The 461,373-nt window shown below is 66.7% G+C and carries 413 protein-coding genes, 2 tRNA genes, 3 rRNA genes and 6 pseudogenes (2 of these 424 only partly in view); 232 read left to right on the forward strand and 192 right to left on the reverse strand.

Annotated elements, in window-relative coordinates; genetic code table 11:
• Together Y900_RS18165 and Y900_RS18170 are read right to left on the reverse strand one after the other, a co-directional pair.
• Positions 1–725: the 5' portion of an acetyl-CoA C-acetyltransferase gene (locus Y900_RS18165; protein ID WP_036343636.1), read on the reverse strand. It extends 493 nt beyond the left edge of the window; 725 of the gene's 1,218 nt are visible here — the first part of the coding sequence; it begins with the start codon at positions 723–725; the stop codon falls past the left edge of the window.
• Positions 726–778: 53 nt separating this feature from the next.
• Positions 779–1,744: an SGNH/GDSL hydrolase family protein gene (locus tag Y900_RS18170; protein WP_036343637.1), complete on the reverse strand. Its 966-nt coding sequence runs from the start codon at positions 1,742–1,744 to the stop codon at positions 779–781.
• Positions 1,745–1,936: 192 nt separating this feature from the next.
• Here Y900_RS18170 and Y900_RS18175 point away from each other — a divergent pair, with 192 nt between their 5' ends.
• The 5 genes from Y900_RS18175 to Y900_RS18195 all read left to right on the forward strand — a co-directional run bounded on the left by Y900_RS18175 (position 1,937) and on the right by Y900_RS18195 (position 7,051).
• Complete coding sequence (locus Y900_RS18175; RefSeq protein ID WP_036343638.1) at positions 1,937–2,986, forward strand: alpha/beta hydrolase; 1,050 nt, start codon at positions 1,937–1,939, stop codon at positions 2,984–2,986.
• A 33-nt stretch (positions 2,987–3,019) separates the two neighbouring features.
• On the forward strand, positions 3,020–4,414 hold the full coding sequence (locus Y900_RS18180; RefSeq protein WP_036343640.1) for a cystathionine beta-synthase: 1,395 nt from the start codon (positions 3,020–3,022) through the stop codon (positions 4,412–4,414).
• Positions 4,415–4,551: 137 nt separating this feature from the next.
• Entirely contained in the window at positions 4,552–5,223 is a 672-nt protein-coding gene (locus Y900_RS18185) for an Rv1078 family RDD domain-containing protein (RefSeq protein ID WP_036347178.1), read from the forward strand.
• A 13-nt stretch (positions 5,224–5,236) separates the two neighbouring features.
• A complete protein-coding gene (locus tag Y900_RS18190) occupies positions 5,237–5,851 on the forward strand; it encodes an Rv1078 family RDD domain-containing protein (RefSeq protein ID WP_036343641.1) in 615 nt (204 codons plus the stop codon).
• A gap of 27 nt (positions 5,852–5,878) precedes the next feature.
• Entirely contained in the window at positions 5,879–7,051 is a 1,173-nt protein-coding gene (locus Y900_RS18195) for a cystathionine gamma-synthase (protein ID WP_036343643.1), read from the forward strand.
• On the opposite strand, the gene Y900_RS18200 is transcribed toward Y900_RS18195, so the two are convergent.
• The 3 genes from Y900_RS18200 to Y900_RS18210 all read right to left on the reverse strand — a co-directional run bounded on the left by Y900_RS18200 (position 7,043) and on the right by Y900_RS18210 (position 8,875).
• Positions 7,043–7,702 (reverse strand): GOLPH3/VPS74 family protein, encoded by a 660-nt coding sequence (locus tag Y900_RS18200; RefSeq protein WP_036343645.1) that lies wholly within the window; start codon positions 7,700–7,702, stop codon positions 7,043–7,045. The genes Y900_RS18195 and Y900_RS18200 overlap by 9 nt on opposite strands.
• A 12-nt stretch (positions 7,703–7,714) precedes the next feature.
• Positions 7,715–8,209: a transcription elongation factor GreA gene (gene greA, locus Y900_RS18205; RefSeq protein WP_036347180.1), complete on the reverse strand. Its 495-nt coding sequence runs from the start codon at positions 8,207–8,209 to the stop codon at positions 7,715–7,717.
• Positions 8,210–8,440: 231 nt separating this feature from the next.
• Positions 8,441–8,875, reverse strand: coding sequence for a DUF4307 domain-containing protein (locus tag Y900_RS18210; protein WP_036343646.1), 435 nt, complete (start codon positions 8,873–8,875; stop codon positions 8,441–8,443).
• A 151-nt stretch (positions 8,876–9,026) separates the two neighbouring features.
• On the opposite strand from Y900_RS18210, the gene mca reads away from it, so the two are divergent.
• Genes mca through Y900_RS18230 form a run of 4 tightly spaced genes read left to right on the forward strand, consistent with a single transcriptional unit; the run spans position 9,027 to position 12,538 of the window.
• Positions 9,027–9,899, forward strand: a complete 873-nt coding sequence (gene mca, locus Y900_RS18215) for a mycothiol conjugate amidase Mca (RefSeq protein WP_036343647.1) — start codon at positions 9,027–9,029, stop codon at positions 9,897–9,899.
• Positions 9,896–10,177 (forward strand): hypothetical protein, encoded by a 282-nt coding sequence (locus Y900_RS18220; protein WP_051660141.1) that lies wholly within the window; start codon positions 9,896–9,898, stop codon positions 10,175–10,177. The genes mca and Y900_RS18220 overlap by 4 nt, the downstream gene beginning before the upstream one ends.
• Entirely contained in the window at positions 10,161–12,161 is a 2,001-nt protein-coding gene (locus Y900_RS18225; RefSeq protein ID WP_036343649.1) for a thioredoxin domain-containing protein, read from the forward strand. Before Y900_RS18220 ends, Y900_RS18225 begins: the two co-directional genes overlap by 17 nt.
• A gap of 11 nt (positions 12,162–12,172) precedes the next feature.
• Entirely contained in the window at positions 12,173–12,538 is a 366-nt protein-coding gene (locus tag Y900_RS18230) for a nuclear transport factor 2 family protein (protein WP_036343651.1), read from the forward strand.
• 8 nt (positions 12,539–12,546) lie between these two features.
• On the opposite strand, the gene trhA (Y900_RS18235) is transcribed toward Y900_RS18230, so the two are convergent.
• Positions 12,547–13,281 (reverse strand): PAQR family membrane homeostasis protein TrhA, encoded by a 735-nt coding sequence (trhA, locus tag Y900_RS18235; protein ID WP_036343652.1) that lies wholly within the window; start codon positions 13,279–13,281, stop codon positions 12,547–12,549.
• A 52-nt stretch (positions 13,282–13,333) separates the two neighbouring features.
• Between trhA (Y900_RS18235) and Y900_RS18240 the strand changes: the two genes are divergently transcribed.
• From Y900_RS18240 to Y900_RS18260, 5 genes are all read left to right on the forward strand, one after another.
• The gene (locus Y900_RS18240; RefSeq protein WP_036343654.1) at positions 13,334–14,131 is read left to right on the forward strand and encodes a (2Z,6E)-farnesyl diphosphate synthase; all 798 of its coding nucleotides are present in this window, start codon (positions 13,334–13,336) and stop codon (positions 14,129–14,131) included.
• Positions 14,131–15,501: a hypothetical protein gene (locus Y900_RS18245; RefSeq protein WP_036343656.1), complete on the forward strand. Its 1,371-nt coding sequence runs from the start codon at positions 14,131–14,133 to the stop codon at positions 15,499–15,501. Before Y900_RS18240 ends, Y900_RS18245 begins: the two co-directional genes overlap by 1 nt.
• Positions 15,502–15,570: 69 nt before the next feature.
• Positions 15,571–15,993, forward strand: a complete 423-nt coding sequence (locus tag Y900_RS18250; RefSeq protein ID WP_036343657.1) for a hypothetical protein — start codon at positions 15,571–15,573, stop codon at positions 15,991–15,993.
• Positions 15,990–16,382, forward strand: a complete 393-nt coding sequence (locus tag Y900_RS18255) for a hypothetical protein (RefSeq protein WP_036343659.1) — start codon at positions 15,990–15,992, stop codon at positions 16,380–16,382. Before Y900_RS18250 ends, Y900_RS18255 begins: the two co-directional genes overlap by 4 nt.
• 10 nt (positions 16,383–16,392) lie before the next feature.
• A complete protein-coding gene (locus Y900_RS18260; RefSeq protein WP_036343661.1) occupies positions 16,393–16,815 on the forward strand; it encodes a hypothetical protein in 423 nt (140 codons plus the stop codon).
• Here the strand turns inward: Y900_RS18260 and coaA are convergent.
• Positions 16,812–17,750, reverse strand: a complete 939-nt coding sequence (gene coaA, locus Y900_RS18265; RefSeq protein ID WP_036343663.1) for a type I pantothenate kinase — start codon at positions 17,748–17,750, stop codon at positions 16,812–16,814. The two genes, Y900_RS18260 and coaA, sit on opposite strands and share 4 nt — an antisense overlap.
• 30 nt (positions 17,751–17,780) lie before the next feature.
• On the opposite strand from coaA, the gene Y900_RS18270 reads away from it, so the two are divergent.
• The 6 genes from Y900_RS18270 (at position 17,781) to Y900_RS18295 (ending at position 25,036) form a co-directional block, all read left to right on the forward strand.
• A complete protein-coding gene (locus Y900_RS18270; RefSeq protein ID WP_036343664.1) occupies positions 17,781–18,998 on the forward strand; it encodes a hypothetical protein in 1,218 nt (405 codons plus the stop codon).
• A gap of 23 nt (positions 18,999–19,021) precedes the next feature.
• Positions 19,022–20,488: a glycine hydroxymethyltransferase gene (locus Y900_RS18275; protein ID WP_036343666.1), complete on the forward strand. Its 1,467-nt coding sequence runs from the start codon at positions 19,022–19,024 to the stop codon at positions 20,486–20,488.
• A gap of 70 nt (positions 20,489–20,558) precedes the next feature.
• Positions 20,559–21,386: an acyl-ACP desaturase gene (locus Y900_RS18280; RefSeq protein ID WP_036343669.1), complete on the forward strand. Its 828-nt coding sequence runs from the start codon at positions 20,559–20,561 to the stop codon at positions 21,384–21,386.
• Between the two features lie 218 nt (positions 21,387–21,604).
• Positions 21,605–22,891: an RNA 5'-3' helicase PhoH2 gene (locus Y900_RS18285; protein ID WP_420329827.1), complete on the forward strand. Its 1,287-nt coding sequence runs from the start codon at positions 21,605–21,607 to the stop codon at positions 22,889–22,891.
• Positions 22,892–22,938: 47 nt separating this feature from the next.
• Positions 22,939–23,820, forward strand: a complete 882-nt coding sequence (locus Y900_RS18290) for a polysaccharide deacetylase family protein (protein ID WP_036347186.1) — start codon at positions 22,939–22,941, stop codon at positions 23,818–23,820.
• A gap of 13 nt (positions 23,821–23,833) precedes the next feature.
• A complete protein-coding gene (locus Y900_RS18295) occupies positions 23,834–25,036 on the forward strand; it encodes a cation:proton antiporter (RefSeq protein ID WP_036343673.1) in 1,203 nt (400 codons plus the stop codon).
• Here the strand turns inward: Y900_RS18295 and Y900_RS18300 are convergent.
• On the reverse strand, positions 25,033–26,445 hold the full coding sequence (locus tag Y900_RS18300) for a class II fumarate hydratase (protein WP_036343675.1): 1,413 nt from the start codon (positions 26,443–26,445) through the stop codon (positions 25,033–25,035). The two genes, Y900_RS18295 and Y900_RS18300, sit on opposite strands and share 4 nt — an antisense overlap.
• A 12-nt stretch (positions 26,446–26,457) precedes the next feature.
• Positions 26,458–27,489: a class II fructose-bisphosphatase gene (glpX, locus tag Y900_RS18305; protein ID WP_036343676.1), complete on the reverse strand. Its 1,032-nt coding sequence runs from the start codon at positions 27,487–27,489 to the stop codon at positions 26,458–26,460.
• On the opposite strand from glpX, the gene Y900_RS18310 reads away from it, so the two are divergent.
• Positions 27,488–28,183 carry a DUF4245 domain-containing protein gene (locus Y900_RS18310; protein ID WP_081845160.1) on the forward strand — a complete coding sequence of 232 codons (696 nt, stop codon included), beginning with the start codon at positions 27,488–27,490 and terminating at the stop codon, positions 28,181–28,183. The two genes, glpX and Y900_RS18310, sit on opposite strands and share 2 nt — an antisense overlap.
• A 13-nt stretch (positions 28,184–28,196) precedes the next feature.
• Entirely contained in the window at positions 28,197–28,994 is a 798-nt protein-coding gene (locus Y900_RS18315) for a dienelactone hydrolase family protein (RefSeq protein WP_036343679.1), read from the forward strand.
• Here Y900_RS18315 and Y900_RS18320 read toward each other — a convergent pair whose 3' ends face one another.
• Positions 28,995–29,450, reverse strand: a complete 456-nt coding sequence (locus tag Y900_RS18320) for a pyridoxamine 5'-phosphate oxidase family protein (protein ID WP_036347188.1) — start codon at positions 29,448–29,450, stop codon at positions 28,995–28,997.
• A 62-nt stretch (positions 29,451–29,512) separates the two neighbouring features.
• On the opposite strand from Y900_RS18320, the gene Y900_RS18325 reads away from it, so the two are divergent.
• Both Y900_RS18325 and Y900_RS18330 read left to right on the forward strand, forming a co-directional pair.
• Positions 29,513–30,973 (forward strand): HNH endonuclease signature motif containing protein, encoded by a 1,461-nt coding sequence (locus tag Y900_RS18325; protein ID WP_036343680.1) that lies wholly within the window; start codon positions 29,513–29,515, stop codon positions 30,971–30,973.
• 46 nt (positions 30,974–31,019) lie between these two features.
• Positions 31,020–31,925, forward strand: a complete 906-nt coding sequence (locus tag Y900_RS18330) for a DUF4436 domain-containing protein (RefSeq protein ID WP_036343681.1) — start codon at positions 31,020–31,022, stop codon at positions 31,923–31,925.
• Here the strand turns inward: Y900_RS18330 and Y900_RS18335 are convergent.
• From Y900_RS18335 to Y900_RS18365, 7 genes are all read right to left on the reverse strand, one after another.
• Complete coding sequence (locus Y900_RS18335) at positions 31,909–33,036, reverse strand: AI-2E family transporter (protein ID WP_036343682.1); 1,128 nt, start codon at positions 33,034–33,036, stop codon at positions 31,909–31,911. The genes Y900_RS18330 and Y900_RS18335 overlap by 17 nt on opposite strands.
• Before the next feature lie 4 nt (positions 33,037–33,040).
• A complete protein-coding gene (locus Y900_RS18340; protein WP_036343683.1) occupies positions 33,041–33,814 on the reverse strand; it encodes an SDR family NAD(P)-dependent oxidoreductase in 774 nt (257 codons plus the stop codon).
• The gene (locus tag Y900_RS18345) at positions 33,811–34,878 is read right to left on the reverse strand and encodes an NAD-dependent epimerase/dehydratase family protein (RefSeq protein WP_036343684.1); all 1,068 of its coding nucleotides are present in this window, start codon (positions 34,876–34,878) and stop codon (positions 33,811–33,813) included. Before Y900_RS18345 ends, Y900_RS18340 begins: the two co-directional genes overlap by 4 nt.
• A 55-nt stretch (positions 34,879–34,933) precedes the next feature.
• The gene (locus Y900_RS18350; protein ID WP_036343685.1) at positions 34,934–35,794 is read right to left on the reverse strand and encodes a formylglycine-generating enzyme family protein; all 861 of its coding nucleotides are present in this window, start codon (positions 35,792–35,794) and stop codon (positions 34,934–34,936) included.
• Complete coding sequence (locus tag Y900_RS18355) at positions 35,787–36,683, reverse strand: HAD family hydrolase (RefSeq protein ID WP_036343687.1); 897 nt, start codon at positions 36,681–36,683, stop codon at positions 35,787–35,789. Before Y900_RS18355 ends, Y900_RS18350 begins: the two co-directional genes overlap by 8 nt.
• Complete coding sequence (locus tag Y900_RS18360; RefSeq protein ID WP_036343689.1) at positions 36,684–38,225, reverse strand: arylsulfatase; 1,542 nt, start codon at positions 38,223–38,225, stop codon at positions 36,684–36,686.
• A 65-nt stretch (positions 38,226–38,290) separates the two neighbouring features.
• Positions 38,291–39,319 carry a hypothetical protein gene (locus Y900_RS18365; protein ID WP_131536211.1) on the reverse strand — a complete coding sequence of 343 codons (1,029 nt, stop codon included), beginning with the start codon at positions 39,317–39,319 and terminating at the stop codon, positions 38,291–38,293.
• Between the two features lie 121 nt (positions 39,320–39,440).
• On the opposite strand from Y900_RS18365, the gene Y900_RS18370 reads away from it, so the two are divergent.
• From Y900_RS18370 to Y900_RS18380, 3 genes are read left to right on the forward strand one after another with little or no spacing between them, the layout of a single operon-like run.
• Entirely contained in the window at positions 39,441–41,837 is a 2,397-nt protein-coding gene (locus tag Y900_RS18370) for a plasma-membrane proton-efflux P-type ATPase (protein ID WP_420329775.1), read from the forward strand.
• Positions 41,838–41,859: 22 nt separating this feature from the next.
• Positions 41,860–42,240, forward strand: coding sequence for a hypothetical protein (locus Y900_RS18375; RefSeq protein WP_131536213.1), 381 nt, complete (start codon positions 41,860–41,862; stop codon positions 42,238–42,240).
• On the forward strand, positions 42,237–42,653 hold the full coding sequence (locus tag Y900_RS18380) for a hypothetical protein (RefSeq protein ID WP_131536215.1): 417 nt from the start codon (positions 42,237–42,239) through the stop codon (positions 42,651–42,653). The genes Y900_RS18375 and Y900_RS18380 overlap by 4 nt, the downstream gene beginning before the upstream one ends.
• Here Y900_RS18380 and Y900_RS18385 read toward each other — a convergent pair.
• The 4 genes from Y900_RS18385 to Y900_RS18400 are packed head-to-tail and all read right to left on the reverse strand — an operon-like array spanning position 42,650 to position 45,825.
• Entirely contained in the window at positions 42,650–43,723 is a 1,074-nt protein-coding gene (locus tag Y900_RS18385) for a 3-beta-hydroxysteroid dehydrogenase (RefSeq protein WP_109751234.1), read from the reverse strand. The two genes, Y900_RS18380 and Y900_RS18385, sit on opposite strands and share 4 nt — an antisense overlap.
• 52 nt (positions 43,724–43,775) lie before the next feature.
• Entirely contained in the window at positions 43,776–44,006 is a 231-nt protein-coding gene (locus tag Y900_RS18390; protein WP_036343701.1) for an exodeoxyribonuclease VII small subunit, read from the reverse strand.
• Positions 44,003–45,241 (reverse strand): exodeoxyribonuclease VII large subunit, encoded by a 1,239-nt coding sequence (gene xseA / locus Y900_RS18395; protein ID WP_036343702.1) that lies wholly within the window; start codon positions 45,239–45,241, stop codon positions 44,003–44,005. The genes Y900_RS18390 and xseA overlap by 4 nt, the downstream gene beginning before the upstream one ends.
• On the reverse strand, positions 45,238–45,825 hold the full coding sequence (locus Y900_RS18400; protein WP_036343704.1) for a lipid droplet-associated protein: 588 nt from the start codon (positions 45,823–45,825) through the stop codon (positions 45,238–45,240). The genes xseA and Y900_RS18400 overlap by 4 nt, the downstream gene beginning before the upstream one ends.
• A gap of 53 nt (positions 45,826–45,878) precedes the next feature.
• Between Y900_RS18400 and Y900_RS18405 the strand changes: the two genes are divergently transcribed.
• Entirely contained in the window at positions 45,879–46,880 is a 1,002-nt protein-coding gene (locus Y900_RS18405) for a 4-hydroxy-3-methylbut-2-enyl diphosphate reductase (RefSeq protein ID WP_036343705.1), read from the forward strand.
• A 9-nt stretch (positions 46,881–46,889) separates the two neighbouring features.
• Here Y900_RS18405 and Y900_RS18410 read toward each other — a convergent pair whose 3' ends face one another.
• Entirely contained in the window at positions 46,890–48,032 is a 1,143-nt protein-coding gene (locus Y900_RS18410; RefSeq protein WP_036343706.1) for a DUF6542 domain-containing protein, read from the reverse strand.
• A 94-nt stretch (positions 48,033–48,126) separates the two neighbouring features.
• Between Y900_RS18410 and ychF the strand changes: the two genes are divergently transcribed.
• Both ychF and Y900_RS18420 read left to right on the forward strand, forming a co-directional pair.
• Positions 48,127–49,200, forward strand: coding sequence for a redox-regulated ATPase YchF (gene ychF, locus Y900_RS18415; RefSeq protein ID WP_036343707.1), 1,074 nt, complete (start codon positions 48,127–48,129; stop codon positions 49,198–49,200).
• Positions 49,201–49,328: 128 nt separating this feature from the next.
• A complete protein-coding gene (locus tag Y900_RS18420) occupies positions 49,329–49,727 on the forward strand; it encodes a VOC family protein (protein ID WP_036343708.1) in 399 nt (132 codons plus the stop codon).
• Here Y900_RS18420 and Y900_RS32440 read toward each other — a convergent pair.
• Positions 49,724–49,933, reverse strand: coding sequence for a hypothetical protein (locus Y900_RS32440; protein ID WP_036343709.1), 210 nt, complete (start codon positions 49,931–49,933; stop codon positions 49,724–49,726). The genes Y900_RS18420 and Y900_RS32440 overlap by 4 nt on opposite strands.
• A 26-nt stretch (positions 49,934–49,959) precedes the next feature.
• Positions 49,960–50,319 carry an Rv2640c family ArsR-like transcriptional regulator gene (locus tag Y900_RS18430; protein ID WP_036343710.1) on the reverse strand — a complete coding sequence of 120 codons (360 nt, stop codon included), beginning with the start codon at positions 50,317–50,319 and terminating at the stop codon, positions 49,960–49,962.
• A 95-nt stretch (positions 50,320–50,414) separates the two neighbouring features.
• On the opposite strand from Y900_RS18430, the gene Y900_RS18435 reads away from it, so the two are divergent.
• From Y900_RS18435 to Y900_RS30380, 6 genes and pseudogenes are all read left to right on the forward strand, one after another.
• Complete coding sequence (locus Y900_RS18435) at positions 50,415–50,894, forward strand: ArsI/CadI family heavy metal resistance metalloenzyme (protein WP_036343711.1); 480 nt, start codon at positions 50,415–50,417, stop codon at positions 50,892–50,894.
• A 2-nt stretch (positions 50,895–50,896) separates the two neighbouring features.
• Positions 50,897–52,003: an ACR3 family arsenite efflux transporter gene (gene arsB, locus Y900_RS18440; RefSeq protein ID WP_036343713.1), complete on the forward strand. Its 1,107-nt coding sequence runs from the start codon at positions 50,897–50,899 to the stop codon at positions 52,001–52,003.
• 5 nt (positions 52,004–52,008) lie between these two features.
• Positions 52,009–52,425: pseudogene (locus Y900_RS18445) on the forward strand (arsenate reductase ArsC); the annotation flags it as partial.
• A 59-nt stretch (positions 52,426–52,484) separates the two neighbouring features.
• Positions 52,485–53,060, forward strand: coding sequence for a dihydrofolate reductase family protein (locus Y900_RS18450; RefSeq protein WP_036347190.1), 576 nt, complete (start codon positions 52,485–52,487; stop codon positions 53,058–53,060).
• A gap of 115 nt (positions 53,061–53,175) precedes the next feature.
• Positions 53,176–53,409 carry a PAS domain S-box protein gene (locus Y900_RS18455; RefSeq protein ID WP_036343716.1) on the forward strand — a complete coding sequence of 78 codons (234 nt, stop codon included), beginning with the start codon at positions 53,176–53,178 and terminating at the stop codon, positions 53,407–53,409.
• Positions 53,410–53,418: 9 nt separating this feature from the next.
• Positions 53,419–54,861 (forward strand): diguanylate cyclase domain-containing protein, encoded by a 1,443-nt coding sequence (locus Y900_RS30380; RefSeq protein ID WP_081845161.1) that lies wholly within the window; start codon positions 53,419–53,421, stop codon positions 54,859–54,861.
• Here the strand turns inward: Y900_RS30380 and Y900_RS18465 are convergent.
• Positions 54,852–55,535, reverse strand: coding sequence for a class I SAM-dependent methyltransferase (locus tag Y900_RS18465; RefSeq protein WP_036343718.1), 684 nt, complete (start codon positions 55,533–55,535; stop codon positions 54,852–54,854). The genes Y900_RS30380 and Y900_RS18465 overlap by 10 nt on opposite strands.
• Before the next feature lie 112 nt (positions 55,536–55,647).
• Between Y900_RS18465 and Y900_RS18470 the strand changes: the two genes are divergently transcribed.
• The gene (locus Y900_RS18470; RefSeq protein ID WP_081845162.1) at positions 55,648–56,172 is read left to right on the forward strand and encodes a DUF1942 domain-containing protein; all 525 of its coding nucleotides are present in this window, start codon (positions 55,648–55,650) and stop codon (positions 56,170–56,172) included.
• Positions 56,173–56,227: 55 nt separating this feature from the next.
• On the opposite strand, the gene Y900_RS18475 is transcribed toward Y900_RS18470, so the two are convergent.
• A complete protein-coding gene (locus Y900_RS18475) occupies positions 56,228–56,908 on the reverse strand; it encodes a guanylate cyclase (protein WP_081845336.1) in 681 nt (226 codons plus the stop codon).
• A gap of 37 nt (positions 56,909–56,945) precedes the next feature.
• Between Y900_RS18475 and Y900_RS31750 the strand changes: the two genes are divergently transcribed.
• Entirely contained in the window at positions 56,946–57,104 is a 159-nt protein-coding gene (locus tag Y900_RS31750; RefSeq protein ID WP_109751093.1) for a hypothetical protein, read from the forward strand.
• 12 nt (positions 57,105–57,116) lie between these two features.
• On the opposite strand, the gene Y900_RS18480 is transcribed toward Y900_RS31750, so the two are convergent.
• Positions 57,117–57,896: an adenylate/guanylate cyclase domain-containing protein gene (locus Y900_RS18480; protein WP_192827528.1), complete on the reverse strand. Its 780-nt coding sequence runs from the start codon at positions 57,894–57,896 to the stop codon at positions 57,117–57,119.
• Between the two features lie 43 nt (positions 57,897–57,939).
• Between Y900_RS18480 and Y900_RS18485 the strand changes: the two genes are divergently transcribed.
• Together Y900_RS18485 and Y900_RS18490 are read left to right on the forward strand one after the other, a co-directional pair.
• Positions 57,940–58,869: a hypothetical protein gene (locus tag Y900_RS18485; protein WP_036343724.1), complete on the forward strand. Its 930-nt coding sequence runs from the start codon at positions 57,940–57,942 to the stop codon at positions 58,867–58,869.
• A gap of 19 nt (positions 58,870–58,888) precedes the next feature.
• Positions 58,889–59,800: a 2-hydroxyacid dehydrogenase gene (locus Y900_RS18490; protein WP_036343725.1), complete on the forward strand. Its 912-nt coding sequence runs from the start codon at positions 58,889–58,891 to the stop codon at positions 59,798–59,800.
• On the opposite strand, the gene Y900_RS18495 is transcribed toward Y900_RS18490, so the two are convergent.
• Complete coding sequence (locus Y900_RS18495; protein ID WP_237752592.1) at positions 59,797–60,654, reverse strand: alpha/beta fold hydrolase; 858 nt, start codon at positions 60,652–60,654, stop codon at positions 59,797–59,799. The genes Y900_RS18490 and Y900_RS18495 overlap by 4 nt on opposite strands.
• Before the next feature lie 110 nt (positions 60,655–60,764).
• Between Y900_RS18495 and Y900_RS18500 the strand changes: the two genes are divergently transcribed.
• The 4 genes from Y900_RS18500 to Y900_RS18515 all read left to right on the forward strand — a co-directional run bounded on the left by Y900_RS18500 (position 60,765) and on the right by Y900_RS18515 (position 63,441).
• Positions 60,765–61,238 carry a VOC family protein gene (locus Y900_RS18500; RefSeq protein ID WP_036343728.1) on the forward strand — a complete coding sequence of 158 codons (474 nt, stop codon included), beginning with the start codon at positions 60,765–60,767 and terminating at the stop codon, positions 61,236–61,238.
• 80 nt (positions 61,239–61,318) lie between these two features.
• Complete coding sequence (locus tag Y900_RS18505) at positions 61,319–61,897, forward strand: Rv1363c family protein (protein ID WP_036343729.1); 579 nt, start codon at positions 61,319–61,321, stop codon at positions 61,895–61,897.
• Complete coding sequence (locus tag Y900_RS18510) at positions 61,894–62,511, forward strand: hypothetical protein (RefSeq protein ID WP_036343730.1); 618 nt, start codon at positions 61,894–61,896, stop codon at positions 62,509–62,511. Before Y900_RS18505 ends, Y900_RS18510 begins: the two co-directional genes overlap by 4 nt.
• A 15-nt stretch (positions 62,512–62,526) precedes the next feature.
• Positions 62,527–63,441 carry an alpha/beta fold hydrolase gene (locus Y900_RS18515; RefSeq protein ID WP_036343731.1) on the forward strand — a complete coding sequence of 305 codons (915 nt, stop codon included), beginning with the start codon at positions 62,527–62,529 and terminating at the stop codon, positions 63,439–63,441.
• On the opposite strand, the gene Y900_RS18520 is transcribed toward Y900_RS18515, so the two are convergent.
• Positions 63,428–64,231 carry an SDR family NAD(P)-dependent oxidoreductase gene (locus tag Y900_RS18520; RefSeq protein WP_036343733.1) on the reverse strand — a complete coding sequence of 268 codons (804 nt, stop codon included), beginning with the start codon at positions 64,229–64,231 and terminating at the stop codon, positions 63,428–63,430. The genes Y900_RS18515 and Y900_RS18520 overlap by 14 nt on opposite strands.
• A gap of 26 nt (positions 64,232–64,257) precedes the next feature.
• On the opposite strand from Y900_RS18520, the gene Y900_RS18525 reads away from it, so the two are divergent.
• From Y900_RS18525 to Y900_RS18545, 5 genes are all read left to right on the forward strand, one after another.
• Positions 64,258–65,514 (forward strand): WS/DGAT domain-containing protein, encoded by a 1,257-nt coding sequence (locus Y900_RS18525; RefSeq protein ID WP_237752593.1) that lies wholly within the window; start codon positions 64,258–64,260, stop codon positions 65,512–65,514.
• Between the two features lie 41 nt (positions 65,515–65,555).
• Positions 65,556–66,071 (forward strand): DoxX family protein, encoded by a 516-nt coding sequence (locus Y900_RS18530; RefSeq protein ID WP_036343734.1) that lies wholly within the window; start codon positions 65,556–65,558, stop codon positions 66,069–66,071.
• A 67-nt stretch (positions 66,072–66,138) separates the two neighbouring features.
• Complete coding sequence (locus tag Y900_RS18535) at positions 66,139–67,878, forward strand: DUF3556 domain-containing protein (RefSeq protein WP_036343736.1); 1,740 nt, start codon at positions 66,139–66,141, stop codon at positions 67,876–67,878.
• Between the two features lie 69 nt (positions 67,879–67,947).
• Positions 67,948–69,093, forward strand: a complete 1,146-nt coding sequence (locus Y900_RS18540; protein WP_036343737.1) for a thiolase family protein — start codon at positions 67,948–67,950, stop codon at positions 69,091–69,093.
• Positions 69,093–69,890: a crotonase/enoyl-CoA hydratase family protein gene (locus Y900_RS18545; RefSeq protein WP_036343739.1), complete on the forward strand. Its 798-nt coding sequence runs from the start codon at positions 69,093–69,095 to the stop codon at positions 69,888–69,890. Before Y900_RS18540 ends, Y900_RS18545 begins: the two co-directional genes overlap by 1 nt.
• Before the next feature lies 1 nt (position 69,891).
• Here Y900_RS18545 and Y900_RS18550 read toward each other — a convergent pair whose 3' ends face one another.
• Both Y900_RS18550 and Y900_RS18555 read right to left on the reverse strand, forming a co-directional pair.
• Complete coding sequence (locus Y900_RS18550; RefSeq protein ID WP_036343740.1) at positions 69,892–70,665, reverse strand: fasciclin domain-containing protein; 774 nt, start codon at positions 70,663–70,665, stop codon at positions 69,892–69,894.
• A 120-nt stretch (positions 70,666–70,785) separates the two neighbouring features.
• Positions 70,786–72,045 carry an MFS transporter gene (locus Y900_RS18555; RefSeq protein ID WP_036343742.1) on the reverse strand — a complete coding sequence of 420 codons (1,260 nt, stop codon included), beginning with the start codon at positions 72,043–72,045 and terminating at the stop codon, positions 70,786–70,788.
• 81 nt (positions 72,046–72,126) lie between these two features.
• Here Y900_RS18555 and Y900_RS18560 point away from each other — a divergent pair, with 81 nt between their 5' ends.
• The 4 genes from Y900_RS18560 (at position 72,127) to Y900_RS18575 (ending at position 75,546) form a co-directional block, all read left to right on the forward strand.
• Positions 72,127–73,089: a GlxA family transcriptional regulator gene (locus Y900_RS18560; RefSeq protein WP_036343744.1), complete on the forward strand. Its 963-nt coding sequence runs from the start codon at positions 72,127–72,129 to the stop codon at positions 73,087–73,089.
• 25 nt (positions 73,090–73,114) lie between these two features.
• Positions 73,115–73,636 carry a gamma carbonic anhydrase family protein gene (locus tag Y900_RS18565; protein ID WP_036343745.1) on the forward strand — a complete coding sequence of 174 codons (522 nt, stop codon included), beginning with the start codon at positions 73,115–73,117 and terminating at the stop codon, positions 73,634–73,636.
• 69 nt (positions 73,637–73,705) lie between these two features.
• Positions 73,706–74,848, forward strand: coding sequence for an NAD(P)H-binding protein (locus Y900_RS18570; RefSeq protein ID WP_036343746.1), 1,143 nt, complete (start codon positions 73,706–73,708; stop codon positions 74,846–74,848).
• The gene (locus tag Y900_RS18575) at positions 74,845–75,546 is read left to right on the forward strand and encodes a CPBP family intramembrane glutamic endopeptidase (RefSeq protein ID WP_036343747.1); all 702 of its coding nucleotides are present in this window, start codon (positions 74,845–74,847) and stop codon (positions 75,544–75,546) included. Before Y900_RS18570 ends, Y900_RS18575 begins: the two co-directional genes overlap by 4 nt.
• Positions 75,547–75,599: 53 nt before the next feature.
• On the opposite strand, the gene tet(V) is transcribed toward Y900_RS18575, so the two are convergent.
• The 3 genes from tet(V) to Y900_RS18590 form a co-directional block, all read right to left on the reverse strand.
• A complete protein-coding gene (tet(V), locus tag Y900_RS18580; protein ID WP_036343748.1) occupies positions 75,600–76,886 on the reverse strand; it encodes a tetracycline efflux MFS transporter Tet(V) in 1,287 nt (428 codons plus the stop codon).
• A gap of 49 nt (positions 76,887–76,935) precedes the next feature.
• Complete coding sequence (locus Y900_RS33105; protein ID WP_237752594.1) at positions 76,936–77,157, reverse strand: type II toxin-antitoxin system HicB family antitoxin; 222 nt, start codon at positions 77,155–77,157, stop codon at positions 76,936–76,938.
• A gap of 280 nt (positions 77,158–77,437) precedes the next feature.
• The gene (locus Y900_RS18590; protein ID WP_036343749.1) at positions 77,438–78,244 is read right to left on the reverse strand and encodes an enoyl-CoA hydratase; all 807 of its coding nucleotides are present in this window, start codon (positions 78,242–78,244) and stop codon (positions 77,438–77,440) included.
• Between the two features lie 98 nt (positions 78,245–78,342).
• On the opposite strand from Y900_RS18590, the gene Y900_RS18595 reads away from it, so the two are divergent.
• The 3 genes from Y900_RS18595 to Y900_RS18605 are packed head-to-tail and all read left to right on the forward strand — an operon-like array spanning position 78,343 to position 81,243.
• A complete protein-coding gene (locus Y900_RS18595) occupies positions 78,343–79,428 on the forward strand; it encodes a CaiB/BaiF CoA transferase family protein (RefSeq protein ID WP_036343751.1) in 1,086 nt (361 codons plus the stop codon).
• A gap of 53 nt (positions 79,429–79,481) precedes the next feature.
• The gene (locus Y900_RS18600) at positions 79,482–80,237 is read left to right on the forward strand and encodes a 3-hydroxyacyl-CoA dehydrogenase (RefSeq protein ID WP_036343753.1); all 756 of its coding nucleotides are present in this window, start codon (positions 79,482–79,484) and stop codon (positions 80,235–80,237) included.
• Between the two features lie 7 nt (positions 80,238–80,244).
• Positions 80,245–81,243: an NAD(P)H-dependent flavin oxidoreductase gene (locus Y900_RS18605; protein WP_036343754.1), complete on the forward strand. Its 999-nt coding sequence runs from the start codon at positions 80,245–80,247 to the stop codon at positions 81,241–81,243.
• 81 nt (positions 81,244–81,324) lie between these two features.
• Here the strand turns inward: Y900_RS18605 and Y900_RS33475 are convergent, their stop codons facing one another.
• Positions 81,325–81,456 carry a hypothetical protein gene (locus Y900_RS33475; RefSeq protein WP_096312721.1) on the reverse strand — a complete coding sequence of 44 codons (132 nt, stop codon included), beginning with the start codon at positions 81,454–81,456 and terminating at the stop codon, positions 81,325–81,327.
• A gap of 173 nt (positions 81,457–81,629) precedes the next feature.
• Here Y900_RS33475 and Y900_RS18610 point away from each other — a divergent pair, with 173 nt between their 5' ends.
• Positions 81,630–82,262, forward strand: coding sequence for a class I SAM-dependent methyltransferase (locus Y900_RS18610; RefSeq protein WP_036343755.1), 633 nt, complete (start codon positions 81,630–81,632; stop codon positions 82,260–82,262).
• On the opposite strand, the gene Y900_RS18615 is transcribed toward Y900_RS18610, so the two are convergent.
• The gene (locus tag Y900_RS18615; RefSeq protein WP_036343757.1) at positions 82,259–82,975 is read right to left on the reverse strand and encodes an NAD-dependent deacylase; all 717 of its coding nucleotides are present in this window, start codon (positions 82,973–82,975) and stop codon (positions 82,259–82,261) included. The genes Y900_RS18610 and Y900_RS18615 overlap by 4 nt on opposite strands.
• 37 nt (positions 82,976–83,012) lie before the next feature.
• On the opposite strand from Y900_RS18615, the gene Y900_RS18620 reads away from it, so the two are divergent.
• Positions 83,013–83,378 carry an Rv1152 family transcriptional regulator gene (locus Y900_RS18620; protein ID WP_036343758.1) on the forward strand — a complete coding sequence of 122 codons (366 nt, stop codon included), beginning with the start codon at positions 83,013–83,015 and terminating at the stop codon, positions 83,376–83,378.
• Between the two features lie 6 nt (positions 83,379–83,384).
• Here Y900_RS18620 and Y900_RS18625 read toward each other — a convergent pair whose 3' ends face one another.
• Both Y900_RS18625 and Y900_RS18630 read right to left on the reverse strand, forming a co-directional pair.
• Positions 83,385–84,212 carry a class I SAM-dependent methyltransferase gene (locus Y900_RS18625; RefSeq protein WP_036343761.1) on the reverse strand — a complete coding sequence of 276 codons (828 nt, stop codon included), beginning with the start codon at positions 84,210–84,212 and terminating at the stop codon, positions 83,385–83,387.
• Positions 84,209–84,730 (reverse strand): DUF1697 domain-containing protein, encoded by a 522-nt coding sequence (locus Y900_RS18630; RefSeq protein WP_036343763.1) that lies wholly within the window; start codon positions 84,728–84,730, stop codon positions 84,209–84,211. The genes Y900_RS18625 and Y900_RS18630 overlap by 4 nt, the downstream gene beginning before the upstream one ends.
• Before the next feature lie 31 nt (positions 84,731–84,761).
• On the opposite strand from Y900_RS18630, the gene Y900_RS18635 reads away from it, so the two are divergent.
• The gene (locus Y900_RS18635) at positions 84,762–85,205 is read left to right on the forward strand and encodes a PPOX class F420-dependent oxidoreductase (protein WP_036343765.1); all 444 of its coding nucleotides are present in this window, start codon (positions 84,762–84,764) and stop codon (positions 85,203–85,205) included.
• Positions 85,206–85,226: 21 nt separating this feature from the next.
• Complete coding sequence (locus Y900_RS31760; RefSeq protein WP_102809812.1) at positions 85,227–85,403, forward strand: DUF5302 domain-containing protein; 177 nt, start codon at positions 85,227–85,229, stop codon at positions 85,401–85,403.
• On the opposite strand, the gene Y900_RS18640 is transcribed toward Y900_RS31760, so the two are convergent.
• From Y900_RS18640 to Y900_RS18670, 7 genes are all read right to left on the reverse strand, one after another.
• Positions 85,400–86,608, reverse strand: coding sequence for an MFS transporter (locus Y900_RS18640; RefSeq protein WP_036343767.1), 1,209 nt, complete (start codon positions 86,606–86,608; stop codon positions 85,400–85,402). The two genes, Y900_RS31760 and Y900_RS18640, sit on opposite strands and share 4 nt — an antisense overlap.
• A gap of 111 nt (positions 86,609–86,719) precedes the next feature.
• A complete protein-coding gene (locus tag Y900_RS18645; protein ID WP_036343768.1) occupies positions 86,720–88,366 on the reverse strand; it encodes a monocarboxylic acid transporter in 1,647 nt (548 codons plus the stop codon).
• The gene (locus Y900_RS18650; RefSeq protein ID WP_036347201.1) at positions 88,363–88,713 is read right to left on the reverse strand and encodes a DUF485 domain-containing protein; all 351 of its coding nucleotides are present in this window, start codon (positions 88,711–88,713) and stop codon (positions 88,363–88,365) included. Before Y900_RS18650 ends, Y900_RS18645 begins: the two co-directional genes overlap by 4 nt.
• A 132-nt stretch (positions 88,714–88,845) precedes the next feature.
• Positions 88,846–90,576: a sodium/solute symporter gene (locus Y900_RS18655; protein ID WP_036343769.1), complete on the reverse strand. Its 1,731-nt coding sequence runs from the start codon at positions 90,574–90,576 to the stop codon at positions 88,846–88,848.
• Positions 90,573–90,953 (reverse strand): hypothetical protein, encoded by a 381-nt coding sequence (locus tag Y900_RS18660; RefSeq protein WP_036343770.1) that lies wholly within the window; start codon positions 90,951–90,953, stop codon positions 90,573–90,575. The genes Y900_RS18655 and Y900_RS18660 overlap by 4 nt, the downstream gene beginning before the upstream one ends.
• Positions 90,946–91,725: a LytR/AlgR family response regulator transcription factor gene (locus Y900_RS18665; RefSeq protein ID WP_036343771.1), complete on the reverse strand. Its 780-nt coding sequence runs from the start codon at positions 91,723–91,725 to the stop codon at positions 90,946–90,948. Before Y900_RS18665 ends, Y900_RS18660 begins: the two co-directional genes overlap by 8 nt.
• Before the next feature lie 8 nt (positions 91,726–91,733).
• The gene (locus tag Y900_RS18670) at positions 91,734–92,915 is read right to left on the reverse strand and encodes a sensor histidine kinase (protein WP_036343773.1); all 1,182 of its coding nucleotides are present in this window, start codon (positions 92,913–92,915) and stop codon (positions 91,734–91,736) included.
• A gap of 217 nt (positions 92,916–93,132) precedes the next feature.
• Between Y900_RS18670 and Y900_RS18675 the strand changes: the two genes are divergently transcribed.
• From Y900_RS18675 to Y900_RS31015, 3 genes are all read left to right on the forward strand, one after another.
• Positions 93,133–93,741 (forward strand): Ltp family lipoprotein, encoded by a 609-nt coding sequence (locus Y900_RS18675; protein WP_081845165.1) that lies wholly within the window; start codon positions 93,133–93,135, stop codon positions 93,739–93,741.
• A gap of 93 nt (positions 93,742–93,834) precedes the next feature.
• Positions 93,835–94,413, forward strand: a complete 579-nt coding sequence (locus tag Y900_RS18680) for an HhH-GPD-type base excision DNA repair protein (protein WP_036343774.1) — start codon at positions 93,835–93,837, stop codon at positions 94,411–94,413.
• A gap of 10 nt (positions 94,414–94,423) precedes the next feature.
• Positions 94,424–94,570, forward strand: coding sequence for a hypothetical protein (locus Y900_RS31015; protein ID WP_005147085.1), 147 nt, complete (start codon positions 94,424–94,426; stop codon positions 94,568–94,570).
• 72 nt (positions 94,571–94,642) lie between these two features.
• Here the strand turns inward: Y900_RS31015 and Y900_RS18685 are convergent, their stop codons facing one another.
• The 3 genes from Y900_RS18685 to Y900_RS18695 form a co-directional block, all read right to left on the reverse strand.
• Positions 94,643–96,043, reverse strand: coding sequence for a wax ester/triacylglycerol synthase family O-acyltransferase (locus Y900_RS18685; protein WP_036343776.1), 1,401 nt, complete (start codon positions 96,041–96,043; stop codon positions 94,643–94,645).
• A gap of 62 nt (positions 96,044–96,105) precedes the next feature.
• Complete coding sequence (locus Y900_RS18690) at positions 96,106–97,200, reverse strand: Rv1157c family protein (RefSeq protein WP_051660144.1); 1,095 nt, start codon at positions 97,198–97,200, stop codon at positions 96,106–96,108.
• Between the two features lie 14 nt (positions 97,201–97,214).
• Entirely contained in the window at positions 97,215–97,826 is a 612-nt protein-coding gene (locus tag Y900_RS18695) for a hypothetical protein (protein WP_036347207.1), read from the reverse strand.
• A 102-nt stretch (positions 97,827–97,928) separates the two neighbouring features.
• Here Y900_RS18695 and Y900_RS18700 point away from each other — a divergent pair, with 102 nt between their 5' ends.
• Positions 97,929–99,218 carry a mannosyltransferase gene (locus tag Y900_RS18700; protein WP_081845166.1) on the forward strand — a complete coding sequence of 430 codons (1,290 nt, stop codon included), beginning with the start codon at positions 97,929–97,931 and terminating at the stop codon, positions 99,216–99,218.
• Here Y900_RS18700 and Y900_RS18705 read toward each other — a convergent pair.
• Positions 99,193–99,480, reverse strand: coding sequence for a 4a-hydroxytetrahydrobiopterin dehydratase (locus tag Y900_RS18705; RefSeq protein WP_036343777.1), 288 nt, complete (start codon positions 99,478–99,480; stop codon positions 99,193–99,195). The genes Y900_RS18700 and Y900_RS18705 overlap by 26 nt on opposite strands.
• 206 nt (positions 99,481–99,686) lie before the next feature.
• Between Y900_RS18705 and Y900_RS18710 the strand changes: the two genes are divergently transcribed.
• Positions 99,687–100,076: a (deoxy)nucleoside triphosphate pyrophosphohydrolase gene (locus Y900_RS18710; RefSeq protein WP_036343779.1), complete on the forward strand. Its 390-nt coding sequence runs from the start codon at positions 99,687–99,689 to the stop codon at positions 100,074–100,076.
• Between the two features lie 30 nt (positions 100,077–100,106).
• Positions 100,107–101,303 (forward strand): cytochrome P450, encoded by a 1,197-nt coding sequence (locus tag Y900_RS18715; RefSeq protein WP_420329828.1) that lies wholly within the window; start codon positions 100,107–100,109, stop codon positions 101,301–101,303.
• 54 nt (positions 101,304–101,357) lie between these two features.
• Here the strand turns inward: Y900_RS18715 and Y900_RS18720 are convergent, their stop codons facing one another.
• Positions 101,358–101,630: a hypothetical protein gene (locus Y900_RS18720; protein ID WP_036343782.1), complete on the reverse strand. Its 273-nt coding sequence runs from the start codon at positions 101,628–101,630 to the stop codon at positions 101,358–101,360.
• A 75-nt stretch (positions 101,631–101,705) separates the two neighbouring features.
• Here Y900_RS18720 and Y900_RS18725 point away from each other — a divergent pair, with 75 nt between their 5' ends.
• The 3 genes from Y900_RS18725 to Y900_RS18735 are packed head-to-tail and all read left to right on the forward strand — an operon-like array spanning position 101,706 to position 106,193.
• On the forward strand, positions 101,706–102,332 hold the full coding sequence (locus Y900_RS18725; protein WP_036343784.1) for a hypothetical protein: 627 nt from the start codon (positions 101,706–101,708) through the stop codon (positions 102,330–102,332).
• Positions 102,329–104,227 (forward strand): translational GTPase TypA, encoded by a 1,899-nt coding sequence (gene typA / locus Y900_RS18730; protein WP_036343786.1) that lies wholly within the window; start codon positions 102,329–102,331, stop codon positions 104,225–104,227. The genes Y900_RS18725 and typA overlap by 4 nt, the downstream gene beginning before the upstream one ends.
• 28 nt (positions 104,228–104,255) lie before the next feature.
• Positions 104,256–106,193, forward strand: coding sequence for an ABC transporter family substrate-binding protein (locus Y900_RS18735; RefSeq protein WP_420329776.1), 1,938 nt, complete (start codon positions 104,256–104,258; stop codon positions 106,191–106,193).
• A 17-nt stretch (positions 106,194–106,210) separates the two neighbouring features.
• Here Y900_RS18735 and Y900_RS18740 read toward each other — a convergent pair whose 3' ends face one another.
• From Y900_RS18740 to Y900_RS18755, 4 genes are all read right to left on the reverse strand, one after another.
• Entirely contained in the window at positions 106,211–107,167 is a 957-nt protein-coding gene (locus tag Y900_RS18740; protein WP_036343788.1) for a hypothetical protein, read from the reverse strand.
• 128 nt (positions 107,168–107,295) lie between these two features.
• Positions 107,296–108,315, reverse strand: coding sequence for a hypothetical protein (locus Y900_RS30385; protein ID WP_131536217.1), 1,020 nt, complete (start codon positions 108,313–108,315; stop codon positions 107,296–107,298).
• 267 nt (positions 108,316–108,582) lie between these two features.
• The gene (locus Y900_RS18750) at positions 108,583–109,638 is read right to left on the reverse strand and encodes a class I SAM-dependent methyltransferase (RefSeq protein WP_036343789.1); all 1,056 of its coding nucleotides are present in this window, start codon (positions 109,636–109,638) and stop codon (positions 108,583–108,585) included.
• Between the two features lie 32 nt (positions 109,639–109,670).
• Complete coding sequence (locus tag Y900_RS18755; protein ID WP_036343790.1) at positions 109,671–110,921, reverse strand: chloride channel protein; 1,251 nt, start codon at positions 110,919–110,921, stop codon at positions 109,671–109,673.
• 40 nt (positions 110,922–110,961) lie between these two features.
• Here Y900_RS18755 and mshB point away from each other — a divergent pair, with 40 nt between their 5' ends.
• Together mshB and Y900_RS18765 are read left to right on the forward strand one after the other, a co-directional pair.
• Complete coding sequence (gene mshB, locus Y900_RS18760; RefSeq protein WP_036347216.1) at positions 110,962–111,828, forward strand: N-acetyl-1-D-myo-inositol-2-amino-2-deoxy-alpha-D-glucopyranoside deacetylase; 867 nt, start codon at positions 110,962–110,964, stop codon at positions 111,826–111,828.
• A 4-nt stretch (positions 111,829–111,832) separates the two neighbouring features.
• Positions 111,833–112,222, forward strand: coding sequence for a hypothetical protein (locus tag Y900_RS18765; RefSeq protein ID WP_237752597.1), 390 nt, complete (start codon positions 111,833–111,835; stop codon positions 112,220–112,222).
• Here Y900_RS18765 and Y900_RS18770 read toward each other — a convergent pair.
• Entirely contained in the window at positions 112,219–113,163 is a 945-nt protein-coding gene (locus Y900_RS18770) for a hypothetical protein (protein WP_051660147.1), read from the reverse strand. The genes Y900_RS18765 and Y900_RS18770 overlap by 4 nt on opposite strands.
• Before the next feature lie 218 nt (positions 113,164–113,381).
• Between Y900_RS18770 and Y900_RS18775 the strand changes: the two genes are divergently transcribed.
• The 3 genes from Y900_RS18775 (at position 113,382) to dapC (ending at position 117,706) form a co-directional block, all read left to right on the forward strand.
• Complete coding sequence (locus tag Y900_RS18775; RefSeq protein ID WP_036343791.1) at positions 113,382–115,961, forward strand: bifunctional FO biosynthesis protein CofGH; 2,580 nt, start codon at positions 113,382–113,384, stop codon at positions 115,959–115,961.
• Between the two features lie 250 nt (positions 115,962–116,211).
• Positions 116,212–116,535, forward strand: coding sequence for a ferredoxin (fdxA, locus tag Y900_RS18780; RefSeq protein ID WP_036343792.1), 324 nt, complete (start codon positions 116,212–116,214; stop codon positions 116,533–116,535).
• A 43-nt stretch (positions 116,536–116,578) separates the two neighbouring features.
• Positions 116,579–117,706 (forward strand): succinyldiaminopimelate transaminase, encoded by a 1,128-nt coding sequence (gene dapC, locus Y900_RS18785; protein ID WP_051660148.1) that lies wholly within the window; start codon positions 116,579–116,581, stop codon positions 117,704–117,706.
• 40 nt (positions 117,707–117,746) lie between these two features.
• Here the strand turns inward: dapC and Y900_RS18790 are convergent, their stop codons facing one another.
• On the reverse strand, positions 117,747–118,385 hold the full coding sequence (locus Y900_RS18790; protein WP_036343794.1) for a porin MspA: 639 nt from the start codon (positions 118,383–118,385) through the stop codon (positions 117,747–117,749).
• Positions 118,386–118,566: 181 nt separating this feature from the next.
• A complete protein-coding gene (locus Y900_RS18795) occupies positions 118,567–120,129 on the reverse strand; it encodes a PucR family transcriptional regulator (RefSeq protein WP_036343795.1) in 1,563 nt (520 codons plus the stop codon).
• 83 nt (positions 120,130–120,212) lie between these two features.
• Between Y900_RS18795 and pruA the strand changes: the two genes are divergently transcribed.
• The 3 genes from pruA to Y900_RS18810 all read left to right on the forward strand — a co-directional run bounded on the left by pruA (position 120,213) and on the right by Y900_RS18810 (position 123,595).
• Positions 120,213–121,844: an L-glutamate gamma-semialdehyde dehydrogenase gene (gene pruA, locus Y900_RS18800; RefSeq protein ID WP_036343796.1), complete on the forward strand. Its 1,632-nt coding sequence runs from the start codon at positions 120,213–120,215 to the stop codon at positions 121,842–121,844.
• A complete protein-coding gene (locus Y900_RS18805) occupies positions 121,844–122,800 on the forward strand; it encodes a proline dehydrogenase family protein (protein WP_036343798.1) in 957 nt (318 codons plus the stop codon). Before pruA ends, Y900_RS18805 begins: the two co-directional genes overlap by 1 nt.
• A 72-nt stretch (positions 122,801–122,872) precedes the next feature.
• On the forward strand, positions 122,873–123,595 hold the full coding sequence (locus tag Y900_RS18810) for a sulfite exporter TauE/SafE family protein (RefSeq protein WP_237752598.1): 723 nt from the start codon (positions 122,873–122,875) through the stop codon (positions 123,593–123,595).
• Here the strand turns inward: Y900_RS18810 and Y900_RS18815 are convergent.
• The 3 genes from Y900_RS18815 to Y900_RS18825 all read right to left on the reverse strand — a co-directional run bounded on the left by Y900_RS18815 (position 123,570) and on the right by Y900_RS18825 (position 125,991).
• Positions 123,570–124,874 carry an acyltransferase family protein gene (locus tag Y900_RS18815; protein ID WP_036347224.1) on the reverse strand — a complete coding sequence of 435 codons (1,305 nt, stop codon included), beginning with the start codon at positions 124,872–124,874 and terminating at the stop codon, positions 123,570–123,572. The two genes, Y900_RS18810 and Y900_RS18815, sit on opposite strands and share 26 nt — an antisense overlap.
• Before the next feature lie 32 nt (positions 124,875–124,906).
• Positions 124,907–125,410, reverse strand: a complete 504-nt coding sequence (locus Y900_RS18820; RefSeq protein WP_109751094.1) for an Rv2253 family sensor-like surface protein — start codon at positions 125,408–125,410, stop codon at positions 124,907–124,909.
• 86 nt (positions 125,411–125,496) lie between these two features.
• Entirely contained in the window at positions 125,497–125,991 is a 495-nt protein-coding gene (locus tag Y900_RS18825) for an NUDIX domain-containing protein (protein ID WP_420329829.1), read from the reverse strand.
• A gap of 81 nt (positions 125,992–126,072) precedes the next feature.
• Between Y900_RS18825 and Y900_RS18830 the strand changes: the two genes are divergently transcribed.
• Positions 126,073–127,473, forward strand: a complete 1,401-nt coding sequence (locus Y900_RS18830) for an acyl-CoA synthetase (RefSeq protein WP_036347230.1) — start codon at positions 126,073–126,075, stop codon at positions 127,471–127,473.
• The gene (locus Y900_RS18835; protein ID WP_036343801.1) at positions 127,470–127,817 is read left to right on the forward strand and encodes a VOC family protein; all 348 of its coding nucleotides are present in this window, start codon (positions 127,470–127,472) and stop codon (positions 127,815–127,817) included. The genes Y900_RS18830 and Y900_RS18835 overlap by 4 nt, the downstream gene beginning before the upstream one ends.
• An 18-nt stretch (positions 127,818–127,835) precedes the next feature.
• Here Y900_RS18835 and malQ read toward each other — a convergent pair whose 3' ends face one another.
• On the reverse strand, positions 127,836–129,800 hold the full coding sequence (gene malQ, locus Y900_RS18840) for a 4-alpha-glucanotransferase (protein WP_036343803.1): 1,965 nt from the start codon (positions 129,798–129,800) through the stop codon (positions 127,836–127,838).
• Positions 129,801–129,921: 121 nt separating this feature from the next.
• Positions 129,922–130,866, reverse strand: a complete 945-nt coding sequence (gene dapD / locus Y900_RS18845; protein ID WP_036347232.1) for a 2,3,4,5-tetrahydropyridine-2,6-dicarboxylate N-succinyltransferase — start codon at positions 130,864–130,866, stop codon at positions 129,922–129,924.
• 46 nt (positions 130,867–130,912) lie between these two features.
• On the opposite strand from dapD, the gene dapE reads away from it, so the two are divergent.
• Entirely contained in the window at positions 130,913–131,977 is a 1,065-nt protein-coding gene (gene dapE, locus Y900_RS18850; protein WP_036343805.1) for a succinyl-diaminopimelate desuccinylase, read from the forward strand.
• Here the strand turns inward: dapE and Y900_RS18855 are convergent.
• On the reverse strand, positions 131,967–134,036 hold the full coding sequence (locus Y900_RS18855; RefSeq protein WP_036343806.1) for an ATP-binding protein: 2,070 nt from the start codon (positions 134,034–134,036) through the stop codon (positions 131,967–131,969). The genes dapE and Y900_RS18855 overlap by 11 nt on opposite strands.
• A 72-nt stretch (positions 134,037–134,108) precedes the next feature.
• Here Y900_RS18855 and Y900_RS18860 point away from each other — a divergent pair, with 72 nt between their 5' ends.
• The 7 genes from Y900_RS18860 to Y900_RS31020 all read left to right on the forward strand — a co-directional run bounded on the left by Y900_RS18860 (position 134,109) and on the right by Y900_RS31020 (position 139,739).
• On the forward strand, positions 134,109–134,672 hold the full coding sequence (locus Y900_RS18860) for a cytokinin riboside 5'-monophosphate phosphoribohydrolase (RefSeq protein ID WP_036343808.1): 564 nt from the start codon (positions 134,109–134,111) through the stop codon (positions 134,670–134,672).
• Between the two features lie 50 nt (positions 134,673–134,722).
• Positions 134,723–136,537 carry a long-chain-acyl-CoA synthetase FadD6 gene (gene fadD6 / locus Y900_RS18865; RefSeq protein ID WP_036347234.1) on the forward strand — a complete coding sequence of 605 codons (1,815 nt, stop codon included), beginning with the start codon at positions 134,723–134,725 and terminating at the stop codon, positions 136,535–136,537.
• A 47-nt stretch (positions 136,538–136,584) separates the two neighbouring features.
• Positions 136,585–137,460, forward strand: coding sequence for a dihydropteroate synthase (gene folP / locus Y900_RS18870; protein ID WP_036343810.1), 876 nt, complete (start codon positions 136,585–136,587; stop codon positions 137,458–137,460).
• Positions 137,457–138,392 carry a glucosyl-3-phosphoglycerate synthase gene (locus Y900_RS18875; protein ID WP_036343812.1) on the forward strand — a complete coding sequence of 312 codons (936 nt, stop codon included), beginning with the start codon at positions 137,457–137,459 and terminating at the stop codon, positions 138,390–138,392. Before folP ends, Y900_RS18875 begins: the two co-directional genes overlap by 4 nt.
• An 89-nt stretch (positions 138,393–138,481) precedes the next feature.
• A complete protein-coding gene (locus Y900_RS18880; protein WP_036343814.1) occupies positions 138,482–138,832 on the forward strand; it encodes a DivIVA domain-containing protein in 351 nt (116 codons plus the stop codon).
• Entirely contained in the window at positions 138,829–139,407 is a 579-nt protein-coding gene (locus tag Y900_RS18885) for a DNA-3-methyladenine glycosylase I (protein ID WP_036343817.1), read from the forward strand. Before Y900_RS18880 ends, Y900_RS18885 begins: the two co-directional genes overlap by 4 nt.
• Positions 139,408–139,571: 164 nt before the next feature.
• Complete coding sequence (locus Y900_RS31020; protein ID WP_005059648.1) at positions 139,572–139,739, forward strand: DUF3117 domain-containing protein; 168 nt, start codon at positions 139,572–139,574, stop codon at positions 139,737–139,739.
• Positions 139,740–139,806: 67 nt separating this feature from the next.
• Here the strand turns inward: Y900_RS31020 and glgA are convergent, their stop codons facing one another.
• Positions 139,807–140,970 (reverse strand): glycogen synthase, encoded by a 1,164-nt coding sequence (gene glgA, locus Y900_RS18890; protein WP_036343819.1) that lies wholly within the window; start codon positions 140,968–140,970, stop codon positions 139,807–139,809.
• A 180-nt stretch (positions 140,971–141,150) separates the two neighbouring features.
• Between glgA and glgC the strand changes: the two genes are divergently transcribed.
• Positions 141,151–142,365: a glucose-1-phosphate adenylyltransferase gene (gene glgC / locus Y900_RS18895; RefSeq protein WP_036343821.1), complete on the forward strand. Its 1,215-nt coding sequence runs from the start codon at positions 141,151–141,153 to the stop codon at positions 142,363–142,365.
• Here the strand turns inward: glgC and Y900_RS18900 are convergent.
• The 8 genes and pseudogenes from Y900_RS18900 to Y900_RS18930 all read right to left on the reverse strand — a co-directional run bounded on the left by Y900_RS18900 (position 142,362) and on the right by Y900_RS18930 (position 149,145).
• A complete protein-coding gene (locus Y900_RS18900; RefSeq protein WP_237752599.1) occupies positions 142,362–143,492 on the reverse strand; it encodes an NHL repeat-containing protein in 1,131 nt (376 codons plus the stop codon). The two genes, glgC and Y900_RS18900, sit on opposite strands and share 4 nt — an antisense overlap.
• Positions 143,453–143,609: pseudogene (locus Y900_RS31770) on the reverse strand (DUF4126 family protein); the annotation flags it as partial. The pseudogene Y900_RS31770 and the gene Y900_RS18900, both read right to left, overlap by 40 nt.
• 85 nt (positions 143,610–143,694) lie before the next feature.
• On the reverse strand, positions 143,695–144,369 hold the full coding sequence (locus Y900_RS18905) for a methyltransferase family protein (protein ID WP_036343823.1): 675 nt from the start codon (positions 144,367–144,369) through the stop codon (positions 143,695–143,697).
• Between the two features lie 7 nt (positions 144,370–144,376).
• The gene (locus Y900_RS18910; protein ID WP_036343826.1) at positions 144,377–145,966 is read right to left on the reverse strand and encodes an ABC transporter permease; all 1,590 of its coding nucleotides are present in this window, start codon (positions 145,964–145,966) and stop codon (positions 144,377–144,379) included.
• Positions 145,963–146,886, reverse strand: coding sequence for an ABC transporter ATP-binding protein (locus Y900_RS18915; RefSeq protein ID WP_051660150.1), 924 nt, complete (start codon positions 146,884–146,886; stop codon positions 145,963–145,965). Before Y900_RS18915 ends, Y900_RS18910 begins: the two co-directional genes overlap by 4 nt.
• Entirely contained in the window at positions 146,852–147,529 is a 678-nt protein-coding gene (locus Y900_RS18920) for a TetR/AcrR family transcriptional regulator (protein ID WP_036343827.1), read from the reverse strand. The genes Y900_RS18915 and Y900_RS18920 overlap by 35 nt, the downstream gene beginning before the upstream one ends.
• Positions 147,530–147,626: 97 nt before the next feature.
• Entirely contained in the window at positions 147,627–147,908 is a 282-nt protein-coding gene (locus Y900_RS18925) for a hypothetical protein (protein WP_131536219.1), read from the reverse strand.
• A 571-nt stretch (positions 147,909–148,479) separates the two neighbouring features.
• Entirely contained in the window at positions 148,480–149,145 is a 666-nt protein-coding gene (locus Y900_RS18930; protein WP_036343829.1) for an O-methyltransferase, read from the reverse strand.
• Between the two features lie 220 nt (positions 149,146–149,365).
• Between Y900_RS18930 and sigE the strand changes: the two genes are divergently transcribed.
• From sigE to tatB, 4 genes are all read left to right on the forward strand, one after another.
• On the forward strand, positions 149,366–150,139 hold the full coding sequence (gene sigE, locus Y900_RS18935) for an RNA polymerase sigma factor SigE (RefSeq protein ID WP_036343830.1): 774 nt from the start codon (positions 149,366–149,368) through the stop codon (positions 150,137–150,139).
• A gap of 134 nt (positions 150,140–150,273) precedes the next feature.
• The gene (gene rseA, locus Y900_RS18940; protein ID WP_036343831.1) at positions 150,274–150,708 is read left to right on the forward strand and encodes an anti-sigma E factor RseA; all 435 of its coding nucleotides are present in this window, start codon (positions 150,274–150,276) and stop codon (positions 150,706–150,708) included.
• A gap of 79 nt (positions 150,709–150,787) precedes the next feature.
• A complete protein-coding gene (gene htrA, locus Y900_RS18945; protein WP_036343832.1) occupies positions 150,788–152,287 on the forward strand; it encodes a serine protease HtrA in 1,500 nt (499 codons plus the stop codon).
• Between the two features lie 4 nt (positions 152,288–152,291).
• The gene (tatB, locus tag Y900_RS18950) at positions 152,292–152,720 is read left to right on the forward strand and encodes a Sec-independent protein translocase protein TatB (RefSeq protein WP_036343833.1); all 429 of its coding nucleotides are present in this window, start codon (positions 152,292–152,294) and stop codon (positions 152,718–152,720) included.
• Positions 152,721–152,780: 60 nt separating this feature from the next.
• Here tatB and Y900_RS18955 read toward each other — a convergent pair whose 3' ends face one another.
• The 5 genes from Y900_RS18955 to Y900_RS18975 form a co-directional block, all read right to left on the reverse strand.
• The gene (locus Y900_RS18955; protein WP_036343834.1) at positions 152,781–153,923 is read right to left on the reverse strand and encodes an Mrp/NBP35 family ATP-binding protein; all 1,143 of its coding nucleotides are present in this window, start codon (positions 153,921–153,923) and stop codon (positions 152,781–152,783) included.
• 11 nt (positions 153,924–153,934) lie between these two features.
• On the reverse strand, positions 153,935–154,543 hold the full coding sequence (locus Y900_RS18960) for a VC0807 family protein (protein WP_036343835.1): 609 nt from the start codon (positions 154,541–154,543) through the stop codon (positions 153,935–153,937).
• A gap of 92 nt (positions 154,544–154,635) precedes the next feature.
• Positions 154,636–155,811 carry a lytic transglycosylase domain-containing protein gene (locus Y900_RS18965; protein WP_051660152.1) on the reverse strand — a complete coding sequence of 392 codons (1,176 nt, stop codon included), beginning with the start codon at positions 155,809–155,811 and terminating at the stop codon, positions 154,636–154,638.
• 117 nt (positions 155,812–155,928) lie between these two features.
• Complete coding sequence (locus tag Y900_RS18970) at positions 155,929–156,483, reverse strand: DUF1003 domain-containing protein (RefSeq protein WP_036343837.1); 555 nt, start codon at positions 156,481–156,483, stop codon at positions 155,929–155,931.
• Positions 156,480–157,787, reverse strand: a complete 1,308-nt coding sequence (locus tag Y900_RS18975; RefSeq protein WP_036343839.1) for a magnesium transporter MgtE N-terminal domain-containing protein — start codon at positions 157,785–157,787, stop codon at positions 156,480–156,482. The genes Y900_RS18970 and Y900_RS18975 overlap by 4 nt, the downstream gene beginning before the upstream one ends.
• A gap of 24 nt (positions 157,788–157,811) precedes the next feature.
• Here Y900_RS18975 and Y900_RS18980 point away from each other — a divergent pair, with 24 nt between their 5' ends.
• A complete protein-coding gene (locus Y900_RS18980; RefSeq protein ID WP_036343840.1) occupies positions 157,812–158,780 on the forward strand; it encodes an HpcH/HpaI aldolase/citrate lyase family protein in 969 nt (322 codons plus the stop codon).
• On the opposite strand, the gene Y900_RS18985 is transcribed toward Y900_RS18980, so the two are convergent.
• Positions 158,777–159,241 carry a DUF4190 domain-containing protein gene (locus tag Y900_RS18985; protein WP_036343842.1) on the reverse strand — a complete coding sequence of 155 codons (465 nt, stop codon included), beginning with the start codon at positions 159,239–159,241 and terminating at the stop codon, positions 158,777–158,779. The genes Y900_RS18980 and Y900_RS18985 overlap by 4 nt on opposite strands.
• Before the next feature lie 4 nt (positions 159,242–159,245).
• Complete coding sequence (locus tag Y900_RS18990) at positions 159,246–159,845, reverse strand: DUF4190 domain-containing protein (RefSeq protein WP_051660153.1); 600 nt, start codon at positions 159,843–159,845, stop codon at positions 159,246–159,248.
• Positions 159,846–159,997: 152 nt separating this feature from the next.
• Here Y900_RS18990 and Y900_RS18995 point away from each other — a divergent pair, with 152 nt between their 5' ends.
• The 6 genes from Y900_RS18995 to Y900_RS19020 all read left to right on the forward strand — a co-directional run bounded on the left by Y900_RS18995 (position 159,998) and on the right by Y900_RS19020 (position 165,623).
• Positions 159,998–160,516 carry a general stress protein gene (locus tag Y900_RS18995; RefSeq protein ID WP_036343845.1) on the forward strand — a complete coding sequence of 173 codons (519 nt, stop codon included), beginning with the start codon at positions 159,998–160,000 and terminating at the stop codon, positions 160,514–160,516.
• A 184-nt stretch (positions 160,517–160,700) separates the two neighbouring features.
• Positions 160,701–162,113: an ABC transporter substrate-binding protein gene (locus Y900_RS19000; RefSeq protein WP_036343846.1), complete on the forward strand. Its 1,413-nt coding sequence runs from the start codon at positions 160,701–160,703 to the stop codon at positions 162,111–162,113.
• Entirely contained in the window at positions 162,110–163,006 is an 897-nt protein-coding gene (locus tag Y900_RS19005; RefSeq protein ID WP_036343848.1) for a carbohydrate ABC transporter permease, read from the forward strand. Before Y900_RS19000 ends, Y900_RS19005 begins: the two co-directional genes overlap by 4 nt.
• An 11-nt stretch (positions 163,007–163,017) precedes the next feature.
• Positions 163,018–163,842 (forward strand): carbohydrate ABC transporter permease, encoded by an 825-nt coding sequence (locus Y900_RS19010; protein ID WP_192827596.1) that lies wholly within the window; start codon positions 163,018–163,020, stop codon positions 163,840–163,842.
• Positions 163,843–163,853: 11 nt separating this feature from the next.
• The gene (locus Y900_RS19015) at positions 163,854–165,026 is read left to right on the forward strand and encodes an ABC transporter ATP-binding protein (protein ID WP_036343850.1); all 1,173 of its coding nucleotides are present in this window, start codon (positions 163,854–163,856) and stop codon (positions 165,024–165,026) included.
• A complete protein-coding gene (locus Y900_RS19020) occupies positions 165,027–165,623 on the forward strand; it encodes a suppressor of fused domain protein (protein ID WP_036343851.1) in 597 nt (198 codons plus the stop codon).
• Between the two features lie 4 nt (positions 165,624–165,627).
• Here Y900_RS19020 and corA read toward each other — a convergent pair whose 3' ends face one another.
• A complete protein-coding gene (gene corA / locus Y900_RS19025) occupies positions 165,628–166,731 on the reverse strand; it encodes a magnesium/cobalt transporter CorA (RefSeq protein ID WP_036343852.1) in 1,104 nt (367 codons plus the stop codon).
• A gap of 137 nt (positions 166,732–166,868) precedes the next feature.
• Here corA and Y900_RS19030 point away from each other — a divergent pair, with 137 nt between their 5' ends.
• Positions 166,869–168,038: an NAD(P)-dependent malic enzyme gene (locus tag Y900_RS19030; protein WP_036343853.1), complete on the forward strand. Its 1,170-nt coding sequence runs from the start codon at positions 166,869–166,871 to the stop codon at positions 168,036–168,038.
• A 7-nt stretch (positions 168,039–168,045) separates the two neighbouring features.
• A complete protein-coding gene (locus Y900_RS19035; protein WP_192827529.1) occupies positions 168,046–168,900 on the forward strand; it encodes a glycine betaine ABC transporter substrate-binding protein in 855 nt (284 codons plus the stop codon).
• A gap of 6 nt (positions 168,901–168,906) precedes the next feature.
• Here Y900_RS19035 and Y900_RS19040 read toward each other — a convergent pair whose 3' ends face one another.
• Entirely contained in the window at positions 168,907–169,737 is an 831-nt protein-coding gene (locus tag Y900_RS19040; protein ID WP_036343856.1) for an SDR family NAD(P)-dependent oxidoreductase, read from the reverse strand.
• Positions 169,738–169,838: 101 nt separating this feature from the next.
• Here Y900_RS19040 and Y900_RS19045 point away from each other — a divergent pair, with 101 nt between their 5' ends.
• On the forward strand, positions 169,839–170,213 hold the full coding sequence (locus Y900_RS19045) for a DUF732 domain-containing protein (RefSeq protein ID WP_036343858.1): 375 nt from the start codon (positions 169,839–169,841) through the stop codon (positions 170,211–170,213).
• A gap of 83 nt (positions 170,214–170,296) precedes the next feature.
• On the opposite strand, the gene Y900_RS19050 is transcribed toward Y900_RS19045, so the two are convergent.
• Entirely contained in the window at positions 170,297–174,040 is a 3,744-nt protein-coding gene (locus tag Y900_RS19050; protein ID WP_036343859.1) for a multifunctional oxoglutarate decarboxylase/oxoglutarate dehydrogenase thiamine pyrophosphate-binding subunit/dihydrolipoyllysine-residue succinyltransferase subunit, read from the reverse strand.
• A gap of 176 nt (positions 174,041–174,216) precedes the next feature.
• Positions 174,217–174,996: a hypothetical protein gene (locus tag Y900_RS19055; RefSeq protein ID WP_051660154.1), complete on the reverse strand. Its 780-nt coding sequence runs from the start codon at positions 174,994–174,996 to the stop codon at positions 174,217–174,219.
• 137 nt (positions 174,997–175,133) lie between these two features.
• Between Y900_RS19055 and Y900_RS19060 the strand changes: the two genes are divergently transcribed.
• The 4 genes from Y900_RS19060 (at position 175,134) to Y900_RS19075 (ending at position 180,410) form a co-directional block, all read left to right on the forward strand.
• Positions 175,134–176,399 (forward strand): multidrug effflux MFS transporter, encoded by a 1,266-nt coding sequence (locus Y900_RS19060; RefSeq protein ID WP_036347244.1) that lies wholly within the window; start codon positions 175,134–175,136, stop codon positions 176,397–176,399.
• A 259-nt stretch (positions 176,400–176,658) separates the two neighbouring features.
• A complete protein-coding gene (locus Y900_RS19065; protein ID WP_237752708.1) occupies positions 176,659–178,413 on the forward strand; it encodes an MFS transporter in 1,755 nt (584 codons plus the stop codon).
• A gap of 85 nt (positions 178,414–178,498) precedes the next feature.
• Positions 178,499–179,329 (forward strand): SDR family oxidoreductase, encoded by an 831-nt coding sequence (locus Y900_RS19070; protein ID WP_109751238.1) that lies wholly within the window; start codon positions 178,499–178,501, stop codon positions 179,327–179,329.
• A gap of 103 nt (positions 179,330–179,432) precedes the next feature.
• The gene (locus tag Y900_RS19075) at positions 179,433–180,410 is read left to right on the forward strand and encodes an IS481 family transposase (protein WP_036338172.1); all 978 of its coding nucleotides are present in this window, start codon (positions 179,433–179,435) and stop codon (positions 180,408–180,410) included.
• 18 nt (positions 180,411–180,428) lie between these two features.
• Here Y900_RS19075 and Y900_RS19080 read toward each other — a convergent pair whose 3' ends face one another.
• Genes Y900_RS19080 through Y900_RS19105 form a run of 6 tightly spaced genes read right to left on the reverse strand, consistent with a single transcriptional unit; the run spans position 180,429 to position 185,868 of the window.
• Positions 180,429–180,992, reverse strand: coding sequence for a hypothetical protein (locus Y900_RS19080; RefSeq protein WP_051660155.1), 564 nt, complete (start codon positions 180,990–180,992; stop codon positions 180,429–180,431).
• A gap of 38 nt (positions 180,993–181,030) precedes the next feature.
• On the reverse strand, positions 181,031–181,957 hold the full coding sequence (locus Y900_RS19085; protein WP_036343865.1) for an alpha/beta hydrolase: 927 nt from the start codon (positions 181,955–181,957) through the stop codon (positions 181,031–181,033).
• Positions 181,958–181,959: 2 nt separating this feature from the next.
• Complete coding sequence (locus Y900_RS19090) at positions 181,960–183,438, reverse strand: flavin-containing monooxygenase (protein ID WP_036343866.1); 1,479 nt, start codon at positions 183,436–183,438, stop codon at positions 181,960–181,962.
• Positions 183,420–184,148, reverse strand: coding sequence for an SDR family NAD(P)-dependent oxidoreductase (locus Y900_RS19095; RefSeq protein WP_036343868.1), 729 nt, complete (start codon positions 184,146–184,148; stop codon positions 183,420–183,422). Before Y900_RS19095 ends, Y900_RS19090 begins: the two co-directional genes overlap by 19 nt.
• Positions 184,145–184,900: an HpcH/HpaI aldolase family protein gene (locus tag Y900_RS19100; protein WP_036343870.1), complete on the reverse strand. Its 756-nt coding sequence runs from the start codon at positions 184,898–184,900 to the stop codon at positions 184,145–184,147. The genes Y900_RS19095 and Y900_RS19100 overlap by 4 nt, the downstream gene beginning before the upstream one ends.
• On the reverse strand, positions 184,897–185,868 hold the full coding sequence (locus Y900_RS19105; protein ID WP_036343871.1) for a zinc-binding dehydrogenase: 972 nt from the start codon (positions 185,866–185,868) through the stop codon (positions 184,897–184,899). The genes Y900_RS19100 and Y900_RS19105 overlap by 4 nt, the downstream gene beginning before the upstream one ends.
• Before the next feature lie 86 nt (positions 185,869–185,954).
• Here Y900_RS19105 and Y900_RS19110 point away from each other — a divergent pair, with 86 nt between their 5' ends.
• Positions 185,955–186,803 carry an SMP-30/gluconolactonase/LRE family protein gene (locus Y900_RS19110; RefSeq protein ID WP_036343873.1) on the forward strand — a complete coding sequence of 283 codons (849 nt, stop codon included), beginning with the start codon at positions 185,955–185,957 and terminating at the stop codon, positions 186,801–186,803.
• A gap of 2 nt (positions 186,804–186,805) precedes the next feature.
• On the forward strand, positions 186,806–187,612 hold the full coding sequence (locus Y900_RS19115) for a thioesterase family protein (protein ID WP_036347250.1): 807 nt from the start codon (positions 186,806–186,808) through the stop codon (positions 187,610–187,612).
• Between the two features lie 20 nt (positions 187,613–187,632).
• Here Y900_RS19115 and Y900_RS19120 read toward each other — a convergent pair whose 3' ends face one another.
• Positions 187,633–188,985 carry an FAD-binding oxidoreductase gene (locus Y900_RS19120; RefSeq protein WP_036343876.1) on the reverse strand — a complete coding sequence of 451 codons (1,353 nt, stop codon included), beginning with the start codon at positions 188,983–188,985 and terminating at the stop codon, positions 187,633–187,635.
• Entirely contained in the window at positions 188,982–192,371 is a 3,390-nt protein-coding gene (locus Y900_RS19125) for a TM0106 family RecB-like putative nuclease (protein WP_036343877.1), read from the reverse strand. The genes Y900_RS19120 and Y900_RS19125 overlap by 4 nt, the downstream gene beginning before the upstream one ends.
• 254 nt (positions 192,372–192,625) lie before the next feature.
• On the opposite strand from Y900_RS19125, the gene Y900_RS19130 reads away from it, so the two are divergent.
• Positions 192,626–192,898, forward strand: coding sequence for a cupredoxin domain-containing protein (locus tag Y900_RS19130; protein WP_237752600.1), 273 nt, complete (start codon positions 192,626–192,628; stop codon positions 192,896–192,898).
• Between the two features lie 18 nt (positions 192,899–192,916).
• Here Y900_RS19130 and Y900_RS19135 read toward each other — a convergent pair whose 3' ends face one another.
• The gene (locus Y900_RS19135) at positions 192,917–193,465 is read right to left on the reverse strand and encodes an LppP/LprE family lipoprotein (RefSeq protein WP_036343878.1); all 549 of its coding nucleotides are present in this window, start codon (positions 193,463–193,465) and stop codon (positions 192,917–192,919) included.
• Positions 193,466–193,537: 72 nt separating this feature from the next.
• On the opposite strand from Y900_RS19135, the gene Y900_RS19140 reads away from it, so the two are divergent.
• Together Y900_RS19140 and Y900_RS19145 are read left to right on the forward strand one after the other, a co-directional pair.
• Entirely contained in the window at positions 193,538–195,232 is a 1,695-nt protein-coding gene (locus tag Y900_RS19140; protein WP_036343879.1) for a DEAD/DEAH box helicase, read from the forward strand.
• A complete protein-coding gene (locus tag Y900_RS19145; protein ID WP_036343880.1) occupies positions 195,229–196,368 on the forward strand; it encodes an acyltransferase family protein in 1,140 nt (379 codons plus the stop codon). Before Y900_RS19140 ends, Y900_RS19145 begins: the two co-directional genes overlap by 4 nt.
• 51 nt (positions 196,369–196,419) lie before the next feature.
• Here Y900_RS19145 and Y900_RS19150 read toward each other — a convergent pair whose 3' ends face one another.
• The 5 genes from Y900_RS19150 to Y900_RS19170 all read right to left on the reverse strand — a co-directional run bounded on the left by Y900_RS19150 (position 196,420) and on the right by Y900_RS19170 (position 200,697).
• Entirely contained in the window at positions 196,420–197,013 is a 594-nt protein-coding gene (locus Y900_RS19150) for a TetR/AcrR family transcriptional regulator (protein WP_036347255.1), read from the reverse strand.
• Positions 197,013–198,242, reverse strand: a complete 1,230-nt coding sequence (locus Y900_RS19155; RefSeq protein WP_051660156.1) for a cytochrome P450 — start codon at positions 198,240–198,242, stop codon at positions 197,013–197,015. The genes Y900_RS19150 and Y900_RS19155 overlap by 1 nt, the downstream gene beginning before the upstream one ends.
• A 193-nt stretch (positions 198,243–198,435) precedes the next feature.
• A complete protein-coding gene (locus Y900_RS19160; RefSeq protein ID WP_081845168.1) occupies positions 198,436–198,963 on the reverse strand; it encodes a DUF8737 domain-containing protein in 528 nt (175 codons plus the stop codon).
• On the reverse strand, positions 198,948–200,129 hold the full coding sequence (locus Y900_RS19165; RefSeq protein WP_051660428.1) for an oxidoreductase: 1,182 nt from the start codon (positions 200,127–200,129) through the stop codon (positions 198,948–198,950). Before Y900_RS19165 ends, Y900_RS19160 begins: the two co-directional genes overlap by 16 nt.
• 139 nt (positions 200,130–200,268) lie before the next feature.
• Positions 200,269–200,697, reverse strand: a complete 429-nt coding sequence (locus tag Y900_RS19170) for a hypothetical protein (protein WP_036347265.1) — start codon at positions 200,695–200,697, stop codon at positions 200,269–200,271.
• A 413-nt stretch (positions 200,698–201,110) separates the two neighbouring features.
• Between Y900_RS19170 and Y900_RS19175 the strand changes: the two genes are divergently transcribed.
• Positions 201,111–201,752, forward strand: coding sequence for a TetR/AcrR family transcriptional regulator (locus Y900_RS19175; RefSeq protein WP_109751097.1), 642 nt, complete (start codon positions 201,111–201,113; stop codon positions 201,750–201,752).
• Between the two features lie 199 nt (positions 201,753–201,951).
• Here the strand turns inward: Y900_RS19175 and Y900_RS19180 are convergent, their stop codons facing one another.
• The gene (locus Y900_RS19180; RefSeq protein ID WP_237752602.1) at positions 201,952–202,581 is read right to left on the reverse strand and encodes a TetR/AcrR family transcriptional regulator; all 630 of its coding nucleotides are present in this window, start codon (positions 202,579–202,581) and stop codon (positions 201,952–201,954) included.
• Positions 202,565–203,887 (reverse strand): aromatic ring-hydroxylating oxygenase subunit alpha, encoded by a 1,323-nt coding sequence (locus Y900_RS19185; RefSeq protein WP_036343883.1) that lies wholly within the window; start codon positions 203,885–203,887, stop codon positions 202,565–202,567. The genes Y900_RS19180 and Y900_RS19185 overlap by 17 nt, the downstream gene beginning before the upstream one ends.
• Positions 203,888–203,990: 103 nt before the next feature.
• Here Y900_RS19185 and Y900_RS19190 point away from each other — a divergent pair, with 103 nt between their 5' ends.
• Complete coding sequence (locus tag Y900_RS19190; RefSeq protein WP_036343885.1) at positions 203,991–205,751, forward strand: N-acyl-D-amino-acid deacylase family protein; 1,761 nt, start codon at positions 203,991–203,993, stop codon at positions 205,749–205,751.
• A 4-nt stretch (positions 205,752–205,755) separates the two neighbouring features.
• On the opposite strand, the gene Y900_RS19195 is transcribed toward Y900_RS19190, so the two are convergent.
• The 3 genes and pseudogenes from Y900_RS19195 to tap form a co-directional block, all read right to left on the reverse strand.
• Entirely contained in the window at positions 205,756–206,895 is a 1,140-nt protein-coding gene (locus Y900_RS19195; RefSeq protein WP_036343886.1) for an epoxide hydrolase family protein, read from the reverse strand.
• A 46-nt stretch (positions 206,896–206,941) separates the two neighbouring features.
• A pseudogene (locus Y900_RS19200) lies at positions 206,942–208,308 on the reverse strand (FAD-binding oxidoreductase).
• Positions 208,308–209,540, reverse strand: a complete 1,233-nt coding sequence (tap, locus tag Y900_RS19205) for a multidrug efflux MFS transporter Tap (RefSeq protein ID WP_109751098.1) — start codon at positions 209,538–209,540, stop codon at positions 208,308–208,310. The pseudogene Y900_RS19200 and the gene tap overlap by 1 nt, the downstream one beginning before the upstream one ends.
• Before the next feature lie 51 nt (positions 209,541–209,591).
• On the opposite strand from tap, the gene Y900_RS19210 reads away from it, so the two are divergent.
• Together Y900_RS19210 and Y900_RS19215 are read left to right on the forward strand one after the other, a co-directional pair.
• Positions 209,592–210,419 (forward strand): uracil-DNA glycosylase, encoded by an 828-nt coding sequence (locus tag Y900_RS19210; RefSeq protein WP_036343890.1) that lies wholly within the window; start codon positions 209,592–209,594, stop codon positions 210,417–210,419.
• Positions 210,420–210,602: 183 nt separating this feature from the next.
• Positions 210,603–211,634: an LLM class flavin-dependent oxidoreductase gene (locus Y900_RS19215; RefSeq protein WP_036343891.1), complete on the forward strand. Its 1,032-nt coding sequence runs from the start codon at positions 210,603–210,605 to the stop codon at positions 211,632–211,634.
• A 113-nt stretch (positions 211,635–211,747) separates the two neighbouring features.
• Here Y900_RS19215 and Y900_RS19220 read toward each other — a convergent pair whose 3' ends face one another.
• Together Y900_RS19220 and Y900_RS19225 are read right to left on the reverse strand one after the other, a co-directional pair.
• On the reverse strand, positions 211,748–212,176 hold the full coding sequence (locus tag Y900_RS19220) for a nitroreductase family deazaflavin-dependent oxidoreductase (RefSeq protein ID WP_036343892.1): 429 nt from the start codon (positions 212,174–212,176) through the stop codon (positions 211,748–211,750).
• 7 nt (positions 212,177–212,183) lie between these two features.
• Positions 212,184–212,615, reverse strand: a complete 432-nt coding sequence (locus Y900_RS19225) for an HIT family protein (protein ID WP_036343894.1) — start codon at positions 212,613–212,615, stop codon at positions 212,184–212,186.
• Positions 212,616–212,651: 36 nt separating this feature from the next.
• Between Y900_RS19225 and Y900_RS19230 the strand changes: the two genes are divergently transcribed.
• Complete coding sequence (locus tag Y900_RS19230) at positions 212,652–214,043, forward strand: amidase (RefSeq protein WP_036343896.1); 1,392 nt, start codon at positions 212,652–212,654, stop codon at positions 214,041–214,043.
• Here Y900_RS19230 and Y900_RS19235 read toward each other — a convergent pair.
• The gene (locus tag Y900_RS19235; protein WP_036343898.1) at positions 214,040–214,537 is read right to left on the reverse strand and encodes a DNA-deoxyinosine glycosylase; all 498 of its coding nucleotides are present in this window, start codon (positions 214,535–214,537) and stop codon (positions 214,040–214,042) included. The two genes, Y900_RS19230 and Y900_RS19235, sit on opposite strands and share 4 nt — an antisense overlap.
• Positions 214,538–214,563: 26 nt before the next feature.
• Between Y900_RS19235 and Y900_RS19240 the strand changes: the two genes are divergently transcribed.
• A complete protein-coding gene (locus tag Y900_RS19240; RefSeq protein WP_036343900.1) occupies positions 214,564–215,688 on the forward strand; it encodes an adenylate/guanylate cyclase domain-containing protein in 1,125 nt (374 codons plus the stop codon).
• A gap of 75 nt (positions 215,689–215,763) precedes the next feature.
• Positions 215,764–216,336: an ATP-binding transcription factor AbmR gene (locus Y900_RS19245; protein WP_036343902.1), complete on the forward strand. Its 573-nt coding sequence runs from the start codon at positions 215,764–215,766 to the stop codon at positions 216,334–216,336.
• On the opposite strand, the gene Y900_RS19250 is transcribed toward Y900_RS19245, so the two are convergent.
• The gene (locus Y900_RS19250; RefSeq protein ID WP_036347270.1) at positions 216,333–217,781 is read right to left on the reverse strand and encodes a PucR family transcriptional regulator; all 1,449 of its coding nucleotides are present in this window, start codon (positions 217,779–217,781) and stop codon (positions 216,333–216,335) included. The two genes, Y900_RS19245 and Y900_RS19250, sit on opposite strands and share 4 nt — an antisense overlap.
• Before the next feature lie 122 nt (positions 217,782–217,903).
• Between Y900_RS19250 and Y900_RS19255 the strand changes: the two genes are divergently transcribed.
• Together Y900_RS19255 and Y900_RS19260 are read left to right on the forward strand one after the other, a co-directional pair.
• Positions 217,904–219,001, forward strand: a complete 1,098-nt coding sequence (locus Y900_RS19255; RefSeq protein WP_036343903.1) for an alcohol dehydrogenase catalytic domain-containing protein — start codon at positions 217,904–217,906, stop codon at positions 218,999–219,001.
• Positions 219,002–219,036: 35 nt separating this feature from the next.
• Complete coding sequence (locus Y900_RS19260; RefSeq protein WP_036343905.1) at positions 219,037–220,461, forward strand: APC family permease; 1,425 nt, start codon at positions 219,037–219,039, stop codon at positions 220,459–220,461.
• On the opposite strand, the gene Y900_RS19265 is transcribed toward Y900_RS19260, so the two are convergent.
• Both Y900_RS19265 and Y900_RS19270 read right to left on the reverse strand, forming a co-directional pair.
• Positions 220,458–222,362, reverse strand: coding sequence for an ABC transporter ATP-binding protein (locus tag Y900_RS19265; protein ID WP_036343906.1), 1,905 nt, complete (start codon positions 222,360–222,362; stop codon positions 220,458–220,460). The two genes, Y900_RS19260 and Y900_RS19265, sit on opposite strands and share 4 nt — an antisense overlap.
• Entirely contained in the window at positions 222,359–224,113 is a 1,755-nt protein-coding gene (locus Y900_RS19270; protein WP_036343907.1) for an ABC transporter ATP-binding protein, read from the reverse strand. Before Y900_RS19270 ends, Y900_RS19265 begins: the two co-directional genes overlap by 4 nt.
• 163 nt (positions 224,114–224,276) lie before the next feature.
• On the opposite strand from Y900_RS19270, the gene Y900_RS19275 reads away from it, so the two are divergent.
• On the forward strand, positions 224,277–224,834 hold the full coding sequence (locus Y900_RS19275; protein WP_109751099.1) for a DUF3558 domain-containing protein: 558 nt from the start codon (positions 224,277–224,279) through the stop codon (positions 224,832–224,834).
• Between the two features lie 50 nt (positions 224,835–224,884).
• Positions 224,885–225,379 (forward strand): DUF3558 domain-containing protein, encoded by a 495-nt coding sequence (locus Y900_RS19280; protein ID WP_149383406.1) that lies wholly within the window; start codon positions 224,885–224,887, stop codon positions 225,377–225,379.
• On the opposite strand, the gene Y900_RS19285 is transcribed toward Y900_RS19280, so the two are convergent.
• Entirely contained in the window at positions 225,376–225,852 is a 477-nt protein-coding gene (locus Y900_RS19285; RefSeq protein ID WP_192827598.1) for a SixA phosphatase family protein, read from the reverse strand. The two genes, Y900_RS19280 and Y900_RS19285, sit on opposite strands and share 4 nt — an antisense overlap.
• Positions 225,853–225,993: 141 nt before the next feature.
• Between Y900_RS19285 and Y900_RS19290 the strand changes: the two genes are divergently transcribed.
• The 3 genes from Y900_RS19290 (at position 225,994) to Y900_RS19300 (ending at position 231,742) form a co-directional block, all read left to right on the forward strand.
• The gene (locus Y900_RS19290) at positions 225,994–227,145 is read left to right on the forward strand and encodes a metallophosphoesterase family protein (RefSeq protein ID WP_036343910.1); all 1,152 of its coding nucleotides are present in this window, start codon (positions 225,994–225,996) and stop codon (positions 227,143–227,145) included.
• Positions 227,142–229,763 (forward strand): AAA family ATPase, encoded by a 2,622-nt coding sequence (locus tag Y900_RS19295; protein ID WP_036343911.1) that lies wholly within the window; start codon positions 227,142–227,144, stop codon positions 229,761–229,763. The genes Y900_RS19290 and Y900_RS19295 overlap by 4 nt, the downstream gene beginning before the upstream one ends.
• A gap of 131 nt (positions 229,764–229,894) precedes the next feature.
• Positions 229,895–231,742: an AMP-binding protein gene (locus tag Y900_RS19300; protein WP_036343912.1), complete on the forward strand. Its 1,848-nt coding sequence runs from the start codon at positions 229,895–229,897 to the stop codon at positions 231,740–231,742.
• A 3-nt stretch (positions 231,743–231,745) separates the two neighbouring features.
• Here Y900_RS19300 and Y900_RS19305 read toward each other — a convergent pair whose 3' ends face one another.
• The gene (locus tag Y900_RS19305) at positions 231,746–233,110 is read right to left on the reverse strand and encodes a wax ester/triacylglycerol synthase domain-containing protein (RefSeq protein ID WP_036343913.1); all 1,365 of its coding nucleotides are present in this window, start codon (positions 233,108–233,110) and stop codon (positions 231,746–231,748) included.
• Positions 233,111–233,315: 205 nt separating this feature from the next.
• Here Y900_RS19305 and Y900_RS19310 point away from each other — a divergent pair, with 205 nt between their 5' ends.
• Entirely contained in the window at positions 233,316–234,587 is a 1,272-nt protein-coding gene (locus tag Y900_RS19310) for an alpha/beta fold hydrolase (RefSeq protein ID WP_036343914.1), read from the forward strand.
• On the opposite strand, the gene Y900_RS19315 is transcribed toward Y900_RS19310, so the two are convergent.
• The 4 genes from Y900_RS19315 to Y900_RS19330 are packed head-to-tail and all read right to left on the reverse strand — an operon-like array spanning position 234,577 to position 240,035.
• Positions 234,577–236,223 carry an oligopeptide ABC transporter substrate-binding protein OppA gene (locus Y900_RS19315; protein WP_420329830.1) on the reverse strand — a complete coding sequence of 549 codons (1,647 nt, stop codon included), beginning with the start codon at positions 236,221–236,223 and terminating at the stop codon, positions 234,577–234,579. The two genes, Y900_RS19310 and Y900_RS19315, sit on opposite strands and share 11 nt — an antisense overlap.
• 49 nt (positions 236,224–236,272) lie before the next feature.
• Entirely contained in the window at positions 236,273–238,123 is a 1,851-nt protein-coding gene (locus Y900_RS19320) for an oligopeptide ABC transporter ATP-binding protein OppD (protein WP_036343916.1), read from the reverse strand.
• On the reverse strand, positions 238,120–239,061 hold the full coding sequence (locus Y900_RS19325; protein ID WP_036343917.1) for an oligopeptide ABC transporter permease OppC: 942 nt from the start codon (positions 239,059–239,061) through the stop codon (positions 238,120–238,122). Before Y900_RS19325 ends, Y900_RS19320 begins: the two co-directional genes overlap by 4 nt.
• Complete coding sequence (locus Y900_RS19330) at positions 239,058–240,035, reverse strand: oligopeptide ABC transporter permease OppB (protein ID WP_036347278.1); 978 nt, start codon at positions 240,033–240,035, stop codon at positions 239,058–239,060. The genes Y900_RS19325 and Y900_RS19330 overlap by 4 nt, the downstream gene beginning before the upstream one ends.
• Before the next feature lie 119 nt (positions 240,036–240,154).
• On the opposite strand from Y900_RS19330, the gene Y900_RS32155 reads away from it, so the two are divergent.
• The 8 genes from Y900_RS32155 to Y900_RS19365 all read left to right on the forward strand — a co-directional run bounded on the left by Y900_RS32155 (position 240,155) and on the right by Y900_RS19365 (position 248,170).
• Entirely contained in the window at positions 240,155–240,364 is a 210-nt protein-coding gene (locus tag Y900_RS32155) for a hypothetical protein (RefSeq protein ID WP_131536221.1), read from the forward strand.
• Positions 240,365–240,712: 348 nt separating this feature from the next.
• Positions 240,713–241,642 carry a sulfate adenylyltransferase subunit CysD gene (cysD, locus tag Y900_RS19335; protein WP_036343919.1) on the forward strand — a complete coding sequence of 310 codons (930 nt, stop codon included), beginning with the start codon at positions 240,713–240,715 and terminating at the stop codon, positions 241,640–241,642.
• On the forward strand, positions 241,642–243,492 hold the full coding sequence (cysC, locus tag Y900_RS19340; RefSeq protein ID WP_036343920.1) for a sulfate adenylyltransferase subunit CysN: 1,851 nt from the start codon (positions 241,642–241,644) through the stop codon (positions 243,490–243,492). Before cysD ends, cysC begins: the two co-directional genes overlap by 1 nt.
• Positions 243,489–244,217: a 3'(2'),5'-bisphosphate nucleotidase CysQ gene (locus Y900_RS19345; protein WP_036343923.1), complete on the forward strand. Its 729-nt coding sequence runs from the start codon at positions 243,489–243,491 to the stop codon at positions 244,215–244,217. The genes cysC and Y900_RS19345 overlap by 4 nt, the downstream gene beginning before the upstream one ends.
• Before the next feature lie 9 nt (positions 244,218–244,226).
• On the forward strand, positions 244,227–244,826 hold the full coding sequence (locus Y900_RS19350) for a cysteine hydrolase family protein (protein WP_036343925.1): 600 nt from the start codon (positions 244,227–244,229) through the stop codon (positions 244,824–244,826).
• A gap of 389 nt (positions 244,827–245,215) precedes the next feature.
• Entirely contained in the window at positions 245,216–246,322 is a 1,107-nt protein-coding gene (locus tag Y900_RS19355) for a hypothetical protein (protein ID WP_036343927.1), read from the forward strand.
• Between the two features lie 225 nt (positions 246,323–246,547).
• The gene (locus Y900_RS19360) at positions 246,548–247,660 is read left to right on the forward strand and encodes a hypothetical protein (protein ID WP_036343928.1); all 1,113 of its coding nucleotides are present in this window, start codon (positions 246,548–246,550) and stop codon (positions 247,658–247,660) included.
• A 36-nt stretch (positions 247,661–247,696) separates the two neighbouring features.
• Complete coding sequence (locus Y900_RS19365; protein ID WP_036343929.1) at positions 247,697–248,170, forward strand: Rrf2 family transcriptional regulator; 474 nt, start codon at positions 247,697–247,699, stop codon at positions 248,168–248,170.
• Here Y900_RS19365 and Y900_RS19370 read toward each other — a convergent pair.
• Positions 248,167–248,559: a VOC family protein gene (locus Y900_RS19370; protein WP_036343930.1), complete on the reverse strand. Its 393-nt coding sequence runs from the start codon at positions 248,557–248,559 to the stop codon at positions 248,167–248,169. The genes Y900_RS19365 and Y900_RS19370 overlap by 4 nt on opposite strands.
• A 91-nt stretch (positions 248,560–248,650) precedes the next feature.
• Here Y900_RS19370 and Y900_RS19375 point away from each other — a divergent pair, with 91 nt between their 5' ends.
• Positions 248,651–249,775, forward strand: coding sequence for a TDT family transporter (locus tag Y900_RS19375; protein WP_237752604.1), 1,125 nt, complete (start codon positions 248,651–248,653; stop codon positions 249,773–249,775).
• Between the two features lie 84 nt (positions 249,776–249,859).
• Here the strand turns inward: Y900_RS19375 and Y900_RS19380 are convergent, their stop codons facing one another.
• Positions 249,860–250,909, reverse strand: coding sequence for a cupin domain-containing protein (locus Y900_RS19380; protein WP_036343933.1), 1,050 nt, complete (start codon positions 250,907–250,909; stop codon positions 249,860–249,862).
• Between the two features lie 73 nt (positions 250,910–250,982).
• Complete coding sequence (locus tag Y900_RS19385) at positions 250,983–251,396, reverse strand: VOC family protein (RefSeq protein WP_036347279.1); 414 nt, start codon at positions 251,394–251,396, stop codon at positions 250,983–250,985.
• 97 nt (positions 251,397–251,493) lie between these two features.
• Here Y900_RS19385 and Y900_RS19390 point away from each other — a divergent pair, with 97 nt between their 5' ends.
• Genes Y900_RS19390 through Y900_RS19400 form a run of 3 tightly spaced genes read left to right on the forward strand, consistent with a single transcriptional unit; the run spans position 251,494 to position 254,297 of the window.
• Positions 251,494–252,396, forward strand: coding sequence for an LLM class flavin-dependent oxidoreductase (locus tag Y900_RS19390; protein WP_036343934.1), 903 nt, complete (start codon positions 251,494–251,496; stop codon positions 252,394–252,396).
• 52 nt (positions 252,397–252,448) lie between these two features.
• Positions 252,449–253,618, forward strand: coding sequence for an alpha-hydroxy-acid oxidizing protein (locus tag Y900_RS19395; RefSeq protein WP_036343935.1), 1,170 nt, complete (start codon positions 252,449–252,451; stop codon positions 253,616–253,618).
• Between the two features lie 4 nt (positions 253,619–253,622).
• The gene (locus Y900_RS19400; RefSeq protein WP_036343937.1) at positions 253,623–254,297 is read left to right on the forward strand and encodes a pyridoxamine 5'-phosphate oxidase family protein; all 675 of its coding nucleotides are present in this window, start codon (positions 253,623–253,625) and stop codon (positions 254,295–254,297) included.
• Here Y900_RS19400 and Y900_RS19405 read toward each other — a convergent pair.
• The 4 genes from Y900_RS19405 to Y900_RS19415 form a co-directional block, all read right to left on the reverse strand.
• Positions 254,245–255,675, reverse strand: a complete 1,431-nt coding sequence (locus tag Y900_RS19405; RefSeq protein ID WP_036343938.1) for an MFS transporter — start codon at positions 255,673–255,675, stop codon at positions 254,245–254,247. The two genes, Y900_RS19400 and Y900_RS19405, sit on opposite strands and share 53 nt — an antisense overlap.
• 39 nt (positions 255,676–255,714) lie before the next feature.
• Positions 255,715–255,861 carry a hypothetical protein gene (locus Y900_RS32445; RefSeq protein WP_157838262.1) on the reverse strand — a complete coding sequence of 49 codons (147 nt, stop codon included), beginning with the start codon at positions 255,859–255,861 and terminating at the stop codon, positions 255,715–255,717.
• A 27-nt stretch (positions 255,862–255,888) separates the two neighbouring features.
• Complete coding sequence (locus tag Y900_RS19410; RefSeq protein ID WP_036343939.1) at positions 255,889–256,116, reverse strand: hypothetical protein; 228 nt, start codon at positions 256,114–256,116, stop codon at positions 255,889–255,891.
• A gap of 122 nt (positions 256,117–256,238) precedes the next feature.
• Positions 256,239–257,561: a flavin monoamine oxidase family protein gene (locus Y900_RS19415; RefSeq protein ID WP_036343940.1), complete on the reverse strand. Its 1,323-nt coding sequence runs from the start codon at positions 257,559–257,561 to the stop codon at positions 256,239–256,241.
• A gap of 101 nt (positions 257,562–257,662) precedes the next feature.
• Between Y900_RS19415 and Y900_RS19420 the strand changes: the two genes are divergently transcribed.
• The 8 genes from Y900_RS19420 to Y900_RS19455 all read left to right on the forward strand — a co-directional run bounded on the left by Y900_RS19420 (position 257,663) and on the right by Y900_RS19455 (position 277,261).
• Complete coding sequence (locus Y900_RS19420; RefSeq protein ID WP_036343941.1) at positions 257,663–258,526, forward strand: ion transporter; 864 nt, start codon at positions 257,663–257,665, stop codon at positions 258,524–258,526.
• 147 nt (positions 258,527–258,673) lie between these two features.
• A complete protein-coding gene (locus Y900_RS19425; RefSeq protein WP_036343943.1) occupies positions 258,674–258,997 on the forward strand; it encodes a hemophore-related protein in 324 nt (107 codons plus the stop codon).
• A gap of 339 nt (positions 258,998–259,336) precedes the next feature.
• Positions 259,337–260,947, forward strand: coding sequence for a PfaD family polyunsaturated fatty acid/polyketide biosynthesis protein (locus Y900_RS19430; protein ID WP_036343945.1), 1,611 nt, complete (start codon positions 259,337–259,339; stop codon positions 260,945–260,947).
• 50 nt (positions 260,948–260,997) lie between these two features.
• Entirely contained in the window at positions 260,998–267,453 is a 6,456-nt protein-coding gene (locus tag Y900_RS30390; protein ID WP_051660158.1) for a type I polyketide synthase, read from the forward strand.
• A complete protein-coding gene (locus tag Y900_RS19440) occupies positions 267,450–273,944 on the forward strand; it encodes a beta-ketoacyl synthase N-terminal-like domain-containing protein (RefSeq protein ID WP_036343946.1) in 6,495 nt (2,164 codons plus the stop codon). The genes Y900_RS30390 and Y900_RS19440 overlap by 4 nt, the downstream gene beginning before the upstream one ends.
• Positions 273,941–274,810 carry a glucose-1-phosphate thymidylyltransferase RfbA gene (gene rfbA / locus Y900_RS19445; protein WP_036343947.1) on the forward strand — a complete coding sequence of 290 codons (870 nt, stop codon included), beginning with the start codon at positions 273,941–273,943 and terminating at the stop codon, positions 274,808–274,810. Before Y900_RS19440 ends, rfbA begins: the two co-directional genes overlap by 4 nt.
• A complete protein-coding gene (gene rfbB / locus Y900_RS19450) occupies positions 274,810–275,808 on the forward strand; it encodes a dTDP-glucose 4,6-dehydratase (protein WP_036343948.1) in 999 nt (332 codons plus the stop codon). Before rfbA ends, rfbB begins: the two co-directional genes overlap by 1 nt.
• Before the next feature lie 16 nt (positions 275,809–275,824).
• A complete protein-coding gene (locus Y900_RS19455; RefSeq protein WP_036343950.1) occupies positions 275,825–277,261 on the forward strand; it encodes a sugar nucleotide-binding protein in 1,437 nt (478 codons plus the stop codon).
• Between the two features lie 8 nt (positions 277,262–277,269).
• On the opposite strand, the gene Y900_RS19460 is transcribed toward Y900_RS19455, so the two are convergent.
• The gene (locus Y900_RS19460; protein WP_051660159.1) at positions 277,270–278,781 is read right to left on the reverse strand and encodes an MMPL family transporter; all 1,512 of its coding nucleotides are present in this window, start codon (positions 278,779–278,781) and stop codon (positions 277,270–277,272) included.
• A 5-nt stretch (positions 278,782–278,786) separates the two neighbouring features.
• Here Y900_RS19460 and Y900_RS19465 point away from each other — a divergent pair.
• Positions 278,787–294,764 (forward strand): annotated as a pseudogene (locus Y900_RS19465) (amino acid adenylation domain-containing protein); the annotation flags it as partial.
• Between the two features lie 49 nt (positions 294,765–294,813).
• On the opposite strand, the gene Y900_RS19470 reads toward Y900_RS19465, so the two are convergent.
• Entirely contained in the window at positions 294,814–296,049 is a 1,236-nt protein-coding gene (locus tag Y900_RS19470) for an IS256 family transposase (protein WP_036341372.1), read from the reverse strand.
• Between the two features lie 138 nt (positions 296,050–296,187).
• Between Y900_RS19470 and Y900_RS19475 the strand changes: the two genes are divergently transcribed.
• The gene (locus tag Y900_RS19475) at positions 296,188–298,017 is read left to right on the forward strand and encodes a condensation domain-containing protein (protein WP_051660160.1); all 1,830 of its coding nucleotides are present in this window, start codon (positions 296,188–296,190) and stop codon (positions 298,015–298,017) included.
• 9 nt (positions 298,018–298,026) lie between these two features.
• On the opposite strand, the gene Y900_RS19480 is transcribed toward Y900_RS19475, so the two are convergent.
• The 3 genes from Y900_RS19480 to pks2 are packed head-to-tail and all read right to left on the reverse strand — an operon-like array spanning position 298,027 to position 306,102.
• Complete coding sequence (locus tag Y900_RS19480) at positions 298,027–298,983, reverse strand: metal-dependent hydrolase (protein WP_036343954.1); 957 nt, start codon at positions 298,981–298,983, stop codon at positions 298,027–298,029.
• A gap of 58 nt (positions 298,984–299,041) precedes the next feature.
• Positions 299,042–299,716 (reverse strand): methyltransferase family protein, encoded by a 675-nt coding sequence (locus Y900_RS19485; RefSeq protein WP_036343957.1) that lies wholly within the window; start codon positions 299,714–299,716, stop codon positions 299,042–299,044.
• 35 nt (positions 299,717–299,751) lie between these two features.
• Positions 299,752–306,102: a sulfolipid-1 biosynthesis phthioceranic/hydroxyphthioceranic acid synthase gene (pks2, locus tag Y900_RS19490; RefSeq protein WP_036343959.1), complete on the reverse strand. Its 6,351-nt coding sequence runs from the start codon at positions 306,100–306,102 to the stop codon at positions 299,752–299,754.
• A gap of 275 nt (positions 306,103–306,377) precedes the next feature.
• Here pks2 and Y900_RS19495 point away from each other — a divergent pair, with 275 nt between their 5' ends.
• A complete protein-coding gene (locus tag Y900_RS19495) occupies positions 306,378–308,141 on the forward strand; it encodes an AMP-binding protein (protein ID WP_081845170.1) in 1,764 nt (587 codons plus the stop codon).
• 353 nt (positions 308,142–308,494) lie between these two features.
• Here Y900_RS19495 and Y900_RS33905 read toward each other — a convergent pair.
• The 4 genes and pseudogenes from Y900_RS33905 to Y900_RS19520 all read right to left on the reverse strand — a co-directional run.
• Positions 308,495–308,980 (reverse strand): annotated as a pseudogene (locus Y900_RS33905) (PGRS repeat-containing protein); the annotation flags it as partial.
• Positions 308,981–309,837: 857 nt separating this feature from the next.
• Positions 309,838–310,956, reverse strand: coding sequence for a hypothetical protein (locus Y900_RS19505; protein ID WP_131536227.1), 1,119 nt, complete (start codon positions 310,954–310,956; stop codon positions 309,838–309,840).
• A 464-nt stretch (positions 310,957–311,420) separates the two neighbouring features.
• Positions 311,421–312,905 (reverse strand): hypothetical protein, encoded by a 1,485-nt coding sequence (locus tag Y900_RS19510; RefSeq protein ID WP_036343963.1) that lies wholly within the window; start codon positions 312,903–312,905, stop codon positions 311,421–311,423.
• A gap of 402 nt (positions 312,906–313,307) precedes the next feature.
• Positions 313,308–313,380 (reverse strand) — tRNA-Arg (locus Y900_RS19520).
• Positions 313,381–313,513: 133 nt separating this feature from the next.
• Here Y900_RS19520 and argS point away from each other — a divergent pair.
• From argS to rho, 6 genes are all read left to right on the forward strand, one after another.
• Positions 313,514–315,166: an arginine--tRNA ligase gene (gene argS, locus Y900_RS19525; protein ID WP_036343965.1), complete on the forward strand. Its 1,653-nt coding sequence runs from the start codon at positions 313,514–313,516 to the stop codon at positions 315,164–315,166.
• Positions 315,163–316,581: a diaminopimelate decarboxylase gene (gene lysA / locus Y900_RS19530; RefSeq protein ID WP_036343966.1), complete on the forward strand. Its 1,419-nt coding sequence runs from the start codon at positions 315,163–315,165 to the stop codon at positions 316,579–316,581. The genes argS and lysA overlap by 4 nt, the downstream gene beginning before the upstream one ends.
• Before the next feature lie 6 nt (positions 316,582–316,587).
• Positions 316,588–317,892 (forward strand): homoserine dehydrogenase, encoded by a 1,305-nt coding sequence (locus Y900_RS19535; RefSeq protein WP_036343967.1) that lies wholly within the window; start codon positions 316,588–316,590, stop codon positions 317,890–317,892.
• 5 nt (positions 317,893–317,897) lie between these two features.
• The gene (thrC, locus tag Y900_RS19540; protein WP_192827600.1) at positions 317,898–318,974 is read left to right on the forward strand and encodes a threonine synthase; all 1,077 of its coding nucleotides are present in this window, start codon (positions 317,898–317,900) and stop codon (positions 318,972–318,974) included.
• A 13-nt stretch (positions 318,975–318,987) separates the two neighbouring features.
• A complete protein-coding gene (gene thrB / locus Y900_RS19545; protein ID WP_036343969.1) occupies positions 318,988–319,932 on the forward strand; it encodes a homoserine kinase in 945 nt (314 codons plus the stop codon).
• Between the two features lie 284 nt (positions 319,933–320,216).
• A complete protein-coding gene (rho, locus tag Y900_RS19550) occupies positions 320,217–322,172 on the forward strand; it encodes a transcription termination factor Rho (RefSeq protein ID WP_036343971.1) in 1,956 nt (651 codons plus the stop codon).
• Positions 322,173–322,224: 52 nt separating this feature from the next.
• Here rho and Y900_RS33110 read toward each other — a convergent pair whose 3' ends face one another.
• Both Y900_RS33110 and Y900_RS19560 read right to left on the reverse strand, forming a co-directional pair.
• Positions 322,225–323,031 carry an RsiV family protein gene (locus Y900_RS33110; RefSeq protein WP_237752606.1) on the reverse strand — a complete coding sequence of 269 codons (807 nt, stop codon included), beginning with the start codon at positions 323,029–323,031 and terminating at the stop codon, positions 322,225–322,227.
• A gap of 81 nt (positions 323,032–323,112) precedes the next feature.
• Positions 323,113–323,733: a TetR/AcrR family transcriptional regulator gene (locus Y900_RS19560; RefSeq protein WP_036343972.1), complete on the reverse strand. Its 621-nt coding sequence runs from the start codon at positions 323,731–323,733 to the stop codon at positions 323,113–323,115.
• A gap of 183 nt (positions 323,734–323,916) precedes the next feature.
• Here Y900_RS19560 and fadD1 point away from each other — a divergent pair, with 183 nt between their 5' ends.
• From fadD1 to Y900_RS19640, 16 genes are all read left to right on the forward strand, one after another.
• Positions 323,917–325,491 carry a fatty-acid--CoA ligase FadD1 gene (fadD1, locus tag Y900_RS19565; RefSeq protein ID WP_036347296.1) on the forward strand — a complete coding sequence of 525 codons (1,575 nt, stop codon included), beginning with the start codon at positions 323,917–323,919 and terminating at the stop codon, positions 325,489–325,491.
• A gap of 145 nt (positions 325,492–325,636) precedes the next feature.
• Positions 325,637–325,867, forward strand: coding sequence for a 50S ribosomal protein L31 (gene rpmE / locus Y900_RS19570; protein WP_036343974.1), 231 nt, complete (start codon positions 325,637–325,639; stop codon positions 325,865–325,867).
• 97 nt (positions 325,868–325,964) lie between these two features.
• Positions 325,965–327,035 (forward strand): peptide chain release factor 1, encoded by a 1,071-nt coding sequence (gene prfA, locus Y900_RS19575; RefSeq protein WP_109751240.1) that lies wholly within the window; start codon positions 325,965–325,967, stop codon positions 327,033–327,035.
• Positions 327,032–327,883 (forward strand): peptide chain release factor N(5)-glutamine methyltransferase, encoded by an 852-nt coding sequence (gene prmC / locus Y900_RS19580; RefSeq protein WP_036343977.1) that lies wholly within the window; start codon positions 327,032–327,034, stop codon positions 327,881–327,883. Before prfA ends, prmC begins: the two co-directional genes overlap by 4 nt.
• Entirely contained in the window at positions 327,880–328,533 is a 654-nt protein-coding gene (locus Y900_RS19585) for an L-threonylcarbamoyladenylate synthase (RefSeq protein ID WP_036343978.1), read from the forward strand. Before prmC ends, Y900_RS19585 begins: the two co-directional genes overlap by 4 nt.
• Positions 328,534–328,566: 33 nt before the next feature.
• Positions 328,567–329,769, forward strand: a complete 1,203-nt coding sequence (locus tag Y900_RS19590) for a glycosyltransferase family 4 protein (RefSeq protein ID WP_036343979.1) — start codon at positions 328,567–328,569, stop codon at positions 329,767–329,769.
• Positions 329,770–330,017: 248 nt separating this feature from the next.
• Entirely contained in the window at positions 330,018–330,494 is a 477-nt protein-coding gene (locus Y900_RS19595; RefSeq protein ID WP_036343980.1) for an ATP synthase subunit I, read from the forward strand.
• Positions 330,495–330,501: 7 nt separating this feature from the next.
• The gene (atpB, locus tag Y900_RS19600; RefSeq protein ID WP_036343981.1) at positions 330,502–331,257 is read left to right on the forward strand and encodes a F0F1 ATP synthase subunit A; all 756 of its coding nucleotides are present in this window, start codon (positions 330,502–330,504) and stop codon (positions 331,255–331,257) included.
• A gap of 71 nt (positions 331,258–331,328) precedes the next feature.
• Positions 331,329–331,580 carry a F0F1 ATP synthase subunit C gene (locus Y900_RS19605; RefSeq protein WP_036343982.1) on the forward strand — a complete coding sequence of 84 codons (252 nt, stop codon included), beginning with the start codon at positions 331,329–331,331 and terminating at the stop codon, positions 331,578–331,580.
• A 5-nt stretch (positions 331,581–331,585) separates the two neighbouring features.
• Positions 331,586–332,098 (forward strand): F0F1 ATP synthase subunit B, encoded by a 513-nt coding sequence (locus Y900_RS19610; RefSeq protein ID WP_036343984.1) that lies wholly within the window; start codon positions 331,586–331,588, stop codon positions 332,096–332,098.
• A gap of 3 nt (positions 332,099–332,101) precedes the next feature.
• Positions 332,102–333,433: a F0F1 ATP synthase subunit B/delta gene (locus tag Y900_RS19615; RefSeq protein ID WP_036343985.1), complete on the forward strand. Its 1,332-nt coding sequence runs from the start codon at positions 332,102–332,104 to the stop codon at positions 333,431–333,433.
• Positions 333,434–333,503: 70 nt separating this feature from the next.
• On the forward strand, positions 333,504–335,153 hold the full coding sequence (atpA, locus tag Y900_RS19620; RefSeq protein WP_036343987.1) for a F0F1 ATP synthase subunit alpha: 1,650 nt from the start codon (positions 333,504–333,506) through the stop codon (positions 335,151–335,153).
• A gap of 7 nt (positions 335,154–335,160) precedes the next feature.
• Positions 335,161–336,084 carry a F0F1 ATP synthase subunit gamma gene (locus Y900_RS19625; protein ID WP_036343989.1) on the forward strand — a complete coding sequence of 308 codons (924 nt, stop codon included), beginning with the start codon at positions 335,161–335,163 and terminating at the stop codon, positions 336,082–336,084.
• Between the two features lie 36 nt (positions 336,085–336,120).
• Positions 336,121–337,551 carry a F0F1 ATP synthase subunit beta gene (atpD, locus tag Y900_RS19630; RefSeq protein ID WP_036343990.1) on the forward strand — a complete coding sequence of 477 codons (1,431 nt, stop codon included), beginning with the start codon at positions 336,121–336,123 and terminating at the stop codon, positions 337,549–337,551.
• A 27-nt stretch (positions 337,552–337,578) separates the two neighbouring features.
• Entirely contained in the window at positions 337,579–337,944 is a 366-nt protein-coding gene (locus Y900_RS19635) for a F0F1 ATP synthase subunit epsilon (protein WP_036343992.1), read from the forward strand.
• Positions 337,945–337,962: 18 nt separating this feature from the next.
• Entirely contained in the window at positions 337,963–338,406 is a 444-nt protein-coding gene (locus Y900_RS19640; protein ID WP_036343993.1) for a DUF2550 domain-containing protein, read from the forward strand.
• 1 nt (position 338,407) lies between these two features.
• Here Y900_RS19640 and Y900_RS19645 read toward each other — a convergent pair whose 3' ends face one another.
• Entirely contained in the window at positions 338,408–339,001 is a 594-nt protein-coding gene (locus Y900_RS19645) for a cob(I)yrinic acid a,c-diamide adenosyltransferase (protein WP_036343994.1), read from the reverse strand.
• 62 nt (positions 339,002–339,063) lie between these two features.
• Here Y900_RS19645 and murA point away from each other — a divergent pair, with 62 nt between their 5' ends.
• The 4 genes from murA (at position 339,064) to rrf (ending at position 345,916) form a co-directional block, all read left to right on the forward strand.
• Positions 339,064–340,314, forward strand: coding sequence for a UDP-N-acetylglucosamine 1-carboxyvinyltransferase (gene murA, locus Y900_RS19650; RefSeq protein ID WP_036343995.1), 1,251 nt, complete (start codon positions 339,064–339,066; stop codon positions 340,312–340,314).
• A 289-nt stretch (positions 340,315–340,603) separates the two neighbouring features.
• Positions 340,604–342,123, forward strand: a 16S ribosomal RNA gene (locus tag Y900_RS19655).
• A gap of 412 nt (positions 342,124–342,535) precedes the next feature.
• A 23S ribosomal RNA gene (locus Y900_RS19660) occupies positions 342,536–345,656 on the forward strand.
• A gap of 147 nt (positions 345,657–345,803) precedes the next feature.
• Positions 345,804–345,916, forward strand: a 5S ribosomal RNA gene (gene rrf, locus Y900_RS19665).
• Together the 16S, 23S and 5S rRNA genes form the textbook arrangement of a ribosomal RNA operon.
• Before the next feature lie 63 nt (positions 345,917–345,979).
• On the opposite strand, the gene Y900_RS19670 is transcribed toward rrf, so the two are convergent.
• From Y900_RS19670 to Y900_RS19690, 5 genes are all read right to left on the reverse strand, one after another.
• Positions 345,980–346,477 carry a methylated-DNA--[protein]-cysteine S-methyltransferase gene (locus Y900_RS19670; RefSeq protein WP_036347298.1) on the reverse strand — a complete coding sequence of 166 codons (498 nt, stop codon included), beginning with the start codon at positions 346,475–346,477 and terminating at the stop codon, positions 345,980–345,982.
• Positions 346,478–346,485: 8 nt separating this feature from the next.
• A complete protein-coding gene (locus tag Y900_RS19675; protein ID WP_036343996.1) occupies positions 346,486–347,976 on the reverse strand; it encodes a DNA-3-methyladenine glycosylase 2 family protein in 1,491 nt (496 codons plus the stop codon).
• 63 nt (positions 347,977–348,039) lie between these two features.
• On the reverse strand, positions 348,040–348,717 hold the full coding sequence (locus tag Y900_RS19680; RefSeq protein ID WP_036343998.1) for an HD domain-containing protein: 678 nt from the start codon (positions 348,715–348,717) through the stop codon (positions 348,040–348,042).
• Positions 348,718–348,780: 63 nt separating this feature from the next.
• Positions 348,781–349,506 carry a PAQR family membrane homeostasis protein TrhA gene (gene trhA / locus Y900_RS19685; RefSeq protein WP_036344000.1) on the reverse strand — a complete coding sequence of 242 codons (726 nt, stop codon included), beginning with the start codon at positions 349,504–349,506 and terminating at the stop codon, positions 348,781–348,783.
• Positions 349,503–351,107, reverse strand: coding sequence for an adenylate/guanylate cyclase domain-containing protein (locus Y900_RS19690; RefSeq protein ID WP_036344001.1), 1,605 nt, complete (start codon positions 351,105–351,107; stop codon positions 349,503–349,505). Before Y900_RS19690 ends, trhA (Y900_RS19685) begins: the two co-directional genes overlap by 4 nt.
• A 49-nt stretch (positions 351,108–351,156) precedes the next feature.
• On the opposite strand from Y900_RS19690, the gene nucS reads away from it, so the two are divergent.
• A complete protein-coding gene (nucS, locus tag Y900_RS19695; protein ID WP_036344002.1) occupies positions 351,157–351,831 on the forward strand; it encodes an endonuclease NucS in 675 nt (224 codons plus the stop codon).
• A complete protein-coding gene (locus Y900_RS33115) occupies positions 351,831–352,127 on the forward strand; it encodes an Rv1322 family protein (protein ID WP_036344004.1) in 297 nt (98 codons plus the stop codon). Before nucS ends, Y900_RS33115 begins: the two co-directional genes overlap by 1 nt.
• Positions 352,128–352,141: 14 nt before the next feature.
• Here the strand turns inward: Y900_RS33115 and mce are convergent, their stop codons facing one another.
• Positions 352,142–352,612, reverse strand: coding sequence for a methylmalonyl-CoA epimerase (gene mce, locus Y900_RS19705; protein WP_036344006.1), 471 nt, complete (start codon positions 352,610–352,612; stop codon positions 352,142–352,144).
• Between the two features lie 92 nt (positions 352,613–352,704).
• Here mce and Y900_RS19710 point away from each other — a divergent pair, with 92 nt between their 5' ends.
• From Y900_RS19710 to Y900_RS19720, 3 genes are read left to right on the forward strand one after another with little or no spacing between them, the layout of a single operon-like run.
• The gene (locus tag Y900_RS19710) at positions 352,705–353,886 is read left to right on the forward strand and encodes an acetyl-CoA C-acetyltransferase (protein ID WP_036344007.1); all 1,182 of its coding nucleotides are present in this window, start codon (positions 352,705–352,707) and stop codon (positions 353,884–353,886) included.
• Between the two features lie 59 nt (positions 353,887–353,945).
• Positions 353,946–354,320: a DUF3817 domain-containing protein gene (locus tag Y900_RS19715; protein ID WP_036344008.1), complete on the forward strand. Its 375-nt coding sequence runs from the start codon at positions 353,946–353,948 to the stop codon at positions 354,318–354,320.
• A gap of 13 nt (positions 354,321–354,333) precedes the next feature.
• Positions 354,334–355,227 (forward strand): tetratricopeptide repeat protein, encoded by an 894-nt coding sequence (locus tag Y900_RS19720; protein WP_036344010.1) that lies wholly within the window; start codon positions 354,334–354,336, stop codon positions 355,225–355,227.
• Here the strand turns inward: Y900_RS19720 and glgB are convergent.
• Both glgB and Y900_RS19730 read right to left on the reverse strand, forming a co-directional pair.
• On the reverse strand, positions 355,224–357,431 hold the full coding sequence (gene glgB, locus Y900_RS19725; protein WP_036344011.1) for a 1,4-alpha-glucan branching protein GlgB: 2,208 nt from the start codon (positions 357,429–357,431) through the stop codon (positions 355,224–355,226). The genes Y900_RS19720 and glgB overlap by 4 nt on opposite strands.
• 25 nt (positions 357,432–357,456) lie before the next feature.
• Positions 357,457–359,544, reverse strand: coding sequence for an alpha-1,4-glucan--maltose-1-phosphate maltosyltransferase (locus Y900_RS19730; protein WP_036344013.1), 2,088 nt, complete (start codon positions 359,542–359,544; stop codon positions 357,457–357,459).
• A gap of 231 nt (positions 359,545–359,775) precedes the next feature.
• Between Y900_RS19730 and Y900_RS19735 the strand changes: the two genes are divergently transcribed.
• On the forward strand, positions 359,776–362,358 hold the full coding sequence (locus tag Y900_RS19735) for a glycosyltransferase family 1 protein (protein ID WP_036344015.1): 2,583 nt from the start codon (positions 359,776–359,778) through the stop codon (positions 362,356–362,358).
• 118 nt (positions 362,359–362,476) lie between these two features.
• A complete protein-coding gene (locus Y900_RS19740; RefSeq protein ID WP_036347300.1) occupies positions 362,477–363,199 on the forward strand; it encodes an MspA family porin in 723 nt (240 codons plus the stop codon).
• Between the two features lies 1 nt (position 363,200).
• Here the strand turns inward: Y900_RS19740 and Y900_RS19745 are convergent, their stop codons facing one another.
• The 4 genes from Y900_RS19745 to Y900_RS19760 all read right to left on the reverse strand — a co-directional run bounded on the left by Y900_RS19745 (position 363,201) and on the right by Y900_RS19760 (position 368,548).
• Positions 363,201–363,701: a DUF3887 domain-containing protein gene (locus Y900_RS19745; RefSeq protein WP_051660163.1), complete on the reverse strand. Its 501-nt coding sequence runs from the start codon at positions 363,699–363,701 to the stop codon at positions 363,201–363,203.
• 49 nt (positions 363,702–363,750) lie between these two features.
• A complete protein-coding gene (locus Y900_RS19750; RefSeq protein ID WP_036344017.1) occupies positions 363,751–365,193 on the reverse strand; it encodes a neutral zinc metallopeptidase in 1,443 nt (480 codons plus the stop codon).
• A 74-nt stretch (positions 365,194–365,267) separates the two neighbouring features.
• On the reverse strand, positions 365,268–367,256 hold the full coding sequence (locus Y900_RS19755) for an ATP-dependent DNA helicase (protein WP_036344018.1): 1,989 nt from the start codon (positions 367,254–367,256) through the stop codon (positions 365,268–365,270).
• On the reverse strand, positions 367,253–368,548 hold the full coding sequence (locus Y900_RS19760) for a nicotinate phosphoribosyltransferase (RefSeq protein ID WP_036344020.1): 1,296 nt from the start codon (positions 368,546–368,548) through the stop codon (positions 367,253–367,255). Before Y900_RS19760 ends, Y900_RS19755 begins: the two co-directional genes overlap by 4 nt.
• Before the next feature lie 99 nt (positions 368,549–368,647).
• Here Y900_RS19760 and clpS point away from each other — a divergent pair, with 99 nt between their 5' ends.
• The 9 genes from clpS to Y900_RS19805 all read left to right on the forward strand — a co-directional run bounded on the left by clpS (position 368,648) and on the right by Y900_RS19805 (position 375,937).
• Positions 368,648–368,953 carry an ATP-dependent Clp protease adapter ClpS gene (gene clpS / locus Y900_RS19765; RefSeq protein ID WP_036344021.1) on the forward strand — a complete coding sequence of 102 codons (306 nt, stop codon included), beginning with the start codon at positions 368,648–368,650 and terminating at the stop codon, positions 368,951–368,953.
• Between the two features lie 4 nt (positions 368,954–368,957).
• On the forward strand, positions 368,958–369,545 hold the full coding sequence (gene aosR, locus Y900_RS19770; protein WP_036344023.1) for an oxidative stress transcriptional regulator AosR: 588 nt from the start codon (positions 368,958–368,960) through the stop codon (positions 369,543–369,545).
• A 19-nt stretch (positions 369,546–369,564) separates the two neighbouring features.
• Entirely contained in the window at positions 369,565–370,599 is a 1,035-nt protein-coding gene (locus tag Y900_RS19775; protein ID WP_036344024.1) for a P1 family peptidase, read from the forward strand.
• Positions 370,600–370,701: 102 nt separating this feature from the next.
• Entirely contained in the window at positions 370,702–371,370 is a 669-nt protein-coding gene (locus tag Y900_RS19780) for a rhomboid family intramembrane serine protease (RefSeq protein ID WP_036344025.1), read from the forward strand.
• A complete protein-coding gene (gene murI, locus Y900_RS19785; RefSeq protein ID WP_036344026.1) occupies positions 371,367–372,188 on the forward strand; it encodes a glutamate racemase in 822 nt (273 codons plus the stop codon). The genes Y900_RS19780 and murI overlap by 4 nt, the downstream gene beginning before the upstream one ends.
• A gap of 57 nt (positions 372,189–372,245) precedes the next feature.
• Positions 372,246–373,019, forward strand: a complete 774-nt coding sequence (locus tag Y900_RS19790) for a cyclic nucleotide-degrading phosphodiesterase (RefSeq protein ID WP_036347304.1) — start codon at positions 372,246–372,248, stop codon at positions 373,017–373,019.
• Between the two features lie 19 nt (positions 373,020–373,038).
• Positions 373,039–373,818 carry a ribonuclease PH gene (gene rph / locus Y900_RS19795; protein ID WP_036344027.1) on the forward strand — a complete coding sequence of 260 codons (780 nt, stop codon included), beginning with the start codon at positions 373,039–373,041 and terminating at the stop codon, positions 373,816–373,818.
• Position 373,819: 1 nt separating this feature from the next.
• Positions 373,820–374,431 carry an RdgB/HAM1 family non-canonical purine NTP pyrophosphatase gene (gene rdgB, locus Y900_RS19800; RefSeq protein ID WP_036347307.1) on the forward strand — a complete coding sequence of 204 codons (612 nt, stop codon included), beginning with the start codon at positions 373,820–373,822 and terminating at the stop codon, positions 374,429–374,431.
• Positions 374,432–374,479: 48 nt separating this feature from the next.
• The gene (locus Y900_RS19805) at positions 374,480–375,937 is read left to right on the forward strand and encodes an MFS transporter (protein WP_036344029.1); all 1,458 of its coding nucleotides are present in this window, start codon (positions 374,480–374,482) and stop codon (positions 375,935–375,937) included.
• Here Y900_RS19805 and Y900_RS19810 read toward each other — a convergent pair.
• Together Y900_RS19810 and Y900_RS19815 are read right to left on the reverse strand one after the other, a co-directional pair.
• Positions 375,927–376,286 (reverse strand): DUF3817 domain-containing protein, encoded by a 360-nt coding sequence (locus Y900_RS19810; RefSeq protein ID WP_036344031.1) that lies wholly within the window; start codon positions 376,284–376,286, stop codon positions 375,927–375,929. The two genes, Y900_RS19805 and Y900_RS19810, sit on opposite strands and share 11 nt — an antisense overlap.
• Positions 376,283–376,678 carry a hypothetical protein gene (locus Y900_RS19815; RefSeq protein ID WP_036344032.1) on the reverse strand — a complete coding sequence of 132 codons (396 nt, stop codon included), beginning with the start codon at positions 376,676–376,678 and terminating at the stop codon, positions 376,283–376,285. The genes Y900_RS19810 and Y900_RS19815 overlap by 4 nt, the downstream gene beginning before the upstream one ends.
• A gap of 95 nt (positions 376,679–376,773) precedes the next feature.
• Here Y900_RS19815 and Y900_RS19820 point away from each other — a divergent pair.
• Together Y900_RS19820 and Y900_RS32795 are read left to right on the forward strand one after the other, a co-directional pair.
• Positions 376,774–376,857: transfer RNA gene (locus Y900_RS19820), tRNA-Leu, on the forward strand.
• Between the two features lie 243 nt (positions 376,858–377,100).
• Entirely contained in the window at positions 377,101–377,265 is a 165-nt protein-coding gene (locus Y900_RS32795) for a hypothetical protein (protein ID WP_168214817.1), read from the forward strand.
• 95 nt (positions 377,266–377,360) lie between these two features.
• On the opposite strand, the gene Y900_RS19825 is transcribed toward Y900_RS32795, so the two are convergent.
• The 9 genes from Y900_RS19825 to Y900_RS19865 form a co-directional block, all read right to left on the reverse strand.
• Complete coding sequence (locus Y900_RS19825; RefSeq protein WP_036344033.1) at positions 377,361–379,229, reverse strand: CocE/NonD family hydrolase; 1,869 nt, start codon at positions 379,227–379,229, stop codon at positions 377,361–377,363.
• A gap of 50 nt (positions 379,230–379,279) precedes the next feature.
• Positions 379,280–381,652, reverse strand: a complete 2,373-nt coding sequence (locus Y900_RS19830) for a lysylphosphatidylglycerol synthase transmembrane domain-containing protein (RefSeq protein WP_036344034.1) — start codon at positions 381,650–381,652, stop codon at positions 379,280–379,282.
• Positions 381,653–381,758: 106 nt separating this feature from the next.
• Complete coding sequence (locus tag Y900_RS19835; RefSeq protein WP_036344035.1) at positions 381,759–382,304, reverse strand: chromate transporter; 546 nt, start codon at positions 382,302–382,304, stop codon at positions 381,759–381,761.
• On the reverse strand, positions 382,301–382,876 hold the full coding sequence (locus tag Y900_RS19840; RefSeq protein WP_036344037.1) for a chromate transporter: 576 nt from the start codon (positions 382,874–382,876) through the stop codon (positions 382,301–382,303). The genes Y900_RS19835 and Y900_RS19840 overlap by 4 nt, the downstream gene beginning before the upstream one ends.
• Complete coding sequence (locus Y900_RS19845) at positions 382,869–383,858, reverse strand: phospholipase D-like domain-containing protein (RefSeq protein WP_036344039.1); 990 nt, start codon at positions 383,856–383,858, stop codon at positions 382,869–382,871. The genes Y900_RS19840 and Y900_RS19845 overlap by 8 nt, the downstream gene beginning before the upstream one ends.
• Before the next feature lie 91 nt (positions 383,859–383,949).
• Positions 383,950–384,534, reverse strand: a complete 585-nt coding sequence (locus Y900_RS19850) for a hypothetical protein (protein WP_051660164.1) — start codon at positions 384,532–384,534, stop codon at positions 383,950–383,952.
• A gap of 85 nt (positions 384,535–384,619) precedes the next feature.
• Positions 384,620–385,258 (reverse strand): hypothetical protein, encoded by a 639-nt coding sequence (locus Y900_RS19855; protein ID WP_051660165.1) that lies wholly within the window; start codon positions 385,256–385,258, stop codon positions 384,620–384,622.
• Positions 385,259–385,272: 14 nt separating this feature from the next.
• Positions 385,273–385,959: an MspA family porin gene (locus Y900_RS19860; protein WP_036344041.1), complete on the reverse strand. Its 687-nt coding sequence runs from the start codon at positions 385,957–385,959 to the stop codon at positions 385,273–385,275.
• A gap of 210 nt (positions 385,960–386,169) precedes the next feature.
• The gene (locus Y900_RS19865) at positions 386,170–386,868 is read right to left on the reverse strand and encodes an MspA family porin (RefSeq protein ID WP_036347316.1); all 699 of its coding nucleotides are present in this window, start codon (positions 386,866–386,868) and stop codon (positions 386,170–386,172) included.
• Positions 386,869–387,254: 386 nt separating this feature from the next.
• On the opposite strand from Y900_RS19865, the gene Y900_RS19870 reads away from it, so the two are divergent.
• On the forward strand, positions 387,255–387,821 hold the full coding sequence (locus tag Y900_RS19870; protein WP_051660166.1) for an Rv2240c family protein: 567 nt from the start codon (positions 387,255–387,257) through the stop codon (positions 387,819–387,821).
• Positions 387,822–387,893: 72 nt separating this feature from the next.
• On the opposite strand, the gene Y900_RS32455 is transcribed toward Y900_RS19870, so the two are convergent.
• Complete coding sequence (locus Y900_RS32455; protein WP_051660167.1) at positions 387,894–389,354, reverse strand: hypothetical protein; 1,461 nt, start codon at positions 389,352–389,354, stop codon at positions 387,894–387,896.
• A gap of 198 nt (positions 389,355–389,552) precedes the next feature.
• The gene (locus Y900_RS19880) at positions 389,553–390,071 is read right to left on the reverse strand and encodes a hypothetical protein (protein ID WP_036344042.1); all 519 of its coding nucleotides are present in this window, start codon (positions 390,069–390,071) and stop codon (positions 389,553–389,555) included.
• Positions 390,072–390,149: 78 nt separating this feature from the next.
• Here Y900_RS19880 and Y900_RS19885 point away from each other — a divergent pair, with 78 nt between their 5' ends.
• Complete coding sequence (locus tag Y900_RS19885; RefSeq protein ID WP_131536231.1) at positions 390,150–390,413, forward strand: hypothetical protein; 264 nt, start codon at positions 390,150–390,152, stop codon at positions 390,411–390,413.
• Here Y900_RS19885 and Y900_RS19890 read toward each other — a convergent pair.
• The 3 genes from Y900_RS19890 to Y900_RS19900 form a co-directional block, all read right to left on the reverse strand.
• Entirely contained in the window at positions 390,410–391,192 is a 783-nt protein-coding gene (locus Y900_RS19890) for an SDR family oxidoreductase (RefSeq protein WP_036344046.1), read from the reverse strand. The two genes, Y900_RS19885 and Y900_RS19890, sit on opposite strands and share 4 nt — an antisense overlap.
• A 1-nt stretch (position 391,193) precedes the next feature.
• Complete coding sequence (locus tag Y900_RS19895; RefSeq protein ID WP_036344048.1) at positions 391,194–391,454, reverse strand: hypothetical protein; 261 nt, start codon at positions 391,452–391,454, stop codon at positions 391,194–391,196.
• A gap of 64 nt (positions 391,455–391,518) precedes the next feature.
• On the reverse strand, positions 391,519–393,003 hold the full coding sequence (locus Y900_RS19900; RefSeq protein WP_036344049.1) for an aldehyde dehydrogenase family protein: 1,485 nt from the start codon (positions 393,001–393,003) through the stop codon (positions 391,519–391,521).
• A gap of 74 nt (positions 393,004–393,077) precedes the next feature.
• On the opposite strand from Y900_RS19900, the gene Y900_RS19905 reads away from it, so the two are divergent.
• Complete coding sequence (locus tag Y900_RS19905; protein WP_036344050.1) at positions 393,078–393,371, forward strand: DUF1330 domain-containing protein; 294 nt, start codon at positions 393,078–393,080, stop codon at positions 393,369–393,371.
• Between the two features lies 1 nt (position 393,372).
• Here Y900_RS19905 and Y900_RS19910 read toward each other — a convergent pair whose 3' ends face one another.
• Together Y900_RS19910 and Y900_RS19915 are read right to left on the reverse strand one after the other, a co-directional pair.
• Complete coding sequence (locus tag Y900_RS19910) at positions 393,373–394,038, reverse strand: 3-oxoacid CoA-transferase subunit B (RefSeq protein WP_036344051.1); 666 nt, start codon at positions 394,036–394,038, stop codon at positions 393,373–393,375.
• Positions 394,038–394,799, reverse strand: coding sequence for a CoA transferase subunit A (locus Y900_RS19915; protein WP_036344052.1), 762 nt, complete (start codon positions 394,797–394,799; stop codon positions 394,038–394,040). Before Y900_RS19915 ends, Y900_RS19910 begins: the two co-directional genes overlap by 1 nt.
• 177 nt (positions 394,800–394,976) lie before the next feature.
• On the opposite strand from Y900_RS19915, the gene Y900_RS19920 reads away from it, so the two are divergent.
• The 5 genes from Y900_RS19920 (at position 394,977) to Y900_RS19940 (ending at position 399,804) form a co-directional block, all read left to right on the forward strand.
• Entirely contained in the window at positions 394,977–395,735 is a 759-nt protein-coding gene (locus Y900_RS19920; RefSeq protein ID WP_036344053.1) for an IclR family transcriptional regulator, read from the forward strand.
• Positions 395,736–395,831: 96 nt separating this feature from the next.
• Positions 395,832–397,409, forward strand: coding sequence for a methylmalonyl-CoA mutase family protein (locus Y900_RS19925; protein WP_036344054.1), 1,578 nt, complete (start codon positions 395,832–395,834; stop codon positions 397,407–397,409).
• On the forward strand, positions 397,409–397,807 hold the full coding sequence (locus Y900_RS19930) for a cobalamin B12-binding domain-containing protein (RefSeq protein ID WP_036344056.1): 399 nt from the start codon (positions 397,409–397,411) through the stop codon (positions 397,805–397,807). The genes Y900_RS19925 and Y900_RS19930 overlap by 1 nt, the downstream gene beginning before the upstream one ends.
• A gap of 3 nt (positions 397,808–397,810) precedes the next feature.
• Positions 397,811–398,767 carry an LLM class F420-dependent oxidoreductase gene (locus Y900_RS19935; protein WP_036344057.1) on the forward strand — a complete coding sequence of 319 codons (957 nt, stop codon included), beginning with the start codon at positions 397,811–397,813 and terminating at the stop codon, positions 398,765–398,767.
• Positions 398,764–399,804 carry a CaiB/BaiF CoA transferase family protein gene (locus tag Y900_RS19940; RefSeq protein ID WP_036344058.1) on the forward strand — a complete coding sequence of 347 codons (1,041 nt, stop codon included), beginning with the start codon at positions 398,764–398,766 and terminating at the stop codon, positions 399,802–399,804. The genes Y900_RS19935 and Y900_RS19940 overlap by 4 nt, the downstream gene beginning before the upstream one ends.
• Here Y900_RS19940 and Y900_RS19945 read toward each other — a convergent pair.
• On the reverse strand, positions 399,792–400,064 hold the full coding sequence (locus tag Y900_RS19945) for a 2Fe-2S iron-sulfur cluster-binding protein (protein ID WP_081845173.1): 273 nt from the start codon (positions 400,062–400,064) through the stop codon (positions 399,792–399,794). The genes Y900_RS19940 and Y900_RS19945 overlap by 13 nt on opposite strands.
• Positions 400,065–400,194: 130 nt before the next feature.
• Between Y900_RS19945 and Y900_RS19950 the strand changes: the two genes are divergently transcribed.
• From Y900_RS19950 to Y900_RS19965, 4 genes are read left to right on the forward strand one after another with little or no spacing between them, the layout of a single operon-like run.
• The gene (locus Y900_RS19950) at positions 400,195–401,589 is read left to right on the forward strand and encodes a class I adenylate-forming enzyme family protein (protein ID WP_036347325.1); all 1,395 of its coding nucleotides are present in this window, start codon (positions 400,195–400,197) and stop codon (positions 401,587–401,589) included.
• Positions 401,567–402,472: an acyl-CoA dehydrogenase family protein gene (locus tag Y900_RS19955; RefSeq protein ID WP_036344061.1), complete on the forward strand. Its 906-nt coding sequence runs from the start codon at positions 401,567–401,569 to the stop codon at positions 402,470–402,472. Before Y900_RS19950 ends, Y900_RS19955 begins: the two co-directional genes overlap by 23 nt.
• Entirely contained in the window at positions 402,459–403,556 is a 1,098-nt protein-coding gene (locus tag Y900_RS19960) for an acyl-CoA dehydrogenase family protein (RefSeq protein WP_036344062.1), read from the forward strand. The genes Y900_RS19955 and Y900_RS19960 overlap by 14 nt, the downstream gene beginning before the upstream one ends.
• Before the next feature lie 4 nt (positions 403,557–403,560).
• The gene (locus Y900_RS19965) at positions 403,561–404,325 is read left to right on the forward strand and encodes an enoyl-CoA hydratase/isomerase family protein (RefSeq protein WP_036344063.1); all 765 of its coding nucleotides are present in this window, start codon (positions 403,561–403,563) and stop codon (positions 404,323–404,325) included.
• A gap of 31 nt (positions 404,326–404,356) precedes the next feature.
• On the opposite strand, the gene Y900_RS19970 is transcribed toward Y900_RS19965, so the two are convergent.
• On the reverse strand, positions 404,357–405,121 hold the full coding sequence (locus Y900_RS19970) for an SDR family NAD(P)-dependent oxidoreductase (protein WP_036344065.1): 765 nt from the start codon (positions 405,119–405,121) through the stop codon (positions 404,357–404,359).
• Between the two features lie 100 nt (positions 405,122–405,221).
• On the opposite strand from Y900_RS19970, the gene meaB reads away from it, so the two are divergent.
• Positions 405,222–406,106 carry a methylmalonyl Co-A mutase-associated GTPase MeaB gene (gene meaB / locus Y900_RS19975; RefSeq protein WP_036344067.1) on the forward strand — a complete coding sequence of 295 codons (885 nt, stop codon included), beginning with the start codon at positions 405,222–405,224 and terminating at the stop codon, positions 406,104–406,106.
• A 6-nt stretch (positions 406,107–406,112) separates the two neighbouring features.
• Here the strand turns inward: meaB and Y900_RS19980 are convergent, their stop codons facing one another.
• The 8 genes from Y900_RS19980 to Y900_RS20015 all read right to left on the reverse strand — a co-directional run bounded on the left by Y900_RS19980 (position 406,113) and on the right by Y900_RS20015 (position 412,730).
• Entirely contained in the window at positions 406,113–406,769 is a 657-nt protein-coding gene (locus Y900_RS19980) for a TetR/AcrR family transcriptional regulator (protein ID WP_036344069.1), read from the reverse strand.
• A 159-nt stretch (positions 406,770–406,928) separates the two neighbouring features.
• On the reverse strand, positions 406,929–407,708 hold the full coding sequence (locus Y900_RS19985) for an acyl-CoA dehydrogenase family protein (RefSeq protein ID WP_051660432.1): 780 nt from the start codon (positions 407,706–407,708) through the stop codon (positions 406,929–406,931).
• A 24-nt stretch (positions 407,709–407,732) separates the two neighbouring features.
• Positions 407,733–408,857: an acyl-CoA dehydrogenase family protein gene (locus Y900_RS19990; protein WP_036344072.1), complete on the reverse strand. Its 1,125-nt coding sequence runs from the start codon at positions 408,855–408,857 to the stop codon at positions 407,733–407,735.
• On the reverse strand, positions 408,854–409,288 hold the full coding sequence (locus Y900_RS19995; RefSeq protein ID WP_036344074.1) for a nuclear transport factor 2 family protein: 435 nt from the start codon (positions 409,286–409,288) through the stop codon (positions 408,854–408,856). Before Y900_RS19995 ends, Y900_RS19990 begins: the two co-directional genes overlap by 4 nt.
• On the reverse strand, positions 409,269–410,528 hold the full coding sequence (locus tag Y900_RS20000) for a metal-dependent hydrolase family protein (protein WP_051660168.1): 1,260 nt from the start codon (positions 410,526–410,528) through the stop codon (positions 409,269–409,271). Before Y900_RS20000 ends, Y900_RS19995 begins: the two co-directional genes overlap by 20 nt.
• A 1-nt stretch (position 410,529) precedes the next feature.
• Positions 410,530–410,859: a hypothetical protein gene (locus Y900_RS20005; protein ID WP_036344076.1), complete on the reverse strand. Its 330-nt coding sequence runs from the start codon at positions 410,857–410,859 to the stop codon at positions 410,530–410,532.
• Positions 410,852–412,195, reverse strand: a complete 1,344-nt coding sequence (locus tag Y900_RS20010; protein WP_036344077.1) for an aromatic ring-hydroxylating oxygenase subunit alpha — start codon at positions 412,193–412,195, stop codon at positions 410,852–410,854. The genes Y900_RS20005 and Y900_RS20010 overlap by 8 nt, the downstream gene beginning before the upstream one ends.
• Before the next feature lie 4 nt (positions 412,196–412,199).
• Positions 412,200–412,730 (reverse strand): carboxymuconolactone decarboxylase family protein, encoded by a 531-nt coding sequence (locus tag Y900_RS20015; RefSeq protein ID WP_036344078.1) that lies wholly within the window; start codon positions 412,728–412,730, stop codon positions 412,200–412,202.
• 237 nt (positions 412,731–412,967) lie between these two features.
• Here Y900_RS20015 and Y900_RS20020 point away from each other — a divergent pair, with 237 nt between their 5' ends.
• The 7 genes and pseudogenes from Y900_RS20020 to Y900_RS20050 all read left to right on the forward strand — a co-directional run bounded on the left by Y900_RS20020 (position 412,968) and on the right by Y900_RS20050 (position 420,425).
• Complete coding sequence (locus tag Y900_RS20020) at positions 412,968–414,263, forward strand: amidohydrolase family protein (protein ID WP_036344079.1); 1,296 nt, start codon at positions 412,968–412,970, stop codon at positions 414,261–414,263.
• A 108-nt stretch (positions 414,264–414,371) separates the two neighbouring features.
• Positions 414,372–415,550: an acyl-CoA dehydrogenase family protein gene (locus Y900_RS20025; RefSeq protein WP_036344080.1), complete on the forward strand. Its 1,179-nt coding sequence runs from the start codon at positions 414,372–414,374 to the stop codon at positions 415,548–415,550.
• Positions 415,551–415,584: 34 nt separating this feature from the next.
• Positions 415,585–416,799, forward strand: a complete 1,215-nt coding sequence (locus tag Y900_RS20030; RefSeq protein ID WP_036344082.1) for a CaiB/BaiF CoA transferase family protein — start codon at positions 415,585–415,587, stop codon at positions 416,797–416,799.
• Positions 416,800–416,825: 26 nt separating this feature from the next.
• A pseudogene (locus Y900_RS20035) lies at positions 416,826–417,960 on the forward strand (thiolase family protein).
• Between the two features lie 8 nt (positions 417,961–417,968).
• On the forward strand, positions 417,969–419,117 hold the full coding sequence (locus Y900_RS20040; RefSeq protein ID WP_036344083.1) for an acyl-CoA dehydrogenase family protein: 1,149 nt from the start codon (positions 417,969–417,971) through the stop codon (positions 419,115–419,117).
• 193 nt (positions 419,118–419,310) lie between these two features.
• Entirely contained in the window at positions 419,311–419,922 is a 612-nt protein-coding gene (locus Y900_RS20045; RefSeq protein WP_036344085.1) for a TetR/AcrR family transcriptional regulator, read from the forward strand.
• Positions 419,919–420,425, forward strand: coding sequence for a hypothetical protein (locus Y900_RS20050; protein WP_036344086.1), 507 nt, complete (start codon positions 419,919–419,921; stop codon positions 420,423–420,425). The genes Y900_RS20045 and Y900_RS20050 overlap by 4 nt, the downstream gene beginning before the upstream one ends.
• Before the next feature lie 14 nt (positions 420,426–420,439).
• Here Y900_RS20050 and Y900_RS20055 read toward each other — a convergent pair whose 3' ends face one another.
• From Y900_RS20055 to Y900_RS20090, 8 genes are all read right to left on the reverse strand, one after another.
• On the reverse strand, positions 420,440–420,631 hold the full coding sequence (locus Y900_RS20055; protein WP_036344088.1) for a ferredoxin: 192 nt from the start codon (positions 420,629–420,631) through the stop codon (positions 420,440–420,442).
• Complete coding sequence (locus tag Y900_RS20060) at positions 420,628–421,830, reverse strand: cytochrome P450 (RefSeq protein WP_036344089.1); 1,203 nt, start codon at positions 421,828–421,830, stop codon at positions 420,628–420,630. The genes Y900_RS20055 and Y900_RS20060 overlap by 4 nt, the downstream gene beginning before the upstream one ends.
• A gap of 97 nt (positions 421,831–421,927) precedes the next feature.
• A complete protein-coding gene (locus Y900_RS20065) occupies positions 421,928–422,743 on the reverse strand; it encodes an NAD(P)-dependent oxidoreductase (protein ID WP_036344091.1) in 816 nt (271 codons plus the stop codon).
• Positions 422,740–423,558, reverse strand: coding sequence for an NAD(P)-dependent oxidoreductase (locus tag Y900_RS20070; RefSeq protein WP_036344093.1), 819 nt, complete (start codon positions 423,556–423,558; stop codon positions 422,740–422,742). Before Y900_RS20070 ends, Y900_RS20065 begins: the two co-directional genes overlap by 4 nt.
• The gene (locus Y900_RS20075; RefSeq protein WP_036344094.1) at positions 423,558–424,427 is read right to left on the reverse strand and encodes an alpha/beta fold hydrolase; all 870 of its coding nucleotides are present in this window, start codon (positions 424,425–424,427) and stop codon (positions 423,558–423,560) included. The genes Y900_RS20070 and Y900_RS20075 overlap by 1 nt, the downstream gene beginning before the upstream one ends.
• Before the next feature lie 25 nt (positions 424,428–424,452).
• On the reverse strand, positions 424,453–426,099 hold the full coding sequence (locus Y900_RS20080) for a thiolase C-terminal domain-containing protein (protein ID WP_036344095.1): 1,647 nt from the start codon (positions 426,097–426,099) through the stop codon (positions 424,453–424,455).
• Positions 426,096–426,377 carry a ferredoxin gene (locus Y900_RS20085; protein ID WP_420329831.1) on the reverse strand — a complete coding sequence of 94 codons (282 nt, stop codon included), beginning with the start codon at positions 426,375–426,377 and terminating at the stop codon, positions 426,096–426,098. The genes Y900_RS20080 and Y900_RS20085 overlap by 4 nt, the downstream gene beginning before the upstream one ends.
• Before the next feature lie 8 nt (positions 426,378–426,385).
• Positions 426,386–427,693, reverse strand: a complete 1,308-nt coding sequence (locus Y900_RS20090; protein ID WP_036344098.1) for an NADH-ubiquinone oxidoreductase-F iron-sulfur binding region domain-containing protein — start codon at positions 427,691–427,693, stop codon at positions 426,386–426,388.
• A 53-nt stretch (positions 427,694–427,746) separates the two neighbouring features.
• Here Y900_RS20090 and Y900_RS20095 point away from each other — a divergent pair, with 53 nt between their 5' ends.
• The gene (locus tag Y900_RS20095) at positions 427,747–428,220 is read left to right on the forward strand and encodes a hypothetical protein (RefSeq protein ID WP_036344100.1); all 474 of its coding nucleotides are present in this window, start codon (positions 427,747–427,749) and stop codon (positions 428,218–428,220) included.
• A gap of 14 nt (positions 428,221–428,234) precedes the next feature.
• On the opposite strand, the gene Y900_RS20100 is transcribed toward Y900_RS20095, so the two are convergent.
• The 4 genes from Y900_RS20100 to Y900_RS20115 are packed head-to-tail and all read right to left on the reverse strand — an operon-like array spanning position 428,235 to position 431,801.
• The gene (locus tag Y900_RS20100) at positions 428,235–429,143 is read right to left on the reverse strand and encodes an alpha/beta fold hydrolase (protein ID WP_036344102.1); all 909 of its coding nucleotides are present in this window, start codon (positions 429,141–429,143) and stop codon (positions 428,235–428,237) included.
• A complete protein-coding gene (locus tag Y900_RS20105) occupies positions 429,140–429,532 on the reverse strand; it encodes a Rieske (2Fe-2S) protein (RefSeq protein ID WP_036344104.1) in 393 nt (130 codons plus the stop codon). Before Y900_RS20105 ends, Y900_RS20100 begins: the two co-directional genes overlap by 4 nt.
• 4 nt (positions 429,533–429,536) lie before the next feature.
• On the reverse strand, positions 429,537–430,682 hold the full coding sequence (locus tag Y900_RS20110; RefSeq protein WP_036344106.1) for an amidohydrolase family protein: 1,146 nt from the start codon (positions 430,680–430,682) through the stop codon (positions 429,537–429,539).
• A gap of 27 nt (positions 430,683–430,709) precedes the next feature.
• The gene (locus Y900_RS20115) at positions 430,710–431,801 is read right to left on the reverse strand and encodes an amidohydrolase family protein (RefSeq protein WP_036344108.1); all 1,092 of its coding nucleotides are present in this window, start codon (positions 431,799–431,801) and stop codon (positions 430,710–430,712) included.
• Between the two features lie 228 nt (positions 431,802–432,029).
• On the opposite strand from Y900_RS20115, the gene Y900_RS20120 reads away from it, so the two are divergent.
• The 3 genes from Y900_RS20120 to Y900_RS31790 all read left to right on the forward strand — a co-directional run bounded on the left by Y900_RS20120 (position 432,030) and on the right by Y900_RS31790 (position 439,070).
• Positions 432,030–433,022: an acyl-CoA dehydrogenase family protein gene (locus tag Y900_RS20120; RefSeq protein WP_036344109.1), complete on the forward strand. Its 993-nt coding sequence runs from the start codon at positions 432,030–432,032 to the stop codon at positions 433,020–433,022.
• Positions 433,023–434,201 (forward strand): acyl-CoA dehydrogenase family protein, encoded by a 1,179-nt coding sequence (locus Y900_RS20125; RefSeq protein ID WP_036344111.1) that lies wholly within the window; start codon positions 433,023–433,025, stop codon positions 434,199–434,201. It abuts the gene before it with no gap.
• Between the two features lie 1,020 nt (positions 434,202–435,221).
• Positions 435,222–439,070, forward strand: coding sequence for a beta strand repeat-containing protein (locus Y900_RS31790; protein ID WP_051660169.1), 3,849 nt, complete (start codon positions 435,222–435,224; stop codon positions 439,068–439,070).
• 63 nt (positions 439,071–439,133) lie between these two features.
• On the opposite strand, the gene Y900_RS20135 is transcribed toward Y900_RS31790, so the two are convergent.
• Genes Y900_RS20135 through Y900_RS20145 form a run of 3 tightly spaced genes read right to left on the reverse strand, consistent with a single transcriptional unit; the run spans position 439,134 to position 441,632 of the window.
• Entirely contained in the window at positions 439,134–440,498 is a 1,365-nt protein-coding gene (locus Y900_RS20135) for a cytochrome P450 (protein WP_036344113.1), read from the reverse strand.
• Between the two features lie 40 nt (positions 440,499–440,538).
• Entirely contained in the window at positions 440,539–440,736 is a 198-nt protein-coding gene (locus Y900_RS20140; protein ID WP_036344115.1) for a ferredoxin, read from the reverse strand.
• 35 nt (positions 440,737–440,771) lie between these two features.
• The gene (locus tag Y900_RS20145; RefSeq protein ID WP_036344117.1) at positions 440,772–441,632 is read right to left on the reverse strand and encodes a mycofactocin-coupled SDR family oxidoreductase; all 861 of its coding nucleotides are present in this window, start codon (positions 441,630–441,632) and stop codon (positions 440,772–440,774) included.
• A 507-nt stretch (positions 441,633–442,139) separates the two neighbouring features.
• Here Y900_RS20145 and Y900_RS20150 point away from each other — a divergent pair.
• The 13 genes from Y900_RS20150 to Y900_RS20210 are packed head-to-tail and all read left to right on the forward strand — an operon-like array spanning position 442,140 to position 457,284.
• Complete coding sequence (locus tag Y900_RS20150; RefSeq protein ID WP_036344119.1) at positions 442,140–443,642, forward strand: aldehyde dehydrogenase family protein; 1,503 nt, start codon at positions 442,140–442,142, stop codon at positions 443,640–443,642.
• A complete protein-coding gene (locus tag Y900_RS20155) occupies positions 443,639–444,844 on the forward strand; it encodes a CaiB/BaiF CoA transferase family protein (protein ID WP_036344121.1) in 1,206 nt (401 codons plus the stop codon). The genes Y900_RS20150 and Y900_RS20155 overlap by 4 nt, the downstream gene beginning before the upstream one ends.
• A gap of 17 nt (positions 444,845–444,861) precedes the next feature.
• Entirely contained in the window at positions 444,862–446,073 is a 1,212-nt protein-coding gene (locus Y900_RS20160; protein ID WP_036344123.1) for an OB-fold domain-containing protein, read from the forward strand.
• A complete protein-coding gene (locus tag Y900_RS20165; RefSeq protein ID WP_036344125.1) occupies positions 446,070–447,239 on the forward strand; it encodes a thiolase C-terminal domain-containing protein in 1,170 nt (389 codons plus the stop codon). The genes Y900_RS20160 and Y900_RS20165 overlap by 4 nt, the downstream gene beginning before the upstream one ends.
• Positions 447,229–448,035, forward strand: coding sequence for an MlaE family ABC transporter permease (locus tag Y900_RS20170; RefSeq protein WP_036347332.1), 807 nt, complete (start codon positions 447,229–447,231; stop codon positions 448,033–448,035). The genes Y900_RS20165 and Y900_RS20170 overlap by 11 nt, the downstream gene beginning before the upstream one ends.
• Before the next feature lie 2 nt (positions 448,036–448,037).
• Entirely contained in the window at positions 448,038–448,886 is an 849-nt protein-coding gene (locus tag Y900_RS20175; RefSeq protein ID WP_036344127.1) for an MlaE family ABC transporter permease, read from the forward strand.
• Between the two features lie 9 nt (positions 448,887–448,895).
• On the forward strand, positions 448,896–450,173 hold the full coding sequence (locus Y900_RS20180; protein WP_036344129.1) for an MCE family protein: 1,278 nt from the start codon (positions 448,896–448,898) through the stop codon (positions 450,171–450,173).
• Positions 450,170–451,195: an MCE family protein gene (locus tag Y900_RS20185; RefSeq protein ID WP_036344131.1), complete on the forward strand. Its 1,026-nt coding sequence runs from the start codon at positions 450,170–450,172 to the stop codon at positions 451,193–451,195. Before Y900_RS20180 ends, Y900_RS20185 begins: the two co-directional genes overlap by 4 nt.
• Positions 451,195–452,277 carry an MCE family protein gene (locus Y900_RS20190; RefSeq protein WP_036344133.1) on the forward strand — a complete coding sequence of 361 codons (1,083 nt, stop codon included), beginning with the start codon at positions 451,195–451,197 and terminating at the stop codon, positions 452,275–452,277. The genes Y900_RS20185 and Y900_RS20190 overlap by 1 nt, the downstream gene beginning before the upstream one ends.
• Positions 452,277–453,707, forward strand: a complete 1,431-nt coding sequence (locus tag Y900_RS20195) for an MCE family protein (RefSeq protein ID WP_036344134.1) — start codon at positions 452,277–452,279, stop codon at positions 453,705–453,707. Before Y900_RS20190 ends, Y900_RS20195 begins: the two co-directional genes overlap by 1 nt.
• Complete coding sequence (locus Y900_RS20200; protein WP_036344135.1) at positions 453,704–455,059, forward strand: MCE family protein; 1,356 nt, start codon at positions 453,704–453,706, stop codon at positions 455,057–455,059. The genes Y900_RS20195 and Y900_RS20200 overlap by 4 nt, the downstream gene beginning before the upstream one ends.
• Positions 455,060–456,769, forward strand: a complete 1,710-nt coding sequence (locus tag Y900_RS20205) for an MCE family protein (RefSeq protein ID WP_036344136.1) — start codon at positions 455,060–455,062, stop codon at positions 456,767–456,769. It begins immediately after the preceding gene.
• 14 nt (positions 456,770–456,783) lie between these two features.
• Positions 456,784–457,284: an Rv2253/PknI dimerization domain-containing protein gene (locus tag Y900_RS20210; RefSeq protein WP_420329777.1), complete on the forward strand. Its 501-nt coding sequence runs from the start codon at positions 456,784–456,786 to the stop codon at positions 457,282–457,284.
• 3 nt (positions 457,285–457,287) lie between these two features.
• Here the strand turns inward: Y900_RS20210 and Y900_RS20215 are convergent, their stop codons facing one another.
• From Y900_RS20215 to Y900_RS20225, 3 genes are all read right to left on the reverse strand, one after another.
• The gene (locus tag Y900_RS20215) at positions 457,288–457,743 is read right to left on the reverse strand and encodes an Rv2576c family protein (RefSeq protein WP_036344137.1); all 456 of its coding nucleotides are present in this window, start codon (positions 457,741–457,743) and stop codon (positions 457,288–457,290) included.
• 2 nt (positions 457,744–457,745) lie between these two features.
• Entirely contained in the window at positions 457,746–458,204 is a 459-nt protein-coding gene (locus Y900_RS20220; protein ID WP_036347336.1) for a hypothetical protein, read from the reverse strand.
• Between the two features lie 134 nt (positions 458,205–458,338).
• Positions 458,339–459,115 carry an Rv1363c family protein gene (locus tag Y900_RS20225; RefSeq protein ID WP_109751241.1) on the reverse strand — a complete coding sequence of 259 codons (777 nt, stop codon included), beginning with the start codon at positions 459,113–459,115 and terminating at the stop codon, positions 458,339–458,341.
• A gap of 162 nt (positions 459,116–459,277) precedes the next feature.
• On the opposite strand from Y900_RS20225, the gene Y900_RS20230 reads away from it, so the two are divergent.
• Positions 459,278–459,685, forward strand: coding sequence for a hypothetical protein (locus tag Y900_RS20230; protein WP_109751105.1), 408 nt, complete (start codon positions 459,278–459,280; stop codon positions 459,683–459,685).
• 42 nt (positions 459,686–459,727) lie between these two features.
• Here the strand turns inward: Y900_RS20230 and Y900_RS20235 are convergent, their stop codons facing one another.
• Complete coding sequence (locus Y900_RS20235) at positions 459,728–461,005, reverse strand: cytochrome P450 (RefSeq protein ID WP_036344141.1); 1,278 nt, start codon at positions 461,003–461,005, stop codon at positions 459,728–459,730.
• Positions 461,006–461,145: 140 nt separating this feature from the next.
• On the opposite strand from Y900_RS20235, the gene Y900_RS20240 reads away from it, so the two are divergent.
• Positions 461,146–461,373, forward strand: the beginning of a protein-coding gene (locus tag Y900_RS20240; RefSeq protein WP_036344143.1) for a TetR/AcrR family transcriptional regulator. It continues 459 nt past the right edge of the window; 228 of the gene's 687 nt are visible here — the first part of the coding sequence; it begins with the start codon at positions 461,146–461,148; its stop codon lies off the right edge, out of view.

Here is a 461,373-nt window from a genome sequence, read left to right on the forward strand (position 1 = left end):
TGGCTGATCTTCTCGTAGGTGGTGCCTGCGCGCGGTCCGTCGTCCTTGGACACGACGGTGCCGTCGGGCAGCGTGACCGGCACGATCTCGCGCTCGAAGAAGCCGCTGTTGATGGCCTCCTCGGCCTTGTTCTGCGAACGGACGCCCCAGTGGTCCTGGTCTTCGCGGCTGACCCCGGTGAACAGCGCGACGTTCTCGGCGGTCTGACCCATCGCGATGTACACGTCGGGCAGCAGGCCGTCCTCGCGCGGGTCGTGCCACTCGTCAGCGCCGGCGGTGGCTGCCTCCGAGCGGGCCATCGCATCCGTGAACAGCGCGTTCTTGGTGTCCGGCCAGCCGTCGGCGTTGCCCTTGCCGAAGCGCGACACCGTCTCGACGCCGGCTGAGATGAACGCGTGGCCCTCGCCGGCCTTGATCGCGTGGAACGCCATCCGGGTGGTCTGCAACGACGACGAGCAGTACCGGTTGACCGTGGTGCCCGGCATGAAGTCGTAACCCAGCTCGACGGCGACGGCCCGGCCGATGTTGAAGCCCGACTCACCGCCGGGCTGACCGCAGCCCATGATCAGGTCGTCGATGTCGTGCGGATCCAGCGAGGGCACCTTGTCGAGCGCGGCGCGCACCATCTGCGCGGCCAGATCGTCGGGACGGATGTCGACCAGCGACCCCTTCATCGCGCGCCCGATCGGCGAGCGGGCGGTGGAAACGATGACAGCTTCGGGCATGTGAGGCTCCTCAGGAGGTGTGCAGCTTGAGTGCAGCGAGACTGCACACGAACCTAGCTCGCGGTCACCACGATCGGTGCGGGGACCCCGGTTGTTCTGCGGCGCAGCAGCTGCGCCAGCGGCCCCAACCGGTCGGTCAGCGCCCGAACCTCGGACTTGGTGGCCCACGGCAGGTCGGGCACGGTGACACCGGTCCACTCGCCGAGGGCGTGGCACAACGCGGGCATCAATTGGTTGGCGGCCAACGCATATCCCGCCGCCGACGGGTGGTAGCGGTCCTCGGAGAACATCACTTCGGGGGCCTGCCGGAAGTTCGGCGCCAGCAGATCGGCCAGCGGCACCGGGACTCCGCCCGCGGCCCGCACCGCAGCGGCCTGCACGCGGGCCAGCCGCAGGCCGCGGTTACGGGCCGTCCACCGCAGCGGTTGGGGGATGTCTTTGATGACACCGAAATCCGGGCACGTCCCGACAACGACCACCGCACCGGAGGCGCGCAGGCGCTGCACGGCCGCGCCGAGCCGGCGCGCCGACGGGCTGATGCCGTTGAGGGCGGTGATGTCGTTGGCGCCGATCATGATCACCGCCGCATCGGGTGGCGGGCCGGCCACGAACATCGCGTCGACCTGACCGGACAACCCCTTGGACGTCGCACCCACGATCGCCTTGGTCGACAGCCGGATGAGCTTGCCGGACTCCTCGGCGAGGCCACGGGCGAGCAGCACCCCGGGCACTTCGTCGGCGCTGCGACAGCCGTAGCCCGTGGCCGTCGAGTCGCCGAACACCATCAAATGGAGGTCGAACTCCATCCCGCGTTCCCAGCGCTGGACGGGGCCGCCGCCAGGGGCGTAGATCCCGTCCGCCCGCGGTGGGACGTCCCAGGACTTCGGAATCACATTGCGGACCTGGTCGGCCTGACCGGTGAGCAAACTGCGCGCACCCAGGACGGCGGTACCGGTCGACGCCAGAACCCCCGCCGCTGCCAGCGCGGCCGTTGACTTCCGCGGAGCGCGTATCCCCACGAGCCCAGTTTAGGTGCTGCTCGGGCGTCAATTCGGGGCGCAACAGTGGCCCCGCGATTACAGACAGGTATCAGATCCGGTAAGAAATCAGATCGTTAGTTGTTATAGGTAAGGCAGATGGCAAAGCTAAGTTACCGGGCTTCGCTCGAGTGTCCGGGACACGTATCTACATTGGCGTAGGGAGTGTTGACGATGACCGCACCCAGCAAGGTCCGGGCTTCTGCCCCCCATCATGTTCACGCTGGTAGCGGTCGTCCGCGCCGGTACCCGGTCAGCGATGGCGCGCCGGTCGAGGTCGTCGAGAGCGGCCCGAGTGTCGCCGCGCGGCTGGTCTCGATGGGCACCCGCGCCACCATGTGGCCCACATTGGCGGTGCTCAGCCACGTGCCGCACTGGCCATGGCCCTTCGGTCTGGTCGACTTCGTCGCCCGCGCGCTGCTGCCCACCCCGGGCACGGTTCGGGCCACTGTCGGTTTGCCGAACGCGTCGGCGCAACTGGTCCGGGCGCCCGGCGTCCTGCCTGCCGACGGCAACCGACGCATCGTGCTGTACATGCACGGCGGTGCCTTCCTCACCTGCGGGGTGAATTCGCACAGCCGCATCTCGGTCGCGCTGTCGAAGTTCGCGGACTCGCCGGTGCTGGTGGTCGACTACCGGCTCATCCCCAAGCACACCATCGGCAACGCCGTCGACGACTGCTTCGACGCCTACCAGTGGCTGCGGACCCGCGGCTACGAGCCGGACCAGATCGTGCTGGCCGGCGACTCCGCCGGCGGCTATCTGGCCCTGACTCTGGCGCAGCGGCTGCAGGCTCTCGGTGAGGAGCCTGCCGCCCTGGTGGCCATCTCGCCGCTGCTGCAGCTCGACCACGAGCAGAAGGTGGCCCACCCGAACATGCGCACCGACGCGATGTTCCCGCCCAAGGCGTTCGACGCCCTGGTCGCCCTGGTTGCCCGGGCCGCGGCCAAGAACATTGTCGACGGCGAGCCCGAGGGCGTCTACGAGCCGCTCGACCATATCGAGCCCGGCCTTCCGCGCACGCTGATTCACGTGTCCGGGTCGGAGGTCCTGTTGCACGACGCCCGTCTGGCGGCCCGGCGGCTCGCCGCCGCCGGCGTGCCCACTGAGGTGCGGGTGTGGCCCGGCCAAATCCACGACTTCCAGCTTGCCGCGCCACTCATCCCCGAAGCCAAACGCTCACTGCGTCAGATCGGTGAGTACATCCGCGAAGCAACCGGCTAGCCGCGCGGATTCGCCGCCTGACACGATGTAGGCATGCGAATCGCGTCGCACATCAGCGAGCTGATCGGGCACACTCCACTAGTCCAACTGAACTCCGTCGTGCCGGAAGGCGCGGGCGTGGTCGCGGCCAAGATCGAGTACCTCAATCCTGGCGGCAGCGCCAAGGACCGCATTGCCGTGAAGATGATCGATGCCGCCGAGGCCAGCGGTGAGTTGAAGCCCGGCGGGACGATCGTCGAACCCACCTCCGGCAACACCGGCGTCGGCCTGGCACTGGTCGCGCAGCGACGCGGCTACAAGTGCATCTTCGTCTGTCCCGACAAGGTCAGCGAGGACAAGCGCAATGTGTTGCGCGCCTACGGCGCCGAGGTCGTCGTCTGCCCGACGGCCGTCGCGCCCGACGACCCGGACAGCTACTACAGCGTGTCCAACCGGCTGGTCACCGAGATCGAGGGCGCCTGGAAGCCCGACCAGTACTCAAACCCGATGGGCCCGGCCAGCCACTACGAAACCACCGGCCCGGAGATCTGGGCGGACACCGAGGGCAAGGTCACGCACTTCGTCGCCGGCGTCGGCACCGGCGGAACGATCACCGGCGCCGGGCGCTATCTCAAGGAGGTGTCCGGCGGCAAGGTGAAGGTGATCGGTGCCGACCCGGAGGGCTCGGTGTACTCCGGTGGCACCGGACGGCCCTACCTGGTCGAGGGTGTCGGCGAAGACTTCTGGCCGGCCGCTTACGACCCGGCCGTGCCCGACGAGATCATCGCGGTCTCGGACGCTGATTCGTTCGACATGACCCGACGGCTGGCCCGCGAAGAGGCGCTGCTGGTCGGCGGCTCCTGCGGGATGGCGGTCGTCGCCGCGATCAAGGTGGCACAGGAGGCCGGCCCGGACTCGGTGGTCGTCGTGCTGTTGCCCGACGGCGGCCGCGGGTATCTGTCGAAGATCTTCAACGACGGCTGGATGTCGTCGTACGGATTCCTGCGGACCCGCCTGGACGGGTCGGTGGTCGAGCCGACGGTCGGCGATGTGCTGCGCGGCAAGTCCGGGGCGCTGCCCGACCTGGTGCACACCCATCCGGCGGAGACCGTCCGGGACGCCATCGGCATCCTGCGTGAGTACGGCGTCTCTCAGATGCCGGTCGTCGGCGCCGAACCCCCGGTGATGGCGGGCGAAGTGGCGGGCAGCGTCTCCGAGCGAGAATTGCTGTCCGCGGTGTTCGAGGGCCGCGCCAAGCTCGCCGACGCGGTGGCGGTGCACATGAGCCCCCCGCTGCCTCTCATCGGTGCGGGAGAACTGGTCAGCGCGGCGGCGAAGTCGTTGGGGGAGCGGGACGCATTGATGGTCGTCGAGGAGGGCAAGCCGGTCGGCGTCATCACTCGCCACGATCTGCTCGGCTTCCTGTCCGACGGGCCCCGGCGGCGCTGAAGTAGTTTCTCGGGCAAATTGTTTGGGCGGCGCATTGCGCCCAGATGAAGATTGCGCTTTGTCGCGATACGCAGGTACTTCTCAGGTACATTTAGGCCGCTTTATCCCAGGTGATTACCGTCGAAGTGGAAGGCGCCATGACCGAACAACCGCCAGGCCCCCCGCCGGGGAGCTACCCGTCGCCGCCTCCGGGGAACTATCCGCCGCCACCCGCCGGTAACTATCCGCCGCCGCCACCGCCTCAGGGCGGTTACGCGCCGCCCCCGCCCGGGGCCGCCTTCGGCGGGCCGCCCACGCCCGGTCAGCCGGTTCCCCAACTGCCGCAGAGCGCCTACACGTCGTGGTTCACCCGCGTCGTCGCGTGGCTGATCGACTACATCCCGGCCTACATCATCTTGGGTATCGGCTACGGCGTCGTGATCGCCACCACGGACACCCAATGCGTTACCGACACATCGCAGTACGAGACTGCGGACTACTGCGCGACCGGCACCTCCACCATCGGCACGCTTGCTCTGATCGTCGCAGGCCTGATCGCGATCGCGTTCGTGGTCTGGAACCTCGGCTATCGGCAGGGCACTACCGGGTCGAGCATCGGCAAATCCGTGATGAAGTTCAAGGTGGTCAGCGAAAAGACCGGGCTGCCAATCGGTTTCGGCCTGTCTTTCGTCCGCGAGATCCTGTACCTGGTGGCTTCCTACATCTGCCTCGGCATCGTGTGGTTGATCGCCGTGCTGTTCCCGCTGTGGGACAGCAAGCGTCAGACCTTGGCCGACAAAATCATGACGACCGTCTGCCTCCCCCTGTAGACAAGGACTTTCGATGACGCAACCGCCCCCTCCTCCCGGTAACTACCCGCCCCCTCCTCCCGGTAACTACCCGCCCCCTCCGCCAGGGAACTACCCGCCGCCCCCTCCGCCGGGCAACTATCCGCCTCCGCCGCCGCCCGGCGCCGGCGTGCTGTCGAAGGAGGCGTACACCCCGTGGATCAAACGGGTCGGCGCCTTCATCATCGACGTCCTGCCGATCGCGATCCTGTCCGGAGTCGGGCAGGGCCTGATGGTCGCCACCGGCGAGAACAACTGCACCTCGAGCAGCGTCGACAACAGCTACGGCGTGTACTGCACCTCGCAGCCTTCCACGCTGGGCCTGATCCTGTCGTTCGTGTTCGGGCTGGCCAGCCTGGCGTTCTGGGTGTGGAACTACGGCTACCGCCAGGGCACCACCGGGTCGAGCATCGGCAAGTCGGTGCTGAAGTTCAAGGTGATCAGCGAAAAGACCGGGCAGCCGATCGGTTTCGGATTGTCGATCGTGCGTCAGATCGCCCACTTCGTCGACGCGATCATCTGCTACATCGGCTATCTGTTCCCGTTGTGGGACGCCAAGCGGCAGACGCTCGCCGATAAAATCATGACGACGGTGTGCGTGCCGCTCTGAGCGTTTGAGCCGATAGGCTCGCTCGTGATGAGTGAGCAACGAAGTGCCGCCGACCGGCACCGGGCCCAGGGGTTCGCGACCAGGGCCATCCATGCCGGATACCGTCCCGATCCCGCGACCGGTGCGGTCAACGCGCCGATCTATGCCAGCAGCACCTTCGCGCAGGACGGCGTCGGCGGCCTGCGTGGTGGCTTCGAGTACGCCCGCACGGGCAACCCGACCCGGGCCGCGCTGGAGTCAGTGCTCGCAGCGGTGGAAGACGGCACCTTCGGGCGCGCGTTCAGTTCGGGCATGGCCGCCACCGATTGCGCGCTGCGGGCGGTGTTACGCCCGGGCGATCACGTAGTCATCCCCGACGACGCCTACGGCGGCACCTTCCGGCTGATCGACAAGGTGTTCACCCAGTGGGGGGTTCAACACACGCCCGTGGCGTTGTCCGACCTCGACGCGGTGCGCGCGGCGATCACCGCCACCACCAAACTGATCTGGGTGGAGACACCCACCAATCCGCTGCTGTCGATCGCCGACGTTGCCGCGATCGCCCAGATCGCTGCGTTCGGCGGCCAGAAGGTGTTGGTCGACAACACCTTCGCCTCGCCGGCGCTGCAGCAGCCGCTGAACCTCGGCGCCGACATCGTGCTGCATTCGACGACGAAATACATCGGCGGGCACTCCGATGTGGTCGGGGGCGCGCTGGTCACCAATGACGAGGAACTGGACACCAAGTTCGCGTTTCTGCAGAACGGTGCGGGCGCGGTACCCGGCCCGTTCGACGCGTATCTGACGATGCGCGGTCTGAAGACCCTGGAGCTGCGGATGCAGCGGCACAGCGCGAACGCCGCGAAGGTGGCCGAATTCCTGACTGAGCATGACGCGGTGAGCCAGGTGCTGTATCCGGGCCTGCCCTCGCATCCCGGGCATGAGGTTGCAGCGCGGCAGATGAGGGGATTCGGCGGCATGGTGTCGGTTCGGATGCGCGACGGCATCGAAGCCGCACGCCGGTTGTGTTCGCGCACCGAAGTTTTCATCCTCGCCGAGTCGCTGGGCGGGGTTGAGTCGCTGATCGAACACCCCGGCGCAATGACGCACGCGTCGACCGCCGGATCGCAGCTCGAGGTGCCCGACGACCTGGTTCGCCTTTCGGTCGGAATTGAAGACCCGGCGGATCTGCTCGCCGACCTCGAGCAAGCCCTAAACTAGCGCCGACCGCACCGCGGCGGTGGTCACCGCCAGATTGACTTCCGCCATGTTCGCGTCGTCAACCCATGTGCCGCTGGCGATTTCGCTGGCTCGATCGAAGACCCAGTGCCAGCCGCGGTCGTTCAGGCTCAGTACTGCGCCCAGTGCGCCGACGGTATGGAGCAGCGAGATGATCGTCGCCGTGGCCGGGTCGGGGCGGTTGCCGTCGAACAGGGTGGCCAGTAGAGCGGACCGGGCCCGATCCACCCGCGCCCGGCCGGCCAGCGGCCAGGCATAGGTGTTTCTGCGAAACCTGTTCTGCGACAGGGAAATCTGATGAATCTGGCCGGTGCGTAGCAGCTGGTCGATGACGAGGTCCTCGATCTGCTTGCGCAGCTTTGCGATCGCCGCGCCGGCGGTGATCGGTGCTTGCTGGAGCAGGGCCAGCGCCGGCCGCGCAACAGGATCCAGCGGTGGCGGCCCCATCAACAACACGAGATGGTCGGGCGGGACAGGTTCGCCTGGTATCGCAGGCCGGACGCGGCAGTCGTAGGCGAGGTCCAGCAGCACTGCGGCGGCCAGCAGCCGTTGCAGCCGGGCCTGCTCCACGGCCGGCTGTGCCGCGGCATTGTCGAGCAGCAGCAGAAGAAGGTCTTCGGCGATGCGCGCCACGCGCGAGAAGAGTTACGAGTGGTAGGGCTCGGCGCTGATCAGCGTGACCTTCACGGTCTTGCCGCTCGGCACAGCGTATTCGCGGGTGTCGCCGACCTTGGCGTTGAGCAGCGCGCCGCCCAACGGAGAGTTCGGCGAGTAGACCTCGAGCTTGTCGTGGTCGATGCCTTCCTGGCGGGTGGCGATGAGGAAGGTCTCGGTGTCGGACTCGTCGCCGTCGTAGTAGACCTTGACCACCGAGCCGGGCAGCGCGACGCCGGACTGCTTGGGCGCCTCGCCCACCTTGGCGGTGTTCAGCAGCTCCTGCAGCTGGCGAATGCGGGCCTCCTGCTGGCCCTGCTCTTCGCGCGCGGCGTGGTAGCCGCCGTTCTCGCGCAGGTCGCCCTCTTCGCGACGGTCGTTGATCTCGGCAGCGATGACCGGACGGTTGGCGATCAACTGATCCAGCTCGGTCTTGAGGCGGTCGTACGACTCCTGGGTCAGCCAGGTCACCTGGGTATCGGTCATCTCGCTGCGCTCCTCATTCGTTGGTGACGCGATGTTCGCGTTGCAGTCTGTCGTCGCTGCCGGGAACATGCGGATGGTTCCGCGTGTATTGCCATCGAAGAGCTGCGATCAAACGCGCTAATGAAGCAATACACGGCTCCCAGCAGGAACCGTGTATCGGATTAGTCTACCACCGCGAGGACAGGCAACCTTCATGCTTTCGCAGTTCGCTGTTGGTCGTTCCGTCGCCGGTCAGGGCGCGACGAGGTAGCCGGGAACGTCAGTTCCGCAGCCGTAAATATCGCCGACGAATGGCCGTTTGTATGACTTCACAAATGTGGTGACCTGCACGGTTGCCGCTTGCGACGGAGGCACCAGAATTTCGCGCCTGCCGGTCTCGTCGCCGTCATGAGAACGAACTCGGACAATGCAATGCACGGGCCGGGAAGGGTCCTTTCGGGTCACGCTGATCGTGACCGAGACGGTGTGGTCGTCGGTGACTTGATAGGCCGCGATCGAGCCCTCGACGTCGTTGCCTTCGAACCGCTGGTAAGCGATCAGGGCAAGCACCAGACCGGCGGCCAACACCAGCACACCCAGCGCGAACGCCACCCGGCGCCGGGTGGTCGCCGGCAGGCGGGTACGTCCGTAGCGCTCCTGCAGGAGCGGCGGGGGACTGTCGGTCATGGGTGTCCGTCGGGTCTCTCGTCAGCGGGCTTCGATTACGGGTATCCAGGCCCCGAATGGAACTATTGGACTATAGGGCGTGCTGTCGCTGTTACATCAGCACGTAAGGCCCAGGGAAAGCCCATGACGAGACAGTGAGTACAGGGGAGAAGTGACCGAACTGCGGCTGATGGCTGTGCACGCCCATCCGGACGACGAGTCCAGTAAGGGCGCGGCGACTGTCGCCCGGTACGCCGCCGAAGGGCACCGGGTCATGGTGGTGACTCTGACCGGCGGCGAACGTGGCGACATTCTGAACCCGGCGATGGACCTGCCCGAGGTGCGTGGCCGCATCGCCGACATCCGGCGTGACGAGATGGCCCGCGCCGCCGAGATCCTCGGGGTCGAACACCACTGGCTGGGATTCGAGGACTCCGGGCTGCCGGAGGGCGATCCGCCGCCGCCGCTGCCCGACGGCTGCTTTGCGTTGGTGCCGCTGGAGCAGCCGGTCGGTGAATTGGTGAAGCTGATCCGCGAATTCCGTCCGCACGTGATGACCACCTACGACGAGAACGGTGGCTATCCGCATCCGGATCACATTCGCTGCCACGAGGTTTCAGTGGCCGCTTACGAAGCCGCCGCCGACTACCGGCTGTATCCCGATGCCGGGGAACCCTGGGCAGTCAGCAAGCTCTACTACAACCACGGCTTTCTGCGGGCGCGCCTGCAGCTGCTGCAGGACGAGTTCGCCAAGCACGGCCAGGAAGGCCCGTTCGCCAGCTGGCTGGCCAAGTGGGACCCCGAGATCGACATCTTCGCCGGGCGGGTGACCACCCGGGTGCTGTGCTCGGAGTACTTCAACCAGCGGGACGAGGCCCTCAAGGCGCACGCGACCCAGATCGACCCCGACGGATTCTTCTTCGCGACGCCCATAGAGTGGCAGCAGCGGTTGTGGCCCACCGAGGAGTTCGAACTGGCTCGTTCGCGGGTGCCCGCCAAATTGCCTGAAGACGACCTGTTCACCGGAATCGAGGTCTTCGAGTGAGAGACCTGTTCACCACGGCTGTGTCGGTGCTGGCTGATCCGCCCAAGAACACCGGGCCGGATTTCGGCAAGGCCAGCCCATTCGGCCTGCTGATCGTCGTCATCCTGTTGATCTGCGTCTTCGTCCTGGTGTGGTCGATGAACCGGCATCTCAAGAAGCTGCCCCAGAGTTTCGATGAGCAGCCGGTCGATGGCGAAGCCGTCGGCGCGACGACCACCGACGACACCGCCGGCACCGAGCGCGAGACCACGACACCCCCGCATGAGCCCAGCGGCTAACACCCTCGGCAGCGCGACCAGCCCCTATCTGCGTCAGCATGCCGACAACCCGGTCCACTGGCAGCAGTGGACCCCCGAGGCACTGGCCGAGGCCGCCCGCCGGGATGTGCCGATCTTGCTGTCGGTCGGGTATGCGGCCTGCCACTGGTGCCATGTGATGGCCCACGAATCCTTCGAGTCCGAGGACGTCGCGGCGGTGGCGAATGCACAGTTCGTCTGTATCAAGGTCGACCGCGAGGAGCGGCCGGACCTCGACGCGGTGTACATGAACGCGACGGTGGCGATGACCGGCCAGGGCGGCTGGCCGATGACCTGCTTCCTGACCCCCGACGGCCGGCCGTTCTTCTGCGGCACCTACTACCCGAAGCAGCAGTTCCTGCAGCTGTTGGACGCGGTGTCCGACACCTGGCAGACGCGCCGCGACGAGGTCGAGGAGGCGTCCGATCAGGTGGCGGGGGAGCTGCGGCGAATGACCACCGGCCTGCCCGACGGCGGGCCGGAGATCGAGCCTGCATTGTGCGACCACGCCGTCCTGGTGGTCCTGCGCGACGAGGACGTCGAACGTGGCGGCTTCGGCCGGGCCCCCAAGTTCCCGCCGTCGGCGTTGTTGGAGGCGCTGCTGCGGGCCCATGAGCGCACCGGCTCGCCGCTGCCCCTGGACGCTGTGGTCCGGGCCGGCACCGCGATGGCCCGCGGCGGCATCTACGACCAGCTGGCCGGCGGCTTCGCGCGCTACAGCGTCGACGCCGACTGGGTGGTGCCGCACTTCGAGAAGATGCTCTACGACAACGCCTTACTGCTGCGGGCGTACGCGCACTGGGGCAGGCGCACGGATGACCCGCTGGCCTTCCGGATCGCGGCCGAGACCGCCGGGTTCCTGCTGAACGATCTCGCCGCCGGCGGCATGTTCATCTCTGCGCTGGACGCCGACGCCGCGGGTGTCGAAGGCTCGACGTATGTGTGGACGCTCGCGCAGTTGCGCGAGGTGCTCGGTGACGACGACGGCCCCTGGGCGGCAAGCCTTTTCGCGGTCACCGACGTGGGCACCTTCGAGCACGGGTCGTCGGTGCTGCAGCTGCCCGCCGATCCCGACGACGCCGTACGTTTCGAGCGGGTCCGCGCGTTGCTCCTGGCCTCCCGTTCGACGCGGGTGCAGCCCGCGCGCGACGACAAGATCGTCACCGCATGGAACGGCTTGGCCATCACCGCACTTGCCGAAGCCAGTGTGGCCCTTGATGTTCCACCGTTGCTGACAGCAGCGTCGCGGTGTGCGCGGGCGCTGCTGGACCTGCACATCGTCGACGGCAGGCTGCGGCGGGCGAGCCTCGGCGGAGTGGTGGGCGACAGTGCGGGCATCCTCGAGGATCACGCCGCGCTGGCCACCGGGTTGCTGACGCTCTACCAGCTCACCGGTGAAGCGGCGTGGCTGGCGAGCGCCACCGATGTGCTCGACATCGCGCTGCGACACTTCGCCGATCCGGATCGTCCGGGCCGCTGGTTCGACACCGCGGATGACGCCGAGCGACTGATGGTCCGTCCCGCCGACGCGTTGGACAACGCGACGCCCTCGGGTGCCTCGCTGATCGCCGAGGCGCTGCTGATCGCCGCGCATCTGGCCGACGCCGACGGCGCGGCGCGCTACGGACAGGCCGCCGAGACAACCTTGTCGGCGCATTCGGCGCTCTTGGCCCGTGCGCCGAGGTCGGCCGGTCACTGGCTGGCCGTCGCCGAGGCGGCCGTGCGCGGTCCACTGCAGGTTGCTGTCGCCAGCGACGCACCCGACTCTGAATTGCTTTCCGCAGCAAGGCGATTGGCGCCCGGCGGCACCATCGTCGTCGGCGGTCCAGTCGACTCATCGCCGCTGCTGGCAGGCCGCGACCGGATCGGTGGAAACGACGCTGCCTATGTGTGCCGCGGCCGGACGTGTGACTTGCCGGTGACAGGAGCCAGGGAACTCGCCGACGCGCTGGGTGTGTCCGTGTAGCGTTTGCGGCCATGAGCGATGCCCTCGATCTCGAAGCCCTGGTCAACCGTTACCTGAGCACCGTCGCCGCGGGCAAAGCGGCCGACGTCGCGGCGCTGTACGCGGAGGACGCCACGCTGGAGGATCCGGTCGGCTGCGGCGAAGTCCACATCGGCCGGCAGGCGATCGAGGGCTTTTACAAGAACGTCGAAGGCGCCGAGGTGAAATCGGAGCTGCTGTCGTTCCGCGCCGGTGGTACCGAGGCGGCGTTCATGTTCGCCCTCACGGTCGCGGGCGCCATGCGGATCGAGGTCATCGAGGTGATGGCGTTCAACAGCGACGGCGAGATCACGTCGATGAAGGCCTACTGGGGCCCGGAGAACGTCACTCAGCTCTAACGAGCTAGCTAGAAGACCGCGAACCACATCGCGATGTAGTGGCAAATCGCCGCGACCGCGGTGCAGGCGTGGAAGAACTCGTGGTGCCCGAACATCGTCGGCCACGGGTTGGGCCACTTCAGCGCGTAGAGCACCCCGCCCACGCTGTACAACAACCCGCCGACGACCAGCAGCACCATCGCGGCGATCCCGGCGCCGTTCATGATCGGGACGATGAACCACACCGCCACCCAGCCCAGCAGCAAATAGAGCGGGACGCCTACCCACCGCGGTGCCGACGGCCAGAAGCACTTCAGGAGCACACCGGCCAGCGCGCCGCTCCACACGATCGTCAGCAGGATCGCGCCGCTCTTCTCGGGCAGCGCCAACATGGCGAACGGCGTGTAGCTGCCTGCGATGAAGATGAAGATCATCGAGTGGTCGAGCCGCTTCATCCACTTGCGTGCGCTCGGCGACGTCCAGTTCACCCGGTGATAGGTGCCGCTGACGGTGAACATCGCCACGATCGTCAGCGTGTAGATCAGCGTCGAGATGCCTGCCCTGGTCGATTCCGCCGACCACGACACCGACACCAGGGCAGCACCGGCGATCGCCGCGATGACGGCGGCATAGACGTGAATCCAGCCTCGCAGCCGTGGTTTTCCGAAGAACTCGACAGCGGCGTCGACGACGGCCTCGGGGAAGTCCTCCGCGTCGGACGACGTGGATCGGCGGGGATCGGTGGTGTCGACGCCTGCGGTCATCTCACCTCCATTGCGCCAGGGGCTACTGCCGCTCACAGTAGTCTGGATTGTCGTGGAGATCATTCCCCCGCGCCTCAAGGACCCGGCCTACCGGCTCTATGAGATGCGGCTGCGCCAGGAGCTGGCGCGCTCCAAGTCCCAGCTACCCCGCCATATCGCCGTGCTGTGCGACGGCAACCGACGCTGGGCCCGTGATGCTGGTCACGACGATGTCGCCTACGGCTATCGGATGGGCGCGGCCAAGATCGCCGAAATGCTGCGCTGGTGCGCGGAATCCGGCATCGAGATGGCCACGGTCTACCTGTTGTCCACCGAGAATTTGCAGCGCGATCCGCAGGAATTGTCGGAGCTGATCGAGATCATCACCGACGTCGTGGAGCAGATCTGTGCACCGGCCAACCGCTGGAGTGTGCGGACCGTCGGCGATCTGGAACTGCTCGGCGAGGAGCCGGCGCGACGGCTGCGCGACGCCGTGGACAGCACCGCGCCGCTGGCGTCGACGGCGGCATTCCACGTCAACGTCGCGGTCGGGTACGGCGGTCGGCAGGAGATCGTCGACGCTGTGCGTGCGCTGCTGAGCAAGCAGCTGGCCAACGGCGCGAGCCCGGAACAGCTGATCGAGTCCGTCACAATCGACGGCATCTCGGAGAACCTGTACACCTCGGGGCAGCCCGACCCCGATCTGGTGATCAGGACGTCGGGGGAACAGCGGCTGTCCGGTTTCCTGCTGTGGCAGAGCGCCTATTCGGAGATGTGGTTCACCGAAGCGCACTGGCCGGCGTTCCGTCGGGTGGACTTCCTGCGCGCATTGCGCGCCTACAGCCGCAGACATCGTCGATTCGGTATGTGATGGCCGCGCTGTCAGCAGTGGTGTTCACGCTGAGCTGGTGGCTCGGCCTGTATCTGCTGGCACGTGATCCCCGTAAGCCGGTGCTCGCGCTGGCCGCTGTGGGGCTGTGCGGATTCGCCGCCGTGGTGGCACTGGATGCGGTGCGGGTGGTCAGCGTCGCGCACGCCCAACTGCTCGGTCAGATCGAGATCTACCTTGTCGGGGTGCCCGGGGTGGCCTGGTTCGCCGTCGTCCTGGAGCTGGCCCGGCCGACCGACATGTGGCGCGGCCGCGCCACCGAGTTGAGCCTGGTCGGCGTGGTCGCCGCTCTCACAGTGGTGGGCGCGGTGCTGGCGGGCTCAGTCGAGGGTCCGCTGCGCACCGGCCACTGGGTGATGTTCGCGGTGATCTCGGCCTCGACGCTGGGCGCCACGGTGGCCGCCGTACGCCGGGCCGCGCAGCCCGGCCGGGTCGCCGGTGTGGTGGTGATCGCCACGCTGTTCTTCGCCCTCGGCAACGCGATCCTGGTGATCCCGTTGGGCTTGGTGCCGAGCTGGCTGGCGTTGGCGTCCACCGGTTTTGACGTGTTGCTGCTGGGGTTGGCGGTCGCGTTGTGGGATGCGTTCGACGAAGGGCAGGCCCTGCGGGCCGACATGCTGCGGTCGTTCATCGCCTCGGCGGTGGTGGCGGTGCTGTTCGGTGGGCAGGCGCTGATCGGGATGGCGGTCACCGGCGCCGACGGGCCTGGCCGTACCGCGCTGACCGCGCTGCTGTTCACCAGCCTCGCGGTCGCCATCGCCATCAACGTGCTGGCCGACCCGCTGGCCGGGCTGCTGGACCGGTTGGCCTTCTCGCGGTCGCCGCGCCTACGCGCCGACCGCGCCGCCCTGCGCGGGGCGGAAGCCGCGCTGCCGCTGGTCGCCGAGAACCCGTTGGACGCCCTCGATGACGAGGCCTTCGCGCGGCTGACCCGTCGCGCCCTGGGCCACTACGGCGATCTGTCCAAACTCGTCGCCAGCCCGCTGACGCAGCTGCCCGTCATCGACCAGCGACTGGCTGCCCGCGGAGCGGCCGACCAGCCGGTGGAGCGTGCCAACGAACTCAAGGCGCTGTTGGCCGATCACATCGCCCGGCTCAAGCCCCGCGGCGGCGGCGAGTTCGGCACGACAGAGCACTGGCGCTACTACAACTCGCTGTACTTCCCGTACGTCGTCGGGGTGCGCGCATACGCCCAGAACGCCACCGCCGCCGGCCTGGACCCGGTGGCCCGGCAGGCGTGGCAGTGGTTCGTCACCGAGGTGCCGCAGCGTTCGCTGCACAACTGGCAGAACGCCGCGGCGCGGTTGATCGCCACAGACCTGCGCGCCCGGATGGCCGTCTCGCAGCCCTGAGCTGCAGCTGGCAGTAGATGGCAGCGTCCGGCGTCGACCTGGCAGTGCCTTCTGAGCAGCGTTGCAGGCATGACCGCCATAACCACCCGGAACCATCCGTTCTCTGATTCGACAGATTCACTACTACGTTTTGCGATGCGCGTCGACGCCACCCTCACCGGCGTGCTCGGCCTGGCCTTCGCGGCGATGGCTGACCCGTTGGGTCGGCTGACGGGACTGACCTCGGCGCAGGGCTACATCGCCGGCGCCGCGTTCGTCCTCTGCGGGCTCGTTGTCCACGCGCTGGCTGCCGCACCCGACCTTCGTCGTGTGGGCGCCGGACTGGTCGCGTTCAACGTCGCGAGCACCGTCGGCTTCATCGCTCTAGCCGAGACCGCGGTGCTGCCGCTGACCATGTTCGGATCGATCACCGCGCTGACCGGCGGGCTCTACACCGCCACTTTCGCAGTACTGCAATATCTCGGGGTTCGTCGTCTGGAGGCACACGCATGACCACCACTCTGTCCACCACATCGTCGGATTCGCTGTTGCGCACGGCCATGCGGGTCGACGCCGTCCTGTCCGGGCTGTGCGGCATCGCGCTGATGGCCGCCGCCGGACCGATCTCCGGCTTCACCGGCTTCTCGAAGGCCGCCGAGTTCACCACCGGGGCGGTGTTTCTCGGCTACGCCGTGGTGGTGTTTCTCGCCGCGCGACTGCGGCATGTGCGCACCGCAGGCATCGCCACCGCGATCGCGAATCTGGTTTTCACCGTCGCCGCCGTTGTCGTGGTGATGGCGCTCGATCTGACAACGGCGGGCGTGGTCGCGTCGCTGGCAAGCGGCGTGTACACCCTGGTGTTCGCCGACCTGCAGTACCTCGGGGTGCGCCGCATCAAATAGGGTTGCGCCCATGCATGTCGTAGCGTTCGCCGCCGCGCGCAAGGCGGTCCTGGAAGAAGCCGGCGGGGTCACCGCGGAAGGCTTCCCGATGACGAGCTGCTACGTGGAGAGCCTGCCTTCGCAGATCACGGTGCCGCTGGTGCTGGCCGTGCACGCCCAGGGCGGCAGCGACTATGAGCCCCGCCGCTTCATCGTCGCGAAATCGCCCGAGGGCGAGCGGGTCGGGTTGTTGGAGTTCGCCTGGCAGTGGCCGGACAACCCCGGCCTGCCGGTGAAATTCCGGGTCTTCGCTCACCACCTGCCGATCACCGTGTACTCCGCGGGGGTCTACAGCGTCGGGCTCTACTCCGACCCCGACGGCGCCCAGGCGGAGTTCGAATTCCCGCTGCCGGTGTTGCGGCTCAACCCGCTCACCGGGGTCCTACAGAACTAGAGCTTGCGCAGGCGCAACCGGTTGATCGCATGATCGGCGTCCTTGCGCAGCACCAGCGTTGCGCGTGGGCGGGTCGGCAGGATGTTCTCGATCAGGTTGGGTCGGTTGATCGAACTCCAGATTTCGCGGGCCGCGGCGACGGCCTGGGCGTCGGTCAGCCCCGCGTAGTGGTGGAAGTGCGAGGCCGGGTTCGCGAACGCGCCCGCCCGCATCGCCAAGAACCGGTCGACGTACCACTTCTCAATGTCCTCGATACGGGCGTCGACGTACACCGAGAAGTCGAACAGATCAGACACCATCAGGGTCGGACCCGTCTGCAGGACGTTGAGTCCTTCGAGGATCAGAATGTCCGGGTGGGTGACGACGTGCTTCTCGCCCGGGACGATGTCGTAGATCAGGTGTGAGTACACCGGGGCGCACACCTGATCGGCGCCGGACTTCACCGTCGTCACGAACCGCATCAATGCGCGACGGTTATAACTCTCCGGAAATCCCTTGCGATGCATCAGGTTTCGCCGGTTCAGCTCGGCGTTCGGATACAGGAAGCCGTCGGTGGTGACCAGGTCGACTCGGGGGTGGTGCTCCCAGCGGGCCAGCAGCGCCTGCAGCACGCGGGCGGTGGTCGACTTGCCGACGGCCACGCTGCCCGCCACACCGATGATGAACGGCACCGGCCGGTCCGGGTTCTGCTGCGGCTCACCGAGGAACTCGGAGGTGGCGGCGAACAGTCGCTGACGAGCGGCCACCTGCAGGTGGATGAGACGGGCCAGCGGAAGGTAGACCTCTTCGACCTCGAGAAGGTCGATCTGCTCGCCCAGGCCGCGCAGCCCAACCAGTTCGTCCTCCGTGAGCTTCAACGGGGTCGACATGCGCAGGGAACGCCATTGACTCCGGTCGAACTCGACGTAAGGGCTGGGTTCGCTCAGCCGCGCCATGGTGCCAGTCTTGCAGTTAGCTTGGTTGACATGCAGCCCGGCACCCTTATCCGCGATTACTTAACCCTCGGTTTGCGGTTCGACCGTATCGAGGAAGGCTACGTCGACTCGTTCACCGGCGATCCCGAGTTGCGCCGCGCCGTGGCCGGCGAGCCTGCTCCCGAGCCGGCCGAACTGGCCCGGCAGGCCGATCGGTTGCTGACCGAACTGCCCGGCGTCGCCCGGGTGGATGGCTTCACCGACCAGCGCGCCGACTTCATCGGTGCGCACCTGCGGGCCCTGCAGTTCTCTGCGCGCAAGTTCGCAGGCGAGGAGGTGGGCTTCGTCGATGAGGTTCGCAACTACTTCGATGTCGAGATCAGTCGCGGCGACCCCGAGCGCTACCGCGCCGCCCACGCCCGCATCGACGAGGTGCTCGGCGGCAGCGGTCCGCTGGCCGACCGGATGGAAGCGCACCGCCGCTCCGACGAGATCCCGCCCGAACGGCTCGAGGAGTGCATTCACGCATTCTCCGGCGCGCTGCGCGACACGGTGCGGGCCACGTATCCGCTGCCCGATGCCGAGACCATCGTCTACGAGGTGGTCACCGACAAGCCGTGGTCGGGCTTCAACTATTACAACGGCAACTACACCTCGACCGTCGCGGTGAATGCCGACCTCAAGCAGCAGATGGCCAACCTGCCGCGGCTGGTCGCCCACGAGTCCTATCCCGGCCATCACACCGAGCACTGCCGCAAGGAGGCCGGCCTCGTCGCCGGCCAGGACCAGCAGGAGCAGACCATCTTCCTGGTCAACACCCCGCAGTGCCTGATGGCCGAGGGGCTGGCCGATCTCGCGCTGCACGCCGCCGTTGGTCCGGGATGGGGACGCTGGGCTTCAGAGATCTATGCCGATCTGGGGCTTCGATTCGACGGCGAGCGTGCCGAGGCGCTGTCGGAAGCGACGGCGGCGCTGGCTGACGTCCGCCAGGACGCGGCGCTGATGCTGCACGACGAGCGTCGCGACGTCGACGAGGTGCTCGCGTTCCTGCAGCGCTGGCTGCTGGTGGACGACACCCGGGCACGGCAGATGCTGCGGTTCCTGTCCTCGCCGCTGTGGCGGGCGTACACGAGCACCTACGTCGAGGGATACCGCCTGCTGCGGGGCTGGCTCGACCACCGGCCGGCCGGGGTGAGCCTGACCGAACGGTTCGGCAGGCTGCTCGACGAGCCGCTGATCCCGTCTGCGTTGCGGGTGGACGCGGCCTGAACAGGGCCGGATAGGCTTGAGTCATGACCGCAGACTCGACGATTTCGACGCACGTCCCCGCCCCGGGCGCCGACTACGCCGCCACCGCCAGTGAGGCCTACCGGGCGGCTCTGGCGGTCATCGAGTCCGTCGAGCCGCGGATTGCCGATGCGACCCGCAAAGAGCTTGCCGATCAACGGGATTCGCTCAAACTGATCGCCAGCGAGAACTACGCCTCACCCGCGGTGCTGCTGACCATGGGCACCTGGTTCTCGGACAAGTACGCCGAGGGCACCGTCGGGCACCGGTTCTACGCCGCCTGCCAGAACGTCGACACCGTCGAGTCGCTGGCCGCCGAGCATGCGCGCGAACTCTTCGGCGCCCCCTATGCCTACGTTCAGCCGCACTCGGGCATCGACGCCAACCTGGTCGCGTTCTGGGCCATCCTGGCCACCCGGATCGAGGCGCCCGCGCTGACTGATTCGGGGGTCAAGCACATCAACGACCTCTCCGAGGCCGAGTGGGAGCGGCTGCGCGCGCGGCTGGGCAGCCAGCGGCTGCTGGGCATGTCGCTCGACGCGGGCGGTCACCTCACCCACGGCTTCCGGCCCAACATCTCCGGCAAGATGTTCCACCAGCGCAGCTACGGCACCGATCACGAGACCGGCCTGATCGACTACGACGCCGTCCGTGCCGCCGCCAAGGAGTTCAAGCCGCTGATCCTGGTCGCGGGCTATTCGGCATACCCGCGCCGGGTCAACTTCGCCACGATGCGCGAGATCGCCGACGAGGTCGGCGCCACCCTGATGGTCGACATGGCGCACTTCGCCGGGCTGGTCGCAGGCAAGGTCTTCACCGGTGACGAGGACCCGGTGCCGCACGCACACGTCACCACAACGACCACGCACAAGTCGCTGCGCGGCCCGCGCGGCGGGCTGGTCTTGGCCACCGAGGAGTTCGCGCCCGCCGTCGACAAGGGTTGCCCGATGGTGCTGGGTGGACCGCTGTCGCACGTCATGGCGGCCAAGGCGGTGGCGCTTGCCGAGGCGCGCCAGCCGTCGTTCCAGGCCTATGCCCAGCGGATCGCCGACAACGCCAAAGCCTTCGCCGAGGGTCTGCTCAAGCGCGGCGCCACCCTGGTCACCGGTGGCACCGACAATCATCTGGTATTGCTCGACGTCCAGTCCTACGGGCTGACCGGCCGCCAGGCCGAGTCCGCGCTGCTGGATTCCGGTGTGGTCACCAACCGCAACGCGATCCCGTCGGACCCGAACGGCGCCTGGTACACCAGCGGCATCCGGTTCGGTACGCCGGCGCTGACCACCCGCGGGTTCGGTCCCCAGGAGTTCGACCGGGTCGCCGAGCTGGTGGTCGAGGTGTTGTCCAACACAACAGCCGAGGGCACCTCGAAAGCCAAGTACAAGCTGGCCGACGGGACCGCCGATCGGGTGCATGCTGCCGCCGCCGAAATGCTGGCGGCCAATCCGCTGTACCCGGGTCTGACTCTCTAGGGACCGTTGGACGGCGAAACGCCGGTGGCCGGGTTTTCAAACACCCGTGTCTTTGAGTTACAGTTACTTCATGGCACAGAAACCTGTCGCGAATGCGCTGACGCTCGAACTCGAGCCGGTTGTCGCTGACAATCTGGTTCGCTATCTGGCCACCGCCGACGAGTGGTACGGCCATGACTACGTCCCGTTCGACCAGGGCGAGAACTTCGCCTTCCTGGGCGGCAAGGACTGGGAGCCCTCCCAGGTGACCTTGCCCTCGGACGTCGTCGACGCCTTGGAGATCCTGCTGATCACCAAGGACAACCTCGCGGGATATCACCGCGAGCTCGTCGAGCACTTCATCCTCGAGGACAAGTGGGGCCGCTGGCTGGGCCGGTGGACCGCCGAGGAGAACCTGCACGCCATCGCGCTGCGGAACTACCTCGTGGTCACCCGCAACTTCGACCCGACCGCCAACGAGGACGTCCGCGTCGCGCACGTCATGCGCGGCTACCGGGCCACCCAGTTCACCCAGATCGAGACCCTGGTCTTCATGGCGCTCTACGAGCGCGCACACGCCGTCTTCACCCGCAACCTCGAGGCCAAGATCGACGAGCCGGTACTCAAGGGACTCGTCGGGCGGATCGCGGCCGACGAAGAGCGCCACGAAGAGTTCTTCGCCAACCTGGTTGCGCATTGCCTGCAAACCCATCGCGACTCGACCATCAACTCGGTCGCCCGCCGTGCGGTCGGCTTCGGTCTGGTCGGCGGCGACATCTGGGAGTACCAGGACAAGCTGAACAACGTTGCCCGGGCCGGGATTTTCGACTTCGAAGCATCGCGCACGGTGGTCGCCGACCGCATCGCGGCCTGGGGCCTGAACGACGAGTCGGTGCTGAAGAAATTCGTTCGCTCATAACACGCCCGCGCGCCTGATCGGCGAGCGCGCTGGGACCGGAGTAGCGTCACTTTCGATGGCTAGCGACATGCTCTGCTGTCCGGGCGGTACCTATCGTTTCGACTACGACAGGACCGGTCCCGGTCCTGGTGCCGCAGTGTCCGCCGAGGGGTTCGCGGGGACCGCGTGAACCTGAGGAGCGCCCAGTGACCGATTCGCAGTCGCCCGTTCGGACGTATGTGCTCGACACCTCAGTTCTGTTGTCCGACCCGTGGGCGTGCACCCGGTTCGCCGAACACGAAGTGGTGGTACCGCTCGTGGTCATCAGTGAACTGGAAGCCAAACGCCACCACCACGAGTTGGGTTGGTTCGCCCGGCAGGCGCTGCGGTTGTTCGACGATCTCCGTCTGGAACACGGTCGCTTGGATCAGCCGATACCCATTGGCACACAAGGCGGAACGCTCAACGTCGAACTCAACCACAGCGACCAATCGGTCCTGCCGTCCGGCTTCCGCACCGAGAACAACGACACGCGGATCCTGACGGTCGCTGCCAACCTGGCTGCCGAGGGCAAGCGAGTCACGTTGGTCAGCAAGGACATTCCGCTGCGGGTCAAGGCAGGCGCGGTCGGTCTGCTGGCCGACGAATACCACGCCCAGGACGTGATCACCTCGGGCTGGACCGGGATGACCGAACTCGATGTGGCCCCCGAGGATGTCGACACGATCTTCGCCGAGGGTGAGATCGATCTGGAGGAGGCACGTAATCTGCCGTGCCACACCGGTGTTCGTCTGCTCGGCGCCAACTCCAGTGCGCTGGGCCGGGTGAATGCTGACAAGAAGGTTCAGCTGGTGCGGGGTGATCGCGAAGTGTTCGGCCTCCGGGGAAGGTCCGCCGAACAACGCGTCGCCCTCGATCTGCTGCTCGACGAATCGGTGGGCATCGTCTCGCTGGGCGGCAAGGCAGGCACCGGCAAGTCGGCCCTGGCGCTGTGCGCGGGTCTGGAGGCCGTGCTGGAGCGCCGCACCCAGCGCAAGGTGGTCGTGTTCCGCCCGCTGTACGCCGTCGGCGGCCAGGACCTGGGCTACCTGCCGGGCAGCGAGAGCGACAAGATGGGCCCGTGGGCGCAGGCCGTCTTCGACACGCTCGAGGGCCTGGCGTCACCGGCGGTGCTGGAAGAGGTCCTCTCCCGCGGGATGCTCGAGGTGCTGCCCCTGACGCACATCCGCGGCCGTTCGCTGCACGACTCGTTCGTGATCGTCGACGAAGCGCAGTCGCTGGAGCGCAACGTGCTGCTGACCGTGCTGTCGCGGCTCGGCAGCGGGTCGCGGGTGGTGCTGACGCACGACGTCGCGCAGCGCGACAACCTTCGGGTCGGGCGTCACGACGGCGTGGCCGCGGTCATCGAGAAGCTCAAGGGCCACCCGCTGTTCGCCCACATCACGCTGATGCGCAGCGAACGTTCCCCGATCGCCGCGCTGGTCACCGAGATGCTCGAGGAGATCAGCCCTGGTGCCCTGCCCTGACGGGCGGTGTCAGGGACCAGGCAGCTTGGCCCGGTAAAATGAGCCGCGTGTCACGCCGCCCCGACAGCCTGTCCTGGTCCTATCTGCGAACCGTCGTAGGTGTGGTGGCGGGCGTGGCCGTGGTCGTGATCGGGGGCTTCACCGGGCACGTCAAGGTGGCCAAGGCTGATTCCGTCGACTGTTCGGTGGTCAAGTGTGTGGCATTGACCTTCGACGACGGGCCGTCACCGTACACCGACCGGCTGCTGGGCATCCTCAACGACAACGATGCCAAGGCCACCTTCTTCGAGATCGGCAACAAGGTGGCGGCCAACCCCGCCGGCGCGAAGCGCGTGGTGGACGCCGGTATGGAGTTGGGCAGCCACACCTGGGAACACCCGAACATGACGGCGATCCCTCCAGAGGATGTGCCTGCCCAGTTCAGCAAGGCCAACGATGCGATCAAGGCGGCCACCGGGCAGACCCCGGTGCTGTGGCGCCCGGCAGGCGGACTCACCAACGATGCGGTCAACAAGGTTGCTGCCCAGTACGGGCTCGCCGCGATCCTGTGGGACGTGATCCCGTTCGACTGGATGAACGACTCCAACACCGCCGCCACCCGATACATGCTGATGACCCAGATCAAGCCCAACTCGGTGGTGCTGATGCACGACGTCTACTCGTCCACAGTGGACCTCGTGGAGCAGTTCATCCCGGTGCTGAAGGCCAACGGCTATCACCTGGTGACCGTGACCCAGATGCTGGGCCCGCGTGCGCCGGGCAGCGTCTACGGCAGCCGTGACAACGGCCCGCCGGCCAACGACCTCCAGGACATTCCCGCCAGCGACATCCCGACCCTGCCCGCCACGCCGTCCCCCAAACCGATGCCGAACATTCCGATCACCGACATCCCGGGGGCCAATTCCGGCGGCCCCAACAACGGCGCATAGCCGGCCCGCGTAGGTGCACACCGCCACCTCGTTCGTCCTTACCCTGCTGGTCCTGGGTTATGCCGTGGTGTCGGGCTTGGTCGGCCGGTGGTACGTCGCCCCGGCGTTGATTTTCGTGGGGCTGGGAATGTTGTTCGGCCCCTTCGGTTTCAACCTTCTGCAAGCCGGCCCGGGTACCGAAGGCTTCACGATCCTGGCGCAACTCGCGCTTACCGTGATCCTGTTCAACCAGGCCGCCAAGCTGGATCCGGGCAAGGTGCTCCGGCGTGGCCACGTCACATTCCGGCTGCTGGTGATCGGGATACCGCTGACTCTGGTGCTGGGCACGCTGACCGCGGCGGCGTTGCTTCCGGTGTTGCCGTGGTGGGAGGCGGTGTGCCTGGCGGCGATCGTGGCGCCCACAGAAGTGGCGCTTATCGAAGCGCTGACCGAGGACGGCCGGATTCCGGAGCGGGTGCGCAACGCGCTGTCGGTGGAAAGCGGGTTCTACGACGGCTTTGCGCTGGCGGTGTTGTTGGCCGCGCTCGCACTGGCTTCGGCCCAAACCGACGAACGCCCGCGGGACTGGACTTGGTTCGTCCTGCGCACCGAGGTGGTGTCGCTGGCGATCGGGGCGACCGTCGGACTGCTGGGCGCGGTGCTGATCGCGTGGTCGCGGCGGCGGGAGTGGATGAACGACACCTGGGCACAACTTGCCACCCTGGCCGTGGCACTGATCTGTTTCGAGTTCGGGGAGCGCGTGCACGCCAGCGGATTCGTCGCCGCCTTCACCGGCGGTCTGGCGTTCTCCGTCGTAGCGCGGCGCAGTAAAACCCAAGTTTCGAACCAGGTTTCCGATGCGACAGCACAACTGCTGGAGCTGTTGGTGTTCGCGATGTTCGGCGCGTTCGCGGTGATCGACGCCTGGCAGCACACCAGCTGGCGAGTGGTGCTGTTCTGCATCGTGGCGCTGTTCGGGGTGCGCCTGACCGCGGTGCTGGTCGCTTTGATCCACACCGACTTACCCGCCTACAGCCGGGTGTTCATCGGCTGGTTCGGGCCTAGGGGGATCGGAACTGTGGTGCTGGGGCTGCTGGTGATCGAGCGCGGTGAGATCCAACATCCCGATGTGCTCACCCAAGCCGGTGTGATCGCGGTGACGCTGAGCCTGCTGATGCACAGCGTCACCGCGCCACTGGGGATTCGTCGCTTCGGCGCGGCGAAGGCCGAAAGCTAGTCGCCGTCGCGGACCTTCGCCATCGCGAGCACGTCGAGGCGCTTGTCCAGTTCTTCCTCGGAGAGCTTGTCGCCGATCAGGCCGCGGTCGATGACCGTCTGCCGGATCGTCTTCTTCTCCTTCAGCGCCTGCTTGGCGACCTTCGCCGCCTCCTCGTAACCGATCGCCGAATTCAGCGGGGTCACGATCGACGGCGACGACTCGGCGAGCTCGCGCAGGTGTTCCTCGTTGGCGATCAGGCCGTCAATGCACTTGGTGGCGAACAACTTCGACACGTTGGACAGCAGCGTGAACGACTCCAGCAGGTTGCGCGCCATCATCGGGATGTACACGTTCAGCTCGAACGCACCCGAGAGGCCGCCGACCGTGATGGCGGCGTCGTTGCCGATGACCTGCGCGGCCACCTGGGTGACCGCCTCGGGGATCACCGGGTTGACCTTCCCCGGCATGATCGAGCTGCCCGGCTGCAGGTCGGGGAGCTGGAGCTCGCCCAATCCGGTCAGCGGGCCCGAACCCATCCAGCGGATGTCGTTGGCGATCTTGGTGAACGACGCGGCGATGGTCTTCAGTGCGCCGGACGCCTCCACGAGTCCATCGCGGGCGGCCTGGGCCTCGAATGAGTCCTTCGCCGTGCGCAATTCGGCCAGACCGGTCTGTTCGACGAGCACGTCGACAACCTTGGCGCCGAAGCCGTCAGGGGCGTTGAGGCCGGTGCCGACCGCGGTGCCGCCGATGGCCAGCTCACCAAGTCGGGGAAGGGTGGCCTTCACGCGTTCGATGCCGGCCTCGACCTGGCGGGCATAGCCACCGAACTCCTGGCCGAGGGTCACCGGGACGGCGTCCATCAGGTGGGTGCGCCCGGACTTCACCACGGTGCGCCACTGGCGGGCCTTTCCGGCCAGCGACTCATGAAGCACCTCGAGCGCCGGAATCAGATGGCGCACAGCGGCTTCCGTTGCCGCGATATGGGTTGCGGTGGGGAAGGTGTCGTTGGAGCTCTGCGACATGTTCACGTCGTCGTTTGGGTGCACCGTCACGCCGTTGCGCTCACAGATCGAGGCGATCACCTCGTTGGCGTTCATGTTGGAGCTGGTGCCCGAACCGGTCTGGAACACGTCGATGGGGAACTGGTCGTCGTGCAGCCCGTCGGCGATCTCACCGGCGGCGGCGATGATCGCGTCGGCCTTTTCCGCGGACAGCTTGCCCAGGTCCTTGTTCACCTGTGCGCAAGCGGCTTTGAGCAAGCCCAGCGCGCGGATCTGGGTGCGCTCCAGGCCGCGGAAGGAGATCGGGAAGTTCTCGACGGCTCGCTGGGTCTGGGCGCGCCACAGGGCGTCTTTCGGTACCCGGACCTCGCCCATCGTGTCGTGCTCGATGCGGTATTCGCCCTCGACAGCACTGTCGGTCATCAAACGCCTTTCTTAGGGGAGTGGATATGCGGCGGTCTTGTCCCCGGTGAAATCCACCGCGGAGTATTCGTTGAGTTTGGAGAGCCGGTGGTAGGCGTCGATCATCCGGACGGTCCCGGACTTCGACCGCATGACGATCGACTGGGTGGTGCAGCCGCCGCCGAAGTAGCGGACACCCTTGAGTAGGTCGCCGTCGGTGACGCCGGTGGCGCAGAAGAAGACGTTCTCCCCGGCGACCAGGTCGCGGGTCGTCAGTACCCGATCCAGATCGTGGCCACGGTCGAGGGCCTTCTGACGTTCCTCGTCGTCGGTGGGCGCCAGCTGGGCCTGGATCTCGCCGCCCATGCAGCGGATCGCGGCGGCGGTGATGATGCCCTCAGGCGTGCCGCCGATGCCGGCGAGCAGGTCCGTGCCGGACTCCGGCCGGCAGGCCGAGATGGCGCCGGCGACGTCGCCGTCGGAGATCAGCCGGATACGGGCGCCGGCGTCGCGGACCTCGGCCATCAACTTGGCGTGCCGCGGCCGGTCGAGGATGCAGACGGTGATGTCGGAGACCGAGGCCTTACGTACCTTGGCGATGCGCTGGATGTTGGCGGCGATCGGCGACGTGATGTCGATGAAGTCGGCGACGTCAGGACCGCCGGCGATCTTGTTCATATAGAACACCGCAGACGGGTCGAACATAGCGCCGCGCTCAGCGACCGCGAGCACCGAGATCGCGTTCGGCATGCCCTTGCTCATCAGGGTGGTGCCGTCCACCGGATCGACGGCGAAGTCGCAGTCCGGGCCGTCGCCGTTGCCGACCTCTTCGCCGTTGTAGAGCATCGGGGCGTTGTCCTTCTCGCCCTCACCGATGACCACGACGCCGCGCATCGACACCGAGTTGACCAGCTCACGCATGGCATCGACGGCCGCGCCGTCACCACCTTCTTTGTCGCCTCGGCCGACCCACCGGCCGGCGGCCATGGCGCCTGCTTCGGTTACCCGAACCAATTCGAGGGCGAGGTTGCGATCGGGCGCTTCACGGCGGCGCGTGTCTGGCATGGCTGAGATTGTCCCAGAAGCCGGCCAGCCGTCCAGACCTGGGATACTGGCAGGCGTGAGTACCCCGTCCGAGACCGGCATACCGCCCCGGGAGCCCAAGCCCAGGCTGCTCCAGGACGGTCGCGACATGTTCTGGTCGCTGGCGCCCTTGATCGTGGCGTGCATCGCGCTGGCCGGGCTGGTGGGGATGTGTTCGGTGCGGCCCAGCAGCCCTCGCGATGGGACGCCACCGCCGTATGACGCTGCCGCCGCGCTGAAGGCCGACGCTGAAACGCTCGCCATCCCGATCCGGATGCCCCAGGTCCCGGCCGGCTGGCGGGCCAACTCCGGCGGCCGAGGTGGAATCGACGCCGGCCGCACCGACGCCACCGGGCAGCACCAGCGCGCCGTCACCGCGACTGTCGGCTACCTCGCCGCGTCCAAGATGTATGTGAGCCTCACCCAGAGCAACGCCGACGAGCAGGCGCTGGTGGGCTCGATCCACCGGTCGATGTATCCCACCGGCGCCCAAGACGTCGACGGCGTGAAGTGGATCGTCTACGAAGGCGGCGAGGGCACCGAACCGGTGTGGACCACCCGCCTCGACAGCCAGGCCGGCCCCGCCCAAGTCGCCATAACCGGGGCCGGGAGCAGCGACGACTTCCGTACGCTGGCCGTTGCCACGCAGACGCAGAAGCCCCTGCCGCCTGGCTGAAGAGGAGACGTCAATGCCTGGACCTGAAGCCGACCTGACCGGATGGGTCGCAGAGCCGTTCTCCGCGGCCGGTTTCACCCACGACGTCTATCGCAAGGGCTCGGGTCCGGGTGTGGTGCTGATCCCGGAGATGCCGGGTGTGCATCCCGGTGTGCTGGGGTTGGGAAATTACTTGGTGGACAACGGGTTCACCGTGGCGATTCCGTCGTTGTATGGCACGCCAGGCGCGGCGGCGCAGCGTCCGGGGATGGTCGTGGATCTGGCACGCGGGTGCGTGGCCAAGGAGTTCGCGGCTTTCGCGACCAACAAGGAGCGACCGGTGTCGCACTACTTGCGGGCGCTGGCGCGGGACTTGAAGGAGAAGACGGGCAGTAAGGGCGTCGGGGTGATCGGGCAGTGTTTCTCCGGAGGTTTCGCGCTGGCGGCCGCGGTCGACGACAGCGTGCTGGCTCCGGTGCTCAGCCAGCCGTCGGTGCCGATCGCTTTGACCCCGAAGCAGAAGCGCGACCCCGGACTGTCCGAGGGGGAGCTGAAGGTCATCGAGAAGCGGGTCGCCGAAGACGGGTTGTGCGCATTGGCGCTGCGGTTCAGCGGCGATCCGATGTCGCCGGCCGAGCGGTTCGCGACGCTCAAGGACCGGCTCGGAGATGCCTTTGAGGTCATCGAGCTGGATTCGTCGCCGGGCAACGCCCATGGGTTCGGCCGGCTGGCTCATTCGGTGCTGACCCTTGAGGTGCGCGAGGTCGAGAACCAGCCTGCCTACGAGGCGCGTAAGCGGGTTGTCCAATTCCTCAGGGACCGGCTGACGTAGCTACTCGCGCTCGACGGCTCTCAGTCCGTTGGTGGGCGTCCACCACTCGATGACGAGCAGTGTGGCGGAGTCGTCGAGGTGGGTGAGTACGACCTCGGTGATGTCGGCGCGGAAGAGGTCGCCGTCGGGCCCGTCGGGGATCGAGCCGGAGTGGACGGCCCGCCCCGCGATCTTCGCCTCGCCGGGCCACTCTGCTTCGTTGCCTTCGACCGGATCGACCGTCGCGGTGTGCAACGCGAATCGGGGATCGCGGTGTAGGTCAGAACCCTTGCGTGCATTGGGCATCGAGCCGAACGTGAGCTCGCCGTCGGTAAAGGCGGTTTCGATGCCGGAGATTCGCGGTGACCCGTCGGCGCGCAGCGTCGCAATGGTTTTGTGCTTGTGCGCGTCGAACAGTGACTGCACTCGCCGGGCGAACTCGGGAGCGGCCGCTTGGACATCCCGCCACGTCGTCATGAGGTCAATGCTGTCACTGGGTTCGTCGGAACGTGTCACACCCCGATGGCAATATCGAACGCATGTTCGGTACCAGCCAATTGCACGACTACTTCGAGCCGTCGGACACGGCGGAGTCGCGCGCCCTGCTGGCCAGCATCGTCGCGTCCGCGAGGGCGGAGAATCAGACGGCTGCGCGGCGACTGGCGGCCATTTCCGAACTCTTCGAACTACGACGCCGCGAGCGTGGGGAACGAGAAGACTGGGCTGTCGACACCTGGGCGGCAGTCGGCGCCGAAGTCTCTGCCGCGCTCCGGGTCAGCTCGGCCAAGGCGGGCAGCTACATGAACTACGGCTTGGCGATGAAGCAGCTGCCCGCGGTCGCGGCCATCTTCATCGCGGGCGATATCGATGTGCAGATGTTCCAGACGGTCGTTTATCGGACCGCCTTGATCACAGATGATGCCGTCCTCACCGAGGTGGACCGGCGGTTGGCGGTGCGGGCGGCCCGGTGGCCGTCGATGACGCGCGGCCGGTTGGCATCCGAGATCGACCGCGTTGTGGCCAAGTACGACCCGGACGCCGTGCGCAGGGTCCGTGGCAAGGTCCGCGACCGCGAGGTCGTGTTCGGCGACGAGGATCGCGGTTGCGTCGAGGTCATCGCACGGGTGGCGGCGACCGACGCCGAACTGTTCAAGCGGCGACTCGACGCGCTGGCCAACTCTGTGTGCGAGGCCGACCCGCGCACCGCGGGCCAACGGCATGCCGATGCCTACGGCGCCATGGCGATCAGCGCTGACCGGCTGGCCTGCCGGTGCGGCGACCCGAATTGTTCGGCCGCATGCCGGCCCGTGTCGGGGCCGGTGGTGATTCACGTCGTCGCCGAGCAGGCCACCGTCGAAGGGCGCTCCGATGAGCCCGGCTACCTGATCGACGCCGATTGGGTGATCCCGGCTGAGGTGGTGGCCGAGGTGGCCAAGGGCGCCAAGCTCAGTCCGCTGACTCACCCCGCCGACCTCGCGCCAGAGCGGGGATACCGCCCGTCCCGCGCACTCGCCGACTTCGTGCGCGCCCGCGATCTCACCTGCCGCGCACCGGGTTGCGACCGGCCGGCCACGCACTGCGATCTAGACCATACGGTCCCGTACCCGTACGGCCCCACCCACGCCGGCAACGTCAAATGCTTATGCCGTCGCTGTCATATCTTGAAAACGTTCTGGGGTTGGCGCGACACGCAATTGGCTGATGGCACGGTCATCTGGGAGCTGCCCGGGGATCAGACGTATGTCACCACACCGGGCAGTGCGCTGTTGTTCCCCAGCTTGATGACGCCGACGCTGCCGCCGCTGCATCGACTCGCCGACATCGACGCACCGGGTGATCGCACCCTGTTCATGCCGCGTCGCAAGACCACGCGGACGCAGAACCGCGCGAAGTACATCGCCGGCGAACGCCGGCACAACCACCGTCAACGCAAAGGGCGCCACAGCGCACTACTCGGACCGGCACCACCGTCGAACGACGCTGATCCGCCGCCTTTTTAGGCAGGAAAGACCAGCGCATTCGAATGCGTCAATATACGATTCCCGCGTGACCACCGCCCCCGCCGAGCCGCAGACTCCGGCCCCCGCCGCGAAACCCGGGTCGCGCGGCAAGACCGTCGCCATCCTCACCGTGCTGGTCGTCGTGCTGGCCTACATCGTCACGTTGTTCGGCTACTGGTGGCTGTCCGGCTCCGCCAAAGAGCTGGAGGCGTCGGGTGAAGGCAATGGATCAGAGACAACCGTGCTGATCACGTTGCAGTCGCTACGCACAGTCGACTACAAGGTGGACGCCAAAGTGCTTGTCATCCCGGCTGATTCGCTGGTGGATGAGAAGCTCGACACCCTCAAGGAAGACATCGCGGTGCGGTTGCATCCGTGGAATTCGTTGGGCGACTTGAAGTTCCCGGCCGGTGCCGCGCCGGCAGAGGTGGCGACGACCATCGACGTCGACGGTGATGTGAACACCTGGCCGTTCGATCGCTACGAGACCCAAGGCATGAGCGCCGACCTACTGGTGGGTGAGGGCGAGGATCGCAAGATCATCCCGGCCAAGGTTCAGGTCGCCGGGGCACTGCAGGGCTGGGACCTGTCCAGCGAGCAGGTCGCCCCGTCGCCCGCAGCCAAGGGTGACGGCGATGCCACGCAGGTGACGTTCAGCCGAGCCCTCGGTCCGCTGGCATTCGACCTCGGCATTGTTATCGTGCTGCTCACCCTGCCGACCATCGCGATCTTCACCTCGGTGCTCGTGATCACCCGGCGCAAGCAATTCCAGATGCCGTTCGCAACGTGGTACGCCGCAATGCTGTTCGCGATTGTGCCGCTGCGCAACATTCTGCCTGGCGCTCCGCCGCCGGGTGCGTGGATCGACATGGCATTGGTGTTGTGGGTGATCGTCGCCCTGGTCGCCGCCATGGTGATGGTCGTCATCTCCTGGTTCAAACAGGTCGACTAGCTTTCCGCCGGAACAACCGGCGGCGTTTCTCGGGCGGCTCGTGTGAGGTCATCTCTACGCCCTTGTACACGGCCAGGTACACCGAGATCGTCGTGACGATGATGATCATCAGGACCGGGCCCAGCACGATGCCCCAGAAGCCGAACATCGCGATCCCGGAAAACACCGCCAATAACATCAGCGCGGGGTCCAGCCGCGCCTCGCGCGGTACCAGGATGGGGCGCAGGAAATTATCGACGTTCGTGACGCCGATGATGTGGAACAGCACCACGAACAAGCCGCCGCCGATGTTGCCGAAGAACATCATCCCGATGCCGAACGGGATGGTGATGATGCCGCTGCCCAGCGGGATGACCGACAGTGCGGTCAGGAAGATCGCGAAGATGAAGAACCCGTTGTGGAATCCGCCGATGTAGATCGACGCCGCCCCCAGTAAGCCCTGAACCAGCGCAATAATGAACTGGCCCTTGACCGTTCCCTTCACCATCGCGCCCATCTTCGCCAGATAGAGGTCGGTGACCTCTTCGCCGAGCGGGTTGAGCCGACGGATCAGCGTCAGCAGCTGCTCCTGATTGGTCAGCAGCGAGACCAGCACGTACAAGAAGATGATCGCCGACGTGATCACGCCGATCGCACCGCCCGCCGCGCCCTGCAACGCATGCAGCAGCCAGCGGCCGAGGTTCTGCGAGACGTTCACCAGCGATCCGCGCACCGAGTCGGCGCTGACCGAGAAGTGGCCGAACGGCAGTTTGGCCAGCGCGTGATTGGCGTAGTCCAGTGCCTGATTGCCGACCGTTGACATGTCGGCGTTCTGTACCCACTCCGCCACATGCACGACCATGTGCGAAACCTGAAGCACCGCAAGGGTCACCAGCGCGCCGACCGGTATGATGACGGTGGCCAGCGCGGCCAGCACTGTGATCGTCGCCGACAACCCGGTCCCGAACCGGCCCCGGCACCGGTTGTACAGCGGGGTGAACAGATAGGCGACTATCGCCGCGATCACCACCAGGATGAAGTAGTGCCGCAGGAAGTAGGCACCCAGCAGCACGGCGATCAGCGTGACGATCGCCAGCGCGCGCTTCTGGGTGACGGTGAACTCGGTGTTCACCGAACTATGGATTCATCAGCCGGGTCAGGTGCTCCGCAATGTTGGGGTAGCGCTTGAGGTGTGCGCCGCCGTTGAGGTCAAGGATCTCCCCGGTGAGCCAGGACGACTGCGGTGAACACAGAAACGCCACCGCGTCGGCGATGTCCTGTGGCGTTCCCGCCCGGCCGAGCGCGGTGTTCTCGACGTACTCGTCGACAACACCGGGGACCATGGCCGCGCCTTCGGTCAGCGGGGTGTGCACGAAGCCGGGCGCAACGGCATTGACCCGGATACCGCGCGGACCCAACTCCAGCGCCGCCACCTGAGTCAGCATCGACAAGCCGGCCTTCGCCGCGCAGTACGCGCTCATCCCGACCGCCGGCTGCCTGGCGTTGAGCGACGTAAGCGACACCAGCGCACCGCCCTCGCCGAGATGACGGCCGGCATGCTTCATCACCAGGAACGCACCGTTGAGGCAGACGTCGACGACCGAGCGGAACTGCTCCGCGTCGAGTTCGGTGATGACACCGAAGCCGCTGAACCCCGCGCAGTTCACCACCACGTGCAAGCCGCCTTCACGCTCCACGACGCCGTCGAAAAGCGTTGCCACCGAGGCTTCGTCGGTGACTTCCACCTCCGCCCACGCATGCGGATCACCCAGGGTCGCCGCGCGTTCGCGAGCCAGATCGGTGTTGCGGTCGGCGATCGTCACGCGGATGCTCTGGGCCGCCAGCGTCTGAGCCGTCGCCCAGCCGATCCCGGATGCGCCTCCGACGATTACGGCTACCTGCTCGGTCATGACACCTTCCCGTCGTTCTCCGGAGCTCCCCACTTGCGCCGCACGGCCTCCCATGGGTTGCCGTATCCCGGTGGCTGACCGTGGTACGGCGACTGACGTTTCAGGTACTCGCGAGCCAGTGGCGCGATAACCCGGAAGATGTAGCGTTTCCAGCCGACCTTGTCGGCGGTTTCGGCCAGCATGTCGGGCCAGGAGTAGTGCTGATGTTTGAGCACCTGTTGTGCGGTCGCCGAGTCCATCCAGTCGGTGGCGAACCAGCCGCCGTCGTCGTTCGGGTCACCCTTGCGGCCGGCGGGCAGCGCACCGACGAGACCCATCGCGGCGGCGGTGGACTGCCCGATGTCGCTCTGCCGCAGCCGGTGGGTGTCGTCGCCACCGATCAGCAGGGTCTGGCCTGAGACGTCGGCCGTGGTGGCCGCCGCGAACGCGAACGCCACATCGCGGACGTCGACGGTCTGCAACCGTCCGTCGGCGGGCAGTACGCCTTCGAAGAAGATCAGGTTGGGGTCCATCCCGAGGTCGGGTTCGGTGGTCAGCACCCCGCCGAGTCGCAGGATCACCCAGTCCAGGCTCGACGCCCGCACCAGAGCCTCGGCTTCGACCTTGTGCTTGCCGTAGTTGTCGTACGGGTTGACCGGCGTCTGAGCGGTCACTACGTCGGTGATGTGGTGCGGGTTGCGCGGTCCGTACACCGCGATGCTGGAGGCCTGTACCAGGCGCGCCGGATTATGTTGAGCTTCAAGGGCTTTCACCAGATTGGCGGTTGCCCCGACGTTGACCTTGTAGGCCAGTTGCGGTTTGGCGTAGCACAGTGGCGGGATCACGGCGGCCAAGTGGATCACGGCGGCGGGGGAGACCTCCGCCAGGAGCTTCTCGGTCGCGGCCGGGTCGGTGAGGTCCGCCCAGCGCACCTGGACGCCGGTGGGGAGAGCCGCGGCGGCCTTCACGGTCGCCGGTGTTTCGAGGTCGGTGGCGACGACCCGGCGGCCGCTGGCCGCCAGCTGCTTGACCGTGGCACTTCCCACCAACCCGAACGCGCCGGTTACCAGCACAGCGTCGGACATCGAGCCCCTTCCGTATGAGAACGCGTTCTAGTGAAGCACGGGCGCGGTACTGGTCCTAGCGCTTCACGCAGCGGAATCCGATGTGGCTCATGCCGGTGTCGACCATCTGCGGGCGCCGCGCGGCCGGACGGTAGCGCATGCAGTAGCTGTCGGCGCACAGGAACGATCCGCCTTTGACGATCTTGCGTGGGATGGTGAACTGCGGTTGCGCGGGGTCATAGCTGGCCGCCTCGCTGCCCGCCCACCAATCGGTGGTCCACTCCCAGACATTTCCGGCCATGTCGAACAGTCCGTATCCGTTGGGCGGGAAGGAGCCGACGTCGGTGGTGCGTCCGTAGCCGGGTTCCGGGCGCCAGGGAAAATCGCCGTGCCAGTAGTTCGCCAGGCGCTCGGTGGGCCCTTCGGGTTGATCGCCCCACGTGTAGTCGGTGTGCTCGCGCCCGCCGCGGGCGGCAGTCTCCCATTCGGCCTCGGTCGGCAATGCCCATCCGGCCCAGGCCGCGTAGGCTTCGGCATCCTCGTACGCGACGTGCACGACGGGGTGCTCGGCCCGTTTGGCGATCGACGAACCGGGTCCCACCGGGTGCCGCCAGGAGGCGCCCGGGGTCCAGGTCCACCACTGGCTGAGATGACGCAGGTCGACGGGTCCGCTGGTCCGGCGGAATACCATCGAGCCCGGTTGCAGGTTGGCCGGGCGCGCGCCCGGATAGTCGGCCGAGTTCAGCGGCCGCTCGGCGACGGTGAGATAACCGGTGGCCGAGACGAATTCGGCAAACTCTGCATTGGTGACCTGCCGAGGCTGGATGCAAAAACCGGCGATGGTCACCCGTCGAGCGGCAGCTTCTTCGGGGTAGTGCCGGTCGGAGCCCAGCATGGCGGTCTGTGCTGGGATCTGGATCAGTTCGGGCTCAGTCACCGAAGACGGTTTTCCAGTCGTCGCGCATACTGGCCCGTGTCCAGCCGGACTGCTCGGCATGCGCCACGGCCTTCTCCGCGCCTGCGGTGTAAGCGAATTCGCGCATCTTGTCATCGTGGCAGACCAACATCGCCAGCGACGGCCCGGGTCCGGCGACCGCGTACTGCAGCATCTCGATGTCCCCGTTGGAGTTGCCCACGGCCAGGATCGGCCGCCGGCCGACCCTTTCCCAGATGCCGACCGGCTTGACCGGACCGTCATTGAGGATTTCGGGCTGTGCAGTGGTCAGCAGTTCGCCGTTATGGTAGATCAATCCGACCGAACTGCCGATCACCCGTTCCGGCGGGACGCCGTACATCGCCGTCGTGACGGGCCGCATGAAGTCCCGGCCGCCGCCGGAGACGATGTAGTTGGTGAACCCCAACGACTCCAGGTAGCGCAGCAATTCGACCATCGGTGCATACCCGCAGGCGGTGTACGCACGGCCGAGTGTCGGATGCTTGGCGTCGGCGAAGAACGCGTTGACCCGCGCCGCGTGCTCCTCGGTGGTGATGGTTGCATTGGCTGAAAGAACGGCTCCGGCAAGGAGTTTCAGGTCGGAGTCGTCACCGTTGTAGTGCTTGGTGACAGCCTCGCCGAACCAGCCCAGGTCGCCGGATGCTGCGGCGGTGTAGGGCTGTTCGGCGGCCAGCGCGGGCTCGACCGCGACCTGTTCGGCGATCCGGCGCACCAGGAAGTCGAGCTGGATGTATGCCGGCTTCTCGCACCACAGCGTGCCGTCGTTGTCGAACACTGCGACCAGCTCCTCCGGTGCCACCGAATCGACGGCACGCGCCGCGAACTCGATCAGCGCCGACTTCGCGGCCTCGTCGGTCCACGACTCCAGCATCTAGTCGGCCGCCAGGAACTCGTCGAGCTTCTTGACGATCTGGTCGATGCTGAAGCTGGCCGGTGGGTGCCGCGGCGGAAATTCCTTGAAGGTGTCGAGGAACATCGACGCCATCGCCGTCGCGTAGAACGCGAAGAAGTCCCGCCGCAGGAACCATTCGTAGTACGTGTTCGATGTCATGTCGGCGTATTCGAACGGGTCGGTGCGCAGGTTGAACAGTTTGGGCACCCGCAGCTCGGTGAACGGCTCGGCCCAGATCCGCAGTGTGCCCTGGCAGCGCTGCTCGGCGAACACGATCTTCCAATTCTCGAAACGCATCGCGACGAGTTGGGCGTCGTCATTGAAATAGAAGAAGCCGCGTCTGGGACTGTGCTCGACCTCGCCCATCAGATACGGCAGCAGGTTGAACCCGTCGATATGCACCTTGTATTCCATATCGCCGATCCGATAGCCCTTCTTCAGCTTCTCGCTGACGTCGGGGTCTCCCGCGGCGGCCAGCAACGTCGGGAGCCAGTCGTGGTGCTGGATGATGTCGTTGGAAACGGTGCCGGCCTTGATCTTTCCGGGCCAGCGGATCATCTCCGGCACCCGGTAGGCGCCCTCCCAGTTGGTGTTCTTCTCGCTGCGGAACGGCGTGGTACCGGCGTCCGGCCACGAGTTTCGGTGCGGGCCGTTGTCCGTCGAATAAATGACGATGGTGTCCTCGGCGATGCCGAGTTCGTCGAGGACGTCGAGCACCGTGCCGACGTTCTTGTCGTGGTCGATCATCGCGTCGTGGTATTCCGACTGCCACAGGCCGGCCTGCCCTTTGCTGCCCGGTTTGAGGTGTGTGTACAGGTGCATGTGGGTGAAGTTGCACCAGACGAAGAAAGGGTTCCCCGCGTCGTGCTGGCGGCGAATGTACTCGACCGTGCGATCGGCGATGTCGTCGTCGATGGTCTCCATCCGCTTGGCGGTCAGCGGCCCGGTATCGGTGATGGTCTGCTTGCCGATGGGCCCGAACTTCTCGTCGTCGGGTTCGGTTGAGTCTTCGGCCAGTGCCTTGCAGTCCATCACGCCGCGCGGCAGGGCCTGTTCGTAGAGTCGCGGGAATTGATCCTTGTGTGGATAGTCGTACTGCTCGGGTTCTTCCTCGGCATTGAGGTGATACAGGTTGCCGTAGAACTCGTCGAACCCGTGCACGGTCGGCAGGTACTTGTTGAGGTCGCCGAAATGGTTCTTGCCGAACTGGCCGGTGGCGTATCCCAGCGGTTTGAGCAGCTCGGCGATCGTCGGATCCTCGGCGGCCCAGCCGATGTCGACACCGGGGATGCCGACCTTGCTCATGCCCGTGCGGTAGACGCTTTGGCCGCTGATGAAAGCGGCTCGGCCGGCCGTGCAGCTCTGTTCACCGTAGGAGTCGGTGAAGCGCAGGCCCTCGGCGGCGATCCGGTCGATGTTGGGCGTGCGGTAGCCCATGATTCCGTCGCTGTAGCAGGACAGGTTCGTGATCCCGATGTCATCGCCCCAGATGACCAAGATGTTGGGTTTTTCTCCAGGCATATTCCGACGTTAGGCCAGCCGGTCGGGCGATGGTGGGCTCTCACCAACTATTCATGAACCCTGGCTCAGGACGAACAGATCTCGTATCGGGCGATCAGTTGTCGTTCCGCCGGAGTGGGTAGGTACACCAACGGGTCGTACCTGGTGCATCCGCCGACGGTGACCACCACTGGGCCGCGGGCGAATCCGCGACCGCCGATGTGGCCGGACAGCTGATCGCCGGCACTGTAGAGAACCGGTGCAGGCAATGTCGCCACGACCGGCAGATGTGTGCGCGCCAAACTCAACGCGACCGCGATATCGTGTGATCCGATTGTCTTCTCGGAGAACCAAACTGGTGCGGCGCGGGGAGCATTGATCCGTAGCCGATCGATATGGGCGATCGCCTGGTCACTGTTGAGCCGGTTGAACACATCCAGCTCGGCCGCCGTGGCCAGTCGCCGTGATGTCTTGATCTCGGCGGGGTGCTCCTTGCCGGCCTCGACAGACCAGTCCAGCCCCGCAAGGTGCGGGAATTCAACGGACAACGTGCGCATCGCCGCGCTGACGTTGCTGTAGTCGCTCGGATCGGCGAGGTCGAGGCGTGCGAGATTCGACTGGCCTGCTTCCTGAGCGGTCAGCTGTCCGCCTGGATGCGTGATAGTGGATCGCATAGTGACTGTGGCGCCGGGGAATTCGTGCCGGAGCCTAGCCCAGTCCCGCGCCTGCTCGACGATTTGATCCGCGTTGGTGATCGCCAGCGTCCCGCTGTCGATGGCGAACAGATTCCAGCCGCGTCGCAGGTCCATCTCGAGCCGGTATCCGGTGTACTTGCCCCCGGCAAGGTCGTGCAGGTAATGCGAGGTTATCTCGGCGGCCTGATCGCTGGTCAGGTGGTCGGAAACATCGACGTACAGCCGGGAGTAGACCATGCCCTGTGCTTGGCTGCGGGCGAAGTCGCTCGTGGCCGCGACCACGCCGGGCAGATTTCGCACCTGGGCAGCGAGCGCGTCGGCGTCCGCGCGCCGGTCCGGCACGCCGCTGGGAGCGCAACCCACCAGCGCGGCGAGTGCGATCAACGCCCCCAGGAGGGCGGATAAACGGCGGATCGGCACGGCAACCGAGTGTACGGGTGTGGAGTCTGGCAACGCGCTGTGAGTGCCGAGTACTGAAGTCGCTCTCGCACCGGCCTTTTGGCCCTCGCGATCGGCACGGCTTCCGAGCACTGTGGAGGACGTGAGCGCAGACGACACCCTGGCCACGGTCCCCTTGAGCGAGGCGTTGTCGACTTTGGAGACCTCGGCCCATGGACTGACATCTGAGCAGGCGCTGACCCGTCGTGACCGGTATGGGCTCAACCAGATCGACGAAAAGCGCCTCAACCCGGTGCTGGCTTTCCTCGGCTATTTCTGGGCTCCGATCCCGTGGATGATCGAGGTGGCACTGCTGCTGTCGCTGGCCGCGCGACATTGGGCGGATGCGCTGATCATCGGCATCCTCCTGGTCCTCAATGGCCTGGTCGCATTCATGGAAGAACACCAGGCGGCCGGCGCGATTGCCGCGCTCAAAGAGGGGTTTGCAACCTCGGCGCGCGTCCGGCGGGACGGGTCGTGGGTCACCGTCGCGGTCAGCGAACTCGTGCCCGGCGACGTGGTCCGGGTACGTCTCGGCGATGTGATACCTGCTGATCTGCGGGTGCTCGACGACGTTTCGTTGCAAGTCGACCAATCCGCCCTTACCGGAGAGTCACTGGCAGTGACCAGGGGCCGGGGTCAACCGCTGTACTCCGGCTCGGTGCTGGTGCGGGGCGAGGCGGACGCGGTCGTGTACGCCACCGGTGCATCGTCGTATTTCGGGCGCACCGCTGCGCTGGTACAGACGGCCGGCACGATCAGCCACTTCCAGCGTGCTGTTCTGCGCATCGGCCACTACCTGATCGTGCTCGCCGTGGCGTTGGTGGTACTGACGACGGTGGTGTCGCTGATCCGCGGCAACGCCGTCCTGGAGACGCTCGAGTTCGCGTTGGTGGTGACGATCGCGTCCATTCCGGTCGCCCTGCCTGCGGTGCTGTCGGTCACGATGGCGGTCGGGGCGCGCAAACTCGCCCGGCAGCAAGCGGTGGTGAGCCACTTGCCGGCCATCGAGGAATTGGGCGGCATGGACCTGCTGTGCTCCGACAAGACCGGCACGCTCACCCAGAACCGGCTGGCAGTCGCCGCGGTTTGGACCGCCGACGGAGTTTCCGAGCAGACACTGCTCGCCACCGCCGCCCTGGCCTCCCGCGCCGAGGACAACGACCCCATCGATCTCGCGGTACTGGCCGGTGCGGTTCAGGTTCCGGCGGCCGAAGTATCGCTGTTCGTCCCGTTCGACCCGGTCAGCAAGCGAACCGAAGCGCAGGTGCGCGACGTTTCCGGCAAGCAGTTCCGCGTGAGCAAGGGCGCACCGCAGGTCATCGCCGCCCTGTGCGAACACGACCCCGCCGCCACCGCGGTCGCCGGTGTCGTCGACCGATTCGCCACCCATGGCTATCGTTCACTGGCAGTGGCGCAGACCGACTCGGCCGGTGTCTGGCGGGTGGGGGGCGTGCTTGGCCTGGCCGACCCGCCGAGGTTCGACTCGGCTGAAACTATCGCCGCAGCAAGGGAACTCGGAGTCCACGTGAAGATGGTCACCGGGGATCAGGTTGCGATCGGGCAGGAAATCGCCCGCCAGGTCGGCCTCGGTGACCGGATCCTCGATGCCGCCGCGCTCGACACATCCGCGGACCAAGACCTGGCTGGTGTGGTCGCGGGCGCTGACGGGTTCGCTCAGGTCTATCCCGAGCACAAGTACCGGATCGTTGAGCTCCTGCAGTCCCGAGGACACATCGTGGGAATGACCGGGGACGGCGTCAACGATGCTCCGGCACTCAAGCAGGCTGACGCCGGGATCGCCGTCGCGGGCGCGACCGATGCCGCTCGGGCAGCGGCGGATGTGGTGCTGCTCGCACCGGGACTGTCGGTGATCGTGGCCGCAATCCGGGAGGCGCGGGAGATCTTCGAGAGGATGACCAGCTACGCCATCTACCGCATCGCTGAGACGATCCGGGTGCTGTTGCTCATCACGCTCTCGATCGTCGTGATGAACTTCTTTCCGGTAACCGCGGTGATGATCGTGTTCCTCGCGTTGCTCAACGACGGTGCCATCTTGGCGATCGCCTACGACCGGGTTCGCGGCTCATCAAAACCTGCGTCCTGGGACATGCGGGGGATCCTGGTCATCGCCACCGCGCTCGGCGTGATGGGGGTGGCCGAGACGTTTCTGCTATTCCTGTTCGCCGACAAGTATTTCGGCCTGGACCACGACCTGATTCGGACCCTCATCTACCTCAAGCTGTCGGTGTCCGGCCATCTGACCATTTTCGTCACTCGCACACGGCGCCCGTTCTGGTCATCACCTGCACCTGCTCGTGTCCTGCTCGTGGCAGTGATCGGGACGCAGGCAGTGGCGACGGTGATCGCAGTCTGCGGGTTCGCCATGACGCCGCTGGGATGGCGATGGGCGGCTGTGGTCTGGGTGTATGCGATTGCCTGGTTCCTTGTCGAGGACCGGGTGAAGTTACTCGCGTATCGCCGGCTCGATCGGCGGTAACCGCGCTCGTTATCCTCGAAGGATGCCGACGAGACTCCGATTGCTCATGGCTGGCGCGTTCGTTGTCGGGCTGACTGCTCTGCAACAGCCGTCGGCCAACGCCGGAACCGGCCACGAACCGCTGACCGCCGGGGGCCTGGTGGCGGCACTCACCGCCGACGGTGTCGCGGTGCCCAACCCCATTGACACCACCGCCCAGGAGTGTCCCGCTGCCGGCTGCGAGCAAGCGATCGTCACCGACACCCTGAGGGTCAAGTCGTTCGCCACGGTCCGGCAGGCCAAGTGGTATTCGGTCACGGCGGGGCTGCCTCGATTCGCCAACATCGTCGTCGAATTCGCGCCGCCGCTGACTGCCGCCGAACGAGACGGTTATCTCGAGGCGATCGGACGGCTACTGCCATGAGGTGTCATCGGCGGCCGCTGAGCCTGGCGGTGGCGGGCCTCGCCGTGGTGTTGGCCGGCTGCGCCGGCCAGGAAGCCGGTGCGCCGCCGCGGCCGAGCGCGCCGGCTGGACCGGTGATACTCAACGACGCGTCGGTCGGCTCGGTACTGAGCGCCATCACGAAGTCCGGGCTGCCCGCCGCGAACGCACATGATTCGACGGCGTCCAGGTGCCCGCAGGCAGGCTGTGTCCAAGCGACCGACACTGACACCGTCTCGATCCTGAAGTTCCCCAGCACCGGGCGAGCGGAGATCTATGCCGCCGCGGTGCCCGACATGCTCCAGGTCGAGGACGTCGTCATGGTCTTCGCGGCTACGGTGACGAGCGAGCAGAAAGCCGCCTACGGTCGCGCCGTCAAGGACGCGATGCGTTAGCCCTTCATCTCGGCGTAGAGGTCGGTGTAGTACGGCAGGCAGTGCTCGAGCGCCTCACGTGTGGTGTACAGCGGCTGGTAGCCCAGGTCGCGGCGGGCCTTGGCGATGGAGAAGTAGTTGTCGATCGACACCCGTTCCACCGCAAGCGGTTCCAGCGGCGGCGCAGGGAACTTGAACTTGAAGTGCAGCCACTGCCAGCCGGTCAGGATGGCATGGACAACGCCGCCGGGGATCCATACCGTCGGCCACTTCTCGCCACAGGCCTCGACCACCGGCCGGGAGAAGTCGAACATGTTGATCGGCTCGCCGTCGTTGATGAAGTAGGCCTGCCCGGGTGCGGTGCCGCCGGGGACCAAATGCTCTGCGGCCAGGATGAATCCGTGCACGAGGTTGTGCACATAGGAGTTGTCGAGCTTGGCGTCCTTGTTGCCGACGAGCACCTTGACGTGCCCGGCGATCACTCGCTCGAACAGCTTGCGGAACATGGTCTGATCGCCCCGTCCCCAGATGCCGCTGGGCCGGATCGAACAGGTCAGCAGACCGTCCACACCGTTCTGGCTGAGCACGAACTTCTCGGCCACCACCTTGGTCTCGGTGTAGAGGTCGTTGAAACGTGCTGTGTACGGCATTGTTTCGTCGCCGTTGACGATCCGCTGGCCGCCCATGACCACGCTGTTGGAGGCGGTGTAGACGAATCGCTTGACGCCGGCTGATTGCGCGGCGTGCACCAGGTTCTTGGTCCCTTCGACATTCACGTCGAAGCTGCGCTTGCGGTACTCCGCGGTGACCGACGCCCCGCCCATGAGGTCGATGATCGCCGCGGTATGAAAAATCGTGTCGATCCCGTCTACGGCTGCGGCGACGGTGGCGGTGTCGCAGATGTCGCCCTGGACCACCTCGAGGCGCTCGTGGGCGGGCAACGCAGACGGTGCCCGATCGAAAGCGCGAACGAAATGTCCACGGTCCAGCAGCTCGGTCACGAGGTTTGCGCCGACGAATCCGGCGCCGCCAGTTACCAGGACGCGGCCCAGCTCGGTTGTCAGGGTGGCATCACTCATGGCGGGGAGAATAACTGAAACACGTTCCAGTTTTCCAATGTTGCAGGTTAGCGTGCTGGCCGGATCAGTCCTCGTCGGTGTCGCGGACAGCCAGCGCATCTTCGATGCGTTTGCGCGCTCCGGCTAAGTGCTCCTCGCAGCGTCGTGCCAGTTCCTCGCCTCGTTCCCACAGTTTCAGCGACGAATCAAGATCGAGCCCGCCTTGTTCGAGCACCCGGACAACCTCGATCAGTTGATCCCGGCAATCTTCGTAGCCAAGCTGACTAATGGGTGTCGTCTCGTCGGGTTTGCTCATGCGGATCCGTCCGTCGGGCCTGTGCTAGTTGCGCCGATCGCACCGTCGCCGACCCGGATGCGCAGCGCGGTTCCGGCCGGTGCGTCGGCGATTGAGCGAAGGATCTCAGCCTCTCCTTGCCCGCTGAGCACCTGGACCACGGCGTAACCCCGCGCCAGGGTCGCCGCCGGGCCCAGGGTGGCCAGCCGCGCCGCGAGGTGACCGATCCGGTCGGACTCGGCCAGGACCAGCCGCTTGACGTCGCGGCGAACGCAGGCCCGGGCCCGCTCGATCTCCTCGGTGCGATGTGTCAGCGCGCCCAGCGGGTCGGCCAGCACCGGTCGGCTACGCAGATGGGTGACGGTCCGCTGCTCGCGGCCGACCCAGTTGCGCAGCGCCTGCGCACTGCGGTGCCGAAGCTCGGACACCAGCGCCAGCTCGGCCGCCGTGTCAGGCACCACCCTCTTGGCGGCGTCGGTCGGGGTGGCCGCCCGCACATCAGCGACCAGGTCGCACAGCGGGTTGTCCGGCTCGTGACCGACCGCGCTGACCACCGGTGTGGTGCACGCGGCGATCTCTCTGCACAGCGTCTCGTCGGAGAACGGCAGCAGGTCTTCCACGCTTCCGCCGCCGCGGGCGATCACGATCACGTCGACCTCGGGGTCTGCGTCGAGTTCGCGCAACGCCTCGACGATCTGCGCCACCGCGTTGACGCCCTGCACCGCGGTGTTGCGGATGGCGAAGCGCACCCCGGGCCAGCGGGCAGCGGCAACCGTCGTCACATCGTGCTCGGCTGCACTGGCCCGCCCGGTGATCAGGCCGACGGTCGACGGCAGGAACGGCAGCGGGCGCTTGAGCCGAGGGTCGAACAGCCCCTCGGCCTCCAGCAGCCGGCGCAAACGTTCGATACGGGCCAGCAACTCGCCCACGCCGACCGCGCGAATCTCGCTGACACGCAACGAAAATGAGCCACGTACGGTGTAGAAGCTCGGTTTGCCGCACACCACCACCTGGGTGCCCTCGGTGAGCTTCACCGGCGCCGCGAGCAGCAGGCCACGCGAGCAGCTGACATCGAGCGACATATTGGCGGCCGGATCGCGCAGCACCATGTACGCCGTGGAGTTGCGAACGTTGATTTGGGTCAGCTGACCTTCGACCCACACCGTGCCGAGCTTGTCGATCCAGCCGGCGATGCGGATGGCCACCGCGCGGACCGGATACGGGTTCTCCGCAGAGTTGCTCTGAGCGTTGGTCACTTGGCGGACGCGCGGGTGATCCTGTTGGCCAGCAGCGTCTGGAAAGGCGCCCGCGACTTGGAGGCCTCCTCGTAGGCCAGCAGCGCTTCGAGGTCGGCCACGCTCAGCGACTGCAGCCGAGCGCGCAGTTGTGCCAGGGTCAGCGATTCGTAGTCGAGCTCCTCGGCGATCGGCGGCGCACTCTTGGTGGCCGTTGCCGGCGATGAGGTCTGGGCCGAGGTCTTGGTGGAGGCCTGGGCCGGGTTCTGCGACTTCACCTCGACGCCGTCGCTGTACAGGGCGAACCGGCCCTCGGTGAGACGCTCCCCGTCCTGCACCGGTGCGTCGTCGTCCTCGGCGGCATCCTCGTCGAAGGTCGCCCACTCGGGCTGCTCGTCCTTCGGGGGGAAGATGTTCTCCAGCGCGGAGTCGCCCTTGATCACCAGATCAGCCAGGTCCTGCTGCACCTTCATCACGATGTGCGCGACGGTGCTCGCCACCGTCATCGGGTACATCAGGATGGTTTGCGGCAGCTTGCGAGTTTCTTCGACAGCGGTGACGGCGGCGCCGACCAGCAGACGAACCCCGTACGGTGCAGTTGCCATGGGCCCCAGCCTACGGCTGGCCCGCCGAGGTTGCGGGAACGTACCCTGAAAGCATGCCGCCTACCGTCAACATGGGGATTCCCGGTGCCGCCAGCACGGCTGCCGGGCCAGTTACCGGCAAGCGGGTGCTGCTGGCAGAACCGCGCGGTTACTGCGCGGGCGTGGACCGAGCCGTCGAGACCGTCGAACGCGCCCTGGAGAAGCACGGCGCACCCGTTTATGTGCGCCACGAGATCGTGCACAACCGCTACGTGGTGGACACCCTGGCCAAGGCCGGTGCGGTGTTCGTCGAGCAGACCGACGAGGTGCCTGAAGGGGCCATCGTGGTCTTCTCGGCTCACGGGGTGGCGCCGACCGTGCACGAGGAGGCGGCGGCCCGCAATCTGCAGACCATCGATGCCACCTGCCCGCTGGTCACCAAGGTGCACAACGAGGCCAAACGATTCGCTCGCGACGACTACGACATCCTGCTCGTCGGTCACGAGGGCCATGAAGAGGTCGTCGGCACCGCCGGTGAGGCGCCCGATCACGTTCAGGTGGTCGACAACCCGGATGCCGTGGACAAGGTGACGGTGCGCGACCCGAACAAGGTGATCTGGCTGTCCCAGACCACACTCAGCGTCGACGAGACCATGGAGACGGTCCGACGGCTGCGGGAGAAGTTCCCGACGCTGCAGGACCCGCCCAGCGACGACATCTGCTACGCCACCCAGAACCGGCAGGGCGCGGTCAAAGCCATGGCGCCGGAGTGCGATCTGGTGATCGTCGTCGGCTCGCGGAATTCGTCGAACTCGGTGCGGCTGGTGGAAGTGGCGCTGGGCGCCGGCTCGACGGCCGCCAAGCTGGTGGACTACGCCGACGACATTGACGCGGCCTGGCTGTCGGGCGTCACGACCGTCGGCGTGACTTCGGGTGCCTCGGTTCCCGAAGTCCTGGTGCGCGGGGTTCTCGACCGGCTGGCCGAATACGGTTACGGCACCGTGCAGACGGTCACGACGGCCAACGAGACGCTGGTGTTCGCGCTGCCGCGCGAGATCCGGCCTGCCCGGAGCTAGTTCCGCAACTCAGCGGTCGCTACGCCACGATTCGGCGTCCCAGTCATTCGCACTGGGGCGTCGCGTCCTGGGCTGACGGCCCGGTTCCGGGTCGACCTCACCGCGATAACGCACCCTCGACACCGGGTGATGGGTGTCGCTGTCGCCGTTCGTCCGCCCGGGTGGACGTTGCCGGGTCGGCGGTTCGTAGGGCGGGTAGGGCTCGTAGGACGGGTAGGCCTCGCGCGGCTCGAATCGACTGCTTCGCAGCGGGGGCGAGCCGTAGGGATCCCTGCGCTCGCGCGGCTCACGAGGCTCGCGGGTTTCGCGCGGCTCACGGCGTGACGACGTGCGGCTGTTCGGGTCACGCGGCTGACGGCGACGTCGCGGTGGCTCGGGATAGTCGAGTGCGTCGGGCTCGGCGTCAACGGGACGACGCCGCGCCGATTGGCGGCGGGGCCGCTCGGGCGCCTCGGTGATGTCCTCGAGCGGGGGACGGGCATGCCGCGAGCGGGTCGGTGCCGGACGCTTGGCGGGCCGTTCCGTGCGCGGACGCCGTTCGGCGGTCGCGGGTCGGTCGATGCTGTGCTTGCGCTTGGGGGTCTCGTCGGCGTCGTCATCATCCTCGACGTCACCGTGCTGCAGCATTGACGAGAACCTGGCCGCCAGTCCGGCGAAAAGGCCGGGGCCTGCGGTGGTTTCGTCGTCGCCGTCGGGGTGGGCCGTCGCCGACGATTTGGCCGACATCCCGAAATACCAGCGCACCAACCCGATCAGCAGCACGCCGGCCGAGGTGAACAGCATCAGCGGGAAGCGCTCGATCAGCGGGTAGCCGAAGTTGATCAGGGTGTCCTTGATGCCGGTGAACGCTGCACCGTGGAACAGGAAGTAAGACCCGGGCACCATGACGAACAGGATCAGTGGCGGCTGGATGACGGCGGTGAAAATACTGGAGTGGCGCACCGCGAGAACGGCCGCCACACAACCGAGCGCATACATGGCGGCGAAGACGTTGCCGAGTTCCTTGTTTCCTGAGCCCGCATCGAAGGCGAAGCCAATTGTGGTGGCGATCACAGCAATCAGGACGGCGGCCCACCATGGCACGCCGGACAGGTTCGGGTGCGCCGAGCGGTTCGCGGGCGCCACGGAGGACTTCGCTCGCTGTGCTGACACACGTAGACCGTACCGGCTCCGGCTGAATGTGGACCGTCAGCCAGGGCCGCAAGCGGAGGGGTCGTCCGGGGCTTTCTCCTAGACTGTCTTCTCTGTGAGCCTGAGCCTCGGAATCGTCGGTCTGCCCAACGTGGGAAAATCGACCCTATTCAATGCGCTGACCCGCAACAATGTGCTGGCAGCCAACTATCCGTTCGCCACGATCGAGCCGAATGAGGGCGTCGTCCCGCTGCCCGACCCGCGGCTGACCAAACTGGCCGAGATCTTCGGCTCCGAGCGGATCCTGCCGGCGCCGGTCACGTTCGTCGACATCGCCGGCATCGTCAAAGGCGCCTCGGAAGGGGCGGGCCTGGGCAACAAGTTCCTGGCCAACATCCGCGAATGTGACGCGATCTGTCAGGTGGTCCGGGTGTTCGCCGACGACGACGTCGTGCACGTCGACGGCAAGGTGGACCCGAAGTCCGACATCGAGGTCATCGAGACCGAGCTGATCCTGGCCGACCTGCAGACCCTCGAGAAGGCGGTGCCCAGGCTGGAGAAGGAAGCCCGCAACAACAAGGACCGCAAACCTGTTTTCGAGGCCGCCACCGCTGCACAGGAGTTGCTGAACAACGGCACCACGCTGTTCGCCAGTGGCAAGGACTGGTCGCTGCTGCGCGAGCTGAACCTGATGACGATCAAGCCGTTCCTGTACGTGTTCAATGCCGACGAGTCGGTGCTCACCGATGACGGACGCATCGCCGAGCTGCGTGCGCTGGTGGCCCCGGCCGATGCGGTGTTCCTGGACGCGAAGATCGAGGCCGAGCTCCAAGAACTCGACGACGAGTCGGCGGCCGAGCTGCTGGAGTCGATCGGGCAGAGTGAGCGCGGGCTGGATGCGTTGGCGCGGGCCGGTTTTCACACGCTGAACCTGCAGACCTATCTGACCGCGGGGCCAAAAGAGGCGCGCGCCTGGACGATTCACCGCGGCGACACCGCACCGAAGGCGGCCGGAGTGATTCACACCGACTTCGAGAAAGGCTTCATCAAGGCCGAGGTCGTGTCCTACGACGACTTGGTGGAGGCGGGCACGATGGCCGCGGCCAAGGCTGCTGGCAAGGTGCGGATGGAAGGCAAGGATTACGTCATGGCCGACGGCGACGTCGTCGAGTTCCGGTTCAACGTGTAGGTTGCGCGCCGACTGTGGGGGTTGTGCACGAATTCAGCCCGTTTTTCGTGCACGAGACCCACAGTCGGGAGGATTTCCGCTTTGGCGTCTCGGGAGACCTGTCGGTGGGCGGGGCTAGCTTTGGCGGCATGAAGCTAGTGTCGATCCGCCTCATCACCGCCGACGTGAAGCGCCTCGTCTCGTTCTACGAGATGGTCACCGGAGCTGACGCGATCTGGGCCAACGAACTCTTCGCCGAGATCCCTACGCCGGTCGGTGTCCTGGCCATCGGAAGCGACAAGACCGTGCCATTGTTCGGCGCGGGATCTGCCGAGCCGGCCGCCAATCGAAGCGCCATCATCGAGTTCATCGTGACCGACGTCGACGCCGAATATGCCCGCCTGGACGGGCGATTGGACGAGGTTGTCACCGAGCCGACCACCATGCCGTGGGGAAATCGCGCACTGTTGTTCCGCGACCCGGACGGTAACCTGGTGAACTTGTTCACTCCGGTCACCGACGATGCTCGGGCCAAGTTCGGCGTCTAGTGATGGGCATGCTGCTCGCCGAGCGCGCGCTTGCCGGGCTCGCGATTGGTGCTCGGGGCCGGTGATCCGGAGCAGATGACCACGATGCCCGACCCGGCCATGGATTCCGGTTGCGGCCCATCGACGAACTCATATCGGCTGTCCGTGACGCGGGATTCGATCAGATCGAGGACAAGCGCGTGGGCAATGGCCCACGTGCTTTCCATCTTCTGGTGGGCGACCTACCGGTGATCTAGCGGCAGCAGTTCGGGTCCAGCACTGTGCAGAGTGCCACCAGCGCTTCGCGGCAAGGCCGATGGTAGACGTTCATTCCGCGACGTTCGGATTCGACCAGACCTGCCCGACGCAACTGAGACAGATGATGGCTGACGGTTGATTCGCTGAGTTCGACCGACGCTGCCAGGTCGCAGCTACACACCTCACCCGCGTCCGAACCGAACAGCAATGAGACCAGCTTGACCCGAACCGGGTCCGCTAAAGCCTTGAGCCGCAACGCGATCTCGAGTGCGGCCTGATCGCTGACGGGGCCGGCGGCCACCGGCGCGCAGCGGACCGGCGCGGACATGTCCACCGTGGGCAGCGTCTTGGGCATGCCCACATCCTGCCACGGATATTGACATACGTCGAAGAGGTGGCATCATCAACGTAGAACATAGTTCGACATAAGCCACATAGGTAGGAGCCGTCATGTCCCGCGCTCAACTTGCCCTCAACGTCGATGACCTCGACGAGGCCATCACCTTCTATTCGAAGCTGTTCAACACCCAACCGGCCAAAGTGAAGCCGGGTTACGCGAACTTCGCCGTCGTCAATCCGCCGTTGAAGCTTGTCCTGCTTGAAAATCCAGGCAAGGGCGGCACCATCAACCACCTCGGTGTCGAGGTCGAATCCAGCGCGACCGTCCACGCTGAGATCGCCCGCCTCACCGACGAAGGTCTGTTCACCGACGAGGAGATCGGCACCACCTGCTGCTTCGCCACCCAGGACAAGGTGTGGGTAACGGGCCCCGCCGGGGAGAGATGGGAGGTCTACACCGTCCTCGCCGACTCGGACACCTTCGGCAACAGCCCCGAACACTCTGCGGGAGGCACCGCCGAGGACGGCGTCTGCTGTGGCGGCACCGCTGCCGATGTCGAGAAGTCGACCGCTACCAACGCCTGCTGCTGATCGTGAACGCGCCCTCCGCCGTCGGCGTCGACACCGCAGTCGTCGGGAAGCTCTCGCTCCTGGACCGATTGCTGCCGATATGGATCGGCCTTGCCATGGCGGCCGGGCTACTCCTGGGTCGCCTGGTACCCGGTCTGAACACCGCACTGGACAAGGTACAAGTCGACGGCATCTCGCTGCCCATTGCGCTGGGCCTGCTGATCATGATGTATCCGGTGCTGGCCAAGGTCCGCTACGACCGTTTGGACACCGTCACCGGGGACCGCAAACTACTCATCAGTTCGCTGCTGTTGAACTGGGTCCTCGGACCCGCGCTGATGTTCACTCTGGCGTGGCTGCTGCTGCCCGATCTACCCGAGTACCGCACCGGTCTCATCATCGTCGGCCTTGCCCGTTGCATCGCGATGGTCATCATTTGGAATGACCTCGCCTGTGGCGACCGCGAAGCCGCCGCCGTTCTCGTCGCTCTCAACTCGGTGTTCCAGGTCGTCATGTTCGCAGTGCTCGGCTGGTTCTACTTGTCCGTGCTGCCCGGCTGGCTGGGGCTGGAACAGACCACCATCAGCACCTCGCCATGGCAGATCGCCAAGTCGGTGCTGATCTTCCTGGGCATCCCACTACTCGCCGGCTACCTGTCCCGGCGGCTGGGGGAGAAAGCCAAGGGCCGCGAGTGGTACGAATCCACATTCCTGCCGAGGGTCGGACCGTGGGCGCTCTACGGTTTGCTGTTCACCATCGTGATTCTTTTTGCGCTGCAGGGTGATCAGATCACGAGCCGCCCGCTGGACGTCGTCCGCATCGCGCTCCCGCTGCTGGCCTACTTCGCGATCATGTGGGGCGGTGGATACCTGCTGGGCGCGCTGCTCGGGCTGGGCTATCAGCGCACGACCACCCTGGCGTTCACCGCAGCGGGCAACAACTTCGAGCTCGCCATCGCAGTCGCGATCGCCACCTACGGTGCAACTTCCGGGCAGGCTCTCGCCGGAGTGGTCGGCCCACTCATCGAAGTGCCCGTTCTCGTTGCCTTGGTCTATGTCTCGCTCGCCCTCCGACGCCGTTTCACCGACGCCGCTCGACCGTCGACTGCCCCTGACAGGAGCACACCATGAATGACGTCACCGACGCGAAGCCCACCGTGCTGTTCCTGTGCACCCACAATGCGGGGCGATCGCAGATGGCGCTCGGCTACTTCAACCACCTCGCCGGGGATCACGCAGTGGCGTGGTCGGGAGGCTCGGAACCCGCCGATGAAATCAACCCCGCCGCGGTCGCCGCGATGGCCGAGGTCGGTATCGACATCTCGCGGGAGTTCCCCAAGCCATGGACCGACGAGATCGTCCGAGCAGCCGACGTCGTGGTCAAGATGGGGTGCGGTGATACATGCCCCTTCTTTCCCGGAAAGCGTTACGAGAACTGGGAATTGCCGGATCCGGCAGGCCAGGGGATCGACGCCGTCCGCCCGATTCGCGATGAGGTCGAGGCGCGCGTGCGCCGACTTCTGGACGAACTCGGTATCGAACCCACCGTTTGACGTCTGGACCACAGCGCGGCGGCACGATGATTTCCACCGACTGCGCGAGTCTCTATGGCATGGGAAAGCTGATGTTCACCGCGACCATGTCCATCGACGGCTACGTCGCCGACTCCGCCGGCGATTTTCAATGGTCGGCCCCCGAGGGGGCGGTGTTCGCCATCCACGTCGAGCGGATGGGCGAAGTATCCACCGAGGTGTTGGGCCGCCGGACCTTCGAGTTGATGCAGTACTGGGAGACCGATCCCGACGACCGAGTCTGGACGCCGGCAGAGCAGGAGTTCGCCCGCCGCTGGCGGCGCATCGACAAGGTGGTGGCGTCCTCGACGCTGACCCGGGAGGACATCGGATCGGACCGTGTCCGTCTGATGCCGGACCTGAGTCTGGCGCAACTGCGGCAGATCGTCGACGACGCGCCCGGAGTGGTCGAGATCTTCGGGCCGACCGTCGCCGCCGCCGCGATCCGGGCCGGACTGGTCGAGGAATTCCAATTCTTTGTGGTTCCGAAGGTCGTGGGCGGCGGCCTGCGCGCACTGCCCGACGATGTGCAGCTCGACCTCAGCCTCGAAGGGCACGAGACGTTCGGCAACGGCATCGTTCATCTGCGCTACGTACCTCGCGACGCGGGACCCTAACCAAGGCAACCCTTATGTCGGGCAGCGGGATTCGATGTTGAGCAATGATGCCGGAAGCGGGCGGTGAAAACCTAGACTCACGCATGACGAGGTCAGAAGCGACCGAGGGGGTCTGGTGGAGCGCGGTGCACAGGTCTCCGTCGAGGCGCTGGCGGCAGAGGCTGGCTTCGCCGCGCTGCCGCGAGAAACCGGCATCGTCGTGCAGAACGCCGACGGCGAGATCATCGCCGCCTCCCCAGTGGCGCAGGAGATTCTCGGCTTGTCGTCCGACCAGATGCTCGGACGCACGTCACAGGACCCGCGCTGGGCCGCGGTGGACGAAGGCGGCCGCTTCCTCGAAGGTGCATAGGCCCCCGCCATGGTCGCTCAGCGCACCCGAGTTGCGGTGCGCGACAGGATAATGGGCGTTCACCGCCCCGGCAGTGATGCGGCGGGGCGCCATGTGTGGCTGCACGTCGACGCCGCACCGCTCTTCCGCGCCGGCGACCCCGATCCGTGGGCGGTGGTTGCAGCCTTCCGGCCCGTCTGTGGCGAAGCCCTTAGTGCTCTGCAGCTACGCGAATCCGAGCGACTCTTCCGGATGATCGCCGAACACAGCTCCGACATGGTCGCCTGGCAGCTTGTCGAGGACACCACATTCCTGTGGGTGTCGCCCGCGGCGCGGACCGTACTGGGCTTCGAGCCGGACGACTTGATCGGGACGTACGGGATCGATCTCGTCCACCCCGACGAACGCGCCGCGCTGGCGGGGACGTGGGAAGCCTCGCGCGGTGCGGTGACGCGATTCCTGACGCGGATGCGGCACGCGGACGGGGAGTACCGCTGGATCGAGACGACCGCGCACGTCCTGCCTCTCGACGGGGACATGCCACGGCAGATGATCACCGCTCACCGCGACGTAAGCGATCGCGTTCGAGCCGAGCGAGCCCGCGATGCCGCCGTGCGGATGTTCGAGGTGACCATGAGTCGCGCCACGATCGGTGTCGGCTGGCGCAGGTTGGACGGAACGCTGGCGCGGGTCAATCCCGCGTTGTGCAGCATCCTCGGCAGGAGTGCCGAGCAGTTGGTCGGGCACCCATTGCAGGAGTTCGCCACGGACGACGGGTCGGCGTTCGCGGACGCCGTCGCCGCCGTGCACGCGGGAGCGCGCACTCACCACGAAAGTGAACGTCAGTTCCTCCGGCCGGACGGCACGGTGGTCTGGTGCCTGCTCACGGTTGTCGGCCTGCCCGATGAGCTCGGTGTCGTCTCCTCGTCGTTGGTCCAGCTCCAAGACATCACCCAACAGAAGAAGGCGGTCGCGCAGCTCGAGGAAGCCGCGCTGACCGACCCACTCACCGGACTGCCCAACCGCACCGTTCTCGAAGATCGCCTCACCCGAGCGCTCGGAAGAGCGAGACTCACCAACACTCTGGTGGGCGTGCTGTTCATCGACCTGGACAATTTCAAGAGCGTCAACGACCACCACGGCCATGATATGGGCGATAAACTTTTGTGCGAGATCGGAATTCGCTTGTCAAGCGCAGTGCGTGATGACGACACCGTCGTCCGTCTGGGTGGCGACGAGTTCGTCGTCGTCCGCGAACGCCTACCGGGCCTCACCCAGCTGGATGACCTTGCTGAGCACATCGGTCACAGTCTGTCGACGCCCTTCGACGTCGACTCCCATGCGCTGACCGTCGGCGCCAGCATCGGCCGCGCTGCCGGCTCTGATCTTACTGCTGCGCAACTACTTTCCCGAGCCGACGAGGCGATGTATCGCACTAAGCGCGACCGGCGCGGCGAGGGAGCTCAGGCGTAGCCGACCCAGCCGCGGAACGTGAACGCCGCGAAGAACTCGGTGACATCGGTGAAGCCTGCTTCTCGCAGAATGGCGCGGTCCTGTTCTGGCGGCAGAACGGGAACCTCGTTGGCGATGGCGTTGCGCGCCTTGTCGGTGTCTGCCGGATCGATGCCCGCCGCAACGAGATTCGCGACATGCCGGCTGATCCACACGTCCCGTTCGCCGTCGTGTTGCCCAAAGCTCATGTGCGCAACGACGAACGGCGCACCGGGTGCCAGCCGGCGCCGGACCTGAGCGGCCGTCTCGCGGCGGACCTCCTCGGGCAGGAAGTGCAGTGTCAGCAGACTTGTCGCGGCGGCGAACGGACCGTCCGGAGCGTCCTCGATGTAGCCACAGTGCATGCGCACTCGCTCTGCATAAGGTCCGAGGTTGCGCGCCGCGAGTTCCAGCATCGCCGCCGACGGGTCCACGGCGTCGAACGTCCACCCTGGGTGGGCCTGGGCGAATGCCTTGGTTTCCAGTCCGCCGCCGGCTCCGAGCACCAGCACCCTGGCATCGGACGGCGCGCGTTCGTCGATGAGAACCGAGGCCAGCCGGTGGATGTCGCGGTAGGCGGGCACCATCTGCGCCGCGCGGGCGGCGTACATCTCGACGTGGCGCGGATCATCGAACGGGTTCGCGGTTGAGGTCACCTACCGATGGTGCTGACGGACGAGCGACATCGGCAAGAGGATTTGCCAATCAGGCAATGACGACGAGGCGCGACGCTGACTGAGGCTGTCGCCCGCGCGCTAATATCCGCCAATGCGCAGAACACGGTTGGTCAGAGTCCCTCTCGGCCTGTTGGCCATCGCACTCATGAGTGCGGCGTGCGGGAATACCAACCAGACCGCCCAACAGTCGCCTCCGAGCACACCTGCCAGTACGTCGATGGCGCCCGCGCTGGAGGCGGTCGCGTTCGGCACCAAGGTCGATATCGCGTCGTCCGGTGGCACCGCGGCCTACATCGTCGACAACCTGCAGCCGGTGCCGCGGGACGCTCAGATCGTCCCGGCCAAGGGCGCGATGTACGCCGTCGACGTGACGATCGCCGCCAAGAGCGGCACCCCGAGCTACAACGGCTTCTACCTCGTCGCGCGCGCCGCCGATGGGTCGAACATCGCGCCCGCCGTCGGCGCTGTCCGCCCCGGGATCACCTCAGGCCAGCTCGCGCAGGACCAGCAAGTCGCCGGCCACGTCGCTTACGACGTGCCGCCGGGCCAAACCATCACCGCGATTCAATTCCGCGACCCCAAAGGCACCGTGCTGGCGGTCTGGAGCGCGGGGTAGGTTCAGCTCGGGTACGCCATTATCGGTATCGGCGCCGGAAAGGGCTTCTGACGAATCAGTCTGCCAGAACCTGTATTTCGTCGCCGAGTCGATAACCGTCGACCAGCGGTAGCGTGTCACCGCTCCAAAACCGGCCGGGATCGAACCAGTTCTCGTTCTTCTCGGTGTCGAGCAAGCCCATCTCCTCATAGGTGATGGCCACCGTCTCCGCGCAATAGGCCGTCTGCAGCCCGACTTCACGCTCGGCCAGCTTGCGCCGCTCCGCGGATTGTCGAACCTTCTTGTGTACGACCGGGATTCCCCGCGTCCAGTCGCTCACGGTGGGTAGCCGCCCGCGCAGCCAGCGGCCGGTCAACCGCGCGGTCGAGGGGAACGGGGTGCCGTCCATCCGGGCGACCACCTTCAGCAGCTGATCTTCATGTTCGCGACTGACATCCGGGGTGAGCTGCCGCAGCCAACACCGTTGACCGTACTGGTGCAGCCATTGCTCGACGGCCTCCCGGGCATCGTTGAGCTGCACCCCCCGGTGATTGGTTCCGGTCCACAGATCCAGCAGCTTGTGGCCGAGCTCGGCGTGCCAGATCAGCGGCGGCAGATCGTCGATCGCCACCGTCATGCCGACGTGGTTGACCGGCGCGTTGGTCAACGTCTGAATGGCCCGGTCCGGGCCTGATCCCCCGCGGAACAACCAGACGTCACCGGTGCGGGTTTCGTTCAGCGCCTGTGTCAACGACACGGTGTGCTCACTCACCAGCGCAGCATAATGTGATCGCATGCGCGGTATCTGGAAGTGGATCGGTCTGGCCGGTGCAGCCGGCGTCGTCGCGGGCGGGGTACTCGTCGCGCGGGACCAACGGCGCCGCAAGGCATACACTCCCGACGAGATCCGCGCCCGGCTGCACCAGCGTCACGCCGAAGCCGCTAAAAGCTAGGTGGCGTCGGCATCACGCCACCGCGTATAGCCGGTGACTGCCGCTGAACCCCTTCAGTTCGGCATCCCGACCCTCGTCGAAGCTCTGCTGATCGCCGACGGCCGTCCGCACCGACTCGCTCACCAGGATCTCGCCGCCGTCGGCCTGACTGGCGACCCGGGCCGCCATCGCGACGTTGCGGCCGAACAGATCGTCGCCGCGGCGCACCGACTTGCCCATGTGGATACCGATCCGCACCCGAATGCTGTTGTTCCGCAACCTTTTCGCGTCGCGCGCCAATTCCCGCTGCATTGCCACGGCACAATTCACCGCGGCGGAGGGATCGGCGAAGGCCACCATGAACCCGTCGCCCTGACTCTTGACGACGTGGCCGTCGTGCTTGTTCACCAACCGCCGGACCATCCGGTCGTGGCTGCCGATCAGCTTGACCCACGCCCGGTCTCCGATGCGTTCATTCAGCGCGGTGGACTCCTCGATGTCGGAGAACATCACCACCACCTTGCCGTCGGGCGCCAGCCGAGCGAGGTCCGGCCGCTCGACATCGGCCCAGTCGGCGAGTTCCTCGATCGAGGACCGCACCGCTCCGCCGAGGCCCTGGGTGCGGACCAGGTTGGCGGTCTGCCACACCTGCTTCACCGCCTCCCGGCCGCCCGTCCACAGCATGTTGCGGGTGTCCAGCCGCCCGCGAAGCTCCTCGGCTTCCCGCTGGCCGGCGGCCAGACGTGAGCGCATCACCAGCAGCGCGATCGCCTCGGCCACGACCAGCACCGCCAACACCGCAGCCGCGATCATCCAACCCACTGTGCGCCGCCCTTCTGTCCGCGATCCTGAACAGATGATGCCTCCTTACTACGAGAGCAGATTCATCCGCGCGAACCACCCTCGGCGCGCGCAGGCGATCTGGCTGCGCTGGACACGACTGCTGCCCAAGCCCGGTGACCCGGTGGCCGACGTCTGGGTGATGCTGTTCGACCCCGACGGTGCCGGAAACCGTGCACTCAAAGTGCCGCACCCGCTGGCCGCCGACTACCTGTCCGCTCCCTGGTCGGCCAGGATCGCCGACACCGTGATCGACGACGTGCACGCCAGCGCGACGCTGGACGGGGCGTCGTGCGACCTGGCGATCACGGCCGGTGACGAACCGCCGGTCAAGCTCCTCACCGACCGCTCCTATACGGCGAAGTTCCCCACTGCCAAGACCCAGGTGCGCCACCCGCTGGCCCGCTTCGACGGCACGGTGAGCCTCGGCGACACCCGAGTCACCGTCGAATCGTGGACGGGCAGTGTCAACCACAACTGGGGCAGCAAGCACACCCCTGCGTACGCCTTCGGTCAGGTGTGCGGATTCGACGAGCATCCGCACTCCAGCCTGGAGGTGGTCACCGCGCACGCCGGTCTCGGACCGCTGCGGTTGCCTGCCACGACCCTGTTCGTCCTGCGCCACGCCGGGTGGCAGGTGGCCGTGCGGTCAATCCTGAGCGCCCGGCACACCCGCGGTTCATACGCACCGTTCGAATGGTCGTTCGGCGGCCGTACCGACGGATTCGAACTGCACGGCGAGATTCGGACCGAGCCCGGCGACGTCATCGGACTGACCTACACCGACACCGACAGTGCAACCAAGTACTGCTACAACTCCGCTATGGCGGACTGCCGAATCACTCTGTCCGGCAACGGTGTTGACACCGAACTGGCCGCCTCCCGACGCGCGATGTTCGAAATCTTGACCGACCAGCGGCTCGAGGCCGTACCTCTGCTCGTATAGCGCCTGGTTGACTGGCGGTATGGCCATCCTCGTCGTCGGCAGGCTCGAACCGTCTCTGGAGAACCAACTGACGGCCAAGCACACACCTCTGCGACAACCTGTCGATGCCCAGCAGGCCGACGAGGTGACGGTGATCGTGTGCGGTGGCCGGCCTGGTGTCGATGCCGCGCTGATGGATTCGTTGCCCGCGCTGGGAGCCATCGTGAACTTCGGCGCCGGGTACGACGCCATCGACGTCGACGCGGCCCGCGAGCGGGGCATCGGGGTGAGCAACACCCCCGACGTCCTCAACGACACCGTCGCCGACACCGCGCTGGGGCTGATCCTCGACAGCATGCGCCGGTTCAGCGCCGCCGACCGATACGTGCGGGCCGGCCGCTGGGCAACCGAGGGGCCGTTCCCGTACACCCGCGACCTCAGTGGCAGCCGCGTCGGCATCCTCGGCCTGGGCCGGATCGGTTCGGCGATCGCCGCCCGGTTACGCGGATTCGACTGTGCCATCGCCTATCACAATCGCCACGAGCTACCCGACAGCCCGTACCGCTACGCTGCCTCACCGGTGAAGCTGGCGGCGACCGTCGACGTCCTGGTCGTCGCCACCGCCGGGGGATCCGACACCGCGCAGCTGGTGGATCGCGAGGTGCTGGAGGCGCTCGGCCCGGACGGTTTCCTGATCAACGTCGCCCGCGGCAGCGTCGTCGACCAGGACGCGCTCATCGAGTTCCTGGAAGCGGGCCGTCTGGCGGGCGCCGGTCTGGATGTCTACGCGGCGGAACCTGACGTGCCCGTCCGGCTCTGCGAACTCGACAACGTCGTGCTGTTGCCGCACATGGGCAGCGCTACGCTTCAAACCCGAACGGCGATGGCCACGTTGGCGATGCGCAACCTGGAAGAGTTCCTCGCCAGCGGCCAGCTGGTCACGCCGGTCTAGCGGGTGACGAACGAGACGACGGCCTCGCTGAAGGCGTCGTTGTCGTCACCGGCAGCGGTGTGGCCGGCGTCGGAGAGTTCGACGAACTCCGCAGGCACCTTCGCCAGGAAGTCCTGCACCCCTTCGGCGCTGACCACGTCGGACAGCTTGCCGCGGATCAGCAGGATCGGGATGGTCAGGTCGATGGCAGCCTGTTCGAGGCGCTCCACCCGGCCGAACGGATCGTCTTTCGGGGCGGTCAGGAACGCGGGATCCCAATGCCAGAACCACCGGCCGTCCCGGAAGCGCAGGTTTTTCTTGAGACCGTCGAGGTTCTTCGGCCGCTTGCGGTGCGGCAGGTATCCGGCGATGGCGTCGGCCGCCTGTTCGAGGTTGTCGAAGCCGTCCACATTGCTGAACATGAAGTCCCGGATCCGGGCGCTGCCGTCCTTCTCGAAGCGGGGCACCACGTCGACCAGCACCAGCTTGGTCACCACGGCAGGCCCGGCCTCCTTGGCCACCAGGATGCTGGTCAACCCGCCCATGCTGGCACCGATCAATACCACCGGGCGGCCGATCTGCTCGAGCACCCGCAGTACGTCGGCGGACAGTGAGTCGACGCTGTAGTCGGCATCCGGGGCGCGGTCGCTGTCACCGTGCCCGCGAGCGTCCAGCGCGATCACGTGAAAACCGTGGTCGGCCAGCACCTGGCCGGTGTTCTTCCAGGAGAACCGGTTCTGCCCGCCGCCGTGCAACATGAGGATCGTCGGGCGCTCAGCCGCCGACTCGGCGCCCCGGTTCCACTCGTCGGCCACGAGGGCGAGCTCGTTGGTGCCGCGGAACTCCACTGTCTGACCGCTGTTCGTGCTGCTCACCGGCATCCTCTCGACCGAACCTGAACAGCACGTTACATAGCGGTGCTATCGATGAGTTTCGGTACCCCGGCCGGTCAATCCCTTCGCCCGTCCTGGAGAGGAGACCACCCGTGCCCACCATCACCCCGTCGCTGTGGTTCGACGACGACCTCGAGGAGGCGATGCGGTTCTACACCGGCATCTTCCCGAATTCGTCCATCGAATACGTCAACCGCTACACCGACGCGGGGCCCGGCACCGCCGGCCGGGTCGTGTCGGCCGGTTTCACCCTCGACGGCACCCGGTTCGTCGGCATCAACGGCGGCCCGGTGTTCTCGTTCACCGAAGCGGTGTCGTTCCTGATCGAGTGTGCTGACCAGGCCGAAGTGGACTATTACTGGGATGCGCTGGTCGCCGGCGGTCAGGAATCACAGTGCGGCTGGCTCAAGGACCGATTCGGGCTGAGCTGGCAGGTGGTGCCCACCCGGCTCTACGAGCTGCTGTCGGACCCCGACCAGACCCGAGCGGCCGCCGCGACCAAGGCCATGCTCGGGATGCGCAGAATCGTCATCGCCGATCTGGAGGCCGCTGTCTCGAACCCGTGACGGCCCTCACAGCGCCTACCGGTAGCCTTTCGCCCCAAGTGCGGGTGATCGGAGCCCGGTAACGCCGCAGAGGGAGAAACATGGCCGACGAGCCTGCCGAGCCCGGAGACGAGCCCACCACGGCCGTCGAGCTCGGGGTTGACGGGGACACGCCCGCACCCGCGAAACCAGCGCGCTCGCATGTCCAGCTGGCGCTGATCGTGGGGACGGTGGTCGTGGTCGCCTTGGCCGCGTTGACGGGATGGCTCGGCTACCGGGCCTACGAATCCAGGCAGGCCGCGCAGCTGCAGGACCTGTTGGTCGGAGTCGGCCGCCAGGGTGCACTCAACCTGACCACCATCGACGCTGCCGAGGCCGACAAGGATGTCCAGCGCATCCTCGACTCGGCCACCGATGCGTTCTACGACGACTTCGCGAAGCGGTCCCAGCCGTTCATCGAAGTGGTCAAGCAGGCCCAGTCCAAATCGGTGGGTGAGGTGACCGAGGCGGGGCTGGAGTCGGTGTCGGGCAACGAAGGCCAGGTGCTGGTGGCCGTCACCGTCACCACATCCAACCGGGGCGCACCCAACCAGCCGAAGCGCGCCTGGCGGATGCGCCTGACGGTCAAGAAGACCGGGAACGACGAAGCCAAGGTCTCGAAAGTGGAGTTCGTGCCGTGACGACTGACGACGCCAAACCAGACGAAGCCAAGCCGGACCCCGAGGTCATCGACGACGAGGCCACCGCGGCCGAACTCACCGGCACCGGCACCGAGGCGCCGGCTGTTGCCGAGGCCGCACCCGCGAAGCGGTTCAGTCTCGCCGGTGCGGTGGCCTTCGGCGTGCTGCCGATCGTGGCGCTGCTGCTCGCAGCGGCGGCGGGCTATCTACGCTATGAGGATTCGTCGCGCCGGGACGCCGACACTGCCCGCACCGAATCGGTGCAGGCGGCCAAGGACTCCACCGTGGCCCTCTTGAGCTACAAGCCCGAGTCGGTCGAAAAGGATCTCGGCGCGGCCCGCGATCGCCTGACCGGGAGCTTCCTGGACGCCTACACGCAGCTGATCAACACCGTCGTCATCCCGGGCGCCAAGGAGAAGAAGATCTCCGCCCTGGCGGCCGTGCCCGCGGCGGCATCGGTCTCGGCCAAGCCTGATCACGCGGTGGTGCTGCTGTTCGTCGATCAGACCGTCGTGGTCGGCACCGACGCGCCGACCAATACCGCTTCCAGCGTGCGGGTGACCCTGGAGAAGGTCAAAGACCGCTGGCTCATCTCGGGATTCGACCCGATCTAGCGAAGAGGGGGTTCGATGACCGAGCCGCGCTGGATTGACGTCTCCGCACCGGCCGTGCAGCTGCGTGCGCTGAGCTGGGGCCCGGACGACGGCCCAATCGCGTTGTGCCTGCACGGTTTTCCCGATACCGCCTATGGTTTCCGGAAACTGGCACCGCGTCTGGTGGAGGCCGGCTACCGGGTTGTCGCGCCGTTCATGCGCGGGTACGTGCCCTCGTCGCTTCCCGCCGACGGCAGCCAGCACATCGGGGCCGTGATGGACGACGCGCTGCGAGTGCTCGCCGCGTGCAATCCCACCGGAGCCGACGTGGTCATCGGGCACGACTGGGGCGCGATCGCCGCGACCGGCTTGGCCGCGATGCCGGACAGCCCGTTCACCAAGGCCGTCGTGATGTCGGTGCCGCCGTCTGCGGCGCTGCGACCCGGGCCAGGCAGGAAGCTGGCCAATCGGGGACGGCTGCTGCGCCTGCTTCCGGTACAACTCCTGCGCAGCTGGTACATCACCTATTTCCAGCTGCCGTTCGCCCCGGAGCGCTCGTCGTCGTGGATCGTCCCGCTGCTGTGGCGCCGATGGTCGCCCGGATACAACGCCGCCGAGGATCTGCGCCACGTCGACGCCGCGATCGGCACCCCGGATCGCTGGCGCGCCGCGCTGGGCACCTACCGGGCCACCATCCGCAACACCCGCCCGCCGAGCCGCTACGCCGAGCTGAACCGGCTGTGGCTGGAGGTGCCGCGGCTGCCCACGCTCTACCTGCACGGAGCCGACGACGGTTGCATGACAGCGGAATTCACCCCCTGGGTGGCGGGTGTGCTACCGCCGGGCAGCGAAGTGGCGATCGTCGAGCACGCCGGGCATTTCCTTCAGCTCGAACAGCCCGACGTGGTGGGCGGGCGGATCGTCGACTTCCTGCGCACTACTTCTTCTTGAGGCTCGGGTGGCTGCGGGCCAGCAGTGGCAGCAGTAGCCGCTTCGGTGTGAGCTGATAGACCGCGGTCGCCGCGTAGTTGAGTCGGCCCGGCACGACGACTGCCTTGCCGGCGGCCAAACCGTCCACCGCGGCCTTGGCGACATCTTCGGCCGATACCCACAGCGGCTTGGGCAGCGCCGCCTCGGCGTCCTCGTCGGAGATGCCGGCGGCCGCGCCGAATCCGGTTTTCACCGGACCCGGGCACAGGGTGGTTGCCGTGACGCCGCTGGGTTTGAGTTCCTCGCGCAGCGCATAGGTGTAGGACAGCACGAAGGCCTTGGCCGCCCCGTAGACGGCTTGCCCCGGCAGCGGTCCGAAGGCGCCCAATGAGGCGACGTTGAGCACCGCCCCGCGCCGGCGGGCCGCCATTGCGCCGACGAAGCGGGTGCACAGATCGACCACCGCCGCGACGTCGACCTCCACGACGTTCAGTTCCGCGACGGGATCAGCCGCGGCCACCGGGCCGGTGGTGGACAGCCCGGCGTTGTTGACCAGGATGTCGACGTCGAGCCCGAGTTCGGCGACCCGACCGGGAAGTGCGGCCCGCTCCTGCGGCTGCGAAAGATCAGCACCGACAACGGAACTCGGTCCAGGCAGTGATTCGGCGAGTGCGGTGAGCTGTTCGGTGCGGCGGGCCACCAGTACGACGTGATGGCCGCGCGAGGACAGCACGCGGGCGATTTCGGCGCCGATGCCGGAGGAGGCTCCGGTGATCAGCGCGGCGCGGTGGGGACCGGGAGTCGGCAGCACCTGGCCAGCCTAGGACAATGGCCGCCATGGCTGCCAGCAGAGCGATGACCGCGGTTGACGCGCAGATGTTCTGGATGTCGGCCGTCGTTCCCAGTGATCAGCTGGTGCTGTACGCCTTCGACGGATCGCCCGAGTCGCCGCAGACCGCCGTCGACGAACTACGCCGACGCGCCCAGGCGTGCGACGAGCTGCGGATGCGGGTGGTGGACAGCGGCCGGTGGCGATACCCGCGATGGTGCCGCGGAGACGTCGGCGCCGATCAGTTCGTGCTGCACGACACCGGGGGAGTGGACTGGCAAGAGTGCCTGGACACTGCCGCCCGGTTCCGTGGTGACCCGCTGGACCTTCACCGAATGACTTGGCGCGCAAACATTTTCCCGCAAGTTATGGGTGTGCCGGGATGCCGAGGAGTGGGATCGGTTGTCGTCATGCAGACCGGCCACGCCTTCGCCGACGGCACCCGGGGGACCCTGCTCGGCGGGGCGTTGCTCGGCAGGCGACGGCCGGTGCCCGCGCCCGCGCCCGCGCGGCGTGGTTTCCTGCCGGCCCGCGGTGTGGCCGCCGCGCGGGCGTATCGCCAGCTCGTGCGCGACACCGAGGCCGGGCGGGTGCCGCCGGCCGCGCCGGGCGCTCCGCTGCTCAGCATCAATCAGCGCCCCCGCACGACACCGGTGCTGCGGGCGCTGGTGCTCGAGCGTGACCAGCTGACGAAACCCACCGTCACCGTCGGGGCGCTGGTGATGATCGCCGAGGCGCTCGGTGGCTACCTCGCTGCACGTGGTGAGGACATCTCGGCGCTGACGGCCGAAGTGACGATGGCCGGGCAACAGGGTTCGGGCGGCCACAACAACTTTCGCAATGTCGGGATCCGATTGCACCCTGAGGTCGACCGCGCCCGGCGGGCGGAGCTGATCGCCGCCGAACTGGCCGCCCAGCGCCTGCGCGGCGAGCATCCGGCGCTGCGGGCCTCGGCCGCCGCGTCGGCCGCCGTCCCCGCGGCGCTGTTGCGCTGGGGTGTGCGGCAATTCGACCCGGAGGCGCGGTCGGCGACGGTCACCGGGAACACCGTGGTGTCCAGCGTGAATCGCGGGCCTGCCGATCTGTCCTTCGGCGGATGTCCGGTCCTGCTGGCCGCCGGGTGGTCGGGGCTCTCGCCGATGATGAGCCTGACTCACGGAGTGCACGGCCTCGGCGACACCATCGCGCTCAGCGTGCACGCCGACCCGGACAACGTGGACGTCGACGACTACCTTGACCGGTTGCGCGTTTCGTTTGGCCGCTGAGGTGTAACGCCGACCGGCGCCGATGCTCTAGGTTTACCAGCGTGACTGCCTACAGTGTCGGACTGCTCATCCTTCGTGTGGTGCTCGGCGTGACGATGGCCGCCCACGGTTACAACAAGTTCTTCGGCGGCGGCCGGATCAAAGGGACCGCCGGCTGGTTCGACAGCATCGGCATGAAGCCCGGCACCTTTCACGCCCGGGTGGCGGCCAGCACCGAGATGGCCGCGGGCATCGGCCTGGCGCTGGGCTTGTTGACGCCGATCCCGGCCGCGGGATTCGTGGCGCTGATGCTCGTTGCGGCCTGGACGGTGCACCGCCACAACGGCTTCTTCATCGTCAAGGAGGGCTGGGAGTACAACCTGGTGCTGGCGGCCGCGGCCGTCGCGATCGCCGCGACCGGCGCGGGCAGGTACAGCCTGGATTATCTGCTGTTCAAGGGCACCAGCGTCTACCCGTGGTTGCACGGGTGGTGCGGATTGCTGATCGCGCTGGTGCTCGGCCTTGCCGGCGGCATCGGCCAGCTGGCGATCTTCTACCGCCCGCCCACCAAGGCCTGACTCTGCGCAGTCCCGCCGCGCGGGAATTCGCACCCGTCCGACTAGAACACGTTCTAGTCTTTTCGCCATGGGATTTCTGAAGCAGGAAGTGCCCGTCATCGACTTCGAGACGTGGAGCAAGGGCACGCGCGCGGAGAAGATCAAACCGATGGCTCGGCACTGGGCCGAGGTCGGCTTCGGCACGCCGGTCGCCCTGCATCTGTTCTACGTCGTCAAGATCCTGCTGTACGTCTTCGTCGGGGCGCTGTTCGGTCTGGCCACCGCGGGCATCGGCGGACTGACCGACATCGGGTCGTGGTGGTCGGAGCCGATCGTCTACGAGAAGGCTGTGCTGTACACCATGCTCTTCGAGGTAGTCGGCCTCGGCTGCGGCTTCGGCCCGTTGAACAACCGGTTCTGGCCGCCGATGGGTTCGATCATTTATTGGTTGCGCCCCAACACGATCCGGCTGCCGCCGTGGCCCAAGCTGGTGCCGCTGACCAAGGGCGACAACCGTGGCCCCGTCGACATAGTGCTCTACGGGGCGCTGATCGTGATGATCCTGGTGGCGCTGTTCTCCGACGGCACCGGGCCGGTCCCGGAGCTCGGCACTGAGGTGGGTCTGCTGCCAACCTGGCAGATCGCGACGGTGGTGGCGCTGCTGGCGCTGGCCGGTCTGCGCGACAAAGTGATCTTCCTGGCCGCCCGCGGCGAGGTGTACGGCGCGTTCGCGGTGGCGTTCCTGTTCAGCGGTGTCGACATCATCATCGCCGCCAAGCTGGTGTGCATGGCGATCTGGATCGGCGCCGCGACCTCCAAACTGACCCGGCACTTCCCGTTCGTCATCTCCACGATGATGTCCAACAGCCCGGTGGTGCGGCCACGGTTCCTCAAGCGGATGTTCTTCAGGAAGTTCCCCGAAGACCTTCGGCCCGGCCCGATGTCGCACACGCTGGCCCACATCAGCACCGCCATCGAGATGGGTATTCCGTTGGCGTTGTTCTTCTCCCACGGCGGATGGCCGACCACGATCGCGGCCATCGTGATGGTGTGCTTCCACCTCGGCATCCTGTCGGCCATTCCGATGGGTGTGCCGCTGGAGTGGAACGTCTTCATGATCTTCTCGGTGCTCTCGCTGTTCGTCGCGCACGCCCAGATCGGGATCACCGACATCAGCAGCCCGTGGCCGATCCTGCTGTTCCTGGCATTGGCCACCACCGTGTTCCTCGGAAACACGGTGCCGCGCAAGGTGTCCTTCCTGCCCGGCATGCGCTACTACGCAGGCAACTGGGACACCACGCTGTGGTGTGTGAAGCCGTCAGCCGAGGCGAAGATCGAGCAGAACCTGGTGACGATCGCCAACATGCCTGCCGCGCAGCTCGAAAAGTTCTACGGCAGTAAAGAAGCCGCACAGATCCCGCTGTTCATGGGCTACGCGTTCCGCGCGTTCAACACTCATGGCAAGGCGTTGTTCACGCTGGCTCACCGCGCGATGGCCGGTGCGAACGAAGAGGACTATTCGATCACCGACGGCGAGCGCATTTGCAGCATGGCGATCGGCTGGAACTTCGGCGACGGGCACATGCACAATGAGCAGTTGATCGCGGCCATGCAGAGACGCTGCCACTTCGAACCCGGCGAGGTGCGCGTGGTGCTGCTCGACGGCCAGCCGCTGCATCGGCAACGGCAGGAGTACCGGCTGGTGGACGCCGCGACCGGTGAATTCGAGACCGGCTACGTCAACGTCGCCGACATGGTGGATCGGCAGCCGTGGGACGACACGTTGCCGGTGCATGTCGTTTCCGGGACTGACCGAACGGTTGGTTGACCCGCTTGACGGTCGTCAAACGGCGTGTGTTTTGATCCAAAGATCACCCCGTCGTAAAGGAGTAGGCCGATGGCTGAAGCGGTAATTGTCGAAGCGGTACGTTCACCAGTCGGGAAGCGCAACGGCGGTCTGTCCGGTGTGCACCCCGCCGAGCTGTCGGCCCAGGTGCTCAACGGTCTGGCCCAGCGCGCCGGCATCGACCCCGAGATCGTCGACGACGTCATCTGGGGCTGTGTCATGCAGGCCGGTGAGCAGGCCCTCGACATCGCGCGGACCGCGGTGTTGACCGCAGGCTGGCCCGAGTCTGTTCCCGGTGTCACCGTCGACCGCCAGTGCGGCTCCAGCCAGCAGTCGGTGCACTTCGCCGCTGCCGGTGTGGTGGCCGGCCACTACGACGTCGTCGTCGCCGGTGGTGTCGAGTCGATGTCGCGCACCCCGATGGGCGCCTCGCTGGCCAACGGCGGCAACCCCTACTCGGCCGGATTCAAGGGCCGCTACGACCGCACCCCGAACCAGGGCATCGGCGCGGAGATGATGGCCACCAAGTGGGGCCTGAGCCGCACCGATCTCGACCAGTTCTCCTTGGACTCGCACGAAAAGGCCGCTGCCGCACAGGACTCCGGTGCCTTCGAGGATCAGATCGTCGGCATCAAGGATGCCGAAGGCAACGTTGTCCTCAAGGACGAGGGCATCCGCCGCGGCACCACCCTGGAGAAGATGGGCCAGCTCAAGCCCGCGTTCTCCGAGGACGGCGTGATCCACGCCGGCAACTCCTCGCAGATCTCCGACGGCTCGGCCGCGCTGCTGTTCATGTCGGCAGAGAAGGCAAAGTCGTTGGGCCTCAAGCCGATCGCCCGCGTGCACACGGCGACGCTGGCCGGCTCTGACCCGGTGATGATGCTGAGTGGCCCGATCCCGGCCACGCAGAAGGCGCTCGCCAAGTCCGGCCTGAGCGTGGACGACATCGGCGCCTTCGAGGTCAACGAGGCGTTCGCGCCGGTTCCGATGGCCTGGCTCAAGGAGATCGGCGCCGACGAGAAGAAGCTCAACCCCAACGGCGGCGCGATCGCCCTGGGCCACCCGCTCGGCGGCTCCGGTGCCCGTCTGATGACCACGCTGCTCTACCACATGCGCGACAACGGAATTCGCTACGGTCTGCAGACCATGTGCGAAGGCGGCGGCCAGGCCAACGCCACCATCCTCGAGCTGCTGTAGTGACCGACGTGCAAGCCCCCGCCGCTCTCGGAGAGCGGCGGGGCAACGTCCTGCTCATCACCATCAACCGGCCGGAGGCGCGCAACGCGGTCAACGGCGCGGTCAGCACCGCCGTCGGCGATCTGCTCCAGCAGGCCCAGGACGACGCCGACATCTGGGCGGTGGTGATCACCGGTTCCGGCGACAAGTCGTTCTGCGCCGGGGCCGACCTGAAGGCGATCTACAAGCGGGAGAACCTCTTTCACCCGCAACACCCGGAGTGGGGTTTCGCCGGGTACGTCCGCCACTTCATCGACAAGCCGACGATCGCCGCGGTCAACGGCACCGCGCTGGGCGGCGGGACCGAACTGGCCTTGGCCAGCGACCTGGTGATTGCCGAGGAGAGCGCCAAGTTCGGGCTGCCGGAAGTCAAGCGCGGCTTGGTCGCCGCGGCCGGGGGCGTGTTCCGCATCGTCGAGCAGTTGCCCCGCAAGGTGGCCATGCAGTTGCTGTTCACCGGTGAACCGATCACCTCCGCCGAGGCGCTCAAGTGGGGCCTGATCAACGACGTGGTGCCTGACGGCACCGTCGTCGATGCGGCTTTGGCTCTGGCGCAACGCATCACCGTCAACGCGCCGCTGGCCGTGCAGGCCAGTAAGCGCGTCGCGGTCGGTGTCGACGACGGGACCATCAGCGCGGACGAAGCCGGCTGGACTCGCACCATGCGGGAGATCGGCCCGCTGATGAAGTCCGAGGATGCCAAAGAAGGCCCGTTGGCCTTCGCCGAGAAGCGCCAACCGGTTTGGAAGGCGCGCTGACCTAGGCCGTCGCGGGCTTGGTCGTCGTCGGCGTGGCCGACGTCGTTTCAGCCGGCGACGATGTCGTCGTGGTGGTCGGCGTCGTGCTCGTGGTGCTGGTCTCCGTGTTCGGCGCGGGCGCATCGGCCGGGCTCAGCACGGTATCGATCATGTAGATGTACGCGCCGCGAGCTGTGTAGCCGCACACCAGCTTCGCGGTGTCGTTGACCTTGATGTCGCCGCCCTTGCCGGTCACGTTCACCGGGCTGCCCTGCTGGGTCGGCATCTTGCCGTGCAGGTCATCGGGGCCCAGGTAGCCGAGCACCAGGTGGTAGTACAGCGTGGACGTCAGTGCGGCCGGGTCACTCTTCAGCTGTGCCAGCGTCGCCTCGTCGAGCTTGGCGAAAGCGTCGTTGGTCGGCGCGAACACCACGTAGGGGCCGCCGTCGATGACGCTGTCGATGTTGACGGCAGGGTTGAGGCCACCGGAGATCGCCGCGCTGAACGTGCTCAGGTCCGGGTTCGCGGCGATGGCCGCGGTCGCGGACTGGTTGCCCATGCTGGTGAACGAGCCGGAGCCGCTCGGGATGCGGTTCTTGTACGCGTCGCAGCCGGAACCCTGCGGGTCGGGTATCTGGGTCGGTCCGACCGCCGGGAAGGCCGAGGTCGTCGTCGGCGCGCCCGGAGTCGTGGTGGTCGGCGTCGGATCTGCGTAGGCCTGGACGGCCGTCGGGATCGCGACTGCGATGGCGGCCAGCGCTGCGGCGACGCCAAGGGACTTGGTACGAGTGCTCACTTCGGCTCCTTTTGAGTCTCTAGTGGAGTCGGCGAAATGCGGGTCCCCGTTACCGCTGCGCCCCGACGAATCGTACTGGCAGCAAAGCTTCAGTCTCAAAACGGCTGGTGAAGCCACAGTTCAGGGCGCTGCCCGGCGTACCCGCCAGCACAGCAGCGCGGCGAGGACGCACAGGCCCGCTGCGAGGTAGAAGGCCAGGTCGTAGGTGCCCTGCACGTCGCGCAGCCGACCCGCCCCGGCGGCGGCCACAGCCGCGCCGACCTGATGGGCGGCGAAGACCCAGCCGAAGACCACCGGTGAGCGGGCGCCGAAGTACTCGCGGCACAGCACGATCGTCGGCGGCACAGTGGCCACCCAGTCCAAGCCGTAGAAGATGATGAACACCCAGGTGCCCGGCTCGGCATGCGGGGAAAGCAGCGCGGGCAGCGCCAGCAGCGACAACCCGCGGCCCAAGTAGTAGACGACCAGCAGCAGCCGAGGGTCGACCCGGTCGGTGAGCCAGCCGGACAGCACGGTGCCCACGACGTCGAGCACGCCAACGGTCGCGAGCAGACCGGCCGCGACGGTGGTGGGCATGCCATGGTCATTGGCCGCCGGGATGAAGTGCGTGCCGATCAGTCCGTTGGTGGTCATGCCGCAGATCGCGAAGCTACCCGCCAGCAGCCAGAACGCCGGTACCCGCGCACCGATCAGCAGCCCGTCGAAGGCTGCCCGAAAGCTCGACGCCGGAACCACCTGCGGCGCTTCGGCTTCCGTCGCGCCATAGGGGAGCAAGCTCTTGTCGGCAGGGTAGTTGCGCATCAGCAGCAGAACTGGCGGCACCACGGCCAGGGCCGCGGCGGCGACGATCAGCGAGGCCCAGCGCCAGCCGTGGCGGGTGGTGACCTCGGCGACCACCGGCAAGAAGATCAGCTGCCCGGTGGCGCTCGCGGCGGTGAGCACGCCGGTGACGAGCCCGCGCCGCTGCACGAACCAGCGCACCGCGATGGTCGCTACGAAGCCCATCGATATCGCGCCGGTGCCGCCGCCGACCAGAACACCCCACATCAGCACCAGCTGCCAGCTGGCGGTCATCAGCACGCTGGCCGCCGACCCCGTCGCGATCAGCATCAGCGCGGCTGCCAGCACCGGGCGCACCCCGAACCGATCCATCAGCGCGGCCGCGAACGGCGCGGTCAGCCCGAACAGCATCATGTTCACCGACATCGCCAGCCCGACGACACCGTGCGACCAGCCGAACTCGTGGTGCAGCGGGTTCATCATCACGCCGGGCACCGACCGGAAGCCCGCGGCGCCGAGAAGCGCCACGAAGCTGACGCCGGCCACCACCCAGGCCCAATGCAGGCCGGTGCGGGTTTTCGGGGTGGAAGTCGTGGTCACCGGACCACTCTGACGGACCGCACGACCGGCGGCTAGTGGCAAGAAAGACACCATTCGTCAAGAACATGCCAGACTGGCGGGGTGCATCGGATCGCCGTCCTATGGGTCGAACCCGTGGTCGGCTTCGACGCGGCTATCGCGCCGACGCTCTTCGGTGCGGCCACCGGCGCCGACGGGAATCCGCTCTACGAAGTGGTGACCTGCGGCCTGGCCCGGGGTCCCGTCGCCACCACGAACGGCTACGCGATGGTGCCCGCCGCCGGGCCGGAGGCGCTGGCGACCGCGGACACCGTCGTCATCCCCGGCACCCGGTACGCACCCGCCCGCGTACACGGCGAGCTCGACGCCGACCTGGCCGCCGCGCTGGCCACCATCCGGCCCGGGACCCGCATCGTGTCGATCTGCACCGGCGCGTTCGTGCTCGCCGCCGCAGGATTGCTCGACGGCCGGCCGGCCACCACGCACTGGCGCTTCGCCGACGACCTTCGCGCGCTGCGCCCCGACGTCGTGCTGGACGAGAACGTGCTGTTCGTCGACGACGGCGACCTGCTCACCTCTGCGGGTCTTGCCGCGGGAATCGACTTGTGCCTGCACATCATTCGCCGTGACCACGGTGCTGCGGTGGTCAACGAAGTGGCCCGCCAATGCGTGGTCCCGCCGTGGCGCGAGGGCGGCCAGGCACAGTTCATCGAGCGGCAGGTGCTCGCGGATCCGCACGGTCACATGTCCACCGCGGCCACCCGGCAGTGGGCGCTGGACCACCTCGACGAGCCGCTGTCGATCGAGCAGCTGGCCCGCCACGCCCAGATGAGCGCACGCACCTTCTGCCGCCGGTTCCGCGACGAGACCGGGCAGTCGCCCGGCGGCTGGGTGCGCGCCCGGCGGGTGGAGCGGGCCCGCGAACTGCTGGAGACCCACGACCTTCCCGTCGACGAGGTGGCGCGCCGCGCGGGGCTCGGGTCCGGTGCGAATCTGCGGCACCATCTGCGGCGAGGTCTCGGCATGTCGCCGTCGAGCTACCGCAAGGTCTTTCAGGGCTCCTGATGAGCGTCTGCCTACGATGTCGGCCATGGCCGAACCACTGATCATGTCCGTTGGCGGGCACAGCCCCGAACTGCACGCCGAATCCTGGGTCGCACCAAACGCGGCGGTGATCGGCCAGGTGCGCCTCGCCGCGCGGGCCAGCGTCTGGTACTCGGCGACGCTGCGGGCCGAGGCCGAGTGGATCGACGTCGGCGAGGGCAGCAATATCCAGGACGGCTCCACCGTGCACGTCGACCCGGGGTTCCCGGTCAAGATCGGTGCGGGCGTGACGGTCGGGCACAACGCCGTGCTGCACGGCTGCACGGTCGAGGACGGCTCACTGGTCGGGATGGGGTCGATCGTGCTCAACGGCGCCGTGATCGGCGCGGGGTCGATCGTGGCCGCCGGCGCGGTGGTTCCGCAGGGCATGATGGTGCCGCCGCGATCGCTGGTGGCCGGGGTTCCCGCCAAAGTGCGCCGCGACCTGTCCGACGCCGAGCTGGACGGCAATCGGATGAACGCCGGGGTCTACGAGCACCTCATCGACCTGCACCACGACTCGGCGTAGCGGCCGGCGGGATCGATCTCACACCGTGGTCAGGTTTGCGCCGAGGCAAGACTGCCGATAAGTCCTACCGTGAAGTCGAAGCGGATCCTGGTCACCGGTGCCACCGGATACGTCGGTTCCCGGCTGGTGGCGCGGCTGCTCGACGAGGGTCACGAGGTCGTCGCCGCGACGCGTAACCCGGAGAAACTGGGCCGGTTCGGCTGGTGTGACCAGGTCACAGCCGTCGTCTTCGATGCCGACGATCCGACCTCGGTCGAGGCGGCGCTTGCCGTGTCCGGGCATGTCGACGTCATCTACTACCTGGTGCACGCGATCGGCCAGCCCGGCTTCCGCGAACGTGACAATGCCGCCGCGGCGAACGTCGGCAAGGCAGCGGCCGCAGCCGGGGTTGGGCGCATCGTGTACCTCGGCGGATTCGTGCCCGACGACGACACGTTGTCCGAGCATCTGGCCGGCCGGGCCGAGGTCGCCGCGGCGCTGGACATCGAAGGCGGCGCCGAACTGGTCTGGCTCGGCGCGGCAGTGATCATCGGCGCGGGCTCGACGTCGTTCGAGATGGTCCGCTACGTCGGCGACCGGTTCTGGGTGATTCCGCTGCCGCCGTGGGCCGACCACGACATCGAGCCGATCTCGATCAGCGACGTGCTGTACTACCTGCTGGCCGCGGCCGACCCAGCGATTGTGCCTGCGGGGTCGTACGACATCGTCGGGCCCGACGTCGTGACCTACGGCGAGCTGCTGCAGACCTACATCGACGCGGCGGGCGAACTGCGGGCCGGGCTGCCGGTACGCGACATCGTGCCGCAGGCGGTCGTCGGCCGGGTGGCCGGCGCAGCGGTACCGGTGCCCAGCGGATTGGCCGCCGATCTCATCGAATCGCTGGACCATCCGATGACAGCCTCGGACACTGTCTTACGTGATCATGTCCCGGACCCGCCCGGTGGGCTCACCACCGTCGAGGACGCCGTGGCCGCCGCGGTGGCCAGCCCGCCGCCGTGCCCGGTCGACCGACTGGCCGACCCGCATCATCTGGCCGACAGTGATCCGATCTGGGCGGGCGGGGATGCGCTGCGACTGCGGCGGATGGCTGCCGCGGTGACGCCCGGGGTGGCGCGCCCTGCGCTGAGGCTGCTGGACTCGGTGCCCGGCCCGCTGGCCGGGGCGCTGCGGACCGGCCTGGACCTGTTGCTGGCGAAAGTCCGCATGTTATGACGATGCTGGCTGAGCTTCGGTCGGTGGCGTCCAATGTTGCTGTACCGCACCAGGAGTGGCCGTCGGCGATCCGCCGGCGGCGTATCGCGGTGTGTGTGGTGCTGGTTCTCGGCGCGCTGCTGCTCGGCTTGTCGCTGACCCGCAGGCCCGGCGACGCGGCGTTCTACTGGCTGACGATGGCGCTGGCGGCGACGTGGGCATTCGGTGCGCGGGCGTCCGGCCCGGTGCACCTGGGGTGCATCCGCTGGCGCGGGCGAAACCAGCGCCCGGTCGTCACCGGGCTCGTGATCGGATTGCTGCTCGGCGGCATCTTTGTGCTCGGCGGTCTGGTGACCCGTGAGATACCGCCGGTGGCTGAGGCCATCACCCGCGTGCTGGAGTACGCCAACCACGGCAGCCTGCTGCTGATCGTGGTGATCACCCTGGTGAACGGTTTGGCCGAGGAGATGTTCTTCCGCGGCGCGCTGTACACCGCACTGGGCGCCTTCCACCCTGTGGTGATCTCGACGGTGCTCTACACGATCGCGACGTGTGCCAGCGGCAACTGGATGCTCGGCTTCGCCGCGATCATCCTCGGTACGGTGTGCGCTCTGGAGCGCCGCGCCACCGGCGGAGTGCTGGCACCCGTGCTGACCCACGTGGTCTGGGGCCTGATCATGGTGCTGGCACTGCCGCCGATGTTCGGCATCTGGCACTAAGCCCGATTGGCCGGCTCCTCAGCGGGTCGTCCCTCCCCGCATCGTCGACCGACCTAACGCAGCGGGTGGGCGATCTCGTCGCGCGGCATGCGCGCCGCGACGAGCGCGACCGCGGCCAGTAGCACCGGCGCGATACCGGTCACCGCGAAGATGAGTTCCACCGGAACCACTTTCGACAGCGGGCCCGCGACCGCCATCGACACCGGCATGAACGCCAGCGAGACGAAGAAGTCCAGACTCGACACCCGGCCCAGCATCTCCGGTGGTACCCGCCGCTGCAGCAGCGTGCCCCAGATGACCATGCCCGCGCCGTCGGTGAGGCCGACGACGAACAGCGCGATCACCATCACCGGCAGCGACGACGTCGCGCCGACGAGCGCCAGCGGCAGTGAGCCCGCGCCCCACATCGTCATCATCACCGTGAGGTAGCGCCGCGGCAGCCGCCGCGAGGACACCGCCAGCGCGCCCAGCGCACTGCCCAACCCGAACGAGGCGAGCATCAGGCCGTACACCTGCTCGCCATGGGCGAACCGGTCGTGGGCGATGAACGGCAGCAGCACCTCGATCGGTCCCATCGCCAAAAACACCCAGGTGCACGCGAACAGCAACGTCCAGCGCAACCATCGGGTGTGCAGGACGAACCGCAGGCCATCCCTGAGATCGGTGAAGGCATGCGGCTTTTCGCGCTCGACGGTCATCACGATGTGTGAACCCTCGCCTGGCCGCATGGACACCAGCAGGGTCAGCGCGACCGCGAACAGCACAGCCACCATGACCGAGCCCAGGGCGGGGAAGGTGATCCCGATCAGCACGCCGGCCACTGCCGGGCCGATGGCCTGCTGCAGGGTGGGCCGGATCGCGCCTTCGACACCGTTGGCGGCAAGCAGCTGCTCGGCAGGCAGGATGCGCGGCAGGTAGGCGCTGTAGGCTGGGAAGAAGAACGCGGCACCGATACCGAGAACCGCTGCCGCAGTTGCCATGTGCCACAGTTGCAACTCGCCGAGCATGCCGAGGACGGCGACGGCGCCGGTGGCGGCGAGGTTGGTGACCTCGACCGCGATGATGATGCCGCGCTGCGATACCCGGTCGGCGACGATGCCGCCGACGAGGATGAAGGCCAGCATGCCGACGGCAAGGCAAGCCGCGACGAGGGACAGGGCGGCGGGGTCGTCTGCCAGTGCGATGACTTGCAGCGCCATTACGACGGTCCACATACCCTCGGCGAACAGGGAGATCGACATCGCCGCGATGAGCAGCCGGAATTCGCGGTACCGGAAGGGTGCGAGCACACGCCAGCGGCCGGTGGGTTTCACCGGCTCGATGTCGTAATGCGTACTCATGCCGTCGATGGTCGCTGACCGGCGCGGGCCACGTCCAACGATTTTCGGATCAGCCGAACAGGTCTTCGATGGAGGGTGCGGAGCGGCCGGCGAGTTTGTAACTCACCCACTGGTTCAACGAGATTCCCTGCTCGGCGGCCTCGACCACCAGTCGTTCGTGCAGCACGGGCGATGTGCGCACCGCGAACTTGCCGCTGTAGCGGTGGTCGGTCAAGGACTCCGGCGGGTCCATGCCGATCTCGGCCAGTTCGTCGAGTTCTTGGGCGATCAACTACTCGACACGCTCGATCGCTTCATGGGGCGGGAGTGCCGTCGCGCACCTGCCTTTGAACTCGAGGCAGAGTCAGAGGTACTGACGGTAGTCGTCAGACCATTCGGCGCGGTAGGTGTAGTTGTAGTTCGGCATCGCCCCATGATGGCCAGGAGGTCCGACATTTCCGGTGGGCGTTGGTGGTTGAGCGCCGCGGTGTGGGTGGCTCTTCCAGAACGTGATATCACCGGCGATATCGCGTTCTGGAAAAGAGTGGTACAGCCCCGCCGGCTCGTCTCGGCTAGTCGTCCGTGAACGTCGGCGAGCGGTGCTCCTGGAATGCCCGGGTTCCCTCGCGGAAGTCCTTGGAACCCAATAGAACCAGCTGGCCGTCGCTTTCGCGGCCGATCGCGGGTTCGAGTTCGGTGAGCGTCGCGGCGTTGATCGCCTGCTTGGTCTTGCGCAGCGCGATCGCGGGACCGGACACCAGCTTGTCGAGCACCGCCGCCACGCCGGCCTCCAGCTCGTCGGCCGGATACACCTCGCTGACCAGACCGAAGTCCAACGCGTCGGCAGCCGAGATACGTTCGGCCAGAAGCGCCATCTTCATAGCGCGGGCCCGACCGATCGAGGCGGCCACCAACGCCGACGCGCCACCGTCCGGCATCAAGCCGATCTTGGTGAACGCCAGCAGGAAAAACGCCTTCTCCGAAGCCAATACGATGTCGCAGGCCAATGCCAGCGACACCCCCACCCCGGCCGCCGGCCCGTGCACCACCGACACCACCGGCTTGGGCAGGTGCACGATCGCACGCACCGCCCGGTTCGCCTCCTGCAGAACCTCGTCCGGGGTGTCCGGGCGGCGCTCCGACTGATCCTCGGCGCTGATGCCCGCACCGGAGCTGAACCCGCGCCCGGCCCCGCCGAGCCGCACGGCCCGGACCGCCGCGTCGTCGGCCGCGTGCTCGAGGACGTCGGCCAGCGTGCGCAGCATGATCGCGTTCAGCGAGTTCAGGCTGTCCGGCCGGTTGAGCGTCACCGACAACACTCCGTTGTCGAGCGACACGGTCAGTTCCGGCACACCGGTGTAGGCGTCGATGGTCGTCATGGCTGCACCTTAGCCCCGGCGGGGGCGCAGCCCACGACGGGTCGGGCCAGGTGTAAATAGTTAAGGCGGCGATCAATCAACTGGAGGGTAGACAACCTATGGCCGGACCACTGCACGGCTTGCGAGTCATCGAATTGGCGGGCATCGGACCCGGTCCGCATGCCGCGATGATCCTCGGTGACCTGGGCGCCGACGTCGTCCGCATCGACCGGCTCGGCAAAGGCACCGGCACCCCCAGCAACGATTACCTGCTGCGCAACCGTCGCTCGGTCGGCGCCAACCTCAAGGACCCGAACGACCGCGACATGGTCCTGGGTCTGATCGCGAAGGCCGACGTCCTCATCGAGGGATTCCGTCCCGGTGTCACCGAACGACTCGGGCTCGGACCGGAGGACTGCGCCAAGGTCAACGAGCGCCTGATCTACGGCCGCATGACCGGGTGGGGCCAGGAAGGGCCGCGCAGTCAACAGGCCGGCCACGACATCAACTACATCTCGCTCAACGGCTTGCTGCACGCCGTTGGCCGGGTCAACGAACGTCCCGTCCCGCCGCTGAACCTGGCCGGCGACTTCGGTGGCGGCTCGATGTTCCTGCTGGTCGGCATCTTGTCCGCGCTGTGGGAGCGGGAGCGCTCCGGCAAGGGCCAGGTGATCGACGCGGCGATGGTCGACGGGTCCAGCGTGCTGGCCCAGATGATGTGGGCATTCCGCCACATGGGCATGTGGAGCGACGAGCGCGGAACCAACATGCTCGACACCGGTGCGCCCTACTACGACACCTACGAGTGTTCCGACGGGCGGTACGTCGCGGTCGGCGCGATCGAGCCGCAGTTCTACGCCGAACTGATCGAGAAGCTCGGTCTCAACGACGCCGACCTGCCCGATCAGAACGACATCACCCGCTGGCCGGAACTGCGCGCGGTGCTCACGGACACCTTCGGCAAGCACGAGCGCGACCACTGGGCCACGGTGTTCGCCGGAAGCGACGCCTGCTGCACGCCGGTGCTGTCGTTCGCCGAGGTCGACACCGAACCGCACAACACCGAGCGCAACACCTTCTACACCGAGGCGGGCTCGACGTTCCCGGCCCCCGCCCCCCGGTTCTCCCGGACCGGGCTCGACACCCCGGCCGCACCCGGCGTACCGGGAGCCGACAACGAGGCCGTCCTGCGCGACTGGGTATAGTCCCCAACCAACCAGTAGGTCGAGCTATCTGAGTATCTGAAAGGAAACCATTCGTGGAGATCAAGGACGCCGTAGCCGTCGTCACCGGCGGTGCCTCAGGTCTGGGCCTGGCCACCACCAAGCGACTGCTCGACGCGGGCGCTTCGGTGGTCGTCATCGACCTCAAGGGTGAAGAAGTCGTCGCCGAACTGGGGGAGCGCGCCAAGTTCGTGGCGGCCAACGTCACCGACGAAGAGGCCGTCACCAAGGCGCTCGACGTCGCCGAGTCGCTCGGCCCGGTGCGCATCAACGTCAACTGCGCCGGTATCGGCAACGCCATCAAGACCCTGGGCAAGGACGGTCCCTTCCCGCTCGACGGCTTCAAGAAGGTCGTCGAGGTCAACCTGATCGGCACGTTCAACGTGCTGCGCCTGGCCGCCGAGCGGATCGCCAAGACCGAACCGCTGAACGGTGAAGAGCGCGGCGTCATCATCAACACCGCCTCGGTCGCGGCCTTCGACGGCCAGATCGGGCAGGCCGCCTACTCGGCGTCCAAGGGCGGCGTGGTCGGTATGACCCTGCCGATCGCACGCGACCTGTCCCGCAGCCTGATCCGCGTCTGCACCATCGCCCCGGGCCTGTTCAAGACCCCGCTGCTGGGTTCGCTGCCCGAAGAGGCGCAGCGCTCGCTCGGCCAGCAGGTGCCGCACCCGGCCCGCCTCGGCGATCCCGACGAGTACGGCGCGCTGGCCGTGCACATCGTCGAGAACCCGATGCTCAACGGTGAGGTGATCCGTCTGGACGGCGCGATCCGCATGGCCCCGAGGTGATGAAGCGATGACGATCACGACTAAGTTCACCGAGACCTTCGGAGTCGAGCACCCGATCGCCCAGGGCGGTATGCAATGGGTCGGTCGCGCGGAACTCGTTGCCGCCGTTGCCAATGCGGGCGGACTCGGATTCATCACCGCGCTCACGCAGCCGACTCCGGCTGATCTGGCCAACGAGATCGCCCGCACCCGGGATATGACCGACAAGCCGTTCGGGGTGAACCTGACGATCCTGCCGGCCATCAACCCACCGCCTTACGACGAGTACCGCCAGGTGATCGTCGACGCGGGCATCAAGATCGTCGAGACCGCCGGATCCAACCCGGCGCCGCACCTGCCGATGTTCCACGACAACGGCATCAAGGTGCTGCACAAGTGCACGTCGGTCCGGCACGCGGTCAAGGCCCAGAGCCTGGGGGTCGACGGCATCAGCATCGACGGGTTCGAGTGCGCCGGACATCCCGGTGAAGACGACGTCCCGGGCCTGGTGCTGATCCCGGCCGCCGCCGAGAAGATCGAGATCCCGATGATCGCGTCGGGCGGTTTCGCCGATTCCCGCGGCCTGGTGGCCGCGCTGGCGCTGGGTGCCGACGGCATCAACATGGGTTCGCGGTTCATGTGCACGGTCGAGTCCTGCATTCACCAGAACGTCAAGGAAGCGATCGTGGCCGGCGACGAGCGCGGCACCGAGCTGATCTTCCGGAGCCTGCACAACACCGCGCGGGTGGCCTCCAACGTGGTCTCCCGCGAGGTCGTGGAGATCCTCAAGGGCGGCGGTCAGTTCGAGGACGTCAAGGATCTGGTGGCCGGCGTGCGCGGCCGCAAGGTGTTCGACGACGGTGACATCGATGCCGGCATCTGGACCGTCGGGACCGCGATGGGCTTGATCAACGACATCCCGACCTGTGATGAGCTGATCTCCCGGATCGTCTCCGAAGCCGAACAGATCATCGGCGGACGGCTGGCCGGAATGATCGACAGCCAGGGCGCAAAAGTGCCCGCCTGATCCCAGGCGGGCACAGCCCACATCAAAGCTCCGGACGGCGCGTCACCGCATCAGCGGTGGGGCGCCGTTTGGCGCTGCGCGCTAGCTCGCGTTGGCGAGCGGGGGCTTGTCCTCGAACTGCTCGGAGGTGTCACCCTCCACGAGGAAGTCGCCGTGATACAGCGCATCGAAATCGATTTTGATGACATCGGCACTGGTGTCGTCGATCCACATACCCAGGACTCTATGAGCCGCCATTAAGGAATCTTTGAGCCCCGATTCGGAGTTTCCTGGCAATTGTTACTCACGAGTCAGGTCGTGCCTTACTCAAAAGTCAGGTTGGTCACACGTGGAGCCAAAAACCGCCTACGACTAGGGTGGCTCTGAGCAGGGAGGACATCACAGATATGTCACAGCAGACCGTCGACAACCCGTTTTTCGCCCGCTTCTGGACAGTGCTGTCCGCCCATGAGTCACAGGCCATGCGCAGGCTCCGCCGAGACAATCTCTCAGGGCTGCACGGGCGTGTCCTGGAGGTCGGGGCGGGCACCGGAACCAACTTCGAGTTCTACCCCGACACCGTGGCCGAGGTGGTCGCGCTCGAGCCCGAAACCCGCCTCGCGCCACTGGCCAGACAAGCCGCCGCGGCGGCACGGGTTCCCGTCACCGTCATCGAATCGACCGTCGAGACCATGCCGGCGGCCGAACCCTTCGACGCGGTGGTGTGCTCACTGGTGCTGTGCTCGGTCGCCGACCCCGACGGTGTGCTGCGGCAGCTGCGCTCCGTCCTGAAGCCGGGCGGCGAGCTGCGCTACTTCGAGCACATCGCCGCCGGCGGGTGGCGTGGTCAACTGCAGCGGCTGGCCGACGCCACGATCTGGCCGCGGTTCGCCGGCAACTGCCATACCCACCGCGACACCGAGCGCGCGATCTCCGGGGCCGGATTCGTCATCGAGACCGCCCGCCGTGAAGCGCAGTTCCCGGCATGGGTGCCCCTGCCCGTGCACGAGGTCGCAATGGGACGGGCGACGAAGAACTAGTTCTTCAACAGTTCGGGCAACTGCTGCAGCAGGGTCGGCAGCGCGGTGCTGGCCGACTCCCGGATGGTGAGCGTCGCATTCGCCGACAGCGGAGTCGGCTCGGGATTGACCTCCACGACGACGGCTCCGCGGGCCAACGCCACATCGGGCAGGCCCGCCGCCGGATAGACGATCCCGGACGTGCCGACCACCACCAGGACGTCGGAGGTGGCCACCGCTTCGACGGCGGCCTGCCACGGCTCGTCGGGCAGCTGTTCGCCGAACCAGACGATCCCGGGACGGACGAGTCCGCCGCATTCGCAGTGCGGCGGCATCTTCTCCAGCTCGGGCTCCGGCATGTCCGGCAACGGACCGTGATAGCGCGAACCGCAAGTGTCGCACCAGAACTCGAACAGACTGCCGTGCAGGTGGTGCACGGGGTTGCTGCCCGCCCGCTCGTGAAGATTGTCGACATTCTGGGTGATCACCGAAACGTCGGCGTAGTCCTGCCAGGCCGCCACCGCGCGATGCCCGTCGTTCGGCTCGACCTGCTGAACGAGGTGATGCCGCCACAGATACCAGGCCCACACCCGTTCAGGGTGGTTCTGCCAACCGTCTGTGCTCGACAGTTCGTAGGGGTCGTATTTGGCCCACAAACCGGTCTTGTCGTCGCGGAACGTCGGCACGCCGCTCTCGGCGGAGATCCCCGCCCCGCTCAGTACCGCGATACGCACATCCCCCAAAATAGCCGGTCTAGGCGATACTTAGCATGTGTCGGATTTGGGGGTCTGGTTACGCGTCGACGGACAGGCCTCGCGGCCGCTGTTCGATCAGCTCAGAACACAGATCATCGAGGGGATCCGGGACGGGCGCCTATCGCCCGGCACCAGGCTGCCCACGGTGCGCGAGCTGGCCGTTCAGCTGAATCTGGCTGTCAACACCGTCGCGCGGGCCTACCGGGAACTGGAAAGCGCAGGCATCGTCGAAACCCGCGGCCGTTTCGGCACGTTCGTGGCCCGCGCCGATCCGGCCGACGCCGCGATGGCGGCGGCGGCCCGCGCCTACGTCGAAGCCGCCCGTGCGCTGGGACTGGGCAAGCAGGAGGCGCTGCGATATCTGGACAACGCGTTCGGCTGAGAGGCGTCAGCCGAATTCCAGCAGGGTGTAGGAGCCGCGGAATCGCTTCGTCGGGCCGAAGTTCCAGATCGCCGGCCACACCGTGTCGAAGAAGAAACCGCGGCCTTTGGGCATCGGGATGTCGTGGACCGCGGTGATCCCCGGCACCGTGTTGACCAGGTCAGCCAGCTGGACCGTGGTGAGGCTGAACGGCATCGGTGGGACGCGGTAGTGCTTCGAGGACTTCATGCCCTTCGGGGCAAGCTTCTTGACGAACACCGGCGGCATGTCGAAGAACATCTGGCCACCCGGAAAACGCTTGGCGCACTGGACAATAAGATCCATCGCCTCTTTCGGCTGCAGATACATCAGCAGGCCTTCGGCGGTGACGAACACCCCGTTGGCGGTATCGACCTGGTCCATCCAGCTGTAGTCCAGCGCGGACTGCGCCAACGCGGTGATTCGGGGAGACGACGGCAGCAGACGCTGGCGCAGCTCGATCACCGGCGGCAGGTCCACCGACACCCACTGGAACTGAGGGTCCGCTATGGCGTCGCTCAACCGCCAGAAGCTGGTCTGGAAACCTTCGGCCAGCGCGACGACGGTGGCCTGCGGGTGCGTGCGCAGGTAGTTGACCGCGCAGGAGTCGACGGCCAGTGAGCGCAGCGCCATCTCCTGGCCCTTGCGACCGAACTTGTCGAAGTCGAAGTCGATGGAGTCGACGACCTTGATCGCCATCGGGTCGCGAAGGATGGCGCCGGGCAGACTTGCCTGGTAGGCGCGGCCGTTGAGGGTCAGCAGCGCGGTTTCGGAGACGCCGCCGAGCTGACTGGCGTCGATTTTTTCCGTTGTCATGTCAATACCTTCGCCAGAGTGCGCACGTTGCGCGTGGTGGTCGACGACTTGTAGCGCTTCTTACCCATGGTCTTACCGACGGCCGAGTCCAGAGTGGAGGACTTGGGGACCTGCCAGTAGAGGACGCCTACACCGCGGTCGATCTTCTCGTCGGGCCCGGCGTCGCCGGCCAGATCGGCCAACTCGTCGAGAATCTCCTCGTCGCTGACGAACGTCACGTACGAGTGATAGCCCTCGACCTCGCGGTCGAACGGATAGCCGTCGAAGATGGCGCGCAGAGTCTCGAGGTCGTAGACCAGCACCCATGCTTCATACCCGAACGCATTCCGAAGTGCTGCTTCGGCTTTCGTACGTACCGCCGTGGCGGCTGCCTTGCTGTCGAGCAACACGTTGCCGCTGGCGAGGATGGTGCGCACGTCGGTGAAGCCGGCGCCGGTGAGCGCCTCGGCGACGTCGGCCATCTTCATCGTCGTTCCGCTCACGTTCACACCGCGCAGGAAAGCCGCGTAGCGGGTCATGTTCTCGATGCTAGCGACGTAGGCTCGGGGGATGTCCCGTCAGGTGCTCGACGACAAACTGCTGGCGGTGATCGCGGGCAACTCCCTGGGCGTGCTCGCGACCATCAAACGTGACGGCCGCCCGCAGCTGTCCAACGTGACGTATTACTTCGACCGGCGCAATCTCGTCGTCGAAGTCTCCATCACCGAGCCGCGCGCCAAGACCCGCAATCTGCGCCGCGATCCGCGTGCCTCGCTCCTGGTGTCCTCCGACGACGGCTGGTCCTACGCCGTCGCCGACGGCAACGCCATCCTCACCCCGCCCGCGGCCGAACCGCACGACGACACCGTCGAAGCGCTCGTCGCGCTGTATCGCAACGTCGCCGGCGAGCATCCGGACTGGGACGACTACCGACGCGCCATGGTCACCGACCGCCGGGTGCTGCTGAAGCTGCCGATCTCGCATCTCTACGGAATGCCGCCCGGCATCCGCTGACCCACGGGTTAGTCTGACCGCATGGCCGAATCAGAGTCCGAACCGCAGGACGACAACAAGCGCAAGTTCCGCGAGGCGCTCGAGCGCAAGAAGGCGAAGTCTGCGGGCGGCTCGGCGCACACGGACAGCGGCCCCAAGCAGCCCCGCTCGCACGGGCCGGTGGAGAACCGGCGGGAATTCCGCCGTAAGAGCGGCTAGCCGGCCGCCTGCTCGGAAAGCTCTGCCGCAGGGCGTGATTCCTGCCAGAGGATGGCTGCCAGGCAGACCAGTGCCAGCACCCCGACCGCGATCGCGAACACGGTGCCGCCGGTGCGCAGCCCCCACGCCTGCGCGGCGAAGCCCTCCCCGATCACCGGGATCGAAATCGCGACGTAAGCCACCACGAAATAGGTGGAGCTGACCTCGGCTCTACGTTCCGCCGGAGTGCGTTCGGCGACCGCCGCCAAGCCCCGGCTGAAGCTGATGCCCTGACCGGCGCCGGCCACCACGGCCGCGGCGATCAGGCCGGCCAGTGACGAATAATGCAGGGCGACAACCAGAATGCCCATGCCGACCGCGAGTATGCCGCAGCCCAGGGCGACCGCGCGCTGCGGTTCGATGCGGGTGCCTGCGATCTGAGCGATCGCCGAGGCACCGAAGATCGAGCCGGCCATCAAGCCGGCCAGCGCGTGATTGCCGATACCGATGACGTTGGTCAGCAGGGACGGCGCCACCGAGGTGAACAGCCCCGTGACGGCAAAGCCGGCGAAGGCGGCCAGTGCGGCGGTGATGAACACCGACCGCACCTCGGGCGGCACCGAAAGCCGTTGCAGGCCGAGCTTTCCGGTGCGGCTCGACGTCTCGGGCACCGAGAGGATCGCGACTGCGGCCAGCACCATCAACCCGATGTGGATGAGGTAGGTGAGCTTCAGCGGGCTCGGCGCGTACTGCGCCAGGATGCCGGCCAGGATGGGCCCGATGCCGAGGCCGCCGATGTTGGCGATGGTTGCGACCGCCGCCGCACGGCTCCGCCAGCTCGGCGGCGCGGCTTCGATGACCGCCGCGGTGGCGGTGCCGGTGAAGACGCCCGCCGACAACCCGGACAGCACCCGGCCCACCAAGAGCTCGGGCACCGAGTCCGCGAACAGGAATATCACCGCACTGGCCAGCGCGGCGCCGACACCGGCCAGCAGCACCGGCCGTCGGCCGATGGCGTCGGACCAGCCACCGAACACCAGCAGCGCGAACAACACTCCGCCGGCATAGGTGGCGTAGATGACGGTCGTCGTCAGCACTGCGAAGTGCATCTGCTCGGAGTACAGCGCGTACAGCGGGGTGGGCAGCGTGGTGCCGACCATGATCGCGGCGAACGCGTAGGCCAACAGGGCGAAGGCGAAACCTCGCCGGGGCGGGGTCGGTGTCATGGTTCGGCGGGCAGGAGCGTAGCGACCTGGGGTCATAGGAGGGTAAACGTCGTCGGCACACCCACACCATTCCCGCCCCCGGCGAGATTCTCACCTCAATATTGCTCGGGCCTAGTGGTGCGTGGCCTTCTCCGCGCCCACCCCGGTCAGCGACCGGACCTCCATCTCCGCGTTGATCTCCGGATCGCCGGCGTCCTTCGACGTCAGCGTTCCCACAATGCCGAGGACGAAGGCCAGCGGAATCGACACGATGCCGGGGTTGGCCAGTGGGAACCAGTCGAAGCTCGCGCCGGGGATCATCGCGGCCTTGTTGCCCGAGACGGCCGGCGAGAAGACGATCAGCACCAGGCAGCTGATCAGACCGCCGTACATGCTCCACAGGGCGCCGCAGGTGTTGAACCGCTTCCAATACAGCGAGTACACAATCGTCGGCAGGTTGGCCGAGGCCGCCACCGCGAACGCCAGCGCCACCAGGAACGCGACGTTCTGGCCGTTGGCCAGGATGCCCAAGCCGATCGCGGCGACACCGAGCACCACCGCGGTGATCCGGGAGACCCTGACCTGCTCCTCCTCGGTCGCTGGAGCCTTTCCGTGGGCTCTTCGCAATACACTGGCGTAGACGTCGTGGGCGAACGATGCCGACGCGGTGATCGTCAGACCCGCCACCACGGCCAGGATGGTGGCGAAGGCCACCGCCGAGATGATGCCGAGCAGGACCACCCCGCCGAGCTGGAATGCGAGCAGCGGTGCGGCCGAGTTCTGTCCGCCCGGGGCCGCCAGGATCTTGTCGGGGCCGACCATGGCCGCCGCGCCGTAGCCAAGCGCCAGGGTGAACAGGTAGAAGGCGCCGATCAGGCCGATCGCCCAAACCACCGACCGCCGAGCCTCTTTCGCGGTCGGCACCGTATAGAAGCGCATCAGCACGTGCGGCAGGCCCGCGGTGCCCAGCACCAGCGCCAGCCCCAGTGACAGCAGGTTGATCTTCGAGGTGGTGTTCGCGCCGTACTGGGCGCCGGGGGCCAGCACATCGCGGCTGGCGACACCCTTGGTGGTGGCCTCGTGCACCATCTGCTGCGCCGAACCCAGGATGTCGGAGAAGTTCAGGCCGAACTTGACCAGCACCATGGCCGTCATGATGGCCGCGCCTGCGATCAGCAGCACGGCTTTGATGATCTGCACCCAGGTGGTGCCTTTCATGCCGCCGACCAGCACGTAGACGATCATCAGCACACCGACCACCGCGATCACGAAGGATTGGGCCGTGCGGCCGTGGACGTCGAGCAGCAGCGCGACCAGGCCACCGGCACCGGCCATCTGCGCCAGCAGGTAGAACAACGACACCGTCAGCGTCGAGGTGGCCGCGGCCACTCGGACCGGCCGCTGCTTGAGCCGGAAGCTCAGCACGTCGGCCATCGTGAATTTGCCGGTGTTGCGCAGCAATTCGGCGACCAGCAGCAGGGCGACCAGCCAGGCCACCAGGAAGCCGATCGAATAGAGGAAGCCGTCATAGCCGTACACCGCGATCGCGCCGGCGATGCCGAGAAAGCTTGCCGCAGAGAGATAGTCACCGGCGATGGCGATACCGTTCTGCGGTCCGGAGAACGCCCGGCCGCCGGTGAAGAACTCGGTGGCGTTGGTGTTGGTGCGGCCGGCGCGGATCACGATGAACAACGTGATGAGCACGAAAGCCACGAAGATGCTGATGTTGACGACCGGATTGCCGATCCGGGCTGCCTCGGCCAGGACGGTGGTGCTCACTTGGCCGCGCCTTCCATCTCGGTGCGGATAGCCTCGGCGCGCGGGTCGAGTTCCCGATTGGCGAACCGCACGTACAGACCCGTGATGAGGAACGTCGTCACGAACTGGCCAAGACCGATGAGCAGCCCGACGTTGATGTTGCCCCACACCGTGATGGCCATGAAGTCGTGGGCGAAGGCGCCCAGCAACACATAGGTGGCGTACCAGATCAGGAAGAACGCGGTGGTGGGGAACACGAAGCGACGCAACGTGCGGCGCAGCTCCTGAAACTCGGGACTGGCCTGCATGGACAGGTAGTGGGCCCCGCTGGGATGGGTCTCCCGTGGCGGCAGGTCGGTTGTGGACACCGCGTGCTCCTCAGCTCGAAAGGTGTGAACTCCGGTCGTGTTCACAGGCTATTGAGAGGTGCATCACAGTCCTAGAGCGCGCGCGGACCATGCGTTGAACGGTTGGCGGGCGGCGCTGAACGGTTTCTGGGGTCAGCCGCGCGGGAGTCGCTCCAGGCCCATGCCCAGACGCTCCGGCACATGCATGCGGGCGAAGATGCGCGCCACATCGGGTGGCACGTCGGTCCGGGTGACACGGCTGACGAGCACCATCGTGGCGAACGCCAGCGGAACGGTGATGGCGGCGGGGTAGCCGATCAGCGTGGTCAGCCAGCCGCCGAGCACGTCGTCGCCGACCCAGCCGGTGATCGCGACGAGGATGGCCAGACCGGAGGCCAGTGCGCCGACCGCCAACCCGGCGATCGCCCCGGCCGCGGTCAGCCCGCGCCACCAGATGCCGAGGATCAGCAGCGGGCACAGCGTGGACGCCGCGACGGCGAAGGCCAGACCGACTCCGCGCGACAGCTCCAGGACGGGCGCGACGACCGAGAGCGGAATCGGGATGAGGCCGGCGATCAGCGCCACCGTCCGGAAGTCGCGGACCCGCCCGCGCAGCACGTCGGTGGACAACGCACCGGCGATGCTGACCAGCAGTCCGGACGAGGTCGCCAGGAATGCCGCGATGGCGCCGGCCGCGACCAGCGCGCCAAGCAGTTCGCCGGGCAGCCCGGCGACGGCGGCCGACGGAAGCAGCAGCACCGCGGCGTCGGCCTTGCCGGTGATGAGCAGCTGAGGCACATACAACCGGGCGAACACCCCGAGCAGCACGGGGAACAGATAGAACAGCGACATCAGGACGATCACGCTCAGCGCGGTTCGGCGCGCGGCGCGCCCGTCGGTGTTGGTGTAGAAGCGGACCAGCACATGGGGGAGGCCCATGGCGCCGAGGAATGTCGCCACCATGATGGAAAACACTTGGTAGAGAGGATGTTTCCCGCCCAAGCCACCGCCGCTGACGATCCACTCCGAGCCGGTGGCAGGTGCCCCGACGACGACGGGGGTCTGAGCTCCGGCGGCCAATGTCAGTGTGCTGCCCTTCTGCAGGCTGTACCGGCCGGGACTGTGCAGGGAGCCGCTGTGCGTTGGGCCGGTCACCGTCACACCGGCTGGGTCGGCGACCGTGACCACCACGTCGGTGTCGATGCTGACGACGGTCGGCTGGTCCACCGTGGGTGGGAGCGGGCCGCCGAGTGCGGGATGCTCGTGCCCGAAGTGCATGAGCAGTGCCAACGCGGGCACTGCGACCGCGGTCAGCTTCAGCCAGTACTGAAACGCCTGGACGAACGTGATCGAGCGCATGCCGCCACCGACGACGTTGGCGATCACGATCCCGCCGACCGCCAGCGGACCGATCCAAACCGGCACGCCGAGAAGGGCTTTGAGGGCAAGTCCGGCGCCCTGATACTGGGGCACGAGATAGAAGATGCAGACGGTGGCGACCACGAGCATCGCGACCCGGCGCACACGCGGCGAGCCGAGCCGGAACTCCGCGAAATCCGGCACGGTGTAGGCGCCGGAACGGCGCAGGGGAGCGGAGACGAACAGCAATAGACCCAGGTAGCCCGCCGTGAAGCCGACCGGGTACCACAGCGCGTCGGCGCCGTACTTCGCGATCAGACCGGCCACCCCGAGAAACGAGGCAGCCGATAGGTATTCACCCGAGATCGCGGCGGCATTCCAGCGTGGGCCGACAGTGCGGGACGCCACCAGGAAGTCGGATGTGGTGCGCGACAACCGAACCCCGTAGGCGCCGACGGCCACCGTCGCCACCGCGGCGGCGATCAGGCCGCCGGCGGTCAGGGCCGTCGCCGTCGATCCGCTCATGGTGGGCTCTCCTCGTCGACCACACCCATGAAGTCACGCTCGCCCTGTTCGGCCAGCTTGATGAACAGCCGACCGACCGCGTAGAGCGCCGGATACACCAGCACCGCCAGGGTCAGCCAGTTCAGCCGAACCCCGAATATGGTGGCGGCGGACAACTCTGGGAACACCGCGTTGAGCAACGGCAGCGCCGCCATCCCGCCGGCCACCACCGCGGCCAGTCGCAGCGCCAGTCCGAGCTGGGCGCGCACCAGTCCGCGCACCAGCGCGTCGCCGACCTCGGTCTGCTCCTGCACCTCCACCCGGGTGTGCACCAGGCGGCTGCCGCGCCGGTGGGCCAGCACCACACGCTCACGTTGCGGGCGACCCGGCCTAGTCATCGGTTGCCCCCGGCCGGAAGGTCCGCATCGGATCGCGGATCAGCCGGTCGCGTAATTCGCGGGCCTGGCGGCGGCTGACCGGAAGCTCGACCGGCGCCGACGCGCCGTTGGCGCGTAACCGCACCATCGTGGAGGCGCCGGAGGTGCGCAGCCCGGTCACCATGTTCAGCGCGACGAGATAGGACCGATGCACCCGCTGGAATCCGCGGCTGCGCCAGCGATCCTCCAAGGTGCTCAACGGAATTCGAACCAGATGCGAGCCGGAGGCGGCGTGCAGGCGGGCGTAGTCGCCTTCGGCCTCGACCCAGCCGATGGTGTCGCAGCGCACCAACTGGGTGACCCCGCCGAGCTCCACCGGGATGGTGTCGGCCTGCGGCTCGTCGGCGGGCGGGGCCGACTCTGCGGCGCGTGCCGACACCACCCGCCGGACCGCCGCGTCGAGGCGCTCCTTGCGAATCGGCTTGAGCAGATAGTCCAGGGCGCCGACCTCGAAGGCGGCCACCGCCTTGTCGTCGTGCGCTGTCACGAACACGACGGCGGGCGGGTGAGTGAAATTGCTCAGCACACTGGCCAATTCGAGACCAGAGAGCCCGGGCATGTTGATGTCCAGGAAGATCGCGTCCACGGTGCGTTCGTTGATGATCCGCAACGCCGACGTGGCATCGCCGGCGCCGGTCACCTCGGCGATGTCGGGATGCTCGCCGAGCAGGTAGGTGAGCTCGTCGAGCGCCGGGGCTTCATCGTCGACCGCCAGCACCCACAGCCCTGCCATGGTTCTCCTTAAACCCGTACGCCCGCGCGGAACTTGGGCACCCGCATGATCACCTTCGTGCCCGCACCCGGGGCGGTCTCGACCACCAGACCGTAGTCGTTGCCGAACGCGGCGCGCAGGCGATGGTCGACATTGCTCAGCCCGACGTGGGCGGCCTGCTCCCCGTCGCCCAGGATGTCGCCGTGCCCGGAGCGCAGGGCGTGAGGATCCATGCCGATGCCGTCGTCCTCCACGCTGATGACGCAGTCGGAACCCTCATTGCGAGCGATGATTTCGATCGATCCGCCCTGCCGCCCGGCCAGGCCGTGGCGCACCGCGTTCTCGACCAGTGGCTGCAACGCCAGGAACGGCACCACTACGGTCAGCACCTCGGGTGCGATCTGCAGGGTCACCGACAGATTCGGCCCGAACCGGGCCCGTTCAAGGGTGAGGTAGCGGTCGATGTTGCGCAGCTCGTCGGCCAGCGCCGTGTAGGGGCCTGCCGAACGGAACGAGTAGCGGGTGAAGTCGGCGAACTCCAGAATCAGGTCGCGGGCCCGGTCGGGGTCGGTGCGGACAAACGAGGCAATCGTGTTGAGCGCGTTGTAGATGAAGTGTGGGCTGATCTGGGCGCGCAGCGCCAGCACCTCGGCCCGGTCGAGGCGGGCGCGCGACGCGTCGAGCTCGGCCAGCTCGAGTTGGCTGGCGGCGTAGCGCGCGACCTCTGCGACGGCACCCAGCATGCCCGGCGACGGTTCGGCGGTGTTGACGACGACGAGCACGCCGATCGCCATGCCGTCGTCGTCGAGCAGCGGTTGGGCCACCACCGCGGGCGTCTGGTCGCGGGCGAGCACCCGGCGCTGCCCGGAGATCGCGTCGCGGGCGGTGTGGTGGCAGACCTCGAGAATGGCCGGCGTCCACAACGCGGCGCCGGGCGGATCGAGCGCGAGCAGGGCCGTATCGCCGTCGTAGAGCGCGACACCGTCCGAGCCGGTGAGACCGCGCAGGTGCGGGGCGGCACCGCCTGCCGAGTCGGCGTCCAGGCCCTTGCGCAGCGAGCGGGCCGCCAGCGAGGCGGTGTGCAGCGCGGCGTGCACGGTCCGCTCGGCTGGCGTGGTGACCACGCTGCGGGTCAGCACGGCGACCGCGCCGACGATCAACGCGACGGCGGCGAGCGCGACGGCCAGCGCGAGCGCTACCGCACCCGACATCTCGCTCTCCCGTCCTGGTGTCTCTCAGGCTGCGCCACAACAGGACCGCCGATCACACAGGATCCCGCGGCCGACCGCCGACCATTCCGAGATTGTGGCAATCAGACCCACGCTGCCCATTTTTGCCCATAAGGTCCCTCGGCATGTCGGATGCTGTGGCTATGCTGACGCCTGCCTGTGAGCGTGCGGGAAATAGCAGCCGAGATCGGGGGATTTCATGACGCAGCCAGCACCTGGTTGGTATCCAGATCCAAGCGGCACGCCTGGGCAGCGCTACTGGGACGGCATTGCATGGGGACCGGTGGCCCCCGGTACGCAGGTTGAGCCCGTTCCTCCGAAGAAGCCCAAGGTGTGGCCGTGGGTGGTTATTGGGTTGGTCATCCTCTTATTTGGTGGCTGCGTCTCGATGTGTTCCTCCATCGGCAGCAGTATCGACAAGGACAAGAAGGGCTCGTCGTCCAGCACGGGCAGCTTTGGTAGGACCGCGGACGTCCTGCCGCCGACTACGTCCAAGAGTATGTTCACGCCAGCGCAGGACAACGCAATTGCGAAGGCCGAGAGCTATTTGGGTTACACCGCATTCTCGAAACAGGGGCTGATCAAGCAGCTGGAGTACGACAAGTTCAGCGCGGCTGACGCGACATTCGCGGTCGAGCACATCGAGGCCACCGGCGGTGTGGACTGGAATGAGCAGGCGGTCAAGAAGGCCAAGAGCTACCTGAACTACACGTCATTTTCCGAGGAGGGCTTGGTCAACCAGTTGGAGTACGACGGGTTCACTTCGAGCCAGGCTCAATATGGTGCCGGCAAGGCGTATGGGGGTTGACGGCCCCGACTGGCGCCGAGGCGCCATCGTTGCGATCTCGAATTCGTGATGACGCGGGCTGCTTCGTCCGATCGTCGTCCTAGACTGTCGGCCATGGCGAGATTGCAGCTCACCGGAGATCCCGCGTCCGACGACCTGTTGAGTGAGGATCCGTTCGCGCTGTTGACCGGCATGCTGCTGGATCAGCAGATCCCGATGGAGACGGCGTTCGCCGGGCCGCGCAAGATCGCCGAGCGGATCGGCGGGATCGACCCCCGGCTGATCGCCGACTGCGACCCCGAACAGTTCACCCAAGAATTCTCGAAAACTCCTGCTGTGCACCGGTTTCCGGGATCGATGGCCAAACGTGTTCAGGACCTGGCCCGCGAGATCGTCGACCGCTACGACGGCGACGCCGCCCAACTGTGGCTCGACGGCGATCCGGACGGCGCCGAGGTGCTGCGCCGGCTGAAGGCGCTGCCCGGCTTCGGTGAGCAGAAAGCCAAGATCTTCCTGGCCCTGCTGGGCAAGCAGTACGGCGTCACCCCCAAGGGTTGGCGTGAGGCGGCGGGTGACTACGGCAAGCCCGGCACCCACATGTCGATCGCCGATGTGGTCGACAAGGGGTCGCTGGAGGAAGTCAGGGCGTACAAGAAGAAGATGAAGGCCGCAGCCAAGGTGAAAACCGGATAACGGAGGAACCATGAAGACTCACATCAACTGCCCGTGTGGCGAAGCGATCAGCGCCAAAGACGAGGACGAACTCGTCGACCTCACCAAGCAGCACCTCGCCGCGGCGCACCCCGGCATGGACTACGGCCGGGACGAAATCCTGTTCATGGCCTACTAGGCGCCATCATCGAATCAGAACTGAGAGCGACGATTCGCCGAAATCTTCGCCTTCAGTACTATCTCGATGCGGTCAGGACACCCCGACGGCGGCCTCGAGTTCCGCGAGCGCGGTTTCGGTCAGCGGAATGAGGTCGGCGACGTCGGCCATCACCTCACGGTCGGCGATGTACCCGACGCCGATCTGGTCGGCGTAGGAGCACAACGTCACGTTGAGTGCCATCCCGTCGTACACGACTGACACGGGGTAGATCTCGTCGACGCTGGCCCCGTTGAGGTAACCCTGCCTGGGCGGACCCGGCACATTCGAAATCGGCAGGTTGTAACTGGGCCGCACCCACGAACTGAACGGCAGCAGCGGTGTCAGCGCCGTCGGCACGACAGCCGGCATCACCACCATCAGCATCGCGCCCGGGCCCCGAGTAGCAACCTGGTACTTGACCCCCGCCATCGCCTCGTGCACCAACCGCAGCCGCTGCGCGGGGTCGTCGCGATTGGTCGCCAGCGGACACAGCCCGAGGCCGAATTGGTTGCCGTGCCCCTTGTCGTTCGAGGCCGAGTCACGGTCGCGCACCGTTACCGGGCACAGCGCCACCAGCGACTGCTCGGGGAGTTCGTCCTGTGCGGTCAGCCACTCCCGCAGCACACCGGCCACCAACGCCGTCACGACGTCGTTGCCGGTGACACCGGCTGCGTGCTGGATAGCTCGAATTCTGTTGTGGTCCAAGCTGGTTGCCGCAAATGCCCGCCGGTGGCTCAGCTTGGTGTTGAACCGGGTGTGCGGTGCGCCGAACGGCGCCGCGATCGTCGGTGTGATCAGTCCGCCGACCAGGTTGGTCACTTCCGCCGACGCGACGTTGCGGGCCAGGCTCAATCCGGACGCCGCGACACCCGCGACGTCTCGCATCACCGACAGCGGATTGAGGCCGCGGTGGCGCGGCCGTTCGGGCGGTGTCGCGTCGGCGTAGAACGGCGGCATGTCGCGCCGGTCCGGGTCCTCCGACAGCGAGTCGGCGATCATCTTCAGGCCCGCGACGCCGTCGATCACGATGTGATGGATCTTGATGTAGAGGGCGAGCCGGCCGCCCTCGAGCCCGTCGATCAGGTAGGCCGTCCACATCGGCGCAGACCGGTCGAGTGGCTCGGCGTGCAACTCCGACACCAGCTCCCAGAGTTCCGTGGCGCCTGCCTCGGGTGGCAGGGTCAGCCGGTGCACGTGGCGGCGCATGTCGAGCTCGTCCACCTCGCGCCACACCCACAAGCCGCCGGTCTCGATGCCGCGGTGCGGATGCCGGCGCAGCCGAGGGTCCACCGGATCGGAGGCGCTCAGAGCCTGCGCGTAGAGCTCGTCGACGAACGTCGTGCTCGACGTCCCGCTCGGCGGGGTCATGATCAGAGCGACGGCGACGTGCATCGGGCTGGAGATCAGCTCAGCCGTCAGCATCATCGCGTCAAGCGGGTCGAGCGTCTCCATGTGGTACCGACCCCCGTCGGGTTGGAATGCCGATCCCCAACCCTAGCGCGGCTTTTCGCGCCTCAGGGCACGACCGTCGAACCGATTGTCGGCATGAAGGTGCACTGCTTGTCGACAGTGGTGACCTGGCCGAAGATCGTGGACATGATGCTGCCGGAGCCGGTGTCGGCGATGGCGGTCAGAGTGGTCGGGCCCGCGGAGTTGATGTCCGGATTCGGCTTCAGCGTGACGCTGCCCGACTTGCCGGTGGTCAGGTTCACCCAGGTGACGTTCAGCGGGAGCTTCTGCTCGGCGGCCGGGGCGGGAGTGCCCACCGCGGTAAAGACGTAGGCGGTCTGCCCGGCGGCCGGACCCGGGGTCGGGATCTTGGCCGGGCCCGCGACGGAGATCGCGGTCGCGATAACGTTGCCGCCGTCCTTGAGGCACCCGTTGCTGATCGACGGGTACATGAAGTCCTGGGTGGGCGGGCTGGCCGGGTCGTAGTTCGGGGGCGTCGCCGCTGCGGGCGCCGGGGCCGGTGTCGCGACATTGACCGAGTTGCCGGCCGGCGTCGCCGACGGGGTAGGCGGCGCGGCCGGGTTCACCACGGTCACCGGGGTGGGCACCTCGGGAAGTGCCTCGGGCGCCGGGCCGACGGCGTGCGCCGGGTCGATGCCGATGGGCAGGTGCGCCTCGGTGCCGAAGATCGAGCTGGGTGCGGCGCCATCGGGCAGATGTTCGGGCAGGGGGGCGGGGCCGTTACCGGTGCCAGGAGTCAGCAACGGCGTGGTGCCGTGCGGGACGCCGGTCGCCTGGGCGGCGGGGGGAGCCGCCGCAGGCAACGCGGCCGTGGGGCCGGCGGCCCCGCCGTCCTGCACGAACTTGGTCACTTGCTGAGCCAGTGCCGCCGAGCCGCCTGGCGTAGTGGCACCACCAGCGAGTTGCGAAGCGGCCGCCAGGAGCAACGACTGCGCCGATGAGGGGTTCCCCGCGGCCTGCTGGACGACCGGACCGAGCATCTGCATGGCGTCGAGGCCGGGCAGCTGACCGGGATCCAGCGGGATGGCCGGGTCCGCGGCCGCGACCGGGCTGAACGCCAGATTGGTCGCGGCCACGAACGTGGCGGTGGTCAGCAGAAGAGCCAGCTTGGCGATCTGCGGCACGGTGAACTCCCTCATCGGGTGGTGGTTGGTCAGGGCAGAGCAGACAGCGGCAACAGCTGGCCGAGGCCGGCGCCACCAGGAGTGGTCGGCGCGACCGGGCTGCTGGCCGGCGGTACACCGGCCGGTCCGGCGACCCCGGTCGCCACCGGGGCGATGGGGGCAACCGGCGCCGGGCTGCCGACGGACAGGTTGTCGCCGACCTTGACCGGGAACGGCACGTCCGACGGCGTCAGGCTGGCCAGGTCACCGGGCACGCCGAGCTGGTTCAGCAGCGGTGCGACCGCTCCGGTGATCCCGCCGGGGGCGGGAGCCGCCGGTGCGGCTGCGGGGGCGGCCGGGGCCGGCATGCCCGGCAGCGTGGCCGTGGCCGGCGCGCCGCCGATCGGCGAGACCGGCAGGGTCGACGGTGCGCCGGTGAGAGCCGACGCGCCGCCGAGAGCGGTCGCAGCGGACTGCAGGAGCGCCGCGGCACTGGCCGGGTTCGTGACGAACTGCTGCAACATGTTCAGTGCGGGCACGCCGGGAACGGCCGGTGAGACACCGGGATCGGCGGCGGCCGACGGACTCAGTGCGAGTGCGGCCGAGCACAGCCCGGCAGCCGCAATCGCGTTGGCGGCGAACAACTTTGAAATACGTGACATGGTCATCCCAATCCCTCGAGTGCAGGTCTGAACCCGAAGGTAGTCCGTTACTAGAGTTACTCAAGTGACACGTGTGGTGTTTATGCAACCGTTACGGCAGTGATGGTCTTGTGTGATGCGCGGGCCCGTGCCGGCCGGAATCTGGTTCGGCGCGCTCACGTGCGCGTAGCGCCGGTCAGCGCGCCGGATCCGCTGCGTCGCTACAGTCGCCACGTGGACACGAAGGCGCCGGCGCGGCCAGCCTGGCTGGCCCCGGTACTGCTGATCGCCAGCGTGGCCGCGCGGCTGGGGTGGACGTACCTGGCGCCCAACGGCGCCAACTTCGTCGACCTCCACGTCTATCTCGGCGGCGCGGGAGCGCTCGAGCATCCCGGCACGCTGTACTCCTACGTCTACGCCGACCAGACCCCGGATTTCCCGCTGCCCTTCACCTACCCGCCGTTCGCCGCGCTGGTGTTCTACCCCCTGCACCTGCTGCCGTTCGGGGTGGTCGCGTTCTGCTGGCAGCTCGGCACCATCGCCGCGCTTTACGGCGTGGTCCGAATCAGTCAGCGGCTTCTGGGCACGGCCGCGACGGATGGGCGCGCCATCGCGATGATCTGGACCGCCGTCGCGATCTGGCTCGAACCGCTGCGCAGCAACTTCGACTACGGCCAGATCAACGTGATCCTGGTTCTGGCGGTTCTCTGGGCGGCCTACAGCAGCCGCTGGTGGCTGTCAGGTCTACTGGTCGGCCTCGCGGCAGGCATCAAGCTGACGCCGGCCGTGACCGGGCTCTACTTCCTTGGCATGCGCCGTTGGGGCGCGGCGGTCTTCTCCGCGGTGGTGTTCTTCGGGACGGTCGGGCTTTCGGTCGCGGTGATCGGCCAGCAGGCCCGCTTCTACTTCACCGATCTGCTCGGCGACGCCCGGCGCGTCGGTCCGATCGGAACCTCGTTCAACCAGTCGTGGCGGGGAGCGATCTCCCGCATCCTCGGCCACGATGCCGGCTACGGACCGGTGGTGCTGGCCGCGATCGCGGTGGCCGCGGTGATGGCGGTCGTGGCGTGGCGTGCGCTGGACTCGGACCGGCTGGGGTGCCTGCTGGTGGTGCAACTCTTCGGGCTACTGATCTCGCCGATCTCGTGGACGCATCACTGGGTGTGGTTGGTGCCGTTGATGATCTGGCTGCTGCACGGACCGTGGCGAAATCGATTGGGCGCCAAGGTTTTCGGGTACGGGTGGCTGGCGCTGACAGTGGTCGGGGTGCCGTGGCTGCTCAGCTTCGCCCAACCCACGATCTGGCAGATCAGTCGACCCTGGTACCTGGCGTGGGCGGCCTTGATCTACGCCGTGGCGACCATGGCCACACTGGCCTGGATCGCGGCTACACCTCGCCGAGAATCTCGTTGATTTCGGCCGCCATCTGCACATCCTTGTCGGTGATCCCGCCTTCGGAATGCGTGACTAGAGCGAAAGTGACTGTGCGCCAGCGGATATCGATGTCGGGATGATGGTCTCGGTGCTCGGCGTGTTCGGCGACTCGGCGAACTGCGTCGATCCCGCCCAGGAATGACGGGAACTTCACCGAGCGGCGCAGCGCGCCGCCGGCATGCTCCCAGTCGTCGAGTTTCGTGACAGCGGAGTTCACTTCTTCATCGGTCAGCACAGCCATACCGTCGAGTCTTCTCCGGTCTGAACGCTGGCGGAAGACCGAAAGAAGATCAGGGACATCTGTCTCACGTTCGGGACTCGAACTTTCACTTGGATCTTAGGTTGCCTAAGTTGATCGTCCTGTCGTTCTCGCCGCGTAGGCCCCGGGGGTGCTGATGATCTCCACTGCCACCGCCCACAGCAGTACAACCGATAACGTTGCACGCCATGACCGCCCAGATCGTCGTCGCCGGAGCGCTGATCTCCGGCGCGACGCTTCTGGTCGCCCAGCGGCAACGTCCGCCGGAACTGGCGGGCTTATGGGAGCTGCCGGGTGGGAAGGTCGCGCCGGGAGAGTCCGAAGTCGATGCGCTGGTGCGGGAGCTCAGTGAAGAACTCGGGATCGACGTCGTCGTCGGGGAACGTCTCGGCGCCGACGTACCGGTCGGCGAGTCGATGATCTTGCGGGCCTACCTCGTCACCCACACCGGCAGGACGCTGCACCCGCACGACCACCGTGCTCTGCGGTGGGTGAGCGCCGCCGAGCTGGAATCCGTGGACTGGGTGCCCGCGGACCGGGCGTGGCTGGCCGGGCTCGCGAAACACCTTGGCGGGTGAGCCCGCCGCCCTATGATCTGGGGCGTGCTCATAGACGTCACCGCCGACGTTGATCTCACCGACGGCCGGTTCTACGCCGGCGGCGCGGTCCGCGAGGCGTATCGCTGGATGCGCACCCACCAGCCGGTCTTCCGCGACCGTAACGGCCTGGCCGCCGCCGCGACCTATCGCGCGGTGATCGACGCCGAGCGGCAGCCGGAACTGTTCTCCAACGCGGGCGGGATCCGCCCGACGACTCCGCCGCTGCCGCACATGATCGACATGGACGACCCGCAGCATCTGTTACGGCGCAAGCTGGTCAATGCCGGCTTCACCCGCAAGCGGGTGCGGGACAGAACGAAATCCATTGACGCGCTGTGCGATGCGTTGATCGACGCGGTGTGCGAACGCGGCTCGTGCGACTTCGTCCGCGACTTGGCCGCGCCGCTGCCGATGGCCGTCATCGGCGACATGCTCGGCGTGGCCCCCGAAGACCGCGACACCCTGCTGGCATGGTCCGACGACATGGTGGTGGCGCTGAGCTCGGTGGCCACCGAGGAGTCGCTGCTGGCCGCGGCCACCGCACTGACCGCCTACAACGAGTTCATGGCCGGCTTCGTCGCGCAGCGCAGGCGCGAACCCGCGGACGATCTCGTCAGCGTCCTGATCGCCGCCGACGTCGACGGTCAGCGGCTCACCGACGAGCAGATCTACGCCGAGACGCTGCTGATCCTGATCGGCGGCGACGAGACCACGCGGCACACGCTGTCCGGCGGAACCGCCGAACTGAGCCGCCACCCCGAGCAGTGGCATGCGGTGCGCGACGACCCCGACCTGTTGCCCGGGGCGGTCGAGGAGATGCTGCGCTGGACCTCGCCGATCAAGAACATGTGCCGAACACTGACCGCCGACACCGACTTTCACGGCACGGCGCTGCACCAGGGCGAGAAGATCCTGCTGCTGTTCGAATCGGCCAACTTCGACGAGACGGTCTTCGGTGATCCGGACGTCTTCCGCATCGACCGCAATCCCAACAACCACGTCAGCTTCGGCTTCGGCACCCACTTCTGCCTGGGCAACCAGCTGGCCCGCCTGGAGCTGACGGCGATGACCCGCCGGGTACTGGCTCGGCTACCGGATCTGCGACTGGCCGACGGCGCGGAGTTGCCGCTGCGGCCGGCCAACTTCGTCAGCGGGCTGGAGGCCATGCCCGTCGAATTCACGCCGACCGCACCGGTTTCGCGCTGAGGACTGCGGCGCAGCACCGCCGTGCGGGCGCGTCATGCTGCTCCTGTCCGGCTCCTAGTACTTGAGGGCGTCACCCGCGACCCGCACATCGGCGAACTGTCGCGGGTGATGCGCGGCGTGCACCGGGTGCATGAGCACGGGGTGGCGGCAGTGCGGGCACGTCTCCGGCTGGCGGCGATCCGACGAGACCGTCAGGTGACGGCAACCCGCACACCGGACGACGTACGCCGCGCCGATCCAGTTGAGCAGCCCGAGATAGATGGCGGCGGTGGCCGCGGTGCCGAGCACCACGATGAGGGCAACGGTGAGAACTTCGTAGACCGTCATGTCCGAACCTCCTTTGACGGTATGCATTCACGGTAACTCCGACGAGTTTGCGAATGATGTGGAAAGCCTGTTGGAATGCCGTGCGTGGGGACGCTGGCGACACTTTCGCGGCAATGCTGGCTGTTCGCGGTGGGCTCGGCCTTCTTCGCCGCGGCGACCGTCCCCGGTTTCCCCTCGATCGCCGGTGCGGGTGCCGCCAACTGGCTCTGCTTCATCGGCTCCTGGTTCTTCACCGCTGCGGCCTGGATGCAACTGGTGCTCGCAACGCCGCCCTGGAAGATCGAATGGCTCTCGGCGGCAATCCAATTCGCGGGCACTGTGCTGTTCAACATCAGTACCGGTGCCGCGGTATGGGCGCACGCGACCGGAGTGCGCCGCCACTACGTATGGACGCCGGACGCGTTGGGGTCGGTCGCCTTCCTGGTGAGCGCGGCGCTCGGGGTGGCCGCCGCCACTATCGCGGTGGGGCTGATCGCGCTCGGGTCGCGCGACTGGCAGGCGGAGTGGATCAACATGGTCGGCTCGATCGCGTTCGGGGTCTCCGCGGTGGGTGCATTCGTGCGGCGAACCGGAATCACCGAGGACGCGCTGGTAGCGAACCTGGGAACCTTCTTCGGAGCGCTGTGCTTCCTCGGCGCGGCGCTGCTGGTGCTTCCTCGTTTTCGCAAAAGGGCACCTGCGCTGCGAGAATCAGGGCCGTGAACAACCGAGACTTCCGCAATGTCGCCATCGTGGCGCACGTCGACCACGGCAAGACCACCCTGGTGGACGCCATGTTGCGGCAGTCCGGCGCCCTTACCCACCGTGGTGACGACACCATCGAACGGCTGATGGATTCCGGTGACCTGGAGAAGGAAAAGGGCATCACGATCCTGGCGAAAAACACCGCCGTGCATCGTCATAACCCCGACGGTTCGATGACAGTGATCAACGTCATAGACACCCCCGGTCACGCCGACTTCGGCGGTGAGGTGGAACGCGGCCTGTCCATGGTCGACGGTGTGCTGTTGCTGGTGGACGCCTCCGAGGGTCCGCTGCCGCAGACCCGGTTCGTGCTGCGCAAGGCGCTGGCGGCACACCTGCCGGTGATCCTTGTGGTCAACAAGACCGACCGCCCCGACGCCCGGATCGCCGAGGTCGTCGAGGAAAGCCACGATCTGCTGCTCGACGTCGCGTCCGATCTCGACGAGGAAGCCCAGGCGGCCGCCGAGAAGGCACTGGACCTGCCGACGCTGTACGCCTCGGGACGGGCAGGCATCGCCAGCACCACCCAGCCCGCCAACGGGGAGAACCCTGACGGCGAGAACCTCGATCCGCTGTTCGACGTCCTGCTCGAGCACATTCCGCCGCCGCAGGGCGATCCCGAAGCGCCGCTGCAGGCGCTGGTGACCAACCTGGACGCCTCGGCGTTCCTGGGCCGGCTCGCGCTGATCCGCATCTACAAAGGCCGCCTCAAGAAGGGCCAGCAGGTGGCCTGGATGCGGGAGGTCGACGGCCACCCGGTGATCACGAACGCCAAGATCACCGAGCTGCTCGTCACCGAGGGCGTCGAACGCACCCCGACCGAGGAAGCCGTCGCCGGCGATATCGTCGCGGTGGCCGGCATCCCGGAGATCATGATCGGCGACACCCTGGCCGACCCCGACCACGCGCACGCGCTGCCGCGGATCACCGTCGACGAGCCGGCGATCTCGGTGACCATCGGCACCAACACCTCGCCGCTGGCGGGCAAGGTGTCCGGCCACAAACTCACAGCGCGAATGGTCAAGAGCCGCTTGGACTCCGAACTGGTCGGCAACGTCTCGATCAAGGTCGTCGACGTCGGCCGCCCGGATGCCTGGGAAGTGCAGGGCCGCGGTGAGCTGGCGCTGGCCGTCCTCGTGGAGCAGATGCGCCGCGAAGGATTCGAGTTGACCGTCGGCAAGCCGCAGGTGGTCACCCGCACCATCGACGGCAAGCTGCACGAGCCGTTCGAGGCGATGACCATCGACTGCCCCGAGGAGTTCGTCGGCGCGATCACCCAGCTGATGGCCGGCCGCAAGGGTCGGATGGAAGAGATGGCCAACCACGCGGCGGGATGGGTGCGGATGGACTTCATCGTTCCCAGCCGCGGCCTGATCGGATTCCGCACCGACTTCCTGACGCTGACCCGCGGCACCGGAATCGCCAACGCGGTGTTCGACGGATACCGGCCGTGGGCCGGGGAGATCCGGGCCCGGCACACCGGTTCGCTGGTGAGTGACCGCTCCGGCCAGATCACCCCGTTCGCGATGATCCAACTCGCCGACCGTGGGCAGTTCTTCGTCGAGCCCGGGCAGGAGACCTACGAGGGCCAGGTCGTCGGAATCAACCCGCGCGCCGAGGACCTCGACATCAACATCACCCGCGAGAAGAAGCTCACCAATATGCGGTCCTCCACCGCTGACGTGATGGAGACGCTGGCCCGGCCGCTGGAACTCGGTCTCGAGCAAGCCATGGAGTTCTGCGCCGAGGACGAGTGCGTCGAGGTGACGCCGGAGATCGTGCGGGTGCGCAAGGTCGAGCTGGATGCCACCAGCCGGGCGCGGGCGAAGTCCCGGGCCAAGGCCAGGGGCTGACCTGCGACCTATCGCTACTCTGAGGGGCGTGCCGACCGGACCGCGCAGCCTTCAAGTCCTGGCTGTGCTGCTGTCCGTGCTGGTCACGGCCGCCTGCACGGTGAGCCCGCCACCGGCTCCGCAGAGCACCGAAACGACGAACGTGCCCCCGCCGCCACCGGCCCGGCCCACCCAGATCATCATGGGCATCGACTCGATCGGCGCCGGGTTCAACCCGCACCTGCTCTCTGACCAGTCGCCGGTGAACGCCGCGATCAGTGCGCTGGTTCTGCCCAGTTCGTTTCGCCCGGTCCCGGATCCGGCGACGCCGACCGGCTCCCGCTGGGAGATGGACCCGACGCTGCTGGTCTCGGCCCAGGTGACCAACCAGAACCCGTTCACCGTCACCTACAAGATCCGTCCCGAAGCGTCGTGGACCGACAACGCCCCGATCGCCGCCGACGACTTCTGGTACTTGTGGCGCCAGATGGTCAGCCAGCCCGGCGTTGTCGACCCCGCGGGCTACGACCTGATCACCGGCGTCCAGTCGATCGAGGGTGGGAAGACCGCGGTGGTGACGTTCGCGCAGCCGTACCCGGCATGGCGGGAGCTGTTCAACGACCTGCTGCCCGCGCACATCGTCAAGGATGTGCCGGGCGGGTTCCCGGCCGGCCTGGCCCGTGCGATGCCGGTGACCGCCGGCCAGTTCCGGGTGGACAACATCGACCCCCAGCGCGACGAGATCCTGCTGGCCCGCAACGACCGATTCTGGGGACCACCGGCGCACCCCGACCAGATCCTGTTCCGCCGCGCCGGCGCGCCTGCCGCGCTGGCGGATTCGATCCGCAACGGGGACACCCAGGTGGCGCAGGTGCACGGTGGCGCCGCCGCGTTCGCCCAGCTGTCGGCCATCCCGGATGTGCGTACCGCGCGGATCGTCACTCCGCGGGTCATGCAGCTGACGTTGCGGGCGGGCGAGCCCAAACTGTCGGATCCGGCTGTGCGCAAAGCGATTCTGGGACTGCTGGACGTGGATCTGCTGGCCGCCGTCGGCGCCGGCAGCGACAACACCGTCACCCTGGCGCAGGCGCAGGTACGTTCGCCGAGTGATCCGGGCTACGTGCCCACCGCGCCGCCGGCACTGGGCAAGCAACGGTCGCTGGAACTGCTCGAGCAGGTCGGCTTCCAGATCGACCGGACCCCGACCGAGTCGCCGGTGCCGTCGCCGCCGTCGGCCGGATCACGCACCGAGACCCCGCAGCCGGGCCCGCCGGAGATCACCCGCGGGAGGGTCAGCAAGGACGGCGAGATCCTGTCGCTCGTGATCGGCGTGGCCGCCAACGACCCGACGGCGGTTGCGGTCGCCAATACCGCCGCCGACCAGTTGCGCAGTGTCGGCATCGCCGCGACGGTGCTGGCGCTCGATCCGCCGGTGCTCTATGGGGACGCGCTGGTGAACAACCGCGTCGACGCCATCGTCGGCTGGCACGCCGCGGGCGGTGACCTGGCCACATCGCTGGCCTCGCGCTACGGCTGCCCGGCCTTGGAGGCCACATCCGTTCTGACGGCGGCTCCGACCACCACGGCGGCTCCGACCACCACGGCGGCTCCGACCAGCACGACCGCAAGCCCGTCGTCGACGCCCTCGGCCGGCCCGCCGTCCGCCGCTACCACCACCACCGCGCCGACGAGCCCGCCGCCGGCCCCCGAGTCGGGTGCGCTGGTGCAGGCACCGTCGAACCTGACCGGGATCTGTGATCGCAGCATTCAGCCCAATATCGAAGCGGCTCTTGATGGTTCGGCCAAGATCGACGACGTCATCAACCTGGTCGAGCCGCGGCTGTGGAACATGTCGACTGTCTTGCCGATCCTGCAGGACACCACGATCGTCGCGGTGGGCCCGAGCGTGCAGAACGTCAGCCTCAGCGGAGCGGTGCCGGTCGGCATCGTCGGTGACGCCGGCCGATGGGCGAAAGCAACGCAGTAGGCCGCTGTGCAGTACTCCTACGGGGCCGAGGCGGCCTTGTGCGCGCGCTGGGAACCGGCGACTCCGCCCTTCTTGGCGGTGGAGGGGCCGGTATCGGCGGCCTTGGCGAGGCTGGTCTTCGACGAACTGGCTGCCGTGGCCGGACGCAGTGCCGCGCCGGCCTGCGGCGGCACGGTCGGAATCGGGCGGGTGGTCGCGCCGGGCCCGCCGATGAGGTCGGCGTAGATCGTCGTGCGGCCCTCGTTGATCTGGCTGACGAGGTCGGTGGAGGCGGTGGTGACCGCGTTCTGGATCGGGACTCGACCGGCGGCGAACGCGGCCGCGACGTCACCGGTCTGGGCCAGCGTTCCGGCGAAAACCGTCGTCCCTTTGACCGCGCCGGCCAGCACCGTCAGCGGGCCGGTCACGAACGCCTGGGCGGCGATGTTGACTCCTGACTCGACAGCGTGGTTGTAGGCGGCGAACGCCCGGTCCAGGGTTGCCTGCAGCGCGAATCCGCCGGACGGAGTGCGCGGCGCGAGCAGCAGGCTGAAGGTGTTGGCGATCGGCACCTGAACCGCGAGCAGCGCGGCGCCGAGCGCTTGGGCGACATCGCGACCGGCCTGCAGTGCGCCGATGAACGCGACCGGGCTGCTGATCAGCCCGTTGCCGAGGCCGACCAGCCCCCACCCGGTGAACGGCGCGTACGTCGGGTCGGGCGCCGGGGTGTTCGGTCCCAGGCAGTACGTGGCGCACTGCTGGGTGCTGCCGACCAGGATCGGCGTCGCGGCGAGGATGTCACCGAGCAGGTTGATGCCAATCTGGTACGGGATTGCGCCGAGAGCCGGGACGGACACGTCGGTGAGCTGGATTCGGGGCAGCTGCACAGAGGCGACGGGCGCGCTGTGGCTGAGGATCAGCGGACTGACGGCGATGACGCCGGCCCCCACGACCGCGATGCTGGTCCGATAGAGCGAGTTGACAGCAGCAGGCATTTCTGGCTCCTAGGCCGAGGTGTACCGACCAGGCGAAACTTACCTGACAGCAAACTGAGAAGCGGCGAGTTGGCAGAAGTCGCGGACAGTGCTTGAGCGGTCAATCAGTTCGGCCGGCGTGCACGGCGTCAGCCGTTCGACGAGCCGGCGCCGGAGGAACTGGACGAAGAGTTCTTCGAGCTCCGGGCCGACCCAGCCGTCGAGTGCGTTGTCGTCCCCGTCGTCGTCCCTGTTGTCGTCCCCGTCGTCGCCTTGCTGTCACTGCCGACCTTCGTCGGAGTTGTCGCGTCGGTGCCCGAGTTGCTGGAGTTGGTCGACTTGGTGGTGGTGGGCCGCAGGCTGGCTGCCGTCGGCGTGGTTTCCGGTTTGCGAGCGGAGCCGGCCTTGTTGTTCTGGCTGGACGGCGCCGTTGTCGCGGTATCGGTGGCCGGCTCGCTGGGGGCCGGATTGGCCTCCGTCCCGGCGCCGGCGGTGGCCGCTGCGACCAGATTCTTGAGCGCGGTGGGCGGCGGGATGGCCGGAGGGCGACGTCCGTACAGAACGTCCCTGATGCCGTCGAGAATGATCAGCCCCGGGCCCCAGAATGCGCGGATGGCCGCCTTGACGGTGTCCAGGGCGCCGGCGATGTCGCCGTTGAGCAGATCGAGGGCAGCGGTCACGACGAATTGCGGGACGCGGATGATCACCGCCACCACGGCGTAGGCCGCCTCGACGACTTTTCCGCCAAGATATGAGGTGTCCAAGACCAGGCCGTTGAGCGCCTGCACCACGTCGGAACTGACGACTGACGTGACAAATCCCGTGGTGAATGGGGCAGGAGTGGCGTTTGGCGACTCGACGAAGCCGGAACCTATCGGGTCGGGCCGATAAGCAGTTTGCTCGGGGAGCGCCGCGGCCGTCGACGGCTCGGGGTTGATCGCCGAACTGACCTCGCGGCTGATGCGATCGGCGTCCGCGGCCAATGCGGCCAGGATCTGCGCGAGCGCAGGGCCGATGTCGGAACTCGGCAACTTCGGCGTCAGTGCGCTGAGCAGGGATTTATCGGAAGGGCTGAGCAGATCGGGACTGGTGGACAGCTGCGTGGTGGAGATCTGCATGTCCCTGGATGGAGGCGCGAGGGGGTTGGCCACGACCACAGTCGCCGCCACGAGTGCCACCCCTGTAGTAAGGAATGGCCCCAACGCCCGTCGCATGCCGTCTCCCTAATCCGTGTTTGCGGCACCGGCAAGGAGAACGATACCTGAGAATAGGCTGATAAGGGTAAAGACGCCGCCTGAGAATTTTTTTAAGCGAAAATTCCTGATTGCCGAGGTAGAGGCAGAAATTCCTTGTGAGCCAACCCAATTAGCACACCCCCTTACCTTAAGGGCGGCTGAGGAAATTTGCGTACGCACAGACTGGCTAATTCTGGTGCGTCAGTCCGACGGTGTGCTCGATTTTTCGTAGACCAACCACCGCATCTCGATCGGGCGTTGATCGCGGGGAACGTCGAACACGTCCTGCCCGCTGACCCATTCGCCGTACCAGCTGGTCGGCGGCCACGTCCCGGCCGGCAGATGGTTTTTCTCGTAGTCGTAGACCGACACGTCCGACACCAGTGCCAGAGCAGACCCGGCCAGGGCCGCTGCCATCTGAGGTTGGGTGAAGATCGTCGTATAACACTGCTGGCCCAGCTGGAGTGCCCCGTCATCCGGGGTGTAGTCGCGGTGTGCGACGAAAGCGTTGAACACCAGGCGACCGCCCGGGGCCAGGCAATGGGAGGCCAACTCGAAGACCCCGCGCAGCTGGTCCGTCGACCGGAAATCCGACACCACCTCCGACAGCAAAATCAGGCGGTAGTCGCGGCGCAGATCCTCCAGCGTTGCGAAGATGTCGCGCTCCAACACGCGGACCGGCAGCGACTCGCCCTGCGCGGCCGCCCGGATGCTCTCGGCGAACGACGCCGTCATCTCGACGGCGTCGACCTCATGGCCGCGCCGCGCCAGCGCCAGCGCGTTGCGTCCGGTGCCGGCACCCAGATCCAGGATCGGACACAAACGGGGATCGGCGGCTTCGCCGGCCAGCGCCAACACCCGCGCGTCGGGTTCTGATCCGAACAACGGGGGTTCGCGGGTGGCGATCCAGTTCTCGTATGCACCTTCGACCGTCCACCAGCGGCTCTTGACGTGGTAGTTCAGCACCGTTCCGACCGGGGCCGCATACGAGATGACGATCTCCGAGCGCGGTGACGCGCCGAACGCCTCGGTCAGCTGTTCGTGCAGGATGGCGCGCAGTTCGTCGATCTGCTCGGCGCTGAACTCGCTGCCCAACGCTGCGAACAGGGTGGCGCACATGGTCACGTACGCCTCGAGCAGGCCGGGCACGGCCGGCAGGCTGATCTCACCGGTGGCGACCGAACGCCGGAGCAGCCGACGTGTCATGGCGCTCTGGAGCGAGGGATCGGCGGTCGACGACAGCGGCACGTTCTCCACCTGAGTTCTTCTACCCGATCCGGCGGCGGTTGTCAGTGATCGGTTTGCTCGTTCACCTGAATTTCGCGGCGCCGCTCGAGCAGACCGTTGAGCGCATTGGCGGCATACGCGGCGGCCGCGAAGACGATCAGCAGCCACCAGGGGGGATGGGCCAGCTCCCAGACGAACAGCGCGGCCCAGGTGGGAGCACCCTGAGTGACGGCCAGTACGCCCGCCGCGCAGGCCAGTGACACCGCCGGGACGCTGACAGTCAGCGGTGTCCAGGTGTTGATCGCCACGGCCACCAGCGACCCCATCGCCGCGCCGGTGGCCAGTGCGGGAGTCAGCATGCCGCCGACTGCGCCCGCCCGCAGGAACAGTGCGGTCACCAGCGGCTTGAGCAACAGCAGCGCCCCGGCCGACGCCAGCGTCAGCCCGGAGCCGACGCTCACGGTCAGCACGCTCTTGCCGTTGCCGGGCAGTTCGGGCCACCAGTGCGACAGCACACCCACCAGCAGCCCGGCGGCCGTGATGGCGGGGATCAGCAGCCAGGAGTCGCCGACCCGGTGAGCTTTGGCGTACTGCATCAGCCGGTTGAAGCCCCGGCCCACCGCGAGCGCCAGCGGCGAGAGCAGGACAGCGAATCCGGTCAGCAGATACGACAGCTCGGGATTGGGCCAGTGCAGCGGCACCTCCAGGTGGGTGACCGGCGCGGCCACCGCCACCGCGATGCTGGAGGTGATCATCGCCGTCCCGACAGTGCGCAGGCTCCAGGTGCGCAGCACGATCTGGATGGCGAACAGGGCGCCGCCCATCGGCACGCTGTACACCGCCGCCAAGCCGGCGCCGGCGGCGCAGCCGAGCAGGATCCTGCGATCGCTCTCGGTGAGCGCCCACCTCGAGGTGCCGAGATCGCCGAGCACCGCGGCGAATTGGCGGGGCGCGCCCTCCCGGCCGAGCGACGCGCCGGCGCCCACCAACACCACCTGCAGCAAGGCGTCGAGCGTCAACGCGAGCCGCGGCAACGGTCCGGGAGAATCGATGGCGTCCGACAGCGACGGCACCCGGGTCCGTCGCCGCAGCAGCCACCAGCCGAGGCCGGCCAGCGCGCCGCCGATCGTGGGGCCGACCGCGCGGCGCACCGGACTCGACCCCGTCACCCCGTCCAGCAGGGTCCCGAAGCTGTAGTTGAACGTGAGGTGCTCGACCGCGTGCAGCAGCACAGTGGTCGCGGCGCCGGCGAGCCCCGCCAGCAGCCCGATCGCGGCGACCGCGCAGCCGAACTCCAGGTGGCGCCGGTTCACGCGCCGAATCTATGTCACCCGCGGCGGTAGGGTGGCCGACGTGGCTGAGCAGGAGACCCCGCGGTTGTTGTTCGTGCACGCCCACCCGGACGACGAGACGATGAACAACGCGGTCAGCATTGCGCGCTACGTGCAACGCGGGGCGGAGGTGACCGTCGTCACCTGCACCCTCGGTGAAGAGGGCGAGATCATCGACGACCGCTGGCGACGGCTCGCCGTCGACGAAGCGGATCAGTTGGGCGGCTACCGAATCGGGGAACTGACGACGGCCCTTCAGGCGCTGGGTCTGTCCGGCCCGCGGTTCCTCGGCGGGGCGGGCAGGTGGCGCGACTCGGGCATGCCCGGTACCCCGGCGCGCAAGCACACCAAGTTCGTGGACGCCGACGTCGACGAAGCCGTCGGTCTGCTGGCCGACGTCATCGACGAACTGCGCCCGCACGTCGTCGCCACCTACGACCCCGGCGGCGGCTACGGCCACCCCGACCACGTACAGACCCACAAGATCACCACCGCCGCGGTCGCGGCCGCGACGTGGACGGTGCCGAAGTTCTACTGGGGTGTCATCTGCGCCAGCGCTTTTCGCGACGGCGTCAACGCGCTCGGGCCCGACGACGTGCTGGCCGACTGGATCATGCCGCCCCCCGATGTGGAGTTCGGTTTCCCCGACGACAGGATCACCGCGATCGTCGAGGCGCCCGAGCATGTCGACGCCAAGGTCGGCGCGATCGCCGCACACGCCACCCAGATGCTGGTCGGTCCGACCAGGCGGGCGTTCACGCTGTCCAACAAGCTCGTGCTGCCGGTACTGGCCGCCGAACACTATGTGCTCGTCGAGGGCACGGCGGGTCCGACCAATGAGCGTGGTTGGGAGACCGACCTTCTCGGCGGGCTCGGCTTCGGGCAATAGATCGGTGAAGCCACCCCGAACCCGTGGAACGGCCGACTCGGCCATCCGCACAGCGGTGCTGGCCCTGCTGGCCGTCGACGGCGTCCTCTCGGCTGTCGCCGGCGCGCTGTTCCTGCCGCTCTATCTGGGCACCGTGCCGCTGCCGATCAGCGCGCTGGTCAGCGGTCTGGTGAACCTCGCCCTGGTCTGGGCGGCCGCCTACTGGACGGATTCCGACCGGCTTGCCGCCCTACCGCTGATGACGTGGCTGGTCACGGTCGCCGCGCTGACCCTGGGCGGGCCGGGCGGCGACATTGTCTTCGGCGGCCCGGGCGTGATGGCTTACTCGGTGCTGATCTTCCTGGCGCTGGGCGCTGCGCCGCCCGCGGTGTTCCTCTGGCGGCGCACCCGCTAACTGGCGCTCTTCGCGGCCTTGCTTCGCGCCGAACCGGCCGTCGACTTCTTGGCGCCGGACGTGGTGCCCGACGTGGCGGCGCCGCCCTGCCCTGAGCCCGCGCCGCTGTTCGCCTTGGCGGACCTGTTGGTGCTGACGGCCTTCGGGGGCGGGGCGTTCGTCGATCCGGTGGTGTCGGTGACCGCCTGGGCGGTGACCGTGGTGCCGTCGGATGTGTCGGCCGTCGTGGTGACCGCCTGGGGACGGCCGGAATGGCCGAGGCCGGACTTGGCGGTGGCCGTTTCGGTCTTCTGCTGGACGGCGCCCGCGCTCGCTGCCGCGGCGGGGGTCTTCAGTGCCGCGAAGGGCAGCGGTGGGAGCGGCGGCAGCGGGATGGGGAACCACTGCAGGCTCCAGAAGTACGCGACCTCTTGGGTGCCGACCACGCCCAGGCTGCTGAGGGTGGTCTGGGCGATTGCGGTCAGCCCGTCCCGCCAGACCGTCGGGTTCCAGAAATCATTGACCACCGGATCCAGGAAGTCGTAGACGACGGTGTTGGCCACCGGGACTGTGAAGTTCGGGTACCAGATGTTGATCTGGTCGCTGATGAGATAGCCGAACGGGACCCATCCGAGTAAATACGGACCGAGCTGCAGGGCGAAATAGTTGCCCCAGTAGAGGGCCCACTGATATGCCGCGTCGATCGCGTCCGAGGCGTTGTTGTTGGCCTGCGCCGTCTTGTGAGCTCCGGGCTGGGCAGGGGCGGCAACGACGTCGGGCGCACCGATCGCTGCTGCCGCGGTGTCGACCTGGTTGACCAGCGGCTGGACCGCGGCGGACAGGCGGACAAAGTCCAGCGACATCGCGGTCGGCGCCGACGGCTGGACGGGGGTCAGGGCCACGGCACCGACCACCGCCGCCGCTATTCCAGCGGTCAGATATGAACGGACGGACACGGTCATGGCGAACCCCCTGCTCCAGGCACAGCTAATACTGACAATCTACGTTGCGCGCGCGTAAGTGTTACAGATTTTCCGGCCGTGTCCCGGTCACTGAGCGGGGCCGACGGGCAAGGCCGCGCGGCCGCGTGCGAGGACTACTGTGTGCAGCATGTCAGTCGCCGAAGTTTCAGATTGTGGGACGTGCGGATGATTTCTCTGCTGCCGACGGTTACCGGGGAGTGGCCCTGAACTCGCAGCCAAGTAGCCCGTTGCCCACACCGGTGGTTCCGCAGCGGACTGATGCTCCGTCGCCCGCTGCGCTCAGACGCGTCCTGCGTCGCGCGCGGGACGGTGTCGCCCTCAACGTCGACGAGGCGGCGATCGCCATGACCGCCCGCGGTGACGACCTCGCCGACTTGTGCGCAAGCGCGGCCCGGGTTCGTGACGCCGGCCTGGATTCCGCAGGCCGCCGGGGCCCGGGTGGGCGCCTACCGGTCACCTATTCGCGCAAGGTGTTCATCCCGGTGACCCATCTGTGCCGCGACACCTGCCATTACTGCACCTTCGTGACGGTGCCGGGCAAGCTGCGTGCCGAGGGCAAGGGCATGTTCATGGAGCCCGACGAGATTCTCGACGTGGCCCGTCGAGGCGCGGAATTGGGTTGCAAGGAAGCTCTTTTCACTCTCGGTGACCGTCCTGAGGCCCGTTGGGACGAGGCTAAGCAGTGGTTGGACGAGCGCGGCTACGACTCCACCCTCGATTACGTGCGCGCTATGGCGATCCGGGTGCTCGAAGAGACCGGCCTGCTGCCGCACCTGAACCCCGGGGTGATGAGCTGGACCGAGCTGTCGCGGCTCAAGCCGGTCGCGCCCTCGATGGGCATGATGCTCGAGACCACGTCGCGGCGGTTGTTCGAGACCAAGGGGTTGGCGCATTACGGCAGCCCGGACAAAGATCCCGCAGTGCGGCTGCGCACGCTGGACGACGCCGGCCGGCTGTCGATCCCGTTCACCACCGGGCTTCTCGTCGGTATCGGTGAGACGCTGACCGAGCGCGCCGAGACCATGCACGCGATCCGGCGTTCGCACAAGGAGTTCGGGCACGTTCAGGAAGTGATCGTGCAGAACTTCCGGGCCAAGGACCACACCGCGATGGCGGCGGTACCCGATGCGGGCATCGAGGACTTCCTGGCCACCATCGCCGTCAGTCGCCTGGTGCTCGGCCCGAAGATGCGCATTCAGGCGCCGCCGAATCTGGTGTCGCGGGAGGAATGCCTGGCGCTGGTCGGGGCCGGTGTCGACGACTGGGGTGGGGTGTCGCCGCTGACGCCCGATCACGTCAACCCGGAGCGGCCGTGGCCCGCTCTGGACGAGCTGGCGGACGTGACTGCCGCGGCGGGTTATGAACTGGTGGAACGCCTTACGGCGCAGCCGTCGTACGTGCAGGCGGGTGCGGCGTGGATCGATCCGCGGGTGCGCGGACATGTGGATGCGCTTGCCGATCCGGACACCGGATGGGCGCTGGACACCAACCCGGTGGGCCGGCCCTGGCAAGAGCCCGACGAGGCGTCGGAGTCCTTGGGTCGCACCGATCTTCACTCGGCCATCGACACCGAGGGGCGGCTGACCGAGACCCGCAGCGATCTCGGTAGCGCGTTCGGGGACTGGGAGTCCATCCGGGAGAAGGTCTCCGAGTTGGCGGCCCGCGCGCCCGAGCGCATCGACACCGATGTGCTGGCGGCGCTGCGTTCGGCCGAGCGCGACCCGGGCGGCTGCAGCGACGACGAATACCTGGCTTTGGCCACCGCCGACGGTCCGGCGATGGATGCGGTTGCCGCCCTTGCTGATTCGCTTCGCCGCGACGCGGTGGGTGATGACGTGACGTTCGTGGTGAACCGGAACATCAACTTCACCAACATCTGCTACACCGGCTGCCGGTTCTGCGCGTTCGCTCAGCGCAAGGGCGACGCCGACGCGTACTCGCTGTCCACCTCTGAGGTCGCCGACCGGGCCTGGGAAGCGCACGTCGCCGGAGCCACCGAGGTCTGCATGCAGGGCGGGATCGACCCCGAACTGCCGGTCACCGGCTACGCCGATCTGGTCCGGGCGGTCAAGGCGCGGGTGCCGTCGATGCACGTCCATGCGTTCTCGCCGATGGAGATCGCCAACGGGGTGACCCGCAGCGGCCTCTCGGTGCGCGAATGGCTGACCTCGCTGCGTGAGGCCGGGCTCGGGTCCATTCCCGGCACCGCCGCGGAGATCCTCGACGACGAGGTGCGCTGGGTGCTGACCAAAGGCAAGCTGCCCACCTCGGAGTGGATCGACGTGGTGACCACCGCGCACGAGGTGGGGCTGCGCTCGAGCTCGACGATGATGTACGGCCACGTCGACACCCCCAAGCACTGGGTGGGACACCTCAACGTGCTGCGGGGCATCCAGGACCGCACCGGTGGGTTCACCGAGTTCGTTCCGCTGCCGTTCGTGCACCAGTCATCGCCGCTGTACCTGGCGGGCGGTGCTCGCCCGGGGCCGACGCACCGGGACAACCGCGCGGTGCATGCCCTGGCGCGGATCATGCTGCACGGCCGGATCTCTCACATCCAGACGTCGTGGGTCAAGCTCGGGGTCGAGCGCACGCAGGTGATGCTGCAGGGTGGCGCCAACGACCTGGGCGGCACGCTGATGGAGGAGACCATCTCGCGGATGGCGGGCTCGGAGAACGGCTCGGCGAAGTCGGCGGAAGAGTTGATGGCCATCGCCGCCGGTATCGGTCGTCCGGCGCGTCAGCGCACGACGACCTACACCGACCTTGCGGCCTGAGGACTGAGGTACTCCGGCTGCCGAATCACCGACGGTGTCGGCACGGTCTCTGCGGGTATAGGTCGCTAATATACGAAACGTCTAGTATCAGTAACCACTCGCAACACCTGTGCCGACCGGCACTCCGATGGGCGACAAGTTAGGGCACACTGAGTCGGCTATCCGGTGACCGGCATCGGATACTAGGCGTTCCCAGCGGCCCCGCAGACATACAGCCACCCCGAATAGAGCAGACCGAGGAGAACCTCAAGTGACGTACACGATCGCCGAGCCCTGCGTCGACATCAAGGACAAGGCATGTATCGAAGAGTGCCCGGTCGACTGCATTTATGAGGGTGCGCGCATGCTGTACATCCACCCCGACGAGTGCGTCGACTGCGGCGCGTGCGAGCCGGTCTGCCCCGTCGAGGCGATCTACTACGAGGACGACGTCCCGGATCAGTGGGCCTCCTACACCCAGATCAACGCCGACTTCTTCGCCGAGCTGGGTTCGCCGGGCGGTGCCTCCAAGGTCGGCCAGACCGACAACGACCCGCAGGTGGTCAAGGACCTGCCTCCGAAGGAAGAGGCCTGACGGCTGCCGTCCCGTTGCGCGCGGCGTCGTCCGGTATGGGCTGATGTCTGATTCGCCTGCTCCTCCTCGCTACGCTCGGCATCCTCGCTCGGCGGTGCTGCCGGTTTTCCCGTGGGACACCCTTGCTGAGGTGACGGCCACCGCGCGGGCTCACCCGGGTGGCATCGTCGACCTTTCGGTGGGCACACCCGTCGATCCGGTGGCGCCGGTGATCCGGGAGGCATTGGCTGCGGCGAGTTCGGCGCCGGGATATCCGACGACGGCGGGAACGCCCGCGCTGCGGGCCTCCGCGGTGGCCGCGCTGCACCGGCGCTACGGCATCACCGGCCTGCCGGAGCACGCCGTCCTCCCGGTGATCGGCACCAAGGAACTGATCGCGTGGCTGCCGACTCTGCTGGGTCTGGGCGCCGACGATCTGGTGGTCGTTCCGGAGCTGGCCTATCCGACGTATGACGTGGCGGCGCGGCTGGCGTACGCCCGGGTGATCCCGGCGGACTCGGTGACCCAGCTCGGACCCGAGTCGCCCGCGGTGCTGTTCATCAACTCGCCGAGCAACCCGACCGGCAAGGTCCTGGGCCGCGACCACCTGCGCAAGGTCGTCGAATGGGCCCGCGAACGCGGCACGCTCGTGGTGTCCGACGAGTGCTATCTGGGCCTGGCATGGGAGGAGGAGCCGACGTCAGTTCTGCACCCGTCGGTCAGCGACGGCGACCACACCGGGCTGCTGGCGGTGCACTCGCTGTCGAAGAGCTCGTCGCTGGCGGGGTATCGCGCCGGGTTCGTCGCCGGCGACCCCTATGTGGTCGCCGAGCTGCTCGCGGTGCGCAAGCATGCCGGGATGATGGTTCCGGGGCCGGTTCAGGCGGCCATGGTGGTCGCGCTCGACGACGATGCCCATGAAATAGAGCAGCGGCAACGCTATGCGCGCCGCCGCGATGTCATGCTGGCCGCGATGCGGTCGGCGGGTTTCACCGTCGACCACTCCGAGGCCGGTCTGTATCTCTGGGCCACCCGCGGTGAGCCGTGCCGGACGACGCTGGCGTGGCTGGCCGAGCGTGGCATCCTCGTCGCCCCCGGGGAGTTCTACGGGGCTCGTGGTTCACAGCACGTTCGGGTGGCTCTGACCGCGACGGACGAACGGATCGCCGCCGCGGCGGAGCGGCTGGCCTGAGCCAGCCGCCCCAGCCCAAGCGGGGGTCAGAAACGCATTGTCAGTTCATGTTCCAGGGTTCGCCGTAGGTGGTGACGCTGTCGCCGGCCTTGGAGATCAGGCGGGCGAAGGGGCGCAGAAGCACGCCGCCGGCAGCACCGGTGACGGTGCCGTGGGCGTTGGCCACCGCGACCGAGCCGTTGGGGCCTGTGACGTCGACGGAGAACGTGGCGACTTCCTGGATACCGGGGCCGTTGCCCAGGTCGGCGGAGATCGACACACCCGGGAACAGGTTCGGGGTGATCACCGAACCCAGCGGGTTGAAGTTCGTCGGCGAGATGCTCGCGTCGTCGATCAGGATGTTGGGTGTGGTGTAGCTGAAGTTGATGCCCACACCCAGCGACCACGGGAAGCCCACCTGATAGCCCAGCTCCAAGGTGCCCGCGAACTGGTCGGCACCCGGGCCGACCACGCTGTAGACAGCCTTGCCGGAGTGGAACCACTCCCGGGTCAGCCGGTTGCGGTCCAACGGGAACACACCGTTGAGGAAGGTGTCCCACTGCTGCACCGTCATCGTCCGGCCACCGCCGTCGACCAGACTCAGCTCATTATCCAAACCTGCGTGCGAGGTGCCCGTCCCGACGAACAACGCCGCGACGGCAGCGATCATCGCCACCAGCACTCGACCCATGTATTTCATCCTGACCCCTTGTGCTCAGTGGTTCGACGGTGATCGGGGGGCCCGGTTCACCGAGGTTCTGGCGCCGTGACGAGCTTCACAGCCAGTCATGACAAAAGCCTCATCGGCAACAGATGCAACAGTGTTACCGGGATGGTCAAAAAATTTCCGCTAACGCGGCGCGGCTGTTTGACTGCTCTGATCACGCGGTCGCCCGCAGGCTCAACGAAAGTAATAGCCGGACGTCGGGATCGCTCAGCGAAGTGGAAAGTGCCTGCTCGAGGCGGCGCGCCCGGTAGCGCACCGTGTTCGGATGAACATGAAGCGCCGCTGCAGCCGCCCCCACATCGCCGAAACAGTCCAGGTAGACCCGCAGGGTCTCGGCCGACGTCGGGTCGGCCTCTCGCAGGGCGCGCACCCGCGGATCGATCAGCCGCTCGTCGGCGGCCACGAGCGTGACGATCTCGTCGAGCAGCACCGTGGTGCGTGCCTCGGCCAGCGTGGTCACCTTGCCGAACACCGGATGACGCTGGGCGCTGTCGAAGACGCGGTCGATCTCGCGGCGGGCACCGGCGACAGCGGCCAGCCCGGCGATCGGGGCGGCGATCACCGCGTGCAGGTCCAGTCCGAGCTCGGCGTGCAGCGTGCCGATGGTGCCGCGGACCCAGGACACCACCGCGGCGGTGCGCCCGGAGTCCGGCAGCACGACGTAGACCCGCGAACCGCCGGTGGCCACCTGCGCGTCGGGGCGGAAAGCGCTGGCGCTCAACGCCAGAACGTCGGGCAGCCGAGGGTCGGCGCCGGTGGTGACGAAGCCGATCACCGCAGCGCGGCCGTCGAGGGGGACGCACAGTTCGCGGGCTACCCCGGCCAGGTCGACCCCGTCGGGGTCGGCCAGCCCGAGCAGTTGCTGTACGGCCAGCAGGTGCGCCGACGGCCGTGCGGCCAGTCGCGCCATGATCCGCGCGGCCAGCACCGCTGCGCCGCGCAACACCTCGTCGGCGTCGTCGGCCAGCGGTCGGGTGCCCTGCTGTACCCAGATGGTGCCGTCGAATACCGGCGGCCCGTCCTGGTGATGGATGCCGATCGCCAGCCGCGGCCGCAAGCCCAGCTCGGGCCGCTCCTCGATCGCCACCACCTCGGGGCCTGCGCGCAACCGATCGAAGATGCCCCACTGGGCGATCCATCGCAGATGTTCCGGCGGTCCGGCCCGGCCCAGAATGGACAGTCGACGCAGCTCGTCGGCCTCGTCGTTGGACGCCGAATAGGCCAGCACGTGCGACTGCGCGTCCTCGATGCTGACCATGCCGTGTGTGCGGTCGGCGATCGACTGCGCCAGCGCGAAAAGATCCGTACCTGAATCGGTGAGCGAGTCGGTGCGACGGTGCTCGAAGACGTGGTTGACCAGGCGGTACAGCCGTTCCCAGCGAGCTTTCGGTTCGACGGCGACGACAGCGGTACCGGCGGCGACGGCCCGGGCGAGGACCGCGTCGGACGGCTCCTTGGCGAAGATCGCCGCGGGGGAGCCGTGCGCGGCGACCTGCCGGTCCAGCCATCGCACCGCGTCAGTGTCGGAGATGCCGAGAAGGAAGAACACGTCTGCAGAGCCGGTGCTGACCGCGAGGCCCAGCCGCACGTCGTCCGCGTCGATCAGTGCCGCCGAGCGGACCGGCCGGTCCAGGCCCCGGGGTGCCTCGACGAGCCGCACCAACGTCGCATCCAGGGCCAACACCAGCTGACCCAGGCTGACACCGGCCGCCCGCATATTGGCCGATGCTACTAGTAGATCGCCGAAGTCTTGGCGGATCAGCCAACAGTTTGGCGTGCGTCGAGAGTCATTCTGGGGTCATGGACGCCCGCACCGATGTTCCCGCGCCGGCCAACGAGCCGGTCCACGACTATGCGCCAGGATCTTCCGAACGAGACCGCCTCACCGTGGCCCTGCACGAGCTCTCCGCCAACCCCGTCGACCTGCCGCACGTGATCGGCGGCGCTCACCGCCTCGGCGAGGGCGATCGCATCGACGTGGTCCAACCCCACCGGCACAGCTCCCGGCTGGGCACGCTGACCAACGGCACGGCCGCCGACGCCACCGGCGCGGTCGAGGCTGCGATGACCGCCAAACACGACTGGGCTGCCGCCGGGTTCGACGAACGGGCCGCGGTGTTCCTGCGTGCCGCCGACCTGCTGGCAGGCCCGTGGCGGGAGAAGATCGCCGCTGCCACCATGCTGGGCCAGTCCAAGACCGCCTACCAGGCCGAGATCGACGCCCCCTGCGAGCTGGTCGACTTCTGGCGCTTCAATGTGGCCTTCGCCCGACAGATCCTGGCCCAGCAGCCGATCAGCGGTCCAGGGGTATGGAACCGCACCGACTACCGCCCCCTGGACGGCTTCGTGTACGCCGTCACCCCGTTCAACTTCACCGCTATTGCCGCCAACCTGCCGACGGCGCCTGCGCTGATGGGCAACACCGTGGTGTGGAAGCCGTCGATCACCCAGACCTTCGCGGCGTATCTGACAATGCAGTTGCTCGAAGCCGCCGGCCTGCCGCCGGGCGTGATCAATCTCGTCACCGGGGACGGGTTCGCGGTCTCCGACGTGGTGCTGGCCGACCGGCGGCTGTCCGGTATCCACTTCACCGGATCGACCGCCACCTTCCAGCACCTGTGGCGTGAGGTCGGCACCCGCATCGCCGACTACGACAGCTATCCGCGGCTGGTGGGCGAGACCGGCGGTAAGGACTTCATCGTCGCGCACCGCTCGGCCGATCCGGATGCGTTGCGCACCGCGCTGATTCGCGGGGCATTCGACTATCAGGGCCAGAAGTGTTCGGCCGCTTCGCGGGCATTCATCCCGCGCTCGGTGTGGCAGACCATGGGCGACGACTTCCTCGGCGCCACCGAGGCGCTGACCTACGGCGACGTCACCGACCTGTCGAACTACGGCGGGGCCGTGATCGACGCCCGCGCGTTCGCCAAGATATCGCGGGCTTTGGAACGAGCGAAGTGCGGGCCTCATATCACCGTCGCCGTCGGTGGTGAATGTGACGACAGCGAAGGCTATTTCGTGCGTCCGTCCGTTCTGTTGTCCGACGATCCGACCGACGAGGCCTTCTCTACCGAGTACTTTGGCCCGATCTTGGCGATCCATGTCTATCCCGACGACGAATTCGATTCGGTTCTCGACGTCGTCGACGGCGGCTCCCGCTATGCGCTCACCGGCGCGGTGATCGCCGACGACCGGGCCGCTGTGCAGACCGCCGCCGAGCGACTGCGATTCGCCGCGGGCAACTTCTATGTCAACGACAAGCCGACCGGTGCGGTCGTCGGCCAGCAGCCGTTCGGCGGATCGCGGGCCTCAGGCACCAACGACAAGGCGGGTTCACCGCTCAACCTGCTGCGCTGGACCTCGGCACGGTCAATCAAGGAGACCTTCGTTCCGCCCACCGATCACACCTATCCGCACATGGGAGTGGACTGATGAGTACGTTCACCCGGGTCGCCCGGCCGGCCATCCTGGCCGCCGGCCGCTCGAATCGGTTGCGGCACAGCGCCGAGCGCCTGCCGATCGCGCGTGACGTGGTCGGCCGGTTCGTACCAGGGGAGACGACGGACGACGCACTGGCCGCGGCCGGCGCGCTGCGTGACTCGAGACGGCTGGTCAGTATCGACTACCTCGGTGAGGACGTCACCGACACCGACGCGGCCGAGGCCACCGTCAAGGCCTACCTCGACCTACTCGACGCGCTCGGCGCCCGATCCGAAAATGCGGCCATCGTCCGCCCGCTGGAGGTCTCGCTCAAACTGTCCGCGCTCGGCCAGGCACTTCCCAAGGACGGCGACAAGATCGCATTCGAGAACGCGCATACGATCTGCCAACGGGCGCAGCAGGTCGGCGTCTGGGTCACCGTCGACGCCGAGGATCACACCACCACCGACTCGACGTTGTCGATCGTGCGCGAGCTGCGCATCGAATTCGATTGGCTGGGAACTGTTTTGCAGGCTTACCTCAAGCGAAGCGAGACCGACTGCGCAGAATTCGCGGCAGTCGGCGCGCGGATCCGGCTGTGCAAGGGCGCCTACGACGAACCGGCGTCGGTGGCCTATCGGGACGCCGCCGGGGTCACCGGGTCCTACCTGCGCTGTTTGCGTACGCTGATGGCCGGTAACGGATATCCGATGGTCGCATCGCATGATCCCGCGGTCATCGTGGCCGCCACGGAGATGGCGAACGAATTCGGCCGGGGTACAGACCGTTTCGAGTACCAGATGCTCTATGGCATCCGGGACGGCGAGCAGCGTCGGCTCGCAGCGGAGGGCAACCAGGTTCGGGTGTACCTGCCGTTCGGCACGCAGTGGTACGGGTACTTCGTGCGCCGACTTGCCGAGCGCCCGGCCAACCTGATGTTCTTTCTACGAGCCCTGACCCACCGCTGATCCCCGGGTCCTGCGCTCGAGCCCGCCGGACGATAGAGAGACACCAACCTGAGCGCACTCGACGCCATCACCTTGCTGATCGCCGGTGTGCTCGGTGGATTGACGGGCAGCATCGCCGGGCTGGCTTCGGTGGCCACCTACCCGGCCCTGCTGGCGATAGGGTTGCCGCCGGTGACGGCGAATGTGACCAACACGGTGGCCCTGGTGTTCAACGGCATCGGCTCGGCGTGGGGATCCCGGCCCGAACTGGTCGGACAAGGACGCTTCATCACCCGAATGGCGCCGGTGACCCTCACGGGCGGGGCGGCCGGCGCGGTACTGCTGCTGACCACCCCGGCCGACGCTTTCGAGAAGGTGGTTCCGATCCTGCTCGCGCTGGGCTCGGTGGCGATCGTCGCTCCGCGCGGCACACCCCATCCCGGGCGCCGGCGCCGACTCGTTGTGCTCGCCGAGGGCGTCGCGATCTTCGGAATCGCCCTGTACGGCGGCTATTTCGGTGCCGCGGCCGGCGTGCTGCTCCTGGCGTTGCTGCTCAACGCCGGGGCCGACAGCCTCGCCCACGCCAATGCCGCCAAGAACATCCTGCTCGGGCTGGCCAACACCGTTGCCGCGGTGCTGTTCGCGTTCCTCGCGCCGGTGCACTGGCTCGCGGTCATCCCGCTGGGCGCCGGCTGCCTGATCGGATCCCGGCTGGGACCCGTCGTGGTCCGGCACGCACCGGGCACCCCGCTGCGCATCCTCATCGGCGTCGCGGGCCTGGTGCTCGCGGTCAAACTCGGTTTCGACGCCTACTGACCGGCGACACCGACACCAGCAGGACGCCCACGGCGAAGGCGATGGTGACGGCAAGGGGGAACCGGCCGCCGGGGGCGAAGCCGAGTGAGGCGAACACGGAGATGGTCAGCGCAATCGTCACGGTGCCCGCGAACAACAGCACCTCGCCGAGCCGGTACGGGATGGGCAGCCCAACCGTCGGCAGCGGCGCCGAGAACAACCGGCGGCCCCACCACAGCAACAGCAGCTCGACCGCCGTCACCACGGCCAGGATCGCCACCCACTCCAGCCGGAACCACCACCAGGCCGCCGTGCCGAGGGTCGGTTGCGGCAGCAGCCCGGTGGGATAGCCGGCCACCGCCACGATCACCACCGGGACCATATGCCACAGGTAAAGGGCCATCACGTTGTCGTTGGCGACGGTCAGAACACGCTGCGTACGAACGGACTTCACCATCCGGTTCACCGTGGGCGCCATGGCCAGCGCCACACCGGCCTGGACCCCGCCGAGCGCCAGAAGCGCCAGGTTGGGCGGTCCGGTGTTGTTCACGGCCGCACCGGGGACCCCGATCATGCTGACCGGATAGGGCCCGACGGTGACCGCCAGCGCCAGCACGATCGCCGACAGAACAGCCACCGCGATCGCCGCACGACGGCACAGTGTGCCGTCGTGCCAAGCGATGCCGAGCTGGTAGAGCACCCCCCAGACCAGCAGATGGTTCAACCAGCCGACGTAGGGCAGGTGAGTGCCGATGGCCGCCACATCGACCGCCGCGACGGCGAGCGTCATCACGAACGGCACCCACTTGCCCCAGCGCCGGTGCGCGGCCACCGCGACCGGGGTCAGCGCGACCACCACCACATAGATGCCCAGGAACCACAGATGCATGGCGACCGCCCAGGCGCCGAAGTCGAGCTCTGAGCCCGGCACCCCGAGCCGGCCGAGAACAGCCACGACCAGTAGGGCGAACACGACGTAGACCACGGTCGGCCCCAGCGGGCGGACCAGTCGCCGCCGCAGCCACGCCTGTCTGGACTCGTCGGAGGAGCGCTGGGTCCACGACACCGCGCTCGCGTAGCCGGCCACCACGAAGAACACCGGGACGACCTGGAAGATCCACGTCAACCACTGCGTCCACGGCATGTCGACCAATGGGTTCTCTCGCCAGAACCCGCCGTCGGAGAAGGTCAGCGCCGCCGCGATCCAGTGCCCGATGACGACGAACACCAGGGCGACCACCCGGTAGAGGTCCAAAGCATGGTTACGCGCCGCCGTCGTCGTGGTCGCCGTGTCGGTCACGTTATCCATTGTGCGGGCGACGGGGTCCAGGGTCAGGCGGGCACTGCCGAAACGGGCATGACGACGCTGCCGCGGCAGGGTCCCGACGCGATGTCGGTGTGCCACGTGCCGCGCAGGGATCCGTCGGGCTGCGGGGTGTAGAACGCCCACGAGGTGGCCGGGCTCCATTGCTTCTGGTAGCCGTCACCGAGGAAGCAGTCCCACACCCAGTCGTAGGTGGTGGCCCACTCGGCACCGTTCCAGGTGTAGCGCGTCGGCTGGGGGATCGTCGGGTTACTCGGCGCAGGACCGTCGACGACGGTGGCCACGCAGGCGCCACCCGAGCAGGCTGTCGTCAGGGTGAACACCGCGCCGAAGTCGTTCTCCTTCTGACGAGTGGCCGGGCTGGTGCCCGCCTTCTGCGAGGCGTAGGTCGTCATCTGATAGCGCCCGTTCCAGGCCAGCGGCTGTCCGTGCGCCGAGGCGGGGGACACCAGTCCTGCGGCGCATATCGTCGCGGCGGCCACCAGCGTGGTACCCCAACTTTGGCGGCTCATGACTCCTCGGAACGTCGTTGCGAGTTATCAGCGTAGCCGTCAGAAAATCTCACCTGCCACATCTGCCCCACGCGTGCCGGTCACGATTAGGCCTCGAAACGCTCCTTGAGCAGCAGTTGCGCATACGCCGCGAGCGACTGGGCATCGGTGATCTCGCCCGTCCGGACCATCTCCTCGAACCGACGGCGCTCGAACCATTCGAAATGCATGTCCTGCTCTTCGTGCTCGCGGTCGGGCTCGCCCTCGGTGACATCGGCGGCCAGGAACACCCAGCCCCGCTGGCTCATGATCCCGGGTGCGACGTCGAGACGGCCGAGCAATATCAGCGAGCCAGCCGTCAGCCCTGTCTCCTCGCGTAGTTCGCGGGCCGCCAGATCGGCCGGTTCGATGTCGGGCTCCCCGGGGACGGTGCCCATGGGGAACTCCCAGCGACGGGCTCCCATCGGATAGCGATACTGCTCGACCATCGCGAGTCGGTCGCCGTCGACTGCGATGATCACCGCATAGTCGGGCCGGTCGACGACGCCGTGAATGCCGGTGGAGCCGTCCGGCCGTTCAACGGTGTCCTCACGCACCGACATCCAGCGGTTGCGGTACACCTCGCGCGATGAGAGCTGGGTGATGGGCTTCACCCGCCCAGTATGTTCGGTAGCGTCGGCGGCGTGCTGCTGGCCTCCCTGAATCCCGCCACCGTCGCCGCCGGAGCCGACATCGGCGACGCCGTGCGGATCGACGGCGCCGTGTTGTCCCGCAGTGACCTCGTCGGGGCAGCCACGTCGGTCGCCGAGCGCATCGGCGGTGCCCGTCAGGTCGCCGTGCTGGCCACCCCCACCGCCGCCACCGTGCTTGCTGTCACCGGCTGCCTGATCGCCGGCGTCCCTTTCGTGCCGGTGCCCGCCGACGTCGGGGTCGCCGAACGCGCGCACATTCTCACCGACTCCGGCGCCCAGGCCTGGCTGGGGGAGTCACCCGCCGATCTCGGTGGCCTGCCGCATGTTCCGGTTCGGCTGCACGCACGGTCATGGCACCGCTACGCCGAGCCTGCGCCGTCAAGCACTGCGATGGTCATGTATACCTCCGGCACGACCGGGCTGCCCAAAGGCGTGCCGATCAGCAGGCGTGCCATCGCGGCCCAGATCGACGCGCTGGTCCAGGCCTGGCAGTGGACCCCCGACGACACTCTCGTGCACGGGTTGCCGCTGTTCCACGTACACGGCCTGATCCTGGGGCTGCTCGGATCGCTACGAGTGGGAAATCGCTTCGTGCACACCGGAAAACCGACCCCGGCCGGTTATGCGGCCGCCGGTGGCAGCCTGTACTTCGGCGTGCCGACGGTGTGGTCGCGGGTGGTGGCCGACGCCGGCGCCGCCACCGCGCTGGCCTCGGCACGGTTGCTGGTGTCCGGAAGCGCTCCGCTCCCGGTGCCGGTGTTCACCCAGTTGACCGAACTGACCGGCCGGCCACCTGTCGAGCGGTACGGCAGCACCGAATCGCTGATCACGCTGAGCACCCGTGCCGACGGTGAACGACGGCCCGGCTGGGTTGGCTTGCCGCTCAACGGAGTCCAGACCCGGTTGGTGCACGAGGACGGTTCGATCGCGCCGCACGACGGCGAGACCATCGGCAGCCTCCACCTCAAGGCTCCGACGGTGTTCGAGGGCTACCTCAACCGGCCCGATGCCACCGCAGAGGCGTTCGACGCCGACGGGTGGTATCGCACCGGCGATGCCGCCGTGATCGGCGGCGATGATATGCACCGCATCGTCGGGCGGGAATCGGTGGACCTGATCAAGTCCGGTGGCTTCCGGGTCGGCGCGGGTGAGGTCGAGACGGTGCTGCTCGGCCACCCGGGCGTCGAGGAGGTCGCGGTGGTGGGCCTGCCCGACACCGATCTCGGCCAGCGGATCGTTGCGTTCGTGGTCGGCGATGCCAACCCTGAGGACCTGATCACCTTTGTCGCCGAGCAACTTTCGGTGCACAAGCGGCCACGGGAAGTGCGGTTGGTCGAATCGCTGCCGCGCAACGCGATGGGCAAGGTCGTCAAGAAGGAGCTGATGAAATGACGCTCCGGTTCAGCGAAGTCTGCATCGACGCCCACGACATCCACGCGCTGTCCGCGTGGTGGTCGGCGGTGCTGGGCTGGGCCGCCGAGCCGACCGAGGACGGCGATGTGGCTCTGCGCGCCCCCGCCGGCGCCGGGCCCGACTGGCTGTTCCTGGCGGTGCCTGACGACAAGGTGGTCAAGAACCGCATCCACTTCGACTTCACACCCGACGACCAGCAGGCCGAGGTCGACCGAGTGCTCGGCCTCGGCGCGCGCCACGTGGACATCGGCCAGGGCGAGCAGAGCTGGGTGGTGCTGGCCGACCCCGAGGGCAACGAGTTCTGCATTCTCTCGGCGAATTAGCCCTCGCTGCGTAGGGTTTCAGCGCCGGAAGGCCGCGGCTATCTCGGCGACACGCGGATCCGCGCGGAGCTCCTCGATGGTCTCGGCCAATGGCAGTCGCCAGTTCGGGTACTCGTCGATCGTGCCGGGCAGGTTCGGCTGCCGGAGCTCACCGATGACGTCGTAGGGCGAGATCAGTTTCAGCCGGCTCGGCGTCTTCGTCAGGAAGCGGTGCATCGCAACGATGATCGCCTTCTCGTCTGGCTCCGGCTCATCAAGCAGTCCTTCGGAGCGGAGCAGGGTCAGCCATTCGGCACGCTCCTTGTGCGCATCAGCCTCTTCGGCCGGGACGTCGTCGAGCAGCCCCAGCTCGGCGCGGGCGCGGACGTGTTCGCCGTGGAGAAACCCTGCGGCGGTGGGCAGGTCATGGGTGGACAGACTGGCCGCCGCCCGTTCCGGCCACGCCGTCGATGCCAGCAGCGGCTGGTCCGGGTCAGCCTCGTCGCGGGTGAACCACGAGACCGCCGAGCCGAGCATCCCGTTGGCTGCCAACGCCTCGGTGACCTCCGGTTCGACGGTGCCCAGGTCTTCCCCGACGACGACCGCACCGGCCCGATGTGCCTCCAGGGCGAGAACCGCGAGCATGACGTCGGCGTCGTAGTGGACGTAGGTACCGCGGTCCGGCGTGTCGCCGGGCGGAATCCACCACAGCCGCCACAGCCCGGCGACATGGTCGATGCGCAGACCGTCCGCGTGAGTCAGGATGGCGCGCAACATGTCCCGCAGTGCCGCGTACCCGGTGGCGGCCAGTCGGTCGGGACGCCACGGCGGCAGACCCCAGTCCTGGCCGCGCGGGGTGAAGTTGTCCGGCGGCGCGCCGACGCTCACGCCACCGGCCAGCACATCGGCCAGCGCCCATGCGTCCGCGCCGTCGGCGTCCACACCGACGGGCAGGTCGTGCAGCACACCGAGGGCCATTCCGGTGGTTCGTCCGGCCGCACGTATCGCGGCCAACTGCTCGGCGCACTGTTGCTGCACCCAGGCGTGAAAGTCGATGCGCGACGCCAACTCCCGGCGGGCAGCCACGACAGCCGATCCCTTGGCAACGCGCAGTTCGGCGGGCCAGCGGCTCCACCGCCCGCCATGGCGCTCGGCGAGCGCGCAGTACGTCGCCCAATCGGTCAACCCTTCGGTGCCAGGGGATCCGTCGGGTGGGCTGGGCCGGCCTGCCGCGCGCCAGAGCATTTCCAGCGCAGAGCGTTTGGCAGCCCACACCAGATCGTGATCGATCCGCTCGGTGGTCGCCGAGACACGCAGCGTGTCCACCTCGGCGCGAGTGTCCGGATCGGCCCGGCGGTACACCTCGAGGTCCTCGATGCGCAGCGCCAGTGGATTGGAGAATCGCCGGCTCGACGGCGTGTAGGGCGACGGTTGCACCGGATGCGTCGGGCCGGGCGCGTGCAGCGGGTTGAGCAGCACCGCACCGGCGCCGTGCTCGGCGACCGTCCACTCCAGGAACTCCCGCAGGTCGCCGAAATCGCCGATGCCCCATGACCGCTGTGAGCGCAACGCATACAGCTGCAGCATCCAGCCCCACGTGTCGGGCGTCTGCGGCACCTGCGCAGGCGCCGCGACCAGCGTCACCTGCTGGCCGTCGCGGGTGTGCAGCCGGTACCAGCCCGGCACCAGATCGCCGGACAGCTCGTCGCTGACCTCGATGCGGCTGCCGTCCTCACCGACGAGCAGTTCGGCTCCGGGCACCCGGTGTGGTGTGCCATCCAGTCGGACAGCGATGGTCGGGGCCAGGCGTCCTGCACGTCGGAGGTCACTGAGCTTGGCCAATTCGGCGCGCCGGCTGTCCTCGGTACTGGCGTCGACGTCGAGCAGTCCGAGGACGCGGATCACCACGTCGGCGTCGACCTCGACCGGCTCCCGTCGCTCGTTGCGATAGGACGTGGCCACGCCATGCGCCGCGGCCAACTGCCGCAAGTCATCTCCGAACACGGTGCTGCTATACCCGAGCGCTCATCTTTCACACGCGCGGCGACACGAGCTGGTTGGCGTGCAGCGCCTCCGCCTAGTTCGCGTGCAGCGCCTCCGCCTAATTCGCGTGCAGCGCCTCCGCCTAATTCGCGTGCAACGCGGTGTTGAGCGCGATGCCCTTACCATCGCGCCCGACCACCTCGACGGCGCCGGTCACCGAATTACGGCGGAACAGAAGGTTGTTCGCTCCGGACAGGTTGCGGGCCTTGACCGTCGTGCCGTCCGGCGTGGTGACCTTGGTGCCCGCCGTCACGTACAGGCCGGCTTCGATGATGCAGTCGTCGCCCAGCGAGATACCCAGGCCCGCGTTGGCGCCCAGCAGGCAGCGCTTGCCGACTGAGATGACCTGGGTGCCACCGCCGGACAGCGTGCCCATGATCGATGCGCCGCCCCCGATGTCGGAGCCGTCGTCGACGACCACACCCGCCGAGATGCGGCCCTCCACCATCGACGCCCCGAGTGTGCCGGCGTTGAAGTTCACAAAGCCTTCGTGCATGACGGTGGTGCCCGGCGCCAGATGCGCACCGAGGCGCACCCGGTCGGCGTCGGCGATCCGCACCCCGGTCGGCAACACGTAGTCGACCATCCGCGGGAACTTGTCCACGCCGTAGACCGCCACATGACCGCGGCTGCGCAGCCGCAGCCGGACGTCTTCGAACCCCTCGATCTGACACGGGCCGAAGTTCGTCCACACCACGTTGGTGAGTACTCCGAAGATGCCGTCGAGGTTGCAACCATGCGGCTCGATCAGCCGGTGCGAGAGCAGGTGCAGCCGCAGGTAGGCGTCATAGGTGTCGAGCGGCTTGTCGTTCAGGTCCGCGATCACCGTGCGCACGACGATGGTCTCCACCCCGCGCGCCGCATCGGGGCCGGTCGCCGCGGCCAGATCGTCGGGCACCTCGGCGACCGAGAGCCGGGTGCTGCCCGACGGGCTGTAGGCGCCCAGTTCCGGGTCCGGGAACCAGGTGTCGAGGACGGTCCCGTCCTCGGTGATGGTGGCCAATCCGACGCCAGCAGCAGAAGTCACGGTGCTCAACCGTAATGCATCGCGCTGCCCGCTAGCCTGGTCAGTTGTGTTGGATCTACACGCTGACCCGATCGCGCTGACCGCCGCGCTCGTCGACATCCCGAGTGTGTCGCGCGACGAGGCCCGCATCGCAGGTGAGGTCGAGTCGGCGCTGCGCGCGCAGACGTCCGGCTACGAGATCATCCGAAACGGCGACGCCGTGCTGGCGCGCACGAACTTCGGCCTGCCCTCGCGGGTGGTGCTGGCCGGACACCTCGACACCGTCCCGATCGCCGAGAACGTGCCGTCGCGGTTCGACGCCGACCACCTGTACGGGTGCGGCACCTCGGACATGAAATCCGGTGACGCGGTGTTCCTGCATCTGGCCGCCACAATCGCCGAGCCTGCTCACGACATCACCCTGATCTTCTACGACTGCGAAGAGATCGAAGCCTCCGCCAACGGACTGAACCGCATCCAGCGCGAGCTTCCGGACTGGCTGACCGCAGACGTCGCGATCTTGGGCGAACCCTCCGGCGGCTACATCGAGGCCGGCTGTCAGGGCACCCTGCGGGTGGTGATCTCGGCTACCGGAACGCGGGCGCACTCGGCGCGATCCTGGTTGGGCGACAACGCTATTCACAAGCTCGGCCCGGTGCTCGACCGGCTGTCCGGTTACCAGGCCCGCATGGTCGACATCGACGGTTGTACATACCGCGAAGGACTGTCGGCGGTGAAGATCGACGGGGGTGTGGCAGGCAACGTCATCCCCGACGCCGCGCAGCTGACCGTGAACTTCCGGTTCGCCCCGGACCGCTCACCCGACCAGGCACTGGCCCACGTGCGCGAGGTGTTCGACGGTCTCGACGTACACCTGGAACAGACCGATGCGGCCGCCGGAGCGCTGCCCGGACTCAGTCATCCCGCCGCGGCGGCGCTGGTGGCGGCGGCCGACGGGATGGTGCGTGCCAAGTTCGGCTGGACCGACGTCGCCCGGTTCGCCGCGCTGGGCATCCCCGCCGTGAATTACGGACCGGGTGACCCGAATCTGGCGCACAAACGCGACGAACGGGTGGCGCTGGCCCAGATCACCGCCGTCACCGAGACGTTGCGGCGCTATCTCACCGGGTGAACGCGCAGTCCACCGTCTCCGCCAGCTTCGAGATCGCCCCGGCGGCCTGCGCATCGCCGAGTCGCGCCGCCTCGTTCCACGCCCACACCGCGACCCCCAGCTGACCACTGCGCTCCGCGCCGCGGGCCGCCTCGCGTGCCGCGTCGATAGCGGCGTGGGTGCCGTCGCCGACCGTCGCCAGCCGCCACGCCCGCGCCACTCCCAACTCGGGGGCGAACAACGCGGACTTGGTGCCATGCCGGGCGTCGGCCCGGCTCAGCGCCTTCGCCGAATCGGCGATCTCGCCCAGCTGGGCCAGCGCGGTGGTCAGATACATCAGCGACAGCGGTCCCCACGAGTAGCCGGTGCGCTCCAGCGTGGCCGCAGCCGGGTCGAGCAGTCGCGCCGCGCCGGCGGGATCGCCCTGCGCGATCAAGACCTGCGCCAGCAACACCTCACCGATCGAGCGGCCCGGCTGGGCCAGCTCGGCGAAGTCGGTGAACTCGCCGGCAGCCGCGAGCGCGGCGTCGGGCTGCCCGGTCATCAGCAGTGTGGTGGTCTGCGCCAGGCCGACGGTGAAGCGCAGCAGGCCGGGATGTTCGGCGTTCAGTGCCCGCTTCGCCAGTGCTTCCACCTGATCGAAGCGGCCCATCCGTGCCGAGCACAGCGCCGAGGCGCTGGCCGCCCAGGCTACCGCCATGTCCTCGGCTTCCGGCGCGGCCAGCACGCCGGCCGCGATCTCGAGTGCGCGGGCCACATTGCCGGCGTTCATCGCGAACGTCGCCGACAGTGCGTCCAGGGTCAGCCTGGCCGACGGCGTGCTGATCCGCTTGCGGGTGTTCTGCAGGAACGCGGTGGCGCGCTCGGGTTCGGACAGCATCCAGAACTGGTTGGCCGCCCGCGGCAATGCCCACGCCATCACCTCGTCCTCGGTGAGCGTGGCGGCGTCGACGTCGGCGAGCACCGAATCCGCTTCCCGCCCGCGGCCCTGCCAGGCGAGTGCGTAGCTGAGCGCGAGCCGCGCGTCGAACCGTGCGGAGCGCGTCAGGGCCGCCCCGGCGAGACGTTCGCTCAGGGGCAGATCGCCGAGTCGCAGCGCCTGCTGTGCCGCGGCGACCACGTCGTCGACCGGCTCGGGGGAGTCGCTGTCCAGTGCGAGCGCCGCGCGGCCGAGGCGATCGCAGAGGTGGCGATGCGGCTGGGCGGCGAGCCGGGCCAGGATCTCGGTCCGTAACCGCCTGATATCGGCCGGGTCGGCGTCCTGGTTCGTCCGCTCGGCGAACAGCGGGTGACCGGCATACACCGTCTGGTCGAAAAGATCTGCGGCACCGGCGTTTTCAGACTCGGCGACAGCATCGTCACCGGCGAGTGCGGCCAGGTCGTCGCGTGACAGCGGCTCATGCACGGCAAGGTAGCTCAGCACGGTGCGGACCCCGCCCGGCAGCTCGGCGAGATACGCATCGACCAGGCCGGCCAGTGACGTTGCCGCCGAACGGGTCTGCAGGTGCAGCCGCAGTTCCAACGGATTGCCGCCGGTGCGGTGGTACTCGTCGCCCAGGGGCTGGCCCAACGCGGTCAGCACGTCTGCGGTCTCATCCTGATCGAGAGGGCCGACGTCCAGCGTGGCCAGCAGCTCGTCGTCGGTCAGCGCGGCCACCGCCGACGGCAGGGCCGCGCCCGCTCGTACCGTGACGATCAGTCGGGCCGACCCGTGCCGCGCCAACTGATAGACCAGGCTGGCGGACAGCGGGTCGAGCAGCTGAGCGTCGTCGACGATGATCAGCGTGCTCTTCGCTTGGGCGAGTAGTGATTCCAGCGCCGAGTGAATCAGCGCGGCCGGCTTGCCCACCTCGTGGACTTCGACCAGTGGGCCGAACGCGCCGAACGGCACCGCGGCTTGGGTAGCGGTGGCTTTCACCCGCACCGGCGTCGTCTCGCCGAGCCGCTCGGCGATCTGGCCGGCCAGCGTCGTCTTGCCCACTCCGTCCGCGCCCACCAAAACCAGGCCGCGATGAGTGTCGAGCAGCTCGATCGCGCGGTCGCAGGACTGGCGCGGGACGAGCGGCCACCGATTCGGCATAGCCGGACCTTATTTGCCTCCGCCGCACCGGCACGGCAATAGCCGCAAATCGGCTGCGTTAGGTTTGCCGGTGTGGAACCCGAGAACCGCGACGGCGAGTGGGCGGTGTGCGTCTACTGCGCTTCCGGCCCGCGTCACCCCGACCTGCTCGACCTCGCCCGACGGGTGGGGGAGGCGATTGCCGACCGCGGCTGGACGTTGGTGTCCGGCGGCGGCAACGTCTCGGCGATGGGCGCGGTGGCCGAGGGTGCCCGATCCCACGGCGGGCGCACCGTCGGCGTCATCCCCAAGGCGCTGGTGCACCGGGAGCTGGCCGACGTCGAGGCCGACGAGTTGATCGTCACCGACACCATGCGCCAGCGCAAACAAGTCATGGAAGACCGCAGCGACGCCTTCCTGGCACTCCCCGGCGGGATCGGCACGCTGGAGGAACTTTTCGAAACGTGGACCGCGGGGTACCTGGGTATGCATGAAAAGCCGGTGGTGCTCCTCGATCCCACCGGCCACTACGACGGTCTGCGCACCTGGTTGGGGTCACTGGTCGAGCCCGGTTTCGTCGCGCAGGCAGCATTGGACCGGCTGGCGGTCGTCGACGTCGTCGAGGCGGCTCTCGACGTCTGCGCACCCCGGACGTGACCAGGGTTACTCTGACTCGCGGGACGGGCGACACACGGGAGGTGGCATCGATGGCCAGCAATAGTTCTGCCGAATCCGGCGCGGGAAAGTCGGATGCGAAGCATTCGGTAGGGCTGCTCGACCTGGCTACCCGGTTGCCGGCGGTGGTGATGGATGCCCCGGTGATCGTGCGCGGCGCACTGACCGGTCTGCTGGCGCTGCCGACCACGAAGACCTCCATCGGCAAGGTGTTCCAAGATCGCGCCGCGCGCTACGCAGACCACGTGTTCATCCGGATGGGCGACGAGAAGATCACCTACCGCGAAGCCAACGAGACGGCCAACCGATTGGCGGCGGTGTTGGCCGACAAGGGAGTTGGCCGCGGCGACGTGGTCGGCATCATGCTGCGCAACTCGCCCCACGCCGTGCTGATGATGCTCGCCGCGGTCAAGTGCGGCGCGGTGGCCGGCATGTTGAACTACCACCAGCGCGGAGATGTGTTGTCGCACAGCATCGGTCTGCTGGACGCGAAGGTCGTGATCGCCGAATCCGACCTGATCGATCCGATCAAGGAAAGCGGCGCGGAGGTCGCCGACCTGGAGACCATCGAGGACTTCGACGAGCAGGCGAAGGGCAAGCCGACCGACAACCCGGCGTCGGCGTCACAGGTCCAGGCCAAGGACACCGCCTTCTACATCTTCACCTCGGGCACCACCGGGCACCCGAAGGCCAGTGTGATGACCCATCACCGGTGGCTGCGCGCGCTGGCGGCGTTCGGCGGATTGGGGTTGCGGCTCAACAGCAATGACACCCTGTACTGCCCGCTGCCGCTCTACCACAACAACGCGCTCACGGTCGCGGTGTCGTCGGTGATCAACGCGGGCGGCACTCTGGCGCTGGGTAAGTCGTTCTCGGCGTCGCGGTTCTGGGACGACGTGATTCAGATGGAAGCCACCGCGTTCATCTACATCGGTGAGGTGTGCCGCTATCTGCTGAACCAGCCGCCCAAGGACACCGACCGCGCCCACAAGATCCGCGTCATCGCGGGCAACGGGTTGCGCCCGGAGATCTGGGACGAGTTCACCCGCCGGTTCAACATCGGCCGGGTCGCCGAGTTCTACGCCGCCAGCGAGGGCAACACCGCCTTCATCAACATCTTCAACATTCCCAAGACCACCGGCATCAGCCCGATGCCACTGGCTTATGTCGAGTACGACGCGGAGACCGGCGAGCCGGCCCGCGACGAGAACGGCCGGGTCCGCAAGGTGGCGCCCGGCGAGCCCGGCCTGCTGATCAGCCCGGTCAACAAGCTCTCGCCGTTCGACGGCTACACCGACAAGGAAGCCAGCGAGAAGAAGTTGGTGCGCAACGCGTTCAAAGAGGGCGACGTCTGGTTCAACACCGGCGACGTGATGAACCCGCAGGGCATGCGCCACGCCGCCTTCGCCGACCGCCTCGGCGACACCTTCCGGTGGAAGGGCGAGAACGTCGCCACCACCCAGGTCGAGGCCGCGCTGGGCCAGGACAAGAACGTCGAGGAGTCGACGGTGTTCGGCGTCGAGGTGCCCGACACCGGCGGCCGCGCCGGGATGGCGGCGGTCAAGCTGCGTGACGGGGTGGATTTCGACGGCAAGGTGCTGGCCGAGACCGTCTACGGCAACCTGCCCGGCTACGCCGTGCCGTTGTTCGTTCGGATCGTCGAGTCGCTGGAGACCACGTCGACGTTCAAGAGCCGCAAGGTCGACCTGCGCAAACAGGGATACGGCGCCGACGGCGAGGAGATCAAGGACCCGCTGTACGTACTGAAGGGTCGCGACGAGGGCTACGTACCGTTCTACGACGAGTATCCCGAGGAAGTGGCGGCCGGCTCCCGGCCCAAAGGCTAGGCAACGGCCATTTCGTCGAACTCGCCGCCACCAGGCACCATGGTGGGGTGAAGTCGACGTTCTGCGGACGGCCGGTGGCCGGTGATCGCGCGCTGATCATGGCGATCGTCAACCGCACACCCGACTCGTTCTACGACCGGGGCGCGACCTTCACCGACGAGGCCGCAAAGGACGCCGCCCACCGGGTAGTCGCCGAGGGGGCCGATGTGGTCGACGTCGGGGGAGTCAAGGCCGGCCCGGGAACCGTGGTCGACGCCGACGAGGAAATCGCGCGGGTGGTGCCGTTCATCGAATGGCTGCGCGGCGAGTACCCCGACCAGCTGATCAGCGTCGACACCTGGCGTTCCGCGGTCGCAAAGCAGGCCTGCGCGGCCGGAGCGGACCTGATCAACGACACCTGGGCCGGCGCCGACCCGGCCCTTCCCGAGGTCGCCGCCGAGTTCGGGGCCGGGCTGGTGTGCTCCCACACCGGCGGCGCGACGCCGCGCACCCGGCCGTTCCGGGTGAGCTACGGCACGACCGTGACCGGCGTGGTCGACGACGTCATCGCCGAGGTCACCTCCGCCGCCGAACGAGCGGTGGCCCTGGGGGTGCCCCGGGACGCGATTTTGATCGACCCGACCCACGATTTCGGCAAAAACACTCACCACGGTCTTACTTTGTTGCGCCACGTAAAAGATCTTGTTAAGACCGGATGGCCCGTCCTGATGGCACTGAGCAACAAAGATTTCGTCGGGGAGACTTTGGGTGTGGAGCTCACCCAACGCCTCGAGGGCACGCTGGCAGCGACCGCTTTGGCCGCCGCCGACGGAGCCCGGATGTTCCGGGTGCATGAAGTGGGACCCACTCGGCGCGTACTGGAAATGGTCGCGTCGATCCGTGGGGAGCGTCCGCCGGCGCGGACGGTGAGGGGCTTGGCATGACCGAACTCGCCAACGACACACTTCCCGGCGACACCTGGCTGTCTGACCACAGCTGGAGCCGGCCGACCTGGACCATCGCTGAACTGGTGGCCGCCAAACGCGGCCGCACCATCTCCGTCGTCCTGCCTGCGCTCAACGAGGAGGAGACCGTCGGATCGGTGGTGGACACCATCCGCCCACTGCTGGGCGGCCTGGTCGACGAGCTGATCGTGCTGGACTCCGGCTCCACCGACGACACCGAGATCGAAGCCATCGCCGCCGGCGCCCGGGTGGTCACCCGTGAACAGGCGGTGCCCGAGGTGGAGCCGCAGCCCGGCAAGGGTGAAGTGTTGTGGCGCTCGCTGGCGGCCACCACCGGCGACATCATCGTGTTCGTCGACTCCGATTTGATCGACCCCGATCCGATGTTCGTGCCGCGACTGGTCGGTCCGCTGCTCACCGGCGACGGCATTCACCTGGTCAAAGGCTTCTACCGGCGACCGCTGAAGGTCGGCAAGGGCGAGGACGCCAACGGCGGCGGCAGGGTCACCGAGCTGGTCGCGCGCCCGCTGCTGGCCGCGCTGCGCCCCGAACTGGGCTGCGTGCTGCAGCCGCTGGGCGGCGAGTACGCCGGCACCCGCGAGCTGCTGACGTCGGTGCCGTTCGCGCCGGGTTACGGCGTGGAGATCGGCCTGCTGGTCGACACCTACGACCGGCTCGGCCTGCAGGCGATCGCGCAGGTCAACCTCGGCGTGCGCAGTCACCGCAACCGCCCTTTGATCGAGCTGGGCGCGATGAGCCGTCAGGTGATCGCCACGCTGCTGTCCCGGTGCGGCATCGCCGACTCCGGCATCGGGCTGACGCAGTTCCTGCCCGACGGACACGACGGCTACCTGCCGCAGACCACCAAGGTGTCGCTGGCCGACCGGCCACCGATGAACACCCTGCGCTGAGCCCATCTCTCGCCCACACCGACATTTCGCAGCAGAAATGCGAGTGCAAGCGTGCAGAACGTGGATGTCGACGCAAGTAATCTCGTGACGTGACGTTGATCCTGCTCTACCTGGTGGTGCTGATCCTGATCGGCATCGTCCTGTTCGGGGTGGCCAGCCTGGTGTTCGGACGCGGCGAGCAGCTGCCGCCCCTGCCGCGGGCCACCACGGCTACCGTCCTGCCCGCCTCCGGTGTCACCGGCGCGGACGTCGAGGCGGTGAAGTTCACCCAGGTGCTACGCGGCTACAAGACCAGCGAAGTGGACTGGGTGCTGGACCGTCTGGGCGCCGAACTGGACCAGCTGCGCGGCGAGCTCTCCGCTGTGCGTGCTGCCGCCGGGCTCGACGAGCCGGTACACACCCACCACGCCGCGCCTGCCGCCGACGAGGAATCGGTGTGAGCCAACCCGCCGAGGACGACGGCCGCACCCGTTGCGGCTGGGTGCAGGGCCAGTCGGCGTTGTACCGCGACTACCACGACGACGAGTGGGGCCGGGTGCTGCGCGGCCAGGTGGCGCTGTTCGAGCGGATGAGCCTCGAAGCGTTCCAGAGCGGCCTGTCGTGGCTCATCATCCTGCGTAAGCGCGACAACTTCCGGCGGGCGTTCGACAATTTCGACATCGAGACGGTGGCCGGCTACACCGACCGTGACGTCACCCGGTTGATGGCCGACGAGGGCATCGTGCGTAACCGCGCCAAGATCGAGGCCACCATCGCCAACGCCAGGGCTGTCGCCGAACTGGACGTCGACCTGTCCGATCTGCTGTGGTCCTACGCCCCGCCGCGGCGCCCGCGGCCCAAGACGATGGCCGACGTGCCGGCGATCACGCCGGAGTCCCAGGCGATGGCCAAGGACCTCAAGAAGCGCGGTTTCCGCTTCGTCGGCCCCACCACCGCCTACGCGCTGATGCAGGCCACCGGGATGGTCGACGATCACCTGGCGTCGTGCTGGGTTCCCCGCCCGACCGCAGCGTGACGGCGCAAATCGGACCCTCTTAATCGGCCCTTTCACACCAATGCCCGCCGATAAGGAACAATAGAATCGAAAACAAGCAGTTCAGTGCCGACGCACTAGCCACGTGCCCGGCGCTGGACCGGGTCCGTGAGCACGGGCCGGCTCGAACCTGGAGGGAGCACTCGATGGCGGCGATGAAGCCCCGGACCGGTGACGGTCCGCTGGAAGCAACCAAGGAGGGGCGCGGCATCGTGATGCGGGTACCGCTGGAAGGCGGCGGACGACTGGTCGTTGAGCTGACACCCGACGAGGCCGCCGCCCTGGGTGACGAACTCAAGAACGTCACCAGCTAACTGATCCACCTTCGAAACCCCGCGTGACCCGCGGGGTTTCTTCTCTGCCGGTCGCCCTTCGGTCGGCTTACGCCGACACCTTGCGGTAAATCTCGAGGGTCTGCTCGGCGATGTGCGCCCACGAGAACTCGTCGATGCAGCGCTGCCGCCCGGCTGCCCCGAAGCGGCGCGCCTTCTCCAGATCGCCCACCAGCGCATTGACCGCCTCGGCGAGCCCGGCCTCGAAGCCCACCGGGTCCGTCGACTCGTAGTGCACCAGAGTTCCGGTCACCCCGTCGTCGACCACCTCGGGAATTCCCCCGACGTCGGACGCCACCACCGCGGTCCCGCAGGCCATCGCCTCCAGATTGACGATGCCGAGTGGCTCGTACACCGAGGGGCACACGAAAGCTGTTGCCGCCGAGAGTATTTCGCGGATCTTTCCGATCGGCAGGAACTCCTGCACCCAGAAAACTCCGCTGCGCCGCCCGGCCAGTTCCTGCACGGCCGAGCTCACCTCGGCGGCGATCTCCGGGGTGTCCGGCGCGCCTGCGCACAGCACCACCTGGATCTCCGGGTCAAACCGGTGCGCCGCGGCGATCAGATGCGGGACGCCCTTCTGCCGGGTGATCCGGCCGACGAACGCCACCATGGGCCGCGACGGGTCGACGCCGAGTTCGGCGAGCACCGACTCACCCCGCTCGGGCGGCGCCGGATACCAGACGTCGGTGTCGATTCCGTTCTTCACCACATGAACCCGGTTGGGGTCCAACGCCGGATACACCGACAGAACGTCGTCGCGCATGCCGGAACTGACGGCGATCACCCCGTCCGCCGCTTCGACCGCGGTGCGCTCCACCCACAGCGACACCCGGTAGCCGCCGCCGAGCTGTTCGGCCTTCCACGGCCGCAATGGTTCGAGGGAGTGAGCGGTGAGCACGTGGGGGACGTCGTACAGCAGCGACGCGAGGTGACCGGCCATCCCGGTATACCAGGTGTGCGAATGCACCACCGTCGCCTCGGCGGCCGCATCGGCCATCACCAGATCCGCGGACAGCGTCGACAGCGCCGGGTTGGCCCCCTTGAGGGCAGAGTCGGGCTGATGGACGAAGACGCCCGGGCGCGGAGCGCCCATACAGTGCACGTCCACCTCGCACAGCCGCCGCAATTGAGCGACGAGTTCCGTCACGTGTACGCCCGCCCCGCCGTAAACCTCGGGTGGATATTCCCGAGTCATCATCGCCACCCGCATACGCCCGACGGTAGTGGCCCGCGCTGCGCGGCGCATCCTCTTCCCCGTCGCTTCGCTCGCCCCGACCTTGTGGGTCAACGTGCTTGCGCGCGATCCGAAGTCGCTTCGGCCGCGACACGACGACCTGCAATAGGGGCGTTGGCCTAGCCGTCGGTTGCGTGTGCCGATAGGTTGGTTTTCATGAGGGAACTGCCACATGTGCTGGGCATCGTCCTGGCAGGCGGCGAGGGCAAACGGCTCTATCCGCTGACCGCAGACCGGGCCAAGCCGGCGGTTCCTTTTGGCGGCGCGTACCGCCTCATCGATTTCGTGCTGTCGAATCTGGTCAACGCGCGCTACCTACGCATCTGCGTGCTCACCCAGTACAAGTCGCATTCGCTGGACCGGCACATCTCGCAGAACTGGCGACTGAGCGGCCTGGCCGGTGAATACATCACCCCGGTTCCGGCCCAGCAGCGGCTCGGCCCGCGCTGGTACACCGGCTCGGCAGACGCGATCTACCAGTCGCTGAACCTGATCTACGACGAGGATCCGGACTACATCGTGGTTTTCGGTGCAGATCACGTGTACCGGATGGATCCCGAGCAGATGGTCAAGTTCCACATCGAGAGCGGGGCAGGAGCCACCGTCGCCGGTATCCGCGTGCCCCGCGCCGAGGCGCACGCATTCGGGTGCATCGACGCCGACGAGTCCGGCCGCATCCGGGAGTTCATCGAGAAGCCGGCCGACCCGCCGGGTACGCCCGATGATCCCGAGCAGACCTTCGTGTCGATGGGCAACTACATCTTCACCACCAAGGTGCTCATCGACGCCATCCGGGCCGACGCCGACGACGACAACTCCGATCACGACATGGGCGGTGACATCATTCCGCGGCTGGTGTCCGACGGCATGGCCGCGGTGTACGACTTCAGCAACAACGAAGTCCCCGGCGCCACCGAGCGCGACCACGGTTACTGGCGCGACGTCGGGACGCTGGACGCGTTCTATGACGCCCACATGGATTTGGTGTCGGTGCACCCGGTGTTCAACCTCTACAACAAGCGTTGGCCGATCCGCGGGGAGTCGGAGAACCTGGCGCCTGCGAAGTTCGTCAACGGCGGCTCGGCCCAGGAGTCCGTGGTCGGCGCCGGGAGCATCATCTCCGCGGCATCGGTGCGCAATTCGGTGCTGTCGAGCAACGTCGCGATCGAGGATGGCGCCATCGTCGAGGGCAGCGTGCTGATGCCCGGCGTGCGGGTGGGCCGCGGCGCGGTGGTCCGGCACGCCATCCTGGACAAGAACGTGGTGGTCGGCCCCGGCGAGATGGTCGGTGTGGACCTGGAGAAGGACCGCGACCGGTTCGCGATCAGCGCAGGCGGCGTGGTGGCCGTCGGCAAGGGCGTCTGGATCTAACCGGGCGCAAGCTGCTCCGGGCCGATGATCTGGACGCTGCTGCTGCCACCTCCGTCACTTCCGGTCACCACGATGGCGCCGGAATTCGGTTCGACGGCAACAGAATTGGGCTGACGTACGGTGGCTACATCGGCGAGGTTCCGGCTGGCCGCCGGGTCTGCGACATCGACCACCCGCACCGCGTTCCGCTCGGTAAGGGTGATGTACAAGCGGTGGCGCCGGGCGTCGTAGGCCAGCCCGTAGGGCTTACCCGGGGCATCGATTCTGGCCACCTGGCTCACCTTCGGATCGACGTGTTCGATGTAGACGGCCCCTCCGTCGGTGTCGGCGAACGCAGCCAGATCACCGGAAAGCGAGACCGCGTGGGTGAGCTTGGCCCCCACCGGAGCCTGGCTGACCAGCTGGCGGGTCGAGCCGTCGTACACCCACACCCCGTTTCCCTGAACATCGGCGACGGCTGCGTAGTTGCCGACGGCCGCGACGCCACCGGGCTGCGGAGGACCGGCCGGCAGTGACCCGACCACCCGACCGTCGCGGACGAACAGCACGCCGCCGCCGCCTTCGTTGGTCACCACGATGGTTCCCGACGCGGTCGCCGCCGCGTCGTGCGGCTGCCGTCCGACGCCGGTAACGGTGGTGGTGATGCGTCCGTCGATGAGGTTCAGTTCGAGGAGCTCAGCGGTCCCCTCCAACGGGGCCAGCACGGGGCCGTCCGGACCGGCCAGGCTCAGGTGGCGCGCGGCGCTCGGGGTCGGGATCCGTTGGCGTTCCCTGCCGGTGGCGGCGTCGAACAGCACTATGCCGTTAGGGTCCCGAACCGCGACAGCCGCGATTCCCGACGTGCCGACGACGACGCCTTCCGGTGCGTTGCCGAGCGGGACGACGATGCCGACCGGCGCCGCGGTGGGCGGACCTGCCCTGGCCGGCTCGGCGGGCGGGGCGTGCGTCGTGGTGACGGGTTGGGGTTGACTGGCGCACCCGGCCGCCACCGAGCATCCGATCGCCAATACACACAGAGAAGTTCGAATGCGGCGGCCCACGTGCGCACAGTGCCCCACCCGGCTGCCGGCTAAACCGGGCGCCGCACGACAATGCCGATCACCCCGCCGTTCTCCAGCCACGCCCACCCGGCAGGCAGGGTGACGAGGTCGGTGAACCAGGCCCAGCAGCGCAAGCGACAGCAGCGCGATGTTGGCGTCGAGGCCCGCGGCGGTGGCCGGCCCGAAGCCGGTCATCAACTCCATGGCGACTCCTCATGCCGGGACGGTCCCGCATCCAGGATGACGCGTCGGCCACGAGATTTCGTGGCATCCACGATGATTCAAGTGGTCACCAGATCAGGGGCACCAGCCGGTAGCGCACCTTCCGGGTGTACTGCCGATAGCCGTCCAGCTCCTCGGCGAGCATCTTCTCCTCGTCGAGGATTCGCGCCGCCATCAGCAGCAGCCCCACGATGACGAGCAGCAGGGCCCAATACGAGCCGAGCGCCAGCGCGATCCCGATCATCAGGATCACGTTGGCGGAGTACATCGGATGGCGCACAACGCCGTACAGCCCCGTGCTTACCAGCGGTTGACCCTCCTCGACGGTGATGGTGGCCGAGGCGTAGTGATTCTGGACCACCACCCACATCGCCGAGCCCAGGCCGGCGGCCACCAGCACGTCGCCGGCAACCGACAACCACGCAGGCACGTGCGACCAGCCGAAGCGGTAGTCCAGGGCCGGCACCACCAGCATCGCGGCGAACACCACGAACGTCCCGGCGATCACGACCTTCTGGACGGGCCGGGTTTCTGCATTGACGCCGGCATGGGCGCGCCGTTCGACGACTTCCGGGTACTTCCGGCCCAAATACAGCGTCGGGCCCAGACTTGCGACGCTGAACACCGCGAGGAAAGCCCAACCCTGCCAATAGCTCACGGTCCCCGCGGGCACGAACAGCAGCACAGCGAAGGCCACGATGCCCACGATCGACGAGATCGCGATACGAGGTGACGTGCCCATGGCTCTCCTAGACCACGTCGCGGCGGCGGTAGACGGTTCCGGCGATCAATGTGACCGCCACGCCGACCGCCACCATCACGCCCAGTGCCGCAACGGGAACCGATGACGGTGCGGTGGTACGACCCACCGGGGAGGCCTCGATCAGCCATCGTGGCAACCTCAGCAGCGCTCCGAGATACAACGCAACGACCACGAATGTGACCGCCAGCCAGCCGATACCAGGATGACGCAACGCGACGCCGAGGGCTGCGATGCCGGCCATCACCGCCATCGCAGGCAGGAAGGCCAGCGCAGCCAAGGTCAACCGCAGGATCGTGGCGGGCTCGCCCAACGTCACACCGGCGCCGATGCCGTTACCCAGGCCCGCGCAGGCCAGCAGCACGGCCGCATCGGTCAGCCCCGCGCCGACCGCCGACAACAACCAGGCCCAGCGCGACACCGAACCCGCCAGCACCGCCTCACCGATTCCGGACTCCTCGTCGCGGGACAGCCGCACCACGACGGTGACCACATACGCGGTGGTCGCCGCGGCGAGGAACTGCGTCATGGTCGTGTACACGCCGTCGGTGCCCTGCGCCGAAAGCACCCGGGCCAGAAGCTCATTGCCTCTGGCTGCGTCCAGCAGCGACTTGGTCATCGAACCGAACGCCGCACCGGCTAACAGCAGTCCGATCGCCCAGCCCACCGTCAGGCCGCGGTGAATCACCAGCTGTAGACCGAAGACCCCGCCGACCGGACGCGCACGGGAGTGCTCGCCGGAGGACGCCAGGACACCGTCGTCGTACTCGCGGCGGCTCTCCAGCGCCACGGTGGCTGCGACGAGTGCGACGGCCAGGGCGGCCGGCAGCGCGAGAGGCCACCACCGCAACGCGACGAAGGGGCGCATCTGCTGCGCCCATGCGATGGGGGAGAACCAGCTCAGCGCGCTGCCGGAGTTGTCGATCACGTCGCCCGCACCCCGGACCAGGACGGCCGCGGCCAGTGTCGCGAGCGCTGCTCCGCTGGCCGTTCTGGCCTGCCGCCACAATTGCGCACTCAGCGCCGCGAACGCTCCGAAAACGGTTGCCACAGCTGTGATTCCAAAGCACATCGCCGCGGTGTCGACCACCGCGAAGCCGCTGGCGGCCATGGCGATCGTCATCGTCACCGACAGCGCAGCGTTCACCAGCACGATGAGGATCAGGGCGGCGGCGGTGCGGGCATGACGACCGACGATCGAGGACAGCACGAGTTCGGCGGCTCCGCTTTCCTCCTCGGCGCGGGTGTGGCGAATGACAGTCAGTATCGACAGAATCGATGCCGCCACCATCAATGTCAGGGTCAGCTCGTTGGCCATCATGACGCCGAGGTCGGTCTCGTTGACCCCGAACATCGGTCCGCCCAACATGATCCCGGCCGGGGTCTTGAGTAGGTTCACGCGGGCCTGGCGCTGCGCCACATCCGGGTAGGCGAGTTTGATCGCGTTCGGGGCGTACACCAACATCAGTGTCAGCGCCCAGATCCACGCCGTCAGCCGGATCCGATCGCGACGCAGGGCGAAGCGGACCAGCGTGCCGGTTCCGGTCAGCCGGGACGGCGCGGGTGTGGTTGCGATCATGATGCCGGCGTCCGGTATTCGCGCAGGAACAGGTCTTCCAGGGAAGCCGGCGTGACCGTCAGGTCCGCGATCCCGAGCTGGGTGAGATGCACCATCGTCGCGTCCAGCGCGTCGCGGCCGACGGTGAACCGGACCTGACCGTCGACGATGTTCACGTCGTGCAAGCCCGGCCATCGAGTCACCACGGTGGGATCGCGGTGCGTGCGAGCTGTCACGGTGGTGCGCATCAGGTGCTGGAGCTGGGCCAGTGGCCCGGATTGCACGGTGCGTCCGGCGCGGATGATGGTGACTGTGTCACAGACCTTTTCGACCTCAGCCAGGACGTGGCTGGAGAGCAGCACCGCCGCGCCGCGATCGGCGACCTCGCGGACGCATTCCTGAAAGACGTTCTCCATCAACGGGTCGAGGCCCGATGTTGGCTCGTCGAGAATGTAGATGTCGGCCTCGGTGGCGAAAGCTGTCACCAGCGCCACCTTCTGGCGGTTGCCCTTCGAGTAGGTGCGGGCCTTCTTGTTCGGGTCGAGTTCGAAGCGCTGGATCAGCCAGTCCCGGCGGCGGGGGTCCGCACCACCGCGCAGCCCGCAGAGGAAGTCGATCACCTGACCGCCGGTCAGGTTCGGCCACAGCGTCACATCCCCGGGTACGTAGGCGATGCGCCGGTGCAGCGCCACCGCGTCGTGCCACGGGTCACCGCCCAGCAGACGCACGTGGCCGCCGTCGGCGCGCAGCAGCCCCAGCAGGATGCGGATGGTGGTGGACTTGCCCGCGCCATTGGGACCCAGGAAGCCGGCGACCGAACCGGCGCGGACGGTCAAGTCCATGCCGTCCAGGGCCCGGGTTCGACCGAAAGTCTTGACCAGACTGTGGATTTCGACCGCCGCGGTGTCAGTCCGCGCTGTCGGTGCCGATGCCGTCGTCATGTTGTTCTCCCTCGGTGTGGGTCACAATTTCGCCGTGCGCGGCGAAGCTGTCGAACATCGTCGAATCGGTGAGCAGGCCCTCGGTGTAGAGCTCGAGGGCGGGCAACATCATCTCGTTGGCGTAGTCGTGCAGAACAGCCCGCAAATCCGACGGGTTGTCATGCAATTGGAGGTAGAGCAGGAACGCGCCGCCACCTGCCATGCCGAGGTACTTCGCTCGTGCGGCCGGGTCTCGGCTCGGCCTGATCGTGCCGGCGCGGACACCCTCGTCGAGGTAGCCCTCGACATTGGCGAACATGGTGCGCCAGAGGTTTCTGGCCAGCTCGCCGCCGGTCTGCATGCTGCGCACCAGGTAGGCCATCATCGGCGCGAACGATTCGATCTCGGCGGCCGCGGCGAGCCAGGTGGCCGGGTCGGTGGAACGGATGGTCTCGGATTTCTCGCTGCGGATCTCTTCGGCGATGTAGTCGTCGCACGCTTGGCGCAATCCGTCCTTCGACCCGAAGTGGTGGATGACGAGCCCCGGGCTCACCCCGGCGGTCTCGGCGATCGCGCGCACCCCGACGTCGAATCCGCGGGCGCCGAACAGCTCGATGGCGGCATCGCGAATCCGGGCCACGGTCGTGAGGTCGGCTGAACGCATGTTTAGGATGCTAAACACTTGTTCAATCGGCGGTCAAGCACCAACTGTATCGACGTGTGGAACTGGTGGTAGGCCGGTCGCCCCGTGCGGACGCCTCTCAGGCGGCAGTGCGCAAGGCGACTGTCTCGACGGCCGTGTGTGTAGGCCGGGCTGCGCGGTTGAGCAGGATCTCGAACGTCCGGGCGGCGCCGATCGATCCGTAGGAGTAGGGCTGCTCGCGGCAGAACGATTCGCCGGCGATGTGATCGATGACGACCCGGACGCGATGGCTGGTCGGGTCGCCGGAGGAGCCGGTCTCGGTGACGGTTGCTGCCAGGCCGGCCAACGGGATTCGCGCCGCGCTCCGGCCACGGCCCACGATGAGCAAACTCGTCGTCATGCGCAGATCGCCCCACGTGGCCAAGACGCCGTCGCGGCGGTTACGGCGACTTTGCGAGAGATCGAAAACCACCGCGGCAATTCCGAGGAGCGCAAACGGCGCGAACAATGTCGCCGCCATCACGGGGCTTAACCGTGGATCCATTCTCTCCCCCCGGAAATACCGTGCGCTGTCACCCGTTAACGGCCGGACACATCCACGTAATGCTTCTGCCTCGCACCGACTTTGGCGCGAGAGTGCCCACATAAACAGCAAGGCAAACGCGTATGCGATGACTCTTGTCCATCAGAGTCGCCCGCACTCGCGATGACCTCACGGGTGAAAATCCTATTGAGTCGAAGGCGGGGACAACTGCACTTTAGGAGAGTTTGCTGGAATTCAGCTTGGTGGAATTGTGGCAACGTATTACTAACTAAGAATTAGCAGCCTCGCCAGCTCGGCGGACGTCACGTTATTGCAGGTAAGGGGAGTTTCCCGTGCGGGACGGCACGAAGAAGTACCAGGCAATCTGCACGCTCGTTGAATATCAGCAAACGTCGAGCGTGAACGGAGCGTGCACTGCGCTGTCGGGTCAGTCGCGGGCGGCGACCAGGATTCCGTCGCCCAGCGGAATCAGCACCGGGGTGAGGCGCTCGTCCTCGGCGATCAGCCGGGCCGCCTCGCGCACGGCCGCGACCTCGGCGTCATTGGCCGCCGGATCACCGGCGCGGCCGCCGAGCGCGGAGCGATGCACGACGATCGCGCCGCCCGGGCGCAGCAGGCGGATGCCCTCGACGATGAAATCGGCCTGATCCGACGGTGCGGCGTCAAGAAACACCAGGTCATAAGACTCGTCGGCCAGCCGGGTCAGGACTTCCTGGGCTCGGCCGGCGATCAGCCGGGTGCGCGACGGGCCGATCCCGGCCTCGGTGAACGCCTGCTTGGCGATGCGCTGGTGCTCGGGCTCGATGTCGATGGTGGTCAGGACGCCGTCGTCACGCATCCCCGACAGCAGCCACAGTCCGCTCACGCCGGCACCGGTGCCCACCTCGACAACTGCTTTGCCGCCGGACAGCCGGGCCAGTACGCTGAGCAGCGCTCCGACCGCCGGTGTCACCGCTCCGGCGCCGGCGTCGACAGCTCGCTCCCGGGCGGCCGCGACAATGGCGTCCTCGGAGATCGAACCCTCCGCATGGGCGAGTATCCGGTCGGCGCGGCTGGCCTCAGGCTGGCCTGTTTGGTCCTCGTTGGTGGCCATTCTCAGCAGCGTAGGCGCAGTTGGATCGGCGGGTGGGCAGGCGCGCCCGGCGCCGGCGAGCGCCGAATCGGCCGGTCCGAGGGGTCGGGCCGGGACGTCAAGGATGACGCGCCGTCCAGAAGTGAAAGACCTGGACACGAATCGATAACGAAAGTATTTCTTAGTCAAACCTTAGTTAGCTCAAATCGCCCCCACACAGGTTTGGGGAACGGTAGCGGGCATGGAACAGAGCCCCCGCTGGTCGGGGAATATGCCCGACAACGGTCGCGTTGTCAGGCTTGATGCGGTCGACGGCACCCAGTCGTCAACGCAGGTCAATCAGGAGGATCCGACGACCACCACATTGATGGCTCCGGCGCATATGTCGCACCCCGAGCAATTGGGGGAAGCCGAGTGGGTTGAGCCGTCCGAGGAACTGCAGGGCACCGCGGTGTTCGATGCCACCGGCGACCGGACGGCGATGCCGTCTTGGGACGAGCTCGTTCGGCAGCACGCCGACCGGGTGTACCGGCTGGCCTATCGCCTGTCGGGTAACCAGCAGGATGCCGAGGACCTCACCCAGGAGACCTTCATCAGGGTGTTCCGCTCTGTGCAGAACTACCAGCCCGGCACGTTCGAAGGCTGGCTGCACCGCATCACCACCAACTTATTCCTCGACATGGTCCGCCGCCGCGGCCGCATCCGCATGGAAGCGCTGCCCGAGGACTACGACCGGGTTCCCGCCGACGAGCCCAACCCCGAGCAGATCTTCCACGACTCGCGACTGGGTGCGGATTTGCAGGCCGCGCTGGATTCGTTGGCGCCGGAGTTCCGTGCCGCCGTCGTCTTGTGTGACATCGAGGGTCTGTCGTACGAGGAGATCGGTGCGACGCTCGGCGTCAAGCTGGGCACCGTGCGCAGCCGCATCCACCGCGGCCGCCAGGCGCTCCGTGATTACCTGGCGTCCCATTCCGGCCAGCGGGGGTTGGCTGACTTCACCGCCGAATCGGCGTAGACCGACGGGCAGCGGCCAAACTGTGGCCGGCATGTCATGTCACCGAGGGTTTCGCGCGCTACATTCGATCTAGCGGCGCAGCACCAGCGAGGTGAACGACTCGTGCTGACGCGAACCCCGAGAGGAGCGCAGTGATGGTCGACCGTGGACACATGTTCCGTCGAGCATTTTCCTGGTTGCCCTCACAGTTCGCCTCGCAGAGTGACGCCCCCATCGGGGCGCCGCGGCAATTCGGTTCCACCGAGCACCTGTCCATCGAAGCGATCGCCGCCTATGTCGACGGCGAGTTACGGATGAAGTCGTATCTGCGGGCGGCGCACCATCTGTCGCTGTGCCCGGAGTGCGCGGCCGAGGTAGAGGGCCAGAGTCAGGCGCGCACCGCGTTGCGGGATTCCCACCCGATCAGCATGCCGAGCACCCTGTTGGGGCTGTTATCGCAGATCCCGCAGGCGGCGCCAGACGATCCGAGCGTGCCGGACGGGCGGAGCCGCCCTGGCGGCGGCATGGAGTCCGGACTCGCCGATCAGTTAGCTGAACGCACAGACCGTGACCGGCGTAAGCGCCGGTAGGGTGGATGTGAAATCGGGCAGCGTCGTGCCCGGTCCCACTGCGCGCGCTCGCGGCTGAGCGCTTGGATAGAGGTTGAACTTGAGCCCCAATCAGGACAACTCCGGCAGCAGCCCCCGTCTGGCACCGCGTCCGGTCTCCCGGCCTGCCGTCGATCCGGCCGCCACCCGCACGTTCGGGCGCCCCCAGGGTGTCGACGGCTCGTTCGTGGCCGAGGAACTGCGTCCCGCCAAATTCCGCGGGGAGGTCGAATTCCAGCCCAAGGACCACGTCCCCGACCCCGTGCTGGGGGAGGCGTTCGGCCGCCCCTACCCGGGCGGCGACTCGCTGCAGCGGCACCCCGCAGACGCCGGTGCGCTGGACGCTGAGCGCGACGACGATTCCGACGACGTCGACGATCCCTGGCGGGATCCGGGGGCGGCGGCCGCTCTCGGCACGCCGGCACTGCAGCAGGCGGCGCCCGTCGTCGCGGCCGGGCCCACCGGCAAGCTCGGCGTGCGTGACGTGCTGTTCGGCGGGCGGGTGTCCTACGTCTCGCTGGCTGTGTTGGGCATCATCGCGCTGCTGATCGGGTTCGCCGGCGGCTGGGTGGGGCGCAAGACGGCCGAGGTCGTCGAGGCGTTCACCACATCGAAGGTCTCGCTGGCCACCAACAGCACCGGTGAGGTGCCGCCCGGCAGGTTCGCCAAGGTGGCCGCGTCGGTCGCCGATTCCGTGGTGACCATCGAGGCGGTCAGCGACGAGGAAGGCGCCCAGGGCTCCGGCGTGGTCGTCGACGGCCGCGGCTACATCGTCACCAACAACCACGTGATCTCCGACGCCGCCAACAATCCGAGCAAGTTCAAGATCTCGGTGGTGTTCAACGACGGCAAGTCGGTGCCGGCCAACCTCGTCGGCCGCGACCCGAAGACCGACCTGGCCGTGCTCAAGGTCGACAACGTCGACAACCTGACGGTGGCCCGCTTCGGGGACTCCGACAAGGTTCACGTCGGCGACGAGGTGATCGCCGCCGGTGCCCCGCTGGGCCTGCGCAGCACCGTCACCCACGGCATCATCAGCGCGTTGCACCGGCCCATCCCGCTCTCGGGTGAGGGATCGGACACCGACACCGTCATCGACGCCATCCAGACCGACGCCTCCATCAATCACGGCAACTCCGGTGGCCCGCTGATCAACATGAACTCTGAGGTCATCGGCATCAACACTGCCGGAAAGTCGTTGTCCGACAGTGCAAGTGGCCTCGGGTTCGCAATCCCGGTCAACGAGGTCAAGCAGACCGTCGAGGCGCTGATCAAGGACGGCAAGGTGGCCCACCCGACGCTCGGACTCACGGCGCGCTCGGTCAGCAACGACCTCGCCCAGGGCGCTCAGGTGGCCAACGTCAAGGCGGGCAGTCCCGCCGAGAAGGCCGGCATCCTCGAGAACGACATCGTGGTCAAGGTCGGCAACCGCACGGTCGCCGACGCCGACGAGTTCGCGGTCGCCATCCGTCAGCTCAAGATCGGTCAGGACGCGCCCATCGAGGTCATTCGCGATGGCCGCAAGGTCACGCTGACGGTGAACCCCGCACCGGACAACTGACCCGATGTTCGCGAATGTCGGCTGGGGCGAAATGCTCGTGCTGCTGGTCATCGGGCTGGTGGTCCTCGGTCCCGAGCGGCTGCCCGGTGCCATCCGGTGGACGTCGAATTCGTTGCGGCAGGCCCGTGACTACATCAGCGGCGCCACCAGTCAGCTGCGTGACGACCTGGGGCCGGAGTTCGAGGATCTGCGCCAGCCGCTGAGCGAGTTGCAGAAGCTGCGCGGTATGACGCCGCGGGCCGCGCTCACCAAACACCTTCTCGACGGCGACGATTCGTGGATCAATGAAGCCTTCCAGTCGCCGGGAGCTGCCGGGCCGGCGACATCAGAGACAGTGAAGCCGCACAGTGCGCCGCCCCCGCAGGCCGTGGTGCCCAAGCCCGAGCCGTTGCCTCCCGGCACGCCCGCGCCCTTCGACGCCGACGCCACCTAAGGATTTGGGCGCGTTTTCGTTCGCTCAGCGGCGGTTTGCGCGCCCAACTCGCGCGATCGCCTACAGGTGGCGGGTGGTGTCCAGTCCCAGCGACATCCCGGCCAGTCCGCGCCGTCGTGCCGCCAGCTTGTCGGCGATGCCGCGCAGTTCCTTGCCGGCCGCCGAATCGGGCGCTGAAAGGACAAGCGGCACACCGGAATCGCCGGCCGCCACCAACGCGGGGTCCAGCGGCACCTGACCCAGCAGGGGCACATCAGCGCCGACCGACCGGGTGAGGCTCTCGGCGACCTGGCGGCCGCCACCTTCGCCGAAGATCTGCATCGTGGTGCCGTCCGGCATCAGCAGCCCCGACATGTTCTCGACCACGCCGACGATGCGTTGGCGGGTCTGCAGCGCGATCGCCCCGGCGCGTTCGGCCACCTCGGCGGCGGCGAGCTGCGGTGTCGTCACCACCAGGATCTCGGCGCCGGGAACCAGCTGAGCCACCGAGATCGCCACGTCGCCGGTGCCCGGCGGCAGGTCGAGCAGCAGCACGTCCAGGTCGCCCCAGTACACATCGGCGAGGAACTGCTGCAGCGCCCGGTGCAGCATCGGTCCACGCCACACCACCGGTGCGTTGCCCTGGGTGAACTGGGCGATCGAGATGACCTTCACGTCGTGCGCGACCGGCGGCAGGATCATCGACTCCACCTGGGTGGGACGGTCGTCGGTGCCCATCATGCGCGGCACCGAATGGCCGTAGATGTCGGCGTCGAGGACGCCGACCGACAGGCCGCGAGCCGCCAGCGCCGCAGCCAGGTTGACCGTCACGCTCGACTTGCCGACACCGCCCTTACCGGAGGCGACGGCGTACACCCGGGTCAGCGAGCCGGGCTGGGCGAAGGGGATCACCGGTTCGGGCGCATCGCCGCGCAGTTGCTTGCGCAGTTCGGTGCGCTGCTCGTCGTTCATCACGTCGAGTGCGACGGTCACCGCCGCGGTGCCCGGCACATCGGCGACGGCCTGGGTCACCCGCTCGGTGATCTCGGTCTTCTTCGGGCACGCGGCCGTCGTGAGGTAGACCTCGACGTGCACGGCGCCGTCGTCGGCGACCGAGATGCTCTTGACCATGTTGAGCTCGGTGATCGGCTTGCGCAGCTCGGGATCGATCACTTTGCCCAGCGCAATGCGCACCTGGGTCTGCAGTTCGTTCTTTTCGGACATCACGGCCGAGTCTAGGTTGTGCGACTCCTGTCAGCGGAAACGGCCTGAGTGCTGACGCGGCGCGCGGTGACCACGGTCGCCATCACCAGAACGCCGATGACGACGACGGTGATCACCGAGTTGACGCCGTTGGCGGTGTCGACGGAGAACTTGCCGATGACGATCAGCCGGAACGCGACCTCGAGCAGGAGTCCGAGACCCCACATCGCGGACAGCCGGACGTGGATGCGCCGGCGACGGTCGGCGTCTGCAGCCTCCGCCTCCTCGTCGGCGTTGCTGAATCGGTCACTGACGACCTGCGTCAACGGGGTCCCGATCACGCAGCTGCCCAGAAAGATCAGTCCGCCGATTCCGTTGACGACGGTGTTGCCCACCAGCACCAGTTTGGGATCCGTCGTGGACAACCCGACGACCAGGCTGAGCCCGAAGGTCAGCAGCAGGTACACGGCGAACGGGTCCAGTCGCCGGACTCTGACCACGCTGTAGATCACCCTTAGGCCCGACAACACCGTGGCCGACAGCAAGGCGACGTACTCGGATACTCCCGCCGCGCGCAGTCCGTAATAGGCGATCAGCGGCGGTGCGACGTCAGCCGCGACGGTCTGGAGCACGGGGCGCATCGACCGTTGTTGTGCCGGGTTACGTTGACTCACAACGCGTTACGTTATCGCCGCTGGCTGTCCGCTCGCTGTGCGAACTCGACCCGGTGCAGCTAGCTGGCCGGCCCCGGCAGCGCACCGTGCACGGCAGGCAGCGGCGCGGGTGCCGACACTTCCGCGACCGGCTCGGGAGCCGGCGGCGGGGGCGGCGACAGCCACGGGGGCTGCCACGGGGGCGGCGCGTCCGGCATGGCCTGAGGCTGGGCGACGACCGGCGGGGGAGCCTGCGAACCGAGGCAGATCACCTGGCACGGCTGGGACGGCATCGCACTGGCGGGGCCGGGCAGCGGGCCGAGCGCAAGCGATCCGGCCGTCTCGGTGTTGTTGATGCTGAGCTGGGCCAGCGGATCGGTCGGCGGTAGCCCGATGGCATTGAGCGGCAGGCCCGGGCCCAGACCCTCCGGGTTCTCCAGGTGGGCGTCCCCGAGAGCGGGCGCCGGCCCGACGATCGGCGGCAGGTTGATCGGCTCGACCCCGGTGGCGTAGGCGGCGGCCCAACCCAGCACGTTCTGGGCGTAGGCCATCGAGTTGTTGTAGCGCAGGATCGCGGTCAGCACCTGCGACTGGTCCCGCAGGTTCAGGCCACCGCTGCACAGATAGCGGGCCGCGGCCAGCGCCGCGTCGTAGACGTTCTGCGGGTCGGCCTTGCCGTCGCCGTCGCCGTCGGCGGCGTAGCGCGACCAGGTGCCGGGCAGGAACTGCATGGGTCCCATCGCCCGCGCGAACACCGGGCGGCCGGCCTGGACCGTCTGCACGATGACCTCGTTGCCCGACAGGGTGCCGTCCAGAGTCGGGCCGTAGATCGGGTTGATCGCGGTGCCCCGGGCGTCGGTGGCGCCGCCGTTGGCGTGCATGGACTCGATGCGGCCGATCCCGGCCAGCAGGTTCCAGCTCAGCCCGCAGCCCGGCGCGGCCACCGACATCTTCTGTTCGGCATTGCGGTAGGCCGCCAGCGGAACCGCCGGGATGCGCAGCGACCCGATCGAGCTGACCACAATCGCAGGCGGTGGCGCCGCCGGGGTGGCTGCGGCGAAGTGAAAGTTGGTGGGTTGCTTGGTCAGAGCGACGACGGTGACACCCGAGGTGTCGACTTGCGGCGACACTGCGGCCAGCGGAATGACTTCCTTGCCGACCACCGGCGCGTGCGGCAGGTCGGGGGCCGCGCTGACCGCGCCGGCAAGCACGACCGGGGTGAGCACAGCAATTCCGAACGCAGGTTTCCGCACCATCCGGCTGACGCGGTTTCCTATGCCCACTCGTCCGTCCTCAGATCATGCCGCCTGTGTGAACCAAGTCACCATACATATCTTCGTGACCTCAGTGGTATCCAATGGTCACCTTTGTCACTAACTCACCTCGTCGCCAACGGGCTCGACCACCGGCCGGGCCTTCTTGGCTTTGTCCTTCTTGACCTTGCCGCCGTTTTCGGAGTGCAGCGATTCCAGCAATTCGCGAATCTCCTCCAGCTCGCGGCGAAGGTAGTCGCGGGTGGCCACCTCGCCGACCGCCAACCGCAGCGATGCCAGCTCGCGGGCCAGGAACTCGGTGTCGGCTTTGGTCTGCTCAGCGCGCCGGCGATCTTCCTCCAGCGACACCCTGTCGCGGTTCTCCTGCCGGTTCTGCGCCAGCAGGATCAGCGGAGCGGCGTAGGCGGCCTGGGTGGAGAACGCCAGGTTCAGCAGGATGAACGGGTAGGGGTCCCACTGCCAGCGCACCGCGAACAGATTCAGGGCGATCCAGACGACGACCAGGATCGTCTGCCAAGCGAGGTAGCGCCCGGTGCCCAGGAATCGGGCGATCGATTCACTGAACCGGCCGACGGCCTCCGGATCGACGTTGAACGACAGCCGACGCGACGAGCGGGGGGTGTCGAGGCGCTGGCGCGCGGACAGGTCGCTCACGTCGCCCCCTCTGCGCTGGCCGCCCGCTCGGACAGTTGTGGATCCTCGTAGCTTTCCCGCCAGTCGTCGGGCAGCAGATGGTCGAGCACGTCGTCGACGGTCACCGCGCCGAGCAGGTGGTTCTCCTCGTCGACCACGGGACCGCAGACCAGGTTATAGGCGGCGAAGTAACGCGTCACCCCGGCCAGTGACGTGTTCGGGGTGCAGCTGGGCAGGTCGGTGTCCACGATTCCGCTCACCAGGTTGGCGGGCGGTTCGCGTAGCAGTGCCTGCAGGTGCACGCAGCCGAGGTAGCGGCCGGTGGGGGTTGCCGTCGGGGGCCGCACCACGAACACCAGCGACGCCAGCGCCGGCGTCAGGTCGGGGTCCCGCACCCGGGCCAGTGCCTCGGCGACGGTGGTGTCGGGCGCGAGTACCACCGGGTCGGAGGTCATCAGACCGCCCGCGGTGTCGGGGGAGTGACTCAGCAGGCGTCGCACCGGCTCGGAGTCCTCGGGATCCATCCGGCGCAGCAGCACCTCGGCCTCGGTCGGATTGAGCACACCGAGAAGGTCGGCGGCGTCGTCGGGGTCCATCGCCTCCAGGACGTCGGCGGCTCGTTCGGTGTCCAGCTGCAACAGCAGGACGGTCTGGTCGTCCTCGGGCAGCTCCTGGAGGATGTCGGCAACGCGCTCGTCGTCGAGCGCGTTGATCACTTCGGTGCGGCGCTTGGCCGGCAGATCGCGGATCGCGTCGGCCACCTCGATGGGGCGCTGGCCTTCGAACTGGTGCAGCAGTTGGGCCACCCCCTGGCCGGGCATCGACAGCGCCGACGGGGTCAGGCCCGCCACGTTGTGCCAGTCCACCACTTGGATCGTCGAACGCCGGCCCAGCCTGCGGTGGCTGCGTACCGCGACCCGGGTGACGACCCAATCTCTGACGCGGGATTGCTCGATGCCCAGGTCGACGACGATGACGTCGACGCCGGACATCTGTGGCAGCTCGGGGTCGTTGACCCGCACCCGGCTGTCGAGGACCTGGCCGAGTACCAGAACCTCGCCGGGCCGCTGCGCGAAGCGGCGCAACGACACATTGCCGGTGGTGAGGGTGACGGCGTTCGGCTCGATCGCGGTGACGCGCAGTATCGGTACGAAAATCCTTCGGCGAGTCAGCATTTCGACCACCAGGCCGAGGACTCGCGGTTGCTGACGGACGATGCTCATACTGATCACGACGTCGCGAACGCGGCCGAGGGATTCGCCATCTGGACCGAGCACGGCCAGTCCTGCCAGCCGCGCCGCGTACACCCTGTTCACCGACGCCATGAGTGAAAGGGTAGGAGTGTAAGCGTGGAGAACGCCTATCGGCCCCGTCGAACCTGTCTGTCGGTTCCGGGCAGCAGTCTCAAGATGATTGAGAAGGCCAAGGCATTGCCGGCCGACCAAGTGTTCCTCGACCTCGAGGATGCGGTCGCGCCAGATGCCAAGGCGCAGGCCCGCAAACAGGTCGGCGCGGCATTGGCGAGCCCGGGCTGGGCGGGTCAGCTGCGGGGCGTGCGGGTCAACGACTGGACCACGCCGTGGACGTACTCCGATGTGATCGACGTGGTGTCCGAGGTGGCCTCGGCTCGCGACGGGCGCCTCGACGTCGTTGTGCTGCCCAAGGTGACCGACGCCGGCCACGTCCACGCTCTCGACCTGTTGCTGACCCAGCTCGAGCTGACCCACGGCCTGCCGGTCGGGCGGATCGGGGTCGACGCCCAGATCGAAGATGCCAAGGGACTGGCCAACATCCACGCGATCGCCGCCGCGCCGCGGGTGCAGGCGTTGGTGCTCGGCCCGGCGGACCTGATGGCCAGCTTGAACATGCGCACCCTGGTGGTTGGTGAGCAGCCGGAGGGATACGACGTCGGTGACGCGTATCACCACGTGTTGATGACGATCCTCGTCGCCGCCCGCGCGCACGGCATCGCCGCGATCGACGGGCCGTATCTGAAGGTGCGCGACGTGGCGGCGTTCCGGCGAGTGGCGGGCCGCGCGGCGGCGCTGGGCTACGACGGCAAATGGGTGCTCCATCCCGACCAGATCGACGCCGGCAACGAGATTTTCTCACCCGCCCAAGCCGAATACGACCGCGCCGAGCTGATTCTGGAGGCCTACGACTGGCACACGTCGACGGCAGGAGGCGCCCGCGGCGCGGTGATGCTCGGTGACGAGATGATCGACGAAGCCAGCCGCAAGATGGCGCTGGTGGTGGTCGGCAAAGGCCGGGCGGCCGGCATGCAACGTCAGGGTGAGCGGTTCACCCCGCCGAGCTAATAGCTGCTGGGTGACGTCGTCGTACTGGCCGCGAGGATGACGACGAACGCGACGTAGAGCACGACCAGGGCGATGATCACCGCGCCGACGGCCACGCCGGCGACCGCGAGCCCGAAGCCGTCCTGGCCAGTGCGCTTGGTTTCGCGCATCGCGACGATCCCGAGAATGATGCCGGCGATCGAGGGCAGCCCGCACAACAGCAGACCGGCCAGTGAGGTCACCAATGCGGCGATGGCTTTTCCGTTGGTGCCTGGTGGTTTGGTCGGCCGGTACGGGTCATAGGGATCGCCGTAACCGGCGTAGGCCGCCGGCGGGTATGGGTAGCCCGGATATCCCGACGGTGCGGGGTAGGGCGCCGGGTAGACCGGCGGTGGCATCGCGGGGAAGTTCGCCGGGTAGTCCACCGGGGCGTACGGATCAGCCGGCGGCGGTGTGCCCTCCGGGTGCGGGGGATAGGTCATCGGGTCAGCGCCAGGCGTAGATCGCCCAGATCACGCTGATGATCAGGGTTGCGACGCCCACCACGATCCCGGCGATGGCCAGGCCGTAGCCGCCCTGACGGGTTCGCTTGATCTGGTTGAGCGCGAGGATGCCGCAGACGATGCCGACGATCGAGCCGATCCCGCACAGCAATCCGATGACCGATGCCACCAGCGATGAGATCGCCAGGGTGTTGGTCCCCGTTGCCGGGGCCGGGTAGCCGTAGCCGCCCTGGTACGGCACGGCGCCGTACTGCGGCGGCGGAGGAGGCGGATAGGCCGACGGTTGCTCGCCATAGCCGGGTGCCCCGTACCCGCCGGGGGACGGCGGCGGGTAGCCCGGTTGCGGGCTGTAACCCGGCGGCGGATAGCCGGGCGCGCTGTAGCCCGGCGGCGGCGGGTAGGCACCCGGCGCGTCGTAACCGGGATAGGCCGGCGGAGTGGGCTCATAGCCCGACGGGGTGGTCTCGTAGCCGGGTGACGCCGGGTTCTGTTCGATGGGCGGGGCTTCGTGCGTCCCCTCGGACGGGCTCTGTTCGCCCGCGTTCTGCGGCTTTTCGCCGGAGTCGCCGCCGGAAGCTGTCATGCTGTTCAACCTAGCGTATGTGCAGGTAGCGCGGGGCTGGGCTTGCAGTTGGGGCACCAACGCCGGCGGCCCCACGTTCATCAGGCATCGGCCCGCTTCGGCGGGTGCGACACGACGCGACAAACGCCGCGCACGACAGGAGAATGAGCAGAATGACCAGCCCTTTCCCGCAGGGTCAGAACCCCGGTGGCGCAGCCGCCGCGTCACGCCGCGGGCCGGTCGGCCTGCCCACCCCGCCCAAGGGGTGGCCGATCGGCTCGTATCCGACCTACGCCGAGGCCCAGAAGGCCGTCGATTACCTGTCCGACGAGCAGTTCCCGGTGGAGCAGGTGACCATCGTCGGTGTGGACCTGATGCAGGTCGAGCGCGTCACCGGCCGGCTGTCATGGCCCAAAGTGCTGGGCGGTGGCGTGATCACCGGCGCCTGGCTGGGCATCTTCATCGGCCTGGTGTTGGGATTCTTCAGTCCCAACCCGTGGGCGTCACTGATCACCGGCGTCGTCGCCGGCGTCATATTCGGATTGATCACCTCAGCGGTCCCGTACGCGATGGCGCGTGGGACAAGGGATTTCAGCTCCACCATGCAACTGGTGGCGGGCCGCTATGACGTGCTGTGCGATCCGCAGAGCGCGGAGAAGGCGCGGGACATGCTGGCGCGCTTGAAGATCTGACGCGCTGATCACAGCGGATGCGGTCACGATCTGGCCGCATCCGGCGTGGGAGTGTTGCACATCACGACACGAGAGCTCTACGGTTTGGCCGCGGGGGTTTGTCCTGCCGTGATGCAGCCTGCGCCGAGCGCGGACAGCTGCCGCACGTACGAGAAGGCGGGTGAAGACGGGAGGCGGTTGCGAGATGGCTTGCCCAGGCGCACGCGCTCGGCGGGTAGGGGCGGCCGCGATCGCCGCGTTGACATGTGCCTCGCTGGTCTCGTCGTGCAGCTCGGGCGAGCACGGTCTGGTGGTCAGCTTCTACACACCGGCCAGTGAGACGGCGACGTTCACCGCTGTGGCCAAGCGCTGCACTGAAGAACTCGGCGGCCGCTTTCGCATCGAACAGCGCAGTCTGCCCAAGGCTGCCGACGATCAGCGGCTGCAGTTGGCGCGCAGGCTGACCGGAAACGACCGCACGCTCGACGTGATGGCGCTCGACGTGGTGTGGACCGCGGAGTTCGCCGAGGCCGGCTGGGTGCTGCCGCTGTCCGACGACCCGGCCGGACAGGCCGAGTCCGATGCGACGGACAACACCTTGCCCGGCCCGCTGCAGACGGCCAAGTGGCAGGACAAGCTGTACGCCGCACCGGTCACCACCAACACCCAATTGCTTTGGTATCGAGCCGATTTGGTGGCTCCACCGCCGGACACCTGGGACGGTATGATCGCGGAGGCCACCCGGTTGCACGCCGAAGGCAAGCCCAGCTGGATCGCGGTGCAGGCCAAGCAGTACGAAGGCTTGGTGGTGTGGTTCAACACTCTGCTGGAAAGCGCTGGGGGACAGGTACTTTCCGACGACGGCAAGCGGGTCACGCTGACCGATACGCCCGAGCACCGGGCGGCGACGGTGAAGGCGCTGCAGATCATCAAGGCCGTCGCCACCGCGCCCGGGGCCGACCCATCGGTCACCCAGACCGACGAGGGCACCGCGCGACTGGCCCTCGAACAGGGCAAGGCGGCGCTGGAGGTCAACTGGCCCTTCGTGTTCGCCTCGATGCTGGAGAACGCCGTCAAGGGTGGGGTGCCGTTCCTGCCGCTCAATGAGAAGCCGGAACTGAAGGGCAGCATCAACGACGCCGGCACTTTCTCGCCCAGCGACGACCAGTTCACCGTCGCCTTCGACGCGTCCAAGGAAGTGTTCGGGTTCGCCCCCTACCCAGGAGTGATCCCAGGCCGGCCCACCCGGGTCACCCTGGGCGGGCTTAACCTCGCGGTGGCCAAGACCACCCGGCATGCGGCCGAGGCGTTCGAAGCGGTGCGCTGTATCCGCAACCTGGAGAACCAGAAGTACACCTCGATCGAGGGTGGTCTGCCCGCGGTGCGCGCCTCGCTGTATTCCGACCCCGCGTTCCAGCAGAAGTATCCGCAGTACGCGATCATTCGCGATCAGCTGACCACGGCGGCGGTGCGTCCGGCGACGCCGAACTATCAGGCTGTGTCGACCCGCATTTCGGCGACGCTGGCGCCCATCAGCCAGATCGACCCCGACAAGACTGCGGATGAACTCGCCGTCCAGGTACAGAAGGCGATCGACGGCAAGGGGTTGATCCCGTGACCGCCCCCGCCCGCAGTGACGACCGCAGGTCCCAGCGCACGCTCGCCTACCTGCTGATCACCCCGGCCGTCGTTCTCATGCTCGCGGTGACCGCCTACCCGATCGTGTATGCGCTGTGGCTGAGCCTGCAGCGGTACAACTTGGCCAGCCCGGCCGACACGAAGTTCATCTGGTTCGAGAACTACCAGACCATCTTGAGTGACAACTACTGGTGGACGGCGTTCGTTATCACGCTGGTCATCACGGTGATCTCGGTGGCCATCGAGTTCGTGCTCGGCATGGCGCTCGCACTTGTCATGCACCGCACCATCTTCGGCAAGGGGTTGGTGCGTACCGCGATCCTCATTCCGTACGGGATCGTCACCGTCGCGGCTTCCTACAGCTGGTATTACGCGTGGACGCCGGGTACCGGATATCTGGCCAACCTGCTTCCGGACGGCAGTGCCCCACTGACCCAACAGATTCCGTCATTGGCGATCATCATCTTGGCCGAGGTGTGGAAGACCACTCCGTTCATGGCGCTGCTGCTGCTGGCCGGGCTTGCGTTGGTGCCCGAGGATCTGCTCAAGGCCGCCGAGGTCGACGGGGCCGGCCCGTGGACCCGGCTGGTCAAGGTTACGTTGCCGTTGATCAAACCGGCGATCCTGGTGGCCCTGGTGTTCCGCACGCTCGACGCGTTCCGTATTTTCGACAACATCTACGTGCTGACCGGTGGCGCCAACGACACCGCCTCGGTGTCGATCCTCGGCTACGACAACCTGTTCAAGGCGTTCAACATCGGGCTCGGCTCGGCGATCAGCGTGCTGGTGTTCCTGTCGGTGGCCGTCATCGCGTTCGTCTACATCAAGCTGTTCGGCGCGTCCGCGCCTGGCACGGACGACGAGGTGCGCTGATGACTGAGCGGATCGGCACCCGACGAACGGTGAGCTGGGTCGTGATCGATGCGATCGTGGTGATCTACGCCCTCTTCCCGGTGCTGTGGATCCTGAGCCTGTCGCTCAAGCCCACGTCAACGGTCAAGGACGGCAAACTCATTCCGTCGGAGATCACCTTCGACAACTACAAGGGCATCTTCAGCGGTGACGCGTTCAGTTCCGCGTTGATCAACTCGATCGGTATCGGGCTGATCACCACGGTGATCGCGGTGGTGATCGGGGGCATGGCGGCCTATGCCGTAGCCCGGCTGGAGTTCGCCGGCAAGAAGGTGCTGATCGGCGCCGCGCTGCTGATCGCGATGTTCCCCCAGATCTCGCTGGTGACACCGCTGTTCAACATCGAGCGCCGGCTCGGCCTGTTCGACACATGGCCCGGCTTGATCATTCCGTACATCACGTTCGCGCTGCCGCTGGCGATCTACACGCTGTCGGCGTTCTTCCGGGAGATTCCCTGGGATCTGGAGAAGGCCGCCAAGATGGACGGCGCAACACCGGCTCAGGCGTTTCGCCGGGTGATCGCGCCGCTGGCCGCACCGGGGATCGTGACGGCGGCCATCCTGGTGTTCATCTTCGCGTGGAACGACCTGCTGCTGGCGTTGTCGCTGACCGCCACCAACGCCGCGATCACCGCACCGGTGGCCATCGCGAACTTCACCGGCAGTTCGCAATTCGAGGAACCGACCGGGTCGATCGCCGCAGGCGCGATGGTGATCACGGTTCCGATCATCGTGTTCGTTCTGATCTTCCAACGACGGATCGTCGCCGGGCTGACCTCCGGCGCGGTGAAGGGGTAGCGAGGTTTTCGATGGCCGAGATAGTCCTGGACCATGTCAGCAAGAGTTATCCGGACGGTGCTGTCGCCGTGAAGGACCTGAGCCTGACGATCGCCGATGGCGAGTTCGTCATCCTGGTCGGGCCGTCCGGTTGCGGTAAGTCCACCACCCTCAACATGATCGCCGGCCTGGAGGAGATCAGCGCCGGGGAGCTGCGGATCGGCGGCGACCGGGTGAACGAGAAGGCGCCCCGCGAACGTGACATCGCGATGGTCTTCCAATCCTATGCGCTCTACCCGCACATGACCGTCCGGCAGAACATCGCGTTCCCGTTGACGTTGGCCAAGGTGAAGAAGGCCGACATCGCCAAGAAGGTCGAGGAGACGGCGAAAATCCTTGACCTGACCGAACTTCTGGACCGCAAGCCCTCGCAGCTGTCCGGTGGCCAGCGCCAGCGGGTCGCGATGGGCCGGGCGATCGTCCGCCAGCCCAAAGCGTTCCTGATGGACGAGCCGTTGAGTAACCTCGACGCGAAGCTGCGGGTGCAGATGCGTGGTGAGATCGCTCGGCTGCAGAACCGGCTGGGGACCACCACCGTCTACGTGACACACGACCAGACCGAGGCGATGACACTCGGTGACCGGGTGGTGGTGCTGCGTGGCGGTGAGGCTCAGCAGATCGGCACGCCCGGCGAGCTCTATGGGCGGCCGGCGAACCTGTTCGTCGCCGGCTTCATCGGCTCGCCGGCGATGAACTTCTTCCCGGCAACGCTGGACGGTATGAGCCTGCAGTTGCCGTTCGGTGAGGTGACGCTGAGCCAGGACGTGCAGAACGTTCTGGGTCAACACCCCAAGGCCGCCAACGTCATCGTCGGCATCCGGCCCGAACACTTCGAGGATGCCGCACTACTCGACGCCTACGAACGCATCCAGGCCACCACCTTCGAGGTGACGGTTGATCTGGTCGAGTCGCTGGGCGCCGACAAGTACGTGTATTTCACGACCGCTGGCGACAGCGCGAAGGCGGCTCAGCTGGCTGAGCTGGCCGCCGAGTCCGGTGCCGGTGAGAACGACTTCGTGGCAAGGCTTTCCGCGGATTCCACGGCGGCGATCGGGCAGTCGATCGAGTTGGCGTTCGACACGACCAAGCTGCATGTCTTCGACGCCGACAGCGGAGTCAACCTCACCATTGCGCCCGCAGGTTAAGTGAGCCAGCCCCTGGATTCGGTCCGCGCACACGTGCGCGGCCATTTCGCCGACGCCGGACTGGACGCCGAGCCGGATTCGGCCAGCGTGACATTCCTCGGACTCGAGCGCATCGAGGTGTTACGGTTCGGGCCGGACCCGGGCGGCGTGGCTCACTATGTGACGCTGGGCTGTTCGCGGCACCCGATGACCGAGCCGACGGCCGGCGTCGCCGATCCGTTGCACGGCCCGCGGGCCGAGGTCGTCCTGAGCTTGCGGGCCACCACGCCGACCTCAGGGCTGGCCCGCAGCCTGGCCGTGGTGGCGGCCACGCCCGCCGTCGAGGGGGTGGTGCTGGTCGCCGACGCGCTGATCGACCTGTCCGCGCCGCTATGGGACGGTGCTGCGTTCACCGCTGTGTTGCTGGGTGATTCGCCGATAGACGACCTGCCGCTGGAAGCGCCCCGCGAACCGGTGCGCTTCCTGGCGGCGATCCCGGTGACCCAGACCGAGGCGGCCTGGGTGCGGCTCAAGGGTGCCGACGCGATGCGGCAGGCCTGGCTCGACGACGGGGTCGACGTGCTGGACCCGAACAGGCGTGCGGCGCAACCGGGTTAGATCCTCACAGCCAGTTGTTCCGTCGGAAATTCAGGTAGAGGAACCCGCAGACTGTCGCCATGAGGGCCAGCACCGCCGGATAGCCCCACGCCCACGATAGCTCCGGCATGTGCTCGAAGTTCATTCCGTAGATGCCCGCGATCATCGTCGGCACCGCTGCGATCGCGACCCACGCCGAGATCTTGCGCATGTCGACGTTCTGCTGCATCCCCACCTTCGCCAGGGCGGCCTGCACCAACGACGACAGCATCTCGTCGTAGGACTCGATCCGGTCGGCCGCCTGCGCAGCGTGATCCAGGACGTCGCGCATGTAGCGCAGCACCTCTTTGGACATCAGGTCCTTGAAGTCCGGATTGAAACGGCCGAGTGCCACGGTGAGAGGTGATACGGCCCTTCGCAGTTCGACGACTTCACGCTTGAGCAGATAGATCGGTTCGATGTCGGTTTTGGTCAATGGTGAGAACGTCTCCGACTCGATGGCGTCGATATCGCATTCCATCAGCTCGCTGACATCGCGGTAGGTGTCCACGACGTGGTCGGCGATCGCGTGCATCACCGCGTACGGGCCCAGCGCCAGGTGCTGGTGCTCTTCTTCCAGATGTTTTCGCAAACCGGCCAGTCCGGTGTGGTCGCCATGTCGCACCGTCACGACGAAGTCCGGTCCGACGAACACCATGATCTCGCCGGTCTCCACGATCTCGCGGGCGAGCTCGACGGACTCGTGCGGTACGTAGGTCACCGTCTTCAGCACCAGGAACAGTGTGTCGTCGTAGCGTTCGACCTTCGGGCGCTGGTGGGCGTGCACCGCATCCTCGACGGCCAGCGGGTGCAGGCCGAACACCTCGGCCACCGCCTGCATCTGATGTTCGTCGGGTTCGTGCAGCCCGATCCAGACGAATGCCTTCTGCCCGCCGGCCTCCAGCTCGCGGACTCGTTGCAATGCGGCGGCGTGGGTGAACTTGCCGGCGAGACGGTCGCCTTCGACGTATACCGCGCAGTCGACCATGGCCCGCGCGACCGGTACGTGGATGCGTTTGGCGTCGACGGGGGTGGATCGGGTGCGGCTTGCTCCCAGCAGAGCCTGTGGGCGTGGACGAAACGACGGCATGACCCGACCTCCCCTTGAGCGGCAGGCGGGGCCCTGACGGGCCCCGCGGAAATGTTACGCGCCAGTAGTGCTGTCGGCGTAGTTCACGCCGGGGAGACCCTGGTCGGTGAGGTTTTGGGGGCGAGTACCCTGACGCCGTGTCCGAAACAGTGAGTACCCCCCGCGTCGTTATCGACGACGAAGAGATCTTCGCCGCTCACGTGGGCGGCAAGCTGTCCGTCGAGCTGAAGGCACCGCTGGACACCCAGCGCGCACTGTCGATCGCCTACACCCCCGGCGTAGCCCAGGTCAGCCGCGCGATCGCCGCCGACCACACCTTGGCTGCGCGCTACACCTGGTCCAATCGACTGGTCGCGGTGATCAGCGACGGCACCGCCGTGCTCGGCCTCGGTGACATCGGGCCCGCGGCATCCCTGCCGGTAATGGAGGGCAAGTCCGCGCTGTTCAAGACCTTCGGCGGGCTGGACTCGATCCCGATCGTGCTGGACACCAAAGACCCCGACGAGATCGTCGAGACGATCATCCGTCTGCGCCCGACGTTCGGCGCGGTCAACCTCGAGGACATCTCCGCGCCGCGCTGCTTCGAGATCGAGCGTCGCCTGATCGAGGCGCTGGACTGCCCGGTCATGCACGACGACCAGCACGGCACCGCGATCGTCGTGCTCGCCGCACTGATCGGCGCCACCAAGGTGCTCGACCGCGACATGCACTCGCTGAAGGTGGTCATGTCAGGTGCAGGTGCCGCCGGCGTCGCGTGCACGAACATCCTGTTGGCCGCGGGCATCACCGACATCACCGTGCTGGACAGCCAGGGCATCCTGCACACCGGTCGCGACGACATGAACTCGGTCAAGGCGGAGATGGCCACCCGGACCAACCCGCGCGGGCTCACCGGCGGGATCGCCGAGGCGCTCAACGGCGCCGACGTCTTCATGGGGGTGTCGGCCGGACTCGTTCCCGAGGAATTGATCGCCACGATGACCCCCGGCGGCATCGTGTTCGCGATGTCCAACCCGGACCCCGAAATCCACCCGGACGCCGCCCGCAAGCACGCCGCGATCGTGGCGACCGGCCGAAGCGACTTCCCGAACCAGATCAACAATGTCCTGGCATTCCCCGGTGTCTTCCGTGGAGCGCTGGACGCCGGCGCGCGGCGGATCACCGAGAAGATGAAAGTCGCAGCGGCAGAGGCGATCTTCTCCGTCGTCGGCGACGACTTGGCGGCCGATCACATCGTGCCCAGCCCGCTGGATCCGCGGGTCGGCCCTGCGGTGGCCGCAGCGGTGGCGGCGGCATCCGAAGCCTGAGCGAAACATGCTGAGGCCGACGATGTTTCGCCGGCTGATGCTCGGACTTCTGGTCCTGGCGGCGGTCGCCTGCGAGTCGCCGGCGCCGGGACCGTCGATGGCCGTCGGCGCCACGGCGGACCCGGAATACACCCTGCTGGCCAATCTGTACGCGGCTGCTCTGCGCTCCTATGGGACGGGTGCGCACGTGGAGATCGTCGACGATCCTTTGACGGCACTGGATTCCGGAGCGGTCAGCGTGGTGCCCGGATTCACCGGAAGACTGCTGCAGAAGTTCGCGCCTGGCATGACGGCCCGATCGGATGCCCAGGTATACCGCGCACTGCTCGGGGTGCTGCCTGAAGGGGTGGGTGCCGGCGACTACACCACCGCAGCCGACGACAAGCCCGCGCTGGCCGTCACCGACGCGACCGTGTCGGCATGGGGCAGCCGCGATCTGACCGCACTGGTGAACCATTGCGCGGGGCTGCGCCTCGGAGCTGTCGCCTACGCACGGGGGTTGCCGACGACGGTGGGTGGCTGCACTCTCCCGCCGGCGCGCGAGTTCCCGGACAAGGCAACGATGTTCGCCGCGCTACGGGCGGGGGGCATCACCGCCGGCTGGACGGGAACCGCCGACACCGGTGTGCCGAGTGATCTGGTCGTCCTGGCCGACCGCAAACCGGAACTGGTGATGGCCGAGAACATCGTGCCGCTCTACCGTCGCAACGAACTCGACGACCCGCAGGTTCGCGCGATCAACGAGCTCGCCGGCGTGCTCGACACCGGCTCGCTGGTCGACATGCGCCAGCACGTCGCCGAAGGGCGTGACCCGCGGTCGGTCGCCGAGGAGTGGTTGTCCGCGCACCCGTTGGGGCGCTGAGAAGACTCAGCGCATCGGCGGGGCGAGCTTGGGCAGCACGGTGGAGAACAGCTGCTGGTAGCCCGAGCCGGTGATGCGCACGATCACGTCGAGGATCTTCGCGTCGGCGCCCACGAGCACCCGCGCCTTGTTCTTGCGGACGGCCTCCAGGATGATCTGGGCTGCGCGCTCCGGCGTCGTCCTGGCCAGCTTCTTGTCGAAGGCACTGGCCATCGCGGCTTGATCGAGCCCTTCGGCCACAGTGGAATTGCGCGCGATCGCGGTCTTGATCCCGCCCGGGTGGACCGTGGTCACCTTGACCGGGTGCTTGGCCAGGATCATCTCCTGGCGCAGCGCTTCGGTGAAGCCGCGCACCGCGAACTTGGCCGCGTTGTAGGCGGCCTGGCCGGGCACGGAGAAGATGCCGAACAGGCTGGAGACATTGACGATGTGGCCGTCGCCGGACTCGATGAGGTAGGGCAGGAAGACCTTGGTGCCGTTGACGACGCCCCAGAAGTCGACGTCCATGATCCGCTCGATGTCCTTGTACTGGCTGATCTCGACGTCCCCGGAGAACGCGATGCCGGCATTGTTGTAGATCTGGTTGACCTTGCCGAAGTGCGCCTTGACGCCGTCGGCGTAGGCCTGGAAGGCCTCCCGCTCGGTGACGTTCAGCCGATCGGCCTTGACGTCCACACCGATCGCCTTGAGGCGCTGCTCGGTGATCGCGAGACCCTCGGTGTCGATATCGCTGATGGCCAGCTTGGCACCTGACCGGCCCAGCTCGATCGCAAGTGCCTGACCGATGCCCGACCCGGCTCCGGTCACCACCGCTACCTTTCCGGCGAACCCCTGCATGAACGACTCCTCGCGTTGTTTGACGTGTGTCGAATGGGCTCAGATTAGCGGGTAAGCACCCCGCCGGTAACAGCGGGATGGTCGACCGCGATGCTTAGAGCATGACATTTCGCCGTATGGCCAGCGCCGGGGCGGTTGCCGGACTGATCGCCGGCGCCGTCGCGTTGGCGGCGCCCGCGCAGGCCGACACCAACACCGATGACTTCTTGGCCGCGTTGGGCAATGCCGGTATCACCGGAATGGACCCTGCGCAGGCCGTCGAGATGGGTCAGTCGATCTGCCCGCTGCTGGCCGACCGCAGCCAGAACACCGCCGACATCGCGTCCACCGTGGCCGACCGGATGGGCCGCCCACTGGGCGCGGCCACCATGTTCACGGGTCTGGCCGTGTCGTACTTCTGCCCGCGCGCCATGCAGGACGTGGCCAACGGCAACTCGCCGATCCCGCTGCCGTTCCTGAACAACTTGGGCTTCTAGCTGCGCGAGTCGCCGTCGAGTGTGCGGTTTCATACGCGACTCGCCGGTCGCGGCGTATCAGACCGCACACTCGAAGCCCCGCGCTAGCCGAACGCCTCGTCGATGATTTCCTGCTGCTCGACGGCGTGCACCTTCGATGATCCCGACGACGGCGCCGACATGGCGCGCCGCGAGATCCGCTTGATCCCGGTCAGCTTCTCCGGCAACAACTCCGGCAGCGTCAGACCGAACGTCGGCCAGGCGCCCTGGTTCGCCGGCTCCTCCTGCACCCAGAAGAACTCTCCTGCATTCGGGTAGGTGTCCAAGGTGTTGCTCAGCCGTCGCTTGGGCAGCGGGGCCAGTTGTTCGATCCGCACGATCGCGACGTCGTCGCGCTTGTCTTTCTCCTTGCGCGCGACCAGCTCGTAGTAGATCTTGCCGCTGGTCAACAGGATTCGGGTGACCTTGTCGCGATCGCCGTCACCGTCGGTGTAGGTCGGCTCCTCCATGATCGAGCGGAACTTCTGCTCGGTGAAGTCCCGGATGTCGCTGACGGCAGCTTTGTTGCGCAGCATGGACTTCGGCGTGAACACGATCAGCGGACGGTGCACCCCGTCGAGGCCGTGCCGGCGCAGCAAGTGGAAATAGTTCGCCGGGGTGGACGGCAGCGCGATGGTCATCGAACCCTCGGCCCACAGCTGCAGGAACCGCTCGATGCGGCCCGATGTGTGGTCGGGTCCCTGGCCTTCGTGGCCGTGGGGGAGCAGCAGCACCACATCGGAGAGCTGGCCCCACTTGGCCTCACCTGAGCTGATGAACTCGTCGATGATCGACTGGGCGCCGTTGACGAAGTCGCCGAACTGCGCCTCCCACAGCACCAGAGCATCCGGATTACCTACCGAATAGCCGTACTCGAAACCGACCGCTGCGTACTCCGACAGCGCCGAGTCGTACACCAGGAACCGGCCGCCGGTCGGGGTGCCGTCCGGGTTGACGGTCAGCAGGTCCAGCGGGGTGAACTCCGCACCGGTCTTGCGGTCGATGATCACCGCGTGCCGCTGGGTGAACGTGCCGCGCCGGGTGTCCTGTCCGGAGAACCGGATCAGCTTGCCCTCCGCCAAAAACGTTCCGAGCGCCAGCAATTCGGCGAAGGCCCAGTCGACTTTGCCCTCGTAGGCCATCTCGCGCCGCTTCTCGAGGACAGGCTTGACGCGCGGGTGCACGCTGAAGTTCTCCGGGAATGCCAGGTGCGCATCGCCGATGCGGGCCAGCAGCGACTTGTCCACCGCGGTGGTCATGCCGCGCGGAATCATCTGGTCTTCTTCGACCGACTCGCTGGGTTCCACCTCATGCTTCTCGAGGTCGCGAACCTCGTTGAACACCCGCTCCAGCTGACCCTGGTAGTCGCGCAGCGCATCCTCGGCTTCTTTCATCGAGATGTCGCCACGGCCGATGAGGGCTTCGGTGTAGGTCTTGCGGACACCGCGCTTGGTGTCGATGACGTCGTACATATAGGGCTGGGTCATCGACGGGTCGTCACCTTCGTTGTGCCCGCGACGGCGGTAGCACAGCATGTCGATGATGACGTCCTTCTTGAACTTCTGCCGGAAGTCCACCGCAAGGCGGGCCACCCAGACGCACGCCTCGGGATCGTCGCCGTTGACGTGGAAGATGGGCGCTCCCACCATCTTTGCGACGTCTGTGCAGTACTCAGAGCTGCGCGAGTCCTGCGGCGAGGTGGTGAAACCGATCTGATTGTTGACGATGATGTGGATCGTGCCGCCGGTGCGGTAGCCGCGCAGGAGCGCCAGGTTCAGCGTCTCGGCCACCACGCCCTGGCCGGCGAAGGCCGCATCGCCGTGCAGCATCATCGGCATGACGGTGAAGCCCTGAGGCTCTTCGGAGCCGTCTTCGTTGTATTCCAGCAGATCCTGCTTGGCGCGGACGATGCCTTCCATCACCGGATCGACAGCTTCAAGGTGCGACGGGTTGGCGGTCAGTGAGACCTCGATGTCGTTCTCGCCGAACATCTGGATGTAGTCACCTCGAGCACCGAGGTGGTACTTGACGTCGCCGGAGCCGTGCGCCTGCGAGGGGTTCAGGTTGCCCTCGAACTCACTGAAGATCTGCGAATACGGCTTCCCGACGATGTTGGCCAGCACGTTGAGCCGGCCGCGGTGTGGCATGCCGATGACGACCTCGTCGAGAGCGTGCTCGGCGGCCTGGTCGATCGCGGCGTCCATCATCGGGATGACGGTCTCCGCGCCTTCCAGTGAGAAGCGCTTCTGCCCAACGTATTTGGTCTGCAGGAAGGTCTCGAAGGCTTCGGCTGCGTTCAGCTTGGACAGGATGTACTTTTGCTGGGCGACCGTCGGTCCCTCATGCTTGACCTCGATGCGTTCCTCAAGCCACTTCTGCTGCTCGGGTTCGAGAATGTGGGTGTACTCCACGCCGATGTGGCGGCAGTACGCGTCGCGAAGCAGCCCGAGCACGTCGCGCAGCTTCTTGAACTCCTTGCCGGCGAACCCGTCGACCTTGAACACCCGGTCGAGGTCCCACAGCGTCAGGCCGTGGGTGTTGACGTCGAGGTCGGGGTGGCTGCGGAAGCGGGTCTTGTCCAGGCGCAGGGGGTCGATATCGGCCATCAGATGCCCGCGGTTGCGGTAGGCCGCGATCAACTCCATGACCCGGGCGTTCTTGTCGACGATCGAATCGGGATTGTCGGTGCGCCAGCGGACCGGCTCGTAGGGGATGCCGAGCTCGAAGAAGATCTCGTCGAAGAAATCGTCGGAGAGCAGCAGCTGGTGGATCGTCCGCAGGAAATCACCGGACTCCGCGCCCTGGATGATGCGGTGGTCGTAGGTCGACGTCAGCGTGATCAGCTTGCCGATCCCGAGCTCCGCGATGCGCTCCTCGCTGGCGCCTTGGAACTCCGCCGGATACTCCATCGCGCCGGCGCCGACGATCGCGCCCTGTCCGGACATCAACCGGGGCACCGAGTGCACAGTGCCGATGGTGCCGGGGTTGGTCAGCGAGATCGTCACGCCGGCGAAATCCTCGGCGGTCAGCTTGCCATCGCGGGCGCGCCGCACGATGTCCTCGTAGGCGGCGATGAATTGGCCGAACCGCATGGTTTCGCAGTTCTTGATCGCGGCGACGACGAGCTGCCTACTCCCGTTTTTGCCCACCAGGTCAATGGCCAGGCCGAGATTGGTGTGCGCGGGGGTGACGGCGTTGGGCTTGCCGTCGATCACCGCGAAGTGGCGATTCATGTTGGGAAATGACTTGACCGCCTGCACGATCGCGTAGCCGAGCAGGTGGGTGAAGGACACCTTGCCGCCGCGGGTGCGCTTGAGGTGGTTGTTGATGACGATCCGGTTGTCGATCATCAGCTTCGCCGGGATGGCCCGCACGCTTGTCGCGGTCGGGATCTCCAGCGAGCTGTTCATGTTCTTGACCACGGCCGCCGCCGCGCCGCGCAATACCTGGTTCTCGTCGCCGCTATCCGACGACGACGCGGCCGGAGCCGGCTTGGGTGCGGGCTCCTTGGCCGGAGCTTCCTTGGCCGGGGCCGCCTTCGCCGCGCCGTTGTCGGCCGGTGCGGGCTTCGCGGGGGCCGGTTTGGCCGGCGGGGGAGCCGGTGCGGGTTCCGGCGGCGCGACGGGGGCCGCCGTCGCGGTGGACTGCCCGTTGCCGGCGGCGGCCGAGTCGGTCGTCGGCTCCGGGTTGTAGTCGACCAGGAACTCGTGCCAACTCGGATCGACCGAGGAGGGGTCGTCGCGGAACTTGCGGTACATCTCCTCGACCAGCCATTCGTTCTGTCCGAATGGTGAACTAGTACTGCTCACGGCAGTTCCTCGCCTCAATTCCTTAATCCCGGCAAGCCGTGCTCGCACGGTTTGCCCAATTTTGGTGCCCCCACGGCCGCCGTCTAAAAGGCTATCGCTTCTTATGCGTTCCCGAAGCACGTCAGCTCCATGCCCGACGGGACTGCGACGACCGGTCGTCGGAGGTCGGCGAACGGTTATCCGCCCGGCTCGATCGCAGGCAGCAGGTGCAGGCTCACCGGCCACCGGCTGGGCGCGGACCCAAACGCCGCGCGGGCATTGTTCACTATCTTTTTGCCCATCATTCGGTTGCCACCGCCGCCGACGGCGGCGCCGATGCCGACGGGCAGCATCTTGCCGAATGCCATCGCCGACCGCTTGAGCGTGAACCGCTTGACGAAGTAGCGCATCAGCCGGGTGTTCAGCTGGGCCAGCGCGGGCAACGGCAGCATGTCCGCGCCCTCGGCCAGCCACGCTCCGCTGGTGCGGCTGGGACCGATCAGGTCGGCGATCGCGCCCCGGCTCTTTTCTCCGACGAGCACCGCGAGCACCAGCGCGCGTCGACGCTCGCGCTGCTCGAGCGGAATGCCGTGGACGTCGGCGACGGCAAGGACGAACACCGTGGTGGCCTCCAGGAACACCAGCGTTTCGCCGGCCACCGCCGACAACGCCGCCAGCGTGCCGATGCCGGGGAACGCCGCTGCCGATCCGACGGCGGCACCGCTGGCCATCACCGCGGCCAAGTAGCGCTTCTCGAGCTTGGTGACGATCTCGGCCGGGGTCGCGTCCGGGTTGGATCGGCGCAGCCGCGCAACGTAGGCGCGGACGGCGGGCGCCTGGGCGCGCGTGCTGCGCTCGAGGACCTGGGAGAGCACCCGCGCGGACATCGTCGCCTCGTCCTCGACGTGGGCGGGCAGATTCTCGGACGGAGCCGCTCGGCCGGCGACATCGGAACGAGACCCTCGGCGGACCTTCATGGCTGTGCCTTCCTGGTCAGGTGCTTCCAGGCTAACGAACGACCACCGCGCGACGGTGCCCCGCGGTGATCCCGGTCACCACAGGTGGGATAGCCGCAGGAGGAACAAATAATCGGCTGCGCGTGCTGTGGGTGTGCATGGCAACATCGCGAACTGTGACTGCCACCCGCAACCCGCAGCCGCTGAGCGCCGACGTTGCGGGTCCGAGCCGGCTGCGGATGATCGTCGTGCTGGGCGCGATGGTGGCGTTGGGACCGCTGACCATCGACATGTATCTGCCTGCGCTTCCGCGGATCGCCGACGAGCTCGGGGTGTCCTCGTCGGTGGCGCAGTTGACGCTGACCGGAACGCTGACAGGGTTGGCTCTCGGGCAGCTCATCGTCGGTCCGCTGTCGGATTCGCTGGGCCGCCGCCGCCCCCTGATGGCCGGGATCGCGTTGCACATGCTGGCGTCGCTGTTGTGCTTGTTGGCACCCGACATCGCCGTGCTGAGCCTGGCCCGCGGTCTGCAGGGGATGGGCGCGGCCGCCGCGATGGTGGTCGCGGTCGCCGTCGTCGGTGACCTGTTCGACGACAGCGCCGCGGCAACCGTGATGTCGCGGCTGATGCTGATCCTCGGTGTTGCGCCGATCGTCGCGCCGTCGTTGGGGGCGGCGGTGCTGCTCAAGGCGTCCTGGCATTGGATGTTCGCGGTGTTGATCGTGCTGGCGGGGGCACTGCTGCTGGTCGCCGCGATCGCATTGCCGGAGACCCTCCCGGTCGGCAGTCGTCGCCCGCTGCGGGTCCGCTCGATCGTCGCGACCTACGGAAGCCTGCTGCGCGATCTGAAGTTCGTCATCCTGGTGATCGTCGGCGCGCTCGGGATGGCCGGGCTGTTCGCCTATATCGCCGGTGCGGCCTTCGTCCTGCAGGGGCGGCACGGTTTGGATCAGCAGAGGTTCGCTTTGGTGTTCGGGGCGGGAGCGATCGCGTTCGTCGCCGCCACCCAACTCAATGTCGTTCTGCTGCGCCGGTTGTCCCCGCAACGCATCCTGGTGATCGCGCTGACCGTGGCGACCGGGGTCGGTGCGGTGTTCGTCGCGCTGTCGGTGACTCACGCCGGCGGTATCTACGGCTTCCTGGTTCCGGTCTGGGCTGTTCTGGCGATGATGGGCTTCGTCATCCCCAACGCTCCCGCGGTCGCGCTGTCGCGCCATCATGAAGCGTCCGGAACCGCCGCCGCCCTGCTGGGTGCCGCGCAGTTCAGCGTCGGCGCGGTGATCGCGCCGGTCGTCGGCTTGATGGGCAACGACGAGATCGCGCTGTCGGTGGTGATGACCGCCGGTGTGGCGATCGCGTTGGTTGCGCTGTTGTTCGTCGGCGACACCGACGACTCCGCACCGAGTCAGACACCGCAGCGATGATCCCTGCCGCGGACTCGCTCTCAGGTCTGACTCGACGGGTCGATAGGCTCGATCCGGCGGCGTGACGGCTTGAGGCGCGGGGGCCCACCAAACGTACGGCGGGGGTTTGGCGGGGGCGCGCCGACACCATCGCAGTAGCCGAAACGAGGTAGTGCATATGACCAGGAACATGGCCGGCCCGGCGCCGGACGTGGACTTGGACCCAGATCCGGTCGCGGTGCCCGACGTGCCCGCCAACCCGTGGCCGGCGCTGTGGGCCATGCTGGTCGGCTTCTTCATGATCCTGGTCGATTCGACGATCGTCGCCGTCGCGAATCCCAGCATCATGGACGGGCTGCAGATCACCGACTACGACACCGTCATCTGGGTGACCAGTGCGTACCTGCTGGCCTACGCCGTGCCCTTGCTGTTGGCAGGCCGCCTCGGCGACCGCTTCGGACCCAAGAACCTCTACATCACCGGGTTGGCCATCTTCACCGCGTCGTCGTTGTGGTGTGGTCTGGCCGGTTCCATCGACACGCTGATCGCCGCCCGCGTGGTGCAAGGGCTCGGCGCCGCGCTGCTGACACCGCAGACCCTGTCGACGATCACCCGGATCTTCCCGCCCGAGCGCCGCGGCGTGGCGATGAGCCTGTGGGGTGCGACGGCCGGGGTGGCCACCCTGGTCGGTCCGCTGGCCGGCGGCGTGCTCGTCGGCCGGTTGGGCTGGGAGTGGATCTTCTTCGTCAACGTGCCCGTCGGTGTGATCGGCCTCGGGTTGGCGGTCTGGCTGATTCCGGCGCTGCCCACCCGCAAGCACCGGTTCGACATCATTGGGGTGGCCCTGTCCGGGATCGGCATGTTCCTGGTGGTGTTCGGTCTGCAGGAGGGCCAGGGCCATCAATGGGCGGCATGGATCTGGGCCGTGATCGTCGCCGGCATCGGGTTCTTCACAGCGTTCGTGTACTGGCAGTCGATCAATCGCAACGAGCCGCTGATCCCGCTGCAGATGTTCGCCGACCGGGATTTCAGCCTGTCCAACATCGGTGTGGCCGTGATCGGTTTCGTCGTCACCGCGATGATGCTGCCGGTGATGTTCTATGCCCAGGTGGTGTGTGGGCTGTCGCCGACGCGTTCGGCGCTGCTGATCGCGCCGATGGCGGTGTCCAGCGGGGTGCTCGCCCCGTTCGTGGGCCAGTTGACCGATCGGGTTCACCCTCGCCCGATTCTCGGGTTCGGTTTCTCGGTGGTGGCGATCGCGCTGACATGGCTGTCGATCGACATGACGCCGACGACGCCGATCTGGCGGTTGGTGCTGGCGCTGACCGCGATGGGGGTCGGGATGGCGTTCATCTGGGCGCCGCTGGCCGCCACCGCCACCCGGAACCTGCCTGCGCACCTGGCCGGCGCCGGGTCGGGTGTGTACAACGCGACTCGTCAGGTGGGCTCGGTGCTGGGTAGCGCCGGGATGGCTGCGTTCATGGCGTCCCGGATCAGCGACGAGATGCCGGCCGCGCCGGCCGATGCCGCACCGAGTGATCTTGCGGTGCTGCAGCTTCCGTCGTTCCTGCGGGAACCGTTCTCCGCCGCCCTGTCGCAGTCGATGCTGTTGCCGGCGTTCGGGGCGCTGTTCGGGATCGTGGCCGCCTTGTTCGTCGTCGGCGGGTTCGGTTCACCGCGCCCGGTCCGGGACGACGACGAGGTCACCGACGAGATCCCCGTCTATGACGGCTACGACGACGACCATTACCTGGAGTACGTGGTGGACCGGGAGCTGGTCGCCCCGCCGATGCGCGACGAGCGCGACGACGAGACCGAGGTGATCAGGTGGCAGCCGCCGATCGCGCCGCCGGAGCCGGCTGTTGAGCCGATTGGCCCTGTGCACAACGGTTTCCCGGTTGATGGTTTCCCGGTGGATGGCGACGGTTCACGTCACCGTCTCAGCGATCCGGGCGAGCCGCGTCGGGCGCGCCACTACCGCGACGAGCCCGCGGAGGTCCAGAGCTACGGCCGTCACTCGCGGCCGGGCGACTGACCGGAGGCGCACCCGCCCAGTCATTCTTATCGAATGAGTACTATGCTCGCTGAAAAAGAGAATGCAATTTTCAGCGAGGAGAATGATGGCCGAGAAGCATCCGCTGACCGATCGCACGCTGGTCGTCTCGGGCGGTAGCCGGGGCATCGGTCTGGCCATCGCGCTGGGTGCGGCCCGACACGGCGCCAACGTCGTCCTGCTGGCCAAAACCGCCGAGCCGCACCCCAAGCTGCCGGGCACGGTCTACACCGCTGCCGCCGAGATCGAAGCGGCCGGGGGCAAGGCCATCGCGGTCGTCGGTGACGTACGCAGCGAAGAGGACGTCGCACGCGCCGTCGACGCCGCGGTGGCGGAGTTCGGCGGGGTCGACATCTGCGTCAACAACGCCAGCGCGATCGCCACCGACCCCACCGAGACGCTCTCGGCCAAGAAGTTCGATCTGATGCAGCAGATCAACATTCGCGGCACATTCCTGTTGACCAAGGCGTGCCTGCCATATCTGCGCACATCACCCAACGGCCACGTCGTCACCATCGCCCCGCCGCTCAACCTCAATCCGCACTGGCTGGGCGCGCACCCGGCCTACACGCTGTCCAAGTACGGGATGACGCTGCTGTCGCTGGGCTGGGCGGCCGAATACGCCGACGCCGGAATCGGTTTCACTTGCCTGTGGCCGGAGACCTACATCGCGACCTCTGCGGTGGCCAACTCGGCGGATTTCGAGGATGCGCTCGCATCCTCGCGCAGTCCCGAGATCATGGCCGACGCTGCGGTCGAGATCATCACCTCGCCGGGGTCGAAGGTCAACGGCGGCTGCCTGATCGACTCGGAGGTCCTGCGTGCCGCCGGAGTCGAGGATCTGTCCCGCTACGGCGGCGGCGCCGACCCGATCATCGACATCTTCGTCGACCGCTAGGTGTACTCGGCTTAGACATTGGTGACGGATCGCTATTGCTGTAGGGAGGACCTCCGGGCTTAGTGGAGATGTCTGACGTCTTCACCAGTCCACGGAGGTCCTCGTGTCCCACGCTAATGCCCGTTTGACCGTTCATGGTCGTCTGCTGCTCGTTGAGCGGATCGTTAAGGGACACCGACCGGTGTCTCATGTCGCTGCCGAATTAGGAGTGTCGCGCCAGTGCGCTCACCGATGGGTGCGCCGGTTTCGCGATGAAGGCGTTGCCGGGTTGTCGGATCGCTCCTCACGACCACACCGCTGCCCGCGCCGCACATCAGCTGTCATTGAAGATGCGGTCCTCGAACTGCGCCGCGCCAGTAGGCGGGGCCAGGACTGGATCGGCGCCGAACTCGGTCTGCCGGCCCGCACGATCTCGGCGATCTTGCGCCGCCACCAGCTGCCGTATCTGAGGGACTGCGACCCGCTGACCGGTGACGTGATCCGGTCATCGAAAGCGACCGCGGTCCGCTACGAACGGGCACGCCCCGGAGAACTAATTCATATGGATGTCAAGAAGATTGGCCGCATCCCTGACGGAGGCGGATGGAAGGCTCACGGCCGAGCCAAGAGCAGATCTGCTGCACAGAGGAACGCGCGCATCGGGTTCGACTACGTGCACTCCGTCGTTGACGACCATTCGCGGCTGGCCTACTCAGAGATCCTGCCCGATGAAAAGGGAGCGACGTGCGGTGAGTTTTTAGCCAGGGCCGCCGAGTACTTCCGCGCCCACGGCATCCCGACCATCGAGAGACTCATCACCGACAACCACTGGAGTTATCGACGCTCCGCCGATGTCGCGGCTGTCATCGCAGGCCTGGGCGCCAAGCACGTCTTCATCAAGCCGCATTGCCCCTGGCAGAACGGGAAAGTGGAGCGCTACAACCGCACCCTGCAGACCGAGTGGGCCTACCAGCAGATATTCACCACCAACGACGCTCGCAGCGCTGCCCTTGCACCCTGGCTCGAGGACTACAACAATCGACGACGCCACTCAGCCCTCGGAGGCCAACCCCCGATCAGCAGACTGACGCCAACGTCCTAGCCGAGTACAGCTAGGCGCTCAGCCGACGGGCAGCAGGTCCGGGTACTCGGTGCGAACACACTGGCCGTAGCTGCGGAACGCCTCGAAGGGGCCGACCGTCGAGCCGAGTCCGGCCGCGATCGTCGCCTGCGCCTTGAACACTGTTGCCGCAGCGCTGAGTTGGTGGCGGACCGCGCTTCCTCGGCGACCCACGCTGGGCAGCCAGACGTCACCCCAGACGGTGACCTCGGTGCGTGCCGAGCGGACCGACGCGGCCAGCACGTCGCGGACCCGATCGTCCTCCCCGCACATCGCGCCGGCCAGCGCGAACGCGGTGGGAATATCTGGCCCGTCGAACATCGCGCGCAGCGCGATGGGCTGGACGCCGAGGATGCGAAGAGCGGCGAGGTCGCGGGCATCGGCGACCGCGACTCGCACATCCCAGCCGGCCATCACCCGGTCGAACAGCCATCCGCCGGCCGAGTCGACAACGTCGGCGACGTGGGCGCCGACGACATCGAGTTGGTAGCGGGCCAGCCGGGTGGTCCGCTGGCGCGACCTGGCCACCTCGTGCTGCGGGTCTCGTTGGTCGAGTTCATGCACGCCACACAGCGTGACACTTCCAGGCTAATCTGTAAAGGTCATGACAGTTCGAAGAACCGTCGGAGCGCCGAGGCCTGCATGGCCAGCAACGTGTGAGTGACCTCCCAGTCCGGACACAGCGAGTCGAAGCCGTGACAGGTACCGCCGAAGACGTGCAGATCGGTGCGGACACCGGCGCTCATCAGCCGGTCGGCGTAGTCCAGCGCCTCGTCACGCAGCGGATCCAATTCGGAACAGGTGATGACTGTGCTTGCCGCTCCGATCATTTGGCGGCTGCGCGCCGGGACTGCCGCGGCGCACGGGTCGGTATCGCCGAGGTAGTGCCGCCACATCGCCTCGGTCGCGACACCGTCGAATCCGGGCGTCGTGTCGAACTCCGTCTTCGACGCCGTGGGGCGATCGTCGAGCACCGGCTGGTGCAACAACACGCCGGCTATCGGCGGAATCTGGCCGGCGGTGGCCCGCTGCGACAGACCTGCGGCAAGCGCCGCGCCCGCGCTGTTCCCGGCGAGCACCAGGCGGTCGCGGTCGAGCCCGTTGTCCGGCCCGGTCGTCCAGGTCCACCGCAGCACAGTCACCGCGTCGTCCAGAGCGGCAGGGAAGGGGTGTTCGGGGGCCAACCGGTAGTCGATGGACACCACGGTGCAAGCCGCCCGGCGGGCCAGTTCGACACACTGGCGGTGATCGGTGTCGAGATTGCCGAGCATGAATGCGCCTGCGTGGCAATAGATCACCGCAGGCGACGGAGATGGCGCACCGCGGTAGAGGCGCACCGCAACTCCCGCGGCATGGCCGTCGACAATATCGACCCCGGTCGTGTCGATCTCGGCGATGGCCTCGGCGCGCCGGGCATCGAGCGAGTGTCGCACGGCAGCAAGGGTGTTCAGCGACAGGTCAGTACGTGCGGCGGCGAACGGATGCAGAGCGGGATCCAGCCGGCGGAGAAGGTCGGGGTCCGGTTCCATGGCTAGGCGCCCGGCGGGGTGAAACTGTAGTCGCGTGCGCGGAACCGCCGCGTCATGGCCCAGAACGCGCCTGCGCTGCGCGGCCACTGGGTGACCACCCGGCCGTTGGGTGCCCGGAAATAGTTGCTGCACCGCGTCGTCCACACCGTGCCTTCCATCCACCGGTCGACGTCGGCCAAGAACGACGACACGGTGTCAGGTCGCACCGAGATGTAGCGTCTTTCGTTGCGGCGCAGATACTTCAGGGCCCGCACGATGTAGCGTGCCTGGGCCTCGAGCACGAAGATCACGCTGTTCGAGCCGACGTTGGTGTTGGGGCCGTACAGCATGAAGAAGTTCGGGAAGCCCGGAACGGCCATGCCGAGGTACGCGAACGCGCCGTCGCGCCAGGTGTCGTGCAGCGATCGGTCGTCCTCACCGCGGACCTCGATCTGGCCCAGGTAGTCGGTGGCGGCATACCCGGTGGCGCACAGCACCACATCGACATCCAGTTCGGAGCCGTCCTCGGTGACCAGTGCGCGCGCCCGCAGTGAGCGGGCCGGGCTGGACACCACCTCGACGTGCGGCTGGGTCAGCGTGGACAGGTAGTCGGCGGCGAACACCAGCCGCTTGCAGCCCAGCGGGTGGTCGGGGGTGAGCTTGGACCGCAGTTCGGGGTCGGCGACAGCGGATTCCAGGTAGCGCAGCGATATGTCTTTGAACTCTTGTGTTTTGTCGCTGCCGTTCTCGATCACCGAGATGTTGCGTTCACTGCGCAGCCATAGCCGGGTCCGGTAGAGCTTCTTGGCGAACGGAATCCACCGGAAGGCCCAGCGCTCCCGGTCGGTGTAGGGCCGGTCCGGTTTGGGCAGGATCCAGGTGGGGGAGCGCTGCACCGAGTACACCTTGTCCGCGACCTTGGCGACTTCGGGCAGCAGCTGCGAGGCGGTGGAGCCGGTGCCGAGGACGGCCACCCGGGCACCGGCGAGGTCCACCGAATGATCCCAGCGTGCCGTGTGCATCAGCGTGCCGGTAAACGGCTCCTGCTCGTGCAACTCGGGGAGCAGGGGGCGGGTGAACATCCCCACCGCCGAGACCACGATGTCGAAGGTGTGCTGGGCGCCGGACGAGTCGGTCAGAGTCCAGGCGTGAGTGTCGGAATCCCAGTGTGCTGAGCTGATTTCGGTGTTCAGTCTCAGGTGCGGCCGCAGGCCGTGGCGGTCGGTCGAGCGTTCGAAATACTGCAGCAGTTCGGGCTGCCCGGGCCACATTCGGCTCCACTGCGAGTTCAAGTCGAACGAGTATGAGTACAGGTGCGATTTCACATCGCACGCCAAGCCCGGGTAGGTGTTGATGCGCCAGGTGCCGCCGACGCCGTCTTCGCGGTCGAAGATGGTGAAGTCGCGAAACCCGGCCTTGGACAGAAAGATTCCGAGCGCCAGACCACCGGGGCCGGCGCCGATGATACCGACCGACAGTGTGGTCACCCGATCCGCAGGCACTGGCCACCGTCGACGACAAGCTCTGCTCCGGTGATGAACGACGCGTGCTCGGACACCAGGAAGGCGACCGCATCCGCGACCTCCATCGGCTGGCCGAGGCGGCCGCTGTAGGACCGTTCGATCAGACGCTGCCGCGCGGTGTCGTCGAGCATCGGGGTGTCGATCGGCCCGGGGAATACCGCATTGACCCGGATGCCGTCACCGGCGAGCTCGGCCGCCGCGATCTGGGTGAGGCCACGCAATGCCCACTTCGACGATCCGTACGCAGCGTGGAACGGGAACGGTCGGATCGCGCCGGTGCTGCACGTGTTGACGATCGCCGCACCCTGGGCCTCACGGAGATGGGGAAGCGACGCCCTGATTCCCAGGAACGGGCCCAAAGTGTTGAACCGCCAACTGCTTTCGAAACCGTCCGCGGTCTCCTCGGACAGCGAAGCCCGGTGCAGCACACCGGCATTGTTCACCAGCGTGCTCAAGCCACCGAACCGATCGACCACCTCGGCCACCGCGGTCGCCCACAGCTGCTCGGAGGTGACATCCAGCTCGACGGCGATCAACCCCGGGTCGTCGAGCTCCTCGATCTGGATGCGCAGATCGTCGATCAGCCGATCGGCGGCGGCCACGTGGAAACCGTCGGCCCGCAACCGTCTCACCAGCGCTGCGCCCTGGCCGCGGGCGGCGCCGGTGACCAGCGCGACTTTGTCGCTCATGCGCGGCCCTCTGCCTCGGCGAGGTGCGCAATCGCCCCGCGGCGTAATGCCTGTGACTCCGGGGCCAGGGTGATCAGCTGAAAGCCCAACGCGGCCAGTTCCTTTCCTGTGGTTCCATCACCGGCATGGATTCCCGCGACGATGCCCGCCGCTACTGCGGCCTGCTGGACACCGATGATCGCATCCCTGACCCTCGGCTGCGCGGTCGCCGTGATCACCTCGTCGCCCAAGGAGATCGCCAGGTCCGCTGGACCGACGTAGACGCCGGCCAGGCCGGGGACCGCACAGATGTCGGCGACCGCGTCCAGACCGGCCGCGGTCTCGACCATCGCGAACACGCTGACTCGATCAGCCAGCGCGACCGGGTCGATTCCCAGGCTTGCGCGCAATGGGCCGAAGCTGCGGATTCCCCTGGGCGCGTATCGGGTTGCCGCGACCGCTTCGGCGGCTTGTTCGGGACGGTCGACCATCGCGACGATGATCGCGTCGGCACCGGCGTCGAGCACCCGTCCGATCGGTGGGGCAGCGGCCGAGGGCACCCGGACCGCGGTGGCGATCGGGACGTGCTCCGTGCGGCGCAGAAGCTGCGCCACGTCGGCGTCGTCGAGGTAGCCGTGCTGGATGTCGAAACCGACGTAGTCGTAACCGGCGTGCGCGAATTCGTCCGGACCGAGGAAGCTGGGACCGGTGATCCAGCCACCCCACACTTGCGGTTTGTCGGCCAGCGCCTGCTGCAGTCTGCTGGCGGTCATGAGGCCACGATCGAGATCTTGACCCGTCCCGGGGTCGGGCGGCAGGCGAACTCGAACGCCTCCTGCACGTCGGCGACGTCGAAGGTATGCGTGACGTAGTTGCCGAGCAGGTCGGGATGCTTGCGGGCGAACGCGTCCGCGGCATCGAGCACTCGCCGACGGTCCAGTGTCACACCGGATTTCAGCGTGAGGTTGTTGCGCAGCATGGTGCGCATGCTGATCGGATAGCTGTCGTCGTCGGGCACACCGAAATAGAACACGGTACCGCCGAAGCCGGCCGCTTCGACCGCGTTGTTGAGGGTGGCGACCTGATGCCCGACGGCTTCGATGACGACGTCGGGTTTGTCGTGCGGTGCCAGGTGCGCCACCCAGCGATCGCTGGTGGATCGCACCACGGTGTCCACACCGAACGTCGCGCCGACGTCGTCGCGATAGATGGGGTCGACCCCGGTGACGTGCGCGGCGCCGGCGGCTTTGGCAGCGAAGGAGAACAACAACCCGATCGATCCCTGGCCGATCACTGCCACCCGCTTGCCGTCCAGCGGTGGAAGTTGTTCGAGCGCATACAGAATGCAGGCCAGCGGCTGTAGACCCACCGCGTGGGCGGGGGGCAGCGAGGGCTCGTAGGGGGCCAGTCCGTTGCCGTCGGAGATGACGAATTCCATCAGGCCGTCGAAGCCGGACGCCCAGCCGACCACGCGATCACCGCGCTGGTGCTCGGGGTGGTTACTGGCCAGGACCTCGCCGACGATCTCGTGGACCGGGAAGCCCGCCATCTCCGCCGCGAGCGCTCCGGTGTCGCCGGGCAGGCGGCCCTGCACGCCCTTGAAGCCGGGTATGTCGCTGCCGCAGATGCCGCCGGCCAGGAATTTCAGCAGTACCTGCCCGTCGCGCAGACGGTCGCGCTGCGGGTCGGGCACCGTGACCCGTTCGAACGTGTACGGCGCGACAAGCCGATAACACCACACAGGCTCAGGCCTCCGATGACGCGTGGGTCGTTGACAGTGCCACGTACGGAGCGTGACATTTGTGCGATGTTTTGTAAAGGTAGGGCATGACCGTTCTCGGCTCCTTGTCTCGCGCTCAGCTTGCCAGCGGATTCTGCTTCGGTGAAGGCCCACGCTGGTTTGAGGGGCTGTTGTGGATCTCGGACATGCTCGGCGACGCCGTGCACACGATCAGCATCGACGGGTCGGTGACCACGGTGGAGTTGCCGGGCCACGCGCCGGCCGGTTTGGGGTTCCGTCCCGACGGCACGCTGCTGATCGTGTCCACCGAACGCCAGGTGGTGCTGGGCTACGACGGGGAAGCCGTCACCGAGATCGCCGACCTGTCCGGGATCGCACCGGCCGGCCTCGGCGACATGGTGGTCGACGTGCACGGCCGGGCCTATATCGGATCGCAGGCCCGCGAGGGGGGCGTCATCGCCAGGCTCGATCTCGACAATTCGGTGACCGTGGTGGCCGGTGACCTCGATTTCCCCAACGGGATGGCGATCACACCGGACGGTGGCACGCTGATCGTGGCCGAATCGATCGGGCGGCGGCTGACCGGCTATGACATCGACGCGGCCGGGTCCTTGTCGGGGCGGCGGGTATTCGCCGACGGGCTCGACGGTCCACCGGACGGGATCGCCCTGGACGAGGCGGGCGGAGTCTGGACGTCGATGACGCTGGCGCATCAGTTCGAGCGGGTGGTGGCCGGTGGCGAGGTCACCGATCGCATCGACGTCGGCGACCGCGCGGCCATCGCCTGCATGCTCGGCGGCCCGGACCGGCGCACCCTGTTCCTGGTGTCGGCCCCCGACGCCTATCCGCAGCGACTCGTCGGCACTCGGGGGTCGGGCGTCGAGATGGTCAGGGTCGAGATCCCCGGCGCGGGCTTTCCGTCGATCGAGAGGTGATCATGACCGACAGCTACTACGAACTCGTCGACGCGGACGATCCCCGCGGAGAGCGGTTCCGGGCCACCGACATGGTTCGCAGCACGTGGACGTCGCACATCCAGCACGGCGGCCCGGTGTCGGCACTGTTGGTCCGTGCCGTGCAACGTTGTCAGCGCCGCGACGACATGCGGCTCAGCAGGGTGGTCGTGGATCTGCTGGGCCCGGTTCCCGCAGACGGTGACCTCTGGATGACCGCGACCGTCGAACGACGCGGCAAGCAAATCGAATTGGTGTCTGCGCAAATGCTCGGTACGGGTCCGGACGGGCAGCCCCGCCCGGTCGCCAGCGCGAGTGGATGGCGGATGCTGACGCTGGACACCGAAGCGCTGCTGTCGGCGCCGGTCGCTCCGCTGTCACCGCGCTCGGCGGGGGTGAATCGCAACCTTGCCGACAACTTCGACCCCAATTACGTGCACAGCCTGGAGTGGCTGTGGCTGACCGACCACACGGCGCCGGGTCCGGGCGAATCGTGGCTGCGGCCGCAGGTCGATCTGGTGCAGGGCGAGGAAATCACCCCGCTGGAGCGGTTGTTCGCGGTCGCCGACTGCGCCAATGGCATCGGCTCGAAGATCGACATCAGGAAGTACACGTTCCTGAACACCGATCTGGTGGTGCATCTGCACCGGGTCCCGGTCGGCGAATGGACGGGTATCCGCTCCGAGACGATGTACGGCCCTGATGGGGTGGGGACGACGGTAGGCACCCTGTTCGACGACGACGGGGCCGTCGGCGTCATCGCGCAGTCGGTGTTGGTGCGCCCGCGGTAGCCGAAGGCCGGGAGCCGCACCTAGTCGAACAGTACGGCCGGATTCAGGTAGCCCGTCGGGTCGAAAGCTGCCTTGATGGTCCGCATCGCGGCGATGTCTTCCTCGGTGCGCGCCATCGACAGGTACGCACGCTTGCGGCTGCCCACGCCGTGCTCCGAGCTGACGTTCCCGCCATGGGCGGCAATCAGATTCATCATCGCGGCGTACAGGTGAGCTTCCTGTTCGGCGCCGCAGCGCAGCACGTTCAGGTGCAGGTTGCCCTCACCGATATGACCGAACAGCACCGGGATCGCGTCGGGTGCATGCTCGGCGACCAGTGCGGTGGAGTCCGCAGCGAACGACGGGATCGCCGACAGTGGCAGGGAGACATCGAATTTCAGCGGTGGCCCGAACAGGCCGACCACCTCGGCCGTGCACTCCCGGACCTGCCAGAGCCGCTGCTGGGCGGTGCCGTCGACGCCGACCGCCGGCTCCCCGGCCAGCTCGGCGTCCTCGAGCGCCTCGGCCAGGCGCTCGGTCAGGTCGGTCTCCCCGGCCAGCTCGATCAGCAGCAGCCAGGCCTCGCCGGTCGGCACCGGAATGTCGAGGTGCTCGGCGGCCAACGTCGCCGCCCGCCCGTCGACGAGCTCAAGGGCCGCAATGGATTCGGTGTCACGCAGCGCGCGCCCCGCGGTCACGAGAGCGTCCAGCTCACGGAATCCGCACACCGCTGTCACGCGATGCGCAGGCGCCGGGTGCAGCCGAAGGTCCAAGCCGGTGATGACGCCCAGAGTGCCCTCGGCGCCGATGAACAGCGAGGCCAGGTCGTAGCCGGTGTTGTCCGCCCGAACCTGGCTGTGCCGGTGCACCACCGATCCGTCGGGCAGCGCGATGTCCAGACCGAGCACCTGTTCGCCCATGTTGCCGTAGCGGACGGTGCGAAGGCCGCCGGCGTTGGTGGACGCCATCCCGCCGACGGTGGCCGAATCCCGCGCGGCGAGGTCGACACCGAACAGCAGCCCGGCCGCAGCCGCCGCGCGCTGGACGGCCGCCGCGGTCACGCCCGCGCCGACCCGGACCCGCCGCTCGACGAGGTCGACATCGCCGACCTGCGTGAGCCGTTCAGTGGACAGCAGGACGTCGTCGTGCTCGGGGACGGTTCCCGCCACCAGCGACGTGCGGCCGCCCTGGACCGTTACGCACACCCCGGACTCGCGGCACTCCCGCAGCACCGCGGCGACCTCGTCGGCCGAGCCGGGCCGAACCAGCGCGCTGGCCTTGCCGCGATAACGCCCGGTGTAATCGACGCTGCGGCCATCGAGGACATCGGCGTCGGTGACGACGTACGCCTCACCCACGATGGCCCGGAGCCGTTCGGCCAGCGAAGAACTCATACCGTGGGTTTACCACACATGGCCAGGAACGCTCCCAACTCCACCAACCCCGCCGGCGTCGATGGCAGATAGTCGGTCAGCATGGCCGAACGCACGATCACCGCCGCGTACTTGGCCCGGCTCACCGCGACGTTGAGTCGATTGCGGTTGAGCAGGAACGAGATTCCGCGTGGTACCTCGGCGATCGAGGAGGCCACCAGCGACACGAACACCACCGGGGCCTGCCGCCCCTGGAACTTGTCCACCGTCCCTGCCTGCACGTCAGAGAGCCCGGCCGCGTCGAGCAACCGCCGCAGCAGCACCACCTGCGCGTTGTACGGGGTCACGATGAGCACGTCGGCGGCGGTCAGCGGCCGGGTGCCGTCCTCGTCGGTCCAGGCCGAGCCCAGCATGTCCTCGATCGCGGTGACGATCGCCTCGGCCTCTTCGCGGCTGTCCGTCGAGTTGGCGTCGTGGTCGACGGTCAATACCTGCACCCCGGGCTGGACCCCGTCGAGGCGGCGGGCCGCGGTGCGCTCCTCGACCGAGTGCAACCGGTTGTCGTAGGACAGTCGTGACACCGCCGCACACACCGCCGGATGCATGCGGTAGGAGCGGTCCAGGAAGTAGCCGAGTTCCTCAGGCAGGGTGTGGTGCCCGTCGACCAGCCAGCCGAGCGCCGAGGCGTCCACCGGTTCAGGGTGGGTGCCCTGGCTGACCTGGGGGAGTTGCTGCGGATCGCCGAGCAGCAGCAGGTTGTTTGCGGCCTGCGCGACGGCGATGGTGTTGGCCAGGCAGAACTGGCCGGCCTCCTCGATGACCAGCAGGTCCAGGCTGGCCGGGGGCACCCGCGACGAGTTCGCGAAATCCCATGCCGTGCCGCCGATCACGCAGCCGTCGTTGCCGGTGATGAACGCGGGATAGGTCTTTTCGTCGATATCGGTCCACGGCCCGGTGCCGCTGGGTTTTTTGGCCACCAGCGCCGGGTCGACGCCCGCGCTGATGATGTCGCGAAACAGGTTCTCCACCACGGCATGTGACTGCGCGACGACGCCGACGCTCCAGCGGTGCTCGTTGGTCAGCGCGGCGATCACCCGGGCGGCGGTGTACGTCTTGCCGGTGCCGGGCGGCCCGTGCACCGCCACGTACGACGAATCCAGCGCCAGCAGCGCGGCGGTGATGTTCGCGACGCAGTCCTCGGTACGCGGCAGCGGTCCACCGGTGCGGGGTGGGCGCCGCAGCAGGATGTCGACCACCGCCGACTGCGGCAGGGCCGGTAGTCCGGCCGCGATCTGGCCGGCCGCCGCGTCGATCGATTCACGCAGCGCCTTCGTCGGAAACGGCGGACCTGGCGTCAGCGCGAACGGAACGGCGTCGAATACCCCGCCGCTCTTCGGTTCTCGTTCGATCACCAGCACCTCGGTCGGTGCGGCCGGGTCGTCACACCCGAGCACGGTGACGGAGGAGTACGCCCGCCGCTCCGGGTCGTCGGACAGGCCGGCCGGGGTGGGCGGCTGGTACATCGCGTACATGTCGCGGTCGAGCTCGCCGGCCGCGATCGAGCCGGTCAACACCAGGCGGCGCTGCTGTTTACGGGCCCGCGGCGGCACGCACCAGTCGGTGTCGACAGTCACGTCCTCGGCGAGGAATACACCAGGGGTATCTGACCATTCGTCGACGGGGCTGTTCAGCCGGTCGAAGTGGCCCCACCAGAACGGCTTGTCCTCGCGGCGGTGATACCCGCGGGCTGCGGCGATCATCGCCACCGCGCGCTGCTCGGGACTGCGCGCGGTGACGTCGTCGCCGGCGAACGCGCCCAGTGCGCGGGACAGATCATCGTCGACGTCGACGGTCCCGCCGTCGGCGACCGGCTGTGCGCCCAGCGGCGGCACCCCGGCCTCAAAGGCGCGCTGCAGCAACCAGTCCCGCAATATGCGGGTGGACCGGCAGTCGTAGAGGTTGTAATCCTCGATCTGCTTGAGTACCGTCGCGGCCTCGTCGGCCTGGCCGTCGGCGAGCAGTTCGCAGTAGCGCGCGTACTCGGTGATCGAGTCGGTCGCGGTGGTGACGTCGCCGCCCCGCAGCTCGGATCCCATGTACAGCGGCTCGAGCGACTTCAGGCTGTAGTTCTCGGTACCGACGCGAATACTCTTGCGCACCAATGGATACAGGTCCACCAGTACACCGTTGCGCAGCAGGTCGTCGACCTCGTTCTCGCCCTCTCCGTAGCGGCCGGCCAGCCGTAACAAGGCTGTCCGCTCGTACGCCGCGTAGTGGTAGATGTGCATCTTCGGATACCGCTTGCGGCGCTTGCGCACCATGTCCAGAAAAGCCTTGAGTGCCTTGCGTTCTTCGCGCCGGTCGTGGGCCCATAGCGGCCGGAATTCCCCGCCCGCACCGAGCACACCGAACATGTACTCCAAACCCCAGTCGGTGCCGTTGGCCGTCCACAGCGGGTCGCCCTCGAAATCGAAGAACAAGTCACCCTTGTCCGGATCCGGTAGAAGCATCAGCGGCTGCGGGTCGGCGACCTCGTACGGCGGTTTGCCGCCCACCCGCGGGGCGATCTGCAGCCGGGCTTGGCCTTTCAGTGTGTCGACCATCCGGGCCGGCATGTCCGGCACCGGGCCGGTGTGCCGGGCCAGCTGGTGCAGCGTGGTGATGCCGGCCTCGAGCAGGCGCGCGCGCTGGCTGACCCGGATACCCGCGACCAGCAGCAGGTCGTCGGACTCGCGTACCTGCGTCTCGCATTCCGGGCAGCGCATGCACGCTCGCACGGTCTCGTCGGACCAGCTGACCGCGGCATCGCCGGCGAGGTGGCGATCCAACAGCCCCTGCAGCTCGGCGCGACGGGAACGGTAGACCGGCAGCAGTTCGTCGACGCGGTAGGACGTCGTCGACCCGTTGCCCAGGACCAGCTCCACCTCGTCGTGGACCGGCACGCCGGCAGCCGCGAGTGTCTCGGCGTACGCGGCCAGCTGCAGGAGCGCCGCAACCTTCACCGACCGGGCGAGTTTGGTGTCGCGCAACCGGTACCGGTCGCCGTCGAGCACCAGGAAGTCCGCGAATCCGACGAACCGGCCGTCGAACATGGCGGCCTGATAGATGACGGGTGCGCGCCGCTCGACCGCGCTCAAGGTGGCCTCGGCGGCGGCGGTCAGCTCGGCGACGGAGTAGGACGGCCTGCCGATGACGGCGACGCCGGCCAGCGAGCGCAGCTCGTCGAGATGACGCTGCTCGTGCTGGTCGCCGAGCTCCGCGGTGCGGGCCAGCAGCTCGTCTTCGGCCGACACCGCCGGGCCGCGGCCGAGCTTGGCATCGAAGGCGCGTAGCAATGCGTATTCGCATCGCGCGGCGGCGGCGAGGTCGGAGGCGCTGTAGACGACCCGGTCGGCGGCGACGAACACAGACACACTGTAGGCGGGGCGACCGACGTCTCAGCCGCGGTGACTATGAGCGTTTCAGAACCGTGCCGTACGGGGACTCGTACCGTGTATTCGTGCGGCTGTTGGCGGACGCATACCCGGTGGAAGGGAATTTCATGAGGCGCACAGCGATTCTGATGTCGTCATCCCTACTGGCCGCGGCGATGCTGAGCGGGTGCGGCGGCGATACCCAACCGTCGCCGCCGTCCGCTGCTCCGTTGACGCCACTCCCAGTAGTGACGAGTACCGCCCCCGCCGCCGCGGGTGACATCGTCATCTCGAACATGAGCTACACGGTGCCGCCGTCGGTCAAACCAGGTCAACAACTGACGATCGTCAACAACGACGACGCGAATCACACCGTCACGGCCGACGAGAACAATCTGTTCGACGTTCGGATCTCGAGTGGCGGCGGCAGAGAGACTCTGACGGCCCCGACGACCCCGGGCAGCTATCCGTTTCACTGCAAGTACCACGCCAATATGCAGGGCGTGCTGACCGTCGCGTAGTCGCAGCGGACCGGGACTTCAGCCGTTGCCGATCAGCTCCACACCGTTGCCGTTCCACCGGAATTTCACCACGCTCTGCATGCCCAAGCCGTTGACGTAGGACAGCGCGACGGTGTCACCGGTGCTCTGCGTGGTGTCGACGCCGTTGAAGCCGTAGGTGTCGGGCACCCCGGTCGGGATGAACTTGCCGAGATGGAACATCACCGCCCGGGTGTTGGGATTGGCGGCGTTGGTGTTGGCCTTGATGATGATGGCCGACAGTTGTGCGCACTCGTTGTAGTTGCCGGCGATCGGGACGGGGTACCAGCCCTGGTTGCTGTTCGGGTCGCGGGGGAGTTCGGAGACGGTCTGCGCGATGGCCGGCGCCGCCAGATTCACCGCGCACGGGTCCGGCGGCGGCGTTGTCGTCGTCGTCGGCGGCGGAGGTGGTGGCGGCGGGGGCGCCTCGGTGGTGGTCACCGCGCTCGTCGTCGGCTGGGGAGTCTTGGCCACTGTCGAGTCACCTGAGCTGCAGCCCGCGAGCGCTGCCCCCACCACGACTGCTGCCACCGCTAGCCGAACCCACACACCGGCCGACGGTACCGGTCTTTCCGAGCAGAAGCGGGTTTCGGCACGCTGCGGCAGTAGACTGCAGATCCGATGACAACCCCGCACGACGCCCCCCAGACCTTTGCCGACCTGCAGATCCACCCCGCGGTGCTGCAGGCAGTTTCCGATGTCGGCTACGAAACCCCCTCGGCGATCCAAGCCGCCACCATTCCGGCATTGCTGGCCGGCTCCGACGTGGTCGGCCTGGCCCAGACCGGTACCGGCAAGACGGCGGCCTTCGCGATCCCTATCCTGTCCAAGATCGACCCGGCCAGCCGCACCACTCAGGCGCTGGTGCTCGCGCCGACACGTGAGCTGGCCCTACAGGTGGCCGAGGCGTTCAGCCGCTACGGCGCCCACCTCAAGGTCAACGTGCTGCCCATCTACGGCGGCTCGTCCTACGTGCCGCAGCTGGCCGGCCTCAAGCGCGGCGCACAGATCGTCGTCGGGACGCCGGGACGCGTCATCGACCATCTGGAGAAGGGCAGCCTCGACCTGTCGCACCTGGACTATCTGGTGCTCGACGAGGCCGACGAGATGCTGCAGATGGGGTTCGCTGAAGACGTCGAGCGCATCCTGGCCGACACCCCCGAGTACAAGCAGGTCGCGCTGTTCTCGGCGACCATGCCGCCGGGCATCAAGAAGATCACCACCAAATACCTGCACGATCCGGTCGAGGTCACGGTCAAGTCGAAGACCCAGACCGCCGAGAACATCACCCAGCGCTATTTCCAGGTGTCGTATCCGCGCAAGATGGACGCGCTGACGCGGCTGCTCGAGGTCGAACAGGGTGACGGCATGATCGTCTTCGTCCGCACCAAGCAGGCCACCGAGGAGGTTGCCGAGAAGCTGCGGGCCCGCGGGTTCGCCGCTGCAGCCATCAACGGTGACATCCCGCAGGCCGTGCGCGAGCGCACGATCAGCCAGCTGAAGGACGGCACGATCGACATCCTGGTCGCCACCGATGTCGCCGCCCGCGGGTTGGACGTCGAGCGCATCTCGCATGTGGTGAATTTCGACATCCCGCACGACCCCGAGTCCTACGTGCACCGCATCGGCCGCACCGGCCGCGCCGGCCGCTCGGGCACCGCGCTGCTGTTCGTCACCCCGCGAGAACGTCATCTGCTGAACGCAATCGAGCGGGTCACCCGGCAGAAGCTGGTCGAGGGCCAGCTGCCGTCGGTCGACGACGTCAACGCCCAGCGGGTCGAGAAGTTCCGCGACTCGATCGCTGAGGCGCTGAACGCACCTGGGTTCGAAATGTTCCGCCGCCTGATCGAGGATTACGAACGCGATAACGACGTGCCGATGGTCGACATCGCGGCCGCGCTGGCGCTGCAGAGCCGCGACGGCGCAGAATTTTTGATGACCGAGCCGCCGCCGGAGAAGCGGCGGGAAAAGCCCGACCGGCCCGAACGCGGCGAGCGCGATCGCCCGCCCCGCAAGACTCGCGATGACCTGGCGACCTACCGCATTGCCGTCGGCAAGAGGCACAAGGTCGGTCCGGGATCGATCGTCGGCGCGCTGGCCAACGAAGGTGGGCTGCACCGAAGCGATTTCGGGCACATCACGATCAAGCCCGATTTCTCGCTGGTCGAGCTGCCCGCCACGCTGTCCAAAGAGACGCTGAAAGCCCTTGAGAAGACTCGTATTTCCGGGATTTTGATCGATTTGAAGCCGGATCGCGGCAACCCGAGGTACGACTCGCGGCCCTCCGGCGGGAAGCCTCGGCGCACGAGCCGATGATCGCGTCCAGCCAGGTCGACCAAGGCGGACTGGAAGCAGTCTCGGGTGTCGACCGGGTCGCCTCGCTGACCGGTGTCCGTGCGGTCGCGGCGCTGCTGGTGCTGGGCACGCATGCCGCTTACACGACCGGTAAGTACACGCACGGCTTTGTGGGCCTGGTGTATTCGCGGCTGGAGATCGGCGTGCCGATCTTCTTCGTGCTGTCGGGCTACCTGTTGTTCGGCCCGTGGGTGCGCGCCGCCGCGGCCGGGCAGACGGCGCCGTCGGTGCGCCGGTATGCCTGGCACCGGGTGCGGCGCATCATGCCGGCCTACGTGATCACCGTGCTGGCCGCCTATCTGATCTACCACTTCCGTTCCGCCGGACCGAATCCCGGCCACACCTGGATCGGCTTGCTGCGCAATCTCACGCTGACCCAGATCTACACCGACAACTACATGTTCAACGGCTATCTGCACCAAGGGCTCACGCAGATGTGGAGCCTCGCGGTCGAGGTCGCGTTCTACGTCGCGCTGCCTTTCCTGGCGTGGTTGCTGTTGGTTGTGGTGTGCCGTCGGCGGTGGCGCCCCGGACTGCTACTGACCGGGCTGGCGGTGCTCGCGCTGCTGAGCCCGGCCTGGATGGTGCTGGTGCACACCACCGATTTTCTGCCCAGCGGCGCGCGGCTGTGGCTGCCCGGCTACCTGGCCTGGTTCATCGGCGGCATGCTGCTGACGGTGTTGCAGGCCATCGGAGTTCGGGTGTTCGGGTTCATCGCGCTGCCGCTGGCCGTCGTCTGCTTCCTGATCGTCTCCACCCCGATCGCCGGCGAGCCGACCACGTCGCCGACCGGTATCGCCGAGGCCTTGGTGAAGACCGTGTTCTATGCCGTGATCGCGACATTGATCGTCGCGCCACTGGCGCTGGGTAACTGCGGCTGGTACGCGCGGGCGCTGGCCACCCGGCCGCTGGTCTGGCTCGGCGAGATCTCCTACGAGATCTTCCTGGTCCACCTGGTGGTGATGGAGATCGCGATGGTCGAGGTGCTGCGCTGGCCGGTCTACACCGGCTCCGCGCCTGCGCTTTTCGTGGTCACGCTGATCATGACGATCCCGGTGGCGTGGCTGCTGCACCGTTTCACGCGCGTGCGGTCCTAGTTCTTTCGTAGAGAGCGCATCCAGAACGAATAGTTTGCGAAATCCGCGCTCTCAGTGCGGTCTCAACGAGGGATCATTCTCGCTCGGGCACACCATCGGAACGACGAACTCCTCGAGGATCGCCCGCTCGTCCTCGGCGTCGCGGCCGGGGAAGATCAGCAAGGACGTCAGTACCCGAACCAGCCAGCGGGCGCGACGGTGGACGACCTCGGGGTCGTCGGGCCGAAGTGACAGCAGAAAGCCTGATGTCAGCGCTTGAATGACCTCGGACTGCTCGGCGATCTCCGCGCCGATGGGGGAGTCGGCGGTGGCGAACCACGATGACAGCGCGGGACTGTCGCGCACCAGCGTCATGGATGTGGTGAGCCCGGTCAGTAGCCGCTCGCGCGGATCGGGGATGCCGTCGATCAGTTCGGTCAGCTGCTCGTAGAGCCGGTAGGCCTCGCGGTGCACGTACGCGGTGTACAGCACCTCCCGGTTCTCGAAGTAGCGATACAGCGTGGCCCGCGAACACCCTGCGGCACGGGCGATGTCATTCATTCCGACATTGCGGACATCGTTGCTTGCGAACAGCTCACCGGCGGCGTCCAGGATGCGATCGGTGGCCACCTCTGCCCGCCGTGAACTCAGCCAGTCGCCCGCCATCAGCCGCGCACCCGGAACGGCACCGACAGCGGCCGTCGCACATATCCGCCGCCCGCCCACACGATGCCCGCCTCGTCGATTTCGAAATCCGGGCAACGCGAGAGCAATTCGGTCAGGGTCACCCGCGCCTGCATGCGCGCGGCCGCGGCACCGAGGCAGTGATGTGCGCCGTGGCTGAAGGTGAGGATATTGCGCGGACGCCGGGTGACGTCGAGTTCGCCGGCGTCCGGGCCGTATTGGCGTTCGTCGCGATTCGCCGACCCATACAGCAGCAGCACTTTGCGTCCGGCCGGAATGGTCTTGCCGTGCAGTTCCACGTCGCACGTGGTGGTTCGGGCAAGTCCCTGCACCGGGGAGGTCAGTCGCAGCAGTTCGTCGACCGTGTCGGGGATCAGCTCCGGTTGCTCGACGATCAGCCGGCGTTGGTCGGGACGCTGGTGCAGCAGCGGCATCGAACCGCCGAGCATGCCGGTGGTGGTGTCGTTGCCGCCGGTGACCATCGTGAAGGTGAAGGCGAGCACCGACAGCGTCCCGGCGATGTCGCCGTCGGCACCGACACCGGCTGCCACCAGATGCGACACCGTGTCGTCTTCGGGGTCGCGCCTGCGCCGTTCGATCAGCTCGGCAAAATAGCCCATCATCGAACCGACGGCGTCGCCGACCGATCCCAGAGCACTCAGTCCGCTGGCATTGGCGGCGACGATCGCCTCGGTCCAGCCGTCGAACTGGTCGCGATCCTGCTCGGGAACGCCGAGGTAGTGCGCGACGACCATCGACGGCAGAGGCTTGAACAGTTCGGTGACGATGTCACCGCCGCCGTCGGCGCGTAGCCGTTCGATGCGTTCGACGACGAAATCGCGCACCTTGGGTTCGACGGCCTCAACCTGCCGCGGAGTGAAGCCACGCGACACCAGCCTGCGGAACTCGGTGTGCACGGGCGGGTCTTGCATCACCATCGGCGGGTTGTCCTGCAGCCCAATCAGTTCGAGCTCGTTGTAGTTGACGGTCAGGCCTTGGGCCGAGGAGAACGTCTCGTGGTCGCGGGCGGCGGCGAAAATGTCCGCGTGCCGGGACAGCACCCAGTAATCGTGGTCGGGGTTCTCCGGGACGACGTGGTGCACCGGATCGAGGTCGCGCAGGGCTCGGTACATCGGCCAACGGTCACCCCAGGTCTCGGCGGTGGCCAGCTCGAATCGGGCCTCGGCGTCGTGAGACACAACTGCGGTCATGTCTTATGGTTACGACAAGTCCATGGTTGTGTCAAGAGGCGGGTTATGGGATCCCAGGAGATTCCCTTCGTCCCTCCGACTGCCGGGACGGAAGGCTGTATCACGTCACTGTGTGAGCGACGCGCCGCTCAGTCGCGTCGCTGGGGGAGTGCCGCGAGCTGCACTGGTCGGTGTCGGCCCGACGCTCACAGCGTCACATTTCGTGGTGCTCATTGTTGCCGATTTTCCACGATTTAGATTTCAACAAAATCCAGAAGATCATCAGATGTGCGACAACCACCATCGGTGCGTAGAACGTGTAGATGAAATAGGCGGCACCGAGATTGAAATTCGGAAGGTCTGTCTGTATTACACCGCGCACCGTGTTCAACAGGTCGGCGAATCCCCACGCGCTGAACACCCACACCAGTGGGATGGCGAAACGCCACGCTGCCCGCAGCGCGAAGATGCAGGCCAGGGCCAGCGCTGCAGCTAAGAGATCACCATAGGCGGAAGCGGACAGCGCCGCTCGAGGCAGCTTCGGATCAACCATGCCCGTAACCAGCAAGACCATTCCCACGTAGCGAAAAACGTGGACGAAGATCAATGGAATGAGCGCAGAATTGAGGGATAGCTCGGTCAGTCTCGGCCAGACGTACCACTTCGCGACGAGGGCGCATACGGCACAGCTCACGAGAACTTGCAACCAGAAGATCGTGACGCTGTCTATCGCAAGCCGCATGTGTCGTCTTCCTTGGTGGGGGATGGTCGGGGTGGGTCGTTATGTGGCGCGGCGTCGGCGACTTCCCAGTCTTTGACGGTCGCGAGTGGCCCGAATAGATCGGCTGGGAGGTCAGGTGAGAGCGGTTGGCCGGCTTGGACGCGGCGCGGCCAGTCCCGGTTGGCTAGAGCGGGTTTGGCCAGAGCAACGACGTCGGCGGCGCCGGAGTCGATAATCGTGGCGGCGTCCTCGGGGTCATCGAGGTGACCGTTGGCGATGATTGTCAGCCCGCTGTAGTGCTTGGCAAGTGCCGCCAGCGTCTTGTCGGTGTCGTCGAAAGCGGGTGCCAGTGCCCGGTATTCGGTGGTGTGGATGTAGTCGATGCCGGTGTCGGACAGTGCGGTGAAGACGGCGGCTGCATCGTCTTCGCCGCCGGCCCATCGATGATCGCTATCGGAGACTTTGCTCTGGGAAATGCGGACACCTACGGCGATGTCGTCCCCGACAGCGGCTGCAACGTCAGCGCAGACCTCGGTGGCAAGCCGGACGCGGTTGGCGACGGTGCCGCCGTAGTCGTCGGTGCGGGTGTTGAGGTAGTCGGTGAGGAATGCGTCCAGCAGGTAGCCGTTGGCGCCGTGGATTTCGACACCGTCGAATCCGGCATCGCGGGCGTGTCGGGCGGCGTTGATGAAGGCTTCACGGACCTGCTGAATGTGCTCGGCGGACATCGTCTCGGGAACCCGAAACGGGCCCGACCCGCGATACATCGCCAGCTGCGCGCCTTTGGGTCGCACGGCTGAAGGCGCCCAGGTCGTGGCTGTGTGGGAGTTGCCTTGCGATTGGCTGCCGGCGTGCATGAGTTGGGCGAAGAACTTCGAGTCGCACGCATGAACGCGGTCGACGACCGGCTTCCACGCCGCGGCATGGACGGTGTTGGCGATACCGGGTTGGAAGAGGTATCCCTGGCTGGTCTGGTCATCGATGTAGAGACCTTCGGTGATCAACAGACCGAATCCGCCCTGGGCGAACCTCTGGTAATAGCCGCCGATCCGATCGGTCGGCACACCCTCGGCTGTCGCGCTGACTCGCGTCATCGGTGCTAGGGCGACGCGGTTGGGCAGGTCCACCCCTCCGATGGAAATCGAGCGGAAGAGGGTGTCTTGCGGAGGATGCTGCCGGAGAGGCATCGGGGTCGCCACCTTCGTCGAGGTCCGTTGGGGCACAATAGATTTGCCGGTGTCTCGCCACCTTTGCGTCATGTTCGCGGTTCAGGCCGGCGACTCGGGCCCGGTGTATCCTGCCGCGTGCAGTCGTCACCGCGGTGGCTCACTTGGCCTGGCGTATTGCCGTCCATGATTTGCTCCTCCTCGCGCCGTAGAGCCGGTACAGGTTCAGTACCGCCAAGACCATGACGAACGACGGGATGAACGGAGGCTTGATCCCGAGGGGCAGCACGCTGGCTGGGACATCCGGTTGCAGATGGACGTACGTCGCGACTGCCATGTTGACAACCAGGCCGGCGGACGCAGCGAAGACCACCGGGCCATACAGATCAACGATCTTGTGCCGGAAGCAGGCGGGCAAGAGCAGCCCAAGGCCGATTGCCATTTCCGCGACCTTGCCGAAGGGAACGCTGATGGGTGGCAGGTCACTCTTGGCGATCTGGACGTCGAACATGGTCCGAAAAGGTTCGAAGAACTTCAAGAATCCGAACATAAACATGAACACACCCAAAAACATCGAGTTGTAGGCCAAGACCCGGTCATCTTGTAGTCGCTTCACGAGTTCCTCTCATGGTGTCTGCCGAAGGGCTGACGTGTCGGTAACGAACGTTCCTGCATGTCGACCAAAAGACCTATGTACCAACAATGTTCGCTGATGACGACTAGATCATCACGACGATGACGACGACGACATGCTCCGAGCTCACATCGCCGGCCCAGGCCTCGGATCCCAGCTGAGACCGCGCTGGACTGGTATTCCGCGGGCCCCCGGAAGGCCGCCTGACAAGCTGGTCGTGGTGCCACCGATGGTGAATGGCCGCCGGATGCAACAGCTGGCGTAGGTGACGAGCCGATATCGAGCTCCTTCAACAATATTGGTTGGCTGATCGGCATTGTGCTGGCCAATAAGTGGACCGACAATGCCAATTCCGATACTGTCCGGCCGTGGTGCCAAAAGATGGTCGTCCCTCGGCCCGACTCACGTCCCGCGGAGCGGAGACGAAAGCCCGCATCGTCGCCGAAGCTGCCTCTCTGATCCGGGAGCGTGGTGTGGCGGGAACGAGTCTCGATGCCATCATGGCCGCCAGCCAGACCAGCAGATCTCAGCTCTATCACTACTTCGTCGACAAAGACGCCCTTATCAGTGAGGTGATCAAGACTCAGCTCGGCCGCGTCATCGCCGCACAGGAGCCGCGGTTGCGCGAGGTCTCGTCGTGGGACGGTCTGCAACGCTGGTGCGATCAGCTCGTGGCCACCACCCGGACGACGCAGGGCATCGGCGGCTGCCCGCTCGGGTCGTTGGTGAGTGAACTCGCCGACAGATCGGACTCGGCACGCCTGGAGCTGGCGCGGTCCTTTGCCACATGGCAGTCCTACCTGTCCACCGGCCTGGCGGCCATGCGCGACAACGGCGAACTCGACCCTGAAGCCGACGTCGACGAACTCGCGTTGACCATGATGACCGCACTACAGGGCGGACTTCTCATGGCGCAGACCACGCGCAGCGCCCGGCCTCTCGAATTGGCCCTTGGCATGGCACTCCGGCACGTCGGCGGATACCGAGACAACCCGACGTCAAACCCCTGAGCTACATCAGCTGAACGTTGGCGGGCCGCTGACAGCGGTGTCGCCGGCGAAGCGCACCGGGATGGACGGGACCCACCAACTATGGGGCACCGTTGTTCAGCGGTTCTGAAGCCTTCGAAAAGCGGCCAGATGGTCGGCCGTTTATCCCCTGGAACAACTCTGCCGGCGTCCGCCCACGTGACTGGAATTTCGAAAAGACCTATGAATCGGTGGGATTCCCAGGCAAGGTAGCCAACAGCGCCGACAGACCGTATTCGAAGACGGCGTCGTAGTCGGTGGGCGACTGCAGCGCCTGGACCAGGTCACGGTCCGGCCAGTCGTCAGCCCAGAGCGTCGGGTCTTCCTCGTCGTGCTTGGGGCCGCGCACCGCGGAGAACTGCATGATGGCCGACGAGATGACGTGGACCTCGATGGCCCGCAGCACCAGCGCGCCGTGGGTACCGGTGACGCCGAGGCGGGCAAGTTCGGTGGCGAGGCGCTGTTGCACCGGCAGGAACAACGCCGGGGTGCGGTTACGTTCGTGTGCGATGCCGAGCAGATGCTGGCGGTCGATGAGCGCTCGGCGCTGCGCGCGGGCGAGGGCGGCGATGCGCTCGGCGGGCTCCTCGGCGTCCGCGGGCAACGCCGCCATGTCGCCGAGCAGCCGTTCAACGAGACTGTCGAGCAGCTTGTCGCGGCCGCCGACATGCCAGTAGATCGAGGTGACCGCGACGCCCAGTTGCTCGGCGAGCCCGCGCATCGTGAACGCGTCGACGCCGTCGTGCTCGATCATCCTGGCTGCCGCGTCGAGGATGGAGTCCGCGGTGACCGGGTCAGGACTGCGGGCCACCGGGCTCACCCCCGGTCATGCGCTCAGCCTCCGGGAGGTCGAGGTAGCGCTCGAGGTTGCGGTGCAGGTTGATCACGCGCCGCTCCTCGTTGGACAGCGTCAGGTGGGTGAACCCCGGCTGACGCAGCCCGCGCTGCAGGCCGGCCAAGACCGAAATATCCTGCGTCAGAACCAGACCGGGATGAGCCTCCTCAGCTGTCATGCGCACGTCGACCGGACGGGTACGCGGTGCGCCCAGCGCCATCCGGGTCCACAGGTACATGACGAGCTCGCCGTGTTCGGGATCGGGGCCCGGGTGTGACGTCATGACGGTCAGGTGGTCGGCGTTGGTCAGCAACGTCAGGTTGGGGAACACGTTGTACTGGTGTAGCAACATGATCTGTTCGGTGCTGGCCCAACCGAGGTCGACCCCGCGACTGGCCGCGAACTCTCTTGTGCGACAGGCAATCGCATCAGGCACCGAGTCACCGCCCGGGTACGGTGTGCCCTCTTCGACGCCCATCAGCAAGCCCTGGGTTGTTACGTACGCGTCCCAGACGTCGTCGTCGGAGATGGGCTCCTTGAGGTGCGGGCTCGGCACTCCGTAGAACTGCTCCGATTTTCCGGTGTGACCCCAGATCTGTTGCGGTGCATAAACATCGTCCATGCACCGGCGCAGCTCGGGATGCAGCGTCTGGATGTGGTAGGTCTCGCTGAAACCGTCGGCGATCGTCTTCCAGTTCGCGTCCACCTCGATCGTCATCGTGGCGTAGCAGTGAAAATCCTCGAGCCGGTTCCATGCGATGTCGGCGGGCATCGCCTCCAGATAGTCATCGAGCGGCATCGCGTCGGCGTCGAGGTTGACGAACACCAGCCCTGCCCAGACATCGACGGAGGCGGCGACCAGAGGGAAGTCCTCCATGTGCAGCGCACCGAATCCCTTACGGTTGGGCACGCGCTTCAACACCCCGGCGAGGTCCCATGTCCAGCCGTGGTAGCCGCAGCGCAGCTCGCGCAGTTCCGAGCCGGCGCCCGTGCACAGCGAATTTCCGCGGTGCCGGCACACGTTCTGGAATGCCCGCAGCTGCGTGTCGTCGCGGACGATCAGGACCGAATACGGCCCGCACCGGTATTCGAAGTAATCCCCTGGCTCCGCGACATGATCGAGCGTGCAGGCGAGCTGCCAGATGCGCGGCCAGAGGTGTTCGCGCTCGAGGCGGGCGAACTCGGGGGAGTGGTAGCGCGCGGCGGGCACTCGGGTCGGGCTGGCGGGAGGCGGACCGATCGCGTCTTCGCGTCGAACTTTGTGCGCCGTGTGCGTCACCATGCGCCTCCTCGCGAAATCTTCTCCAAACGGTATTACACCCGACCCTGTAACGGTGTTACATTGGCGACGGAATCCCATTGACATCGTGTGTCGAGGAGTAGCCATGTTCGACCTCAAGATCACCGGCGGAACCGTCGTCGACGGCACGGGCGCCGACCGTTTCATCGCCGATGTGGCAGTCAAGGACGGGAAGATCGTGGAGGTGCGGCGACGTAGCGCATCCGATGCACCACTGGCGGGCGATGCTGCCGAAACCATTGACGCCACAGGCAAAGTCGTGGCACCGGGATTCGTCGACATCCACACGCACTACGACGGTCAGGTCAGCTGGGACAGCCTGCTCGAACCGTCGAGCAACCACGGCGTGACCACCATCGTCACCGGCAACTGTGGCGTCGGCTTCGCGCCCGTGCGCCCCGGCTCCGAGCAGTGGCTGATCGAGCTGATGGAGGGCGTCGAGGACATTCCCGGCAGCGCGCTCACCGAGGGCATGACCTGGGGTTGGGAGAGCTACCCCGAGTACCTCGACGTCATCGGCAAGGGCAACTACGCCGTCGATGTCGGAAGCCAGGTGGCGCACGGCTCCGTGCGGGCCTACGCGATGGGCGATCGTGGGGCTCGCAACGAGCCTGCGACTCCCGACGACATCGAGGCGATGGGCCGTCTGGTGCGCGAGGCGATCGAAGCCGGGGCGCTCGGGTTCTCGACGTCCCGCACGCTCGGTCACCGCGCCATGGACGGTGAACCCGTGCCGGGCACTTTCGCCGCCGAGGACGAACTGTTCGGCCTTGGCCGAGCGATGGCGGCCGGCGGCCAGGCGGTCTTCGAGCTGGCGCCGCAGGGTGTGGCCGGCGAGGACATCATCGCGCCCAAGAAGGAATTGGAGTGGATGCAGCGCCTGGGCGCCGAGATCGACCGGCCGATCTCGTTCGGGCTGATCCAGGTCGACGCCGCACCCGACCTGTGGCGCGAGCAGATGGACATTTCGGCTGCCGCGCACGCCGCAGGCGCCCGGCTCTACCCGCAGATCGCGGCGCGCCCGTTCGGCATGCTGTTCGGCTTCCCGGGCCACCATGCCTTCACGCATCGCCCGACCTTCCGAAAGCTGAAGGGGGAGTTGGGTCGTGAGGAGCTGGCTCACCGGCTCGCCGACCCGGCGGTGAAGGCCGCGATCCTCGGTGAGGACGATCTGCCGCCCGACCCCAACAAGCTGTTCGACAACATGAACATCTTGGTCCAGTACGCCCTGGGTCGGATCTACCACCTCGGCGACCCGCCGGACTACGAGCCCACCGACGAGCGGACGGTCGAGAAGATCGCCGCCGACCGCGGCGAGGACCCGCTGGCCACGCTGTACGACCTCATGCTGGAGGCTGATGCCACCAATATGCTGATGCTGCCGTTCTTCAACTACTCATACGGCAACTGCGACGCCATCCACGAGATGCTGACCCATCCGGCCGGTGTCGTCGGGTTGTCCGACGGTGGTGCGCACTGCGGAATGATCTGCGACGCTTCTTATCCCACGTTCCTGCTGACCCACTGGGCCCGCGACCGGCATCGTGGTGCGAAGCTGCCGCTGGAGCATCTGATCCGCAAGCAGACCCACGACACGGCGCAGTTGTTCGGCCTCAGCGACCGCGGCGTCATCCAGGTCGGCAAGAAGGCCGACCTCAACGTCATCGACATGGACGCACTGCGGTTGCATCCGCCAAAAATGGCCTACGACCTCCCGGCCGGCGGAAACCGTTTGGTGCAAGGCGCATCCGGCTACACCGCGACGATCGTCAGCGGCACGGTCACGCGCCGCGACGGCGTCGACACCGGCGCACGTCCGGGCCGACTGGTCCGCGGGGCCCGCTGAACGGCTAGCTGAACACGCCCAACTCGTCGAGCACGTCGGCGTAGGCCAGCACGTCCGCGGCGAATAATTGCGGCTGCTCGAACGCCGCGAAGTGGCCACCGCGGTCCTGGATCGAGTAGTGCACCAGGTGATAGTGCTTGTGCGCCCACACTTTCGGGATCCGTACCAGCTCCGCCGGGTAGACCGCGTAGCCGGTCGGGACGCCGACACGGCCCGACCACGGGCTGAGCGCACCGGTGCCTGCGTGGGCGGCCTCGTAGTACAGTCGCGCGGCCGAGGTCGCGGTACCGGTCAGCCAGTACATCATGAGATTGTCGATCAGCCGGTCGGTGCGGATCGGCATGCCGTCGCGGACGTCGCTCCAGGCGTGGAACTTCTCCAGGATCCAGCCGGCCAGACCCACCGGCGAGTCGTCGAGCCCGTAGCCGAGCGAATGTGGCCGGGTACCTTGGATTTCCATGTAGGCGGTGCCTTCCGACATCCGCTCGGCGGAGACGATGAATGCGGCCATCTCATCGTCGGTGACCCCGTCCATGGCATCGGGACCGTCGGCGGACGCGAAGAGCATGTTGGTGTGGATGGCGACCGCGCGATCCGGGTAGTGCTCACCGAGGTATCGCACCACCAGGGCGCCCCAGTCGCCGCCCTGAGCCAGAAAGCGCTGGTAACCCAGTTGCGTCATCACCTCGGCGACCGCCGACGCGACAACCGAGGTGTCGACGCCGCGTTTAGTGGTCGGGCCGGAGAACCCGTATCCGGGCATCGAGACCGCGACGACGTGGTACCGCTCGTACAGTAGCGGTAGGGCATCGAGGAACTCGATGATCGAACCCGGCCACCCGTGCACGAGCACCAACGGAATCGCGGCGCTGTTGGCGGACTTGCGGTGCAGAAAATGGACGCGCTGGCCGGCAGCGGTTGTGACGAAGGAGCCCACGGCGTTGAGCTCCGCTTCGGTTGCACGCCAGTCGTACTCGTCGCGCCACCGGTCGACGAACGACCTCAAGAACGACTCATCGGTGCCGTAATCCCAGCCGCTGCCGGGAAGTTCGGCGGGAAATCGGGCGGATTCAAGGCGGCGGCGCAGGTCATCGAGATCGGCTTGCGGAACCGCGATCTCGAACTGCGTGGGGGAGTGAGTCATCGCCGTCCACCCTAGCCAGGCGGCACAGCCTGCGCGCCACCTTGTGTCAAATAACCGCGCCCGGGTTCAAAATCCCGTCCGGGTCCAGCGCGGCCTTGATCCGGCGATTGAGTTCCATGGCTTCGGGACCCAATTGACCTGCCAGCCATGGCTTCTTGAGCCGGCCAACTCCGTGTCACCGGTGATCGTCCCGCCCAGCGAGACTGCCAGGTCCATGATCTCACCGAACGCCTTCTCGGCCCGTTCGGTCATCGCTGCGTCGGCGGGGTCGAAGACGATCAGCGGATGGGTGTTGCCGTCGCCGGCGTGGGCGATCACCGAGATCGTCAGGTCGCGGTCGGCGGCGATCTTGGCAACCCCGCCCACCAGATCGGCGAGCGCCGGCAGCGGCACTCCGACATCCTCAAGGAGCAGCGAACCCTTGGCCTCCACCGCGGGGATGGCGAACCTGCGAGCCGCGACGAACGCCTCGCCCTCGGCCGGATCGGACGTCGAAAAGCATTCTTTGGCGCCGGCTTCGGTGAAAGCCCGGGCCATGTACTCGGCGTCCTCGGCGCCGGCCGGGCCCCGGTCGTCGGAGGCGGCCACCATCATCGCGGCCGCCGAGCGGTCCAGGCCCATCCGCAGCTTGTCTTCGACGGCGTTGATGGATACCGCGTCCATGAACTCCAGCATCGAGGGCCGGATGCGTCCGGTGATCGTCACCACCGCGCCGGCCGCAGCCTCCACCGAATCGAAGGTCGCCACCACCGTGCACGCCGACGGCTGGGGAGGCAGCAGCCGCAGCGTCACCTCGGTGACCACCCCGAGGGTGCCTTCGCTGCCGACGAACAGCTTGGTCAGCGACAGCCCCGCAACATCTTTCAGGCGCGGGCCGCCGAGGCGCACCGCCGTGCCGTCGGCCAGCACCACCTGCATGCCCAGCACGTAATCGGTTGTCACGCCGTACTTCACGCAGCACAGACCGCCCGCGTTGGTGGCGATGTTGCCGCCGATGCTGCAGATCTCGTACGACGACGGGTCGGGCGGGTACCACAGGCCGTGCTCCGCGACCGCCTTCTTCACCTCGGCGTTGAGCAGACCGGGCTGCACGACGGCCGTGCGCGTCACCGGGTCGACGGTGATGTCGCGCATCTTCTCCGTCGACAGCACGATCCCGCCGTCGACGGCAGTCGCGCCACCGGACAGCCCGGTGCCGGCTCCGCGCGGCACCACCGCGATGCGGTTTGCCGACGCCCAGCGCAGCACCGCCTGCACCTCTTCGGTGCGGGTCGGCCGCACCACGGCCAACGGCATTCCGGCCGCGGGATCCGCGGCGCGGTCGTGGCGATAGGACGCCAGGATGTCGGGGTCGGTGACCACAACCCCGTCGGGAAGCTCAGCGGCCAGGCCGGCCAGAGCGCTCACGGCCATCAGGCCATCCTAGGCGCGTCGTCGTCCAGCTCCTTGAGCGCGGGCAGCCAGGGACACACCATGCCGATCGCCAGGATCGGCACCGCCAGAACCAGGAAGGTGATGGTGAGGCCGAACGCGTCGACCAGCGGTCCGGCCAGCATGAACCCGATCGGACCCGCGGCGTAGGTCATCGACGTCATCACCCCGACCACCCGTCCGCGCAGCTGCTCTGGGGTGCGGGTCTGCACGATCGAGTTGTAGATGGGCCCGATCGGCCCATACACCAGGCCGACCAGCGCGGCCAAGGACAGGATGACCGGCAGCGGCGGCAGAAACGCGATGACCGCCACCGCGATCCCGAAGGTCAGCACCGCCGTCAGTACCGTCGCCCGCTTGCTGGCCACCTTCGACAGCACGGTCCAGCTCAGCGCCCCGACCAGCCCGCCGATCGACAACGCCATCAGCACCCACCCCAGCTGGGCCGGCTCGCTGCGGTCGGTGAAGTACTTGGGGAACAGCACGCTTTCCATCGGCAGGTACAGCCCGGTGACGGCGAGGTCGACCAGGCCCAGGGTACGAAGAACCCGGTTGCGCCAGACGAACGTCAACCCTTCCAAAACCCCGGAAACGACACTCTCCGGTAGCTTTTCGCGCGCCGGGCGGCCGGTGCCCTCCAGTCGCAGCACCGCCATCGCCAGGATTGCCAGCCCGAACAGCGCGGCGGTCACCCACATCGCGTTGACACCGCCGAGCGTTGCGATCAGCAGGCCTCCGACGCCGGGGCCGGTGATGTAGGCCAGGTTGAACACGGCCTCATAGACGCTGTTGGTGTGATCGAGGGTCCAGCCCGCGCGACCCGCCGCCTCGGGCAGCATCGACTGCCGCGCGGTCATACCGGCCGGATCGAAGAACGCGCCGAGGGCAGCCAGTGCGGCCAGGACGACGGTGGTCAGTACGTCGGTGCCGAACGCGATCGCCAAGACCGGGATCGCGGCCACCGCCGTGGCCGACAGTGCATCGGAGAGCATCGCCACCCGGCGTCGGCCGACGAAGTCGACGGCGGCCCCGGCGATGAGGGTGGCGAACAGCAGCGGCAGGGTTGCCGCGCCCGCGACGATCGAGGCGTCCACCGCACTGCCCGTCCGCTGCAGCACCAGCCAGGGGAAGGCGACCATGGAGACGCCGTTGGCGCCCGCGGCCAGGAAGGTCGAGGACAGGATCAGCAGCGCGGGGACGCGCGTGGTGGTCACCGGCAGAGCTTAAGTTCTCCGCGCCGAGCGGGACCCGGGCAGAGTGGACCGGTGACCCTCCTTCCACATCCACGGACCAGGGTGTTGTTCTCCTCGCCCGTTCCGCCGGGGACGGGCTGGCCCGGGGACCCCGCGGTTCCTGAGACCCCGGTGGCTGCCGACGCCGCCCAGGTGGCGACGTTGGCCGCGGCGGCCCGCGACATCGGAGAAGTGGATGCCCAGGTCAGCGTGTGTCGGGCGTGTCCAAGGCTGGTCGCGTGGCGGGAAGAGGTGGCGGTCACCAAACGTCGCTCGTTCGCCGGTGAGCCGTATTGGGGAAGGCCGATCACCGGGTGGGGCTCGGCGCAGCCGAAGATCGTGGTGCTGGGCCTGGCCCCGGCCGCGCAAGGGGGCAATCGGACCGGCCGGGTCTTCACCGGTGATCGCTCGGGGGATCAACTGTTCGCCGCATTGCACCGTGCCGGCCTGGTGAACCAACCGGCCAGTGTGGACGCGGCAGACGGCTTGTCCACCAACGACATTCGGGTGATCGCCGCAGTCCGGTGCGCGCCGCCGGCCAACAAGCCGGAGCCTGTCGAGCGGGCGACGTGTGAGCCGTGGCTGACCGCCGAGTGGCGCCTGATCGCGCCGTCGGTTCGGGTGATCGTCACCCTGGGCGGGTTCGGCTGGCAGGCCGCGCTGCGGTTGCTCGCAGACGACCTGCCTGCGCAGGTCAAACCCAAGTTCGGGCACGGGGTGGTCGTCGAGTTGGCATCAGGCCGGCAGCTACTGGGCTGCTATCACCCGAGTCAGCAGAACATGTTCACCGGACGGCTCACGCCTGCGATGCTCGACGACGTGTTCACCGACGCTGCCGCACGGGCAGGCCTACGGCGGTGACCCAATTCCCGGGTCGCTTCGCTCCTGCCCTCCGGTGTCAATTCCCGGGTCGCTTCGCTCCTGCCCTCCGGTGTCAATTCCCGGGTCGCTTCGCTCCTGCCCTCCGGTGTCAATTCCCGGGTCGCTTCGCTCCTGCCCTCCGGGGAGGGGAAGCATGCACGCGCTCGTATCGTTGAGGTGACTATGCGGCTTTCTGTCCTCGACCTCGTTCCGGTACGTACCGATCAGACCAGCGCCGACGCGCTGGCGGCCACCGTACGGCTGGCCCAGACCGCCGATCGCTTGGGCTTCACCCGGTACTGGGTGGCCGAACACCACAACATGCCCGCGGTCGCGGCTACCAGCCCGCCGGTGATCCTGGCCTACCTGGCTGCCCAGACCACCCAGCTGCGGCTGGGTTCGGGTGGGGTGATGCTGCCCAACCATGCACCGCTGGCCGTTGCCGAGCAGTTCGCGTTATTGGAGGCCGCCGCTCCGGGGCGTATTGACCTCGGCATCGGCCGTGCGCCCGGCTCAGACCCGGTGACGTCGTACATGTTGCGGGGCACCCGCGACGATTCCGATATCGAGAACTTCCCGCAGTACCTCGACGACGTGGCGGCGCTGATGAGCGCGCATGGGGTGCGTATCCCGATCCGCAATCAGGACTACATCCTCAAGGCCACGCCGGCGGCGGTCGAGGAGCCGCGGTTGTGGCTGCTCGGTTCGTCGATGTATTCGGCGCATCTGGCCGCCGCCAAGGGGTTGCCGTACGTGTTCGCGCATCACTTTGCCGGTCAGGGCACCGTCGAGGCACTGGCCACCTACCGGTCGGAATTCCGGCCCAGTGCGGTGGCCGCCGAGCCGGTGACGTTCATGACGGTCAACGCGGTGGTCGCGCCGACCCGCTCCGAGGCCGAGGCGTTGCTGCTGCCGAACCTGCAGATGATGGCCCGGCTGCGCACCGGTCAACCGCTCGGACCGCTCGACCTGGTCGAGGACGCGGCGGCGCTGACCATGCACCCGCAGGCCGAGGCGGTCATCGCATCCGGGCGCAGCAAGGCCGTGGTCGGTTCACCGTCCGAGGCGGCCGACCAGGTTCGTGCGGTGGCCGCAGAGTTCGACGTCGACGAGGTGATGGTGAACCCCGTCGCGTCCGCGCATCGCGGCACCGATCCGGCGACCGCCCCGGACCGGGAGACCACGCTGGAACTGCTGGCGAAAGAGCTTTTTTAGCAGGGTTTTTCGGGGCGGGCTATCGAGATCGACGTTGGCGTGACGTCTTCTCGACCTTTGCTGCGCTGCCGTCGATCTCGATGTGGGGCCTCTTGTCGCTCAGAGGCGGACACTCAGGGTGTCAGGCGCACAACCGGGATGGGACGCGTGGTGCCGCGCTGATACGAGCTGTATCGGCCGCCGTTGTTCGAGTCGCAGATGTGCCACAACCGCCCGTAGTCAGGGTCGTCCGGCATCACGATGTGTGCGGTGACCGACAAACGCCTTCTGCCCAGGAAGATGTCGATCTTCGGATGCGCGCGCAGATTGTGGTACCAGGCTGGGTTGCGGTTCGCTCCGCCGTTGGACGCGACGACAAGGTAGTCGTCGCCATCGCGGTAGTAGGCGAGCAGATTCGACCGGGGCTGGCCGGTCTTCGCCCCGATGGTGTGCAGCATTAGCGAGGACGGAGCCCCGGGCATCCGGTGCCCGATCCAACCGTTCGTGCGCCGGTACAGCCACTCGTGCACCTTCACGAATGTCATCAGTGCGGAATCGGGCATGGCTCTCTCATCCGATCGTGTCGAGCTGGGACAGGGCGGCGCGCAGGATTCGTCCGGTGCCCTCGCGGTCGGGGTCGCGGCGCAGCAGCATCCCCTTGGCGAACGACAGCTTGTCGCCGTCGCGTCGCGGGATCACGTGCAGGTGAATGTGAAACACCGTCTGCATGGCCGACTTGCCGTCGTTGATGGCGATGTTGTTGCCGGTCGCGCCGAGATCAGACGCACGGGTCGCCTGCGCGATCCGCTGCCCGACGGCGAGCATCCCGGCCAGAGTCTCGGCCGGGGTGTCGGTGAGGTCGACCGTGTGCTGCTTGGGCACCACCAGGGTGTGGCCCCGGGTGAACGGGCGGATATCCAGGATGCCGAGGAAATCGTCGTCCTCGTGAACGCGGATGGCGGGTGCCGTACCGGCGACGATCTCGCAGAACACGCATGCCATCTGGCCACCGTAGCGGGCAGCGTTAGGCTCCGGGAGATGGACTCCACCGACATTGCCTTCGCCGGTGCTGCCGAGCAGGCTCGCATGCTCGTCAACGGCACCATTACCGCGCCCGCCCTGTTGGAGTTGTATCTCGACCGGATCGCGCGCGTCGACCGGGAGTTGCGTGCCTATCGCGTAGTGCTCACCGACAGCGCGCGCCGGGAAGCCGCAGCCGCACAGGAGTTGCTCGACGCCGGTGAACGCAGGCCGCTGCTGGGCGTCCCGATCGCGATCAAGGACGACGTCGACGTCGCCGACGAATTCACCTGCTACGGCAGCAGCGCCTACGGACAGGCGCCGACGAGCGACGCACTGGTGGTGCGCCGGTTGCGCGAGGCGGGCGCGGTGATCCTGGGCAAGACGTCGGTACCGGAGATGATGCTGTGGCCGTTCACCGAAACAATCTCCTTCGGCGCCACTCACAATCCGTGGGATCTGGAGCGCGCACCGGGCGGTAGCAGCGGCGGCAGCGGTGCGGCCGTGTCCGCGGGCCTCGCACCGATGGCCCTGGGCTCCGACGGCGCCGGGTCCATCCGTATTCCGTCCACCTGGTGCGGGCTGTTCGGACTCAAGCCGCAGCGTGACCGGGTGCCGATGGCTCCGCACGACGACGCGTGGTGCGGCCTGTCCGTCAACGGCCCGATGACGCGCACAGTGGAGGACGCCGCGTTGTTCCTCGACGCGACCTCGGCGCTGCCCGGTCCGTCGGGTGGGTTCGTCACTGCCGCGAGCCGCGAGCCTGGCAGACTCCGAATTGCCTTGAGCACCAAGCTTCCTCCCACCATGCTCGGTCGGGTCGGGACGGCACAGCAGAAGGCACTCGACGGTGCCGAGACGCTGCTGCGTGATCTCGGCCACGAGGTGATCTGGCGCGATCCCGACTATCCGGCGTGGGCGGTGTACGGCCATGTGCTGCCGCGGATGTGGCGCGGCGCCTTCCAGGATGCGACCGCTCTGCCGCACCGGGAACGGCTCGAACCGAGGACCAAAGGCATTGCCCGGCTTGGCCGGTTGATCTCCGAGGCGCAGATCGCCAAGGTGCGCGCGGCCGAGCCGGCACTCGCGGCGCGGGTGCAGTCGATCTTCGACCACGTCGACGTGTTGATCACCCCCGGCACCGCGACCGGTCCGTCGCGCATCGGGCAGTACCAGCACCGCGGCGGGGTCGCGACGCTGGCCATGGTGTCGGCTCGGGTGCCGTTCAACGCCATGTTCAACGCGACCGGCCAGCCCGCAGCCGTCGTCCCGTGGGGCCTCGACGACGCCGGGGTGCCGATGTCGATCCAGCTGGTCGGCCGGCCCTCTGATGAGGCGACGCTGCTGTCGCTGAGCCATCAGATCGAGATGGCGCGGCCATGGGCGAACCGGAGACCGCCGGTCTCTTAGCCGGTCAGCGCCGCGCTCCAGGCCGCGAGCTTGTCGGCATAGCGCATGGTCTGCGCGGGGCTGGTCGACGGCAGGCGCACGAACGTGGCCGGCACGTCGAGATGGACGAGCCGGGTGAAGTTGCGCTCGGCGGCCGCGCCGTTGAAGAACACTCGCTCGATGCCAGGCCGGGCGGCGAAAAACGTCCCGAAGTCGTTGGGCACCATGCTGTCCGGCTCGACGGCCGAATCCAGGCTGCCGACCCGCCTGCAGTGCTTGAGGACGTCCCAGACGGCGACCCCGTGGCGGGTCAGGACTTCGGACCGATGCTCGTACGGCGCGGCCGGCTCGCACCCGAACACCTCACCGATGATGCGCCAGAACGCATTTCGCCGGTTTCCGTAGTATTGCCCGCTCGCCAGCGAGAGCACGCTGGGCATGTTGCCGAGGATCAGCAACCGGGCATCGGGTGAGCCGATGGGTGGCAGTCCCTCCAGGAGCGGGGAGCGTGACATCGGGGTCGACGGTATACGTTGGGTCGGTGACCGAAACCGTCGACCCGGAGGCCGCCGGGCTGCTCGACGGGCTCACGGGCGATGCCCGTGCCCAACGGGCCGAATTGATTCCCTGGTTGGTGGAGCAGGGCATCACCGTCGAGGAGATCCGGGGGGCGTTCGCGCCGATGCTGCTGCCCGGCCGCCGGATCCTCGGCGATGACGGAACGAGGCTGTCGGCTCGGCAGATCAGCGAGCAGACCGGGCTGGACCTGGATTTGCTCCGGCGCTTCCAGCGCGCCAGTGGGCTCGCGACGGTCGACGACCCGGATGCGGCGGTGTTCCTCAAACCCGATGCCGAGACGGCCGTGCATGTCAAGCGGCTTCTCGATCTGGGGTTCGACCCCGATCGGCTGCTGACCGTGTACCGCACTCTGGCAGAAGGCCTTTCGCGTGCGGCCGAGGCGATGCGCTACATCGCGGTCGCCACGACGATGCAACATCCCGGCACCACCGAACTCCAGATGGCCCGGGACGCGAAGGTGTTGGTCAACGCCGTGGCACCGCTGCTGGGCCCGATGGTGCAGGACATGCTGATGTTGCAGTTACGCCACGCCATGGAAACCGAGGCGATCAACGCCAACGAAAGGGCCGTCGGCGCATCGCTTCCCGGCGCCCGCGACATCGCGGTCGCCTTCGCGGACCTCGTCGGATTCACCAGACTGGGCGAGACGGTTCCGCCTGAGGAACTCGAACAGCTCGCCAACCGCCTCGCCGACGCCGCCCGCGATGTGGCGGTGCCACCGGTGCGGTTCATCAAGACGATCGGCGATGCGGTGATGCTGGTGTCCACCGACACCGCGGCGTTGCTCGACGCGATGTTGACTCTGGTGGAGGCCACCGAAGCCGACGACGCCTTGCCGCAACTGCGGGTGGGTCTGTCTTATGGGCAGGCGGTCAGCCGCGCGGGCGACTGGTTCGGCAGCCCGGTCAACCTGGCCAGCCGGGTCACCTCGGTGGCCCGGCCCGGTTCGGTTCTGTTGTCCGAAGCTGCCCGCGAACAGATCGGGGACGACCCGTCTTTCAGTTGGTCGTTCGCGCGGGCGCGGCATCTCAAGGGCATCCAGGACGAGGTGAAACTCTTCCGGGGCCGCCGTGCCGACAAGCTCTGACCTGTCCTGAATTGACGGTGTTCGCCGCGAGAGAAGTAGTGGCGCGGCCTTTGTAACGGTGTAATCATGTAATTCATGAAGCATCAACACACACATCGTCGGCCCGGCCGCCCCGGCGGCTGGCAACAGGCCGACCAGCCCGACGCCACCGACGCCGGCGAGTGGTTCGCCGGCCGTCTGCCCGACGGATGGTTCGCCGGAGACCCGACCGTGATCGTCGACCGTGAAGAAATCACCGTCGTCGGGCGCCTGCCCGAGACGGACACACCCGACAGCGACGCGCGCGCCGCCGGCCGGGCCTCCAGGTTCCGCGAGGACACCCGTGCCGAGCGGATCCGAATCGCCGAAGAGGCACAGGACAGATACGGCCGCAAGGTGTCCTGGGGGGTAGAGATCGGGACAGCGGGCTCCGATACACCTGAGCGAATCCTGTTCACGCACATCGCCGTTCCGGTGATGACCCGCCTCAAGCAACCTGAACGTCAAGTGCTCGACACCCTGGTCGACGCAGGCGTTGCCCGGTCGCGCTCGGATGCGCTGGCCTGGAGCGTGCGACTCGTCGGTGAGCACGCCGAGGAATGGTTGGCCAAGTTGCGCTCGGCGATGGCCGAGGTCGACGATCTGCGGGCGGAGGGTCCGGGCCTTTAGGCCTGCGCGGCACTCTCCACCGCGCGAATCGCGAGCCATGCGGTGGTGCGGTCGTCGGGGTTCGCCATGGATAGCTCGGTCAGCTCCTCGACCCGGCGGATTCGGCTGGCGAGGGTTTGGCGGTGCACGCCCAGTCGGGTGGCCGTCGTTCCCCAGACACCGTGTTCGGCCAGATAGATCTCGAGCGTTCGCAGCAGTTCGCCGTGCCGGCCCTCTTCGTCGCGAAGAGGGTCGAGCACGGCCGCGATCCGGGCGGTCGAACCATCGTCGAGATGCTCCAACACGTAGCTCACCGTCGCCAACGACCGATACCAGACCACCGGACGCGCGTCGACCACCGCGACCTCCAGCGCCTTCCTGGCCTCGGCAGCCGAGCGCGCCAGCAGCTGAGCTTTGGCCGGCGAACCCAGGCCCAGGCGTAGCGGCATCCGGCCTTCACCGTTCAGCTGCGCCACGATCCCAGCGAGATCGTGCGCGTGATCGTCACGGACGAAACCCAGCACCCCGCCGTCCAATTCGGCCAATACGTGGGCGGCGCCGAGCTCGTCGAGCCAGCGGATTGCCAGCGTCTCGGGGTCGATGGTTCGCGATCGAGAAGCCACCGCAAACGCGGTCAGTGACGTCTCATGAACGCCCCAGCGGCGCAGCAGGGCGGCGGCGTCCCCGCCGCCACGCAGCAAGGTCGTCACCATCACCTCTCTGCCGAGTCGTTCGGTAGCTGGATTGTCCGCCGTGCGAAGCAGCAGATCCAACAACGCGGCGGCCTGTGAGGCCAGATCGCGACTTCGGCTGGTCGGGCCGCGCGCACCGATCACCAGGTAGGCACTGATGTCCTCGCCGTGTCCGACCGGATGGACCTGCAGGCCGGTGTGTCGGATCCGCACCGGTCGATGAAACGCCACCGCAACCGCGTCGCGGACGTGCAGGCTCCCCGCACCGGCCGTCGTGATGACCTCGCCGCGTGAATCGAGGAGCACGGCCCAACCGTCGATCCGGTGCGCCATCTCGGCCACCACTGCCACCACGCCGCCCCGGCGGGCAACCTGGGTCAACACTTTGGTGCCGGTCGTGACGCGCCGATCTTCGGCAGCCTGGTCGGTGGCGATCCGGGCGGCAACCGTGAGATGGGCGATCTCGACGGTGTGGTCGGGTGCGTAGATCGTGGTGATCCGTTCGCCGGCCAGACGCGCGGTCAGATCCGGCTCCGCAGGCCCTCCGGCAATTACCGCGACGCACGTATCCAGATGCGCCGACAAGGCGCTGTCGGCCAAGATCTGGGCAAACGCGTGAGTGGCGCCGACAACGGCGGTGGCGAAGCCCGTCGCGCTGGCCACAACTGGTCCGTCCAACAGAATTGCTTCGTTCACCGCCACCGTGGCCTCCACCTGGCCGAGCACCAGCTCGGCGGTCAGTGAGGCCGCCGCCGCACGCACGTCGTATGCCACCGTCCGAGTGTACGAAATGATGATTGGAAGCCAGTGCATCACAAATTTTCACAGTGACGAGACCGCGCCTGGCTCCCTAACATTCGGTTCGTTAACTACGTCGTCAGCCACGAGGAATCGCTGTGAAAGCCATCGTCTTTCGGGACCAGAACGCCCCCATCGAGCACACCGATGTAGAACTTGCCGGGCCCAAAGCCGGCGAAGTCCGCGTGAAGATCGCCGCCGCGGGCGTCTGCCACTCCGATCTTCATGTCAAACGCGGCGAGTGGGACGCCCCGGCACCGTTGGTGATGGGTCATGAGGGGTCGGGCGTCGTCGTCGAGCTGGGGGAGGGGGTCACCTCGCTGGCGGTCGGAGACCACGTCGTGCTGTCGTGGGTGCCGCCATGCGGTGAATGTCGCTATTGCCGGTCCGGGCACGAGGCCAGGTGTCAGAAGGTCGCGACCGTCGTGGCGCCCAAGGGGGTTCTCTTCGACGGCACGTCGCGACTGTCCCGCAAGGGCGAACACGTGCACCACTACCTGGGTGTCTCGTCATTCGCCGAAGAAGTCGTCGTGCCGGCCTCCGGTGCAGTCAAGGTTCGCGATGATGCACCGCTGGATGTCATCGCGGTCGTGGGGTGCGCGGTGGCGACCGGAGTGGGTGCGGTGCTGAACACCGCCGCGGTGGAGCCGGGGGCCACCGTGGCGGTGATCGGTTGTGGCGGTGTCGGGCTCAACGTGGTTCAGGGCGCCAAACTCGCCGGTGCCGAACGGATCGTCGCCATCGACGTGAAGTCTGACAAGACCCAACTCGCCATGCAGTTCGGTGCCACCGACCGCGTCGACGCCTCGCGCGGGGACGCTGTTGAGCAGCTCCTGGCTTTGGTGCCCGACGGAGTCGACTACGCCTTCGACGCTTTCGGCAACACCTCGACCACCGAACAGGCCATCCGGATGCTCGGTCTTGGTGGCGCCGCGGTCATCGTCGGTCTGCCGCCGACCGGCGCCAGAGCGTCGTTCGAGCCGTTGGTGCTGGCTGAGGCCGACCAGCGCATCCTCGGGTCGAACTACGGATCGGTGCGGCCGTCGATCGACATCCCGGCATTGGTCGACCGATACATGGACGGTCAGCTCAAACTGGACCCCCTGGTCTGGGCACGGCGTCCGCTGGCCGAGGCTGCCGAGGCCTTCGATGATCTGGAGTCCGGTGAGGCACTCCGTACGCTGCTGATCCCCTGAATCACCGCCAACCCGAACATATTTGGAGCCTCGCCATGTCGAACACCACCGTGACACCGACCGACGCCGGACTTCGGCGGGGAGTGATGTCAGGTCCTGAGCTGGCCGCTCAGGCGATCGCGAATATCGCGCCGAGCGCGGTGATCGCCTTCACCGCCGCAGCGATCTACCTGAGCGCCGGTAATGGCACCGTGCTGTCGTTCGCGCTGGCGACCGTGGTGATCCTGGCCGTTGGCTACTGCGTGGTGGTCTTCGCTCGGCGCAATGCGTCGGCCGGATCTCTCTACACCTATGTCGCGAAGGGACTCGGCCCGTTCGGCGCGTACCTGGCCGGGGTGAGCTTGCTGATCGGCTGCTGGGGAATCGCAGCCGGTTCGCTCGGCGGAGCGGTGTCCTACGCCAGCGATTTTCTGGCGACACTTGGGATATCAGCGCAGGGCGTCGGCTGGCACATCGCCCTCGCAATCGTGTTAGGTGGCTTGGCAACTCTGTTCACCATCCGCGGGATCCGGCTCTCGGCGCGCGTCTCCCTGGTGCTCGAGCTGATCTCGGTCACGATCATCACCATCCTGCTCGTGCTGGCGTTGGTGTGGGCCGGACCGGCGGCGTGGGATCCCGCTCAGTTCTCCCTGACCGGAGTCCCGGTGCAGGGCGTCGCGGTCGGCATGGTGCTCGGCATCCTCGGCTTCGTCGGGTTCTCCTCGGCGGACGCGCTCGGACGCGAGGCCCGCAACCCCTACACCGCGATACCGCGCGCCATCATCTGGAGCGCAATCGTCGTCGGCGTCCTTTACGTCTTCGCCGCCTACACCCAGATCGCGCTGCTGCACGACGGACTGGCCGAGAGTGTAAGTCCGTTGCAGGACATCGCCACAAAGATCGGCATGCCGACCTGGTTCACGCCTGTGCTCACATTCGGTGTCGGTGCGTCGTTCTTCGCGGTCGTGGTCGCCCCGCTGAATGTGGTCGGCCGGATCGTCTACGTGATGGGTAAGGAAGGGGTCGTCGCCGAGCGCTTCGGCCGCACGCACGAGGGCCATCTCACGCCGCATCGGGTCCTGCTCATCGCCGGGCCGTCGGCCATCGTCCTGGACATCATCCTGTTGGCAGCCGGTGTTGCGCCCATGGACATCGTGGTGTGGGTGGACACCTATGGAACCTACGGCTACATGGTCGCCTACGCCTTGGTCGCGATCGCGTGTGTGGCCTACACCAAGCGGGCGGGTATCCCCAACCGCATGGTGTGGACAGCGGCCGTCGTAGCGGTGGTCGCGATGGCCTACACCTTCTTCGCCAACGTCTACCCGGTTCCGGCCTTCCCGCTGAACGTCATTCCCTACCTGTTCCTGGGGACGGTGGCGCTGGCGCTGATGTGGTTCGCTCGGGTCAAGCGCACCCGTCCGGAGGTCATCGAACGCATCGGCCGCACCGAGACGGACATCCTCGACGGGGTCGGCTAGACCTGGGTCATCGCGTAGTAGGCCCCCCGGCGAGCGAGAAGCTCGGCGTGGCTGCCGGTTTCGACGATCCGGCCGGCTTCCATGACCAGGATGCTGTCGGCGTCGCGGATGGTGGACAGCCGGTGGGCGATGATGAAACTGGTTCGGTCCCGGCGTAATTTTGTCATCGCGTGCTGGATCAGCAGCTCGGTGCGGGTGTCCACCGAACTGGTCGCCTCGTCGAGGATCAGCAGCTGGGGGCGCGCCAGGAATGCCCTCGCGATGGTGATCAGTTGCTTCTCGCCGGCACTGATGTTGCCACCGTCATCGCTGACCCGGGTCTGGTAACCGTTAGGCAGCGTATGGACGAACCGGTCGACGTACGCCGCCCGTGCCGCCTCGACGACCTCGTCCTCGCCTGCGCCGGGCTTCCCATAGGCGATGTTCTCGGCGATCGTGCCGCCGAACAGCCAGGTGTCCTGCAGAACCATCCCGATCCGCGAGCGCAAGGACTCGCGGCTGACGTCTCTGATGTCGGTGCCGTCGAGCAGGATCCTCCCGGCGTCGACGTCGTAGAACCGCATCAGGAGGTTGACCAAAGTGGTTTTGCCTGCCCCGGTCGGGCCGACGATCGCCACCGTGCTGCCCGGCTCGGCGATCAGCGACAGATCCTCGATCACCGGAGTGCCAGGTCGATAGCTGAACGACACGTTCTGGAATTCGACGCGCCCGCCGTTGCCGGCCACCGCGATTGGCGCGTCCGGTGCTTCCTCGGGCTCGTCGAGAAAGTCGAAGACCCGTTCGGCGCTGGCCACCCCGGACTGCAGCGTGTTGTACATGCCGGCGACCTGGGTCAATGGCTGGTTGAACTGGCGAACGTATTGGATGAAGGCCTGGATGCTGCCCAACGTGATCTGGCCGGTGGCGACCTGATAACCGCCCACCACTGCGACCGCGACATAACTGAGGTTCCCGATGAACGTCGTCGCCGGTGAGACCAGGCCGGAAAAGAACTGTGCGCCAAAGCTTGCGTGGTAGACGTCCGCGTTGAACTCACGGAACTTCTCCTGCGCGGCGGCCCGGTGCCCGAAGGTCTTGACCACGGTGAAGCCGCTGTAGGTCTCCTCGATGTGAGCGTTCAGCCTGCCGGTGTTGGTCCACTGGGCGATGAACATCCGCTGCGAGCGGCGTGCGATCGCCCGGGTCACCCACAGCGACAACGGAACAGTCACCACGGTGATCAATGCCAGCAGGGGGGAGATGCTCAGCATCATCGCCAGCACCGCGAGCACGGTCAGCACCGACGTCAGCAATTGACTGATCGTCATGGACACCGAGGTCTGGATGTTGTCCACATCGTTGGTGACCCGGCTCAGTAACTCGCCGCGCTGCCGGGAATCGAAGTAGGACAACGGCAACCGGTGGATCTTGTCCTCGACGTCGGCGCGCAGCGCGGTGATGGTGCGCTGCACGATGACGTTGAGCAGCCGGGCCTGAGCCCAGATCAACAGTGCGGCAACCACGTACAGCGCCAGCGCCAGAAGCAGGGTGCGGCCCACCGCGGTGAAGTCGACCCCGCGGCCGGGCACCACATCGGTTCCGGACAGCAGGTCGGCGAACGTGGTGTCACCGCGCGCCCGGGCCGCGGCGACGGCCTGGTCCTTGGTGATGCCGGCCGGCAGCTGCCGGCCGATGACTCCGTTGAACAGCAGGTCGGTGGCATGCCCGAGAATGCGGGGACCGATGACACCCAGCGCGATCCCGACGATGGACAACGCGATGACCGCCGCTGTCGGCCATCTTTGTGGTATCAGCCGCCGGATCAGCCGCAGCGCGGAACCGGTGAAGTCGCGCGATCTGGCTTGCCGAGGGTCCTGGCTCATCGCCCGCATGCCACCGCCGCGGAACGCGGGCCCGGTCATCGGCCGCCCCCGACGCCTACGTCGACCGACTGGGAGTCGGCGAACTGAGCGTAGGTCTCGCAGCCGGCCAGCAGCGTGTCGTGGGTGCCCGTGCCGACCACCCGGCCGCCATCCATCACGACGATCGTGTCGGCGTGCATGACGGTCGAAATGCGCTGGGAGACAATGATCACCGTGGCATTGGCGGATTCTTCACGAAGCGCGGCCCGCACCCGGGCATCGGTGTGGACATCGAGTGCGGAGAACGCGTCGTCGAACAGGTAGATCGCCGGACGCCGGATCACCGCGCGTGCGATCGCCAGTCGCTGGCGTTGCCCGCCGGAGAAATTGATGCCACCTTGCGCCACCCTCATTTCAAGACCGTCGGGATGGGCACGGACGAAGTCGTCGGCCGACGCAACCCGCAGCGCCCGCCACATCTCCTCGTCAGCTACTACCTGTCCCGGGGCCGCGCCGAGCGCCAAGTTGTCGGCGACTGTGCCCGAGAACAGATACCCCCGCTGCGGAACCAGACCCAGGGTGGCCCACAGGCGCTCGGGGTCGTAGTCGCGTACGTCGATGCCGTCGACCAGGATCGCGCCGTCAGTGACGTCGTAGAGCCGGCAGATCAGGGAGATCAGCGTCGACTTCCCGGACCCGGTGCTGCCGACGATCGCCGTCGTCGTCCCGGGCCGTGCGGTCAGCGAAACATCTTCCAGCACAGGGCGCTCCGCACCCGGGTAGCAGAACGTCGCGTTGTCGAGTGTGACCGCACCGCGGATACCACCGTCCGGGAGTTGTGGCGACGCGGGGCTGCTGATCGCCGGCTCGGTGTCCAGCACCTCGGTGATCCGTTCCGCGCAGACCGAGGCCCGGGGCAGCATCACCAGAATCAGGGTGGCCATCAGCACGGCCATCAGGATCTGCATGAAGTACGACAGGAACGCGATCAGCGACCCCACCTGCATGTGTCCGGAGTCGATGCGCAGGCCGCCGAACCAGATCAGGGCCACGCTGGAGATGTTGATGGTCAAGGTGGTGACCGGCAGCATCAAGGCCTGCCACCGCCCGGCAGCCAGCGCCGTGTTGGACACGGCCGCGTTGGCGACCGCGAACCGGTCGCGCTCGAACGGTTCGCGGGCGAACGCCCGGATCACCCGGATTCCCGAGAGTTGTTCGCGCATCACCCGGTTGATGCCGTCGATGAGCCGCTGCATGCTGCGGAAGATCGGCAGCATCCGCGACACGATCCAAAAGTTGGACAGCGCCAGCACCGGAACGCTGACGAGTAGAAGCCACGACAGCCCGGCGTCCTGATGGATCGCCATGATGATGCCGCCGACGCACATGATCGGTGCTGTCACCAGGGTCGTCGTGGTCATCTGGATGAGCACCTGGATCTGCTGGACGTCATTGGTCGTCCGGGTCAGCAGTGACGGCGCCCCGAACCGCGCGGTCTCCTGTTCGGAGAACGTGGTGACGTGGTGAAACATCGCCGAGCGCAGGTCGCGGCCGAACCCCATGCCGGTGCGGGAACCGAAGTAGACCGCGACCACCGCGCACACCACCTGCAGTCCGGTGACGGCCAGCATGACCAGCCCGAGTTCGGTGATCAGTCCGGTGTCGCCCTTGGCCACGCCGTCGTCGATGATCGCGGCGTTGACGGTCGGCAGATACAAGGAGGCCAGGGTGCTGACGGTCTGCAGCGCCATCACCGCCGCGACCAGCCACCGGTACGGCCGGACATACTGTCTCAGCAGTTCCAGGAGCATTTCGCTACTGTTGCACACCGCTACCGCGGCTTCGCCGACGTTGTCGGGTCGCGCCGCTTTTTGACGCCATGAATCGCGACAAAGCGGCAGGTCAAGCAGCCTGTCGGTGGTTGTGCCGAGGGGCTGCCGCTACAGTGCATGCTGTGACTTGCAGCAGGTGCGCATGACAGCGATGCGCAAACTCGCGTTGGCTGCCGGGGTTGTGGCGATCGCGGCCTCTATCGCCGCATGCTCGGACTCGGGCAGCGGCCCCGGTCAGCCGCAGGGTTCGCAGGCTCCCGCACCGCAGCCGGCCAACGCCAAACACGGTCCGATGTTCCCCGAATGCGGTGGCATCACCGACCAGACGATGGCCGAGCAGACGCGGGTGACCGGCTTGGTGAACACGGCGAAGAACTCCGTCGGCTGTCAGTGGCTGGCCGGCGGCGGCATCCTGGGCCCGCACTTCTCTTTCACCTGGTACCGGGGCAGCCCGATCGGGCGTGAACGCAAGACCGAAGAGCTGTCGCGCACCAGCGTCGAGGACATCAACATCGAGGGCCACACCGGTTTCATCGCCGTCGGCACCGATCCGACTCTGGGGGACAACCTGTGCGAGGTCGGCATCCAGTTCAACGACGACTTCATCGAATGGTCGGTCAGCTTCGCCGAGAAGCCCTTCCCGCCGGCCTGCGACGTGGCCAAGGAATTGACCCGCCAATCGATCGTGAACTCCAAATGAGCCCGCGTCGGATAGCGACCGCCGTGGGTGCGGCGGTGTGCGCCCTGGTGATGGTCAGCGGCTGCGCCAAGACGGTGGACGGCACCGCGGCCAAGTCGGGCTCGGGCAGCGTGCCGCGCAACGACAACTCGGCGCAGCAGTACCCGAACCTGCTCAAGGAATGCGACGTCCTCACCACCGACATCCTGGCCAAGACGGTGGGCGCTGACCCGCTGGACATCCAGAGCACCTTCGTCGGTGCCGTCTGCCGCTGGCAGGCCGCCAACCCGGCCGGCCTGGTCGACATCACCCGGTTCTGGTACGAGCAGGGCAGCCTCGACAACGAGCGGTCGGTCGGTCAGTTCCTGAAGTACCAGATCGAGAACCGGTCGATCGCCGGTGTGCCGTCGATCGTGATGCGGACCAGTGATCCCAACGGTGGCTGCGGCGTCGCCAGCGACGCCGGCGGTGTCGTCGGGTGGTGGGTCAACCCGCAGGCCCCCGGCATCGATGCGTGCGGTCAGGCCATCAAGCTGATGGAACTGACGCTGGCCACCAACTCCTAGCGCGGCACGTGGAACGCCGTCAGCTCGGCGCTGCTGAGTTCCAGCGTCGCCCAGCCGACGGGCACCCGCAGCACGGCGATGGCCGAGGTCGGATACTTCATCGCGATGCCGTCGGCCGCGGCGCGATCCGAGCGGTCAGGGTCGGACAGGCCGAGTGACAGCTGGCTCATCGTCGGTTCGTGGCCGACCACCATCAGCGTCGCGACATGGTCGGGCACCTGGTTGATCTCGGCGAGCATCGTTCCCGGGGTGGCGCCGTAGAGACGGTGGGAGTAGGTGACCGGCGCGGTGATACCGGTGCGCTCGAGGGTCTGACGGGTGCGGGTCGCCGAGGAGCACAGCACCAGATCGATCGCCGGGATGTTGGCCCGCAGCCAGTCACCGGCGAGACCGCCTTCTCGGATACCGCGGGACGCCAGCGGTCGGTCGTGGTCGGGCACCCCGTTCGGGTAGTCCGATTTGGCGTGGCGCATCAGCACGAGCGTGCGTTCTCCGGCAGTCACCGGCCCAGGCTAAACCCCGATCGGTACATGCCGGACGAGGTCCACGGACTTGTCGGCCCCGGGCCCTACACTCGCCGCAGCACCCACCGAGAACAGGAAGGACGCCCGCGAATGCGATTTCTGCACACCGCCGACTGGCAACTCGGCATGACGCGGCACTTCCTGGAAGGTGAAGCCCAGCCGCGGTACTCGGCGGCCCGGCGCGATGCGGTCGCCGGCCTCGGTGCGCTGGCGCGGCAGACCTCCGCGGAGTTCGTCGTCGTGGCCGGTGACGTGTTCGAGCACAATCAGCTTGCGCCCAAGGTGGTCAGCCAGTCCCTGGAAGCGATGCGCGCCGTCGGGGTTCCCGTGTACCTGCTGCCGGGCAACCACGATCCGCTCGACGCGTCGTCGGTGTACACCAGTGCTCTCTTCCGGGCCGAATGCCCGGACAACGTCACCGTGCTGGACCGCGACGGGGTGTGGGAGGTGCGTCCCGGGGTGCAGCTGGTCGCGGCGCCGTGGCGCACCAAGGCGCCTACCACCGACCTGGCAGCCGCGGTGCTGGGGGACCTTCCGGCCGACGGCACCGCGCGCGTTCTGGTCGCTCACGGCGGGGTCGACGTGCTGGACCCGGATCCCGGCAAGCCGTCGCTGATCCGGATGGCTGCCGTGACCGATGCTGTCGAGCGCGGCGCGGTCCACTATGTCGCCTTGGGGGACAAGCACTCCCGCACCAGCGTCGGCGAGAGTCGCAGGGTGTGGTACTCCGGCTCGCCGGAAGTGACGAACTTCGATGACGTCGAGGCCGATCCGGGTCATGTCCTGCTGGTCGACATCGACGAGTCGGACCCCGCGCATCCGGTCACCGTCGATTCGCACCATGTCGGACGTTGGCGGTTCGTCACGCTGCACCGCCAGGTCGACGACACCCGCGACATCGCCGATCTCGACCTCAACCTGGATCTGCTGGCGGACAAGGACCGCACGGTCGTGCGGTTGGGGTTGACCGGCTCGCTGACCGTCACCGACCGTGCGGCACTGGACGCCTGCCTGGACAAGTACGCCCGGCTGTTCGCCTGGTTGGGCACCTGGGAGCGACACACCAACATTGCGGTGATGCCCGCCGACGGCGAGTTCGACGACCTCGGCATCGGTGGGTTCGCCGTGGCCGCCGTCGACGAACTGGTCAGCACCGCCCGCTCGGGTGACGACGAAGCAGCTCAGGACGCCCAGAGCGCGCTCGGGCTGTTGCTACGGCTGGCCGGGGGGAGCGCGGCGTGAAACTGCATCGGCTGGCCCTGACCAACTATCGCGGAATCACCCACCGCGACATCCAATTTCCCGACCACGGCGTGGTCGTCGTGTGCGGTGCCAATGAAATCGGTAAGACGTCGATGATCGAGGCGCTGGACCTACTGCTGGAATCGAAGGACCGCTCCACGAAGAAAGATGTCAAGCAGGTCAAGCCGACGCACGCCGATGTCGGATCCGAAGTCCTCGCCGAAATCAGCACCGGCCCATACCGTTTCGTGTACCGGAAGCGCTTCCACAAGAAGTGTGAGACCGAACTCACGATCTCGGCGCCACGGCGCGAACAGCTCACCGGGGACGAGGCGCATGAGCGGGTGCTGGCCATGCTCGGCGAGACGGTCGACACCGAGCTGTGGCATGCGCAGCGGATTCTGCAGGCCGGCTCGACATCGGCCGTGGACCTGTCGGACTGCGATGCCCTCTCGCGGGCACTGGATTTGGCGGCGGGCGACGACGCGGCTCTCTCGGGCACCGAACCCCTGCTGATCGAACGGATCGACGCCGAATACGGCAAGTACTTCACGGCGACCGGCCGACCGACCGGTGAGTGGGCGGCGGCGATCGCGCAGCTGCGGGCGGCCGATGAGGACGTGGCGCGGTGCGCGGCCGCGGTCGCCGAAGTCGACGAACGGGTGCGCAGGCATGCCGACCTCGCCGAACGGCAGGCCGCGCTGGCCGATCGCGGCCCGAGCGTCGCCCAGCGGCTGACCGCCGCGCAGACGGCGGCCACCGCGCTGGCCGCGCTCGGCGACCAGCTGCGCCAGGCCGAGCTGGTCGCGACCGCGGCGCAGGCCACCTGCGCCGCATCGAGCGCCGCCCAGGCTGAACGGGCTCGCCTGGGTGAGGATGTGGCAGCGCGTACCGCCGCCGTTGCCGAGATCCAATCGCGGCTCGCAGCCGCCATCGAGGCCGAACACACCGCCCGTGAAGTCGTCGAAATGGCTTGTGCGGCAGCGGCGGAATCGACTGCTGCCCTCGCTGCCGCTCAGGAAATGGTCGACGACGCCCGTCGGGTGGTGGATGCGCTCGCCGCCGACGAGCAGGCGCAGCGCCTCGCCGCGCGGCTGGAGCGGATCGAGACCATCGAGCAGCAGCTGGCCACCTTGACCACGGACCTCTGCGCGATCACGCTGACCAGCGACGTGATGGCCGACATCGAGTCGGCCGCAGCACTCGTCGAGCGGATCGAGGCGCAGCTCACTGCCACCGCGACGACGGTGGAGTTCGCGGCGACCGCCGACCTCGAGCTGACGGTGGGGGCGCAGACCATCCGGCTGGCTGCGGGGCAGAGCTGGGCGCCGCCCACCTCGTCGCCGACATCCGTCGAGCTGCCCGGACTGCTCAGCGTGCAGATCGATCCGGGCGCCACCACCTCCAGCGTTCAGGCCAAACTGGATGCGGCCCAGCACATTCTGGCCGAGGCGCTGCGGCAGGGCGGCACCGGCGACGTGGAGGGTGCCCGGGATCTCGAGCGGCGCCGCCGTGAACTCGTCAGTAATCGCGATCAGTTGGCCGCAACACTGGCCGGGTTGCGCGAAGACGAAGGGGTGGTGGAGATGCGCGCGCGACTGGCGTCTCTGCGTGAGGCGATCTCGCCCGTCCTGCTGACCGCGGGCGTCGATGCCGCCGCCGCGCGCGCGGCGTTCGTGAGCGCTATCGAGGTCCGTGAAACCGCACGTGCCGACGCCGATCTGCATCAGCGCGCGATGGCAGGTGCCAACGTCCGGCTAACCGAAAGCAGCACAGCAGCAACCGTTCTGCGTGCAAAAGTGACCGACGCCAATGCCGAACTCGGCGCGGCGAAAGACCGGCTGGCAGCACTGCGGGCCGGCCACGACGACGAGCAGCTGGCCGCGCAGGCGGCCGCCGACATCGAGGCTCAGCGGCAGGCCGACGCCACGGTGGCCGAGCTGGCCGGCGCGTATGCCGCCTGCGATCCCGCTGCCGTGCAGGCGGAGTTGGCCGAGGCCAGCACTGCAGCCGCCGCGCTCGAGAGCGAGCACGTGCAGGTGGGCCACGCGCTCAATGACATCACCGTCGAGCTCGGCATCATCGGTAACGAGGGGCGCCAGGGCAGCCTCGACACCGCCCAGATCGCTCGCGAACATGCCTTCGCCGAGCATTCGCGGGTGTCTCGCCGGGCTCGGGCCGCGCAGTTGTTGCGGTCGGTGATGGCCCGCCACCGGGACACCACCCGGCAGCGATACGTCGCACCGTTCCGCAGCGAAATCGAGCGGCTGGGCCGTCCGGTGTTCGGGCCGAGCTTTGAAGTCGAGATCGACAGCGATCTACGAATCTGCAACCGCACCTTGGACGGTCGGACTGTTCCCTACGACTCGCTGTCCGGGGGAGCCAAAGAACAACTCGGCATTCTGGCCCGGCTGGCGGGTGCTGCGCTGGTCGCGAAGGAGGACTCCGTGCCGGTGGTCATCGACGACGCGCTGGGCTTCACCGACCCAGATCGGCTGACGAAGATGGGCGCGGTGTTCGACACCGTCGGAGACAACGGGCAGGTTATCGTGCTGACCTGCACACCGGCCCGCTACCTGGGCGTGCAGGACGCCCACGTCATCGAACTGATCGCCTGAGCCGGTGCCGAGCCCGCCATACGGTAGCTGGCATGTTGCTGTGTGATCTGGGTCATCACACCGGCATCAGGTAACGCGAATTACAGGAGTTCGCCATGCCGATTATCTAGAAGATCTAATAGTCTTTGTCGATGCGTCGGGATAGCGTGTGCGGCAATACTACTGACGATCTGCTGGCGCGCTACGTGTCACCGGACGGAACGATCTCGGTCCCGGACGATCTCACCCTGACATCGTTTCTGGCCGGCCATGCCGAGGCCGAAGACCACCACGCCGCATACCGATTCATCGACTATTCGCGCGACCGTGAGGGCAGCGTCGAAGAGCTCAGCTGGCAGTCGCTGGAGGCGGCCACCAATGCTGTCGCGGCGAGGTTGCGGCAGGTCACCGAGCCCGGCGACCGGGTGGCGATAATGGCCCCTCATGGATTGCATTACGTTATCGGCTTTTTCGCCGCCATCCACGCCGGTGCCATCGCCGTGCCGCTCTTCGTGCCAGCCCTCACCGGGCACACTGAGCGGCTGAGAGCGATCCTCTCCGATGCGGATCCCCGGGTCATCCTCACTACCGAGAGCGCCGCCGAGTCGCTACGTGAGATGCTGCGGACCATGGCCCCGGTCGAGCGGCCACGCGTCATCGCGGTTGACGCCGTGCCGGTTTCCCTCGGTGAAGACCTGACACGGCCCGAGCGGGGTGCCGACGATATCGCATACTTGCAGTACACCTCTGGATCGACTCGTACACCCGTCGGTGTCGAGATCACGCACCGGGCCGCCTGCACCAACGTCGCACAGATGATCTTGGCCGGGCGGTTGGACATGGGAGTTCGCAGCGTGAGCTGGCTTCCGCTCTACCACGACATGGGCCTGGTGATGATCATGTTCCCGATGCTGTGCGGAGGACAGATCACTCTGATGGATCCGATGGCATTCGTTCGACGGCCGTATCGATGGATCCGGCAGCTTTCGGAGGAAGCCGTTCATGGCCGAACATTCGCTGCCGCACCCAATTTCGCCTTTGCGCTATGCGCCGAACGTGGCCTACCGCCAACTGGCGAGCGGCCAGATCTCAGCAACGTGGTCGGGTTGCTGAACGGTTCCGAACCCGTCACCATGGGCGCAATCGAGAAGTTCGCCGCTGCCTTCACCGCGTATGGATTGCCTGCCACTGCGGTCAAACCCTCGTACGGAATGGCGGAGGCGACGTTGTCGGTGGCCAGCATCGCCGCCGACTGCGCCCCCTCCGCTGTTCATCTGGATCGGAACGCGTTGGCTCGTGGCCACGCCGTCCGGGTCGAAGCGGAGGCGCCGGGCGGCGTGTCCCTCGTATCCTGTGGGCAGCCGATAGCCAGCCAATGGCTGGTCATCGTCGACTCCGTTGCCGGTGCCGAGTTGCCCGACGGGTCGGTGGGCGAAATCTGGTTGCACGGCAACAATATCGGGCGAGGGTATTGGAGACGCCCCGACGAGACGCAACGGGTGTTCGCCAACAAGCTTCAAACCCGACTGTCGTACTCGAGCCATGCCGACGGTGTTGCCGACAACGAAACCTGGCTTTCGACTGGAGATCTCGGCGTTTATCTTGATGGCGAACTCTATGTGACCGGCCGTATCAAGGATCTGATCATCATCGACGGCCGCAACCACTACCCGGTCGACGTCGAAGCCACTGTCAGCAAGTCGACGCCGGCTATTCGGGACGGCTTCGTTGCGGCCTTCGCCGTCAGCCCATCGGAGCGTGTCGAGGGCAGCGGGATGGCCGGCGAGCATCTCGTCGTCGTCGCCGAGCGCGCGGTCGGCTCGAATCGGATGGAACCCACGCTCATCGCGGAAGCGGTACGGGCGGCGGTTGCCCGGACCCATCACATTTCGGTCAGCGACTTCCGCCTGGTGCCCGCTGGGGCGATACCTCGAACTACCAGTGGGAAGCTGGCCCGCAATGCTTGTCGGACGGCCTATCTGGCCGGGGAATTCGACTAGAGGCTAGTCAGCCAGCGCGAGAACCTCGTCGAAGCTGTCGGCGAGGCAATCGCGGAACAGGTCGAAATCCGGGATCGCGCCCGCGTCGACGTCGATGCCCAGCGCGCAGGAGTCGACGTAGGTCAGCAAGGTCACGTTGACTGCCGAACCGATGGTCGGACCGAAGGCGTACTGCCTGCGCACCGCCGCGCCACCCAAATAGACCGGCACGGGAACCCCCGGCACGTCACTGCACAGGAAGTCGACGTGCCGCAGGATCGAGCCGATGTACCAGCGCGGCATCGCGTTGAGCGCACCTGCGATCAGCTGCGTATACGGAATCGACTTTTCGTTGCGCACCCTGCCGGTGCGCTCGTGAATGCTCCTGATTCGTCGCGCCGGATCGGTGATCCCGGCGTGAACGTCGAAGCGCATCAACGTGATCCGGTTGCCACCGGACTGGTCGTCTTCGGTACGCAGGTTGATCGGCATCGTCAGATGCAGATCGAACACGCCGACGCCGTGTTTGTCGTGGTAGCGGCGCAGGCCGCCGGCCACCCCCGCGACGAACGCGTCGTTGAGCGCGCCACCGCTGCGGTGGGCGGCTTCACGCAGTCGCGGCATCGGAACATCGAGCACGCCGAGTTTGCGAACCAGCGTGCGGTTCGTCATCAGCGGAGAGCCCGGCTTGTTGACCGGCCGGACGGTCCGGTACACCGACGCGGCCAGCTCGCCCGCGGATTCAACGGTCTGCCGGGGCCGTCGAATGATGTTGAACAACAACCGCGGAGCGATCTTGAGCGACTCACCGACCAGCGTGCCGACCAAGCCGGCGTCGTAGCGCAGGGCATCGCCGTAGCTCGCCAAGGGCTGGCGCTCCGCGACGGCGGGCGCCGCCGGCATCGCGTCGACGGCCTGAGTATCCGCACTCAGATCGAAGAGCCGCATCGCGATCTGAACACCACCGACACCATCGGTCAGAGAGTGGTGGAATTTGCACAGCACAGCGGCCGCACCGTCGTCGAGTCCCTCGACCAGGGTGACCTCCCACATCGGCCGGGCGCGATCGAAGTCGGCCATCGCGGCCAGTCGGGCCATCTCGAGCACGCCATCGAGGTCTCCCGGCTCCGGCGCCGCCACCCGGCGCATGTGATAGTCCAGATCGAAGTCGGGGGCATACTCCCAGCGCGGCGGAGTCGGCGGCGGCGAGTTCACCACCCGCTGCCGGAACATCGGCAGCTCGCGACTGACCAGATCGAACCGCTCCCGCACCAGATCCCAATCCGGGGACCGGTCGAGAAGCAGCACCGTCACCACCGTGGATCTCAGCCGCGGATCGGCTTCCATCGACCAGGTGAACGCATCTGTGTTACGCATGAATTCGGTCATGATCTGCTCCCACCATGAACGTACGACGCCATAGCAGCGGGCAATACGTCACCGGGTCAGCTGGTGACTTTGTTCCCTAATACCGAGGCCCTCAGGCGAAATCGCGAGCCGGAAGTGGACGTTTGCCGGGATCGGCGCCGCGCGACGGCGCATTCCATTCCCGTCCCCGGCGAGGCAGAATCGACGGCATGACAGGCCGGCGGCGATGACTCTGAACGCGAAGCGCCGCCGCGCCCACGACAAACTCGCCGCGCTACCCGGGGTTCGGCCGATCCGCCGCCCGGTCACCGCGACCGGATCCGACGAGTTCGACCTGTACTACGTGCGCACCGGCCGCAAGACCAGGCATCCGCTGGTCATCATCCCCGGCGGGCCGGGTGCGGCGTCGATCGCGCTCTACCGGGGCCTGCGCCGCCGGGCCGCAGCCGAGGGCCTCGACGTGATCATGATCGAACACCGGGGCGTCGGGATGTCGCGTCACGACGACAACGGTGCAGACCTACCGCCCGAGGCGTTGACCATCGAGCAGGTGGTGGACGACGTCGCCGCGGTGCTCGACGACGCCCAGGTGGACAGCGCCATCATCTACGGGACGTCCTACGGCACCTATGTCGCCGCGGGGGTCGGGGTGCGTCACCCGTCGCGGGTGTTCGCGATGATCTTGGATTCGCCGCTGTTGGCCGGTGACGATATCGAGGTGGTCCGCCAGACCGTGCGCAGCGTGCTGTGGCACGGCCGGGAGCCCGACACCGAGGAACTGGCGGACAAGGTTCGACGGCTGGCCGACGAGGGCGTGATGACGCCGGCCGGGGCTCAGCTCGCCGCCACCGTGTACGGGTTCGGCGGTGCCCGGCTGCTGGACCGCCAACTGGACCTCCTGCTCGGCGGCCGCAATCTGGTCTGGACCGCCATGGGGCACTTCGGGGAGTTGATGGTGGGCCGAAAAGCGCCGTATCGCAACGAGGCTGACCTGGTCGGACGGATCGGCTACCGCGAGCTCAACTACGCGGCCGACCCGGACGGTCTGCCGTTGGACCCGGCCGTTGCCATGCACGAGTTCGCAGCCGGCGAGGCCACGCGGTTCGAGGCTGAGCCGTTCGACCTGGTTGCGGAGATGCCGAAGTTCACCTGGCCCACGGTGGTCGTCTCCGGCGGACGCGACCTGATCACGCCGCCCGCGGTCGCCGATCGGATCGCCGAGCTGATTCCCGGCTCGGTTCTGGTGCGACTACCGACCACCGGTCACAGCGTGCTCGACACCAAGGAGCGGGCGGCGCTGCGGATCGCCGAGGCGGCGGCCATCGGCCGGATCGACACTCTGCGGCCACAGGAGGCGGCGCTCGACGCGATGCCGAGCGTGCCCGCGGTGCGGCTGATGGTGTCGGCGTTGGCGGTCGCCGCGCGGGTCGAGGCGGTACTGCCCGCATCGCTCCCGCGGGTGGTGACCCGAACTCTTCCCAAGCCCGTTACTTCATGAACCCGATTGCGGTGTAATTCAAGTCGCCCAAGCCCGCCGGTCCGTAGTTGGCAAGGTTGCTGCGCACTGCGACGTTGCCCGCTGACTGGAACAGCGGCAGGCTGAACCCCTCACCGAAGATCAGTTTGTCGACATCGTTGGCCAGGCCGCGCGCCTTGTCCGGGTCGAGTTCGTTGAGCACCATCTCGACCTTGGCGTCGATGTCGGGGCTGCTGATCTTGCCGAAGTTGCTCTCGGCTCCGGTGGTGTAGATCTGGTTCAGACAGCACAACGCGAAAGCGTCACCCACCCAAGAGAATTGAGCGATGTCGAAGTCGCCGGGGATGATGTGGTCGGTGAAGAACCCGTTGCCGGGTTTGGCGTCGATCTGCAGATTCACCCCGATCTGGGCAAGGCTGTTCTGCGCGACGAGCGCTACCTGCCTGGTGGTCTGCGCGTCGTAGAGAACGTCGCGAATGACCAGCTGTTTGCCGTCCTTCGCCCGGAACTGCCCGGCCTGCTTCCAGCCCAGGGCATCGAGTTCTTGTTTGGCCTTCTCCGGGTTGAAGGCGACCGCTTCACTGTTGTCCTGGTAGCCCTTCTGGCCCGCCACGAAGATGTGGTTGTTCAACGGAACCGGCTTGTCGACCAAACCGCGTTGGGTCACATCGGCGATCGCCTGCCGGTCGATGCCCTTGGAGATGGCCAGCCGCAGCGCCTTGTCCGACAGGATGGAGCCGGGTGCGCCGTTGAAGGTGAAGTGATACCAGCTCAGGCCGGGCGATCGCCGGATCGAGATGCCTGCGGTACGTCGGGCGATCGTCAGTTCGTCCAGCGAGCCCAGACCGGTCGCATCGATCGTGTTGTTCTGCAGCGCAGGAAGTCTCGCCGCGTCGTCGAGCACCAGGAAGGTGAACGAGTCGAGCAGCGGGGGAGTGCCCCACCACTTCGGATTGCGGCTCAGCACGATTCGCTGGGCGGTGCGATCCAGCGACGAGATCAGGAACGGGCCCGCCGACGGTCCGGGGCCGTTGAGTTGTCCCTTGTTGAACACGTCGGGATTGGCGGTCATGGACTTGGGCAGCAGCATCGTGTTGCCGGCGAACATCCCGCGCCATTCGGCGTAGTGCTTGGCGAAGGTGATGACGGCCTGGCGGTCATCGACTCCCTTCGTGACCGATGCGACCCGGTCGCTGCCGTTGGGTGAGGCGATCGCGAAGGCCTTGTCCTTACCGCTGGTCGCGTTGATCTGAGAGGCGATGTCCTCCCAGGTGATCGGGGTCCCGTCGGACCACACGGCCTTGGGGTTGATCGTGTAGGTGACCACCTGCGGCTCGGTGCTGGTCAGTTCGACGCTGGTGAAGTAGTCGTTGTTCACCTTCATCGAACCGTCGGCGGCGATCACGAAGGCGCGCGGCATGGTGGGCCGCAGCATCGCGCCGGTGTCTGCCTCGTTGCCGTCGATGTTCAAGGTGTTCCAGTTCGACGGGAACGACGACAACGCCAGCCGCAGGTTGCCGCCCCGTTGCAAGGTGGCCGGGTCCTGCGGATTGATATCGCTTGTCGAGCCGAGCTCGGCGTTGCCGCCCGCGGGCGGGACGTCGCGCTTGCTGCCTGAGCAGCCCGCCACCACCAGACTTGCCACGACTGCCAGCACTGCAATTCGGCCGGCGCTCCGGCGGATCGATCGGGTCACGCCACTGATGCTAACGGCGAGTGGGATCCGGTTGCGGGATAGCGGCCAGCAACTTTTTGGTGTAGTCGTGCTGAGGGTCGGCGAAGATGTCGTCGGCATCGCCGTACTCCACCATCGCCCCGCGGTACATCACGACGACGCGATGGGCGAGGTGTTTGACCACCGACAGGTCGTGCGAGACGAACAGATAGGACAGGTCGAACTCGCGCTGCAGGTCCAGGAGCAGGTTGATGATGCCCGCCTGGATGGACACATCCAGTGCCGACACCGGCTCGTCGAGCGCCAGGATCTTGGGTTGTAGCGCCAGTGCCCGGGCGATGCCGATCCGTTGCTTCTGGCCACCGGAGAACTCACCGGGGTATCGGCTGGCGTCGGCGCGACGCAGGCCGACGATCTCGAGCAGTTCAGCGACCCGTGTATCGCTACTTGCCTTATCGAAACCGTTGGCGCGCAACGGTTCAGCCAGTATTTCGAATACCGGCAGCCGAGGGTCCAGAGATGCCACCGGATCCTGGAACACCACCTGCAGATCGCGTCGCAGTTCCCGGCGCCGGGTTGTTGTCAGGGTGGCGACATCGTTGCCCAGCACCTCGATGGAGCCGGACTCCGGCGCCGCCAGGTCGAGGATCTGGTGCAGCGTGGTGGATTTGCCGGAGCCGGATTCGCCGACGATGCCCAGAGTCTGCCCCCGCAGTAGATCGAAGCTGAGGCCGTCGACGGCGCGAACCTCGCCGATCTGGCGGCGGAACACCACGCCCTTGGTCAGCCGGTAGGTTTTCACCAGGTCCCGCACGGTGATGACCGGCGCCGGTTCCGCGGGGTCGTCGACTGTGACCGGCTGGGTGGAAACGCCATAGATCTGCGCGGCGGCGCGGCCCTTGACCTCTTCGGTGCGGATGCACGCCGCCAAGTGGCCTGCCGAGGTGGGGTCGACGGGCACCAGTGCCGGCTCTTCTGTTCGGCACTGGTCGACGGCCAGCGGGCAGCGTGGGGCGAACGGGCAGCCGGGCGGCACATCCACCAGCGAAGGCGGTGCCCCGGGAATCGGCACCAGCCGCGTCCCCTGTGGCGAATCCAGGCGTGGAACGGATCCCAATAATCCTGCGGTGTAAGGCATTCGACGGTCGCGATAGAGCTCGTCCACCGAGGCGACCTCGACGGGTCGCCCGGCGTACATCACCAGAGCCCGATCGGCGAACTCCGCGACCACGCCCAGGTCGTGGGTGATGATCAGCACGCCCGCACCGGTGACGTCGCGGGCAGTCTTGAGTACCTCCAGAATCTGGGCCTGAACGGTCACATCGAGTGCCGTCGTCGGCTCGTCACAGATCAGCAGGTCCGGATCATTGGCGATCGCGATCGCGATGACCACCCGCTGGCGCTCACCGCCGGACAACTCGTGCGGAAACGCGCGGGCTCGCCGCTCGGACTGGGCGATGCCCACCAACTCGAGCAGTTCCACGGCGCGCTTGCGTGCCGCCTGCTTGCCGACGTCGCTGTGGTGCACGGTGATGGCCTCGGCGATCTGGTCGCCGACGGTGTAGACCGGGGTCAGCGCCGACATCGGGTCCTGGAACACCGTCCCGATGCGCCGTCCCCGGATCTTCGACATCTCGCCGTCGGACAGCCCGAGCAGCTCCCGACCGGACAGCCGCACCGAGCCTGACGCGGCGGCGTACTCCGGGAGCAGGCCGATGACGGCCATGGCCGCGGCGGACTTGCCCGACCCGGATTCGCCGACCATCGCGACCACCTCGCCGGCCTGCACCTGATAGGTCAGGCCGCGCACCGCGGTCAGGTCATCGCCGTCAGTGGGGAAGCTGACGGCGAGGTCGGTCACCTCCAGCAGGGTCTCGCTCATCGCTTCGTCTTCTCCTCACGGCTGCGCTTACGGCCGCGGCGCAACGTGGCGCTGCCGGGGTCGAGCGCGTCCCGCAGCCCGTCGCCGGTGAGGTTGGCGCACACCAGGATCAGCACTAGGACGCCCGCGGGGAACAAGAACACCCACGGGAAGGTCGTCGCCGATTTGGTGCCGTCGGCGATCAGCGTGCCGAGCGAGATATCGGGTGGCTGGATTCCGAAACCGAGGAAGCTGAGCCCGGTTTCGGCGAGGATCGCCACCGCGACGTTGAGTGCGGCATCGATGATCAGGATGGAGGCAACATTCGGGATGATGTGGCGGGTGATGATGCGCCGGCTCGGCACGCCCATATACCGTGCGGCTTGGACGAATTCGCGTTCCCGCAGGCTCATCGTGAGGCCTCGCACCATCCGCGAGCTGACCATCCAGCTGAATCCGGCCAACAGCACGATCAGCAAGATGACGTTGGCCGAGTTCTTGGTGATCGGCGTGAGGATCGCGATCAGGATGAACGACGGCACCACCAGCAGCAGGTCCACCAACCACATCAGCGTCCGGTCGCGCCAGCCGCCGAAGTAACCCGCGATGGAGCCGACGGTCGCGGCGATGCCGGTGGAGATCACCGCGACGCACACGCCGATGAGCATCGACTTCTGCATGCCGCGCAGGATCTGAGCGAACAGATCTTGGCCCAACGCGTTGGTGCCGAACCAGTGGTCGGGGCTGGGCGGATCCTGCAGCGCATAGAAGTCGAGATCGGTGTAGGACCATGGCAGCAGCGGCGGCAGGGCGTAGCAGCCGATGAACAGCACGGCCAGGATCACCAGTGACGCCATCGCGGCTCGGTTGCGGGCGAATCGGCGCAGCACCAGGGTTCGCCTCGAGGCGAACTCCTCGGGCTTCACACCCGAGCGGGCGCTGTCTGTCGTGTCGGTCACGTCACCCGCACCCGGGGATCGAGCATCGCGTAGATGACGTCGGACAGCAGCCCGGCCAGAAGTACGACCGCGCCGGAGAAGACCGTGATCGCCGCGACGATGTTCGTGTCCTGAGTCGCGATGCCCTGTACCACCCACTCGCCCATACCGTGCCAGCCGAAGATCTTCTCCACGAACACCGCTCCGGTGACCAAACCCGCGACGCCGTAGGCGAACAGCGTTGCCATCGGGATCAGTGCGGTCCGCAGCCCGTGTTTGAACAACGCCCTGCGCCGGGTGAGTCCCTTCGCCCGCGCGGTCCGGATGAAGTCCTGGCCAAGCACGTCGAGCATCGCATTGCGTTGGTAGCGGCTGTAACCCGCGATCGCGCCCAGCGCCAGCGTGACCGAGGGCAGGATCAAGTGCTGCATACGGTCGACGAACTGGTTCCAGGGACCTCCGACGGCGTCCGGGGACGTCTCGCCGATGTACTCGAAAATACGAACGCCCAGAATGGAATTGACCCGCAACGCGGCCAGGATCGCCAAGTTGGCGATCACGAACGTCGGCGTGCTGATCACCAGCAGCGACAGCAGAGTGATCACCCGATCCGATAATCGGTATTGCCGAATCGCACCCCAGGCGCCCACGACAACGCCGATCACGGTGCCCAGCACCGAACCGATCACCAGTAGTCGCAGGCTGACCCCGATGCGGCGGCCCAGTTCGTCGGAGACCGGCTGACCGGTGACCGTTGTGCCGAAATCACCGCGCACCGCGCCGGCCACCCAGTGGGCGTAGCGCAGCGGGATCGGTTTGTCGAGATCGAGTTCGGCGGCTTTGGCATCGATCACCGCCTGCGGTGGACGCGGATTGCGTTGCAACAGACTGTTCAGCGGTGTGAACGTCAATGACGTCAGCGTGAACGTGAGGAACGACGCCAAGGCCAGCAGCACCACATAGTTGAGCAGCCGACGCGCCAGAAATCGCGTCATGGGCCGCTGCCCGGCGCAGGGTGCATGCAGCACAGGGTAGGAGATCGTCGGTCGAAACGACGCCAGGACCCTACGGGCGTGCACGGTTTAGCGGCGCGGGGCACGGGAAGACTGCATGCGTGCACGTGAAGCAGCTCACACCTCGACTGGTCCCAGCCCTGCTTGTGGCAGCGGCGCTCCCGACACTGGCGGCATGCCAGGACAAGGGCACCAGTGTCGACCCGACGACCACCAGTCCCAGCCCGACGACAGTGCAGACGTCGAAACCGATGCTGCCGAGTTCGTCGGTGGCGTCGGCCAGTCCGCAACCGCCCACGCCAAGCGGCTGACGCGCACGTCAGCAGCTCGCAGGTTGGGCTCCGTCTGCCGTGGTCGGCGGTAGTGCGCCGGTGGCGATGGGCCTTCACCTCGCCCGTCACCTCCTCGGTGACGACGGGGGAGACCACGTAGGAGGCCGCCGTGGCGCCGACGAAGACACCAGAGGTCGCAGCGCCACCGGTCACTGCGACAACTCCCGACGCGCTCCCGAAGCGCCATGGTGCACGACGGCCGGAAGGCGCGCCGAAGTCGCTCTGAAGTTCCGCCTGCGCGTAACCCTTGACGTGAACCGTCCTGCTGGTTAGATTCCGGGTTAGCTTTGTAATTATGGTCAAACCTACCAACTTTACGAGGAAATCATGGCGAGTCCGGTGGTCGAACGCCCCAAGCCGGGGCAGTACGAGCTGAGCCACCTTCGGTCCCTCGAGGCCGAGGCAATTCACATCATTCGCGAGGTCGCGGCCGAGTTCGAACGGCCGGTTCTGCTGTTCTCCGGCGGCAAGGACTCGATCGTGATGTTGCATCTGGCGATCAAGGCGTTCGCGCCCGGCCGGCTGCCGTTTCCGGTGATGCATGTCGACACCGGCCACAACTTCGAGGAAGTGATCGCCACCCGCGACGAATTGGTCGAGCGGTACGGCCTGCGCCTGGTGGTGGCCAGTGTCGAAGAGGACATCGCCGCAGGCCGAGTGGTCGACAACGGGCCGTCGCGCAACCCGCTGCAGACGGTAACGCTGCTGCGGGGCATCCGGGAGAACAAGTTCGACGCCGCCTTCGGTGGTGCCCGCCGTGACGAGGAGAAGGCCCGGGCCAAAGAGCGGGTGTTCAGCTTCCGCGACGAATTCGGCCAGTGGGATCCCAAGGCGCAGCGTCCCGAGCTGTGGAACCTCTACAACGGACGTCACCGCAAAGGTGAGCACATCCGCGTCTTCCCGTTGTCCAACTGGACCGAGTACGACATCTGGGCCTACATCGGCGCCGAAGAGATCACGCTGCCCGGCATCTACTACGCCCACCCCAGGCAGGTCTTCCAGCGGGACGGGATGCTGCTGGCCGTCCACGAGTTCCTGCAGCCCACGCCCGACGAACCGGTCTTCGAGACCTCGGTGCGCTTCCGCACGGTCGGCGATGTGACCTGCACCGGCTGCGTGGAGTCCACCGCCTCCACCGTCGACGAGGTGATCGCCGAGACCGCGGTGTCGCGTCTGACCGAACGTGGGGCCACCCGCGCCGACGACCGTATTTCCGAAGCCGGCATGGAAGACCGCAAGCGCGAAGGGTATTTCTGATGAGCACTCTGTTGAGGATTGCCACCGCCGGCTCCGTCGATGACGGCAAGTCGACCCTGATCGGCCGCTTGCTCTACGACTCCAAAGCCGTGATGGAAGACCAACTCGCCGCCGTCGAGCGGACGTCGCGGGAACGTGGCAACGACTACACCGATCTCGCACTGGTGACCGATGGCCTGCGCTCCGAGCGTGAGCAAGGCATCACCATCGACGTCGCCTACCGCTACTTCGCCACGGCCAAGCGGAAATTCATCATCGCCGACACTCCTGGCCACATTCAGTACACCCGCAACATGGTCACCGGGACCTCGACCGCGCAATTGGTGATCGTGCTCGTCGATGCGCGGCACGGCCTGCTCGAGCAGTCCCGCCGGCACGCGTTCCTGGCCTCTCTGCTGGGCGTTCAGCACGTCGTGCTGGCGGTCAACAAGATGGACCTCATCGACTGGGACCGTGAGCGTTTCGAATGGATCCGCGAGGAGTTCCATGCGTTCGCGGCCCGGCTGGATATCCACGACGTCACCACCATCCCGATGTCGGCGCTCAAGGGTGACAACGTGGTGACGAAGTCGGACAAGGCGCCCTGGTATGACGGGCCGCCGTTGCTGAGCCACCTCGAAGAGGTCTACATCGCCGGCGACCGCAACCTGGTCGACGTACGCTTCCCGGTGCAGTACGTGATCCGGCCGCAGACCGTCGAGCACGCCGATCATCGCAGCTACGCGGGCACCATCGCCGGCGGTGTGATGCGCCCCGGCGACGAGGTCGTCGTACTACCCAGCGGAAAAAGCAGTCGTATCACCGCGATCGACGGACCGACCGGACCTGTTGAGGAGGCGTTCCCGCCGATGGCGGTGTCGATCAGTCTCGCCGACGACATCGACATCTCCCGCGGAGACCTGCTGGCCCGCCCGCAGAACCAGCCGGTGGCCACCCGGGAGTTCGACGCCACGGTCTGTTGGATGGCCGACGAGTCGTCGCTGGAGCCCGGACGCGACTACATCATCAAACACACCACGCGCACCACGCGGGCTCGTGTCGGTGCGCTGGACTATCGCCTGGACGTCAACACCCTGCACCGGGACAAGAGCGCAACGGCGTTGAAGCTCAACGAACTCGGCCGGGTCACCCTGCGCACCCAGGTGCCGCTGTTACTCGACGAATACTCCCGCAACGCCGCGACGGGATCGTTCATCCTGATCGACCCCGACACCAACGTGACGGTGGCTGCGGGCATGGTCCGCGACACCGCGCCGACGGCGGCTCGCAGTTCGTCCCCGAACACGGTGCGCCACCAGTCGCTGGTGGACTCCGCTGACCGGCTGACGAAGGGGCGCACCCTGTGGTTCACCGGGCTTTCCGGCTCAGGGAAGTCCTCAGTGGCGGTGCTGGTGGAGCAGAAGCTGCTCGAACATGGTTGCCCCGCTTATATTCTCGACGGCGACAACCTGCGTCACGGGCTCAACGCGGATCTCGGCTTCTCGATGGCGGACCGCGCCGAGAACCTGCGCAGGTTGGCACACATCGCCACGCTGATGGCCGATGCCGGCCTGACGGTCCTGGTGCCCGCGATCAGCCCACTGGAAGAGCACCGGGAATTGGCCCGCAAGGTGCACACCGACCAGGGAGTCGAGTTCTACGAGATCTTCGTCGACACCCCGCTCGAGGACTGCGAGCGCCGAGACCCCAAGGGGCTCTACGCCAAAGCCCGGGCCGGGGTGATCACTCACTTCACTGGTATCGACAGCCCGTATCAGCGGCCGAAGAACCCTGATCTGCGGCTGACACCCGACCACGAGTGCGATGAGCTGGCCCAGCAGGTCGTCGATTTGTTGGAGGGCCAGGAGTGAGCGATCACGACCTGGCAGCCAAGCTGGCCACCCAGGCGGGCGAGCTTCTGCTCGACGTTCGAGTCGAGCTGGCCGATGCCTCGGGTGCGGAGCGAAAGGCCGCGGGCGACAAGCGTTCTCACGAATATCTGATGGAAGCGCTGGCCGCGGCACGGCCCGAGGACGCGGTGTTGTCGGAGGAGGGGGCCGACGATCCGATCCGGCTGCGCAGCCGACGGGTGTGGATCGTCGATCCGCTCGACGGCACCCGCGAGTTCTCCGAACTCGACCGCGACGACTGGGCGGTGCACGTGGCGCTGTGGGAGGACGGGGAGCTGATCGCCGGCGCGGTTGCGCTTCCCGCCCAGGGCGTCACCTTGGCAACCCCTGCGGTGTCGCCACCCCCGGCGGCGCCGAGCGCGCCGCGGATCGTGGTGTCGCGAACCCGGCCTCCGGCGGTCGCGCTGCAGGTTCGCGACGCGCTGGGCGGCGTACTGGTCGAAATGGGTTCTGCCGGAGCCAAGGTCGCGGCCGTGATCCAGGGCCGTGCCGACGTGTATGTGCACGCGGGTGGTCAATACGAATGGGATTCGGCCGCCCCGGTGGCTGTCGCCCGCGCTGCCGGTTTGCACACCTCACGTATCGACGGCTCACCGCTGCAGTACAACCGGCCCGACCCACTGCTGCCTGATGTCGTGGTGTGCCGGCCGGAATTGGCCGAGGCGGTGCTGGCCGCAACGCAGTAACGTTGCGCCATGATTGAACTCAACACCCTGCGGGCGCTCGCGGGCCTTCCACTCGATCCGCCCAGTCTGGCCACGTCGACGTTGATTCTGATCGACTGCCAGAACACCTACACCCAGGGTGTGATGGAACTCGAGGGTGTTCAAGACGCACTGGACGAGGCGGCCGCGCTGTTGGATCGCGCGCGGACTGCGGGCATTCCGGTGATTCACATCCAGCACGACGACGGCCCCGGGTCGCTGTACGACATCAGCGGGGAGAGCGGTGCGATCGTGGCCCGGGTCGCCCCTCTCGATGGAGAACCGGTGGTGGTCAAGAACTACCCCGACGCGTTCGTGCACACCGATCTGGAAGATCGGCTCAAATCGGTCGGCGCGGAGAACTTGATCATCGGCGGATTCATGACGCATATGTGTGTGAATTCGACCGCGCGAGGCGCGTTCAACCTCGGCTACGCGCCCACAGTGGTCGCGGCCGCCACCGCCACGCGGTCGTTGCCAGGTGTGGACGGTGCGGCCATCCCCGCAGCATCGTTGCACGCCGCGAGTCTTGCCGCTCTCAAGGATTTGTTCGCTGTCGTCGTCGCCGACTCGGACGCAATCTCAGACTGAGACCCCCCCGGTGGCCCTTTCCTGAGAGGTTTGAGCCATGAACCTGAGAGCCGGAAGGCTCTGGGATGGCTTGCGGTTCACTCTGAGTGCGCGTTTTTGGGCGCCGGCCGGTCGTTATTTAAATTTGCTGACTCTCGATAAATCACCTGTTAGGCCTGGTCAGGAATGTCTTTAACCTTCGCTGTTAGTGGGTGTCTGTCAAAACTGACGTTCTCGCCAGGAAAAATTTTCGACAAAATCGTCAATTATCGTTTTCCCTCAGGTTCCTCTCAGGTATCTTCAGCTTTGTCAGTGTTGACCCCAGCCCGGGAGGGATTGAAATGCAAATCTCCATACGCTCTCAGCTCATTGCGGGAACCGCTGCCGTTGTCGGCGCCAGCGCGATTGCAATGACGCCGGTAACGCAGGCCAATCTCGCGTTGCCCGACCTCCAAATCCCGTCGGTGAACCAGGTGGCGCTGGCGGGCTTCGACAGCCCGCTTTCGGAACTCCTCGGCACCGCCAACTCCTTCAACCAGTGGCTGGTGAGCTCTGACAACAGCACCGCTGGCTACACCGATCTGGGCGGCCTGGCTGACGCCACCGGCGTTGCCATCGCAAAGATGGGCTTCCAATTCAATGCGGTCGGGCTGCTCCCGCAGGTGATCAATGATCACCTGCCGATCCTGAGCCAGGCCGGGCTGAACGGTTCGGCGAGCCTGGAGAGCATGCTGAATGCCGGGACGACGATCGGGCTGATCGCCAGTGAAGGGCTGTGGAACCTGCCCGGAGCCTTCGTCACCGCCACGCAGCAAGCGTTTTCGGGTGACATCCCCGGCGCCATCGCGACGTTGCAGTCCGCGATTGTGGGACCGTTCGTGGCCGCCGGCCAGGTCGCCCTCGCCAGCGCCAACTACATGCTGGACAACGCGGTCGCACGGGGTACGGCCCTGCTGGGTGCCGTTCCCACCCTGGTCAACCTGGTCGTTCAGAGCTCCATCGGGCAAGCTCAGGTGCTTGCCGGAGCGTTCAGCACCGTCGTGCAGAACGTGATCACCGGCATCACCAACGGTAATGCCGAGGAGGCGTGGAACGCTGCGGTCGACGGGTTCTTCGGACCGCGGGGCATCCCGGGCACGATCCTCAACCTGACTGTCGGTGCAGGTGTGCAGACCGGCGCGGCCACGGTGGTGCCGAGTGTCCGCGGCGTGATCCAAGCCGCTGTCCACGGTATCGCCGACGCGCTCTCGCAGACCGGATCGGCGCCGCCGGTTCCGCCGCCGGCTGCCGCGAAGACCGCATCGCCCTCGGCATCGGCACTGCGTGTCGCCGCCGTGCAGGAGTCGGCCCCCGCTGCTGACAGCGGCACCTCGGGCGGTAGCGGAGGTTCGGCCGCATCCGATCACTCCACCAACAGCAACGCGAAGAGCGGAAGCGCAGGCAAGTCCGGCGCCAAGAAGGGCGTCGCCGGCTCCAAGCGGCCCGCCAAGGCCTCGGCCGGCAAGTCCGCGGGGTAGTACGCGGTATCGATGGGGTGCCCTTCCTTTTCGAAGTCTTCGAAAAGGAAGGGCACTCTGTTTTCCTCTTCGTCAAATTAAGTGAATTACTCGAATTTCAATGAGGTCTTTCTCTCTAAGTTTCCTCTCAGGTATTCTTAAGGCCGCAATTGGCCTGAGTGCCGGGGAGGTGAGCACGCGGTGCGGCGCGGCATTGGTGCGATTTTCACGACTGGAGTAGCTCTTGTGGGCGCGACGGTTGTCGTCGCCAACCCGGTGTCGGCACCCCAGTCGGACGTTCGGGTTCCCCCGGTGAAACTGTCGGCCGACAGCACCGCTTCGACCACCGCTCTCGACCGGGCTCTGCTCGAGACCCTGACGCGAGACGCCAGCGGCACCAGCCCGGCGGACCCGCTGAAGAGAGTCGTCGCAGGCGTCGTCACCAATGTCACGATGCTCAGCGGCCGGGCGGTGGACGAAGCGTTCTGGAGCGACGTCTCCGGGACACCGACGCCGATGCGCGTCCCATCCCTGCAGTCGCCCCTACCGGCGACAGCCGTCGCCGATCTGCTCAGCGGTAAGCCGGCCACCGTTGCGTCAGCCGGTGCGTCCCCCGCGGTCATCGAGGATCGCGCCCTGCAGCATGCCGTCACGTCGGTCGCCGACTACGTCGGCTATGTCAGCGTGCAGGTCGTCGAGGCCACCGTCGCGGCCGCCCGGATCGCGGTGGCCAAGCCGCGGCTGATCGCCGACACGCTGGCTGCGCTCACCGACGGTGACGTCGACGCCGCGATCACCACCGCTCTTCGGGTCGTCGCCGTGCCCGTCGGGCCACCGTCGAAGATCGTGAAAGCGATCCGCACCGAGGTCCGTCAGCGGGTGACCGAACTGACGGACATCTTGCGGCGGTCCGCGCCATCCCGGCCGGCAGCGACCCCAACCGTGACCCTCTCGGCAGTCGCCGACAGCGTGGCATCGCTGCGCCGCACGCTGGGTCACCGCCGCGGCCTGAGCGTCACGGCCAAACCGGGTGCATCCTCGAAGCCGGGGAATTCGACCGAACCCGAGACATCGACCAAGCCCGAGGCATCGGCCGACGCCACCGACTCCGGCACGGTCACCGGTCCCGACACCAAGCCGACTGCCGCCAACGGTGCGACGGATTTGAGCGACGGCAACAAAGCGGTACCGCGCACCAAAGCTCCGCAATCGCCGGTCCAGCAGCGGGTCGAGAACTCGGTCACCCAGGTCCGTACCTCGCTGGACCGGTTCGCTGACACCCTTCGCAAGGCGCTCACACCGCATCGTGCGCCGCAGCGCACCGGCGCCACACCCGCACCGGCATCAGACGCCTCGTGAGCCTGCTGCCGACCAGGCAGTGGCACAATTCGCGGAATGCGGATGTCAGCGAAGGCGGAGTACGCCGTCCGCGCCATGATCCAGCTCGCCTCAGTCGACTCGGGCGTGCTGGTCAAGACCGAGGATCTGGCCAAGGCCCAGGGCATCCCCGCGCAATTCCTGGTCGACATCCTGTCCGGTCTGCGCACCGACCGGTTGGTGCGCAGCCACCGCGGCCGCGACGGCGGTTACGAGCTGGGACGACCGGCCGCCGAGATCAGCATCGCCGACGTGTTGCGCTGCATCGACGGGCCGTTGGCGAGCGTGCGTGACATCGGCTTGGGCGACCTGCCCTACAGCGGACCTACCGCGGCACTGACCGATGTGTGGCGGGCGTTGCGCGCCAGCATGCGCTCAGTGCTGGAGGAGACCAGCGTGGCCGATGTGGCCGGCGGGCAACTGCCGGCCCACGTTGCGGACCTGGCGCACGACTATCTGCGGCAGGAGAACCGGCGCGGGCACAACGGTTAGCCGGAACCCGACCCGTAGGGGCGGGTGATGATCTCCAGGTAATGGCCCGCCGGGTCGCGGAAGTAGACGCCGCGGCCACCGTCGTTGTGGTTGATCTCGCCGGGCCGGGCTGCGCGGGGATCGGCCCAGTGCGGCAGATTCCGATCGGAGATCTTGCGGTAGATCGCGTCGAAATCGCCCTCCGACACCAGGAAGGCGTAGTGCTGCGGGTGAATTGGTTCATCGGCAGGCACGTCGGCGAAGTCCAGGCTCAGCCCGTGCTCGAAGGTGACGACGAGGAAATGTCCGAACGGCACCGCATCCGGTAGCCCGAACAGCTCGGTCAGGAAGCGGGCGGACTGCTGCTTGTCATGTGCGGCGACGATGGTGTGGTTCAGTTCGATTGCCATTACCCTTGCCAGTCAAGCACTTTGGGTCATCCCGTGCAATATCGCCGGCCTACCCGGTCGCGGCCGTCGGATGCCGTACCGTCTGTTGCTTATGGCAACACCGCAGACCCGGGTCGAAGTGCTGGGCAACATCGGGCCCAACTGGTTCGCATCGGTGATGGGCACCGGAATCGTCGCGACCGCGGGTGCGACGCTGCCGATCCAGCTCCCAGGATTGCGCGGGTTCGCCGAGGTGGTCTGGGTGATCGCCGCGACGCTCCTCGTCGTGCTGATCGCGATCGTCGGCCTGCATTGGCTGCGCCATCCCACCGTCGCGCGCACCCATGCCCGCAATCCGCAGATGGCGCACTTCTACGGTGCGGCGCCGATGGCGCTACTGACCGTCGGCACCGGCGCGGTGCTGATCGGCCGGGATCTGATCGGCGAGCGGCTCGCCGTCGACCTGGACTGGGTGCTGTGGACGGCCGGCACGGTGGGCGGGCTGTTCACCGCGGTGAGCATCCCGTTCCTGATGTTCACCCAGCACAACGTCGAACCCGACGCCGCGTTCGGCGGCTGGCTGATGCCGATTGTGCCGCCGATGGTCTCGGCGGCCGCCGGCGCCTTGCTCATTCCGCACATGGCGCCGGGCACCGGTCGCACCACCATGCTGTACGGCTGTTACGCGATGTTCGGACTATCCCTGGTCGCCGCGTTCATCATCATCACACTGATCTGGAGCCGCCTGGCTCTCTACGGAACGTCGGGAACCGCCAGGGTTCCCACGCTGTGGATCGTGCTCGGCCCGCTCGGCCAATCCATCACCGCCGCAGGGCTTCTCGGCCACGTCGCCGCAACGGCCGTTGAGCCCGAGCTGGCTGAGGACCTGAATGCGTTCGCTGTCATCTTCGGAGTTCCGGTGTGGGGCTTCGCGATGCTCTGGATCGCGCTGGCCGCCTCCCTGACCGTTCGCACCCTGCGCCGCGGTATGCCGTTCGCCCTGACCTGGTGGAGCCTCACCTTCCCGGTGGGCACGTTCGTCACCGGCACCACCCAGTTGGCGGTGCACACCAACCTGCCGGCGTTCAAGGTCGCGGCGGTAATCGCCTACGCCGGGTTGCTGAGCACCTGGCTGCTGGTCGCGGCGCGTACGGCGCGGGGCAGTCTGCGGGGCAATCTGCTCAACCCGCCGCCCAGCGCAGGGCCGATCCGCGCCCAGAAAGACCCCGCTCGCTAACGTCCCCACGCCCAAACCGACGTCTCGCCGCGAAAGTTCGAGTGCCAGGCAGCAAAACGTCGATCTCGGCGGTGCTTCGACGCCCTAGTCGCGTGGATCAAGCGGGTTGACCCGGTTGACGATCAGCGGATCGGCCTTGGTGAACGGGAAATTGGGCAGGTCGTCGATGTGGACATTGAACGTCGCAGCGAGTACTTCGCGCGAGTACGCGCTCGCCGACGCCCGATACCCGATATCGCCAGGGGTGGGCTGGTCGAAGAAGATCGCGAAATGCAGGTCGGGAGCGTCGACCACCTCGATGTGGTGAGGGTACGCACGAGGGATGAAGTACATGTCGCCCTGCTCCAGATACCAGGTGTCCAACGTCCCGTCAGGGTCCATGACCGTCATCCGCGAACTTCCCGACGCGACGTAGCCCATCTCCGCTGTGACCGGGTGCCAATGCGGTTCGCGCATTCCGTCCTCACGGATCCGAAGTGAGTACATCGACATGTCCTTGAGGGCGGGCCAGAACTGGACCCGGGCCAGGCGTGCCGATCCGACTGCGCTGCCGACTGGCGGGCTCTGTGCCTCGACCCCGAATTTGTGCGGATCGTCGAAGTGGGCGGTGCTCGGAACCGACGGATCCCCAACGCGTGCAGCGAGCTTCCGGTCGGTGGTGTCGCGGCGGATCTTCGCGAAGTCCGAAGCCGGCAGGTCGTAGGTGTTACCCAACACCGCATCTGTCATCGCGCCGAACGCGGCCCCGAGGCCGAAGTCCTCGGGCCGCTCGTGCCGGAACGAAAGGATGAACTCGGCAGGTTCCTCGCCGATGTTCTCGATGTGATGCAACGAGCCTGAGTCGACATGGAACATCTCGCCGGAGCCGATCGTGAACGACGAGAACTGGCTGCCGCTGTCGAGAATCGAGACCAGACAATTTCCGGTGACGCAGTAGGCCAATTCGTTGGCGTTCGCGTGCCAGTGCGGCGTGCGCATCGCGCCCGGATTGATCACCAGGCGCTTGATCGAGAGGCCGGACAGGATGGGCAGGTTGTCGGCAGTGACGCGGCGGATCGAACCGAGATCCGATTCTTCAACGATCTCACCGTCGAGCAACGACACCGAATGTTCGCTGCGCTTTAGTCTCGACATCTCTGACTACACCTCTCGTTGGGCGAACGTGACGAAGCGGGAAGCTCACTGCTCAAGGACGGTCGTCGGGGCGTTACTTGCGGGCGGTGAGCTCCAAGGCGATGTTGTCGGGGTCGCGGAACTCAAGGATGTAGGCGACGCCGATGTCCTTGATCGGCTCGTGCTCGATGCCCAGGGAATCAAGGTGGGCGGCGGCCTGTTCGAGGGCGTCCAGGCTGGGCAGGACGAACGCCAGGTGGTCGAGGCCGACCCGGTCCTCGTCGAAGGCGCCGGTCCCGGTGGGTCGCAGCCCGATCAGGTTGTCACCGATGTTGTAAATGACCCCACCGAAGAGGAAGGAAAGCTGCTCGCGGGTCGCGGCATCGGCGTTCGGCGGCAGCTCGGCGTAGACCGGCCAGCCGAACACACTGTCGTAGAACCGGCGCGAGGCGTCGATGTCGGTGACGGTCAGCCGCACGTGAGCGACGGCGGAAGTGGCGATCGGCATGTGCTCCATCCTGTCAGTAGCCCGGATCTCTGTCAGTAGGTCGGATCGGCGCGGACGACCGCCGCGCCGTGCCAGAATCGCGAGCGTGCAGATTGGCATGACACTGCCGGTGATGGAACCGGACGTTGACGCAGACATCCTCAAGCGCTGGGCGCACACGATCGACGAGGGACCGTTCTCCTCGCTGTGCTGGGGGGAGCGGATCGCGTTCGGCAACCCCGATTCCCTGACCCTGCTGGGTGCCCTGGCCGGCTGGACCGAACGGGTGCCGCTGGTGGCCACCGTCGTCGTGCCGCAGCTACATGATCCGGTGATGCTCGCCAAGGGGCTGGCGACCGGGGATCTGCTCTGCGGTGGGCGGCTGACCGTCGGTCTGGGTGTGGGGGGCCGGCACGAGGACTACCGCGCGGTCGGTGCCGACCCCAAGTCACAGACCATGCGCGACATGGCCGAGCGGGTGGCCATCATGCAGCGGGTGTGGGCGGGGGAGAAGATCACCGATTCGGTGCTGCCCGTCGGACCCAGCCCCGCCCGCGAGGGCGGACCACGGCTGCTGGTCGGCACCACCGGGCCCAAGACGGTGCGCAGTGCCGCGCCCTGGGCGGAAGGCCTGGCCGGCATCTCGATGGATCTCGACCTCGAGAAGGAGAACGCGCTGTTCGACGTCGCCCGCGACGCGTGGGCTGCCGCGGGTAAACCCAAACCCCATCTGGCGACGTCGTTTTGGTTCGCACTCGGCGAGGGAGACGCGCCTCGTCAGCAAGTGATTCAGCATCTGCGCCACTACATGAACTGGATCCCGCGGGAGTACGTCGATGCGCTCGCGCCGACCGCGGGCTGGGCCGGTACCGAGGAGGAGCTCGTCGCGGTGCTGCGCGGGTTCGCCGAGATCGGCACCAGTGAGGTACACCTCATCCCGACCAGCAGCGACATCGACCAGGTGCGCCGGGTCGCCGAGCTTGTCAGTGAGGTTTCCGCCCACACGGGAGTTTCGGCGTAGAACTGCGAGTGGAACTCGCCATGATGTCGATGTCGCGCCAGGAGGATCACCGATGACCCAGCCGTACGGCAACTACCAGATCGAGATCTACTTCCAGGGTCTGACCGGTACGGTGCCCAGCCTGCCGATATCGTTCGACGAGTTGGAAGCTCGTGCCGCCCAAGCCCTTCCGTCGTCGGTATGGTCCTACGTCGCCGGCGGTGCCGGTGATGAGCGCACCCAACGGGTGAATGTCAGCGCCTTCGAACAGTGGGGCCTCATGCCGCGTATGCTGGTCGGCGCCACCGAGCGCGACCTGTCGGTCGAACTGTGGGGACGGCGCTGGCCCGCCCCGGTGTTCATGGCGCCGATTGGGGTCATCGGGCTGTGCACCCACGACCACCACGGCGACCTCGCCGCCGCGCGGGCTGCCGCCCGCACCGGGGTGCCGATGTGTGTGTCTACGCTGACGATGGATCCGCTGGAGGACGTCGCTGCCGAATTCGGTGACACGCCAGGGCTTTTCCAGCTGTACACGCCGACTGATCGCGAGATGGCGGCGAGTTTCGTACGCCGCGCCGAAGCCGCCGGTTACACCGGAATCGTGGTCACACTGGACACCTGGGTACCCGGCTGGCGGCCGCGCGATCTTTCCACCGCCAACTTCCCCCAGCTGCGCGGTATGTGCCTGTCCAACTACATCAGCGACCCGGTCTTCCGCGCCAAGGTCGACGCCGACATCGACGCCGACCCCCGCAACGCCGTGCTGGCCTGGGTCAGTAACTTCGGAAACTCACTGACATGGGACGACTTGCCCTGGCTTCGATCGTTGACGTCACTGCCGCTGATCCTCAAGGGCATCTGCCATCCCGATGACGCCCGGCGCGCGATCGACGCCGGTGTCGACGGCATCTACTGTTCCAATCACGGCGGTCGGCAAGCCAACGGCGGTGTGCCGGCCATCGACTGCCTTCCCGACGTCGTGGCGGCGGCTGGTGACGTACCGGTGCTCTTCGACTCCGGGATCCGTACAGGCGCCGACGTCGTCAAAGCTCTGGCCCTGGGCGCCAAGGCCGTTGGCATCGGTCGCCCCTACGCCTACGGGGCGGCGCTGGCCGGCACCGACGGGATCGTGCACGTGCTGCGCTCGCTGCTGGCGGAGACCGATCTGATCATGGCCATCGACGGCTACCCGACGCTGGGGGACCTGACGCCCGCCGCGTTGCGGGCCGTGCGACAGTAATCCCATGCCGCAACCGTCGACCAGCGTCAGCCGCCTACCGGAGAAGCAGAACACCGAACGTTCGCGACTCGACGAGCTTCTCGATGTCACTCCGCTGGCGACCGTCGCGTTGGTCCGGGACGGACACCCGGTGATATTCCCGATCGGCTTCGCCCGGATCGGCGATGAACTCGTGATCCACGGATCGACCGGCTCGCCTTGGTTGCGTCAGCTCGCCGACGGCGCAGCCGCTGCGGTATCGGTCACCGCTCTCGACGGAGTCCTGGTGGCGCGCAGCGGGTTTGAGTCGTCCTTCCAATTCCGCAGCGCCACGCTGTTCGGAACCTTCGACACGATCGAGGAATCCGACAAGATCCGCTACCTCGAGACGCTGACCGACACTTTCATCCCGGGCCGGGTTGCGGAGCTGCGCGCGAGTTCGCGCAAGGAACTGGCCGCCACCTTGGCGCTTCGGATGGAGATCACCGATGACAACTGGTCGCTGAAGATCGGCGACGGGTGGCCCGAGGACAGCGAGGAGGACGTTGCCGCCGGGGCATGGGCCGGCGTGGTCCCGTTGACGACTGTCTACGGCGAACCCCGCCGTGCGCCGGACTGTGATCCCGCGACGCCGGTGCCACCGTCGGTCAGGGCGATGTCTGGTGAGCTGTCGAACCGGCGGGGGCGGCAGTTCCGGTAGTAAGCGGTTTCGGCCGCAGGATCAGACTGAACACCAGTGCCACGACGCCGATTCCTACGGCAATCCAAAACGCGTGCTGGAACGTGAAATTCGTGCCCGAGCCGACGATCGGCCCGGCCCAGGCGAAGCCCAGTGTGAAGCCGATGCCGTAGCTGGCATTGGCGATGCCGGGTAGCGCCCCGGGTGCCTCGTCGGATGCCTGCAGCACGCCCAGTGAGCTCAGCGGTGTGAGTATGACTGCGGTGCAGGTGAATCCGAAGACCACCATCAGCGCCGCGACTACGTATTTGTGGTCGGCGAACACCGCTGTCAGCGCGACCACGACGATCGTGGCCACGATCCCGGCCCGCAGAACGGTGACGAATCCGATGCGAACCGCCAACCGTCCGATGAACGGTGCGGTGATGACCTGCACGACCGCACCGGGGGTCAGGAACAGTAGCGCGGTGGTCGTCGCGTTGAGGCCGAAGCCGGAGTCCAGGTCTTCGGCCATCGCGGGCACGATGAAGCCGAGCACCACCATGAACGATCCCATCACCAGAATGGTGACGACAAGCAGCGGCCAGGCTTCGCGGGAACGCATGTGCTTGAGCGCGATGAGGGGATGTGCCACCCGCCTGTCGACAACGACCAAGGCGAGGAAACCTGCAACGGCGGCCGTCAGCCAGATCAGTGCGGGCGCCGACGCCCACCCCTGGTGCCCGCCGTTGGACAAGAACATGGTGATCCCGCCGACGGTCAGCCCGATGAATACGGCACCGACCCAGTCCATCCGGCCCTCCGCGCGGGCGACCTCGTCGGCCGGAACCCATTTCCATACGAAGGCGACGGCGATCAGGCCGACCACGAGGATCAGGGCGAAGATCGAACGGTAACCGAACGCGTCGGTCATGATGCCGGCCAGGAACGCGTCGCCGCCGGCCACCCCGCCGTTGATCGATGCCATCACCCCGCAGCACACGCCAAATGTCCCGCCGGACAAGCGTGCTCGAAGAACCAGGAAGGCGAGACCGTAGGTGATGTTGGAAGTGCCCTGCAGGAATCTGCCGACCACCACGATGGGGAGCGAGGTGCTCAGGCACAGCGCGGTGCCGATGCACATCACGACCACGATGCCGATCAGGACGCGCTTGCGTCCGATGTAGTCACTCCAGCGGATCAGCACGACGTTGGCGAGTGCCCCGGCCAGATAGAACGGCGTCGACATCGCCACGAACGCACCGGGACCCAAGGTGTCGTTGATGTCGCGGACGGCGGGCGCCAGCATGGTGGCGTTCAGCGAGAACGACATCAGCGAGAAGACCAGAGCGGCCACCAACAGGACGATCTGCCTGCGAGAGAGGGAATCCGTCTCGGCGGAGGTGGGTGGCTGGCTCACGATGGATGCATCGTAAGTGACGTGTCGGCACGCCGCCGTTCAGCCGGCGTCTTTGGGCCCCAGCAGATTGCGCCAGAATTTCCGGAACCACTCGGGAAAAGCGACGTCCTCGCCACGGTATTCGGGCCGGGGCGGGGTCGCCGGATGTTCGGGCCGATCGGGCTCGGGCGGATGGGGTTCGGTCACGGTGTAGCCCACCGTATCGGAACGGATCTACGCGGACAGCTCATCGGTGGACTGCGAGGCGATGGCGGCCAGCCACTCGGCGCTGACGGTCAGATCGTCGAGCTGGCGGTCGATGCCCTCCACCCGATGGGATAGCTCGCGAAGCTGTCGAGCCAGTCCGGCTCGCTCTCGAACCAGCTTGACCCGTAATCGCTCGACCATCACCAACAACGACTGAGCCTCCGAGCTCGTCGGCGTTTCGGCGGTCGCGGTCATCGGCGTCTCCTCGGGAGAAAGGAGATATCGCTATACCCCCGGCTCGTGCTCTCTGAACATCGAATTTCGGAGACGTTGGGTGTGGGTGGCCGGTGCGAGTTGCGGTGTCGCGCGTCCGCGCATCATGCCAGGACGCGGTCGGCTTCCCGCAGACCGCTCAGGTAGGCGCCGTGGACCGTGCCGAACCACTCGGGATTGGTGGCTTCGCCCGCGAACATCAGCCGCTCGCCGACGGGCTCGCCGAGCGCGCGCATGTCGTCCGGGCTCGACCCGACGGCGATGAAGCTGTACGAGCCGCGGGCATATCGGTCGGTTCCCCACTTCGTCACGATGGACCCGGTGGGCTTGGGAGCGTCGATCGCGGTGATCAGTTCGCTCACCGCATCGGAGTCCGACATCGACTCACGCGACCATGCTGCCTGCCCGCCGCGCAATCCCACCAGCAGTGGTCTGCCGGCGAAGACGAGTCCGTTGACCAGATCGGTGACGGGCTGGTTGTCACCCACGAGGCCGATCATTGGTGTGGATTCCGGCCAGAACGGCGCGTCGAACGCCACGACCACCTTGTTCAACAGCCCGAATCCGAGCCGCTGGATGGCGTTGTGCTTGGCGTCGGGCAGCAGCGGGTCGAAGGCAATGGTTCCGGCCTTGAGAACTCCGAGCGGAACGGTCACGACGACCCGATCGGCGGTGACGGCGCCCTGCGAGGTCTCGATGCGAACCTGGTCGTTGCCGTGCGCGATCAGCTTGACCTCGGTCCGCTGGCGGATGTCGAGCCCCTTGGCAAGGCTCTGCGACAACTGGGTGTAGCCGCCGGGGAGGATGACGTCGGGACCCTTGAACTGCTCTTCGCTGCCGAGCCAACGCAGGGACATCTGAGCCGGGTCGGCCGCGTACTCGCCCGCGATGCGGGAGGTGACGTTCCACGCGACCAACGGATCGTCGAGGTTCGCGATACCGATCAGCCCGTCGGCCACCGACTCTTTGGCCGCGGCGTCACCGCTGCGATCGTCGAGTTCGCGGGCGATCCGGCGCCAGTCCTCCGCGGACGCCGCGGCGGCCTTCCTGTCGACGAGCCGGTGATCGTCGAGCAGGACGAAGTCCTCGAAATCGGTCGGTACCGTCTTGGCCCCGACATCGTGGGCCAGCGTGGTGAGGGGATTGCTCTCGGTGCCGTGGATCCACGAGGCGCCGACGTCGATCGGCACCCCGAGCGAGGTGTCGGTCAGCGTGCGGCCGCCGATTCGGTCCCGCGCTTCCAGTACCGTCACCCGCAGACCGGCATCGGCCAGCTTCCGCGCCGCGGCGAGTCCGGCGAATCCGGCACCGACGACCACGACATGTTCGCGGTCTTTACCGCTCGTCCCACCGCACCCTGGCAACAGCGGTGCGGCGGCGAGCGCGCCGCAACCCAACAGAAACCCGCGGCGCCCGACCCCACGCATGGCGGTGACGCTAGACGTTCGTCCCGGGCAATCACGCCGATTCGCCGATGTCGCCAGCGGGTCGGCGGGTGGTTCGTGCTGGCCTTTGCTATGCACTAATCGTGCAACCCACCACAGCGCCCGAACCGCTGACCCCCAAGCCTGTTCCCACTGTCGTGGCAGTGTGCCGACGGCTGGTCGGTAATCCGGTCTTCGAAACCCTGATCGTGATCGTGATCTTGATCAACGCGGCCATGCTGGGGGCGGAAACCTTCCCTACGGTGTCCGACGGACTCGATCACGCCTTCGACGTGGGCTACAACGTCATCCTCGCGATCTATGTCGTCGAACTGCTGATTCGATTTACGGCGGCGGGTTGGAGCCCCCGCGAGTTCGTCAAGACCCCGTGGAACGTCTTCGACTTCATCGTGATCGCGGCGTCATTCATTCCCGGCCTGCGGGCGACCGCGATGCTGCTGCGCCTGGTTCGCCTGGCGCGGATCGTGCGGATCGTGCGGTTCCTACCCGACCTGCATATCGCATTCGGCGCGATCGCCCGAAGCATTCCTGGGGTGGCGTCACTCGCGGCGGCCACCGCGGTGCTCATCTACATCTACGGAATGCTCGGCTGGCTGTTCTTCGGCAATTACTCTCCCGAGCATTTCGGGAACCTGGGCCGGGGAATGATGACGATGTACGTGATGCTGACGCTGGAGAACCTGCCCGAAAACGTGGATATGGGGCTCAAAGTGTCGCCCTGGTCGGTGCTGTTCTTCATCAGTTACACCGTCATCCTCAGCTTCCTGGTGTTCAACCTGTTCATCGGCATCGTGCTGAACTCGATGGAGGAGGCGCGGGCGGCGGACCGGAAAAAGCACGAGAGTGACGACCTCCTCGAGCGGCTGCGCCTGGCCCGCCGGGCGCTCGAGGACGCCGAGAAGGAGCTGCAGCGGGCCCATCGGGATGACGGGAAACCTCGTCTGTGAACCCTTCGCCGCCTGTGAGTTGCGGCGTTTTCCGCATCGCGCAAGGGCACCGTGATTAACTGGCGGCTTCTCAAGATCTTGCGGATGTGGCAAATAGAAGGGCGCTCGTCGATGAACTCAGCGAGATGCTTACGACGAGTTGTCGTTGTGGGAAGTCTGATCGCAGTATTTCCGTTCGCGGCGGTGGCATCGGCCTCCGCCGATCCGATCATGGATGCGCTGGCTAACACCACGTGTACCTACGCACAGGTGACGGCAGCCCTCAATGCAGAGGCCCCAGCGCTGGGCAAACAGCTCACCGCGCGGCCGGATATGCAGGCGAATATTCAGCAGTTCCTCGCCATGTCCACCGACCAGCGTCAGCAGGCACTGGCGCGGCAGCAAGCAGGGAACCCACAGTTGAATGCGTTGATCTTCGCGCAGATCGGTCCACAGATTACGCAGGTCGCGAACACCTGCATGAATTACTGACTCCGCGTTTGGCTGGTTTGCAGGCCGGCCGTGACGGTTGCGCCGGAGAGCCTAACCTCACACCATAAACGTGGTTATGCCATTTGCGCGTTGTCCTGACGGACCCGGGCAGGACGGTCGTGATTCCCGAGAATTCGCTCACCACCTGTTTTGCTGCGCCATCGACAACGGAATTCGTTGAACTGGTGATAAAAGCACCAGCGACATGTCATTTCGGCAACGGTGTCGGCGACGCGCGGCGTAGGGTCGTCTCAGAGTTACCGCCGGGTAGTCGGCCGGGCGCATGAACGTGTTCTAAAACCAAGATTTGTCGCGCGCGTAAAGCTAGAGTCGCACCTCATGCAGGCGACGTTGGCTAACTCTCATCCGACCAATGGCGCCTCTCCGGCGTTGCTCGATGGGTCGGACGTCAACGAGGCACTCGCCGCAATCCGCAGGCCGGTCGCAGTCGTGGCTTCGGCACATGGTCCACGCCCCGTGGTTCTCGACGGCGCCGGAGTGCTGACCCCGGAGCTCATGCGTCACGACGTCCTCGCGGTCCTGCCGCCCATCTATCCCGAATGGCTCGGTGACCGTAGTTTCACCGCGACGCACGGAGTGCGATTTCCCTATGTCGTCGGCGAGATGGCCCGCGGTATCGCGACACCCCAGATGACCGTCGAGGGTGTGCGCGCCGGGGTGATGGCTTTCTACGGAAGCGCCGGCCTGGATTTGGCCACCGTGGAAGCAGGCCTGCGGGAAATTCAGGCCGCGCTGGGTCCGAACGCCAGCGGGTGGGGCGCCAACCTGATCCACAACGTCCAGAGCGACGGCGTCGAACTCGCCACGGTGGACCTGTTCCACCGAATGGGTGTCCGCTACGTCTCCGCGTCGGCGTTCATGCGTCTGACGCCCGCCGTCGTCCTATATGCGGCGAAGGGTCTGCACCGCGACGCACACGGACAGATCGTGCGGTCCGGGCACATCTTCGCCAAGGTGTCCCGCGACGAGGTGGCCCGGCAGTTCCTGTCGCCCGCTCCGGAAGCGATGTTGACCGCACTGGTCGCCGAGGGTCGCCTCACGGCGGACGAGGCCGCGCTGGCCAGCGGCATCCCGCTCGCGGAGGACATCACCGCCGAAGCGGACTCGGGTGGCCACACCGACAACCGCGCGCTGACTGTGCTTCTCCCGCGGTTGATCAGCCTGCGTGACGAGATCGTGGCCACCTATCGCTACTCGGTTCTGCCGCGGGTCGGTGCCGCGGGGGGACTGGGAACACCTGCGGCGGTCGCCGCTGCGTTCGCTGCCGGAGCCGCCTACGTGCTGACCGGCTCGGTCAACCAATCTGCGATGGAAAGCGGTCTCTCGCCGGACGCGCGTGCGTTGTTGGCGATGGCCGAATCGACCGATGTCGCGATGGCACCGGCCGCGGACATGTTCGAGATGGGCGTGACGGTGCAGGTTCTCAAGCGCGGCACCATGTTCGCTCAGCGCGGCCACCGGCTGGCCGACTTCTACCGTCGCTACTCCTCGCTCGAGGAGGCCCCAGCCGACGAACTCGCGAATCTCGAAAAGACGGTCCTCGGCCGCAGCGTCGCCGACATCTGGGCGGACACCGAGGCGTTCTTCGCCAACAGTGACCCGCGGCAGGTGGAACGCGCGGCGGCGGATCCGAAACATCGCATGGCGCTGGTGTTCCGGTGGTACCTCTTCACGGGTTCGCAGTGGGCGCGCGACGGCAACACCGCCCGCCGCGGCGATTATCAGATCTGGTGTGGGCCCGCGATGGGGGCCTTCAACCAATGGGTTCGGGGGAGTTTCCTCGAGCCAGTGGAAGCGCGGACGGTTCGCCAGATCGCGCTCAACCTGCTCGAAGGAGCTGCGACTGTGACCCGTGCCGGCCAGTTACGTGCAGCGGGCGTCGCAATGCCCGCTGCCTCCTTCGATTTCCGTCCACGTCCTCTCGGATAAGGGTTATCTTGACTGACAACACGCACCAGCCCACTGCAACTCCTATCGCGGTGGTCGCCATGTCGGCGATCTACCCGGGTGAGTCTGGGCTCGACGGCTTTTGGCGCACCATCACCACCGGCCGCGACGCGATCGCCGATGTTCCTCCGTCGCACTGGCTGATCGAGGACTACTTCGACGCCGACCCGAAGGCGCCGGACAGGACGTACTGCAAGCGCGGCGGCTTCATCGACCCCGTGGACTTCGATCCCGTGAAGTTCGGGTTGCCGCCCAACGCATTACCGTCGACGGACACCGGGCAGATCCTCGCGCTGGTGGCGGCCCGGCAACTGCTCGACGAGGTGCAGCGCAGCGGCGCCGATGTCGACCTGGATCGGGTGGACGTGGTACTCGGGGTCGCCTCGACGACCGAACTGGTGGTTCAGATGGGCTCGCGGATGCAGCGACCGATCTGGCGTAAAGCCTTGCTGGAAAACGGTTTGTCCGAGACCGAAGCCGACGAGATCTGTCAGGACATCGCCGATCACTACGTGCCGTGGCAGGAGAGCACCTTTCCGGGTCTGCTCGGCAACGTGATCGCCGGTCGCGTCGCCAACCGCCTCAACCTCGGCGGCGCCAACTTCGTCACCGATGCTGCCTGCGCGAGTTCACTTTCCGCGTTGCAGTCGGCGCTGCACCGGTTGTATCTGCACGAGTCGGATGTGGTGCTGACGGGCGGCGTCGACGCGCTCAACGACGTGATGATGTTCATGTGCTTCTCGAAGACGCCGGCCTTCTCGGCGACCGGTGACTGTCGACCCTTCTCTGCCGGCGCGGACGGCACGATCATCGGCGAGGGCGTGGGCATGGTGGCCCTCAAACGTCTCGCTGACGCCGAGCGCGACGGTGACCAGATCCACGCGGTGATCCGCGGCCTGGGCTCCTCATCGGACGGGCGTGCGTCGAGCGTCTACGCCCCGCGTTCCGAAGGGCAGGCCAAGGCACTGCGCCGTGCCTACGAGCGTGCCGGCTACGACCCCTCGACGGTCGAGCTCGTCGAGGCGCACGGCACGGCGACCAAGGCGGGGGACGTCGCCGAGTTCGCCGGATTGAAGTCGGTGTTCACCGACAATTCGGCACGGATCGCGCTGGGATCGGTCAAGTCTCAGATCGGCCACACCAAGGCAGCAGCGGGTGCTGCGGGGCTCATCAAGGCCGTTCTGGCACTGCAGCATTCGACACTACCGGGCACGCTGAAGGTGGATCGTCCCAATCCCGCGATGGGAATTGAGGATTCGCCGTTCTACGTCAACGCGCAGACCCGGCCCTGGGTGCGTAAGGGCGATCAGCCCCGGCGCGCGGCCGTCAGCTCCTTCGGTTTCGGCGGCAGTAACTTCCACGTGACGCTCGAGGAGTATCAGGGCGAGCACCGCGCCAAGCGGCTGCGGACGCTGCCCAGCGAGCTGGTGGTGCTCAGCGCGCCGTCGGAGGCCGAGCTGCAGAAGCGGGCTTCCGATATCGCCGCCGCGGCCCGCTCCGGCGAAACCCTCGCCCGCATCGCTTTCGATGCCGCCGAGGTCTTCGATGCATCGCAGCACGCGCGTGCAGGGCTGGTGGCCACCGACGCCGAATCGCTTGCCGCGGTTGCTGACCGGCTCAGCACTGCGCTGGCCGGTGGCAGCGTAGCGACGCTCAAAGACGCCAACATCGCCGTCGGCCTCGGGCCGGCACGCGACGGCAAGACGGCCTTCCTGTTCCCGGGGCAGGGCAGCCAGTACGTCGGGATGGGTGGTGACCTCGCACTCGCCTTCCCCGAAGCGCTCGCGATCTGGGACGGGCTCCAAGGCGATCTGGCCGACCTCCCCGGGGTCGTGTTCCCGGAGCCGGTGTTCGACGCCGCCGCAGCCGACGCGCAGAAGAAGGAACTCACCGCGATGGCCAACGCGCAACCGGCCATCGCCGCAACCAGTCTCGCGCAACTGGCGCTGCTCGACCTCCTCGGTGTGAGCGCCGATGCCGCCGCCGGCCACAGCTTCGGTGAGGTCACCGCGCTGGCGGCCGCCGGTGTCCTGCCGATCGAGAGCCTCGTCGAGACGGCGCGCACCCGCGGCACGCTGATGAACGAAGCGGGCAAGGGCAAGGATGGCGCGATGCTGGCGGTATCGGCGACCGCCGATGACGTACGTGCGCTGGTGGCATCGCAGCCGGACAACGGATCGCTGGTCGTCGCCAACGACAATGCGCCGACCCAGGTGGTGCTGGCCGGGCATGAGGCCGATATCGCGTGGGCCGAGAATGTGGCGAAAGCCAAGGGCTGGACGGCGGTTCGCCTACCGGTCGCCTCGGCGTTCCACTCACCGATCGTGGCTTCGAGCTGCGCACCCCTGACCGCATATCTGAAGACTCTCAAGATCGGCCAGCCGAACTTTCCGGTGTACGCCAACGCCACCGCGCAGCAGTACGGCGAGGAGGTCGCCACCCAGCTCGGTGATCAGGTGCAGCAGCTGGTGCGTTTCCGCGAAATGATCGAGGCGATGGCTCGCGACGGGGTCACGCGATTCGTCGAGGTCGGGCCAGGGCGGGTGCTGACCGGACTGGTCGGGAAGATCCTCGGATCGACCCCGCACGCCGCGATCTCCCTGGACGACCAGAAAGCCGACGGGCTGCGCGGTTGGCATCGCGGGCTTGCGGCGTTGGCCGCCGACGGTGTGGCGCTCGATCTCAGCGCGCTCTTCGACCACTACGAGGAGCCATTGCAGTACGTTCCGGCCCCCAAGCATGCGGTGAAGGTGGGCGGCGCCAACCTCGGCAAGCCGTATCCGCCTGCCGACGGCAAGGTATCGATCACCCCTAAGCGGACTCGGGTGAGTACTCCCAGCCCGGTGCCGGCGCCGACAGCGGCCACGGCGCCTGCACCCGCGGTTCAGCAGCCCGTGCCGGCCGTGCAGCGCATGGAGTCGCCCGCGGCTGCCGCCCCGGCGCCGGTGGCGCAGGCACCAGCGCCCGTGATTCACCAGCAGGCACCGGTGGTGCAGCAGCAGGTGGAGGTACAGGCCGAGGTGATCGAAGCGCCGCTGTCCGGTGATGTGTGGAGCGTCATCGACAGTATCCAGAAGGAGACCGCCGAACAGCATCAGCGCTATATGGATGTCGTCACGCGCAGCCACCAGGCGTTCCTGGACATGTCCACCCAGATGATGGCCCACGTCGTGGGCGATCCGAGGGCGGCTGCGCAGACACCGATGGTGATGGCGAGCGTCGCGCCGCAGCAGGTTGTGGCGCCTGCGCCGGCTCTCGTCGCTCAAGCGCCAGCGCCCGCGCCTGCCCCGGTTGCGGTGGCGGCCGCGCCGGTGATCGCGCCGCCGGTGACACCCGTCGCCGTTGCTCCTGTCGCTGCGGCCCCGGTGGCCGCGGTTGTGGCCCCGCCGGTGGCCACCCCTGCGGCTGCGCCGGCCGTCGCATCGTCGGTACCTGCGGGTGATGTTGTGCTGTCGATTGTTTCGGAGAAGACGGGTTATCCGGTGGACATGCTCGGGTTGGGCATGGAGATGGAGGCTGAGCTCGGGATCGATTCGATCAAGCAGGTCGAGATTTTGGCGGCTTTGCAGGCGAAGTTCCCGGGTGCGCCGGAGATTCCGGCTTCGGAGTTGTCCGGGTTGCGGACGTTGCAGGATGTGGTGGATACGGTGGCCGGGTTTGTCCCGCCGGCGTCTGCTGTGGTTGCGTCGGCTGCGCCGGTTGTGGCTGCGGGTCCGGCTGCGGGTGATGTTGTGCTGTCGATTGTTTCGGAGAAGACGGGTTATCCGGTGGACATGCTCGGGTTGGGCATGGAGATGGAGGCTGAGCTCGGGATCGATTCGATCAAGCAGGTCGAGATTTTGGCGGCTTTGCAGGCGAAGTTCCCGGGTGCGCCGGAGGTTCCGGCTTCGGAGCTGGCCAACCTGCGCACCCTGCAGGATGTCGTCGACACCGTCTCCGGATTTGCGGCGCCCGCCCCTGCGGCTGCGCCGGCCGTCGCATCGTCGGTACCTGCGGGTGATGTTGTGCTGTCGATTGTTTCGGAGAAGACGGGTTATCCGGTGGACATGCTCGGGTTGGGCATGGAGATGGAGGCTGAGCTCGGGATCGATTCGATCAAGCAGGTCGAGATTTTGGCGGCGTTGCAGGCGAAGTTCCCGGGTGCGCCGGAGATTCCGGCTTCGGAGCTGGCCAACCTGCGCACCCTGCAGGATGTCGTCGACACCGTCTCCGGATTCGCCTCCGGTGGACGCACCGAACAGTCCACCGCGGCAACGGAGCCTGCTATGTCGGTCGCCGCTCCGGTCGGTCTGTCCTGCACCGAGGCCGAGCTGCGCGCCGCACCGCCCACGGGTCTCGCGATGGCGGGCCTGCTCGACGGTGTCGTCATCATCACCCGTGAGGATCCGGCCTTCGCCGACGCTCTGCAGACTGCACTGATCGCTCGCGGCATCAACGCCAGCGCTGTCGACGAGGTTCCCGCCGAAGCGGGCGCTGTCATCAGCTTGGCCGCCCTGTCTGCGGCTCGCACACCCGAAGACTGTGTAGCGATGCACCTGCGCGCATTCCACGCCGCACGCAGTGTCGCCAGGAGCAGCGCTGCGACAAGGGTTTTCGTCGCCGTACAGTCGACAGGAGCTCGGTTCGTCGCTGCCGACGTACCGGTCGGAGTCGCGAGCCTGGTGAAGACCGCAGGCTGGGAATGGCCGAACGCGTCCGTGCGGGCCATCGACATGGAAAGCCTTGACGCTGAGCGACTGGCGGCCGAACTGCTCGAGGGCGGTAGCGGTATCGAGGTGGCGCTGCGCGCTGACGGCACCCGGCTGGTGGCGGTCGACGATATCGAATCGTCGGTCGGCGAGGGTGAGACGATCAGCGTCACCCCAGGCGGCGTTGTGCTGGTCACGGGCGGCGCTCGTGGTGTGACGGCGGAGTCCGCGCTAGCACTGGCCAAACGCCACGGCCTGCGCCTCGCGCTGCTCGGCCGCACGCCGCTGCGGGATGTGAGCATCGACGAGCCGGCAGGCACCACGGCCGCCGAGATCGCCACTGCGCTGGCGGCATCGGCGCGGGCCCGCGGTGAACAGCTGAGCCTGCCGCAGGCACGTGCTCAGGCCGAAAACCTGTTGGCTGAGCGGGAAGTCCGCGCCACCCTGTCGACCGCAGAGCGGCAGGGCACGCCGGCACGCTACTTCGCGGCCAGCATCACCGACCGCGCCGCGCTGGACGCCGTGCTGGACGAGGTCCGGGCGAATTTCGGACCGATCGTCGGTGTCGTCCATGGTGCCGGTGTGCTCGCCGACAAGCGCCTGGAAGACCTCGATGACGACGGATTCCTCACGGTATTCAGCACGAAACTGGTTGGCGCGGAGGCTCTCCTGGATGCAACGTCGTCAGACGAGCTGCGTTTCATCTCCTTGTTCTCCTCTATTGCGGCGCGGGCAGGCAATCCCGGACAGTCGGCATACGCGTCCGCCAACGCGGCGCTGGAAGCCATCGCGGCCCGCGAGTCCGCACGGCGCAACGGCGAATGTGTCGTCCGAGCGTTCGGCTGGGGACCGTGGGACGGCGGAATGGTCGACGCGGCACTGAAGAGCCGGTTCCTCGCAGGCGGTGTAGGTGTCATCCCCATCGACGAGGGAGCGCAGTTCTTCGCCGACCACGCGCTGTGCCGTTCGTCGGCCACCGCGGTCGTGGTCGCCGCCCCGGCCGAGCCCCGGCTGCGGGCCGCGCACCTGGAGTGGGATGTGTCGGCCGAAGACCTGCCGGTGCTGACCGATCACCAGGTCCGTGGCCGGGTGGTGGTACCGGTGGTGATCGCGCTCGACGCGATTCTGCGCGCCGCTCGCGGCCTGGTCGCCGACACCTGCCCGGTGGTCCGTGATTTCCAGGTGCTCTCCGGTGTGACCTTCGCCGAAGGCGAAAAGCAAACACTCAGAATCGATTTCGAGCCGACCGGTTCGGAGTACGCCGTGTCCATCCGGGACACGGAGGGCCGCGCTCGCTACCGCGCCACCGTCGACAACGCCGCGGTAGCGGACCCGCAAGTGTCGGTTCCGCAGGTGTCCGGATCAGCGTGGCCGGTCAGCGTCGACGAAGCGTACGCCGGACCTCTGTTCCACGGGCCGCAGTTCGCGGTGATCGAGCGTCTCGACACGGTCGGTGCTGCCGGCGGAAGCGCGGACCTCAAGAGCCTGGACGCCCTCGGCTGGCCGCAGAACGGCTGGGCCATCGACGCCGCCGGCGTCGACGGCGGACTGCAGCTCGGCATTGTGTGGGCCGCTTCTCAGGGACGCCCGCTGGTGCTGCCGATCCGGATCGCGCGTGTTGTTCTGCACCGGGCGTTCGGAGACGGCACGATCGGACGTTGTCGGTTGGCCGCACACCCGGTCAACGACAAGCGGGTCGACTTCGACATCGCGTACGAAACCTCCGACGGTGCGCTCATCGCAACGCTCGAGGGTGTCGAGTTCTACGCCGCGGGCGGCACCGCGGACACTCCGGCGTGAGCGGTTTCGAACCCGTCGCGATCGTCGGACGCAGCTGTGTGCTGCCCGGCGCAGCGACACCCGAGGAACTGTTCGACGCATCGCTGAGCGGACGCTGTCTGCTGGCCCCCACGCCACGCGACGCGTGGCGCGGGGTGGACCCGGCGAAGCTGCTGGCCAGTGACAAACCAGGGCTGCGCGTGTCGTCGGCGACCGGAGGTTATGTCGACACGACGTTCGACCTGAGTCAATTCGCCGCACGGATACCGGATTTCGACCAGCTCGATCCCATCGTGCCGTGGCTCGCTCAGTGCGCTCAGCAGGCGCTGGGCGGACCGCTCGCGGCGCCGCGCACCGGCCTGATCGTCGGCAATCTGTCGTACCCCAGCACCATGGGCACCGCCTTCGTCGAGGCGGTCTGGACGGGGGAGGGTAACGACGATCCGCGCAACCGGTTCTCGTCGGGGCTGCCCGTGCACCTGGTTGCAGGCGCGATGGAGATGAACGGTCCGGTGTTCGCGCTCGACGCGGCCTGCGCATCGTCGCTCTACGCCATCAAGCTCGCCTGCGACGCATTGCACGACGGCGATGCCGACGTGATGCTCGCCGGCGGTGTCAACGGATCGGATGACCTGTTCCTGCACCTGGGTTTCACCTCGCTGCAGGCGCTGAGCCCGACAGGGCAGTCCCGCCCGTTCCACGCGGAAGCCGACGGCCTGGTGCCGTCCCAAGGCGCCGCACTGGTGGCGCTGAAGCGGCTCTCCGACGCCGAGCGCGCCGGCGACACCATCCTCGGGGTGATCCTGGGCGTCGGGCTCTCGAACGACGGACGCCAGAGCGGCTTCCTGGCGCCGGCCGTGGGCGGTCAGACCCGTGCCATGAAGTCCGCGCTGGAGCAGGCAGGGCTAACCCCGGCCGACATCGACTACGTCGATTGTCACGCCACCGGCACCCCGCTGGGCGATGCCACCGAGCTGCAGAGCATCGCGGCCGCCTATGGTGACGTTCCACTGAAACTGGGTGCGCTGAAAGGCAACTTGGGCCACACCATCACGGTGTCCGGCGCGGCGAGTCTGGTGAATGTGCTCTCCGCCATGCAGGCGTCGACCATTCCGCCGACCGTGTGTGAGAAGCCGACCGACAAGCTCGGCGATACGCCGTTCACCTTGGTGACCACCCCCACGGCGTGGGATGGCCCGGTCAAACGCGCGGCGGTCAGCAACTTCGGGTTCGGCGGCAACAACGCCCACCTGATCGTCGAGAACTACCGGGGGCCACAACCTTCGGCGACCCGGCAGCAGCCCCCGACCGACGAGATCGTGATCTGCGGAATGGGTGTGGTCACCGGTGACGCAGGTGACGCCGAGGCATTCCGTCGCCGGGTGTTCGGTCCGGAGGCGCAACCCACCCCGCTCGACAGCGTCGTGCTGGACCTTGCCGGGCTCGGTTTCCCGCCCAACGAACTCGCGGGCAGCCTCAGTCAGCAAACCGTCATGCTGGCGGCGGCCGGGCAGGCGCTCGACGGTGTCGTCACCGATCCGGAGCGAACCGGGGTGTTCGTCGGTATGGGCTGCGACGCCATGATCGCGCGGCAACGGCTGCGGGTGCTCAACACCGACAACGAACGGTGGCTGGAGGCCAATGCGCAGGCGGCCCCCAGACTGACGGCCGACGGTGTGGTGGGAACCATGCCGAACATTCCCGCCAATCGCATCCACGCGCAGCGCGACTTCCGCGGATTCGGATTCACCGTGTCCACCGAAGAACTGTCCGCGATCACCGCGCTGCAGATCGGTATTCGCGCGCTGCGTCATCGCGAACTCGACACCGTCGTCGCCGGTGCGGTCGACATGTGTTGTGAGCCAGCCCATTCCAAGGCGGCAGATGCACTCGACGCCGACACCAGTGTGGGACACGGCGATGCCGCGGTGGCCTTCGTGCTCAAGCGGCGCGCGGACGCCGAAGCGGCCGGTGACGAGATCATCGCCGTCATCGACACCGACGACGAACCGCTCGAAACGGACCCGAACTTCGCGGTCGGCCGGATCGGCCGCACCCATGCGGCCAGCGCCGCCGTGGAGATCGCGGCCCGCGCCGAGGCAGTCCGGGCCCGGGTTCGGGTGGACCAGGCCGGGGCGCAACCGGCGCCGGGCGGAACCTCGGCCGCGGTGTGGGTGGAGGCGCTGGGCGGCCACGCCGACGGCATCACGGTGTCCGCCGCGGACGGTGCGTCCAAGCCGTTGGCGGTTGGCGTCATTCCGGTTTCGCAACGCTATGCCGGCGACAGCCGGGCCGACCTGCTGGGGCGGATGCAGCGTGGCGAACCGGGTGGAGCCGGGCCGGTGCGGTGTTCACTGGTTGGCGACAGCGAGGCCACGGTGGACAAGCTGCGGCAGCAGGCTGTCCAGCGCCTGGAACGTGGCGAGGTACCGGTGATTCCCGGCATCGCATATGCCGAGGAACCGATGGCCGGCGAACTGGCGTTCACGTTCACCGGTGCGGCCGCGGCGTACCCGGGTGCCGGGCGCGATCTGTTGTTCGCGTGGCCGGAGATCGGTGACGCACTCACCCAACGTTTCTCGGGGGTGGGCGATCTGGCGCGCGCGCTGCACGGCGCCGGGATCACCACTCTGGACCCGCGTACTCAACTGACCGGCTGCGCCCTGGTCTGCCAGTCGCAGGCCGAATTCTCCCGCAATGTGTTGGGTCTCAAACCCGTTGCAGCGATCGGTCTTTCGTCAGGTGAGACCAACTCACTAATGGCATTCGGGGTCTGGAGCGACCTCGAGCCGATGCTCGACGAGATCGAGGCGTCGGGCATGTACGGCGACGAGCTGACCGGCGAATGCCGGGTGGCGGCCGCCGACTGGGGGCTGGGTGACCGGCCGGCTCCATGGGAGTGCTGGCGGATCACCGCACCGCGGACGTTGGTCGACGCGGCGCTCGCCGTCGAACCGCACGCCTACATGACGATCGTGCAGGCACCGGACGATTGCGTCATCGGTGGGGATCCCGCGGCGTGCCGTCGGGTGATCGACGCGGTTCCCGGCGCCACCGCGATCCCGCTGGGTCTGGACATGGTGATCCACTGCGAAGCGATGGCGCCGTTCGCCGACACCTGGCGAAACATCCACACCCGGGAAACCCACGAAGTCCCCGACATTCGCTTCTACACCAACGCGGTCAACCGGGCCTACGTGCCGACCCGTGAGGCGGCCGCCGAGGCGATCACCCGCCAGGCGCTGGAGCCGATCGACTTCCCCGCAACCATTCTGCAAGCCTGGGAGGACGGCGTCCGGATCTTCGTCGAGCACGGTCCACGCAATATTCTGACCGCCGCGGTCGCCAAGATCCTGGGCGACCGGCCGCATCTGGCTGTCGCGCTGGACCCGCAGGAACGGCGCGGGTTGCGTGCCCTGGCCGAGAGCGTGTCCAAGCTGTGGGTGCACGGACTGCCCGTCGACATCGAGGCTTTCGAGTCGCGTATCCGGCAACTGCGCGAACAGCGGGGGCCGGCGTCGTCGGAGGGCACCCGCAAGCTGACCCTGGCCGCTCACTGGCCGGACATCGTCTCGGTTCCCGAGTCGCCCAAGACTGTTTCGCCTCCAGCACCACCCATGACTGTCTCGACGCCGGCGGCGTCCAGAAACGGAAGTACACCCATGCCTGATGTGCGAAGTGTTCAAGTCATGCCACCCGCGCCCGCGCAACTCGCGCCGCTGGTGGTGGCCCAGGACCTCGTCGTGCATACCGTCGCGGAGACAAGCACTGTCGTGGCCCGCCCTGTCGTGCCTGCCACCCCGGCCGTCGCCACGCCCAGCGACCAGACTACGACGGCGTTGAACCTGGTTGCCTCGGTCAGCGACGCGCACACCGCGTTCCTGGAGCGGCAGGCAGAAGCACATTCGTCGTTCCTGAAGTCGCGCGGCGATCTCCTCGCGCTGGTATCGGGGCGGCGGGGATCGATTACCACCGTCGCGACGAGCGCGGCTGCGGTCTTCGCGCCCGCGCCGACACCCGCTCCCGCGGCGAGCGCGCCGGTGATGCCCGCGCCGAGTGCACCGCCTCCGCCGCCGCCGGCACCCCCGGCGCCACCGGTCACCGTGACACCGGCCGCACCGCCCGCACCGGCCGTGCCGACGTCTTCGCCGAGCACGCGGCCGACGGCAGCCAAGGAACCGCTGTGGACCCGTGCTCAGCTGGAAATCCTTGCCGGCGGCAAGGTCTCGGAGGTCATGGGACCGAAGTTTGCCGAGTACGACCAGTACGAGCGGCTGGTGCGGATGCCGGAGCCGCCGCTGCTGCTGGCCGACCGGGTGATGAGCATCGAGGGTGAGCCGGGAACGATGGGCACTGGCACAATCGTCACCGAGACCGACGTCGACCCCGACGCCTGGTACATCCACAACGGCCGCATGTCGCCCGGTGTCGTGATCGAGAGCGGGCAAGCGGATCTGCTGCTCGCGTCCTGGCTGGGCGCGGATTTCACCAACCGCAGCGAACGCGTCTACCGCCTGCTCGGCTGCGACCTGACGTTCATGGGTGAGCTGCCCAAGGGCGGCGACACGCTGCACTATGAGATCCACATCGACGGTCACGCGAAAACCGGTGATACGCGGTTGTTCTTCTTCCACTACGACTGCTACATCGGCGACCGGCTGATGATCTCGGTGCGCAACGGGCAGGCGGGATTCTTCTCCGACGCCGAGCTCGCCGAGTCAGACGGGGTGTTGTGGGACGCTGCCGACGACGCACCGCGTGACGGCGCGGTTCGCGATGAGCCCCCGGTTGTCACCCAGAAGCGGTCCTTCACCGCCGGCGACGTCGAGGCTTTCACCGAGGGTCACGCCTACCGGTGCTTCGGGCCCGGATTCGAACGGGCCGCCGCACACACCCGCACGCCCTCGCTGCCGAAGGGCAAACTGCGGCTGATCGACGAGATCGCTGAATTCGATCCCAACGGCGGGCCGTGGGGCCGTGGGTATCTGCGCGCCACCGCCGCGGTCCCCAAGGACATGTGGTTCTACGACGGTCATTTCAAAAACGATCCGTGCATGCCCGGCACACTGATGGCCGACGCCGCCACCCAAGCGCTGTCGTTCGCGATGGCGGCCTACGGGTTCTCCGTAGAACGCGACGGGTGGCGATTCGAACCCGTCCCGGATGACATGGCCCGCTTCGTCTGCCGTGGACAGGTGACCCCGGACGCCGACCATATGCTCGACTACGAGGTGTTCATCGAAGAGATCATCGACGGCCCCACGCCGACGGTCTTCGCCGCGCTGCTTTGCCGCAGTGACGGTTTCAAGGTATTCCACGCGCGGCGCTTCGGGATGCGCTTGGTCCCGGACTGGCCGATGCCGCCGGGTGCGCCCGGGCCGGTGCAGATCCTGGCCGGAACCAACGATGTTCGCGGTGACCAGGGCGCGCTTCTGGCCTGCGGGCGCGGGATGCCGTCGGATGCGTTCGGCGCCCTGTACGCGCCGTTCGACGGTACGAGGCGGGCGCCGCGTCTGCCGGACGAGCCGTACCACTTCATGTCCCGCGTGCTCAGTGTGTCCAGTCCGCCGGGAGTGCCGACCAAGGGCGGCACCGTCGTCGCGGAATACGATGTGCCAGAGGGTGAGTGGTATTTCGCCGACGCTCACGTCGACGCGGTGCCGATGCCGGTGCTCATCGAGATCCTGCTGCAGCCCTGCGGCTGGCTGTCGTCGTACAACGGGTTCGCCGCCAACCGCCCCGACGATGTGGTGTTCCGCAACCTCGACGGCGGCGACGTCGTCCAGCATCGGCCGGCCCGAGTCGGCACGCTGCGGGTGACCTCGACGCTGGAGCGGTTCGCCGACGGCGCCGGGTCGACGATCGTCTTCTTCGACGTGGTCTGCACCCAGAACGACGAAGTCGTCATGACGATGAAGACGGCATTCGGGTTCTTCAGTCCCGAAGCGCTCAAGACCCAAGTCGGGCTGCGGATGAAACCCGGAGTACTGGAGGCACTTTCCGAACCGGCTCCGGTCGAACTGCCGTACCGGGCGCCGGAGCTCGACGGCGCACCTTGGTTGGACCAGGGCCGGCTTCAAGTGCTCGACCGGGTGAAGTTCTGGCCAGGCGGGGGAGAAGCCGGTCTGGGGCGACTGGTCGCCGAGTATGACGTCACCCCGGAGGCGTGGTTCTTCAAGGCCCACTTCTTCCAGGATCCGGTGCAGCCGGGTTCGCTGGGCTTGGAAGCCATGCAGCAGGCGGCCCGCGCGGCGGTCCGACTGGCCGGGTTGGCCGGCGCGGGTGACGAATTCGAGTTCGAGCCCGTCGCTTTGGACCAAATGTTCAGCTGGAAGTTCCGCGGTCAGGTGACCCCGACCAACAAGCGCACCAAGTCCGAGATCGAGATTCTGTCGACCCAGAGCGACGATCGTGGCGTGCTCGCGGTGTTCGACGGCCGGTTCTGGTGTGACGACCTGTGCATCTACGAGACCCGCGGGATGGGCGTTCGCGTCATCCGACGGATGTCATGAAGGGCATCATCCTGGCGGGTGGTTCCGGAACCCGCCTGCACCCGATCACCCTTGGCGTGTCGAAGCAGTTGATCCCGGTGTACGACAAGCCGATGGCGTATTACCCGCTGTCGACGCTGATGCTGGCGGGGATCCGCGACATCCTGGTGATCACCACCCCGCACGATGCGGAGAGTTTTGAACGGCTGCTCGGGGACGGATCCCGGTTCGGCATCTCGCTCACGTTCGCACAACAGCCGTCCCCGGATGGACTCGCGCAGGCGTTCACCATCGGTGCGGACTTCATCGGCAACGACAAGGTCGCCCTGATCCTGGGTGACAACCTGCTGTACGGCCCCGGACTGGGCACCCAGCTCAAGTGTTTCTCCGACGTCGACGGCGGCCAGATCTTCGCCTACTGGGTGGCCGAGCCCTCGGCCTACGGTGTGGTCGAATTCGATCCCAGCGGAGTGGTGGTGTCGCTGGAGGAGAAGCCGAAACAACCTCGAAGCAATTTCGCGGTCCCCGGGTTGTACTTCTACGACAACGACGTGGTGCAGATTGCCCGGGACCTCTCGCCGAGTGATCGCGGTGAGTACGAGATCACCGACGTCAACCGGGAGTATTTGGAGCAGGGCCGGTTACGGGTGCAGGTGCTGCCCCGCGGGACGGCGTGGCTGGATACCGGGACCTTCGATCAGATGACCGACGCGGCGGATTTTGTTCGCACGATGGAGCGTCGGACCGGTTTGAAGATCGGCGTTCCAGAGGAGATCGCGTGGCGGCAAGGCTTTCTCACCGATGACGAACTGCGTGAGCGCGCCGAGATGCTGGTGAAGTCGGGGTACGGCTCGTACCTGTTGGATCTGCTGGAAAGGGGTCTGTAGTGGCGCAGCTTCTGGTCACCGGAGGCGCCGGCTTCATCGGATCCAACTTTGTGCATTACGCCGTCGAGCACACCGACCATCACATCACCGTGCTGGACAAACTCACCTATGCCGGGAATCGGGAGTCGTTGGCCGGCCTGCCCGAGAATCGGGTCAGCTTCGTCCACGGTGATGTCGCCAACACCGAGCTCGTCGACAAGTTGGTGGCCGGGGCCGACAGCGTCGTGCATTACGCCGCGGAAACGCATAACGACAATTCACTGGACGACCCGGAACCGTTCCTGCACACCAACTTGATCGGGACGTTCACTCTGCTGGAAGCGGTCCGCAAGTATGGCGTCCGGTATCACCACATCTCGACCGATGAGGTGTACGGCGACCTGGCGCTCGACGATCCGGGCCGGTTCACCGAAGCCAGCCCGTACAACCCTTCGTCGCCGTATTCGTCGACCAAGGCCGGCAGCGATCTGTTGGTGCGGGCGTGGATGCGTTCCTACGGTGTGCAGGCGACGATCTCGAACTGCTCCAACAACTATGGCCCGTATCAGCATGTGGAGAAGTTCATTCCCCGTCAGATCACCAACGTGCTGCGGGGGACACGCCCCAAGTTGTACGGGGAGGGGTTGAACGTGCGCGATTGGATCCACGCCGATGATCACTCCTCGGCAGTGTTGCAGATTCTGGAAGACGGCCGGATCGGGGAGACATACCTGATCGGCGCCAATGGCGAGAAGGACAACAAGACCGTCGTCGAGCTGATCCTGACGATCATGGGCCAGCCGGCCGATGCCTACGAGAATGTGCCGGACCGGACCGGTCACGACCTGCGGTACGCGATCGATGCGACCAAGCTGCGTGATGAGCTCGGCTGGCGGCCGCGATATCCTGACTTCGAGCACGGGCTGGCCGCGACGATCGACTGGTATCGCGACAACGAAAGCTGGTGGGCGCCCGCCAAAGACGCCACCGAAGCTTTCTACGCCAGACTCGGGCAATGACAGGGGAGCGCACGCAATGACGGAGCTTGGAAAACCACTCCGCGCAACGGAGACGGCGATTCCCGGGTTGGTCATCTGGGACCTGCCTGTTCATGGTGACAATCGCGGCTGGTTCAAGGAGAACTGGCAGCGCGAGAAGATGGTTGCTGCCGGGATGACCGACTTCGGGCCGGTGCAGAACAACGTCTCATTCAACTCGTCGGCCGGCACCACCCGTGGCATTCACGCCGAACCGTGGGACAAGTACATCTCGGTTACTACTGGCCGGATCTTCGGCGCGTGGGTCGACCTGCGCGACGGGCCGACGTTCGGGGCCGTTGTCACCGCGGAAGTCGACCCGTCTCGGGCCGTCTTCGTACCCCAGGGTGTGGGCAACGGATTCCAGACCCTGGAGCCGAACACCGCCTACACCTACCTGGTCAACGACCACTACTCGCCGGATGGTGTTTACACCTCGCTGAATCCCGCCGACGTGACCGTCGCGATCGACTGGCCGATCCCGCTGGATCAGGCCGAGCTGTCCGCCAAGGACCGGGCCCAGGGTCCGCTGTCGGACGTCGTGCCCGTCAAGCCGCGCAAGATCTTGGTAATCGGCTGCGGTGGCCAACTCGGCCGCGCCCTGCAAACGGCGTATGAGGGCGTGTCACACGTCGAGTACGTCGACCTTCCCGAGTTCGATCTCACCAGTGCGGATTTCGTTTCGGCCCGCTCGTGGCGTGAGTACGACACGATCGTCAACGCGGCGGCCTTCACCGCCGTCGACGTGGCCGAGACCCCGGAAGGGCGGGCCGCTGCCTGGGCCGCCAACGTCACCGGTGTCGCCAATCTGGCACGGGTCGCGGCGGCGCACCGGCTGACCGTTGTACACGTGTCGACGGACTATGTGTTCGACGGCACCGCGACCCGGCCCTATCGCGAAGATGATCCGATGGCTCCGCTCGGCGTCTACGGACAGACCAAGGCCGCTGGTGATCAGATCATCGGAACACTGGACCGGCACTACATCCTGCGCACCTCCTGGGTGATCGGTGACGGGCGAAACTTCGTGCGCACCATGCTTTCTCTTGCCGAACGCGGTGTTGATCCGTCGGTGGTCGACGATCAGGTCGGCCGGCTGACGTTCACTTCGGAGCTGGCCCGGGCGATCCGGCATCTCCTCGAGACCCGCGCGCCCCACGGGACGTACAACGTGACGGGCAACGGGAAGGTCACCTCGTGGGCCGATGTGGCGCGACGCACCTTCGAACTCGCGGGCCACGACCCGAACCGGGTGAGCGGAGTGTCCACCGCGGAGTACTTCAGCACGGCGACGAATCCGGTGTCGCCGCGCCCGGCCAGCGGAGTCCTGGATCTGACGAAGATCGAGTCCACCGGGTTCGTGCCCGCCGATGCCGACGAGAGCCTGCAGAACTATGTTCGGCTGGAGACCCGGGCTGCGTCGAGCGCCGGGTAGGCCGCGAACTAGACTGTCGCTCTTGGGATTTCGGCCGTGACGGGTTCGTCGTCCTCGCGCGGCAGCATGTAGGCCCGCGTCGACGCACGAGTTCCCTGCGACCGGAGCATGAAGCTGGCCGGACGCGGACGAACCCGCTGTGGCCACCAGAACCACCGGCCGAGCAGCACGGCGATCGTCGGCGTCATGAACGACCGCACCACCAGGGTGTCGAACAGCAGGCCGAGGCCGACAGTGGTACCGACCTGACCGATGATCTGCAGATCGCTGGCGACCATCGCGGCCATGGTGAACGCGAACACCAGGCCGGCGTTGGTCACCACCTTGCCGGTGCCGCCCATGGCCCTGATGATGCCGGTGTTGATACCCGCGGACAATTCTTCTTTTATTCGGGATACCAGCAGCAGGTTGTAGTCCGAGCCCACCGCCAACAGCACGATCACCGACATCGGCAGCACCATCCAATGCAGTTTGATGCCCAGGATGTATTGCCAGAGCAGCACCGAGAGCCCAAACGAAGCGCCCAGCGACAGTGCAACCGTGCCAACGATCACTAGGGCTGCGATCAGGCTGCGGGTGATGATCAGCATGATGATGAAGATCAGGCAGAGCGCGCCGACCGCCGCGATCCAGAGGTCGTATTTGGAGCCGTCGCTGAAGTCTTTGAACGTCGCTGCGGTGCCGGCGATCGAGATCTTGGCGCCCTGCAACGGTGTGGTCTTGAGGGCTTCCTCGGCGGCCGTTCGTATCTGGGAGATGCTCGCGATGCCGGCCGGGGACGCCGGGTCGTCCTTGTGGGAGATGATGAATCGCGCGGATTTGCCGTCGGGGGACAGGTAGGCGCTCATCGCCCGCTGAAAATCCGGATTTTGGAAAACCTCAGGCGGCAGATAGAAGGAATCATCGTCCTGCGCGGCGTCGAAAGCCTGCCCCATGGCGCCGGTGTCGGCGTTTGAGTCGTCCAACACGCCGAACGTGCCGGACATGGTGCTGTGCATTTTCAGCATCATGTCCCGCATGCCCTCCATGATCGTGATCATCTGCGGGATCTGTTGAAGGAGCTGGGGCATCAGTTCGTCCAATGCGCCAAACTGGACGAGCATCTCTTTCATCTTGTCATTAATCTGGCTGATGCCATCGATCGCTTCGAAAATCGATCGTATCGACCAGCAGATCGGAATGTCATAGCAGTGCGGTTCCCAGTACAGGTAAGCACGGATTGGCCTGAAGAAGTCGTCGAAGTCAGCCGCGCTGCCCATGAGCAATTTGACTACTTGGGACATTTCTGTAGTCGTGACGAACGAGTCGTGCGTAATGGCGTTGAGTTGCTTTTGCAATTCATACATGCGCTTCATCAACGCGATTTGTCTGTCGAGCATTTTGACCTGCTTGAGCAGGTCGTCCACGCGGGCCTTCATGAACTTCAGACTGCTCTGCATGCCCGCGTTCTGCATATCCATCAGGAACGGGATGGAGGTGTGCTCGATCGGCGTTCCTTCGGGGCGGGTTATTCCCTGCACCCGGGAGAACGCTGGATCACCAGCACCTGGCGCTCAGCGAGATTCATCGGGTCACCGGGCAGGACCATCTGTTCGACACGTTCTTCGTCTACGAGAACTATCCGATCGACGCTGCGAAGCTCTCCGGCACCGACGGACTGGCAGTGACGGAGTTCGCACACCACGAGACCAACCACTATCCGCTGTCGGTCCAGGCCATCCCGGGTGACGAGCTGACCCTTCGGATCGAGTACGACACCGACGTCTTCGACACGGCCGGCATCGACGCCTTGAGCGCGCGACTGCAACGCGTTCTGGCGGAGATGATCGCCGACCCTGGTCGGCCGATGTTCCGGCTGGACCTGCTCGACGACTGCGAGCACGTCCGACTGGACGAGTGGAGCAACCGGGCGGTGCTGACTCGGCCTGCGCCGGTGTCGCTCACGATTCCCGCGCTGTTCGCCGCCCAGGTGGAGCGTGATCCAAAGGCGACGGCACTGAGTCACGGCGGCCGTTCGTGGACGTACCGCGAGCTGGACGATGCTGCCAACCGGTTCGCACATCTGTTGGCGGGCAGGGGTATTGGGCCGGGTCAGCGGGTGGCGATGGTATTGCCGCGCTCCGCCGAGGCGATCGTGTCGATCCTGGCCGTGCTCAAGACCGGTGCGGCATACGTTCCGATCGACCCGGCCGCGCCGTCGGCCCGTATGCATCTGGTACTCGCTGATGCCGAACCCGCGGTCGTGATCACCATCCCCGCGCTGGCCGACCGGCTGGCCGGGCAGAACCTGCCGGTCATCGATGTGAACGATCCCGCCGTCCAGAGTCAACCCAGCACCGCGCTACCCGGGCCTGCCCCCGACGACATCGCCTACCTGATCTATACCTCGGGCACCACCGGTATCCCCAAAGGTGTTGCCATCGACCACCGCAACGTCGCCCAGTTGATGGACTCGCTGCAGGCCGCCCCCCTGCCGTCGCCACGAGTGTGGTCGCAGTGCCGTTCCTACGGCTTCGACGTCTCGGTCCAAGAGATCTTCGGTGCGCTGATCGGCGGCGGTCGGTTGGTCATCGTGCCCGAGTCGGTGGCCCGCGCGCCGGAAGATCTTCAGGGCCTTCTGGTTTCCGAGGGCGTCAGTGTGTTCAGCACCACGCCGTCCGAGGTGGGAATGCTGTCGCCCGATATCCTCGAGTCGGTGGCGTTGATCATCGGCGCCGAGGCCTGCCCGACCACGTTGATGGACCAGTGGGCACCCGGGCGCGTGATGATCAATGCCTACGGTCCCACCGAGACGACGGTCGACGTCGCCCTCAGTTCGCCGCTGACAGCGGGTTCCGGTGCCGTTCCGATCGGGCCACCGATTTCCGGGGCCGCATTGTTCGTGCTCGACGGATGGCTGCGGCCCGTGCCGCCGGGCGCGGTCGGCGAGTTGTACGTCGCCGGCCACGGCGTCGGCGTCGGGTACGTGGGACGCGCCGGACTGACGGGTTCCCGTTTCGTGGCCTGCCCGTTCGGTGGGCCGGGTGACCGGATGTATCGCACCGGGGATCTGGTGTGGTGGGGCGCCGACGGCCAGTTGCGGTATGTGGGGCGTGCCGACGAGCAGGTGAAGATCCGTGGATATCGCATCGAACTCGGTGAAATCCGGTCAGTTCTGGCCGATTTGGACGGCGTCGAGCAGGCCGTGGTGATCGTCCGGGAGGACCGGCCCGGCGAGAAGCGGCTGGTCGGGTACGTCACGGGTACCGCTGATGTCTCCGCCGCCCGCGCGGCGATGGCCGAGCGACTCCCCGACTACATGGTCCCGGCTGCAATTGTGGCGATCGACGCGCTGCCGCTCACCGTCAACGGCAAGCTCGACCGGCGCGCCCTTCCTGCACCGGAGTTCTCCGACGCCGACTCCTATCGGGCGCCGACCACCGCGGTCGAGGAGACCCTGGCCGGCATCTACGCCACGGTCCTGGGTGTGCAGCGCGTCGGCGTGGACGACTCGTTTTTCAACCTCGGCGGGGATTCGCTGTCGGCGATGCGGCTGATCGCTTCCGTGAATGCCGCTGTGAACAGCCGCCTTTCGGTGCGAGCCCTGTTCGATGCGCCGACCGTCGCTCAGCTGGCGGCCCGTATCTCTGAGGCAGCGACCCCGAGGGAGAAACCAGCGGGAGTCCCGGCGGCCCCAGTTCCCGTCGTCGCGACGTCCAGCTCCGGCGGCGGTTTGCGGATAGCTGATGTCCTGCCGCTGACTCCGCTGCAGCAGGGGTTGTTCTTTCACGCCAGTGCAGCATCGGCTGGCGATGATGTGTATGCGGTGCAGTTGTATGTCGGTCTGAGCGGTCCGTTGGACCCGGAACGGTTGCATGACGCCCTACAGTCCGTGGTGGCTCGGCATCCGAATCTGGCGGCCCGGTTTTCGCAGAAGTTCGCCGAGCCGGTGCAGGTGATTCCGGCTGATCCGGTGGTGCCATGGCAGTATTTCGAGCTCGATGCTGCCGGCCTCGATGCCGAGGGGCAGATAGCTCAGATCTGCGCGGCTGAGCGTATTGCTGTGTGCGAGTTGGGTAATGAGCCGGTGTTCCGCGCTGTGTTGATCCGGACCGCGGCCGACCAGTATCAGTTCGTACTCACCAACCACCACATTGTTTTGGATGGATGGTCACTGCCGATCCTGTTGGGGGAGGTGTTCGCCAGCTACTACGGACAGCGGCTGGCGCCGGCCCCGCCCTATCGGCGCTTCGTTACCTGGCTGGCCGGCCGTGACCTCGATGCGGCTCGGGCGGCGTGGGGTGCGGTGCTGATCGGGTTCGATACCCCGACGCTGGTCGGTACCGCGGGGCGAGAGCCCGGCGGCCGCGACATCGCGTCATTCCACTTGTCCGAGGAGACCACCCGGGCGCTGGGTGAGCTCGCGCGCTCCTGCCACACGACAGTCAGCACCGTGTTGCAGGCTGCCTACGCCCGGGTGTTGATGTTGCTGACCGGCCAGCGTGACGTCGCCTTCGGCACCACGGTCTCGGGCCGCCCCGACGAGATGTTGGGTGCCGAGGCGATGGTGGGTCTGCTGATCAACACCGTGCCGGCGCGGTGCCGCATCACTGCGGCGACCACGACCGCCGACCTGCTCGACCAGTTGCAGAGCGATCACGCGCACACGCTGGATCATCAGCACCTCGCGTTGAGCGAGATCCATCGCGTCGCCGGCCATGACCAGCTCTTCGACACGTTCTTTGTCTACGAGAATTACCCTATCGACGCGGCCAGGTTGTCGGGCGGCGATGGGTTGTCCGTCACGAACTTCTCCCATCACGAAACAAACCACTATCCGCTGTCGGTGCAGGCCATCCCGGGCGATGAGCTGACACTGCGTGTCGAGTACGACACTGCGGTGTTCGACGCGGCCGCCATCGAATCATTGATCGAGCGACTCAAGCATGTTGTGGCCGCGATGATCGCCGATCCGGGCCTGCCGCTGTCGGCGATCGACGTACTGGATGCTGCGGAACGCGACCGGCTCGCGGTATGGGGCAACCGGGATGGGCTCACCGAGCAGCTGAGCGCACCGGTGTCGATTCCAACGCTGTTCGCGGTGCAGGTGGCCCGAGTCCCCGATGCGGTGGCGCTCAGCTACGGCGAGCAGGCATGGACCTATCGCCGGCTCGACGAGACATCGAACCGGTTGGCGAACCTGCTGGCGGCGCGCGGCGCGGGCCCCGGCCGGCGGGTGGCGCTGCTGCTGCCGCGGTCGGCCGACGCGATCGTCGCCATCCTGGCCGTCCTGAAGACCGGCGCGACCTACATCGCCATCGATCCGGCGGTTCCGGAGGCGCGCATGCAATTCGTGCTCGACGATGCCGCCCCCGTCGCCGCGATCACCAATTCCGAGCTGCGCCAACGCCTTGACGGGCGCGACATGCTGATCGTCGACTTCAGCAATCCTGTCGTCGACGACCAACCCGCGACCGCGGTGCCAGGGCCGGAACCGGACGACATCGCGTACATCATCTACACATCGGGCACCACGGGAACACCCAAGGGCGTACCGATTCCGCACCAGAACGTCACCCGACTGCTGGAGGCGCTGGCCGCCGACATGGCTCTGGCGGATCAGGTGTGGACCCAATGCCATTCCCTGGCATTCGACTTCTCCGTGTGGGAGATCTGGGGTCCGTTGCTCTATGGCGGCCGGGTGGTGGTGGTGCCGGACGCGGTGGTCCGTTCGCCGGAGGATTTTCACGCCCTGCTGGTCTCCGAGCGGGTCGAGGTCCTGAGTCAAACGCCATCGGCGTTCTATGCACTGCAGAGCGTCGACTCGCCCGCAGCCGACGACCTGGCGCTCAAAGCCGTGGTGTTCGGTGGCGAAGCGCTTGAACCGCAACGACTTCGGACCTGGCTGCAGAATCACCCGGGATCACCGCGGATGATCAACATGTACGGCATCACCGAGACCACCGTGCACGCGTCGTTCCGGGAGATCACCTCGGCCGACACCGACAGCGCGGTCAGCCCGATCGGGCGGCCGCTGGCCAATCTGGGCTTCTTCGTGCTCGACAATTGGCTGCAGCCCGTCTCCGCCGGCGTGGTCGGCGAACTGTACGTGGCCGGCTCGGGGCTGGCCTACGGCTATGTCGGCCGGGCCGGCTTGGCGGCAACCCGGTTTGTGGCCTGCCCGTTCGGGGCGCCGGGCGCGCGAATGTATCGCACCGGCGACCTGGTGCGGTGGACCGCAGCCGGTGAACTCGAGTACGTGGGCCGCGCCGACGAGCAGGTCAAGATCCGCGGGTACCGGATCGAGCTCGGCGAGATCCAGTCCGTCCTCGGCGACGTGGAGGGTGTCGAGCAAGCGGTCGTGATTGCCCGCGAAGACCGCCCCGGCGACAAGCGGCTGGTGGCCTACATCACCGGGTCGGCTGACCCGGCCGCGGTGCGTGCGACCGTGGCCGAGCGGCTGCCCGCCTACATGGTTCCGACCGCCGTCGTCACGATCGGCGCGTTGCCGCTGACGGTCAACGGCAAGCTCGACACGAAGTCGTTGCCCGCGCCGGAGTATCAGGCTGTCGATTCTTACCGGGCCCCCGGCGACGCGGTCGAAGAAATCCTGGCGGGCATCTATGCCCAGGTCCTCGGCCTGGAGCAGGTCGGGGTCGACGACTCGTTCTTCAACCTCGGCGGTGACTCGCTGTCAGCGATGCGGCTGATCGCTGCAGTCAACAGCGCTGTGAAAGCGAATCTTTCGGTGCGAGCGTTGTTCGAGGCCCCCTCCGTCAGTCAGTTGGCGACTTCGATCAGTGGACAAGACGGCCGTCCGAAACAAACGGTAACGGGGGATGCGCCGACAGCTGTCGTGGCCACGAGCGTCTCAGCAGGCTCCAGTGGCCCTATGCGGATAGCCGATGTTCTGCCATTGACTCCGTTGCAGCAGGGGTTGTTTTTTCACGCCAGCGCGGCGACGCGTGGCAATGATGCGTATGCAGTGCAGTTGTATGTGAGTTTGAGTGGTCCATTGGACGCTGAGCGGTTGCAGACTGCGGTGCAGGCGGTGGTGGCGCGGCATCCGAATCTGGCGGCCCGGTTCTCGCAGAAGTTCGCCGAGCCGGTGCAGGTGATTCCGTCTGATCCGGTGTTGCCATGGCATTACTTCGAGTTCGACGCTGTCGGTGCCGGCCTGGAGGGTCAGATCGCGCAGGTGTGCAAGGCTGAGCGTCTTGCGGTGTGCGAGTTGGGGAATGAGCCGGCATTCCGGGCCGCCTTGATCCGGACCGGAGCCGATCAGTACCGGTTTGTGTTGACCAACCATCACATCGTGCTGGATGGGTGGTCGTTGCCGATTCTGTTGGGCGAAGTATTTGCAAGCTATTACGGCCAGCGGATGCCACCGGCTGCGCCGTATCGGCGGTTCGTGACTTGGCTGGCCGGTCGTGATGTGGACGCCGCTCGGGCCGCGTGGGGTACCGTGCTGGCCGATTTTGAGACCCCGACGCTTGTCGGACCGGCTGGGCAGGTGGAGTTCGGCGTTCGTGACATCGCCTCGTTCTCGATATCCGAGCAGACTACGAAATCTCTTGGCGAGTTGGCCCGTTCGTGCCAAACGACGATCAATACGGTGTTGCAGGGCGCCTACGCACGGGTATTGATGTCACTGACGGGACATAGCGACGTCGCGTTCGGCACCACGGTGTCAGGCCGTCCCGATGAGGTTTTGGGCGCCGACTCGATGGTGGGTCTGTTGATCAACACGGTGCCGGTTCGGGTCAGGATCGACGCATCGGTCACGACCACGGATGTCTTGGGTCAGCTGCAGAAGGACCATGCTCTGACGCTGGACCATCAGCACTTAGCGCTCAGTGAGATTCATCGGGCTGCCGGACAGAACTACCTGTTCGACACGTTCTTCGTCTACGAGAATTATCCGATCGACGCGGCCACATTGGCGGGCAACGACGGCTTGGCGGTCACTGGATTCGCGCACCACGAAACAAACCACTATCCGCTGTCAGTGCAAGCCATCCCGGGCGATGAGCTGACATTCCGGGTCGAGTACGACACCACGGTGTTCGACGCGGCCGCCATCGAAACATTCGTCGAGCGACTCAAGCGTGTCTTGGTCGCGATGATCGCCGATCCGAACCGGCCGCTCTCGTCGATCGATGTACTCGACGACGCCGAGCGCGTGCGAGTGGAGCAACGTAGCAACCGAGACGCTCTTACAAGGCTCGTCCCCACCGGATCGATTCCGGCGTTATTCGCCGCACAGGTGGCCCGCGCTCCGGAGACGGTTGCGCTGACGTGTGGCGAGCGTTCACTCACCTACCAAGAGCTGGATAAAGCGACCAACCGATTCGCACATCTGTTGACTGGCAGGGGTATTGGTCCGGGTCAACGGGTGGCGCTGCTCGCGCCACGCTCAGCTGAGGCGATCGTGTCGATATTGGCGGTGCTCAAGACCGGGGCAGCATACGTTCCGATTGACCCGGCCTCGCCGTCTGCGCGCATGCAACTGATGCTCGACGACGCCGAGCCCGTCGCGGCGATCACTACTCCGGAGCTGGCCGAGCGCCTCGACGGCCTCCCGATCATCGACGTGTATGACCCCGCGGTAGCGAGCTACCCGAGCACTCCGCTACCGGGCCCCGCACCCGAGGACATCGCGTACCTCATCTACACCTCAGGCACCACCGGAGTCCCCAAGGGTGTGGCGATCACCCACCAGAACGTCACCCAGCTGCTGTCGGCGATGGACACCAAGATCGCTATGGCGGAGCAGGTCTGGTCGCTCTGGCATTCCCTGGCCTTCGACGTCTCGGTGTGCGAGATGTGGGGTGCGCTGCTGTATGGCGGACGACTGGTGGTGGTGCCTGAATCGGTGGCCCGCGCCCCGGAGGAATTCCATGCGCTGCTGGCAGCAGAGCAGGTCAGTGTGCTGTCCCAGACGCCGTCGGCGTTCTACGCGTTGCAGACCGCCGATGCGCTGCGGCCCGAGCTCGGACGTGAGCTCAATCTGCACGCGGTGATCTTCTCCGGCGAAGCCCTTGAGCCACAACGTCTTCGAACGTGGCTGGCCAACCACCCGGACTCGCCACGCCTGCTCAACCTGTACGGCACCACCGAGACAGCCGTGCACGCATCGTTCCGCGAGATCGTGCAAGCGGATATCGCGGGCGAATCCGATGTGAGCCCGGTCGGCGGGCCGTTGGCCGACCTGGCGTTCTTCGTCCTGGACCAGTGGTTGAAACCGGTTCCGGACGGTGTGGTCGGTGATCTGTACGTGGCCGGACCGCAGGCTGGTCTGGGCTATTGGCGTCGCCCGGGATTGACATCGTCACGCTTCGTCGCATGCCCGTTCGGGCCCCCGGGGCAACGGATGTACCGCACCGGCGATCTTGTGTCGTGGGGCGCTGACGGCGAGCTGCGGTACCTGGGCCGCGCCGACGAACAGGTCAAGATTCGCGGCTATCGCATCGAGCTCGGCGAAGTCCGGGCCGCACTCGCCGCGCTGGACGGGGTCGAGCAGGCGGTCGTGATCGCCCGCGAGGACCAGCCGGGAGAGAAGCGACTGGTCGGTTACATCACCGGCGCAGCGGATCCCGTCGCCGTGCGCACGGCGTTGGCCACGCGCATTCCCGAGTACATGGTTCCGGCCGCGATCATGGTCATCGACGCGTTGCCGCTGACTGTCAACGGCAAACTTGACCTGAGGGCTCTGCCAGCCCCGGAGTTCGCCGACTCCGATTCCTACCGCGCGCCCACGACCGCTGTTGAGGAAATCCTGGTTGGGATCTATCTCAACGTACTGGGTGTCCAGCGAGTCGGAGTGGACCACTCGTTCTTCGATCTGGGCGGGGACTCGTTGTCGGCGATGCGCCTCATTGCCGCGGTCAACACCGGGATGAACACCCAGCTGTCCGTGCGGACGTTGTTCGAGGCGCCGTCGGTCGCGCAGTTGGCGCTACGGATCGGTGCCGAGGAAGATCGACTCAAGCCCCTGGTGCCCATGGAGCGCCCCGAGGCGATCCCATTGTCGTTCTCGCAGAACCGATTGTGGTTCCTCGATCAATTGCAAGGACCCTCACCGACCTACAACATGGCCGTCGGTTTGCGACTGCGCGGCCACCTGAACGTGGAGGCGTTGGGCGCGGCCCTGACCGATGTGGTCGGCCGCCACGAGAGCCTGCGCACGATATTCGCCGCACCCGACGGGGTGCCACGCCAGGTGGTGGTGTCTTCGAAGCAGGCCGACTTCGGCTGGGCCGTCGTCGACGCATCCGATTGGACGCCCGCCCAACTGGATGAGGCTGTCAGTGCGGTCGCACTGCACGCGTTCGATCTGGCTGTCGAGATCCCCATGCAGGCACGGCTGTTTCGGGTCAGTGACAGCGAGCATGTGGTGGTGGCTGTGGCGCACCACATCGCCGCCGACGGCTTGTCGATGGGCCCGATGGTGCGTGATCTGGGTGTGGCCTACGTCTGCCGGAGCGCGGGCATGAACCCGATGTGGACCGACCTTCCGGTTCAGTATGTCGATTACACGCTCTGGCAGCGCGCACAGTTCGGTGACCTTGACGACGGCAACAGCCTGATCAATGCCCAGTTGGCCTACTGGCAAGATGCGTTGGCCGGCATGCCCGATCGGCTGCAGCTGCCGACCGACCGGCCGTATCCGCCGGTGGCCGATCAGCGCGGTGCCACCACGTCGTGGCGATGGCCCGTGGAATTGCAAGAGCGGATCACCCAGGTGGCCCGCGAGCACAATGCGACCAGCTTCATGCTGGTCCAGGCCGCCCTGGCGTTACTGCTGGGCAAACTCAGCGCGAGCACCGATGTGGCGGTGGGTTTCCCGATCGGTGGCCGGCGCGATCCCGCCCTCGACGACCTGATCGGATTCTTTGTCAACACCTTGGTGTTACGCGTCGACGTCGGCGGTGACCCGACCGTCGCGGACCTGCTGGATCAGGTGCGGGCCCGCAGCCTCGCCGCCTACGAACACCAAGACGTGCCCTTCGAAGCCGTCGTCGAGCGCATCAATCCCACCCGGTCGCTGAACCATCATCCGCTGGTTCAGGTGATGCTGGCCTGGCGGAACCTGCCGGGGGAGACCAGCGACGACATCGCAATGGCGCTGGGGGACCTGCAGGTCACCCAGCTCCCGCTCGACACCCACACCGCGCGTGTCGATCTCGCGTTCTCGTTGAGCGAACGCTGGACCCACGACGGCGAGCCCACCGGGATCGACGGAATGGTCGAATTCCGCACCGACGTCTTCGACGCCGCCACCATCGAGACGTTGGTCGCGCGGTTGCAACGCGTGCTGGTTGCCATGACCGCCGAGCCGACCCGGCGCGTCTCGACGATCGATGTGCTCGACCCCGCCGAGCATGCACGTCTCGACACGATCGGCAACCGCGCGGTGCTGACCAGCTCCGCGCAGGCCGAGGTGTCGGTGCTCGAGCTGTTCGCGGAACAGGTTGGTCGCGCACCCGAGGCCGTCGCGTTGACATCCGACGCCGTATCGATGACCTACGGGGAGCTGGACCAGGCGGCAAATCGATACGCACACCTGCTGTCCGCCAAGGGTGTCGGCGCCGGCGACTGCGTGGCGTTGTTCATGGACCGCTCGGCAGAGGCCGTCGTCGTGATGCTGGGCGCCCTGAAGATCGGCGCGTCGTACCTGGCCATCGATCCCGCGCTGCCTGAGGCCCGTATCGAATTCATGCTCGGCGATGCCGCGCCGGTCCTCGTCGTGACCACGGCCGAGCTTCGGCCCCGCCTGCACGGGCACGACGTCGCCGTCGTTGACATCGACGATCCGGCCGCGGCCCGCCAGTCCGATGCGGCGCCGCCGCCACCGGACCCGGACAACATCGCCTATCTGATCTACACCTCCGGTACCACCGGAACACCCAAAGGTGTTGCGCTGAGCCACCGCAACCTGGCCCACCTGGCGGCTTCGGCCCATCCAGCACTTCCGGCCGATCAGGTGTGGACGCAGTGCCACTCGTATGCCTTCGACTTCTCGGTATGGGAGATCTGGGCCGCGCTGCTCGGTGGCGGGCGGCTACTCGTGGTACCCGACGCGGTGGTCCGTTCGCCCGACGACTTCCACGCGCTGTTGGTCCGCGAACGTGTCAACGTTCTCACCCAGACGCCGTCGGCGGTGGCTGCGCTGCGCCCGCAGGGGCTGGAGTCGGTGGCGCTGCTGCTGGGCGGTGAAGCCTGCCCGCCGGAAGTGGTGGAACAGTGGGCACCCGGGCGAGTGGTGATCAATGCTTACGGCCCAACCGAAGTCACCGTATATGCGTCGATGAGTGCGCCCTTGGTGGTCGGCGCTGAGGTGCCGATCGGTGCGCCGCCGCCGACCGTCGCCCTGTTCGTCCTCGACGAGCGGTTGCAGCCGGTGCCCGAGGGCGTGGTCGGCGAACTGTATGTGGCAGGACGCGGCGTCGGTGTGGGGTACATCGGGCGCACGGATCTGACGGCTTCCCGGTTCGTGGCCTGCCCGTTCGGTGAGCCCGGGAAACGCATGTACCGCACCGGGGACCTGGTGCGCTGGCGCGCAGACGGGCAACTGCAGTACCTCGGCCGCGCCGACGAGCAGGTCAAGATCCGCGGCTACCGGATCGAGCCCGGCGAGATCCAGGCCGTCCTCGCCGGACTCGACGGGGTCGAGCAGGCGGTCGTGATCGCCCGCGAAGACCGTGCGGGTGACCCGCGTCTGGTGGGTTACTTCACCGGAACGGCCGATCCGATCAAGATTCGTGTCGCGCTCGCCGAGCGGCTCCCGGCGTACATGGTGCCGGCCGCGGTCATCGAACTGACCGCGTTACCGCTGACCGTCAGCGGGAAGCTCGACCGCCGGGCGCTCCCGGCGCCGGACTATCAGGACGCGGAAAGCTACCGTGCGCCAACCACTCCCACCGAGGAGATCTTGGCGGGCATCTTCGCCCAGGTGCTGGGTACCGAGCGCGTCGGCGTGGACGACTCCTTCTTCGACCTGGGCGGGGATTCGTTGTCGGCGATGCGTCTGGTCGCCGCGGTCAACAACAGCCTGGGCTGCGGTCTCGCGGTGCGGGTGCTCTTCGAGACGCCCACCGTGGCGCAGCTGGCACCCCGGCTGTCCGGAGCCGAGAGCTCCCCGGAGCCACTGCTCGCCGGCCCGCGGCCCGAGACCGTGCCGCTGTCCTTCGCGCAGAACCGATTGTGGATCGTCGACCAGCTCCAAGGGCCGTCACCCATCTACAATCTGCCGGTCGCGTTGCGGCTGCGCGGCGAGCTGGACGTGGACGCCCTGGGTGCGGCGCTCGCCGACGTGGTGGACCATCAGGAGAGCCTGCGGACACGCTTCCCCGAGGTGGCCGGAGTACCCGAACAGCTCGTCGTTCCGACCGAGATGGCCGACTTCGGCTGGACCGTCATCGACGCGACCGGCTGCTCGGACAGCGAACTGGCGGATGCCATCGACACGGTGACGAGCTACGCATTCGACTTGTCGCGCGAAATCCCCATGCAAGCCCGGGTTTTCCGCGTCGCCGGTGACGAGCATGTACTGGTGGCGGTGGTGCACCACATCGCCGCCGACGGGTGGTCCATCGCTCCGCTGGTGCGCGATCTGGGTGTCGCCTACGCGAGCCGGTCGGCGGGTGACGCGCCCGGCTGGGCCGACCTGGCGGTGCAGTACGTCGACTACACACTGTGGCAACGAGCACGGCTGGGCGATCTTGCCGATGCCGACAGCCGCATCTCCGCTGAACTGAGCTACTGGGAAGACGCACTGGCCGGCATGCCCGAGCAGTTGCAGCTGCCGACCGACCGGCCATACCCGATGGTCGCCGACTACCTCGGCGCGCGCCTCGACATCGACTGGCCTGCCGATCTACAGCAAGCGGTCGCACGGGTGGCGCGCGAGCACAATGCAACCAGCTTCATGGTGATCCAGACCGCATTGGCGGTGCTGCTGTCCAACCTGTCCGCCAACAACGATGTGGCGGTGGGTTTCCCGATAGCCGGACGCGGTGACACGGCCCTGGACGAACTGGTCGGATTTTTCGTCAACACCTTGGTGCTGCGGGTTGACCTGACCGGCAACCCGACCTTCGCCGATCTGCTGGCGCAAGTGCGTCGACGCAGCCTGTCCGCCTACGAGCATCAGGATGTTCCGTTCGAGCTACTTGTCGAGCGGCTCAAGCCGACCCGCAGCATGGCACACCACCCGCTGGTGCAGGTCGTGTTGGCTTGGCAGAACTTCGGTTGGCAGGCAGGCGATGCCGCCGGCTTGTCGCTGGGCGAGCTGCAGGTCGAACCGCTGGCGGTGGACACCAAGACTGCCCGGATGGACCTTACGTTCAACCTGGCGGAACGCTGGGACGACGCGGGTGAACCTGCCGGGATCGGAGGCGGCGTCGAATTCCGCACCGACGTCTTCGATGCCGCCAGCATCGAGAAGATCGTCGGCCGGTTGCAAAGAGTTCTGGAAGCGATGACTTCCGAGCCGGCGCGACCGATGTCGGCGCTGGATGTTTTGGATGCGGACGAGCACGCCCGGCTTGATCAGGTCGGCAACCGCGCGGTGCTGACCCGAGCGGCGGCGGGCACCGAGTCGATCGCGTCCATGTTCGCGGCACAGGCGGTGCGTACACCTGATGCGATGGCGGTCACCTTCGAGGGCGTATCGATGTCATACCGCGAGCTGGACGAGGTGACCGACCGTGCTGCGCGGGTTCTGGCAGGACGCGGTGCCGGGCCGGGACAGCGAGTCGCGCTGCTGCTACCGCGCTCGACCGAGGCGATCATGGCGATGGTCGCGGTCGTGAAGACCGGAGCCACGTACGTGCCGATCGATCCCTCGGTGCCCGAGGCGCGGCGTCAGTTCGTTCTAAGCGATGCCAAACCGGTCGCCGCGGTCACCACCGCCGATCTTGCGGAACATCTTGATGGACATGACATCTCGGTGGTCGACGTGCGCGATCTGACTGACCTCGCCGCCGATCGAACCGCGGTACTGGCTGGCCCGAAGCCGGACGATATCGCCTACATCATCTACACCTCGGGCACGACGGGCACACCGAAGGGCGTGGCGATCCCGCATCGCAACGTCATTCGGCTACTGCAGACCCTCGACGCCGACATGGACATGACGGGGCTCGCCTGGTCGCAGTGTCACTCGCTGGCGTTCGACTTCTCGGTGTGGGAGATCTGGGGCGCGTTGCTGTACGGCGGCCGAGTGGTCGTGGTGCCGGATGCGGTGGTGCGCTCGCCGGAAGACCTGCACGCCTTGCTGGTCTCGGAACGCGTCGGGGTGCTGAGCCAAACTCCAACGGCGTTTTATGCACTGCAGACCGCCGACGTCGCACATCCCGAGCTCGGTGCGCAACTGGCACTTGAGGCTGTCGTGTTCGGCGGGGAAGCGCTTGAGCCGCAACGGATGCGGCCGTGGCTGGAGAATCACCCCCCGGGCTCTCCGCGCCTGATCAACATGTACGGCATCACCGAGACGACGGTGCACGCCTCGTTCCGGGAGATCGTGGCCGGCGACGCGGACAGTGCCGTCAGCCCCATCGGTGTGCCGCTGGGCCACCTCGGCTTCTTCGTCCTCGACACGCTGTTGCGGCCGGTCGCGCCGGGGGTGGTCGGTGAGCTGTACGTGGCCGGCGCCGGGGTGGCCGACGGATACATCGGTCGGGCCGCGTTGTCGTCCACCCGCTTCGTGGCCTGCCCATTCGGGGAGCCCGGAGCGCGGATGTACCGCACCGGCGATCTGATGTACTGGGGCGCAGACGGCGAGTTGCGCTACATGGGGCGGTCCGACGAGCAGGTCAAGATCCGCGGATACCGGATCGAACTCGGCGAAATCCAGTCCGCCCTCAGCGCATTGAACGGAGTCGACGACGCGGTCGTGATCGCTCGCGAGGACCGGCCCGGTGACAAACGCCTGGTGGGATATGTGACCGGCGTGGTTGATCCGGTCTCCGCGCGCGCCGCGTTGGCGGACAAGCTGCCGTCGTACATGGTTCCCACCGCGGTGGTCGTGATCGATGCGCTGCCGCTGACGGTCAATGGCAAACTCGACACCAAGGCCCTGCCCGCACCGGACTACCAGGACGGCGACTCGTACCGTGCCCCCTCCGACGCCGTGGAGGAGGTCCTGGCGGGCATCTATGCCCAGGTCCTGGGCCTGGAACGGGTCGGCGTCGACGAGTCGTTCTTCGAACTCGGCGGCGACAGCATCCTGTCCATGCAGGTGGTCGCCCGGGCACGCGCCGCCGGCGTGCTGTGCCGACCCCGCGACATCTTCGTCGAACAGACCGTGGCCGGGCTGGCGCGGGTCGCCACCCTCACCGACGGTGAGAGCGATGTGGTGGACGAAGGCGTCGGCCCGCTACTGGCGACCCCGATCATGCGGTGGCTCAACGAGGTTCAGGGACCGGTCGACCAGTTCAACCAGACCGTGTTGATCCAGGCGCCGGTCGGTGTGACCGAGAACGACGTGCTGGTGGTGCTCCAAGCCGTCCTCGACCGCCATGCGATGTTGCGGCTGCGCATCGACGACGACGGTGCCGGGGGGTGGTCGCCGACCGTGCTCGAGACGGGAACGGTGGATGCCGCGGCGTGCCTGCAGACCGTCGAGGTGCTCTCGGACGAGGTGGTGACGCAGGCCAGGTCACGGCTGAACCCGGCTGCCGGCCGGATGGTCAGCGCTCTGTGGGCAGTGCCCACGGGGCAATTGCTTATCATCGCGCACCACCTGGTCGTCGACGGTGTGTCGTGGCGAATTCTGCTGGAGGACTTCAACCTTGCGTGGGCCCAGCATCACGGCGGGCAGGACGTCGCGCTGCCAGCGCCGCGGACCTCGTTCGCACGGTGGTCGTCGGTATTGGCCGAACACGCCTACCGCCCTGAGGTTCTCGGCGAACTGCAGCGCTGGCGAGACATCGCGGCGGTCCCTGCGCCGCTGCCCGCGGTTCAACCCACCGTCGACACCTATGCCAATGCCGGCAGTCTGTCGGTGGAGCTGGATCCCGAGACCACCAGGATGCTGCTCCGCGAGGTTCCAGCAGCTTTCCATGCCGGCATCAACGACATCCTGTTGATCGCCTTCGGGTTGGCACTCACCGAATTCCTGGGTACCGCAGGCGCTCCGGTCGTGATCGACTCCGAAGGTCACGGACGCGAAGAGGAGGTGGCCGGCGATCGCGACGCCGTCGACCTGTCCTGCACGGTCGGCTGGTTCACCACCAAGTACCCGGTGTCGCTCGCGGTCGGCGCCACGGACTGGGGACAGGTGCTCGCCGGCGACCCCAGCCTGGGCCCGATCATCAAGGATGCCAAAGAACAACTTCGCGCCTTGCCGGATGGCCTGACCTACGGTCTGCTGCGCTACCTCAACACCGACGTCGACCTGTCCGGTTGCGACCCGACGATCGGGTTCAACTACCTGGGCCGGATGGGCGCCGGTAGCGGTCAGGTGTCCGGTGACATCTGGGAGATTCGTGAGGACGGCTGGAAGGTGACCGGGTCAAGTCCAGGGACGTGGTGTACGACGTCGTCGGGTGATTCTTCGAGTTGATGGTTCAGGCGGTGAGCGCCTCTGTGGTGGCCTCCTGTTCTGTCGGTGAGTTCTGGACGGCTTGTGATTTGCTGAGGACGTCCAGGCCGAGGTAGCGCCGGGATTCGGCCCATTCGTCGTGCTGTTCGGCCAGGACGGCACCGACGAGGCGGATCAGGGCGCCCCGGTCGGGGAAGATGCCGACGACGTCGGTGCGACGGCGGATCTCCTTGTTCAGCCGTTCCTGGGGGTTGTTGGACCAGATTTGGCGCCAGATCTGCTTGGGGAACGCGGTGAACGCCAGCAGGTCCGCGCGAGCATTCTCCAAGTGCTCGGCGACCTTGGGGAGCTTGTCGGCGAGCGCGTCGATGATCCGATCATATTGCGCAGCAACGGAATCAGCGTCCGGCTGGTCATACACCGAATGCAGTAGCGTGCGCACCCACGGCCACGACGACTTCGGGGTGATGGCCATCAGGTTGGTGGCGTAGTGCGTACGGCAGCGCTGCCAGGCCGCGCCAGGCACGGTGGCGCCGATCGCGGCCACCAGCCCCGCGTGCGCGTCGGAGGTGACCAGTTTGACCCCGGATAGGCCGCGGGCGGTCAGCGATCGCCAGAACGCCAACCAGCCCGCCCCGTCCTCGGCCGTGGTGACGTCGATGCCGAGGATCTCGCGGTAACCCTCGGCGTTCACACCGGTCGCGATCAGCGCATGCACGTTGACCACGCGACCGCCCTCGCGGACCTTGAGGACCAGGGCATCGGCCGCGACGAACGTGTACGGCCCGGCATCGAGTGGCCGCGTGCGGAACGCCTCCACGGCGGTGTCGAGTTCCTTGGCCATCACCGAGACCTGCGATTTCGACAGCCCGGAGATGCCCAGCGTGCCGACCAGTTTGTCCATCCGCCGCGTCGAGACGCCCAGCAGGTAGCAGGTGGCCACCACCGTGGTCAGGGCCCGCTCGGCGCGTTTGCGTCGTTCCAGCAGCCAATCGGGGAAGTAGGAGCCCTGCCGCAGTTTCGGGATGGCGATGTCCAATGTGCCTGCCCGCGTGTCGAAGTCACGGTGGCGGTAGCCGTTGCGGTGGTTGGTTCGCTCCCCGCTGCGCTCGCCGTAGCCGGCGCCGCACAGTGCGTCGGCCTCGGCACCCATCAGGGTGTGGATGAACATCGACAGCAGCTCGCGCAGCACGTCGGGATGAGCGGCGGTGAGTCGCTCGGTCAGGACCTGCTGCAGGTCGATATCGTGGACAGTGGTCATCGCGTGTGTTCCTTCTTTGCTCGAGTGACTTTGGACGGTCCCTCGAAGAATCACGCGATGACCTTCAATCACTCGGCTACGACACGCCGGTACCGCTAATCAGGTCCGACTCGTACACCACTCTGCTGGACGCAACCGGTGACCGGTGCCGCGGCGGCGGTCCCCATGCCGTTGATGCATACCGTCGAACTCAACGCCGGCACAGTGGAAACCGCAGACGGCCCGCGCCTGCGCGCCGGCTGGACATGGGCGCTGTCCGCGCTGGACCAGGTGCAGGTCACCCGGCTGTCCGATTTGTGGTTCGACGCGCTCGCCGGAATCTGCGCGCATGTGCGCGGCGGCGGAGGGGGCCTGACGCCGTCGGACATCGCGCCCGCACAGCTGACTCAGCCGCAGATCGACGAACTCTGCGTGACCCACGACGTCGCGGACATCCTGCCGTTGACTCCGTTGCAAGAGGGGTTGTTGTACCACGCCGGCATCGCGCACGGTTGCGGCGACGACGTGTACGCCGTGCAGATGGCGGTCAGCCTGAGTGGGCGGCTCGATCCGTACCGGCTGCAGGAGGCCGTGGAGGTTGCGGTTGCTCGCCATCCCAACTTGGCGGCGCGATTCTCGCGGCGGTACGGCGAGCCGGTGCAACTCGTCCCCGCCAATCCCGAAGTGCCATGGCAGTACGTCGATCTGAGCCGTGATACGACCGACCGGGCGGAGCGGATCTCCCGGCTGTATGCGGCTGAGCGTGCCGCGGTGTGTGACCTCGCCGGGCAGGCGGGCTTCCGCGCCGCATTGATCCGCATCGCACCCGATCAACATTGGCTGGTCGTCACCAACCACCACATCCTGCTCGATGGCTGGTCGGTGTCGGTGCTCCTGCAGGAGGTGTTCGCCGGCTACTACGGGCAGCGACTGCCCGCGGCGGTGCCCTATCGCAGGTTTATCAGCTGGCTTGCTGATCAGGACCGGGAAGCTGCTCGGTCGGCGTGGCGAGAGGCTTTGGCGGGCTTCGATACACCGACCTTGGTCGGAGCTCGGGATCTGAAACCGGCGGGGCCGAGAGGTGTTACCTCGCTTCGCGTTCCCTCGAATATCACGTCGGCTCTCAACGAACTTGCTCGCAACCATCACACCACCATCAGCACGGTATTGCAGGCCGCCTGGGCGCAGCTGCTGATCGCAATGACCGGTCGGCGTGACGTCGCCTTCGGCGTTGTGGTCGCAGGGCGGCCGGCTGAAGTCGCCGGCGCGGATGCCATGGTGGGCCTGTTGATCAACACCGTTCCGCTGCGCGTGACCGTCTCACCCGAGAGCACCGTCGCGGATCTGCTCGATCAACTGCAGAACAATCGCGGCCGCACACTGGAACACGAGCATTTGGGACTCAACGAGATTCACCGGGTCGTCGGCCGGCATGAGCTGTTCGACACCGTGTTCGTATACGAGAATTATCCGACTGACACATCCCTGTTGTCGGGTGCGGACGGGTTGGCAGTCACCGAGGTCGAGAGCCGTGACTACTACCACTACCCGCTCACCGTTCAAGCGGTGCCGGGCGACGAGCTCGATCTTCGGATCCAGTACCGAGCGGATGTGTTCGACGACAATGACATCCAGCGACTGATCGCTCAAGTCGAGCAGGCTTTGGCCGCGATGGTGGACAGTCCCGGTGGCCCTCTGAGTCCGTTGGGGGACTGGGACAAGCCGACGCCGCCCGCGCCGGCGGCGGACGACCCGCACGAACACTCTGATCCCGCGACCGATCTCGAGGCGACTTTGTGCGGCATTTACGCCCGGGTGCTCGACATCGAACGCGTCGGGGTGAATGACTCGTTCTTCGACCTGGGCGGCGACTCACTGTCGGCGATGCGCCTCATCGCCTCGGTCGACGCCGCATTCGATCTTCAGCTACCGCCCCACGCCTTATTAGAGGCACCGACGGTGCGAGGACTCAGCCAGCGGCTGGGATAGCGGCCGAGTTTATCCCTGCGACGCTTGATCGTTATTCGCAGCGGTGTACCACCGCGTCACGTCGTAGCCGGCGTCGTAGCGGGCCAGCCATTCCTTGGCGAGAGCCGGCATCTTCGCCTTGGCGGGCTTGTGGCCCGGAATCTGGCTGCACATGACGCCGAACGCCACCGCAAACTGCTCGCGCAGCGGAATTTGTGAATAGATCCGGTATGTCGGTCCGTTCTCGGACATAGCGAACAAGCGGTACTTCTGCAGGAAGGGAAACTGCTTGACCAGTGTCGATTTCCACAGCTCGCTGCCGAATATCGATGTGGCGTCGACTTTCCGCTCCTCCAGTGGGATGAGCCTGTTGAAGCTGTTGGCTGCCTTCACCATCACCGCCCCACCATGCTGAAAAACCTCCGGCGCCAGCCGCATCCGATACCAGGGGTCGGCGACGACGGCATCGTAGATTATGAGCGCGGAACTGCGGTGCTCGATCTCTTCGACGAAATGCCAGAGGAATAATGAGGCCACGCGATCGTCACCGGGCGCAAACAGGGTGTCGGCATTGTTGAGCATCATCGAGAATGTGGGCGTGAACGTCGCTTCGAGGTCAGCGATGTATGCCAGGCGATAGTTCAAAGGCTTGGACACCGTCAGCTCGTCATACTCCGCCATCACTTCGTCGAGGGTCTCCTGCAAGGCGGGGTAGGCCTTGATCAGTCCCTTGGCGTGCTGACGATGCGCCATGCTGTGTTGGCCTTCTTGGCGGACGAAGGCCAAGGCCTCCTCGGCAACCTCGGGGTCAGTGATCGTGGGCAGCGCCTCATGGACCGTGGCGCTGATCATCTTCTCGATGGCGAGAAACAGAAACGACAGCATGTTCGTTGCCAGGGAGAACGCGGGATCGGAAGGATTCCAGTTGAATGGGACGGGATAATCGGCGAAGGCGAATCGCATCTTTCGTACCTGCAGATCGGTCACCTGAACCGCACCTTTCCTCCTCGGGTATTCCGAAGCCAATGCCGAATCACCTCAGTTGTCACCACATGTACGGGATCAGTCGGGATCGGACTTTCTGGGTGTACTCGCGATACCCGTCAAGCTCGTCGCCGAGCAGCTTCTCCTCGTCATGGATGCGGGTGGCGAGTACGGCAATGCCGGGCATGACGAACCCGAGCGCCCAGAATGAGCCGACAGCGAACGGCAGGCCGACGAGGATCAGGACGTTTCCCGTGTACATCGGGTGACGCACCAGCCCGTATAGGCCGGTGCTGACGACCTTTTGGCCGCTCTCCACCTGGACAGTCGTGGACGCGTAGGTGTTCTGAACGGCGACCAACACCGTCACGATCAAGCCTGCGCCGGCCAGCGCGCTACCGATCACGCTCAGCGCGGACGGCACTGCAGACCATCCGAAGCGATGGTCCAGGCCGCCGACGACACAGATCGCCACCAGTGAGCCGTAGAGGCCGAGCATCACGATCTTCTGCACGGTCCTGCCCTCAGCGATCGGACCGCTCCGCATTCGTCGTTGCAGTACAACAGGATTCATGACCTGCAGATAGATGCTGGGCAGCCAGGCGGTCACGGCGAAAACTGCCAGGAACACCCACGCCTGCCAGTAGTCGAACGTGCCTGCCGACGCGAACAGCAACAGTCCGATCGCGACGAGTTGGCCGAGGCCGAGTGCGGCCACTCTGAGAACGGCGTTCACTATCCTCCCAAGATCCTGTCCTGTACCGCGTGCGGCTACGCCGATGCGTCACTGCTCGACGGAGCCAGCCTTTCGCACAACAGCTCCGCGAGACCACGAATGGTGCCGACGGCAAGATCGCTCGGCGTCAAGCGCACCCCGGTCTCGGTTTCGATCCGCGTGCGCAATTCGAGAGCGCCCAGCGAATCCACGCCGTACTCGGACAGCGGCCGGTCCGGATCGATGCTGCGGCGCAGGATCAGGCTCACCTGCTCGGAAATCAGATGCCGTAGCCGGGTCGGCCATTGCTCGCGCGGCAACTCGTTGAGCTCTGCGCGCAATCTGCCTGTGCCGGTGGGGCCGTGGCCGGTGATCCTGAAAGCCTCCGCGAACGGAGTGCGCTGGGCGAAGGCGGTCAACCAGGTGTTGTCCACCGTTGGCGCGTACCCGGTGTAAGGGCGGTTGTGGCGCAACAGCACGTCGAGTGCGTGCGCCCCTTCGTCGGGAGCGATGGCACCGGCGGTGTCGGCGAGCTTGGTGGCACGGCCGATCTGACCCCAGGCGCCCCAGGCGATGGCGATACCGGGTAACCCCTGGGACCGCCGCCACCGAGTGAATGCGTCGAGCCAGCTGTTGGCCGCGGCATAGGCCCCTTGCCCGGGCGAGCCGACCAGCGCGGCGGCCGAGGAGAACGAGCAGAACCAGTCCAGCGGCTGGTCGGCGGTCGCGGCGTGCAGATTCCATGCACCGTAAGCCTTTGGCGCCCAGTCCCGCTCGACGAGCTCGTCAGTGATATTGGCCAGGGTGGCGTCGTCGATCACCGCGGCCGCGTGCAGCACACCGCGCACCGGCAGGCCGGTCGCGGTGGCGGCCTCCACCATCCGCTGCGCGGTGACGGGGTCGGCGATGTCGCCGCAGTGGACCACCACGTCGGCGCCCATCGCCCGGATCAACTCGATCGTCTCGAGAGACTTCAGCGTCGGCTGCGAGCGGGAGGTCAGCACGATGCGTCCACAGCCGGCGATGGCCATCTTCTCCGCGAGGAACAGGCCCAGCCCGCCAAGGCCGCCGGTGACCAGGTAGGCGCCGTCGTTGCGGAACGGCGTCGCCTGCTCTGGCGGCACGACGGCTCGGCTGGTTCCCGTCTGGGGGATGTCGAGCAGCAGCTTGCCGGTGTGCTGCGCCGCGGCCATCACCCGGATCGCGGTGGCGGCGTCGGCCAGCGGGTACTCGGAGTACTGCGCGGGCGGCAGATCGCCATCTGCGACAAGCTGATTCACCGTGTGCAGCAACTCGCCCACCCGTTGGGGGTGGCTGAGTGACATCAGCGCGAGGTCGACATAGTAGAACGTGAGATTCCGCCGGAACGGGAACAGCCCCAGCCGGGTGTTGCCGTAGACGTCGCGTTTCCCGATCTCGACGAAACGTCCGCCTACCGCCAGCAGTTCCAATCCGGCCCGCTGCGCGGCGCCGGTCAGGGAGTTGAGCACGATGTCGACACCGTAACCGCCGGTGTCGCGGCGGATCTCCTCGGCGAACTCGGTGCTGCGGGAATCGTAGACATGCTCGATCCCCATGTCGCGCAGCATCTGTCGCCTTTCTTCACTGCCTGCGGTGGCGAAGATCTCGGCGCCCACGGCCCGCGCGACGCCGATGGCGGCCTGGCCGACGCCACCGGTTGCGGAGTGGATCAGCACCCGGTCAGCGGCGGTGATGCGGGCCTGGTCGTGCAGTCCATACCAGGCGGTGGCCGTCGCGGTGGCCAGCGCGACCGCCTGGTGATCGGTCAGCCCCTGCGGCAGAGTCGCCGCCAGCCGGGCATCGCAGGTGACGAACGTCCCCCAACAGCCGTTCGCGGAGAACCCGCTGACCCGGTCGCCGACACGATGGTCGGCGACGTCGGGGCCCACCGCGGTGACCACGCCGGCGAAATCCATGCCCAGTTCCGGCAACGCGCCCTCGATCGCGGGGAACAACCCCATCGCGACCAGGACGTCGGCGAAATTGATGCTCGAGACCCCGACCGCGACCTCGATCTGCCCCGGTCCGGGCGCGACCCGATCACAGGCGACCAGTTCCAGGGTCCCCAGATCCCCGGGCGTGCGGATCTGCAGGCGAACGCCGTCGAACTCGTTGTCCGCCAACGTGACTTGCCGGTCGTCGGGGGCCAGCGGGCTGGGCAGCATCCGCGCCGTGTACCACTGGCCGCCTCGCCAGGCGGTTTCGTCCTCGTCGGACCCACTGAACAGGTGCCGGACGAGCTGTTCAGCGTCGGCGACGTCGTCGACATCGATGTGGGTGGTGCGCAGATGCGGATGTTCGGCACCGATCACCCGCACCAAGCCCCGCAGGCCGCCCTGCTCCAGATTTGGTGTGTCGTCAGCCAGCACGGTCTGCGCGGCCTGGGTAACCACGAACAGGTGCGGCAACTGCGTCGGGGTCTGCAGCAGTTCGCGGGTGATACGAACCAAATGCTCGACGTATTCGCCACCCAGTGACGCGAATTCGGCCTCAGTGGGCCCTGTTTCACTGGGTCCGTTGAGGATCACCATTCCGGTGATCTGGCCGGAGCGCAGATTGTCGGCCAGCTGCCCGGCGTGGACGGGGTGATCGGCGGATCTCGGCCAGCACATGGTGGTGCACTGTGCGCCGTCGCGCTTCAGGGCGTCGGCCAATGATGCCGTGAGCACAGTCGGCGTCGCGGTGGTGCTCACCAGCAGCCAGGTTCCCGCGTCGACGTGAGGTGGCTCGGGCAGCGCTCGCGGCTGCCAGTCAATGGTCAGCAACCGCTCATTGAGCAACCGATCCTGTTGAGCTTCCTCAGATTCGCCTGTGCCACAACGTAGCCCGTGCACACGTAGCAGTACTGCGCCGTCCTCGTCGAGCACGTCGAGGTCGGCCTCGATCTCGGACGGATCTACGCGAGTGATGCGGGCATGGCAGTAGCGGGCGTTGCGGGTCGATGAGTACAGCCGCAGCCGCCGCACTCCGAGGGCCAGTCCGAGCACACCGTCGCCGGCGGCATGGATCTGTGGGCTGGCCGCGATCGCCTGGAAGCAGGCATCCAGAAGGGCCGGGTGCACGCCGTAGGCGCTCTGTTGTGAGCGGATCTTGCTGGGCAGAGCGACCTCGGCCACGACGGAGTCTGTTGCCTCCACGCCGGTGTGAACCGCACTGAGACCGCTGAAGGCCGGGCCGTATTGAACCCCGCGCTGGTCCATGCTCGCGCGCACTTCGGACCCGTCGGTGCGATGCGGATGAAGGGCGAGAAGTGCGCCGATGTCGTAGGCGGCGGGCAGCTCATCTCCGGCCGCCTTCAGAGTCGCGCTGGCCCGACTTACCTGCGTGCCGGCATCGTCGGACTCGACGATGAACTCGACGACGCCGGGGGAGGACACCGTCGCCGAGGCGCCGATCGTGGTCTGCTGATCGAGCAAAAGCGCCTGCTCGAAGCGGATGTCATGAACCTCGGCGGCGTCGCCCAGCACGGTATGCGCGGCGCTCAACGCCATTTCGCAGTACGCCGCTCCCGGCAGCAGGGGCACGTCGCGGATCGAGTGCTCGGCGAGCCAGGGCTGGGCCTCGGTGCCGACCTCGGCCTGCCACACGTGGCGCTCGGGTTCCTCCTGCAGCCTCACGTGCGGGCCGAGCAGCGGGTGTACCGCCACCGAGTAACCGCCGTGCGCGGAGGTATCTTGATCGTTGCGCTCGAGCCAGAGGCGGCGGTGCGTCCAGGTCGGCAATGGCGCGTCCACCAGTTGCCCCACCGGATATGGCACCGCGAAGTCGATTGCCGCACCGGCACTGTGGAGGCCTTCCAGCACATCGCGTAGGCCGTTCGGCTGGGCCTGCTCACGGCGCATGGCCGCGAAGGTGGCAACCGGAGTATCCAACGTGGCGGCAGCGCGTTCGATCGCGTGGGTGAGCATCGGATGCGGCGCCATCTCGGCGAAGACCCGGTACCCGTCTTCCAAGGCGGCCCGAACAGCGGCGGCGAACCGGACCGTATTGCGGAGGTTCTTCACCCAGTATTTGTTGTTGCACACCGGTTCCTCGCGCGGGTCGAAGCCCGTCGCCGAGTAGAACGGAACCTCCGGCGTCCGCGGCGTGATCTCGGCGAGTGCCTGCGTGAGGTCGTCGAGGATCGGATCGACGAGGGGAGAATGCGCTGCCACGTCGATCAGCGATTGGCGGACCATCACGTCGCGTTCTTCCCAGGCCGCCATCAACTCGCGCACCGTCGCTGTCGCACCGCTGACCACCGTGGACTCGGGCGCGGCAACGACGCCCACGACGACATCCTTGATGCCGCCGAGCGTCAGTTCCGAAAGTACTTGCTTGGCAGGCAGTTCCACCGATGCCATGATCCCGGCCCCGGCGATGCCGGCCATCAGCTGCGCGCGACGGCACACCACCCGCACGCCGTCCTCGAGGGACAGCGCCCCGCAGACCACCGCCGCGGCGACCTCACCCATCGAATAGCCGATGACCGCGCCGGGCCGCGCACCGTATGCAGCCATGGTCGCCGCCAGCGCGACTTGCACGGTGAACACGGTCGGCTGGAGTTGGGCGTCGCCGCTCACCACTTCCGGTGCGGTCATCGCGGCGGTGACCGAGAACCCGGACTCCGCGGCTACCAGTGGTTCGATCTGCGCGACCGTCGCGGCGTAAACCGGTTCGGTGATCAGTAATTCAGCGCCCATCCGAGCCCACTGAGATCCCTGCCCGGAGAACACCCACACCGGTCCGCGCTCACCGTGTCCCAACTCGGCAGGATACGGAGCATCGCCGTCGGCCACCCCACGCAACGCCCTGGTCAACTCCGGGCGGGTACGGGCCGTCACCGCGGTGCGCACCGGTCGGTGCGCGCGACGGCGGGCCAGGGTGTACGCCAGGTCGGGCAAGGCGACTTCATCGTGGGTTTGCACCCAGCGGCCCAGGCGGCCTGCGGTTCGACGGAGCTGCTCTGCCGAGGTCGACGACACCGGGAAGAGGAGCGCGGCGGGTGCGTCGCTGGTGTCTTGGCCCGCGTTCGGCTGTGCCTGGAGGACAGGGGCTTGTTCGACGATGGCATGCACATTGGTTCCGGACACCCCGTACGACGACACCGCCGCGCGGCGGGGATGCAGGCCGCTCATCGGCCACTCCGTTGTCTCCTGCGGCACGAAGAGTTTCGTCGGGATCCGGGCCAGATCGTCGGGCAGGCGGGTGAAATGCAGGTTGCGCGGAACCACACCGTGCTGCACCGCCAGGATCGCTTTGATCAGGCCGACGGCGCCGGACGCTGATTGCGAATGGCCGGTGTTGGTTTTCACCGAGCCCAACGCACACGGCTCGGTGATGCCGTACACCTCGCTCAAACTGCTGAACTCGATCGGATCACCGACCGGTGTGCCGGGTCCATGCGCCTCGATCATGCCGATGCTGCCGGCGTCGACGTCGGCAGCAGCCAATGCTGCCCGGTATACCGCGGCCTGCGCAGCGGCCGACGGGGTGGAGATGTTGACGGTGTGGCCGTCGTGGTTGGCGGCCGTACCGCGGATGACGGCGAGAATCCGATCGCCGTCGCGCTGCGCATCCGGCAAGCGCTTGAGCAACACCATCGCGGCCGCCTCGCCGGCGACATAGCCGTCGGCCGCGGCGTCGAAGGCACGACAGCGACCGGTCGGGGACAGGTGACCTGCCGCCGTTCCGGCGATGTATTTGCGCGGATCCAGCATCACGTAGGCGCCGCCGGCCAGCGCGAGGTCGCTTTCACCCTCGTTGAGGCTGCGGCAGCCCATGTGCACTGCCAGGAGCCCGGACGAACATGCGGTGTCGACCGCCAGCGCGGGCCCGCGGAGCCCGAGCGTGTAGGCGATGCGCCCGGCGGCCATGCTGAAGGTGTTGCCGGAGAAGCCGTACGGCCCCTCCATGGCGTCGGAGTCCGCCGACACCGTTTGGTAGTCGGCGTGCGTCAGCCCGGTGAACACGCCGGTGAGCGAATTTTTGAGCCCCTCCGGGGGGAGCCCGGCATGCTCCGTCGCCTCCCATGCAGTTTCGAGCAGCAACCGATGCTGCGGATCGATCGCGGCGGCTTCGTCGTCGGTGATGCCGAAGAACTTGGAATCGAAGCCGGCGACGTCGTCGAGGAAGGCGCCCCACTTCGACGCGGTGCGTCCCGGTACACCCGATTCGGGGTCGTAGTACTCGTCGTTGTCCCAGCGATCCCGCGGGACCTCGGTGACCAGGTCGTCGCCCCGCAGCAACGCGTCCCACAGCTGCTCAGGGGACTCGATACCGCCGGGAAGTCGGCAGGCCATGCCGATGACGGCAATCGGTGTGGGCCATGTGCGATTCATAGCGGCCGGGGGATCCGCCGGGTCGGAGCAACCTGCCCGATCATCGATCGCACCGAATGAAACCATCCCGTCTCTCCACAGCAACAAAACTGCGAACCTGTCCGTTGCCGACTCACCACCGGTTCCCCCGAACCCGGGCAAGGCAATTATTGACGCAGACGCAGCGTTGCGGGTCAAGTTTGCTTGATTCGCAACTATCCGCATCGGCAGACCGGGTGGCCGAGCCGTTGCGCAGGCGCGCTCGGCACCCGCTTCGCCACGGTACGGGGTAGTTGACGGCAGCGTCACACAAATCCCGGTTCAAAGGAATCGGGGCAACGGCCTTTGATAGCTTGCTTCGCGTGACACAGGCGATCGAGGCTTCTCTTCCGGCACTGCTGCGCGAGCGGGCCAGTATGCAGCCGGACGACACGGCGTACACCTTTATCGACTATGACCAGGACTGGGCCGGCGTCCCGATCAGCCTGACGTGGCCGCAGTTGTACCGGCGGGTCACCAACATGGCCCGTGAGCTCCGGCTGACCGCCTCGGCCGGTGACCGCGCGATGATCATCGCGCCGCAAGGGCTGGACTACATCGTCGCTTTCCTCGGTGCGCTGCATGCCGGAGTGATCCCCGTTCCGCTGTCGGTCCCGATGGGTGGTGTCACCGACGAGCGGGTCGAATCGGTGCTGCGCGACGCCTCGCCCGTTGCTGTTCTCACTACCTCCGCGGTGGTAACCGAGGTCGTCCGCAGTGTGACCCCCGATTCGGGTCGGCCGGCGCCGGCAATCATCGAGGTCGATCGGCTCGACCTGGACGCCCCGCCGCAGCCCGGTGGTGGCATGTATGAGGACGGCAGCCCACACGACACCGCCTATTTGCAGTACACGTCGGGCTCGACCCGTTCGCCGGCCGGCGTGATGATCTCGTACACCAATCTTCTGACGAACCTGCAGCAGATCACCACCGACTATTCGCGGCACGCGGGCATCACTCCACCGGACTTGACGTTCGTGTCGTGGCTACCGTTCTTCCACGACCTGGGCTTGATCCTGGGGGTGTGCTCACCGATCGTGCTGGGGACCAGCGCGGTGCTGACCAGCCCGGCGTCGTTCCTGGTGCGGCCCGCGCGCTGGATGCAGTTGCTGGCCACCAACCCCTGCCCGTTCACAGCGGCGCCGAACTTCGCGTTCGATCTGGCGACGCGCAAGACGTCCGACGACGACATGGCCGGACTCGACCTCGGCGGTGTGCACACCATCCAGAGCGGTGCCGAACGCGTTCAACCGGCGACGATCAAGCGGTTCACCGACCGGTTCGCTCGGTTCAACCTGAACGAGAACGTGATCCAGCCGTCGTACGGCATGGCCGAGGCGACGCTCTACATGTCGACGCCCAAGCCGGAAGACCCGATCAAAGTCGTCCACTTCGACTCCGACGCGCTGACCGGCGGTGAGGCCAAACGGGTCAGCGACGCCGAGGGGACGCCGCTGATCAGCTACGACGGCCCCATCAGCTCGCGCTCACCGGTCCTGCGGATCGTCGATCCGGAGACCCACGCGGAGGTTCCCGAAGGGAAGACCGGCGAGATCTGGTGTCACGGTGACAATGTCAGCGCCGGCTACTGGGAGAAGCCCGAGGAGACCGCGCGCACGTTCGGCGCGACGATCGCCTCGCCGTCGGAGGGCACGCCCGCCGGGCCGTGGCTGCGGACGGGTGACGTGGGCTTCATCTCCGAGGGCGAGCTGTTCGTGGTCGGCCGGATCAAGGACATCCTGATCATCTACGGCCGCAATCACGCCCCCGACGACATCGAGGCCACGGTCACCGACGTCACCGGCGGCCGCTGTGTCGCGGTCGCTGTTCCCGACGACGCCGTCGAAAAGCTGGTCGTGGTGATGGAAGTCAGGAAGCGTGGCGACTCCGAGGCAGAGGTCACGGAGAAGCTCGACGCCATCAAACGCGATGTGACGGTGGCTATTTCCAATACGCACGGCATCGCCGTCGCGGATCTCGTTCTGGTGGGCCCCGGCTCGATCCCGGTCACCACCAGCGGCAAGGTCCGGCGACAGCTGTCGAAGGACCTCTACCAGCGCAACCAGTTCACCCGGGTGGACGCGTAACGGCGCTACGGCGTTCCGTTGGTGCCATCGATTCCGTTGGTGGCTGTCCCGTTGGCCGCCGTGGCGGTGCCGCCGGTCCCGGCCGTACCGCCGGCCGAGGTCCCGTTCCCGCCATTGCCGCCGTTGCCGCCGGTGGCGTTTCCGAGGCTGTAGTTGTAGGCGATTCCACCGAGGCCGCCGGTGCCGCCGGTGGTGGTGCCGTTCCCGCCATTGCCGCCGTTGCCGCCGACGGCATTGCCCGGAGAAACCACTCCGGGAAGCAGGGTCACCACCGACAGCAGGTAGTCCCACAGCGGGTCGCTGGCGAGCCCGGCGCTACCGCCCGCACCGCCATTGCCGCCGGCTCCGCTGGTACCGGTGCCGCCCGCACCGCCGTTTCCGCCGTAGACGCTTCCGGGGTGGTAGACGCCGGTGAAGTAACCGAAGCCGAAGCTGCTGAGCGAGCCACCCGCGCCACCGTCGCCACCCGTCTGGCCGTCGCCGCCATTACCGCCGTTTCCGCCGGAACCGCCGATCAGACCGCCGGTACCGCCCGCGCCACCGGTACCGCCGACGCCGCCGGTATTGGCTCCGCCTGCGCCGCCGTTGCCGCCGACGCCGAATAGCAAGGCGGACCCGCCTGCGCCGCCGGTTCCGCCGTTCGCGCCGTCCCCGCCGTTGCCGCCGTTACCGATCAGGCCGCCGGCTCCGCCGTTGCCGCCCGTGCAGCCGGCATTGTTGGTGCAGGTCGCGCTCGTCCAGGTGTAACCCTTGCCGCCACTGCCCAGCAGCCAGCCGCCACTCTGCCCGTTCGGATTCGCTGCGGTGCCGTCTGCGCCGTTGCCGAGGATCGGACGGCCCTGCCATTCGTTGGTGACGAGCGCGGTGATGATCTCGGGGAAGCTGATCGAGACTCTCGGACCGCCGCCTCCCGTCTGGGCGTACGTGACGATCGCGCCGATGATGTCGGTGAGGGTGAGGTTCGGCGGGGCGGTCGGTGAGCCCGACGCGGACGCGGTCAGGGCTGCCGCGGCTCGTGCCGAATTCGCGGTGCCGGGCTGCACGACGGCCGCGGCCGGTTGGATTGCGGTGGCCTCCGCGCTGGGGGTCGAGGCGGCGGCCGCCAAGGGCGTCGTCGTCGAACGTGTGCTGCGGGCAGCGGATGGCGACTTTGCCGGGCTGGTTCCGGTGCTCGTTCCCGACTTGGCGGCGCCGGCGCGTTTGGGTGACGTCGCACGACCCGTGCTACCAACCTTGGCGCCGGTGCTGCCGTGTGCTGACGACGAAGTTCCGCCGCTGGTGGAGTCGGCGTGGGCAACGGCCGTTGCGCCGTTCAATGCAGCGCAAACGCCGATCGTAAGGGTACCTGCGCCCAGCCAGATTGACAGTTTGCTGTGGGGCGGCTGGAAGCCTCGCCGGCTGACGGTGCGCTGACGGCGAGATCTCACCGGGTTTGTCGCACGGTGTCGTGCAGCCATGGTTTGCTCCCATGCTCGCTGATGCGGTAGCGGTCACACGGTAACACCGGGCGGCGTTCGCGATGGCAAACTTTCGACCGTCCGGTTTATCGGGTGCGTCGCGTGGCTCCGCGGGCTGCCGAACCCACCAGTCCCGGCGGTGCCACCCGTCCCACCGGCCCCGCCGTTGACGGCGGCGGGACCGCTGCCCGGGTTGCCGATCTTCGGGCTGTCGATGTGCCGGACCCCGCATCGACTACTCAGTTAGCCGATTTCTTGCCGGAACTGCCGGCGCGGGCTGATTTTGCAACCCCCTTGCTGCTGTTGCCGCTGGACGGCGATGGGCTGGTCGCGCGCTTCTGGCCGTTGCCGCGAGAGCTGGTGGCCTTCTTGGTCCCGGCAGCGGATGCCGTCGTAGTCGCGGCCGAGGCGCTGCCGTCCGATGCAGCAGCTGGGGTGGCGACCTGCTTGCTGCTTCCGACAGCCGCGGCGCCTCCTGCGATGACCCCGTTGATATCGATGCCCGGAAGCGACCTCGTGATCGTCTTCAGGCTCTGGCTGATCGCACCGGCGATCGCGAATGGGCCCCAGCCGGCGGTGACGGTGTTGTTGTCGCCGAAGAAGTTGAAGGCCAGGCTCAAGGTGGTGTTGGGGAACGGGCCCCATGAGGAGACGGTGTTCCCATTGCCGAGGATGTTTCCGGCTGCGGTCAGGATGCCCTGGGCCCGGACGATGCTGTCGCCCAGGAAGTTCGTGGCTGAGCTGAAAAACCCTTGCGTCCATGCGGTGCCGGCGTCGCCGACGTTGAGGGCGAGATTGCCGAAGCCGCCGGCATTGGTGGCCTTGGAGCCGTCTCCAGCGAGTGCACTGGCGAGGGTGAGGTTGAGGCTGCCGATGTTGGTCATGGTGCCCGGCCCGATTTGCAGAGCGATGTTGCCGAGGCCGGCTACGCCGGTTGATTGCGGCCCGGCGCCGTTCATCATCATCCCGATGGCGAAGTTGAGAGCGCCAAGGGCTGCGGAGCTTCCGGGCCCCTGCTGCCACGCGAAGTTCAGGAGTCCGGGAAGGGTGGACGCCCTGGCTTGCTCGCCGTTGGCCACCGCGAAGCTGAGGAAGCTGAAGGTCGTCGCTGTTGCTGCGCTGGCGCCTAACGAAATCGCGCCGCTGAAGAAGCCGTTGCCGGCATTCGCGGTTGCGTTGGTGCCGATAGCGATCGCGAAACTGGTCAGGTTGCTTGTACAACCTCCGCCGTTGCCGATACCGAACGCGGATATGCAGCTCGCGTTCGCTGCGGGGGCTTCTCCGAGAGTTCCGAGTGTGAGCGCGCTGGATACCAGGGCTCCAAGCAGCATGCCGCCGCTGGCACGAACTCGATTCATCGATTGGCCCTATAGGTTGTTAAATCTTTGCTGGCTCAGACCGTACGTGACGCGGTTGGAGCTTACAGCTTTTCCGGCGGATATTCACCCAAGCTTTCCAGGGAGTGGGCTCGGTGGTGCGGCGAACCAGTGATACGAATGGTGGGCAATTGAATTAAAGTGGCGTTTGCGCCTATCCGGTCGGACGCGCATATGACCAGTTCACAGTGATTTTTGACGAATACTCGCGGTGGCACCCTCAACGAATCGGCTCACCGGAATGCGCCCGACGACGACCCGAGTGTCGATGTCTCACTGAACGAGTCGCCACACCTGAAACAGCCGTTTCGGCAACATCACGGGCGCCAACACCGGTATTTGCCATTCTTAACTATGTCTTGCGAGACGGTGCTGGTTACAGCCGGAATAGCCATAAGCGGGGCGGGACCCGCGTTCGAATAGGGAACCGCCTCGACCGCGAACGGTTACTGCTTCCGGTGCTTTCCGCCGCCGCTTCCTGCGGAGCCGGTTCCGTGCGAGCCGGCCTTCGCGCTATCGCTGCAGTCGCTGGCCGAGTCGGGCTTCCGATGGCGGCCGCCGGACGAGGTGATCGGCGTCCTGTTGTCATTGGATGCGGTCGTCGTCTCGCTGGCGCGGTGACGTCCGCCACCGGACGTGACCGTGTTGCCGGCTGCCGCGTCACGGGAGACGGTCGTGGTGGTCGTCTCGCTTGCGGCGGTCGGTGTGGCGGCCGCGCTGGTAGTTGTCGTGGTTCGCAGCGATTTGGACTGCCGCCCGCTGCCGCCGACCCCCTCTTCGGCCTCGCCGGATCCGCCGTTCGATCCGCCAGACCCGCCAGACCCGCCATCGGCACTGCCCGCTGCCGGCAGGTGAACCGTCGGCAGATGCAGTGAGGGCAGCTGGATCGACAACGGTGTGAACGAAGGAACACGGAACGACGGCGCATGGAACGCGGGTGTCGAGAACGCCGGCAGGGACGTCGGTAGGTGGAAGTTGTTGAAGTTGATGCCCGGCCCTTTGAGGAAGAGCGAGGCGGCTTCCTGATTGAACGACAACATGAACGACAGCGGCCCGTTGATGGCGTTCAGCACATTGCCGATACCCCATGAGTTCACCACCGAGCTGAACAGCACGGGAAAGCCGGTCTGCGACATGAGCTGAACGACGTTGCCCGTTCCGATGAGGTTTGCGGCCAGGCTGAACAACCCCTGTATCGCGACAGTATTCGTGCCCAGAAGATTCGCTGCTGCGGTGAAGATGCCCTGCGCGAAAACGCTGCCCGCGTCGCCGAGCAGGTTGAGAGCCAATACGCCGATACCGCCCGCTGCAGTCGACTGCAGGCCACCGCCGTTGCGCAGAATGCTCAAGGCGAGGTTGAGGAGGCCGACAGTCGTCACCGTCCCCGCTCCCAAGTTCAGCGAAAGGTTGCCAACGCCGGCGGCGCCGGTCGTTTGGCCCCCAGAACCGCCGTTCGGCAGGCCGAGCGCGATATTGAAGCCGCCGACGGTCGACGCCGTGCCCGGCCCGAGCTGGATCGTGATGTTGCCAAGGCCGACGGCGCCGGAGGAACTTGGCGCACTGCCCGGCGCCGTGGCGCCGAGGACGAAATTCAGCATGCCGCCAAGCGTCGATGCCGTGCCCTGGCCGAACTGGAGATTGATTCCGAGGAGCGACCCCAGCGTGGCCGCGGACGAACCGTCACCGAAAGCTCCCGCAAACGTGAACGCGGCGATATTGGTGAGGGCGCTGGCGCCGTTGCCAATAGCGATGGCGCCGCCGAACAGGGCATTACCGGCGTTTGCGGTGGCGCCGGGACCGATTGCGATCGCCAGCGTGGTCAGGTTGCTCGTGCAGCCGTTGCCGTTGTTCAGACCGAAGGCCGAGAAGCAGTTGGCGTTGGCGGTTGGCGTTGCGGTGAACGCCCCGGCCGCAAGCGCGCTGGAGACCAACGCGCTGAGCGCAGCGTTACGACTCCGCCGGACCCGCCCCACCGACCATCCCGTCCCTCGAACCTGTCTTTGCTGGTTTGGACCGTACCGGACAACTACGCGCAACTGACAGTCTTCTCATGGATCTTCGCCGGTGATTCATGGCTGTCCGGTCGACGGCAGCTGAGCAGTGTCCCGATCGCGCGGCGCGCGCCGTGGGTAGCAGTGTTCGTGAAGTCGCACCGAAATTCGCTGAATTTCGCCGGCGGTTGGTGGGGGTGACTGCCGGCCGCCGGGTTTTCGGTGTCCGCCGCCGGAGCGCCTCGGTCGTCATTGAAAACCAAAGGGCGGCAGCACGACTGCATCATCCGGCGTGACGATTCTGCCGATGCCGCCTCACAGGGATTTCGCGTCGGACCTGAGTGCCCCCGGCAGGATTCGAACCTGCGGCCTTCTGCTCCGGAGGCAGACGCTCTATCCCCTGAGCTACGGGGGCGCACGCACAGCTGCGCCAATGGGCTCCGACAGCCTAACTCATCTTAGTGACTGCTCCCGCCCGCCGGATTCATCCCCGGACGCCGAGATATGGATTCGGGCGCTGACCACGTCAGACCATAGGATGGACCCTCGTGACACCCGCCGACCTCGCCGAGCTGCTCAAGCACACCGCCGCCGCGGTGCTCACCGAGCATGACCTGGATATCGCCGCCCTGCCAGCGACAGTGACCGTCGAGCGTCCGCGCAACCCTGAGCACGGCGATTACGCCACCAACGTGGCGCTACAACTGGCCAAGAAGGTCGGCGCCAACCCGCGTGAGCTGGCCGGCTGGCTGGCCGCCGCCCTGGCCGAAGCCGACGGCATCTCTGCCGCCGAGGTCGCCGGCCCCGGCTTTGTCAATCTGCGTATCGAGGCCTCGGCGCAGGGTGTCATCGTGAGCAGCGTGCTTGCCGCGGGCGAAAGCTACGGCAATTCGACCGCGCTCGACGGCACCAACATCAACCTTGAGTTCGTCTCGGCCAACCCGACCGGGCCGATCCATATCGGCGGCACCCGCTGGGCCGCGGTCGGTGACGCCCTGGGCCGGCTGTTGAGCACCCAGGGTGCCGCGGTCACCCGGGAGTACTACTTCAACGACCACGGCGCCCAGATCGACCGTTTCACCAACTCTCTGATCGCCGCGGCGAACGGCGAGCCCGCGCCCGAAGACGGTTACGCCGGCGACTACATCAAGGACATCGCCGACCAGGTGCTGGCCAAGGCCCCCGACGCACTGAGCCAGACCGGTGACGAGCAGAAGGAGACCTTCCGCTCCATCGGCGTGGACCTGATGTTCACCCACATCAAGGAATCGCTGCACGAGTTCGGCACCGACTTCGACGTCTACACCCACGAAGACTCGATGCACACCAGCGGGCGAGTCGATCAGGCGATCGCCAAGTTGCGCGAGACCGGCAACATCTACGAGAAGGACGGCGCAACGTGGTTGCGCACAACGGAATTCGGCGACGACAAAGACCGGGTCGTCATCAAGAGTGACGGTCAGCCCGCGTACATCGCCGGCGACCTGGCCTACTACCTGGACAAGCGGCAGCGCGGATTCGATCTGTGCATCTACATGCTGGGCGCCGACCACCACGGGTACATCGCCCGGCTCAAGGCTGCCGCGGCCGCTCTCGGCGACGACCCCGACACCGTCGAGGTCCTGATCGGGCAGATGGTCAACCTGGTTCGCGACGGTCAGCCGGTCCGGATGAGCAAGCGCGCCGGAACCGTCATCACTCTCGACGATCTGGTCGAGTCCATCGGCGTGGACGCCGCCCGCTACTCACTCACCCGGTCCTCGGTGGATACCCCGATCGACATCGACTTGCAGCTGTGGTCGTCGGCGTCCAGTGAAAACCCGGTCTACTACGTGCAATACGCGCATGCCCGGCTGTCCGCACTGGCCCGCAACGCCGCCGACCTCGGGTTGACGCCCGACACCGCACACCTCGAGCTGCTCACCCACGACAAAGAGGGCGCGCTGATCCGCAACCTCGGCGAGTTCAGCCGAGTGCTCAAGGCCGGTGCGTCGCTGCGCGAGCCGCACCGGGTGTGCCGCTACCTCGAAGATCTGGCCGGCGACTATCACCGGTTCTACGACTCGTGCCGGGTGCTGCCCATGGGCGACGAAGAGCCGGGCGACCTGCATCGTGCGCGGCTGGCCTTGTGTGCGGCCACCCGTCAGGTGATCGCCAACGGTCTGAACATTCTCGGCGTGTCGGCACCGGAGCGGATGTGAACGCTCACCCCGCTGGCCCGCGTCACGCCGACGAGATTCATCACGGCGGTGCGCCGCAGCAACCGCAGACCGCCGCTGACGCAGTATCGCTCGCGCCGAATGTGTGGCCGCGCAACCTTGTTCGTGCTGACGACGGCGAGGTCTCGATCGCGGGCGTGGCGGTGACCGAGCTGGCCGCAGAGTACGGCACGCCGCTCTTCGTCATCGACGAGGACGACTTCCGTAGTCGGTGCCGCGAGATCGCTGCGGCATTCGGCGGCGGCCACAACGTGCACTATGCGGGTAAAGCGTTCCTCTGCAGCGAGATCGCCCGCTGGGTGGACCAGGAAGGCCTCTCGCTGGACGTCGCCAGCGGCGGGGAACTTGCCGTCGCACTGCATGCCGGGTTCCCGGCTGAGCGAATTGCCTTCCACGGCAACAACAAATCCGTCGACGAGCTCACGACAGCGGTCAAGGTGGGTGTCGGACACATCGTGCTGGACTCAATCACCGAGATCGAACGCCTCGAGGTGATCGCCGGCGAGGCCGGTGTGGTCCAGGACGTGTTGCTACGGGTCACCGTCGGGGTCGAGGCGCACACCCACGAGTTCATCGCGACCGCCCACGAGGACCAGAAGTTCGGCCTGTCGCTGGCCAGTGGCGCGGCCATGGATGCGGTGCGTCGGGTGTTCGCTGCCGATCATCTGCGCCTGGTCGGCCTGCATAGTCACATCGGTTCGCAGATCTTCGACGTGGCGGGTTTCGAGCTCGCCGCTCACCGGGTCATCGGGCTGCTGCGCGACGTGGTCGCAGAGTTCGGGGTCGACAAGACCGCGCAGATGGCGGTGGTCGACCTCGGTGGGGGATTGGGCATTTCCTATCTGCCCCAGGATGATCCGCCGCCGATCGAGGAGCTCGCCGGCAAGCTCGACGAGATCGTGCGCAGTGAGTCGGCAGCTGTTGGGCTGCCCGCTCCCCGCCTGGTCGTCGAGCCCGGACGGGCGATCGCCGGGCCGGGCACGGTCACGCTGTACGAGGTCGGCACCGTCAAGGACGTCGCGATCGGCTCGGGCGCCTCGCGCTGCTACGTCAGCGTCGACGGCGGGATGAGCGACAACATCCGCCCGGCGCTCTACGGTGCCGAGTACGACGTGCGGCTGGTGTCCCGGGCTTCCGACTCCGCGCCGACGCTGGCCCGGATCGTCGGAAAGCATTGCGAGAGTGGCGACATCGTGGTCCGAGATACCTGGGTGCCCGAGGATGTCACGCCCGGTGACCTGCTGGCGGTGGCCGCCACCGGCGCCTACTGCTATTCGATGTCCAGTCGATACAACCTGATCGGCCGCCCCGCAGTAGTGGCCGTGCGCGACGGGCGGGCTCGCCTGATCCTGCGCCGGGAGACCGTCGACGATCTGCTGAGTTTGGAAGTGAGGTAAGAACCGATGACGGAAAAAGCAATAGGCGTAGCGGTATTGGGCCTGGGTAACGTCGGCAGTGAGGTCGCCCGGATCATCGAGGAGAGCGCGCCGGACCTGGCGGCTCGCATCGGTGCCCCGCTGGAACTGCGTGGCGTGGCGGTGCGCCGGGTTTCCGATGATCGCGGCCTGCCGGTGGAGTTGCTCACCGACAACGTCGAGGAACTGGTCTCCCGCGAGGACGTGGACCTCGTTGTCGAGGTGATGGGACCCGTCGAGCCCGCCCGCAAGGCCATCCTGACCGCGCTCGAGGGCGGCAAGTCGGTGGTGACAGCCAATAAGGCGCTACTGGCCCAATCCACTGGTGAGCTGGCCCAGGCCGCCGAACGAGCCCATGTCGACCTGTATTTCGAGGCCGCCGTCGCCGGTGCCATCCCGGTTATCCGGCCGCTGACGCAGTCGCTGGCCGGCGACACCGTGCTGCGGGTGGCGGGCATCGTCAACGGCACCACCAACTACATCTTGTCCGAAATGTCCTCCACCGGAGCGGATTACAGTTCAGCTCTCGCCGATGCGAGCGCTCTGGGATACGCCGAGGCCGACCCGACCGCCGACGTCGAGGGTTACGATGCCGCGGCCAAGGCTGCGATCCTGGCGTCGATCGCGTTCCATACCCGGGTCACCGCCGACGACGTCTACCGCGAGGGCATCACCAAGATCACCCCGGAAGACTTCGATTCGGCCAAAGCCCTGGGGTGCACCATCAAACTGCTGTCGATCTGCGAGCGGGTCACCGGAAGCGATGGGCAGCAACGGGTTTCCGCGCGTGTCTACCCGGCCCTGGTGCCGCTGAGTCACCCGCTGGCCAACGTCAACGGGGCGTTCAACGCCGTCGTCGTGGAGGCCGAGGCCGCGGGCCGGTTGATGTTCTACGGCCAGGGCGCCGGCGGCGCGCCGACGGCCTCGGCGGTGATGGGCGATCTGGTGATGGCCGCGCGCAACCGGGTCCAGGGTGGCCGCGGTCCGCGCGAATCCAAGTACGCACAGCTGCCGATCGCGCCGATGGGCATCATCCAGACCCGGTACTACGTCAGCATGACCGTCACCGATCGTCCCGGCGTTTTGTCTTCGGTGGCAGCGGAATTCGCCAAGCGCGGGGTCAGCATCGCCGAGGTGCGTCAGGAGAGCATGGCTGACGAGGGTGCGCGCATCGTGGTGGTCACGCACCGGGCCACTGACGCTGCGTTGTCCGAAACCGTTGCCGCACTGGCCGATCACGACGCTGTCCAGGAAGTCAACAGCGTGCTGCGTCTGGAGGGAACCAGCGAATGAGCTCAATCAAGGCATCTCCCGTCCACACCCCGTGGCGCGGACTGATCGAGGCCTACCGGGACCGACTGCCGGTCGGGGCGGACTGGACCCCCGTGACCCTTCTCGAGGGTGGCACGCCTCTCATCAGCGCCCCGCGGCTCTCTGAAAGAACTCGCTGCACAGTTCATTTGAAGGTCGAGGGCCTCAACCCGACCGGCTCCTTCAAGGACCGCGGCATGACGATGGCGGTCACCGACGCCGTCGCCCGCGGCCAGCAGGCCGTACTGTGCGCCTCCACCGGCAACACGTCGGCATCGGCGGCGGCCTACGCCGCCCGCGCGGGCATCACCTGCGCTGTGCTGATCCCGCAGGGCAAGATCGCCATGGGCAAGCTGGCGCAGGCGGTCATGCACGGCGCCAAGATCATTCAGATCGACGGCAACTTCGACGACTGCCTGGAACTGGCCCGCAAGCTGACCAACGATTACCCGACCATCGCGCTGGTCAACAGCGTGAACCCGGTGCGCATCGAGGGCCAGAAGACCGCGGCGTTCGAGATCGTCGATGCGTTGGGCATTGCGCCGGACGTGCACTCGCTGCCGGTCGGCAACGCCGGAAACATCACTGCGTACTGGCGGGGCTACCGCGAATACCACCGCGACGGTCTGACCGACCGGCTGCCGCGCATGCTCGGCACGCAGGCCGCCGGTGCGGCGCCACTGGTGTCCGGCGAGCCGGTCACCAACCCCGAGACCATCGCTACCGCGATCCGCATCGGCTCGCCGGCGTCCTGGGATGGTGCCGTCACGGCTCAGCAGGAATCCGACGGCCGGTTCCTGGCCGCCACCGATGAGGAGATCCTGGCCGCGTACCACCTGGTCGCGGAGCTGGAAGGCGTGTTCGTGGAGCCAGCATCGGCCGCCAGCATCGCCGGACTGCTCAAATCGGTCGAGGACGGCTGGGTCAAGCCCGGCTCCTCGGTGGTGTGCACCGTGACCGGCAACGGTCTGAAGGACCCCGACACCGCATTGCGCGACATGCCGGTGGTGAAACCGTTGCCGGTGGACCCGAGCGCCGTCGTCGCCGAGCTGGGCCTGGCCTGAGGGACGCACCCCGGTGACCGTGAAACTGCCTGCCGGCCTGACCTCCCACGCCACCGTGGCGGCGTCCAGCGCCAACCTCGGCCCGGGCTTCGACAGCCTTGGCCTGGCACTGGGGCTTTACGACGAGATCGTGGTGGAGACCACTGACGCCGGGCTGATCATCGAGGTGGACGGTGAAGGGGCCGGCCAGGTGCCGCAGACCGCCGAGCACCTGGTGGTCCGGGCTCTGCACCGGGGCCTGACGGCCGGTGGTGCGGGAGTTCCGGGGCTGCTTGTGCGATGCCGCAACGCGATTCCGCACTCGCGAGGTCTCGGCTCGTCCGCCGCAGCCGTTGTCGGGGGGCTTGCGGCCGCGAATGGCCTTCTGGCACAAGCGGATTTGCAGCCGTTGACCGACGCGCACCTGATTCAGCTGTCGTCGGAGTTCGAAGGCCATCCCGACAACGCGTCAGCAGCAGTCCTCGGTGGGGCGGTGGTGTCGTGGACCGACACCCGCACGACACCCGCGACGTATTCGGCGGCTCCACTGCGTCTGCACCCGGACATCCGGCTGTTTCCGGGAATCCCGCAGGTACGGTCGTCGACGGCGGAGACACGGGTGCTGCTGCCTGACCACGTCAGCCACGTGGATGCCCGCTTCAACCTGAGCCGGGCCGCGTTGCTGGTGGTCGCGCTCACGGAGCGGCCGGACTTGCTGATGGCGGCCACCGACGATGTGTTGCATCAGCCGCAGCGCGGCCCGGCCATGCCGGCCTCGGCGGAATACCTGCAGGTGTTGCGGCGTTGTGGAGTTCCAGCGGTGCTCTCCGGTGCTGGTCCGTCGGTCTTGGCCCTCACGACCAGTGCGGAACTCCCGGCCGAGGCCGTCGAGTTCGGCATCGCGACGGGATTTACCGTCAGTGAGATGACTGTCGGCGAAGCAGTTCGCTGGAGCTCAGGCGTCGCAGTCCGAGGTTGAGTTGCGCACACGCCGGTGGCGAATTCTTGCTTTCCGGCGGTAAAGGGGGATATCCTCGGTGCCGTCCCGGCAATCGCAGCGACTGTTCCTGCGCCGACACTAGGACGACCACCAATTTCTCTTGTGTTCAACTCATGGACTGACGGTTCGCCATATCTCCATGGTCGCGAATCCCGGCGATCACCGTTGACACACAGACGATGGTGAGACTTCGCATTCAGCGAATCGGCTGAGTGCCAGAACCCCTCGCCCCGATGAAACGGCGAGGGAAAGAAAGGAAATCCGTGACCGATACGGACCTGATCACGGCTGCAGAACGCGCCCCGCAGACGGAGGCGTCGGCCGTGACCGCAGAATCCCCCTCGGCGCCTGATTCTCGGCCGGAGACCTCCTCGCAGGCCGCCCCCAGTGGGGACGCCGGCAGCGGCTCGCTCTCGACAATGGTTTTGCCCGAACTTCGTGCCCTGGCCAGCCGAGTAGGCGTCAAGGGAACCTCCGGAATGCGCAAGAGCGATCTCATCGCCGCCATCAAGGAGCACCAGAACGGCGGCAGCGGGACCGCCCCGCGCAGTGCCGACGCCGCCGAGAAGGCGCCCGCCGCCCAGCCCGCCGAGGTCCGCGACAACGCCCAGAACAACGCGGAGACCAACACCGCCGACACCAACGGCGGCGAGCCGCGCCGCCGTGAGCGGCGTACGGCGACTCGTGAGGCCGGCGCGACCGGCTCCGACGCCACGGAGCAGCCGAAATCGCAGGACAACCGGCCAGAGCAGGACGAGAAGAAGTCCGAGAACAAGGCCGACAACCGCAACTCGGGCGACCAGGGCGGCAACCAGCCCGGCGGCCAGCAGAACCAGAACCGCGGCGACAACCAGAACCGCGGCGACAACCAGAACCGCGGCGACAACCAGAACCGCGGCAACAATCAGAACCGCGACAATAACCAGAACCGCGACAACGATGGCGACGACGACGACCGCCAGGGCCGTCGCGGCCGCCGGTTCCGTGACCGTCGCCGCCGCGGTGAGCGTCAGGGTGGCGAGGGCGGTGGCGGCAACGACACCGAACTCCGCGAAGACGACGTCGTCCAGCCGGTCGCAGGCATCCTCGACGTGCTGGACAACTACGCGTTCGTCCGCACCTCGGGCTACCTGGCTGGTCCCAACGACGTCTACGTCTCGATGAACATGGTCCGCAAGAACGGCCTGCGCCGCGGCGACGCCGTCACCGGTGCAGTCCGGGTGGCCAAAGAAGGCGAGCAGAACAACCAGCGGCAGAAGTTCAACCCGCTGGTCCGGCTGGACAGCGTCAACGGCGGCCCGGTCGAGGCGGCCAAGAACCGGCCCGACTTCACCAAGATGACCCCGCTCTACCCGAACCAGCGACTGCGCCTTGAGACCACCAGCGACCGGCTGACCACCCGCGTGATCGATCTGATCATGCCCATCGGTAAGGGCCAGCGTGCCCTGATCGTGTCGCCGCCCAAGGCCGGTAAGACCACGATCATGCAGGACATTGCGAACGCGATCACCCGCAACAACCCCGAGTGCCACCTGATGGTGGTGCTGGTCGACGAGCGTCCCGAAGAAGTCACCGATATGCAGCGCTCGGTCAAGGGTGAGGTCATCGCCTCGACCTTCGACCGCCCGCCGTCAGACCACACCCAGGCCGCCGAGCTGGCCATCGAGCGGGCCAAGCGCCTGGTCGAGCAGGGAAAGGACGTCGTCGTCCTGCTCGACTCGATCACTCGCCTCGGCCGCGCGTACAACAACGCGTCGCCGGCGTCCGGCCGCATCTTGTCCGGTGGTGTGGACTCGACCGCGCTGTATCCGCCTAAGCGGTTCCTGGGCGCGGCCCGCAACATCGAGCACGGTGGCTCGCTGACGATCATCGCGACGGCCATGGTGGAGACCGGTTCGACTGGTGACACCGTGATCTTCGAGGAGTTCAAGGGCACCGGCAATGCAGAGCTCAAGCTCGACCGCAAGATCGCCGAGCGCCGGGTGTTCCCCGCCGTCGACGTCAACCCGTCGGGCACCCGCAAGGACGAGCTGCTGCTGAGCCCCGACGAGTTCGCGATCGTGCACAAGCTGCGGCGTGTGCTGTCCGGGCTGGACTCGCATCAGGCCATCGACCTGCTGATGAGCCAACTGCGCAAGACCAAGAACAACTACGAGTTCCTGGTTCAGGTCTCCAAGACCACGCCGGGCGGCGCCGCCGGCAACGGCGACATCGACTAGCCCGAAGCGTCGGCGCGCTGGCGTGCGCTCAGCGCACGTTTTTCGCGCCGAACTAGCTCTGACGCAACGCGTCCATGCCGGGCGCCAGCAGACCGTCGAGTGCCGACCACGGCACCGTGATCGTCGGTGTGCCGTGGAAGAACTGATAGTCGGCGAAGTGGATCTCCAACCCCGCCTGCGTCGGAATCCAGTTGACGAAGTTCGCTTCGGTGGGCGCGTTACCCGGTTCGTCGGGCATCGGCGTCGGCCCCACTCCGCTGACGGCGGGCAGTAGCGCTTTGGTCTGTTCGGAGAGCTTGTCCAGGCCGGCTTGTTTGTCGGTGAACAGGTCGCCCAACGTGATCGGCTTGGCACTGCGCGCGTCGATCACAACTGTGCTGACGAAGCTGCTCGGATGTGCCGACGGCGTGTGCACATACAGGCCGCTGATCAATTCCGACACCGATGCGCCGCCGAAGTAGATCTGCGGTTGGGTCTCGAACGTCCAAGTGCCGTCCGGGTCGGCGTCGCGTTTGACCGGTTCCAGCTGCCCGGAGGCGGAGGCGTGCACCGCGCTGTTGAACGCGCTGGCCACCCGCGGATCGCCACCGGTGATGGTGTCGACGACCAGTGTCCATCGGCCCTTGCCGTCGGTGGTGGCATCCCCGGCGGTGGACCGGGTGACCGAGTAGGTCTGCTTGTCGGCGACGCCCTTGGTGGGCGCCTCGGTCGTCGGCGACGCGGTCGCGGATCCCGACGAGCTGACGGCCGCCGTGGTGGCCGTCGTCTTCGCAGATGTGCTTGTCGAACCCCCGCATGCGGTGAGGCCGACGGCCAAAGCTGCAACCAAGACCGCCCCCCGGCGGCTGCGTGTGCCCATGCCTGACATTGTGTCAGGCGGTAAGTCGCTGCGGCGCATAGATCATGATTGCGCTTGGCGCGCAACGGTTTTCGGCAACGATTATTCTGCTGCGGGCGCCATGCGAAGCCCGGGGAGCACGTAGCGCCGCATGAAACGCAGCACCGCAGCGTGGTCATCGGGGTCGATCGTCTCGCCCGGAACGGTGCCCAGGGTGATCTGCACCCGGGCCACCCACTCGGCTGCCTCGTCCAGGTCGGTGTCGGCGTGGATTTCGCCGCCGGCGCGCGCCGCCTCCAGGTACGGCCGCCAGAACCGGCCGAGATCGGGCACCAGGCCCTGCACGCCGGCGCCGGCGCAGGCCGAGAACTCTTCGGGTTCGTCGCGTCGCAGCTGCATCACCAGCGCGCCGGGGGAGTCGTAGGCGCTGCGGCCCAGTCGCACCCCGACAGCCAATCGATCCTCGAACGTGTCGAGTCCGTCGAGCACCTCGTGCGATTCGGCCCAGAACGCATTGTTCAGGCGCACGATCGCCGCACCCAACAGCGAGGCCTTGTCGGGGTAGTGCCGGTAGAGCCAGCCGCGGGACACCCCCGCGGCTTCGGCCACCTCGGAGACCGTGGTCGCCCGGATGCCCTTGGCGCGCAGGCACGATTCCGCGGCGTCCACCAGCCGCTCCTGCACGGACTTCTGTCGGCTGTCGGCGTCGGCGCTGGCTGTCACCTTGGTGGCCCTCCTTGTCTCGACCCGACAGTCCCGATACGGACATCCTTTCAAATGGGACCCGGCAGCCGTCCCGCACACCGGTAGACAGATTTGGCATTCTGTTTACGCTGCGCTTCTATTGTGACCCAAGGCACCCTGGAAAGCCGGGGGATGCCGAAGTTGGCCGAAGAGGGGAGCTCCGTGGCCGAGACCGTCCAGCAGCTGCTTCGTCAGCGCCTCGCGGACACCACCCCGGCGGTGAAGTTCGGCGAGCAGGTGTGGACCTGGCGCGAACACCTCGACGAGGCGGCCCGCCAGGCGGCGGGTTTGATCGCGATCGCCGACCCGGATCGACCGCTGCACGTCGGGACGCTGCTGGGCAACACCCCCGCGATGCTGACCGCCATGGCGGCGGCCGGCCTCGGCGGTTATGTGCTGTGCGGGGTGAACAACACCCGCCGCGGCGCGGCGCTGGCCCGCGACATCGTCAAAGCCGACTGCCAGATCCTGCTCACCGATTCGGGGCACCGCGAGCTGCTCGAGGGTCTGGAACTGCCGGGCGTCCGCGTGTTCGACGTCGACTCCGATGAGTGGTCGGCGCTGCTGGCCGGTGCCCGGGAGTTGACACCTCACCGGGAAGTCGCCGCCACCGACACGTTCATGCTGATCTTCACCTCCGGCACCAGCGGTGAGCCCAAGGCGGTGCAGGTCGCGCACATGATGGTCCCGTTCGCCGGCGTGGCACTGGCCGACCGGTTCGGGATCACCGCCGACGACGTCTGCTACCTGTCGATGCCGCTGTTCCACTCCAACGCGTTGATGGCCGGTTGGGCGGTGGCGCTCAATGCCGGCGCGGCGATGGCCCCGGCCGCGTTCTCGGCATCGGGCCTGCTCGCCGACCTGCGCCGATATGGCGCCACCTACATGAACTACGTCGGCAAGCCGTTGGCCTACGTACTAGCTACGCCCGAGCAGCCCGACGACCACGACAATCCGCTGCGGGTCGCTTTCGGCAACGAGGCCACCGACCGCGACATCGCCGAGTTCGGCCGCCGCTTCGGCTGCGCGGTGTGGGACGGGTTCGGCTCCACCGAGGGCGCGGTGATCATCACCCGAGAGGACGACTGCCCACCCGGTTCGGTCGGGCGCGGCTTTCCCGGCGTGGCCATCTACGACCCCGAGACCCGTCAGGAATGCGCGACGGCGGTGTTCGACGAGACCGGCGCGCTGGCCAACGCCGACGAGGCGGTGGGGGAGATCGTCAACACCACCGGCGGGGGCATGTTCGGCGGGTACTACAACGACGGCAACGCCACCGACGAACGCCTTCGCCACGGCATGTATTGGTCCGGGGACCTGGGCTACCGCGACGCCGACGGCTGGATCTACCTGGCAGGCCGGACCGCGGACTGGATGCGCGTCGACGGCGAGAACATGGCTGCCGCGCCCATCGAGCGGATCATCTTGCGGTTGCCGCAGGTCAGCCAGGTGGCGGTGTATCCCGTGCCCGACGAGCATGTGGGTGATCAGGTGATGGCGGCGATCGTGCTCGCCGACCACGCCCAACTGACCCCCGCCGAGCTCGAGGAGTTCCTGGCCCAGCAGTCGGACCTGTCGCCCAAGTCGTGGCCCCGGTACGTCTGGATCGCCGATGAGCTGCCGGCCACCGCCACCAACAAGGTACTCAAGCGCGAGCTCATCACCCAGGGGACCAAGCCCCAGAAGGGCCGAGTCTGGACCCGTGCGGCGCGGTCGAGGAGTTACACGATCGGCTGAGGAATAGGCCGAGGCGACCGCGCGTTTGGGCTGGTGACGGTCTACCTGGCATACTGGATCGTCGACCACCTCAGGTACCGGTTCACGCTCGAATTGCCAGGAAAACACTCGGGCGACCCGGCGACCATCGAATGCAGAGGACACCATGAAAACTGGGATTCATCCCGCTTACGCCGAGACCACCGTGGTCTGCGGTTGTGGCAATTCGTTCACCACTCGCAGCACCAAGGACGGCGGACACATCACCGTCGAGGTGTGCTCGCAGTGTCACCCGTTCTACACCGGCAAGCAGAAGATCCTCGACAGCGGCGGCCGCGTCGCCCGCTTCGAGAAGCGCTACGGCAAGCGCAAGGCCGGCGAGACCGCCGACAAGTAGCTGCTTTACCGACGCCCGCTCTGCTGCCCTGCGCGCAGGCCGGGCGTCGGTTTGCGTTTGGGGGCAGGGTCGACAGTCGGACAGAGATGAGGTGAGTGTGACGCACTCGACGCAGGTTGAGGCTGTGCTGACCGAACATGCCGACCTCGAACGTCAGATGTCCGATCCGGCACTGCACGCAGACGCCGGCAATGCCCGCCGGGTGGGCCGGCGGTTCGCGCAGCTGGCGCCCATCGTCACCACTTACCGCAGGCTGGAGACCGCCCGTGGCGACCTCGATGCCGCCCGCGAGCTGGCCGCCGAAGACGCCTCCTTCGCCGCCGAGGTGCCCGAGCTCGAGGCCAGGGTCGCCGAACTCGACGCCCACTTGACCGACCTGTTGGCGCCGCGGGATCCGCACGACGCCGATGACATCGTCCTCGAGGTGAAATCGGGTGAGGGCGGGGAGGAGTCGGCGCTGTTCGCCGCCGATCTGGCGCGCATGTACATCCGGTACGCCGAGCGGCACGGCTGGACCGTCACGATGCTCGACGAGACGTGGTCGGATCTGGGCGGCTACAAGGACGCGACGCTGTCGATTCGCAGCAAGGGCGACTCGGCCGACGGCGTGTGGTCGCGGATGAAGTTCGAGGGCGGCGTGCACCGCGTGCAGCGGGTGCCGGTCACCGAATCGCAGGGCCGGGTCCACACCTCCGCGGCCGGCGTCCTCGTCTACCCGGAGCCCGAAGATGTCGAGGCCGTCCAGATCGACGAGTCGGATCTGCGAATCGATGTGTACCGCAGCTCCGGCAAGGGCGGCCAGGGCGTCAACACCACCGACTCGGCGGTCCGCATCACCCACCTGCCTACCGGCATCGTCGTCACCTGCCAGAACGAACGCTCGCAGCTGCAGAACAAGGCCCGCGCGATGGTGGTTCTGGCGGCGCGTCTGCAAGCGCTGGCCGAGGAGCAGGCGTCGGCCGATGCGTCGGCGGATCGGGCCAGCCAGATCCGCACGGTCGACCGCAGCGAGCGAATCCGGACCTACAACTTCCCCGAGAACCGCATCGCCGATCACCGGATCAACTTCAAGGCGCACAACCTCGATCAGGTGCTCGACGGCGATCTCGACCCCCTACTGGATGCCCTGGCCGAGGCGGACAAGCAGACCCGGCTTCAGCAGGCATGAGCCGGAGCCTGCGACAGGCCATCGACGTGGCCACCGCTGCGCTCGCCCGCGCGGGCATCGGCTCGCCGCGCATCGACGCTGAGCTGTTGGCGGCCCATCTGGCCGGCACCGACCGTGGCCGGCTGGCCACGATCGCCGAGCCCGACGCCGACTTCTTCCGCCGCTACGACGACATCATCGACGCCCGGCGCACCCGCGTCCCGCTGCAACACCTGACCGGTTCGGCGCCGTTCGGCCCACTGGAGCTGGCGGTCGGTCCCGGGGTGTTCATCCCGCGCCCGGAGACCGAGGCGCTGCTGGAATGGGCTCTGGCGCAGCGCTTACCCGATCACCCGATGATCGTCGACCTGTGTACCGGATCCGGTGCGCTGGCGATCGCACTGGCCGCAGGGCGGCCGCACGCGCGGGTGATCGCCGTCGACGACGACCCCACCGCGCTGGGCTACGCCCGCCGCAACGCCGCGTCGTCCGCTGTCGACGTGGTGCAGGCTGACGTGACCGTCGCAGGGCTGCTCCCAGAGTTGCGCGGTAGCGTCGACCTCGTGGTATCCAATCCGCCATACATCCCCGTTGGGGCAGAGCTGGAACCCGAAGTGGCCGAGCACGACCCGGCGCACGCGCTGTTCGGCGGCGACGACGGTATGGCCGTGATCGGTCCGATCGCGCGCCTCGCCGGTGGCTGGCTCAAGCCGGGCGGACTGTTCGCCGTCGAGCATGATGACACCACGTCGCAGCTGACTGTCGAAACCATTAGTGCCACAGAACTTTTCACTGAGATCACCCCACATTGCGATCTGGCCGGCCGCCCCCGATTCGTGACGGCCCGCCGGGTAAAGGAGTCAGCGTGACCCAGGTGTTCGACTGTGCCGACCCCAACCAGCGTGCCGAGGCGATCGCCGCCGCGGCGGCTGCGGTGAAGAGCAGCCGGCTGGTCGTGATGCCCACCGACACGGTGTACGGCATCGGCGCCGACGCCTTCGACAGCGGCGCCGTGTCGGCGCTGCTGGCCGCCAAGGGCCGGGGTCGCGACATGCCGGTCGGTGTACTCGTCGGTTCCTGGCACACCATCGAAGGCCTGGTGTATTCGGTGCCGCACAGCGCCCGCGAACTGATTCGGGCGTTCTGGCCGGGTGCGCTGAGCTTGGTCGTGCAGCAGGCGCCCTCGCTGCAGTGGGACCTCGGCGACGCCCGCGGCACCGTGATGTTGCGGATGCCGTTGCATCCGGTCGCGATCGAACTGCTGCGCGAGACCGGCCCCATGGCGGTCTCCAGCGCGAACCTGTCCGGCCGCGCGGCGGCGACGACCTCGGAGGAGGCGCAGAGACAGCTGGGTGATCTGGTCCAGGTGTATCTCGATGCCGGGCCGTCGCAGGAGCAGGCCGCCTCGACGATCGTCGACCTCACCGGATCCACCCCGCGACTTCTGCGCGAGGGCCCGATCAGCGCGGCCGCGATCGCCGAGGTGCTCGGTACCGACGTCGCCTCGTTGACTGCCTGAACCGCCACAGATTGGTGCAGTACGGTTTTTGCGATGGCCAGCACAGCGGAGATCTTGGCGAGCGCAACGCTCGCACTGGCTGACCGCGGCGCCGGCGTTCCGTTGCGCGAGTTGGCCCTTGTCGGGCTGACCGCCGCGATCATCACCTATTTCGCCACTGGCTGGGTTCGGGTGTTCGCCACCCGGGTCGGCGCGGTGGCCTATCCCCGCGAGCGGGACGTCCACCTGAAGCCGACCCCGCGGATGGGTGGCCTGGCGATGTACGCCGGCGTCGTCGTGGCGGTCTTCCTGGCTTCGCAGTTGCCTGCGCTCACCCGCGGCTTCATCTATTCCTCCGGGATGCCGGCGGTCGTGGTCGCCGGCGGACTGATCATGGGCATCGGGCTCATCGACGACCGGTGGGGCCTGGACGCGCTGACCAAGTTCGCGGGCCAGATCACCGCGGCCAGCGTCCTGGTCACAATGGGCGTGGCGTGGAGTGTGCTGTACATCCCGCTCGGCGGGGTGGGCACCATCGTGCTGGACCAGGTGTCCTCGATCCTGCTGACGCTGGCGCTGACGGTGTCGATCGTGAATGCGATGAATTTCGTCGACGGCCTCGACGGATTGGCGGCCGGCCTCGGGCTGATCACCGCGCTGGCGATCTGCATCTTCTCGGTTGGCCTGCTGCGCGACCACGGCGGCGACGTGCTGTTCTACCCGCCCGCGGTGATCTCGGTGGTGCTGGCCGGCGCGTGTCTGGGGTTTCTGCCGCACAACTTCTACCGCGCCAAGATCTTCATGGGCGATTCCGGCTCGATGCTCATCGGCCTGATGCTGGCCGCCGCCTCCACCACCGCGGCCGGCCCGATCTCGCAGAGCGCCTACGGGGCGCGTGATGTGTTCGCCCTGCTCTCGCCGTTCCTTCTGGTCGTCGCGGTGATGCTGGTGCCGGCGCTGGACACGTTGCTGGCCATCGTCCGCCGCACCCGCGCCGGTCGCAGCCCGCTGAGCCCGGACAAGATGCATCTGCATCACCGGCTGCTGCAGATCGGGCACTCGCACCGGCGCGCTGTGCTGCTGATCTACCTGTGGGTGGGCATCATCGCCTTCGGTGCGGCCGCCACCATCTTTTTCGACCCGCGCTACACCGGGGCGGTGATGCTGGCGGCGATCGTGGTCGCGATCGTGGTCACGTTGATCCCACTGTTGCGCCGCCGGGACGATGATTACGAGGGACTTTACGACAGTAAGTAGTAGACGTGTTTTCTGCCGTCTACCATGTGGTACGGTGCTGGCAGAACCCAGCCGAGACACAGCAAGAAACCTCGCGGGTTGCCGGCCCGGCCCATCGGATTCGCGTCCGATCGGCGCCGATTTACGACCGACAAAGGGAGCTGCCCCTTGGGTGATTCCAGCGCGCCTGTCGCCCTCCGATACGCTCGGCGGGCCAGGACGAAGGATCACTTGACCGGCTCCCCAGAACGCAAGATTGAGGTGAACCTGTGACGACACCAGCGCAAGATGCGCCGTTGGTGTTTCCGTCCGTTGCCTTCCGGCCCGTTCGGCTTCTTGCGATCTGCGCTGCGCTGACCGCGCTTGCGGTGGTGCTGGCCGCGGTGGCCGGCCACATCTTGTTCGGGGTTTTCTTCGGCGTCGGCCTGGCGCTGGGCCTGATCAACGCCATTCTGGTTCAGCGATCGGTCGAGTCGATCACCGCCGGTGACCACCCGCTCAAGCGCAAGATGGCACTGAACTCCGCGACGCGGTTGCTGGTGATCACGTCGATCGGCCTGGCCATCGCGATCATCTTCCGGCCGATGGGTCTGGGTGTGCTCTTTGGTTTGGCGCTGTTCCAAGTTCTTTTGGTTGTGAGCACCGCTTTGCCGGTGTGGAAGAAGATTCGCACGGGCGATCACGACGCCGACGTAGTTGCAAGCCCCGGAGCTGCCGGCTCCGCCGACGAAGCACCGAAGGATTGACCACGCGATGAGTGAACGCATCCTCGCCGAGGCCGCCATCGAGGTCGGCCATCACGACACCGCCAAGTGGCTGGGTCTGACGGTCAACGTCGACACCATCATGGCGACGGCGATCGCCGCCGTGATCGTGATCGCGCTGGCGTTCGTACTGCGAGCCAAGGTCACCTCGACCGGCGTGCCGAGCGGCGTGCAGCTGCTGTGGGAGACGCTGACGACTCAGATGCGCGGCCAGATCGAATCCGCGATCGGCATGAAGATCGCCCCGTTCGTGCTCCCGTTGGCGGTGGCGTTGTTCATCTTCATCCTGATCGCCAACTGGATCTCGGTGCTGCCGGTGCAGTACGGCAAAGCCGACGGCAGCACGCACGAACTGCTCAAGCCGCCGGCCGCCGACATCAACTTCGTGCTGGCGCTCGCTCTGTTCGTGTTCTTCTGCTATCACGCGGCAGGCATCTGGCGGCGCGGCCTGATCGGCCACCCGGTGAAGCTCCTCAAGGGCCATGTCGCGTTCCTCGCCCCGATCAACCTCGTCGAGGAACTGGCCAAGCCGATCTCGTTGTCGCTCCGACTTTTCGGCAACATCTTCGCGGGCGGCATCATGGTCGCGCTGATCGCGTTGTTCCCGCCGTACATCATGTGGGCGCCCAACGCGATCTGGAAGACGTTCGACCTGTTCGTCGGTTTGATCCAGGCGTTCATCTTCGCGCTTCTGACGATTCTGTACTTCAGCCAGTCGATGGAACTGGAAGAAGACCACCACTAAAAGACGTGTTCGACCCGAGGACCACCCACTCACCTGGTAGGAGTCCTACCAGCAACCAAGGAGGATAAGTAATGGCAGACCCTCAAATCGTCATGGGAGCCCTGATCGGCGGCGGGCTCATCCTGGGCGGCGGCGCCATCGGCGCCGGTATCGGTGACGGCATCGCCGGTAATGCCCTGATTTCCGGCATCGCCCGGCAGCCCGAGGCCCAGGGCCGGCTGTTCACCCCGTTCTTCATCACTGTTGGTCTGGTGGAGGCGGCGTACTTCATCAACCTGGCGTTCATGGCCCTGTTCGTGTTCGCCACGCCTGGCGCTTCCTAGTCGGCATGGGGGAGCACAGCGTCACTCTGTTGGCGGCCGAGGAAGGTGGCACCCAGAACTTCCTCGTCCCCAACGGCACCTTCTTCTTCGTACTCGCGATCTTCCTGATCGTGCTGGGCGTGATCGGCAAGTTCGTCGTGCCGCCGGTCCAGAAGGTGCTCGGTGAGCGCGAGAAGATGGTCGCCAAGACCACCGAGGACAACCGCAAGGCCACCGAGCTGGATGCCGCCGCGGACTCCGACTTCCAGAAGGTGATGGCCGAGGCCCGCACCGAGGCGTCGGGGATCCGCGACGAGGCCCGTGCCGAGGGTCGCAAGATCCTCGAGGAGCACCGAGGCCGCGCCAGCGAGGAGGCTGCCGCAACCCTGCAGCAGGCGGCCGATCAGCTCAAGCAGCAGAGCGACAGGATCTCCGGTGACCTGAGGTCGTCGGTGGATACGCTCTCTGCCACGCTGGCCAGCCGCGTTCTGGGTGTCGAGGTCTCCAGCGAGTCGGCGACAACGGCGCCGGGACGGTAGGACATGTCAACCTTCATCGGACAGCTCATCGGCTTCGCGGTCATCGTGGCCATCATCTGGCGGTACGTCGTGCCGCCGTTGAAGAACATGATGGCCAATCAGAAAGAGGCCGTTCGCACTCAGCTCGACGACAGCGCGAAGGCCGGTAAGCGGTTGGCTGATGCCGACAAGCATCACGCCAAGCGGGTCGACGAGGCCAAGGCCGAAGCCAAGCGGATCGTCGAAGAGGCGCGGGTCGATGCCGAAGGCATCACCGCGCAGCTGCGTGCTCAGGCAGATGTCGAGGTGGAGCGGATCAAAGTCCAAGGTGCGCAACAGGTTCAGTTGCTGCGCGCGCAGCTGATCCGGCAGTTGCGTCAAGACCTCGGCAGTGAATCGGTGCGGCGTGCGGGCGAGCTGGTGCGTGCCCACGTCGCTGACTCGCAGTCGCAGTCCGCCACTGTCGACCGCTTCCTGGACGAACTGGATTCGATGGCGCCGGCGGCCTACACGCCGGAGGCCCGTTCGGATCTGCGGTCGGCCAGTCGCGATGCTCAGGCCGCGGTGGTCGAGAAGTTCGATGCGCTGTCCTCGGATCTGTCGGCCGATGCGTTGTCCGCGCTATCCGATGACCTTGCGTCGGTGGCCGGGCTGCTGCTCGCAGAACCCATCCTCGCCCGCCATCTCGCGGAGTCGTCCGGTGAGGTCGACGCCAAGAAGCAGTTGATTCACCGGCTGCTGGACGGCAAGGTCGGCGACAAGACGCTGGACCTGCTCGAGACGGCGGTATCGGTGCGCTGGTCGCTGACGTCGGATCTGGTTGACGCCGTCGAGCATGTCGCGCGGCTGGCACTGCTGACTCGCGCGGAGCGCGAGAACCAGGCCGACGAGGTCGAGGAGCAGCTCTTCCGCTTCACCCGCATCCTGGACGAGCAGCCCCGGCTGACCTCCCTGCTGGGTGACTACACCGCGCCGGCCGACGGCCGAATCGAGTTGCTGCGCAAGATCCTCGGTGACGGCAGCGGCGCCAGCGCGATCGCAACCGCCCTGCTGGTTCAGACCATCAGCCTGCTGCGCGGCGATCGGGCCGACGAAGCGGTGCTGGCGCTGGCTCAACTTGCTGTGGCCCGGCGCGGCGAGGTCGTCGCTCAGGTCAGTGCGGCCGCCGAGCTCAGTTCGGAGCAACGCACCCGACTGACCGAGGTGCTGACCCGGATCTACAACCACCCTGTTTCGGTGCAGCTGAACATCGATCCCTCTCTGCTGGGCGGCCTTTCGGTCGCCGTCGGCGACGAGGTGATCGACGGGACGTTGTCCTCACGGCTGGATGCAGCCGTGACGCGGCTTCCCGACTAGCGACCGACTGACCGGCCGAAAAGCCAACCGAACCCGAAGACCCAAAACAAAGGCAGGAAGACGAAAAGCCATGGCAGAGTTGACAATCTCGGCTGACGACATCCAGGGCGCCGTCCAGGAGTACGTCTCGAGCTTCGAGGCGGATACCGGGCGCGAGGAGATCGGCACCGTGATCGACGCCGGCGACGGCATCGCCCACGTCGAGGGTCTGCCCTCGGTGATGACCCAGGAGCTGCTGGAGTTCCCCGGCGGCGTTCTCGGTGTCGCGCTGAACCTCGACGAACACAGCGTCGGTGCGGTCATCCTCGGTGAGTTCGAGAAGATCGCCGAGGGCCAGCAGGTCAAGCGGACCGGCGAGGTGCTCTCGGTGCCCGTTGGTGACGCCTTCCTGGGCCGCGTCATCAACCCGCTCGGCCAGCCGATCGACGGTCAGGGTGACATCGAGGCGGAGGGTCGCCGCGAGCTCGAGCTGCAGGCGCCGTCAGTGGTGCAGCGCCAGGGTGTCGGTGAGCCGCTGCAGACCGGCATCAAGGCCATCGACGCGATGACCCCGATCGGCCGCGGCCAGCGCCAGCTGATCATCGGTGACCGCAAGACCGGCAAGACCGCCGTCTGCGTCGACACCATCCTCAACCAGCGGGGTGCCTGGGAGACCGGCGATCCCAACCAGCAGGTGCGCTGCGTCTACGTCGCGATCGGCCAGAAGGGCACCACGATCGCCTCGGTGAAGCGGGCCCTCGAAGACGGTGGCGCGATGGAGTACACCACCATCGTCGCGGCTCCGGCTTCCGACGCAGCTGGCTTCAAATGGCTTGCGCCCTACACGGGTTCGGCCATCGGCCAGCACTGGATGTACAACGGCAAGCATGTGCTGATCGTGTTCGACGATCTGTCCAAGCAGGCCGACGCCTACCGCGCCATCTCCCTGCTGCTGCGCCGCCCGCCGGGCCGCGAAGCCTTCCCCGGCGACGTCTTCTACCTGCACTCCCGCCTGCTGGAGCGTTGCGCCAAGCTGTCCGACGAGCTGGGTGGCGGCTCGATGACCGGTCTGCCGATCATCGAGACCAAGGCCAACGACATCTCGGCGTTCATCCCGACCAACGTCATCTCGATCACCGACGGCCAGTGCTTCCTGGAGTCCGACCTGTTCAACCAGGGCGTTCGGCCGGCCGTGAACGTCGGTGTGTCGGTGTCCCGCGTCGGTGGTGCCGCCCAGATCAAGGCGATGAAAGAGGTTGCCGGTTCGCTGCGTCTGGACCTGTCGCAGTACCGCGAGCTGGAGGCCTTCGCGGCGTTCGCGTCCGACCTGGATGCCGCGTCGAAGGCTCAGCTGGACCGCGGTGTGCGCCTCGTCGAGCTGCTCAAGCAGGCCCAGTACAGCCCGATGGCGGTCGAGGATCAGGTCGTCGCGATCTTCCTGGGCACTCAGGGGCATCTGGATTCGGTTCCGGCCGAGGATGTTTCGCGCTTCGAGTCCGAATTCCTGGAGCACGTGAAGGCGAGCCACTCGGAGATCCTCGACGGCATCAAGGAGTCCAAGAAGCTCTCCGAAGAGGCCGAGGAGAAGCTTGTCTCGGCCATCAACGAGTTCAAGAAGGGCTTCGCCGCCACCGACGGCAGCTCGGTGGTCGCCGACGAGCACGAGGCTGACGCTTTGGATCCCGAGGACCTGGAGAAGGAATCGGTCAAGGTCCGTAAGCCGGCTCCCAAGAAGAACTAGGTAACCGATGGCAGCCACACTTCGCGAACTACGCGGACGTATCAAATCCGCCTCGTCGATCAAGAAGATCACGAAGGCTCAGGAGTTGATCGCCACGTCGCGGATCGCCAAGGCGCAGGCCCGAGTCGATGCGGCTCGGCCCTACGCCAACGAGATCACCAACATGCTCACCGAGCTGGCGGGCGCGAGCGCGCTCGATCACCCGCTGCTCGTCGCGCGGTCGAACCCGCGGCGGGCCGGTGTGCTGGTGGTCTCGTCGGATCGCGGTCTGTGCGGCGGCTACAACGCGAACGTCTTGCGCCGGGCCGAGGAACTCTTCTCGCTGCTGCGGGAAGAGGGCAAGGACCCGGTGCTCTATGTCGTGGGCCGGAAAGCGCTGGGCTACTACAGCTTCCGCCAGCGCGAGGTCAAAGAGTCGTGGACCGGCTTCTCCGAGCGGCCCGATTACGAGCACGCCAAGGACATCGCCGACACCTTGGTGACGGCGTTCATGTCCGGTGTCGACGACGAGGGTGACGAAGCCGGCGCCGACGGCGTGCTCGGTGTCGACGAACTGCACATCGTGTCGACGGAGTTCAAGTCGATGCTGTCGCAGACGGCGACGGCGCTCCGGATCGCCCCGATGCTCGTCGAGTACGTCGGTGAAGCGGAGACCGGTCCGCAGACGCTGTTCTCGTTCGAGCCCAATGCCGAGGAATTATTTGAGTCGCTACTCCCTCGTTATATAGCGACGCGTGTGTACGCGGCGCTGCTCGAGGCGGCGGCGTCGGAATCGGCGTCTCGCCGGCGCGCCATGAAGTCGGCGACCGACAATGCCGACGATCTGATCAAGGCACTCACGCTGGCGGCCAACCGCGAACGTCAGGCGCAGATCACCCAGGAAATCAGCGAAATCGTCGGTGGCGCCAACGCGCTGGCAGACGCTACCTAACCGAAGCCCATCGAGAGCTAGAGAAGCGAAGAGAGAATGACTGCTGCCGTAGAGACCAAGACCGCCGGACGCGTTGTCCGCATCACCGGCCCCGTGGTGGACGTCGAGTTCCCGCGTGGCTCAGTGCCCGAACTGTTCAACGCGCTGCACGCCGAGATCACCTTCGGCGCGCTGGCCAAGACCCTGACGCTCGAGGTCGCCCAGCACCTCGGTGACAACCTGGTGCGCTGCATCTCCATGCAGCCGACCGACGGCCTGGTGCGTGGCGTCGAGGTGTCCGACACCGGCGCTTCGATCTCTGTGCCGGTCGGCGACGGGGTGAAGGGCCACGTGTTCAACGCCCTCGGCGACTGCCTCGACGACCCGGGCTACGGCAAGGACTTCGAGCACTGGTCCATCCACCGCAAGCCGCCGGCCTTCGCCGAACTCGAGCCTCGCACCGAGATGCTGGAGACCGGCCTCAAGGTCGTCGACCTGCTGACCCCGTACGTCCGTGGCGGCAAGATCGCCCTGTTCGGTGGTGCCGGCGTGGGCAAGACCGTGCTGATCCAGGAGATGATCAACCGCATCGCCCGCAACTTCGGTGGCACCTCGGTGTTCGCCGGCGTGGGGGAGCGCACCCGTGAAGGCAACGACCTCTGGGTCGAGCTCGCGGACGCCAACGTGCTCAAGGACACCGCGTTGGTGTTCGGCCAGATGGACGAGCCGCCGGGCACGCGTATGCGCGTCGCATTGTCCGCGCTGACCATGGCGGAGTTCTTCCGCGATGAGCAAGGCCAGGACGTGCTTCTGTTCATCGACAACATCTTCCGGTTCACTCAGGCCGGCTCCGAGGTGTCCACGCTGCTCGGCCGTATGCCGTCCGCGGTGGGTTACCAGCCGACCCTGGCCGACGAGATGGGTGAGCTCCAGGAGCGCATCACCTCGACTCGCGGCCGTTCGATCACCTCCATGCAGGCCGTGTACGTGCCCGCCGACGACTACACCGATCCGGCGCCGGCCACCACGTTCGCGCACCTCGATGCCACCACCGAGCTTTCTCGTGCGGTGTTCTCCAAGGGCATCTTCCCCGCGGTGGATCCACTGGCGTCGAGCTCGACGATCCTGCACCCCAGTGTGGTTGGCGACGAGCACTACCGCGTCGCCCAGGAAGTCATCCGGATCCTGCAGCGCTACAAGGATCTTCAGGACATCATCGCGATCCTCGGTATCGATGAGCTCTCCGAAGAGGACAAGGTCCTGGTGTACCGCGCCCGCAAGATCGAGCGTTTCCTGAGCCAGAACATGATGGCCGCCGAGCAGTTCACCGGTCAGCCCGGTTCGACGGTGCCGCTCAAGGAGACCGTCGAGGCGTTCGACAAGCTGGCCAAGGGCGAGTTCGACCACCTGCCCGAGCAGGCGTTCTTCCTGATCGGCGGCCTGGACGACCTGGCGAAGAAGGCCGAGAGCCTCGGCGCCAAGCTGTGAGTTTCACGACGCGAAAGGTGATGTGAGATGGCCGAATTGGACGTCGACATCGTCGCTGTCGAGCGCAAGATCTGGTCGGGTAAGTCGAAGTTCGTCTTCACCCGCACCACGTCGGGCGAGATCGGCATCATGCCTCGGCACATTCCGCTCGTGGCACAGCTCGTCGACGACGCGATGGTGCGCGTCGAGCGGGAGGGTGAGGACGATCTGCGGATCGCGGTCGACGGCGGTTATCTTTCGGTCACCGAGGAAGGTGTGACGATCCTCGCCGAGTCCGCGGAGTTCGAGTCCGAGATCGACGCGGACGCCGCCAAGTCCGATGCGGCGTCCGACGATCCGCAGATCGCTGCCCGGGGTCGGGCGCGTCTGCGCGCCCTAGGCCAGATCGACTAGTCGAGAGCCCAGCGACTGATGAGCGCGCCGATGATCTTCATGGTCGCGCTGGTCACTGTGCTGGGACTTGTCGTGGCGGCCCTGACCTACCGGCTGTGGAAGCTACGCCAGGGTGGGACGGCGGCGATTCTGCGTGACGCCCCGGCGATCGGCGGGCACGGCTGGCGGCATGGAGTCATCCGGTATCGGGGTGATGAGGCCAGGTTCTATCGGCTGTCGAGTTTGCGCTGGTGGCCCGATCGCCGGCTGAGCCGACGTGGGCTGGAGGTCATCGCTCGACGTGGCCCGCGCGGCGACGAGTTCGACATCATGTCCGACGCGATCGTCGTTCTGGAACTGCACGACATCACCGGCGAGCGCGGTCGCGGATACGAGATGGCGCTGGACCGCGGGGCGCTGACGGCGTTTTTGTCCTGGGTGGAATCGAGTCCCTCGCCGCGGGCGCGGCGCCGCACGGCCTGACTTATGTCTTCGCGGGTCCTTCGGCTTTGCCGCCGCCGGGCTGCCACAGCACGTCACCACCGGGATTGGCCACCCGGCACAGGATGAACAGCAGGTCGGAGAGCCGGTTGAGGTAGCGCGCAGGCAGTGGGCTGACGGTATCGGGATAGGCCCTGACAGCCACCCAGGCCGAGCGTTCGGCGCGCCGGGTCACTGTCCGTGCGACATGTAGCAAAGCCGACAGCGGGGTGCCGCCGGGGAGGATGAACGAGGTCAGCGCCGGCAGGTTCTCGTTGTAGTTGTCGCACCACGCTTCCAGCCGCTCCACGTACGGGGCGGTGATCCGTAGCGGCGGGTACTCGGGGTTCTCGACGACCGGAGTGGACAGGTCGGCGCCCGCGTCGAACAGGTCATTTTGAATCTGTACAAGCACTTTGCGCAGTTCGTCGTCGGGTTGGCCCAGGGCGACGGCCACTCCGATCGCGGCATTGGCCTCGTCACAGTCGGCGTACGCCGTCAGCCGCGGGTCATTTTTGTCCACCCGTGAGAAATCACTCAGTCCCGATGTGCCGTCGTCGCCGGTCCGGGTATATATGCGGGTCAGGTGTACTGCCATGGGTGAAACCGTACCGGCCAGGTGGCACTGTGCCGGGCCGTGCCTCCACTAAACTAACGCCCGTGGGTGAGCGTTTCGTGGTGATCGGTGGCAACCGGTTGGCTGGCGAAGTCGCCGTTGGGGGCGCCAAGAACAGCGTTTTGAAGCTGATGGCGGCCAGTCTGCTGGCCGAGGGCACCACGACTATCACCAACTGCCCCGACATTCTTGATGTTCCGCTGATGGCGGAGGTCCTGCGCGGCCTCGGCGCCAACGTCGAACTCGACGGTTCGGTCGTGCGGATCACCTCGCCCGACGAGCCGAAGTACGAAGCCGACTTCGCCGCGGTGCGTCAGTTCCGGGCGTCGGTCTGCGTGCTGGGCCCGCTGGTCGGACGGTGTAAACGCGCCAGGGTGGCACTGCCCGGCGGCGACGCTATCGGCTCGCGCCCGCTGGACATGCATCAGGCGGGGCTGCGCCAGCTCGGCGCCGACTGCACGATTGAGCACGGCTGTGTGGTGGCCACCGCCGAACGTCTGCACGGTGCGGAGATCCAGCTGGAGTTCCCCTCGGTGGGGGCGACGGAGAACATCCTGATGGCTGCGGTGGTCGCCGAGGGGGTCACCACAATTCACAACGCGGCGCGCGAGCCCGACGTCGTCGACCTCTGCGAGATGCTCTGCCAGATGGGCGCCCAGATCGAAGGCGCAGGGACGTCGACGTTGACGATCACCGGCGTCCCGCGTCTGCACCCCACCGAGCACCGGGTGATCGGCGATCGGATCGTCGCAGCGACCTGGGGCATCGCCGCGGCGATGACCCGCGGTGACATCTCGGTCACCGGGGTGGACCCGGCTCACCTTCAGCTGGTGCTGCACAAGCTGCACGATGCCGGCGCCACCGTCACCCAGCACGACAACGGGTTCCGGGTGGTGCAGTACGACCGTCCGAAGGCCGGCAACGTGGCGACGTTGCCGTTCCCGGGTTTTCCCACCGATCTGCAGCCGATGGCGATCGCGCTGGCGTCGATTGCCGACGGGACGTCGATGATCACCGAGAACGTCTTCGAGGCGAGATTCCGGTTCGTCGAGGAAATGATTCGGCTCGGTGCTGATGCCCGAACCGACGGCCACCACGCGGTGGTGCGGGGGATCCCGCAGCTCTCGAGTGCGCCGGTGTGGTGCTCGGATATCCGGGCCGGCGCCGGACTGGTGCTGGCCGGGCTGGTCGCCGACGGAGAAACCGAAGTTCACGACGTGTTTCACATCGATCGGGGCTACCCGCTCTTCGTGGAGAATCTGGTGCGACTTGGAGCTGAGATAGAACGCGTGTAGTGTAGGCAGTCGGCCAGCCGCGCCGGACCCGGAGACGGGAGGGCAGCGGCAGTTGACGCCGCCAAAGACTTATAGTAAGTTGGTGGGGTTGCCTGCTGGCGGATGCCAGCTGGGTGTGTTGTTTGAGAACTCAATAGTGTGTTTGGTGGTTTTTGTTTGTTGTTGTTTTTTGCCGTGCTCTGATACCCCCGTGTTGGGGTGCGGTTTTTTTGATGCCAGTTTTGGTGTCTTTGTTTGGTTTCAGGCTTGTTCTGATTCGAATTCCACCTGTCTTTGGATGGGTTGTTTTTGTTTGGAGAGTTTGATTCTGGCTCAGGACGAACGCTGGCGGCGTGCTTAACACATGCAAGTCGAACGGAAAGGCCCTTCGGGGTACTCGAGTGGCGAACGGGTGAGTAACACGTGGGTGATCTGCCCTGCACTTTGGGATAAGCCTGGGAAACTGGGTCTAATACCGAATATGATCATGGCCTGCATGGGTTGTGGTGGAAAGCTTTTGCGGTGTGGGATGGGCCCGCGGCCTATCAGCTTGTTGGTGGGGTAATGGCCTACCAAGGCGACGACGGGTAGCCGGCCTGAGAGGGTGTCCGGCCACACTGGGACTGAGATACGGCCCAGACTCCTACGGGAGGCAGCAGTGGGGAATATTGCACAATGGGCGCAAGCCTGATGCAGCGACGCCGCGTGAGGGATGACGGCCTTCGGGTTGTAAACCTCTTTCAGTAGGGACGAAGCGCAAGTGACGGTACCTATAGAAGAAGGACCGGCCAACTACGTGCCAGCAGCCGCGGTAATACGTAGGGTCCGAGCGTTGTCCGGAATTACTGGGCGTAAAGAGCTCGTAGGTGGTTTGTCGCGTTGTTCGTGAAAACTCACAGCTCAACTGTGGGCGTGCGGGCGATACGGGCAGACTTGAGTACTGCAGGGGAGACTGGAATTCCTGGTGTAGCGGTGGAATGCGCAGATATCAGGAGGAACACCGGTGGCGAAGGCGGGTCTCTGGGCAGTAACTGACGCTGAGGAGCGAAAGCGTGGGGAGCGAACAGGATTAGATACCCTGGTAGTCCACGCCGTAAACGGTGGGTACTAGGTGTGGGTTTCCTTCCTTGGGATCCGTGCCGTAGCTAACGCATTAAGTACCCCGCCTGGGGAGTACGGCCGCAAGGCTAAAACTCAAAGAAATTGACGGGGGCCCGCACAAGCGGCGGAGCATGTGGATTAATTCGATGCAACGCGAAGAACCTTACCTGGGTTTGACATGCACAGGACGCCGGCAGAGATGTCGGTTCCCTTGTGGCCTGTGTGCAGGTGGTGCATGGCTGTCGTCAGCTCGTGTCGTGAGATGTTGGGTTAAGTCCCGCAACGAGCGCAACCCTTGTCTCATGTTGCCAGCACGTTATGGTGGGGACTCGTGAGAGACTGCCGGGGTCAACTCGGAGGAAGGTGGGGATGACGTCAAGTCATCATGCCCCTTATGTCCAGGGCTTCACACATGCTACAATGGCCGGTACAAAGGGCTGCGATGCCGTGAGGTGGAGCGAATCCTTTCAAAGCCGGTCTCAGTTCGGATCGGGGTCTGCAACTCGACCCCGTGAAGTCGGAGTCGCTAGTAATCGCAGATCAGCAACGCTGCGGTGAATACGTTCCCGGGCCTTGTACACACCGCCCGTCACGTCATGAAAGTCGGTAACACCCGAAGCCGGTGGCCTAACCCCTTGTGGGAGGGAGCCGTCGAAGGTGGGATCGGCGATTGGGACGAAGTCGTAACAAGGTAGCCGTACCGGAAGGTGCGGCTGGATCACCTCCTTTCTAAGGAGCACCACGAGAATCAGGCCCGCCCACATCGTGTGGGGGTTCGGGAGTTCTGATCGATTCGTTGGATGGCCCTCTGTGACTCCAGTGATGGGGTCGACCTGTAGTGGGTGGGGGTCTGGTGCACGACAAGCAATCATCCAGGACGGGGACCCTTCTTTTGTGGGGGGTTGTCTGGTGCTGCCAAACACACTGTTGGGCTTTGAGACAACAGGCCCGTGTTTCCCTGGCCCCTGTGTGGGGTGGGAGGCGTGTTGTTGCTCCATCTTTGGTGGTGGGGTGTGGTGTTTGATTTGTGGATAGTGGTTGCGAGCATCTGGCACGCATGAGGCGCCGGCTTCCTTTGGGGGGTTGGTGGTTTGTGTGTGCAATTGATGTGCAATTTCTTTTTTCGAATTGGTTTTTTGTGTTGTAAGTGTTTAAGAGCGCATGGTGGATGCCTTGGCACTGGGAGCCGATGAAGGACGTGGGAGGCTGCGTTATGCCTCGGGGAGCTGCCAACCGAGCGTTGATCCGAGGATGTCCGAATGGGGAAACCCGGCACGAGTGATGTCGTGTCACCCACTACTGAATACATAGGTAGTGGGGGGGAACGCGGGGAAGTGAAACATCTCAGTACCCGTAGGAAGAGAAAACAATTGTGATTCCGTTAGTAGTGGCGAGCGAACGCGGAGGATGGCTAAACCGTATGCATGTGATACCCGGCAGGGGTTGTGTGTGCGGTGTTGTGGGACGTTTCGTCTTCGGTCTGCCGGCCGGGGCGGGAGTGATAAACCGTGGTGTTAGGTGAAGTGGCCTGGGATGGTCTGCCGTAGTGGGTGAGAGCCCCGTAACTGAAAACATCACGGCTCCTGTGGAACTGTTCCCGAGTAGCAGCGGGCCCGTGGAATCTGCTGTGAATCTGCCGGGACCACCCGGTAAGCCTGAATACTTCTCAGTGACCGATAGCGGATTAGTACCGTGAGGGAATGGTGAAAAGTACCCCGGGAGGGGAGTGAAATAGTACCTGAAACCGTGCGCTTACAATCCGTCAGAGCCCTCGACTTGTCGTGGGGTGATGGCGTGCCTTTTGAAGAATGAGCCTGCGAGTCAGGGACATGTCGCGAGGTTAACCCGGGTGGGGTAGCCGTAGCGAAAGCGAGTCTGAATAGGGCGTATCCACACAGTAGTGTGTGGTGTAGTGGTGTGTTCTGGACCCGAAGCGGAGTGATCTACCCATGGCCAGGGTGAAGCGCGGGTAAGACCGCGTGGAGGCCCGAACCCACTTAGGTTGAAGACTGAGGGGATGAGTTGTGGGTAGGGGTGAAAGGCCAATCAAACTCCGTGATAGCTGGTTCTCCCCGAAATGCATTTAGGTGCAGCGTTGCGTGTTTCTTGCCGGAGGTAGAGCTACTGGATGGCCGATGGGCCCCACAGGGTTACTGACGTCAGCCAAACTCCGAATGCCGGTAAGTGAAAGCGTGGCAGTGAGACGGCGGGGGATAAGCTCCGTACGTCGAGAGGGAAACAGCCCAGATCGCCGGCTAAGGCCCCTAAGCGTGTGCTAAGTGGAAAAGGATGTGCAGTCGCAGAGACAACCAGGAGGTTGGCTTAGAAGCAGCCACCCTTGAAAGAGTGCGTAATAGCTCACTGGTCAAGTGATTGTGCGCCGATAATGTAGCGGGGCTCAAGCACACCGCCGAAGCCGCGGCATCGAATTTATTCGATGGGTAGGGGAGCGTCCTGCACACCGGTGAAGCAGCCTGGTAATGGAGCTGTGGAGGGTGTGGGAGTGAGAATGCAGGCATGAGTAGCGATAAGGCAAGTGAGAACCTTGCCCGCCGAAAGACCAAGGGTTCCTGGGCCAGGCCAGTCCGCCCAGGGTGAGTCGGGACCTAAGGCGAGGCCGACAGGCGTAGTCGATGGACAACGGGTTGATATTCCCGTACCCGTGTGTGAGCGTCCCTGATGAATCCATTCTGCTAATCGCCCAAATCCAGAATCACTGATCCCTTCGGGGTGACGGTTTCTGGGGCTGCGCGAGACCCGGGTGGGTAGTAGTCAAGCGATGGGGTGACGCAGGTAGGTAGCCGTACCAGTCAGTGGTAATACTGGGGCAAGCCCGTAGGGAGTCAGATAGGCAAATCCGTCTGGCACATATCCTGAGAGGTGATGCATAGCCGAGTGAGGCGAATTCGGTGATCCTTTGCTGCCAAGAAAAGCCTCTAGCGAGCGCACACACGGCCCGTACCCCAAACCAACACAGGTGGTCAGGTAGAGAATACCAAGGCGTACGAGTGAACTATGGTTAAGGAACTCGGCAAAATACCCCCGTAACTTCGGGAGAAGGGGGACCTCCTACTGTCATGGCACGAGCTGCCGGCAGCGGTGGGGGGTGGCACAAACCAGTGAGAAGCGACTGTTTACTAAAAACACAGGTCCGTGCGAAGTCGCAAGACGATGTATACGGACTGACGCCTGCCCGGTGCTGGAAGGTTAAGAGGACCCGTTAACCCCTTGCGGGTGAAGCGGAGAATTTAAGCCCCAGTAAACGGCGGTGGTAACTATAACCATCCTAAGGTAGCGAAATTCCTTGTCGGGTAAGTTCCGACCTGCACGAATGGCGTAACGACTTCTCAACTGTCTCAACCATAGACTCGGCGAAATTGCACTACGAGTAAAGATGCTCGTTACGCGCGGCAGGACGAAAAGACCCCGGGACCTTCACTATAGCTTGGTATTGGCGTTCGATACGGTTTGTGTAGGATAGGTGGGAGACTGTGAAACTCACACGCCAGTGTGGGTGGAGTCATTGTTGAAATACCACTCTGATCGTATTGGACTTCTAACTTCGGACCGTATATCCGGTCCAGGGACAGTGCCTGGTGGGTAGTTTAACTGGGGCGGTTGCCTCCTAAAATGTAACGGAGGCGCCCAAAGGTTCCCTCAACCTGGACGGCAATCAGGTGTTGAGTGCAAGTGCACAAGGGAGCTTGACTGCGAGACGGACATGTCAAGCAGGGACGAAAGTCGGGACTAGTGATCCGGCACCCCCGAGTGGAAGGGGTGTCGCTCAACGGATAAAAGGTACCCCGGGGATAACAGGCTGATCTTCCCCAAGAGTCCATATCGACGGGATGGTTTGGCACCTCGATGTCGGCTCGTCGCATCCTGGGGCTGGAGCAGGTCCCAAGGGTTGGGCTGTTCGCCCATTAAAGCGGCACGCGAGCTGGGTTTAGAACGTCGTGAGACAGTTCGGTCTCTATCCGCCGCGCGCGTCAGAAACTTGAGGAAACCTGTCCCTAGTACGAGAGGACCGGGACGGACGAACCTCTGGTCCACCAGTTGTCCCACCAGGGGCACCGCTGGATAGCCACGTTCGGACAGGATAACCGCTGAAAGCATCTAAGCGGGAAACCTTCTCCAAGACCAGGTTTCTCACCCTTTTAGAGGGATAAGGCCCCCCGCAGACCACGGGATCGATAGACCAGACCTACACGCACCGCAAGGTGTTCAGGGAACTGGCACTAACCGGCCGAAAACTTACAACAACCAAAACAACAAACCAGTTGACACGGGAAAAGTAAGACGCACACCAAGACGCCCGCAACCACACCACAGCAATCACAACACTGCACCCCACCACCAAAACTAAACCTCCCCCACACGGGGGACACTCAAAAAAGAGTGAATACAGTTACGGCGGCCATAGCGGCAGGGAAACGCCCGGTCCCATCCCGAACCCGGAAGCTAAGCCTACCAGCGCCGATGATACTACCCAACAGGGTGGAAAAGTAGGACACCGCCGAACACAATTTAAGTCCTGTGCCCCCTAATTTCGATTAGGGGGCACAGGCATTTTTGTATTCGTATATCAGTCGAATAGCGACAGATCGGCCGGCATTCGACTTTTCTCGAGCGCCAATAGTGCGCGTTTGCGATCAATTCCTCCGCCATATCCGGTCAATCCCCCGGTCGAACCGATAACGCGATGACACGGCACGATGATGCCGATGGGATTCCGGCCATTCGCCAATCCCACCGCACGCGACGCTCCCGGAGATCCGATTTGCATCGCGATTTCTCCATAGGACCGTGTCTCGCCGTACGGAATGGTGCGCAGTGCTGACCAGACTTTACGTTGGAACTCGGTTCCGCCGAGATCCAGATCGAGGTCGAATTCGGTGAGTTCACCGGCGAAATAGGCCGCCAGCTGTTCGACGGCATCGGCGAATATCTCATCATCAGATTGCGCCCAGTCGGACCGATCCGGCTCGTGCGTCTGATCCACCATCCGCAAATGCCTCAGGGTCGATCCCGTGCCGGCGAGGGTGAGTGGGCCAACCGGGCTGTCGATTGTTCGGTACCGCATGGTCGTCGTCACGGTGTCTCCTTCGGTGGCCAGTGATTCACGGAATGGTCCAGGGTCGTCCACAGGTGCTGTACGACATATGACCGCCATGGTCGCCAGCGTGCACTGTGTGCGGTCAGCGCCCGCACGTCGGCCGGTAGGCCGAGTTGTTCGGCCGCGAGCCGCACCCCGAGATCGCTGGCCGGAAAGGCGTCGGGATCACCGAGCCCCCGCATCGCGACGATCTCCGCGGTCCACGGTCCGATTCCGGGTAGCGCCAGTAGCTGCTGGCGGGCCTGCTGCCAGTCGCAGCCGGGATTGAGTGTCAGTTCGCCCTCGCCCAGGGCCGCGATCAGCGTGGTCACCGAGCGTCGGCGGGCGGCCGGCACGGCAAGGTGCGCCGGGTCGATATCGGCCAGCTGAGCGGTGCTGGGAAACGTGTGCGTCAGCCCGCCGTGCGGATCGGCGACCGGCGCGCCGTAGGCGGCGACGAGCCGGCCGGCGTGGGTCCGTGCCGCTTTGGTCGACACCTGCTGACCGAGTACAGCCCGCACCGTCAGTTCTTCTTCGTCGACGGTGCGCGGGATCCGCTGTCCGGGTGCTTTGCTCACCACGGCGCTCAGGTCGGCGTCAGTCCCCAGCACATCGAGAACGGATTCCGGGTCGGCGTCGAGGTCCAACAACCGCTTGCAGCGAGCGATCGCAGTGGACAGGTCTCGGACTTGGTCGAGGACCAACGTGCACCGGACGTGGTCGGGCTGCGGTGTCAGGCTCACCACGCCGCAACCCGACGGCAGGCGCAGAGTGCGGCGGAATGCGCCATCGCGCACCTCTTCGCAGCCCGGCGCCGCACTGGCTGCCAGGTGCCCGAACAAGCCCTCATAGGCGAACGGGGTGCGTACCGGCAGCCGCAGCGTCAGCGCTTGCCCGTCGGGTGCGGTAGCCGCCCAGTCCCGGCGGGCGGCCTTGGCCCGCAACGCCGTCGGCGTGGTGTCGCAGGCGGCTCGCAGGGTGTCGTTGAACTGGCGGATACTCGCGAAGCCTGCTGCGAACGCGATATCGCTGAACGCCATGTCGGTGGTCTCGATGAGCACCCGTGCCGTCTGCACCCGCTGCGCCCGGGCCAGTGCCAGCGGCCCGGCACCGACTTCGGCCTGCAACATTCGCTCCAGCTGGCGGGCGGTATAGCCGACCCGTCTGGCCAGCCCCGTCACGCCTTCGCGGTCCACCGCGCCGTCGCCGATCAACCGCATCGCCCGGGCCACCGCGTCACCGCGGACGTTCCACTCCGGCGAACCCGGCGAGGCATCCGGTCGGCAGCGTTTGCAGGCCCGAAAGCCCGCTCGCTGCGCGGCCGCCGAGCTGGGGTAGAAACACACGTTGCGGGCCAGGGGCAGCCGCACCGGGCAGCTGGGCCGGCAGTAGATGCCGGTGGTCTTGACCGCGGTGACGAACCAGCCGTCGAACCGCGAGTCCTTGGACCGGACGGCGCGGTAGCAGCGGTCGAAATCGTCGTGCACGTCTTGAACTTTTACACGTCGGCACCGACAGCACTAGCGGAAAACCGACATCGTGGTCGAGCGCTATGAGCGAACCGCTTCGGGTACCGGGCGATCGCCCCAGCCCGATGTGCCGATCAGGTCGAAGAAGGTCGGTGATGGCGCCCCGTTGATCAGGTGGTGCAGGTGCGCGGGGAAGGACAGGGGCGGAGCCTTCATCGGATTGGCTCGCGTATCGACAGCGATCGCCTCGGCGATGGCATAGCCCAGATCATGACGCGGCCACGCGGCGTGCACCCGCTCGGCGAAACCGGCGGACAGCCGCTTCTTGTCGAACCCGTTGATGTCCAACGCGATTCCGCGATGAGAGATCGCGTGGACCGGTCCGAACCGGTGGGCCAGCCCGACGCTGGTGTGCAGCGCGATCGATTCCCACACCGTACGCACCGCAACGTCGTCGACTCCGTGGTCGGTCAAGAAGCGCGCCGCGGCGTCTGCCCCGTCGACTTCGAAGCGTTGGTCTCCGCTGCCGTACTCGGTCACGCCAAGGTCGTGCAGCAGACAGCTGAGGAAGACGAGCTCGTCGTCGTAATCGATCCCGGCCCGCAAGCCGTCGGCGGCGGCCAGTTCGCGCCCGAACAGGTAACCCCGGACGCAGTGGTTGGTCAGAAACGCAAGAGAGACTTCGGTCACCAATTGCAGTGCAGCTGAACAGATATCGGAGTCCGGGAACTCCCAGACGGCCACGTCGTCGACGGTCATGCCGCTACATTGCCCGACCCCGACCCGTCGGTCCAGCGGCCTGGAGGTCCGGTACCCCACAGATCAGGACATCGCCACGCCGGCCACGATGAGCCAGATTGCGACGTAATGGCATGTCGCGGCGGCCGCGGTGAAGGCGTGAAAGAACTCGTGATAGCCGAAAGACGCGGGCCACGGGTTGGGCCAGCGCAGCCCGTAAAGCACAGCACCGATGTTGTACAGCACGCCACCGGCGACGAGGAGGCCGACGACGGTCAAGCCGGCGCCATCGAGAATTGTTCGGGCGAAGGCGATTGCGGCGTAGCCGAGCATCAAATACAGCGGCACACCGATCCACCGCGGCGCTGAGGGCCACAGCATCTTGAGTGCAATGCCCACCGCCGCAGCCACGCAGACGATGGTCAGCACCCGGGTGGCGGTCTGCTGTGGCATCGCCAGGACCGCGACCGGGAAGTAGGTGCCGACGATGAAGACGAAGATCATCGAATGGTCGGCGCGCTTCATCCACGTCAGCGTTCTCGGTGAGCGCCACCGTACGAGGTGATATGTCGCGCTCACGCCGAACATCGCGACGACGGTGGTGGTGTAGATCGCTGTCACCCAACCCGCGTTCGGGGACGCCGCCGCGAAGGCCGCTCGCATCAGAGCCGCACTGGCGATGATGGCGACAACGGCCGAGGACAGGTGAATCCAGCCGCGGACTCTGGGCGTGCCGAGAACGTCGGCGATGGTCTCGATTCCGGCCGGGGCTGAAGGCAGTGGTGGGGGCGTGGCTTTCTCGAATGTCACGCGGGCACAGCCAGGCGGGTGGACTCTTCGTGGCCCCGCAACGTCACCGCATCGGCCAGGACCCAGTGGGCGCGCTCGGGATCGCCGGCCCGCTCGACCGTCGATGCGGTGACCAGGAGCCGGCTTGAGGTGGACTTGGCAAGCTCGGACAGGCGAGCGGCCTCATTGACCGGTGGGCCGATCACCGTGTATTCGAATCGCTCATTGGCGCCGACGTTGCCGGCGACAACCTCACCAGCGGCGACCCCCAGGCCGGCGGGGCATTCGGGTACCTCCTGCTCGAGGCGCCGCATGATCGTGCGGGCCGCGGCGAGTGCGTCGTCTTCGGGATTGTCGAGCGTGACCGGCGCACCGAACACTGCGAGCGTGGCATCGCCTTCGAACTTGTTGAGCAGACCGTTGTGCCGGTTGACCTCTTCGACGATCACGGCGAAGAACCGGTTGAGCAGGTCGACCACCTCGATCGGGGGCAGGGTGCCGACCAATTGGGTGGAGCCGACGATGTCGACGAAAAGCACTGCCACGTGCCGCTCTTCACCGCCGAGCTGCGGCTTCTGCATCTCGGCTGCCGCGGCGACCTCGCGGCCGACGTGGCGGCCGAACAGGTCGCGCACCCGTTCACGCTCCCGCAGCCCGGCGACCATCGAGTTGAATCCCCGTTGCAGCTCACCGAGTTCGGTGCCGTCGAAGACCACGACGCTGGCCTTGAGGTCGCCGTCTTCGACGCGCTTGAGCGCCGAGCGCACCACCCGCACCGGGGTCGCGGTGATCCAGGCCAGCACCCACATCAAGGCGAATCCGAACACCAGCGTGGCCGACGAGGTGATCAGGATGGCGACCTCGAGCTGCGTCTTGGTCATGTTGTCCAAGACCAGCGAGATCAGGGCGCTGAGCCCGATGCCGATGACGGGCACGCCCGAGCCCAGCATCCAGACTGTCATCGTGCGGCCCATGATCCCCGGTGCCAGCCGATGGGGTGGCGGCCCGGCCGCCAGCGCCAGCGCCGCAACGGGACGCAGCGCGAACTCGGTGGCCAGGTAGGCGCCGGTGGAGACCATCACTCCGACGAAACCGGTCACGAGCAGGATCCGGGGAATGAAGTCAGTGTCGAACAGCCCGTAAAGGATCGTGAAGACAACGGTGCCCACCACCCAGAGCGACAGCTGGGCCAGGGCGACGCGCCATGGGGTGAAGAACGCGTTGCGCTGGTCGACGCGGGTCGGCGCCCGCCCCTCAGCCGCCCACCGGAGGTGTTTCACCGTGCGGGTGGTGATCCACCAGCTGCCGAACGCGAGCGCGGCGGCCGCGTACGCGGGTGCCACGCCGAAAGTGAGCCAGGCGGGCACGTCGGTGAACACGCTGGGCACCGGATAGGCGACGCTGACCAACAGCGCCGCGACCACGATGCCGAGGACGTTCACCGTCAGCAGCGCCACCGTTACCAGCGTCTGGATCCGGACCCGGCGGCGGGCCGGGCTTTCGCTGACCCGCCCCAGGATCAACGAACCATAGGCCGGTGTGCCGGCCAACCGGCCGCTCTGCCGGGTCACCCGTTCCAGAACCCGGCCCAACCGCTGCGCGAGGCTCGGAGGGGACGTCATGGTGGTGTCAGCCTAATTCGCCGGGGGTCGTAGACCCTAAGCTTGTCCGGTGCGCCTCGTGATCGCCCAATGCACCGTCGACTACATCGGCCGCCTCACCGCCCACCTGCCCTCAGCTCGTCGGCTGCTGCTGATCAAGGCAGACGGTTCGGTCAGCATCCATGCCGACGACCGGGCCTACAAACCGCTGAACTGGATGAGCCCGCCGTGCTGGCTGACCGAGGAAGCCAGGGATGACTCGCTGCCGGTGTGGGTGGTGGAGAACAAGACCGGTGAGCAGTTGCGGATCACGATCGAAAACGTCGAGCACGACTCCAGCCACGAACTCGGGATCGATCCCGGACTGGTGAAGGACGGCGTCGAAGCGCATCTGCAGAAGCTGCTGGCCGAGCACATCGAGCTGCTGGGTGACGGCTACACCCTGGTCCGCCGGGAGTTCATGACCGCCATCGGCCCGGTGGACATCCTCTGCCGCGACGACGAGGGCCGCACGGTCGCGGTGGAGATCAAGCGCCGCGGCGAGATCGACGGCGTGGAGCAGCTGACGCGCTATCTGGAGTTGCTCAACCGGGACAGTCTGCTGGCGCCGGTGACCGGGGTGTTCGCCGCCCAGCAAATCAAGCCGCAAGCCAGAACGCTGGCCACCGATCGCGGAATTCGTTGCCTGACTTTGGATTACGACGTCATGCGAGGGATGGACAGCGACGAGTTCCGGCTCTTCTGATGCCGCGGCGCCGACCACCTCGCCCTAAGGACAGCGGCATTCCGCCGCTACCCCTGCAGCGGCGTGTCGAGTCGGGCGCCGACGGATTCGACTACGAAGTGCGATCGATACCGGCTGCGCGGGCGGTAAAGACCTACCGGTGCCCCGGCTGCGATCACGAAATCCGCTCGGGCGTCGCGCATGTGGCGGTCTGGCGCGCCGACGATGGCGAAGCTGCGCTCGACGACCGACGGCACTGGCACACCGCCTGCTGGGCGAACCGCGCCAACCGCGAGCCGACCCGGAAGTGGTCGTAGAAATCTGGCGTGACCTAGTGAGATGAAGCCGGCTCGACGAGTTCCACCAGGACGCCACCGGCATCCTTCGGGTGGATGAAGTTGATCCGTGAGTTCGCGGTTCCGCGGCGCGGTGCGTCGTAGATCAACCGGACACCCTGGTTGCGCAGCTGTTCGGAGATGGCGTCCAGGTCGCTGACCCGGTAGGCCATCTGCTGGATGCCGGGGCCGCGCTTGTCGATGAACTTGGCGATCGTCGAGGTCTCATCCAGAGGCGCCATCAACTGGATCTGTGCGCAGTCGGGGGCCGCGTTCTTCAGCGACAGCATGGCCTCGCGAATGCCCTGGTCGGTGTTGATTTCCTCGTGCACCAGGATCATCCCGAGGTGCTCGTGGTACCACTGGATGGCCGCATCGAGATCCGGCACCGCGATGCCGACATGGTCTACGGCGGTGACGAGCGCACTGGCCAGAACTGGACGGGCGTCAACTTGCTCAGCGGTCATAACGCAAAGGTAACCTAACCACATCGGATTCGACACTGGGGGATCCGTGGATAGCCGCATCGGGGCGGCGCGAAACGCTCTTGGAGGTAGGTATGACGACGTCGGTGATCGTTGCTGGAGCACGTACTCCCATCGGCAAACTGATGGGTTCACTCAAAGACTTTTCCGGCAGCGATCTGGGCGCAATCGCGATCAAGGGCGCGCTGGAGAAGGCCGGGGTCCCGGCGTCGCTGGTCGACTACGTGATCATGGGCCAGGTGTTGACCGCCGGCGCAGGCCAGATGCCGGCTCGCCAGGCCGCCGTGGCTGCCGGAATCGGGTGGGACGTGCCCGCCCTGAGCATCAACAAGATGTGCCTGTCCGGGATCGATTCGATCGCCCTGGCCGATCAGCTGATCCGCGCAGGTGAGTTCGACGTCGTGGTCGCCGGCGGCCAGGAGTCGATGACCAAGGCCCCGCACCTGTTGATGAACAGCCGCGAGGGCTACAAGTACGGCGACGTCACGGTGCTCGACTCGATGGCGTACGACGGCCTGCACGACGTCTTCACCGACCAGCCGATGGGTGCGCTCACCGAGCAGCGCAACGACACCGACAAGTTCACCCGCCACGAGCAGGACGAGTTCGCCGCCATCTCGCATCAGAAGGCGGCCGCGGCCTGGAAGGACGGCGTGTTCGCCGACGAGGTCGTGCCGGTGAAGATCCCGCAGCGCAAGGGTGACCCGATCGAGTTCAGCGAGGACGAGGGCATCCGCGCCAACACCACGGCCGAGTCGCTGTCCGGGCTCAAGCCCGCGTTCCGCAAGGACGGCACGATCACGGCGGGCTCGGCCTCCCAAATCTCTGACGGCGGTTGCGCCGTCGTGGTGATGAGCAAGGCCAAGGCCCAGGAACTCGGGCTGAGCTGGCTGTGTGAGATCGGTGCCCACGGTGTGGTCGCGGGCCCGGATTCCACGTTGCAGTCGCAGCCGGCCAATGCGATCAAGAAGGCCATCGCGCGCGAGGGCATCACCCTGGACCAGCTCGACGTCATCGAGATCAACGAGGCGTTCTCCGCCGTCGCGCTGGCCTCGACCAAGGAACTGGGCGTGGACCCCGATCGGGTCAACCGTAATGGCGGCGCGATCGCGGTCGGCCATCCGATCGGTATGTCGGGTGCGCGGATCACGCTGCACGCGGCGCTGGAGCTCTCGCGGCGCGGATCGGGTTACGCGGTGGCCGCACTCTGCGGAGCAGGCGGCCAGGGCGACGCGCTGGTTCTGCGGGCGGGGTAACTCGACCGCGTCAACGACGAGGCGTAGTAGCTGGCGCGCCGCTGCGGCACAATGGCTGCATGACGAGCACTTTTGACATCCGAAGCACGGCCGGCCGATTCCGGTTGGTGGCGCTGGCCGAAGCGGTGACCTGGGTCGGACTGCTGGTCGGGATGTACTTCAAGTACCTGGGCAGTCCGCGTACCGAGATCGGCGTCAAGGTTTTCGGCATGGCCCACGGGCTCGTGTTCATCGCATTTGTGATCACTGCTCTGATGGCGGGCATCGCCTACAAGTGGGGCGTAGTCACGTGGTTGCTGGCGTTGCTGGGCAGCATCGTGCCGCTCGGCAGTGTGATTTTCCTCATATGGGCTGATCGGACTGCGAAATTGGGGCCGGCGGCCGCTCCTGCGGCTTCGGGTCAGCCACTCGATTCGGCACCGTCGACGACGTGACAGACTTGGGAACGTGACGCGTCCACGCCCCCAGATCGGCCCGGCCCTGGCCGGCGCCGTCGACCTGTCCGGCCTCAAGCAGCGGGCTCAGCAGCCCGCGGACGGTGCGACCGCCCCCAGTGGCGGTGTCGAGGTCACCGAGGCCAATTTCGAAGCTGAAGTCCTGGTCCGTTCCGGCCAACTGCCGGTTGTCGTGGTGCTGTGGTCGCCGCGCAGCGACGCCTCGGTGCAATTGGGCGAAGTGCTCGCCGCGCTGGCCGCCGACGACAACGGAAAGTGGTCGTTGGCAACGGTCAACGTCGACGTGGTCCCGCGGGTCGCCCAGATGTTCGGAATCGAGGCGGTACCGACTGTGGTGGCCTTGGCCGGCGGGCAGCCGCTGGCCAGCTTCCAGGGCATGCAACCCCCCGAGCAGTTGCGGCGGTGGGTTGACTCGCTGCTGCAGGCGACCGCTGGAAAGCTCTCCGGCTCAGGCGATTCCGAGGAAGAGGCAGCCGTCGACCCGGCCTTGGAGCAGGCAAGGGACTTGCTCGAGTCCGGGGATTTCGCGGCTGCGGCCGCGGCGTATCAGGCCATTCTGGAGGCCGATCCGCAGCACGCCGAAGCCAAGGGTGCGTTGCGGCAGATTACTTTCCTGCAGCGCGCCACTGAGCAGCGCCCCGACGCGGTGGCAGTGGCCGATGCCGCTCCCGACGACATCGAGGCGGCCTTTGCCGCCGCCGACGTGCAGATCCTCAATCAGGACGTCGTCCCGGCCTTCGACCGCCTGATCGCGCTGGTGCGCAAGACTTCTGACGATGAGCGCACCAAGGTGCGCACCCGGCTGATCGAACTGTTCGAGCTGTTCGATCCCGCCGACCCCGATGTGATCACCGGCCGGCGCAACCTGGCCAACGCGCTCTACTAGCCGGCGGTCGGCGCGGGTTCCAGCCAGATCGCTGAGTTCGGCGGCAGCACCAGCGTCGCCGACGCGGGCCGGCCGTGCCAGGGTTCGTCGGTGGCCTCGACCGCGCCGAAGTTGCCCGCCCCCGCACCGTTGTAGACCGTCGCGTCGCTGTTGAGCACCTCGCGCCAGGTGCCGGTGTGCGGCAGCCCAAGCCGATATCGGCTGTGCTCCGCCCCGGAGAAGTTGAACACGCACGCCAGCACCGAGCCGTCGCTGCCGTATCGCAAAAAGCTCAGCACGTTGTTGGCCGAGTCGTTGGCGTCGATCCAGGAGTAGCCCTCCGGCTTGGTGTCCTGGCTCCACAGCGACGGGCGGCCGCGGTAGAGCTCGTTGAGATCGGCGACGAAACGCTGGATCCCGGTGGAGTAGCTGTTCTCGTCGAGCTGGTACCAGTCGACCCCGCGTTCCTCGGACCACTCCGCGCGCTGGCCGAATTCCTGGCCCATGAACAGCAGCTGCTTACCGGGGTGGGCCCACTGGTAGGCCAGCAGGCTGCGCAGCCCGGCTGCCTTGACGTGATCGTTGCCGGGCATCCGGCCCCACAGCGTGCCCTTGCCGTGCACCACCTCGTCGTGGCTGATCGGCAACACGAAGTTCTCGCTGAACGCATAGAGCAACGAGAAGGTCAGCTCGCCGTGGTGATAGGTGCGATAGATCGGGTCCCGGCTGATGTAATCCAGGGTGTCGTGCATCCACCCCATGTTCCACTTCATCGAAAAGCCAAGTCCGCCAAGGTTGGTCGCCCGGGTAACCCCCGGCCATGAGGTGGACTCCTCGGCGATCGTGACGATGCCCGGGTGGCTCTTGTGGACGGTGGCGTTCATCTCCTGCAGGAACTGCACCGCCTCGAGGTTCTCCCGGCCGCCGTAGATGTTGGGCGTCCAGCCGCCGTCGGGCCGCGAGTAGTCCAGGTAGAGCATGGATGCGACGGCATCCACCCGCAGGCCGTCGATGTGGAACTCCTGCAACCAGTACAGCGCGTTGGCCACCAGGAAGTTGCGTACTTCGGCGCGGCCGAAATCGAAGACGTAGGTGCCCCAGTCGAGCTGTTCGCCTCGGCGCGGGTCGGAATGCTCGTAGAGCGGGGTGCCGTCGAAGCGGCCCAGCGCCCACGCGTCCTTGGGGAAGTGTGCGGGCACCCAGTCGACGATCACTCCGATACCCGCCCGGTGCAGGGTGTCCACCAGGAAGCGGAATTCGTCGGGGGTGCCGAACCGGGATGTCGGCGCGTAGTAGGACGTCACCTGATAGCCCCACGAGCCGCCGAACGGGTGCTCGGCTACCGGGAGGAATTCGATGTGGGTGAATCCTTGGGCCACAACATATTCGGTGAGTTGCTCGGCCAGCTCGCGATAGCTCAGGCCGGGCCGCCATGAGCCAAGGTGCACCTCGAGGGTGCTCATCGGCTGGAACACCGGGTTCTGTGCGGCGCGCTGCGTCAGCCACTCGGTGTCGTCCCAGGTGTAGTCCGAGGTGAACACACGCGACGCGGTGTGCGGCGGGACCTCGGTTGCAAACGCGAACGGGTCGGCGCGGTCGGTGACCGACCCGTCGACGCCGTGGACGCGGAACTTGTAGAGCCCGTCAGTGGGAAAGCCGGGCCAGAACAGCTCCCACACGCCGGAGGATCCCAGCACCCGCATCGGGGCGTCGTTGCCGTCCCAGTGGTTGAACTCGCCGATCAGATTGATGCCCTTGGCATTCGGGGCCCAGACCGCGAACGACACACCCTCCACCACGCCGTCTGCGGTCTCGAACGACCGCGGATGCGCGCCCAGGATCTCCCACAGCTGCTCGTGGCGTCCCTCGCCGAACAGATATAGGTCCATTTCACCGAGCGTGGGCAGGAAGCGGTAGCCGTCGGCGACGGTGATGGTGTGACCGCCCGGATAGCTGACCTCGAGTCGGTAGTCGACCAGGTTGGTGAACGGCAACGCGACCGCGAACACCCCGGACTCGATGTGCTCCATCGGGTGTCGCTCGCCCCCGACGAGGGCGATCACCTGCTCCGCGTGCGGTTTGAGCACCCGGATCACCGTGTGGTCGTCGTACTCGTGGGCGCCCAGGATGCTGTGCGGGCTGTGATGGACGCCAGACACCAACCGGGCCAGCTCACCGCGATCCGGCGCCAGGTGCGGGCTGGCGAGCTTCTTGGTTCTCGTCATAGCGAAGGCTCCTTCGTCGTTCCCGTCATTCCCGACGCAGCAGAACTGCTCTCTGCTCCTGCGGGATCAACGGCATGTTCAGGATGTGCGCGACGGCGCGGGCCGGTTCCAGTCGCACGTAGTTCGACTGCCCCCATTGGTATTCCTCCCCGGTGATCTCGTCGCGGACCCAGAAACGGTCGTAGGGCTGCATACCCAAAGCGGCCATGTCTAGCCACAGGGTGCCTTCCTCGGGGCCGAATGGGTTCAATGTCACCACCACCAGCACGGTGTCACCGGATACCGGGTCGAACTTGCTGTACGCCAGTAGCGCGTCGTTGTCGATGTGGTGGAACGTGATGGTGCGCATCTCGCACAGCGCGGGGTGGAGATGGCGAATCTCGTTGAGCCGGCGCAGGAATGGCTCCAGGGACTGGCCCTGTGCGAGTGCGCCTTCGAAGTCGCGCGGTCGCAGCTCGTATTTCTCGGAGTCCAGGTACTCCTCGCTGCCCTCCCGGACCGGCAGATGCTCGAAGAGCTCGAAGCCGGAGTACACGCCCCACGAGCTGCCCATCGTCGAGGCCAGCACGGCCCGGATCGCGAACATGCCGGGCCCGCCGTGTTGCAGGCTCTCGTGCAGGATGTCCGGCGTGTTCACGAACAGGTTCGGCCGGGTGTAGTCGGCGTGCTCCGCGATCTGGCGGCCGAACTCTTCGATCTCCCACTTGGCGGTACGCCAGGTGAAGTACGAATATGACTGTGTGAAGCCAAGTTTCGCGAGCCCGTTAAGCCGCGCCGGGCGGGTGAATGCCTCGGCGAGGAACAGCACGTCGGGATCGACGGCCTTGACCTGGCTGATCAGCCACGCCCAGAAGTTCGGCGGCTTGGTGTGCGGGTTGTCCACCCGAAAGATCTTGATGCCGTGATCCATCCAGTGCCGCACCACCCGCAGCACCTCGTCGTACAGGCCGCCGGGATCGTTGTCGAAGTTCAGCGGATAGATGTCCTGGTACTTCTTCGGCGGGTTCTCCGCGTAGGCGATGGAGCCGTCGGGCAGCTCGGTGAACCATTCCCGGTGATTCTTGGCCCACGGGTGATCCGGAGCGCATTGCAGCGCCAGGTCGAGTGCGACCTCCAGCCCGTTGTCGCGTGCCGCATCGACGAACCGGTCGAAGTCGTCGATCGTCCCGAGATCGGGGTGGACGGCGTCGTGCCCGCCGTCGTCGCTGCCGATTGCCCAGGGTGACCCCACATCCCCAGGCTCGGCCGTCACGGTGTTGTTGCGGCCCTTGCGGTGCACCTTGCCGATCGGGTGGATCGGCGGCAGGTAGACGACGTTGAACCCCATCGATGCGACCCGCGGCAGCGCCGCGGCGGCGGTCTCGAATGTGCCGTGCACGGGCCGGCCTGCCTCATCGCGGCCACCGGTGGACCGCGGGAACAGTTCGTACCAGGCGCTGCACCGCGCCATCGGCCGGTCCACCCAGATGCCGTAGGTGCTGCCCCGGGTGACCAGCTCACGCAGCGGGTACTGGGCGAGCAGATCGGTGACCTCGTTGGACAACGCCAGGGCCGCGCGGGTCAGCGGGTCCCCGGACTCGCGCAGCGCCGCCGCGGCCGCCAACAGCGGCGCGCGTCGGTCGCGAGGCACGCCGGTGGCAGCGCGGGCCAGCAGATTGCCGCCGACGATGAGATCGTTGTTCAGCTCCGATTCGCCCTGTCCGGCGTCGAGTTTGACGGTGACGTTGTGCCGCCAGGTGGTGAGCGGGTCACCCCAGCCGTCGATCCGAAACGTCCACAGGCCCACCCGGTCGGGCACGAACTGGCCGTGGAAGACATCGGGGGTGCGGCCCATCTCCATCGGGTATAGCCGGGGCTTCACCCGGCTTACCGCGGGGGAGGCCTCGGTCAGTTCGGCACCCTCGAGGGCCTTGACCCGCCTGGCCGGATTCTGCCCGAGCTGAGGGTGGGCAGTTCCGAGGTAGCGCACCACCAACGTCGCCGCCACCGCGTCGTGCCCCTCGCGCCACACCGTCCCGGCGACCGGCACCACTTCGCCGACGACCGCCTTGGCCGGATAGGTACCGCAGGACACAACGGGCGCGACGTCATCGATCTCGATACGACCGGGCACCCAACCACTCCATTCCTGACCTCTGCGACGTGGTCTGCTCCGCGCCGGCTCGAGTCGGTTTCTCGTTGTCGTGGCGCAGCAACCGTGGTCGCTGCACCGGTCGTGAGACTGCTTGACCCTCGGGATAACCGCATCGCGCCCTCTTCACACCGTAGTGCGAAGAATGACCGGCTGGGGAAGAAGCGCATGCTCGCGCCAACGGCACCAGTGTTCTCAGTAAGGTGGGAACGCGTGAAGGCCCTCCGCAGGTTCACGGTCCGTGCCCATTTGCCCGAGCGGCTGGCAGCCCTCGGCCGGTTGTCCACCAACCTGCGTTGGTCGTGGGACAAGCCGACACAAGATCTCTTCGCATCGATCGATCCGCGACTGTGGCTGCAGACCGGTCAGGATCCGGTGGCGCTGCTCGGCGCGGTCGCCCCGGCCCGACTCGACGAATTGGCCGAGGACGAGCAGTTCCTCGCCGTTCTCGATCAGCTCGCGGCGGACCTGGACGACTACCTGAGCCGGCCCATGTGGTATCAGGAGCAAGACGCCGCGTCGATGCCGACGGGTATCGCATATTTCTCGATGGAGTTCGGCGTCGCTGAAGTGCTGCCGAACTATTCGGGCGGCCTGGGCATTCTGGCCGGTGACCATCTGAAGTCGGCATCGGATCTGGGCCTGCCGCTGATCGCTGTCGGCTTGTATTACCGGTCCGGGTATTTCCGGCAGTCATTGACAGCCGACGGCTGGCAGCACGAGAACTATCCGTCGCTGGATCCGCAGGGGCTGCCGCTTCGGCTCCTCGCCGACGCCGCGGGCGCGCCGGTGCTCGTCGAGCTGGCGATGCCGGACGCGAAGGTGCTGCGCGCGAGGGTGTGGGTGGCGCAGGTGGGCCGGATCCCGCTGTTGCTCTTGGATTCTGACATCCCCGAAAACGAGCACGATTTGCGCAACGTGACCGACCGGCTCTACGGCGGCGACCAGGAGCATCGCATCAAGCAGGAGTTGCTCGCCGGGATCGGCGGCATTCGGGCCGTCCGTGCGTTCACCGCCATCGACGGTCGGCCGACGCCGGACGTTTACCACATGAACGAGGGCCACGCCGGCTTCCTGGGGGTTGAGCGGATCCGCGAATACATCTCCGAGCAGAAGCTGGATTTCGATACCGCGCTGACGCTCGTGCGGGCCAGCACGGTCTTCACCACCCACACGCCGGTGCCGGCGGGAATCGACCGATTCCCGGTGGACATGGTGCAGATGTACTTCGGCGATGACGGGAAAGATGGCCTGCTGCCGGAGGTTCCGGTCGGACGGGTGCTCGCGTTCGGCGCCGAGGACGACCCGTCGAAGTTCAACATGGCGCACATGGGCCTGCGGTTGGCGCAGCGCGCGAACGGGGTGTCCCTGCTGCACGGGCGGGTCAGCCGCGCGATGTTCGACGAGCTCTGGCCTGGCTTCGACCCGGCTGAGGTGCCGATCGGCTCGATCACCAACGGTGTGCACGGCCCCACCTGGGCGGCCCCGCAGTGGTTGGAGCTCGGGCGGGAACTCGCCGGTTCCACCGAGGCGCTGCGCGAACCCAACGTCTGGGCGCGGCTGCAACAGGTCGACACCGGTCACATCTGGTGGATCCGCTCTCAGCTGCGCGCGTTGCTGGTCGAAGACGTGCGCCAGCGGCTGCGCCGGTCGTGGCTGGAGCGCGGCGCATCTGAGGCCGAACTCGGCTGGATTGCAACGGCTTTCGACCCTGAGGTGCTGACCATCGGCTTCGCCCGCCGGGTGCCCACCTACAAGCGTCTGACCCTGATGCTGCGTGATCCGCAACGACTCGAGGCGCTGCTCCTGGACAAGGACAAGCCTCTGCAGCTGATCGTCGCAGGCAAGTCACACCCGGCCGACGATGCGGGCAAGGCGCTGATCCAGCAGATCGTGCGGTTCGCGGACCGGCCGGAAGTGCGCCACCGCATCGCCTTCCTACCCGACTACGACATGTCGATGGCCCGTCAGTTGTACTGGGGCTGCGACGTGTGGCTGAACAACCCGCTGCGTCCGCTGGAGGCCTGCGGCACGTCGGGGATGAAGAGCGCGCTGAACGGCGGGCTCAACCTGTCCATCCGCGACGGCTGGTGGGACGAGTGGTACGACGGCGAAAATGGCTGGGAGATACCGACAGCCGACGGCCTGGCCGACGAGAACCGCCGCGACGACATCGAGTCCGCAGCGCTCTACAACCTGCTTGAGCAGTCGGTGACGCCGACGTTCTACGACCGCGACGACAAGGGTGTGCCGACCCGCTGGGTGGAGATGGTCCGACACACCTTGCAGGGCCTCGGGCCCAAGGTGCTGGCTTCCCGTATGGTGCGCGACTACACCGAGAAGTACTACGCGCCCGCCGCGCAGTCGTTCCGCCGCACCAGTGCACCGATCGACGGCCTGCCGTTCGGGGCGGCACGTGACCTGTCGGCTTACCGGCAACGCGTCCGGGAGGCGTGGCCGCACATCGAGGTCACCGATGTCGACAGCACCGGGCTGCCCGACACCCCTCTGCTGGGGTCGGAGCTCACCCTCACCGCGACCGTCGCGCTGGCCGGGCTGAAACCCGACGATGTCGACGTGCAGGCGGTGCTCGGCCGGGTCGATGCCGCCGACGCCCTGCAGGACCCCGTCACGGTGGACATGGTGCACTCGGGTTCCGGTGACGGCGGGACCGACGTCTTCTCGACGACGACCCCGCTGCCGGTGGCCGGTTCGGTGGGCTACACCGTCCGTGTGCTGCCGCATCATCCGCTACTGGCCGGTGACAACGAGCTCGGACTCGTCACGCTGGCGTAGCGCCGGCAGTTGCCCAACCGGTTAGCGGGGCGGGGGAGCCACCTGTAGGTTCCCAACAGGATGTCGAGGGGTCCCGCATCGGGGCGGACCATCGGCAGCCGGGGAGGTGTTCGAGGCAGTGTTTGTTCGTCGCGCAGCGCTCATGGCGCTGGTGGGCACCTTGTTGGCCGTGCCGGTGCCGGCATCGGCCGATCCTGATCCCGGCGGCCCCGACCTGAGTCAGCCCGCCGCCGCGGCCGACCCGGCCGCCCCGACGATCGATGACGGGAAGGTGGCCTCGACGCCGCCGGCGATCACGAAATCGCCGGATGGATGGACGCTGACGATCTCGGCCAAGGACGAGGTGCAGATGCCGATCGCACCACTGACGACCGCGATCTCCTCACGGGAGTACTCCGTCAGCGGTGTCTTCAACGGCGCGCTCGACGGCTCCGGCGACAACCCGAGGGGTGTGTTCGAGGTCGGCTACCAGATCGGGTGCGGCATAGACATGAGCACCTCCAACGGCGTTGCCCTGGGCGGCACCATCGGGGCGAACACGTCGCTGGGGATCATCGGGCTGGACTTTCCCAACAACGCGGCCGAGGGGTTGCTGCCGGGTGTCGGCGGCAGCATCGGCGGCGCGATCACCGTCGGTCTCAAGCCCGGCATCATCAACATCGTCCCGGTGACCAAGAAGCAGTACAAGGGCGACCGGCCATGGGTGTCGATCAGTAACTTCCACGTGAAAATCGATGGCTGCGTGGGGGAGTCGTTCATTCGCTCGTACGCCACATTGAGCAAGTCCACCGATGAAGGTGACGCGATCCTGTCCTGGTACGGGGTGACCAAGAAGATCTAGTTCACGTCGCGGCGGCCGCTTCGGGATTCAGGATGAACAGCCCGGCAATCGTCTGGTCGTCGCGGAAGGTGATGCGAGCGACGAATTCTCCCGCCTCGAAGGACAGCCGGGTGTTGGTGGTCGTGACCTCACCGATACGCACTGCGCTGGTGTCTCCGTGGTTCTGATACGCGCCAGCCCTTTTGGCTATCTCAGTCCACCCGAAGGCGAGACCTTCGTCGGTGAGTTGCTCGCGCATCGTGGCGTCGAAACGAGCACTGACATGAGACCACCGACTCTGTGCAAGATCGTCGATCACGGTTGTGGCCAACTCGTCGGCTTCGGCGAGCGGACTCGGGTTTCCGTAGCGCTGCACTGCGGCCTGGTGGGACACGCCGAGGACCTCGCCGATCTCCTGCCACGTTCTGCCTGCCTCGCGCGCTTGGTGCACGGCTTCTGCCGTCACCGCCTCGGCCTGTTGTTGAGCGTCGTACGCCGCGCGCACGGATTCAAGTAGATCCACATCGTCAAGTGTGCGCTCAGATCGCGGACGCCGTCCACATCCCCGCGTCCTAAGGGAAGCGTTTGATGCACCGGTCCTGGTCGCCGAGCACTCCGATGCGGAACGCGTCGATGCGATTGAAGCCCGCGGGCACCGACTCGCCGTTGACGTCGCCGGCGGCCAGGCCGTTGGTCAGCAGACCCGACACCGCCTCGTCGATGTCGCCGGCCGTCAGCGCGACGGTGTTGCCGTCCGGGGTGGTGACCTCTTTGGACAGCTTGGTGGTCGCGACGCCGGTCAGGCACGCGGTGCGCAAGCCGGCTTCGGCGTTGTCGAGTACCAGTCCGCCGCGCTCGTGCTGCAACGCGAGCATGTAGCGCGACACCAGTACGGAGTAGGCGGTGTTGTCGCCGGTGATCAGGACGTTGTCCTGACCTTCGTTGGAGGCGCCCATCTTCTCCAGCCCCGGCAGGTCGATGGCGATCGTGTTGGTGGCCGGGCAGTAGGACACCGGCGGACTGGGCCGGGCGTCAGGGCATTTCGACGCCGATGTGGCGTCCAGGCTCAGGGTGGGCGGCTTCTTCGGCGTGAACACGATGTTCATCGCTGCGATGATCGAGCGGACCGACTCCTCGCTGACCGGCCACTCCCCGGTCTGGTCGCGCTGCAGTTCGATCGGCAAGTCTCCGCGGCGCTGGCCGATCTCCTGGGCGTCGATGGCGGCACACGACGTCGGTCCGTCGGTGAAGCCGAACTGGAAGGCCGAGATCCGCTCGAACGCCGACCCGTGCTCGTCGCCGCTGTCGGCGTAGTCGCCCTGGCTGAGTAGCGGGTCGCGGAACGAAATCATCGCGGCCAGAAGGTTGTTCAGCCCATCACCGGTGCTCAACGTGAACCGCTTCGAGTTGCCTTCGGCCACCCACCGCATGTAGACGCCGGCGAGGCAGTCGGCCTGCTGCTCGGCCACCAGAGTGGGGGTGCCCTTTTTGTTGAGCTTGGCCATTTTCTGAATCGCGTGCCCGTATTCGTGAGCCAGCACCATCGTGATCGCCATGTCGCCGTTGGCTTGTCGCAGTGCGGGCATCAGCACGCCGCGATCCCAGCCGATGGTGTTGTCGTCGTCGCAGAAGCCTGCGTTGATCAGGTCGGAGGTGGTGTCGCCGCAGAATTCGCCGTCGTATTCGTTGGAGTCCCAGGAGATCAGGTCCTTGACGGGTCGGAATTCCCCGTCGAACGAGCCCTTGTAGTTGTCCTTCCAGAACGCCTCCAGATCGCTGATCGACTGGGCGCCGAGCTCGTCGATCTTGCCGCCGTCACTGTGCGAAACCCTTCGCGTCGGCTTCTCCGCATCTGAGCGCAAGCCGCTGGCACCGTCCACCGCCTGCAGGCCGCCGACCTTGAACGGATCGTCGAAGACGGACACGGCCTTTCCGGAGATGGTGGTCCCGCAACCGGCCAGCACCACAGCGGCGCTCGCGACGGCGAGCAGGCGTGCGAGGTGTCGTCGGCGCATGGGGGCCACCTTTTCAGAGGCATCGAAATTTGCTCTCACCATAGTGCCGTGCGGCCGACGGACACCCGGATCTGTCACGACGAGAGCCCGTCGCGGAGCCGCTGAAGTGCCTGCTTGACGCGCTCGGGATCGGAGGTCGGCCAAAATGGCGGCAACGACGCCCGCAGGTAGCCACCGTAGCGAGCGGTCGCCATCCGTGAGTCCAATACCGCCACGACGCCCCGGTCGTCGGCGCGACGCAGCAACCGGCCGGCCCCCTGCGCGAGGAGCAGGGCGGCATGGGCGGCGGCGACCGTCATGAACCCGTTGCCGCCCCGCGCGGCGACGGCTCGCTGCCGCGCAGTCAGCAGCGGGTCGTCGGGGCGGGGGAACGGGATGCGGTCGATGAGCACCAGCGACAGCGACGGCCCCGGCACGTCGACGCCTTGCCACAGCGACAGCGTGCCGAACAGTGACGTCTCGAGATCGGCGGCGAATTTCTCGACCAGCGCCGCGGTGTTGTCGTCCCCTTGGCAGAGGATCGGGGTGTCGATCCGGGCCCGCAGCGCCTCGGTCGCCGCCTTGGCGGCGCGCATCGACGAGAACAGCCCCAGGGTGCGTCCGCCGGCTGCCTCGATGAGCCCGGCGATCTCGTCGACCTGTTGTGGGGAGCCTGCGGAATCGCGGCCCGGTGGCGGCAGATGCGCGGCGACGTACAGGATCCCGGACTTGGCGTGCTCGAACGGGGAGCCGACATCCAATCCGGTCCACTTCGGCCCGTCGCCGAGCCCCCAGGAGCCCGCCATCGCGTCGAACGAACCGCCGACGGTCAGGGTGGCTGAGGTCAAAATCGTTGTCGCACTGTCGAACAGGCGGGTGCGCAGCAAACCGGCCACCGACAGCGGCGCCACTCGCAACACCGGCCTCCGGGTTCCTCGTATCTCCTCCTGGTCCAGCCACACCACCTCGGTGCGGTTCGGGATGGCCGGGACGAACGAATCCAGCACCCGCGAGGCCGCATCGGCGATCTCGGTCAGTGCCGCGATCGCCTCGTTGCGCGCCGCAGCGGCCTTCGGGTCCTTCGGCGCCGGATCGATGTCACCCCGGGCGGCGGTGGCCGCATCCCGCAATGCGGTCAGGTAGGTGGCCAACTCGTCGTCGAGGTGATCGAGCCGGCCCGGCTGCGCGTCGTGAATCGCCGAGGAGAACGTCGCCACCGCCGCGTCCATCCGCTGAACCAGCGCCGGGCTGACCAGTCGGGAGATCCGCCGGACGGCCACCCCCAGCGGGGCGGGGGTCAGTTCACCGGTGGCCACCGAGGTCACCCGGTCCACCAGTTCATGGGCCTCGTCGACCACCAGATATTCGTGTTCGGGCAGCACCGCGGCGTCGGCGATCGCATCGATTGCCAGCAGCGCATGGTTGGTGACGATGACCTCGGCGCGGCCTGCCTCGCCGCGCGCCCGTTCGGAGAAGCAGTCGGTGCCGTACGGGCAGCGCGCCATGCCGAGGCATTCCCGGGCCGAGACGCTGACCTGCGACCAGGACCGGTCGGGCACACCCGGCGTCAGCTCGTCACGATCGCCGGTCTCAGTCGACGATGCCCACGCCGTCAACCGCGCGACGTCACGGCCCAGCGCGCTCGCCGCGACGGGCTCGAACAGCTCCTCCTGCGAGGCGTCGCCGGACTCGTCCGCGCTGCCGTTGTGAATCTTGTTCAGACACAGATAGTTTCGACGTCCTTTCAGCAACGCGAACTTGGGCCGCCGAGGCAGTGCGGGTGCCAGCGCGTCGACCAGCCTGGGCAGATCGCGGTCGACGAGCTGGCGTTGCAGCGCGATGGTCGCCGTGGACACCACAACGGGCGACCCCTCCGACACCGCGCGGGCGATGGACGGGATCAGGTAGGCCAGCGACTTGCCGGTTCCGGTGCCGGCCTGCACCGCCAGATGCTCGCCCTCGGCGAAGGCGTTGGTGACCGCCTCGGCCATCTGCACCTGGCCGGGGCGCTCGGCGCCGCCGAGTGCGGACACCGCCAATGCCAGTAACTCGGTGACCGGCGGCACGTCGCTGTCGTCGCTCACCGTGGCCGCACCGGCACCTGTCGGGTCGGGATCGCCGGCTCGCCCTGCGACAGGGCCAAGCCTTCCCAGGGCAGGCTGCGCAGCCCGCGCACCACCAACGCGCGCGCGGCGGCCAGATCGGCTGATGCCAACGGCTGCCCGGCGCGCACCAGCGGCACGGTCAGAACCCGCGCCGGCTCGGTCACCTCGGGCGCCGTGGCCACCGGGTGGATGACCTCCTCGGTGACCGTCCCGGTCGGCCGGGACAGCCGCAGCGCGGCCTTGCGTCCGCCGTGAGACTCCTTGCGGCTGCTGCGTTTCTGAACGGGGATGCCGTCGACCTCGACGAGCTTGTAGACCATGCTCGCGGTCGGGGCACCCGAGCCGGTGGCCACCGAGGTTCCGACGCCGTAGGTGTTGACCGGGTCGGCGCGCAGCGCAGCGATCGAGAATTCGTCGAGGTCACCCGACACCACGATCTCGGTGCCGGTGGCGCCCAGGTCGTCGAGTTGTGCGCGCACCCGGCGGGCGAGCACCCCGAGGTCGCCGGAGTCGATGCGCACGGCGCCGAGACCGGGTCCGGCGACCTCGACCGCGTTGGCCACCCCCGCCGTCACGTCGTAGGTGTCGACCAGCAGGGTGGTCCCCACCCCCAATGCGTCGACCTGCGCACGGAACGCCGCCTGCTCGTCAGGTCCCGCTGAGGTGGTGTGCAGCATCGTGAACGCATGCGCGCTGGTGCCCATCGCCGGGATGCCGTAGCGGCGGTTGGCTTCGAGGTTGGATGTGCCGGCGAAACCGGCGATGTAGGCCGCGCGGGCCGCCGCCACCGCCGCCTGTTCGTGGGTGCGGCGCGAGCCCATCTCGATCAGCGGGCGACCGGCCGCCGCGCTGACCATCCGCGCGGCCGCAGAGGCGATTGCGGTGTCGTGGTTGAAGATCGACAGCGCCAGCGTCTCCAGCAACACGCACTCGGCGAAGGTGCCGGTGACCGACAGGACGGGGGAGCCGGGGAAGTACAGCTCGCCCTCGGCGTAGCCGTCGACATCACCGGTGAACCGGAAGTCCCGCAGATAGTCCAGCGTCGCGTCGTCGAGGAAGGACCGCAGGGGGGCCAGGGCGTCGTCGTCGAAGATGAACTCGCCCAACGCTTCCAGAAATCGCCCGGTGCCCGCGACCACGCCGTAGCGGCGGCCGTCCGGTAGGCGGCGGGCAAACACCTCGAAGGTGGTCCGGCGCTCGGCGGAACCGTCGCGCAGCGCGGCGGCGAGCATGGTCAACTCGTACTTGTCCGTCAGCAGGGCGGCGGTCACAGCGCAACCGTATCGGGCCCCCCGGCGGCCTGAATAGATTGCTCTTCCCCGAGGGGCTCATCGCCATGGCGTTTGGTCTCGCTCGCTATCCTTGGTCGCATGGGTTCGCAAGCAGCTCCGACCCGCCCGGACGCCAGCGGACAGCAACGCACTGAATCCGTCGCTGCCGTCGACACCCCCTGGGTGACGATCGTGTGGGATGACCCGGTGAATCTGATGAACTACGTGACCTACGTGTTCCAGAAGCTGTTCGGCTACAGCGAACCGCATGCCACCAAGCTCATGCTGCAGGTCCACAACGAGGGCAAGGCGGTGGTCTCCGCCGGGAGCCGCGAGTCCATGGAGGTCGACGTGTCCAAACTGCATGCCGCCGGTTTGTGGGCGACCATGCAGCAGGACCGCTGACGGCGTGCGCAAATGGAAGCGGGTCGACACCGCTGAGGGTCCTCGGTTCCGCTCGGCGCTGGCCCCGCATGAGGCTGCGCTGTTGAAGAACATGGTCGCCTCGGTGCAGGGCATGCTCGACGAGCGGGAGGCGGCGACGCCGTCGGATCCGTTGGAGCAGATCACCGGAATCCGGGCCGGCAACCCGCAGCCGCCCGACGACACGACGATGCGGCGCCTGTTGCCCGACTTCTTCAAGCCCCAGCGTGATCATCCGGCCGGCTCCGCGGCCGCCGAGAGCCTCAACGGTGCGCTGCGCAGTCTGCACGAGCCGGACATCATTGATGCCAAAAGGTCTGCAGCGCAACGTCTTTTGGACACCCTTCCGGATGGTGGGGGCCGGTTCGAGATCACCGAAGACGACGCCAACGCCTGGGTCTCCGCCGTGAACGACGTCCGGTTGGCGCTGGGCGCGATGCTCGAGATCGGCCCGGAGGGTCCCGACCGTCTGCCGACCGACCATCCGCTGGCGGGGCACCTCGACGTCTATCAGTGGCTCACGGTGTTGCAGGAGTATCTGGTGCTCGGCCTGATGGGTAAGCCGATCCGATGACGAAGGGCGGCCCCGTCCGATGAACACCGGGTCGATCGCCGACGTCGCAGGCATCCTGGTCGGTCACCACCACCGCCTCGACGACGATGCCAGCCTCGGCTCGGGCTGGGCGTGCGGGACCACCGTGATCGTTGCGCCACCCGGAACCGTCGGCGCCGTCGACGTTCGCGGCGGCGCGCCCGGCAGCCGCGAGACCGACCTGCTCGACCCGGCCAACAGCGTCCGCCACGTCGACGCCGTCGTGCTCACCGGCGGCAGCGCCTACGGTCTGGCCGCCGCCGATGGTGTGATGACCTGGCTGGAGGAGCAGGGCCGCGGGGTTGCGATGGACGGTGGCGTCGTCCCGATCGTGCCGGCCGCGGTGATCTTCGACCTGCCGGTCGGCGGCTGGGCGTGCAGGCCCACTGCCGAGTTCGGCTACGCGGCGGCGAGCTCAGCCGGTGCGGAGGTGGCGGTGGGGACCGTCGGAGCGGGTGTCGGCGCTCGTGCCGCGGTGCTCAAGGGCGGTGTCGGTACCGCGTCGATCACCCTCGAATCCGGGGTGACGGTCGGGGCGATCGTCGTCGTCAACAGTGCGGGCAACGTCGTCGACCCGGCCACCGGGCTGCCGTGGATGAGCCACCTCGTCGCGGAGTTCGGGCTGGTCGCGCCGCCTGCCGAGCAGATCGCCGCACTCGCAGCGCTCGACAAGGAGTCCAGCCCGCTCAACACCACCATCGCCGTCGTCGCCACCGACGCGGCGCTGTCACCGGCCGGGTGCCGGCGCTTCGCGGTCGCTGCCCAGGACGGCCTGGCGCACACCATCCGCCCCGCGCACACCCCGCTGGACGGCGACACCGTCTTCGCGCTGGCCACCGGCGCGCTCGAGCTGCAGCCCGACCCCGATACGCCGGCGTCGATGGCGCCGGAGACCAAGCCACTCGCGGCGATCGGCGCGGCCGGGGCGGACTGTCTGGCGCGGGCCGTGCTGGTCGCGGTGTTCGGGGCTCGGTCGGCGGCCGGCGTGCCGACCTACCGCGAGGTGGTTCCGGGGGCGTTCGGCGTCGGTGCCTGACCCGAGCTCGCCGCCCGCGGAAGTGCTCCACCGGTAGCCTGGACGGAGCCGAGTAGGCGCTGGCAAGGCCAGCTCCGGGCGTAGAAGAGGTATCAGGCACAGATGAACCAGCCGTTGGGTTATCCGGCGACTCCGCCGCAGCCCAAGAAGCCCCCGGCGTGGAAGGTCGGCGGCGCCGCCATCCTGTCGTTCGTTGCGCTGCTCTACGTCATCGAGATCGTCGATCAGCTCTCGGGGCACTCGCTGGACCGCAACGGCATCCGGCCACTGGAAACCGACGGCCTGTGGGGCATCGTCTTCTCGCCATTGCTGCACGCCAGCTGGCAACACCTGGCCGCCAACACCGTGCCGGCCCTGGTGCTCGGCTTCCTGGTGACGCTGACCGGGTTGGCGCGATTCGTCTGGGCCACCGCGATCATCTGGATAGTCGGCGGATTCGGAACCTGGCTGATCGGAAACGTCGGCTGTGGCCTGGAGACCAACCACATCGGCGCCTCCGGACTGATCTTCGGCTGGCTGACCTTCCTGTTGGTCTTCGGCTTCTTCACCAGGCACCTCTGGTGGATCGTCACCGGGATCGTGGTGCTGTTCGTCTACGGCGGCGTGCTGTGGGGGGCCATGCCGGAATTGACCACCTGCGGCGGGGTGTCCTGGCAGGGCCACCTGTGCGGCGCGATCGCCGGCGTACTGGCCGCCTACTGGCTGTCCGGTCCGGAACGCAAAGCGCGGGAACGCAAGAACGCCGGCCAATTTCCCGGCCTGACGTCATGAGCGACCGCTTCGCGCCGGTCGGCATCTTCGATTCCGGCGTGGGCGGGCTGACCGTCGCCCGCTCGATCATCGACCAGCTGCCCGACGAGGACATCATCTATGTCGGCGACACCGGCAACGGCCCCTACGGCCCGCTGACCATTCCCGAGGTTCGGGCGAACGCACTGGCGATCGGCGACGACCTCGTCGAGCGCGGCGTGAAAGCCCTCGTCATCGCCTGCAACACCGCGTCGTCAGCCTGCCTGCGCGATGCGCGGGAACGCTACGACGTGCCGGTCGTCGAGGTGATTCTGCCCGCCGTGCGGCGCGCGGTCGCCACCACGCGCACGGGACGCATCGGGGTCATCGGCACCCAGGCCACTATCGCGTCCGGGGCCTACCAGGACGCGTTCGCGGCGGCGCGCGACGTCGAGGTGGCGGCGGTGGCGTGCCCGCGGTTCGTCGACTTCGTCGAGCGCGGCGTCACAAGCGGCCGGCAGGTGCTCAACCTGGCCGAGGGGTATCTGGAGCCGCTCCAGCGCGCGCAGGTCGACACCTTGGTGTTGGGCTGCACGCATTACCCGTTGCTGTCCGGGCTGATCCAGCTGGCGATGGGAGATTCGGTCACGCTGGTGTCCAGTGCCGAGGAGACGGCCAAAGACTTGCTGAAGGTTTTGACCGAGCGCGATCTGCTGCGCCCGCACGAGGCGCCGGCGGCGACCCGGCTGTTCGAGGCGACGGGTGATCCCGAGGCGTTCACCGCCCTGGCGGCGCGCTTCCTGGGTCCGGCGATAACCGGCGTCAACCCTGTTCACCGTCACGTCTCGGCGACAACGTGATTCTCTCTGACAAACCCGTCATGTTTTCCTCGTGTGGCAACCGGGCATGGCAAGCTGGTGGCTGTGCGAATCACCGTCCTCGGTTGCTCCGGCAGTGTTGTCGGGCCTGATTCGCCGGCGTCCGGCTACCTGCTGACGGCACCGGACACACCGCCGCTCGTCCTCGATTTCGGTGGCGGAGTGCTCGGCGCGCTGCAGCGCTACGCCGACCCCAACGAGGTGCACGTTCTGCTGTCGCACCTGCACGCCGACCACTGCCTGGATCTGCCCGGCTTGTTCGTATGGCGTCGCTACCACCCGAGCCCGGCCCGGGGCCGCGGCATCATGTACGGGCCGAGTGACACCTGGACGCGGCTGGCGGCGGCGTCGTCGCCGCTCGGGGGCGAGCTCGACGACTTCTCCGACATCTTCGACATCCGCCACTGGCAGGACAACCAGCCCGTGCAATTCGGCGCCCTGACCGTGGTGCCGCGGCTGGTGACCCATCCGACGGAGTCGTTCGGTATGCGCATCACCGACCCGTCCGGCGCTACCCTGGTCTACAGCGGCGACACCGGCGTGTGCGAGTCACTAGTCGAATTGGCAAGGGGTGCAGACGTTTTTCTGTGCGAGGCATCGTGGACCCACGCACCGGAGCGGCCGCCGCATCTTCATCTGTCAGGCACCGAGGCCGGCCGGATGGCTAAGCGTGCCGGCGTCGGCGAACTGCTGCTGACCCACATCCCGCCGTGGACGTCACGGGAGGACGTGATCTCCGAGGCCAAGGCCGAGTTCGACGGTCCGGTGCACGCCGTGGTGTGCGGGGAGGCCATTGACGTTCGTCGGCACTGACGCCGATAGGGTCTTTCTCGTGTCCCGACGACAAGACGGCAGGCTTGACGACGAGCTGCGCCCGGTCACGATCACCCGTGGCTTCACGTCCCATCCGGCCGGCTCGGTGCTCGTCGCCTTTGGCGAGACCCGGGTCATGTGCACGGCCAGCGTCACCGACGGGGTGCCGCGCTGGCGCAAGGGCTCCGGACTGGGCTGGCTGACCGCCGAGTACGCGATGTTGCCCGGGGCCACGCACACCCGGTCCGATCGCGAATCGGTGAAGGGCCGCGTGGGCGGACGCACCCAGGAGATCAGTCGCCTGGTCGGACGCTCGCTGCGGGCGTGCATCGATCTGGCCGCGCTCGGCGAGAACACCATCGCGATCGACTGCGATGTGTTGCAAGCCGACGGCGGAACCCGCACCGCCGCGATCACCGGCGCCTACGTTGCGCTCTCCGATGCCGTCACGTACCTGGCGGCGGCAGGCAAACTGTCCGACCCACGCCCGCTGTCGTGTGCCATCGCGGCGGTCAGCGTCGGGGTGGTCGACGGCCGCGTTCGCGTCGACCTTCCCTACGAGGAGGACTCGCGCGCCGAGGTCGACATGAACATCGTCGCCACCGACACCGGAACACTTGTCGAGGTCCAGGGGACCGGGGAAGGTGCGACGTTCCCGCGTTCGACGCTCGACAAGATGCTCGATGCCGCCCTCGGTGCCTGCGAAACCTTGTTCGCCGTGCAGCGTGAAGCCTTGGCCCTGCCGTATCCCGGTGTGCTGCCCGAAGGTGGGCCGTCGAAGAAGGCTTTCGGGAGCTGAACTGAACCGCGTACTCGTCGCCAGCCGCAACGCCAAGAAGCTGGCCGAACTGCGCCGGGTGCTCGACGCCGCCGGGCTGGTCGGGCTGACCCTGGTCTCACTCGACGATGTGCCGCCCTTCGACGAGGCGCCCGAAACCGGCGCCACCTTCGAGGAGAATGCCCTGGCCAAGGCCCGCGACGGCTACACGGCGACCGGGCTGCCCACCGTCGCCGACGACTCGGGGCTGACGGTCGCCGCACTCAACGGGATGCCGGGGGTGCTCTCGGCACGCTGGGCCGGAACGCACGGCGAGGACGCCGCGAACAACGCGTTGCTACTGGCCCAGTTGCGCGACGTGCCCGACGAGCGGCGTTCGGCGGCGTTCGTGTCAGCGTGCGCACTGGTCTACGGTCCCGGGGCCGCCGACAGCGCAGTGGTGCGCGGCGAGTGGAACGGGGCGATCGCCCGGGAGCCGCGCGGTGCGGCCGGCTTCGGCTACGACCCGCTGTTCATTCCCGAGGGGGAGAGCCGCAGCGCTGCCGAGCTCAGCCCGGCGGAGAAGGACGCGGCGTCGCATCGCGGCCGGGCGCTGGCGTTGCTGATCCCGGCACTGAGTGCGCTGCTCAGCTGAGTGGAACGAGATTTTCCTAGCGCATCTAACCTGTGTCATGATGCTCGGGTGGGTCGTCACTCGGTCCGGGCGGCGCACCCCGGTGTTCTGATCGCCGTCTTGGCGGCGGCCGGCATCAGCGTGTCGTTGACGCAGACGCTGATGATCCCGCTCATTCCCGAGCTCCCAATGCTGTTGCACACCAACCCGTCCAACGCGTCGTGGACGATCACCGTCACCCTGCTGACCGCGGCGGTGGCGACGCCGGTGTTCGGGCGCCTCGGCGACATGCACGGCCCCAAGCCGATGTTGATGATCTGCGCGGGTGCGATGGCCGTCGGCTCTCTGCTGGCCGCGCTCACCAGCTCCCTGGTGCCGTTCATCATCGGACGTGGGCTGCAGGGGCTGGCCTTGCCGATCATTCCGCTGGCCATCAGTGTGCTGCGCTCGGCCCTGCCCGCCGAGCGAGTCGGCCCGGCGATGGGACTGATCAGTTCGTCGCTGGGTGTCGGCGGCGCGATGGGCCTTCCGCTGTCGGCGGTGATCGCCCAGAAAGCCGACTGGCACACATTGTTCTGGGGCGCAGGCGTTCTCGGCATCCTGGCGATGCTGCTGTTCGCCTTCCTGGTGCCCGATGTCCCGGCCAGCTCGGCCGACCGGTTCGACCCGCTGGGGACCCTGCTGTTGGCGGTGGGGTTGGTTTCCCTGCTTCTGCCGATCTCCAAAGGCTCGACGTGGGGCTGGACGAGCTCGACTACGCTGTCGCTGTTCGGGCTCTCCGTCGCGGTGTTCGCGATCTTCGCCCGCTGGCAGTTCCGGACCGCGTCGCCGATCGTGGATCTTCGCACCACACTGCGGCGGCCGGTGCTGACCACCAACATCGCCGCGGTCCTGGTGTGTTTCTCGATGTTCGCGCTGTCGCTGGTCGGTCCGCAGGTGCTCGAGATGCCGACCGGAACGGGATTCGGGCTCGGGCAGTCGATGTTGCAGGCCGGTCTGTGGATGGCCCCCGGCGGGCTGGCAATGATGTTCGCCGCCCCACTTGCCGCACGTACCGCAGGCCGCCGCAGTCCCAAGTTCACGTTGGTCTGCGGTTCGGCGATCATCGCGGCTGCCTACCTGGGCGCGCTGTGGCTACTCGGCAGTCCCGCGGCGGTGATGGTGGTCAACGTCGTCGTGAGCTTCGGTGTGGGGTTCGCGTACTCGTCGCTGCCCGCGCTCATCAACGCCGCGGTGCCGGTGTCCGAGACAGCCGCCGCCAACGGAATCAACGCGCTCGCCCGATCTTTGGGCACCTCGGTGTCCAGCGCCGTGATCGGTGTCGTGCTCGCGACGATGACTATCACCTATGCCGGGCACGTCGTCCCGTCGCTGCACGGCGTGCGAACGGCGCTGCTGATCGCTGCCGGTGTCGCCGCGCTCGCAGCTGTTGTCGCACTGACGATCCCGACTCGGGTAGACACCGCCGTCGCCGAGTGGTCGGCGGACGAACTCGAGCTGTCCGACGACCCGCTGATCAAAGGTTGAAGCGGGTCTTCAGCTCTCGGGTCTGCACCTGCTCGACGATGATGCCGAGCAGCGGGATCGTGCCGGCCAGCAGCACGCCGATGGTCTTGGCGATCGGCCAGCGCACCTTCACCGCGAGGTTCGCCGTGAAGAGCAGGTAGACGAAATAGACCCAGCCGTGCACCACGCCGATCCACGTGGGCGGGTTGTCGACCTTCACGACGTAGCGCAGCACGATCTCGTAGCACAGCGCGATCAGCCAGATGCCGGTCGTCCAGGCCAGGACGCGGTATCCGAGAAGGGCTTTGCGGATCGTCTCGTTCGGGACGCCCGTGGGGATGTGGGCTTCGGGCGACTCGGGTGCGGTCATGCGGTGGTCCTGTTCTGATCGTCGGGGGCCTTGTCGGCGGCGGCCAGCTCGGCCAGGTAGGCGTTGTATTCGCGCATCGCAGGGTCGGAATCATCGGACGCTGCGCCGGCCGTGGGCCGTTCGGGAAGCAGTCCGGCCGGGATCTCGGTGACGGAGCCGGAGTCCGTCGGCGCCTCGGGCACGCCTTCTTCTTCGTAGCGGATGAACTTGCGGTAGGCGTACACGCAGAACCCGGCGAACATCGGCCACTGCAGGGCATAGCCCAGGTTCTGGAAGGTGCCCGACGTCGACTCGAATCTGCTCCACTGCCACCAGCCCAGGGCCAGGCAGCCGCACGCGGCGATGATCACCAAAAGGATCAGCGCGAACCTGCGGCGGCGGGTCGTGGACACACCACGACGGTACCCTGCCAGCGGTTATGGGTTCGCTGGTGAGTGGCGCTCGGCTGGAAATGGCCGCGGTCCGGTGACGTAGAATCGTCCACATTGCGGGCGTGGCGGAATTGGTAGACGCCATGGCTTTAGGTGCCATTGTTCGAAAGAGCGTGTGGGTTCGAGTCCCTCCGCCCGCACAACCAGCCTTCGTGGCGCGCGTCACAACGCCTAAGGTCTCGAACGGATCTCACGCCGGTCACAAAGCTAATCTGCTAGCTGGACTAACTTTTGAACTCTAAGCTCGGTCTCAGGTACTTGATGACGAACGGAGCTACGGTGATCGCGTTGGGCAAAGTCGGAGATGTCGTTTTCTTCGCGGCGGCGACACCGCGGCTCTGCCTGACAACCGAAAAGAAAATGGCACCGAGAGTGGAGTACCGGTGAGCGATCCCATGATGACGTCTGTCGATCTGATCCGTTATGCGATCGCCGACCAGGTTCGCGAACTTGGCGGAGACACCGACAAGATCGATCAGATCGCGATGTCTGCCGCCTACGCTATTTTCATCGGCATGGCCGCCGACGCCTCGCGCCAATCCCGCTGATCTGAGGTTCAGCCACTGAGGTGGCTGACCAGGTCGCCACGTTCTTTTCCGCCGGCCGCTGATGGCCACCATTTTCGCTCCTCTGATCCGTGCCCTCATCCGATCGGGAAGCGGTCTGACCCTGCATCACCGCCCGGGATCACCGGGATGACGACAGCCGACGGATGGGCGGCGTCGTGCCAGATGGTCTGCGTTGCCTGCTGCGTCGCGGCGCTCTGCCCGAACGGCTCACCGGTGTTCGGATTCGGTGCGAACTGCGGATAGTCGCTGCTGGAGATTTCCACCCGGATCCGGTCGCCGGCACCGAACTCATAGCTCGTGGGCCAGATCGCGATGTGGTACTCGTAGGGCTGGTTCGCCACACCGGGGCGCGGGTCGGACAACGAGTCGCGGAACGCCGTCCGCACGATCCCGTTGTTGAGGTTGATGGCATCGCCGTCCGGCTTGACCACGATCAGCTTTGCGGTGAAGTCGGTGTCGACGGCCGACGACGACGCCCACAGGTCGACCGTCACCGGTCCGGTCACCTCGGTGTCGGCGGACAACGGATCGCTGCTGTAGACCAACACATCAGAGCGCTGTTCGACCGGTATCTGGTCGTAAGGCCCCTGCGGCCCTGACCGCGCACCGCAACAGGAATGGCCGCCGACGCTGGGAGCCGGATCAGTCGGATCGTAGACGTAGTGGTCCGGTGTCTGACCGACGGCAGTTGCTGCCGTGGTCAATGTGCCGGTGCGCGAATCCATCTGGCCGTCGCCGGACAGGAAGTAGCGGGCCCACTGGGTCTGGGGCAGCGGCCAACTCGGCGCCGACTTCCATCGGTTGGCGCCCATCAGGAAGTAGTCGACCCGCGGGGTGCCGCCGGAGGTCCCGTTGACGCCGTTGTTCATACCCTTGAGGAAGTGGTCGTACCACTGCAGCATCAGCTCGTTGATCGGAGTAGCGCCGGCGGGCCCGATGTCCTTGAGTAGCGGCGCCGGTTCCGAACCTGGTCGGCCCCAGTCCAGATGGTCCCAGGGGCCGATGACGAGCCGTTGGTTCGCCCGGGCTTCGGGCGTGGCCGCCGACTTCACCATTCCGGTGAAGTTCTCCACGCCGCCGGCGAGGAATGCGTCGTACCAGCCCTCGACGTCGAGAACCGGCACCCGAACCGACGGATAGCGATCGCGGATGCTCCACTGTCGCCAGTAGTCATCCCGGGTCGAATGCGCGATCCAGTCGAAATACCACGGCGCCACAGCAGGATTCGCGGGCTGCAGCGGCGGCAGGGCGCGGTACGGCAGGAAGTTCAGCCACCGGGTCGAGTCCGCCGCAGCAGCCTTCAGGGCGGCGGCAGTCGAGTCGTCGTGCCGGTTCTCGGCCGCGGTGGTGGCCAAACCGAGCGCCCAGGGCTGCACGAACGCCAGCCGGAACTCGCCACCCTCGTACATCCAGCCGTCGTAATAGTCCGAGGCGGTGTTCGCCGGAACGATGGTGACCAGGTGTGGGGGCGACTCCGTGGCGGCCAGCCATTGGGTCGCGCCGACATACGACGAGCCGTACATGCCCACTTTGCCGTTCGACCCCGGCAGCGCGGCCGCCCACTCCACCGAGTCGTAGCCGTCGTCGCGATCATGACTGAACTCGCTGAAGGTGCCGCCGGAGGTGCCCTGTCCCCGAACATCTTGGATGACAACGAGATAGCAGTGCGACGCGAACCAGTCGGGTGTCTGGTAACGCGACGGCTGGACCTGGGCGCCGGACTTCCCGTACTGGGTGCGCATCAGGATCACCGGAACCGGGTCGGAACTGTCCGGCCGGTACACGTCGGCGCGCAGTACGGTTCCGTCGCGCATCCGGGCCGGCACGTCGGTCTGCTTGCTCACCGCGCACGGGCCGCGGCCGGTCGAGGGCGGCCACGCCGAGTCGGTGACGCGTCGGCTCGACCCGCCGCACGCCGACAACACCATGGCCAGCGCCACCATCACCGCGAGGGCACGCGTCGTTCGCACGTCTCCACGCTACGCAGGTGCGCTCAGATCATCTCTCTCGCGGTGAGCCACCGCATGATGGGCCAGCCAGCGAACACCGGCAGCCAGCACGTCAGAACGCGGTAGAGCAAGACAGCGGGCACGCCGACTGCGGCGGGTACGCCGAACGCGGCAAGTCCACCGATGAGGGCGGCCTCCACCGCGCCGACACCTCCGGGGGTGGGCGCGGCCGATGCCAGCGTGCCGCCGACCATGGTGACGATGGTGACGGTGACGAACGTGGTGTCACCGCCGAACGCCGAGATGCTGGCCCACAGCACCAGCGCCATCCCCAAAGTGGTTGTGGCGCAACCGAGTACGATGATGGCCAATCGCTTGGGTTCGCGCATCAAATCCAGCAGCTCACGGCCGACCTCTTGGAGCCGCGGTCGCAGCGCCGTGCCGAGCCACCGGCGTGCCTTGGGCACCAACAGGAATGTGCCCACGAAGCCGAGCGTGACACCGCCGATCAGGTACAGCAACGTGGTGCTCGGCACGAAATGGGAGAGGTCGGCGGTCGCGCCGGCTGCGACGCTGAACAGAATCAGCAGGGTCACATGGGTGATCACCTGCACCGCCTGCTGAAGGGCTACCGCGGCGGTGGCGCGCAGCGCACCCAGCCCACCCTTCTGCAAGAAACGAGTGCTCAGCGCCAGCCCGCCGACACCAGCCGGGGTGGTGGTGGCGGCGAAGGTGTTGGCGAACTGCATGATGACGAGGTTCCGGAAGCTGACGAGCCCGGATGCGCAGGCCCACAGTGCCGCTGCCGCACCGACATACGTCAGCGCGGAGACGGCCAGCCCGAGCAGGGCCCACCACCAGTTGGCATTGCGCAGTTCGCTGAAGAACGTGGGAACCGTGCTGATGAACGGGTAGGCGACGTAGACCAGTGCGACCAGCAGGACCAGCTGGATGACCTGCTTGCGGGTGAACCGGGTGATGGTCTCGGTCTTGATCTCGTCAGCGCCGGTCTGCCGTTTGACTTCGTCGCGCGCGGCGGCCATGACGGCCTTGGGATCGTTGACGGACTTGCGAATTCGGGCCGGGACCGCAGCCCGGGTCAGGCGTCGCGATGCGGTGAGAACGGTTTCCTTGCCCAGGGTGTGGACGGCTGCGCGCACGGCGGCTTCGGGACTGAACCGGTCGGATGTCGTCACCAGCAGTGCCGCGATGTCGGACTGGAGTTGCTCATCGGTTGCGCCGTACTCGGAATTGCCGAATCCGCCGAACAACACCTTCCCGGAGTCGACTGTCATCTCCTTGAAACGCAAGTCTCCGTGCGCGATCTGGTGGCGGTGCAGCACTCCGAGCGAACCCCATACCGATGTGACCAGGGCCTCGTCAGAGGCCGACCCGATCGGGGAGCCGAGCGGCGGGGTGTGCGCGAACAGCGTCCACCCGCGTTCGAGCGCCGCGACCACCATGGTGGTGGTGTTGGACACCCCGAGGTCGCCGACCGCGATCGTCATCAGCGCGCGGTGTTCGACCGCGCGGCGCATTGAGGCCTGCAACGGCGCGGTCTCGGAGTCACGCAGAATGAGCCAGCGCCAGAATTGGCGCAGGGCGCCACCACTGCGCTGGTTGGGCCCATACATTTCCAGGACCACCCGCGACCCGGCGTCGTCAACCCCCGCCAACTCCAACGGCCCTGACCCGGCCGGCCGGACCACCGTCAGGGACGTCACCAGAAACCCGCGGCGGGCCAGCGCGCGCACGGTTCCGTCCAGGGGGACTTCGAGTGCCGGGGTGCCGACCACCCACACCGTCAGGGCGCCGACGAACCAGCCGACCGAGAGTCCGAGCAGCGAGCGGGCCGGCACCACCGCGCTGACCACCAGGTGGATCGGCACGAATGCCAGCAGCAGCGTCCACCACCATCGCCGCCAGCGGCCCGGCAGCCACGGTCCGGACACGGTCAGGACCGCGGCCAGCATTGCGATCCAGCGCGGATCGTCGAGGAACTGCGACAAGGTGGTCGACAGTCGCTCGGAAAGGTCGAAATGCCAGCGAGGCGCGGCGATCCCGTTGCCGGTGATCGACAGTGAGATCACGGCGAGGAATCCGGCGGCCACGTACGCCGCGAACAACTTCCACTGCCGCGCGCCGATCAGCCCGATCAGGATCACGAACGGCAACGCCAGGATCGCGACGCCGTAGGCCAGATACACCAGGTTGGACTGGGTCGGGGTGAGCACACCCACGATCATCGAGACGGATTTCTCGAGTCCGACCCAGTCGTTGCGGGTGATCAGCGAGCTGGTGATCACGATCACCAGGACAACGGTCGCCAGCGAGAGTCGCACGATGTCGTTGGTCCGGCGGGTCAGCGGCAGCAGCACGTCGCCGGAGATGGCAACATCGCGTCCGTCAACTCGCACCGCTGCAACCTATCCCGACTTCCACCGGGGAGGTCTCATTGACCGACGGCCGGGCGACGATGCGCGCCGGAACCGGGTGCGGAGAAGCCGGGCAACTCGGCGGCCGTCAGACGAAGCCGACGTAGCCCAACAGTGCCGCGGCGCCCACCACGATCAGCGGATTGGTCTTGGTCCGCACGAAGATGAGGGTGGCGATTCCGGTGATCAGGTACGCCCGCCAGTCATGGTCGGCGGCTCTGCTCATGACCAGCGAGCTGGCCAGGATCAACCCCACCGTCAGCGGAGCGAAGCCCTTCTCGACGGCGTAGCGCAGCTTGGACTTCTGGGCCTTCTGCCACGACAGGGTGATCACGTACATCAGGCCCGCAGCGGGGACCACCATCGCGATGGTGGCCAGCACGCCGCCGAGGATGCCGCCGGCCACGCCGAAGGTGCCGAGGCCGGCCGCGTAGCCGACCAGTGCCACGATCAGGATGCTCGGGCCCGGCGCGGCCTGCGAGATCGAGAAGATGTCGGCGAACTGAGAGTTGGTCAGCCAGTGGTGCCCGGTCACCGCCTGCAGGTGCATGTCGGGCAGCACCGTGTTGCCACCGCCGATCGACAGCAGCGACAACGAGCCGAACATGCCGATCAGCGCCAGGAAGGTCTTCATGCGTCGACCGGTTCCGGCTTCTTGCGGGGCCAGGCCCAGATCAGGCTGAGCGGCGCCAGGATCGCCAACGTCAGCAGCAGGGGCCAGCGCAGCACCCCGTTGAGGACGAAGCTGGCCAAGAAGAAGGCAACCGGCATCAGGCCTTTGAGGCATTTCTGACCGGTCTGGATGACCATCGTCAGGGTCAGCGCGACGGCGGCCGCCGAGGCGCCGTGCAGCGCACCTTTGATCGCGGGCACTTCCTTGAACGTGAAGTAGACGAAGCCGAGCGTCAGCACGATCGCGACGGGCATCAGGCAGAGCCCGATCACGGCGGCGGCGGCGCCGGCCAGACCCTTCATCTTGGTTCCGACGAACACCGCCAGGTTCACCTGATTGGCGCCGGGTACGATCCGGCACATCGTCATGGCGCTGAGGAACTCCTCCTCACCCAGCCACTGCTTCTCGACGACGATGACCTCGCGCGACCAGGCACCAAGGCCGCCGCCGAACGACGCCAGCGCGATGTGGTTGAACGTCCGCGCGACCTCGAAGAGTGAGGCCTTCTCCCGGGTCGCACCGAAATCACTCATGGACCAGGTCGTGGTCGTGTGGAAACTCGTCCTCGATGGGACGGTTCTTCTCGAGCGGGTCGGGTGGCTCGTAGTGGCTGGAGATCTGCCAGTCGCTTTTGAAGACCTCTTTGAGCCGAGCCACCACGTCCGGGTCATCGGTGGTCACACCGAGTTCGCGGCGAAGGTCGAAGGCGCTGCGATCGATGTTCATCGACCCGACCAGAACTTCTCTGCCGTCGATGATCAACAGTTTGGCGTGCACCCTCAGGTTCTTCTGCTTGCGCACCTCGACACCGAACCGGCGCAGCGTGCGCAGCGAGGCGAACGTGTCGAGGATGTCCCATTCGCTGATGCCGTGCTTGCCCCCGCACAGGACCCTCACCCTGACGCCGCGGTGGGCGGCCGCCGCGATGTGGTCGAGGATCACGGCGTCCACGTACTTCGGGTGCTGGATGTACAGCTTGCGCTCAGCGGAGTCGATGAACCGGGCCATGTGGTATCGGGAATTGGAGTTACTCCACAGCAGTCCTTCGTACCTGGGCGGCGTGAAGTCTCGATGTTCCCAGTCGGCGTTGAAGACCTCGACGATCTGTGCGATGTGCAGCGGATCATGGGTGATGATGCCGTAGTCACGGGTGAGCGTGAAGTACTTGATCATGAGGTTGTAGGTCGCGACCATTGCCGCGCTCTCGTCGACGACGATTGACTTCTCGTGCGTGACATAGAATTTCGGGCTGGACCATTGGACGTCGATGCCGGCGCTCTTGAACGCCTCGTAGCTCTCGTCGTTGGCCCGGTCGCCACCCGAGCGCTGGGGGTTGAGCATGATCCGCACGTCGACCCCGGCCTTTTTCCGGTCGATGGCAGCCTCGATCAGGCTGGGCTCGGTGAAGGTGAATTGCTTTATCAGAAGCGACTTTTGCGCGCTCATGATGAATTCGCGGACCGGTTCCACGCCGTCGTCTGGCTCGACGATCACGCGCGGGGCGTTAGCAGGCATAGGTTTCGGATGCTAGCACCAGAACTGCCCCGGTACTTTGCCGTTGGGTGAATGTCGGGGGCGCGTCGCGCTCGGTCGGCACCGTCGTGGCTCAGGGTGCCGGTGCTGGAACAGCAGGATCTGCCAGCGCAAAGCCGAGCCCGGGCGGCACGTTGACTTCCGCGCCGGGCGCGGTGCCGGGCAGCGGCTCGCCAAGTTGCTCGTAGGGGACCTGGCCGAGCAGTGCGCCGTCCAACGCCCCGGCGGAATACATCGCGTGCAATCGGCGCAGGAAAGCAAGTCGGCCGGTTCCGGGCTGCTCGGCGGACGGGCCGATGCCGATGTCGGGCTCGCCCTGCCCCGGCGCGGCGGGAGCGACGTTCTGCGGAAGCAGGTATTGGTTGTTCAGGGCGTGCAGATCCGGAGGTGCTGCGGCACTCGACGCACCGGGTGCCGACGGAACCGGGTTCTGCCCCAGCAGAAGCCCCGGTGCGTACGCCGACAGATCGGGCAGCCCCAGTGGCCCGGCCGCGGGCTCGCCGCTCTGGGCGAGAACGCTGCCCACTGACGCGTTCGGCGGCGCCGGTGCGGGCACCGGCGGATCAGCGGGTGCGGGCTCGGCCGCGGCCGTCGGCGAACCGACGAGGATGGCACAGGCCGCGGCGGCAAGCGCCAACGTCCGGTTGCCTGTGCTCATCCCGCTGTTCCTCCCGGCCTCGATCCTCGTCACACCGTAGTCGGCATCGGCCGCAACGACGCCGCGAACGAGGTCGAGGACGCGATCAGGGGATCGGGGCCGGCGGAGGTAGCAGTGCCGGGTCCGCCGGCGCGGGCGGAGCCGCCGGGGCTGCAGGGTCTCCGGGCGGCGGAGGCGCCGCCGGATCGGGCAGGAACTGTTCAGGCCCGGCCGGGATGTTGGTGCCCGGTGGCGGAGCCGTTCCCGGCAGCGGCTGCCCGAGCTGGTCGGCGGGCATGCGTCCAAGTGCCCCGTGGAGGAAGGCGTGCACGCCCTTCCACTGATTGACCCGGGCGAAGGGGCCGTCCGCACCCGGTCCCAGCTGATACGGGGACTGCTGGTCCGGGGTGGGCATGCTGTTGTTCTGCGCCATCAACAACTGCGCGCCGTTGAGGATGTCGGTACTCGGCGGCGCCGCGGGTGCGGTCCCCGCCAGCGCCGGAGTGGGGGTTTGGCCGAGCAACAACTGGTTGCCTGCCGGGCCGCCGAGGATGCCCGCGAATCCGTTGACCGAATCCGAGATGGTCCCCGGCGACGGGATGAATCCTTGCGGAGCGGGCGGTGGCGGCGGGGCCGCGGGGTCGACCGGCAACGGTTCGTCGGCGGCGGCGGTCGCCACGGGTGCGACCGCCGCTCCGACAGCGAGCGCGGCTATGACCACGCCCTTGACGAACATGCTGTGCATCTGGCGAACCGCTGTCAGAAGACTTTGGTGACGCCGTAGTAGGCGACGATGTCGTCGGCATCGGTGCCCGAGCTGGTCAGCACCGCGTACGAGCGGAGTGACGATGCGCCGACGCAGTTGTCGATCTTGATGTGAATGTCCTTCAGCGTCACTCGAGATGAGGTGCCCTTGAAGGACTTCTTGTCGACGACGACGTTGGTGATGGTGCCTGGCCGGGGATCGACCTCGATCTGTCCCTGGACCGGGAAGCTGACGGAGCCGGGCAGCGAAAGTCCGCCGGTGCCGAGGCTGGCGTTGCCGAGGCTGGCGCCGACCGAGCCGATCAGTTTGACCTTGTCCATTTCGACGCTGCAGCCGACCTGGTAGCCGGCCTCGAGTGTGCCGCCCGACACCGACCCGGTGGTGGTGCCGGTGAACGTGCCACCGACAATCCAGTCGCGCGAGGACAGCGACGTGGTCAGCGGTGCCACTGGCAGCTGCGTCTCGTCTTTGGCGACCACCGTGAGCGTGCGGCCGTCGGGTGTCTTGGCGATGCCGGGAACCTCAGAGGCGACGGCACCGTTGTCCGGTGGTGGGGGAGGAGCACCTGCGTCAGCGACGGGCGGCGCCGCCGGATCGGCCGGGTCGGCCAACGCGAGCGGGGTCGCTCCCATCGGGATCAGCATGCAAACTGCAGCCGCGGTGGCAAAGCGATGCAACATATCCTGTCGGCGCCTTCCGTCTGTCACTGGTGAATTTCTGTGGGAAATCATGGATTTTTCGGGTGTCCAGTCGGTGAACGGGGCGTCAACACTCAGCGCCCCGGATTCGTCCACTGGGCGTTCTCGCGGGTAGTGCCAGGTAATGCATTTCGGCTGCCCACCACCGCGTCGTGACGGGCAGCCGAGTGCGAGAACGACAATGTGAAGTTGTTAAACGGCTTTCGTGACGCCGAGGTAGGTGACCACGTCGTCGGTGTTGTCGGTCGAGCTGGTCAACGTGGCGTAGGAGCGGATGAAGGACTGCCCTGCGCAACCGTCGATCTTGATACGGAAGCCGGTGATGGAGATTCGCGGCGCGGTGCCCTTGAACGACTTCTTGCCCACCGGAACGATGTTCACGACACCGGGCTTGAGGTCGATCTTCATCTGGTAGGACGCCGACAGGCCGAGGGTGACGGGCAACAGCGAGCCGTTCACGATCGGAATGCCGACCCCTGGGGTGATGCCGCCGGTGGCGATCGACTCGATGTCGTCCTGGATGATGCCGCAGCCGATCTGGTAGCCGGCCTCCAGGGTGCCGCCGGCAAGCTTGGTGCTGCCGCCGCCGGTGACCGATCCGGTGAAGGTGCCGTCGACCAGGTACTCGCGGGACCACGGTGAATTGGTCAGGGAGGAAACCGGTTCCATGGACTCGTCCTTGCCCGACACGTTAAGCACCCAGCCGTCGGGCGTCTTGAGAACTCCGGGCGCAGCGGAGGGCACCGGTCCCGCGGGCCCGCCGGGCGCGGGGGCTGCGTTGGCAACAGGTGCCACGTTGGGATCGGCCGGCGGGTCGGCCAGCGCCAGCGGCGCCGCCCCGATGGGAGCCAGCAGGCAGACTCCAGCCAATGCGGCAAAGCGTTTCAACATGTCGTGTTGGCGCCTCTCGTAGTTGATAACCACTGTGTCGTTCGGAGGAATCATTGAGTTGGCGGGTGACTGGATGGTTAACGCCGCCCCAACAACTCCCGCCCGATTACCGTCTACCGAGCGTCATTTCGAGCCGCCGATCGCTGAAGAGCTGCGATACGGTCTCAAGGTGGTTCCAACTCGGTGCGTCGCGGGTGATAGATACACCCGATGGATCCTTCGGCGGCCCCGGCTGTTGGCCATCCGTTAACCATCCCGACAGGTATCACGTCGATCATCGCTGTCGTCCTGACCCTACGGAACCCTGACGCCACGGATTCCGGGTTGGGCTGGTTTGGAACTTCCAGCCGGACGGTTCGGGGGAGCCCACGATCCAGGAGGAAGCAATGAGATCACCGCAATACGGCCGCATTCTGACTGCCACAGTGCTGGTGTCGGCCTCGGCTCTGCTGTGCGCACCGGCTGCGCTCGCCGATCCTGACGCGCAGACCGACCAGCCGGCACCCGCGCCCGGGGCCGTCGCGGCGGTTGTCGCCGCCCCGCCACTGGATGCACCGCCGGATGCGGCTCCCTCCAGTGCGGTACCCGACGCCTGCAAGCAGTTCGGAATGGCCCTGGACCATGCGTCGTCGTATTACGAAGACTTTGCCTACGACTCGGCCGGCGGCGGGAACAGCGTCAACTACGACGATCCGAACGTTGCCAACGCAAATCTCTACGGCCGTACCGCATTGCGTGAGTCCGCCGCTGCCGCCATGTCGGCAGCGTCAGCGCCCGGTCTGCCCAATGAAATCGCGGCCCCCATGCGGTCGTGGTCGTTGCGGGCCACAAAGCTGTTGATAATCATGGGGATTCGTGGCGGCGGTGACTCGCTGAACTCAACGGCAAATGACATGAACACCGACGCCAACAATGTGCAGACGGCGTGTGCGATGAACGGCGCGCGCGCCTGACCCGAAAGCCAACGCACTGAGTCGAAATCGGCCCCCTCCTCTCGGAGGGGGCCGATTTCTGATCGTGACGGGTTATCCGCCTGCGCCGCCGCTGCCACCCTTTCCGCCGGTCGGGCCGAGGCCGCCGGAGCCGAGGTGGCCGCTTGCGCCGGAGTTGGCGCCGCCCTTTCCGCCGTTGCCGCCGTTGCCGCCCTTACCGCCGGCGATCACGCTGCTACCGCCGGTGGCCCCGGTGCCGCCTGCGCCGCCGGTACCCGTGGTCGCTCCGTTACCGCCGTTGCCGCCGGCACCGCCGGAGCCACCGCTGAAGCCGCCGAAGCCGCCGAGGCCGCCGTTGGCGCCCTTGCCGCCGGTTGCGCCGCCGCCGCCCTTGCCGCCGGCACCGCCTGCGCCACCGTTGTTACCGGCCACACCGCCCTTGCCGCCGGTGCCGCCGGTGCCGCCGGCGCCCGTCGTGCTGGTGCCGCCATCGCCGCCGGTCGCACCCGCGCCACCGTTGCCGGCCACGCCGCCTGCGCCACCGCTACCACCGGTGCCGCCGTTACCGGCCGCGCCGGTCCCACCTGCGCCACCCGCACCGCCGGTGCCGCCTGCGCCACCGTTGCCCGACCCGAGGCCACCGGTGCCGCCGGTGCCGCCGGTGCCGCCGTTGCCGCCGGTCGCGGTGCCGGCACCGCCTGCGCCGCCGGTGCCGCCTGCGCCGCCCGTCGCGGAGCCGTAGAAGCCGCCCTTGCCACCGTTACCGCCGGCGCCGCCGTCGGTTCCGGTCGCGCCGCCGCCGTAGCCCGCGCCACCCGCGCCGCCCGCACCCGCGGAGCCGCTGCCGAGGACAGGCATGCTCGCGGCGTCGCCGCCGTTACCGCCGTTGCCGCCGGCCACACCGGCGGTCGTGCTGGCGCCACCGGCGCCACCGGAGCCACCGCTGCCGGCGAACGGTCCGGCGTTGCCGCCGTTGCCGCCCGCACCGCCGGCGATGCCCTTGCCGCCATTGCCCCCGCCGCCGCCGAACAGCGCGCCGCTGGAGGAGCTTCCGGCGATCAGGCCGCCGTTGCCGCCGTTGCCGCCGTTGCCGCCGTTGATGCTGGCGCTGGTGGCGTCGCCGCCGTTGCCGCCGTTGCCGTACAGCCCGGCGCTGCCGCCGTTTCCGCCGTTGTAGCCATTGCCACCGTTGCCCATCAGCAGGCCGCCGCGGCCACCGTTGCAGGAGGCGCTGGCGCACTGTGCGTCGGCGGCGCTGTAGCTGTAGCCGTTACCGATGAGCAGGCCGCCGTTCGGGTGCGCGGCGGTACCATTGCCGATGAACTCGGCGACGAAATTGCTGGCGTTGGCCGTGACAGCAGCTGTCGCAGCGGTCGCCTTGGAGTTGCTGCCGGCAAGGCTGTCACCGAAAAGCAGCAAATCCGATTCGGTCGAGGTCAGCTTGTACGCCGGCGACGCCACCGTCGTGGCGGCATCGGTGGTGGCGAACAAGACGGCCGCACCCACCATCGCCGCACCGGCGACGCCCGTGGTGACGAAGGCTGGCGCAGCCACCCGGAGCGATTTCTTGCGGTGTTTGGACAAGGTCGAATTCCCTTCGAAGAAGACGTTCAGTCCGGCAAATGCGCCGAGTGGTCCCTGACAAAGAAATCCAAGGAGACAACCCTTACCTCGGACTGGACCCCACTTGGCGCGCTGCCGAACTTCGTGCAAACGCCAGCTGAACTCAACCTGTAAAAGCCGTCGTAATGGCTATTTGCAGAGTTCGGCGATCTTGCTGTTCGTCTTCTCCGCGTTGCTCAGCCGCTCGGCCTGCTTCGGGTCGGTGTTGGGCACACCGGCTAACGCGTTCATCGAAATATCCTGCAAGCCGGTCGCGAAGCCGCGAATCGCGTCGGCCAGATCGCCCGGTGTGGCCGGGCTCAGGTGGGCGAGAAGGTAGGTCGCGCCGCCCGCCATGGCCAGCCGTGCGTTGGCGGCCACCCCCTGGACTTCGGCCCCCGGGTCGGCGTGGGTCTGCAACGAGACCGCTGCGCTGACGGTGCGGTAGGCGTCGCAGGCGTTGGTCTTCGGGTCACCGGTCTGCGGCGCGGCGGCCGGCGCGGGAGTCGACGGAGTGGGCCGGAACAAGGCCCATCCGGCAAGGCCCACCGCGATCAGCGAGATCACCACCGCGACGGGCGCGAGCCAGCTGACGGAGGATCGGGATGGGCGGGTGGGGCGGTGCGATGTCGTCGTCGTGGCGTCTACATCGTCGGTCGGCTCCGGCATGCCCACGATCCTAATCACGTGCCGTGGCAAAGCCGTAAAAGCGTATTCTGGCTGCGGAAAGGCCTTGGGGGTATGTCGATGACGTTGCGCTGGCGGCGACGGTTCGGGTGTCTGGTGGCCGGCGCCGGTGTGGTGGCCGGTGTTGTCACCGGACTGCCTGCAGCGGTGGCGCAGGCCTGCCCGGCCGGGCACGTCAATAACGAGTACACCGGCCAGTGTTATCTCGAGGGCAGTGCGCCCACCATCAACGGCGTGCCGTGTGTGGCGAGCAATCTTGGTCTTTGCCAATCATTTCGGCAAAATCAGCAGCCGCCGAAGAAGCCGTACACCGCAATCGGCTAACTACGGGTCAACGTCTTCGTCATCAACCGCTGCATCCAGTTCGGCGACACCTGCGACAGTGCGGCCAGCACGGTGGTCTGGCGGCCCACCGGATAGTGCACCTTGGCCAGTCGCCCGCGGCGGTGCGTGGCCGAGTAGACCGCGGCGGCCACATCCTCGGGCTGCAGGTTGACGCCCAGCGACTTGGTGCTGCCGGTCTCGACGCCGTCGGTCATCGCGGTCTTGACGAACAGCGGCCACATCGCCAGCACCCGGATTCCGTATCGGCGCCATTCGAGTTCCAGCGCCTCGGTCAGCGCACGCAGCGCGAATTTGGTTGCCGAGTAGGTGGCGAGCTCGGGCTGGCCGTACAGCGCGGAGGCCGAACACATGTTGACCACCTGGGCGCCCGGAGCGTCGCGCAGGTACGGGAATGCGGCATGCAACCCGGTCAGCGCACCGGTGAAGTTGATGTCCACCGTCTGCCGGTGAACGCCGAGCGGAACATCGGCGAACAGGCCTGTGGTCAGAACCCCGGCATTGTTCACCAGGATATCGAGTTTTCCAGTGCTGCCGGTGAATTCACGCAGTCGAGCCGACCATTGATCGGCGTTCGTGACGTCGAGCTCGCCGATCGCGACGTCACCTCCGAGCGCGACGATCTCGTCGCGCAGCCCGGTGAGCCCGTCGAGGTCGATGTCGTATGCACCCACCCGGTAGCCGTTTCGGGCGAAGGTCAGAGCGGTCGCCCGCCCGATACCGGCGGCGGCTCCGGTGATGAAGACGCCGGGTGCACTCATGTCATACGACTTTCAGGTGCCGGACGTGTACCTCGGGTTCCGAGGCGATGCGGTCGTTGGCTGCGGCCATCGCGGTGTCGACGCGAACGGCTGCGGTTTGGCAGGCCGCGGTGGCCTTGCGGCCCAGCCCCCCCACATCGTCGGCGGCGTTGCGCAGATACGCCGTCAGCGTGACCCGCAGCCGGTCGCCGACCAGGGCCAGACGATTGCGGAACCGGTCGTCGACCGTCACGGTGACGTAGGGCAGTTCGAGCTTGATCATGAGCGCCTCCAGAGCCGTTCTTGTCGAATGTAGACGACATCGGTGGCGAGTCGGGCCCGTGCGGTCAGGGCCGCACGCCGATCGTCTTGGAGTTCAGGTACTCCCGGTAGCCCTCGTCGCCGTTGCGGTGGCCGAGCCCGCTCTGCTTGGTGCCGCCGAACGGGCTGGTGATCCCGAAGAACGAATGACCGTTGGTGGTGACGCTGCCGGTGCGCAGCCGCAGGGCGATGTTCAACGCTCGGCCGTCGTCGGCGCTGGTGACGTCGCCGGACAATCCGTAGATGGTGTTGTTGGAGATCTCGACGGCCTCGTCGTCGGTGTCGTACGGGGTCACCGTGATCACCGGCCCGAAGATCTCGGTCTGCGCGATCTCGGAGGCAGGGTCGACGTCGGCGAGCAACGTCGGCTGCACGTAGTAGCCGGTCGGCAGGTTCTCCGGGATACCGCCACCGGTGATCAGCCTGGCGCCGTCGGCGATCCCGGATTGGATCAGGCCCAGCGTCTTCTGCCGCTGCATGGCGCTGATCTGCGGGCCCTGCATGATGCCCGGCGTCCACGGGTCACCGACCGGGAACTGCTCCATCATGGTCTTGAGGATCTCAAGACCTTCGTCATAGCGGCTGCGCGGCAATAGGACTCGGCTGCTCAAGATGCAGCTCTGACCGGACATCACGCAGGCGAACATCGCCGCCATCGGCAGGCAGGCGGTGAAGTCCGCGTCGTCGCAGACGATGTGAGTCGACTTGCCGCCGAGTTCCAGCAGGGTCTTCTTGACCGTCGAGGCGCCGGCGGCCAAGATCGCCCGCCCGGTGGCGGTGGACCCGGTGAATGTGATCATGTCCACCCGCGGATCGGCTGACAAGGCCGCGCCCACCTCGTTGGCGTTGGAGGTGACGACATTGAACACCCCGGCGGGGATGTCGGTTTTCTCGGCGATGATGCGGCCGAGCTCGGTGCCTGACCACGGCGTCAGCTGCGCGGGTTTGAGGACCACGGTGTTGCCGGCCATCAGCGCCGGGACGGTTTCGGCGATGTTCAGGTAGAACGGCACGTTCCACGGGGTGATCGCGCCGACGACGCCGACCGCGTCGTACTGGATCTTGCGCCGCGCCGGGCCGAGCTGGGTCTCGTGGATGCCGGTGTCGACCAGATAGTCGAAATTGCGGCCGTGGTCGGCCCAGTGCTTCACCTCGGCGATCGGGCTCTCGATCTGAGAGCCGCTGACCGATACCGGACAGCCGACTTCGGTGATCACGATGCGCCGCAACCGTTCCTGTTCTTGGGTGAGCGCTTCGTGTAGCTGGTTGACGCAGTGGTAGCGGAAGTCCAGATCCCGTGACCAATCGCTCTCGTCGAAGGCTCGGCGAGCGGCGGCGGTCGCCCGCTCGACGTCGGTGACGGTGCCGTCGGTGGCCTGCCCGACCACCTGCTCGGAGGCCGGATGCTCGACGTCGAACAAGGCTCCGGAGTCGGTGTACCGAAGCTCGCCGTCGATGAGCATCCGTGGCTCGCCGGCCAGCACGCCCGTGTCAGCGTCGACATTGGTCATTGCATTTACCCCTCGTGGCGTGGAAATCTGTCACCCGAAATACGAGAACCTGATTCTCACACGAGAGGAACGCCATGGCTATGGCTTCTAAGGGATACGTCATCTTGACCGAGGAAATCCATGACCCGGAGGGGATGAAGGCCTACGGAAAGGCCGCGGGCGCCGCGATGGGCGGGGTCAAGGTGCTCGCCGTCGATGCCAAACCGCAAGTGCTCGAGGGCAATTGGCACGGACACCAGACCGTTGTGCTGGAGTTCGAGTCGGTCGAAGCCGCGCAGTCCTGGTACGACTCGGACGCCTACCGCGCCGCGCGCGAGCTGCGGCACGCCGCCGCGACCACCAACGCGGTGATCCTGTCGGGCTTCTGACCTAGCCCGACAGCTCGACTCTCAGCTCGGGTTCCGTCGCGGCGACGATGTCGTCGGTGCTCACCCCGGGTGCCAGCTCACGCAGCACCAACGTGCCGTCGCCGACAACGTCGATCACGCCGAGATTGGTGATGATCCGGTCGACGACTCCCACACCGGTCAGCGGCAGCGAGCACTGTGTGACGATCTTGGGGTTGCCCGCGCGGTCGGTGTGCTCCATCAGCACGATGACGCGGGCCGCGCCGTGCACGAGGTCCATTGCCCCGCCCATGCCCTTGACCATCTTGCCCGGCACCATCCAGTTGGCGAGGTCCCCGGTCCGGGACACCTCCATGCCACCCAGAACCGCGGTGTCGATGTGACCGCCGCGAATCATGCCGAACGACAACGCCGAATCGAAGAACGCCGCCCCGGGGAGCACGGTCACCGTCTCCTTGCCGGCGTTGATCAGATCGGCGTCGACCGCGTCGTCGGTGGGGTAGGGGCCGGTGCCCAGGATGCCGTTCTCGGAGTGCAGGGTCACTCGCACTTCGGGCCGCAGATAGTTGGGGATCAGAGTGGGCAGCCCGATGCCGAGGTTGACGTATTCGCCGTCGACCATCTCCGCGGCCGCCCGTGCGGCCATCTGGTCGCGGGTCCATCCCGTCGCTGTCGTTGCGTCAGTCATCAGTTCGCTTCCTCCGCGCGGACGGTTCTCTTCTCGATGCGCTTGTCCTGCGCCCCGGTGTGCACGATCCGGTTGATGAACACGCCAGGCAGATGCACGGTCGCCGGGTCGATCTCGCCCGGCTCGACGAGCTCCTCGACCTGCGCGATGGCGATACGCCCGGCCATCGCGCACAGCGGGTTGAAGTTCATCGCCGACCGGTTGAACACCAGGTTCCCTTCGGTGTCACCGCGTTTGGCGTGCACCAGCGCGAAATCCGCGTTGATCGACTCTTCCAGCACATAGCGCTTGTCGCCGAACACGCGAGTCTCCTTGGCCGGCGAGGCGATTGCTACCGAACCATCCGGTGCGTAGCGCCACGGCAACCCGCCGTCGGACACCGCGCTGCCGACGCCTGCGGGGGTGTAGAACGCGGGTATGCCGGCCCCGCCGGCGCGCAACCGTTCGGCCAAGGTGCCCTGCGGGGTCAGCTCCACTTCGAGTTCACCGGCCAGGTATTGCCGGGCGAACTCCTTGTTCTCGCCGACGTAGGATGCGGTAATCCGGCGAATACGCCTGTCGGACAACAGGATTCCCAGGCCATAGTCGTCGACCCCGCAGTTGTTGGAGAACACCTCGAGGTCGCTCACGCCCGCGTCGAGCAGCGCCTGAATCAGTCGGTCGGGAGTCCCGCAGAGGCCGAAACCGCCGACGGCCAGGGCGGCGCCGCTGGGGATGTCGGCTACCGCGCTGGCTGCCGACTCGTACACCTTCGAAGTCATCGTCCCTTCCCAAAGCCAGTCGGCGTCCACTGAGTAAACGCGCATGCGTGCCGGGTTCCCACTCAACAAGTACCGTCTTGAGCAGTCAACCCTGTGACGCAAACCCCCGTGAAGATGTCCGCAGTGCGGTAATCGATCGATCAGGTGTCCGTTCAATGAACGCTAAGATCATCGTCCGTGACCGACAAACCCAATGTGGTGGCGCGTGTCGCCGCGTTGTTGGGTGCGGTCGGGGCCGCGGAACCCGCCGGTGCATCGACGACGGAGGTCGGCAGGGTCGCTGCGCTTGCCCGCCCGACGGCGCATCGATTGCTCAGTTCGCTGGCCGAGGTCGGGCTGATCGACCGGGACGCCAAGACGGGGCGATGGCTGCTGGGGCCGGAGATGTATCTGCTCGGCGCCGTTGCCGCCAACCGCTACGACGTCACAGACAAGGCTCGTGAGGTGGTCGCCCGGCTGGCCGCCGAGACCGGTGAGAGCGCCTTCTTCTCCGCCCGGCGCGGTGACGAGACGGTCTGCCTGCTGAGCGTCGAGGGAAGTTTCCCGCTGCGGTCCCACGTCCTGCGCGAGGGCATCAGGTTTCCCCTTGGGGTGGCCTCGGCGGGGCTGGCGATCCTGAGCCACCTGCCCGCCGACGAGGTCGACGATTACTTCTCGCGGGCGCTGCCTGCGGCCCACTGGGGTGACGAGCACACCGAGGAGTCGATCCGGCAGAGGATCGAGGCAACCCGTCTCACGGGATACGCGGTCAACCCGGCATTGATCGTGGAGGGCAGTTGGGGAATCGCGGCGGCGGTATTCGACCAGAACGGCCGGCCGGCGTGGGCGCTGAGCCTCACCGGGGTGGAAACCCGCTTCAAGCCCGACCGGCGCCAGGAACTCGGCACGCTACTGCTCGAGCAGGCGCACGTGCTTTCCGGGCGGCTCAGCTCGTAGAGCTGTAAGCCTCACCAGCACTTTCGGCCGATTGTGCACACGACTTGCCCAAAGCGGTATTGGCATTCTCATAAACTGCAAGTACGGTATCCACCGATGGACCACCTATCCCACACGTCGTCGGGGATCCCACTGGAGCCGGTGTACGGACCGGCCGACCGCAGTGGCGATCCTCCCGCGCCGGGCGCGTTTCCGTTCACCCGGGGCAACTTCTCCAGCGGCTACCGCGGACGGTTGTGGACCTTCCGCCAGTATTCCGGCTTCGGCACCGCCGAGGAGTCGAACGAGCGCTATCGCTACCTGCTCGAGCAGGGCGGTACCGGACTGTCGGTCGCGCTGGACCTGCCGACCCAATGTGGCTACGACTCCGACGATCCGGAGTACGGGGAGGAGGTCGGCCGGGTCGGCGTCGCGGTCGACACCCTCGCCGATGCCGAGATCCTGTTCGACGGGATCCCGTTGGACGCCATCAGCACCAGCTTCACCATCAACGGGACGGCCGCGATCCTGCTGGCGTTCTATGTCGCCGCCGCGGAGAAGAAGGGTGTGCCGCGCGAAAAGCTCACCGGCACCATCCAGAACGACATTCTCAAGGAGTACGCCTCTCGCGGCACGTGGATCTGGCCACCGGAGCCATCGCTGCGCCTGATCGCCGACACCATCGAGTTCTGCGCGGCCGAGGTGCCGCGGTTCAACGCGATCTCGGTCGCCGGGGCGCACTTCCGCGACGCGGGCGCCAACGCCGTGCAGGAGATGGCGTTCACCCTCGCCGACGGTGTCACCTACTGCGACACCGTCGTCGAGCGCGGCCGGATGACCATCGACCAGTTCGCACCGCAGATCTCCTTCTTCTTCTACACCCACGGCGACTTCTTCGAGGAGATCGCCAAATACCGTGCCGGACGGCGTCGTTGGGCGACAATCGTGCGGGAGCGGTGGGGAGCCAAGACCGACAAGGCCGCGATGTTCCGGTTCGGCTGCGTGTCCGGCGGTGCGTCGTTGTACGCCCCGCAGGCGCAGAACAACCTGGTTCGGGTGGCCTACGAGGCGTTGGCCTCGGTGCTCGGCGGCGTGCAGTCGATGTTCACCGCCGCCTGGGACGAGCCGTTCGCGTTGCCCAGCGAGGAGTCCGCGACGCTGGCGCTGCGCACCCAGCAGATCCTGGCCTACGAGACGGGGGTGGCCCGGGTGGCCGACCCGCTCGGTGGCTCCTACTTCGTCGAAGCGCTCACCGATGCCACCGAGGAGCGCATCATCGAGATCATGTCCGATCTCGAAAAGCACGGCGGCATGGTGCAATCCATCGAGGACGGCTACCTGCAGGGGCTGATCGCCGACGAGGCCTACAAGATCCATCAGGACGTGGAATCGGGCGTCCGGCCGGTGGTCGGGGTGAACAAGTTCGTCGTCGACGAGCCCGCCCCGGACCTGGCCACCTACGAACTCGACGCCGAGGGCCGCGACAAGCAGCTGCGGCGCCTGGCGAAGGTGAAAGCTGAACGTAGTGAACTCGCCGTGAAAGAAGCTTTGGCAGCCCTTTCCAGAGCGGCGGAAGGTGACGACAATCTGATGCACAAGCTGATCGACTGCGCCAATGCGTACTGCACCGTGGGCGAGATGGTCTCCACGCTGAAGTCGGTGTGGGGCGAATTCCAGCAACCGGTGGTTTTCTGATGAGCGCTCGCATTCTCGTTGCCAAGCCCGGCCTGGACGGCCACGACCGCGGGGCCAAGATCGTGGCTCGCGCTTTGCGTGACGCGGGCTTCGAGGTGATCTATACCGGGATCCGTCAGCGCATCGAGGACATCGTGTCGATCGCACTGCAGGAAGATGTCGCGGTGGTGGGGCTTTCCATCCTGTCGGGTGCGCATCTGGCGTTGACCAAGCGGACCGTAGACGCGCTGCGCGAAGCCGACGCCGGCGACATCGCGGTGATCGTCGGCGGCACGATTCCGCAGAGCGACGTGTCCAAGCTGCTGGAAGTCGGTGCCGCGGCAGTCTTCCCGACCGGAACATCGCTGGACACCCTGGTGACCGACGTCCGCGCTCTGACCGCAGAACAGGTGGGGTGAGTAATGCGTCTTGGCGTGATGATCGGCGCCGAGCGGGGCGATATGGCCCGCAAGGTGAAGAAGCTCCTCGAGGACATCGAGTGGGCCGAGGGTGCGGGCTTCGACACCGCGTGGATGCCCCAGGTGCCAGGAGACTATGACGCGCTGACGATGGTCGCGCAGATGGGCGCCCGCACCTCGCGCATCGAGCTGGGCACCGCGGTGGTCCCGCTGCAGGCGCAACACCCGATCGCGCTGGCCCGCCAGGCGCTGTCGGTGCACGCCGGCACCGGCAACCGGCTCGCGTTGGGCGTCGGACCATCGCACCACTGGATCATCCGCGACATGCTGGGGCTGCCCTACGAGAAACCGGCGTCCTACACCCGCGACTACCTCGAAGTGCTCAATGCGGCACTGGCCGGCCCCGGCGACGTGGACGTCGAGAACGACACCTTCACGGTGCACAATCCGACTGTGCTGCAGGCGGAGTCGCGGCTACCGGTATTGCTGGCCGCGCTGGGTCCGGTGATGCTGCAGATCGCTGGTGAGCTCACCGACGGCACCGTGCTGTGGATGGCCGACGAGCGCGCGATCGGCGACCATATCGCGCCGCGGATCAACAAGGCCGCCGACAATGCCGGCCGGCCGGCTCCGCGCATCGTCGCCGGAATCCCGGTGTGCCTGTGCGCCAACTCGGAGATCGACGCGGCCAAGGAGCGGGCCAACCGAATCCTCGCCGAAGCCGAGACGTCGCCCAACTACCAGAAGCTGCTCGACCGCGGCGACGCACGCGATGTCGGTGACTTGTGCGCTGCCGGTGATGCTGAAACGATTCTGCGGCGATTCAAACAGTTCGCCGACGCCGGCGTCACCGACCTGTCGGTGCGGCTGCTGCCGATCGGGGAGACCCGGGATGAGCTGGTGGCATCGAAATACCGCACCCGCGAGGTGATTGCGCAGCTCGGCGCCGAAGTTCGATGAGCTCCGCTCCGCTGTCCGGCGTTCGCATCCTCGAGGTCGGCACCATGCTGGCCGGCCCGTATGCCACCATGCTGCTCGCCGATCTCGGGGCGCAGGTCATCAAGATCGAGCCGCCCGGCGGGGAGATCTCCCGTCAGGTCTCCGACAGCTACTTCGCCAGCCTGAACCGCAACAAGCGCAGCGTCTGCCTGGACCTGGCCTCCGAAGCCGGGCAGCGGCGCCTCGGTGAGCTGGTCGCGGAATCCGATGCGCTGCTGGTCAATATGAAGCCCTCGGTAATCCGCAGGTTCGGGCTCACCTACGAGGCGCTGCGCGCGCACAACGAGAAGATCGTGTGTGTCGCGCTGACCGGCTACGGCCTGGACGGCGGCGACGATCCCGCCTTCGACTACGTGATCCAGGCGGCCACCGGCGTGGCCGCGATGACCGGCGACCCGGACGCGCCGCCGACTCTGCCGGGCTACTCGTCGGCCGACAACTCCACCGGGTTGACCGCGGCGGTGGGACTACTGGCGATGATCGTCTCCGGGCAGGGTGGGCAGGTGGATGTCTCGCTGCGTGACGTGATGTTCTCGCAGCTGAACTACCGGGCCTCGGCCTACCTCAACGACGGTGTGCACCCGCGGCGCCACCCGTTCGGTGCGCACTCGTTTTACGTTCCCGCGCAGCTGTTTCCGACCGCGGACGGGTATCTGGCGCTGTTCGTCACCCACGACGGGTTCTGGAAGATCTTCGCCGCCGAGGCCGGTATCGACGGGTTCCCGACGATGGCCGAGCGATCGGCGTGCCGCGATGAGGTCCTGGCGATCGTGACCGCGGCGCTGGCCGCCGACACCGCGGTGGGCTGGGAGGCGCGGTTGCGGCCGCTGGGGATCCCGGCTGCCGCGGTGCGATCGCTGCCCGAGGCCCTCGAGTCGACACCCGAGGTCATCGTCACCGCCGGGGATTACCGCCTGGTCGGCAGTCCGGTGCGGGTGGTGGGGTATGAGCCCGACTATCTGCCGCCCCCGGTTCTCGACGAGTTTCAGTCGTCGTAGGTCACGGTCACATCGGACTCTGGCACGCCCTGGCAGGTCAGGATCAGCCCGTCGTCGATCTCGCTGTCGTCGAGCACCTCGTTGACCCGCATCTTGACCTGACCGTCGGTGAGCGTGGCGATGCAGGTTCCGCAGTTGCCGGCTTCGCAGCTGTAGGGCGGGGTCAGTCCGGCGCGGCGGGCGGTCTCCAGCACCGTCTCGCCCTCGTTGACCGGCATGGTCACCGTCTTACCGTCCAGCGTGATCGTCGCCGTGCTCACTTCTCTCCTCAGCGTTTGCGCAGTATCATTCTACCCAGATGAGAATACAGTTCTCTACTGGCGATAGTATGTTCTCGTTTGTCGACCTGTTGATGGGATTGTCACTGACCATGTGCGAGCGGACCGCGCCGTGAGCGACGTGAGAGTGCTTGCCTTTGAGGACCGCATCTACACACGATCTCAGGTCGATGCGCTGTCCGCGGGATTGGCAGGCACTCTCGCGAGCCGTGGCGTGCGGGCCGGCGAGCGCGTCGCGTTGATGTCGTCCAACCGGCCCGAGTTCATTTTCGCCGTGCACGCCATCTGGCGCCTCGGTGCGTCCGCGGTCTTGATCAGCCCGGCCTGGAAAGCAGCCGACATCGGCCATGCGCTCGAGGTGTCCCGCGCGGACCATGCCGTCGGTGACAGCCCGTTGCTGTCTCACCTGATGCCGATGCTCAGCCTCGACGATCCGATCAGCCCGGTCGAGCCCACCCCGGTGGACTACGCGGCCGACTCCGATGCCGTGCTGGTGTTCAGCTCGGGGACCACGGGTATGCCCAAAGCGGTTCGGCACACCCATGGTTCGCTGGCCGTGAGCATCCGGCACTGGCGTCAGGCGCTGGGCCTCACGGCAGTCGATCGCATGCAGATCGTCACACCGCCGTCGCACATCCTCGGCCTGCTCAACATCGCCACCGTGCTCGACGCGGGCGCGTGGATGCGCCTGCATCGCCGATTCGACATCGACACCATGCTGCAGTGCATCCAGGACGACCGCATCACCGTCGAAATGGCCGTCGCGCCAATCGCATTGGCAATCGCATCTCATCCGAAGCTCGACACGTTCGACCTGTCGTCGCTGCGCTACATCATGTGGTGCGCCACCCCGGTCACCACCAGCGTCGCCGAGGCCGTGACCGAACGGACCGGGATCGGGTGGATCTCGGCGTACGGCACCAGCGAGGTACCGGTGATCGCCTGTTGCCCGCGCGACGCGGCCCGGCTCGACACCGTCGGGCGACCGATCCCGCCGGTGCGCATCGTGTCGACGGAGACCGGCGAACCGGTCGAGCCGGGCACGGTCGGCGAGATCCAGGTGCGCTCGGATTCGGCGATGGCCGGCTACCTGCCCGCCGACGCCACCGCCGCGGCATTCGACGACGGCTGGTATCGCACCGGGGACCTCGGCTACCTGGACGACGGCTGGCTGCGAATCACCGATCGGCTCAAGGAAATGGTCAAGGTGCGGGGCTTCCAAGTCGCTCCCGCCGAGGTCGAGTCGGTGCTGCACGGCCATCCCGCGGTGGCCGACTGCGCGGTGTTCGGTGTGCCCGACGAGGTGGACGGTGAGGCCGTGATCGCTGCGGTCACCGTCGCCGAGCCGGTCGGCGCCGAGGAGTTGGACGCGCTGATCGCCGAGAAGCTGGCGTCCTACAAACGTCCCCGCGACATCGTTTTCGTGCCCGAAATCCCGCGCCTGCCATCGGGCAAGGCGTTGCGGCGAGTTCTCAAGGAGCAGTATGGATGCACGCCTGACCAGTGAGCAGCAGCAGCTGCGCGATGCCGCCGCCCGGCTGGCCGACGACTTCGGACCGGGCTCCGTCGCGGACCTGGACGACCAGTCGCGCCGGGCGCGGCTGGCCAAGACCGTTGACGCGACCGGCTGGCGGTCGCTTCGTTCCGACGGCGCCAGCGGCGTCGAAGTGGCGTTGGTGGCAGAGGAATTCGCGCGTGGTCTGGTCGACGTGCCGTTCCTCGGGCCGGTGCTCGCCGACGATCTGTACTGCCTGCTGGCGGCCGACCCGGTGCCGGCGACCATCGCGGTCGGTCACACCGTCATCGACGCCGACGGTTCCTCCGCTGCGCTACGACTCGCCGGAACGACCGTCGAATCGGTCGGTGTCGGTGCGGCCCGCGACGGCGCCGACCTGACCCGCATCACCGCAGCCGTCTCCGGCTCAGCGGACACCGTGGGGGAGCTGACCGCCGAGCTGACGCAGCGCTGGTACGCCCTCGCGCTTGCGGTGACGACGGCCGACCTGGTCGGCGCGGCACGCGGCACCCTCACGCTGGCAACCGAATACGCCAAGGTGCGCGAGCAGTACGGCTCGGCTATCGGTTCGTACCAGGCCGTGGCCCACATGCTGGCAGAGGGCCTGGCCCTCATCGAGGGATCGGTCAGCGTGCTGCGTCACGCCGCCTGGGCTGTCGACGAGCTGCCCGTCGAGCAGGCTGTCGAAGCCGGCCGGGTCGCCAAGATCTACTGCGCACGAGCCGCACTCGCGGTGTGTGAGATGTCGATCCAGGTGCACGGCGGCATCGGCAATACCTGGGAGTGCCTCGCCCATGTCTATCTGCGCCGGGTGCTGGCCGCCACCGAGGCCTGGCCAGTCAAGTTGGAGGAGTTGACCATTGGACTTTCGTGATTCGCCGGACGAGGCCGCGTTCCGGGAGCGGCTGCGCGGCTGGCTGACAGAACAGAAGGGCAAGTTCCCGACGTCGGGAGACGCCTACTGGGCCAAGGCGGGGGAGTGGCACCAGGCGCTGTACGCCGCCGGGTTCTTCGGCACGTCCTGGCCGACAGAGTACGGCGGCCAGGGCTTGCCACCCGTGTTCGACGTGATCGTCGACGAGGAGATCGCCAAGGCCGGGGCGCCCGCGCGTCCGAGCCTGGGCTATCTGGTGGTCGGCCTTAGTCATCACGGCAGCGAGGAACTGCGGCAGCGCTTCCTGCCCGGGATGATCAACGGCACAGAGCGCTGGTGCCAAGGCTTTTCGGAGCCCGGGGCCGGATCGGACCTGGCCGCGCTGACCACGACCGCGACCCAGTGTGGCGACGACCCGGATACTTACGTCATCGACGGCCACAAGATCTGGACCAGTTACTCCGACTGCGCCGACTGGTGCCTCGTCCTGGCGCGCACCGACAAAGAGGTGCCCAAACACAAGGGCATCTCGGCCTTCATCGTCACGATGCACCAGCCGGGGATCGTCCAGCGGCCGCTGAAGATGATCAGCGGTGTCACCAAGGAATTCGGTCAGGTCGAGTTCGACGGGGCGAGGGTGCCGGCCGCGAACATGGTCGGGGCGCCCGGCGACGGCTGGAAGCTGGCGATGACGGTGGTCAGCCACGAGCGCGAGCCGTCGACATTGGGCTTCTCGGCGCGCTACGGGAAGCTGGTGCGCCAGATGGCCTCCCGCGTCGAGGGCCCGACACCCGACGAACTGTCGTGGGCGTGGGTGCAGACCGAGATGTTGCGCCTGCACGTGCGTCGGCGCCTGTCCGAGCAGCTCGACGGCATCACGCATGGCCCGGACGGGTCGCTGGACAAACTGTTGATGACCTGGACCGAGCAGTCGGTCGGGCACGCCGCGTTGGCCACCGTCGGCACCGACGACGAGGAGTTGTTCGGTGCCTACCTCTACAGCCGTGCCCAGAGCGTGATGGGCGGGACGTCGCAAATTCAGAAGAACATCATCGCCGGACGAATTCTTGGACTGGGAGTTTAACGACATGTACGACATGCCCGACGAAATCGACGTCACCGCCGACGGTCCGCTGCGGATCATCACGCTGAATCGTCCCGACGAGCTGAACGCCGTCAACGACAATCTCCATGTCGGGCTCGCCAAGATCTGGGAGGCACTCAACGAGGATGCCTCCGCGCGGGCGGCGGTGATCACCGGTGCGGGCCGGGCTTTCTCGGCCGGCGGCGACTTCACCTACCTCGACGAGCTGCGCAGCGACGAAGCGTTGCGGCAGAAGACAATCAAGCACGGTCGCGATCTCGTCATCGGCATGGTGCGGTGCCGCATTCCGGTGATCGCGGCCGTCAACGGCCCGGCGGTCGGGCTGGGCTGCAGCCTGGCCGCACTGTCCGACGTGGTCTACATCGCCGAGAACGCGTTCTTCGCCGACCCGCACGTGTCCATCGGTCTGGTCGCCGCCGACGGCGGGCCGCTGGTGTGGGGATCGCAGATCAGCTTGCTGCAGGCCAAGGAGTTCGCCCTGACCGGCGTGCGGATCAAGGCGCAGCGCGCGGTGGAACTCGGGCTGGCGAATCATGTTGCCGCCGATCCGGTCTCCGAGGCAATCGCCTGCGCGAAGAAGATCATCGAACTTCCGCAGCAGGCCGTCGAGGCCACCAAGCGGCTGATGAACATCCAGCTGGAGCAGTCGGTGATGGCCTCGCTGGACTACGCCAACCTCGCCGAGTACGTGTCGTTCGGTACCGCCGATTTCAACAGGATCGTCGACGGCTTGATTGCCAAGAAGTAGCGACACGCGCCGAAATCGCAAAAGGCGGGCGCTACTTCGGCGGGAAGCGCAGCGCACCGTCCAGGCGAATGGTCTCGCCGTTGAGATAGTCGTTCTCGGCGATCGACAGCGCCAGCTGTCCGTACTCGACCGAGCGTCCCATCCGCTTCGGGAACGGCACCTGCGGGCCCCAGTACGCCTCGAGCTGGTCGGCGGCCTTGCCGTAGGCAGGGGTGTTGATGGTACCGGGCGCGATCGCCATTACCCGGATACCCAACGGCGAAAGATCCCGGGCGGCAACCAGAGTCATCGCCACAACGCCACCCTTGGCGGCCGAGTAGGGCAGCTGGCCGATCTGGCCTTCGTACGCGGCGATCGACGCGGTGTTGATGATCACCCCGCGGGCCCCGGTCTCGTCGGGCTCCTGGCGCGCCATCGCTGCCGCGACATGACGCATCACGTTGAACACCGCGGTCAGGTAGAAGGTGATGGTTTTGGTGAACGCCTCCATCTCCATCGGTGCGCCGTCCTTGCCGACCAGCCGGCCACCGCCGGCCGGGCCGCCGTGGGTGTCCACCGAGATGCGCAGCGGCCCCAGCTCTTCGGCGGCGGAGATGGCAGCCAGCACGTCCTCGTCGTTGGTGACGTCGGTGCGGACGTAGGGGACGGCGAGCTCGGCGGCGAGTTCCTTGCCCTTGTCGTCGGCCAGGTCGGCGATCACGACCCTGACGCCGGCCGCATGCAGCGTGCGCACGGTCGCCTCGCCGAGGCCACCCGCGCCACCGAAGACAACGGCGGAACTTCCACTGATCTGCATAGCGTTACCCTTCTTGCAACTGACACTCTCTACTTGAGAGAATAGTATTCTCATACCGACCGGAATTGGTCAATCACGTAGGGACGTAGCGTTGCCCGTTATGGATGTCGCCGAGCTGATCATCGCGGCCCGCGGCGGGAACATGCGCGCGGTCGGGCGGCTGCTGAGCCTGGTCGAGAGCGACCGCCGCGATGAGGTGCTCACCGAGATCGGCCGGGCCGTGGTCCCGGTGGTGGGTGTGACGGGCCCGCCCGGTGCGGGCAAGTCGACCACCATCGCCGTTCTTGTCGCGGCGTATCGCGAACGCGGACAACGGGTTGCGGTGCTGGCCGTGGATCCGTCGTCGCCCTACAGCGGGGGTGCGCTGTTGGGGGATCGGATCAGGATGGCGCAGCACATCAACGATCCCGACGTGCTGATCCGGTCGGTGGCCACCAGGGGCCATCTCGGCGGCCTGGCCGCCGCGGTGCCCGCCGCGATCCGACTGCTCGGTGCGCTCGGTTTCGACGTCGTCCTGCTGGAGAGCGTCGGGGTCGGCCAGTCGGAGATCGAGATCGCCGCGGTCGCCGACCCGACGATCGTGATCCTGAATCCGGGTGCCGGCGACGCGGTCCAAGCCGCCAAGGCCGGCCTGCTCGAGGTCGCCGATGTGGTGGTGGTGAACAAGGCCGACCGGGACGGCGCCGCCCAGACGGTGCGCGACCTGAAATTCGAGACGCACGTCCCGGTGCTGACGCTGGTCGCCGCCCGGGCCGAGGGGGTGGCGGAGCTCGTCGACGCGATCGAGGCCCACCGGCGGGCCGACACCGCGGAGCGCCGCGCCGCGCGGGCCCGCGCGCAGGTGTTGTCACTGGCGCAGAGCCGCCTGCAGCGTCATCCGGATCTCGACGCGCTGGCACAAGCCGTCGCCGACGGAAGTCGTGATCCGTACGGTGCCGCGGAAGACCTGATCGCTCAACCGGTTTCGCCCGCGGACGAGCGGTGAACCGGCTTACTTGCGGGCGAACCCCTGCGAGCAGAAGGTCCACACTTCGTCCCCGCTGATCGGCGTGTGCACGTTCTCGTCGTCCTCGACCCCGCTGGACTGAGCGATGAACATGATGGTCTGCATCGTCATCGCTGCCATGCGGCGGGGGTTGGCGTCTTCCCTGAGCTCCCCGGCCGCCGACGCCTCGTCCATCAATTCGGCGAACAGCGCCACCAGCGGTGCGTGAGCGACCTTGACCTCATTGGGATGTGAGATCAGCAGTTGGGGGGCGAAGTCGGTAAACAACGGCCGACGCGCTGTGGGATCCGGCCGGGATAGTTCGAACAGCAGGGTGACGGCCACCTTGAGTCGGTCCAGCGGATCGCTCTGAGCCGACGTCGCGGCCCGGATCTGATCGGCGGCCCGGCTCAGCGCATCTTCGAACAGAGCGAGCAGCAACTCGTGCTTACCGTCGAACTGTAGATAGAAGCTGCGTAGCGACTGGCGGGACCGGTCGACGACTTCCTGCACGGTGAAGTCGGTGCTGCCCTTTTCGGTGATGATGGCCTGCGCGGCATCCAGGAATCGCTGCACGCGCTGCCCGGCGCGCACCTTGGCGGTCCGGATCGACCGCTCGACGGCGCGCTGCTTCCAGGCGGGCTCTTCGCTCGGGCTGTTCACTGCCGGGCTCGAGACGTGCGGATGCGTGTTCCGATGTTGCTCACGGTAAGAGAGTACTACTCTCAGCGGCGAGAATTATGTTCTCAATTCAATACTGACCAAAATTTTTGTTCCGGCCAGTCTAACGGGTGACCAGCGCATTCGACGCCATGGCGTACGTCACAGATTTCCGAGACGCGGAGCGTGCCCCAGTGACCTGATCGCCGCCCCGGCTTCCCTGGTCAGATCGCGTGCCGATCCGAGTAGTCCGTCCAGCACGAATGCGCGCTTCACATGCCGGTGCAGCTCGTGCTCGTCGGTGAACCCGATGCCGCCGAGAACCTGCTGACAGTGCTTGGCTGCGGTCACAGCGGCCTGACCGGCAGCGGCCTTGCCCAACAGACAGGCCAGGTCGGTGCCGTCGTCCTGGGCCGCCAGCAGCGCCGCTTCGGCACCCTCGACGGCGACCAGCGTCTCGGCGAGCCGGTGGCGCACTGCCTGGAACGACCCGATCGGACGGCCGAACTGCACCCGGTCGACGGCATGTTGCCGCGCCAGCCTCAGCATCGCCCGGGCCGAACCGGTCAGCCACCAACCCAGCGCGAGGCGGCCCCTGGCCACCGGCACCTCGGAGCCGGTGTCGACGGTGCCGATCGGCAGTTCGGGATCCATCGCCGACCGCGCACCGTCGGTGCGCTCCCACACCACCCAGCGGCCACCGGTGTACGGCAGCGCGATCGTGCCGCCCGGCGCTTGACCCGCGGATGCGAGCACCACGTCGTTGATCACGCCGGCATGTGTGCCGGTCTCGCCCAGCAGCCGGAACACCAAGGCCGTTGCGTCAGAGGGGATCTCATCGAGCATCTCCAGCCAGCCGAGGTCGCGCAGAACGTCTTCGACATTGGGGGAGCCCTCCGCGGCCGCGGCGCTCATCGACTTCTCGAGCGTGTCGGCCAGCATTCCCAGTTCGCCGTCGTCCACGTCTCACTCCTTCCCGAGATCGAGAAGCCGGCGGGCGATGATGTTGCGCTGGATCTCCGCGGTGCCGCCGTAGATGGTGGCCGAGCGCGAATATAGGAACTCCGAGCGCCAGGGCGTCTCGTCGAGTTCGAGCACCCCAGGCAACACATCCCGCGCGGTGTCGTACAGACGCTGTTCGGCACCGGCCAGCAGCACCTTGTCGATCGAGGTCTCCGGGCCGAGCTTCGCCCCGTCGGCGAAGCGGTGCTGGGTCGACGCCGACCGGCAGCGCACGGTGTGCAGCGCGAGGTAGGCCGCGCCGAGTTCGGAGTCACCGGCGTCGGTCTCGTCGGTGATCAGCCGGTCCAACCTGGTGAACAGGTAAGAGATTCGCTGCCAGAAACAGGTGGACCGCTCGAACGGCAACAGGTCGTTGGCCAACCGCCACCCGTCCCCGGGAGTGCCGAGCATACGATCGGCCGGCACCACCACGTCGTCGAAATACACCTCACAGAACTCGTCGACGCCGTGCATGGTGTGCAGCGGCCGCACCGTGATGCCGGGGGAGTCCATGTCGATGAAAAAGGCGGTGATGCCCTCGTGTTTGGGCGTCTCCGGCGAGCCGGTGCGGGTCAGCAGGACGCAGCGCTTGGAGAACTGCGCGAAGCTGGTCCACACCTTCTGGCCGTTGATCACCCACTCGTCGGCGCGTCGGGTGGCCTTGGTGCTCAGCGACGCCAGGTCACTGCCCGAGCCAGGCTCGGAGAAGCCCTGACACCAGTGCTCCTCGCCGCGCAGGTAGCGCGGCACCATCTCGGCGGCGAGCTCCGGTCGCGCATACGAGATCATGGTCGGCACAAGGACTTCCATCATCGAGTACGGGCCCGGCTCGGCGATGTTGCGACCGAGCACCTCCTCGGCGACGATCATCCGCATGATCACCGAGCCGCCGAGGCCGCCCACTTCTTCGGGCCAGCCGTAGCGCATCCACCCGGCATCATAGAGAGCCCGGCGCACCCGGCTCATCTGCTCGATATGGGCGGGCAGCGAATGATCTGGGCCCGGGCTCAGGTCGTTCTCGTCCAGCCACGCTCGCAGGTCGTTGCGGAATTCGTCGGCGGTCGTGCCGGATTCGGCCACCGTGGTCATCCGCCGGCCGGCCGGCCGATCGCGTGCGGACGGCCCGAATCGTGCACACCGGTGCGCCGGATGAACGTCATCGCGCGGGTGCTCAGCCGCCAGCCCTTCTCGGTCCGCAGGTACGTGTCGCGGTAGTAACCGATGCGCATGTCGTGCGCCGAATGCTCGATGAAGCACAGCGGTTGGGTGCCGGTGGCCTTGTTCCGGTCGTTCTCGTCGAATTCGACCAGTGACTCGCCGGTCATGAACAGCCCTTTGGGTGCCGCCTCGACGAGCTCGGGAAACCGTCCCAGCGAATAGGTTTCGCCGAAGGCACTGTAGGTGCCGTCTTCGGTGAACACCTTGACCAGATTCTCGACGTCCAGCTGGGTGATCGTCACCGCGTAGCGGGCGAGCAGCTGCTGGATCTCGACGATGTCGTCAGTCCGCGGTGTTGACATAGACTTTTCCGCCTTTCATGACGAAGCTGACGTGCTGGGTGACGGTGATGTCGGACAACGGATCGCCGGGCACGGCGATGATGTCGGCGAGCAGGCCTTCGGCGATGCGGCCCCGGTCGGTGACGTTGATCAGATCGGCGCCGACGACGGTGGCGGCCCGCAGCACCGCGGCCGGCGGCATACCCCACTCCACCAGGGTGACGAGCTCGTCAGCGTTCTTGCCGTGCGGGATCGCGGGCGCATCGGTGCCGACCGCGATCTTCACGCCGGCCTCGTAGGCGGCCTTGATCGACGTCTCCGCCTTCGGGAACATCTCGGCAGCCTTGTCCTGCAACACCTTCGGCGCATGTGACACGTCCATCGCCTGGGCGAGCCGACGGGTGGTCACCAGGAAGCGATCGTTGTCGACCAGCATCTGGATGGCCTCGTCGTCCATCAGGAAGCCGTGCTCGATGCAGTCGATGCCGCACGCCACCGCATGTTTGACCGCCTCGGCGCCGTGGGTGTGGGCGGCTACGCGCAGTCCGCGCCGGTGCGCCTCGTCGACGATCGCCCGGAGCTCCTCGTCCGAATAGTGTTGCGCGCCTGCTTCACCGGTCAGCGACATCACGCCGCCGGACACGCACACCTTGATCAGCTGCGCGCCGTGCTTGATCTGATAGCGCACCGCCTTGCGGATCTCGTCGACACCGTTGGCGATGCCCTCCTCGACGGTCAGCTCGAGGGCGCCCGGCATGAAGGCGGCGAACATCGTCGGGTCCAGATGACCGCCGGTCGGCGTGATGGCATGCCCGGCAGGCACGATCCGCGGACCCTCGATCCAGCCCGCGTCGATCGCCTTGCCCAGCGCGACGTCGAGCAGGTACCCGCCGGTCTTCACGAACAGCCCGAGGTTGCGCACCGTGGTGAAACCCGCGCGCAGCGTGCGGCGGGCATTGCCGACCGCGCGCAACACCCGGGTCGGCGGATCATCCTGGACCTGGGAGAGGCCGGGGTTTTCGCCCCGGCCGCCCATCAGGAGGTTGACTTCCATGTCCATCAACCCCGGAAGGAGGATGGCGTCTCCCAAATCGATGACATCGGAGCTCTCATCAACATCGCCCCCCACCGAAACGATCCGGTCGCCCTCGACCTTCACGATGGCGGGCCGGACGATCTCGCCTGCGTCGACGTCGACGTACCCCGCCGCCTTCAGGGTCGTTGCGCGCGGCGACGAGCCGCTTGCGCGAAGAGCAGACAACCTAGACCACCGGCTCCTTGATCAGTTCGATATACGCGGCCCCACTGTCGAGCACGCGGGGCTGCTTCCACACCTCGATCGGAAAGCTCACCTGCACGATCGACTGTCCTAGATGTACCAGAGCCTTGGCGTCCTCCGGCATGCCTTGAAGCGGAAAGCGGGCGTCGACGTAGACCATGATGTCTTCCAGCCGCGCCAAGCCGGCGTCGTACAGCTCCTGCATCTCGGCCATCGTCGAGTTGAGCCGCTTCTGGTAGCGCTCTTCCTCGGTGGGCAGGCACCAGTCGCTGAAGCGCTCCAGGTCGGCGAATTCCGCTGGCAGCTTAGACATTTGCAGGATCCTTTTCTTCCGCCTTCGGGCTCTGCGCGGCGGCCGCCCCGTTTCCATTCCCCGCGGCCAATGACTTTGTGTACCGGTCCACGTATTTGTGCGCGGTGTGGTGCAGGTGGCGCAACAGGATTTCCTGGTCACAGAGCGGGAAGTCCAGTACGGCGCGGGTGCCGATCTGGGTCTGCGTTGCTTCGAGGGTGTTGGCGTCCTGGAACGCGTACTCCTTGAAGGTCACCGCAGCCAGTTCCTGGGAGAGTCGTTCACGCAGGTTCTTCGGCGGCACGAAATACAGGTCGGCCTCGAAGATATGGGAGTCCACCGCGGTGGGCCAGTAGTTGTAGGTCAGGTACCAGCCCGGCGCCCAGAACAGCAATGTGAAGTTCGGGAAGAACTCGAACGAGTCCTGGCCCCACGTCGAGTGCCTGCCGGGATTGATCGCGGGTGGCAGCTCGTCGGGCAGGATGCCCTTGATGTCGGGGCGGTCCCACGGCCCGAACAGACCACTGTGCAGGATCCGCTCGATGGGCTTGACCATCTTCAGATCCTTCGGCGGACTCATGCCGCCCCAGGACGAGATCATCGAGTGGTCGCCCTTGATGTCGTAATGCAGCGCCTCGAAGCCGAACTTGGCGAGTTTCTCGGCTTCCTCCTTCTCCGCCTGCTTCATGTGCAGGATCGGCGCGTGGTAGAACTCGACGAAGGCGTCGATGAACAGCTTCCAGTTGGAGCCGACCGTCGCGCGGTAGCTGTAGTGCTCGGTCATCTCGTGGAAGGGATAACCCTTCAGGCCTTGGCCGAACTCGCCGAGGTACTCCTCGAGCGAGACCGCGTCGTCGTCGAAGTTGACGAAGATGAAGCCTTCCCACACCTCGCAGCGCACACCCTTGAGCGGGTAGTCGGCTTTGTCGACGTCGAAGAACTCCTGCTCCTGCTGGATGAAGGTCAGGTCGCCCTTCAACGAGTACCGCCAGGCGTGGTACTTGCAGACGAATTGCCGACAACTGCCCGAAACCTCTTCGCCGGGATAGTCATTCCACACCAGCTTGTTGCCGCGATGGCGGCACAGGTTGTAGAAGGCGCGGATCTCGTCACCGTCGTTGACGATGATGATCGACGTGCCCGGCCCGACTGACGGCAGCTCGCGGGTGATGTAGTTGCCCTTCTTGGGGACCAGCTCCACGCGGCCCATTTGCAGCCAGGTCTTGCGGAAGATGGCCTGCTGCTCCAGCTTCCAGTGCTCGGGATCAATCGAGTCCTCGTAGTTGACCGGACCGGTGCCGAGTTCCGGCCAGTTCTCGGTCCAGCTGCCGACATCCGGCTTCTTGAAAAATGCCACGTACTTACCTTTCGTTCTCGAGCTGTACGCCGAAAGTGTTGAACGCCATGGCCAACATGCCGTAGGCGCCCACGGTGAAGACGAAGTCCATGCGCTGACGCTCGGTGAGGTGCTCGCCGAGCGCGGCCCAGGTCTCGTCGGTGAGATTGGATTTCTCCTCGAGCTCGTCGGTGGCCCGTACGACCAGCCGGTCGAGCTCGTCGTCGGCCCCGCCGGTGCGGATGGCCTCGACGTCGTCGTCGGTCAGCCCTTCCGCCTTGGCCATCTCGACGTGGTGCTCCCACTCGTAGGTGCAGTCCCGGCGATGCGCCACCCGCAGCACCGCGACCTCCCGCAGCCGGGCCGGCAGCGTGGAGCGGAACAGTAGATAGACGTTGAAGCCGAGGTAGGCCTTGGTCAGGTCGGGGTGGCGAACGAGGGTCGACAGCGCCGTTCCGGCGCCCTCGGGGTTCTGCCGGTCGCGCGGCAACATGCCCTTGAGTGCGTGCTGGACCTCGTCGTCCCACTGCTCCGCAGGTAGCGGTGTCAGGCGCATCGGTAACCCCCTCTCGCGTTGGAGAATCACATTCTCAATTCCGGATAACAGGTTTTCATGAACTTGCCGGAAGGTCAATCCCCGCGCCTGAACAGGCCGGAAAAACCAGGGCCGACCAGGCGGGTAGGAAGGTCAGCCTACGGGCCGCACGCACCGGTAAGCCGATTACCGGATGTTGATTCTCGCGGAATGAGAAGCTAGTTTTCATTGGAGAGGTCAGCGACGGAAGGAGCCGGTATGCGCAAAGAGGACATGATCCTGATCAGCGTCGACGACCACATCGTGGAACCGCCCGACATGTTCGCCAATCATCTGCCGAAGAAATATGCCGACGACGCTCCCCGGTTGGTGCACAACCCCGACGGCTCCGACATGTGGCGGTTCCGCGACATCACGATCCCCAACGTCGCGCTCAACGCGGTGGCCGGGCGGCCCAAGGAGGAGTACGGCCTGGAGCCGCAAGGGCTCGATGAGATCCGGCCCGGCTGCTACAACGTCGACGAGCGGGTCAAGGACATGAACGCCGGCGGCATCCTGGGCTCGATGTGTTTCCCGTCGTTCCCCGGTTTCGCGGGCCGATTGTTCGCCACCGAGGATGCCGAATTCTCGCTGGCGTTGGTGCAGGCCTACAACGACTGGCACGTCGAGGAGTGGTGCGGGGCCTATCCGGCACGGTTCATCCCGATGACGTTGCCGGTGATCTGGGACCCGGTCGCCTGTGCAGCCGAGATTCGCCGCAACGCCGCGCGCGGAGTGCACTCGCTGACGTTCACCGAAAACCCCGCTGCGATGGGCTATCCCAGTTTCCATGACTTCGAGCACTGGAAGCCGATGTGGGACGCCCTGGTCGACACCGACACCGTGCTCAACGTGCACATCGGCTCCTCGGGACGCCTTGCGATCACCGCCCCCGACGCGCCGATGGACGTGATGATCACTCTGCAGCCGATGAACATCGTCCAGGCCGCCGCGGATCTGCTGTGGTCACGGCCGGTCAAGGAATACCCGGACCTCAAGATCGCCCTGAGCGAGGGCGGCACCGGCTGGATTCCCTACTTCCTGGAACGCGCCGATCGCACCTATGAGATGCACTCGACCTGGACCGGGCAGGACTTCAAGGGCAAGAAACCCTCGGAGGTGTTCCGCGATCACTTCCTGACCTGCTTCATCTCCGACCACGTCGGGGTGCAATTGCGTAACGCCGTCGGCATCGACAACATCTGCTGGGAAGCCGACTACCCGCATTCGGACTCGATGTGGCCCGGCGCCCCTGAGCAACTTGACGACGTCCTGCGCGAACACCATGTGCCCGACGACGAGATCAACAAGATGACCTATGAGAACGCCATGCGCTGGTACCACTGGGACCCGTTCACGCATATCTCGAAGGAACAGGCCACCATCGGCGCGCTGCGCAAGGCCGCCGAAGGTCACGACGTTTCCATCCAGGCGCTGTCGAAGAAGGAGAAGACCGGCGCCAACTTCGCCGACTTCGCGGCGAATGCCAAAGAGCTGTCCGGCAATACGGACTGACGCGGTTCGCGGGCGACAAGGCGCCGGTGCGCAGAACTCTGGGATCGCACCGGCGCGCTGGCCTGCGTGCCGACTGCTGAGTAGAGGAGTGTGGGTGTGTCTTCAGGTATGAGCTTCGAACTGACCGAGGATCAAGAGCTGATCCGTAAGTCGGTGCGGGAGCTGGCATCACGCTTCGACGACCACTACTGGATGGAGAAGGACCAGCAGCACGAGTTCCCGTCGGAGTTTTACGACGCCATCGCAGGTGGCGGCTGGCTCGGGATGACGATCCCCGAGGAGTACGGCGGCCACGGTCTGGGCATCACCGAGGCGACCATCTTGGCCGAGGAGGTGGCCCGCTCCGGCGGCGGGATGAACGCCGCCAGCTCCATCCACATGTCGATCTTCGGGATGCAACCGGTGGTGGTGTTCGGCTCCGACGAGATGAAGGCCGCGACGCTGCCGCGCATCGTCAATGGCGACCTGCACGTGTGCTTCGGCGTCACCGAACCCGGCGCTGGACTTGATACTTCGCGCATCACGACTTTCGCCAAGCGGGACGGTGACAGTTATGTCGTCAACGGTCGCAAGGTGTGGATCTCCAAGGCGCTGGAATCCGAGAAGATCCTGCTGCTCACCCGCACCGAGAGCCGTGGGGACGTGGAGAAGCGGGGCGGTAAGCCGACCGAAGGGCTCTCGCTATTTCTGACCGACATCGACCGCGATCACGTCGACATCCGCCCCATCAAGAAGATGGGCCGCAACGCGGTCAGCTCGAACGAGGTGTTCATCGACGATCTGCGGGTACCGGTCGCCGACCGTATCGGCGAAGAGGGCAAGGGTTTCTCCTACATCCTGCACGGGCTGAACCCGGAGCGGATGCTCATCGCCGCCGAGGCGCTGGGCATCGGGCGGGTGGCGCTGGACCGCGCGGTGAAGTACGCCAACGAGCGCGTGGTGTTCGACCGGCCGATCGGGATGAACCAGGGCATCCAGTTCCCGCTGGCCGATTCGCTGGCTCGCCTCGACGCCGCCGAACTGATCCTGCGCAAGGCAACCTGGCTCTACGACAACGGGAAGTCGTGCGGCCGCGAAGCCAATATGGCCAAGTACCTGTGTGCGGATGCGGGTTTCGCGGCAGCCGATCGTGCACTGCAGACCCACGGCGGCATGGGCTACTCCGAGGAGTACCACATCTCCCGGTTCTTCCGGGAAGCGCGCCTGATGAAGATCGCGCCGGTCAGCCAGGAGATGATCCTGAACTTCCTCGGCGCCAACGTGCTCGGCCTGCCCAAGAGCTACTAGTAGCCGGCAAGCTGGCCGTCCGTATGGTGATCTGATGACTTCTGCGCAAGGACCGGCAGCCCCGCTGGCCGGTATCACTGTCGTGGCGTTGGAGCAGGCGGTCGCGGCACCGATGTGCACGCGCGTCCTGGCCGACTTCGGTGCTCGCGTGATCAAGGTGGAGAACCCGGCCGGCGGGGATTTCGCCAGGCACTACGACGATGTCGTCAACGGCCCGGGTGGCCTTGCGGCTCACTTCGTCTGGGCCAACCGCAACAAGGAATCGATTGCGCTGGACCTGAAATCGGCCGAGGGTCTGGAAGTCCTGCACCGGTTGCTCGACCGCGCCGACGCGTTGGTGTCCAATCTCGCGCCGGGTTCCACCGCCCGGCTCGGCATCTCAGCCGACCAGCTGCGTGAGCGCCACCCCGATGTGATCGCCGTCGAGATCGACGGGTACGGGGCAGGCGGCCCGCTGTCGAACAAGCGCGCATACGACCTGCTGGCGCAGTCGGAGTCCGGATCGTGTGCGGTGACCGGCTATCCCGGAAAACCGGCCAAGCCCGGACCGCCGATCGCCGACATCTCCACCGGGCTGTACTCGGCGTTGTCGATCATGGCTCTGCTGATCTCGCGGAACAGCCGGGCGCGGCGCGGCGCGGCCGTCACCGTGAGCCTGTTCGACACGATGATGGACCTGATGGGGTATCCGCTGACCTACGCCCAGCATTCCGGAATCGACCAGGAGCCGTTGGGGATGAATTCCCCGGCGGTCGCGCCGTACGGCTCCTTCGACACCGCCGACAATCAGACGGTGGTGCTGGGCACCACCAACGACCGGGAATGGCAACGGTTGGCGCGCGAGATCATCGACCGGCCAGACCTGGCCGACGACCCGCGGTACGCCAGCAACTCCGATCGGTGCGCCCATCGCGATGAACTCAACTCGGCCATCCAAACCTGGTGTGCGCAGCACGATCTCGCGCACATCCAGAAGACGGCCGATGCGGCGGGTATTGGCAACGCCCGCTACAATCTGCCCAGCGAGGTGCTCGCGCACCCGCAGTTGTCCGATCGCGACCGCTGGCGGACGGTGCAGACCACCGCCGGTGCCATCCAGGCCATCCTGCCGCCGCCGATCATCGAGGACTACGAGCAGCCGATGGGTCCGGTACCCGGTCTCGGTGAGCACACCGACGCGTTGCTGACCGAATTGGGCCTGTCGGACAACGACATCGGCAGACTGCGTGAGCAGGGTGCCGTCGCATGAACAATCGCCAGAACCAAGGAGAAGCCATGCGGGAAACGGTGATCGTCGAGGCGGTCCGCACCCCGGTCGGTAAGCGAAACGGCGGGCTGTCCAGCATGCATGCCGCCGACCTGTCGGGGGTGGTGCTGAACGCTCTCGCCGAGCGCACCGGGCTGGACCCCGCGACAGTCGACGACGTGGTGTGGGGCTGCGTGTCCCAGGTCGGTGACCAGTCGAGCAATATCGGCCGGTTCTCGGTTCTGGCCGGAATCGATTCCCGGCACGACAGTCAACCGGGCTTGCGGATCCAGCCAGCAGGCACTGGATTTCGCCGCGCAGGCAGTGATGTCCGGCCAGCAGGACGTGGTGGTCGCCGGCGGTGTCGAGGTGATGAGCCGCGTTCCGCTCGGGTCGGCGCGTGCCACCGGCATGCCCTATGGCCCCAAGGTGCTCGAGCGTTATGACGACTTCTCGTTCAACCAAGGCCTTTCCGCGGAGATGATCGCGCAGAAGTGGGGACTGTCCCGCACCGAACTCGACGAGTTCTCGGCGCGCAGCCACGAACTGGCCGCTGTGGCACAGGACCGCGGGGCCTTCGACGATCAGATCGTCCCAGTGGCGACCGATGGCGGTGTGATCAGCGCCGACGAGGGCATCCGCCGGGGGACCACAGTCGAGAAACTGGCCGGGCTCAAACCGGCGTTCACCGAGGACGGCGTCATCCACGCCGGCAACTCGTCGCAGATCTCGGACGGCGCGGCGGCGCTGCTGGTCACCACCGCCGAATATGCCGCCGCACAGGGCTGGACACCGCTGGCGCGCTACGTCGCGGGCGCCGTCGCCGGCGCCAACCCGGTGATGATGCTGACCGGCCCGATTCCCGCGACGGAGAAGGTGCTGGGCAAGACCGGCCTGGGCATCGACGACATCGGGGTGTTCGAGGTCAACGAGGCGTTCGCGCCGGTGCCGCTGGCGTGGCAGGCCGACACCGGCGCCAATGCTGATCGGCTCAACCCCCTCGGTGGCGCGATCGCGCTGGGCCACCCGTTGGGCGGCTCAGGCGCGGTACTGATGACACGCATGCTGTACCACATGCGCGACAACGGAATTCGCTACGGACTGCAGACGATGTGTGAGGGCGGCGGCACCGCCAACGCGACCGTCGTCGAGCTGATCGGCTGAGGGGCCTGATGCGCCGCGACCTTTTCACTGCCGACCACGAGGCGTTTCGGGAACTCGCTCGGGACTTCATCGAGAAGGAGGTCGTGCCCGCCTACCCGCAGTGGGAGAAGGCGGGCCGGATGCCACGCGAGACGTTCGCGAAGCTCGGGGAGACCGGGATCATGGGCGTCACGCTGCCCGAGGAGTACGGCGGCGGCGGTCAGGACGACTACCGCTACAACGTGGTCCTGCAGGAAGAAGCCGCCCGCGCACTGGTCACCTTGTCGACGGTCCGCACGCAGCTCGAGGTGATCCTGCCGTACTTCCTGCACTACGCGAACGACGAACAGCGGGCCCGCTGGTTTCCCGGGCTTGCGGCCGGGACGCTGCTCACCGCGGTCGCGATGACCGAACCGGGCACCGGGTCGGACCTGGCCGGGGTGCGCACGACGGCGGTACGGGATGGCGACCACTACATCGTCAACGGCGCAAAGACTTTCATCACCGGCGGCATGCAAGCCGATCTGGTGGTCGTGGTGGCCCGCACGTCCACCGACCCGGACAACCGTCGCGCCGGCCTGACCCTGTTGGTCGTCGAAGACGGGATGGCGGGCTTCACCCGCGGACGCGAACTCGAGAAGATGGGCTGCAAGGTGCAGGACACCGCCGAGCTGTCGTTCGTCGACGTCCGGGTGCCCGCGGCCAACGTGCTGGGGGAGGAGGGCCAGGCCTTCAGCTACCTCGGGCACAACCTCGCGCAGGAACGGCTCACCGTCGCGGTCGGTTCTGTCGCCCAAGCCCGCTCGGCGATCGCGGCAGCGATCGACTACACCCAGAGCCGCAAGGCATTCGGCACGCCCGTGGCCTCGTTTCAGAACACCAAGTTCGAGCTCGCTGCCTGCTCGACGGAGGTCGAGGCGGCCCAGGCGATGCTCGACCGCGCGGTGGCCCTGCACGTCGAGGGCGAGCTCAGCGGCGCCGACGCCGCCCGGGTCAAGCTGTTCTGCACCGAGATGCAGCAGCGGGTGATCGACCGCTGCCTGCAGTTGTTCGGCGGTTACGGCTACATGATGGAGTATCCGATCGCGCGCCTCTACACCGATGCGCGAGTGGCCCGGATCTACGCCGGGACCAGCGAGGTGATGAAGGTGATCATCGCCAAGTCGCTGGGTTTGTAGCCCGCCTGCCGTCGCGCTCGACCCGTCGCGAAATCGCCTTGATGGCTGCTGATGGCCCCCATTCACAGCCCTGACGTCGATGTCGGGACAAGCGATTCGCTTAGCCGAAACTTTTTCCGCTGAGACCCTTGTCACATCCGCCCAAACCAACCTACTGTGTGTTCACTAGGTTGGTCTGGCGGAAGGGAGTGCGGTGACGACGACGACTCGCCCCTACGCCACCCTCCTCGCCAAAGGAGAGGACCGTAAGCAGCGCATCCTCGACGTCGCGCAGCGGCTGCTGGCCCGCAACGGCTGGCGCAACACCACCCTCGCGCAGATCGCCAAGGAGGCCGGCGTCACCGCCGCGGGGCTGCTGCACCACTTCGAGTCCAAGGAGCAGCTGCTGCACGCGGTGCTCGACGCCCGGGATGCCGACGACAGCGAGCATGCCGACTATCTGACCGGCGACCTGGTCGAGGGCATCGCCAACGCCGCCGACCGGTTCGACCGGTCACCCCAGCTCGTCGGCACCTTCGCGGTGCTGATGGTGGAGAACATCGCCCCCGACGCTCCGCTGCACGACCGGCTGGTGGATCGCTACCGACAGGCGGTCGACATCATCGCCGACCGGATCCGCAGCGGTCAGGCCGAGGGCCGATACCGATCAGACGTGAACCCGGCCCGCAAGGCCGTGGAAATCCTGGCATTTGTGAACGGAATGGAGACCTCATGGCTGCTCGACCCGTCGATACCGCTGATCGATGTGTTCCGGGAGTACTCCAGGTCGCTGGCGAGCCAGCTGATGGCGCCCGCCGGATCATGAGATACCGGCTCGACATCGTCGCGCCCAGCGTCGCCGAGGCGGTGCGGCACGCCGGCGGCTGGATATTCGACCGCGTGATGGCGGGCTGGGATGTCAACGTCCTGCTCGCGCAGCCCGGCGACACCCGACCCCTGATGATCCTGGGCGCCCAGACCTCCGACTTCGAATCGATGATCGCGGCCGGTGACGATCAGCCGCACCCGCAGGCGCTGGCGGTGGCCGCCGACCTCCTCGATACCGACGTCCGGGTCCGCGAGGGCGTGCTGCGCGCACTGGACTACGGCATGACCGAGGTGGCGTTGTGGGGCGAAGCCCAGTCCGGTGATCTCGACCGCGACATCGACTCCGTCGAGCACCGCCTGAGCTCGGCGGCGCGCGTGTTCAAAGCACAGGCACTGGCCGCGGCCGATGTCGACGACGTCTCAGTCGCGGCGACCGAGACGTTCCGAAGCGGCGCGATGAGCTGCCCGCCGATCGGCGCCGACCTGATCCCGGCCGGCTGAGGGCGGACGGAAAGCTACTCCTTGATGGAGATGGCCTGCCGGGGGCACTGACGCACCGCGTCGCGGATCCGTGCCTCGTTCTCCGGGGTCACCTCGTCGGACAGGACATGCAGGTAATCCTGGTCGTCGACCTGGAACACCTCGGGGATGATCCCCATACAGATCGCATTGGCCTCACACAGGCCGAAGTCGACGTCAATCTTCATCGCAGCACCTTCACCGGTACATGGGAGTAACCCGCCACATTCTGCATCTGCACCCGGCGCAGCCCATCCCACTGGACTTCGTAGCGCGGCATGAAGTCCAGCAGCTTCTCCAGCGCGAGGGCGCTTTCCATGCGGGCAAGGGCGGCGCCCAGGCAGCTGTGGATGCCGTAGCCCAGGCCGAGGTTCTGCGCTTCGGTGCGGTCGCGGTCGATGTCGAAGGCGTCGGCGTCGGTGAAGGCGGCCGAGTCCCGGTTTGCCGATGCCAGCAGGAGGAACACCGGCTTGCCTGCCGGGATCTTGCCGCTGGGCACTTCAGTGTCCTTGAGGGTGTAGCGCACGTTGTACTGCACCGGCCCCTCGTAGCGGAGCAGTTCCTCCACCGCCGCGGGAATCTTGGACCGGTCGTCGAGCAGCTTGCGCCACTGGTCGGGGAAGCGGGCGAAGTTGACCGCGGCGGTCCCCATCAGCTTGGTCACGGTCTCGGCACCCGCACCGCCGAGAAGCGTTGCGAAACCGCAGATTTCGATGTCATCCAACCGGCGCATGTGGCCGTCGTCGTCGGGGATCTCGGCGGCGATCAGGCGGCTGATCATGTCGTCCTGCGGGTTCTCGCGCCGCTCCTGCACCAGGCCGTAGTAGTACATCGCGGTCTCGATATTGGCCTGCATGCCGGCCTCACTGGTCCCCATCTGACCGGGCTCACGACTGAGGCTGGTGTCGATCCAGTGCCGAACCTGCTGGCGGTACTCCTCGGGCACGCCGGCCATCCGGGTGATCACCTCGACCGGGAACGGCCCGGAGAAATCCTGGACCACGTCGAAGTTCTCCGGGTCGGCCCCGGCCAGATACTTGTCCGCCAGTTCGATCACCACGTCGCGCTGCGACTGCACTGCGCGGGGAGTGAAGGCCTTGTTCAGCAGACTGCGCATGTGCCGGTGCTCGGGCGGGTCCATGAAAATGATGGATTTCTGCGGCGGCTCGTCCGCTTTCACCATGGCCAGATCGCAACCGCGGGTCGACGAGAAGCTCTCATGATCTTTCAGCGCCGCCGCGACATCCTCGTGCCGGGAGAGGGCGTAGAAGTCCTCGCCTGTGTCGTAATACAGCGGCGCCTCGGCCCGCATGCGCTCGTAGATGTCGAACGGGTTGTTGAAGTACTCCTGCGAGAACGGATCGAAGACGAGTTCGGCCTGAGTCATTGCGTTCTCCTCCGAGGCGAGAGCTGGGCCATAAGCGTTACGGAAGGTTGGTTGAGTGTAACGCTAACAGTGGGGCTGACGGGAGAGCGGAAAATGGCTAATTCCCCTCACCTTTCGCGCTTGGAAGGCCGGCGTCGGCGGCCGCCCCCAGCAGTCCGAGGTCGGTCCCCAGATCGGCTGCGGTCGCGCGGACGACGGCGACATCCTTGCCGATGAATTCGCCGACGGCAGCGATGAATCCGCTCGCCGAGCCGACGCGCGCGATCGAATCCAGAGCTCGGCTGGTGCCGCTGCCGTGGGGGAGTGCGCCGAGCAGGGTGGTCTCGTCGACTCCGAGGCGACCGGCCAGCCCGACCGCTTCTGCCACGATGCCGATCTGCGCGGCGAACAGCGCGTTGTTGATCAACTTGACCCGCTGACCGAACCCCGTCGGTCCGACGTGCAGCACCGGATCGGCGTAGCTGGACAGCACCGGCCGCGCCTGCGCATACGCGTCGTCGCCGCCGCCGACGAACACCGTCACCGTTCCTGCGGCGATGTCATGCGGGCCGCCGCTCACCGGTGCGTCGAGCACGCCGATGCCGAGTTCGTCGGCCTGCGCGGCGACTTCTTCGGCCGTGCGCGGATTGCCCGTCGTGTGCAGGATCAGCACCGAGCCCGGGCGCATGGCACCCAGCAGGTCGTCGGCCTGGACGATCTGCCGCACCTGCTCGTCGGTGAAGACACAGAGAATCACCGCCTCGGCGTCGCGGGCCACTTCAGTCGGGGTTCCGGCGGCGCTGGCACCCAATTCGACCGCAGCGCTGAGCTTTTCGGGAGTCCTGCCGAGTACGGTGACGTCGTGGCCGGCGCCGGCCAGCCGCCGCGCCATGGGTGCGCCCATCCGGCCCGCACCGATGAAGCCCACTTTCACCGTGGGTTGTCCATCAACCTCAATGCGGCGTCGGCGGCGTCCAGCACCGCCCCGGGCTGGGCGCCTGCCTTGTCGGCGATGCCCGCGATCAGGCTGACGTCCTTGTGCAGCAGCCCCGCGGCGACCTGCTTGAGGATGTCGAGGCTGCCGCCGAAGCGGGCCACGCTACCCAGCGCGAAGCTGTTGGCCGACCCCCGGGTGATCACCTCCGACAGGTTCTCGGGTGTGATGCCCAGTGCCGCACCGAGATCCAGCGCGGTCTTGGCGGTGGCGATGTTCGCGGTGAACAACAGATTGTTCAGCAGTTTGGTGACCTGTCCGGAGCCGACGTCACCCAGGTGCACGATCGGATCGGCGTACGTGGCGAAGACCGGGCGGACCTTGTCCACCACGGCATCCTCGCCGCCGACCATCACGAGAAGCTTTCCCTCTTCGGCGGCCGGACCACCACCGCTGACCGGCGCATCGATGACCGCGACCCCCTGAGCTGCGGCCTGCTCGGCCAACTGACGGCAGGTGTCGGGGTGCACGGTGGCGTGCACAGCGATGATGCCGCCGGGCTGCAGCCCGGACAGCACGCCGCCCTCGCCGGTCGCCACCTCGAGCACGTCGGCGTCACCGACCACACACAGGCACACCAGGTCGCTATTGGCGGCCAGGTCCTGAGGTGAGGCCGCCACCGTGGCCGCGGTGTCGGCGAAGGGTTCCACCGATGCCGCGCGCCGGGCCCACAGTGTGAGCGGGTAGCCGCCTTCGACGATCCGGCGTGCCATGGGTGCGCCTTGGCTGCCCAGCCCGATGAATCCGACGCGCATTAGCCGGCCTCTCTGTCCAAATCGGCGGTGATGCAGTGTTTGAAGAACGACAAAACACTCGAGTGATACTGCGCCGCAGCGACACCCAGGCTCAGATTGTGGCCGGCGCCGCCCTGGTGGTGGATCTCCACCCGCGCCGACGAGCCGAACAGTGCGGCGATGTCGGCCATCGCTTCGGGCGTCGAGTCCCATACTCGCTCGTGCTCGGCGGCGGTGAAGCGCACCGGCGCGGTGACATGGCCGGCGAGCGCCGGGAAATCACGCCCGGCCCAGTGGGTCGAGATCTCCGCCTCTTGCGGCGGCGCGCCGGCGGAGCCTACGGCGTTGATCACGTCGGCGGGATAAAGCTCTTCGGGCGCCCAGATCAACTCCCGCAGACCGGCGGGCCGGTAGGTCGGCGTTGCCTGCTTGAGAATGGCTCTGGCAGCCGGGTATTGGCGCAAGCCGGTGCCGGCCAGCTCGAGACCCAGCAGGTCGTGACCGCGCTCGGCAACGGCCATCCGTAACGCGAGTTCGCAGCCGTTGGAATGCGCCAGGATGAACAGGCCGGCGCCACGATCTCGCTTGCCGAGCATCGCATCGGCGGCACCGTAGGCCAACTCGACCCGGCGTTGCGGCTCCCACATCGAATCGGAGTAGGGCGCCGACGCTCCGTAGCCCGGCCGGTCGAGAGCGATCGCGCTGAAACCCGCTGCGGCCGCGGCCCGTACGAACGACAGCTCGGGGTGGTTGGGGCAGTCGAAGTATGCCGCCGAGGACGCCCCGCCGTGCAGGGCGACGATGACTCCCTGCGGATCGGCCGCCTCGGCGAACAAGCCCGACATCGGGATCCCGTCGACCGGAACCATCCGGCGCACCGGGGTGCTCATGCGCGATCCGCCTTCGGTTTCTCGCTCATCCGTCCACTCGCATCAGCAGTACCCCGCTCGGCGTCAACCCTCCGCTGCTCGCCACCGCGACTCGGGCGCCCGCGACCTGCCGGTCGCCGGCCTCACCCCGCAGCTGGCTGACCGCCTCGTGGATCAGGCCCATGCCGTGGGTTCTCCCGTGGGAGAGCTGCCCGCCGTGGGTGTTCAACGGGAGCACACCGTCGCGGGCGATATTGGCGCCCCCGTCCAGAAAGTCCTTCGCCTCGCCGATGCCGCAAAAGCCGAGCGCCTCCAGCCACGACAAGCAGTTGAAGGTGAACCCGTCATAGAGCTCGGCGACGTCGACATCGCTGGGACGCAGCGAGGTTCGCGTCCACAGGTGCGCCGACTGGCCCAGCACCTGAGGCTCGTGGGTCAGCGTCGTCTGGTCCCAGTCGGTGCGTTCGACGATCTGGGTGCCGACGGCCTCGAACAACACCGGCGGCTTGGGCAGGTCGCGGGCGGCCTCCACCGCGGAGACGATCACGGCGACCGCGCCGTCACAGGGCACATCGCAGTCGTATAGCCCGAACGGCGTGGTGATCGGCCGCGCCGACAGGTAGTCCGCCATCGTCATCGGGTCGCGGTAGATGGCGGTCGGATTCAGCGCGGCGTTGGCCCGCTGGTTCATCGCGATCCAGCCCAGCGTCTCGCGGGTCGTGCCGTACCGGGCGAAGTGCCGTTGGGCGTTGAGCGCCAACGTGTGTGCGGCCGACGTCGCGCCGAACGGCATCTGCCAGCTGCTGGTGCGCGCCCCGCCGGGCGGGGCCATCTTGCCCTGCTTCAGCAGTTCCTGGAAGGTCGACTCCCACAGCGTCCGGAAGCACAGCACGTGCCGGGCCATCCCGGTGGCGACGGCCATCATCGCCGCGATGATGGACCCGCCCGGCCCGAAGGTGTCCATTCCGCCATTGATCCACGTGGGGCGCAGACCCAGCGCGCCCTCCAGTGCGGTCACCCCACCCTCGCCCATGCCTGCGATGTCGAGGCCGGGATAGGTGGACAACCCGTCGATGTCGGCGAACGTGAGCCCGGCATCGGCCACCGCGGCTTCGCAGGCCTCGACGGTCAACGACAACGGGTTGACCATCAGACGGCGCCCCAGCCGGGACGCGCCGATTCCCGTGATCGCCGACCGCTCCTCGAACTTGCTGGTGGTCAGCGGCGGCCGGACATACTTGGCGAAGTCCTGCGGGGCGATCTCGTCGGCCGGCTGCTCGGCGATCTGTTTCGGGGTCACCGGGCGGAACAGCGGCAGATAGACGTCGTCGTTCTGCTCGAAGACTACTTCGACAAGCTGGCCGAGTTCCAGATCGGCGGGGTCCGCGTCGATGATATTGGTGGTCAAGCGGACTCGAGGATCCTCCTGGATCGCCACCTGGGCCACCACGTAAGGTGCGGGCAAGCCGGGAATGCTGAACCGCTCGTTGACGGTGAACGCCGACAGCACCGCCTTGCCGCTGACCGGCTTGGCCTTGAGGTCGTGGCTTCCGCAGTACCGGCACACGGGCTGTGGCGGATGGATCAGCGAGCTGCAGCCCTGGCACTCCTGGATCCGCAGGGTGTCGTCGGCTCCCGAGGTCCAGAAGAACTCGTTCTCGCCGGTGACCTGAGGCAGCGGGGCGCGGGTCACTGGGCGAAGCCCCAGCGGGCCTCGAAGACCGGTGATTCATCGGCCGGTATGTCCGCCGGCCTGGTCTCGCCGTCGAACTCGTTGTCGCTGATCTCGATGATCGCGTGCACCGGGCAGTCGAACAGCGCCCGTAGGACATCGTCGCGGTCGGCTCCGGCCACTCTGCCGTCCCCGATCAGGGACGCGTAACCCCAGTCATCGAGCGAAAAGTGCTTGGGCGCGTGCTTGGCGCAGGCGCCGAACCCGTCACAGAGCGTCCGGTCCAGCCGAATTCGGATCTCACCGCTCATCGCTGCGTCACCGCCTCCACCTCGTAGGGACGCTGGGCGCTGAATCGGCCTGCCCCGCACGGATCACAGGCACCGGCCAGATGTTGTTCGACAACCGCGGGGAAATGCTTGAGAAGGCTGCCCGCGACGTTGGCCGCGCCGTCGAGGGTGGCGCAGGCGCCCCGGCCGCGCAGCACGACCGACCAGCGCTCCAGACGGGCGACGTCCTCGGTGGTGGCCGCACCATCGCGCAGCGCGCCCGCGGCAGCGGCCATCGCCGCCGTGCCGTTGAAGCACGACCCGCACTGCCCGGCGTTCTCACGGTCGAAGTAGGCCAGCACCGACGCCGCCACGGCCACCGGGCAATCGTCGGTCAGAATCGCCACTGCGCCGCAACCGAGGCCGCATCCGAGCTCGCGGAACGTCTCGTGATCCAGGGTGGTGTCGAGCACGTCGCGGTTGAGCAACCCGGCGAAGTAGCCGCCCATCAGGGCGCCCTGCACCGAGTCCGGCGAAACGCCGTGTACGGCAAGCACATCGCGGAACGGCATGCCGTGGGGCACCTCGTAGAGGCCCGGTGGCCGTCCCGCGCCGGTGATCGTCATCAGAAAGGTGCCCGGTGAGGCCGCCGTGCCGGCTGAGCGGAAGGCCGCGGCGCCGTTGCGTTGGATATACGGCAGGTTCGCCAGCGTTTCGACGTTGCTCACCAGAGTGGGATGTCCCGCCACGCCTTGCTGGAACGGCCGTGGCGGCTTGTCGGTCGGTTTGGCAGGTCCGCCGTTGACGGCTCGCACCGCGGCGGTTTCCTCACCGGCGACATAACCGGCGGCCACGGTGACGATCGAAATCTGAAGGCCACCAAGCGTGTCGAAGCCCACTTCGCTGAGCGCGCCGTCCACGGCACGCGCCGCGTCGAGATCGGAGACGTAGACGTAGGCATGCTGGGCGCCGACCAGCCGGGCCGCCAACCGCACGCCGTCGAGCACCAGATGTGGACGGTGGCGCAGCAGCCAGCGGTCCTTCACCGACGCGGGCTCGCCTTCTTCGCCGTTGGCCAGCACGACGGTCGCATGGCCGCGGGTGTACGCGGCGCGCACGGTGCGCAGTTTGACCGCCAGCGGAAAGGCGGCGCCGCCGCGTCCGAGCAGCCCCGCGCCTTCGACCTCGGCGAGCAGACTCTCGGTGCTGTCCAGCGGCGAGTATCCACCGACGGACACATACGCGCTCATGCTCTCCACCGTTGCCGGCAGTCGCAACAACCGGGGGGTGACTCCCGGTGCACAGGCGACGGTCAAGGCCGTGCCTGCGGGTGCGGTGGCATTCATCGGTCACCTCTTCTGATTCGGGCACCCGGCGCGAGATCGCTAGGCTGAGGCCCATGAGAACGGCGGTGGTGCGTGTCGATGTCGACCCGGCCGGTGAGCTGACGCCGGCTGAGCTCACCGCGGGTGTCGCCGCGCTGCGCGCGCTCGCCGACGACAACGGAGTGACCGTGGTCGACAACAACCTCGCCGCGATGCCGCGGGGTCGCCGTGTTGCCGAACTGCTGATCGGCAATACCGCGGTCGACGATCTGCCGCGCATCGGAGTCACCCTGTGCGTCAAGGCATTCGGCACCGAACCGGTGGTCGGTGTGGTGACCTACGTCAGTCGCGGGACCGACGAAGATGCGCACGGCGTGCTGGCGGGGTTCGGTCTGCTCGGCGAGATCGCCCGAACCGCAGGCGACGACGGCTACGACATTCTGGACGTCACGCTGAGCAAGGCCGACATGGCGCGCATCCCGGAGAGTCGGGTGCACACCGCCCTGGAGGCGTCGACCAACTGCGAGATCCGTATTCGACTGGTCTGAGTACAACCGGATTGTCATCGGCCCAGGAAGTCCAGAATGGCCGGGGCTGCCTGCACCCAGGTGTCGAACATGTTGAAGTGCTTGACTTTTCCGGATGCGCGGTCCTCGCCGGCGCGCTCCCAGGCGTCCTCCGGCCACGGTGGGTCGATCAGCGTGGAGCCCTTGATGAGGCAATTCACCTCGAGCGAGGTGCGCTTGGGGTGGTCCCAGTCGTTCTCGCCGCCGCGGATGATCAGGGTGGGCACCGTGATGTCGCCGAAGAACTCGTCGTCGACGCCGGGGATCGCCTGACCGGGCTTGGGCACGAACGCATTGAGCCAGCGCAGCATGACTCGGAGGAACTCGTCGGGATCCATCGCCAGGATGCGCTCCTTGTTCGCCGGGTTCTCGGCGATGCGCTCCTTCCATTCATCCACGTGCAGAAGGCCTTTGATGCCAAGGCCACGCACCGCGAGGATGCTGGGCACCAGATAGTAGGAGCCCAGCACGAAGCTGCCGTAGACGCCGCCGACGATGTTCCACGTCACCAGCTTGGTGGCGATCTCGGGATACAGGATCGTGGTCAGTATCGAGTCCCGGGCGCCGCCCGAGCCGCCGGCGATGATGCAGGGACCGATGCCCAGTCCGGTGATCAGCCCGTGCAGTGTCTCGGCGCGCATGTGGGATTCGCTCTGCCCGTAGAACTGTAGGTCGGACTTCCCGCAGTTGGGCCGGTCCCACAGCAGAACCCGGTAGCCGCCCTTGACCAGTTCCTCGGCCAGCGGTCGCAACCCCTCGATGTCCTTGCTGTACCGACCACCGGGCGTCAGGGCGATGAAATCACCTGCTTCGCCCAGGATCTCGTAGACGACGTTTCCACCGTTGATCGTCAGAACCTGTTCGCCGTCACGCAGCTGCGGACCCGCGGTCACCGGCGTACTCATGCCATCACCAGAACATCGTCGCCCACCACGCGTACCGGGTAGGTGCGGATACTCCACTCCGGCTTGACCGCCGTCGTGCCGGTCGCCAGCTCGAATCCCCACTGGTGCCAGGGGCAGTAGATGTACTCGAGATCGCGCACCATCACCGCGTCGCCCGGAACGCTCTCGTCGACGATATTGCGCCCACGCGGGCGTCCCGAGCACAGCGGGCCACCTTCGTGCGGGCAGTAGTTGGCGATCGCATAGAACGTGCCGTTGACGTTGTACACCCCGACGCCATGCCGACCGATCGGCACCAATTTGTGCGTGCCGGGCGGAATTTCGTCGACGCTCGCGACGACGTGCTCTCGGCCCTGCGCCAGACGGGGCTGCTTCTCGGGTTTGGTCATCTGCTCAGAACACCCGCGTCTGACCCTCGAGGGCCGGGACGGTGTCGGGCAGACCGTACGTCTCGATGCCGTTGCGGAACATCACCGCTTCTCGCGCATGCTCGGGCAGGTGCTTCACCAGCCAGCGCGGATCGTCGTAGGTCCAGTGCGGGTAGTCCGAGGAGAACAGCAGGATCTTCTCGCATTCCATCCATTCGAAGGCCCGCAGCAGTTCGGTCTTGTCCTCGGGATAGTCCAGCGGCTGGGTGGTGAACTTGATGTGGTCTTTGACGTACTCGCTGGGCTTGCGCGTGATGTCCAGCCAGGATTTGCGGGCCTCGTAGATGGCGTCCATCCGCCACATCAGCGGCAGTATCCAGCTGAAGGCGTGCTCGACGAACACGATCCGCAACGTGGGGAACCGGTCGAAGAGCCCGTCGAAGATCATGCTCATCACCTGGTTGGCGGCCAGCAGCGAGTAGCTGACCATGAAATCGTGGTTGTAGCTGGGGAGTCCGACCGGCGGGATCGGCAGAGTCTCGAAGAAACCCCGCGACAGGTGGCAGCTGACCGGCTTGTTGGCCTTGACGGCCGCCGCCCAGATCGGATCGTATTTCGGGTCACCCCACGACGGTCGCGGCTCGGCCTTGATCATGACCTGGGCCATGTACGGGTGCTCGGCCCACTTCTCGATCTCGCGGGCTCCGCCTTCGGGGTCTTCGATGGCGACCAGGATCGAGCCGCGCCAGCGTTCGTGCCAGTTCGTCTTGCTGTCCAGCCAGTGCTCGGCCTGCCAGGTGTTGTGCGCGTAGGACAACGCCGCGGTGGCTTCGGGGATCCGGCAGGGCGCGTGCGCGGGTTCGAGGATGCAGACGTCGGCACCGGCTTCCATGATGGCCTGGCGTAGCGCGAGGTCGGGGTCGCTGCAGGCGAATTCGCCGTCGTCGGGGAAGGTGTCGACGCGCATGGCGTACGCATGCGCGTAGTCGGGAGCGTCATAGTAGATCGTCTCGCCGACCCGGTGGTTCCTGAAGTACTTGGTGCGTATCGGTTCAGGGATGTACTCCTGGAGCACGCCACGCTTGGGCACCGGGTGGACATCGGAGTCGACGCACCGGATCGCGATGCGTTCGGCGGGAGCGACTCGCTCCTGGCTATGGGTGAGAGTCATCGTGATCTCCTTAGCTCTCTGTGCGAGTCAGTGTGTTCCGACGCCGGCGGGAATGTCTATGCCGTAGAGCGCTGCGGCGTTGCGCCAGCAGACTTTCTCGCGCTGCTCGGCGGTCCACGCGCTGGGCAGGGCGTGGACGTCGCCGCAATGCCAGTGCGGATAGCTCGAGCCGAACATCAGCATGTCCTCCTTGCCGGTGAAGGACAGCCATTCATCGGCGAATTCGGCGTCGCCCGGCCCGTCGAGGCTGTTGTGGATGAAGTGGACGTGCCCGGGCAGATAGTCACTGGGCATCTTCGGCGCCCACGGGGTCTGTTCCAGGTGCGGCCGTCCGAAGCAGTCCATCCGCCACATGAACGGTGTCAGCATGTCGCCGGCGCCGTCGGCGAACACGAACTTCAGGTCCGGCATGCGCTCGAACACGCCCTCGGCGATCAGGTTCAGCAGGTGATAGATGTAGCTCAGGGAACTGAAGCCCAGGTACTGCTCGAAGGTCCTGGTGTGCCCGGACGGCGTCGGGGGGAACGCGATGCCCTCACCGGTCTCGATATGGGTCGCCACCGGCAGGCCGGCGTCGACGGCCGCCTCCCACAGATCCCAGAACTGCGGCTTGCCGTACAGCTCCCGGGACTGCAGCGGAATACCGATCTGTACGACGCGCGGGTGATCCTTGTACTTCTCGATCTCCCGCAGCGCGCCGCGGATGTCATCGGGGTTGACCCGGATGGTGCCACGGAACCGCCCGCCGAATTCGGGATGATCCAGCCAGCGCGAGACCATCATCTCGTTATGGGCGGCCAGGATCGCCGTGCCCAGGTGCCGGTCGGGCATGATGCCGCGGCCCATCGGATGCAACACCGCGACATCGACTCCGCGATCGTCGAACAGCTGCTGGGCGACGAAGGCCGGGTCGGAACCCGGGTACTGCCGGTCCGGCCCGCGCGTCCCCTCGAGGTATTCGCCGCCCGGTGCGCCGTACCAGTCCATTTCGTAGTCGGGGAACCCGCGGCTCTTGAACGGCTCCCGCATCACGCCGCGCAACTCGGGGGTGGACCCGAAGAAGATATGCACGCTCGCGTCGATGACAGGAGTCGTCGTCCCGTCGCGGTGCTTTATCACCAAAGCCCCTTCCGGAGGTCCGTGTGCGAGTAACCCAAGTTCTTCCACAGCAAGAATACTGTTCTCGCGTTTGAGAGTAGAACCTCGTTACCACTTTGCCTCAACCGACCGTAGGCAGCAAGCAAATCAGCCGGTAGAGTGCGATACCGTCTTAGGAGAACCTATGGTTCACGAATAGAGAATCAGATTTCCATTCGGGTGCTCTGAGTCCCGGGTAGGAGGCGGCGAGTGCTACTGGAATTCGATGCTGATCAGCGGTTGTGGCAGGACACCGTGCGCGACGCGGTGGCCAAACAGTGCCCCGCCTCACTGATCCGCGGGATCGCCGAAGACGGCGTCGACCCGACCCCGCTGTGGGAGTCCTACGTGGACGCCGGATGGACGGAGCTGGCCGAACCCGAGAACGCGGTCGAGCTGGCGATCGTGCTGGAGGAATTCGGCAGGGCGACGGACCCGACGCCATTCCTGGCCACCCTCACCCAGTTCGCGCCGCTGGCCGGCGATCGCTACGACCCCCGGCAGGCGGGGACCGCGGTCTTCGAGGGCATCACCGCTCATCGCGACGACGGGGGGTGGGTGCTATCCGGAACCTCCCGGTACGTCCTGGATGCCGACCGGGCGCAGAAGCTCGCGGTGGTGACCGACGCCGGTGTTTTCCTCGTCGACGCCGCCGTTGCCACCGTCTCCCGGGTCTCGGTGTTCGATCCGGTCATGCACGTCGCGGATGTCACCTTCCCCGGAGTCGTGGTGTCCGACGCCGATCGGGTGCACGCTGACCCGGAGCGGGCCCGCCACCTCGCGCTGACCGGAGTCGCGATCACGACGGTCGGGGCGTGTCAGCGCATCCTCGACCTGGCCCTGCAGCATGTCCGGGATCGCCACCAGTTCGGAGTGCCGATCGGCTCCTTCCAAGCGGTGCAGCACAAGGCGGTCGACATGCACGTCGCGATCGAGCGGGCCCGTGCCCTGGCCTACTTCGCCGCCTTGACCATCAGCGCCGATGATCCACGCCGCCGATTGGCCGCCGCGATGGCGAAGGCTGCGGCCGGCGATTGCCAGTCGGTGGTGTTCCGGCACGGCCTGCAATTGTTCGGGGCCATGGGGTTCACGTGGGAGAACGACGTTCAATTCGCGCTCAAGCGGGCCAAGTCCGGTGAGCTCATGCTGGGCGGCGCCGCTGAACACCGCGCCGTGATCGCCGACGAGTACAGGGAACTGTAGATGCAACTTTCGTTCGATCCCGACGTCGAGTCATTCCGCGACGAGTTCAGTGCGTTCCTGGACGCCAACCTGCCCAGCGAGGCCGAAACCCAGGAGCGGCCACGGTCGGTGTCGCACATGCCGGCCTGGGCGCGGCGCTGGCAGCGCCTGCTGTTCGACAACGGCTGGCTGCTGCCCGGTCAGCCGCCCGAGTTCGGCGGCCGTAATGCGTCGATCCTGCAGCAGTTCGTGCATCTCGAGGAGCTCTGCCGCCGCAGGATCTATCACAGTTTCAACCCCCAAGGTGTGAATATCATTGCGGCGTCGCTGATTTCGTTCGGATCCGACGAGCAGAAGCACCAGTGGGCGGTGCCCGTGCTCAAGGGTGAGAAGACCGCATCGTTGGGAATGAGTGAGCCGAGTGCGGGGTCGGACCTGGCCTCCCTGCGCACCCGCGCAGTCCTGGACGGCGACCACTTCGTGGTGAACGGCCAGAAGGTGTGGACCTCGGGTGCCCACGATGCCGATTTCCTGCTGACGTTCGTCCGGACCGACCCGGACGCCCCCAAGCACAAGGGCATCAGTGTGCTGCTGATCCCGACCGACCTGCCTGGGGTGGTCTGCCGGCCGTTTGCGTCTATCTGCGGGATCGACGACAAGGACTTCAACGAGGTGTTCTTCACCGATGTCCGGGTCCCGGCCGAGAATCTGGTCGGTCCGTTGAACGGTGGTTGGGGGGTGGCCAACGGATCGCTGGGCCACGAACGCACGATGATGTGGCTAGGGTTCGCCGACCGGATCGCCAACATGATCGGGGACTTCGAGCCGAAGACGCCGCTGGAGAAAGACCAGTACGCCTCGATGATCATGGACTACCAGGCATTGCGACTGATGGGTTCGGAAGGACTGGCCAAGGCTGCACGCGGAGAAACCGACGTGGCCTCGGTGTCGGTGGTCAAGCTGTTCGGTTCCGAGGCCGAGCTGCGAGCGTCCGAATACGCGCTCGCGGCAAGCGGATCCGACGGGTTGGTACACCCGTCCAGCACCGGGCCCTACGCGCATCTCAATCTGGACCACTACTTCGCCAGCTGGTTCGAGCGTCATGCCCGCAGTTTCTCCGGAACGATCGCCGGGGGTACCTCGGAGATCCAGCGCAACATCATCGCTGCGCAGGTGCTGAGCCTGCCCCGGTCCAAGTAGACGCCGCACCAAGCCCCGGCCGCGCGCGGCGCGGGTCACGCCAGGCTCCCCGCGGGCGATTCCTGGCGTGCTGGTCGCGCGCCTGGTGGGAGCAGCTTTCTGCCTGGGGGTTAATTCGGGCGTGCGGTGGGTATAGAGCTTTCACTCGATCGGATCCAGGGTGTTGGAAACCTGCCGGCACCGCTCTGTGAGTCGTTTGCTGACTGAATTCTGACGTCGTCAAGAGGCTCTCAGGAATTCTCAGGTTATTCCGAGTTGAGCAGGGCGCTAAATCAGCCTCAGTTAACTCACAACGCAAGCAAAACAGCCATAATCGCGTGATCTCAGCGAATAGTTATCGCGCCGCTACCCGCCGGCGTTACCCCGGTCCGAGAACTCGTTACCTGGGCACTCCCTCACTGGTCCCGTCCGTACTCGACACCAAACTGCGTAGACCGCGATATTCCCCATGGCGTCGCGGTTCAAACCGGTTTCTGCAAACTGGTCGGGCCGCTGAGCATGCATCGGGGTGAGCGCCCCATCGACCGGCCCCGGGCCACACCGGCGGCGTGTCGCGCCTGCGATTCGCGATGAATTTTTCCCGGCCCGTGGAACGCCCGTCTCCCAGCAGCAGCGAACCAGCCGTTTGCTTAAAACCGCCGCGCAGGTTCTTGCTGATCGTTCGCTTGGCTCACGATTTCCGTGGGTCGGACAGGGAGGGCTGGGGTGGTCGCGATGCCGGCTGGGGTCCGCGTCGGGTTACCTCGTTAGGCGTGCTTAGGCCCTTCGTGCGCGACGGCATGACGCACCCGAAGCCGTCGGCGCCGGCCCCGGCGACAGCAGACGCACAATTCTTTGCTGAAACGATATATGCGCACCCGTTAAATACTTTCGGCTAATTTCGATCTAGCTAACTCGAATCGAAATGGTCACGGATTCGGCACAGCAACGCCAAAAAACTGAGAGCAAACACTTGGCTACTTAGCTTCTTCTCAGGTATGTTCGCGGCTGTCGGGGCACAGCCATTTTGAAGGGGAAGTCATGGACGTTGCTGTTCGGTCGTATCTGACCGCGGGGGTGGCAGTCTTCGGGGCCAGCGCGATTGTGCTGGCGCCCATTCAGGTGACACCGCCAGATCTGCATCTGGTGCGTGATCGCGCTATGTCGGCACTTGCCGATGTGTCACTGTCCTCTTTGGAAGACGTGATCCAAGCCATCAACAACGGGTGGAACGGTGTCAAAGGCGGACTCAACGCCCTCAACAGCGCCGCTGACACCGCGATCACACAATTCGGCGATGCCCTTCAGGCGACTCTGATCGCCGGAATCGGTTCGGGCAACACTGCTCTGCAGTCCGTCGTCGACGGCCTGCTGAACGGTGGAAGCGACCTCGCCCGCGCGGTCGACAACGCCATCGCGGCATTCCCGAACCCGCAGGCGTTCATCGACGCGGTGGTTCAAGCCTTCTCCAACATCGATGTCAATCTCGGGCTGGCGCTCCGGGCCGCGCTGAATGCGGCACTGAACCTGAACCTGGCCCTGAACCTGAACGCGGCAGACCTGGCCAACGCGTTGATCGCCGGCGGTGCCGCTCTTGCCGCGGCGTTCAACGCCGCGGTCGCGGGCTTCCCGACCCCGGCCGACTTCGCGGCGGCGTTCGAAGCCGCGCTGGCCGCCGTCAACCCCACGCTCGGCATCGTCGGCAACGTGATCACCAACCTCACCGGAGCGCTGGGTGACGTCATCCGAGCCGCGATCACGGCCAAGGTGGAGATGTTCCAGGCGGTGCTCACCGCACTCGCTGACAGCGGTAGCGCCCTGTACGCGGCCTTCCAGGCTGCGCTGACGGCGTTCCCGAACCCCGCGGCGTTCATCACCACCCTGGTTCAGGCCTTCACCAACATCAACGCCAACCTGGGCCTGCAGTTGATGCTCGCGCTCAGCGGCGAGATCAACAGCGTGGGAGACCTGCTCAAGGCTCTCGTCAACGGTGGTGCCACCCTGGCGGCGGCGTTCAACGCGGCCTTGGGTGACTTCCCGACCCCGCAGGCCTTCGTCAACGCGCTCACCGGTGCGCTGGCGGCGCTCAACCCCACGCTGGGTGTGCTCGCGAATGCGTTCACCACGTTCACCGGTCAGCTGGCCACCACGATCCAAGCCGGAATTGCGGCCGGGCTCACCGGTTTCCAGGCGCTGCTCAACGCACTCGGTAACCCGCTGAGTGCACTGTCGGCGGCGTTCCAGGCGGCGCTGAAGGCCTTCCCGAACCCGCAGGCGTTCATCAACGCTCTGGTTCAGGCGTTCAGCAACATCGACGTCAACCTGGGTCTGGCCTTGCAGGCCGTCATCAATGCCTCGATCGACGGTCCGCAGGCCTTCCTTCAGGCACTGATCTCGGGTGGGGCGGCATTGGCTGCGGCGTTCAACGCAGCACTGGCCAACTTCCCGAGCCCGCAGGCCTTTGTCGACGCGTTGGTCGGAGCGTTCGCAGCGCTCAACCCGACCCTGGGCATCCTGGCGAATGCGTTCACCACGTTCACCGGTCAACTGGCCACCACGATCCAGGCCGGAATTGCGGCCGGGCTCACCGGTTTCCAGGCGCTGCTCAACGCACTCGGTAACCCGCTGAGTGCACTGTCGGCGGCCTTCCAGGCAGCGCTGAAGGCCTTCCCGAACCCGCAGGCGTTCATCAACGCTCTGGTTCAGGCGTTCAGCAACATCGACGTCAACCTGGGTCTGGCCTTGCAGGCCGTCATCAATGCCTCGATCGACGGTCCGCAGGCCTTCCTTCAGGCGCTGATCTCGGGTGGGGCGGCATTGGCTGCGGCGTTCAACGCAGCACTGGCCAACTTCCCGAGCCCGCAGGCCTTTGTCGACGCGCTCACCGGTGCGCTGGCGGCGATCAACCCGACCCTGGGTGTGCTCGCGAATGCGCTGACCACGTTCACCGGTCAGCTGGCCACCACGATCCAGGCCGGAATTGCGGCCGGGCTCACCGGTTTCCAGGCGCTGCTCAATGCGCTCGGTAACCCGCTGAGCGCGCTCTCGGCGGCCTTCCAGGCAGCGTTGAAGGCCTTCCCGAACCCGCAGGCGTTCATCAACGCTCTGGTTCAGGCGTTCAGCAACATCGACGTCAACCTGGGTCTGGCCTTGCAGGCCGCGCTCAACGTCGGCGTCGACGGGCTGCAGGGATTCGTGAACGCACTGGTGAACGGTGGTGCGCAGCTGGCGGCGGCGTTCAACGCGGCGCTGGCCAACTTCCCGAGCCCGCAGGCGTTCGTCGACGCGCTCACCGGCGCGCTGGCGGCGATCAACCCCGCGCTGGGCGTGCTCGCGAATGCGTTCACCACGTTCACCGGTCAGTTGAATGCGACCATCCAGGCCGGAATTGCGGCCGGGCTCACCGGTTTCCAGGCGCTGCTCAATGCGCTCGGTAACCCGCTGAGCGCGCTGTCGGCGGCCTTCCAGGCAGCTCTGGCGGCGTTCCCGAACCCGCAGGCGTTCATCAACGCTCTGGTTCAGGCGTTCAGCAACATCAACGTCAACCTGGGCTTGGCCCTGCAGGCCGTGATCAACGCGTCGATCGAGGGCCCGCAGGCGTTCCTCCAGGCTCTGGTCAACGGTGGGGCAGCACTGGCGGCGGCGTTCAACGCGGCGCTTGCCAACTTCCCGAGCCCGCAGGCATTCGTGCAGGCGTTCGCCAACGCACTGGCGGCGCTGAACCCGACCCTGGGCATCCTGGCCAACGCGTTCACCACGTTCACCGGTCAGCTGGCCACCACCATCCAGGCCGGCATCGCGGCCGGCGGAACCGCTTTCCAGGCAGTGCTCGACGCACTCGGCAACGGGGCCACCGCGCTGTCGGCGGCGTTCCAGGCAGCTCTCGCTGCCTTCCCGAACCCGCAGGCGTTCATCAACGCGCTGGTCGATGCTCTGGGCAAGATCAACGTCAACCTGGCGCTGGCCTTGAAGGCAGCGCTCAACGTGAACCTTGATGGGGCACAGGCGATCATCGACGCGCTGGCCAACGGCGGTGCGCAGCTCGCCGCTGCCTTCAACGCGGCGGTGGCCAACTTCCCGAGCCCGGCCGAGTTCGTCACCGCGGTCACGGGCGCGCTCGGCGGCGGTCTGCAGGTCGCGCAGCAGGTGTTCAACCAGGGTGCCGCGGCACTCGAGGCCGGCCTGAACGCCGGTGTCGCAGTGGGCAACCAGATCATCAATGCGCTGGGATCCGGGCTGGTCCAGGGTGGCGCGGCACTCAACGCCGCGATCAATGCCGCACTGAAGGCATTCCCGACGCCAGAAGCTGTGGTCAACGCCCTGGCATCGGTGGGCACTCAGTTTGCGGCAGGGCTGAACTCCCTGGTCAAGGCGCTCAACGCCAGCCTGGGGATCAATATCAGCTTCAACCTCGGCGGTATCCACATCGGTGGAAGCGTCAACGCCGGAGCTGGGGCTGCGGCTCTGGCTGCGGCGGGTGCCACGGCTGGTGCCGCGGCAGGGGCTGCCACCAAGGTGGCGGGCGTCAACGACTCGGCAACGAGCACCGGCGGCAATGCGCCGACCGTCTCGCTGAATGTCGCCGATTCCCCGGCGCCGACGTCCTCCAAGACGACGGCACCGAGCACGAAGGTCTCGGCTCCCAAGCTGAATCTTCCGGCACCGCCGAAGATCTCGCTGCCCGCGCCGCCGAAGATCTCGTTGCCCGCGCCGCCGAAGATCTCGTTGCCCGCGCCGCCCAAGGTGTCGCTGCCGTCGCTGCCGAAGCCGTCGACCAATGGATCTTCGGATACCAAGGCCGGCAGCAAGGCGGACAGCTCCGCCAAGGGCTCGGGTTCGGGCTCGGCCAAGAGTGGATCCGCAGGCAGTGCGAAGAAGGGCGCTGCCTAACCAGCACGAAACGAACTGTGGCCCTCTCCGGAAGGAGGGGGCCACAGTCGTTCGTTCAACCGTTCACCAGTCGATGACGGCGGCTTCTTTGCGTTCGGTGATGGGGCGAGCCAGACCTTGCTCCTCGCAGATCCGCTGCAGGTTGGCCAGTGTCTCGTCGAGCCCCGGACCGAGGCGAGGTCCGGGAGTGAAATCGGCAGGCAGGTGTTTCATGCCCTGGATGACGCCGATCGTCTCGTAGTGCACCGTGCCTTCCTGGTCGCAGATGTAGTCCGGCATCCGGTCCAGCACGGCGGTGACCATCGACTTGAACACCGTCCGGGCCACGTTCGACCCCACGCAGCGGTGCACGCCGATGCCGAAACTGAAGTGACGGTTACCTTTTCGGTCCAGAACGACCTCGTTGGGCTTGTCGAAGACGGACGGATCGCGGTTGGCCATCGCCCACGACAGCCACAGCCGCTCACCCTCCTTGAAGCGATGTCCCTCGACCTCGACGTCCCCGGAGAACGTGCGGCCGTCACCGGGCGCGGGGGTGTAATACCGCAGGAACTCCTCTGTGGCGGGGTCCAGCAGCGCGTCCCTTTCGCGGCTGAGCCGTTCCCGCTCGGCGGGATGCTCGCTCAGCCATTCCAGTGAATGAGCGGTCAGGGCGGTTGTGGTGTCGAAGCCCCCGCCGATGATCAGCCCGAGGTTGCCCAGTATCTCCAGATCGGGGGCGGGCTCGCCGTCAATCCGTAGTTGCAGCAACGCGTTGACCAGGCCGGGTCGCGGATTCTCGCGGACCTCCATCATGGTGGTGACCATGTCGAGGCCCATCTGCCGGTTCATCTCGGCCACGCGCGCGGCGTCCGGCGAGTGTTCCGGGGTGGACACCGACAGGTGGGCGGGCTCGCTGTAGACCGGCCACTTCTGCAGCTCGATACCCATCATGGCGAGGGTGAGCACCGCGGGCACGATGTTGGCTAGGTCATCGACGAAGTCGATGTGCCCCGACTCGATCTTCTCGTCGAGCGACGCACGGACGATCTCGTCGACGAACGGCACCCAGCGCTTGACCGCAGCGGGGGACAGGTACGGGTTCAGCGCCCCGCGGTACGAGCTGTGTTCGGGCTCGTCCATTTCCAAGATGCCGCCGCGAACCACCGTGGCTCGCTGAGCCTTCGGGATGGTGATGCCTTTGTAGGGTGTCTCGCCGGTGAGGTCGTGGTGGTTGGAGACCACCGGACAGCGCGCGAGTTCGAAGACCTCCTTGCTACCGGCGGCCACCCAGTGACCGTCGTACACATCAGTCCACGCCATCGGGCAGCGGGACTGCATCTCCTCGGTGATCTTCTCGAACTGCTGCCGATATTCCGGCGTGTGCCGATCGAAGTGATAGGTCGGCTGCTTTCGTTCGGTGTCGTCGGCGACGTCATCGATACTCAAGGCATTGTCTCCCTTGACATTTGGCTGGCAAAACTGGAGGTCAGTCCTCTTCGATGAGGATTGCCTGTTCCGGGCAGGAGTGCGCGGCTTCGCGCACGAGCTCGATCTGGTCGGCCGGAACCTCCTCGGTCACCGGCGACGAACTGCCGTCGATATCGCTGAGCTCGAACATGTCTGGAGCGATCATGGCGCACAGCGTGTGTCCCTGGCACCGGTCCTGGTCGACCCGAACCTTCACAGATTCCCTCTCAAATCTCTTGGTAGTTCCGGTGTTCAGACGTGGTAGTCGTACCACTTGAGGTAGCCGCCGGCATCCACGCGCAGCTGCATACCGGTGACGTAGCGGGCCTCGTCCGACGCCAGCCACAGCACCGCGTTGCTGATGTCCAGTGGCTCGACGAAGTTGACCTTCATCGCCTGCTGGATGCCGAATACCGGCTCGGCGTCGGCGCGAGTCGGGTTTTCGAGATCCGGCCGGAACGAGCGATACATCGGGTCGCTCTGCAGCATATCGGTGTTGCAGTTGGTCGGGTGAACGACGTTGGCCCGGATACCCCGCACGGCGAGCTCGGTGGCGAGATCGTGGACATAGTTGGACAGCAGGCGTTTGGCGACCATGTAGGACATCCCGCCTGGGTCCGCGCCAGGGTTGTCCTTCTGGTGTGCGTCCATCAGCGCCGCGGTGGAGCCGGTCGCGATGATCGAGGCGCCCTCTTCCAGATGGGGAAGCGCCACCTGGATCGCATTGATGGTTCCGATCAGGTTGGTGTTGATGACATCGCACCACGCCTGCAGTGGCGGCTGCCCCTTCATCCCGGCGATGCCGGCCTGGGCGACGACGATGTCGACCTTGCCGAACTCGGCGAGACCCTGGTCGAGGGCCGCCTTGAGTTCGGCGGCCTCACGAACGTCGGCCTGCGCGGTGACGATGCCGCGCCCGGTCTTCTTGACCAGTTCGGCGGTCTCCTCGAGGTCCTCGGGGGTCGCCATCTTGTAGCCGATGGTGTCGATGTCCTTGCACAGGTCGACAGCGATGATGTCGGCGCCTTCTTCGGCCAGCCGCAGGGCATGGCTGCGGCCCTGCCCGCGCGCGGCACCGGTGATGAAGGCAACTCTGCCCTGGACTCGTCCCACGGGTATTCCTCTCTCTGACTGCTCTTGTTGTGTTGAAAAGTCTTGTGGTGCCGCTACTCAGGTGTCGCTCCGCCGTTCACCCAGCGGCTGCGATGTCGACGATCTTCTTCCAGTCATCGAAGGCTTTGTCGAGGAATCGCCGAAACGAGGTGTGGCCCGAACCGCCACCGGTCGCCACCGCACTCGTCACCAGCGATCTCCATCGCGGTCAGGACAGGGCAGACGCGCCTCACCACGGCGTGCACGTCCGGTCGTGTCGCCGATCCAGCCGATCTCGTAGTTCAAGAATCGCCCTTTCTGATATGAGAACGCTACTCTCGGTGTGATCCATTTCGCAAGACACTTCGGCGCAATGTGTCTAACTGCGGAGATGCGGCGCGGGACCGCATCGCGAGGGTGCGTCCGGGATGTGACGTGTTCGGTGAACGCGGCTTGAGTTCTCTCGCGCCGAATGTATGATTCGCCGGAGATGAGAACCGAGTTATCCGACGACTGGAGGAGTTGCTGATGTCGGCCCAGGACACGACGGCCACCATCGCGAGCGGCGAGCAAGCGGGGCGGAGCCAGATGTCCGAGCGGCACATGCTGATCGACGGTCAGCTCGTCGGCGCGCAGCACACCTATCCGTCGATCAATCCCGCCAGCGGAGATGTGCTGGGCTATGCGCCCAACGCCGACGTCGTCGACGCCGAGCGTGCGATCGCGGCGGCCCGGGCGGCTTTCGACACCACCGACTGGTCCACCAACGTCGAGCTGCGGATCCGCTGCATGGAGCAATTGCACAGTGCGCTCGTCGAGCACAGCGACGAACTGCGCGCGCTGACGATCGCCGAGGTGGGTGCTACCAAGGCGCTGACCGAGAGCGCTCAACTCGATGACCCGATCCGGATCGTCGGCTACTACGCGAATCTGCTGAAGACCTACGAGATGTCCGAAGACCTCGGCGAGATCGAGAGCCGGGGGCAACGCCACCACCGCTGGGTCGAGAAGGAAGCCGCCGGCGTGGTGGCCGCGATCATCGCCTACAACTATCCGAACCAGCTGGCGCTGGCCAAACTGGGTCCGTCGTTGGCGGCCGGATGCACGGTCATCCTCAAGGCCGCGCCGGACACCCCGCTCACCACGCTCGCACTCGGTGAGGTGATCGCGAAACACACCGACATCCCCGCCGGCGTCATCAACGTGATCAGCTCCACCGACCCCGCGGTCGGTGCCGCACTGACCACCAGCCCCGACGTCGACGTCGTGACCTTCACCGGGTCGACGGCAACCGGGCGCAAGATCATGGCGGCGGCCAGCGACACCATCAAGAAGGTCTTTCTGGAGCTCGGCGGCAAGTCGGCCATGATCGTGCTCGACGACGCCGACTTCACCAATTGCGCGATGATGGCGGCGTTCATGATCTGCTCGCACGCCGGCCAGGGGTGCGCGATCACGACGCGGCTGCTGGTTCCCCGCGCGCATCACGACGAAATCGTCGAGCTGGTGAAGAACTTCATGGGCATGGTGCGCTACGGCGATCCGGCCGACCCGTCCACGTATATGGGCCCGCTGATCAACGACACCCAGCGCGACAAGGTCGACGGCATGGTCCAGCGCGCGGTCGCCGCCGGCGCGACCGTGGTCACCGGCGGCAAGAAGGTGGACGGCCCCGGCTTCTTCTATGAGCCCACGTTGATCACCGGCGTCGACCCTGACAGCGAACTCGCCCAGGAGGAGATCTTCGGACCAGTCTTGGCCGTCCTGGCGTATGAGGACGACGACGACGCGGTGCGGATCGCCAACAACTCCATCTACGGACTCTCGGGTGGGGTGTTCGGCGGCCACGACCGCGCGCTGGCGATTGCCCGCCGAATCCGCACCGGCACGATGGGCATCAACGGCGGCAACTACTTTGGCCCGGATAGTCCATTCGGCGGCTACAAGCAGTCCGGTGTCGGCCGCGAGATGGGTGTGGCCGGCCTGGAGGAATTCCTCGAGCGCAAGACGCTCGCGGCGGTGGTGTCGTGAGGCCGCTCGACGGGGTCCGCGTCCTCGAGGTGGCGATGTACGGCTTCGTGCCGTCGTGCGGTGCGGTGTTGGGCGAGTGGGGCGCCGAAGTCATCAAGGTTGAGCACGCGGTCACCGGTGATCCGCAACGCGGCCTTCGGCAGACGGGTCCTCTGCGGGTCGACGGTGATCCGAATCCCAATGTGGAGCACGCCAATCGGGGCAAGCGCAGCATCGGACTGGACATGTCGGTGCCGGAGGGCAAAGAGGTTCTCTACGAACTCGCGCGCCGATCCGACGTGTTCCTGACCAGCTTCCTGCCCGGGCACCGCACCAAGTTCGGCATCGACGTCGACGACATCCGCGCGGTGAATCCGAACATCATCTACGCGCGCGGCAGCGCCTTCGGTCCGCGGGGCCAGGAGTCGGAAAAGGGCGGTTATGACATGACCGCCTTCTGGTGCCGGGCCGGCACGGCGGCGACGATCACACCGCCGGGAACCGAGGGCATGATCGCTCCGCCCGGTCCGGCGTACGGCGACACCATCTCCGGCACCAACCTCGCAGGCGGAATCGCGGCAGCGTTGTTCAAGCGCGAACGCACCGGCGAAGCGTCGGTGGTCGACGTGTCACTGCTCGGCAGCGGCTTGTGGGCGATGGGCCACACCATCGCGCTGACTCAGCATCTCGGTGAGCAGTTGGTGGCACCCGTGCCGGGCGTGCACGGCTCACCGATCAATCCGCTGGTGGGCCTGTACGAGACCGCCGACAGCCGCTACATCTCGTTCGTGATGATGCAGCCGACCAAGTTCTGGGCCGACGTCTGCCGCCACATGGATATCGGCGAGTACATCGACGATCCGAGGTTCGCCGGCGTCGAGCAGATCGCCGCCAACACCGCTGATGCCGTCCAGATTCTCGGCAAGGCGATGGCCACCCGGACCCTGTCGGAATGGTCGACGCGGTTCGCCACGCTGGCAGGACCGTGGGCGCCGGTTCAGGACACGCTGCAGGCCGCCGCCGATGCGCAGGTACGGGCCAACGAATACCTGGTGAAGGCAGGGGAATTGGAGCTGGTCGCCAATCCGGTGCAGTTCGACGTCGCCGCACCGCAGAGCGGCCCGGCGCCGGGATTCGCCGAGCAGACAGACGAGATCCTCACCGAGCTCGGCCTGGACTGGGACCGCATCATCGAACTCAAGACCGCCGGCGCGGTCACGTAGGTCGCGCCGGAGACTCCATGCCCTACATCGTCGCCATTGGCACCTACTTACCCTCGTGGGGGTGTGACGCGCATCGCATTGCCGGCGATGACGAGGACGCCATCACACTCGCTGTTGAAGCGGGCCGGGCGGCGCTGTCCGAGGGTGGTGCCGTCGAGCGGGTGGTGCTGGTGAGCCGTGACCTGCCGCTGGTGGAGAGCAGCAATGCCGCTGTGTTGCTGGCGGGACTCGGTCTGGATCCCGAGCTCGAGGTCGACGAGCGGCTCGGCGGTGCGCCCGCCACACTCGATGCGGTCAGCTCGGCCCGGCCGCGCACGCTGGTCATCGGATCCGACTTGGATCCGGCTGGTGCGGCGGCGATCCTGACCGGCGAGGACGGCTTGCAGATTCGCACCGCCGCGCGCGTGGCACGCAGTCTCCCGGTCCGCACCCGCAATGTCGACGGTGTGGTGCACGACTACGGCGACCCGCGCTTGCTGCACGAGCGGGGGCTGGTCGCCTCGCTGGCCGCAGCGTGGCTCGACACTCCGGTCGCGCTGGCCGGCGTCGACCATGACCGAGCGATCGAACTGTGCGGCGGCGAGGCGCCCGTCGTGCCGACCGCGGGTGCCAGTGCCGGGCTGTTCGCCTTGGCCGCTCTTGCCGAGTCGAATGTCAGCGGCCCGTTGGTTGCCGTCGAACAGGCCAGCCTGTCCGGCGTGACGGTGGCCGGCGGCGGAGCGGCCGTCTACCGGCGGGAGCCGACGGCACAGCCGCGACCGCAGACCAGGGTGGCCGCCGGCCCCGACATCCCGATCTCCCTGGCCGCCTACGAGCGCGCCTTCGAAGCCAAGGTGCGGTGGGAGGCCGGCCGCCACAGCGGCAGCGAGGAATTGGACTTCCCGCCCCGCTACCGCCTCGACGATGCCGGCCGGTTGGCCGTTGACTACGAACTGGTGCCGCTTCCTCGGGTGGGAAGCGTCTACACCGAAGTGACGGTTCACATTCCGGTACCGGGCCTGCGGACTCCCTACTCGTTGGTGATCGTCGAGCTCGACGACGTCGCGGTGCGCGCACTGGTCAAGGTCACCGGCGTCGAGGCGGGCGCGGTGCGGATCGGCGATCGTGGCCGGCTCACGCTGCGCCGGGTGGCCGTGCGATCGGGTGTACCCGACTACGGGTACGCGTTCGAGCCGTATGCACCCGCGACTCCGCGGGAAACGTCCGTCCGGTCGTGGGGTGCGGCATGAGGCGGGTCGCGATCGTCGGTGCCGGCATGACGGCGTTCGGCGAGCACTTCGCCCTCGGGCTCAAGGACCTGCTCCCGATGGCGTTCGCCGAGTGCGCCGCTCGGGTTGACAAGGGCGTCAACAAGTCTGAGATCGACGCCGCCTGGTTCGGTGCGATGGGAACCGCCGACGGCTTCCCGGCGGGGATCCTCGCCGACTCGCTCGGACTGCCCGACCTGCCGGTGACCCGGATCGAGAACTCCTGCGCGACCGGCAACGACGCGGTCCGCAATGCCCTCTACGGCATCGCCTCCGGTGCGGCCGATGTCGCGTTGGTGATGGGTGCGGACAAACTGCGGGAGACCACTTCCAAGCAACTGCTGTGGGAGTGGGAGGCGATGGCCCGCGACATGGCGTGGGACTATCCGCTGGGATTGGTTGCGCCCGCAGGATTTGCCCTTCATGTTGCGCGTTATTTGCACGAAACCCCGGCCACCCGTGAACACATGGCGATGGTGGCGGTCAAGAATCATCGGCACGGCCTGTCGAATCCGAAGGCGCGACTCCGTTTCGAGGTGACCATCGACGAGGTTCTCGCCGCGCCGATGGTGGTCACGCCGTTCGGCGTCTATGACTGCGCTCCCCAAAGCGACGGCGCGGCAGCACTTTTGTTGGCGGCAGAGGACGTGGTCGACCGTTTCACCGACCGGCCGGTCTGGATCCGCGGGGTGGGGTTGGGGCTGGATTCCGTGATGCATCAGCACAAAGCGGATATGACGACGTTCCCGGCGACGACCCGTGCGGCGAAAAGAGCGTTCAGAATGGCAAATTTGACGCCCGCCGATATCGATGTGGCGGAAGTTCACGATTTCTTCACCGGCATCGAATTGATCAGCTATGAAGATCTCGGCTTCGCCGAACCCGCGGAGGCCTACAAGTTAATGGAGGCCGAGGTGACTTGTGTGGGTGGAGCTTTGCCGGTGAACCCCAGCGGCGGCCTGAAGGCCAAGGGCCACCCACCGGGCGCCACCGGAGTGGCCCAGTGCGTGGAACTTTTCGACCAGTTGCGCGGGGAAGCCGGCAATCAGGTGGACGGCGCCCGAATCGGACTGGCTCACAACATCGGTGGTCCGACAGCAGTCGCTGCGGTGACGATTCTGGAAGGACCGGGTGGCCATGGCGGGTAAGGGGGCCGATCGTTGGTCGCCGGGCATTGCGTTGAGCAGTGCTGCGGGTCCGATGCAGGCTATTGGTGGTTTGTTTGCGATGTCGGCAGACGCCGTGCGGTTCATCTTTCGGAAGCCGTTTCAGTGGCGGGAGTTTTTGGAGCAGGCGTGGTTTGTGGCGCGGGTGTCGTTGGCGCCGACGTTGTTGGTGGCGATTCCGTTCACGGTGTTGGTGTCGTTCACGCTGAATATTTTGTTGCGGGAGTTGGGTGCTGCTGATTTGTCGGGGGCTGGGGCGGCGTTTGGTGCGGTGACTCAGGTGGGTCCGTTGGTGACGGTGTTGATCGTGGCGGGTGCCGGGGCGACGGCGATGTGTGCGGATTTGGGGTCGCGCACGATCCGTGAGGAGATCGACGCGATGGAGGTGTTGGGGATCAATCCGGTGCAGCGGTTGGTGACTCCGCGGATGTTGGCGTCGGGTTTGGTTGCGCTTCTGTTGAATTCGTTGGTGGTGATCATCGGGATTTTGGGTGGTTATGTGTTCTCGGTGTTCGTCCAGGATGTGAATCCGGGGGCGTTCGCGGCGGGGATCACGTTGTTGACCGGGGTGCCGGAGGTGATCATCTCGTGTGTCAAGGCGGCGTTGTTCGGTCTTATTGCGGGGTTGGTGGCCTGTTATCGGGGGTTGACGATCACTGGTGGTGGCGCCAAGGCGGTGGGTAATGCGGTCAATGAGACGGTGGTGTACGCGTTTATGGCGTTGTTCGTGGTCAACGTGGTGGTGACCGCGATCGGTATCCGGATGAGTGCCCGGTAGAGATGGCGTCGTTACAGGCTTTGTATCCGCGGATCGCCCGTCAGGTGCGTCGCCCGTTGGGCACGGTGGGCCGGATTGGGGATCACACGATCTTCTATGGTCGGGCGATCGCGGGCACGCCGCATGCGGCGTTGCATTTCCGGAAAGAGATCATCCGGTTGATCGCGGAGATCAGCATGGGTGCGGGCACGTTGGCGATGATCGGCGGCACCGTGGTGATCGTCGGGTTTTTGACGCTGGCTGCGGGTGGGACGTTGGCGGTGCAGGGGTATAGCTCGCTGGGCAATATCGGGATCGAAGCACTGACCGGGTTTCTGGCGGCGTTCATCAACGTCCGGATCAGCGCGCCGGTGGTGGCCGGGATCGGGTTGGCCGCCACCTTCGGCGCCGGGGTCACGGCCCAGTTGGGGGCGATGCGGATCAACGAGGAGATCGACGCCCTGGAATCGATGGGCATCCCGCCGGTCGAATACCTGGTCAGTACCCGGATCGTGGCCGGGATGGTGGCCATCACCCCGCTGTACTCGATCGCGGTCATCTTGAGCTTTGTGGCGTCCCAGTTCACCACCGTGGTGCTGTTCGGCCAGTCCGGTGGCTTGTATGACCACTACTTCAACACGTTTTTGAACCCCATCGACCTGTTGTGGAGTTTCCTGCAAGCGGTCCTGATGGCGATCACGATCCTGTTGATCCACACCTACTTCGGCTACTTCGCCACCGGCGGACCGTCTGGCGTCGGGGTCGCGGTCGGCAACGCGGTGCGCACTTCCCTGATCGTGGTCGTCTCGGTCACCCTGCTCATATCGCTGGCCGTCTACGGCTCCAACGGCAACTTCAACCTGTCCGGATAGGGAGATGACGTGACACGCAATCTCGGTCCGGGCCCGGCCGACCGATCCGAAACCGAAACCGCCGCCGCACCGGTGGCGGCCCGAACCGGCGCCAGCTTCGGTGCGACCGGTTGGGCGCGGCCGGTGGCCGGCCTGTCCACCGTGGTCGTGGTGGTGGCGATCGTCGCGGTCGCCGTCGGCCTGTTCCGCGGCGACTTCACCAAAACCGTTCCGGTGACCGTGATCTCCGACCGCGCCGGCCTCGTCATGAACCCCGACGCCAGGGTCAAGATGCGCGGTGTCCAGGTCGGCAAGGTCGAGTCGATCGAGAGCCGCGCCGACGGCACAGCGGCGCTGCACCTGGCGATGGATCCCGCTGAGCTTCGCAAGATCCCGTCGAACGTGGTCGCCGATATCGCCTCGACGACGGTGTTCGGCGCCAAGTACGTCAACTTCGAGCCGCCGACCGATCCGTCGCCGAAACCCATGTACGCAGGCCAGGTTCTGCAGGGCCAGCACGTCACCGTCGAGATCAACACGGTGTTCCAGCAGCTGAACCAGGTCTTGAACAAGATCGATCCGACCCAGCTGAACGCGACGCTCGGCGCACTGTCGAAGGCGTTCGCGGGGCGCGGCAAGCAATTCGGACAGACCGTCGCCGACTTCGACCAACTGCTGGCCAAGCTGGAACCCAGCCTGCCGAACATGGCCAAGGACATCGAGCTGACGGCCCCGGTGGCCGCCGCGTACGCCGACGCCGCGCCGGATCTGGTCAAGACCGTGCAGAACACCAACAGGATCAGCCAGAGCATCGTCGACGAGCAGCAGAACCTGGATACGTTCCTGGTCAACATGATCGGGCTGGCTGACCAGGGCAACGAGGTGCTCGGAACCAACCAGCCGGCGCTGAGCAAGGTGCTCCATCTGCTGACGCCCACCACGGCGCTATTCAACGAATATGCGCCCGTGATCCCCTGCACGCTCAAAGCCATGGACTGGATTCGGTTGTCGCCGCCATTGCCGGACCCCGGCGTGGCCGTGGCTGTTGCCTTCACACTGGGCATCGATCGGTACCGCTACCCGTCGAACCTGCCCAAGGTGGCGGCCACGGGCGGCCCGCAATGCATGGGCCTGCCGTACCTCGGATTCGGCAACAAGGCCAAGTACCTCGTGACCGATACCGGTGTCAACCCGTGGCAGTACGGCAACCAGGGCATCGTGCTCAACTCCGACGGTCTCAAACAGCTGTTGTTCGGCCCGCTGGAAGGGCCGCCGCGCAACACCGCACAGATCGGACAGCCGGGATGATGCGCACCACAAGCACTCTCGTCAAGTTCGGCGTCTTCGCCGTGGTGATGGTGGTGCTGACGGCTTTCCTGTTCCTGACCTTCAGCAACTACCGCAGCGGCTCGACCAACGGATACTCGGCGGTATTCGCGGACGCCTCCCGGCTCAAGGACGGCGACACGGTCCGGGTCGCGGGTGTCCGGGTCGGCACCGTCAACAGCGTCGACTTGCTGGCCGACAAGAGTGTCCTGGTGAAGTTCGATGCCGACCGCGACATCGTCTTGACCACCGGAACCCAAGCGGCCGTGCGTTATCTGAACCTCACCGGCGATCGCTATCTGGAACTCGTCGACGGACCCGGCTCGAGCCGGGTGCTGCCTGCGGGTTCCCAGATACCCAAGGACCGCACGCAGGGCGCACTGGACCTGGACCTTCTACTCGGGGGGTTGCGGCCGGTTATCCAGGGGCTCAACCCCCAGGACGTCAACGCGCTGACCGCATCACTGATCAACATTCTGCAGGGCCAGGGGGACACGCTCGACTCGTTGCTGACCAAGACCACGTCATTCTCGAATGCGTTGGCCGACAACAGTCAAACGGTCGAGCAGTTGATCGACAACCTCAAGGTCGTCGTCGACACACTCGCCAAAGACGGTGACAAGTTCTCCGGGGCCATCGACAAGTTGGAGAAACTGATCACCGGTTTGTCGCAGGATCGCGAACCGATCGGCACCGCAATCACCCAGCTGGACAACGGAACCGCGTCGCTGACCAGTCTGCTGAACGAGGCCCGCGCTCCGCTGAAAGGCGATGTCGAGCAGCTCAACCGATTGGCGCCACTATTGGACGACAACAAGATCGTCCTCGACAGAGGCTTGCAGAGGGGGCCGGACAACTATCGCAAGATGGCCCGGCTCGGGGCCTACGGCGGCTGGATCATGTACTACATCTGCGGACTTGGCATCCGCGTCACCGACCTTCAGGGACGGACCGGGGTGTTCCCGATGATCAAACAAGAAACCGGCAGGTGTGCGGAGCCCTAATGCTGAAATATCGCGCTTCCAATCTGTGGCGCGCCGGGTTTCTCGGCGCGGTGTTGATTCTGCTGGTGATCGCCGTCGGGCTGCAGCCCGAACGCCTGCTCCAGTTGGCTACGTCGGTGCGCCATCAGGCGTTGTTCACCGAGGCTGGTGGTATCACCGTCGGCAACGACGTGACGCTGTCCGGTATCAAGATCGGTACGGTCACCGATGTTTCACTGGACAATGGTGATGCACTTGTCACGTTCACGACTGCGGGAAAGTACTCGCTGGGGTCCGAGACCACCGCGCACATCCGCACCGGCTCCCTGTTGGGCGAGCGGGTGGTCACCCTGGAATCTGCCGGCAGCGGGAGCCTCCGTTCCGGCGATGTGATCCCGACGACGCGCACATCGTCGCCCTATTCGCTCACCGAAGCGGTCAGCGATCTGACCAGCAACACGGCCGGGACGGATACCGCGTCGCTCAACCAGTCGCTGGACACCCTCTCGGCCACGATCGACCAGCTCGCGCCCAAGCTGGGGCCGACGTTCGATGGTTTGAGCAAGCTGTCGCGATCACTGAACAGTCGTAACGAGAATCTGGCGGGATTGCTCAAAAGCGCTTCCGACGTCACGACGGTGCTGGGGCAGCGCAGTCAGCAGCTGAACACCCTGATCCTGAATGCGAACGACCTGCTGGGCGTGCTCAACGACCGGCGCGAGGCGATCGTTGATCTGCTGGCCAACACCGCGGCGGTGTCACAGCAGCTGACCGGTCTGGTGCACGACAACGAAGACAAACTGGCCCCGACGCTGCAGCGGCTGAATTCCGTTGTCGCGGTGCTGGAGAAGAACAAGGACAACATCGCCAAGATGCTGCCGAACGTGAAGAAGTTCATCTTGTCTGAGGGCGAGACTCTGGCGAACGGTCCGTACTACAACGCGTTCGTGCCGAACCTGCAGCCCGCGCAGCTGCTGCAGCCATTCATGGATTACGCATTCGGTTTCCGTCGCGGTGTCAATGCCGGCCAGCCGCCGGACAATGCGGGGCCGCGCGCCGAATTGCCGTTGCCCTACAACGGTATCCCGGGAGGGTCGCGTTGATGATGCGCAGACGTTGGGTGAAGGTCTTGTCGGTCGTGCTGGCCGGGCTGCTGGTGGTTGGTGCGGCGGTTCTCGTGCGCAACGTCTTCTTCGGCCCGAAGACGGTCAACGCGGTCTTCACCACCGCGACAGGTATTTATCCCGGCGACGATGTGCGGGTTTCGGGCGTCAAGGTCGGCACGATCAAGGCGATAGAGCCGGAGGGCACCCAGACCAAGTTGGTGCTCGACGTCGATCGTGACGTGCCGGTTCCGGCGGACGCCAAAGCGGTGATCGTGGCGCAGAACCTGGTCGCCGCCCGCTACGTGCAGCTCACCCCGGCCTATCGCAAGAACACCGGGCAGAAAGAGATGGCCGACGATGCGGTGATCCCATTGGACCGCACCGCGATACCGGTCGAGTGGGACGAGGTAAAGCAGCAGTTGACCAGGCTGGCGACCGACCTCGGGCCACAGAGCGGAGTCTCGGGTACGTCGGTCTCGCGTTTCATCGACAGCGCGGCCAACGCACTCGACGGCAACGGCGACAAGCTGCGCCAGACCATCACCGAGCTGGCCGGCGTCTCTCGCGTTTTGGCCAACGGCAGCGGCAACGTCGTCGACATCATCAAGAACCTGCAGACCTTCGTCACCACATTGCGTGACAGCAGTGAACAGGTGGTGATGTTCCAGAATCGACTGGCCACCTTGACCAGTGTGATCGACGGGAACCGGTCGGATCTCGACGGCGCCCTCAAGAATCTGTCGGTAGCGATCGTCGACATTCAGCGGTTCGTTGCGGGCAGCCGTGATCAGACGTCTGAGCAGTTGCACCGGTTGACGAACGTCACCACGAACTTGTTGAACAACAAAATGGAGATCGAGAACCTGCTCCACATCGCGCCGAACGCGTTGAGCAACGCCTACAACATCTACAACCCTTCCTCCGGTAGCGCGGTCGGCCAGTTCGTGCTGAACAACTTCTCCAATCCCACCGAATTCGTCTGTGGTGCAATCGGTGCGATCGAGAACACCACCGCTCCGGAAACGGCGAAGCTGTGTAGCCAATATCTCGGCCCGGCGCTTCGTCTGCTCAACTTCAACTACCTGCCGCTGGGCATCGATCCCTATCTGATGCCCGCAGCGTCGCCAGACGAACTCGTCTACTCGCAGCCGAACCTTGCCCCGGGTGCCGGTGGTCCGACTCCCGACGTCCCCCCGTTGCCGCCGTACCATTCGGCGTACGAGGGTGTCCAAATGGGGCCCGGTCCGTTCACCGGGCGCGCGCCAGGCGAGGCGCCACCCGGCGCTGCCCAGTTGCTCCCCGGCGGATCTCCGGCAATACCGCCATCGGTGATCTCGTCGCTGCCCGGCATGTTGAACCCGGCGGGAGCGCCAGGACCGGCACCAACAGGACCCCCGATGGCCGCAGAAGCGGGAGGTACGCCATGATCGGCGGAAAGTCGTTGCAGCGGGCCGTGATCGCCGGGGCGTGCGTGGCGGTCACCACCACTGCCTGCTCCTTCCAGGGCGTCAACTCATTGCCACTGCCGGGCACGGTGGGCCGTGGTTCGGATGCGAGTGTCTACCATGCGGAGATCGCGAATATCGCGACGCTGGAGCCGAATTCACCGGTCATGATCAATGATGTCGTGGTCGGCAGCGTACGTAAGCTGACGGTCAAGAACTGGCACGCCGATGTGGAGTTCTCGGTCAAGCCCGATGTCGTGGTGCCGGCCAACGCCGTTGCCAGCGTGGGCCAGACGAGCTTGCTGGGCTCGATGCATCTGTCGCTGAACACCCCGATCGGGCAGCCGCCGAGCGGAAAGCTCTCCCCGGGCGGCACCATCGCGCTGAACTCGACCTCGACTTATCCGACCACCGAGCAGACGCTGGCGTCGTTGGCCGCGGTGGTCACTGGCGGCGGACTCGGGCAGATCGGCGACGTCATCCACAACTTCAGCACAGCAGTCGGCGGCAACGAGGCCGCATTCCGCGACCTCATCACCCGGTTGGATACCTTCGTCGGAACGCTGGACAGCCAACGCGACAACATCGTCTCGGTCATCCAGTCGTTGAACCGGATGACGTCGACGTTTGCCGGGCAGCGCGACGACCTCGCCGCGGCTCTGCAGAAGATTCCGCCGGCCATCGACGTTCTGATCAAGGAAAGGCCCACGCTCACAACGGCGTTGGAGAAACTTGGCACCTTCAGCGATACCGCCAACACGCTGGTCAATGAGTCACAGGCCGATCTGGTGGCCAATCTGAAGAACCTCGAACCGGCGTTCAAGGCCTTCGCCGACGTGGGCCCCAATCTGGACGCACTATTGGAATACGCGGTCCACTTCCCGTTCACCCAGAGCTTCATGGATCGCGCGATCCGCGGTGACTACTACAACCTGTTCGCGACCATCGACCTGACGGTCCCACGGTTGAAGCGCACGCTGATGCTCGGTACCAGATGGGGAGACGCGGATGCACAGCTGATTCCCGCTCCTGGCGATCCGTACTACCTCAACTACACCTACGACCCGCTCAAGACCGGTGTCACCCCGCCGCCGCCGGACGTCTTCGCCGACAACCCGCCGGTACCGCCCCCACCGGCCGCCATCGCGGCCGCAGGTCCGATCCTTCCGCTGGTGCCTCCGCCTCCGACCTCGGTGCCAGGCGCCGAGATCTACACCCGGGAACAGCTGGCCGCAACGGGCGTCACCCCGATCTTCGCCGGACCCTATGGGGCCCAACCCAATGCGCCGGCGAATCTCGCGCCGCCGGCTCCGCCGACAGGAGGGGGCGGCTAAATGCTGACGCGTTTCGTCCGGACTCAGCTGATCATCTTCACGATCGCCTCGATCGTCGGGGTGGCGATCATGCTGTTCGCCTACATCCAATTACCCACTCTCCTAGGGGTGGGTCGCCTCACCGTCAAACTGGATCTGCCCGCCACCGGCGGTCTCTACAAGTTCAGCAACGTCACCTATCGTGGCCTGCAGGTCGGCAAGGTCACCTCGATCGACCTGACCGATACCGGCGCTCTGGCGACGTTGTCTCTGGACACCTCACCGAAGATCCCGGCGGATCTCAAGGCCGAGGTACGCAGCATGTCGGCGGTGGGCGAGCAATACGTGGAACTGTTGCCGCGCACCGACAAAGCGCCCTACTTACAGGACGGTTCTGTCATCTCGGTCGGCAACGCATCGATCCCACAGCCGGTGGGCCCGATGCTCGACCAGGTGAGCAAGCTCGTCGGAAGCATTCCAAAAGACAAATTGAGCCAACTGCTGGGCGAGACTTACCAGGCGTTCAACGGGACAGGTTACGACTTCGGGTCGTTGATGGACTCCGGTGCGACGATTACCAGGGACGCCAACGGAATCTCGGATAACACCCGGGCGCTGATCGATGACGCACGCCCGTTCATAGGGGCGCAGGAGATGACTACCGACTCGATTCGGACCTGGGCGCAGAGCCTGGCCGGTATCACCGGGCAGGTGGCCGACAACGACCCCCAGTTCCGGTCGATCCTGCGCGACGGTCCGGGTTTCGCGCAAGAGACTTCGAAGCTGCTCGAGCAGATAAAACCGACGTTGCCGGTCCTGTTGGCGAATCTGACCACGTTCGGTCAGATCTTCCTGACGTACAACAAGTCGGTCGAACAGCTGATGGTTCTCGTGCCGCCGTTCGTCGCCCAGATTCAGACCTACCTTCAATCCAACAACCCCGCAGGCATGCCGAATGGTGACTTCTCACTCGGACTCGGCGATCCCGCGGCCTGTACGGTCGGGTTTCTCCCGCCTTCTTCATGGCGCAACCCGGCCGACACCTCCGTGATCGACACACCGGACGGGCTGTATTGCAAGCTGCCGCAGGACTCGCCGGTGGCCGTCCGCGGCGCGCGTAACTACCCGTGCGTGGAACATCCGGGTAAGCGCGCACCCACCGTCGAACTATGTAACGACCCCAACGGATTCCAGCCGCTGGCCCAGCGTCAGCACGTCACCGGTCCGTACCCGATCGACCCGAACCTGGTCGCGCAGGGCGTCCCGATCGACAGCCGGGTTCTGCCGGACTCGAATATCTATGGACCCCTGCAGGGCACTCCATTGCCTGCCGGTGTGACCGCTCCGCCACCGGGGGCGGCGCCGATCGACCAACCGCCACCGAACTTCGCGGGCACTGGGCCCGGTCCGCTACTGCCAGGTCAGCCGATCTACCAGACGCCGCCGGTCTCACCGCCTGGTCCGGAGGGCAACATCGGTCCAGATCCGATCAACCTGCCGGGACCCGCCAACGTGCTGACGCCCGATCAGCAGCCGGCACCGCCGCCTGATCCGGGTGTGCCGCAGGTCGCGCCGAGTGGTTTCAGTCCGAATGCGCAGAAGGCACCCGGACTGCAGGTCGCCAAGTACGACCCACGCACCGGTCAGTACATGGGTAGCGACGGAACGCTCTACCGCCAGACCAACCTCGCCAAGCCGGCGACGACGTGGCAGGACATGCTGCAGAGCTGAAAAGGGGTATGTCGATGCGTGCACTTCAGGCGCTGAGCGCCGTGGTATTGGCCACCGCCGTTGGGATCTGTTGCACCGCAACCGCTGCGGCGGACCAGGCCTGGGGAATCAACGGTGCCTTCGCGACGTCGTCGAACGGTGACTGGGCGAAGCTCAACGAGCGCTACGAGAACCAGCCATCGGAGCGCGAGACCTGGACGATTTCGACCCAGTGCATATCGCCCACGGAGTGCACCGGAACGGTGCAGAGCGACGCCGGCTGGACCGCACCCATCTACACCACGAGCGGCCTGTGGTATCTCAAGCGAACCATTCCGGATTGGCGATTCTGTGCCGACGGGGCGGCGATCGAGGGTTTCCAGGAGTACCGAATTTATCCGGTCGGTGCGGACGGTCATTATGACGGGGCGGCGAATGAATACACCGGCGAGAATCGCGTCATTGGCCCGAGCGGGTCGTGCGGGCGCAACCAGCCGCCAGTGATCCGGATGCCGTTTTACATGAAAAAGCTTTAGTACCTACCAGTTTCGGATGGAGCACAGCGCACCTCTTGGTCCGCTGTTCTGCCTGACCACTTGCCCGTTGATCTCCATCGTGCAGTTGAAGCCGGCGGCGGCTTTGGGCAGTGCACCGGTGGCCTGGACCAGAACCATGCCCCACTGGATCGGGTCGGTGAGGGTGGCCTCGAGTACCCACGGCTTGTTGGGGCCGACCGTGGCTTCGACGCTGGGGCTGAACACGTACGGGTCGTGGCTGTAGTCAGAGAACGTCGGCGGATCGGTGTCGCGGTAGTAGATCTCGGCGTTGACCGGTTTGTCGGCGGTGACGGTGTATCGGACGTTGAAGACCTGCGGCGGTGGTGGAGGAGCCGGATCGACTCCCGGCGGAGGGTCATCCGCCATTGCCGGCGACGCGAGACCCGTTGCGGCGCAGAGCATTATCAGGGTGGCGGAGATCGTCGACGTGAATCGCACGGTTACATCCTGCTCAGGTGGAACGGGTAGGTGAAGGCGCCACCCGGTGCCCCGTCGCAGCCGGCGTCGAACGACGACACCATCGATCCGCTGAGTGTGTTCGCGTCCCAGGTGTAGACGTCATGAGTGGGAATGGTTGGGCCGTAGTAGATGTCACCACATCGCAGGCCGAAGGGGTCGTCGATGGTCAACGTGTACTGGCCGTTGACCAGAGGTGCGTCGGCCTTGCTTTGAACGGCCTTCGCGATCGGCCGCGGCAGGGTGAACACGTGAACGCAGTTGGGGATGTTGGCGGCAGTGTCCTGCGCTACGCACGGCGTCACGGACCAGACCCAGGTGTGAAAGTCCCTGCGGTCGGGCATGATCAGCTCGTAATTGCCCAGGTACATCTCAGCGGATGCCGGCGGTGCGAGTGCCACCGTTGCCGCCACCGCCACCGCGGCGATCACAAGGGATTTCACGCTGGCTTCCTCCACGTTCGGTGCGCACGGTGCGAAGCCCCGACTGTCGCACGCTGCGAGATTGGCATTCTCGTCATCGGAGAATACTATCTTCCGGCTTCCCGGAGAAAGGGTTTGGTGGTTCTGTTCGCCGGTCAGGCGAATTCGACGTCCGACACCTTCAGCTGGTCGCCGTCGCGCTGCAGGCTGACCACGACCCGCCAGACCCGGGGTTGCTGATCCTCTTTGGGGGCATCCGGCCCGGTGCGCTGTGAGGTGGCCGCGACCAGCACGGTGGCCGAATCCTTGTCCATCGACTCGACGGCGGTGTCATTGACGGTGACCTTGGTGACGACCTTCGATTGCTGCATCGCCTTGATCAGATCGTCGGCGCCGTCCTGGAAATTGGATTTGAACTTGCCCGTCGAGTCGTCGATGACCCGCTGCACGCTCTCCTTGGCCTGATTGAAGTCCATTGACATCAGGTTCACCACGCCTTGCCTCGCGGCCGCCGAGAACTCGGCGGTGCGGTGGCGCTGCGCCTCGGCATCCCGGTGTTTCCACAGCATGAATCCGGTGACGCTGGCCAAGCCGATGATCGCAAGGACGGCCACCGCGGCGGCGATGGTCTTACCGATGGGCAGGCGCCGCCGGCGTTTCTTCTCCGGTGCGGGAGCCGATTCGATGTCGTCGACCGGCGCAGGTTCGGTGTCCTCGGTGGTGTCGGCTTCGAAGCTCTCGGGATCGGTCCCGGTCTCCGGGACTTCCGGCGCCTCGTCGCGAGACTCGGCCAGCTTGCGGCGCAATTCGTTTGCGCGGGCCCGGGCTGCCTCGGCCCGAGCTTCGGCCGCCGCCGCCGCAGCCTCCGCCGCCTCGGCGGAGTTCAGGTCGTCGGCGTCGGGAGCTTCGGATTCACGGTTGCCCGCCGGCATGGGACCCTCCTCGTCCATCGCGGTCGCTTGGCGACGCGCGACGCTAGCACTGCCGCCCAGCATTACACAGCGGCCAACCCGGTCTGTGGGAGGCAGGTTTTTCTTCCCGGTTTCTTCTGAAGAGCCGGAGAATTCGGTTACCGAATATGCGAGAGTGTTCGAGTGCGATCGACCGTGGCAGTTGTTGCTGCACTCATGGCGGCTGGAATGTTGATGCCGGCGTCGGCCTCCGCGGATCCCGACGGGACGCCGATCAACGCCAACCAATGCAATGACGCGTTCTGTACGCCGGGCATCACGCCGGGTGTCGAACTCGGTGCCCCGTGCAGCAATACGACGTATTACGTGTTCGGTGTCGACACGCGCAACAACTGGGGCCGGTTGATCTTCTGCGGTTCGCCGCGGCGCTACGAGCCGCGGTATTTCCGGTCGCCGCCGATGGTGGGCGTAAAGAACTTGAACGACGACTGCGTCGGCTACGAGAACTCCGTCGCGCAGGCTCCCGACGGCATGTTTTTGACCTGCGTCGCGGCCGGCGGGCGGACCCGCTGGGTGCAGGGCGACGCCTGAGTCACCCGTGCGGGGCGACGCCTGTGCGCCGCCCCGACATGGTCAGCCTCTGCCGGTGAACCGGACGTGGATATCGGCCAGCCCGCGCAGGATATACGTCGGTTCGTAGTTGTACCGACGGTCCCCAGCCGAGCCGTGGAACTCTTCGTCGATGGTGATTTCGCCCATCCGGTCCAGCATCCGTTCCAGCGAGACCCGTCCCTCCACCCGTGCCAGCGGTGCGCCGGGGCACGAATGGGCGCCGCGTCCGAACGCGATATGTTCGCGGACGTTGGGCCTGCGGACCTGGAATTCGTGGGGGTCGGTGAATCGCCGCGGATCCCGGTTTGCCGCACCGGGCAACACCATGACGACGGTGCCGGCCTTGATGTTCATGCCGCCCAGCGTGGTGCTCCGGCGAGCCAGTCGGGAATCGCTCTTGACGGGGCTTTCCAGGCGCAGTGACTCCTCGACGAAGGTCGGGATCAAACTGCGGTCCTCGCGCAGCGCCTGCTGAAGTTCTGGCCGCTCCACCAGAGCCTTGATCGCTGCCGACAGCAGCTTGGCGGTGGTCTCCTGGCCGGCGGCGAACAGGAAGGTGGCGGTTCGGACCACGTCGATGATCTCGGGGGTCGATCCGTCCGGGTACTTCGCGCTCGCCAGATCCGTCAGGACGTCCTCGCGGGGATGGCGGCGACGCTCCTCGAGGTAGGCACTGAACTTCTCGTCGAGGAACTCCAGGGGGTTCAGACCCATCTTCTCGTGGTCGAGCGACCCCACCCGGGCACCGGGCCGATCGGCGCCGAGCACCGTGCGGAATTCCTTGTGGTCCTCTTCGGGTACGCCGAGCAGGTCGGCAATCACCAACAGCGAGAACGGTTTTGCGTACTCGGCCAGGAACTCGCTGTGGCCCAGGGAGAGGAACTCGTCGAGCTGGCGATCGGCCAGCCGCCACATGAAGTCTTCGTTCTCTTTGAGGCGCTTGGGAGTCAGCAAGCGGCTGAGCAGTGAACGCGCCTTGGTGTGGTCGGGCGGGTCCATCGTCACCATGTGCTCGTACATGGGGAATTGGTTGCGGTGCGCGTCGATCTGAGCGTTCAGGTCGTCGCCGTCGGGGGTGAAGGGCAGGGGCGGGAAGGGGCCGCCGAGCGCCACGATGTTGGAGAAGTCCTCGGGATTCTTGTAGACCTCGAGGGCTTCTTCGTAGCCGGTGACTGCCACGAAGCCGTGTGGCTCGAGACGCAACACCGGGCTCTGCTCACGCAGGTAGTCGTAGTACGGGTACGGGTCGGGAACCAGCGACTGATCGGTGAGGAAGTCAACGGTGGCGAAATCGGTCATGCGTGTTATTTCCTCCCGGCGGGCTGATTGCTGTGCACCTGCTTAGCATGGCGTAAAGTACGTGGTCAAGGCTGGATCGCATCGGCCCACGTACTATCGGCGTGTTCAATCGGCGGTCGTGGACAGAGCAGAGGTGGCAGATGGCATCGGCGCGGCGGATCGGTGCGCCCGACGCGAAGAATCGTGCGGTGCTGTTGGACGCCGCTGAACAGCTGCTGATCGAAGAGGGCTACGCGGCGGTGACGTCACGCCGGGTCGCCGAGAAAGCGGGACTGAAGCCGCAACTCGTGCACTACTACTTCCGCACGATGGACGACCTGTTCCTGGAGATCTTCCGCCGCTACGCCGATCAGGGAATGGAAGCCCAC

The sequence above is a fragment of the Mycolicibacterium aromaticivorans JS19b1 = JCM 16368 genome (assembly GCF_000559085.1).
Taxonomy (GTDB): Bacteria; Actinomycetota; Actinomycetes; order Mycobacteriales; family Mycobacteriaceae; genus Mycobacterium; species Mycobacterium aromaticivorans.

What these genes read in the sequence shown, in the direction of transcription:
- Y900_RS19095 (WP_036343868.1), bottom strand. Translation starts at nt 184,148, where the DNA reads ATGAGCGACAAAGTCGCGCTGGTCACCGGCGCCGCCCGCGGCCAGGGC.
- Y900_RS18565 (WP_036343745.1), top strand. Translation starts at nt 73,115, where the DNA reads ATGGCCGAACCACTGATCATGTCCGTTGGCGGGCACAGCCCCGAACTG.
- Y900_RS19860 (WP_036344041.1), bottom strand. Translation starts at nt 385,959, where the DNA reads ATGTTGCATCGCTTTGCCACCGCGGCTGCAGTTTGCATGCTGATCCCG.
- Y900_RS19230 (WP_036343896.1), top strand. Translation starts at nt 212,652, where the DNA reads ATGGACTCCACCGACATTGCCTTCGCCGGTGCTGCCGAGCAGGCTCGC.
- Y900_RS31750 (WP_109751093.1), top strand. Translation starts at nt 56,946, where the DNA reads ATGCGCGGTATCTGGAAGTGGATCGGTCTGGCCGGTGCAGCCGGCGTC.
- Y900_RS18655 (WP_036343769.1), bottom strand. Translation starts at nt 90,576, where the DNA reads ATGAGCGGATCGACGGCGACGGCCCTGACCGCCGGCGGCCTGATCGCC.
- Y900_RS19985 (WP_051660432.1), bottom strand. Translation starts at nt 407,708, where the DNA reads ATGCTGGCCGACACGCTCGAGAAGTCGATGAGCGCCGCGGCCGCGGAG.
- Y900_RS20165 (WP_036344125.1), top strand. Translation starts at nt 446,070, where the DNA reads ATGAGGCGGGTCGCGATCGTCGGTGCCGGCATGACGGCGTTCGGCGAG.
- Y900_RS19825 (WP_036344033.1), bottom strand. Translation starts at nt 379,229, where the DNA reads ATGGTGGCGCTGGCCATGGTGTTGTCGGCGTGCGGCGGGTCGAGCCGA.
- prmC (WP_036343977.1), top strand. Translation starts at nt 327,032, where the DNA reads ATGAGCCGGAGCCTGCGACAGGCCATCGACGTGGCCACCGCTGCGCTC.
- Y900_RS20235 (WP_036344141.1), bottom strand. Translation starts at nt 461,005, where the DNA reads ATGACCGATTTCGCCACCGTTGACTTCCTCACCGATCAGTCGCTGGTT.
- Y900_RS19150 (WP_036347255.1), bottom strand. Translation starts at nt 197,013, where the DNA reads ATGGCGGGCGACTGGCTGAGTTCACGGCGGGCAGAGGTGGCCACCGAT.
- Y900_RS20200 (WP_036344135.1), top strand. Translation starts at nt 453,704, where the DNA reads ATGATCGGCGGAAAGTCGTTGCAGCGGGCCGTGATCGCCGGGGCGTGC.
- Y900_RS18975 (WP_036343839.1), bottom strand. Translation starts at nt 157,787, where the DNA reads ATGGCGTCGGTGAACAGGGTGTACGCGGCGCGGCTGGCAGGACTGGCC.
- Y900_RS33110 (WP_237752606.1), bottom strand. Translation starts at nt 323,031, where the DNA reads ATGGGCACACGCAGCCGCCGGGGGGCGGTCTTGGTTGCAGCTTTGGCC.
- Y900_RS18405 (WP_036343705.1), top strand. Translation starts at nt 45,879, where the DNA reads ATGCCGCCTACCGTCAACATGGGGATTCCCGGTGCCGCCAGCACGGCT.
- Y900_RS19915 (WP_036344052.1), bottom strand. Translation starts at nt 394,799, where the DNA reads ATGACTTCGAAGGTGTACGAGTCGGCAGCCAGCGCGGTAGCCGACATC.
- Y900_RS19140 (WP_036343879.1), top strand. Translation starts at nt 193,538, where the DNA reads ATGACAACCCCGCACGACGCCCCCCAGACCTTTGCCGACCTGCAGATC.
- Y900_RS19400 (WP_036343937.1), top strand. Translation starts at nt 253,623, where the DNA reads ATGCCGCAACCGTCGACCAGCGTCAGCCGCCTACCGGAGAAGCAGAAC.
- Y900_RS33115 (WP_036344004.1), top strand. Translation starts at nt 351,831, where the DNA reads ATGCCGCGGCGCCGACCACCTCGCCCTAAGGACAGCGGCATTCCGCCG.
- Y900_RS18480 (WP_192827528.1), bottom strand. Translation starts at nt 57,896, where the DNA reads ATGATCGCGGCTGCGGTGTTGGCGGTGCTGGTCGTGGCCGAGGCGATC.
- Y900_RS18535 (WP_036343736.1), top strand. Translation starts at nt 66,139, where the DNA reads ATGGGATTTCTGAAGCAGGAAGTGCCCGTCATCGACTTCGAGACGTGG.
- Y900_RS19220 (WP_036343892.1), bottom strand. Translation starts at nt 212,176, where the DNA reads ATGCCCGATTCCGCACTGATGACATTCGTGAAGGTGCACGAGTGGCTG.
- Y900_RS18490 (WP_036343725.1), top strand. Translation starts at nt 58,889, where the DNA reads ATGGCCATCCTCGTCGTCGGCAGGCTCGAACCGTCTCTGGAGAACCAA.
- Y900_RS31020 (WP_005059648.1), top strand. Translation starts at nt 139,572, where the DNA reads ATGGCGGCGATGAAGCCCCGGACCGGTGACGGTCCGCTGGAAGCAACC.
- Y900_RS19085 (WP_036343865.1), bottom strand. Translation starts at nt 181,957, where the DNA reads ATGGAACCGGACCCCGACCTTCTCCGCCGGCTGGATCCCGCTCTGCAT.
- Y900_RS18340 (WP_036343683.1), bottom strand. Translation starts at nt 33,814, where the DNA reads ATGACCGAGCAGGTAGCCGTAATCGTCGGAGGCGCATCCGGGATCGGC.
- Y900_RS19145 (WP_036343880.1), top strand. Translation starts at nt 195,229, where the DNA reads ATGATCGCGTCCAGCCAGGTCGACCAAGGCGGACTGGAAGCAGTCTCG.
- Y900_RS19390 (WP_036343934.1), top strand. Translation starts at nt 251,494, where the DNA reads ATGACACTGCCGGTGATGGAACCGGACGTTGACGCAGACATCCTCAAG.
- Y900_RS19280 (WP_149383406.1), top strand. Translation starts at nt 224,885, where the DNA reads ATGGTCAGCGGCTGCGCCAAGACGGTGGACGGCACCGCGGCCAAGTCG.
- Y900_RS19605 (WP_036343982.1), top strand. Translation starts at nt 331,329, where the DNA reads ATGGCAGACCCTCAAATCGTCATGGGAGCCCTGATCGGCGGCGGGCTC.
- Y900_RS19275 (WP_109751099.1), top strand. Translation starts at nt 224,277, where the DNA reads ATGACAGCGATGCGCAAACTCGCGTTGGCTGCCGGGGTTGTGGCGATC.
- Y900_RS20060 (WP_036344089.1), bottom strand. Translation starts at nt 421,830, where the DNA reads ATGACTCAGGCCGAACTCGTCTTCGATCCGTTCTCGCAGGAGTACTTC.
- Y900_RS18630 (WP_036343763.1), bottom strand. Translation starts at nt 84,730, where the DNA reads ATGACCCGCTACGCGGCTTTCCTGCGCGGTGTGAACGTGAGCGGAACG.
- Y900_RS19355 (WP_036343927.1), top strand. Translation starts at nt 245,216, where the DNA reads ATGACGCCGGTAACGCAGGCCAATCTCGCGTTGCCCGACCTCCAAATC.
- Y900_RS18375 (WP_131536213.1), top strand. Translation starts at nt 41,860, where the DNA reads ATGCCGACGAGACTCCGATTGCTCATGGCTGGCGCGTTCGTTGTCGGG.
- rseA (WP_036343831.1), top strand. Translation starts at nt 150,274, where the DNA reads ATGGTCGACCGTGGACACATGTTCCGTCGAGCATTTTCCTGGTTGCCC.
- Y900_RS19900 (WP_036344049.1), bottom strand. Translation starts at nt 393,003, where the DNA reads ATGACCAATGTCGACGCTGACACGGGCGTGCTGGCCGGCGAGCCACGG.
- glgB (WP_036344011.1), bottom strand. Translation starts at nt 357,431, where the DNA reads ATGACGAGAACCAAGAAGCTCGCCAGCCCGCACCTGGCGCCGGATCGC.
- Y900_RS19470 (WP_036341372.1), bottom strand. Translation starts at nt 296,049, where the DNA reads ATGACCACTGTCCACGATATCGACCTGCAGCAGGTCCTGACCGAGCGA.
- Y900_RS19330 (WP_036347278.1), bottom strand. Translation starts at nt 240,035, where the DNA reads ATGACGCGATTTCTGGCGCGTCGGCTGCTCAACTATGTGGTGCTGCTG.
- Y900_RS19905 (WP_036344050.1), top strand. Translation starts at nt 393,078, where the DNA reads ATGGCTATGGCTTCTAAGGGATACGTCATCTTGACCGAGGAAATCCAT.
- Y900_RS18640 (WP_036343767.1), bottom strand. Translation starts at nt 86,608, where the DNA reads ATGACACCGACCCCGCCCCGGCGAGGTTTCGCCTTCGCCCTGTTGGCC.
- Y900_RS18255 (WP_036343659.1), top strand. Translation starts at nt 15,990, where the DNA reads ATGACCACCACTCTGTCCACCACATCGTCGGATTCGCTGTTGCGCACG.
- Y900_RS20025 (WP_036344080.1), top strand. Translation starts at nt 414,372, where the DNA reads ATGAGCTTCGAACTGACCGAGGATCAAGAGCTGATCCGTAAGTCGGTG.
- Y900_RS20100 (WP_036344102.1), bottom strand. Translation starts at nt 429,143, where the DNA reads ATGAGTACGCCGGTGACCGCGGGTCCGCAGCTGCGTGACGGCGAACAG.
- Y900_RS18930 (WP_036343829.1), bottom strand. Translation starts at nt 149,145, where the DNA reads ATGGCCACCAACGAGGACCAAACAGGCCAGCCTGAGGCCAGCCGCGCC.
- Y900_RS19015 (WP_036343850.1), top strand. Translation starts at nt 163,854, where the DNA reads ATGGCCGAGATAGTCCTGGACCATGTCAGCAAGAGTTATCCGGACGGT.
- atpB (WP_036343981.1), top strand. Translation starts at nt 330,502, where the DNA reads ATGAGTGAACGCATCCTCGCCGAGGCCGCCATCGAGGTCGGCCATCAC.
- glpX (WP_036343676.1), bottom strand. Translation starts at nt 27,489, where the DNA reads ATGCCAGACACGCGCCGCCGTGAAGCGCCCGATCGCAACCTCGCCCTC.
- Y900_RS18230 (WP_036343651.1), top strand. Translation starts at nt 12,173, where the DNA reads ATGAGCGATGCCCTCGATCTCGAAGCCCTGGTCAACCGTTACCTGAGC.
- Y900_RS18905 (WP_036343823.1), bottom strand. Translation starts at nt 144,369, where the DNA reads ATGGGCACGTCACCTCGTATCGCGATCTCGTCGATCGTGGGCATCGTG.
- Y900_RS20205 (WP_036344136.1), top strand. Translation starts at nt 455,060, where the DNA reads ATGCTGACGCGTTTCGTCCGGACTCAGCTGATCATCTTCACGATCGCC.
- cysC (WP_036343920.1), top strand. Translation starts at nt 241,642, where the DNA reads ATGAGCACTCTGTTGAGGATTGCCACCGCCGGCTCCGTCGATGACGGC.
- Y900_RS18720 (WP_036343782.1), bottom strand. Translation starts at nt 101,630, where the DNA reads ATGACGGTCTACGAAGTTCTCACCGTTGCCCTCATCGTGGTGCTCGGC.
- Y900_RS18605 (WP_036343754.1), top strand. Translation starts at nt 80,245, where the DNA reads ATGACGATCACGACTAAGTTCACCGAGACCTTCGGAGTCGAGCACCCG.
- Y900_RS19615 (WP_036343985.1), top strand. Translation starts at nt 332,102, where the DNA reads ATGTCAACCTTCATCGGACAGCTCATCGGCTTCGCGGTCATCGTGGCC.
- rfbA (WP_036343947.1), top strand. Translation starts at nt 273,941, where the DNA reads ATGAAGGGCATCATCCTGGCGGGTGGTTCCGGAACCCGCCTGCACCCG.
- Y900_RS19925 (WP_036344054.1), top strand. Translation starts at nt 395,832, where the DNA reads ATGGACCACCTATCCCACACGTCGTCGGGGATCCCACTGGAGCCGGTG.
- Y900_RS20030 (WP_036344082.1), top strand. Translation starts at nt 415,585, where the DNA reads ATGACTTCTGCGCAAGGACCGGCAGCCCCGCTGGCCGGTATCACTGTC.
- Y900_RS18690 (WP_051660144.1), bottom strand. Translation starts at nt 97,200, where the DNA reads ATGAGGGAGTTCACCGTGCCGCAGATCGCCAAGCTGGCTCTTCTGCTG.
- Y900_RS19070 (WP_109751238.1), top strand. Translation starts at nt 178,499, where the DNA reads ATGGCCGAGAAGCATCCGCTGACCGATCGCACGCTGGTCGTCTCGGGC.
- Y900_RS18665 (WP_036343771.1), bottom strand. Translation starts at nt 91,725, where the DNA reads ATGGCAGGGCTGTGGGTGCTGGCGGTCGACGATGAAGCCCCGGCGCTC.
- Y900_RS20190 (WP_036344133.1), top strand. Translation starts at nt 451,195, where the DNA reads ATGCTGAAATATCGCGCTTCCAATCTGTGGCGCGCCGGGTTTCTCGGC.
- Y900_RS19505 (WP_131536227.1), bottom strand. Translation starts at nt 310,956, where the DNA reads ATGAATCGAGTTCGTGCCAGCGGCGGCATGCTGCTTGGAGCCCTGGTA.
- Y900_RS20015 (WP_036344078.1), bottom strand. Translation starts at nt 412,730, where the DNA reads ATGCGCCTGACACCGCTACCTGCGGAGCAGTGGGACGACGAGGTCCAG.
- glgC (WP_036343821.1), top strand. Translation starts at nt 141,151, where the DNA reads ATGAGGGAACTGCCACATGTGCTGGGCATCGTCCTGGCAGGCGGCGAG.
- Y900_RS19610 (WP_036343984.1), top strand. Translation starts at nt 331,586, where the DNA reads ATGGGGGAGCACAGCGTCACTCTGTTGGCGGCCGAGGAAGGTGGCACC.
- Y900_RS18710 (WP_036343779.1), top strand. Translation starts at nt 99,687, where the DNA reads ATGACCGCCCAGATCGTCGTCGCCGGAGCGCTGATCTCCGGCGCGACG.
- Y900_RS18925 (WP_131536219.1), bottom strand. Translation starts at nt 147,908, where the DNA reads ATGACGACGAGTTTGCTCATCGTGGGCCGTGGCCGGAGCGCGGCGCGA.
- Y900_RS19000 (WP_036343846.1), top strand. Translation starts at nt 160,701, where the DNA reads ATGGCTTGCCCAGGCGCACGCGCTCGGCGGGTAGGGGCGGCCGCGATC.
- Y900_RS19185 (WP_036343883.1), bottom strand. Translation starts at nt 203,887, where the DNA reads ATGGTGACGCACACGGCGCACAAAGTTCGACGCGAAGACGCGATCGGT.
- Y900_RS18965 (WP_051660152.1), bottom strand. Translation starts at nt 155,811, where the DNA reads ATGGTGCGGAAACCTGCGTTCGGAATTGCTGTGCTCACCCCGGTCGTG.
- Y900_RS20005 (WP_036344076.1), bottom strand. Translation starts at nt 410,859, where the DNA reads ATGTCTAAGCTGCCAGCGGAATTCGCCGACCTGGAGCGCTTCAGCGAC.
- Y900_RS18835 (WP_036343801.1), top strand. Translation starts at nt 127,470, where the DNA reads ATGACGCTCCGGTTCAGCGAAGTCTGCATCGACGCCCACGACATCCAC.
- Y900_RS18675 (WP_081845165.1), top strand. Translation starts at nt 93,133, where the DNA reads ATGACGCAGCCAGCACCTGGTTGGTATCCAGATCCAAGCGGCACGCCT.
- Y900_RS20055 (WP_036344088.1), bottom strand. Translation starts at nt 420,631, where the DNA reads ATGAAGATTGACGTCGACTTCGGCCTGTGTGAGGCCAATGCGATCTGT.
- Y900_RS19115 (WP_036347250.1), top strand. Translation starts at nt 186,806, where the DNA reads ATGACCGACAGCTACTACGAACTCGTCGACGCGGACGATCCCCGCGGA.
- Y900_RS20125 (WP_036344111.1), top strand. Translation starts at nt 433,023, where the DNA reads ATGCAACTTTCGTTCGATCCCGACGTCGAGTCATTCCGCGACGAGTTC.
- Y900_RS18515 (WP_036343731.1), top strand. Translation starts at nt 62,527, where the DNA reads ATGACCGAGCCGCGCTGGATTGACGTCTCCGCACCGGCCGTGCAGCTG.
- Y900_RS19780 (WP_036344025.1), top strand. Translation starts at nt 370,702, where the DNA reads ATGAACCAGCCGTTGGGTTATCCGGCGACTCCGCCGCAGCCCAAGAAG.
- Y900_RS19350 (WP_036343925.1), top strand. Translation starts at nt 244,227, where the DNA reads ATGATTGAACTCAACACCCTGCGGGCGCTCGCGGGCCTTCCACTCGAT.
- Y900_RS19110 (WP_036343873.1), top strand. Translation starts at nt 185,955, where the DNA reads ATGACCGTTCTCGGCTCCTTGTCTCGCGCTCAGCTTGCCAGCGGATTC.
- Y900_RS18995 (WP_036343845.1), top strand. Translation starts at nt 159,998, where the DNA reads ATGACCAGCCCTTTCCCGCAGGGTCAGAACCCCGGTGGCGCAGCCGCC.
- Y900_RS19810 (WP_036344031.1), bottom strand. Translation starts at nt 376,286, where the DNA reads ATGACCGCACCCGAGTCGCCCGAAGCCCACATCCCCACGGGCGTCCCG.
- Y900_RS18915 (WP_051660150.1), bottom strand. Translation starts at nt 146,886, where the DNA reads ATGACGACGGCATCGGCACCGACAGCGCGGACTGACACCGCGGCGGTC.
- Y900_RS20090 (WP_036344098.1), bottom strand. Translation starts at nt 427,693, where the DNA reads ATGAATGCCACCGCACCCGCAGGCACGGCCTTGACCGTCGCCTGTGCA.
- Y900_RS19305 (WP_036343913.1), bottom strand. Translation starts at nt 233,110, where the DNA reads ATGACCGAATTCATGCGTAACACAGATGCGTTCACCTGGTCGATGGAA.
- Y900_RS18315 (WP_036343679.1), top strand. Translation starts at nt 28,197, where the DNA reads ATGCCTGGACCTGAAGCCGACCTGACCGGATGGGTCGCAGAGCCGTTC.
- Y900_RS19455 (WP_036343950.1), top strand. Translation starts at nt 275,825, where the DNA reads ATGACGGAGCTTGGAAAACCACTCCGCGCAACGGAGACGGCGATTCCC.
- Y900_RS20175 (WP_036344127.1), top strand. Translation starts at nt 448,038, where the DNA reads ATGGCGTCGTTACAGGCTTTGTATCCGCGGATCGCCCGTCAGGTGCGT.
- Y900_RS18635 (WP_036343765.1), top strand. Translation starts at nt 84,762, where the DNA reads ATGTCCCGTCAGGTGCTCGACGACAAACTGCTGGCGGTGATCGCGGGC.
- Y900_RS19430 (WP_036343945.1), top strand. Translation starts at nt 259,337, where the DNA reads ATGCAGGCGACGTTGGCTAACTCTCATCCGACCAATGGCGCCTCTCCG.
- Y900_RS20170 (WP_036347332.1), top strand. Translation starts at nt 447,229, where the DNA reads ATGGCGGGTAAGGGGGCCGATCGTTGGTCGCCGGGCATTGCGTTGAGC.
- Y900_RS18450 (WP_036347190.1), top strand. Translation starts at nt 52,485, where the DNA reads ATGGGAAAGCTGATGTTCACCGCGACCATGTCCATCGACGGCTACGTC.
- Y900_RS18320 (WP_036347188.1), bottom strand. Translation starts at nt 29,450, where the DNA reads ATGACGACGTGGCGGGATGTCCAAGCGGCCGCTCCCGAGTTCGCCCGG.
- Y900_RS19890 (WP_036344046.1), bottom strand. Translation starts at nt 391,192, where the DNA reads ATGAGTGCACCCGGCGTCTTCATCACCGGAGCCGCCGCCGGTATCGGG.
- Y900_RS18985 (WP_036343842.1), bottom strand. Translation starts at nt 159,241, where the DNA reads ATGACCTATCCCCCGCACCCGGAGGGCACACCGCCGCCGGCTGATCCG.
- Y900_RS18185 (WP_036347178.1), top strand. Translation starts at nt 4,552, where the DNA reads ATGACCGAACAACCGCCAGGCCCCCCGCCGGGGAGCTACCCGTCGCCG.
- Y900_RS18430 (WP_036343710.1), bottom strand. Translation starts at nt 50,319, where the DNA reads ATGCCCAAGACGCTGCCCACGGTGGACATGTCCGCGCCGGTCCGCTGC.
- Y900_RS19260 (WP_036343905.1), top strand. Translation starts at nt 219,037, where the DNA reads ATGTCGAACACCACCGTGACACCGACCGACGCCGGACTTCGGCGGGGA.
- Y900_RS18360 (WP_036343689.1), bottom strand. Translation starts at nt 38,225, where the DNA reads ATGCCTGGAGAAAAACCCAACATCTTGGTCATCTGGGGCGATGACATC.
- Y900_RS31015 (WP_005147085.1), top strand. Translation starts at nt 94,424, where the DNA reads ATGAAGACTCACATCAACTGCCCGTGTGGCGAAGCGATCAGCGCCAAA.
- fadD6 (WP_036347234.1), top strand. Translation starts at nt 134,723, where the DNA reads ATGGCCAGCAATAGTTCTGCCGAATCCGGCGCGGGAAAGTCGGATGCG.
- Y900_RS18380 (WP_131536215.1), top strand. Translation starts at nt 42,237, where the DNA reads ATGAGGTGTCATCGGCGGCCGCTGAGCCTGGCGGTGGCGGGCCTCGCC.
- Y900_RS19310 (WP_036343914.1), top strand. Translation starts at nt 233,316, where the DNA reads ATGACTCTGAACGCGAAGCGCCGCCGCGCCCACGACAAACTCGCCGCG.
- Y900_RS18420 (WP_036343708.1), top strand. Translation starts at nt 49,329, where the DNA reads ATGAAGCTAGTGTCGATCCGCCTCATCACCGCCGACGTGAAGCGCCTC.
- Y900_RS18825 (WP_420329829.1), bottom strand. Translation starts at nt 125,991, where the DNA reads ATGTCGGTGCGTGAGGACACCGTTGAACGGCCGGACGGCTCCACCGGC.
- Y900_RS18485 (WP_036343724.1), top strand. Translation starts at nt 57,940, where the DNA reads ATGATGCCTCCTTACTACGAGAGCAGATTCATCCGCGCGAACCACCCT.
- Y900_RS19880 (WP_036344042.1), bottom strand. Translation starts at nt 390,071, where the DNA reads ATGCCGGAGCCGACCGACGATGTAGACGCCACGACGACGACATCGCAC.
- pruA (WP_036343796.1), top strand. Translation starts at nt 120,213, where the DNA reads ATGGACGCCCGCACCGATGTTCCCGCGCCGGCCAACGAGCCGGTCCAC.
- Y900_RS20150 (WP_036344119.1), top strand. Translation starts at nt 442,140, where the DNA reads ATGTCGGCCCAGGACACGACGGCCACCATCGCGAGCGGCGAGCAAGCG.
- Y900_RS19245 (WP_036343902.1), top strand. Translation starts at nt 215,764, where the DNA reads ATGAAGCATCAACACACACATCGTCGGCCCGGCCGCCCCGGCGGCTGG.
- Y900_RS18470 (WP_081845162.1), top strand. Translation starts at nt 55,648, where the DNA reads ATGCGCAGAACACGGTTGGTCAGAGTCCCTCTCGGCCTGTTGGCCATC.
- Y900_RS20195 (WP_036344134.1), top strand. Translation starts at nt 452,277, where the DNA reads ATGATGCGCAGACGTTGGGTGAAGGTCTTGTCGGTCGTGCTGGCCGGG.
- Y900_RS19590 (WP_036343979.1), top strand. Translation starts at nt 328,567, where the DNA reads ATGGCCAGCACAGCGGAGATCTTGGCGAGCGCAACGCTCGCACTGGCT.
- mce (WP_036344006.1), bottom strand. Translation starts at nt 352,612, where the DNA reads ATGACCGCTGAGCAAGTTGACGCCCGTCCAGTTCTGGCCAGTGCGCTC.
- Y900_RS19290 (WP_036343910.1), top strand. Translation starts at nt 225,994, where the DNA reads ATGCGATTTCTGCACACCGCCGACTGGCAACTCGGCATGACGCGGCAC.
- Y900_RS18875 (WP_036343812.1), top strand. Translation starts at nt 137,457, where the DNA reads ATGACCGAACTCGCCAACGACACACTTCCCGGCGACACCTGGCTGTCT.
- Y900_RS20095 (WP_036344100.1), top strand. Translation starts at nt 427,747, where the DNA reads ATGAGAACGGCGGTGGTGCGTGTCGATGTCGACCCGGCCGGTGAGCTG.
- Y900_RS18660 (WP_036343770.1), bottom strand. Translation starts at nt 90,953, where the DNA reads ATGACTAGGCCGGGTCGCCCGCAACGTGAGCGTGTGGTGCTGGCCCAC.
- Y900_RS20185 (WP_036344131.1), top strand. Translation starts at nt 450,170, where the DNA reads ATGATGCGCACCACAAGCACTCTCGTCAAGTTCGGCGTCTTCGCCGTG.
- Y900_RS19385 (WP_036347279.1), bottom strand. Translation starts at nt 251,396, where the DNA reads ATGCCGATCGCCACTTCCGCCGTCGCTCACGTGCGGCTGACCGTCACC.
- Y900_RS18525 (WP_237752593.1), top strand. Translation starts at nt 64,258, where the DNA reads ATGGCTGCCAGCAGAGCGATGACCGCGGTTGACGCGCAGATGTTCTGG.
- Y900_RS19375 (WP_237752604.1), top strand. Translation starts at nt 248,651, where the DNA reads ATGGCAACACCGCAGACCCGGGTCGAAGTGCTGGGCAACATCGGGCCC.
- Y900_RS19835 (WP_036344035.1), bottom strand. Translation starts at nt 382,304, where the DNA reads ATGAAGACCTTCCTGGCGCTGATCGGCATGTTCGGCTCGTTGTCGCTG.
- Y900_RS19870 (WP_051660166.1), top strand. Translation starts at nt 387,255, where the DNA reads ATGAGATCACCGCAATACGGCCGCATTCTGACTGCCACAGTGCTGGTG.
- Y900_RS18325 (WP_036343680.1), top strand. Translation starts at nt 29,513, where the DNA reads ATGTTCGGTACCAGCCAATTGCACGACTACTTCGAGCCGTCGGACACG.
- Y900_RS20075 (WP_036344094.1), bottom strand. Translation starts at nt 424,427, where the DNA reads ATGAGCACCCCGGTGCGCCGGATGGTTCCGGTCGACGGGATCCCGATG.
- Y900_RS19535 (WP_036343967.1), top strand. Translation starts at nt 316,588, where the DNA reads ATGACGGAAAAAGCAATAGGCGTAGCGGTATTGGGCCTGGGTAACGTC.
- Y900_RS33475 (WP_096312721.1), bottom strand. Translation starts at nt 81,456, where the DNA reads ATGTGGATCGACGACACCAGTGCCGATGTCATCAAAATCGATTTCGAT.
- Y900_RS19935 (WP_036344057.1), top strand. Translation starts at nt 397,811, where the DNA reads ATGCGTCTTGGCGTGATGATCGGCGCCGAGCGGGGCGATATGGCCCGC.
- Y900_RS19055 (WP_051660154.1), bottom strand. Translation starts at nt 174,996, where the DNA reads ATGAAGGTCCGCCGAGGGTCTCGTTCCGATGTCGCCGGCCGAGCGGCT.
- Y900_RS18310 (WP_081845160.1), top strand. Translation starts at nt 27,488, where the DNA reads ATGGCTGAGATTGTCCCAGAAGCCGGCCAGCCGTCCAGACCTGGGATA.
- Y900_RS19410 (WP_036343939.1), bottom strand. Translation starts at nt 256,116, where the DNA reads ATGACCGCGACCGCCGAAACGCCGACGAGCTCGGAGGCTCAGTCGTTG.
- Y900_RS19970 (WP_036344065.1), bottom strand. Translation starts at nt 405,121, where the DNA reads ATGCAGATCAGTGGAAGTTCCGCCGTTGTCTTCGGTGGCGCGGGTGGC.
- Y900_RS19625 (WP_036343989.1), top strand. Translation starts at nt 335,161, where the DNA reads ATGGCAGCCACACTTCGCGAACTACGCGGACGTATCAAATCCGCCTCG.
- coaA (WP_036343663.1), bottom strand. Translation starts at nt 17,750, where the DNA reads ATGGCGCGGCTGAGCGAACCCAGCCCTTACGTCGAGTTCGACCGGAGT.
- Y900_RS18505 (WP_036343729.1), top strand. Translation starts at nt 61,319, where the DNA reads ATGGCCGACGAGCCTGCCGAGCCCGGAGACGAGCCCACCACGGCCGTC.
- Y900_RS18435 (WP_036343711.1), top strand. Translation starts at nt 50,415, where the DNA reads ATGTCCCGCGCTCAACTTGCCCTCAACGTCGATGACCTCGACGAGGCC.
- Y900_RS18920 (WP_036343827.1), bottom strand. Translation starts at nt 147,529, where the DNA reads ATGCGTTCAGCCGACCTCACGACCGTGGCCCGGATTCGCGATGCCGCC.
- Y900_RS19990 (WP_036344072.1), bottom strand. Translation starts at nt 408,857, where the DNA reads ATGACCACGGTGGCCGAATCCGGCACGACCGCCGACGAATTCCGCAAC.
- Y900_RS20160 (WP_036344123.1), top strand. Translation starts at nt 444,862, where the DNA reads ATGCCCTACATCGTCGCCATTGGCACCTACTTACCCTCGTGGGGGTGT.
- sigE (WP_036343830.1), top strand. Translation starts at nt 149,366, where the DNA reads ATGGAACAGAGCCCCCGCTGGTCGGGGAATATGCCCGACAACGGTCGC.
- Y900_RS18855 (WP_036343806.1), bottom strand. Translation starts at nt 134,036, where the DNA reads ATGCCGAATCGGTGGCCGCTCGTCCCGCGCCAGTCCTGCGACCGCGCG.
- Y900_RS20020 (WP_036344079.1), top strand. Translation starts at nt 412,968, where the DNA reads ATGCGCAAAGAGGACATGATCCTGATCAGCGTCGACGACCACATCGTG.
- Y900_RS18575 (WP_036343747.1), top strand. Translation starts at nt 74,845, where the DNA reads ATGACGATGCTGGCTGAGCTTCGGTCGGTGGCGTCCAATGTTGCTGTA.
- Y900_RS19100 (WP_036343870.1), bottom strand. Translation starts at nt 184,900, where the DNA reads ATGACCGCCAGCAGACTGCAGCAGGCGCTGGCCGACAAACCGCAAGTG.
- Y900_RS18400 (WP_036343704.1), bottom strand. Translation starts at nt 45,825, where the DNA reads ATGGCAACTGCACCGTACGGGGTTCGTCTGCTGGTCGGCGCCGCCGTC.
- Y900_RS19940 (WP_036344058.1), top strand. Translation starts at nt 398,764, where the DNA reads ATGAGCTCCGCTCCGCTGTCCGGCGTTCGCATCCTCGAGGTCGGCACC.
- glgA (WP_036343819.1), bottom strand. Translation starts at nt 140,970, where the DNA reads ATGCGGGTGGCGATGATGACTCGGGAATATCCACCCGAGGTTTACGGC.
- Y900_RS19155 (WP_051660156.1), bottom strand. Translation starts at nt 198,242, where the DNA reads ATGACCGCAGTTGTGTCTCACGACGCCGAGGCCCGATTCGAGCTGGCC.
- Y900_RS18685 (WP_036343776.1), bottom strand. Translation starts at nt 96,043, where the DNA reads ATGGAGACGCTCGACCCGCTTGACGCGATGATGCTGACGGCTGAGCTG.
- Y900_RS18595 (WP_036343751.1), top strand. Translation starts at nt 78,343, where the DNA reads ATGGCCGGACCACTGCACGGCTTGCGAGTCATCGAATTGGCGGGCATC.
- Y900_RS32440 (WP_036343709.1), bottom strand. Translation starts at nt 49,933, where the DNA reads ATGGAAAGCACGTGGGCCATTGCCCACGCGCTTGTCCTCGATCTGATC.
- Y900_RS19635 (WP_036343992.1), top strand. Translation starts at nt 337,579, where the DNA reads ATGGCCGAATTGGACGTCGACATCGTCGCTGTCGAGCGCAAGATCTGG.
- Y900_RS18955 (WP_036343834.1), bottom strand. Translation starts at nt 153,923, where the DNA reads ATGTCCGAAAAGAACGAACTGCAGACCCAGGTGCGCATTGCGCTGGGC.
- Y900_RS18770 (WP_051660147.1), bottom strand. Translation starts at nt 113,163, where the DNA reads ATGACCGTGTCCGTCCGTTCATATCTGACCGCTGGAATAGCGGCGGCG.
- Y900_RS20225 (WP_109751241.1), bottom strand. Translation starts at nt 459,115, where the DNA reads ATGCCGGCGGGCAACCGTGAATCCGAAGCTCCCGACGCCGACGACCTG.
- Y900_RS19415 (WP_036343940.1), bottom strand. Translation starts at nt 257,561, where the DNA reads ATGCGTGGGGTCGGGCGCCGCGGGTTTCTGTTGGGTTGCGGCGCGCTC.
- Y900_RS18625 (WP_036343761.1), bottom strand. Translation starts at nt 84,212, where the DNA reads ATGACAACGGAAAAAATCGACGCCAGTCAGCTCGGCGGCGTCTCCGAA.
- Y900_RS18390 (WP_036343701.1), bottom strand. Translation starts at nt 44,006, where the DNA reads ATGAGCAAACCCGACGAGACGACACCCATTAGTCAGCTTGGCTACGAA.
- Y900_RS18990 (WP_051660153.1), bottom strand. Translation starts at nt 159,845, where the DNA reads ATGACAGCTTCCGGCGGCGACTCCGGCGAAAAGCCGCAGAACGCGGGC.
- Y900_RS19995 (WP_036344074.1), bottom strand. Translation starts at nt 409,288, where the DNA reads ATGTCAACACCGCGGACTGACGACATCGTCGAGATCCAGCAGCTGCTC.
- Y900_RS18225 (WP_036343649.1), top strand. Translation starts at nt 10,161, where the DNA reads ATGAGCCCAGCGGCTAACACCCTCGGCAGCGCGACCAGCCCCTATCTG.
- Y900_RS18260 (WP_036343661.1), top strand. Translation starts at nt 16,393, where the DNA reads ATGCATGTCGTAGCGTTCGCCGCCGCGCGCAAGGCGGTCCTGGAAGAA.
- Y900_RS18820 (WP_109751094.1), bottom strand. Translation starts at nt 125,410, where the DNA reads ATGAGCCGCCAAAGTTGGGGTACCACGCTGGTGGCCGCCGCGACGATA.
- Y900_RS18345 (WP_036343684.1), bottom strand. Translation starts at nt 34,878, where the DNA reads ATGTCCGACGCTGTGCTGGTAACCGGCGCGTTCGGGTTGGTGGGAAGT.
- Y900_RS18960 (WP_036343835.1), bottom strand. Translation starts at nt 154,543, where the DNA reads ATGCGCCCCGTGCTCCAGACCGTCGCGGCTGACGTCGCACCGCCGCTG.
- Y900_RS18700 (WP_081845166.1), top strand. Translation starts at nt 97,929, where the DNA reads ATGGTCTTGTGTGATGCGCGGGCCCGTGCCGGCCGGAATCTGGTTCGG.
- tatB (WP_036343833.1), top strand. Translation starts at nt 152,292, where the DNA reads ATGTTCGCGAATGTCGGCTGGGGCGAAATGCTCGTGCTGCTGGTCATC.
- Y900_RS18805 (WP_036343798.1), top strand. Translation starts at nt 121,844, where the DNA reads ATGAGTACGTTCACCCGGGTCGCCCGGCCGGCCATCCTGGCCGCCGGC.
- Y900_RS18355 (WP_036343687.1), bottom strand. Translation starts at nt 36,683, where the DNA reads ATGCTGGAGTCGTGGACCGACGAGGCCGCGAAGTCGGCGCTGATCGAG.
- pks2 (WP_036343959.1), bottom strand. Translation starts at nt 306,102, where the DNA reads ATGGTTTCATTCGGTGCGATCGATGATCGGGCAGGTTGCTCCGACCCG.
- Y900_RS19045 (WP_036343858.1), top strand. Translation starts at nt 169,839, where the DNA reads ATGACATTTCGCCGTATGGCCAGCGCCGGGGCGGTTGCCGGACTGATC.
- Y900_RS19320 (WP_036343916.1), bottom strand. Translation starts at nt 238,123, where the DNA reads ATGAGCGAGACCCTGCTGGAGGTGACCGACCTCGCCGTCAGCTTCCCC.
- Y900_RS19715 (WP_036344008.1), top strand. Translation starts at nt 353,946, where the DNA reads ATGACGAGCACTTTTGACATCCGAAGCACGGCCGGCCGATTCCGGTTG.
- Y900_RS19120 (WP_036343876.1), bottom strand. Translation starts at nt 188,985, where the DNA reads ATGAGTTCTTCGCTGGCCGAACGGCTCCGGGCCATCGTGGGTGAGGCG.
- Y900_RS19895 (WP_036344048.1), bottom strand. Translation starts at nt 391,454, where the DNA reads ATGATCAAGCTCGAACTGCCCTACGTCACCGTGACGGTCGACGACCGG.
- Y900_RS19395 (WP_036343935.1), top strand. Translation starts at nt 252,449, where the DNA reads ATGACCCAGCCGTACGGCAACTACCAGATCGAGATCTACTTCCAGGGT.
- dapC (WP_051660148.1), top strand. Translation starts at nt 116,579, where the DNA reads ATGTCTGATTCGCCTGCTCCTCCTCGCTACGCTCGGCATCCTCGCTCG.
- Y900_RS19265 (WP_036343906.1), bottom strand. Translation starts at nt 222,362, where the DNA reads ATGACCGGGCCCGCGTTCCGCGGCGGTGGCATGCGGGCGATGAGCCAG.
- Y900_RS19035 (WP_192827529.1), top strand. Translation starts at nt 168,046, where the DNA reads ATGCTGAGGCCGACGATGTTTCGCCGGCTGATGCTCGGACTTCTGGTC.
- rpmE (WP_036343974.1), top strand. Translation starts at nt 325,637, where the DNA reads ATGAAAACTGGGATTCATCCCGCTTACGCCGAGACCACCGTGGTCTGC.
- Y900_RS19955 (WP_036344061.1), top strand. Translation starts at nt 401,567, where the DNA reads ATGGATGCACGCCTGACCAGTGAGCAGCAGCAGCTGCGCGATGCCGCC.
- Y900_RS20105 (WP_036344104.1), bottom strand. Translation starts at nt 429,532, where the DNA reads ATGACCAAACCCGAGAAGCAGCCCCGTCTGGCGCAGGGCCGAGAGCAC.
- Y900_RS18670 (WP_036343773.1), bottom strand. Translation starts at nt 92,915, where the DNA reads ATGTCGGGTGCGGTAGCGCTCGCGCTGGCCGTCGCGCTCGCCGCCGTC.
- Y900_RS19285 (WP_192827598.1), bottom strand. Translation starts at nt 225,852, where the DNA reads ATGCGCCACGCCAAATCGGACTACCCGAACGGGGTGCCCGACCACGAC.
- Y900_RS18705 (WP_036343777.1), bottom strand. Translation starts at nt 99,480, where the DNA reads ATGGCTGTGCTGACCGATGAAGAAGTGAACTCCGCTGTCACGAAACTC.
- atpA (WP_036343987.1), top strand. Translation starts at nt 333,504, where the DNA reads ATGGCAGAGTTGACAATCTCGGCTGACGACATCCAGGGCGCCGTCCAG.
- Y900_RS19775 (WP_036344024.1), top strand. Translation starts at nt 369,565, where the DNA reads ATGAACACCGGGTCGATCGCCGACGTCGCAGGCATCCTGGTCGGTCAC.
- Y900_RS19165 (WP_051660428.1), bottom strand. Translation starts at nt 200,129, where the DNA reads ATGCCTCTCCGGCAGCATCCTCCGCAAGACACCCTCTTCCGCTCGATT.
- Y900_RS18795 (WP_036343795.1), bottom strand. Translation starts at nt 120,129, where the DNA reads ATGCGGGCGGCCGGTGTCAGCCTGGGTCAGCTGGTGTTGGCCCTGGAT.
- Y900_RS18725 (WP_036343784.1), top strand. Translation starts at nt 101,706, where the DNA reads ATGCCGTGCGTGGGGACGCTGGCGACACTTTCGCGGCAATGCTGGCTG.
- Y900_RS20110 (WP_036344106.1), bottom strand. Translation starts at nt 430,682, where the DNA reads ATGACTCTCACCCATAGCCAGGAGCGAGTCGCTCCCGCCGAACGCATC.
- Y900_RS19865 (WP_036347316.1), bottom strand. Translation starts at nt 386,868, where the DNA reads ATGTTGAAACGCTTTGCCGCATTGGCTGGAGTCTGCCTGCTGGCTCCC.
- Y900_RS18790 (WP_036343794.1), bottom strand. Translation starts at nt 118,385, where the DNA reads ATGAAATACATGGGTCGAGTGCTGGTGGCGATGATCGCTGCCGTCGCG.
- atpD (WP_036343990.1), top strand. Translation starts at nt 336,121, where the DNA reads ATGACTGCTGCCGTAGAGACCAAGACCGCCGGACGCGTTGTCCGCATC.
- Y900_RS19270 (WP_036343907.1), bottom strand. Translation starts at nt 224,113, where the DNA reads ATGCTCCTGGAACTGCTGAGACAGTATGTCCGGCCGTACCGGTGGCTG.
- Y900_RS19300 (WP_036343912.1), top strand. Translation starts at nt 229,895, where the DNA reads ATGCGTCGGGATAGCGTGTGCGGCAATACTACTGACGATCTGCTGGCG.
- corA (WP_036343852.1), bottom strand. Translation starts at nt 166,731, where the DNA reads ATGCCGTCGTTTCGTCCACGCCCACAGGCTCTGCTGGGAGCAAGCCGC.
- Y900_RS18250 (WP_036343657.1), top strand. Translation starts at nt 15,571, where the DNA reads ATGACCGCCATAACCACCCGGAACCATCCGTTCTCTGATTCGACAGAT.
- Y900_RS19750 (WP_036344017.1), bottom strand. Translation starts at nt 365,193, where the DNA reads ATGCGCCGACGACACCTCGCACGCCTGCTCGCCGTCGCGAGCGCCGCT.
- Y900_RS18695 (WP_036347207.1), bottom strand. Translation starts at nt 97,826, where the DNA reads ATGTCACGTATTTCAAAGTTGTTCGCCGCCAACGCGATTGCGGCTGCC.
- Y900_RS19680 (WP_036343998.1), bottom strand. Translation starts at nt 348,717, where the DNA reads ATGACCGTCGACGACGTGGCCGTCTGGGAGTTCCCGGACTCCGATATC.
- Y900_RS18270 (WP_036343664.1), top strand. Translation starts at nt 17,781, where the DNA reads ATGCAGCCCGGCACCCTTATCCGCGATTACTTAACCCTCGGTTTGCGG.
- Y900_RS19060 (WP_036347244.1), top strand. Translation starts at nt 175,134, where the DNA reads ATGGCAACATCGCGAACTGTGACTGCCACCCGCAACCCGCAGCCGCTG.
- Y900_RS19215 (WP_036343891.1), top strand. Translation starts at nt 210,603, where the DNA reads ATGCGGCTTTCTGTCCTCGACCTCGTTCCGGTACGTACCGATCAGACC.
- cysD (WP_036343919.1), top strand. Translation starts at nt 240,713, where the DNA reads ATGGCGAGTCCGGTGGTCGAACGCCCCAAGCCGGGGCAGTACGAGCTG.
- Y900_RS18190 (WP_036343641.1), top strand. Translation starts at nt 5,237, where the DNA reads ATGACGCAACCGCCCCCTCCTCCCGGTAACTACCCGCCCCCTCCTCCC.
- Y900_RS20040 (WP_036344083.1), top strand. Translation starts at nt 417,969, where the DNA reads ATGCGCCGCGACCTTTTCACTGCCGACCACGAGGCGTTTCGGGAACTC.
- Y900_RS20070 (WP_036344093.1), bottom strand. Translation starts at nt 423,558, where the DNA reads ATGCGCGTCGGATTCATCGGGCTGGGCAGCCAAGGCGCACCCATGGCA.
- Y900_RS19670 (WP_036347298.1), bottom strand. Translation starts at nt 346,477, where the DNA reads ATGCGGTACCGAACAATCGACAGCCCGGTTGGCCCACTCACCCTCGCC.
- Y900_RS19640 (WP_036343993.1), top strand. Translation starts at nt 337,963, where the DNA reads ATGAGCGCGCCGATGATCTTCATGGTCGCGCTGGTCACTGTGCTGGGA.
- murI (WP_036344026.1), top strand. Translation starts at nt 371,367, where the DNA reads ATGAGCGACCGCTTCGCGCCGGTCGGCATCTTCGATTCCGGCGTGGGC.
- Y900_RS19910 (WP_036344051.1), bottom strand. Translation starts at nt 394,038, where the DNA reads ATGACTGACGCAACGACAGCGACGGGATGGACCCGCGACCAGATGGCC.
- Y900_RS19040 (WP_036343856.1), bottom strand. Translation starts at nt 169,737, where the DNA reads ATGCAGGGGTTCGCCGGAAAGGTAGCGGTGGTGACCGGAGCCGGGTCG.
- trhA (WP_036343652.1), bottom strand. Translation starts at nt 13,281, where the DNA reads ATGACCGCAGGCGTCGACACCACCGATCCCCGCCGATCCACGTCGTCC.
- Y900_RS19160 (WP_081845168.1), bottom strand. Translation starts at nt 198,963, where the DNA reads ATGCGGCTTGCGATAGACAGCGTCACGATCTTCTGGTTGCAAGTTCTC.
- Y900_RS19855 (WP_051660165.1), bottom strand. Translation starts at nt 385,258, where the DNA reads ATGCACAGCATGTTCGTCAAGGGCGTGGTCATAGCCGCGCTCGCTGTC.
- Y900_RS18910 (WP_036343826.1), bottom strand. Translation starts at nt 145,966, where the DNA reads ATGATCGCAACCACACCCGCGCCGTCCCGGCTGACCGGAACCGGCACG.
- Y900_RS18610 (WP_036343755.1), top strand. Translation starts at nt 81,630, where the DNA reads ATGTCACAGCAGACCGTCGACAACCCGTTTTTCGCCCGCTTCTGGACA.
- Y900_RS18590 (WP_036343749.1), bottom strand. Translation starts at nt 78,244, where the DNA reads ATGACGACCATCGACGCCTACACCGGTGTGCCGGAACTGACCGTGTCG.
- Y900_RS18740 (WP_036343788.1), bottom strand. Translation starts at nt 107,167, where the DNA reads ATGCCTGCTGCTGTCAACTCGCTCTATCGGACCAGCATCGCGGTCGTG.
- Y900_RS18180 (WP_036343640.1), top strand. Translation starts at nt 3,020, where the DNA reads ATGCGAATCGCGTCGCACATCAGCGAGCTGATCGGGCACACTCCACTA.
- Y900_RS18275 (WP_036343666.1), top strand. Translation starts at nt 19,022, where the DNA reads ATGACCGCAGACTCGACGATTTCGACGCACGTCCCCGCCCCGGGCGCC.
- Y900_RS19710 (WP_036344007.1), top strand. Translation starts at nt 352,705, where the DNA reads ATGACGACGTCGGTGATCGTTGCTGGAGCACGTACTCCCATCGGCAAA.
- Y900_RS19885 (WP_131536231.1), top strand. Translation starts at nt 390,150, where the DNA reads ATGACGTTGCGCTGGCGGCGACGGTTCGGGTGTCTGGTGGCCGGCGCC.
- Y900_RS19845 (WP_036344039.1), bottom strand. Translation starts at nt 383,858, where the DNA reads ATGCCTGCTAACGCCCCGCGCGTGATCGTCGAGCCAGACGACGGCGTG.
- Y900_RS19190 (WP_036343885.1), top strand. Translation starts at nt 203,991, where the DNA reads ATGTTCGACCTCAAGATCACCGGCGGAACCGTCGTCGACGGCACGGGC.
- Y900_RS18195 (WP_036343643.1), top strand. Translation starts at nt 5,879, where the DNA reads ATGAGTGAGCAACGAAGTGCCGCCGACCGGCACCGGGCCCAGGGGTTC.
- Y900_RS31760 (WP_102809812.1), top strand. Translation starts at nt 85,227, where the DNA reads ATGGCCGAATCAGAGTCCGAACCGCAGGACGACAACAAGCGCAAGTTC.
- Y900_RS19690 (WP_036344001.1), bottom strand. Translation starts at nt 351,107, where the DNA reads ATGACGTCCCCTCCGAGCCTCGCGCAGCGGTTGGGCCGGGTTCTGGAA.
- Y900_RS18210 (WP_036343646.1), bottom strand. Translation starts at nt 8,875, where the DNA reads ATGACCGACAGTCCCCCGCCGCTCCTGCAGGAGCGCTACGGACGTACC.
- Y900_RS19235 (WP_036343898.1), bottom strand. Translation starts at nt 214,537, where the DNA reads ATGTCACGCTCCCCGCTCCTGGAGGGACTGCCACCCATCGGCTCACCC.
- Y900_RS19840 (WP_036344037.1), bottom strand. Translation starts at nt 382,876, where the DNA reads ATGAGTGATTTCGGTGCGACCCGGGAGAAGGCCTCACTCTTCGAGGTC.
- Y900_RS20050 (WP_036344086.1), top strand. Translation starts at nt 419,919, where the DNA reads ATGAGATACCGGCTCGACATCGTCGCGCCCAGCGTCGCCGAGGCGGTG.
- Y900_RS19225 (WP_036343894.1), bottom strand. Translation starts at nt 212,615, where the DNA reads ATGGCATGCGTGTTCTGCGAGATCGTCGCCGGTACGGCACCCGCCATC.
- Y900_RS18680 (WP_036343774.1), top strand. Translation starts at nt 93,835, where the DNA reads ATGGCGAGATTGCAGCTCACCGGAGATCCCGCGTCCGACGACCTGTTG.
- Y900_RS19645 (WP_036343994.1), bottom strand. Translation starts at nt 339,001, where the DNA reads ATGGCAGTACACCTGACCCGCATATATACCCGGACCGGCGACGACGGC.
- Y900_RS18300 (WP_036343675.1), bottom strand. Translation starts at nt 26,445, where the DNA reads ATGACCGACAGTGCTGTCGAGGGCGAATACCGCATCGAGCACGACACG.
- Y900_RS18175 (WP_036343638.1), top strand. Translation starts at nt 1,937, where the DNA reads ATGACCGCACCCAGCAAGGTCCGGGCTTCTGCCCCCCATCATGTTCAC.
- Y900_RS20210 (WP_420329777.1), top strand. Translation starts at nt 456,784, where the DNA reads ATGCGTGCACTTCAGGCGCTGAGCGCCGTGGTATTGGCCACCGCCGTT.
- Y900_RS18540 (WP_036343737.1), top strand. Translation starts at nt 67,948, where the DNA reads ATGGCTGAAGCGGTAATTGTCGAAGCGGTACGTTCACCAGTCGGGAAG.
- Y900_RS30380 (WP_081845161.1), top strand. Translation starts at nt 53,419, where the DNA reads ATGGTCGCTCAGCGCACCCGAGTTGCGGTGCGCGACAGGATAATGGGC.
- Y900_RS31790 (WP_051660169.1), top strand. Translation starts at nt 435,222, where the DNA reads ATGGACGTTGCTGTTCGGTCGTATCTGACCGCGGGGGTGGCAGTCTTC.
- meaB (WP_036344067.1), top strand. Translation starts at nt 405,222, where the DNA reads ATGGATGTCGCCGAGCTGATCATCGCGGCCCGCGGCGGGAACATGCGC.
- Y900_RS19965 (WP_036344063.1), top strand. Translation starts at nt 403,561, where the DNA reads ATGTACGACATGCCCGACGAAATCGACGTCACCGCCGACGGTCCGCTG.
- greA (WP_036347180.1), bottom strand. Translation starts at nt 8,209, where the DNA reads ATGACCGATACCCAGGTGACCTGGCTGACCCAGGAGTCGTACGACCGC.
- Y900_RS19195 (WP_036343886.1), bottom strand. Translation starts at nt 206,895, where the DNA reads ATGACTCACTCCCCCACGCAGTTCGAGATCGCGGTTCCGCAAGCCGAT.
- Y900_RS19365 (WP_036343929.1), top strand. Translation starts at nt 247,697, where the DNA reads ATGCGGATGTCAGCGAAGGCGGAGTACGCCGTCCGCGCCATGATCCAG.
- Y900_RS19850 (WP_051660164.1), bottom strand. Translation starts at nt 384,534, where the DNA reads ATGAGCACAGGCAACCGGACGTTGGCGCTTGCCGCCGCGGCCTGTGCC.
- Y900_RS19930 (WP_036344056.1), top strand. Translation starts at nt 397,409, where the DNA reads ATGAGCGCTCGCATTCTCGTTGCCAAGCCCGGCCTGGACGGCCACGAC.
- Y900_RS18280 (WP_036343669.1), top strand. Translation starts at nt 20,559, where the DNA reads ATGGCACAGAAACCTGTCGCGAATGCGCTGACGCTCGAACTCGAGCCG.
- Y900_RS19370 (WP_036343930.1), bottom strand. Translation starts at nt 248,559, where the DNA reads ATGGCAATCGAACTGAACCACACCATCGTCGCCGCACATGACAAGCAG.
- clpS (WP_036344021.1), top strand. Translation starts at nt 368,648, where the DNA reads ATGGGTTCGCAAGCAGCTCCGACCCGCCCGGACGCCAGCGGACAGCAA.
- Y900_RS18245 (WP_036343656.1), top strand. Translation starts at nt 14,131, where the DNA reads ATGGCCGCGCTGTCAGCAGTGGTGTTCACGCTGAGCTGGTGGCTCGGC.
- Y900_RS19380 (WP_036343933.1), bottom strand. Translation starts at nt 250,909, where the DNA reads ATGTCGAGACTAAAGCGCAGCGAACATTCGGTGTCGTTGCTCGACGGT.
- Y900_RS19065 (WP_237752708.1), top strand. Translation starts at nt 176,659, where the DNA reads ATGCTGGTCGGCTTCTTCATGATCCTGGTCGATTCGACGATCGTCGCC.